This is a genomic window from Lactobacillus sp. WILCCON 0059, from assembly GCF_057197985.1.
In genome coordinates this window covers 1,485,371-1,946,743 of the sequence record NZ_JBUBHN010000001.1, presented here as the reverse complement: position 1 = coordinate 1,946,743, position 461,373 = coordinate 1,485,371, and the positions used below count along the sequence as shown (strand labels likewise).

Below are 461,373 nucleotides of genomic sequence, written 5' to 3'. Positions count from 1 at the left end.
CTTGATTAAGGGGGTTCAGGCGGCGAAGGAGTTTTTCAATGGCACTAGATGATTTAAAGCAGGTCTACCAGGCAGTCCTTTTGGACTACGCGGCTAGCCAAAAATACCGGCAGCCTTTGGCCAGTCCGACAAAGGTGGTCAGCCTGGTCAATGAAAGCTGCGGGGACCGGTTGACCTTGCAAGTCGAAATCGCCGATGGCAAGATCGTGCAGGTCGCCTGCCTGGCTGAGGGATGCACGATCTCCCAGGCTTCAGCGGCGATCATGGCCGGCTTGGTCGACCAGGCCCCAGTTGAAAAAGCACTTGCTCTTTTGCCAATTTTTTGGCGGATGCTTGAAGGAGAAAAAATCAGCCAGGAAGAAGAAAAGGAGCTGGGCGACGCGGCCCTTTTACAGGGCGTTTCCCGCTTTCCGGCCCGGGTCAAGTGCGCGGGTCTGGCCTGGCAAGGCTTGAGTGAAGCAATAGAAAGGAAAAATTAGATGACCGCTGAAAAAGATGAAACCTTACAGGCCCTGGACCAGGACTACCAGTACGGCTTCAAAGACGAGATCGAACCCATCTATACCACGGGTACAGGCTTGAGTGAAGAGGTGGTCCGGCAGATTTCCGCGGCGAAAAATGAGCCGGACTGGATGCTGGACTTCCGCCTCAAGGCCTACCAGACCTATCTTAAAATGCCCCTGCCGACTTTTGGCCCGGATTTGACCAAGATCGACTTTGACCACTTGAACTACTTCCGCCGGGATGCCAAAAAGGCGGTCCGGGACTGGGACGAGGTGCCGGACAAGATCAAGGAGACCTTTGAAAAGCTGGGTGTTCCCCAGGCCGAGCGCCAGTATCTGGCCGGATCATCCGCCCAGTACGAGTCAGAAGTCGTTTATGAAAAAATCAAAGAGGACCTGGCCCGGCAGGGCGTTTTGTTCATGTCAACCGACGCCGCCGTCCAAGTGGTGCCTGATTTGGTCAAAAAGTACTTTGGTAAGCTGGTCAAGCCGGATGACAACAAGATGGCGGCCCTCAACTCCGCCGTCTGGTCCGGTGGGACTTTTATCTACGTGCCAAAAGGGGTTCAGGCCAAAGTCCCGATTCAGAGCTACTTCCGGATCAATGCCGGCAATTCCGGCCAGTTTGAGCGGACCTTGATCATTGTCGATGAAGGGGCCAGCGTCAACTATGTGGAAGGCTGCACGGCACCCAACTATTCAGCTGACAGTCTGCACGCGGCGGTCGTGGAGGTCAATGTCTTAAAAGACGCCTACTGCCGCTACACGACCATCCAGAACTGGTCAGACAATGTCTACAGCTTGGAAACCAAGCGGGCGCAAGCTCTGGAGAACGCGACCATGGAATGGGTGGACGGCAATCTTGGCTCTAAAGTTACCATGAAGTACCCCAGCGTCTACCTAAACGGCCGCCGGGCCCGGGGGACCATGCTGTCGATTGCTTTTGCCGGCTGCGACTCAAATGGCCAGGGGATCGACTCCGACACTGGTGCCCGGATGGTTCATAATGCTCCCCAGACCACCAGCTCCATTGTTTCCAAGTCCCTTTGCAAAGATGGGGGCCGGGTGGACTACCGGGGGCAGGTCCGCTTCAATCCGGACAGTGATGGGTCTTTGGCCCATGTGGAATGTGACACCATCATCATGGATGACAAGTCAGCCAGCAATACGATTCCTTATAATGAGGTTTTGAACGGGAACGTCTCCATGGAGCATGAGGCCAAGGTGTCCAAAATTTCTGAAGAGCAGCTCTACTATTTGATGAGCCGGGGGATTTCAGAAGCCAAGGCCACGGAGATGATCGTGATGGGATTTTTGGAACCCTTCACCAAGGAACTGCCGATGGAATACGCGGTGGAACTGAACCGCCTGATCAAGTACCAGATGGTGGGCTCGATCGGCTAAGATGAAGCAAAAAAACGTCTGGAATTTCTTCCAGGCGTTTTTAGTTTATTCGCGGCTTGGCAGCTCGATGACCTGGTCGGCGATGGCCAGGGTGCTGAGCCGGTGGGAGACCAGGATCACGGTCTTGCCGTGTCTGGCTTCCTTGAGGGCCTTGAGGATGATGCCTTCGTTTAAGGCGTCGAGGTTGGCAGTGATTTCGTCTAAAAGGAGAAGTTCGCCTCCGTGCAGGAAGGCCCGGGCGATCCCGATCCGCTGCTTTTGCCCGGCTGACAGGCTGTTGCCATTTTCGCCCAGCAGGCTGTCGTAGCCTTTGGGCAGGGTCATGATAAAGTCGTGGATGTTGGCCATTTTGGCGCAGGCGACTACTTCTTCGCGGCTGGCGGATTTGCCCAGTTTGATGTTGTTTTCAACCGTGTCCGTAGCCAGCCAGGTCTCCTGGGGCATGTAGCTTTCCAGGCCCCGGAGGGCGGAAGTTTCGATGTCCTTGATGTTGGTCTCTGAAATTGCCACTTGCCCTTTTTGCACGTCATAGAAGCGGGCGAGGAGCTTGAGGATGGTGGATTTACCGCTGCCGCTTGGGGCGTGGATGCCGATGATTTTTCCTTTAGGAATGGTCAAGGAGTAGTCTTCTAGGACTGGCCGGTCTCCATCTGGGTAGGTGAAGGCAACTTTTTCTAAGCTGGCTGAGGAAAAAGCCGGCTTGACCCCGGCCGCGTTTTCTTCTACGACTGGCTCTTCAGCCAAGATTGCCAATACCCGGCGGGCACTGGCGACAGTTTCGGTCAAGCCTGTCGAGAGAGCGGAAAGGGCGCTGACCGGGCCAAAGCTGGCCAGCGCGGCGCTGGTTGCTGTTAAGCTCTGGCTAAAGGGCAGGTGAAGGAGCCGCGTGGTCAAAAAGAGCATGGTACTTGCGGCTAAAAGGATGACCAGGCTCGTCAAGGTCTGCTGAAGGGCAGTCAGCTGGTTTAGCTTGGCCCGGCTTTGGGTCAGGTCCTGGTCAGTTGCTGCCAATTCTTTTTTCCGCTTATCTCCTTGCCCGTACTGGAGGCTTTCTGCCAAACCCAGAATCGAGTCCAGCATAAAGTTGCTGATCTGGCCCATTTTTTCCCGGATATCCTGGCCAGGGAGGCTGGAGAAGCGGGAAAAAACAAGTGGGATGACGAGGCCGGCCAGGGCGTAAAAAATTAGGGCCAAAAGGGCACAGGCGAATGAGTAGCGGGCAAAGAAGGCCAGCAGGCAAATGGTATAGACGCAGGCGATGGCGATGGGGGAAATGGTGTGGGCGTAAAAGACCTCCAGGAGCTCGATGTCGCTGGTGATAAGGGAAAGCAGGTCCCCCTTGTCCTTGCCTTCCAATTTAGCGGGGCTGAGCAGACGGAGTTTATGGAAGACTTTGACCCTGATTAGGGCCAGCATTTTAAAAGCGAGCAAGTGGTTGCAGTAGTGCTCTCCGTAGTGGAGGATTCCCCGGGAAAAGGCGCAGATGAGGAGAAGGATAATCAAGGCAGAAGCATTTTGTCCGTTAATTAATTTGCCAGCCGCGGCCACGGCATTGATGGTGACGAAGCTGGCGGCTAATTGGCCGGCGCTGCCCAAGATGATGGCCAGGACCATGACCGGCCAGAGGGGCTTGACCAGGCCCAGCAGGCGCCAGAGGATCTTAAAGTTGCTGTTATTCTTCATGCTTTCCTCCAAATTTCGCGTAATTTTCCAGGTCAGCCTGGTCTTTAAAGAGCTGGGCGTAGGAAGTTCCCTTGGCTAAGAGTTCTTCATGTTTGCCCTTTTCAACTAAGCGACCTTTTTCCAAAAAGTAGATCTGGTCGCTCTTAGTGACGTTGGCCAGGCGGTGGGAGATGAGGATGACGGTCTTCTTTTGAGCAAGTTCGTGCAAGACGGCCATGATGGCGGCTTCGCTTTCCAGGTCGATATTGGAAGTGGCCTCATCGAAGATGTAGATCTGGCTGTCTTTTAAAAGTGCCCGGGCCAGGGCCAGGCGCTGCTTTTGCCCGCCGGAGAGGTTGGTCGCCCCGGCTGTCAGCTGGTAGTCCAGGCCGGAATTTTTGGCCAAAAAGTCCCAGAGGCGGACTTCCTTTAAGGCGGTGACTAAGTCGCTGTCACTGGCTGGTCCGGCCATAAGCAGGTTGTCTTTGACGCTGCCCTTGAAAAGGTAGCTGCCTGAAGTGACTAGGGTGACGGTTTTTTGCCAGGCGGAAGGGGAAAGATCGGATAAAGGGATGCCGGCAATCGTGATTTGCCCCTTGCTTGGCGACAGGCGGCCGGCTAGAAGAGCGGCCAGGGTGCTTTTACCCGATCCAGACAGGCCAACGACGGAAGTAAAGCCGGGGGCAGGGATGGACAGATTGATCTGGCTCAAAGCGGCTTGGTCAGCGTCCGGGTAGGTAAAGGAAAGATCTTTGACGGAAATATCGGTATTTTCCGGCAGGGAAATTTGCCCGGCGGCTTTTTCTGGCAGGTCCAGGAAGGCAAAAATCTGGTCACTGGCCTTCATGCCGTTCATGCCAATATGGAAGTAGCGGCCCAGCTGCCGCATGGGAAGGAAGTAGGCAGCGGCCAAGAGAATCAAGATGATGGCTCCTTGCTTGTCCACCTGTCCTTGGCGCAGGTTATTAAGGGCAATGACGATCCCGCAGGCAGCGCCGCCATAGGCCACGGTATCCATGACCACGGTGCTGAGCAGCTGCATGGTCAGGACTTTCATGGTAATCTGCCGGAAGTGTTCAGATTCTGCTGCCAGTTCGGCTTCAGCCGCGGAATCGTTTTGGTAGACCTTTAAAGTAGTCATGCCCTGCATTTTTTCCAAAAAAGTATCGGCTAATTGGTGGTAGATGGCAAAGTAGCGGCTGAGGATTTTTTTAGCGACCAGCATGACGACCATGATGACGATGGGAATCAGAGGCACAGCGCATAAAAGGAAGATGCTGGCCGGGGCATCGATTTTGACCAAGATGGCAAAAAGGGTCAAGGGAGCCAGGAAGGCATAGGCAAACTGGCTGAGGTAGCGGCTGAAGTAGCTGTCGACGGATTCAATCCCTTCGCCGGTCAATTGGACAAGTTCGGCTGGCTTGACTGCTTCTTTATAGCTGTCGCCTAAAATAAGCAGCTTGGCGTAGATTTTTGGCCGCAAGACTTCTTTGACTTTGGCGCTAGCGTGGAAGCTGGCCTGGTTATAGGCGTACTGGCCCAAAAGCTGGATAGCAGCGCCAGCGAGTAAGGCAAGCCAGGAATTTTGCCCGGTTAAGATTTGCGCCAGGGCAAAGATAAAGACGATTTGGCCCAATAAAGAGAGCCATTGGCAGAGGATCTGCCAGAGGACATAGCGGCTGGAAGAGCCCAGCTGCTTGATAAGACGGATTTTGATCATGGAAGTTGGATCAGCCTTTCTAAACAAGAAAACAATAGTCCAAAATGGAATATAGAACATAAAGGACACAAGAAAAATTATATGAAAAATCAAGGGGATTTGATAACTGTACCGAGGCAGAAAAAGTGAGGGAAAGGGCTGTCATAAGCCCAATATCGCGGCGACTTTATTTTCGAAGATCTTCTTATAAGCGAGACAAACAAGCAGATAAAGGAAAAAGAGAGTTAATAAGAACAGTTAAAAGAGAAAAGAGAAGCTAAAAAAGAAAAATAGAAAAGATAAAAACATTTTTCTCGGCAAAAAAGAGCAAAAAGCGAACGAAGAATTCATTGAGGAATTAAAAAGAAAGATAAAGCAGAATAAAAGAAGCAGAACCGACAAGGCTAAATATTACAACACCACCTGCTGTTCCTCACGTAACCCGGATGAAAAGGTTAATTTGACCTTTCAAAAATAACGAGTATACTAATATTTGTTGCCGCGTGAGACAGGAAGTTCTCGCGGAGGCAAAAAAGAAAATATCGAAAACTTGTTGACAAGAATCAAACAAGCGAGTAAGATATAAAACGTTGCGTCACTTGACGCAAGTTGGTACTTTGAAAACTGAACAAAGTTTCGCAGTGTGCGGGTCAAACATTGTTTGATCCAAACAAATAAGCGAAGTCAATTCGCAAGCAAATAATCTGGAGCAGATTAAAAAGGCTCAATTTTCAAATTGAGAGTTTGATCCTGGCTCAGGACGAACGCTGGCGGCGTGCCTAATACATGCAAGTCGAGCGAGCTGAATTCAAAGATTCCTTCGGGATGATTTGTTGGACGCTAGCGGCGGATGGGTGAGTAACACGTGGGCAATCTGCCCTAAAGACTGGGATACCACTTGGAAACAGGTGCTAATACCGGATAACAACATGAATCGCATGATTCAAGTTTGAAAGGCGGCTTTTAGCTGTCACTTTAGGATGAGCCCGCGGCGCATTAGCTAGTTGGTGGGGTAAAGGCCTACCAAGGCAATGATGCGTAGCCGAGTTGAGAGACTGATCGGCCACATTGGGACTGAGACACGGCCCAAACTCCTACGGGAGGCAGCAGTAGGGAATCTTCCACAATGGACGCAAGTCTGATGGAGCAACGCCGCGTGAGTGAAGAAGGTTTTCGGATCGTAAAGCTCTGTTGTTGGTGAAGAAGGATAGAGGCAGTAACTGGTCTTTATTTGACGGTAATCAACCAGAAAGTCACGGCTAACTACGTGCCAGCAGCCGCGGTAATACGTAGGTGGCAAGCGTTGTCCGGATTTATTGGGCGTAAAGCGAGCGCAGGCGGAATGATAAGTCTGATGTGAAAGCCCACGGCTCAACCGTGGAACTGCATCGGAAACTGTCATTCTTGAGTGCAGAAGAGGAGAGTGGAACTCCATGTGTAGCGGTGGAATGCGTAGATATATGGAAGAACACCAGTGGCGAAGGCGGCTCTCTGGTCTGCAACTGACGCTGAGGCTCGAAAGCATGGGTAGCGAACAGGATTAGATACCCTGGTAGTCCATGCCGTAAACGATGAGCGCTAGGTGTTGGGGACTTTCCGGTTCTCAGTGCCGCAGCAAACGCATTAAGCGCTCCGCCTGGGGAGTACGACCGCAAGGTTGAAACTCAAAGGAATTGACGGGGGCCCGCACAAGCGGTGGAGCATGTGGTTTAATTCGAAGCAACGCGAAGAACCTTACCAGGTCTTGACATCCTGTGACAAACTTAGAGATAAGTCTTTCCCTTCGGGGACGCAGTGACAGGTGGTGCATGGCTGTCGTCAGCTCGTGTCGTGAGATGTTGGGTTAAGTCCCGCAACGAGCGCAACCCTTGTCTTTAGTTGCCATCATTAAGTTGGGCACTCTAAAGAGACTGCCGGTGACAAACCGGAGGAAGGTGGGGATGACGTCAAGTCATCATGCCCCTTATGACCTGGGCTACACACGTGCTACAATGGGCAGTACAACGAGAAGCGAACCTGTGAAGGCAAGCGGATCTCTTAAAGCTGTTCTCAGTTCGGACTGCAGGCTGCAACTCGCCTGCACGAAGCTGGAATCGCTAGTAATCGCGGATCAGCACGCCGCGGTGAATACGTTCCCGGGCCTTGTACACACCGCCCGTCACACCATGGAAGTCTGCAATGCCCAAAGTCGGTGGGATAACCATTAGGAGTCAGCCGCCTAAGGCAGGGCAGATGACTGGGGTGAAGTCGTAACAAGGTAGCCGTAGGAGAACCTGCGGCTGGATCACCTCCTTTCTAAGGAAAGACACACAATCAGAGAGTGGGAACACTAATAGACGATTGTGAGTTACGGAAGCACACTGCAAAAGAAACTTTGTTCAGTTTTGAGAGTACCAACTCTCACTTGTACGTTGAAAACTGAATATCTTAATTCCAAGAAAAAACCGAGAATCATTGAGATCAATGAAAACATTGCAAAGCGACCGAGAGAGTTCGAAAGAACAAACTTGCAAGGTCAAGTGAAGAAGGGCGCACGGTGAATGCCTTGGCACTGGAAGCCGATGAAGGACGCGACTAACCGCGAAAGTCTTCGGGGAGCCGTAAGTAGGCTTTGATCCGGAGGTCTCCGAATGGGGGAACCCAGCATGTGCAGACATGCTATTCTTGTGTGAATACATAGCACAAGAAAGGAACACGCAGTGAACTGAAACATCTAAGTAGCTGCAGGAAGAGAAAGAAATATCGATTTCCCAAGTAGCGGCGAGCGAACAGGAAAGAGCCCAAACCGGCAGATTTATCTGCCGGGGTTGTAGGACTGAAACATGGCACTTCAGAGGATAGCAGAAGCGTTTGGGAAGACGCGCCAGAGAGGGTGAGAGCCCCGTAAGCGAAATCCAAAGAAGGCCTATCAGTATCCTGAGTAGGGCGGGACACGTGAAATCCCGTTTGAATCCGCGAGGACCATCTCGCAAGGCTAAATACTAACCAGTGACCGATAGTGAACCAGTACCGTGAGGGAAAGGTGAAAAGAACCCCGGGAGGGGAGTGAAAGAGAACCTGAAACCGTGTGCCTACAAGTAGTCAAAGCCCGTTAAGGGGTAATGGCGTGCCTTTTGTAGAATGAACCGGCGAGTTGCGTTAGTCAGCAAGGTTAAGTCAGAAAAGACGGAGCCGCAGCGAAAGCGAGTCTGAAGAGGGCGAGCAGTTGGCTGACGCAGACCCGAAACCAAGTGACCTACCCATGACCAGGTTGAAGGCGCGGTAAAACGCGCTGGAGGACCGAACCCACGTAAGTTGAAAATTGCGGGGATGAGTTGTGGGTAGCGGTGAAATTCCAAACGAACTTGGAGATAGCTGGTTCTCTCCGAAATAGCTTTAGGGCTAGCCTCGCAAAGAGGATGCTGGAGGTAGAGCTCTGTTTGGACTAGGGGCCCGTCAAGGGTTACTGAATTCAGATAAACTGCGAATTCCAGACATTTATGTGCGGGAGTCAGACTGCGAGTGATAAGATCCGTAGTCGAAAGGGAAACAGCCCAGATCACCAGTTAAGGTCCCAAAATTCATGCTAAGTGGAAAAGGATGTGGAGTTGCGCAGACAACTAGGACGTTGGCTCAGAAGCAGCCATCATTCAAAGAGTGCGTAATAGCTCACTAGTCGAGTGACGCCGCGCCGAAAATTTACCGGGGCTAAGCATGATACCGAAACTGTGGATGTGCATTATGCACGTGGTAGGAGAGCGTTCTAGCGGCGGTGAAGCATGATCGAGAGGACATGTGGAGCTTCTAGAAGTGAGAATGCCGGTATGAGTAACGAAAGACAGGTGAGAATCCTGTCCGCCGCAAGACTAAGGTTTCCTGGGGCAGGCTCGTCCGCCCAGGGTAAGTCGGGACCTAAGGCGAGGCCGAGAGGCGTAGTCGATGGACAACAGGTTGAGATTCCTGTACTGCACCGAATCGTTATGAGCGATGGAGGGACGCAGGAGGCTAGCAGCGCGTGGTGCTGGATACCACGTTCAAGCGTCAAGTCTGAGAGCGAGTCAAATGCTTGCTCTCATAAGGACAAGGCGTGATGAGGAGCGAAATTAAAGTAGCGAAGGCTGCGACGTCACACTGCCGAGAAAAGCTTCTAGCCAGAGACGGTGCACCCGTACCGCAAACCGACACAGGTAGTCGAGGAGAGTATCCTCAGGTGAGCGAGAGAACTCTCGTTAAGGAACTCGGCAAAATGGCCCCGTAACTTCGGGAGAAGGGGCGCTGGTCGCAAGATCAGCCGCAGTGAAAAGGCCCAAGCAACTGTTTATCAAAAACACAGGCATCTGCAAAATCGTAAGATGAAGTATAGGTGCTGACACCTGCCCGGTGCTGGAAGGTTAAGAGGAGAGCTTAGCGCAAGCGAAGGTTTGAATTGAAGCCCCAGTAAACGGCGGCCGTAACTATAACGGTCCTAAGGTAGCGAAATTCCTTGTCGGGTAAGTTCCGACCTGCACGAAAGGTGTAATGATTTGGGCACTGTCTCAACGAGAGACTCGGTGAAATTATAATACCCGTGAAGATGCGGGTTACCCGCGACAGGACGGAAAGACCCCATGGAGCTTTACTGCAGTTTAATATTGGGTATCTGTCAAGCATGTACAGGATAGGTAGGAGCCGGAGAAGATAGGACGCCAGTCTTATCTGAGGCGCTGTTGGGATACTACCCTTGCTTGACGGATGCTCTAACTCAGGCCTGTGATCCAGGCCGAGGACAGTGTTTGACGGGCAGTTTGACTGGGGCGGTCGCCTCCTAAAGTGTAACGGAGGCGCCCAAAGGTTCCCTCAGAATGGTTGGAAATCATTCGCAGAGTGTAAAGGTAAAAGGGAGCTTGACTGCGAGAGAGACAACTCGAGCAGGTACGAAAGTAGGGCTTAGTGATCTGGTGGTACCGCATGGAAGGGCCATCACTCAACGGATAAAAGCTACCCTGGGGATAACAGGCTTATCTCCCCCAAGAGTTCACATCGACGGGGAGGTTTGGCACCTCGATGTCGGCTCGTCGCATCCTGGGGCTGAAGTCGGTCCCAAGGGTTGGGCTGTTCGCCCATTAAAGCGGCACGCGAGCTGGGTTCAGAACGTCGTGAGACAGTTCGGTCCCTATCCGTCGTGGGCGCAGGAAATTTGAGAGGAGCTGTCCTTAGTACGAGAGGACCGGGATGGACGCACCGCTGGTGTACCAGTTGTCTTGCCAAAGGCATCGCTGGGTAGCTATGTGCGGACGGGATAAGCGCTGAAAGCATCTAAGTGCGAAGCCCCCCTCAAGATGAGATTTCCCATTTCTTCAAGAAAGTAAGACACCTCAGAGACGATGAGGTAGATAGGCCGGGAGTGGAAGAAGCGTGAGCTTTGGAGCGGACCGGTACTAATCAGTCGAGGACTTGACCAAAAGAGCAAAGCAATGAAGGTTTTGACTTGGAAGAGATATTCAGTTTTGAGCGTGCAAGCTCAAGTAAGAGTGCGGTGGCAATGGCAAGAAGGATACACCTGTTCCCATGCCGAACACAGCAGTTAAGCTTCTTAACGCCGAAAGTAGTTGGTGGGAAACTGCCTGCGAGGATAGGAAGCTGCCGCGCGAGACAAGAGTCAGACGGAAGTCTGGCTCTTTTTGTTTTTCTTGGTTTTTGTGCTATAATACCTACTAGATCAACTTATATGCTAGATGCCTTATTTAACTTGTGACACATGCATATGGAGTTGATTTTTTTATTGATATGAACAATATAGCCTTCTGCTGGTTAATGTCTGCAGAAGGCTGTTTTCCTTTTTGCGTTGAGGACTATCAAAGAAAAAGTGTTGAACAACTACTCTGCTTGGTAGTTATTCAACACTAAACTGCTATTATTCTGATATTCTATTTACTTGCCTTCTTCCACTTCAAGCCAATACCGGTAAAACCACTGAGAATGGAGAAGACTGGTGACAAGAGGCTGAACATGGTGAAGGGGAGGAAGTCCAAGACTGGTACGCCTAAAGCAGAGGCGACGAAGGAACCAGCCACCCCCCAAGGGATCAAGTAGTTGATGACGCTGCCCCCGTCTTCCAAGACCCGGCTGAGGGCCAGGGGATCAAGGCCGATCCGCTTGTAAGCTGGCTTAAAGGCGTTGGCCGGCAGGATAACTGACAAGTATTGTTCACCGACGAAGAGGTTGATCCCGATCCCGGCCATGATCGTCGTCAAAATCAGCCAGCCTGGCTTCTTCAAACGGTCAACCAGGGGCTTCATGGCGCTGTCGATGATGCCCAGGTGCATCAAGATCCCGCCCAGGGCCAGGGTCATGATAATCAAGGAAACAGTCCCCATCATGCTGGAGATCCCGCCCCGGGTCAAGAGGGCGTCAACGGTCTTGTTGCCGGAATTTGAAACGTAGCCGGATTCAATCAGCGTAGCCAGCTTTTGCATCTTGAAGCCCGGATTCTGGACGAAAATCATGGCAACGGACAAGAAGATGTTGGCAAAAAGAGTTTGAATGGCTGGCACCTTTTTCCACGCACAGGCAAACATCAAGATGATCGGCAAAGCTGCCCAGAAGGAGACTGAGAAGTGCTGGCGGAGGCTGCTTTCTACAGCCGCGATGCCGGCTAAGGAAGTTGCCTTATTGCTCTGGCCCAGGAAGAAGAAAAAGAGCAAAGAACCAATAAAGGCAGGAATGGTTGACCACATCATGTTCTTGATATGGTCAAAAAGGTCGGCTTCAGCTACCGCAGAAGCCAGGTTGGTTGAGTCAGACAGAGGAGACATCTTGTCGCCAAAGACGGCGCCGGAGATGATGGCCCCAGCCGTCAAAGCCGGGTTGATGCCCAAAGTGCTCCCCATCCCGAAGAGGGCGATCCCGACGGTAGACACGGTCGTAAAACCGGACCCGATGGCCAGGCCGACCAAGGAGCAGACCAAGAAGACCGATGGTACGAAGAAGTGGCTGCTGATCATGTGAAAGCCCAGGACCATCAAGGATGGAATGATCCCAGCCTGGATCCAGACAGCAATCAAGGTCCCAATTAAAAGGAAGATAAAGATCGGGACAATGGCCGTGGAAATCCCCTGGCTGATCCCCTTCATGACTTCTTCCCATTCAAAGCCGCGGATCTGCAGCCAGAAGATGAGCAAGGCGATGACGGTCAGGACCGGGATCTGCGGGGACAGGCCAAAGCCGATGACGCCCCAGCCGAGAATGACCAGCATCAAAATAAGAATAGTTACTGCTTCTTTAAAAGAGATTTGTTTGTTCATGTGTTTTTCCTTAGTTAAAATCCAGTATTACTTATTGATTGAAACCAAGGCTTGATATCGTTTCATATTTTTCCTTTCTTAAAAACAAAAAGCCCCAGCCGAGTCGGTTGACTCAGGCTGGGGCGCTTATCGGCACGGTACCACCCAACTTTGCAGCATGCTGCACTCGTTTTAGCCGTAACGGGGCTAGACCGGCCGAGCATCTTGATCCTGTAATTCGCTGCTCCAGGCCTGTCCGGTTCGCATCAACCACCGGTTTTCTGAGCGCTGAGCCTGGCTGCTACTGAATGATCACTCGAAATTCATGTTTACTACTATAACATTAAGAGCTTTATTAAGCAACGGCTTTGCTTAATTATTTTTTAAGCTTGTGTTTAACAAGTGATAATGTCTTAAGTAATAACAGAGAAAAATGTCCCAAAAAGGTAAATGTCTGAGATAATCTCCATATATCGGAGGTTACGGACAATGAAGAAAGTTAGGTTAACTATGAAGTACGAAGAACAATACAGAATCATCAAAGAGCTGGTTGATCATGGCGGAAACAAGAAAAGAGCTGCCCTTATCTTGGGGATCTCTGTCAGACAGCTGAACAGAAGAATCAACCAGTATCGAAGCAAAGGAAAAGCGGCCTTTGTTCATGGGAACGCCGGTCGCTTACCTGTTAATTGTCTCACCACAGAAATTAACAAACAAATTGTAACTCTATATCGCACCAAATATCAAGACTGCAACTTGACTCACTTCGTTGAGCTACTTGAAGAAATCGAGCACATCTCTGTTTCTTACACCAAGGTCTATAACCTGCTTAAGGACAATTACATCCTTTCGCCAAAGCCTTGGAGGCAAACTAAGCGGAAAATGGCCAAAAAGAAGTGGTACCGGGATCACCCAAAGCAGACAACCAAAGTTTCCGAAGAGGTTATCGACCACCAGGTAGCCTTGGAAGACGCACATCCTCGCCATGAGCGCTGTAAGTACTTCGGTGAGGAAATTCAAATGGATGCCTCTTCCCTGCTCTGGTTTGGCGATAAGAAGGCTCACCTGCACCTAGCCATAGACAACGCCACAGGTAACCTGGTCGGCGCCTACTTCGACTGGCAGGAGACTCTGAATGCATACTACCACGTCTATGAGCAGATTCTCGTGGATTACGGTATCCCTCTTAGATTCAAGACCGATAATCGGACTGTTTTCAACTACGAGACGGCTAAGACCAAGGCAGAGCACAAAGATGTACTTACGCAATTTGGTTATGCCTGCAAGACCCTCGGAACAGATATCGTAACCACTAGCGTCTCACAGGCCAAAGGCATGGTAGAACGGGCGAATCAGACCGTACAGAGCCGTTTGAAGCCCGAACTGAGGCTTCACAATATTACTACAATCGAAGATGCCAACAAGTATCTCCGGGAGGTTTTTGTGCCAAAATTCAACGAGAAGTTTGGACAAGATGTAGGCAAATTTGAATCAGCTTTCGACGACAGCCCTGATGGCGAGAAGATCAACTACACGCTGGCAGTACTATCTCCACGCACGTTTGACAGCGGCTCGGCTATCTCCTACAAGAATCACTATTATCAAGCCACAGATGCCTCAAACAAGCTTATTTGCTTTGCCAAAGGCACTAAATGCCTGGTTATCCAAGCGTTAGATGGCCAGTTGTTGGTCACCGTTGACGAGAAAGTGTATGCTTTAACCGAGATTCCGAAGAATGCCAAGGTCTCTCCGGATCTCGACTTTGAGACCAAGAAGAAGAAACCGCGGAAAAAGTATATTCCACCGATGTCCCATCCTTGGAAGCGGGCTTCGTTCATTGAGCAGCAGGAAAAAGCGCACAAGTATCACAGATTCACATAAAAATAGCGGGGAAAATTCCCCGCTAATAATTTAAATTTTACGGGACATTATCCCAAGTTATTGACACGGCTTTGCTTAATTATTTTTTAAGCTAAACGAAAGAGGATAGCTAAAGATAATGAAAAATGAGATATGCTTTCAATTGATTTGCAGAGACCCTGCTTTTGAAAATAAAAAAGCAAGAATTAGCCAGAAAGAGACAAAAAATCTGTCAAAAGGGTTTGACGGACCCGGAAAAGTTTGCTAATATTAATATACATGACTTGGAGTAGTACTCAAGTGGCTGAAGAGGCGCCCTTGCTAAGGGTGTAGGTCGGGAAACTGGCGCCAGAGTTCGAATCTCTGCTACTCCGTTATAACAGCAAATATATAAAGAAAACGACTGATTTAGCTGATCAGCCGTTTTTTCTTTCTCCAAAAAGTATTTTTCCTTCCTTAATTAAATCCGGGATTTTTTCTAAATAATTCAATTTTTAGGCCACTTTTTGCGTTATTGTAATGCATTTTCAGTTATAGAGATAAAATTAACAAAAAAGTTGAAAAAGGTTTCAAGAAAGTGCTTCACGTAAGCGCTTTTTATTGTATAATAGGAACGTACCGAAGTTTTTGAGGAGGAAATATCATGGTAGGAATTGTTTTAGCTAGCCATGGCGGTTTCGCGGACGGCATTGCCGAATCCGCGCAAATGCTCTTTGGCCCACAAGACAATTTTGCCCATGTCATTCTGAAGCCTTCTGAAGGCCCAGATGATATTAAGGGTAAGATGAATGAAGCGATTGCTTCTTTTGCAGACCAGGAAGAAGTTTTGTTCCTGGTCGACCTGTGGGGTGGCACGCCTTTCAACCAGGCCAACGGTTTGCTCGATGGTCACGACAAGTGGGCAATCGTTTCTGGTTTGAACTTGCCAATGGTAGTCGAAGCCTTGACCCAAAGAATGATCAATGACAAGGCTACCGCGCAAGACATCGCAACTGCAATCATTAAGCCAGCCAAGGATGGTATCAAGACCAAGCCTGAAAGCTTAATGCCTGCAGAAGAAAAGGCAGCTGCACCTGCAGCCGCAGCTGGCGCGCCTAAGGAAGCAATCCCAGAAGGGACTGTTTTGGGCGACGGTCACATCAAGATCGTTGGTGCCAGAATTGACTCACGTTTGTTGCACGGTCAAGTTGCAACTGGTTGGATTCCATCACTTCACCCAGACCGGGTTATCGTGGTTTCTGACAAGGTTGCCAAGGACGACCTGCGCAAGAGCATGATCCGTGAAGCTGCTCCAGCTGGTACGGTAGCACACACCGTTCCGCTGAAGAAGATGAAGGAAATCTCTGAAGACCCGCGTTTTGGTACTACGCACGCCTTCTTGTTGTTTGAAAACCCAGAAGATGCTTTGCAAACGATCAAGAACGGCGTAGACATCAAGACTTTGAACGTCGGCTCCATGTCATACAGCAAGGGCAAGGTTAACGCCAACACCGTTCTGTCCATGGACCAGACTGACGTCGACACTTTCCGTGAACTCGAAAAGATGGGCATCAAGTTCGACGTCCGCAAGGTTCCTTCAGACAACCCAGAAAACATGGATTCAATTCTGAAGAAGGCACAAAGCCTGCTCGATGAGCAAAAGAAGTAGTGGGAAAAGGAGTTAAAAATGGACTTAAATGCTATTCAAGTCATCCTGGTGATTGTGGTAGCTTTCCTGGCCGGGATGGAAGGTATCCTGGATGAATGGGAATTCCACCAACCATTGGTTGCATGTACTTTAATCGGTTTAGTTACTGGCAATCTTACCTTGGGTATTATGCTGGGCGGTTCTTTGCAAATGATCGCTTTGGGTTGGGCAAACATCGGTGCCGCTGTCGCACCTGACGCCGCTTTGGCCGCTGTTGCCTCAGCCATCATTTTGATCAAGGGTGGTCAAGGTACCAAGGGTATCGGGACTGCCACCGGTTTGGCCATCACTTTGGCCGTTGCCGGTCTGTTCCTGACTATGTTGGTCCGGACCATTTCAACTGCCATCGTTCACATCATGGACAAGCACGCCGAAGAAGGCAACTGGCGCATGATCAACGTATGGCAATGGATCGCTGTCAGCCTGCAGGGTTTGCGTATCGCCATCCCAGCAGCCTGCTTGCTGGCTATCCCTACTGAAACTGTTAGAAGCGCCTTGGCCGCTATGCCAGCCTGGCTGTCAGATGGTATGACCATCGGTGGTGGTATGGTTGTTGCCGTAGGTTACGCTATGGTTATCAACATGATGGCCAGCCGTGAAGTATGGCCATTCTTCGCCATTGGTTTTGCTTTGGCCGGCGTTAAGGACTTGACTTTGATCGCCTTGGGTGCGATTGGTTTATCCCTGGCTCTGATGTACCTTGCTCTGGAAGACAAGGTAAGCAAGGGCTCTGGCGATGCTGCCGCAGCTGGTACTGGTGACCCGCTGGGCGACATCATTGATGACTATTAGAAATCAAGCCAGAAAGGAGAGATAAATCATGACTGAAAAGAAAGTAACTTTATCAAAGCGTGATCGTTGGGACGTTATGTGGCACTCACAACTTCTGCAGGGTTCATGGAACTACGAAAGAATGCAGAACGGTGGTTGGGTCTACAGTATGATCCCAGCTTTAAGAAAGCTGTACCCAAAGAAGGAAGACATGGCTGCTGCTTTGCAACGTCACCTGGTCTTCTTTAACACTCACCCTTACTTGGCTTCACCAATCATTGGTGTTACCCTGGCTTTGGAAGAAGACAAGGCCAATGGCGTTGAAGTTGACGACGAAGCCATCCAAGGTGTTAAGGTTGGTATGATGGGGCCTTTGGCCGGTGTCGGTGACCCAGTCTTCTGGTACACTGTTCGTCCAATCATCGGTGCTATTGGTGCCTCAATGGCCACCAACGGCAACATCCTCGGGCCAATCCTCTTCTTCGTTCTTTGGAACTTGATCCGTATCGCCTTCTTGTGGTACACTCAAGAATTGGGTTACAAGGCTGGTGCCGCTATCAGTGCCGACCTTTCAGGTGGTCTGCTGAAGAAGGTTACCCGTGGGGCTGCCATGATGGGTATGTTCGTCCTGGGTGCCTTGATCGAACGTTGGGTAAGCATCACCTTCACTCTGAAGGTTTCAGAAGTGCCAATCCAAAAGGGTGGCTACATCGACTGGACCAAGCTGCCAAGCGGTGCTGCTGGTATCAAGGAAGCCTTGACCCAACAAGCTGCTGGTCTGTCCTTGACTAATACTAAGGTTACTACTCTGCAAGACAACTTGAACATGCTGATTCCAGGTTTGGCAGGTTTGCTGCTTACCTTCCTCTGCATGTGGCTCTTGAAGAAGAAAGTTTCTCCAATCATCATCATCTTGGGGATCTTCGTTGTTGGTATCCTCTTCCACGTATGGGGCTTGATGTAAGATTAACAAATGGCTCAATCAATGAATAAGACCGTTGATCTGGCTGTAGAAGGAACTTGGTTCCGTGCCATGTCTACCTATGGCAAAGTCATGATCGGCGATGAAGCTTTTGAATTCTATAACGAGAAGAATGTTGAAGACTATATCCAGATTCCTTGGGATCAGGTAACTTATGTAGTTGCAGATGTTCACTTCAAAGGGAAGTACATTCCCCGTTTTGAGATCCGGACTAAGAAGGATGGCAAGTTCATCTTTATTACCAAGGATCCGAAGAAGACTCTGCGGGCGATCCGTAAGTACGTCCCAGCCGACCACATGCGGCAGGCTTTGGGAGTTTGGGATACGATCAAGCTCTTCTTTACTCGCAAAAAGAAATAGAATGGAAATAAGCCCGGACTTGGTCCGGGCTTATTTTTGTGCTCCAATGATTACATATCTCCGTGTTATACTGAATAGATAGTTTTGAAAGAGGGGATAGCCATGAAAGCAAAGCAGGCTTATAAGCTGGTGGACCAGCTTCGCCATCCAGGACCAAGGGATTACTACATCGATTGTTTTCCTAAAATGGAGCCGCCAGACAATTATGATGAGATATTCGAATGCCTGAGGTCGCATACGATTGGCGAAGCATATGCGGACAAAATGCTTTTGTTGGTATTAATGCTGGTCAGCCAGTATGAGACACACATTTTTCTGGACCATGATCTGGCTAAAGAAGCTTATCCTGACTTGCTTGACCGTGATTTGACCAAGCTGCCTGTAGCTGATTTGCTGGAGATCATCAAGAAGTTGATCGTGACAGACCACTACCTCGGGGTAAATGTCCTTTTTAAGGAGAAGAAGCATTATTCCTTGCTCCGGATCGAAAGCGGCATTGATGCTGATCTGTATAAGCTTTCTAAGAAGTCGAAGAAGCTGGTCAATAAGCTGCTTAAGCGTAACGGCCTCTTCTTGTTGAAAAAGTAAAACACCACATAAAAAAGCTGACCTTGCGGTCAGCTTTTGTTGTATCTCATTAATTATTTTGTTTCTGCTTTTTTCTTGTTGAAAGCCTTGCTGAAGCCGTAGAGGACAGCGAAGGTAATCAAAGCAGTGATCATTGGCACCCGGTAGCTCTCAAGACAGAGAAGCAGGACAACCATGGCGCCGAAGAAGGCTAAGAGCAGGTAGTCAAGGTAAGGATAAGCTGGCATTTGGAATTCGTGCAGCTGGTCCTTTGGCGTAACTTGCCGGTAACGCAGGTGAGTCATGGTCATGATGATCCAGATCAAAAGGAACATGCTGGTCGCGATTGATGAAATGAAGCTGAAAGCTTCGTCACCCATAATCAAGGTGATCAAAGGCGCGCAGATGATGATCAAAGCAGAGAAGACCAGGGCTCTCATTGGCAATTGCCGGTGGTTGAGCTGGCCGAAGAACTTGCTCCACTTGCTTTCCCCGCCTAAAGTAACGGAGAAGAGCAGACGGCCGGCACTGTAGAGGAAGCTGTTGGTAGCTGAAATAGCTGCCGTGATGACCACGAAGTTGATCAAGTTGCCGGCGCCCTTAAAGCCTGCTCCCATCAAGGCTTGCACGAATGGTGAGCTGGAAGTGGAAACCTTGTCCCAAGGCAGGATCACCAGAATGCCGATAATGGCCAAAACGTAAAAGAGGATGATCCGCAGTGGCAATTCATTGATCGCGCTCTTAATGGTCTTGTGCGGGTCCTTGGCTTCAGCGGCCGTCAGCCCGATCAGTTCCACCCCGATGAAGGAAAAGATGACCATCTGGAAGCCTTGCAGGAAGCCGCCTGCTCCGTTATTGAAAAAGCCGTCAGCGTACAGATTGCTGAAGCTGGCCTGGCCGTACTTGGTTGAGCCGGAGCTCAGCAGCATAAAGGCCGCGAAGATGACGAAGCCGACGATCATCAAGATTTTGATGATGGCGAAGGCAAACTCCAGATTCCCGAAGAAGCGGGCAGAGATCAAATTGATCAAGAGCAGGACCGCGACTGAGAGCACTCCGGGCAGCCAGGTCGGCAGGTTGGGCAGCCAGGACTTGAAGTAGATGCCTAAGGCCGTCGTTTCCGCCATGGCCAGGATCAGCCAGCTGAGCCAGTAGAGATAGCCGGTCACCTTGCCGATATCCTTGCCGAGATATTTTTCAATAAACTCGATATAAGTGTGCTTCTTTAAGTCAGATAAGATCAGTTCACCCAAGGCCCGCATCAAGATAAAGAGGAAGAGGCCGACGATGATATAAATCAAGATGACTGCCGGTCCTGCCTTCTGGATGCTGTTGCCGACCCCAAGAAAGAGGCCAGTCCCGATCGTCCCGCCCAGGGCAATCAGCTGAATGTGTGCATTGGTCAAAGACCGCTTGTAAGTACTTTGTGTTTTCTTTTCTTCCATAAAACCTCCATTGAGTTACATGAAATATTTTAACACAAGCTAGTAAAAAGTGAAATTAATTTAAGGAAATAGTCTATAAGGCAAAGGAATCTTAAGAAATAGGCCGATTTGTCCTCTTGCAAAAATGACCGGGATTATCTACGATTAGGATAAAGAAGGAAAAAATAAGTGATTAAAGTTAGGAGGAAGGCAAAATGTACGGCTTGATCAATCAACCAGCAGTCTTCATGACAGAAGACGACCTCAAATCCAGGAGCGATGAACTTTTATACGGCTGGGCCGTCAAGGCGACCGGGAAAAAGGAAGACTTTTGGTACGTGACCAGCCATTATGGCTATGAAGGCTACGTGCCAAAGGCTGCGGTAACGCCGGTGAGTCTGGAAGAAGTCAAGGCGCGGGAGGTCAAACTAGTCCGGCGGTCAGTCATTGATGTCCTGGCTGAGCCCAAGGTTTCAGCCGACATTTTGCTGACGGTTTATAAGGGCAGCCTGCTTAATGTGACGGATGAACTGGTAGACGGCTATTACAAGGTTAAGCTCTTGGACGGGCGAAGCGGCTGGGTATCCAAGACTGCTTTAGGGCCCCGCTTGGATGAAGACGACTTCTTGTGGTCAGCTGACCCGGAGTACTTTTTGCTGCAGGGAAAGCCAGATGAAGAAAGCTTCAGAAAGCAGGTAACGGAGACCGCCAAAGAATATTTGGGATGCCAGTACCGGTGGGCGGGCAAGAGTCCCTTGGGGATCGACTGCTCGGGCCTGGTCTTCATGAGCTACATGCTAAACGGGGTCCTGCTCTGGCGGGACGCGGAAATCAAAGAAGCCTGGCCGGTACATGAGATTGAGTTTGAAGACCTGCGGCCAGGGGACTTGATTTATTTCCCGGGACATATCGCCATGTACCTGGGCCACGGCAAGTACATCAACTCGACTGGCTATAAGGAGCACTTCGGGGTAGCCATCAGCAGCCTCCGCAAGGAAGACCCAGACTACCGGGCTGACCTCTTCCAAATGATCGAGAAGTGCGGTTCCCTGTTTTAGGAGGAATAAAGCATATAGCAAGAAGCCTTTCTGCCATGAAAGGCTTTTTTATGTGCAGATACAGTTATACTTTTAGCAAAAGCAATGAAATGGATTTGCAAATCTGCAATTTTTAAGACAAGCATTTATTTTTTGGCTAAAATACAAAACAAATAGAAAAATAGGAGGCAAAATAATAGAAAATGAGGAAATTACCAAAAAATAGTTTGTTAAAAGTATTTACTGCCGTTGTCTTAACAGGAATTTGGTTTTCAAGCTATGAAGAAATGGCTACTGGTTTAATTGTAAAAGCAGAAATTGTAAAAGCAGAAGATAATCGATACGAGCATGATTTCTATGAGGCATATGAGGTTATCAATTCTGATGAGACAGATTCTTTACCAAATCAAGACAAGGATGAATTGAAAACTTATGTCGATTTAGCACCTGGTATTATCGAAACAGATGCAAACTCTGAACTGCCACAGCAGGAGATTCCTAAGGCTGTTGCATTAACAGAGCATGTGGACGCAAGTGTTCAAAGTACCTTGTTGAAGAAGCTAGCCAAAAAATATGGCAGGAAATTCATTCAAAAAGAGCTTCCAAAGAAAATTTATGGCAGACTCCCAAAGGCAGTCATTAAAAAGATTTCACTAAAGAAGTTCAGCAAGTATTGGAATACTTTTCTCCTTGGAAGTCTAGCAAATAGTGTTTCACCGAAAATTTATAAGTTTCTTGTAAATAACCATGTTCCAAAGTGGGCTGCTAATGCAGCAACTGCCGTAATTGCCTCGGTTATTTGGTATTATATTAATTAGATTCGAGTGGGAGTTAAGCATGAACAAATTCTTAGATAAAGCCAAATCGTTAGGGAGCTTTGTTGTTATTTTTGTGATTATGGAATACCTGTTTTCGAAGTTGTCGATAAACATCTATCTGTCAAATCTGCTGGCCGGAATTGTCAGCACAATAATTTTCGATTGGATTGCACCAAAATTGGGGATTGAAAAGCATGGTGCTGATTAAGTAAAGGAAAGATAAGCTTAGTTAGTAGCGGTAGATAATCGAGGATCCGTTTAATATTTTTGTGTATTAGTGTGGAGAGTAAGAATAGTTATGGGATGCAGTACAAAGGTGGGTGAACTGCTGAAAAGGATAAGATTGGATTTGGGCTTATCTCAAAAGCAAATGGCTGGTATGACTATGTCTGTAACGCAGTATTCCAGAATTGAGAGTGGGGATCAAAGAATAAGAGCTGACGACCTGTTCGAAATCCTTACTGCGCAGCAGGTAAGTGCCCGCTGCTTTGTTAACCAATTGCTAGGAGAACTGTCTGCTTTAGATAGTGATGAAGCTTTTTTAAAAAAAGACTGTGCCAGTCTCGCCCGTATGTTGGAAATAAACTGGACAAGTAAAACAAATATTCCTAAGTTGCATGCTGAGATCTTGCTTGACCGGTCACATGGTAAAATGCTAACTTCCCAGGCCAATCAAACTCAAGTCGCCTAATCAAGTGCTCTAAACCCGCAAAAATACTACATTTTTAGCACATCTTTGCTTGCATTGATGTGCTTTTCTATGTTATAATTTGAGTATGATATCATACTCAATGAAGGAGAGCATCATGTACTACAACTGCCTAGTAAATATTCCTAAGAACACTGGTAAAATTTCCAGAAATAAACGAGGCAAGACTACCTACATCGAATACACTTATGCTAGAGAGTACCTTCCCGAGAAGAAATACAACGTCGCCAAAAGAACGACCATTGGGAAAGCTGCCCCTGATCATCCGGGAATGATGTTCCCTAACCCCAACTTCGAAAAATTCTTCCCTGATGTTGAGATTCCCGCCGAAGGAACGGCGGCTGAACCAGTCAATGAGTCCAGAAGCAGCTGTATCCGAATTGGTGCCTTCTCTGTAGTCAGACGAATTATTGAAGACTACAAGCTCGCTGAACACTTGAAGCGCTGGGATGATCGGGGAAAAGGACTGCTCCTTGACCTGGCCGCGTACTCTGTTATCGCAGAAAGCAACGTGGCTCAGCACTTCCCGGATTATGCCTACAACCATCCATTGATGACGCCACAGAACAAGATTTACAGTGACTCTACAATCTCGCGCTTCATTCGCGAGATCGATGACAATGACAGGGTCGACTTCTTGAACAGCTGGAACGCCACCCATGACAAGAATGAGAAAATCTACGTTTCCTATGACTCCACCAACAAGAACTGCAAGGCTGGAGATATTGAGATGGCTGAATACGGTCACCCCAAGAATGACGTTGGCGCGCCAATCATCAACTACTCGATTGCTTACGATATGACCAATGAGAAGCCCCTGCTTTACGAGAGCTACCCGGGCAGTATCGTTGACGTCTCGCAGCTGAAATACATGCTGGAGAAGATTCGCGGCTACGGCTATAAGAAGATAGGCTTCATCCTTGATCGCGGATACTTCAGTAAGGCTAACATCCAGTTCATGGACTCATGTGACTATGATTTCGTGATGATGGTTAAAGGCAGAGCCTCCTTTGTACACGGCTTGATCATGGAGCACATGGGTGACTTCGAATCAAAGAGAGCCTGCTCAATCAAGGCTTACCGGACTTATGGTATGACGGTTAAAGCCAAGCTGTACGCGGATGACGACACTGACCGCTACTTCCACATCTACTACAAAGCCAAGAAGCAGGCCAGCGAACGTGCTAGACTGGAAGCTGATCTGGACCGAATGGAAGCCGAGATGGACAAGATAAAGGGCAGAGAATACAAGCTTCCAAAGAGATACGAGCACTACTTCAAGCTTACCTACCACAAAGGCAAGTTCTATGGCTACGAGGAGCGGGAAGATGTCATTGAACGAGAGCTGCAGCTGTGCGGCTATTTCGCAATTGTGACCTCTGAAAAGATGACGGCTTCAGAAGCTTTGAACCTTTACAAAAGCCGCGATATCTCAGAAAAGCTGTTTGGCAGTGATAAGACCTTCCTTGGCAACCGTTCATTCAGAGTCGCAAGCAGCCAGGCAGCTGAAGCGAAGATCTTCATTCAGTTCATTGCTTTGATAATCCGGGCAAGAATCTACACGCTTCTGAGAAAACGTAAAGCCGAAATGCCGGGCAAGCCTAACTATCTGAACGTACCTTCGGCACTGAAAGAGCTCGAAAAGATTGAACTGATACGACAGCCGAACGGCAACTATAAGCTCGATCACGCAGTCACGGCTACCCAGAAAGTAATACTAGGCGCTTTTGGGCTAGACGAAGAATGGATCAAAGCACAGGCAAGACTGATTGGAAAAGACATTAAGAACGCCGCAATGCCAGAAGAACAGAAAGATGATGATGAAGATGCCGAGAACGAAGAGTATTAAAACTATTGAAGCAGAGATCTCCCAAACAGAAGAACAGCTCCGACGCCTCAAAGAGCGCTGCGATAAAGCGTCAGAGAAGCTTGATGCCCTCTATGAGCTCAAGAAGCACCGAGAGCAGGAGGAATTACTAAAAGCTATTGATAAAAGTACCAGAACCAAAGCTGAGATCCTCGCGTTTCTAGAAAGTCATGCATAAAAAGAAATACGGTTAGCAGAAAATCTGCCAACCGTATGGTTTGAGTTGTAAAATCCTGGGAAACTAGCATAAAAAGCGTTTTGCCTATGATGAAGAATTGACTGTAAACGTAATTAGACAATTGTTGCGGCTCGATGATTGGACAAACGATGATATGGCAATCTCGCTTTTTGTGGATGCAATGACCAATTTTGACTTTGAAAGAGCAGCAGATTTCACTGACGTCTTGCTGTCGAGCTATTGCAATAAGTTGCGAGAGGTCCCCTTAGATCGGATTGAGATGTTGGCTAAAGCAAGTCTTAATTTCATGTATATGTGCTCTACCAACTCTGCAAAAGAAATGTTTGAGCAGGCATACGAGTTTATCAATGTTCTGCCAGCGTATCCAGGGTTGTTTATATATAAGCTGCTAGCAAATTATCTGCGTCAGTTGAATAAAGGTGAGAGTGACAACGCACATGGAATCAAGCGATTGATTTACTTGTGTGGATACGGGGCAGTACTAGAAGAATACGAATTATAGGCAAAAAAATAGTGGACCTTCCATCTGAGGAAGTTCCACTATTTTTCTTTGTCTTACTTGCTAAAGCCGTTAGGATGCTTTTGGTGCCAGTTCCAAGCGCTGGCGATGATGTCGTCGACGTTTTCGTACTTCGGACTCCAGCTCAGCACCTTCCGGGCCTTGCTTGAGTCAGCAACGAGTGAGTCCGGGTCACCGCCGCGGCGTGGCCCAATAGTATAAGGAATGTCAACGCCGGTAACCTTGATGGCTGCTTTCAAGATTTCCAGGTTGGAGAAGCCGTTGGCCGTACCCAGGTTGAAGACGTCGCTTTGGTTGGTTTCCATCAAGTGCTTCAAAGCCAGGACGTGGGCGTCGATCAAGTCAACCACGTGCACGTAGTCGCGGACATTGGTACCATCCTTGGTGTCGTAGTCGTCGCCAAAAATAGTAAAGTCACCGCCGCCAGCCAGGGCAGCCTTCATGATGTTAGGAATCAAGTGGGTTTCTGGGTGGTGGTCTTCACCAATTGACCCGTCCAGGGAAGCACCAGCCACGTTGAAGTAGCGCAGGGCGATGGACTTGATCCCGTTGGCCTTGTCAGCCCAGTGCATGATCTTTTCCATCATCATCTTGGTTTCCCCGTAAGGGTTGATTGGGTTGAGCGGAGTTTCTTCGGTGATTGGCAGCTTTTCAGGGATGCCGTAAGTAGCAGCGCTGGATGAGAAGACCAGGTACTTAACCCCGGTTTCTTCCATGGCTTCCAGCAGGCTGATCATGCCGGATACGTTGTTCTTGTAGTACTTGAGCGGCTTCTTGACTGATTCGCCGACCAAAGAGTAAGCAGCAAAGTGCATTACAGCTTCGATCTCTTCCTTCTTCAAGACGTCAGCGACTGCTTCCGTGTCCAAAAGGTCAACTTGGTAAAACTTGGCCTTTGGGTCAATGGCTTCCTTGTGGCCAGTGAACAGTGAGTCCAAAACAACTACGTCGTTGCCATCGGCAACCAGCCGTCTTACAGCATGGGAGCCGATGTAGCCGGCACCACCTACAACTAAAATTTTCATATTAACTCCTTTTTTATACTTTTTTGCAAAACCTAACTGATACCTAGTATAACAGAAAATGCTTTCCCCGGCTGAAGCAATTAGAGGGCAATCGCCTTGTTGGCCTTGGCTAAAAGACTGGCCGGGATCGCCTGGTGCAGGTGCCAGACAAAGGAAACGGGCCGGTCTCCTTCGCTTGAAACATAATCCGCGTTGCCTAAGAAAGTGTAAGGAGCCGTATAATTTCCCTGCTTTTTAAACTCTCTGACAAAAAGGGAAATCATGTTGCCGGTCTCCCCCTGGTGGATATAGCGCTGGATCTTGGGACTGGCTGGCCGGTCCTGGCTCTGGCTCTGCCAGTGGAAGAGCTGAGCATTGATGGCGTAGTCCTCGTACATGGTTGACGGGGAGAAGTCTTTTTCACTCTTGTTTAAATTAATAAGGAAGATATCCGTCTTCTTGTCAGCAAAGTACTTGACCCCCTCCCGGAATTCCGGGGACTGGTCCTGGTTGAAGTAGTCAAAGGCCGCCATGATCTGGTTGACATTGTAGTGGCAGTGGACTTCCAAAGGACAGGTGAAGGGGTATTCGTTAGCTTCGGGCAGGACGGTCAACTGACTACGCCGGTAGCGGAGGACTTCCATTAATTCTTCTTTGACGAAGTCTTCCTTTAAAAAGCTTGCGATCCCTTCATGCAGGTCCTTAAAGCCCATTTGGGCCGGCTTTTTCTTGTAGAAGCTGTAGTAAAGCATCCCCAGCATCAAGCGTTCATTCTCGCTGGCTGGCTCTTTTGCCGTCTCCAGGTAAGCCAGCCAGTAGTCCAGGAGCTTTTTGGAATCGATGTGGAAAAAGCTGCTGAACTTCTGGTAGACCTGGTTTTCCACATCCCGGTCGTCAGTAATTAATCCGGCCCACTTTTTCAAACGGAAAAGTGACCGCGCCCCGCTGGCGTGGTAGAAGTCGTAAAGACTCATATCATAGGCCTTGAGGAAGTTGGCCAAGGTTAATTCCAGGCCTGTGTCTTCGCTAAAAGTCTTCACCCGCTGGGTCAAGCCCTTTTTGTTAGCGGCGTTTTGGCCAAGGTTGGCCAGGATGTACTTTTTGGCAACAGGTTCAAGCTCTAGATAGCAGGCTGCTGGAAGATGCGGGAAGCCCTCGCTGATTTCATATGGCAGGGCGTGGCCTGGTCCGGTCAAGGCCTTGAACTTGGCTTCGTAGTTATAGTGGCGGTTGGCCTGGCCGATGAAGTCCAGAACCGTCAGGCAGTCCTTGCCAGGGCAGAGCCGCAGGCCCCGGCCCAGTTGCTGGAGAAAAATGGTCGGGCTCTGGGTTGGCCGCAAAAAGAGGATGGTATTGACGGCCGGGATGTCGACCCCTTCATTATAAAGGTCAACGACAAAGATAAACTTGAGCTTGCCGGAGGTCAAATCTTCTTTGGCCTGCTGGCGGTCAGCCTGGGCAGTTTGGCCAGATAAAGCGGCGGAAGGGATGCCGGCCTGGTTGAAGGCAGCAGCCATGAACTCGGCATGCTTGACGCTGACGCAGAAGCCCAGGCCTTTGATGTCTTCCAAATTGTTGCTGTACTTGTCCAGGCTGCGCAAAATCAACTTGGCCCGGGCATCGTTAGCTGTATAGACATTTTCCAGCTCGCTGACCTCGTATTGGCCCCGGCTCCACTTCATGTTAGAATAGTCGACATTGTCGGTGACCCCGAAATACTGGAAGGGGCAGAGGAGCTGGCGGTCGATAGCTTCGCCTAACAGCATTTCGGCGGCGATGTTGCCGTCAAAATATTGCAAGATGTCCTGCCCGTCCATCCGGTCGGGGGTGGCGGTCAGGCCTAGAAGAATCTTGGGCTTGAAGTGGCTGAGCAGCTTTTGGTAGGACTTAGCGGCGGCGTGGTGGAATTCGTCGATGATGATGAAATCGTAGTAGTCGCTTGGGAGCAGGTCAGCTATTTTTTCTGAATTAAAGGACTGGATGGAGACGAACAGCTTGCTGACATCGTCAGTCTTGTACTGGCCGACCAGCAATTGACCAAAGTTGAAGTCGTTGAGGACCTCGCGGAATTTCTGCAGGCTCTGCTCCAGGATTTCCTGCCGGTGGGCAACGAAGAGCAGACGCGCGTGGGGATGCTCTTCCAAGTAGCGCTTGAAGTCAAAGGCGGCGATGACGGTTTTCCCCACCCCGGTGGCTGCGACGAGGAGATTTTTATAATGGCCGTAAACTTCCCGCTCAGCCTGGAGCCGGTCCAGGATCTCCTGCTGGTAGTTGTAGGGGCGGATAGTGGTCTCCAGGTGGAAAGTACTTTCCTTGTGCCGGTTCAGTTCCGTCTGCAGTTTTTGCCGGCAGTCTTCCTTATCCGGGTCAAAAGTTTCAAAAGAGGGGTCGTTCCAGTAGCTTTCAAAGGAGACGGCAAACTTGTTGACGATGTCAAAAGATTCCTGCTCGGTGACCTTGACATTCCATTCCAAGCCAGTGGTCAAGGCAGCGCTGGAGAGGTTGGAGGAACCGATGTAGGCGGTAGAGAAGCCAGTCTCTCTTTTAAAAAGGTAGGATTTGGCATGCAGGCGGGCGTGGTCGGTCTCGTAGTTGATCTTGACTGTAGTGTTGGGCAGCTGGCTCAAGGTCAGGATGGCCTTGTAGTCAGTTGCCTGGGTATAGGTCGTAGCGATCACCCGCAGCTGGTGGCCGGCTTTTTGGCAAAAAGCTTCCAAATCTCCCAGAAGGGGGCGGATGGCAGACCATTTAATAAAGGAAACAAGCAAGTCGACCTGGTCGGAAGAGGCAATTTCCTTCTTGATTTCGCTGAGCATGCTGGGCTCATTTTTGCTGCCGGTAAAAAGGGCATTCTCCACTATGGAAGTCTGGGGCCGGATGGGAGTAATCTTCTGGGACTGGGTCAGCTTGTGGTAGATGGAGGTCAAGACTTCGCCTTGTTCCAGGATCTGCAGGTCCTCGTAGTCAGCCTCGCCGGTATGCTGGGCGACCTGGTCGACGATAGAGTTGGCCAGGCGGATCTGGGCGATGAGGGCAGATCTGTCTTCGCCGGACTTGAAGCTGTCGCGGAGGTAGTGCAGGCCCGACCGGATGACTTGGGAGAGGTAGATGGTCAAGAGCTGGCGGGAGTCATCAGCGTCCAGTTCTTCCAATTTATAATCCGTGGTCTCTGGGTCAAGTTTTTCCAGCTGGTCCAGGATCTCTTGGTTAAGGATTTGTTCGTAAATACCATCTTTCAGCATGCTTTTCCTGCTTTCTGAAGTGTTTTGCCTTAATTGTATCAGGTTAGGGGAAATTTGCTAAATTATGGATTTTTGTTACCATTCTCACAAAAAAGACTATAATGACCTTATAGAAGAAATCTAATTTTTACTAGGGGGAAAATGATGAAGAATTACATGCAGCATCTTAAAGAGCGGGCCATTAACGCCTATCCGCCCGAAACCAGCCGGCGGTGGACTATCTGTATTGTGGTCGCTGTCCTTGCTGGATTAGTGTTGAGTCACTTTGGCCAAGCCAAGTTTGGGGCTTCGCTTGCTGATTTTGCCCTGCTTTGCGGGATTGACCTGCTGGCTGTGACTTTTGCCAAACATGGGGTCAATATTATTCTGGCCTACTTGTTGGCAACGGTCCTGTACCTGGTCGTGACAGTCCCGCTGACTTTTTACATCATGTCATTTAACCATTTATAAGAAAGCAAAAGGAGCTGACTTCTAGTTAAGAAGCAGCTCCTTTGTTATTTAGTCGAATTGATCCAGTGAAAACCAGCCCCGATGAGCCAGATGGCGCCCCCTAAAATAAAGAGGACCCAGCTGGTTGACCAGCGGCCGGTCGCGATGCTGACCAGAAGGTAGACGGCGATAACGATGGTCCAGTAGATACTATTGATCCTGCCCAGGCGTTTAGGATCAGCATCCTTCTTGTTCGGCCGGTCCATCTCTTCGCCTGGTTCGATGGTTTGGCCTTCTTGCTTGTCGTCTTTTAGCAGGTAGTCAGCTGACACGTCGTATAAAACCGCCAGTTTGGCAATGTATGATATGTCGGGCACGCTGTCGCCGTTTTCCCAGCTGGCCACGTTGGCTTGCGTGGTCATTAATTTTTCCGCTAATTCTTTTTGGCTTAAGCCATGCTTCTTGCGCAGGTCGCGCAACTTGCTTGGAAGCATCATGTTTTTCCCCCTCATCAATCTCTCTTCTATAATATTATAGCCTCTAGCCTGGCTAAAAGCTCGCGGGGAAAAGAAAAAGTTCCCGCCTAAGCAGGAACTTGAAAATTCATTAATCTAATTCGTCAGCCAGGTCGGTCAGCTTGGCAAATTCACGCTGAACCAGGAAGGAGACGCAAAGAGCCAGACCAGCCAGGACGATGAAGGCGGCCAGGGTGATGTAGTAGCTCTGCAAAACTTCGTGGGTGAAGGAGAGCAGGAGCGGGCCAACCATGCCGGCCGCTGCCCAGGCGGTCAAGATGGACCCGTGGATGGCGCCGAGCTCTTTAGTGCCGAAAACGTCGCCCAGGTAAGCCGGGATAACTGAGAAGCCGGCCCCGTAGCAGGACATGAGCAGGCTGAGGGCTACAGCGAAGACAAATGGTGAGTGGGTGAAGATCAAGATCACGAACATAGCCATGTCAACGACAAAGATCAAGCTGTAGGTCAAAGGCCGGCCGATGTAGTCGGACAAGGTTGCCCAAATCAAGCGGCCAAAGCCGTTGAAGAGGCCGATGATGCCGACCATGACAGCGGCAGTAGCCGCGCTCATCCCAGTCAATTCCTGGGCCATCGGTGAAGCGGCAGAGACCAGGGCGATCCCGCAGGTGATGCTGATAAAGAACATGAACCAAAGCAGGTAGAAGGTCTTGGTCTTCAGTGCCTGGTTGGCCGTCATTTGCAGGCCGCCGGTTAAGGAAACAGCTTCCTTGTCTTCGCTCTTGAAGTTGGCCAGGTCTTTTGCACTTGGCCGCTTGATGAACTGGGCAGAAACGATCATGACCAGGAAGTAGCCGGCCCCCAAGATGTAGAAGGTACCCGCCAAGCCAACGCTGGACATCAGGAATTGGGCAATTGGGCTGGTCAAAAGAGCGGCAAAGCCGAAGCCCATGATGGCCAGGCCAGTTGCCAAGCCACGTCTATCCGGGAACCACTTGATGATGGTTGAGATCGGGGTGACGTAGCCGGCACCCAGGCCAAGACCAGCGATGACGCCGTATGAAGCGTACAAGAGCCAGAGCTGCTGGCTTTGAACAGCCAGGCCAGTCAAGGCAATCCCGCTCCCGTAAAGGATGGCGGAAACAGTCCCGGTCAAGGTCGGGCCGAATTTTTCAACCAGGCGGCCCATGAAAGCCGCGGACATCCCCAGGAAGAAGATGGCCAAACTAAAGGCAAATGCAACTGATGATTCGCTCCAGCCGGTCTGTGCCGCGATTGGCTTAGTGTAGACGCTCCAAGCGTATACTGAGCCGATCATCAGATGCAGCATGACCCCCGCCAAAGCAACAATGTAACGATTAGTCTTCATTGTTAAGATATTCTCCTTATTAATCTTTGGACTTTTAGACAATACACGAACAATATTCTTAAATAGGGTCAATATTATTCGATGTGTTAAGGATACCATGTCAGCAATGTAAGGACAAGGTGAAATTTTCAAGATCTTGTGCTGGAAACGCTAAACATGCTACTAAATCTAGGACGCTTTTTTAAAAAGAGTTACCGGTAACATTGCCGGAAAATGTGAAAGCGCTTAGGAAAACCGCTAAGATAGAAGGGTGAGAAAAAAGTGGCCACAGGCCAAGGAGGAAAAAATGGCTAGCGACACCAAGATCGACTTGCGCAAGCAAATGATTTACAGCATTTTTGTCAGAAACTACTCGCCAGAGGGCAATTTTGAAGGGGTCCGGAAGGATTTGGACCGGATCAAGGATTTGGGGACGGACATCATCTGGCTTTTGCCAATCCAGCCGTCAGGCAAGGAGAAGCGGAAGGGAAGCCTGGGTTCACCATACGCGATTTCCGACTACCGGGCCATCAACCCGGAATACGGGACCATGGAGGACTTCAAGCGCCTGTGCGACGACGTCCACGCCAAGGGGATGAAGATCATCATCGACTGCGTCTACAACCACACTTCACCAGACTCAGTCTTGGCTAAGGAGCACCCGGACTGGTTCTACCACAAGAAAGACGGCAGCTTCGGCAACAAGGTGGGCGACTGGAGCGACGTTATCGACTTAGACTACAGCCATAAGGACTTGTGGCAGTACCAGGCGGAAACTTTGGTCATGTGGGCCAAGTATGTGGACGGCTTCCGCTGCGATGTGGCCCCGATGGTGCCGGTGGACTTCTGGAAGTATGCCAGAGAAGAAGTAGCCAAGGTGCGGCCAGGGGCTATTTGGCTGGCTGAATCCGGTGCCCCGGACTTTATCCGCTTCTTGAGAAGCAAGGGGGCAGTCGGCGGGTCAGATTCTGAGCTCTACCAGGCTTTTGACATGACCTATGACTATGACATTTACCCAGACCTCAGAGCAGCGCTTTTGGGGCAAAAGGACTTGACTGACTACCTGGCTGGTCTTAACCGGCAAGAGGGGGTCTATCCGGAAAACTATGTTAAGGCCCACTTTTTGGAAAACCATGACGTGGTCCGGGCTCACGGGATGATCGATGATCCGGCGTCTTTGCGGGCAATGACGGCCTTTATCTACTTCATGAAGGGGGCCATGCTGGTCTACAATGGGGAAGAAAAAGGGGATGCCCACCACGTGACCCTGTTTGACAAGGACCCGGTTGACTGGAGCGGCGATCTTGACTTGACTGACCTCTTAAAGAAGATGCATGAAATCAAGCAGCTGCCAATCATGGCCAAGGGCAGCTATGAGGCTAAAGAGGTCAGAAAGGGCGTCTTGGAAGCTGTCCACAGCCTGGATGAAGGCGAAGAAGAAGAGCGGTTGATCGGGATTTTTAACACGACCGGCAAGAAGCAGGCGATTCCGACCAAGCTGCCAGAGGGGAGCTACAAGAACCTTTATGATGGCAGCAACGTCCAGGTTTACGAAGGAGTCATGCGGATCGGCGAGATTACCATTATTGAGAAATAAGAGCTGAGAAGGCGGCCTAAAGTAGACAGATTTTTTGCGAGAATTGGCGAAAACTTTTTTGACAAAAGCAGATTGTTTGCTATAATGAAAGAGTTGATAAATTGCCAATTTAGCTCAGTTGGTAGAGCATCTCCCTCGTAAAGAGAAGGTCGTTGGTTCGATTCCAATAATTGGCACTCAGAGTATCAAAGAAGTCCGTTGCAAACGCAGCGGACTTTTTGTTGTTCTTAAAGAGGGATGCAGACTTACAGTTGGGCGAAGTAACGAATAGTGCGCACCATCTGTGAAGTGTATGAATTTTCGTTGTCGTACCAGCTGACGACTTGAACCAGGGTCTTGCCTTCAGGCATTGGGATAGTCTTGGTTTGGGTGGCATCAAAGATTGACCCGGCCCGGGAGTTGATGATGTCTGAAGAAACGATTTCGTCAGTGTTGTAGGCAAAAGATTCAGTTTCACTGGCCTTCATCTTAGCGTTGACTTCTTCAGCGGTGACCACGCCGTCGACTACGGCATCCAGGATAGTGGAAGACCCGGTGGCTACTGGCACTCTTTGGGCTGCCCCAGTCAATTTGCCGTCCAGCTGAGGAATAACCAGGCCGATAGCCTTAGCGGCACCGGAAGATGCAGGTACGATGTTTTGCCCAGCAGCTCTTGACCGGCGCAAAACGCCCTTTCTCTGCGGCCCATCCAAAAGCATTTGGTCACCGGTGTAGGCATGGATGGTGGTCATGACGCCGGCCGTAACGGGAGCCAGTTCGTTCAAGGCTTGGGCCATCGGGGCCAGGCAGTTGGTGGTGCAAGAAGCAGCAGAGATGATCTTGTCGTCAGCTGTCAAAGTTTGGTGGTTGACGTTATAGACGATAGTTGGCAGATCCTTGCCAGCTGGAGCGGAAATGACGACCTTGCGGGCGCCGGCTTGCAGGTGGGCGCTGGCTTTTTCCTTGGAAGTGTAGAAGCCGGTGCATTCCAGCACAACGTCAACGTGTAATTCGCCCCAAGGTAAATTGCTGGCATCTTTTTCAGCGTAGACTGAGATTTCCTGCCCGTTGACGAGAAGGGCATGGTCGTTATATGAAACGTCACCTGGGAACTGGCCGTGGGTAGTATCATATTTCAGCAGGTAGGCCAGCATTTCCGTGCTGGTCAAGTCGTTGATGGCTACTACTTCATAGCCTTCAGCTCCAAACATTTGCCGGAAGGCCAGACGGCCGATTCTGCCGAAACCATTGATGGCAACTTTTACTGACATATTTGTAATCCTCCTTGATTGTTATCCGAATTCCGGCCCGCCGCCGCTTGCTTCATAGTCTGGGAAAGCGGCTTGATTGGCTGGCCTTTACGATTATCATTATACGAACGCGCTGGATGTTTTATAATAAAGAATATGAAAAAAGGAGCTATACAATCTGTCAATTAAGGAGGAAGTCATGCCACAAAAAGACCGCTACAAGGACCGGGTGCTGAATATTGAATTTAAGCCGGTCGCCGCCCTGGAGACGCCCCGGGCTATGAGTCTGGCCTTGCTGACTCATGGCAAGGCGAAAATGAAGATCAATGGCCAATCGGCTACCGTCAAGGCCCCGGCCCTGCTTTTCTTAAATGAGGCCGATCGGGTGACGGCCAGCGGGGATTTCGCGGCCCAATCCTTCAGCTTTGACGAGGCTTTTTTGAAGACGGCTCCGTTCAGCCGTGAGCCGGACCAGGAATTCCATCTGGCGCTCAAGACCGGCCAGCGTCTGTTTGCCAAGGATGCCAGGCAGAAATACTGGGAGCTGCCAAATAAGATCTACGAGCAGATCCGGGAATGGTTCTTTATCATGGGGATGGAGGTGGCAGCCCAGAGCGATGAGTTGTGGTGCTGCAGGATCAAAAAGTACCTGATTCAGATCTTGAGCATGGCGGAGGATTTGAGCGCTTTGACCGCGGAAGACCCGGTCAGCCTGGCTTTGAGCTACATCTATTCGGCTTACTATGAAAAAATCAGCCTGGAGGATCTGACCAGACAAGCCTGCATCAACCGGGTGACTTTGAACCAGCTTTTTAAAGACCGCTTTGGCTGCACGGCCATGGAGTACCTAACCAGGTACCGGATGAAGATTGCCGCGCAGATGCTTACGCACACCGGAATGAAGGTAGCGGAAATTGCTGAGGCGGTCGGCTTTGACTATGATACCTATTTCATCAGGATTTTTACCGCTAAAAAGGGCCTGTCGCCGACTTCTTACCGCCAGCAGACCAGGCAGGCGGCTGAAAGAGTTTGAATGGCACGAATTGATTTTACCCTGGCATCTAGTGATGTTCTGCTTTTTGCTTAGAGCAGATATACTGTAATCATCAAATCAAGAGACGAAGCAGAAATTAAGAAAATAAGCCAAGAGAAAGCTAGGTAAATGAAGATGGAAAAGAAAGTTATTTTGATTACTGGTGCCAGCAGCGGGATGGGTTACGAAACTGCCAAGAAATTAGCTCAGCAGGGCAACAAGGTCTACGGGGCAGCCCGCCGGGTAGAAAAGATGGTGTCTTTGAAGGAATACGGGGTAACCCCAATTCACCTAGACGTGACTGATGAAAGCTCCTGCAGAGAAGCGATTGAAGAGATCATCAACCAGGAAGGCCGCATCGATGTTTTGGTCAACAACGCGGGTTACGGCAGCTATGGCGCGATCGAAGACGTGGACTTGACTGAAGCTAAAAGGCAGTTTGACGTCAACCTCTTTGGTCTGGCAGCTTTGACTAAGGCAGTTTTGCCATACATGCGGGCTCAGCATTTAGGAACCATCATCAACATTTCTTCCATGGGCGGCCGGATTGTTTCCTTCATGGGCGGCTGGTACCACGCGACTAAGTACGCGGTTGAAGCCTTCAGCGACGCCCTGCGGATGGAAACCAAGCAGTTTGGGATCAACGTTGTATTGATTGAGCCAGGCGGCATTAAGACCAACTGGGGCCATATCGCGGCTGATCACCTGGCAGAATCAGCCAAGGGCGGCGCTTATGAAGAGACTGCCAATAAGGTTGCGGCAGGGATGCACAAGCAGTACAGCGGCAACATGATGAGCAACCCAAAGGTTGTGACTCGGGCGATCAGCCGGGCAGTTAACGCTCGCCGGCCACGCCCTCGTTATTTGATTGGTTTTGGGGCCAAGCCATTGGTCTTCGCGCACGCTATTTTGCCAACCAGAGCTTTTGATTTCATTATAACTCACGCATCTTAATATTTGTGAATCCATAAGCAGGTAAGCTTATGGATTTTTATTTTTTACTTAGATTTTGCATGAAAATCATTAGTGTAACCGGTTAACAAAGAAATGAAAAGGCGGTAAAATAGACTTAAATAGGATAAGCATGTACTTAAGACATAGCTAACTCGTGGTGAATTAAATAATGATGACTATTTTATCTTAGGTATAGTAAGCTATTCTAAATTTGAAGAAAAAAGTTTAGTGAGAAATTATGACGAGAGAGAGGGATGCAGAAATTTTATGACTAAATGTGTGTACTTCTGTGTGGAAAATATAGGCTATAGAGTTGGCTAATTGCTCAATACAATTTGGATGAGTGATGGCAAGTGAACCTGTTGTGAGCTATTTCTAGAAAATGGCTAGTTTTGTCTAAGAGGTGTAAGCATGTTATCAAAGAACAATCGGCATCTTCAAGAACAACGAATGAGCGACTCCAAGCAGCGTTTTAGTATCAGAAAATACAGCTTTGGTGCCGCTTCAGTTTTGCTGGGCTTGTCTTTTTTGACTTATGCTTGGGGGAGTCCTGTATCAGCGGATACGACAGACCAGTCGGCAGTAACGGTTACTGAGACTAAGGTGACGAGCACGGATAAGGCAAGTAGTGCTCAGACGACTGCAGCTAGTGAAGCTACTGTTTCTACGGCGACTAGCGAAGCAAGCAGCAATGCGACTGGTGAAGCAGCAAGTACGGCCAGCGAAGCTGTAAACTCAACCGCGACTAGTGAGTCAGCAGCGGCAGAAACGACTCTAAGCAGTGAAACTGCAAGTAAGGAAACGGTGACTAGTGAAGCGGCTAAGGAGAGCACCGCAACTAGTGAAGCAAGTAAGACCAGCACTGCAACGAGTGAAGCTAGTGAAAAGGCAAGTACGGCTATCAGTGAAAGCACGACTCCAGCCACGGCCACCAGCGAAGAAAATAGTCAAGAGCAAACGGCCACTAGCGAAACAGCTGACGCTAATGCTTTGACTGCTTCTAAGGTGGCTAAGGCTTCAGCACTTAAGTCAGTAAAGTTGGCAGCGGCTACTACGGCTACGACTGACACCACAACTTCTACGGATGATGCGGCTTCTTCAAGCGGTGAGATTACTACTGAAGGCAAAGCAAAGGGGCTGACTGACAGCGATGTTGATCCAGCGATGAGTGATGCCAAAGGGGCAAGTCTGTTACTTGACAACTCTGCAAAAAAGATTCCTAGTGGCTACAAGGCTGACCCAACTGAGGGACGTTACACTTTTGGGATTCTTAGCTTAGGGCCAATTAATCAATCTGGCTATACCAGCTATAACCAAACGTATAATGTCAATTACTACATCCGGGTATCAACGGCTGCTAAAGCTACCAATGGGGTATATGATGATACTGTTTATATTCAATTGGTTGACGCTGATCAAGACACAGTTCTTTGGGAAAGCTCAGCCAAGCCGGGTGATTTAAACAAGACCATTGATGCATTAAATTCTACAAACGGTAATCCGTTCCAATACTCATATGCAGAAAATGTTGTCAATGGTGTAACTACAAAGGCTATTAAATTTGATGCCAGCCCAATTGATGCTAATAATGGTCCAATGTACTCTACGGCTGTATATCAAGCAGACAGCGATAATCAAACTTCTGGGACCTCTATCAGTTTCAATTATCCGGATGCAAGTACTATTGAAACACGCTACATTGCAAAGGACGCTGCCGGTAACGAAACTGTATTAGCAACATACGATGAAACCGGTAGACCGGGTTCAATCTATACCGCGTCAGGTCTGCGTAAGTTCGTTGGTTATGACTTGGTATCCGTCCCTTCTGAAACAACTAGCACTTTAAAGCGTAGCTATACAGTCGGTGATCTTTTAGTTCCAACTCCAAGAAAGTATTCAAATTACATTCAAATGGTTCGGACGAGTTTGATCACGAGTACTGACGGTAGTAGCATTATCAGTATTCGCATGGCTCTAAATGGTGCGAGCCTTGATGATATTAATAATCCTGACGTTTGGAAGGTTGTCTTTACTAGTGAAGAGCTGAAGCCTGGTGAATGGTCTACTACTGGTAATAATCTTGCAAATTATAATGGTTCTCACGAAAAGGGAGCATTTGCTATTCCAGACGAAGCGGTCAAGGCTGCTGGCTTTACCGATGAGCAAATGGTGGGCAAGTACGTATTTAACTGGTTATTGCTCAACATTAACCCAGAAGGTCAATCTCCAGTTGACTACTACTACGCTCCACGAGGCCAAGTACGAGTAAACTACGTAACTAGTGATGGTACGGCAATCAAAACGCCAGTCACTGCGTATAAGAATTCTGATACTGGCACGGCATATGATGTAACCGGCTCAACTTACAGACCAGCAACCATTACTGTGAACGGTAAGACTTATCGTTATGTTAAGAGTGACAAGTCTTTGGGGACTGCAGGAACGACTGACGTCAATGGCTATACTTACACTTTGACCCCATCAGACGCTACTGGTACGATCATTTCCAACACGGTTAACGACGTTTACTACGTATACGAACAGGTTAAATATCACACTGAAGCAGGTGATTCTAAGACAGTAACTCGGACGATCAAATACTATGACAGTGTGACTGGCAACCCGATTCCAGAGAACTTAGAGCCGACGGTTAAACAGAGCGTAACGTTGACTGGAAACAAGATCTACGATGACCAAAACAACTTCATTGGTTATGGTACCGTTTCAGCTGATGGTTCAAGTTACACGATTGAACAGAAAACCTGGACTCAACAGGACTCTGCAAATCTGTCAGACTACGGCTACACTGCACCAGACAGAGCTTCAATTGCTGCGGTAACGGTTGATCACAATACTACCGATGTGACGGAAAAGGTATACTATGGCCACCAGACTACGCCGGTAAAGCCAACGGATCCGAAGACTACTACTGACAAGATTAACCCTAAGGGTGATGTGACTTATCCAGATGGCGTGTCAAAGAATGACTTGAATGCTAGTGTAACTCGGACTATCAACTACGTTGACGAAGACGGCAACGCAGTTAACGGTTCGCCAGATGGTACTAGCTCATACGAACAAACTGCTGAATTCACTCGGACTGCTATCGTTGACAAGGTAACTGGCAAGATCCTTGGTTACGACACTAACAACGATGGCAAGGTCGACACTGAAAGTGCAGACCGTGCATGGATGCCAACCGAAAAGACTTTGGCGGCGGTTGATTCGAAGAAGCCTAGCGAAGTAGGCTACGACAATGTCGACAAGTCTACTGTTGAATCACTCGTAGTTACGCCAGATCAAGCTGTTACTCCTGTTACCGTAACTTACAGCAACAACCCTGTTTCAGGCACGATTAAGTACATTGACGATACTACCGGTAAAGAACTTGACAGCGACAATTTGAAGGCTGGTAAGATCGGTTCAGTCATCGACTACAAGACTGAAGACGAGATTAAGAGCTACGAAGCTCAAGGCTATGAACTTGTTTCAAACAATTTTACTGATGGTACGCAAACCTATGCTAAGACTGGCAACGACTTTGTTGTTCACTTGAAGCACGCAACTGAAGAAAAAACAACTTATAGGGATGCAACTCAAACTATCCACTACGTTGGTGCTGGTGATAAGACTCCAGCTGACAAGGTTCAAACTCAGAAGAATGCCTTTAGCAAGACTGACACGATTGATAAGGTAACTGGCGAAGTAACCAAGAGCACTGGTTGGACTGGCACTAAGACTTTTGGTACTGAAGATACTCCAGTAGTTGACGGATACCACGCAGACAAGAAGGCTGCTGGTGGTTTGACCGCAACTGTCGATAACCCAGATGTAGAAGCAACCGTAACCTACACTCCAAACGGCAAGCTGGTCCCAGTTGATGAAGACGGCAAGCAAATCCCAGGTACTGACACGCCAACTTACACGACTGATCCAACAGACCCAACCAAGGTCTTGGATCCAACTGTTCCAGACGTAGATGGCTACACGCCGAAGAGCAACAAGGTTGGCGACAAGGTAACTCCAGAAGATCCATCCAAGGATACTGAAGTGCCTTATGTTCAAGTTGTAACTGGTACCATCAAGTACGTTGATGATATTACTGGTCAAACCTTAAGCAGCGAAGATCTTGAAAAGGGTACTGTAGGTTCAACTATCAACTACACTACTGCAGACAAGATCAAGAAATACGAAGCTAAGGGCTACGCGCTCGTTTCAAACAACTTTACTGATGGTACTCAAACTTATGCTAAGACAGGCAATGACTTTGTTGTTCACTTGACCCACCAAACTGTCCCAGTAACGCCAGAAGATCCGAAGAACCCAGGCGAGCCGATCATTCCTGGCGGGGATGTAACTTACCCAGCAGGCTTGACTGAAAAGGACTTGAAGGATACTGTTACCCGGACGATTGTCTACATTGACGATAAAGACAATGCGGTTAATGGTTCACCTGATGGTACCAGCAGATATGAACAAACTGCAGAATTCGCTCGGACCGCTATTGTCGATAAGGTAACTGGTGAGATCCTCGGTTACGATACTGATGGTGATGACAAAGTTGATACCACCAAAGCCGATCAAGCATGGACGCCAACTAAGAAGACCTTGTTAGAGGCTCAATCAAAAGATCCAAAGTTATTGGGCTACGATGAGGTTGATACTCCTGTTGTTCCGGATCTGGTAGTTACTCCAGGTCAAGGGGATAGTGTGGTTACTGTAAAATACAGTAAGATCACGTACACGCTCAAGGATGAAGAAACTAAGACTGTTACTAGAACTATCAACTACGTTGACTCAGTAACTGGCAAGGCAATTCCATCAGAACTTGAACCTTCAGTAACTCAAACTGCTACTTTGACCCGGTCAGTAATTTATGACAGCAAGGGCAACAAGATTGGTTACGGTACTGTCTCAGCAGATGGCACTAGCTTCACCCTTGACGATAACTACAAGGTTACTGGATCTTGGGATGAACAAAAGTCAGCTGATCTGTCCAGTCATGGCTATACTGCTCCAGACAAAGAAACTGTAGCAGCTGTAAATGTTGATGGCTCAACCAAGGACACTGTAGTGACTGTATACTATGGCCACCAAACTGTTCCGGTAACACCAGAAGATCCTAAGAATCCAGGCGAGCCGATCATCCCTGGCGGGGATGTAACTTACCCAGACGGCTTGACTGAAAAAGACTTGAGAAATACTGTTACCCGGACTATCGAGTACGTTGACGCTAAGGGCAGACCAGTTAACGGTTCACCAGACGGTAAGAGCTCATACGTACAAAGCGTAACGTTTGAGCGGACTGCTATCGTTGATAAGGTAACCGGTGAGATTCTCGGTTACGACACCAATGGTGACGGCAAGGCTGACACTGATGATGCTAACCGTGCTTGGAAGCCATTGAGTGCGGATCTTAGTGAAGTTAAGTCAACTGATCCAAAGACTCTTGGCTTTGACCATGTTGACAAGGACACTGTAGCTAAGGAAACTGTAGTGCCAGGCCAAGCTGACTTGACTGAAAAGGTTGTCTACAGCAATAACCCGATGGTTGTATCTGGTACGATCAAGTACATTGACGATACGACAAAAGTCACTCTTGATGAAGATGCTCTGCCAAGCGGTGAGGTTGGTTCAAAGATCAACTACACTACTGCAAAGGAAATAGAATACTACGAAAACAAGGGCTACGAACTGGTTTCTAACGACTTCACAGACGGCAGCACAGTTTACGCTAAAGAAGGCAACAACTTTGAAGTTCACCTGAAGCACAAGACTCAGACCATCACGCCAAATGACCCGAACCCAGTAACTCCAGGTAACCCGATCAACCCTAATGACCCGAACAGTCCAGTTTATGGTGAAGAAACTGACCGGAAGAACCTGGTTAAGGACGCTACCCAAACCATTCACTACGTAGGTGCAGGTGACAAGACTCCAGCTGACAAGGTTCAAACTCAAAAGGAAGCCTTCACGCGGACAGTTACGATCGATAAGGTAACTGGCAAGGTAATCTCAACTAGCGAATGGGAAGGCAGCAAGACCTTCGGCTTTGAAGATACTCCGGTAGTTGAAGGCTACCACGCCGACAAGAAGAGTGAAGGTGGCTTGACTGCAACTCCGGATAATCCAGATGTTGAAGCAACTGTAACTTACACGCCAAATGGCAAGCTGATCCCAGTTGACGAAGAAGGTGTTCACATTAAGGACACTGATACGCCAACTTACAAGACTGATCCAACTGACCCAACCAAGGTGGTGGACCCAACTGTTCCAGAAGTTGAAGGCTACCAGCCAAGAGACAACAAGGTTGGTGATAAGGTAACGCCGAAGAATCCAGCTAAGGATACTGAAGTTGTTTACGTTAAGACTCCGGAAACTAAATACGGCTTGACTGAGAAGTTTGTCGACGTAGACGGCAATGAACTTGCGCCAAGCGAATCCAAGGGTACTGAATACAAGACTGGTGACAAGTACGACGTAACTAAGGATGCCAAGGTAATTAACGGCTACGTTCTGGTTGACACGGATGAAACGACTGGTACTTTTGACAAGAGTGACAAGACTGCTACCTTCATCTACAAGAAAGTTGGTAAGATTATCCCTGTAGATCCAAATAACAACCCGATCCCAGGTGCTGAAACTCCAAGCTACAAGAATGACCCAGATGATCCAACTAAGGTAACTCCAAACGAACCAACTCCAACGGTTCCAGGTTGGACGACTAATGTTCCAAACGTAACTCCAGAAGATCCAACCAAGGATAAGCCAGTTGTCTACACTCAAGATAAGTATGGTTTGACTGAGAAGTTCGTCGATGTAGACGGCAACGAACTTGCGCCAAGCGAAAGCAAGGGTACTGAGTACAAGACTGGTGACAAGTACGACGTAACTAAGGATGCTAAGGTAATTACTGGCTACGTTCTGGTTGATACGGATGAAACGACTGGTACTTTCGACAAGAGTGACAAGACTGCTACCTTCATCTACAAGAAGGTCGGCAAGATTATCCCTGTAGATCCAAATAACAACCCAATTCCAGGAGCCGACACGCCAAGCTACAAGAACGACCCAGATGACCCGACTAAGGTGACTCCAAACGAACCAACTCCAGGCGTTCCAGGTTACAAGACTGATGTTCCAAACGTAACTCCGGATGACCCGACTAAGGATACTCCGGTTCCTTACACCAAGAACGAAACCCCAGAAACCAAGTACGGCCTGCTTGAAAAGTTTGTTGACGAAGAAGGCAATGAACTTGCAGAAAGCGTCGACAAGGGCAGCGACTACAAGACTGGCGATAAGTACGACGTAACTAAGGACGCTAAGGTGATCACTGGCTACGTATTGGTCAAGACGGAAGGGACGACTGGTACCTTCACGGATAGTGGCAAGCTTGCTGTCTTCACCTACAAGAAGGTCAACAAGATTATTCCAGTAGATCCAAATGGCAACCCAATTCCGGGCGCTGACACGCCAACTTACGAGAACGATCCAGATGATCCAACTAAGGTAACTCCAAATGAACCAACTCCAACGGTTCCAGGTTGGAATACTGATGTACCAAATGTAACGCCAGAAGATCCAACCAAGGATACTCCGGTTGTCTACACTCAGGATAAGTACGGCTTGACTGAGGAGTTCGTGGACGAAGAAGGCAATGAACTTTCACCAAGCGAATCCAAGGGTACTGAGTACAAGACTGGTGACAAATACGACGTAACCAAGGATGCCAAGGTAATCACTGGCTACGTATTGGTTAAGACGACTGATACGACTGGTACCTTCGAAAAGAGTGACAAGACTGCAGTCTTCACTTACAAGAAGCTTGGTAAGATTGTTCCAGTAGATCCAAAGGGTAACCCAATCCCAGGCGCAGACACTCCGACCTACAATAACGATCCAGAAGATCCATCTAAGGTAGTTCCTAACGAGCCAACTCCTTCTGTCCCAGGCTACAAGACCAACGTTCCAAATGTAACTCCGGAAGATCCGACTAAGGACACTCCGGTTCCTTACACTAAGAACGAAACTCCAGCAGCTAAGTACGGCTTGACTGAGAAGTTCGTGGACGTAGATGGCAACGAACTTTCACCAAGCGAAAGCAAGGGGACTGAGTACAAGTCTGGTGACAAGTACGACGTAACCAAGGATGCCAAGGTAATCACTGGCTACGTATTGGTTAAGACGACTGATACGACTGGTACTTTCGAAAAGAGTGACAAGACTGCAGTCTTCACTTACAAGAAGCTTGGCAAGATCGTCCCAGTAGATCCAAATGGCAACCCAATCCCAGGCGCTGACACGCCAACTTACAAGAACGACCCAGATGATCCATCTAAGGTGGTTCCAAACGAGCCAACTCCAACTGTCCCAGGCTACAAGACTGATGTTCCTAATGTAACTCCAGAAGATCCGACTAAGGATACTCCGGTTCCTTACACGAAGAACGAAACTCCAGCAGCTAAGTACGGCTTGACTGAGAAGTTTGTGGACGAAAACGGCAATGATCTTGTACCTAGTGAAAGCAAGGGCACTGACTACAAGTCTGGCGACAAGTACGACGTGACTAAGGATGCCAAGGTAATCACTGGCTACGTATTGGTTAAGACGACCGACACGACTGGTACCTTCACTGATGGCAACAAGACTGCCGTCTTCACTTACAAGAAACTTGGTAAGATCGTTCCAGTAGATCCAAAGGGCAACCCAATCCCAGGCGCCGACACGCCAACTTACAAGAACGACCCAGATGACCCATCTAAGGTGGTTCCAAATGAGCCAACTCCATCTGTACCAGGCTACAAGACTGATGTTCCAAATGTAACTCCAGAAGATCCGACTAAGGACACTCCGGTTCCTTACACTAAGAACGAAACTCCAGCAGCTAAGTACGGCTTGACTGAAAAGTTCGTGGACGAAAACGGCAATGATCTTGTACCAAGCGAATCCAAGGGCACTGACTACAAGTCCGGCGATAAGTACGACGTTACTAAGGATGCCAAGGTAATCACTGGCTACGTATTGGTTAAGACGACCGATACGATTGGTACTTTTGGTGACAGCGACAAGACTGCAGTCTTCACCTACAAGAAGATCGGTAAGATTGTTCCAGTAGACAAGGACGGTAACCCAATTCCAGGTGCTGATACGCCAACTTACAAGAACGACCCAGATGACCCATCTAAGGTGGTTCCAAATGAGCCAACTCCATCTGTACCAGGCTACAAGACTGATGTTCCAAATGTAACTCCAGAAGATCCGACTAAGGATACTCCTGTTCCTTACACGAAGAACGAAACTCCAGCAGCTAAGTACGGCTTGACTGAGAAGTTCGTGGACGAAAACGGCAATGATCTTGTGCCTAGTGTATCCAAGGGCACTGACTACAAGTCCGGTGACAAGTATGATGTAACTAAAGACGCCAAGGTAATCACTGGCTACGTATTGGTTAAGACGACCGACACGACTGGTACTTTTGGTGACAGCGACAAGACCGCAGTCTTCACCTACAAGAAGATCGGTAAGATCGTTCCAGTAGACAAGGACGGCAACCCAATTCCAGGTGCTGAAACTCCAAGCTACAAGAACGATCCAAGCGATCCATCCAAGGTGCTTCCAAATGAACCAACGCCAGATGTCTTAGGCTACACGACTGACGTTTCAAAGGTAACTCCGAAAGACCCAACCAAGGATACTCCTGTTCCTTACACTAAGAGCGTGACTCCATCCAAGCCAAGCAGCAACAAGCCGGGCAAGAAGGGGGCGCCATCCGCGCCAACTGGTCCAAATAGTCCAACTCTGCCTGGCAAGAAGGGCAAGACCGCTCCAGCTACTCCGAACGCTACTGCCTTCTCAACTGGCTCAAGCAAGCAAACTGCTAGTCTGAAGCAAAACGCGCAAGCCAAACTGCCGCAGACCGGTGAAGCAACTGACAAGTCCCGTGCTCTGTCAGTCCTCGGCCTCGGCGTAATGGCCTTGACCGCTCTGCTCGGCCTCGCTATCGACAAGAAACGCAAGAATTAATCTCTTTCTTTAAAAAAGCTAACTGCTTTTCAAGACGTGATTCTGTTTTTTAACAGGTCACGTCTTTTTTCGTCTTTTTCCTGTTTTTTCGCAGGCTTAACATATTTAGGATTGACAAAAGAGCTTTAAAGCATAACTATGTAATTTAAGAAAGGCGGGGTGATAAAAATGACTGACTACAACAATGAATACGACAACGACTACCTGGAAGACCTGGAGATTGATCCTAGCGAAATCCTGAGCTACAGCATCTCTGAAAGACTTGCTGGCTTAAGCGGAGAGGAAAAAGCTGCCTTCTGGCGCTCCTTTTACCAGCAGGCCCGGCAGATGCACCGCTTCTTTATCGATAGCGCTGACCTCCGGGAAAACTTTGACGTCGACGTCATTTACAATCGCCGCAACCAAGACGCGGTCTACCAGGCGATCCCTGCTGGCTGCAGAAAAGATGGACCTTGCCTGCTTCTGCAGGGTGTGATCGATGACTATACTTTCTCAGAAGATGACACTCTGGAAAGCCGCCAGTCCCTTTTTATCCCCGAGAACGAATCTGCCTTCGTCTATGAGCTGAACACTGACGCTGGCTTGATCGACCTCTTCGCCTTGACCTACCAGCAGAATAGTCACGCCCTGGAGGCCCTTGGCTTTAACTTGAAGCACCGCCAGCAGATTCACCATGCCGGCGAACTTGATTACTAGTTTTTAGGAGGAAAAAATGAGCAAGGAAGCAAAACTTTTCCAGCACGGCACCTTAGCTATGCTGGTCGCTGGCCTCTTTGACGGGACCATGTCTCTCGAAGAATTACTGAATCATGGCGATAGCGGAATCGGCACCTGCAGCGGCCTGGACGGTGAAATGGTCATCCTTGACGGCACAGCCTATACCATCCGCCGGGACGGGACCGTCGAAGCCCTGTCCGGCAACATCAAAACGCCCTTTGCCTGTGTCCACTTTGACCAGAAAAGTCCTGGCCAAAAGGTAAGTGGCTTATCTTTGCCAGAACTTGAAGCCTATCTGAAAGGGCAGGGGATGAACAATATCTTCTATGCCGTTAAACTCACCGGCACTTTTGCCAAAATGAAGACCCGGACCGTCTTCAAGCAGGAAAAGCCATACCCAGGCTTAACTGAAGTTGCTGACCAGCAGGCCATCTTTGAAGGTAAAAACACGACTGGCACCTTAATCGGCTACTACGCTCCCGACCTCTACCAGGGGATTGCTTCCAGTGGTTTCCACCTCCACTATTTAAGTGGCGACCATGCCTTAGGCGGGCACGTTCTGGACCTAGAGCTAGCTGAAGGCGAGCTCAGCCTTACGCCTTTTAGTGACTTTAACCTCCACCTGCCAACTAGCAACGCCGACTTCATGCAGGCCGATTTTGACCTCGCCAGCTTGGGTGATCAGATCAAGCAGGCTGAACATTAAAGCGAAAGGATATCATGAAGAAAAAGCTCCAAGCCCTGGCCGCCAGAGTCAAAGTTGAACTCCCGGCCCTCTTTCTCGCCCTTAAAGACCGGCGGACCTCCTGGCTGGCCAAGCTCCTTGCCTTCTTGACCGTGGCCTATGCCTTGTCACCCGTCGACCTAATCCCTGATTTTATCCCGGTCCTGGGCTATCTGGACGATCTCTTGATCCTGCCCCTTTTAGCTGCTTTGACCATTAAACTGATTCCCGCAGACGTCTGGCAGGACTGTCTGGACAAGAGCCAGGGGATGTGGGAGAGCGGAAAACCGAAGAAATGGTACTATGCCTTGCCGATTATTATTTTCTGGTTATTCATCCTATTTTGGATTGGAAAAATGGTCTACCAGGGACTTAATAACTAAATGATTAACAAAGCCGCCAGCCTTAGCCGGCGGCTTTTCATTTTATATCCCTTACTGGCGCTCGTTATTTGTTTATCAGATTCGGAATGTACAAAATCCTTGTTGAAACAGTATTGAAAGAATGTAATAATTTTAGAAAAAAGAAATACGATACAAGTATATGAAAAAGACCCAGCCTTTAAATGGCAAAGAACATAATATTCACAATATAGAAAGCGCTTTAAATTGTTTTAGCAATCAAATGAAAGCAAAATAAGAATATGGTATCATTTATTTGTAAAACTACACACTTTATAAGCTGCTCGAATCGTTCGATTTTTCGACCAAAAAATAAGCGTGAAGCTAGATGGAATCTAGTTTTGGCAGAAAGAAAACGTTTTTTTGAGAAATGTCATTTTTTATACTGAAAAATACCAAAAAAGGCTTATAATGTAAGTAGGCGAAAAACGCTTACAGCGTTGACGCGAAAATGATTTGATGTCTTTATGAATAAATGGTGATGTTTTTATAGGAAGTGAGGTAAGAAATGGACGAGCTGGAGCAACATTTACAGAACTTTGCCGCTGGCAATGAATTTTATCTGCAAAATTATCTTGGCTGTCACGCGGCTGGAAATGGCTATGCCTTTCGCGTCTGGGCGCCTAAAGCACAGCAAGTCTGGCTGGTCGGCGATTTCAACAATTGGGAGAAAGACCTGCCCATGCGGCAAAACGCTTATGGAGTTTGGTCTATTGAAACTGACCGTGCCCAGCCTGGCCAGCTTTACAAATTCTTAGTCAAGCAAGCAGGCGGGGAAGAGGTCATGAAATTTGACCCGATGGCCCTGGAATATGAACACCGGCCAGGCAACGCTGCCGTGGTAAGCAACTTGCCGGAGAAACGGTGGACTGACGGGGCTTGGTTTGGCTGGCATAAGCGGTCAAACCACTTTGCCCGGCCAATCAACATCTATGAAGTGCATGCCAGCTCCTGGAAGCAGCATGAGGACGGCAGTCTTTATACCTTGCGCGACTTGCAAAAGGAATTGATTCCCTACGTTAAGGAACAGGGCTTTAACTACATTGAATTCTTGCCTTTGACTGCCCACCCGCTGGATGCTTCCTGGGGTTACCAGACCACCGGCTACTTTGCCTTGGAGCGGGCTTACGGAGAGCCGCGGGATCTGCAGGATTTCGTGGAAGCCTGCCACAAGGAAAACATCGGTGTTCTGGCTGACTGGGTGCCAGGTCACTTCTGCATTAACAACGATGCTTTGGCCTACTACGACGGGACACCTTGCTACGAATTTGAAGAAGGTTGGCGGGCCCAGAACAAGGGCTGGGGCGCCTTGAACTTTGACCTGGGCAAGCCGCAAGTGCAGTCATTCCTCTTGTCAAGCGCCCTCTTCTGGCTGGAATACTACCATCTGGACGGGCTCAGAGTCGATGCGGTGTCCAACATGCTTTACCGCGACTATGACCGGGGACCGGGCGAGTGGAAGCCAGACCAGTACGGTGGCAACCGCAATATTGAAGGAATTGAATTCTTGCACAAGTTCAACAAGACGATCAAGGGGATGCACCCGGAAAGAATCTTGATCGCGGAAGAAAGTTCTTCTCAAGTCAAGATCACCGGCCGGGTCGAAGACGGGGGCCTGGGCTTTGACTACAAGTGGAATATGGGCTGGATGAATGATGAGCTCCGCTTCTATTCCATGGACCCTTACTTCCGCAAAGACAACTTTGACTTGTCTACTTTCTCATTCATGTACCGAATGAGTGAGAACTTCATCTTGCCGCTGTCGCATGACGAAGTCGTCCATGGCAAGCGCAGCTTGATGAACAAGATGTTCGGCGCCCGGCCAGACCAGTTCGCTCAGCTGCGGAACTTGAACACCATGCTGATGACCTACCCGGGCAAGAAATTGCTCTTCATGGGCGGGGAATTCGGCCAGTACCTGGAATGGCGCTACCAAGAAGGCTTGGAGTGGTCTTCTTTAAGTGATGAATTAAACGCCAAGATGCTCAAGTTCAACCGGGAATTGAACCACTTTTACTTGAATGAACCGGCTTTGTGGCAATTGGAACAGGAAGACCGGTCAGTCCAAATCATTGACGCGGACAACCGCGACCAGTCCGTCCTTTCCTTCATCAGACAAGGAAAGGTGCGGCATGATTTCCTGATCGTTCTGCTCAACTTCACGCCGGTTCAGCGCGACGGCTTTAAAGTCGGCGTGCCTTACCCAGGGACCTATAAGGAGGTCCTCAACAGCTCACGCAGTGAATTTGGCGGCGACTGGACCGCGAAACCACAGGAAATGGCTACCACAGAGGAGAAATTCAAGGATTTCGACTACCAGATTTCTGTTGACCTGCCAGGCTTCAGTGCCATGATCATCAAGCCTGACCAGGTAACAATCAAGAGAAAGCGTTCGAAGAAACGTTGATGTAATGTGATAAAAGATTAAAGATAAAAGATTAAGTAGGGAAGGATTTTTTACCATGAGTACAAAAATGCTAGGTTTAATTTTAGCCGGGGGCAAGGGGACCCGGCTGGGCAAACTGACCGCCAATCAAGCTAAGCCGGCCGTGCCATTCGGCGGCCGCTACCGGATCATCGACTTTCCGCTGAGCAATTGCGCCAACTCCGGCGTGCGCAATGTCGGCATCATCACCCAATATGAACCACTGCGGCTGAACAACCACATCGGCAATGGCTCCAGCTGGGGGCTGGACGGCTTGAACTCCAGCGCCACTATCCTGCAGCCATACACGGACAACGGCGGCAGCAAGTGGTTCGAAGGGACCGCCCACGCCATCTACCAAAACATCGACTACATCGACAGCCAGGACCCAGAATACGTCCTGATCCTGTCCGGTGACCACATCTACAAGATGGACTACGCTGACATGCTGGAAGAACATGAAAAGAACCACGCTTCTTTGACTGTGGCTGTTATCGACGTGCCTTGGGAAGAAGCACCACGTTTTGGGATCATGAACACCGACTCCAGCGGCCGGATCATCGAATTCGAAGAAAAGCCAGCTGAACCAAAGAGCAACCACGCTTCAATGGGGATCTACATTTTCAACTGGAAGCGGCTGCGCGACGTTTTGACCGCGGGCTTTGCTACGGCTGACGACATGGTCGACTTCGGCAAGGACGTCATCCCTTACTACCTGAAGAGCGACGAAAGAGTCTTCTCTTACCAGTTCTCAGGCTACTGGAAGGACGTCGGCACCATCGACTCTCTCTGGCAAGCCAACATGGAATTCCTGGACGGCTCTGACGGCCTGGCCCTGGACGACCGCAGCTGGCGGATCTACTCCAAGAACACCATTGACGCTCCGCAAATGATTACGGAAAACGCCGAAGTTACTGACTCTATGATCGTTGACGGCTGCTACATTGACGGGACGATCAAGCACTCAATCATCTCAGCCAACGTTGACGTCCAGCGCGGCAGTGAGATTGTTGACTCAGTCATCATGCCGGGCGCCAAGATCGGCAAGAACGTCAAGATCACCAAGGCTATCGTTGGTGAAGGCGCCGTGATCGGCAGCAATTCTGTCGTTGGTGAAGAAAATGGGGAAATTGCCGTAGTCGGCAACAAGGAAAAGATTGGAGTGTTACCAAATGAAAACAAGTAAGATGTGTGCAATCTTCAGCAACCAGCACGAATACAGCCAGCTGAAGCCGCTGACCGATGAAAGAGCCCTGTCAACTCTTTACTTTGCCGGCAAGTACCGCTTGATGGACTTTGCCCTCTCCAGCATCGTCAACGCCGATATCAACCACGTCTACACCTTGATCAGCCAGGAAAAGGTCCGTTCTTACCTGGACCACCTGGGCGGGGGCAAGGAATGGGGCTTGGACACGATCGGCTCTTACGAATACCTGGACTTCTACCAGAACTTGATGCGGCGGCGGTCAAGAGGGGAAAACTACTTTGATGACTTGATCCTCTTCCTTAAGACCTGCAAGATGCCATACACTGTTTTCATCGGCAATAAGATGGCGGCTAACTTTGACCTCAAGGCTATCCTCCACTTCCACCAATCAAACGAAAACCGGATTACCCCTGTTTTCAAGCGGGTTGACCAAAAAGACATTGCGCCAGATGACCACACCTTTGTCTTAAGTGATGACAATATCGTCATTGAACAAAGAGAAGCCATCGAATTGACTGGTGAAGGTCCGGTTAACCTGTCAGCTAATGTTTATGTCATGAACACTGATTGGCTGATTCACGAACTGGAAAAGGCCCAAAAGAGCGGGGCTTCCTATGACGTTGCGGAACGTCTGGCAGCCTTGACTGTTAAGGAAAAGGCCAACGCTTACGAATACACCGGCTACCTGCGCAACATCCACGACATTTCCAGCTACTACGAGGCCAACTTGGACATGCTGGAAAAGGACAAGCGCGACTCCCTGCTTTACGGCAATCAAAAGATCATCACCCGGATCAGAAACGAAGTCGGCACTTACTACGACAAGGAATCTGACGTCAAGAACACTTTGATTGCCACTGGTTGCACGGTCAAGGGTGAAGTCAAGAACAGCGTCGTTTCCAGAAGAGTAAACTTTGCTAAGGATTCTGTTGCCAAGAATTCCGTAATCATGGCCAACTGCAAGCTCAAGAGCGGATCTGACGTTGAATACGCCATCCTGGACAAGAATGTGGTGATTGAAAAGGGCGTGACCGTCAAGGGTAAGCCTGACAGCCCTGTTGTCATCAAGAAGGGCAGCGTCATCAGCAAGGACTTTGTACTGGATTAATCGGGAGGAAAAAACGTGAGAGTTTTATTTGTCGGGGCCGAATGTGCTCCCTTCTTTAAGACTGGCGGTTTAGGCGACGTCTTGGGCTCTTTGCCCAACCAATTGGCCAAGGACGGCGATGAAGTCGGCGTGGCTTTGCCTCTTTACCAGGACATGCCGCAGGAATACCGCGAAAAGCTGGAATACCAAGGCAACTTTTATGTTCCAGTTGGCTGGCGGAACCAATACTGCGGGATCTTCACCCTGGAAATGAACGGGGTCAAGTACTTCTTCATCGACAACGAATACTACTTCAAGCGGCCAGGCATCTACGGCTACTACGACGATGGCGAACGCTACGCCTTCTTCCAGCAGGCCGTGATCATGATGATGGAGCGCTTCAACTTCGTGCCGAACATCCTGCACTGCAACGACTACCACACTTCCTTCATTCCATTCCTGCTCAGAGAAAAGTGGGGCTTCGTGGACGCCTACCGCGGCATCAAGACTGTCTTGACCATCCACAACCTGGAATTCCAAGGCAAGTACGATGCCAAGACCCTGCCGAACTTCTTCGGCCTGGGCTATGAATGGTTTGACAACGGGACCGTCCGCTTCAACAATGACGTCAACTGGATGAAGACCGGGATCTTGTACGCCGACCGGGTAACCACGGTCAGCCCATCCTATGCTGAAGAAATCCAAACGCCAGAATTCGGCCAAGGCTTAGATGGCATCTTGCGGTCAGTCAACTTTAAGCTGGTCGGCATCTTGAACGGGATTGACTTTGAAAAGTACAACCCGGCTACTGACCCGGTCATCAAGGTCCGCTACGACGTCAACCACCTGAAGCACAAGCGCCGCGACAAGACTGACCTGCAAAAGCAGGTTGGCCTGCCGGTAGCGCCAACCACCCCGGTTATCGGGATGGTCAGCCGCCTCACTGCTCAAAAGGGCTGCCAGCTGCTTTTGGAAGAACTGGATAACATTCTCCAGTTTGACTTGCAAGTAGTTATCTTGGGCAGCGGGGACCAGTACTACGAACATGCCTTAAGCGACATTGCCAGCCGCTACCCGGACAAGTTCAAGCTGATCCTGGCCTTTGACGTCAACCTGGCGCAAAAGATCTACGCTGGGGCCGACTCCTTCTTGATGCCATCCGCCTTTGAACCATGCGGCTTGTCACAATTGATCAGCCTGCGCTACGGGACCTTGCCAATCGTTCACCAAATCGGCGGTTTGGCCGACACGGTCTGGGTTTACGACAAGACCAAGAACGAAGGCACCGGCTTTGGCTTCCGCGAATTCAGCGGCTACCAAATGGTTGAAGCCATCAAGAAGATGCTGGAACTTTACCATGAAAAGGACAAGTGGGCCAAGGCACAAAGAACTGCCATGCGGTCTGACTTCTCCTGGAAGAACTCAGCAAGCAAGTACCAATGGATGTACGGTGAATTACTGGGATAGTCGAAAATGATGAGGAAGATGAGCATGAAATCAAGTAAAGTATCAGTCGCAAACAGCAATTTGCGGGAGATTACTCCTGAAGAATTCAAGGAAAGATTAGCAAGCAAGCTGGACCGGCACTTTGAAGAAAGCGTGGAAGAAGCTTCTAAGGAAGACATCTTTGCTGCTTTGGCTTCAATGGTCCGTGACGGTTACTCCAGCAAGTGGCGCAGAACCCGGATCGCGGAAAGTGCCAATGGCCACAAGCAGACTTACTACTTCTCCATTGAATTTTTGCCTGGGACTCTTTTAAAGAGCAACCTTTTGAACCTGGGCTGGCTGGACACGGCCAAGGAAGCTTTGGCTGACTTAGGGATTGACCTGGATGATATCGCCGCTGTTGAACCAGATATGGCTCTGGGTAATGGGGGCTTGGGCCGGCTGGCTGCCGCCTTTATGGACTCTTTGGCTTCAACCGGCTATGCCGGCAACGGGAACGGCCTGCGCTACAAGTACGGCCTCTTTAAGCAAAAGTTTGTCAACGGCTACCAAAAGGAACTGCCAAATGACTGGCTGAAGCAGGGGGACTACTGGGAAGTGCGCCGGGAAAGCAAGTCTGTCCTGGTTAAGTTCGGCGGCCGCGTCAACATGGTTGATGACCACGGCTGGCTGACTCCGCAATACGAAGGTGCTACTGTTGTCCGGGCCGTACCTTATGACGTGGCCATGGTCGGCTACCACAACGGGGTGGCTAACACCCTTCGTCTGTGGGACGCGGAAATTGCCCCGGAAGACGAATTGAAGTACCCGTCAATCGCTGACCGGCGGAAGGTGGAAGACTTGACTTCCATCCTTTACCCGGATGACTCCAGCTATGATGGCCGCCTTTTGCGGCTGAAGCAGGAATACTTCTTTGTTTCCGCCGGCTTGCAGAGCATCTTGAACAGCTTTATCAAGGACTATGGCGAAGAAGGTCTGCTTGACCTGCCGAAGTATGTTGCCGTTCACATCAACGACACTCACCCGGCTATGTGCGTGGCTGAAATGATGCGTCTTCTGGTCGACAGATACCGGATGGACTGGGACAAGGCTTGGGAAGTTACTGTCCAAGTAATGAGCTACACCAACCACACCATCATGGCTGAAGCCATGGAAAAGTGGGATGTAGGCATGTTCAGCCAGCTTTTGCCGCGGCTCTTTGACATCGTTAAGGAAATCGACCGCCGCTACGTGGCTGGCCTGGAAGGCAAGGTTTCCGGCGACGTGATTGAAAGAACCAGAATCGTCAAGAACGGGCAAGTCCACATGGCCCACCTGGCCATCATCGGTTCCCACTCAGTCAACGGGGTTGCTGCCCTGCACACCCAGCTACTGGAAACCGAAGTTTTGCGCGACTTCTACCAGCTCTACCCAGACCGCTTCAACAACAAGACCAACGGGATCACCCTGCGCCGCTGGATTCAAATCGCCAACCCGGATTTGGCCAAGCTTTTGGACAAGACCATTGGGACCGACTGGCGCTTTGACAGCAAGGAAATGCTGAAGTTTGAAAAGTTCTACCACGACACCGCAACCTTGACCAGCCTGCAGGAAATCAAGCTGGCCAACAAGAAGAAGCTGGCCAAGGTCATCAAGGCCAAGACCGGCATCGTGGTTGACCCTGAAGCCATCTTCGACGTCCAGGTCAAGCGTCTGCACGCCTACAAGCGGCAAACCTTGAAGCTGCTCCACGTTCTGAAGCTCTACCAAGACCTCAAGGCCGGCATCGACCATCCGAAGCGGGTAGTCATCTTTGGGGCCATCGCTGCTCCAAGCTATGTCTTTGCCAAGCAGGTCATCAAGGTGATCAACTCTGTAGCTGACCTGGTCAACAATGACCCAGACATCAAGGGCAAGCTGAAGGTTGTCTTCCTGGAAAACTACAATGTTTCCCTGGCTGAACAAATCATTCCAGCCGCTGACCTCAGTGAACAGATCTCAACGACCACCAAGGAAGCCAGCGGGACCAGCAACATGAAGCTGATGGCCAACGGGGCTTTGACGGTGGCGACTATGGACGGGGCCAACATCGAAATCAAGGACGCGGTCGGCAGCGACAACATTTTTGCCTTCGGCTTGGACAAGGATGAAGTTTACAACTACTACGCAAACCACTCCTATCACCCACGCGACCTTTACGAAAGCGACCCGGTCATGAAGAAGACGGTTGACGCTTTGATTGACGGAACTATTCCAGACTGCGTCAGCGAAGGCCGGGCCCTTTACGATGACTTCTTGAAGGACAACGAGGAATTCCTGGTTTTGGCCGACTTTGAAGCCTACTTGAAGGCCCAGAAGCTGGTTGAAAAGGTTTGGGCAAACAAGCGGCAATGGGCCCAGATGAGCCTGGTCAACATCGCTCACTCTGAACGCTTTGACGCTGACAAGACCATTGAACGCTATGCCAGTGAAATCTGGCACCTGGACAAGGTGGAATTTGACGCTGAAAAAGCGTAAGAGTGACTGATGAGAGCTATTTTTAATTCTTGGGACACCAAATACAAGCAGCCCTTTGGCGCCACGCAGGCCAATACCAGCGTCAAGTGGGCGGTTGAAGTCGATGAAGAAATCCAGGAGATCACCCTCTGGCTGACTAAAAACAATGAGTCGCCGGTAGCCTACCCCTTGACTTACAACGATGAAAGCAAGATGTATGAGACCAGCGTCAAGATCAGCAGCTCCGGGCTCTACTATTACTACTTCAATATCAAGCAAAATGACCAGTACTACTTTCTGCAAAGAAGCCAGGATGGTTTTGGCGAAAGCGAGATTACCCAGGATAGCCGGGACATCCGGACTTTCCAGCTGACCTGCTATGACCGGGCAGTCCCGCAGGCTCCCTGGTACACCCAGGGGGTGGTCTACCAGATTTTTCCTGACCGCTTCAACAACGGCAACCCGCATGGGGAGATCCAGGGCCGCAAGAAGGACAGTTTCATCTACGCGACCAAGGAAGACAGTCCTTACTACATTAAGGATGAACATGGCGATATTGCCCGCTGGGACTTTTTTGGCGGCAACCTCGAAGGTATCCGGCAAAAGATTCCCTATTTAAAAGATTTGGGAGTGACGGCCATCTATTTGAACCCGATCTTCCAGTCTTCCAGCAACCACCGCTATGACACCCAGGATTTCATGAAGATCGACCCCATGCTGGGGACTGAAGAAGACTTTAAGAACCTGATCAAGGACCTGCACAAAAACAGAATTTCCTTGATCTTGGACGGGGTCTTCAACCATGTCGGGGCGGACAGCAAGTACTTCTTGAGCGCGGTCAGCGACAAGACAGGGCCTTACTACTCCTGGTTCAACTTCATCAACTACCCGACCAAGTACCAGTCCTGGTGGGGGGTAACTACTCTGCCAGAGGTCAACAAGAACAATGCTGACTACCAGAACTTCATCTGCGGACCCGATGGCGTTTTAGCCAAGTGGACCCGGATGCATGTCGATGGCTGGCGTTTGGACGTGGCTGACGAGCTTCCGATGCCGCTCTTGCGGGAAATCCGCGAGCGCCTGCAAAACGAAGACTGCCATGTCTTGATCGGGGAAGTCTGGGAAGATGCCTCCCACAAGTTCGTCAACAGTGAATTCCGGACCTACATGGCCGGGGACAACTTAACCGGGACCATGAACTATCCGGTCCGCAACTTTATCGTTTCGCTCTTGCAGGCCAATAACGAAACGGAAGAAGTGGCCGCCTTGAATGACCTGGAAAAGCTGGTTGAGAACTATCCTAAGGCATTTCTGGAAAACTGCTTGAACAATATCGGCACCCACGACACGGCCAGAATTAAGACCGTCTTGGGGGGAGACGAGAAGCTGGTGGCCCTGGCCTTTGGCCTCTTGTTCGCCGTGCCTGGCGTTCCCTGCATCTATTACGGGGATGAAGCCGGCCTGGAAGGGGACAAGGACCCGGACAACCGCCGCTACTTCCCATGGGGCAAGGAAAGCGACTTTTTGGAAAAAGAAGTCAAGGAACTGGCCCACTGGCGGCGGGCAAACCGGGCTTTGGTCGACGGGAAAGTCGGCTATGTCAAGATTGCTTACGGCATCAACGCTTTAGTCCGCTTCAATCAAAGAGAACTGGTCATTTACTGCTACAATAAGACCGACCAGGATATGATCCTGGACGCGGGAGAATTTCAAACATATTGCCTGCCAGAGCGGATTAGCGAGCTGGTAAGTGATATACTGGATCAAGAAAGCATAGCTCAGAAAGCTTATCTGTTGAAGACATTTAAGCTGGACAGGAATGAAAAAGAGTAAAAAGGAATATATCAATGGACGCAAAAGAAATTTTTGAACAATGGAAACAAGCTGCTCTGCCAGAAGATTTAGCTGAACAAATGGCTGAATTGGGCGGTGACGACAAGTGGGTCGAAGACGCCTTTGGCCAGGACATCAACTTCGGTACTGCCGGGATGCGGGGACTCCTGGAACCAGGGACCAACCGGATCAACGTCTTCACAGTCGGCCGGGTAACTGAAGGTCTGGCCCGCTTGATCGACGAAAACGGCGAAGAAGCCAAGAAGCGGGGCGTGGTAATTTCCTTTGACTCACGCTACAACTCACGCGAACTGGCAACCCACGCTGCCCGCGTTTTGGGGGCTCACGGCATTCACGTCTACCTCTTTGACGACCTGCGTCCAACGCCGGAACTGTCCTTCGCTGTCCGCTACCTGCACACCTTTGCCGGGATCAACATCACTGCTTCCCACAATGCCAAGCAGTACAACGGCTACAAGGCTTACGGTGAAGATGGCGCCCAAATGGGGCCGGAAAATGCCGACCGCCTCTTTGCCTACGCCCAAAAGGTTGAAGACATCTTCAGCGTTAAGGCAGCTCCAGTCAAGAAGCTGCGTGCTGAAGGCACTTTGCAATTGATCGGTGAAGACGTTGACGAAGCCTACCTGGCCAAGCTGGAAACGGTAAATGTCAACAAGGACATGATCAAGGAAAATGCCGACAAGCTGAAGATTGTCTACACTCCTTTGCACGGGACTGGCAAGATGCTTTATGACCGCGCCTTCAGACGGGGCGGCTTCAGCAACGTTGTTCCAGTGCCAAGCCAAGCAATTGTGGACCCAGAATTCCCAACTTGCAAGAAGCCTAACCCGGAATTCCGTGACGTCTTCAACCCAGGTGTTGAACTGGCCAACGAAATCGGTGCTGACATGATCGTGGCTACCGACCCGGACGCTGACCGGATGGGGGCCTGCGTAAGAACTGACAAGGGCGACTTCCAAGTTTTGACTGGGAACCAAATCGCTACTTTGATGTCTTACTACCTTCTGCAAAACTTGAAGGACTCAGGCAAGCTGACTCCGGATTACGAAATCGTTACCTCAATCGTATCCAGTGCCTTGCCATTCAAGATTGCCAAGGACTTCGGCATCAAGACCAAGTCAGTTCTGACTGGCTTCAAGTACATCGGTGAAGAAGTCGACCGGATGAACAAGGAAGGGGACGGCAAGTTCCTGATGGGCTTTGAAGAAAGCTACGGCTACCTCTTCCAAGCCTTCGCCCGTGACAAGGACGCCATGCAAGGGGCTTTGATGTTCGCCGAAGTTGCCAGCTACTACGCTTCCAAGGGCATGACTGTCTTTGACGGCCTGCAGGAAATCTGGAAGAAGTACGGCGTTGCCTACGAAATCACCCGGGCAATTGAAATGCCAGGGATTGGCGGGCAAAAGAAGATGGCTGAACTGATGAGCAAGCTGCGTAGTGAACACCTCAGCGAAATCAACGGCGTCAAGGTAGTCAAGATCGAAGACTACCAAGAACAAGTTACGCTCGAAAACGGCGAAGAAACTCCATTGACTGGCTTCCCGAAGTCAAACGTCTTGAAGTACTTCCTGGATGACGAAACTTGGGTAGCCCTTCGCCCATCTGGTACTGAACCAGTAATCAAGGCTTACGTTGGCGTCAACAAGGCTGACATCGAAACTGCTGAAAAGGCAGCTGAAAGCTTCCAAGACGCCATCAGCGAATTGCTGAAGTAAAGCAGAGAAGTTAACAACAAAGAAAGAAGCACCGCTAACGCGATGCTTCTTTTTTGTGCTTGTATGCTGTTAAGAATTATAGGTTCTTACTTGTCCCCGAAGGTGACACCCATGAGGCGGGCGTTATTTACGGTCTTGCCATTCGGGTCAACGTACTTGAGCTTGCCGGCCGTGTCTTCCAGGGCGATGGAGTCGACTTCGCCTTGCTTCAAGACAACCAGGCGGCCAAAGGACCGGTTCATGATGAGGCGGGCGCCTTCAATCCCGAAGCGGGTTGAGATCTGCCGGTCGTAGGCATCTGGCCGGCCGCCCCGTTGAGCGTGGCCGATGACCGCCGTTCTGATTTCAGCGTCTGGCAGAACTTCTTGCAATTGGCCAGCGATTTCGTTAACCACGCTGATGCCGTTTCTAGCCGCAACCTTAGCCTTGTACTTCTTCTTAGGCAGGGCAGCGTCTTCCTTGGAAATTGCCCCTTCAGCAGCGGCAATGACCGTGAAGCCCTTGCCAGCCTTTTGCCGTTGCTTGATCTTCTTGGCTACGACGTTGATGTCGTAAGGAATTTCCGGCAAAAGGATGATGTCGCTGCCGGCAGCCAGACCAGCAGCCAGGGTGATGTGGCCAACCTTGTGACCCATGACTTCTACGACGAAGACCCGGGAGTGGCTTTGGGCAGTAGTGTGGATGTCGTCCAGGTATCTGGTGGCAATGTCAATGGCGCTTTGGAAACCAAAGGTGTAGTCGGTGCCCCAAGTGTCGTTGTCGATGGTCTTTGGCAGACCGATCACGTTCAGGCCTTCTTGGGCCAGCATGTTGGCTGACTTAAGGGACCCGTTGCCGCCCAAAACAGCCAAAGCGTCCAGGTTGAGCTTCTTGTAGGTCTTCTTCATGGCAGCGACCTTGTCAAAGCCGTCAACGATAACTCGCATTTCCTTGAATGGCTGGCGGGAAGTGCCCAGAATCGTCCCGCCTTCGTTAATGATGCCGGAGAAGTCCCGCGGCTTCATCTTGACGTAGTCTTCATGCATCAAGCCGTAGTAGCCCCGCTTGAAACCAATGATTTCCACGTCGTCAACACAGTTGTAAAGGGTCTTGGCCAGGCCCCGCATGGTCGCGTTGAGCGCCTGGCAGTCGCCGCCGCTCGTTAAAATACCAACTCGTAAAGTCATGCTTAAATTCCTCCCCGTGCTAAACAGTTCTCTATAATTTGGCTTAATTTAAATCTTAGTCATGTCCTTGCCAAGATGCAAGAAAAAATCTCATGTAAATTCAAAATAAGGCTTTCAATAAAAGGAAAAGCAGCCCAGGCAGGGCTGCTTCATGGTAGTAATAGTTTTTGATTAGTGAGCAGTTAAAGCAATCAAGTTGTCGCCGTGCTTTACGTCAGTTGCTTCAACCCGGTCTACTTCGTTGTATGAAGGGGTGTTGGTGATGACAACCATGACAGTGGTGTCGTAGCCGGCAGCCTTGACGGCATCCAGGTCAACTTCACCGATCTTTTCACCCTTTTCAATGTGCTGGCCTTGAGTGACCAGGGACTTGAAGTGCTGGCCATTCAAGTTAACCGTGTCCAGACCGATGTGGATCAGGACTTCAGCCCCGTTGTCAGACTTAAGACCGTAAGCGTGGCCAGTCTTGTAGGCAACGGAAACAGTACCGGTAACAGGAGCGTAGACATTGCCGTCGCTAGGAACGATGGCTGCCCCGTTACCCATCAGCTTTTGGGAGAAGACTTCGTCATTTACGGCTGACAGGTCTTCAGAAACGCCGTCGACAGGTGCCAGAACTACTTCGTCTTCCAGACCAGCAGTCTTGGCAGCTTCAACTTGTTGTTCAGCTGGAACTTCAGTTTCAGCGCTGACGCCGGATTCGCCTTCAACGCTGGCAACTTCTTCCTTCAAGTGGCCCTTGCCCCAGAAGAAAGTCAAGGCGAAGGCGATAGCGAAGGAAACAAGTTCACATACAACGTACATTGGGATGGTCTTTGGGTAGATGGACAAGAAGCCCAGGAAACCGGCAGAACCAAGGGATGCAGCTTCAACGTGCAGCAAGCCTGCAAGTGCTGAAGCAACACCGGACCCGATCAAAGCACAGAAGAACGGGAAGCGGTACTTCAAGTTAACCCCGAAGAGGGCTGGTTCGGTGATACCCAAGAGGGCAGAAACACCGGCTGATGAAGACAGACCCTTCATCTTTTCGTTCTTAGTCAAGAACCAGATAGCGAAGGTTGCGGCACCTTGAGCAACGTTGGCCATGGAAGCAACAACGAAGATGAAGTCGCCCGCGCCCTTGCCGGCAGCGAAGGCAGCCAGCAATTGAGTTTCGATGGCCGGGAAGCTTTGGTGCAAACCAGTCATAACGATAGCTGAGTAGCAAAGACCGAACAGACCCATGCCGACAAAGCCAGCAGTGTCGTACAGCCATACGAAGCCGTTGGTGATCCAGTCAGAAACGGTCTTCATCACTGGCCCGACGATGGTGAAGGTCAGGAAGCCAGTGATCATGATTGACAGAAGCGGGGTGAAGGTAAAGTCAACCGCGCTTGGCAGGACCTTGTGCAGGCGCTTCTCTAAGAAGGCTAAGATCCAGATAGCTGCCAGGACTGGAATAACTTGGTATTGGTAGTTGGTTTGTGCTACGTGCAGACCGAAGATGTTCCAGTAGTGGGTTGAGCCGGCCAGCTGTGGGGTGGTCATGATCAAGCCCATTGCAGCCCCGAGGAATTGGTTGGCCCCGAAACGCTTAGCGGCGGAAATACCGACCAGAACTGGCAGGAACATGAATGGGGCAGCTGACATAAGTTGGATCATGTCAGACAGGCCCTTGATGGCTGGGTTGATTTGCACCAGGGACTTAGGCCCGAACAGGCCAGGGCTGGTGAAGAAGTTGTTCAAGGCCATCAGCAAACCACCCGCAACCAGGGCTGGGATGATTGGCACGAAGATGTCACTCAAGAGCTTGATGAAGGCCATAACTGGGTTGACCTTCTTGCCGCTGGCGGCGATCTTCTTCAAGTCGTCGGTAGAAACTTCAGACAGGCCGGTTTGCTTGATCAGTTCGTTGTAGACGTTGTCAACGTCACCAGGCCCGATGATGACTTGGTACTGGCCGTCAGTCTTGAAGGTACCCTTAACGTCAGGATCCTTGTCCAAGGCTGCTTGGTCGATCTTGGTATCGTCTTTTAAGACTAAACGCAGACGCGTTGCACAGTGGGCAGCTGCTACCAGGTTGTCTTCACCTACGGCAGCGATCACCCGCTTGGCAACTGCATTGTAATTCATTGCCACGAGAAACACTCTCCTTATCCTCTGAAAACGCTTTTCTCTAATTCACTTAACATGATAACGGTTTCTGACAAATATGTCAATCGTTTGACAGAAAATATTTTATAAAAGTTCTGTTAACTGAAAAAGGCCTGTTAACCGTTTGACATGTTAGCGCTTCAACCATAAAATAGAAAGTGATAAAGTGCTGATTATTCAGAAGTTTTTGCGTGACAATAATCTGGCAAATGAAGTATAGAAATTAAAAGAAGAGATTAGTGATTAGGCGGAGGTTGCTTAATATGGAATGGACAAGAGAAAAAAGATATCTTCCTTATGAGAAATGGGATGCCAAAACTTTGCTTAAATTGCAGAGCCAGGCAGCCCGGTCAGACTACCAGCTGCACTACCACATCCGGCCAACTTCAGGCCTTTTGAACGACCCTAACGGCTTTTCCTACTATAATGGCCGCTGGCAGGTCTTCTACCAGGCTTATCCGTTTGGGGCCGTGCACGGCTTGAAGTCCTGGGTCCACTTGACCAGTTCCGACCTGGTTCACTGGGAGAACTTGGGCGAAGCTGTTTACGCTGACAGTCCGCTGGATAGCCATGGGGCATATTCTGGCTCAGCCAGAGCAATTGGTGACAAGCTCTTTCTGATGTACACGGGCAATGTCCGCGACGAAAACTGGGTCCGCCACTCTTACCAGGTTGGGGCCTGGATGGATGAAGATGGAAAAGTAACCAAGCTGGACAAACCGTTGATCAACGCACCAGATCACGTGACTGAACACTTCCGTGACCCGCAGATCTTGGAGCACGGCGGCAAGTATTATGCCATTCTGGGCGCCCAAGACAAGGAGACCAAGGCCGGCAAGATCAGTCTTTACAAGGCTGACGAATTAACTGGTCCATGGCAGGATTTGGGTTATGTTGACCTGCCGGACATGGGCTACATGGTTGAATGCCCGAACCTGGTCTTCGTTGACGGCAAGCCAGTCTTCATCTTCTGCCCGCAGGGCCTGGACAAGAACGTGACCGACTACCAGAATGTCTACCCGAACATGTACTGGGTCGGGGAAAGCTTCAACTTTGAGACCGGCCACTTTGAGACCAAGCAGAAGGCACCAATCAACCTGGACGGGGGCTTTGACGTCTACGCTACCCAAGCCTTTAATGCCCCAGACGGCCACGCTTACGCGATCAGCTGGGTTGGCCTGCCGGACATGACTTACCCAAGTGACGATGAAGGCTGGGCTAATTGCTTAAGCCAGGTCAAGCGCCTGTCTTTAAAGCACGGCCGCTTGATTCAAAAGCCGGTCAAGGCCATGAAGAGCTTGAGAGAAGCTGAAGAAGACTTCACTGGCGATTTGGCCTTTGATGCAGGTGCGCAAAGCGAACTTAGACTGACGATCAAGAAGGGGCAGAAGGGTATGCTGGTCTTGGCCGCGGACAGCGAGGGCAAGAATGGCATCAAGCTGCGCTTTAAGACCGGCAAGCACGCCCGCTTAACCGTTGACCGGGGTGAATGCGGCAAGGCCGTCAACCCAGACTACGGGACTAGCCGGACGGTGAAGTTACCAGCCGGGGAAGACCTGGATCTGCGGATCTTTGTCGACCACTCCCTCTTTGAAATTTTTGTCAACGGCGGCGAAGAAGTCATCACGGGTAGATTTTTTGCTCAAAATGGACAAAGTTTTGTTAAGATGGATAGTAATGTTGACTACCAGGCCAAGACTTGGCGGTTAAAGGACATGTAGGATAACAGAAGAGGGGGGATGACGATGAGGCCAAAATTAACTGATGTGGCGGAAAAAGCTGGCTGCTCACCAACGACTGTCTCGCGGGTGATCAACAATTACGGCTACATCAGCCAGAAGACCAGGGACCGGGTCTACGCGGCCATGCGGGAGCTGAACTACCAGCCCAACACCCTGGCCCGGTCTTTGCAGGGCAAGCAGACCAAGATGATCGGGGTAATCATGCCCAGCATCACCAATCCCTTCTTCGCGGAACTGGTTGCGGCAATTGAGGACAAGCTGGAAGCGGACGGCTACAAGATGCTGCTCTGCGACGCCGGCCAGGACAGTGAGAAAGAACGGCGTTATCTGCGGATGCTGGAGGCCAACCAGGTTGACGGGATCATCGCGGGTTCGCACAACCTGGGCATTGAAGAATACCGGCGCTACGGCTTGCCGATCGTGTCTTTTGACCGGGACTTGTCCGACCAGGTGCCGATCGTGACTAGCGACAACTACCAGGGCGGCTGCCTGGCCACCCAGGCTCTCTTGGACGCGGGATGCGGCCATATTTACTTTGTCGGCAACCCGGTCAAGACGGGAAATCCGACTTCTCGCCGCTTTGATGGCTACGCGGATACGGTAGCCGCGGCGGGGTTGACGGTCCACACTGCCCGGTCAGCCTTTTACGAATTGCCAGCCGCCAAGGGCCGGGAACTCCGGGAGCTCTTGACCAGCGGCCGGAAGATCGACGGGGTCTTTTGTTCAGACGACCTGACGGCCATCCTGCTCTTAAAAGAAGCTAAGAAGTTAGGAATCAAGGTGCCGGAGGACTTGAAAATAGTCGGCTTTGACGGCACCCAGCTGGTGCAGAATTATGTGCCAGAGCTAGCCACGATCGTCCAGCCGATTCCGGATTTAGCCGGGACTTTGGTCAAGCTGCTTTATGAGCGGATCGCGGATCCGGAGAAGAAGCTGGCCCAAAACAGCTACCTGCTCCCGGTCAAGCTGCTCAGAAACCAGACTGTTTAAGCATCTCCTAAGGGGGATGCTTTTTCCTTTGTGCTGATCGTTTTTTTGCCTGTTATTTTTTATAAAAGCGCTTATAATAAAATTAGGAAGTAATTTTTGTCAATAGAAATAAGGTGACAAGCATGGAAAAGAAGAAACGCGTTTGCCTTTTCCTTCTGGCTTTTGGCCTGGTCGGCCTCTTGGTCTACGCGGTTGAGATTGCCTATGCTTTTATGAAGGACCGCAACAAGAAGATGGAATACAGCTTCGATGAAGAAGAGGCGGAAGACCCGCAAGAAATGGAAGCTGATTACAAGAATCAAGAGTAAAGTTGATAGAATTTAGCCTGGGTTTGCCAGGCTTTTTCTTTTTGGCAAAAGTAGGCTAAAATGGTTAAGAGACAATAAAAGTATTTTTAACACGCATATTGAGTATTTCTGTTTTGGAGGAAAAATGAACAAGAACCGCTTGGAAGCATTCAGCGATGGCGTTTTGGCCATCATCATCACCATCATGGTCCTGGAAATGAAGGCGCCCGATGAGGCTACTTTCCAGGCCTTAATGCCGCTTGTCCCGCAGCTGACCATCTACCTGCTCAGCTTTTTTTATATGGCAATTTACTGGGTCAACCACCACAACATCACCCACGCTTTGCCGTCAGTCAACCACAAGGTAATCTGGACCAACATGGTCTGGCTCTTCATGTCGTCTTTGATTCCCTTAGCTACGGCTTGGGTGGGCAAGAACCCCTTGGCTGGGCCACCCCTGTTCTTTTATGGCCTGGTTCTCTTTTTGACCTCGGTCAGTTTTATCCTCTTGCAGCATTTTGCCTGGCAGATTGCCTGCGACAGCCAGGACTTGCGGGTTAATATGGGGATCAAGGGCTACTTGACCCTGGCCGCGAATTTGGGGATCGCCCTGTCTGCTTTTGCTTGGCCGGTCTTGTCCTGGGTCTTTATGGCTTTGGTCATGCTGATGTGGTTCTTGCCCGACCGGCGGGCCAAGGAATGGCGGGAAAAGAGCAAGAACAAGGAATAGAAAGAAACAAATAAGAACAGAGAAAAAATCCACAAGCTGAGCTTGTGGATTTTTCTTGTTATAAGGCTAATTCAAGCAGGTCAACCTTGGTGTCGCCGATGTCGTCGTAGTGGACCGTTTCCTGGCTGACGAAGCGGTAGCCGTTCTTTTCATAGAGGCGGCGGGCAGGGACGTTACCGGCCATGCTGTCTAAGCGGATCGCCTTGCAGCCAAGTTCTTTGGCATGGTCCTTGATAAAGGTCAAAAGAATGCCAGACAGGCCTTGCCGGCGGAAAGCAGGGTGAACGCCATAAAGGTGGAGAACGGCGATTTCGTTATCTTCAGCTGGGGTAGGCCAGGCAAATTTGCTGTAAAGGGGGTCGCTTCCAACAGTTAAGATGCCGGCGGAAGCAATCTTGCCGTCTTTGAGTCCGATTATGGCCCGCTTTTGGTCGATGGCTTCTTTGATGTCCTGTTCAGCCGGGTAGATTCCCCAGTGCCAGTCGGCTCCGTACTGGTCCTCTTTTTGGTGGTCGCAGATATCCTGGTAGAACTGGCAGAGGGCGTCTAAATCGGCGCTGGTGGCCAAGCGGCAGTTTAATTCAGTCATATGTTTTTCTCCTTTAAAAGTGTACTTCTTACAACTTATTTTACTTAGAGCTTTGCTTTTCAATTAGCACTCTAAGAATATTTTAGCAAAAAAGCTCTCGGAGAAACAAAAAAAGGAACTGGACAAACCAGTTCCTTTCGCTTAGTGCGGACGAGAAGACTTGAACTTCCACGACCAAAAGCGGTCACAAGATCCTTAGTCTTGCGCGTCTGCCAATTCCGCCACGCCCGCAAGCACATCTACTAGTATAGCAAAGGCAGGGAAAAGTGCAAGAGCTTTTTGCAAATAAAAATAATAAGTTTTTTGTGTTAGCCCCTTGCTTTTTCTCCTGGATCGGGTATACTAGTAATCGTGCCTTGCGAAAAGGCCAAGCAAAATAAATGGCCCGTTGGTCAAGTGGTTAAGACACCGCCCTTTCACGGCGGTAACATGGGTTCAAATCCCGTACGGGTCATATGGAGGATTAGCTCAGCTGGGAGAGCATCTGCCTTACAAGCAGAGGGTCACAGGTTCGAGCCCTGTATCCTCCATTTTTTATTTTCTTTTTATTTCTTATTTCCAATTACATGGCAAAAGCAGCTCAAGGAGTAAATCCTGAGCTGCTTTTCGTTTATCTATTCTCTTTTTGGAAAAATCAGTCCAAATCCAGCTGCCGCTTGACTTCGTCTGCCATATCATCAGCCGGGATGACGATTTCCCGGGAGCTGTGGCCCAAGAAGGCTTCCATGGCCTTTGGAGCAGGGCCGGTCAAATCAGTCAGTTCCTTAAGAGCTGGCAGGCCTTTTTCCTTAACGCTTTGCCCGCTGATCGCGTGGTATACAGTTTCCGGGAACTTGTATGGGCTGGCGGTAGAGAGGACGACAGTAGGCTTGTCGTCTTCTGCCTTAAAGCGCTTGGCAGCTAAAGAAGCGACAGCCGTGTGCGGGTCGATGACATAGCCGCTTTCTGCGTAAACCCGCTTGATTTCGCCTTCGATTTCTTCTGGAGTCGCGTAGTCAGCCCAAAAGCCTGACAGCTTTGCCCGCATGTCTTCCGGCAATTGGTATTCGCCCTTAGTGTTTAGCTGCTCCATCAAGTCCTTGACCGTGTCTGGGTCTTGGCAGAGGTCAAAGAGCAGGCGCTCCAGGTTGCTGGAAACCAGAATGTCCATGGACGGAGAGTTGGTCACGTAGAAGTCCCGCTTTTTGTCATACTTGCCCGTCTTGAAAAAGTCGGTCAAGACATTATTCTTGTTGGAAGCGCAGATGAGGCGGCCAACTGGCAGGCCCAGTTTTTTAGCATAATAGCCGGCCAGAATGTCGCCAAAGTTCCCAGTTGGCACGGAGAAGTTGACAGGATCGTCGAACTTAATAGCTTCTTGGTCCAGCAGCTGCTTGTAGGCGGCAAAGTAGTAGACGACTTGGGGCAAAAGGCGGCCGACATTCATAGAGTTGGCGCTGGAGAAGGTCAAGTCATGGTCTGCCAGCAAATCGTTCATGTCCTGATCGTTAAAAATCTGCTTGACCCTGGTCTGCGCCTGGTCAAAGTTGCCCTCAACCGCAACAGCCACAGTATTGTCGCTGTTTTCGCTCAGCATCTGCTTAAGCTGGATTGGAGCCACCCCTTGGTAAGGGTAAAAGACGATAACCCGGGTCTTGGCTAAGGCTTGGAAGCCCCGCATGGCGGCAGTCCCGGTATCCCCGGAAGTAGCGGTCAAAATAACGATTCCCCGCTGGTCGTCTGCGTTCTCCAAGGCCGTCTTCATCAAGCGGGGCAGGCACTGCAAGGCTACGTCCTTAAAGGCCAGAGTCGGCCCATGGAAGAGCTCCAGGTAGTAATTGCCGGCTTTCTGATCAGTCAGCGGGGCGATTCTCTCGTCATCCCATTGCTGGCCATAGGCGCCTTTAACGATCTCTGCCAGCTGCTCTTCACTATAGTCGGTCAAGAACAAAGCCAGGATCTGTTTAGCCATTTCCTGGTAAGGCAGGGCAAAAATTTCCTTCAATTCAGCGGCTGAGAATGGAGCCGGGAATTCTTTGGGCACGAAAAGGCCGCCGTCTGGGGCCAGACCTTGAATGATTGCCTGGGCGGCGGTAACTTCCTGCCCTTGGCTGCGAGTACTGCGGTAAATCATAAATCCTCCCTAAAAGTCAGATGCGCGATCTGTAAACTAGTAACGATGGTTGCAAAAGATTTTTTCTTTTATGGCTAATTATAGCGGGGAAATCATTTTTCTAAAAGAGAAAACATGATAGAATGATTAAAAAAGCCAGCAATTGCCAATTATTGAGGTGAAGAAGCGTGAAAATCAAAGTTCCAGCATCCAGCGCCAACCTGGGCCCGGGTTTCGACTCCATCGGGGTGGCCATCTCCTTGTACCTGACCATTGAAGTCCTGGGCGAAAGCGACCACTGGCAGGTCGACCATAATTTAGGGGACCTGCCGAGCGGGAAAGACAACATGATCGTCCAAGCGGCTTTAAGCGTCAAGCCAGATTTAACTCCCCAGCACTTGCGGGTTGAATCAGATATCCCCCTGGCTCATGGCCTGGGCTCCAGTTCCAGCGCTATTGTTGGCGGGATCGAGCTGGCTGACCAGCTGGGCCAGCTCCACTTGGCCCCGCATGAAAAAATCGAAATCGCGGCTCAACTGGAAGGACACCCGGACAACGTGGCTCCGACCATCCTGGGCAGCCTGGTTGTCGGCTGCAAGGTCAACGGCCACTTTACGGCTGTTAAGGCCCCGGTGCCGCCATTTGCCATGATCGCCTATATCCCGGCCTACAACTTGAAGACCAGCGACGCCCGGGCGGTTTTGCCCAAGGAACTTTCCTTTAAAGACGCGGTCCAGGCCAGTGCCGTGGCTAATACGGCGGTAGCAGCGCTTTTTGCCCAGGACTATGAAAAGGCCGGGGAGTTAATGGAGGCTGACCTCTTCCATGAGCGCTACAGAAGCCAGCTGGTACCGGAACTTGAAATCATCCGCAATGTCGGCCATGAGCACGGGGCGGTAGCGACTTACCTGTCTGGAGCCGGTCCGACCATCATGAGCCTGGTTGACCCCCAGCATATCGGCGACTTTGTCGACGCGGTCAGAGAGGCGGGCTTAAAGGATGAAATCCGCCGGCTGGAAGTTGCCCCCCGGGGTGCTTTTTGGCAAAAATAAGGAAGAAAGACACGTTTTTTAGTAGGGCTGGACAGAAAAAGAAAGTTTTTGAGCAAAAATCTTGCCAAAAGGCTTGCATTCCTGTCGCATTTCTGTATAATAAATAAATGTCGGTTGACGAAAGTCAGCCGCAGCCCACTTGGGTCGTTAGCTCAGCTGGCAGAGCACCGGACTCTTAATCCGGGTGTCCAGGGTTCGATCCCCTGACGACCCATCGCGCTTTGGCGCTAATTAAATAACCCATTTGGGTCGTTAGCTCAGCTGGCAGAGCACCGGACTCTTAATCCGGGTGTCCAGGGTTCGATCCCCTGACGACCCATTCGCGCTTCGGCGCCAATTAAATAAACCCATTTGGGTCGTTAGCTCAGCTGGCAGAGCACCGGACTCTTAATCCGGGTGTCCAGGGTTCGATCCCCTGACGACCCATCGCGCTTCGGCGCTAATTGAATAACCCACTTGGGTCGTTAGCTCAGCTGGCAGAGCACCGGACTCTTAATCCGGGTGTCCAGGGTTCGATCCCCTGACGACCCATACCAAGACATCACGCGTTTGCGTGGTGTCTTTTTTGCTTTTAGCGATATTTTTAGCGGGAAAATATTACAAATGTTACAAAAAGGCTTTTTCCTGTAATCTCTTCTTAACTGGACCGTTACTTTTTTGCTATGGTTTTGAAATTTGGCCCTGTTAACATATAAACTGTCAAATGACACAAGAGCAGCAAGAAGGAATTTGCCAAAGGAGAAGTAACTTGGCAGACGAGAGCTTGCGACAAACAAAGGAGAATTTTTTTGAACATCAAATCTAACGTACTTAAATCAGTATTTGCTGCAGGCTTGGCTTTGACTGGCGTGGCAGCGATCAGCTTAGGCACGAACGGTCAAGCAGACGCGGCAACCATCGGTGACAGCGTAACGGTTGACTACATTGATGGGCAATCAATTGCAACTTGGTCAAACTACCACACTGCTACGGTTACCGGTTCTGTCAAGGACGGCAGCTCATGGCAGGTAGTTAAGACCGCCCGCGATGCTTCAGGTGAAAAGTGGTACAAGATCGGCAACCGCCAATGGATCTTGGCCAAGTACACCACTGAAGCATCAACTGCTTCAAGCAGCACTTACAACGCGAATACCAGCAGCACTAACACTGCAAACACTGCTAACAACACTACCAGTTCAACTACTGGCAACAGTTACCAGGCCAAGAGCACTAACAGCTCAACGGCTACTGGCTACACTACGAGCTACAGCTCATCAGCTAATAACTACGGCTACGGCTCAAGCTACAACTACAGCTACAGCGCAAACACTGGCTCAGCCAACACTTCCAGCTACAGCGCAAGCACGACCAGTTCAAGCACTTCTGCTTCAACTTCAACTGCTTCCGCAAGCACTTCCAGCTCAACTTCTTCATCATCTGAAGAAGCAGCTAAGGCTTGGATCGCAAACAAGGAAAGTGGCGGTTCATACACTGCCTCAAACGGTAACTACTACGGCAAGTACCAATTGAGCTTGAGCTACTTGAACGGTGACACTTCTGCCGCCAACCAGGAAAAGGTTGCCAACAGCTACGTTCTGAGCCGCTACGGTTCATGGACTGCAGCCAAGGCCTTCTGGCAGGCTAACGGCTGGTACTAATAACGACTAGACACGTCTATGCGAAAATGGTTCCTTTCGGGGAACCATTTTTCTTTGTTTCATTGCTTGTTTGCTGGTCATTTGCTTTTTTAAAGAGAAAAAAGCTGCCAAACAAGTTATAATAGAAGAAATAGGATAGAATTTGAATTGAGAAATAGAGGTTTAACGATGAAGAAATTTTTTGCAAGTACTGTAGCAGCCTTGGCAATGGGAGCAGTTTTTACCATTAGTCAAGTCAAGCCGGCCCAAGCCAGCAGCCGGCAGGCAGTTTTTACCCTGCCTAAGGGCTACACCAAGGCCAACTTGAAGAAGGCCTACAAGTACTCTACTTTGTCTTCGAGCCAGCAGAAGAAGTGGCTGAAAAACAAGAAGAACGCGGCTTGGCTGAAGAAGTGGCGGAAGATCAACGTCAAGGGGATGCAGGTTAATACTTTTGACCAAAGTGCTTTGCCAGAGAGCAGCAAGGACGACAAGACCATCGTCAAATTGACCAATGGCCACTTGACGACCAGCCAGTCCAAGACTCTGGCCGTCTACTCCTTGCGCTTGATCAACCAGGCCCGGGTAAAAATGGGCCTGAAGAAGTGGAAGTACAGCAAGGGAACCCAGAAGCTGGCCCTTGAAATTTCCAAGGAATACGTGGCAAACAAGAAGACGATCGCCACCGGCCACTATGTCCCGGGGATTGTCCGGGCCACCAAGCGGGTTGGTTTGAAATTGCCGGGCAACTACAACTATGTAGAAGATATGGCGGGCTTTAAGGATGGCCAGAAGCTTACCATGACGGCCATGAAGAAGGACATCTACTTCGGTTTGAAGACAATGATGTTCGGCTACCGCTACGCCAACCAGAGCAAGGTTACCCAGCTCAGCCAATACACTGAGTGGGAGCACGCCGGGGACTTGATGAACACCCAGGGCGGCAAGTACGACGGCGACTGGGACTACTACGGCTTCAACGTGTCCTACACCAACGGCACTTACTCCATGCACTACATCGGGGTGCCGTCCCACCTCAAGTGGGCCTATGGCGGCGCCTACTGGGGCAGCTTTAAGGCGTAAGCTGGAGAAAAATAAACAAAATACAGCAAAAGAAAGGCATGATTCCATTTGTTTGGGAACCATGCCTTTTTACTTTGTTTCTGTTTTCTGTCTCTTATTATTTGTTTTCAGCTGCAATCATGGCTAAGAACTTTTGCCAGCCAGCTTCACCCTTTTCGTCGTCTTTGTAGACCCCGGCATCGGCCAGAACTTGGTCAAAAACGTCCAGCAATTCCTGCTGCAGGATCTGGTCAACGTTTTGTTCATTGATATCAGTGTGCTTTTCCTGCAATTTTTTGGCCCATGGCAGGTGAATCTCAGCGATTTGGTTATCCTGGCCAAGCAGGTATTTCTTGACCTCGCTCAGTTCACCCTTCAATCGTCCAGGCAGGATGGCCCGGCCCATGACTTCGATCAGGCCGATGTTTTCTTTCTTGATGTGCCACTTGTCCTGGTGAGGGTGGAAAATGCCCAGTGGGTAGTCACTGCTGGTGTTGTTGTCGCGCAAGACGAGTTCTAAGACGTATTCATCCCCGTCCTTGTGGGCAATTGGGGTAACCGTATGATGACGAACGGCATCTTTTTCTGCCACAATCCCCAAGTCAGGATCACTGTACTTTTGCCAAGATTTGATGATCTTAGTCCCCAGTTCAATCAAGCCTTCAGTGTCCTGGCTGATCAAGCGGATGTCGCTCATCGGCCAGTCAACGATACCACCTTTTACCTGGGGGTAGCTGGCAAAAGTGAGCTCCTGCTTGATTGCGGCATTCATCATTGGGAAGCGGTGGCCGCCGCCCTGGTAGTGCTCGTGGGACAGAAGGGAGCCGCCGACGATTGGCAGGTCGGCGTTTGACCCAACCATGTAGTGGGGGAAGGTCTTGACGATTTCCAGCAGATTGATCAAGGTTTGCTGCTTGATGACCATTGGCTCATGGATCTGGTCCAAAAAGATGCAGTGTTCATTGAAGTAGGCGTAAGGGGAGTACTGCATCCCCCATTTCTCCCCGCCAATATTCATGCGGATGATCCGCAAATTGCTTCTGGCATTCTTACCGTAGTCGCCTAAGTAGCCCTCGTTTTCCAGGCAGAGGTCGCATTTCGGGTAGTCAGTATCTTTCTTTTTGGCCGCGGCGGCAATGGCCTTGGGATCCTTTTCCGGCTTGGAGAGGTTGATGGTGATTTCCAAGGGGTGGCCGTAAGAGCTATTGCCGGAGAAAACAATATTCTTGGCAATTGCGGTCTTTTTAACATAGTTGTTATGGGTGCAGAGGTCATAGAACCAGTCGGTAGCTGCCTTTGGGCTTTGGTCGTACTTGTTCCAGAAAAGTCTATTGGTCTCACTCGGGGCAGGAGTCAAAAAATCTGCCAGCTGGTCGGCCAAAATCTCCCGGCTGGTCACGTCGTTTGGAATCTTGCCCCTTTTAACGGCCAGGTCAACCAGCTGCAGCAGGCTGCTTTCGCCGGAAGCCTCTTCTTCGACGTCCCCATCACCAACCAAAGCTTGCAGGCGGTTGAAGAGGTAGACCCGGTCCATTTCTTGATAATCAGTATTAGCGATAATTTTTCGCACAAAGTTTTCAATCAGCATTTCGGCTTCTCGTCTCCTTATTTTTTACAGTTTATGAGTCCCATCAACGATCTTGGCTTCGTAAAAGCTAGCAGCGTAGCCGATGGTGTCTTGGTAGATCTTGCCAACGTTTTCCTTGAATTCTTCTGCCTTATCTTCTTTGACGATGGCGATAGCACTGCCGCCAAAGCCACCGCCGATCATTCTGGCGCAAAGGCAGCCATCTTGCTTCCAGGCACTTTCCACCAAGGTGTCCAGTTCCTTGCCAGTAACTTCGTAGTCAAAGTGCAGGGAAACATGGGAGGCGTTGATCAAGCGGCCCAACCGGTTCAGATCCTTGTCTTGCATGGCTTTAGTGGCCTTGATGGTTCTTTGGTTTTCAAAAACGGCATGGCGGGCTCGCTTAAGCAGGGTCTCATCATTGATCAAGTAGGAGTATTCGTCAAAAGTTTTCTCATCAATATCGCCTAAGTGGTCAATGTTGAGCTTTTCCTGCAGCCTTCTGGTAGCTTCCTGGCATTCACGGACGCGGTCGTTATAGGCTGAGTCGGCCAGGGTATGCTTTTTATTGGTGGACATGATGATGATTTCGCAATCGCCCAAATCCAGCGGCAGGTAGTCGTATTTCAGAGTGGCACAGTCAAGGAAAATGGCATGGTCTTTCTTGGACATGTTGATGGCGAATTGGTCCATGATCCCGGAAGAGAGGCCGATAAATTCGTTTTCGGTCTTCTGGCCGAGCTGAGCGAGTTTGACCGGATCAATCTCCAGCCCGTATTCTTCAGTCAGCACGTGACCGATCAGCATTTCGATTGAGGCTGAAGATGACAGGCCGGCACCATATGGCAGGTTGCCCCAAACATAGAGGTTGAAGCCATGGTCAATTTCGCAGCTTTCCTCTTGAACGTAGGCGGCCATCCCTTTGAAATAGTTGATCCACTTGTGGTCGGGATCTTCTTCCAACTTGCGATCGCCAATTTCAAAAACAATCAGGTCATCATTCATGTTGCCTGAGCAGATGGCAATTTTCTTGTCGTCTCTAGGTCCGTAGGCGGCATAGGTCCCCAAGCTGATAGCGCAAGGGAATACGTGGCCACCATTGTAGTCGGTGTGTTCACCGATAATGTTGATCCGGCCAGGTGAGAAAAAGAGGTCGGCTGCTTCTTGATTAAAGGTCTGCGTAAAATTATTTTTTAAAAAGTCTGTGTTCATTTTTGTGTCCTTTTGTTATAATTTGTTTGTCAATAACATTCTAACCGCTTTCACGAAAATAAACAATGTTTTAGGAGAAAAAAGGCAAGTCAAGATGAAATTAACATTCAAGAAATACGGACGGCTTCAAGGAAGAGATCTTTGTGAGTTTGTCTTGGAAAACGATCATGGCATGTCCGTCAAGGTCATTAACTATGGAGCGACTTTGGAAGACGTGGTTGTTCCGGTAGATGGTGCAAAGCGTCATGTTATTCTGTCTTTAAAACAGGCAGAGGACTACAGCAAGGAGCGCAATTTCTTGGGCGGTACGGTTGGCCGGATTGCCGGCCGGGTCTGGCACGGCCAGTGGAAAAACGGTGACCATATCCTCCAGCTGCCAATCAATGATGGCGAAAATCATATTCATGGCGGATTTGGGACTGACCAGCAAGTTTGGTCCTTCAGACCGGAGCAGGGGGAAAATTTTGTCTCCGTTCACTTCAGCCTGCTTGATCCAGATGGTCACAATGGCTTTCCAGGCAATTTGCAGTTAGAGGCAACTTACACTCTGAATAATTCCGGTGAACTGCTTTACAATTTGACGGCTTACTCTGACAAGCTGACGATTTTTAATCCGACCAACCATACCTACTTTTGCTTGGACGGTCTGGGGACAAAGATCGACCAGACCAAGCTCTTCCTTGCTGCGGACTACTATCTGCCAGTGAAGGAAGATGGCCTGCCGGTTGGCGGAATGGAACCGGTTGAAGGTACAGCCTTTGATTTTACCAAGAGCAAGGCCATGGGGGAAGCTTTGAACAGCGGGGATAAACAGATTGCCTCGCGTAAGGGGCTCGATCACCCATTTATTTTGAATGGGCAAAAAACTGCCGCTGAAATTACGGCCAGTGATGGCAAAGTGTCAATGAAGATGAGCACGAACGCGCCAGCAATCGTAATTTATACGGCAAACAGCTTTGGCAAGGGTGAAAAGCTGGTCAAGGATCTGCCACAATATGGCGGCTTGACCTTGGAGGCACAAAACGCGCCCGTGCCTGGCAATGACCTGCGAGAGATTACCCTTGAGCCAGGCAAGACCTGGCAGCGGCAGGTGAGTTGGAAATTTGAATATTAAAAAGCGAAGAGGCTAGGCAACCAGCCTCTTTTATTGTGCCCTTATACTTTTTTCCAATGACTGGTCTAAACTCTTTCGCCTTGGATGATAAATTTTTCCCTCAGACAAAGTTAATAATCTAATTTTTGTAAGCCTTTTCTAAAAAGATGGCAAAGAAAACGGGAAAGGGCCTTAACATTGGTCTAATTTTAAACTATAGTATTGGCCATAGAAAGAAATCAAAAAACAGAGCTAAAAAACGAGGCAAAAAACAGATGAAAGCAGCAAGCAGATTAGAAGCAGATTCAATTGGCAGTCTTGAAGTTCCTACAGCCGCCTACTATGGCGTTCAAGCCGAACGGGCCGGTCGAAACTTCCAAATCACTGGTTTGCGGATGAACCCGGTTTTCCTCAGCAACCTGGCCTTGATCAAAAAGGCGGCTGCAAGCGTCAACCAGGAAATTGGTCTACTTACCAAAGAACAAGCGACAGCAATCAAGACTGCCTGTGACGAAGTAATCGCTGGCAAGTTTGCAGCTGATTTCATCGTCGACCCAATCCAAGGCGGAGCCGGGACCAGCGCGAACATGAACATGAACGAAGTCATTGCCAACCGGGCCAACGAACTCTTAGGCGGCAAGCGGGGGACTTACGACCTGGTTCACCCGAACGACCAGGTCAACATGGCCCAGTCCACCAACGACACGATTCCAACTGCCGGCAAGATGACCACCATCTTGCTTAGTGAGAAGCTGGTGGAAAGCCTGGACAAACTGGAAGCTGCTTTGCGAATCAAGGCGGATGAATTCTCTGACGTGATCAAGATGGGCCGGACCCAGCTGCAAGACGCCGTGCCAATGACCTTGGGCGATAGTTTTGCCGGCTACGTTTCAATGGTCAGCCGTTTAAAGAAGCGCTTGGAAAAAGCCACCATGGAAATGCACGAGATCAACCTGGGGGCAACAGCGATCGGGACTGGGATTAATGCTTCTCAATACTATGAAGACCACATCGCTGGTGAATTGAGCAAGCTCTTTGGCTTTGAACTCAAGCAGGCAGATGACCTCTTTGATGCTACGGAAAACCTGGACTCCTTTGTGGAAGTTTCCGGTGCTCTTAAAGCTTGCGCCATCAGCCTGTCCAAGATGTCCAACGACCTCCGTCTCTTGTCCTCTGGTCCGCGCTGCGGTTTTGCCGAAATCAACCTGCCAGCCAAGCAAAACGGGTCGTCTATCATGCCAGGCAAAGTCAACCCGGTTATCCCGGAAGTTGTCAGCCAGGCAGCCTTCCTGGTCTGCGGGCACGACACCACCATCACCATGGCGGCTGAAGCGGGGCAGCTGGAATTGAACGCCTTTGAACCAGTCGTCTTCTACCAGCTTTTTGAATCTTTTACTGCTTTGACTGGAGCAATCGACACTTTGGTAGAAAACTGTATTACGGGCATCACTGCCAACAAGGGCCGCTGCAAGCAGCTCAAGGAAGGCAGCGTCGGCATCGCCACCGTTCTTTGTCCATACCTGGGCTACCAGCTTTCCGCCAAAATCGCCAAGCGGGCCCTTAAGGAAAAGCGCAGCGTCCGTGAACTTGTTCTGGAAGGCCATCTTATGAGCGCCGAAAAGCTGGACGGATTGCTGGGGTAAAAATAAACTTGTTAAAGAAACAATCTATTTATTTAAGAAAGGCACTGAGCGTTTGCTCAGTGCCTTTTCTTGTTCTAAAAATATTTGAGAACTAATTACTGCTTAGCTTGCTTTCTTCTCTCTTCAAAAAAGATATGGTTGATCTTAAAGTGCCGCATTAAGAGGACCAAGCCGGCGATTGCGCTAGCGGCGACAATGAAACATAAAGGAGCTGGCAGGGCAGGGTTGACAGTTCTTAAAACTGGCAAGCGCAGGAGCCAGATAATCGCGCCGGCCATGACCAGACTCATGATTGACCAGAGCTGCAGGTGACTGTGCTTGATTCCCGCTTTGACCAGGTCTTTATAGCGGACAACGACCCAGCCCATAAAGAGGGTGAGGACTAAAATTGTCAGCCAGCCGATCTGTCTATTTGGATCAAGCTTTCCTTTTGCGATTGACTCATAGACGCCGGCCAGGATGCTGAACATGGCCAGAAAGGCCAGGCAGACGACAAAGAAGTATGGCCACTTGCTCTCTGCCTCGTTCTCTTCTTTCGGCTGCAGCAGTTGCCGGGCCAGGTCTGTTGGAGCCAGGTCAAAGAGTCGGCGGGCAGTTTGCCCTTCTTCCTGGGCGATGACGATTTTGGCCAAAAGGGGAGCAGTTAAATCTTCTGCCTCTGTTTGACCAAGTTTTCCTTCGGTTATAAGTGCCTGCTTGAGACTGGTTAGGTACTTTTGATTCTTCTTGGTCAGCTTTTCCGTTAACTGTTTAGCTGGCAGTCTCTTCAACTGTTCATATTTGTTCGTTTTTTCTGCCCGTTTACGTAAGCTGTCCTGCCGGGAATTAGCAGAAAGTAGATTTTTCGTACGTGCGTTCATGGTTGCTTTTCCTCCATTCTTGTGTTTGTTGCCAATAATTAATATAGCGCTTTCTCACGATTATGCCAAAAAAATCGCTGTTTTTTGTTGCTTTTTGTTCTGTTCTTTACATTTTCAGCTTGAAATAGCTGAAAATATGTCCATATATATCTGTCCAAAGCGCTATTCTGCCGTGCTTTTAACAGGCATAACAAAAAACACAAAAAAACACAAAAAAACACAAAAAGCGCTTGCACAATTGAAAATGGTCAACTATAATAATCAATGTAATCAAACAAAAGCAAACAAAAAGTGTTCAGAATAGTTCATTGATTGTCTGTGATTGAAAGGAGTGCTGTGATGTTGACAGCGACGAAAACTGACTTGTTTGCTGATGACGCGGTGTTCATCAGTGAGCAGCTTGACAAGGAAGCCGTGATTCGCGAAGTTTACCAAAAGTTGCTCGATCGAGGCTATGTAAAAGGAGACTTCATTGCGCATATCTTGGAGCGTGAAAAGCAATACCCAACCGGGATTGACACTTCGCCGATTTCCAAGGAACTGCCAAATGTTGCCATCCCACACACGGAAGGCGAGTTCGTGAATACGCGGATGATCGTGCCGATCGAACTGGTTCACCCAGTTAAGTTTCACAACATGATCGAACCGGACAAGGAAATGGATGTTAAGTTTCTGTTCATGATCTTGAACAACGATCCAGAAGGACAGGCAAACATCTTGGCACAAATCATGGATTTCTTGAATTCGACGCCAGTTGATCAATTGAAGAAGCTCTTCAATTCCAAATCCACAGACGAAATCTATGAATTTATGATCGGACATTTTTAGGAAACAAGGTTTTATAGGAGGCTTTTAACAATGGCTAGACAAATCAAGCTTTTGGCAGCATGTGGTGCCGGGGTTAACTCATCCCACCAAATTAAGGATGCAGTTGAAGCGGAAATGAAGAAGCGCGGGCACAATGTTAAGTGTGACGCGGTCATGATCAAGGATGTCAACGAAGACTTGCTGAAGGACTACGACGCTTACTTGACGATTGCTAAGACCGACCTGGCCTTCACTCCAAAGATCCCAGTCGTCGAAGCTGGTCCAATCCTTTACCGGATTCCAGCCATGGCTCAGCCGGTCTATGATGAAGTAGAAAAGATCTGCAAGAAGATCGAAGCGGAATAAAAAGGCAAAGAGTAAAAGAGTAAAAGATTTTTGTCGGGAGGACAAAAAGAAATGAATGCGATTATTTCCTTTGCGAACGCGGTTTTTAAACCGTTGATCGACATGGGCGCGCCAACCATCATGCTGGTGGTTTTGACGGTGATTGCCCTGTGTTTCAGAGTTAAATTCAGCAAGGCGCTTGAAGGTGGTATGAAGCTGGCCATCGCCTTGACAGCCATCAGCAACGTCATGTCAATGCTGACGACGGCCTTCCAAGTGCCAATGAAGCAATTCGTTGAACACACCGGGATCCACATGGATATCCTGGACATGGGCTGGGCACCTCTGGCTACCATCACCTGGGGTTCACCTTACACCCTGTACTACCTGCTGGTTTTGATCATCTTGAACGTGGTCATGCTGCTCTGGAACAAGACCAACACGCTTGACGTCGACATCTTCGACGTTTGGCACTCAGCCTTTGTCGGCCTCTTCTGTATGTACTGCGGGGCACCGCTTTGGCTGTCAACCATCCTGGTTCTCTTCATTGGGACTTTGAAGATCATCAACTCTGACTTGATGAAGCCAACCTTCAACGACCTGCTGGATGCTCCAGACTCCAACCCAATGACCACGACCCACATGAACTACATGATGAACCCAATCATCATGGTCTTCGACAAGCTCTTTGACAAGGTCTTCCCATGGCTGGACAAGTTCGACTTTGACTCAGCCAAGCTGAATGAAAAGATTGGCTTCTGGGGCAGCCGCTTTGCCATCGGTGTTTACCTTGGGGTCTTCGTTTCCCTGTTGGCTGGCACCAACTTCACTACTGAAGCCGGCTGGAAGAACATGTTTACTCTGTCCTTCACTGCTGGTACCTGCATTGAATTATTCTCAGTCATTGGTTCTTGGTTCATTGCATCCGTTGAACCACTTTCCCAAGGTATCTCTACTTTCGCTACCAAGAAGTTCGAAGGCCGGACCTTCAACATTGGTTTGGACTGGCCATTCATCGCCGGTCGCTCAGAAATCTGGGCTGCATGTAACGTTTTGGCCCCTATCATGATGCTTGAAGCCATGGTTCTGCCGGGCAACAGACTGATGCCTTTAGGCGGTATCATCGGGATGGGGATCGCACCTGCCTTGCTGGTTGTCACCCGCGGCAAGATCATCCGCATGATCATCATCGGTGCCTTGGAACTGCCTATCTTCTTGTGGGCTGGTACTTTGGTCGCTCCATTCGTCACCAACGTCGCTCACCAAGTTGGTGCTTCAATTCCTGCCCACACTTTGGTTTCCGACACGACTATGGAAGGGCCAGTTGAAAAGTTCCTGGGCTACCTGGTTGGTAACGCCTGGAGCAAGCAAGGGATGTTCATCGTCTACGCGCTTTTGGCTCTGGCTGCCTACCTGCTGCTCTTTATGTGGTACGCAAAGCAAATGAAGAAGCGCAATGCTGAATACGCTGCTGCTAAGGCAAAGAAGAATTAGTAAATAATTACTTGCTTGGAGGTTTTTGTTATGAAAAAGTCTGACTCACCAGTATCGGCTGCTGAAAAAGCACGCCGTGACCGGGTCTTTATGTGGACTGTATTTGTGATTATCATCAATGCCGTCAGCCTTTTGACCAAGCTGTGGGTCTTTCAAGCGGCGGCCATGATCGGTACTACCTATGCTCTTTACAAAATCGTTGTCTGGGACAACAAGAAGAACCGCTACAGCCGGAAATACTACAACTGGGCTGGACATGCTTTAGACAAAAAAGATTCAAGCAAGTAGTCCGTGTAATAAATGGAATAGTAAAAAGAAAAATAGAGGTAAAACTTAATGATTAAAATTACTGCGGATGTTGCACAGCACTTGGAAAACCTGTCAACTGCTGACGGCGTCATTTCTGCTTTGGCCATCGACCAAAGAGGGTCTTTGAAGAGAATGCTGGCTGAGGCTGCCAACAAGCCAGCCGATGAAGAAACCATCGTTGAATACAAGAAGGCAGTTTCTGAAGAACTGACCAAGTATGCCTCTGGTATTTTGACTGACCCTGAATATGGTCTGCCGGCAACCAAGGTCCGGGACAAGAATTGCGGTCTGCTGCTTTCATACGAAAAGACTGGCTACGACACCAGTGAACCAGGCAGAATGTGCGACTTGATCGAAAACCAATCTGGCCTGCGGATCAAGGAAGAAGGCGCTGACGCCATCAAGTTCCTGCTCTACTACGACCCAGACGAAGGCGAAGCTATCAACGACAAGAAGCATGCCTTTGTCGAACGTGTTGGTGCTGAAGCCAAGGCTGTTGGCTTGCCATTCTTCCTGGAACTGTTGACTTATGACGCTAACATTGCCGACAACCAAAGTCCGGAATTTGCCAAGGTCAAGGCCCACAAGGTAATCGAAGCTGAAAAGGAATTCTCCAAGCCGCGCTATGGCGTAACTGTCTTAAAGGTGGAAATTCCTTTCAACATCAAGTATGTCGAAGGCTTCAACGGTGACAACGAAGTCGTTTACAGCCAGGAAGAAGCCAAGAAATTGTTCAAGGAACAATCTGACGCTACTGACCTCCCATACATCTTCCTGTCTGCCGGCGTAACTTCAGAAGAATTCATCGCTGAAATCAAGCTGGCCGAAGAAGCCGGTGCCCAGTTCAACGGCGTTCTCTGCGGCCGGGCAACTTGGAAGCCATCCATCAAGATCTTCGCGGCTGAAGGCGAAGAAGCCGGCCGCAAGTGGATGCGGACCCAAGGCAAGGAAAATATCGAAAACTTGAACAAGGCTCTGACTGGTGCCAAGTCATGGCGTGACAAGCTGGAAGTTGAATAAGGCGACTCTCCCAAACTTACTTATTACAACTCCTCAATTACTCCCATATAGATTAGAACGTTGCGTTATTAATCCATGGAAAACTCTCTTCCTCTAACCATTGAGTAAATAGACACTTAACAAATTCACTTTCATCACATTAATCCGCGAATTCTCTAATAAATTCGCGGGTTTTCTTTTAAACTCCTTCATTGAAAAAATAAGCACACAACAGAAAGGAAAAGAAAAAAATGATCCTAACCATCACCATGAATCCGTCAATCGACATCTCTTACCCCCTAGACCACCTGCAGATCGATGACGTCAACCGAGTCAGCCAGGTCAGCAAGGTAGCCGGCGGGAAGGGGCTCAACGTCTCCAAGGTGATCAATCTGTTAAACCATGAAGTCCTGGCCACGGGGATTACCGGTGGCTACTTCGGCCAATATATCGAAGACCAGCTCAAGAAATTGGAATTGCCTTACAAGTTCTGGCACATCAACCAAGAGACCCGGAGCTGCATCGCTATTTTGCACGACGGAGGCAAGCAGACCGAAATTTTGGAAGCCGGCCCGACCTTAACGGAAGCTGACGGGGACCAGTTCCTGGACCACTTTAAGCAGCTTTTAAAGGATAGCAGCTTGGTAACCATCTCTGGTTCCTTGCCAGCGGGCCTTCCAGCTGACTACTATGCCAAGCTGATTGATCTGGCCCACCAAGCCGGCAAGAAGGTCCTCTTGGACAGCTCAGGCAAGAGCTTGGAAGCAGGCCTCTCTGCCAGCCCAGACTTGATCAAGCCAAACGAAACTGAGCTCCAGCAGCTCTTAGGGCAAAAAATCGATCTGGATGACCTGGACGCTCTTAAGGCGGCCTTGAGCCAGCCAGAATTGGCCAATATTGAATGGGTAGTCGTTTCCCTTGGCGCCCGAGGTGCCTTTGCCAAGCACGGCCAGGACTTCTATGAAGCTAGAATTCCGAAGATCAAGGTGGTCAGCCCAGTTGGGTCTGGCGACTCAACTTTGGCCGGGATGGCGGTTGCTATCGACCGGGGTGAAAAGGCAGAGGATGTCCTGCGCTGGGGGATGACGACGGGGATGCTGAATACCATGCAGGCCAAGACCGGCTGGATCGATCCAAGCCAATTTGACAAATACTACAAGCAAGTTACGGTCACTAAATATTAGGGGGCAAGCAAAATGGCTAAAGAATACGCGATCGCTAATGAGCAACTGAAAGTAAAGATTTCTTCTTTAGGCGCCGAACTGCAGAGCGTTAAGAGCAAGCAAGACGGCTATGAATACGTCTGGCAGGCAGATAGCCGCTATTGGGGTCGGCACGCCCCGCTGCTGTTTCCTTTTATTGGCCGGTCAAATGATAATTCCTACCTGCTGGATGGCCAAAAATACGCGATGAAGCAGCATGGCTTTTTGCGCGACTATGAATTTAAGCTTGTCAGCCTGGAGAGTGACCAGATCGTCCTGCTCTTTGAATCAAGTCCTGAAACAAAGCAGGTCTATCCTTACGACTTTGCCTTCAAGGTCAAGTACCAGCTGCGGGGGAAGGAATTGCTAATCCGCTACCGGATCGACAACTTCAATGACAAGAAGATGTACTATTCTCTGGGCTTTCACCCGGCCTTCAACCTGGAAGGGGACTTGGCCGACTACCGCCTGGAATTTGCTCCAAAGCAAACCGAACTGACCTCTTTGCTGATTGATCCTGCTCCTTTTAGAAGTGGCAAGGAAGAAAAAGTTGCCCTTAAAGATGGCAACCTGCCTTTGAGCTGGCCGATGCTGGACAAGGGCTTGAAGATCTACAAGGCAGACGCTGTCAGCCGCGTTAAGCTGGCCAGCGGCCACCAGCACGCTGTTTCTTTGGATATCAGCGACTTCCCTTACCTGGCCGTCTGGAGTCCGGAAGAGAAGCAGGCGCCTTTTGTCTGCGTTGAGCCTTTCCGCGGCCTGCCAGACCGCTATGGCCAGCCGGTTGAACTGAGCGAAAAGGATGGGGAGCAATGGCTCTTCCCAGAGATGTACAACCAGATCACGACCACACTGACTTTCGATTGACCAGTTTGAATATTTTGATGGTAGAACTGACAACTTTTTGTGCGAAATTATCAAAAAGTGTCAGTTTTTTTGTCTTGCTTGGTCTACAATTAAACAAGATAGTTTTGCCTATTAGCGTAAAACTCAAAAGAAGTGCGCGAAAAGTGCAAAAAATTTTGTTTAAAAGTATTGAAAAAGGTGTTCACCGATGTTATATTATGTTTGTAAGCGAACACAAATTAACAAAGGTGATCAAGAGGTGGAGAATGTTAAAGAGAGAACGTCTTGATCAAATAATGATCGCGGTTACCAAGCAAGGTTATGTTTCAGTTGCTGATCTGGCAAAGGCATTGAATGTCTCGGAAATGACCATTCGGCGGGACCTGGATGAATTGTCCAAGTCCGGCAAGGTCATCCGCCTGCACGGCGGGGTCCAGGCTATCTCATCCCAGACCCAGATCGAGCAGAATTTCCAGGAGAAAAGAGAAATCCACATCCAGGAGAAGCAGGAAATTGCCAAAGTGGCGGCAAGTCTGGTTAATGACAATGAAACCATCTATGTCGGCCCGGGAACCACGTTGGAATTTATGGTCGCTCGCTTAAATCAGGAAAATCTGCGAATCGTGACCAATTCGCTGCCGATTTTTGAAATGGCACGCAGCAATCCGCGCAACTACATGCTGGTTTTGGTCGGCGGCTCCTACCGCCGGGTCAGCGGCAGCTTCTATGGCGCGCTTTCCAATAATGAGCTGGATTCGATGAATTACGACAAGGCCTTTGTTGGTGTCAATGGGATTAGTGATGCTGCCCTTTTGACGGCGGATATTGAAGAAGGACAAACGCAGAGCATTGGCCTTAATAATTCGCAAAAGCGGATTCTGGTGGCCGACATGTATAAGTTCAATCACCGGGACTTTTACCAGTTCTACAGCCTGTACGATATCGACGAATTGGTTACCAATGAACAGATTTCTCCTGACGTGTTGGAATATTATCGGCAATTTACATCGATACGAACGCGCATCGAGGAATAAACGAAAGGAAGCATAACAATGAAAGTTGTTATCGGCAGCGACAAAGACGGATTTAACTTGAAGGAATCAGTCAAGGACTACCTTCAAAAGCATGATTATGAAGTCCTGGATGTTACTCCAGAACCAGCGGAAGACTTTGTGGAATCAAGCCTGAAGGTGACCCACGAAGTTTTGGACAACGGCATCAAGAAGGCCGTAATGTTCGACCGCTACGGCGTAGGTTCAGCCATGGCCTCAAACAAGGTCAAGGGGATGGTAACCGCCGATGTTAACGAAGAACGGACCGCGCACATGACCGCGATGCACAACGGTGCCAAGGCAATTGCTTTGGGCAGCGGGGTAGTGGGGCCAGACCTGGCCAACACGATCGTGCAAAGATACTTGGATACTGAATACGCCGCAGGGCGTCACCAAGTTCGTTTGGACATGCTCGAAAAGATGATTTAGTTAACGGAGGCTTCAAAAAATGTTAGATAATGATCGTCCACAACCAGAATACGTTGATCCAAAAATTGACAAGCACACGGTTATCGCTTTAGGTAATGACCACATTGTTACTGCAACCAAGATGCTCATTTCCGACCACTTGAAGGATGAAGGCTACCAAGTCCTGGACATGGGGACTTACGACAACTCCCGGACCCACTACCCGATGTACGGCAAGCGGGTGGCAGAAGCTGTTGCTGACGGCCGGGCCGACCTGGGGATCGTTCTTTGCGGGACTGGGATCGGTATCTCAACTGCCGCTGACAAGAACGAAGGGATCCGGGCAGCCATGGTCGGTGACGTTACCCAAGCCATTTACGCCAGAGAAGAACTGAACGCCAATGTTTTGGGCTTCGGCGGCATCGTTTTGGGCCGGGACTTCATTTTTGACATTGTCGACGGCTACTTGAATGCTGAATACAAGCCAAGTGAAGAAAACAAGAAGCTGATCGATAAGATCGACCACATTGCCAAGCCAAATCCAGACCAAAAGGACAATGAACACTTCTTTGACGAAGAAAACAAGAAGTGGGCTCAAGGTGTCTACCATGACTAAACTGGAGGCCTTCCGCCAGGCCAATCCGGATTTGACCATTTTGGAAGCAAGTGATCCGGATTTTGCCCAATACGGAGTCAAGTATGACTATCCGCTGGATGAAATTGAGCAGGTGATGGCTCAAGTCGAAATGCCGGCTAAAGGGTCAAGCTACCTGCAAAAGATTCCGGCTTTGGAAAAGACGGAAACGATCCAGCGGATCGGCAGAGATGTGTTCGCGGGGATGCCGGTTGACGCCGGGGCCACGATCGGCCACACGGATGACTTTTCCGCTTTTGAATACCACCAGTGCTCAGAATTAAACATTATGCTTGATGATGTGCTGATGGTATTGGCCAAGCGGCAGACATTGGATCAAAGGGGAAAAATTGACCCGCAAAAAGACGGGCAGCTCTTCTACGTGCCAAAGGGCTCGATTGTTGAACTTTACAATACGACTCTTCATTACGCGCCGATCCAGATTACTAAAGCCGGCTACAAGGTGATCGTTGTCGTTCTGCACGGAACCAACCTGCCTTTGCCAGACGGCTTCAAGAGCGACAACCCGCGGGTAGTCAAGCAGGGCAAGTTCCAAGTAGTCCACCCGTCCCGGAAGGACAAAATCGCTCAGGGCTACCAAGTTGCCTTGACAGGTGACCTGCTCACTACCCGGCCGCTTGATCGATGAGCAGATAAATAGACAAATATACACTTGTAAAACCTAACTAAAAAGGCGTTGACAGTTTTTCTGTCAACGCCTTTTATTTTTATTTGACTTTAATTGCTTAAACTTGGATGGGCACTTCTGTGCTTTTCGCTGAGCCAGCACCAGCCACCAAAGAGGAGGGTCCAGCTGGCAGCCAGACTTGCCCCGAAGACATCAGCTGGAATAAAGAAGAGGCTGAAGAAGATGACCAGGAAGAAGGCGATGGTCAAAGGACTGGAGACCTTGTAGAAAGGCATCTTGAAGCCGTCAGCCATGAAGTCGCTGGATTCCCGGTACTTGCGGTGGGCCAGAAGGGCCAGAACATAAACCAGGATGTACATGTCACTCGTTGCCCCGGCTACCGTGCCGAAAACTTCAATAGCAGTGCTGGAGAAGCTCATGATTGGCGCGATCAGCATTAAGGCAGCTGAGATGGCGATCCCAGCTGCTGGCACGCCGCTGGCGGAAATTTTGGCAAAGTGTTTTTTCAAAAATGAACCCTTAGGGGCTTCTTCAGCCAATTGAAAGAAGTGGCGGCCGGCGGAAAAGATGCCGGAGTTAAGAGAAGATGCTGCGGCAGTCAATACGACAAAGTTAAAGATCGAGGCTACGGCATTAAAGCCGGCAATCTTGAAGACTTGGACAAAAGGACTTGTTCCGCTGGTAATTTTTCCCCAAGGGATGACGCACATGATTACGGTTAAAGTAGCAATGTAGAAAAGAAGGATCCGGAGCAAGGTTTCGTTGACGGCCTTCTTGATGACTTTCTTCGGGTTCTTGGCTTCGCCGATGGTAATCGTCACGAACTCAATCCCGGCAAAGGAGAAGAAGACCATCGGGAAAGCCGTGAAGAAGGCGTACTTGCCTTTTGGCAAAAGGGAGAAGTTGCCGGTGAAGTTGCTGAGGCTGGCCTGGCCAACCGGTGTCTTGGCATTCGCGGCAACCATGATGATCCCGGTTACGACCAGGGAGATGATGGCGATGATTTTGATCATGGCAAACCAGAATTCAGTTTCGCCAAAAAGCTTTGCCGCCGTCAGATTAAGCAGGGTCAAGAGGCCTAAAACCGCTACTTCAATCAGCCAGGCGGGCAGGCCGGGCAGCCAGTACTGGACATAGGTTGAAACGGCCGTCAATTCCGCCATGCAAGCAAAAAGGATGCCAATCCAGTAGGTCCAGCCGGCAAAGCGGCCAGCTGCCTCGCCCAGGTATCTGCTGATGAAGGAGACGAAGGTGTGGCTGTTAGCGTCAAAATAGAACATCTCTCCTAATGCCCGCAAGAGGAAAAAGAAGAAGAGGCCCATGATGGCGTAGATAAAAATAACTGAGGGGCCAGTGGCAGAAATCGTGGTCCCGGCCCCCAAGAACAGGCCGGTCCCGATCGTGCCGCCAATGGCAATCATCTGTACGTGCCGGTTGGACAAGGAGCGGATGGTTCCGTCCGTGTTTTGAATGCTGCGGTCTTCCATAAAGCAAGTCCTTTCTGCTAAACAAAAAATTAAAATCGAATAAGAATTTATGGTTTTATAATATAAGTTTCAGCATTTTTTGTAAAGGAAAAATCGCTTAAGAAAGGGCAAAAAAAGTGGGGTGTCAAAACAAAATTAGTTTGATACCCCACTAAAGTTAAGAATATTTTGTTTTAACCAGGCTAAACTAAACAAAATTAAGTCAGCCCAGGAAATTGCCTTTTCAGCTTTTTCTTACAGATTTTCGTCCTTGGTCAATTCGTAGATGGCTTCCGCGTAGATGGCGATGGACAGGATCAAGTCGTCCAGCATCATGAATTCGTTGGCCGCGTGCATAACCATTGGGCCGTTTTCCGGCTGGGCCCCAAAGGCAACCCCGCGGTCAAAGAGGCGGCCGTAAGTCCCGCCGCCGATTACGACTTCGTGGCCCTTCTTGCCGGTCTGCTTTTCGTAGACCTTGAGCAGAGTCTGCACCATTGGGTCGCTGCCTGGCACGTAGTGCGGTTCTTCAAAGCCGCTATAAGTGACGTCCAGGATGCCGCTGAACTTGTCCATGACCTGCTTGATCATGGTGTCCGGGTCAGTCCCTTGTGGGTAGCGGACATTGTTCAAGAGGCTGGCCTTGCCGGCGTGTTCGTAGTCAAACATGGACGGGCTGCTGGCCAAGTCGCCCATCAAGTCGTCGTGGTGGAAGATGCCCAGCTTCTTGCCCTGGAAGTCTTCGTGTTCAACTTCAGCCAGGAAGTGAAGGAAGTTCTTGTCCCGGCCGGCAAAAGCGTACTGGTCTAAGAAGAGGGCCAGGAAGGTAGCTGAGTTCTTGCCGACTTGCGGAGCTGAAGCGTGGGCTCCTTGGCCGATCAATACGATGTCGGCTGAACCGTCATTAATTTCAAATGACCCATCCAGCTCCTTGTCTGCCAAAAAGCTTTCGTAAGCCAGTTTGACCGCTTCCAGGTTAGGACCGGAGATAGTTGCCCGGGTAACCTGCGGAGTCACGTTAGTGGCAATCCCGGCCTTGAACTTGTCTAAGACATAGTCACCCTTGGCGTCATCATTCTTAAAGCTGAATTCCAGGGTGAAGATCCCTTGTTCACCGTTGATGATCGGGTATTCAGCGTCTGGTGAGAAGACGATGTCTGGAGTAGGTTCGTGCTTCAAGTAGTAGTCGATCCCGACCCAGTTGGTTTCTTCGTTGGTCCCTAAGACGAAGTCGATCTTCTTCTTTGGCTTAAAGCCGGCTTCCTTGAGCAAAAGCATCCCGTAGTAGGCAGCCAAGCTTGGCCCCTTGTCGTCGGCGCTGCCCCGGCCGTAGATCCGGCCTTCGTCGTCGATTTCCATCTTGAACGGGTCCCGATTCCAGCCTTCACCAGCTGGCACCACGTCCATGTGGCCGATGATGCCCAGGCGCTTAGCGCCTTCACCGAAGTTGACCCGGCCGGCGTAGTTGGCGAAGTTTTCCGTGTCAAAGCCGTCCCGCTTGGCAAAGCTGAGGAACTTGGTCATAGCCTTGACCGGGCCAGGGCCAACGGGGTATTCCGCGCTGGCCTTGTCCAGGTCTTCGGATGAGTCGATGGCGATCAATTCCGCCAAGTCCTTGAGGATGGCGTCCTTTTTGGCGGCCGCGAGTTCTTTGTAGTTTAATTCCATTATTTTCTCCTGTTTCAGCTGCTTTTATCAGATTAGTTACAAAAAGTAACCAAATGCTTAAGTAAAATTCTAACAATCTTCGCCAGCCCTGGCAAACAATTAGGCATGGACTTTGGCTGCGGAAAAACCGGGGCTGATTTTTGTTGATTTGGCTTTGGCTGCGGTAAAAACGGGGTTGATTATTGTTGATTTGGCTTTGGCTGCGATAAAACCGGGGCTGATTTTGTTTGATTTGGCTTTGGCTGCGGTAAAAACGGGGCTGATTATTGTTGATTTGGCTTTGGCTGCGGTAAAACCGGGGCTGATTATTGTTGATTTGGCTTTGGCTGCGGTAAAACCGGAGCTGATTTTGTTTGATTTGGCTTTGGCTGCGGTAAAACCGGGGCTGATTATTGTTGATTTGGCTTTGGCTGCGGAAAAAATGGGGCTGATTATTGTTGATTTGGCTTTGGCTGCGGTAAAAATGGGGCTGATTTTGTTTGATTTGGCTTTGGCTGCGGTAAAAACGGGGCTGATTTTGTTTGATTTGGCTTTGGCTGCGGAAAAAACGGGGCTGATTTATTGTTGATTTGGCCATGGCTGCGGTAAAAACGGGGCTGATTATTGTTGATTTGGCTTTGGCTGCGGAAAAACCGGGGCTGATTTTGTTTGATTTGGCTTTGGCTGCGGAAAAAACGGGGCTGATTTATTGTTGATTTGGCCATGGCTGCGGTAAAAACGGGGCTGATTATTGTTGATTTGGCTTTGGCTGCGGTAAAAACGGGGCTGATTATTGTTGATTTGGCCATGGCTACGGTAAAAACGGGGCTGATTTATTGTTTAGATCCCCGTTTATTACTGAACCAAGCGATTTTTTCGAAAAATGATCCCCGTTTATTACTGAACCAAGCGATTTTTTCGAAAAACGATCCCCGTTTATTACTGAGCCACGAGATTTTTTCGAAAAATGATCCCCTTTTATTACTGAGCCACGAGATTTTTTCGAAAAATGATCCCCGTTTATTACTAAACCAAACGATTTTTTCGAAAAATGATCCCCGTTTATTACTAAACCAAACGATTTTTTCGAAAACCGATCCCCGTTTATTACTGAACCAAACGATTTTTTCGAAAAATGATCCCCTTTATTACTGAACCAAGCGATTTTTTCGAAAAATGATCCCCGTTTATTACTGAACCAAGCGATTTTTCCGAAAACCGATCCCCGTTTATTACTGAACCAAGCGATTTTTCCGAAAAACGATCCCCGTTTATTACTGAACCAAGCGATTTTTTCGAAAAATGATCCCCGTTTATTACTGAACCACGAAATTTTTTCGAAAAACGATCCCCGTTTATTACTGAACCAAACGATTTTTGCATCAGTTAGGTACTTTTAGGGGCTGATTTGCGATGTAGTTAGTCATTTTTGAAAAAATGTTCCCCGCAAAGTCCCCAACTGCCGCCTCCAGCCCAAGCAAAAAAGCTGCCTTCCGGCAGCTTTAGCGGCGGTGTTTGGTTGCCGCGATATCAATGACTCTTTCAGTAAAGACCACCGGGATCGACTGGGGGTCGACCGGCAGGCCCTGGGCCAGGTTCTTGCCCGGCAGGACGATGACCTTCTTAAAGTACTTCTTCAAAGGCGTGTCCGGGTTCATGGTAACCAGGTAGCTGTGCTTGAAGTGGGAGATCGACTTGGGCAGGGGCGAGGAGCCAAAAAGCTTGGAGATCCCGGAGACCGAGTAAAAGACGGCTGTGGAGTTCTCGTCGCTTAAGGGGAAAAGGTGCTCGCCAGCCGCCAGGTTGTCCCCAAAGTAGGTCGACTTGCCCAAATCCCGCATCCCCATGCTTAAAAGCCTTGCCGGCAATTCAGAATAGTAGATCCCGAAAATAAAGTTGGTCGAGCTGGTCGTCAGGACTTCCGCCAATTCTTCGGCGTCCTTCTCATTGCTCATCCAGACCCGGTTGATGGCATCATGGTAGTCGTCCAGGTACTCACTGCTTGAAACTGCCGCTTCCTGGCTCTCCTGCTTCTTAATGTAGGTCAGCAGCTGGAACTTAAATTCCTTAAAGCCGGAATAGCCCATCTTTTGGCAGAAGCGCTGAACTGAAGCCAGGGAAGTTCCCGCTTCTTCGGCCAGGTGGTTGATGGTCAGCGACTCAACATTGGTCAAGTCGGAGGTCATTCGCTTCATGATTTTCCGGTCAGATTTAGAGAGCTCCGAAGTCTCAACCGTGAAAAAATTGGTAATGTCCATTTATATCCCCACTTTTGATAATTTGTTTTAATTTTATCACAGTAGTGATAAAAATGGCTAGTCATCCAAAAAGAATATATCTTATTCTTTGGTCAAGTCCTGGTAGGCCAGTTTGCCGACCGCGTTCTGGGCCAGGAGGATCTGCTCGCGCTCTTCCAGGCCTTCATAGTGGCTCATGAAGCAGATGTCATAGTAGTTTTCCCTGGCAAAAATCCGCGCCGCGTCATGTTCTGTATCTTCCAGCTCCCCGGTCTTGCTGTAAGAGCAGCCTTCTGGCAGGTCCTGGAGGAGCTTGTTGACGGACTCCTGGTAAAAGAGGGCTTTTTGGCAGACCTGGCCAAAAGGAGACGGGTCAGCTAAGAGCCGCTCTAAGAGCTCCAGGGCAGTTTCAGCGGAAATGTAGTTTTCCCGGTCGGTCACTTCCATCAAGTACCGGCCCAGGTGAAGATGGGCAAAGTTTTCTTCAAACCAGGCGGCCATCTTGTCAAAGCCGGCGAAGTCGATCAAAAAGTTGGTGGCCGTGTTGTCTGAGTCCGACAGCATCAAGTCCAGAATGTCCCGCAGCTGCCAGTCCCTTTGGGCCAGGTGGCAGAGCATGCCGCCGTCAACGATCTTGTCTTCCGGGACATGGACCATCTGGCTTAGATCTTGCGGATGAGCCTGGTAGTAGCAGGCCACGGCCAGCTTGATTAGGCTGGCTGACTTGAATTCTTCCCCGGCTAAGGGGCTGGCGTAGAGGACGCCGGTTTTAGTTTTGATTAACAGGGCAGTTTTCCCTGGCAAGGAAGCCAGGATGTCATCAATCTTCTTAAAATCCAGCATTTTATCTCACCACGATATTGTCGCCGACGCATTCGGCATAACTGCTTAAATCCGGGTCCTGGTCAACCATGAAGATGGCGTCCAGGTCAGCAAAAATCGTATTCGGGTTGGCCCGGTAAAAGGCGCAGGCCGCCGCTAAAGATTCGATTGACTCAATCATGCTGCCGACCATGGTTGCTACGCCCCGGCTTTCGGCCAAGTCGTTGATCTTCTGGGCTTCAGACAAGCCGCCCGTCTTCATCAGCTTGATGTTGATGTAGTCGCAGGCATTTTTTGCCAAAACTTTCTGGGCGTCTTGGTAGCTTTCTACCGATTCATCAGCCATGATCGGGTAAGGGGAGTGTCTGGTCAAGTAGGCCATGGAGTCCAGATCCCAGGCCGGGACCGGCTGCTCGATAAAGTCGATCAAAAGGCCCTGCTTGTGCCAGTACTGGGCCGCCTGCATGGTTTGCCGGACATCCCAGGCCTGGTTCATGTCTAAGCGCAGGTGAACCATGGGACCAGCCGCGTAGGCCAGGTCTTCGACCAGCTTGATGTTCCGCTTTAAGTGGCCGGCCCCCAATTTCAATTTAAGGGTCTTGAAGCCCTGGTCGACCATCTTTTGGGCGTCAGCGATCATCTGCTCAGCCTTGCCGATGCTGATGGTATAGTCGGTCTCCACGCTGCCCCCCTTGCCGCCTAAGAGCTGGGAGAGGGTGAGGCCAAAAAGGTTGGCCCGGGTATTGTAGAGGGCGATTTCTACCGCTGCCTTGGCCGGGGCATTGTGGACGATGGAAGTCTTGACTGTGTTCAAAAGTTCCTTCCAGTTGGTCAGGTTTTTGCCCAGGATCAGGGGCTTGATCGTTTCTTCAATAACGGCCCGGGCGCTGGACAGGCTGTCCCCGGTCACTTTTTCATTAGGGGTGCAGGTGCCGACCCCAGTTACCCCGTTAGCCAGGTGGACCGTCACCCGGACGGCGTTGACAGCGTCAACTCTGTGCAGGGCCGTGACGAAGGGCTGCTTTAAGGGAATCTGCTTTACGTCGACCTGCAGGTCTTCAATTGCCAATTGTTCAGCCATTTTTTCCTCCTTGTTTATTTTCCTATTTCTCTATTTTTTTTTTTGCTTTTTCTACTTGTCAAAAAGCAGCTCATAGGCCCGCCGCTCCGGGTCAACCGAGTCGCTGGTCACCGTGATGATGCCCCGGTAGACGAAGCCAAGCTTGTCAGCCAGGTGCTGGACGGCCTGGTTCTGCTTGCCCGTGTCCAGGCGGAAGCTCTTGATCCCGCTCTCTTGGCCAAAAGCAATCACTCTTTTCAGCAAAAGCTGGCTCAAGCCTTGTCCTCTGAAAGACTTTTTAATGGCGAAGCGGTGCAGGGCCCAGTAGGGAGCACTTCCCGCCCAAATCGGGACTTCATAATTGGGGTCAAAGCTGGTTGCGGCCATATAAGCGGCGACCTGGCCATCTTTAAGTAAAACCCAGCCCTGGCGGTTTTCCAGGTCTTCTTCAATGCTGGCCCGGTTTGGGTAGCCTTCCTGCCACTGGCTGGAATTTTGCGCCTTTAAAAGAGCCTTGGCATCCTTGATGATGGTCACAATGTCCTCTAAGTCCCGGCTTTCTGCCTTTCTGACCATTTTTTCTTCGCTCATCTTAAGCCTCGTTGATGTGCTCTCTTAAGTAGCTGTACTGCATGGCGTCTTCCAGCTTGCTGGTGTCCACGCCTAAAACTTGGGCCAGGGCATAGGCAAAGGCCCAGGAAGTTGCCGGCCCCCGGCTGGTGACCAGCTTGTGGTCCTCATCGATCACGGCCGGGGTGTCCACGTAAGTGCTGGCTGGGTTTTCCTCAGCAACTTGCTTTTTAAAGTCCGGGTGGCTGGTCCACTTGGCTTCTTTTAAAAAGCCGTACTTGGACAAGGCGATCGGGGAGGCGCACATGGCGGCGTTCCACTTGCCGGCGGCGAAGCGCTGCTTCATCAAGGCCGCCAATTTCTCGCTTTCTCTTAAGTGCTTGGCGTTCGGGGCCCCGCCTGGGAAGGCGACCAGGTCGTAGTCAAGCAAGGACTCATCCACTAATTTGTCACAAGTAAAGCGGATGTCGTGTCCGCCGGTGATGGTCAAATTCTCCAGGGCCACCATGTCGCAGGGGATGCCCAGCCGGCGCAGGACGTCGACCTGGCTCAAGCCTTCGACTTCTTCACATCCATCTGAAAATACAATTGCTGCTGTTGGCATAGATTTGTTCTCCTTTTTTCTAATTCTAAAAAATAGTTTTTTAGCTATTGCTTTTAATTTTTTGTTAATGATTGTCTACCCTCTATTGTACAAAATTGCGGTCAGCTTGTCGCTGAAAGCGGACTTTTTTAAGCAATTTGCAATTGCTCCAAGTAGCGGATAAAATAAAAGGCGGTGTTATCACTTACAAAATATAAGCTTGATGACTATGAAATAGAAAAGAGAAAAGAAATGGAATTCATCTACCTCATCATCTTAGGCATCCTGGCCGGCATCGTGGCGGCGGTGGCCAGCATGGCGTCACTCGTGTCTTACCCGGGCCTGCTTCTTTTTGGCCTCAGCCCCGTCACAGCCAACATGACCAATACGGCAGCCCTGGTCACGACCGGCTTTGGCTCCTTATCCTCCTGCTTAAAAGAGATGCGGGGGCACTGGGGAGAGCTCTGGCGCTATGCCTTTTTCCAATTGACAGGTGCCCTCATTGGCGGCTGGCTTTTGGTTCAGTTCCCGGGAAAAATCTTCCAAAAACTGGTGCCCTTCTTTGTGCTTTTTTCCGCGGCCATGCTGCTCTATAGCGGCCGGCAAAAGCAGGCAAAAAAAGCGACCAAGCTGGGAAGGGTTGGGGCCTACTTTGGCTTGTTTATAGCCGGGATTTACGCCGGCTACTTTGGGGCAGCTTCAGGCGTTTTGACCTTGATCTTTTTGACAGCTTTAAGCGATTCATCCTTTGTTGTCATCAATGCCATTAAGAGTCTGATCGGCTCTTTAGCCAATCTGGTAGCTTTGACCCTTTTCGCCTTTAAGGGCGGGGTCGACTGGCCGGTAGCTTTTCCTTTGGCAATTGGCCTCTTTATCGGTGGCTATTTCGGGCAAAAAATGATTAAATATCTAAAGCCTGCCTGGGTCAGAGGAATCACGGCCTTCTTCTCGGTCCTTTTGGCTGCCTATTTGGGCTGGCAAGCTTGGGGCTAGCTACCCAAGCCGGGCAAAGTAAGTTAGAATAGTTATGATTGATTTAAGGAGGCAGAGCATGAAAACTGAAGTTTATCTGGTCAGACATGGGGAAACGCTTTTCAACCGCCTGAACAAGGTACAGGGTTGGTGCGACACCCCCTTGACCATCAAAGGAATCGACGACTTAAAGAAGACGGCTGACGCCTTGTCGCAGATCCATTTTGACAACATGTACTCATCAGACTTGAAGCGGGCGATCGATACCGTCCACTTGATGAAGGATGCCAACCAGGTGTCTGAGATTGGCAAGATCAAAAAGCTGCCGGAATTCAGAGAAGTTTTTTACGGCTCTTTTGAAGGCGGCAGCATCGACGACATCTGGCACAGCGTTTCTAAAGCAGCGGGCATCCCGGCAACGACTGACGTGAAAAAGATCATCGACACCATCGGCATCTATAAGTTCCGGGAAGTCACCAAGAAGGCTGACCCCCGCCATTTGGCCGAAAATACGGAAGAACTGGAAACCAGAATGAAGCGGGCCATCCAGGTCTTAAGAAAAGAAACCATGGGCGAAGGCCGGGTTTTGCTGGTGTCCCACGGGGACTTCATCAAGACCCTGGGGATCAAGTACTGGAAGGAAAGCGACGGCCTGCACGACATCACCTTCCCGGACAACGGCAGCGTCAGCCGGGGGATTTTGGACGAAGAAGGCAATTTTGAAATCGTGGACTACAACTGCAAGGCCGCGGATTTATGAACAAGGAGACAAATTAGACGATGAAGTGGGATACGCACACTTTTACGATCGTTTTGCTGGTGATCGTGGGCCTGTGGGAATTTGCCCGGGGCTATAACGCCCAGCGGATGGGCAAGAAGGGCAATCTGCCAGCTCAGTCCTACTATCTGACCGGGGCCGGGATTCTGGCCGTGGCCATTTATTACGCGGTAAAGTTGTGGAGTTAATATGAACGTTCATTCCTGGTGGGTTCCCTATGCCGTTTTGCTTTTCGGCATCTGGGATTTAATTACCGGCATCACGCGCCTGCGCCGGCAGAAGCAGGGCGTCAAGCAGAAGGGGCTGGGGGGCAAGGCTTTTGTCATCCTGGGCATCCTCTTCATCATTACTGGAATCTGGGCTTTTTGGCTCTAGAAGGCAAAAATTATGGCAAAGTTGGCACTGCTGAGGCATGGGGAAAGCCAGGCCAATGCGGCAAACGTATATACAGGCTGGAACGACGTCCCCTTGACAGACAAGGGCCGGCGGCAGGCCTGGGCAGCGGGGGAGAAATTAAAAGAAGTTGGTGACTTTCACCCGACCTTGATTCATACTTCTCTTTTGTCACGGGCAATTGAGACGGCGAACATCGCGGCAGAAGCAGCGGGCTTTTTGTACCTGCCAATTTCCAAAACCTGGCGACTGAACGAACGCCACTACGGGGCATTGCGGGGGCTTGACAAGGACGTGTCCAGGAAGATTTTCGGCAAAGAGCAGGTTTTAGAGTGGCGGCGGGGCTTTGACGCTGTACCTCCTGCGCAAGGGTCGCCAAGCATTGACCGCCGCTATTGGGGAGTGGACCCCAAGCTTTTGCCAAGAGCTGAGAGCCTGCACCAGACCCAGCTCCGCCTTTTGCCTTATTATGAAGATGAGGTAGCCAGTCGCTTAATGGCTGGGCAAGACCAGCTGATCGTGGCACATGGCTCCAGCCTGCGGGCGCTGATCAAATACTTAGAAGATATCAACAATGTGGATATCCTCAAGCTGGAGGTGCCTAACGCCCAGGCCATCGTCTATGACTTTGACCAGGAGCTGAACATTGTGGATAAGATAATCACCAACTAACTGATAACTTAAACAGGCTGAGGCCTGTTTTTTATTTTGTCCAAAAACTAGCGGTTATTGAAAAACTTGACATCGCTTTTGGGAGTGTTACACTTAGTCACAAGTTATCAGAAAACTTGTGAAAAGATTTTATAAACAGAAAGTGTGACAAGATGCCAGTAATGACAGCCCAAGAAGTGATGGATTTGATTCCTAACCGCTACCCGATCTGCTATATCGACCGGGTGGAGGAAATAGAAGCCGACAAAAGCATTAAAGCCGTGAAGAACGTGACGATCAACGAGCCATTTTTTCAGGGACATTTCCCGGGAAATCCGGTGATGCCCGGGGTCTTGATCATTGAGACTTTGGCCCAGGCAGCTTCGATTTTGATCTTGAAGTCGCCGGCTTTTTACAAAAAGACCGCTTACCTTGGGGCGATCCACCAGGCCAAGTTCAGAAGGATGGTCCGTCCGGGGGATGTTTTGGAGATGGAAGTGAAGATGCTCAAGGTCCGGGCCAAGACCGGGAGCGTGGCGGCGGTGGCTAAAGTAAACGGGGACCTGGTCTGCCAGACGGAATTAGTCTTTATCGTGGGTGACCGGGACGGCAAGGACATGCAGGCAAAAAGTTAGAAAAAGCGAAAAAATCTGGAGACTTTTGCCAGATTGCTAAATGTCGGGGGCAATCTATGGTAAAATCTATTCTGATATATTTAAAATAGATTTTTTTAAAATGGAGCTAAGTATGCGCAAATTATTTCTTTTGAGAGGCGCGCCCGGCTCTGGCAAGTCTTCATTTATCGCCCGGCACCACTTATTGCCGTACGCGATCAGCGGGGATGCGATCCGCCTGCTTTTGGCGGACCTGACCGTTTACTATGACCAGAAGACTGACGTTCTGCACCAGGTTATTCCGCGGCATGTCACGGAACAGACCAAGCGGATGAAGGACAACTTGGTTGAGCACAAGATGTCCTATGGGGAAACCGTCATCGTGGACGGGACCCACATTGTCGCCAGCGAGATCGATCACTACAAGAAGTGGTGCGAGAAGTACCATTACGAGTGCTATGTGGTCGATTTGATGCAGAACCAGACTCTGGAAGGTTTGTTGAAGAGAAACCAGATCCGGATGCAGTATGACTGGGTGAAGCCGGAAGTCATCACGATGATGTACAATTCTTACAAGGCTCATCCTGAATTGCCCAAGTGGGTCAAGGGGATCAAGCCCAACCAGATGGAGCAGGCCCTGCAGCAGAGAGAGAACAATCTGGACCATTATTCACATGTGGTTGCCATCCCAGACGAGGTGGCGGAAGAAGATTTTCCACATGTGCACATTTCCAACTTCTACTTCTCTTTCAACGACAAGTTCAGTGAAAAGTATGGGACTTACCGGAATGTGGTGACGATCGGCAAGACCAAGGAAGAGGTGGTTGACGAGTTCCGCCTGCCGTACTTTGCCTTCAAGTTCCACCACAAGCACTTTTTGATTTCGGCTTACCCGATCAGAAACGAAATGCTGGACCCAGTCAAGAAGGTCAAGGGGACCTGGTCTTACACGACTGGCCTCTACAATGTGGCTGACTTTATCAGAGAATTTCCGGAGAACGAGAAATCACACGTTCACCAGTTTAATTTGAGCAAGCTGGACCGGACCAGACTTTTGCACATTTGGTAAAAGGCAAAGAAAAAGCTTTTCCTCAAGATTGTGGGGAAAAGCTTTTTTATGTAAAAAATTACTGCCAGGTCAAGGGAATTTGCCCGTGGGTCATGCGGACGGGATCGGGCAGGGTGAAATCTGCTGGCTCCAAGGTAACCTTGTCGATAACTTGTGGAATAACAGGTTCGTTGACCTCGACTCCTTCATAAGGAAAGTCAGTCACGGGCCGGGTTTGGACCTGGCCCAGGCGCTCGATTTCATCAAAGCCGGAGACTACCTTGGCAAAGACGGGGTAGGTCCCGGTCAGTTGCGGCTGGTCGGTCAAGGGAAAGAAGACTTCACAGCCGGCCAGGCCCAATTCGTCGTAGCCGCCCATGCAGGCCGTTCCGGCAGTGACGGGAACTGGCGTTAAGTCGGGATGCAGGTCAAACTCATTGGGCAGGAGGTACTTGGCCTCTTTTTTGCCAAAGGCATTGTAGCTTAAATCGACCCATTTGCCGGGAACGATCCGCTGGATCGCGTGACCGTCATAAATATGGTGCTTGACGGCCCAGACGAAGCTGGCGCAGGTATTCGGGGCGGCGTCTGGCAAAAGGTCCAAGACGATTTTAGACCCGTTTCTCAGCCAAAAAACTGCTTTAGCCATATATCCTCCTTACTTGAAGTAGGCCCGGGTGTAGTCGGCCGTACCGGTGGTGTTCCAGAGAACCCCGCGCAGGTTGGAGTTGACCAGGTGGTCTTCAACTTCGGTGCACAGAGGGATGACTGGGTTGTCCTTGCTCAGCTGCTTTTGGGCATTCAAGAGGTTCTTAAAGTAGGCCTTTTGGGAAGTAGCGTTTTTGGACTTGGCCAGGCTTAGCTGCTGGTTGAAGTTCTTGCTGGTGTACTTGCCGAAGTTGTGGGAGTTGTTCAGCTCTTGAGTTTCCAGTTCGCTCATTGGGTCAGCGTAGTCGTTGAGCCAGTAGCTCAGCTGCAGGTCAAAGTCGCCCTTGACGGCTAAGTTGTAGGCAGACAAGAATGGGAGGGATTTGACTTCGATTTTGACGCCGGAGAGCTTGCTTTCGATTTGTGATTGCAAAAATTCGGCCTGGTTCTTGTCAGTAGAAGTGTCGTAGCCGACCAAAGTCAAGGTTACGCTGGACTTGCCAAGTTCTTTCAAGCCTTCCTTCCAGAGCTTTTTCGCCTTGGCAACATTGTAGGTTTCCTTTGGCTTAGCGACAGTAGCGAAGTCCTTGTTAGTGCCAGGGTATTTGGCAGCGCCAGGTGAAGAGTAAGTGTAGGAAGGCTTAGAGCCGTTGGCCATGACTTTTTCAGCCAGCTGCTTTCTGTTGATGACTAAGTAGAGGGCCTGGCGGAGCTTGTCATTGCTTAAGGCGCGGCCTGTGGCCTGGTTGGTGCGGATGAAGTAGTTGCCGGACCGGTCGACTTGCTTTAAGTGCTTGTCATTTTGCAGGCCCTGGGCGGTGGTGCCGCTGATTAAGGCGTCGTCCAGACTGCCCTGCTGGAAGAGCTGGTGGGCGGTGTTGGCTTCTTTGACGACTTGGTACTTGATCTTGGATAATTTGACTTCAGATTTAGCGTAGTAATTAGGGTTCTTGACCAAAGTCCAGGTGTTTGAGCCAGCCTTCCAGCTGCCGAGCTTGAAGGCACCGTTTGAGGCGAAGGTCTTCATGCTGGTCCCGTACTTTTTGCCGTATTTCTTGACCAGTTTGGTGTTTTGGGGCAAGAAGGAGGTCATGGTCAGCTTCTTGGTGAAGGTTGGGATTGGGTATTCCAGGTCAACGACCAGTTTATGCTTGCCCACGGCTTTGACGCCTAAAGTTTCGGGCTTCTTTTTGCCATTTTGGATGGCGGTGGCATTCTTGATGCCTTGGTAGATGTAGCTGTAGCCGGACAGGGCGGTTGGGGCCACGCCTTTTCTCCAGGCGGTGACGAAGTCTTCAGCGGTCACGTCATCGCCGTTAGACCATTTGGCGGTCTTGAGGTAGAAGGTGTAGCGCTTGCCGCCATTGGACTTGACCGTCTTTTTGGCCAGGGCTGGGACAGGATTGTTGTTCTTGTCTGAGCGGAAGAGGCCGTCGTCCATCTGGTTTAAGACGTCCCAGATCGGCACCGTGGTGCTGGCGGATTGGTCAAAAGTGGCGATCGTGTCGCTCTCCATCAAGTTGAGCGTGGTCTTGGCCGTGGATGTGGTGGATGATTTGCCGCAGGCACTGAGCAGGAGCCCAGCCGCTAAAGCTGTGGCAAGCGGTAACTTTTTCCCCATGTTGATCTCCTCTGTTACGCGATTCTAGCGGGTTGATACATTAAAATAACATTAAGAATTTTATAATCATAATTTAACAGCTAGCCGGGGAATTGTCAATTGGAAAATTGTTATGAAATTTTTGCAGAAGAAATAGAAAATGGTTACCGCGTGGCTTTCAAAAATCCCGAAAAGGCAGCTTTCTTTTTAACTAATGAAAAAAATCACAATTTCTCGTTGCGAGCGTTTTTTTCAAGTGTTACGATCACGGGTGAGAAAAAGATTATTAAAAAGCAATAGAAAGAAGCAAGAAAATGAAGGCTGGAAAATACACGGTTGACGCCCAAGGGCACAATGGCAAGTTTAAGCTGACGGTGACGGTTGACGGAGACCGGATCGAAGATGTCAAGGTTGCTGAAGGGGAAACGGCTGGCATCTCAGACGCGGCTTTAAAGCGGATCCCGGAAGCGATTGTTAAGGGGCAAACTTTAAACGTTGACGTCGTCTCCGGGGCTTCCCTGACTAGCCGGGGGATCCTGGACGGGGTCGGCCAGGCGGTTGAAATGGCTGGCGGGGATGCTGAAGAATTTAAAAAGCGGCCAAAGTACCAAGAAGCAGAAATCGAAAGCGGGGAAGTCACGGTTGACGTGGCGGTTGTTGGTGCCGGCGGGGCTGGCTTTACCGCTGCTGTCCGCTCTTTGCAAAATGGCTTGAAGGTAGCCCTGCTTGAAAAGGCGCCAACTGTCGGCGGCAATACCATGCGGTCAGGCGGCTTTTTGAACGCGGCTGACCCGGAATGGCAAAACAAGTTTCCAGCCCTGCCCGGGGAAAATGTCACCCTGGAGCAAATGATGGAAGTCAAGGAAGAAGAAATTGCTCCGGAATACCTGGAAGACTTCAAGGAGATGCAAAAGCAGATCAAGGACTACTTGGACAGCGGAAAAGACTACCTCTTTGACTCCGTTCTCTTCCACCGCCTGCAAACTTATCTGGGCGGCAAGCGGGTTGACCTGAAGGGCAATGAAATCTACAGCGACTACTCTTTGGCCAAGACTTTGACTGACCATGCCCTGGAATCGGTTAAGTGGTTGGCTTCAGTTGGCGTTGACTTTAACATGTCGGCCGTAACCATGCCAGTTGGTGCCCTTTGGCGCCGGGCCCACAAGCCAGTGGAAAGCGATGGCTTTGGTTATATCAAGGCTTTGAAGAAGTACTACGATGAACATGGCGGGCAGACTTTTACCGATGCCAAGGTAACTGATCTTTTGCTTGAAGATGGCCGGGTAGTGGGCGTGAAGACTGACAAGCTGACTGTACACGCCAAGGCGGTAATTTTGACGGCGGGCGGCTATAGCGCCAACACCAAGATGCTGCAAAAGTACAACACTTACTGGGATGATATTCCAGACAACATGAAGACTACCAACGCCCCATACATTACTGGTGATGGGATCAACTTGGGCCTGGAAGCAGGGGCTGCCTTAGTCGGCATGGGCTTTACCCAGATGATGCCAGTTGCTGACCCGAAGACCGGTGAATACAACACTGGCCTGCAAGTTCCGCCAGCTGACTTTGTCATGGTCAACCAAAAGGGTGACCGTTTCGTTAACGAATACGCTGGCCGGGATACTTTAGCCAAGGCGGCAATTGCCAACGGCGGCCTCTTCTACTTGATTGCCGATGAAACGATCAAGAATTCTGCCTACAACACTGATGAAAACAAGATCAAGCAGGAAATCGCTAGCGGACAGCTCTACAAGGCTGATACCTTGGAAGAATTGGCAGAACAGATCAAGGTTGACCCAGACCACTTACTGGCAAGCATCAAGAAGTACAACCAATACGTTGACCAAGGGGATGACCCTGAATTTCACAAGAGCGTCTTTGACCACCGGGTTGAAAATGGCCCATTCTACGCTACTCCGCGCCAGCCAGCCATGCACCACACCATGGGCGGCTTGAAGATTGACGCGGGTGCCCATGTTTTAAACGAAGCAGGGGAAAAGATTACCGGTCTTTACTGTGCTGGTGAAAATGCCGGCGGGGTTCACGCGGGCAACCGTTTAGGCGGCAACGCCTTAGCTGACGTCTTTACTTTTGGCCGGATCGCGGCAGACAGCGCCAAGAGTGAACTCGCGGTTGACACGGTCAGCGGGGCTTCTCACTAAGCTTTGTAATTTGATGAATTTTTCCACATAACGCAAAAAAGTACTGATTCTCATTTATGTGAGGGTCAGTACTTTTTCTTTGCTATTCTATTTGTCGTTTTTAAAACCTTCGTAATGGGTCATGCAGGAGTAAATCACCAGCCGATGATCTTCAATGCAGTAAACGAGCCGGTCAGAGTGGGTAACCCGCCGGGCCCAGCGGTGCTGAGAATCCTTCTGCATCCCTTCCGGCCGGCCAATCCCCGTATATGGGTGCCGCTTAATATCTTCAATCAATTTGTTGATTCGCTTGATGATCTTGTTTTCGCCTTTAGCGTACCAAGTCAAGTACTCATTCCAAGCTCGGTCTGTCCAAATCAAGTCCATTTTCCATCCTCCTTCAGCGGATCTTTGGCCGCGAACTTCTTTTCATAGATGTACTCAAACAAGGCCTGGTACTGCCGGTAGAGCCTTTCTTCATTGGCGGTATTGCGCGGGAAAAAGTAGTGGTGACCCACCAAATCCTCTGGCAGATAAGTCTGCTTGGCAATCTGGTGGGGCTGGCTGAAGGCGTCCAGCTTGATTCCTGCCCCCCTGAGCTTGCCTGCTCCCTTGTAGTGATCATCTCTTAAGTAGGCGGGCATCGGGTGAGCATTTGGATTTTCCGCGTCCATCTTAGCCCGGGCATAAGTCCAGCGGACTGAATCTGACCGCGGGCAAATGCAGAGCAGCATGGTTGCCATAGTCAAGGCTGATGTCGCCCGCGGCAAGCCGATCTCCCTGGCCGTGTTGGCCAAAGTGATCACCTGGGTGACGGTTTCCGGTGACGCCAGGCCCACCGTCAAAACCGCCGCGTCTTTCAGTCTCCTGGCTACCGATTCCAAATCACCGCTCTCTAGCAGCACTGCCAGATAATACAAGGCCGCGTCAGCGTCTGAGCCCTCAATTGAATCCTGGAAGGCGGACAGATAGTCGTAGTGCTGGGTCGCATCCTTGTCGTAAGCAAAATGCTGGCTCTTGGCGAAAGCCGCCACGTCCCCCATTGTGATTTTTTCCGGATACATGGCGTGCAAGGTGTCCAGAATGTTCAAAGCTACCCGGGCATCCCCATTGGCCGAATTGGCAATAGCATGCGCTTCCGAATCACCCAATCCAAAGTCCAGGTATTCTTTGGCTGCTCTCTTTAATACCGGCTCAATGTCTTCAGCTGAAAGAGGGCTGAATTCAAAAATCTGACAGCGGGACCGGATGGCCGGCACGATGCTCATCACCGGATTTTCCGTCGTTGCCCCGACCAAAAGAATATGCCCGTTTTCCAGATAGGGCAGGAGGTAGTCCTGCAGCGGCTTGGTCAAACGGTGGATCTCATCCAGCAAAAGCATGAAGCTTTCATCTGGATGCTTTTGAATCAGCGCCTGCAGCTGGGTCTTATTTTGAATCGACGCGTTGAAAGACTCGAAGGGCAAGTCCAGACTCTTGGCCATGACGCTGGCTAAAGTGGACTTGCCGCTTCCCGGCGGGCCCCAGAGAATCAGACTCAGCGGAATCGCCTGGTCAATGATTTGCCTTAATGGCTTGCCCGGTGCCAGCAGCTGCTTTTGTCCAGCCATCTGGTCCAAATTTTGCGGCCGCAGCAAGTCTGCCAAAGGCTGCTTAAACATCTTGTCACCTCACTTGCTAATCTGTTTTCTAAAAACAGTATACCTGTAATTATAAAAAGAACAAGTGATAAGATGAAAAAATTGTCTTTTAGCCCCAAAAAAGCTCCAGAAGCAAATTGCCTCTGGAGCTTGTCTTGATATCTAGTTGTGCCTTAACTATCAGTTAAGGAGATGGCCGTTAAATCTATTAGAAGTCGAAAGCCAAAGCGCCCATTGGGTCCCATGGCAGAAGTTCGATTGGGTTCTTCTTGCCTTCGTCGTAAGCTGCCTTAACGTCTTCTGGCAGGTAAGCCTTGTTCAAAACTGCCTGGTAGACAAATTGGTCGAACCATTCGTCGCTCATGACGAAGTAGCCCTTGAAGCCTGGCTTGTCGCCCCATGAGTTTTCGATCTTCCACTTGGTTGGCTTGCCGTCAACCAGGTCAACGGCAGTGATAACCATGGCGTGGTTCATCATGCTTTCGCCTGAGTCCAGACGGTCAGCCTTGCTCATTGAGAAGTCGTAGTCAAAAAGCTGGTCTCTTTGGTAGATCTTGGTGTCCAAAAGCCCGGCTTCCCGGTCGCCGCCCTTGGAAACGTCTGAACCAAACCAAACGACTTCGCCTTGCTTCAATTGGTTGACGATCAAGTCCTTGAACTTGGACAGTTCCAGGTTGAGGTGGCGGACTTGCCGGCCGCCGACCACGTTGCCCAGGTATTCAACTGAGAAGACCTTGTTGTATGGCTTGTCAGCAGTAGGCCCGTTGATGACTGAGATGTAGTTTTCCAGGTCCCAGCCAATGTACTTCTTGAAGAAGTCTTGCGGGGTGATGTCCTTGTCGATGTGGTAGTTGCCGTCATCGTCAGTGTATTCAAAGTTGAAGCTCTTTGGCGGCAAGCCCAAGGAAGTTGCCAGCATGCGGAAGATGGCGTCCAAAAGTTCTGCCTTGTGAGCTTCTACTTCTTCTTCGCTCTTGCCTTCGTTTACCAAAGCCCGCAGTTCCAAACCGCCCTTGCGGAGCATGGTGTTCAAAGTGTCGTCCAAAGCACGGGAGTTTTCTGAGTTAGCCGTTTCCGGGTAAACCTTCTTCGGCACGATCCCGTACTTTTCAATCAAGCCGCAGAGCATGTCCCATTGCCCGCCGTCTGATTGCGGAGTGGCAAAGAGGAAGGAGACCTTCCGGTCGCCCAGCGGCTTGTCAGCTGAGGAGATCACGTTTTCAAAGAAGAAGTTGGACTTTTCAAACTTGTCCCAGAAGAAGGTGTAGCTCTGTGACAATTCAAAGCCCTTCAGCTTGAATTCCTTTTGGATTGAGTGGCGCATGGTGTTCAAAGCACTGAACATCCAGCAGCGGCCTGACTGCTTTTGGTTGGTAACTGAACCAGTGTCGATTTCCACTGAGAAGGTCGGGTCCAGGTCAATCTTGCTTTGGGTGCTTTGGCTGGCCTTGAAGATCCCATTGGTTTGGGCAGCGTTGGCAGCTACCCCGTAAGCTGGGTGCTTGCTCAAGTTGCTGGTGAAGTTTTCGATCGTGTCAAAGCTGATTTCTTTTGACATCCTATTGCCTCCTGTTTTCTCTTTTTTTCTTTTAAAAAACTGTCTAAGCCCATTTTAGCCCATTAAAAATGTTCCGTCTATCAAAGCAGCTTAATTTGCAGGTCTGCCGGCCCAAATGTTCGTCAATTCCCCGTGCTTTTGGCAATAAGCGATCACTTGCGGGTCCAAAGGCCAAACTTTTAAGCCCGTCTCCTGGCAAATCTTTGCGACTTGCGCCATGACTTGGTCCAAAATTCCTTCCGGGGCTCCCGGCGCGATAAAAAGCTGGTTCATGACCCAAACCGGCCCGCTCTTTCGCTCAATCAAGAGGAGGGGACTTTTGGCAACTAACTGGCCGTCAGCCTTGATTTCAATGACTTTTTCTCTTTCGTCTGGCATAGCTTTTCCTTTCAGAGCGGCAAGTATTTTGTGATCCTTGCCTTTTCCTTTGCTGTCTTAACTAGTGTAAAATAGATGTCTAGATAATTAAAGGAGCAAAAAACTAGTGGCGAAAAACGTGTTTAATGTGTTTGATTATATGTAAGAGTAAACAGATAGGTACTAAGCCAAATTAGCGTAGGGAATTCCGAAACTTTTCTTTAGGTTAGAGTCCAAATTTCCGTCGTATTCAAAAACGTATGTTTGGAAAATCGTAGGAATACGTGCTAAAATATTCCTCGAAAAAAGATTGAAATGATATGGTTCTGAAAGGCGGTGAAATCAAATGGCGGAACAGATAGAAGAAGTACCAGCCGTATTAATTCAGACAAGAGTCTATGAACTACATCCCAACAAGACTATGAGAAGAGTTTTGGATGAAGCTTGTGACTATCGCCGCTATTGCTGGAATCAAGGCCTTGCCTTGTGGAATGAAATGTGTAAGGCAAGACAAGCGCTTAAATCTTCTTTGGACTCCGACTCCAAAAAGCTGACCGAAGAGCAGAAAGTGTTGCTTAAAGCAAAGCCTTCGCCGAGTGAACGAAGAGTTCGTAATATGTTAGTTGCCGATAAAAAAGACTGGCAGTATACACAGTCAGCCCGGATTCTGCAACTGGCAATTTCTGATTTGGGTAAGGCTTGGGACAATTTCTTTGACAAGGACCAACCTGGCTGGGGCAAACCAAAATTTCGGTCAAAGCGGGAAGCCAGACAAGGCTTCAAAAGTGATCGGAGCAAGATCAAGGATGGAATTCTTTATTTGGAACGGGCAAGAGGATGTAGCGTTCCAAAAGATCAATGGCGGGGCTTTAAGCTGAGCGAAAAGCCCTTGTCAGATGGATTTGGCGTTGTTAGCTACTTCAAAGAAAAAGGCCGTTATTACGTTGCCATCCCGTATAAGATCAAGGCTGAAGATGTTAAGTTGCCAGACAAAACAGGTAAAGCTACCGCGGTTGACGTCAATGTTGGTCACTTTGATTACACGGGTGGCCGGGTGAACGTACTGCCTAAGAAGCTTGATAGAATTTATAAAAAAATCAAGCACTATCAAAGGCAGCTTGCCAAAAAGCGAGTTAAAAATGGAGAAGCTGCTTGCGGAAGCAAGAACTACTTGAAGACGAAAGCCAAGCTTCAAGCATGCTATTGCAAGGCAAGCAATATCCAAAACGACTTGATGCACAAGTTTACGACCGAACTGGTTAATGACTACGACAAGATCGTGATCGAAAATCTGTCGGTTAAGGGTATGCTGATGAGCCATATAGCTTCAAAGGGTGTTCACCGGTCGATGTTTGGTAAATTTAAGCAGATCTTGACCTACAAGTGCGATTGGTACGGTAAGGAACTTATTTTGGCAAATAAGCTGTATCCGTCTACTCAGCGTTGTGCGGCTTGTGGTAATGTCAAAAAGGGTGATGACAAGATCACCCTTTACGGAAACAAGAAGCATGGTACTAAACACAATGAGTACATCTGCTACAACAAAAAATGCCCGAACTACAATAAAGTCGTAGATCGGGACAAGAATGCGATGCTTAGTCTTTTAGCGCTGACTGAGCATCCAGAATTAAATCATGCGCTATAAATTTCAAAGAAAGGAGAGTTAATGGCTAAGGCCCTGGCCTTAGCCATGCGGGTTGGCTGTACCCGAGGATTGGCGAGAGCCTTTCCATGAAGTTGCAAGAGTGGTACTTCGGTACCTGCGCTGGTCAATGCGGTTACCCCCTTGTTGGGATATCGGAATATCGGTGATGACGGCAATAAGAAAAATGTATGTATTTATGTCTTCGGACAATACGTAGTCAAAGATTACTATTTGGCTACAGTGCACACGTTTTTTGCAGCAGCAAAAAACAATGAACAGAGTAAGAGGCTTTGAAATAGTTAAGAAGTATGAAGGACAAGGCTTGACCCTGCCCCGGCGGCAGACTTTGGCCAGCGCCGGCTATGACATCGAAGCGGCCCGCGACATCACCATCCCCAGCATTTGGAGCCTGAACTTCGTCAGGATCTTCCGCTTGATCAGAAACGGCCACGACTTGATCGAAAGCGACCTTTTGCAGGCTGAAGAAGTCTTAAAGCCGATCTTAGTCCCAACTGGCATCAAGGCCTACATGCCAGAAGACGAAGTCTTGATCCTGGCCAACCGGTCCTCCAACACCTTCAAGCGCAACCTGTCCTTGCCAAACGGGATTGGCGTCATCGACAGCGACTACTACAACAACCCCAACAATGAAGGGGAGATCTTCGTCCAAGTCTTGAACTACGGCGTCCGTCCCCTCAAGATCAAAAAGGGTGAGCGGATCGCCCAAGGGATCTTTATCAAGTACCTTAAAACTGATGACGACCAGCCAATTGAAAGCCAGCGTTTAAGCGGCTTTGGCTCAACCGGCAAGAAGGGCGGCAAATAATGGCCAGAGCTAGAACCCAGTACAAGTGCCGCTCTTGCGGCTACATCTCCGCTTCTTACCTGGGCCGGTGTCCTAACTGCGGGGCCTGGAACCAGTTTGAAAAAGAAAGCCAGGAGGTCCGCCAGACTTCAACTAAGGCTACCCCCAGCCGCTTGATGGCCAGCGTGGGGGCTAAAGAAGCAGTCAAAATGTCCACCATCAAGGCGGAAAAAGAAGAGCGGATTTTAACCAAGTCTTCAGAACTCAACCGGGTCTTGGGCGGCGGGATCGTACCTGGCTCTTTAGTCTTGATCGGCGGGGATCCCGGCATCGGCAAGTCCACTTTAATGCTGCAGATCATGAGCGAATTGGCGGAAAAATACAAGGTCCTCTACGTCTCCGGGGAAGAATCAGCCAGCCAGATCAAGCTGCGGGCTGGCCGCCTGGGCCTGGGCCAAAGCCCCATGCTTCTCTACCCGGAAAGCAACATGGAACACATCCGCGACCAGATCGACGACGTCAAGCCAGATTTTGTCGTCATCGACTCTATCCAGACCATGAACGAACCAAGCCTGGACTCCATGGTGGGCTCAGCTTCCCAGGTCCGGGAAGTTACCGCTGAACTGATGAAGATCGCCAAACTTGACCAAATCACTGTCTTTGTCATTGGCCACGTGACCAAGGAAGGGTCTATTGCCGGGCCGAAAATCCTGGAGCACATGGTCGACACCGTCCTTTATTTTGAAGGCGACGAGCACCATGCCTACCGGATTCTGCACTCAGTCAAGAACCGTTTTGGGGCGGCCAACGAAATCGGCATGTTTGAAATGAAGACTGAGGGCCTGGCTGAAGTGACCAATCCATCCGCGGTTTTCCTGGATGAACGCCTGCCCGACTCAACTGGGTCAGCCGTGGTTGTTTCTTTAGAAGGTACCCGGCCGATCCTGGGCGAAATCCAGGCCCTGGTTACCCCAACTGCCTTTGGCTATGCCAAGCGGACGACTTCTGGGCTTGACTACAACCGGGTCTCCCTGCTTTTGGCCGTCTTGGAAAAAAGAGGCAACCTCATGCTGCAGAATCAAGATGCCTATTTATCAGCCACTGGCGGCATCCGCTTAAACGAACCAGCCATCGACCTAGCCATTGCCATGGCTATTGCTTCCAGTTATTATGACAAGGAAATCTCAGCGACTGACTGCTTTGTCGGGGAAATCGGCTTAACCGGGGAAGTCCGCCGGGTCAACCAGATCCAGGCCCGGGTCAAGGAAGCCGGCAAGGTCGGCTTTAAGCGGATTTTTATCCCTAAGTACAATATGAGCCCAAGTCTTAAGGATCTGGGAATTGAGGTAATCCCGGTTTCCAGCGTCCGCCAGGCCCTCCACTACCTTTTCTCATAGAGAAAAGGGTGTGACTGCTAAAAAATATTCATTTCATCCAATGTTAAATAGCAACGTTTCTTACCAATTCTTGATATAATATCTATATCGAAAGATTGGGAGGAAGAAACGATGAGCGAATACATGTCCATATCAAAAGCAGCTGAGTATCTTAACGTTGCCAAGTCAACTCTCCGCAATTGGGAAGCTGAGGGATTGATTACACCGCTTAGAACTGCCTCCAATCAACGTCGCTACACTAAAGAAATGCTAGATGAAGTTCTGCAAGGAAATGTGAAGGCATCTAAGCCTAAGAAGCTGCTGACCATCGGCTATTGCCGGGTTTCTTCTGGTCATCAAAAAGAAGACCTCCAAAGGCAGAAGGACGTAGTGTCCAGATATTGCGAAGTCAATGGCTATCAGTTTAAGATCATTCAAGACGTTGGATCAGGTCTCAACTATAAGAAAAAAGGCCTGACAGTGCTGATCAACATGATCTGCAAGAAGCAGTGCGAGCGAGTCGTGGTAAATTACCAAGACAGGCTTGTCCGTTTTGGCTTTGAAATGATTGAGACAATCTGCCAGGCAAACGACGTAGACTTGGTTGTCATCAATCAGACAGATAACGTTGATCCAAATTCAGAACTTGTAGAAGATGTTTTATCTATAATCACTTTTTTCTCAGCTAAGCTGTATGGAAAGAGGTCGCATCAGAATGCAAGAGTCATCCAAGAAAGCAAAAAGCTCTTCAATCAAGCAGACAGTGACAAAGACTCAGCCCAAGACGATTAGAGTCTACTCCAAAAAGTTAAGCGATGAAGAATTTGCCAGAATGTCCGACTTCTTTGAAAGATACGGCAGGTGCCGGCATTTCTTTTTGAACCGCTACTGCGGTATCAAGTCGATGCTAGCGGTCAATAACTGGCAGACTCTGCGCAACCAAGTTCGCAAGTGGGACAAGCCGGTTAAAGGCGCAAAAGGAAAGCTAGAAACAGTCTACAACTTTCAGACCAAGCACTGGGTAGGCGCTCTCCGCGAGGCATGTGCCAACATAAAGAGCATGTGGTCGAATCTGGCTAACCGTTTGAAGAAGCTGATCCAAGGAAATGAAAATCTTTCTGCAGATCAGCGCCACCTTTTGTTCTTTATTTTGAAATTTAAAGGCGCATGGCAAGCTGTCCTTCTTTACAAGCCAATTGATTTGCCAGAAGAATACGCTGAAACCTTTACTGAAATAGAAGCTAAGATGACGGATAAGCAAATCAAACAGGCATACAGCTACTTACGCCGGATTACTTATCGCTACCACTACCGGGCACGGAAGTCGGGCAAGCTTGGCTCTAGCATGAAGTGTGACTTGAATTGGGCATTTGAGGGAAATACTTTTTCATTCAGTTCAGATGTACCTAGAAAGCAGTTTTCTGTAGAGATGACCAGTCCGTGGAGTTATCCACGCACCGGCGATATCACAGTGGTGCTAGACCGCATCAAGCAGCGTCTTGAAGTTCATAAGCTGATCAATAGCAAGCGCTACAGCAACGATTCAAAGAAGGCAATCGGCATTGACAAGGGGCTTGCCACCCTGCTTTCCTGCAGCAGCGGCAATGAATATGGTGAAAATTTCAGCAAGCTTGCCAATGCCATCGTTGACAAGTACGGCAAGCGAAACGCAAATCGGCAGCCTTATATGAGTCTGCGCTGGCAGCTCAATCAGCAGCTTGAGCAGCTGGAGAAAAAGGACAAGCCTTTGTCCAAGACAGCTTCGAGGAAGAAAAGAAAACTGCTTGGGAAGCTTAAGAATCTGGAGCAAAACAATATCGGAAGAAAGTCGTATGAAAAGAGTTACCGCTCAGCGCAAGAAACTGTCAGAAGCTTTATCAACTGTGCGATAAACAGGATGATTGAGACAGAGCATCCGGCAGTCATTGCCAAGGAAGACTTGACGTTCGTAAAAGAAAAAGGCGTCAAATCAGATAACAGCAGATTCGCAAGAAAAATGCGCAAGCGCTTGAATTCATGGACTAAGGGCCAACTGGATGAGCGCATTGAATACCTTTCAAGTAAGAATTCGATTGAAACTCATGATGTCAATCCGGCATATACTTCTCAGTATTGTCCGATCTGCGGGCAGCATTTTGAGGAAAGATACGGCAGTCATCATGAAATGACTAGATGCAAGAAATGCGGCGAGATGAATGCGAATATCGCCGCAGCAAAAAATATATTGAGTAGATTAACTGACGAAGAAATCACGCTTTACACGCCTTACAAGCGAGTTAAGGAGATTCTTGACAGTCGGATAAAAGAAGCATAAGCCAAGTAATACTACAAAGTTGAAGGCTCTAGCATGTAAGAGCAGTCAGCTTTAACGAACTCAGTTCGGGGTATTAAAATCGCGGCTTGACAGCTTCGAAAAGGTATCACGATATGCTTGCCTGCTTTTTGGCAGGCAAGATGCTTTTCCGACTGCCATGCTAAAAGTTTCCAGTGGGGCAGATAAAAAGCTATTGGATGACGCCATCTGGCGTTGTTTGACAGCCAACCGTACTCACTGACCTTAACTTCAAAAGGTTAAAAATCTGATTTTTTTCCAAGTTGAATCTACCCATAGATTTAACTAGAAAGGAATATCAGAAAAACTTACCAATATTGATGTGATTATCAAGATTTAGTAAGTTTTATGATTCGGTATGTAATCCTTTCATTCAATTTGCATTTTTTTCTTGCTAAAAAGCTGGCAAGAACTACAATGTAGTATATCGGTTGAAAACAGATGGAAAGGAAAAATATTAATGACAGTTCCAGTATTTTATTCAATCAGTGACGATTTCACCCCATACGCGGCCGTTTCCCTCCACTCTTTGGTCAAGCATGCTGACCCAAAGCGTGATTACACGGTAACTTTTTTGCACCAGGGCTTAAGCCAAGAACATGAAAAGGCCTTGGCTGCTTATAACAGAGACAATGTCCACGTTAAGTTCTACGAGATGTCTGACGAACTCCTGAAGCCAATCCAGGACCGGAAGGAAAATTACCTGCGGGGCGACTTCTTCACCATGTCTATTTTCTACCGGCTCTTTATCCCGGACCTCTTCCCGGAATATGACAAGGTAGTCTACATCGACAGTGACACGGTTTTGAATGACGACATCGCCAAGCTTTATGACCATGACTTGGGCACTAACCTCTTGGGTGCCTGCACCGACTCTTCCATCCAGTTTGTGGAGAAGATGCTTCGCTACATTAAGGAAGTTTTGACTCTGGATCCGAAGAAGTATATCAATTCGGGGATGCTGGTCATGAATGCCAAGGCCTTTAGGGAAGAAAACTTCGTTGACAAGTTCTTCAGCCTCTTGGGCCGCTACCACTTTGACTGCATCGCCCCGGACCAAGACTATTTAAATGAAATCTGCTCCGGCCGGATCAAGTACCTGGACGGCCGCTGGGATGCCATGCCAAACGAAAACACTGAGGCTCTGGCTAACCCTGGCCTGATCCACTACAACCTCTTCTTTAAGCCTTGGCACTTCAGCGGGATCCAGTATGAAGACTACTTCTGGACCAATGCTGAAGAGACCGTTTTTGCTGAAGAATTGAAGGCAGAACTGGCCAAGACGACTGATGAAGAAAGAGATGTTGAATACCACAAGCTTGATCACATGCTGGGCAAGCTGGATACGACCTTGCAGGATCCCAACAACTGGGCCCGGGTCAAGGAGCGAGAGCAAGTAACTTTATAATTCACAGAGAATGCCTTCTGAGTTTTAACTTGGAAGGCTTTTTTAGTCCCTTTGGACAATTTTTGGGAAAAATAAGCCGAAAAACGAGATTTTTAAAGCAAAAGTCGCTACAATTAAGTAGTCAAGAGTAAATAATAAAAGAGTTATGATGTTTGGGCGAAGAAAATGATTAAGACGAAAATCACAGATGCTTTTCATGCTTTTCAAAAAAAGATAATGGGAAATGGCCGCCCAAAGCCAGACCAAGTCATCAGCCTGCTCGACTTAGTCAAAGATGAACTGGGCCTGGCCATGGTCTATGTCTGCGAAAACACGGCTGGTGGCAGCCAGTTTTTATATCAATATTGTTCTCATGGCGATAATTTTTCAGCCATGCACCACAACCTGCTGATCGCCGAAGGGCAGGAACGCGACACGACTTACGAACTTTTGCGCCAGGAGAACCCGGTAGTTTTGACGGGGGAATACTTCAGCAATAGATTTGCCATGGCAGCTGGCAATCTGGTCTACAGCTACTTCAGCGGGAGCATTTGTCAGGGCTTGGTCTGCTTTCAAAAGGAAAAGCAAGCTGGCCAAGTCTGGAATGAAGAGGAAAAAGAAACGCTGACGATTCTGGCCAAGCTGCTCTGGCCCTTAGTCGCTCAAGACCAGATTGCTGCCCAGGTTCGGGTCATCAGCGCTAATGCTGGCAATCTGTCAATGGTTTGGATCTATCCCAAGGTCAAGACGGCTATTTTTTCCAAGGACCTGCGGACCCGGTTTGGCCTCAGCAACTATTACCGAGCCAAGTCGATTGGGGATTTTTGCCAGAGTTTCGTGGCCTATAAAGACCAAGATAAAGTAGTGGCTGCTTACCAAAAGGCCCTGCAAGGCAAAGAAATGGAAGTTAGCTGCCATGCTTTCCAGCACAGTGATAAGCTGCACTTGACTATCGTGTCCAACCGCTATGACTTTGAAGGGCAGCCTGAACAATTAGTGGTTTTCATCAGAAGAGCCAACGAAGTTTCCAAGGACCGCCTGGAGCGAAGCAAGCGGCTGGAAGCCTACCGGGAATTCCAGCTGATCTACAGCCGGGACAATATTTTTGAACTTTTTCTCGATCTGACTCAAAATCAAGCCACCGTCTTCAAGGCTCCTTTGTCCTGGCAGTCGGTTCTGGAGCAAGGAGACAACTATGACCAGCTCCTGCACCTTTTCGCCAGTCAGCTGGTCTTGCCCAACAGTCAGCAACCACTTTTAAATGCCTTGAACTGTGAGAATCTGCGCCGGCAGTTGACCCAGCAGTCCAGCTTCTTTTTGACGGCTCATGTCCAAGTTGAAAACCAGCAGCGGCTTTTGGAATTTGAAGTCATCGAAGGCCGTTCTGGCAACCATCGGGTGCCGCAGAGCGCGATCGTGGTCGTCAAGGACGTGACTGACAAGCGGGTTTCCCGCTATGACTCCTTGACCGGCCTGCTCAACATGCATAACTTTCTTTTGGAAGTTGGTCAGAAGTGGCAGCCAGGTGGCCAGCTTTTGGTCATGAACGTAGAGAACTTCAAGTTCTACAACATGCGCCATGGCTTGGAACAAGGGGACCGCTGCTTGATCGAAATCGCGGAACTTTTGAAGGAGCTCTATCCAGGTGCTACATTAGCCCGCTTTAACGCGGACAACTTCTATGTTTATGATCCAGATCCTGGCGACTGGGAATTGCGGATTATCCGCCTGCATACCCGCTTAAAGCGGCTGCCTTTGGCCAACCAGCTGCGGATGCGGGTTGGGGTTTACCAATATTCTGACAAGGTGACCGCTTCTTTGGCCTGTGACCGGGCCAAGCTGGCCTGTGACCAGGCTAAAAAACAGCCCGAGCAGAGCTGGTGTCTGTATACTCCGGCCATGCAGGAAAGAGAAGAATTAAAGCAGTATTTGATTGACCACTTGGATGATGCCCTTAGAAATCACTACCTGCAGGTTTACTACCAGCCGGTCATCCGGACTTTGACTGGCCGGCTTTGCAGCGCGGAGGCCTTAGTCCGTTGGATTGACCCGGTCAAGGGCTTTTTGTCACCTGGGGATTTCATTCCTCTTTTTGAGGAGATGAACCTGTCTTACAAGGTTGACCGTTATGTCATCCAAGAAGTGACTAAAATGATTCGCGAGCATATGGATAAGGGCTGGCCGGTCATCCCGGTTTCAGTCAACCTTTCCCGGGCAGACTTCCAGATGATGGATCCTTTGACGGAATTAAACCAGGCCATGCGCAAAAACAACTTGCGCCGGTCTCTGGTGCATGTGGAAATCACTGAAAGTGCCCTGTCTAAAGACGTGGATGGCTTAAAGCGGGCCATCCACAACTTCCGCCAGGCTGGCTACGAAGTCTGGATGGATGACTTTGGCAGCGGCTACTCTGCCTTGAACTATCTCAAGAATTTTGAATTCGATGAGATCAAGCTGGACATGATCTTTATGAAGGATTTTGATGAAGCCTCAAAAAAGATTGTGACTGCCTGTGTAAAGATGGCTAAAGATTTGGGCATTCACACCTTGGCAGAAGGCGTTGAGACCCAGCAGCAGCTGGACTTTTTGCGGTCAATTGGCTGTGAGCGGATCCAGGGCTATTACTACAGCAAGCCTTTGCCGCCTGATAAACTCTGCCAGTTGATTACCGAGAAGGGGATCGAGATCGAAAACTGGGGGCAGAGCAAGTTTTACCAGCAAGTTGGCTTGGTGGACCTGGTCAGCGACAAGCCGATCTGCCTGGTCTTGGACGATGGCAGCCAGTTCAGCATGCTTTATGCCAACGAAGAATTCCAGAAGGAGATCAAGCGGTCGCCTGCTCTTTTTGATCGGATTATCAACGACTGGAACAAACCGGATTCTGCAACTGCCAAACAGCTGCACGCCTTTGCCAAAAAGGTTGGCCAAGGCGGGGAAAGCTACTTTGACTTCAAGCAAATCGGCCAGTATCTCCGGCTAAGTGCCAAGCAAATCGCGAAACTCGAAAATTATCAGATGCTCTTGATCAACCCAAGCGACATCACGGTTCAATATCTGAAATAAGCAAGAAGCAGTCAAATTGGCTGCTTCTTTTTTACTTTCTGCCCGCGAAAAGTTGAAAAAACAAAAATTTTCAAAAAACTTTTTATTCATTTAACTCAGGAAAAGGCCAAAATCCGAACGATTTTTCCAGAAAAGCAATTTTCCCAAAAATGAAAGAGGATTTTAAAAAGAGAAGAGAAAAACAACTTTTACAACACCTCCTGGTGTTTGGCGAAAAAGACAATTAAAAGGCAAAAGTTGACGAAAAAGAAAAAACAAGGTAAAGTATTAAATGTCTTCAAGGCAAGCACGAAGCGCTTTCGTAAAGAAAGGCAATTGAAGGCAAAATAAAAAATATCAGAAAGCTGTTGACAAGAAGTCGGCAAGCGAGTAAGATATAAAACGTTGCGTCACTTGACGCAAGTTGGTACTTTGAAAACTGAACAAAGTTTCGCAGTGTGCGGGTCAAACTATGTTTGATCCAAACAAATAAGCGAAGTCAATTCGCAAGCAAATAATCTGGAGCAGATTAAAAAGGCTCAATTTTTAAATTGAGAGTTTGATCCTGGCTCAGGACGAACGCTGGCGGCGTGCCTAATACATGCAAGTCGAGCGAGCTGAATTCAAAGATTCCTTCGGGATGATTTGTTGGACGCTAGCGGCGGATGGGTGAGTAACACGTGGGCAATCTGCCCTAAAGACTGGGATACCACTTGGAAACAGGTGCTAATACCGGATAACAACATGAATCGCATGATTCAAGTTTGAAAGGCGGCGCAAGCTGTCACTTTAGGATGAGCCCGCGGCGCATTAGCTAGTTGGTGGGGTAAAGGCCTACCAAGGCAATGATGCGTAGCCGAGTTGAGAGACTGATCGGCCACATTGGGACTGAGACACGGCCCAAACTCCTACGGGAGGCAGCAGTAGGGAATCTTCCACAATGGACGCAAGTCTGATGGAGCAACGCCGCGTGAGTGAAGAAGGTTTTCGGATCGTAAAGCTCTGTTGTTGGTGAAGAAGGATAGAGGCAGTAACTGGTCTTTATTTGACGGTAATCAACCAGAAAGTCACGGCTAACTACGTGCCAGCAGCCGCGGTAATACGTAGGTGGCAAGCGTTGTCCGGATTTATTGGGCGTAAAGCGAGCGCAGGCGGAATGATAAGTCTGATGTGAAAGCCCACGGCTCAACCGTGGAACTGCATCGGAAACTGTCATTCTTGAGTGCAGAAGAGGAGAGTGGAACTCCATGTGTAGCGGTGGAATGCGTAGATATATGGAAGAACACCAGTGGCGAAGGCGGCTCTCTGGTCTGCAACTGACGCTGAGGCTCGAAAGCATGGGTAGCGAACAGGATTAGATACCCTGGTAGTCCATGCCGTAAACGATGAGCGCTAGGTGTTGGGGACTTTCCGGTTCTCAGTGCCGCAGCAAACGCATTAAGCGCTCCGCCTGGGGAGTACGACCGCAAGGTTGAAACTCAAAGGAATTGACGGGGGCCCGCACAAGCGGTGGAGCATGTGGTTTAATTCGAAGCAACGCGAAGAACCTTACCAGGTCTTGACATCCTGTGCAAAACTTAGAGATAAGTCTTTCCCTTCGGGGACGCAGTGACAGGTGGTGCATGGCTGTCGTCAGCTCGTGTCGTGAGATGTTGGGTTAAGTCCCGCAACGAGCGCAACCCTTGTCTTTAGTTGCCATCATTAAGTTGGGCACTCTAGAGAGACTGCCGGTGACAAACCGGAGGAAGGTGGGGATGACGTCAAGTCATCATGCCCCTTATGACCTGGGCTACACACGTGCTACAATGGGCAGTACAACGAGAAGCGAACCCGCGAGGGCAAGCGGATCTCTTAAAGCTGTTCTCAGTTCGGACTGCAGGCTGCAACTCGCCTGCACGAAGCTGGAATCGCTAGTAATCGCGGATCAGCACGCCGCGGTGAATACGTTCCCGGGCCTTGTACACACCGCCCGTCACACCATGGAAGTCTGCAATGCCCAAAGTCGGTGGGATAACCATTTAGGAGTCAGCCGCCTAAGGCAGGGCAGATGACTGGGGTGAAGTCGTAACAAGGTAGCCGTAGGAGAACCTGCGGCTGGATCACCTCCTTTCTAAGGAAAACAGATGGATGGAGAGCAGAAATGCTAAGAGAAATCCATCAGTTACGGAAGCACACTGCAAAAGAAACTTTGTTCAGTTTTGAGAGTATCAACTCTCACTTGTACGTTGAAAACTGAATATCTTAATTCCAAGAAAAAACCGAGAATCATTGAGATCAATGAGAACATTGCAAAGCGACCGAGAGAGTTCGAAAGAACTGACTTGCAAGGTCAAGTGAAGAAGGGCGCACGGTGAATGCCTTGGCACTGGAAGCCGATGAAGGACGCGACTAACCGCGAAAGTCTTCGGGGAGCCGTAAGTAGGCTTTGATCCGGAGGTCTCCGAATGGGGGAACCCAGCATGTGCAGACATGCTATTCTTGTGTGAATACATAGCACAAGAAAGGAACACGCAGTGAACTGAAACATCTAAGTAGCTGCAGGAAGAGAAAGAAATATCGATTTCCCAAGTAGCGGCGAGCGAACAGGAAAGAGCCCAAACCGGCAGATTTATCTGCCGGGGTTGTAGGACTGAGACATGGCACTTCAGAGGATAGCAGAAGCGTCTGGGAAGACGCGCCAGAGAGGGTGAGAGCCCCGTAAGCGAAATCCAAAGAAGGCCTATCAGTATCCTGAGTAGGGCGGGACACGTGAAATCCCGTTTGAATCCGCGAGGACCATCTCGCAAGGCTAAATACTAACCAGTGACCGATAGTGAACCAGTACCGTGAGGGAAAGGTGAAAAGAACCCCGGGAGGGGAGTGAAAGAGAACCTGAAACCGTGTGCCTACAAGTAGTCAAAGCCCGTTAACGGGTAATGGCGTGCCTTTTGTAGAATGAACCGGCGAGTTGCGTTAGTCAGCAAGGTTAAGTCAGAAAAGACGGAGCCGCAGCGAAAGCGAGTCTGAAGAGGGCGAGCAGTTGGCTGACGCAGACCCGAAACCAAGTGACCTACCCATGACCAGGTTGAAGGCGCGGTAAAACGCGCTGGAGGACCGAACCCACGTAAGTTGAAAATTGCGGGGATGAGTTGTGGGTAGCGGTGAAATTCCAAACGAACTTGGAGATAGCTGGTTCTCTCCGAAATAGCTTTAGGGCTAGCCTCGCAAAGAGGATGCTGGAGGTAGAGCTCTGTTTGGACTAGGGGCCCGTCAAGGGTTACTGAATTCAGATAAACTGCGAATTCCAGACATTTATGTGCGGGAGTCAGACTGCGAGTGATAAGATCCGTAGTCGAAAGGGAAACAGCCCAGATCACCAGTTAAGGTCCCAAAATTCATGCTAAGTGGAAAAGGATGTGGAGTTGCGCAGACAACTAGGACGTTGGCTCAGAAGCAGCCATCATTCAAAGAGTGCGTAATAGCTCACTAGTCGAGTGACGCCGCGCCGAAAATTTACCGGGGCTAAGCATGATACCGAAACTGTGGATGTGCATTATGCACGTGGTAGGAGAGCGTTCTAGCGGCGGTGAAGCATGACCGAGAGGACATGTGGAGCTTCTAGAAGTGAGAATGCCGGTATGAGTAACGAAAGACAGGTGAGAATCCTGTCCGCCGCAAGACTAAGGTTTCCTGGGGCAGGCTCGTCCGCCCAGGGTAAGTCGGGACCTAAGGCGAGGCCGAGAGGCGTAGTCGATGGACAACAGGTTGAGATTCCTGTACTGCACCGAATCGTTATGAGCGATGGAGGGACGCAGGAGGCTAGCAGCGCGTGGTGCTGGATACCACGTTCAAGCGTCAAGTCTGAGAGCGAGTCAAATGCTTGCTTTCTTAAGGACAAGGCGTGATGAGGAGCGAAATTAAAGTAGCGAAGGCTGCGACGTCACACTGCCGAGAAAAGCTTCTAGCCAGAGACGGTGCACCCGTACCGCAAACCGACACAGGTAGTCGAGGAGAGTATCCTCAGGTGAGCGAGAGAACTCTCGTTAAGGAACTCGGCAAAATGGCCCCGTAACTTCGGGAGAAGGGGCGCTGGTCGCAAGATCAGCCGCAGTGAAAAGGCCCAAGCAACTGTTTATCAAAAACACAGGCATCTGCAAAATCGTAAGATGAAGTATAGGTGCTGACACCTGCCCGGTGCTGGAAGGTTAAGAGGAGAGCTTAGCGCAAGCGAAGGTTTGAATTGAAGCCCCAGTAAACGGCGGCCGTAACTATAACGGTCCTAAGGTAGCGAAATTCCTTGTCGGGTAAGTTCCGACCTGCACGAAAGGTGTAATGATTTGGGCACTGTCTCAACGAGAGACTCGGTGAAATTATAATACCCGTGAAGATGCGGGTTACCCGCGACAGGACGGAAAGACCCCATGGAGCTTTACTGCAGTTTAATATTGGGTATCTGTCAAGCATGTACAGGATAGGTAGGAGCCGGAGAAGATAGGACGCCAGTCTTATCTGAGGCGCTGTTGGGATACTACCCTTGCTTGACGGATGCTCTAACTCAGGCCTGTGATCCAGGCCGAGGACAGTGTTTGACGGGCAGTTTGACTGGGGCGGTCGCCTCCTAAAGTGTAACGGAGGCGCCCAAAGGTTCCCTCAGAATGGTTGGAAATCATTCGCAGAGTGTAAAGGTAAAAGGGAGCTTGACTGCGAGAGAGACAACTCGAGCAGGTACGAAAGTAGGGCTTAGTGATCTGGTGGTACCGCATGGAAGGGCCATCACTCAACGGATAAAAGCTACCCTGGGGATAACAGGCTTATCTCCCCCAAGAGTTCACATCGACGGGGAGGTTTGGCACCTCGATGTCGGCTCGTCGCATCCTGGGGCTGAAGTCGGTCCCAAGGGTTGGGCTGTTCGCCCATTAAAGCGGCACGCGAGCTGGGTTCAGAACGTCGTGAGACAGTTCGGTCCCTATCCGTCGTGGGCGCAGGAAATTTGAGAGGAGCTGTCCTTAGTACGAGAGGACCGGGATGGACGCACCGCTGGTGTACCAGTTGTCTTGCCAAAGGCATCGCTGGGTAGCTATGTGCGGACGGGATAAGCGCTGAAAGCATCTAAGTGCGAAGCCCCCCTCAAGATGAGATTTCCCATTTCTTCAAGAAAGTAAGACACCTCAGAGACGATGAGGTAGATAGGCCGGGAGTGGAAGAAGCGTGAGCTTTGGAGCGGACCGGTACTAATCAGTCGAGGACTTGACCAAAAGAGCGAAGCAATGAAGGTTTTGACTTGGAAGAGATATTCAGTTTTGAGCGTGCAAGCTCAAAGAGAGTGCGGTGGCAATGGCAAGAAGGATACACCTGTTCCCATGCCGAACACAGCAGTTAAGCTTCTTAACGCCGAAAGTAGTTGGTGGGAAACTGCCTGCGAGGATAGGAAGCTGCCGCGCTCGATCAGCCAGACTGTCTAGCCTGGCTTTTATCATGCGGAAGTAGTTCAGTGGTAGAACATCACCTTGCCATGGTGGGGGTCGCGGGTTCGAATCCCGTCTTCCGCTTAGCATCAAGCGATGCTTAATTGAATAAATGCACCCATAGCGCAACTGGATAGAGTGTCTGACTACGAATCAGAAGGTTGTAGGTTCAAGTCCTACTGGGTGCATTGGAGGATTAGCTCAGCTGGGAGAGCATCTGCCTTACAAGCAGAGGGTCACAGGTTCGAGCCCTGTATCCTCCATCTGGCCCGTTGGTCAAGTGGTTAAGACACCGCCCTTTCACGGCGGTAACATGGGTTCAAATCCCGTACGGGTCATTGCCGAATGGCAGAACAGAATATTTGGTCCATTGGAGCAGTGGTCTATCTCGCCTCCCTGTCACGGAGGAGATCGCGGGTTCAAATCCCGCATGGACCGTCACTGAGAAGCAGGTAGATACCTGCTTCTTTTTTTGTGTTTTCGTTTATTTTTTCTTTCTGTTATTTTTCTTTTCTTTCTAAATTTCCTTGGCTGATTATTTTACTTTAGAAACAATCTGTTTTCTTTTTGACAATTGCTTGTCAATTCGTTTTTAGTGTACTAGAATAAATAGTACAGTAGAGACAGCTAGAAAGGAGCGAGCTAGTGGACTTTATTGACTATTTGGACAGCCGGCCGATTTACCAGCAGATCGCTGACAGATACAAGCAGCTGATTCTGACTGGAGTCATGCTGCCGGACGAGCAGCTGCCATCGGTGCGGAAGTTGGCCATGGAATTGTCGACTAACCCTAATACAGTGCAGAAGGCATATGCCGCGCTGGAACGGGAGGGATACGTATACAGCGTCAAGGGCCGGGGAAATTTCGTCCGGGCCAATGAAACGCTGAAGAGCAAGCAAAAAGAAGAGCTGAAAGGGAAAATGATTGATTTAATTAAGGAGATTCAAGCTGTGGGACTTGATCCACAAGAATTGTTTGCTGAAGCCATGGAGGAGGCGGCAGAAGATGATCGAGATTGATGCACTAAACAAGGATTATGGGCAGACTGAGGCCATCAAGAACCTTAACCTGACCATTGAAGAAGACCGGGTCTTTGGCTTGATCGGGACCAACGGGGCCGGCAAGAGTACTCTCTTGCGGATGATCGCTGGCATCTTGCGGCCAACTTCTGGCCATATCACCATTGACGGCCTGCCGGTTTATGACAATCCAGCTGCTAAAGAAAAGTTTTGCTTTATTCCGGATGACCCCTACTTCTTTCCAAATGCCACAGCTGAGTCTATGGCTAAGGACTACGCGGCAGTTTACCAGGACTTTGACCAAGAGCGTTTTGCCAGCTTGCTGGCCGACTTCCGCTTAGAGCCTGAGCGCCGCATACACGACTATTCTAAGGGCATGAAGCGGCAATTAGCTATCCTGCTAGGATTATGTGCTAACACCAAGTACCTGCTCTTAGACGAGGTTTTTGACGGCTTAGACCCGGTTATGCGGCAGAGCATGAAGAGTTTGTTTGCCGAAGACATGGACCGGCGACAATTAACCCCGATCATTGCCTCTCACAACTTGCGGGAATTGGAAGATATTTGTGACCACATCGGTTTCCTGCACAGCGGCGGTCTGCTTTTATCAGAAGACCTGGCCGACATGAAGCTGGAAATCCAGAAATTGCAGTGCGTCTTTAAGGACGACCGGGACATGGAGGAAGTCCTGGGCAAGCTGAAGGTGGTTGACCACAGCAGCCGGGGCCGCCTGCACACTTTGGTAGTGCGGGGGAGCCGGAGTGAAGTCGAAGCGGTCTTTGACCATGTGCCGATGACCTTCTTCGAAATCCTGCCGTTGACCTTGGAAGAAATCTTTATTGCAGAAGCGGAGGCAGTTGGCTATGACACGCGCAAACTCATCCTTAAATAAACATGCTCTGCCGCAAAAAGAAATCCTGCGGCATCGGAAGGTTCCCGTAGCCTTGACTGTTTTGGTCATGGCCATGTTCTACATCGTTGGGACCATGCTTCTCTTGATTAGTGGTGAAGAACCATATGAAAGCCTGCAGAGTGCGGTTAGATACTACTTCAATTACCGAAATTCTGTAACGCCGATTATCACAGGACTTTTCGGCGTCTACTTCGGCTTTGAAGCCTTTCGCTATTTGCATGTACCGCGGCAAGTAGACTTCTATGAAAGTCAACCCATCAGTCGCAAGACCCGGTATATCGGAATCACGGTTAACAGCCTGCTTACTTTCAGCGTTATTTACCTTGCCTTTTTCTTGGTCGGTCTGACGATTTGCATGGCCGCTGGGGCCAACGTGATGACCAACGCTGGAATATGGCAGAGCTGTTTGAATAATTTACTGACCTTTTCAGCCTGGTACGGGATTGCCGTTTTGAGCATGATGGTCACGGGGAATACTTTTGTGGCTGGCTTAGCCACGATCTTCTTCTCCTGCTTTGAACTGGGTGTGCTCTTTCTGCATTCGACTTTCTTTAGCTCCATTGCTCATACTGCTGGTACTTATGACTATGGCTGGCAACCATACACCAATCCTTGGTCGCAGGCCTTTAACAGCAATCACTGGCTTGGAATAGGCTTAAACCTGCTCTGGACTGTTCTTTACCTGGGTCTGGCATACTGGGCCTACCAGAAGCGAGCCAATGAAAAAGCTGGCAGAGCTGTTACCTTTGCTTGGATTGAACAGGCAGTAAAAATTATCTTGGTTATCTTCTTCGCAGCCTTTGGCGGGATTTTAGGCTACTTGATTTCTGGAAACAAATTTGTTTGCGGAATCTTGGGTGCTGTTATCATTGGCTTGCTGACCGCAAGCATCATGGAAGTTATCTTCAAGTTTGATCTGGCCGCATGGAAGAACCACTTTGGCCAGGGATTGCTGTTGACCGCGGCTGGCTTGGCAATTTTTGTCGGTATGCACTGGGGAGGTAAACAGTTCGACAACTGGTTGCCTGCAAGTGATCAAGTGGCCAGCGTAGCAATTGCTCCGGATGACCGAGCTTTTAGCGCCTACTATATTGGCCAGTCTGCCGATAGTACTAGCGCAAATGAATACGCGGCCAAGTACATGTATTTGCCGTCTTCAAACGAGCTCTTGCAACTTGCTAAAGCCGGCAGCAAGCAAAGCCAGAAGACGGATCACGATCAAGCAACGATAATCCAGCTGCGCTTCTTGTTCAGAATGAAGAATGGCCAGGTTAAAACCAGAGTTTATAATATGCGGGAAGAGGATCTGGATAAATACTTCGAGCAGATCAGTAAAACAAAGGCTTACAAGCGGGGCTACTTCCAGATCTACCATGACCAGATGATCATGGACAAGCTGGGCACCGTATCCATTGCCTATAAGAGCGGCAAGAAGACGGTTAAGCTGGAAGACGGCAAGCTTTACAGCGAATTCCGCAAGGCTTACAAGCAAGACTTGGCCAAATGGGATTACAAGCTGGCCAGCCGGCAGAAACCAGTCGGTAGGATCAAGATCGACTGGGCAGCGACAAAGTCAGATAGTGCTACGGTTGAATACCCGGTTTACGCCAACTACAGCCACACGATTGCTTTCTTGAAGAAAAACAAGCTATATGACGAAACGCCGTTAAAGAATTCTCAGTTGGGGGACTTGGACTACTATATTAACGAAGATTACTAAGCCGAAAATCAAGCCAATTTAACTTAAAAACTTTACTTTTTCAGCTATTTGTTCTATCATTAAAACAATTATGCACTAATATTATTTTAATTATTTAGGAGGACAGATGGCGAAAGAACACGAAAACGCGGACGGAACGGTCCGGTCTTTATCGAACCGGCACGTACAGATGATTGCCATCGGGGGCACAATCGGGACTGGTCTCTTCTTGGGGGCCGGCAGCACAATCTCTGCCACCGGGCCGTCAGTCATTTTGATTTATGCTTTTATGGGTGTCTTCTTCTTCTTTATGCTGCGGGCATTGGGAGAAATGTTTTACTCAGACCCCAACCACCATACCTTCGTTTCATTTATTACTAAATACCTGGGGCCTGCGGCGGGCAACTTTGCCGGCTGGTCCTACTGGATCGGCCTGCTTTTTGCCTGCATGGCCGAACTTACAGCGGTCGGGACCTACTTCCAGTACTGGTTCCCGCACGCGCCACTTTGGCTGGTTGAGCTTATCTTTTTAGGAGCCTTGACCCTGCTGAACTTAACGGCAGCTCGCCTCTTTGGGGAAACTGAATTCTGGTTTGCCATGATCAAGATCATCGCTATTATTTCCATGATCTTGACCGGGATCTTCCTAGTGGCGGTCCACGCAAAAACTCCAGTTGGCTATGCTTCTTTAAGCAACTTGACCAAGAACTTCAAGCTGGCGCCAAATGGCACTTATGCCTTCTTTACGGCCTTCCCGATGGTCTTCTTCTCCTTTGCGGGGATTGAATTCGTGACCATTACGATCGGGGAAGCCGCGGACCCGCACCGGGTGATTAAGAAGGCGGTAAACGAGACCCTTTTGAGAATCTTGATCTTCTACATCGGTACTTTAACCGTGATCATGTGCGTGGTCCCTTGGCGGTCAGTGTCTGCCTCAAGCAGTCCGTTCGTCCAGGTCTTCCAGCTGGCTGGCTTCACCACGGCAGCTTCAGTTTTGAACTTCGTGGTTCTGACTAGCGCGGCCTCAGCCTTGAACTCAACCATCTTCTCAGCTGGTCGACACTTCTTCCAATTGGCAGAAGAAGCCCACCGGGGCAGCTGGCTGAAGAAGCATTTTGCCAAAATCTCCCCGAATGGGGTACCGGCAAAGGGAATCATGATCTCGGTTCTGTTCTCTTTGATCGCGCCGATCCTCAGCTTCTCAAACACGGCGATTGAAGCCTTCAGCATGGTCGCCGGGGCAACCAGTGACATCTTCATCCTGGTTTACGTCCTGGCCCTGCTGGCTCACCGTAAGTACCGCAAGTCCAGCGACTTTTTGCCGGACGGCTTCAAGATGCCTTTTTACCAGGTAACCAGTCCCTTGACGATTGCCTTCTTCCTGGTCATCTTCTTCAGCCTCTTCTTCGTCAAAGAAGATGTCTTCGGCGCCAGCCTGGCCACAGCCTGGGTCATCTTCTTCGGTGGCTTCTGCTACTTCCACCAGCGGAGGAAGGAAAAGCAGGCCGATAACTAAAACTGAATCAAACAGATTATACAGTCATGACCGTGTCATGGCTGTTTTTTGTTGATAATGTTAGCTTTTCCGGTAAAAAGTAAGCGAAAACAAGCCTAAAAAGCTGGACGTTTTTGTGAAATCCGAATGCTTTTCTTGACATAAACTGGCAAAGAGAGTATCTTAAATAGATATTAAAAATTAAAAACGATTGAAAGGCGGAATTTGGATGGCATATAATAAAATGTTGGTCCTGCAGACAGACTTTGGTTTAGTAGATGGGGCGGTCAGCGCCATGCATGGCGTGGCTCACACGGTCGCCAGTGACATCAATGTCTCTGACTTGACCCATGAAATCCCACCTTACGACATTTGGAACGCCTCTTACCGGCTTTACCAAACCATCAAGTACTGGCCAGCAGACACGGTCTTCGTTTCTGTCGTTGACCCAGGCGTTGGCTCTGCTCGCCGGTCAATCGCCGTCAAGACCAAGTCCGGCCACTATGTCATTACCCCAGACAACGGGACTTTGACTCATATTTACAAGTATGAAGGGGTGGAAGCTGTCCGGGTGATTGATGAAAACAAGAACCGCCTGCCGCACTCCCAGGAAAGCAACACCTTCCATGGCCGGGATGTCTACGCTTATAACGGGGCTATGCTGGCCAGCGGGCAGGTGGCTTTTGAAGAATTGGGTGAAGAAACACCAGTCGACAGTCTGGTGACTCTGCCGGTGATTGAACCCCGCCTGCAAGGCGACACGGCCGTCGGCACTATCGACGTTTTGGACGTCCGCTTTGGTTCCTTGTGGACCAACATTCCTCTGGAAATGGTTAAAAAGCTGTCTATCGACCGGGGCGACAGTCTTTTGGTTACCATCTTGCACCAGAATGTGGCCGTCTACCAGGAACACATCCCATTTGTCCGGTCATTCGCGGAAGTCAACCTTGGCCAGCCGCTGGTCTACATCAACTCCCTGGTCAACATCGGGATTGCCCTCAACCAGGAATCCTTTGCCGCTGTTCACCACATCGGTACCGGGACCGACTGGCAGGTCAAGATCAGCAAGGTCAACAAGTAAAAAATAGGAATTGGAGAGAATTATTATGAATAAGGATATGTGGAAGTTAAGTCCCAAGAACATCGCCGCCTTGGGAATTGGATCAGCCGTTTTCGTGATTGTCGGCCGTTTTGCCTCAATCCCAAGCGGTTTGCCAAACACCAACTTTGAACTGGTTTACGCCTTCCTGGCCATGATTGCCATGATTTACGGGCCAACGGTCGGCTTCGGGGTCGGTTTTATCGGCCACGTGCTTTTGGACCTCATCATGTACGGGCAGACCTGGTGGAACTGGAACTTCGCGGCAGGCTTTTTGGGCTTCTTGATTGGCCTCTACGCTTTGCGCGTTAACATTGACCAAGGTGAATTCAGCACCAAGGAAATGGTCATCTTCAACGTCGTGCAGGTTGCAGCCAACGCTATCGTTTGGTTCCTCTTGGGGGCCGTGGGTGACATGGTCTTGAACAGCGAACCAGCTGCCAAGGTCTTTGCCCAGGCCGGCTTGACCACCTTGATGGATGGCTTGACCATCGCGGTTTTAGGCACCATCCTGCTTAAGCTTTACGCCGGCAGCCGGGTCAAGAAGGGCAGTTTGCACAAGGATTAAGGAATTAATATATGACAAGTCTGATTCAGTTTAGAGATTTTTCTTTTCAGTACGACAGCCAGCAGGAGCCAACCCTCCGTGACATCAATTTGACGATTGAGCAGGGGGAAAAAGTATTGCTGGCCGGGCCCTCAGGGTCTGGCAAGTCAACCCTGGGCAAGTGCTTGAATGGATTGATTCCCAACCTGGATAAAGGGACGATCACAGGCCAGTGTTTGATTGATGGCAAGGACATCAGTCAGACTGGCCTGTTTGACTTATCTTTTACCACTTCAACCATTCTCCAGGACACTGACGCCCAGTTTATCGGTTTGACGGTCGGGGAAGACATTGCCTTTTCCCTGGAAAACGACTGCGTGCCCCAGGACAAAATGAAGCAGGTGGTGGACCGCTGGGCCAAGGAGCTGGATCTGGGCGACTTGCTCAAGCAGTCCCCGCAAAGCCTATCGGGCGGGCAAAAGCAGCGGGTGGCCCTGGCTGGGGTCTTAGTCGACGAGTCCCCGATCCTGCTCTTTGACGAACCCTTGGCCAACCTGGACCCAGCATCAGGTTACAAGACCATGCGTCTTATCGACCAGATGCAGAAGAAGTTCGGGGCCACGGTTATCATTATTGAGCACCGCCTGGAAGAAGTCTTGGCTGAGGAAGTAGACCGGATCGTCTTGGTTGATGATGGCCGGATTTTAGCTGACCAGAAGCCAGATGACCTGCTCAAGGCTGACCGCCTGGAAGCTGTTGGGGTCAGAAATCCCCTGTACCTGGACGCCATGAAGACGGCCGGGATTGATTTGAATAAATTGGACAAGTTGACTCCGCTGGAAGATCTGCCGGTTGACGGGGATGTCAAGGAGAAGCTTTTGACCTGGCAAAACAGCTACGAACTGCCGGCTAAAAAGGCAGCTGGCAGAGAGCTCTTGACCTTGAAGAATGTCGGCTTTGCCTACAGCGTCGATCAAAAATACCCATTAAAAGACGTTAATGCCGTCATCAAGGAGGGGGACTTTGTCTCCATCGTTGGACAAAACGGGGCGGGGAAGACCACCCTTTGCCGCTTAATCTGCGGTTTTTTGCAAAACACGGGCGAGATTGCCTGGAAAGGCGAGGATATGGCCGGCTTGTCCATCAAGGAGCGGGCGGACAAGATTGGTTACGTGATGCAAGATCCCAACCAGATGATCAGCCAGACCATGATCTTTGATGAAGTGGCCCTGGGTCTGCGCTTGCGGAAAGTGCCAGAAGACGAGGTCAAGGAAAGAGTGGCCAAGGTGCTCAAGATTTGCGGCCTGTACCCCTTCAGAAACTGGCCGGTTTCCGCCCTCAGCTTTGGGCAAAAGAAGCGGGTGACGATTGCCGCTATTTTGGTTTTGGAACCGGCCCTCTTGATCTTGGATGAGCCGACGGCTGGCCAGGACTGGAAGACCTACACGGAAATCATGTCCTTCTTGAAGGAATTGAACGAAGCCGGCAAGACGATCATGATCATCACCCACGATATGCACTTGATGATGGAATACACTGACCGGTCACTTGTTTTTGCCAAGGGACGCTTGATTGCCGACACCACGCCGGTTGATCTTCTGACTGATGAAAAGCTGGTCCAAGAGGCCAGCCTCCGCCAGGTCAGCCTCTTTGACCTGGCCCAGCACTACGGCCTGCCGGATCCAGAAGGTTTTGCCCGCAAGTTCGCGGCTTATGAACGGGAAAGATTGGGGGAAGACAGAAATGAATGATGCTGTTTTAGGCTACACGCCAGGGAAGACCTTTGTCCACCGCTTGAGCGCGACCACCAAGCTTTTATTCTTGATTATTACTTCGGTGGCCTGCATGGTGACTTATGACACCCGCTTTTTGCTGATCGTGTGCATCCTGTCTTTGGCCTTGTTCAAAGTTTCCCAGGTCAAGTGGCGTCAGGTGTCTGTCGTGGTCAACTTGATCATGATTTTCGCGGTCTTGAATTTAGTTTTGGTTTACGTCTTCCAGCCCAGCTACGGGGCTGACCTTTACGGCAGCAAGCACGTCTTGCTGGGCAGCGGCTTTTTTGCTTTAACGGCTGAGGAAACTTTTTATCTCTTCAACCTGATGCTCAAGTATATCTGCGCCGTACCGATCGCGATCTTGTTCCTGCTGACGACCAATCCCAGCCAGTTTGCTTCCAGTCTGAACCAGATCGGGATCAGCTACCGTTTCTCTTACGCCTTTTCCCTGGCCCTGCGCTATATTCCAGACATCCAGGAAAGCTACTGGGCGATCTCCCATGCCCAGCAGGCCCGGGGCAATGAGATTTCCAAGAAGGCCAAGCTGGCCGACCGGGCCAAGGGGACGGTCAACATCGTCATGCCTTTGATCCTGTCCAGTTTAGACCGGATCACGGTGATTTCCACGGCCATGGAGCTGCGCCGGTTCGGGTCCAAAAAGAAGCGGACCTGGTATACTTCCCAAAAGCTCAAAGGCAGCGACTGGCTGAGCTTGGGAGTGGCGGTTTTGCTGGTTCTCTTGATGCTTTACTTCTGGCACCTAAACCAGGGCCGCTTTTACAACCCATTTAAGTAGAAAAGAAATTTAAGGACTCGTTTGAGTCCTTTTTATTTGCAAAAAGCAACTAAATTACAGAGGCCAAGTGAAAAAGTTACTGAACTAAGACCAGGTAAAAAGACTTTTACCTGGTCTTTTTAAGTGAAAAAAGGAGAATGCAGGTATCCAAATCAGAGAATCACTGCTAAAAAATGCTGAAAAATCGCCTTTTAACTTTTGTGATAGAAATCGCTATCTTTTGCAAAAGTGGAAAAGGAGAATAAAATAATTTGTTCACAAAATCAAAAGACAGGTACCGCTTACATCGTTAATAAGGCAAATTATAAGGGAAAATCAACTTCTTGTGTCGTTAAAAAAGAGGGATTTTACCCTCTTTTCTTTTTTCTAAATGCTGTTATAGTAGTAATTGATAAATATATCACAAGAAATAAACGAAAAGCAGGAGACGATATAATGCCTAAGCAAAGCGCTGTTAACGTGGAAAAAGCAGTTGAAACTGAAGATGAAATCTACCACAATGTTGATATTTTGGTTGATAAATCACATGAAGCCTTAGCTCAAATGGACGACTTCAGCCAAGAAGACGTGGACAAGCTTTGCCAAGTCATTGAAAAAGTTGGCGAAGACAATGCCCGCCGCCTGGCCCAAATGGCAGTTGACGAAACTGGCCGGGGCAAGGTTGAAGACAAGGTGACCAAGAACACCTACGCTTCCCAAACCATCTGGGAAAGCATGAAGGACATGAAGACGGTCGGAGTGATCGAAGAAGACAAGGCAGAAGGCTTGATGAAGATCGCTGAACCGATCGGGGTCATCGCCGGGGTAACGCCAGTCACCAACCCGACTTCCACGGTTATCTTCAAGGCCATGATCGCCATGAAGAGCAAGAACACCATCATCTTCGGCTTCCACCCGCAAGCCCAAAAGTGCTGCGTGGAAACGGCCAAGCTGATCAAGGAAGCTACGGTGGCTGCCGGGGCACCGGAAAACTGGATCCAATGGATTGAACACCCAAGCCTCACGGCCACGACTGCCCTCATGAACAACCCAAAGGTGCAGATGGTCTTGGCAACTGGCGGCCCGGGCATGGTTAAGGCAGCCTACTCAACTGGTAAGCCGGCCTTGGGCGTGGGCCCAGGCAATGGCCCGTCCTACATCGAAAAGACGGCCGACATCGAACAGTCAGTAAACGATATCGTCTTGTCCAAGACTTTTGACAACGGGATGATCTGTGCCTCAGAAAACTCCGTCGTTGTTGACAAGGAGATCTATGATCAAGTCAAGGAAGCCTTCTTAAAGCGCCACTGCTACTTCTTAAAGCCTGACGAAATCAAGCTCTTTGAAGAACACTTCATCGACCCGCGCCGGGGGACGGTAGCTGGCCCGATGGCCGGCAAGAGCGCGGTCAAGATCGCTGAAATGTGCGGGGTGACCGTGCCGGCTGACACCCAAGTCATCGTGGCTGAATACGAGGGCGTTGGCCCGAAGTACCCATTGTCAGCTGAAAAGCTGTCCCCGGTCTTCACCCTCTACAAGGCAGAAAACAGTGCCCAAGCCTTCAAGATCTGCACCGACCTCTTGAACTACGGCGGCCGGGGCCACACTGCCGGCATCCACACCCAAAACAGCAAGGTCATCCGCAAGTTTGCCTTTGCCATGTCTGCCTGCCGGATCCTGGTCAACAGCCCGGCTGCTCTCGGCGGGATCGGCGGGGTCTACAACAACATGATGCCATCCTTGACCCTGGGGACCGGTTCATACGGGGCCAACTCAGTTTCCCACAACATCACTGCCAAGGACCTCTTGAACATCAAGACCGTGGCCATGAGAAGAAAGCCAATCCTGTAACATAAGCTATTTCTGCCATTAAAATCAAGAATTATCAGTCATAAATCCGAAAAGGCCAAGCTATCCTCCGCTTGGCCTTTTTCTTTCCCAACATTATTAATTTCTTTTGTTTGCTCATATTTTTTCTTATTTTTTGTAAGGAACAAGCTTAAATAAATCTGAAAAAGTGATAGAATAGTAAACATAGTCACTAAACGAATAAGATGGAGGAAAAAACATGCAAAAATCATGGTCAGTCAAAAGAACCGCCGTCGTCGCCGTTTTGATGGCGATGAACGTTGCTTTGTCTTCATTCAGTATCCCTGTCCCGGGCGGTCACCTTTACTTCAATGACGTGGTCATCGTGGCGGCAGCCCTGCTGCTTTCGCCGTCAGAAGCCTTTGTAGTTGGCGGGGTGGGGGCCTTCCTGGGCGACTTCCTTTTCTACCCGGCGCCCATGTTTGTCAGCCTCTTCTCTCACGGCTTTGAAGCCTTGATCATCTCTTACTTCGCCCATAAGTTTGCCGGCGAGCAAAAGAAAGTCATCTTGGGTGTTCTTTTAGGCGCGGCCGTGATGGTGACTGGCTACACCCTGGGCCGGGCCTTCGTCTACGCCACTCCGGCAATTTCTTTGGTCAAGTTTCCCTTTGAATGCCTGCAGGCAGCCGTTGGGGCGACCTTGGGCTACAGCCTGGTCTTTAAGGCCGGCATTGAAAAGCAGTTCCAGCACCGGCTGCGGTAAAAATTGCCAAATATAGAACAGAACGAAAGTAAAAGAAGAAAGAACGAAAAAATCCACCCGCGAGGGTGGATTTTTAATGTTCATTAAGCTAAATAAAAGCACTAAGCACTAATTGTAGATAGACGGTCCGCCATTAATCTGGTTGCGGCCGCTTTCCTTGCTCTTGTAAAGCATTTGGTCGGCTTCCTGGATCATCTTGTCTACTTCGTCTGCCGTCTGGGCCTGGCCGTAGACGTAGCCGGCAGAAATATGAATGTCGAATTTTAAATCCAAAATTTTGACCTGCTCCAAGAGCTTGCGCACTTTTTGATCATCCTCTCGCAAGAGCTGCTGGGACTCAAAGTCCTCGATGATCAAGAATTCATCGCCCCCATAGCGGTAGCAGTGGCCGATCCCATAGACGTGCAGGAGAGTTTCGGAGATCTTCTGCAAGACGGCGTCCCCGTAAAGGTGGCCGAATTTATCGTTAAAAGTCTTGAAGTAGTCGATGTCGATCATCATGACCACGATGTCTTTTTGAGTCAAATAGCCGAAGTCCCGGTCAAAGCTGCGCCGGTTCTTCAAAGTGGTCAAAGGATCGCGGGCGGCTTCAATCTGTAAGGCAGCCAGTTCGTCCATCCGGCTGGTAACGTCAACGGTAAAGCCAAGCAGGCCGCTGACCGCGTCTCCTTCGTAGACAGGCGAGAGGTAGTAGTGGAAGGTTCGGCGATTGCCATTGACATTGAGAGTCAAGTAGTCGTCCAAGGCCATTCCGTCTTTTAACAGTTGGCTTTCCCGCTTTTGGTAGTCCAGTAGCTCCTTGTTCCATCTTCCGCTGCTCTTTTTGTGGAGGATGTCTTTGAGATTTAAGCCGAGATAGTCCAAAAAGCGTTGGTTGGCGCCTAAATATTCCAGCCGCCGGTTTTTCCAGAAAAAGCCAACATTGCTGCTTTCCAGCAGGGCCAGGCGGATCTTTTCAGAATCCAGGTCTCCGTTTTGCCCGATCCAGTTCTGGTAGACTTGCTGCGGAGTCCGGTTCTTGACCTTGTAGCCATCTGTGAGAAAAGCGGCCAGGTTGTCGGTTTTGGAAATCAGCTGCAGGCGGATCTTGAACTGTTCTTGGTCAGTGATCCAGTCAAACTGGGCAATTTCATTGACCTGTCGGCATTGATCAACACCGGTCCAGAAGCGGCTGTAGTTGCCGGTAGCCGCGCTGTTGCAGGTTCTGATGAATGAATCTAAGTCCGCGTAGCCCAAGTGCTCGGTCCAGGAGCGGAAAGCGCTGTTACTGTAGACAAGATTAGCCTGCTGATTCTGGACGATGAAGATGGAGTTAGGGTGGGGATTTTCAAAATTATTGTCCAGTCTACTTTTGGTCTCCAGGTAGGGATCAAGGACGTTAATATGGCTTAAGCCGGTAAAGAGAGCCCGTTCTTCGACGTTTTCAAATTCCAGCTTGCTTTTCCCAATCTCTTCTTCTGGCAGTTCTTTAGCTAAGAGCCGGCCTTGCGTCAGCATGACGCCAAAAGAATGGATAAAGTTGAGCATGCCCTTGTCTTCAACGCCCTTGACGATGGGGACGATCTTGAGCAAGCGGGACATGTTGATGATCGAAGCCAGGATGATCTTGGCCCTTTGCCGGTTGCTGGTGAAGCTGCGGACGTCGACTTTGAGATAGTCGAAATTATATTCCAGCAGAGTCTCAGTTGACAAGTCGCTGTTTTCGCCGCCATAGCGGTCCAGGCAGATCTTGAAGCCCTTTTTTTGCAAATTAGCCGCGGCCGTTTTTAAGTGTTGGTGGTCAGCTGAAACCGGCTGGGCCATAAGGTCAAACTGGATCATCATATGGGGAATCTGGTATTTCTGGGTGATTTCGACAACCTGGTCGGCAAAGCCGTCGAGGTTGAAGTCGCTGGGCGACAGGTTGATCGAGATGGGAATGGTAGGCAGATTGTCGGCCCGCCTTTGACTCAGCAGGCGGCAGGCCTTATCCAGGACATGAAGATCAAGCTGGTAGACCAAGCCGCTTCTTTCCAAAACTGAGATAAAGCGGCTGGCTTTCAAAGTTGCTTTGCCTGGCTCCTGCCAGCGGGAGACGGCTTCCAAGCTGCAAACCTTTTGGGAATAGAGGTTGAAGATCGGCTGGTAGTAGACTTTCAGCCAATTCTGGCTGAGGGCTTCTTCAAAATGACCGATCAAATAGTCCTGCAGCTCAAAGTGCTTCTTGACTGAATTATTGTAGATCTGGTAAGCCTTCTGTCGGTCGTCGCCCATGTGGCGCAAGGCCAGGTAGGCCTTGTCGACCGCGCTGGTGGCTGATTCAGGCTCTTTAACCTGGTAAACGCCCGCTCTGAGCGTCGTGATTTTGTCAGCGGAAAAAGTGGCTGTCTTCTTTTGAATCTCCGGCAGTACCCGCTTGAGCTGGACCGGGGCCGTAATGGTCAAGAAAGAGTCATCAACATAGCGGAGGGTCAGTCCCTCAGGGAAGCAAGCTCGGATTATTTCCCCGCATTTCTTGACAAACTGGTTGCCCTGCAGAAAGCCGAAATGGTCATTGTATGAACGCAGGGAGATAATGTCGAAGTAGATTACGTCAACTTGGCCGGATCGGGCCAGGAGCTTACTTAAAAAGTCATCTCCAAACTTGCCAAAATAGCTGGTGTTGGGCAGGCCGGTCAGGAGGTCGATGTCGGGAGACTCAAGCTGCTGGCGGGTTTGTTGGCTTTGGTCGTTGCCCAGGTCAAAGTAGGTGACCAGCAAAAGAGTAGTTCCATCGCTAGTCTTGATCCGCTTGGAGTGGGCAAAAAGGGTATGGTACTCGCCCTTGATCGACAAGCGGTAGGTCAAGTGACATTCCGGGTACTTGACGGCGGCAGCAGAAAAAGTCGCCAGGTGAGCAACGTCAGCCGGGTGAACCCGGCCAAAGCTGTGGTGGTTGAGGTATTCCAGCATGGACTGCCGGTCAGACCCCACCATCTTGCAATAGTCATCGGAAACCAGCAAAACGTGATATTCACCATCGATGACCTGGAGGACGATAAGCGGCAGAGGCGTTTTCTCGTATCTTACTCGTTCTTGATCACTGAACTGATAAAGCTTGTCTGCCATTGTGCCTTCCTCATGTCATGAAAAAATTAACGTGTCTTTTATAAAAATTATAGCACTGATTGAATTTTGCAAGAGCTGATGAAAGAACTTTCAAACAAGAGAACTACTTAAAAAAATATATCAACTTGCTTACTATTGTTTAGCTTCAGCCGCGCTTCTTTTACCGTGGCTGACAGAGATGACGGTAACCAAAAGGCAGGCTAAGATGCCAACAGCCAGGTCCCCGCCAAAGGCCAGGCGGATGTCGATGTCTGATAAGACGCCGGTGATGATCGGGACTGTAAAGGAAGCAGCTGCCCCAAAGAAGTAGAAGATACCGGTAGCCAGGCCCTTTTTGTCAGGGAAGAATTCCATGAAGGCGTTAAGGCCCGTCTGCATGATCCCGCTGGCGGCCGTCAGGCCAAACATGAAGGAGGCAAATTCAGACAAAATTGCGGAGTGGCTGAATAAAAGCAAAAGGACCATCAAAGTGGCTAAGACGTTCATGATCAAGAGGATGGCGTAAGGGGAGACTTCCCGGCTGAGCAGGCCGAAGAGGATGAAGACCCCAATGATGGAACCGACGCTATATAAGGAAAGAAAGAGGTGGCTGGTGGAAGTGGAGAAGCCTTGTTTTTGCCCAAAAAGGGTAATCCACTGGGTGAACCAGATCATGAGGGCCATGGAGGCATAGCCGTAGAGGGCAAAGCAGCCCGTGGTCAGCCAGCTCTTCTGGCTCTTGGCGGAATTTTGCCCGCTTTCAGCCTCCTTTTGACCAGGCTGCGGGAACTTCAAGGGCGCCAGGAGAATGGCGTTGACGATTAAGATACCGGCCATGACCATGAAACTGTAGCCGTACCAGAGCTGGTGGCGGTGGAGGCTGGACACCAAAAGGGGCAGGATGAATTCGCCCAAGGAGGCGGCGGCCTTGATCAAGATGTTGCCCCGGCTGCCCTTTTGCCCCATTTCGGCAAAAGTCGTGTAGGTCCCGGCGTCCAGGGCGGAGTTGGCGATCCCGGCTAAGATGGCCAGGCCGTAAGCCAGGTAGACGTTTTTGGAGAAGGGGATGCCCAAGGCAAAAACAAGATAGCAGGTCATGCCTAGGTAGACGAAGAACTTCCGGCTGATCTTGTCGGCCAGGTAGCCGGTGATCAGGTAGGCCAAGAGGCGGCCGATCCCCACGCCTGAGATGACGAAGGAAACCAGCTTCAAGGGGACCGACCAGCTTTTACCCAGGGCGGTCATGTTCTGGGAGAGGATCAAGAGGCCGAAGCCGTGGGCCACGTAGTTGAGGTAGAGGCTGATGGACAGCCGCAATTTCTGCTTGTTCATAGGCGTTTCCTTTCTTGTAAAAGCGCTTTCTTTGCTATATGAATTATTATATCATTTTAATTGATCTGTTTCTTAGAACAATTGATAGAAAAAGTTGTCAGAAAAAAAGAAAAATTGCAGCAAAAAAACCGCGGAAAAGATTTCCGCGGCAATATTTTCTGAAAATCAAGCTTGAACTTCTGCGGGCTGGTCAGCCGTTTTTGACAAAGCTTATTGCTCATTTGTGTTATCCTTTCTAATAAGCCAGTGCTTATGATGCAAAATTTTTGTTTCCCCAAATCCAAAAATGGATCAATAGAATGACTTTTGGATTTGATAGAAATTATATAATGGTCAAATGGCTTTGCCTAGGAGATTGATTAAAAAAACACTAGAAAAAAGAAAGAAATATGAAAGCAAAGCAAAAACAGTTTTTTAGGAGTGAAAAAGCATGAAAGAAGAAAGAAAATTAACCTGGAAAGAGCATCTGAGCAGCTTAAGTTCCTACTTGGATGGAAAAGGCATTGACCTGGCCTATGTGGCTGATCCAGTGGACATTGCTTACCTTACTGGCTACAGCAGCTGGACGGAGGAGCGGGTCTTTGCCTTGCTGGTATCCAGAACAAGCCAGGCCCTTTTGCTGGCTCCAGCCATCAATGAAGGAGAAGTCAAGCAGACTTCTTGGGCGGACCGGGCCTGCTTTTACCAAGACGGGGAGAATCCTTGGGAGAAGGCCAAAGAAAAAATGGCCGCCTGGCCAAAAGAAGTTTGGGCCCTGGAAGCGCGGGCGGTGACCCTCAGTCACTACCGGGGGATTAAGGAAGTTTTTCCAAAAGCGAATTTGGAAGCAGACATCTCTTCCTGGCTGGCCAGCCAGCGGATGATCAAGTCGCCGGCGGAAATTGAAAAGCTGCAGGCAGCTGGCAGACAGGCCGACCAGGCACTGAAATTGGCTTTTGCCCTTTTAAAAGAGGGGCAGGGGATGAGTGAAAGCGAGCTGGCCCTTGAACTGGACTACCAGCTGAAGAAAAAGGGGATGGGGAACTTAAGCTTCCCATTGATCGTCCAGGCAGGGGAAAACGCGGCCAGCGTCAGCGGTCTGCCCAGCCAAAAGGGGGTTCAGGCCGGGGATATGGTAATTTTTGACTTGGGAATCATGAAAGGCGGCTATGCTTCAGATGTCAGCCGGACGGTGGCCCTGGGCGAAATCAGCCCGGCAAAGCGGGAAATCTATGAGACGGTCCGGTTAGCCCAGGAGGAAGCGGCTAGGGCGGCCAGACCAGGGATGACGGCAGGTGAGCTGGACCAGGTGGCCCGCGGGGTTATCGAAGAAGCGGGCTACGGGCAGTACTTTACCCACCGCTTAGGTCACGGGATCGGAATGCAGGTTCATGAGCCGGTGAATCTGGAACCGGGAAGCAAGCAGAAGCTGGAAGCAGGGATGTGCTTTTCCATTGAGCCGGGGATCTATTTGCCGGGCGTCGGGGGCGTCAGAATCGAGGACTGCGGCTGGCTTGATGAAGACGGCTTCCACCCTTTTACCAAGACTAGTAAAGATTTGTTGCTTTTGTGAGGAAATAGTTAATAATAAACTTATTTGGTCATGCCCAAACACTTTTTGTGCTTGAGCATGGCCTTTTTTCTTTAAAAAAGAAAGAGTAAGGAAACAGACCTTTAATTTATACGGATTGTATATTGCAATGAAAAACTTTGAAAAATATTGGCGATAAGTAGGCGATCATCTTGAATGACAAAAGTTTAGAAAATGAAAAGTGCTGGAATTTAATTGACAATTTAATGAGAAATGCTATTATTTTAAATATATTTTTAATTTAAAAATGAAGGGGTGCTAGTGAGGTGAAAAATGAAATTAAATGAAAGAGAGCTAGCTAATACCGTCAAGCTTGTAACAAGCAATGGTATTTCCAAGCTTGGGGATATTTTGTTCGATTATGTTAATTCTGTCTGGCTTTCGAAACTGGGGAACGGCAGTTTTTGGATGGCAGTGTACCAGAGCAGTGAAACGATCGTCAGTGTTTTCGTCAACTTTATAGGCGGAATCTTGTCTGATACGAAGCAGCGGAAGAGCATTATCTGGATTTGCGATATTATTGCCGGTCTCTTGTGCATTGCGCTGGCAGTGTTTGTTCCCTCTATTTGGCTTTTATACGCAATTATTGTGGTCAATATTGCTTTATCGGTTTTGTCTTCGATCAGAGATCCAGCATATAAGGCGGTCTTTGGTGAAATTGTCCGCAAGGAACAGATTGGTCGGGTCAATTCTTTGCTTGAAAGCTGCAAGCAAACTATCAAGGTTGCTGGTCCCGTGCTTGCCATGGTGATCGCTAAATTTGTTAGCAGCAAGATAGCTTTGCTGCTGGATGGACTTACTTTTATTATTTCTGGTTTGTTGATCAGACAGCTGGATATTTTGTTTGAAACAGAGCCTCCGGTAGCTAAGCAAAGCAGTTTCAGCAAGATCAAGGATGCATTTAAGTATCTGCTGGCTGAAAAAAATATTTTGATCGTAATTGCTTTTGCCAGCATAATCAACTTTATTTTGGCAGGTTACGAATTGATTCTTCCTTTTGCTAGTTTTGCTTTTAGCAAGAATGCTTATGCTTTCTTTTTAACGGCTGAATCAGTTGGTGGCTTGCTGGGAGCAGTGGCTTCAAATTTGATTTGGAAGGAATTATCCAGCAAGTATCTGTTCTGGATTATTGCTGTGGCTGGGCTGCCGCTGGCGGTGATGAGACCGCTGTATCAAGTTAGTCATTGGCTTTTTGGGCCGATAATCTGTATTACCCTGTTTAATTTCTGTATTTCGGTTTTTAACATTCAGTTTATGACTTACATTCAGACCAACGCGGATATGACTTACATTGGCCGGGTATTCAGTATTGTCTTTACGGCGGCAATCATTTTCGTGCCGCTCGGTTCTTTTTTCTTCCAATTTGTCATGGACGTAAAGGACAGCGTGGATTATTTGTGGCTGGGGGGATTACTGATGTTTGTAGCAGGCCTTGCCAGTGTAATTTACTCGCTGAATCAGCGGCGGGCAGAATAGAGTTAGGGTGTTACTGCAGATGAGTACCTATAAAAAATTTGTTCGGATGTTGCGGGAAAAATGGCAGATTGAAGAATTACCTGAAAGTCCGCTTTTGCGGCCTGATGATGGATACTTCACTTTCTCACCTTTCCAAGATACAGAAGAAAATTTCGACAGTTTAATAAGTACGTCCAGCATCTTTGTAAAATATCAGCCAACAATCAGAAAACTGAACGCGCTAGATTTGACGAACCCTTTAAATCTGAATTATCAGACGACGTATGCTGTACAAAAATATCAACGATCCAATCAAATCGATTTGATTAAGCAGCTAATTGAAGTCAGCCGTGAAAAGCTGTTCCCACAAATCGCTGCTTCTGAAGTAGAAATTACCTACCCAGACATCTTGCATGATTACTTTGCACAACGAAAATTTGATTTTAAGCTCAATGAAGTTGAAACCACTGATAGATATCTCTGCAAGTTGGATATACCAGGAAAGCACTATTACATTAAAGTACGAATGAAGTTTAAGACTGGGTCAATCAATGTGGTTGATTTTGTATTGGTCGATTATGATTCAAATGACTTTTCTTCGCAACTTGATTCTATTTGGGTAGAAAACTTGATAGATTTGTTGACTGAAAATAAACGTTTCATCTTTGATGAGGCTAAATATCAAGCAGAGAAAGCTATAGTTGCTAAGTATACGAATGAAGCTAGAGATCAACATGTGATTATTAATGATGTTCGCACTGTGCTAAAAGTTATGTCTCTAGGGATTCTTCCAGCTGCCAAAGGAATTAATAGTGAAGTAAAGCGGAAGATACGCCACCTCTATTTTTACTACGTCTATTATGTCAACAATGACGTTGATGAGCTAGTGTCAGTAGTTGAGCAGATCGGTAAAGCTGAAAATTATTCTGCTGATATTTTGACTATTTTTACTGATAATCTGCGGGCAACACAAAAAAATTACCGGACAGCAGTTAAAACTGTTGAGAAAAAGAACTTAACTAGAGAAGTAGCACAGAGCTCCTTAGGATTGCCAGATGAGTATTATGGTGACTATTTACATAACTGGCACAGCGAATACGATTTTTAAGGAGGTGAGCCAGCAATGAAATACTTTATTTGGGCCTACAATCCCAAAGTGGTTGGCATTCGTCCTAGCCAGGGAATTTCCTTCGTTGTTCCAGAAACTAAAGCAGAAGCCTATTTAGAATTGAAAATCAGTCAGATTATCCCTGTCAAAAGAATCGATTTTCAGACCGTCTATCCGATTTTTAAACAAAAGCAGGCTGAAGGAGAAAAAATTGAGGATATCTTTACCCTTCAAGAAGAAATCATGGACTGGGTGGGAGTGCTAAAGGCAATCTTTGTTCCTGGAAAAACAGGCGTGAGCGATGTCTTGTTCAAGGATAAGTACTATATGCGGTCGGTTTTAAAGCAGGAAGTAGCTGAGCCAAATTTTTATGATTTGACGGAAAATTCTGCTGTTGAAAGCATTCATGAAGGAATGGTCAAGCCAAGACGCGCGGACTCAACCAAAGGTATCAGTTATTTTAAAGCGCCTCTGCCGCTATCTTCTTTAAAGAATCAAAGTGGTTATCTGAGCGATAAAGATTTATTGGTAGAAAGTTTCGTTCATTATGACCGGATGTTTACCGTTGATGGCTATACCGATTTTCAGGGACATTCTCGTTTCTTTAGCCATGAGTACAATAATAAACTGAGCGATTTTAAAAAGACTGGTTATTTCACCCTCCATACCAGCTCGCTTTACTATCAAGATCAGCATCTGCTGCAGAAGTTGTTTGCCTTAAGCCAGAAGGCACTTCAAGCATTGAACGTTGAAAGGGACATTACTCCTTTTCACTTTGAATGGTTTTATTCTGACAAAGACCAGAGCTTTGTCTTTACCGAGGTTGGCAAGCGTTTTGGCGGAGCGAAGATTCCAAAATTGGTTAAGCAGTCCTTTGGCATCGATCTTCTGGAAGAATATTGGAAAATGCAAGAAGGGCGTGCAGAAGAGATTGATTGGGAGCAGCCACTTTCACCGCGGGTCTGCTCAAGCTCTTATGTTCAGCTGACCAATGGAAAGATGATGATGGAAAGTTTAGAGGAAAAAATCCCAGACCTTTTCACTTACGAGCAAAACCATCCTGTAGGCGTGCAGTCGCAAGCAGCTGAATCTATTGGGGATGCCTTCTTTTTGGCCCAGTATACCAGCAAGGATGCAGCAGCTTCAGATATAGTCAGCGCTAAAATCAACAAGGCTTTTAATGAGGTTTGTCGATGAAAAAGATTGTAATTTTAGCCCCTATCAGCAACAACTACATTAACTATTTCGATGCTATTAGCGGGGATAAGGATAACCACTATCTGATTTTTGCCATGGAACGGCATCGTGACAATTATCCAGAAACTTTGCCAGAAAACATCAAATTCGTTTTCTTGAAGATCTGGAATGAAGATTATATTGACTACGTGATCAGTCAAACTTTTGGCCAGCAGATCGACTACGTTTATGCTTATTCTGAAGAAGAGATTATCTTTGCGGCAAAATTGCGAGAAAAATACCAAGTTACCTTGGGGCAAAGCTTGACGAGCGCGGAAGAATTCCGGAATAAATTAACTATGGTCAAGGCAGCTGAGCAAGCACACGTAGCCGTTCCCCGTTACTGGCCAGTCAATAACGTGTTTGATCTTATTGAGGCAGAAAAGAAGCTGGGCTTTCCCTTCGTGTTAAAGCCAATTGCCGGCATGGGGTCGATGGATACCTTTGTAGTTCATGATCATGCTGAGTTAGAAAGGCTGGCCGCCGATAAAATTCTTCGTGGCTATTTGGCAGAAGAATTTATCCCCTGGCCCCTGTACCACGTGGATGGTTTTGTAAAGCAAGGCCATTTTGCCTACTTGATCAGCTCTAAGTATTTTGCCAATACACTAGAAGTGAAAAACGGCAAATCAGTTGGAAGCGTGCAGATAAGTCAGACCGCGGCGGAACAGAAGCTGATCCGCTCTTACGCGACGGACTTGCTCAAAGGAATGGATACGCCGGAAAGCTATCTCTTTCATCTTGAAGTCTTTTGCGACGGCCGCGAGGTAAAATTGTGCGAGATCGGGTCAAGATTGGGGGGAGGACGGATTCTGCAAGAGCTTGAGCAAGGGCTGGGCTTTAGTCCTATTCAAGAATTGTTGAAACTGGATCTAGGCCTGCCGAATAAGGTGGATCTTGACAAGGAGTATAAGCCAGCCGAAATTCGCGGTTTTGTGATGGTTGAACCTGGCCGGGGAATTTTGCAAAAATTGCCGGATGCAGATGCCGTGCTAGCAGCCAATCCAGAAGTCTATGACTACTATCAATATGCTAAGCTTGGCCGGACCTATAATGGCGCGGCCAGTAGCGTAGAGGCCCTTGCGGCAATTTCCGTTTGCGGAAAAGACAGCAGGACCGTTGAAGAAAAACTAAAGGAGCTGGATGCCTGGCTGAAAAAAGCAGCAGTATACAGCTAAAAAGCAGGGAAAGCTAGTTTATAGCCTTCCCTGCTTTTTCTTATCTTCTCTCATTAAGCAGCCGCCACTTGAGCCAGGCTGCCTGGCCAGCCCCGTGGGCGAATTCGCCTTTGACGATCAAATTTTCCAGCTGGTCGACGGAGACGATCTCCATCTTGATTTCTTCCAGAATCTCTCTTTTTGGCTGGGTGACTTTTTTAGCCCGGCAGGCAAAAAGGGTGATCTTCTCATTGGTTGAGCCAAAAGAAGGGTAGGTGAAGCCCAGCTCTGTCAACTGGCTGGCCTCATAGCCCGTTTCTTCCAGCAGCTCTCTTCTAGCTGCTTGACTGGGCTCTTCTCCCTCATCAATGCCGCCGCTTGGGAATTCATATTGCCAGCTGCCAACGGGATGCCGGTATTCCTTTAAGAGCAAGACGTGGTCATCATCAACGAAAGGGATGATGGAAATCCCGAAGCCGATCGTAACGTAGGAATATGGAGCTATTTGCCCATCCTTGGCCACCTTCTCTTGAATGACCGTGAAGCGGTCAGCCTTGATAGTTTCTTTCTTGACTACTTTGTACATATTTTGCCTGCCACCAATCTCTTTAAAAATCAGTTCAATTGTAGCAAGAAATAGAGCGAAAGTACAAAAATAGCAGACCAGACGGTCTGCTATTTTCAGTGATTCAGTTTGTTAGCTTCTAGGGACAGACACTAGTTAACAGAAGCGTACTTGAAGTCCCAGTGGTCGCGCAGGTTTACCAAGCCCTTGATGTTTGGACGGACGATCCAGGCACTGGTGCTTGAGTAAAGTGGTGAAATACCAACGTCCTTAAGCAGAACGCCTTCAGCCTTGGACAGGTCGCTCCAGCGTTCAGAGTCTGAGCCAGTAGTCTTTGAAGCTTCGATCAGCTTGTCGTATTCCTTGTTGGACCACTTGCCGCCATTTTGGGCGTTGGTAGTAGTCATCAAGTCCAGGAAGGAAATCGGGTCGTTGAAGTCGGCACCCCAGGCAGTTACGACCATGTCGAAGTTGCCGGCGTCTGTTCTGGCCAGCCGGGTCTTGAATGGCAGGTTTTGCGTGGTGATGGAGACTTGCGGCAGAGTTTCCTGAATGTTTGACTGCATTGCTTCAGTTGACTTCTTGGCACCATCGGTGTCGTCTGACAAAAGCTTGAAGCTCAGCTTGGAAACGCCAAGTTCCTTCATCCCTTGCTTAAGGTACTTTTGCGCTTCCTTCTTGTTGTAGTAAGTGTAAGCTTCATCGCTCTTAGAAATCAGGCTGGTGTAGTCCTTGCCGTTGACCGTGGTCAGCTTCTCTGGAGTAAAGGTGTGAGCTACAGTGTTGCTGCCGCCCAGAACCTTGGTCAGGCTTTCCCGGTTGATGGCCATGGAAAGAGCCTTGCGGATGTTGGCGTTTTGCAGGTACTTGTTCTTAGCCTGGTTGAATTGGATGTAGAAGGTAGTCCCGCGGGCGTAAAGCTTGTAGCCCTTAACGCTCTTGAGCTGCTTGCTTTGTTCAGCGTCCAGGGAAACAGCGTCAAGCTTGTTTGACTGGTAGAGGTTGTAGGCAGTTGACGGAGTCTTTTGCACGCTGTAGTTGACCGCGTCAAGCTTCACGTTCTTCTTGTCCCAGTAGTATGGGTTCTTCTTGAGCTTCCAGGAGAGGTTTGAGCCAGTCCAGCCGCTCATAACGTATGGCCCGTTGTAGACCATGTACTTGGAGGCAGTACCGTACTTGGAACCATACTTCTTGACCGCCTTTTCGTTTTGCGGGAAGAAGCTCCCGAAGGCCATCAAGTTGTTGAAGTAAGGGATCCGCCGGTCCAGAGTTACAACCAGCTTGTACTTGCCAACGGCCTTGATCCCCAAAGTTTCCGGCTTCTTCTTGCCGTTTTGGATGTCCATGGCGTTCTTGATGCCTTCAAACAGGTAGGCGTATTGAGAAGCAGTCTTTGGGTCAACCGTTCTGCGCCATGAGTAGACGAAGTCTTGCGCGGTTACCGGGTCACCGTTTGACCACTTGTTGTCCTTACGGAGAGTAAAGGTGTAAGTCTTCCCGTCTTTGGATACCTTTTCGCTGGTAGCCATGGCCTTTTCCTGGCTGCCGTCAGACTTTGCCCGGTAAAGGCCTTCCATGGTGTTGATCAATTGGGTAAAGCTGGCTGAGTCAGTAGCCTTGGACAGGTCCATAGTAGGAATTTCAGCTGATTCTTCCCAGTTCAGTTCTTTTTTAGATGAAGAAGATGAAGAGTTGCCGCCGCAGGCCGTCAAGGCTAATGCAGCAGTCAAGATGCTGGCGGCAGCCAAAAAAGTCTTAGTCTTTTTCATGTTGTCCTCCTTGAAAAGTTTACATTATCAAACACTAATTGTAGTCTAACAGAAAATACACAAAAAGAAACGCTTTCTTGCGACTATGAGCTGAAGATGAGACAGGACTGAAGTCCTTGTTAAAGCAACTGCTGAGAAATTAAAGACTACTTTAAGTATTAGTTCATTTGGTAAAAAGCAGACTTTGTCTAACTTAAAAGCAGAACCTGCTGATTATTTAAAGGAAAAAAGGTAACTAAAAATTACTGGAAAGAACTAGGTCAACAATAAAGGGACAAAATTTAGCTTTTTTGCTGTTTCTGCCTTGACGAAAGGGCCAATCCGTTATACACTAACAGTGTATTAGATAACTAGTACAGCGAAGGGGTGTGCAAATGAAATTCAAAGACAACTTGCCGATCTACTTGCAGATTGAAGACTACATCTACTTGCAGATCGCCCAGGGCAAGCTCAAGGCTGGCGACAAGCTGCCTTCAGTCAGAGCCCTGGCACTTGAATTGACGGTCAACGCCAATACGGTTCAGCGGGCGCTGAGAGAGATGACGGCTCAAGGCTATATCTATAGCAAGCGTGGTGAAGGCAACTTCGTCACGACTGATGAAAGCCGCCTGGAGGAAATGAAGAGCAAACTGCTGAAGCAAGAGCTGGCTGCTTTTGTCAGCCGCATGGAGAAGCTCGGAGTCGAAAGGGAAAGCCTGACTGGACTATTGGCCAGCTACTTAGAAGACACAAGGGAGGAATAGCATGAAGGCTTTGGAGATTAAGGATTTAAGCTACCACAAGGGTTCAAAGACGATTTTGGAGAGAGTCAACTTGACTTTGGAGGCCGGACAGATCGTGGCCTTAGTCGGGGCCAACGGGGCCGGCAAGACCAGCTTGATGCGGGTGATCGCAGGCCTGGCCAAGCAATACAAGGGCAGCGTGGAGGTTTGCGGCGAAGGTGATGAAGACCGCCGCAAGCAGTATATCGCCATGAACGACAGCCTGTCAGCTTTTCGCGACTTCCGCAAGATCAAGGAAGTGGCCAGCTTCTACCGGACGGTCTACCCGGACTTTGACGCTAAGCAGTTTGCCGATATCTTGGAATTCATGAACTTGAATGAAGAAGAAAGACTGGGCAACCTGTCCAAGGGGATGAAGGAGAAGCTGATCATCGCCCTGGTCTTCTCCCGCAAGGCCAAGCTCTATCTCTTAGATGAGCCTTTCAATGGGGTTGACGCCATGAGCCGGAAGAAGATCATCAAGTCCATGCTGCTCTGGAAGCCGGAAGACGCGACCCTGGTCATCAGCGACCATGTCTTGGACGAAATCGCTCCGGTGATCGACGAGGTCGTCTTGATCAAGAAGCATTCAGTCTTAGAGCAGCGCAGCGCTGATGAAATCCGGGCTGAGCACGAAAGCATCGAAGAATGGTATGAAGGATTTTACGAGGGGGAAGAGTAATGATTGGGTTTAAGCAGATTTTCGCGGCCATGTTCAAGGAAAAGAGCCGGACCACCTGGATCGCCTTGGGCATCGAAGCAGTTTTTATCCTCTTGATCAACTTGTATTTCGGGATCAGATATGGTTTCGGCAGTGATTCAAATGGTATCAGCGTCGGAATTTCCGCAACCGCGATTTTTTTCATGTGTGCCTGGTACTCAATCGACATTATTATGGCTGCCTATAAGGTCAACCGGTCTCAGACCTGGCGGCAAGTACCGGTAACGACCGGCAACTTCTTGACGGCCAACTTGCTGACGGGACTGGCAGATCTGATCATCTTTGGCTTGGGAAACATCTTAATCCTTGCCTTAACCTTGCTGCCTTTCCTTTTCGGCGGGAAGATGCAGATTGACGCTCAAGAAGCGGCGACTTTCCAGCCATACGTTTCCAGTATCATCAACTGGAGCCTTTACTTGATCCTCTTCACTTTGGTCAGCTATGTCGGCGGCATCTGCTTCTGGCTCTTTATTACTGAATCAGCTAGCGTTTTGGGCGACTTCCTGCCTTTGAAGGGCAGATGGAGCAAGTTTGCCAAGGCGGTCATCCTGCTGGTTCTGCTTGCTCTTCTTTCCTGGGGCAGCACCAGCATCTTGAGCGCGATCATCAACATGATCTCCAATTCTGGCTTTGACTTCAGCTTTGTCATCGACAATACTGGTTTCCACACTTCCCACACGGACTTGAGCCTGCCGGTGGTCAGCTGGCTCTACCTGCTGGCAGAAGTAGTCTACGTGGCCATCTTGTGGGCAGCGGAATACTTCGTCTTCAAGAAGGGCGTAGAAGCCAAGAAATAAGCAAATTAGATTAATTGACAAATGCCTGCCTTTGGCGGGCATTTTTGCTTGCCGTTAGGGCTGTATTTGCCGGTAAAGATTGAATTTTTTCCTTATTGCTAGTAAACTTAATAAGTTGAAGAATAGTAAGAAAGAGGCATAATTTTGGCTAATAAGAAAATCCGCGTGAGATACGCTCCGTCACCAACTGGCCACTTGCACATTGGTAACGCGCGTACTGCTCTGTTTAACTATCTGTTTGCACGTCACAACAAGGGGACTTTGGTTCTGAGAATCGAAGACACTGACACCGCCAGAAACGTTGAAGGCGGGGCTGAATCTCAAATCGAGAACCTGCACTGGCTGGGGATCGACTGGGATGAAGGTCCGGACGTCGGCGGCGACTACGGCCCTTACAAGCAGTCCGAGAGAAAGGACATCTACCAAAAGTACATCGACCAGCTGCTTGAAGAAGGCAAGGCTTACTACTCCTTTGAAACTGAAGAAGAACTGGAAGCCCAGCGTGAAGAACAGCGGGCCATGGGGATTGCTCCTCACTATGTCTACGAATACGAAGGCATGACTGCTGACGAAATCAAGCAATCCCAAGACGAAGCCCGGGCCAAGGGCCTTAAGCCAGTTGTCCGCATTCACATTCCAGAAGGCGTGACTTACGAATGGGACGACATCGTTAAGGGCCACCTCAGCTTTGAATCTGACACTATCGGCGGTGACTTCGTCATCCAAAAGCGCGACGGGATGCCAACTTACAACTTTGCCGTCGTTATCGACGACCACTTGATGGAAATCAGCCACGTTCTCCGGGGCGATGACCACATCTCCAACACGCCAAAGCAGCTTTGCGTTTACGAAGCCTTGGGCTGGGAAGCCCCGGTCTTCGGCCACATGACTTTGATCATCAACTCCGCTACTGGCAAGAAGCTGTCCAAGCGTGACGAATCAGTCCTGCAGTTCATCGAACAATACAGAGAACTTGGTTTCCTGCCAGAAGCCATGTTCAACTTCATCACTTTGCTGGGCTGGTCACCGGTTGGCGAAAGCGAAATCTTCTCCAAGCGCGAATTCATCAAGCAGTTTGACCCAGCTCGTCTGTCCAAGTCACCAGCTGCCTTTGACCAAAAGAAGCTGGACTGGGTCAACAACCAGTACATGAAGACTGCTGACAGAGACGAACTTTTGGACCTGTCCTTGCACAACCTGCAAGAAGCAGGCCTGGTTGAAGCCAACCCGGCTCCAGGCAAGATGGAATGGGTAAGACAATTGGTCAACATGTACGCCAACCAAATGTCCTACACCAAGCAAATCGTCGACTTGAGCAAGATCTTCTTCACTGAAGCCGAATACCTGACCGACGAAGAAGTCGAAGAAATCAAGAAGGACGAAGCTCGTCCAGCTATTGAAGAATTCAAGAAGCAATTAGACAAGCTGGACAACTTCACGGCTAAGAAGATCATGGGCGCCATCATGTCCACCCGGAAGGAAACCGGCATCAAAGGCCGCAAGCTCTTCATGCCAATCCGGATTGCCACTACCCGGTCAATGGTCGGCCCTGGCATCGGCGAAGCCATGGAACTGATGGGCAAGGAAACGGTTATGAAGCACCTGGACCTGACCTTGAAGCAGCTTAGCGAAGCTGGTATCGAATAAAACAGCATATAAACGAAAAGACTTTTACCGTTTTGGTAAAAGCCTTTTTTCATGCAATCGATTAAATTGTTTGTTTTTGTTTTTTACCACAGGCCTAAGACCCGCTGCAAAAGCAGGCTGACGGCAGTGATTCCGGCCCAGCAGGAAGCGCCGAGCAAGAGGGGCTTGGCCCCGGATTTGACCAGCTTGACGATGTTGGAGTTAAGGCCGATCGCGGCCATGGCCATGACGATCATGAACTTGCTCAGTTCCTTTAGTGGCGAAAAGACATTGGCGCTGACCCCATTGGCCAGGGCAAAAGTCGTTATTAAAGAAGCCAGGACAAAGTAGAGGATGAAGGCGGGGAAGGCCCGCTTCAAGCTAAAGCTGTTGCCCCTTTGCTCCTTTTTGGCGCTGAAATAGCCTAGTGTCAGGGTGATGGGGATGATGGCCAGGGTTCTGGTCAATTTGACGGTCACGGCCTTGTCCAGAGTCTGGCTGCCCAAATGGAATATGCTGTCCCAAGTTGCCGCCGCGGCAGTGACGGAAGAAGTGTCGTTGATAGCCGTTCCGGCAAAGATGCCGAAAGAGTTCCCGCTGGTTTGGTCAAAGCCCAGGATCTTGCCAAAGATGGGGAAGAGGATGGCGGCCAAGACGTTGAAAAAGAAGATGACGGAGATGGCCTGGGCCACTTCATCGTCGTCAGCGTCGATGACCGGGGCGGTAGCGGCGATGGCGCTGCCCCCGCAGATGGATGAACCGACCCCGATCAAGGTTGAAATTTTGCTGGGGATTTTGAAATACTTGTGCAAAAGCCAGGCAATCAAGAGCGAGGTCGAGATGGTGCAGACGATGATCGGCAGGGACTGGCTGCCAGTCTTGACTACTACCTGCAGGTCCATCCCAAAGCCCAAAAGGACGACAGCCGTTTGCAGGATGTACTTGGAAGTCCATTTGATCCCGCTGGCCGCGCTCTTCTTGTCTTCCCAAAAGAGGGTGATGACCATGCCAAACAAGATGGCGAAAACGGCGCCCCCGATGACCGGCAGGGCCTTGCCTAAGAGCCAGGCAGGGATAGCGATGGCCAGGCAGACCAGGATGCCGGGCAGGTTCTTTTTAATCCAATTCATTTTTTTGCCTCCAGATATTTTTTGAACATGCTTTAGTATAGGGGTAAAATGGTAGAAAATAAAATTATAGATTATTATCTGTTGATAAATCAGAATTATTGTAAGGAGGCAGGGGATGCTGGATTTTCGCGTCAAAACATTTTTAACGGTCTGTGAGACCATGAACTTCACCCGGGCGGCCGACCGCCTGCACGTGACCCAGCCGGCTGTGTCCCAGCACATCCGCTATTTGGAGAAGGAGTACCAGGTCAAGCTTTTCAGCTACCAAGGCAAGAAGCTGACCTTGACCGCGGCGGGAGAAAAACTCCGCCAGGCCATGCGGCAGATGCAGAGTGACGAACGCCTGCTTAAAGCGGAAATCAAGCAGGCTGACCTGCCGCCGGTTCGCTTTGGGGTAACCATGACGATTGGGGAATACGCCTTAGCCAGGCCCCTCAGCCGCTTTTTGAAAGACCATCCCCAGACAAATGTGGAAGTCGTTTACGGCAACACCCAGTTTTTGACCAAGAAATTGGACGAGGGGGACCTGGACTTTGCCCTGGTCGAAGGCGACCCGGCCAGGGGCTATGCCAGCCTGCGCTACCAAAGCGAGGACTTTATCGCCGTCTGCTCGCCAGATTTGGCTTTTGCCAAGGAGCCAGACCAGATCGCCGACCTTTTTGACCAGCGGCTACTAGTCAGAGAACCAGGCTCAGGGACCAGGAAGATCCTGGAGGACAGCTTAGGGGCCCAGGGGCGGGAATTGAGCGACTTCAAACAGTATGTCCAAGTCGGCAACATGCAGATGATCACCCAGCTGCTTTTGGCCAACTGCGGGGTCTCTTTCTTGTACCAGACCGCGGTCAGTGATCTGTTAAAGGCAGGAAAGCTGCGGAAGTTAAATTTGCGGGACTTCCAGATCCGCCACGACTTCACCTTTATTTGGGAAAAGAGCAGCCTTTACGCTGACCGCCACCGGCAGGTCTGCGAAGAACTGAAGGCAAGCAGATAAGAAAAGACTTTTACCAATAATGAGGTAAAAGTCTTTTTTCTCTATATTTACTTGGTTAACTCGTAAATAGCTTCAGCGTAGATAGCCAGGCTTTTTTCCAGTTCAGCCAGGCTGATGGATTCGTCGATGGCGTGGGCGGTGTCCAGGCTGCCTGGGAAGGCAGGTCCGTAGCCAACCCCGTTTTTAAAGAAGCGGCCGTAGTTGGCTCCGGCGGAGATGATGGTCTCACCGGCTTGGCCAGTCTGCTTTTCGTAAACAGAAAGGAGGGTCTTGACGAAGGGATCGCTGCTGGCAACAAAGTGGGGCTTTTCAAAGTCCTCATAAGGCTGGAAGTTCGTCTGGCAGAAAGCGCCGAACTTGTCGTTTAGCTGCTGGCACATTTTTTCCGGGCTGGTCCCCCGGCTGTAGCGGATGTCGCTCTTGATGTAGGCTTCCTGGCCCTTTTGGTAGCGGAAGACGGCCGGGCAGTTGATGGACTTGCCCATCTCGGGATCAGTATTGGCGATCCCGATCTTTTCCCCGTAGTAGTCCTCCAGTTCAAAGTCGCCGGCAAAGTCCAGGAAATTTTTGGCTTGGCCGGTGAAAGGAAAGTTCCGTAAAAAGCTGGCCAGGAGGCAGGCCCCGTTTTTTCCTTCCCAAGGAACAGAGGCGTGAGCGCTGACGCCCTCTAAGGTTATCTTTAAGCCAGTGCCATTTTCACAAGTTGATTCTTTGCTTTCCCCGGTCAAGCCATTTTTGGCCAAAAAGTCCGGGAAAGCTGCAGCAATTTTCTCAAGCTTCTCGCCAGAAACGATGGCGGTCGCGGCAGCTGGGATCATATTGGTAGCCTGGCCGGCAGAGAAAGATTCAAGGACTAAGCCAGTATCTGCTTTACTTTCCTCAGCAATGAAATCTGTCTTCAAAACAGCCAGACCAGCCTGGCCAGTTACGATGGGAAAAGAGGAGTCGGGGGAGAAGACCCAGTCAGGAGCCGGGCGCTTTTGCAGGTAATACTTCATCCCCACCCAGTCGGTTTCCTCGTCAGTGCCGATAATAAAGGAAATCTTCTTTTTCGGCTGAAAACCAGCTTCCTTTAAAGCCAGGAGGGCGTAGTAGGCAGCTAAGGCCGGCCCCTTGTTGTCGCTTGCTCCCCGGCCGAAGACTCTTCCATCTTTGACCCAAGGGGTAAAGGGATCCTGGCTCCAGCCTTCGTCTGGGGGCACCACGTCGACGTGAACGGCCACGCCTAATTCCTGGTCGCCTTGGCCAAAAGTGACGACTCCGGCATAGTTGTCGATGTTTTCAGTTTGAAAACCGTCCCGGTCAGCAATATTCAGGAATTTTTCCAGGGCCTTGACGGGGCCGGGCCCCACTGGATATTCGGGAGTGGCCAGGTCCATGTTTCTGACAGAGTCGATGGCGATTAAGTCTTTTAAGTCAGCCAGGAGGGCTGGCATTTTTTTACGGGCGAATTCTTGGTAGGGAAAAGTCATCTTTTGCTCCTTAGTAGTTAATTACTTGCTGATGTAGGCACCCTTGAAGTTGTAAGCCAGGCCTGCGCCTTTGAGGGTGATGTTCTTAACCTTTGGGTTGACCAAGGTCGCGGTGTTGCCGTAGTAAAGAGGAGTCACGCCCTGCTGGGTAAGGAGGATGCGTTCAGCCTTGACCAGTTCAGCCCAGCGCTTCTTGGTTGAAGTCGTGGTCTTGGAAGTTTCCATAGCCTTGTTGTAGGCCGCGTTTTCCCATGACCCGTAGTTGTTGACGTTGGTCTTTTGGAACATTTCCAGGAAGGTGTTCGGGTCAGCGTAGTCCCCGCTCCAGCCGTCCAAGATGACGTCAAAGTCGCCAGCTTCTTCTCTGGCAAAGCGATTCTTGAATGGCATGTTGGTGACTTCGACCTTCATGCCCAGGGTGCTTTCCAGGGCACTTTGGATGAATTCCGTGGTCTTCTTGGCGTCGTCAGTGTCATCACCTAAAAGCTTGATGGTGATCTGCTTTTTGCCCAGCTCTTGCAAAGCCTTCTTGTAGTAAGCCTTAGCCTGGGCCTTAGTCCCGGACTGGATAGCCTTGGTCTCTTTGGTTACGACTTCCTTGCTGAATTCCTTGCCGGTAACCGGGTCAGTGATCCCGCTTGGGGTTAAAGAAGTAGCAGCGATGTCAGCCAGGTTCAAGGTCTTGGCCAGGGATTCCTTGTTGATCGCAGCGGCGATAGCCCGGCGGAGGTTGACATTTCGCAAGTTCTTGTCAGTCTTGAAGTTGTACATGAGGTACTGGGTCCGGTTGCTTTTCTTGATCTGCCAGCCCTTTTGTTTTTTCAGGCTCTTGCTTTGTGAAGCGGACAGGGTGGTCATGTCCAGTTTGCCGGCCTGGTAGAGGTTGTAGGAGGTGCTTTGGGACTTTTGCACGCTGAAGTTGATCTTGGTCAGCTTGACATTTTTCTTGTCCCAGTAGTACTTGTTCTTGACCAGCTTCCAGGTCAGGTTGGACCCGGTCCAGCCCTTCATGACGAAGGGGCCGTCAGACAGGGTGTATTTAGCGGCCGTGCCATACTTTTTGCCAGCTTTTTCAATGAACTTTTGGTTTTGCGGGGCGAAGGCAGATCCAGCCAAAAGCAATTGGAAGTATGGGATCTTTCTTTCCAGAGTTACGACCAGCTTGTACTTGCCGACAGCCTTGATACCTAAACTATTGACGGGCTTTTTGGAAGCGACGATGGCGTCAGCGTTCTTGACGCCGGAGTACTTGTTGGACTGGGTTGAGGCGGTCTTAGGGTTGACCTGCCGGCGCCAGGCGTAGACGAAGTCCTTGGCCGTCAAGGCTTCCCCGTTGGACCACTTGGCGTTTTTCCTAAGGTTGAAAGTCCAAGTGAGGCCGTCCTTGCTTTCCTTCCAGGACTTGGCGATGCCGGGCAGGACCTTGGAGTTGTTGCCCAGGCGGACCAGGCCTTCCATGGTGGCGTCCAGTTGCTCACCGCCGTAGACGTCATTGTTAAGAGCCGGGTCCATGGTGGAGATTTCCCCAGCGGAGAACCAGTTTAAGACCTGCTTGGTCTTAGAGCTGCTGGCAGAGCTGTTGGAGCAGGCGGAAAGCAGGCTGGCGGACAGGGCTAAAGTGATGATGGCTGATTTTTTCATGATCTTTTCCTCGGTGTTTTCTAAAAATTACTGATACAGAACTATGTCGTTTTCTTTTTTAAAAAGCAGCGAGGGGATGTCGGCCATTTAAGGCAGACGGGGTATTTTTGAACATGTTTGACTCTTTCATGGCGGACTCCTTTACAAAATCATTTTTAAAGCTGGCAGAAAAAGAAAGATTAAAAAAGAAAGAGTAAGAAACGAAGAGAAAGAAAAAATCGCCCTCAAGGAATTGCTTCCTTGAAGACGATTGTTAGTCGTGGTCCCACTTCATTTCATCAGCTGTCTCACGGCAACTGACCTTACACTGCCGCTGACTAGTCGCCGGAAAGGGCAAAGAAGGCCAGTTTCCAGGAACACCCAGGGCAGCCGTGGTAACGCTCGCTAGCGGGAAGGCCTACTTTATTTCGGCCAACCAGTTCTTAGATGTGTTTCGCCAGGCGGCTATTGCTCAATCGCACCAACTTGAGCTCTCTGGAAAAAGCCGGACCTGGTTACTCTTCTAATCGATACTTTTCTTAAATTGCTTTAATTTTTAATTAATGTAATCTTAAAACGGGAATAAGCGCCTGTCAAGCGTCTTTTTGAAAAAAGTTTTTAGTTCACCGGATAGTCCTTGAGCTTGGCGTTCAGTTTGGAGTAGATCCGGTCGACAAACCAGGGCTCGGTTGACTTTTCCAGGGCTTCGTCCAAGGCAAACCAGGCAACAGCCTTGTTTTCGTCTTCTTTAGGCCGGATGGGCAAATTGTCGTCTGCCTCTAAGAGGTAGGTGACGTTTAAGTGCAGGTGTGACGGGACGTACTTGCCCCTTTTCTCATGCCCGTCCACGGTCAAAATCTCAACAGAATAGATCTGGTCCGTGACTGGATCTGCTTTAACCCCACTTTCTTCTTCGACTTCTTTTAAAGCCACATGCAAAAGGTCATGATCGCCGTCGGCGTGCCCGCCCAGCCAGGCCCAGGAGTCGTAGATCCGGTGGTAGGCCATTAAGACTTTATCTCTTGCCGGGTTGACCACCCAGGCTGAAGCCGTAAAGTGCTCGGCCAAATTGGACCGCAAGAACAGTTCTTCCCCGGTCTCCAGCCGGTAGATCATCTCTTTGACGTCTGCTGCTTCTTGTTCGTTAAAGGGCTGGTAATTTTTTAAATCTGTCAGTAGGGTCATTTTTCTTCTCTCTATTTTTTCTATTTTTCTCTGTTTCCACAGATTTTACCACTGCCAGCCGGTATTTTGCCGCCAAGGGCCGTGATAGTTTGCTAAAATGTAGAGTGTTAAGTACTGAATTATTGCAGGTAAGGAAAAACTTGTAAAAGAAAGCAGGAAAATATCGTGAAGCTTTTCAACACTTTAACTAGGCAAAAAGAAGAATTCAAACCCCTGGTTGACGGCCAGGTCAGCATGTACGTCTGTGGGCCGACGGTCTACAACTACATCCACATCGGCAATGCCAGAAGCGCTATCGCTTTTGACACTATCCGCCGCTACTTTGAATACAAGGGCTACAAGGTCAACTACGTTTCCAACTTTACCGACGTCGATGACAAAATGATCAACGAAGCCCGGGCAGAAGGCACGACCGTGCCGGAACTGGCAGAACGCTACATCAAGGCCTTCCTGGAAGACACCCGGGCCCTGAACATCGAAGAAGCTACTCTTCACCCGCGGGCAACCCATGAAATCCCAGCCATCATCGACTTCATCCAGACCTTGATCGACAAGGGCTACGCTTATGAAGCAGATGGGGACGTCTACTACCGGGCCAAAAAGTTCGCTGACTACGGCCGCCTCAGCGACCAGAACATCGACCAGCTGGAAGAAGGGGCCTCCCAGCACGTAAACGATGAAGAACAAGACCGCAAGGAAGACCCAATCGACTTTGCCCTCTGGAAGGGGCAGAAGGCGGCAGACGAAATTGCCTGGGACTCCCCATGGGGCAAGGGCCGGCCTGGCTGGCACATTGAATGCTCAGTCATGTCCACCAAGTACTTAGGCGACACCTTGGACATCCACGGGGGCGGGCAGGACCTGGAATTCCCCCACCACGAAAACGAAATTGCCCAAAGTGAAGCCAAGACGGGCAAGAAGTTCGTCAACTACTGGCTGCACAACGGCTTCGTGACCGTGGGTAAGGATGAGGAAAAAATGTCCAAGTCCCTGCACAATTTCGTGACCGTCCACGATATCTTAAAGACCGTTGACCCCCAGGTCCTCCGCTTCTTTATGGCCAGCGTCCAGTATAGAAGCCAGATCAACTACTCTGAAGAAAATCTGGCCCAAGCCGCCAACATTTTGGACCGCTTCAAGAACACCCTGGAAGGGATCAAGTACCGCCTGGCTGACGCAACTGAAAGCTTGCCAGACCCTGACCTGGCAAAGCTGCTTGCTGAAACCACGGCCAAGTTCGAAGCAGCCATGGACGATGACTTCAACGTGCAAAACGCCTTGACCGCCATCTACGAAGCCCTGCCAGCCGTCAACTCCAATGCTAACGCTGAAAAGGCCGACAAGGACAGTCTGCAGCTTTTTGCTGAAAAATTAGCTGCCTGGCTCAGCGTCTTTGGCCTGGATGTCGACAAGCTCCTGGCTAAGGAAGCCGGCGATGATGACGCCGTAATCGAAGAATTGGTGGCTCAGCGGACGGAAGCCAGAAAGAACAAGGACTGGGCCAAGAGTGATGAACTTAGAGACCAGCTTAAAGAAATGGGGGTAGTCCTCAAGGATACCCCGCAAGGAACCAGGTGGAGCCGTGAATAAAGTACAGAAGTTAACTGAGAAGGAAATCGATCCCAATACCTTGAGCGGGCAGACTCTTGCCTACTTAGGCGACGGGATCTATGAAGCCGCCATCCGCCGGCACTTGATCAAGGGCGGGATGCTGAAGCCGCAGAACTTGCAAAGAGCAGCGACTCACTATGTCTCAGCCAAGGCCCAGGCTGGCTTGATCGCCAAAATGCTGGACACCGGCTTTTTGACCGAAGAAGAAGAAAAGGCCTACCGGCGGGGCAGAAACGCCAAGACCCATACCAAGGCCAAAAACACCAGCCTGGCCACGTATGAGATGTCAACCGGCTTTGAAGCCGTTTTCGGCTACCTGGATTTGGCCGGAGAAGATGCCAGAGTCAAGGAATTGATTGCCTGGTGCATTGATGAGGTGGAAAGTGAAGGGACAAGGGAATATGTCTTCAACTAACAAGGATTTTGTCTTCGGCCGCCATGCCGGAATCGACTTTTTGAAAACCCAGGACAGCGAAAAGATCAACAAGGTCTTCCTGGCAGAAGGGGTTCAAGAGGACTTTGCCAGAGAAGTCTACCGCTATGCTAAAAAGAAGCATTTGATCATCCAGCGGGTGCCGAAAAACAAGCTGGACAAGCTGACTGGCGGAGAAAACCACCAGGGCCTGGTTTTGGCTGTGGCCTCTTTTGAATACGCCGACTTTGACCAGCTCTTGGACAAACTGGACCAAGAAGATGCTCCGCTGTTGCTTATGCTGGATAATATTGAAGACCCGCACAACCTGGGCTCCATCCTCCGCAGCGCCGACGCGACCGGGGTCAGCGGGGTGATCATCCCTAAGCGCCGGGCTAGCGGTCTGACCAGCGTGGTGGCAAAGACTTCCACCGGGGCTATTGACCACGTCCCAGTTGCCCGGGTGAACAACCTGGTCCAAACCTGCCAGGCCTTGAAGGACCGGGGCTACTGGATCTTCGGGACGGCCATGGAAGGTGACGACTACCGGAAGTGGAATGCTAATGGTAAGACCGTTTTAGTCATCGGCAATGAAGGCAAGGGGATTTCCCCGCTTCTTCTTAAGCAAATGGACCAGACCTTGACCATCCCGATGATTGGCCACGTCCAATCCCTTAACGCTTCAGTGGCAACCGGGGTTTTGCTCTACCAGGCCTTTAACAGCCGCCACCCTTTGTAAGGCAAATCGTTTACAGTTTGCGAAAAGTGATAGAATCAAACAATGGTTCGATTCTGTCAAATGAAAAAGTCCTTTATTCTGTGGGCAAACAGAATGAAAGGGCTTTTTATTATGGGATTGACAAAGGAAAGAGAGCGCCTGCTGATCAGCCGGATTCAAAAAGAGGATGATGAGCAGGCCCTTAAAGAATTGTATTACAGCTGCCTGCCAGTGATCGGCGGCACCATCAAGCAGTATTTTGTGGAGCTATATGACAGCCAGGACTGGGAGCAAGAGGCCTTGATCCTCTGCTATAAGACGGCCAAGCGCTTTGATCTGACGCAAGAGAAGCCATTTGTCGGCTTTTACAAGGTCAGCCTGCACAACCGGGCTGTCAACTTGATCAGACGGGGCAAGCGGAAAAAGCGCCTGTCTATCAGTGACCAGGTCTACTGGGAAGACGTAGCTGGCGAACTTGAGCAGGCTTCCTGCCTGATCGCGGATCCACCCGCGCCGGTCTTGGACTGGCGGGACCTGGTTGAGTCTTTGAGCATGCTGGAGCTAGAAGAATTGCTCCTGGAGCTCGGCTATAAGCAGGCCGGGGAGATCAAGCGCCAGTACCAGGTCAGCGAGATGGGGCTCATGCGGGCCAAATACCGGGTGAAGGAAAAAATCAAGCTAAAATTGCGGGTTGGGGCATAAACTTTTTAGCCAATTCGGATTATAATATAGGTGTAGGATGAAAAAATTGTTTAGGAGGTAATCAAAATGTCAGAAATTGTAAAGACAGCTTTGCTGGACCGTTCAATGAAAGAAGTTTTTGACTGGAGTGACTCAGACACTCCTGTAAGAGATGCCCTCTGGGACTACTTCATGGAGTCAAACGGCCACAACACCGACAAGACTGAGGAAGCCATGCTTCCATTCATGAGCGACTCTGACGACAAGATCATCGCTTTTGTCAACGAACACCTTAAGAAATAATCTTTTCCCTACATTCCTGACCTCTTGTCTCCCATAAGGGAGGGGAAGGGGCGAAAAACGGCGGCTCTACGAGTCGCCGTTTTTTTCTGCTTTGAAATCGTCTTAGTTAAATAATTGTTTGACGCTGGCAACGATTTGCTCAGCCGTCAATTGGTTGTGAACCAGGATCTGGTCGTAGCTTTGGTCAACATCGGTGTATTCCCGCTTTTCGCCAAAATTCTTGACCAAAATCGGCCGGTCAGCTAAATAGCCGGCCACTTTTTGTCCGAAGCCCCCGTCCAGGATGTTGTTTTCTAAAGTAACTACGGCCTGGTAGTGGCGGGCTAAGTGGTCCAGGCAGTCAGTATCTAAAATGTTGGCTGACAAAGGATTGTAGAGGGCAGCGTCAAGTTCTTCAGCAACTTGGCTGCCTAATTCCTGCATGTCGCCCAAAGCCAGGATGGCAATTTTTTGCCCGGTCCGCCGCTTTTGGTAGTGGATGTGCCGGTAGCCTTCTAAAACGGCACCGCCGGCTGGAACTGGCCGGACCGGGAGCTTGATAGCTACGGGGCTGTCTTTTTGCTTCAAGGCCCAGTTGATCATGGCTGCTTCTTCAGTCAAGCTGGTCGGGGCCAGGTACTTCCAGTTGGGCAGGTTGCTGACCATGACCTGGTCAAAGACGCCCACGTGGGTCTTGGAGTTGGCCTGGATCCCGCCGCCAGCCACGATCATGACGACTGGCAAGTTGTTGGCGGCCACGTCATGGCTGAGCTGGTCAAAGGCCCGCTGCAGGAAGGTGGAGTTTTCAAAAAGGACCGGCCGACCGCCAGCCTTGGCAAAGCCAGCCGCGAAGGCCACGGAATCCTGCTCGGCGATCCCGACGTCCAGGTAGTGGTCCGGGTAAGACTTTTTAAAGGAGTCCAGGCCAAAGACGCCAGGGATAGCGGCCGTGACGGCCATGATGTTTTCCTGGCCGCCGTCAATAGCGCTGGCCACGGTCTTAACGGCAATTTCCGCTGGAGTCGGGCCAGCGGCCACGGTTTTTGGCGAATCATCGCTTAAATTGAAGGGCCGGACCCAGTGGTGCTTTTCTTCATCCTGGACGGCTGGCTCATAGCCCTTGCCCTTTAAAGTGTTGACGTGCAAGACCAGGGGATGGTCGACGTCACGGATTTCGCTGAAGGCATTAATCATGCTTTCCAGGTCATTGCCGTCAGCCACATAGCGGTAGTCAAAGCCGAAGGCCTTAAAAGGATTTTCCGGATCCTTCCCTTGGCTGTCTCTCAGCTTCTTTAGGGCCGTGGTCAAGCCGCCGACATTTTTGTCAATGGACCACTGGTTGTCATTGATGACGATGACCAGGTTGCCCTTTTCCATCGCGGCGTTGTTTAAGCCTTCGTAAGCCATCCCGCCGGTCAAGGAGCCGTCGCCGATGACGGCCATGATCCGCTCGCTGCCGCCTAAAAGGTCGCGGGCCTTGGCCATGCCGGTGGCTAAAGAGATGGAGGTAGAAGTGTGGCCAACGGCGTAGTAGTCGTAGGGACTTTCATCGGGGTTGGTGTAAGGAGTCACCTTGCCGTAAGCTTCCGGGTCCAGCCAGGCATAAGCCCGGCCGGTCAGCATCTTGTGGGGGTAGGTCTGGTGGGAGACGTCCCAGATGATCTTGTCTCCAGGGGCGTCAAAGACGTAGTGGTAGGCGATGGTCAGTTCCACGACCCCCAGGTCAGGACCCAGGTGGCCGCCGACTGCCGCGTCTTTTTCGATGATCAAGTGGCGGATTTCTGAAGCCAGCTGGTTCATTTCTTCCAGGTCCAGGACCTTGAGGTCAGCTGGAGACTTGATCTTGTTAAGCAGGTATTCGGGGTGTTGATTCATTTTTTCTCCTCATGGAATACAACAGTTGCATTTTCGATAGTACCATTATGACACAGGGACCACTTAAGATGTGAAAATAAAGCCCGGCAAAGTCGGTCATATATATAGTTGCTTTTAGGGCGGATTTTTGCTAAAATCAAATGAAGTTTGAAGGTGAATATTATGGCAGTAAAGAAAGCAGCTTTGGCCTGCAGCGTTTGTGGGTCACGGAACTACTCAATCACTGCAAACAACAACCGCACCAAGCGCTTGGAACTGAACAAGTTTTGCAAGCACTGCGGCAAGAAGACTTTGCACAAGGAAACGAGGTAGACAGGGATGATTAAGTTTTTTAAGAGCGTTGGTCAGGAAATGAAACTGGTTCATTGGCCAAGTGCTAAGGAAAACCGGCGCGACACGGTGAACGTGGTCGTAACCTCTCTGCTTTACGCGATTTTCTTGGGTGCCTTGGATTGGGCCTTTGCAAAATTGATTCAATTAGTTCTGTAAGAGCGACAAAGTATGTTATAATCATGCTAGTTTCTAGGAAAACCTCTTTAGCGAGGTTTTTTTGTTTGCCAAAAAGGAGATTAAAGAAATTATGGTAGAATCCGCCAAGAAGCAATGGTACGTCCTGCACACTTACTCTGGTTTTGAAGACAAGGTTAGATCCGACTTGCTGTCCCGGGCCCAGTCACTGGGGATGCAGGACTACATCTTCCGGGTTGTCGTTCCGCAAGAACCAAAGATCGAAGACGTGCACGGCAAGAAGGAAGAAGTTAACGAAAAGGTCTTCCCTGGCTACGTTTTGGTTGAAATGGTCATGACTGACGAAAGCTGGTTTGTTGTCCGGAACACTCCTAACGTTACTGGTTTCGTTGGCAGCCACGGCGGTGGTTCCAAGCCTTCCCCGCTTTATGAGGAAGAAGTCAGAGCCATCCTGCAGATGCAAGAAGGCGAAGCAACTGAAAAGGTTGACTACGACTACGAAGTTGGCGAAAACGTCATGATCACCGAAGGTGCCTTCAACGGCATGGTCGGCAAGATTGCTGAAATCCAGGATGACAAGCAAAAGCTCTTCTTGACCATCGACATGTTTGGCCACGCTACTACGGCTGAACTGGACTTCGACCAAGTCAAGAAGATGGAAGACTAAAGAAAAAAGTCTTGCATTCTGCCGCTTTTCAGAGTACTATATTAAACGTACTTTATTATTGTGGGAGGAGAGTGTGGAAACTCTCCATTTTAACCGCATCACGGAATCAAGGAGGTTTTGACCGTGGCAAAGAAAGTTATTAACGTTGTTAAGTTACAAATTCCAGCTGGCGCTGCAACCCCTGCACCTCCAGTAGGTCCTGCTTTGGGTCAAGCAGGTATCAACATTGTTGGCTTTACTAAGGACTTCAATGCTCGTACTGCTGACCAAAAGGGCATGATCATCCCTGTAGTCATCACTGTTTACGAAGACCGTTCATTCGACTTCGTAACTAAGACTCCTCCAGCACCAGTCTTGTTGAAGCAAGCTGCTGGCATTCAAAAGGCTTCAGGCGAACCTAACAAGAACAAGGTTGGTTCAGTAACCACTGCTCAAGTTAAGGAAATCGCTGAAACTAAGATGAAGGACCTTAACGCTGCCTCAATCGAAGCTGCTATGCGCATGGTTGAAGGTACTGCTAGAAGTATGGGTATCGAAGTAAAGGACTAATTTGTTAATTTTTACCAATTAACAAGTCAGGTGGGAGAGCAAAGAGAAAGCTCGTTTGACCACACATACAAGGAGGATTTTTCATGCCAAAGCATGGTAAGAAATACGTAGAAGCTGCCAAGAAGGTTGACAGCAACAAGTTGTACTCAGTAGAAGACGCTATCAAGCTGGTTAAGGAAACTTCATACGCTAACTTTGACGCTTCCGTAGAAGTATCTTACAACCTGAGCGTTGACCCTAAGCAAGCTGACCAACAAATCCGTGGCTCAATCGTTTTGCCAAACGGTACTGGTAAGTCTGTAAAGGTTATCGTATTTGCTGAAGGCCCACAAGCTGAAGCAGCCAAGGCTGCCGGTGCTGACGAAGTCGGCGCAGACGACCTGGTAGAAAAGGTTCAAAACGGTTACCTGGACTTCGACGTTGTCATCGCTACTCCAATGATGATGGCTAAGGTTGGTCGTTTGGGTCGTGTGCTTGGGCCTAAGGGCTTGATGCCAAACCCTAAGACTGGTACTGTTACTATGGACACTGCCAAGGCTGTTCAAAACGTTAAGGCTGGTCAAGTAGAATACCGTGTCGACCGTCAAGCTTCAATCCACGCTGCTATCGGCAAGGTTTCATTCACTGAAGAACAATTGACTGAAAACTTCCGCGCTTTGCAAAACGCTATTCTGCGTGCAAAGCCAGCTTCAGCTAAGGGTCAATACATCAAGAGCTGCGCAGTTGCCGCAACCTTTGGCCCTGGGATCAAGTTGGACCCAATCGCTTTGATGGCCTAATTATCCCTAAGTTAAGCTAATTAAGCTCCTCGCCTTTTGGCGGGGAGTTTTTCTTTGCCCTAATCTTGCTTTAAGAAAATTTTAGTGCTGGAAAAGGCTTTCTTTTAAGAAATCTTGCTATACTAGTAGGGGACAAATAGCCGAACTGAAAGAAGTGTATCAAGGTGGAAAAATTATTAACTCTTATCGTTCCCTACTACAACTCAGCTGAATACTTAAACCGTTGCGTCGACTCCCTTTTGCCGGGCGGTGACCGGGTGCAGATCATCCTGGTTGACGATGGGTCAACTGATGAAACCGGCCGGATGCTAGATGACTACCAAGCTAAATACTTAAACCTGGACCTGGAAGTCGTCCACCAGAAAAATGCTGGCCACGGCGGGGCCATCAACCACGGCCTGCGCCTGGCCAAGGGCAAGTACGTCAAGATCGTCGACAGCGACGACTGGCTGGACCAGGAGGCCTATCAAGAGGTGCTGGATTACCTGGAACAGAATCCAGAAGTCGACCTCTTTTTGGCCAACTATGTCTATGACAAGCCGGCCGTTGGCCGCCAGCGGGTAATCAAGTTCCCGCATCTGCCGGTCGGGCGGACCTTCTCCTGGGATGAGGTCAAGTTGCGGATGGGCCAGTACTTTATGCTCCACTCCGTCATCTACAACCGGAAAGTCCTGGAGCGGGCTAAGGTAACCCTGCCAACTAAGGTATCATATGATGATAACATCTTTGTCTTTGAGCCCATGGTAGAGGTGCAGACCATGCGCTACCTGCCGGTCAACCTCTACCACTACTTTATCGGCAGAGACGACCAGTCAGTCAATGAAAAGGTGATGCTGAAGAAGATTGACCAGCAGATCTTGATCAACAAGCAGCTGATCGTCTTCTACGCTTCCCAGGTCAACAAGCGGGCGCCTTATGCCAGATACATGAAGTACTTCTTAGAGGCCGTCACGGGCGTAACCAGCGTTATCTTGATCCGGGGCAAGAAGAAGGAGTATATTGCCAAAAAAGACGAGCTCTGGCAGTTCTTGAAGACTTATGACCTGGAGACCTACAAGTCCTTTAAACGCCGGCTGGTAGGCCATTTTGTCTCAAGGGACGTCCTGCCTATGCGGCAGATGGTCAGCGGGGCCTACTTGCTCCTGCAGCGGCTGTATTCCTTTAACTAGTCAAAAAACAAAGCATGTAAAACGAAGAAAAAGCTTTGGCAGTTTGTTTGCCAAAGCTTTTTTGATTTGATGATAGGGTAAAAGATGTGGATAAGATAAAAGTGAAATGATTTGATGAATAGGATATTGAGAAAAATGCTGCTACTTGCCAAAGATAGCCTGGCTTTCGCTGATCTGGCAGTCGGCGAATTCCCCGTGCTCGCTGAGGTCCAGGCCGACTTCTTCGTCACGGGCGGAGACCCGCATGTTGACGAAGCGCTTCAAGACCACGGTAATCAAGCTGACCATCAAGAGAGTAAAGACGATGGTGAAGAGGGTGCCGGCTGCCTGCTTAGTTAAGAGTTCCCAGCTGCCGCCATAGAAGAGGCCACTAGTGGAAATCTGCGGGTCAACTTTTTGACTGGCAAAGAGGCCGACAGTCAAAGAACCGACGATGCCGGAGACCCCGTGGCAGCCAAAGGCATCCAGGGGATCGTCAAAGCTGAGCCGCCCCTTGACCTGGCTGATAAAGAAGTAGCTGGCCAGACTGCAGAGGATGCCGGTAAAGAGGGCACCGGCGCAGGTTTCATAGCCAGCCCCTGGCGTGATGCCGACTAACCCGCAGAGTGTACCGGTGCAGATCCCGTCCAGGCTGGCCTTGCCGCTGAAGGCTTCTTCCAGCAAAAGCCAGGTCATCATGGAAGCTGCTGCGGCAACCGTGCTGGTTAAGCAGGCCGTCAAAGCCGTTTGGTTCATGCCGAAGGCACTGCCGGCATTGAAGCCGTACCAGCCCAGCCAGAGGATGGCAGTCCCCAAAAGGACCCAAGGCAGGCTGTAAGGACGGGTCTGCTTTTGGTAGCGGGGCCCTAAGAAGATGGACAAGACCAGGGCAGTGATGCCGGCGTTGATGTGAACGACCGTGCCGCCGGCAAAGTCCAGGATCCCCCAGCCGGCCAAAAGCCCGCCATTGCCCCAGACCATGTGGACCAGAGGGTAGTAGACCAGGATGGACCAGAAGAAGACAAAGACCAAAAGAAAGTTGAACCGCATCCGGCCCACCGTGGCCCCGACGAAGAGGGCAGGGGTGATGATGGCAAACATCATTTCAAAGAGCAGGTAGCTGGCTGCTGTAATTCCCTGGTCTTTTAAAACAACCTTGGTCAAGTCGCTGCCGGAGAGGAAGAAGTGCTGGACTTTGCCAAAAATCCCGGCTACGTTGCCGTTGAAGCAAAGCTCATAGCCGAAGGCCACGAACAAGACGATGGCTAAAGCACAGATGATGAAGACCGAGAGCATGGTGTTGACCACGTTTTTCTTGGAGACCAGGCCCCCGTAGAAAAAGGCCAGGCCCGGGGTCATCATCAAGACCAGGACGGCGGCTATAATTAAGAAGACGGTGTTTGCTGTGTTCATCCTTTTTTCCTTTCTGCTTCTATTTCTATACCAATTGCTTGCTAAGATTTATGTTCTTAGTTATACCATGAAGATTCTTTTTATAAAACTCTAGACCAATTTAGAAAGAGAAGAAATATACTGAAAAAGTTTGAAAAAGGGGCAAAAAAAGAGCCTGCTTTTTCAAAAGGCAGGCTGCAAGCGTTTGCTAGTTTATTTTGTTAAAAAATACTAAAAAACAGACTTAATTTTTATCATCAAAACCGGTCTCGTCCCGGCGCTTGACGTGGAAGTTCTTGTCGTTGGCTTGTTCAGGCACGATGAATGAGCAGAGCAAGAAGAGGATGAAGCCACCCCAGCCCAGGCCGTTAATGCCTAGCTTATAGCCAGTCAAGGTCAAAATGACGCCCAAGAGGAGCAGACACCAGGCGATCCAGGAGAGGATCTGCCAGTTCCTGCTCAGCTTCTTGTTTTCAGATTCGATGTCCAGGAAGCCGCGGACAATGAAGTAGGCGCTGATGATGAGGAATAAGACGTCTAAAGCGATGCTGGCGGCGGAATGGTCCTTGAACATGCTGAAGACAGCCAGGGTGCCGGAAATGCCGGCTAAGAAGAAGTAGAAAATGTCGATCAGTTTACTCTTCAAAATTGTACCTCCTAAAAGTCATTACAGTAGATTTTAGCAGATTTTTACAAAAAGTGGCGAAAAAGGTTTGACAGATCTTGTTTCAGATGGTAATCTAGATAAAGTAAATTTCTAACCTAAGACGTGGGTGGCGTAAAGCCTCAATACAATCCCGCCGAGGCCAGAAGATAATGAAGATTATTAAACTCTCCATGTCTTTCTTGGCATGGAGTTTTTTAGGCCTTGTAGAATTTTACAAAATTTTATGGAGGTGAATAATTTTGAGTCAAGCTATTATCGCTGCTAAGGCTAAATTCGTTGAAGAATTTGCAGAAGAACTTAAGTCAGCTAAGTCCATCGTAGTTATCAACTACCTTGGTTTGACTGTTGACGAAGTTACTGCGTTCCGTGCAGAATTGCGTGAAAGCAACGCCAAGATGAAGGTTGTCAAGAACACTTACCTTCGTCGTGCTGCTGCTCAAGCCGGCTTGGAAGATTTGGCACCTGTATTCGTTGGCCCATCAGCTGTGATCTACACTGATGATGAAGACAACGTTACTGCACCTGCCCGGATCGCTGCTGACTACGCTAAGAAGTTCGACGTTGTTGAAATTAAGGGTGGTGCACTTGAAGGTCAAGTTGCTACCAAGGAACAAGTCGAAGAACTGGCTGCAATTCCAAATCGCGAAGGTCTGCTTTCAATGCTTCTTTCTGTATTGCAAGCACCTGTACGCAACTTTGCATACGTTGTTAAGGCTGTCGCTGAATCAAAGGAAGAATCAGCTGAATAGTCTGGTCATTTTAAACTAGATATTAAATTCCATATTTTCGGAGGATATTACAATGGCTTTGGATACTGCTAACATCATTGAACAATTGAAGGGTGCTTCAATTCTTGAATTGAACGACCTGGTACACGCTATCGAAGAAGAATTCGGCGTTACTGCTGCTGCTCCTGTAGCTGCTGCTGGTGCCGCTGGTGCTGCTGAAGAAGCTAAGTCAAGCTTCGACGTTGAATTGACTTCAGCAGGTACTGAAAAGGTTAAGGTTATCAAGATCGTTAAGGAAGTTACTGGCGCAAGCTTGCTGGACGCTAAGAAGACTGTTGACGGTGCTCCAGTTGTTCTTAAGGAAGGCTTGTCAGAAGACGAAGCTAACGAACTTAAGGCTAAGCTTGAAGAAGTTGGCGCAACTGTTACCCTTAAATAATTACGGCCCTCGGGCATTAATTATTAACGAAGAACGCGTTTGTGGACATCCACAGGCGCGTTTTTTGTTTGCTTTATTTCAGCCTTTTTTGCTTAAAAATTGTTTTTTCACAAAAAGATGCTTGCATTTTCCGTTCTAACTGATAGAATGAAAAATAACTTAAAACTTAATTTATACCTCAATAAAAGGAGCGTGACAAGCGATGAATCAGGAGAGAAACTACAGGCGACATGCAGGTTTAGGAATAATGGCAGTAGTGCTGGTTCATCGCGTGCCCATGAACCAGTCTGGTTTGATTTGAGGCAAAAAACATGAAAAAGAGCAAAATTATCCTGGGCGGCTTGGCCGTCATGACGTCAACACTTTTGGCTGCCTGCGGGACGAGTTCCAGCAAGACCGCGGCCAATCAAAAGCTGAACTGGATGGAAGAGGCGGAACTGTCCACCATTGACGTGTCCAAGATCATGGACGACGTTTCTTTCAACCAGGTCAACCAAGTCATGGAGGGCCTTTACACCCTGGGCAACAATGCCAAGGTTAAAAACGCCCTGGCAACCAAGTCAACCGTTTCTAAAGACGGCAAGACCTGGACCTTCAATATCCGCAAGAATGCTAAATGGTCCAACGGCCAGGCCCTGACCGCCAAGGACTTTGTCTACTCCTGGAAGCGGACGGTTGACCCGAAGACCGCGTCAGAATACTCCTATCTTTTTTCTGGGATCAAAAACGCTGACGCGATCGTGGCCGGTAAGAAAAAAGCTTCCACCCTTGGCATCAAAGCCGTGGGCAAGTACAAGCTGGTCGTTAATTTAGAGCGGAAGATCCCATACTTCAAGCTCTTGATGGCCTTCCCGCTTTTCTTCCCGCAAAATGAACAAGCAGTCAAGAAGTACGGATCCAAGTACGGGACCGCTTCTAAATACATGGTCTACAACGGCCCATTCGTTCACAAGGGCTGGTCTGGCTCTAACCTCTCTTGGAAGCTGGTCAAAAACAAGTACTACTGGGATAAGAAGAATGTCAAGCTGACCCAGATCAACTACTCTGTTCAAAAGTCCCCGTCAACAGCCTACAACCTCTACCAGGCAGGAAAATTGGACGGGACCATCTTGGACGCTCAGGCTTCCAAGCAATTGACCAAGTCCAAGGGCTACACGATCAGAAAAGTGGCCAACACCCAGTACCTCCAGTTCAACTTGAAGAAGTACAGCAAGTTTGCCAGCACCAACCTCCGCCGGGGGATTTCCATGGCCATCAACCGCTCCAGCCTGTCCAAGACTTTAGGGGCCACCTACAAGGCAGCGACGACCTTTACTTCCAGCGGCTTGACCACTGTTAGTGGCGAGGATTTCACCAAGGTAGCAGAAAGCAGCGAAGCTAAAAAGTACACCAGCTACAATAAAAAGCTGGCCAAGCAGTACTTTGAAAAGGGCTTGAAGGAAGAGGGCTTGAGCAAACTGTCCTTCACTCTGTTAGCTTCTGACGATGATACTTCCAAGAAACTGGCTGAATTTGTCCAAAGCCAGCTGGAGACGGCCTTTGGCTCCAAGATCAGCGTCAAGGTGCAGAGCATCCCTTCCAAGACCAAGCTCAACCGGGTCCTGGCCGGCAACTTTGAATGCACCCTGTCCGGCTGGATTGCCGACTACGCTGACCCGATCTCCTTCCTTGACTGTGAGACGACCGGTAACTCCTACAATTACGGCAAGTGGAGCAACAAGGAATACGACAAGCTGATCGCGGCATCTAAGACCAGCTCCGGGACAGCCCGCATGAAGCTTTTGGCCAAGGCTGAAAACGTCTTGATGGTCAACCAGGGGGTAACTCCGCTGACTCAAGCCAACAAGGCCTGGATGATCAAGAGCAAGGTCAAGGGCATTATCTACAACAGTGCCGGTGTCTGCTACAACTTCAAGTACGCCTACATCGCTAATTAAGCACATAGAAAAAGTGAGACCGCTTGGTCTCACTTTTTGTTTGGTTTATTTTCTACCAGTCGAATTCTTCATAATAGATCTGCCCAGCAGGCAGGCCCGCTTCTTTTAAAAGCTTGATCCAGTGGTCGGCCATGACCTGGGGACCGCCGATTAGAACCTGGAGGCCTGAAAAATCTTCAGGCAGGGAATCCAAAATTTCCTCGTCTTTAAAGCGGCCTACCTGGCAGCGGCTCTGGAAATTTTCCCGGCTGTTCCAGTAGTAGAATTTTTCCTCATAGATCAAGGATTCCTTGGTATGGGCATTGTAAAAAACTTTAGTGGGCAAGTCTGGATTGCCGTCAATCACCGACAAGAGGGGGACAACCCCGATCCCGCCAGCGATCAGCAAGAGCTGGTCCGGCTTGGCTTCGGCAATGGCTTCCTGGTAGCGGCCAAAGTTGGGACTGAGGCGGGCTCTGACTGGTGGCTTGAGCTCTTGCAATTGTCTGGTGAAGTCCCCGTCGCCTCTGATGGCCAGCACAACCTGTTTCTCTTCTTTAGGGAGGTTGACGAAGGAGAAGGGGTGGGGTTCTTCCAGGCCTTTTTCTTCTGGAAAGGAGAGGAAGACGAAGTCGCCTGGTTCAAAGCTAGTCAAATTCTGGTCAGTCTTTAAAGTCAGTTCCAGGACATTGTCAGCGATCAAGCGGCTGTCAAGGAGTTCGGCGTTGCTTTTTCCCCGGCTTTTGGCCAGGCTGATGAAATAGCTGGCAAAAACGAAGACAGTGGCAATCCAGATCCAGGCCATGAAGGGGGTAATGGCCCGGATATAAGGGATCAGCTGGATGTGGATAAAGACCAGCAAGACGGCCAGCAGGTTTAGCCGGTGCAGGCAAATGGAAAGCTCGTGCTTGAAGACTTTTTCCTCCAGGACCTGCTTGATTTTTGCCAAAAATGGGACCCGCTTGGTCAGCCAGCCGGCCATGAAGACCATGGAATAAACCGCCAGGCCCAAGAAGAGGTAGAAGGCGATATTGCCAGTCTGCTTGATAAGGCCAGCTGAAGGTGACCCTTGCATATGCAGCCAGGCTAAAAGGATGGCGCCCAGGCTCATGATGCCATGGATCATGTAGACCTTTGGCAGGCCGATCAAGCGGTCAAGCCAGCGCGGGCGAGTAGAGAGGTAAATGGCCAATAGCAGCCAGACATAGGCGATGGTCCCGGCCATGATGGGCAGCTTTTGCGGATAATAGATGGCCGGCAGGCCGGCTTCCAGGGTCTGGATGAAGGGCAAAGGGAGGATAAAAATCGCCGCCGCCCATAAGACGCCCAAGGTGTAGTCATGCTTTTTGAACATATTGAAGTTCTCCTTCTGTAAACAGGGCCAGCTGGCCGTCTTTTCTGGCGTATAAGCCGCTGAGCCTTCTTTGGGCAATCTGCTCCTTAAAGGCGTCTTCGCCCATGGCCAGGCCGGCTGTCGCCCAGATGTCCGCGAAAGTTAAGTCTGGGGCAAGAACCGTGACCTGGCTGAGGTCGGCAGGTCCGGCTAATGTCACGTGCTGGCCGCGGTAGGCATAGCCCGAACTTGCCAAGGCCTGGCTGGCCAAATCATAAATGGCTAAAAGCAGGCGGGGCTGGGCCGGGTTCTCAATGCCGGTTTTCCAGCGGAAGTCCCCCTTGGTCCAGGCCTGCAGGTCCCCGCCGCCGTTGATGCAAAGGCCGGTGACTTCGGGAAAAGCCGCCAGGGGCATAAGGCAGGAGGCAAAGATTTTTTCCACTGCCCAGCCCTTGACCAGGCCGGTGGGGTTGAATTTGCCGGCAAAATAAGGGTCAAAGGCGCCAGCCGTTTCTTCTTTAGCTAAAAGGGCAGCCGCGTAGACCTCTTGAAATTCAGTATTGGCCAAGAGGATGCTTTCATCGCCTTCAGCAAAGCGGCTGACTAAGGAGTCCGGCAAAAAGGCGGAAAAATCAGCTTCGATTCTTTTTAATTCTGCATGAATTTTGTTGCAGGAGTTTGAAAAAGCCTGGGTCAAGTCCGGGGATGCCTCTCCTTGAACAGCAACGGAAACAGTGAAAGGTATGGTCATGGCTTCCACTGTTTGGTTAAGGCAGGTTACAGTCATGATCGCCACTAGCTTTCTTTAGCCTGGGTGATGGCATTTTGCAGGGACTGGGTGAAGCCCTCATAGGTGACGGTAGCCCCGGAAACCTGCTGGATGTCAGCGCTCTGGGCCGCGATGGCCTCTTTTTTATAGACAGGCAGGGCCTGGTCGTTGATCTGCTGGGAATGGTCGTTGTCTGACGGGTACTTTAAGACATTGACCGTGGTGATTTTTCCCCCGCTGACCTTGATCTGGACTTGGACCTCGCCCCACTGGGTGCTGACGCTTTTACCGCTATAGGTTCCGTCTTTTAAGCCGCTGGACGTGAATGAACTTGCAGAAGATGAAGTTGATGAAGCAGATGAAGCAGCAGTGCTTGTGCTGGATGAAGCTGTAGACGCAGTAGAATTGGCTTGGTCAGCTTTTAAAAATAAGAGATAGCCGTCGATGGCGATAGCGATGGTTGTTCCGACGGCGAGTACACTCGTGATAACTTTTCTGGCAGACATTGTAGTCCCTCCTTGCCATAAAATACTTTCCTTGATATTAATAAGATTCTATCCGGATAATTAGAAACAAATATGGCAAGAAATTGATCAAAATGCATGAACTTATTTAAAAAAGGCTAAAATTTACGCGCAACTTTCCCCTTTCTTTGAAAATGGTAGAATAGAAGCGAAAGAGTTTTTTATTGAAATAGAAGAAGGCATAAACATGAAGATTGCAATGGCAAATGACCACGCCGGCACCCGCTTGAAGAACGAAATCAAGGCCTACCTCGAAGAAAATGGCTATGAAGTAGTTGACTTCGGGACTGATAATGAAGAATCCTGCGACCTGTCAGACTTCGTCTACCCAGCTAGCCTGGCTGTAGCCAAGGGCGAATGCGACCGGGGCATTTTCGTTGACGGGGTTGGCTATGGCAGCGCCTTGATCGCCAACAAGATCAACGGCATCTACGCCGCGGTCTGCCAGGATCCTTTCTGCGCCAAGCTTGCCCGCCAGCACACCGACTCCAACGTCCTTTGTTTAGGGGCTAAGATCATCGGGGATATGATGGCCGGCGAAATCGTCAAGACCTGGCTGACCACGGATCCTTTGATGGAAGAAAAGTACCGCCGGCGGGTGGACAAGGTCAAGGCCATCAACGACAAGCACTGCGTGCCAGTGAAATAGGAATATTACACTAAAACGTTTTTGTAATTTTGGTATTTTTTCTCAGCTATTTCAGAGAAAGGCTGTTGCGGCGGCAAAGTTTTGCTATAATTAAGCATATGATTAAGCTTCGGCATTTTGCTGGGCCTTTTAATAGAAAGATGAGGAAACAAGATGAACAAGACTGAACTTGTCTCAGTTGTAAGTGAAAAGACTGAATTCAGCAAGAAGGAATCTGCTCAAATCGTTGACGCTTTGTTTGCATCAATCGAAGAAGCACTTGCTAAGGGCGAAAAGGTACAATTGATCGGCTTTGGTACTTTTGAAGTTCGTGAACGCGCTGCTCGGAAGGGCCGCAACCCGCAAACTGGCGCTGAAATCGAAATTCCTGCAAGCAAGGTTCCAGCCTTCAAGCCAGGCAAGGCCTTGAAGGATGCCGTTAAGTAAATCTTGACCACTTCTAAATGACCATCGGTTGCTTCCGGTGGTCTTTTTTTGCGGGAAAAAATCCTGTAATTAAAACGTAACACTGCTTCCCTTGTTTTTAGAAAATATTAGGGCTAACATAATTTGTGGTTATATTTATGATGAGAAAGGGAAAAACAGTTTGAATTTTAAAGATCTTTTTTTGAAAAAATCAGCAAAAGCAGCCGGCAAATTGGCTTTAGCTGCCAGCCTCCTGCTTCCGACTTTAGCGCCAGCTACGGTTCATGCGGAAGCAACTAAGAGCGACGTCAACCGGGTGATGCGGGACAATCACCTGGCCGGGTCAGTCCTTTTGGTCCAAAACGGCAGCGTTAAGACCGTCAACTATGGTTATGCCTGGTTTGGCCGGCGGATGAAGAACGGCGCTTACAATGTGACTTATCCAGCCGCCTCCTTGCAAAAGGTAGTGACTGGGGCCATGCTGGTGCAGATCATGAACGAAAAGAAGCACACCAAGCAAAGTTTCAGCCAGTACACCAAGATTTCCCGCTGGTATCCTAAGCTGAAAAATGCCCGCTATGTGACGGTCGGCAACCTGCTGACGCAAACGAGCGGCTACCGGGCGCCTGGCTCTGAAAGCAACCGGGGCCGGAACTTGTCTGAAAGCAAGGCCATCAACTGGGTGACCCAGAAGATCAATGGCAGCTGGCAATACAAGATCGGAAGCTTCAACTACAACAATGCCAACTACATTTTGTTGGTGGGCATCATCCGCAAACTGACCGGCCACACTTACGCCTACAACTTCAACCGCCGGATTGTCCGTCCCTTGGGCTTAGCCCACACCAGCCTCAGACACGACATTCCTTGGACCCGCAGCCAGGCGGTATCTTATGCTTACCTTTGGCAGAGAAAGTACCAAAGACCAGTTTCCCTGCCAAAATCCGTGGCTTCTCAGATCCCAGGTGCCGGCAACATGTGCACCACGCCGGTTGAATATTACGAAATCATGCTGGCCCTGCAGAACGGGGCAATTTTGAACCAGAGTGACTTCAACTATCTGACTCACCTTAAGGCCAGAAAGACTACCTACAGCGGCGGCATGTACATGAAGCGGAGCAGCAAGCTCAAGTCCGCCTTTGGCTCAATTCGGGAGGAGCACTACGGGACTTATGTCCAGCTGACGGCTGACAACAGAAACGGGATCATCATGTTCGTCAACGAGCGCAGCCAGACTGAGCAGCAGATCAAGGGCCTGGCCTTTGGCCTGCTGCAGAAGATCCAGCCGGGAACTTTCAGTTTGAATTAGTGAGCATTCTTTTAATTTTTTAAAAAAGCAATAACTTTCCTGCCTTTTTGCCGGAATGGCCTTATAATGTTCTTAATGTATCCAAGGGAGGAAAGACTGCTGTTGTTTAAAAAGGGAAGAAAGATCATCACGGCCCTGCTGTTTGCCGGGATTTGCGCCGGTGCCTGCGTCGCCGCCTGGCCGGAGGAAACCGCGCCAGACCAGGTCACGGCAGCTGACATGCATGTTTTTGTCGAGAAACTCTTCAAGAAGAAGCATGTGGCTGGCAGCGTGGCCGTGATCAAGAACGGGCATGTCCAGGTTGTCAACTACGGCCTGGCTGACGCTAAAAAGAAGATCAAAAATGGGGACCGCCAGGTCGTTTACCCGGCAGCTTCCATGCAAAAGGAAGTAACCGGCGCTATGGTCATGCAGCTGATGGAGGAAAAGAAGGGGAGCTCAAGTGCTTTTAGCCAAAACACGAAGATCTCCCGCTGGTACCCGGCTTTGAAGAACGCCAAGAAGATCAGCGTGGGCAATCTGCTTTCCCATACTTCAGGTTTGCAGATCCCAGATGTAGAAGTTGACCGCCATATCAACTACAGTGAAGACCAAGCTGTAAAATGGATCGTGACCCGGGCCAACCAATTGCCGCAAGACAAGGTGGGCAGCTACCACTACAGCGACGTCAACTACATTTTGCTGGCGGGCATTATCAAGAAGGTCAGCCATAGGTCATATGCCTGGAACTTTAAGAAGCGGGTAGTCCAGCGGCTGGGTCTGACGTCAACTTATGTAAGCAGCCAGCTGCCTAAGAATAAAAAGCTGGCCGTATCTTACAGATATCAGCATGGCAAGAACTACCAGCAGGCGGCAGTTTTGGAAAAGACCCGCCTGTCCCAGCTGGTTGGGGCCGGAAACATGCTGACGACGGCTGGCGACTACTATCTGATTCAAGAGGCTTTGGGGACAGGGCAGTTCCTGTCACCAAGTGCTTTTCACCAGCTGACCCACCTCAAGAGCAAGATCAATCGCTACAGCGGCGGGGTCTACCTCAAGAAGGGGGAGAAGGTCAAGCTGGCCTACGGGGCTATCGGCAGCGCCCACTATGCTGCCTACTTCCAGCTGACGGCTGACAACAAGAACGGGATCATCCTGCTTCTGAACCAGCGCAGCTTTGGCGAAGACAAGGTCAAGGACGTTGGCTACCAGATCTTGAAAGAGATCATGTTTGATACTTTCTCTAAGACTTAAACAAGAATAGACAAAAGGCAGATCAAGCGATCTGCCTTTTTTGTCGTTAATTGATACATGTTAAAGAATTTTTGTAAAAAGGACCCTAAAGAGAGTAATCGTCCTGCAGGGTCTGGACCCGGACCAGGGCGTCTTTGATCCGCTCTTCCGGCAATTCGCCGCTTTCTGCAGCTGCTTCTAAGACTGGCAAGTTTTCCAATCTGCCGCCTAAGAGAAGGTCGGCTCCGGCCTTTAAGGCCAAAAGCTCCGGGCAGCCGCTTTCTTGTGCTGCGGCCATGGCTAAGTCGTCGGTGATGGCCACACCGGAATAGTGAAGCTCTTGTTTAAGCAGGCGGTAGATTTCCGGGGAAAGGGATGCAGGGCCAGCGCTGTAGCAGGTGACTTCCAAGTGGGCCACCATGATGGTCGGCACGCCAGCCGTGATCGCTGCTTTAAAGGGCAAAAGGTCCAGCTGGGCCTCTTTACGGCTTCTATGGTCTTTAGCCGGAGCCTGGTGGGTGTCGCCGGCATCCCCGTAGCCAGGGAAGTGCTTGGCGCAGGAGGCGATCCCCAGCTGCCGGTAAAGCTTGACAAAGGCCGCGATTGCCGGCCCGGTTTCTTCAGCTCCCAGCTGCAGGGTCCGGCTGTAGATAAAGCTGGCGGGATCAAGGGCAAGGTCAGCCACCGGAGCAAAGTTTAAGTTGATGCCTAAGTTTTTTAATTCCAGGGCGGTCTTTCTGCTTTCGGTTAAGAAAAAGTCGGCGCCCTTTTGCAAAAGCTCAGCCTGGCTGGGATAGGACCGGCTTGGGTAAAGAGCAGACAAGCGGCTGACCAAGCCGCCTTCCTGGTCAATGGCAAGCAGCAGACCCGGCCGGGCCTGCCGGTAGGCGGCCAGCCGCTCTTTGACGGCTTTTTCGCTTAGCCCTGCCAGGTCTTTGGCAAAAAGGAGAAGGCCGGCTGGCTGGTAATGGTCCAAAAGGCGGAGGTTTTCAGTAAAATCGCCAGTGCTGTCGATCAGGAAAAGACTGGCCAGTTTTTGATTGAGTGAGGACATGATGCACCTGCTTTCTGAGTTCAGTTAGGGTTAAAGCAAAATGAATTTTTCGCGAATTTTACAAAGTCTCTATAAATAATATTATTGGCTCTTTTTTACACACAAGCAAGGCAAAAGGGCTAAGAATGGCTTTTTTAACGTTTGCATTACAAGCGGCCAGTTTCCAGAAAAAAGCTGAACAAATTAATTGAAAACGGTATAATGATCTAAGATAGAATTTTAATGGAAAAAATTGGGAAGGACCTCTATGAAAAAGAGACGAATCAAGCATTTTAAGAGCAAGAAAATCGTAGCGGCCAATCTGGCCCTGTTAGCCACGGCAACTGGCTTGGCCTATGCCAACCCAGCCAAGGCTGACGTAACTGACAGCCAGGACCAACAGACGGCCAATGCCCAAGCGGCTCAAACTGAGCAAAAGCAAGCCGTCCAAAGTACTGACACCCAAGCAGCGCAAACAACTGACACTAAAACTGCTGATGCGACTGCTAACACTGCAGCAACTGATAGCAAGACTGCCGCAGATACTGCAAATACTGCAAAGACTGCTGCAGCCACCACTGCAGATACTGCCAAGAAGACTACCGCAGCTACTACCACTACTAAGACGGCAGCTGCGGGCGCTGTGCAGACCAAGACCAGCGCGGTAACGGCGACTAAGGCGGCAACTACTACCACGGCTACGGCTACTAAGAGCGCCTTTAAGACGACCAACGGCAAGACTTCTTACTATGACGCCAATGGCCAGGTAGTCAAGAATCAGGTCTTCACGGTCAGTGGCAAGCAATACTACGCTGACGCTAATGGCCAGATTGCCAAGAGCACGACCAAGAAGGTTAACGGGATTACTGCTACTTTTGACAAGACTGGTGCTATCAGCAATGGCTTGGACTTTGGCCAATTGCTCCGCGACCAAATCGAATTTTCAGCCGCAAGCAAGCTGAAGAAGTCAGTCAAGTATGACTGGACTGAAAGCAAGAACAAGTACCAGGAATCAGCTACCCATGAAATGGCCCAGCTCCTGGCCCAAGGTGACGTCAAGAACAACAATGACTTGATCGCTACTTTAATGGAAAACAACTCTTCCATGTCCGGCAAGGTCTTGGCCAGCTTGACCTTGAACATCGGCCAAAGCGGCGCTACCGCCAGCCAAGTAGCTGCAACCCTGGTTTCCAAGCTGGGCACGGCTGATGCTACTGGCAGCGTGATCGGGGCCGGCTACTACAACGGTGTAGCTGCTGCCTTGATCTACAAGGTTGAAGAAGTGAAGAAGGCGGCAGAAGCTGTCTCCAAGATTGACCCAAGCGTCAGCGCTGTTTACAGCGACGCTGGCAAGGTAACCAACCCGGTTACCACTAAGATGAGCGATGAAGACGCCAAGACTTTGACTGACGGCGTTTCATCAGCTCTGTTGACTGGCAAGGCTGGCACGGCCATCAGTCAAGAGGTCCTGCAAACTATCTTTGCCGGCCTGGCTGGGGATGCAACTGCCTTTGAAGGCAGCAGCCTTTACTACGACGCGAATGGCAAGGCCTACCACTACCAATACTGGCTCAGCGGCAAGGACAGCGCTGAGAAGCTGGCCAACTTCCTCAAGGCCAACGCTGGCGTTAAGTACGGTGATGCCTTGAAGGCTGTCTACACGGCTACTTTGATTGCCGGCGCGGGCACTAATACTGACGCCGTGGATGAAACGCCAACCAGCAAGAAGACGGCTGACGAAATTACCGCTGCCTACCAGACTGGGTCTGAAACCGGCCTTAAGTACGAAAGCGTCAAGGTGGAAAAAATCCCTGGCATGACTGATGACATGATTCGCGGGGTCGACATTTCAACTTACCAGTCTTTGGTCAACGCTGGCGTTAAGTTCTACGACTTTGAGGGCAAAGAAGCCAGCTTGATCAAGGTTCTGGCTGATGCCGGGGTCAACTGGGTCCGCCTGCGGATCTGGAACGACCCATACAACGCTGACGGCATGGGCTACGGCGGTGGTAACACTGATGAAGCCAGCGTGATCAAGATGGCCAGCGAAGCCAAGAAGTACGGGATGAAGGTTCTTTTGGACTTCCACTACTCCGACTTCTGGGTTGACCCGGCCAAGCAGATTCTGCCAAAGGCCTGGAAGGACCTGTCAGTCAATGCCTTAAACGAATCAATCAAGCTTTACACTGAAAAGGTCCTCACCGACCTGCGCGAAGCCGGTGCCAGTGCTGACATGGTGCAAGTCGGCAACGAAATCACCAACGGGGCCTTTGGCCTGTACACTGACCGTGACCACGGCGGCAACTGGGAAACTTTGTGGAAGAGCGCCAACGGTGACCAGGTAGCTGAATACCTGGCAACCGCGGCCAAGGCGGTCAGAAATGCTGCTCCTCAGGCTAAGATTGCCCTGCAGCTGGAAACGCCAAACATCTACAAGTACCGGACTATCATGACTGTCTTCAAGAAGCACGGGATCGACTACGACTATCTGGGGACTTCTTACTACCCATTCTGGTCAACCGGCAACGACAACGGCACTTACAAGGGCCAAAGCCTGGGGACGGGTGCCAACACGCCGAACAACCTGCTGGCTGTTGAAAAGATGGCCAAGGAAGAATTCGGCAAGACGACGGTCATTCTGGAAACTGGCTGGCTGAACAACATGAATGACTCAGATGGTACTGGCAACTCAATCGGGCAAATGCCGACCATGCCAGATGGCGTTTCCTACACGGCTGATCCGCAAGGGCAAGTCAACGCGATGGCTGATATGTACAAGGCCATCATTGCTGGCGGCAGCGTTGGTGCCTTCTACTGGGAACCAGCTCAAATCGCGGTTAAGGCCGGCTGGAACAACTGGAACTACAATAAGGAAATGTCCAATGTCTACGGGACTGGCTGGGCTTCCAAGTACGCGATCGGCTATGCTCCAGAAAACGTAATGTACTACGAGGGCAAGGAAACTTGGGGTGGCTCAACTTGGGACAATGTGGCCCTCTTTGATGACCATGGCTACCCGCTCCAATCCTTGATGATGTACAAGGGCTTCCTGACTGGTTATGAATCAGCTGAAAACACTGCTTCCGCTGTTACGCCAAAACTGGCAGCTCTTTACGGGGCAGATCAATCAAGCCTTAAGGCCGAAAATCAGTTGCAGGTCGGCCAAGACTTGACTTTGACCAATTACCTGGATTCATCTGTTTCCAAGTACTTGAACGGGATCAAGGGGACCAAGATCAGCGAAACTTCTCTGAAGGCCCTCTACTCGGGCCTCACTGATGGTCTGAAGAGCGACCAGTTCAAGGACGCTGCCGGCAACAACTACCACTACGAATACTGGCTGCAAGGAGATACGTCTGCTGAAAAGCTGGCCAACTTCCTTAAGGCCAACGAAGGCGCTACTTACGGCAGCCCAATTACGGTCAACTACACGGCAACTTTGGTTAAAGATGAAAAGGTAATCGAAAAGGCAACTTCAACTGTTGAAGCAACTGCCACGACTGTTTGGGGCTTAGATAATGTTACTATTGACAGCCCAATGACAGTGGGGCAAAAGCTGTCAGCTGAAGACACTGCTTTGATCGAAAAGGCAGCTGCTCAATACCTGACTGGTGAAAAGGGGACGGAAATCTCTGCTGATAACTTTGCCAAAATTGCTGAAGCCGTAAATACTGGCATTGCTTCAAGCAAGGAATACCAAGTCAAGTTTACTGACGCAACCAGTGTCTATCACTATGTCTACTACCTTGATGGAGCGGACTTAGCAGCTTTGAACAAGGGTGTCAAGTACGGTGATCCAATCAAGATCAACGTTTCTGCTTCCCTGAAGTGGGTCAAGAACCTGTAAGCCAAGCAAATTCACAAAGAATGCTCAACAATTTCTGTTGGGCATTTTTTGAGAGAACCGAAGAAACAGAAGAAAAGCAAGAAAAAGAAAATACAATTCAATTGCATTAAGAGGAATTAAAAGAGGAATAAGCTTATGAAGAAGAGACGGATTAAGCACTTCAAGTCTAATAAGAGTTTGACAGCTGCCGGCGTAGCCCTGCTGGCTACTGGCCTGGCTGTCGGCAACGCTAGCAGCGTAAAGGCGGACACGGCCACTGACAAGGACGAGCAGACTGCTGTTGTCCAGGACCAACAGGCTGAAAAACTTGCTGCAGCTAAGTCTACGGTTGAAAACAAGTCAACTGATACCACTGCTGCGACTAGTAATGCAGTAAGTGAAAACAAGACTACTGCTGCAACTACAACAACTACAGCGACTACGACAACTAATCCAACTAATACTGCTGCTAATACTGCTGCTACTACAAACACTACAGCTAAGCCTGCTGCTACTGCTCCAGCAACTAACATGGCCAGCAAGGCAGTCCAGGCAACGGCTCAAAAGGCAGTTACGGCTACTGCTCAGCCAACCAAGAATGCCTTTAAGACGACTTCTGGCGTTACCAACTACTATGACGCTAATGGCCAGGTAGTTAAGAACCAGTTCATCAAGGTTAACGGCAAGCAATATTACGCTGACGCGACAGGCAAGATTGCCAGAAACACCAGCAAGACCTTAAACGGGATCAAGGTTTCCTTTGACAAGGATGGTTCAGTGCAAAATGGCATGGATCATGCCCAGCTTTTGCGGGATCAAACTGAATTCCTGACTGCAGTCAAGCTGAAGAATGGGGTCAAGTATGACTGGACTGAGTCCAAGAACGGCTACCAGGAATCTGCTGTTCACGAAATGGCTCAGCTCCTGGCCCAGGGCGATGTCAAGGAAGACAAGACTGTCATCGCTTCCTTGATGGAAAAGAACAGTTCTATGCAGGGCAAGGTTCTGGCAACTTTGAAGACTGATGTCTCCAAGAACAATGAAACTGCTGCCCAGTTCGTCAGTGACTTGCTCAGACAGCTGGGGACGACCAGCGCCGCTGGCAGCGTGGTTGGGGCCGGCTACTACAACGGCACTTTGGCCGGCTTGATCTACAAGGTTGAAGCAGTAACTCAGCCTGCTCAATCATCCTCTACTCTTGCTCCATCCGTGACTAAGGTTTACGGCCAGGACAAGGTTAGCGTCAAGAATGGTTTGAAGGATGGTCAGGCCTTTACGGCTGATGAAAGCAAAAAGCTGCTTGCCAATATCTCTTCCTCACTTTTGTCTGGCCCGGCTGGAATTGAAATCAGCCAGGATGTTTTGACGGCAATCGAAGCAGGCTTGGGCGGCGATGATACGGCTTATGTTGGCACGACCGACTACAGCGATGAAGCTGGCAAGACCTACCACTATGCCTACTGGCTGGACGGGGCAGACAGCGCCGCTAAATTAGCCAACTTCCTGGCTCTGAACAAGGGAGTTAAGTACGGCGACGCCATCAAGGCCAACTTCACCGCGACCCTGACTGAAGGGGCCGGCAATAACAATGAAGCAGTGGATGAAACCCCAACCAGCAAGAAGACGGCTGACGAAATTACCGCTGCCTACCAAAACGGGACTGAAACTGGCCTCAAATACGAAAGCGTCAAGGTTGAAAAGATTCCTGGCATGACTGACGACATGGCCCGCGGTGTAGACGTGTCAACCTACCAGGCCATGCTTAAAGCCGGCGTTAAGTACTATGACTTTAACGGCAAAGAAGCTGACTTGTTCGATGTTTTGAAGGAAGCCGGGGTCAACTGGGTCCGCCTGCGTTTATGGAACAACCCTTACAACGCTGACGGCCAGGGCTACGGCGGCGGTAACACCGACGAAGAAAGCTTGATCAAGACTGCCTTGCAGGCTAAAAAGTACGGGATGAAGGTTCTCTTGGACTTCCACTACTCAGACTTCTGGGCCGACCCGGCCAAGCAGCTTCTGCCTAAGTCCTGGAAGAACCTGTCCAGTGCTGAATTGAATGAAGCTATTTCCCTTTACACCAAGAAGGTCTTGACCGATATGGAAAAGGCCGGGGTGGCTCCAGCCATGGTCCAGATCGGTAATGAAATCACCAAGGGGACCTTCGGCTATGATGCCGACCAATTGACTGGCGGCGACTGGAATAAGCTCTGGCAGAGCGACTACGGGACAACCGTTGCCCGCTACCTGGCTACCGCTGCTAAGGCGGTCAGAACTGCCAACAAGGACGCCAAGATCGCCGTTCAATTTGAATCACCAGACGTTGCCCGCTACCAGATGATCATGACTGTCTTGAAGAACAACGGCGTTGACTATGACTACTTGGGGACTTCCTACTACCCATTCTGGGGCAGCTCCAACAATAACCCAGACAACCTGCTGAAGGTGGAGCAGATGGCCCAAAAGGAATTCGGCAAGCGGGTAGTCGTCATGGAAACCAGCTGGCTGAACAATGTCAATGACTCAGACGGTACTAACAACAACATCGGCTATGCCCCAAGCGACTACGCGGTTGGCCCGCAAGGTCAGGTCGATGAAGTAACTGCCCTCTATAAGTCATTAGTTGCTGGCGGCGGTGTTGGTGCCTTCTACTGGGAACCAGCTCAAATCGCGGTCAGAGCTGGCTGGAACAGCTGGAACTACAACAAGCAGCTGGTCAACGTCTACGGGACCGGCTGGGCTTCCAAGTACGCGATCGGCTACGCTCCAGACAATGAAATGCACTATAATGGCAAGGAAACTTGGGGCGGGTCCACTTGGGACAACATGACCCTCTTTGATGACCATGGCTACCCACTTCAATCTCTGATGGTTTACAAGGGGATGCTGGAAGGTTACCAGTCAGCTGAAAATACGGCTTCTGCTGTTACGCCAAAATTGGCTGCTCTTTACGGGGCTGATCAATCAAGCCTTAAGACCGAAAACCAGTTGCAGGTGGGACAAGACTTAACTTTGACTAACTATCTGGATAAGACTGTTTCCAAGTACTTGAACGGGGTCAAGGGGACCAAGATCAGTGAAGCTTCTTTGAAGGAAATCTTCTCAGGCCTTACTGACAGCCTCAAGAGCGACCAGTTCAAGGACGCTGCCGGCAACAACTACCACTACGAATACTGGCTGCAAGGAAATACGTCTGCTGAAAAGCTGGCCAACTTCCTTAAGGCCAACGAAGGTGCAACTTACGGCAGCCCAATCACGGTCAACTACACGGCAACTTTGGTTAAGGACGAAAAGGTGATCGAAAAGGCAACTTCAACTGTTGAAGCAACTGCCACGACTGTTTGGGGCTTAGATAATGTTACTATTGACAGCCCGATGACTGTTGGGCAAAAGCTGTCAGCTGAAGACACTGCTTTGATCGAAAAGGCAGCTGGTCAATACCTGACTGGTGAAAAGGGGACGGAAATTTCTGCCGATAACTTTGCCAAAATTGCTGAAGCCGTAAATACTGGCATTGCTTCAAGCAAGGAATACCAAGTCAAGTTTACTGACGCAACCAGTGTCTATCACTATGTCTACTACCTTGATGGAGCGGACTTAGCAGCTTTGAACAAGGGGGCTAAGTACGGTGATCCAATCAAGATCAATGTTTCTGCTTCCTTGAAGTGGGTCAAGAACCTGTAAGAGCTAGTAAAAAGTAATATAAGCGCAAGAAAGCCCTGGCGATTGCCAGGGCTTTTTGCCATCGAGATGGAGCTTTGTGTGTTGTGAAAAAATAAGAAATTTAATGTAATGCAATGCTGGCTAAAGCGGTGTACCAGCAATTAGATAGAATTCAAATTCAAGGGAAAAAGGGAAGTGTCACGATTGCTTAATTATGCCGCTGGTGGGCAGGAATTACTGCCAGTTGACGGCGTGAGCGTCTGTAGCGGGTAAAGGCAAACAGAGCCAATGAAATCGTGAGTAATTGGGTAAACAGTTTCAGCATAGTTTTTGCCTCCTTTGCTTAGTAGCAAGTTCTTTTGAACTTGTACTGTAAGGATAACGGGCAAGCGTGGTCATTTGATGAACAGCTTGCTAAAAAAAGCTGTGGAAATGCTAAAGAAAAACTAAACGGCAGATCTTTATTGACCTGCCGTTTTTGTCTTTTTTTGCTAAGTTAGCTCTTACTGAAAGCTGGACTTAGTCACATATTGGCCGACGCCGACGATGTAGTACTTCTTGCCCTTGATTGACACGGCGCTGCCGTAAGTCTGCTTTTGGCTGTATTTCTTCAATACATAATTCTTGTAGCGGACAGCCTTACCCTTGGACTTCTTGTAGATATAAGCGTTCTTCTTCAAGGTCCGGGTAGTCCCGTCAACGTTTGAAGCAGAGATGAAGGAGTTGTAGCCGGTTTGGTAATACTTCTTATTCTTAATAGTCGTCCGGCCGAAGGTCAGGATTTTCTTGCCTTCAGCGACAGAAGAAGTTGTCTTCTTCAAGTCTTTGCTGTAAACGGCAGAGCTGTGCATGACCGTGATGTAGCGGCCGTCAGCTTTCAAAGCGCTGATGTACTGGTCAGTGCCCAGCTTATAGTACTTTTCCCCGCCCAAGATGGCGTAGGCGTAAGCGTAGACCTTTTGGCCCTTCTTGTAGCTGACATCTGTCTTTTCCAGGCTCTGGGTGTAAACATCAGCCGCGTTTTTCAAAGTGATGTAGCGGCCGTCAACGTCGGATGACTGAACATACTTGTTAGCAGTCTTGGAGATTTTATAGTATTTGACGTTTCCCCGGGTCAAAGTCCCGTAAGTGGTGATGCTTGTGCCAGCCTTGATGGCCTTGTCCTTGGTCTTCGCGCCATTTCTGTCGTAAACCGCCGCGGTCCGCTTGACGACTTTCTTAACTGTTTCTGAAGTCTCAGTAACCGTCTCGAAGGCTGAGCCAGGCAGGTCGCCAAAAGTGATGTTGCAGTATGATGGATCGCCATTGACGTTGATATTTGCGTTTTGCAGGCCGTTCTTGTAGGCAGAGCCGTCAAAGGTTAAGGTCTTCGTCTCACCAATCGCAACTTCATCATTGACCTGGACATAGTATTCGCCCTCGTCGTCAATATCATCTACGTCAATCGACACGGAAGCAATTTTATGGTTCTTGATCGTTACCGTGGCTGAAGGGAAAAAGTTGGAAGGAACATCAATGTTGTTGCCCAGGTTCTCTACAGTGACCATTACCGTGTAGCTGCCGTCCTTGTATTCTGTGCTGGTCTTGGTCTTACTTGCTGCCTGGATTGGAGCTGCCTGTGGAATCACGGACAAGGTGGCCGTGGCCAGTGACAGGGCAGTCACGATGGATTTGCTTAACTTTTTCATGCTTGAATCTTGTCTCCTAATTTATTGAACAATCTATTCTGGATATTAATTTATTATCGTCCTTCTTAAATTAAAAAACAATCAAAAAAGATTCTGCAAAAGCAGAACCTTTTTTAGTATATCCAGTTTTAGCGGAAGTTGGACTTAACCACGTATTGGCCAACTGAGATGATGTAGTACTTCTTGCCCTTGATGGTTACGGCGCTGCCGTAAGTCTTGCGGTGGCTGTTCTTCTTCAAGACGTACTTCTTGTAGCGAACTGCCTTGCCCTTGGACTTCTTGTAGATGTAGGCATTCTTCTTCAAAGTCCGGGTAGTCCCGTCAACGTTGGAAGCAACGATGAACTTGTTTTGACCAACTTGGTAGTACTTCTTCTTGTTGCTCAAAGTCGTCCGGCCGAAGGTCAAGATCTTCTTGCCTTCACCATATGAAGAGCCAGTCTTCTTCAAGTCCTTGCTGTAAACAGCCGCGCCGTGCTTGACAGTGATGTAGCGGCCGTCAGCGTTCAAAGCGCTGATGTACTTGTTAGTGCCAAGCTTGTAGTACTTTTCCCCGCCCAAGATAGCGTAGGCGTAAGCGTAAACCTTCTTGCCCTTCTTGTAGCTGGTCTTGGTCTTCTTCAAGTCCTTGGTGTAAACGGCAGCAGCGTTCTTTAAAGTAATGTAGCGGCCGTCAACGTTGGAAGCCTTGATGTACTTATTTTCAGTCTTGGAAACCTTGTAGTACTTAGTAGTACCCCGGGTCAAAGTGCCGTAAGTAGTAACAGTCTTGCCGGCCTTGATTGACTTGTACTTGGTCTTAGCACCGTCACGGTTGTAAACGGCTGAGGTCTTTTGTACCTTCTTCTTGACCACTGCTGAGGTTTCAGTAACGGTTACAGTTGCTGAACTTGGCAAAGCGCTGAAGACAACGTCAGCGCTGAACTTGCTGCCGTTGACCGTGAAAGTGGCGGTCTTAGTGCTGGTTTGGTAAGCACCGGCCGCGAAGGTGTAGGTTACGCTGCCGTCCTTGCCAGTGCTGGTCTTGGCCTTGGAACCGTTGATGGTCAGGTCGCTGTAGACCGGGCTGTCCTTGGCCAGGGTGAAGGACACTGAAGAAATCTTCTTGCTCTTGATCGTGACCTTAGCAGCGGCTGCCGTCAAAAAGCTGGCTTCAGTTGAATAAACCTTGCTGCCGCTGTCGTAGAAGCTGGCGGCTACAGTATAGCTGCCATTTACGTATTCCTTGCTGGTCTTGGTCTGAGTAGCTGCCTGGGCCGGAGCGGCTGCTTGTGGGATAACTGACAGGGTTGCGGTTGCCAGTGACAAGGCAGTCACGACAGACTTAGTTAATTTTCTCATTTTGCCTCCTAAGAATTCATGAAATATTCTTTGCACACTAGTTTATTATCGCCCTTATTTTATTAAAAAACAATAGAGCGCTTACCAAAAACTAGGTAAAAAGTGATATTAATTGAGCTGGCCGGTCAATGGTGCTAAAATCAAGCTAGAAAGTGAATATTAAGATAAGAATTCAGTGATTTGCTGTTTTACTTCTGAAAAGAGTAAGGGGGCGTGGCAATGACAAAGAGTCAAGCTAACAAGGCTTACCGCCGGGCACGCCGCAGCCGTCTGCTGATTTGTCCGAGCGGCAAGCGGGCCTTTAAGACGAAGTTCGATGCCGATCTGTTTCTTTATAAAGAAGAAGTGACCGTTCACCTTCGCGAAATCAACCATGAACACTGGCGGCCGATGCCGATTCGGGCTTACCGGTGCCCTTATTGCAAGAATTATCACGTAACTTCAATGTCGCTGGAGCGCTATGAGCAGCTGCACGGCAAAGAACGGGAGCGGACCTGATGGCCCGCTTTTTTCTTGCTTTTTGCTAAAATATTGGTAAAAGACTGGAGGAAAAAATGAGCCAACTCAATTCATACTTTTACGATATCGAATCTTTGACCAATGCCTTTACCCTGTCTTGCTACCGGCCAGACGACCAGCGGGTCGACATTTATTATATAGTCGATGATCCTGCTTTAAATGACGAAGACAGCCTGGACTTTAAGAAGGCTGCTGCCCAACGGATCCGGGAGAAGAACCAGAATTTTAAAGGAGAGATCTACTACTACAATCTCCGGACAAGCTCAGCTGCCGCCCGCCTGGCCCAGACCTTTGGCGTCTCAGATGCTCAGTATGTCAATGATCCCCAAGCCCCGTCCTCTTTTCCGGACCAGTTCCGCCCGGTCTGCGATACCGATAAAGGCTACCAGGAAGAAAAAGCGCCATACTTGCTGGGCTACAACTCCAGCAACTACGACTTAACCATGCTGGCTTATTACTTCACTAGAGCCTGGCAGCCTGGCGAAAACGGCAAGCGGGACAGATTTTCAGCCGTGACGGCCAGGGAGATGCGAGACTTTAACGATGAGCTCTTCAGCCGCTATATCGGCAACATGCGCCTGCGCCTCTGGCAGGATAAGACCATGGGCTTAGTTGCCAAAAATTTCCAAATGTCCGGCCGCCACATCGATGTGGCCCAGCTCAATGAGCGGCAAAGACGGGTTGGCCTCAAGCGGCTTTTGGGGATGTTGGGCTGGCAGATTCTGGAAAGTGACAAATTAAAGCCTGGCCAGGACTACTTGACCAGTCCCGAAGAACTGGCAGATCTCATTGCCTACAATGTCTCTGACGTGGTCAACTTGAAGGAGCTTTTCTGCCATCCTTACTACCAAGGGCAGTTTATTTTGAAAAAGGGCCTCCTGGGTCAGTATCCGGACTTGATCTACCAAGAAGACGGAAGCAGCTACAAGCCTAAAATCGGCCCGGAATTTGTCAGAAAAGACCGCTTGACCATTGATTCTACTTCCGCCAACTTTGCCCGCCGGACTATTTGCCCATATGGCCGCTTAAAAGACGACCGGGCCGTTTCATTTTTGTACCCGGCTGCCAGCGTGGCGGCAAAGACGGGGGAAAAGCAGAGAGACATTCTGGAAGAAAGCCGGGAATTTTTCTACAAGCTCTTTGAGGACGAAAACTTGCGCAAGAAGTTTGACCGGGTCTATGACTACTACAAGCAGTTTGCCGGCAAGAACTTCAACCCCTCAAAGGAATACCAGGAAGATTACGGCGACCAGGCCCTGCCGGTCAGCGACTTAAGTGAGGTTGAAGACGAAGACACCAACCTTTTCTACTACCAAAAAGATGGTCAGCCGTCGACTTGCTACATTACTTTCTCTGTCGGCGGCCTGCATGGGTCAGAGTACAATAAAGAGCTTTATTTAAAGGACCATGCCCTTTGGGAGAAAAAGCAGGCTGACCTGGCTTATGTGCAAAAGCTTTACCCGGATCCCCTGGACCTGCGTAAGGCCAGGGAAGTCACCCTGCCAGACGGCCGGGTGGAAAAGTACCAGACCTTCTTGACCACTAAGGCAACGATCAAGCTGATGGAGCAGACAGATCCGGCCGACCGGGGCCAGTTTTGGCGCGACTTCAGTCAAGATGAACCATCCGTTTTCAAAAAGCAGGGGGGCCGGGTCAGACTGGATGACCGCTACGCCTTTACTTCAAGCGACCTGACCAATCACGAAGACTTTACCTCCTACTATCCAAACATGCTCCGACGCTTGAATGCTTTTTACAATGACCGCTTAGGTGAAGACCGGTATACGGCAATCTTTGAAAGAAAGCAGGAACTGGACAAAAAGCGGACTGATCCCCAATACAGTGCAGAAGAGCGGCGGATGTTCAATATCGAAAGAGAAGGGACCAAGCTGATCTTAAACTCAGCTACCGGGGCCGCTGATCCTAGAGAAGGGCGGGTGCCGTCCTCCATTAGAATGAACAACCGAATCCGGTCCATGCGGATCATTGGCCAGCTCTTCACTTATATGATTGGCCAGGCCCAGACCTATGCCGGAGCCCGGATCGTGTCGACCAATACTGATGGCCTTTATTCAGTCTTAGATGCGGACTTAAACCGGAAGATTCTGGCTAAAGAAGCTGCTGAAATTGGGGTGGAGATTGTCCCGGAAGAACTCTACCTGGTCTCCAAAGACTCCAACAACCGCCTGGAAGCCAGCCCGGACTTGACCAAGGTCCTGTCAGCTTCAGGCAGCCTGGCCTGCCGGAAGGACACCAGCCCGACCAAGTCCCTGGCCCACCCGGCCATTATCGACTGGGCCCTTAGCCGCTATCTGCTGGAAAAAAGAACAGACCTGGCGGCGCATTTTGACCGTGACCTTGGCCGGCAGATTCTGGAGGAAGCCAAGGAAGCCTTCCCAGACCCGGCCCACCGGCTCAGAATGTTTCAAAATGTCCTTTCAGCCAACCACAGCAAGGAGCGGGCCAACTGCATTTTCGGCCGGGGGGATGCCGGCCAGCTTTTAATCTTGCAGCGCTACAACCGGGTTTTTATCTACCAAGACGGCCTGCCTAAGACGGTCCACCTGTATTCCGCCGCGGCTAAAAAGCTGACCCCGGCCATGCTGAACAAGCGCAAGAGAAGCGGGGAAGCCGTAATTCAGCATGATCAAGAAGCCCTGGCCGTTCTTAAGGCTAACGGCCTGGGAAACTTGGCCAAGGGCCGGGAGGCTGCCGTCCAGAAGATTCCTAATTTGTCACCTGACTGGTCCATGCACGTGGAAAACCGGGCGGTCAACCTGCTTGCAGCTGAAGAGCAGGAAGCAATTTTGAACTCGCTTGACTATGACAAGTACCTGGACCTGGTGGCCAGCGCTTATGAAAAGAACTGGCGGAATTTGACTGAATAAGGGCCAGTCTTATAAAATGGTTAGCGATGCTTTTTTAACAGATAAAAGAAACAGCAACTGACACAAAAAGTAGAATAGAAAGAAAAACTACAATACGGAGAGAATAAAAATGAGCAAAAAAATTATGGATGAAGCGGGGATCCGCCGGGCTCTGACCAGAATGAGCTACGAAATCGTAGAAAGAAACCAGGGGACGGAAAACCTGGTTTTAATCGGGATCAAGACCCGGGGCTGGTACCTGGCCCAAAGAATCGGCGACCGCCTGGCCAAGATCGAAGACAGCCAGCTGCCAGTCCTGTCTTTGGACATCTCCGCCTACCGCGACGACCTCAGCCGGGAAGAAAAGGCCAAGGCTATCGCCAGCTTTGACACTTCCTTTGACTTGACCGGCAAGACGGTCATTCTGGTTGACGATGTCCTTTACACCGGCCGGACCATCCGGGCAGCCCTTGACGCGATTATGGACCAGGGCCGGCCTGCTAAGATCGCTCTGGCTGTCTTGATCGACCGGGGCCACCGGGAACTGCCGATCCGGCCGGACTTCATCGGCAAGAACATCCCGACGGCGGCCAGCGAGGACGTCCAGGTCCAGGTCAGTGAAATCGACGGCGAAGACGCCGTAAAGATCAGCGAGGCATAAGATGGCTGAACAATACTTTACTGAAAATCCCACGGCCAGCCATGACGAGCACCATGTCAACTACCACCTTAACGGCATTAATTTGAACTTGACCACGGATGCCGGCGTTTTTTCCAAAAACCGGGTCGACTACGGCAGCGGGGTCTTGATTGAGCAGATGCTGGACCAGGATTTGCCAGGCGGCAATATCCTGGATGTCGGCTGCGGCTATGGCCCGATCGGCCTTTTTGCCGCTAAAAAGTGGCCAGACCGCCAAGTCGACATGGTTGACGTCAACGAGCGGGCTATGGATCTGGCCAGAAGAAACGCGGCGGCCAATGGGGCAGGCAACGTCAATATTTTTTCCTCAGACCGCTACCAAGAAGTTACTGGCCAATATGCCATGATCGTGACCAACCCGCCGATTAGGGCCGGCAAAGCCATCTGGTCCAGCATCTTGGCAGAAGCCAAGGACCACCTGTTAGAAGGCGGGATTTTGCTGGTCGTCATCCAGAAAAAGCAGGGGGCACCGAGCGCGAAAAAGCTGATGGCAGCATCTTTTGGCAACTGCGAAATCTTGACCCGGGACAAGGGCTACTACATTTTAAAGAGCGTGAAGAAATAATGTATTCAAGCGAAGAGAAAAAGACCTATATGGAGGCAGCCTTTGCTGAAGCGGAAAAGGCCCGCTTGCAAGATGAGGTTCCCATTGGGGCCGTTGTCGTGGGCCCAGACGGGCAGATCATCGGCCGGGGCTACAACCGGCGGGAGCTGGATGAAGACGGGACGGCTCATGCCGAAATCCTGGCCATTAAGGAAGCCTGCCAAAAGCTTGACTCCTGGCGCCTGATCGACTGCAGCCTCTTTGTTACCCTGGAGCCTTGCGCCATGTGCGCCGGAGCCATTATCAACTCCCGGATCAAGGAAGTCTACTTCGCGGCCATGGACCCCAAAGCCGGCGCTGCCGGCAGCGTGGTTGACCTCTTCAGCGTGGAAAAATTCAACCACCATCCCAAGGTCATCCGGGGTCTTTACAAAGACCAGGGAGCCCAGCTTTTGAAAGATTTCTTCCGGGAAATCCGCCGCAAGCAAAAATTGGCAAAAAAAGCCCAGGAAAATTGCCAAAAGGATTAGTTTAGGTTACAATATTGGTTGGGCAATGTTCGACCTCCGAAGCGTGTCAGGACCGGAAGGTAGCAGCACTAAGGTCGCTTGGGCATGTGCCCTTTATTTAGCAATTAACAGGCTCTTAGCTCTTCGGGGCTAGGAGCTTTTTCATTACGGGGAGAATGTATGGCTTATCAAGCTTTGTATCGCAAATGGCGCCCGCGCACCTTTGATGATGTGGTTGGGCAGGAAGCCATTACCGATACCCTCAAGAATTCACTTATCCGGGGCAAGGTCTCGCATGCCTTTCTTTTCGCCGGCCCGCGGGGGACGGGGAAGACCTCATGCGCCAAGATTTTTGCCAAGGCCTTGAACTGTCTGAACCTGCAAGAGGGCGAGCCCTGCAACGAGTGCAGCAACTGCCTGGCCGCAGACAAGGGGGCAATGCCGGACATCATCGAAATGGACGCGGCCTCAAACAACAGCGTTGACGAAATCCGCGACCTTTTAGACAAGGTCCACTATGCCCCAACTGAAGGCAAGTACAAGGTTTACATCATCGACGAAGTCCACATGCTGTCGATTTCGGCCTTCAACGCCCTTTTGAAGACTTTGGAAGAGCCGCCGGCCAGCGTCGTCTTCATTTTGGCGACAACTGAACTGCAGAAGGTGCCGGCCACCATCATCTCCAGAACCCAGCGCTACAACTTCAAGCGCTTCTCTAACGAGGCCATGGTCAAGCGGATGGAATACATCCTGGGCCAGGAAGGGGTCGAATACGAGGACAAGGCCTTAAAGGTCATCGCCCAGGTCGCTGACGGGGGGATGCGGGACGCCTTGAGTATTTTGGACCAGCTTCTTTCTTTTGAAAAAAGCTCAGTCCGCTACGAAGACGCCCTGGAGGTCACCGGCTTTGCCGCCCAGGAGCAAATTGAAAAGCTCCTTTTGGCCCTCTTAAACGGGGACAGCCAGCAGGCTCTGGACTTGGCCAAATCCGCCATTCAGGACGGGGCCAGTGCCCAGAACATCTTAAACGAAATCATCAGCCTGGCCGTCCAGGCCATGCTTTATGGCAAAACGGGGCAGGGGGAATTCCTGACGGAAGACTTTGCCCAGGAAATTGCCCAGCAAGGCCCAGGCCGCTTCAGTCAGATTATTGACCAGGCTAATGACGCCCTGGGCAGCCTCCGCTTTACCAACCAGCAGCAGATTCCTTTGGAGGTCTTTTTAGTCCAGGCCAGCCAGAAGCGGCAAAATAGCCAGGCAGGCCAGCAAGCCGCAACGCCTTCAGCCAGTGACCCGGCCTTAGAGCGGCAGGTCAAAGTCTTGAAAGAACAAGTCCACCAGCTAACCCAGCAGGTCCAGCAGTTGAGTCAGCGGCCAAGCCAGGGCTTCAGTCCCCGCCATGTCTTCCAGCTCAACCAGCAGCTCTACACGCAAAAGGGCGGGGCAACTGAAGTGGCCCAGCAGGCAGCTGAAAGGCAGCAACAAGCTGAAAATCTGCAGGCCGAGATCACCAGCAGCAAGGAAGAGATCTACGCGGTCTTAAGCCAGGCCACCAAGCCCGGCTTAGCCGAGGCCCGCAACCTCTGGGACCGGGACTTGCCAAGCATGCTGGCCGAACCAGCCAAGACGGTCTTGGGCTTTTTGCAGCCGATCGCGGCCAGCGACCGGGCAGTTCTTTTGTCCAGCCAGTCACGGGCCTGGCAGCTGGCCACAAATCCGCAGGAATTTTTAGCAACGCTGAAAGCTGACCTGGAGCAATTGACCAAGGAGAGCTGGACCATCGCCATCGTTGATGAAAAAGCATGGCCGAAGATCCGCCAGGACTTCATCAAAGAACACGCTAGCCAGCTTCGGGCCAAGGCCCAGCCGGCCCCGGCAGAAGAAGCAGCTCCTGAGCCGCCTTTGCCGGACCAGGCTCCGCCGGAAGATGATGCGGTCGTAAGCAAGGCAGAAGAACTTTTTGGCTCTCTGGCCCAGATCAAGGACTAATATTCGCCAAAAAACTTTTTTCGCGTTAAAATTAAGCAGATAAAAACGAAACAAAAAGGAGATTTTTTTCATGAGCAAGAGACCAGCTTTCCCAGGAATGGGCGGCATGAACATGCAGCAGATGATGAAGCAAGCCAAGAAGCTGCAGGAACAAATGGCCCAGGAACAGGAAAACATCACGACCCAGGAATTCACCGGCAAGGCAGCTGATGACATGGTAGTCGCCACTTTTACCGGCGACCGGACTTTAAAGAGCTTGTCCATCAAGCCGGAAGCTATTGACCCGGATGACCCGGACATGCTGGAAGATCTGGTCATCGACGCCGTCAACAAGGGCTTGAAGCAGATCGACCAGGCAACCCAGCAGAGCCTGGGCAAGTACACGAAAGGCTTGATGTAATTTGCAATACCCACTGCCAATTGCCCGCTTGATCGATTCCTTCATGAAACTGCCGGGCATCGGTGAAAAGACGGCGACCCGCCTGGCCTTTTACGCCATGGACATGCCTAAAGAAGACGTGGACGAATTCGCTCAGTCTTTAGTTGACGTTAAGGAAAAACTGCGTCAGTGCTCAATCTGCGGCAACATCACCGAGCAGGACCCTTGCGCCATCTGCAGCAATCCTGCCCGGGACCGGTCAACCATCATGGTGGTTGAAGAAGCCAAGGACGTGATGGCCTTTGAAAACATGGGCGAATATGACGGCCTCTACCATGTCCTGCACGGGGTCTTGTCCCCGATGGACGGGATCGGGCCGGAGCAGATCAATATCAAGTCCTTGATCGTCCGCCTGCAGAAAAACGATGACGCCAAAGAAGTCATCCTGGCCCTTAATTCCACCCCTGAAGGGGAGTCAACGGCCATGTACATCTCCCGCTTGATCAAGCCGGCTGGCCTTAAGGTCACCCGCCTGGCCGCGGGGCTGGCGGTCGGCTCAGACATTGAGTACGCCAACTTGATCACTTTGAAGCGGGCAGTTCAAGGAAGAACGGAGCTATAGCATGAATAAGCACAGCGACAAAATCAAGCAAGCAGAAGATGAGAAGCTGATGGCTTTGGTGGAAAAGCTGCAGCAGGAAATCAGCCTCAGCAAGGGCCTGGACAACACGACCCTGGACATGTCTGACGACAATATCGTGGCGGACAAGATTTTAAGAGCTGAGTATGCCTTTTTATACGATGAGGCTCGCTACCGCCATGCTTCATATACCGGCGTCACCAACGCCATTTCCCAATAGAAGCGTATTAATCCCTCAATTTCGGGGGATTATTTTTTTGCAATTTTTACCTACTAGATTTAGTGGGAAGTTAACTCTGTAAATACTAGCCTTAGTTCTGTAAAATAGATAGTTAGGAGGCAAGAACAAATGCAAGGTTACTTTATCACTTTTGAAGGTCCCGACGGCGCCGGCAAAACGACAGTGATCAATGAAGTCGTCAAGGCCATCAAGGGCCAGTGCAAGCGGGAGATTTTGGTAACGCGGGAGCCAGGCGGGTCAAAAATTGCTGAAAAAATCCGCGACATCATCCTGGACCCGGCCAACACCGAAATGAACGCCAAGACCGAGGCCCTGCTCTACGCGGCCAGCCGGTCCCAGCACGTCAGCGAGATCATCAATCCCGCTTTAAAGCGGGGAGACCTGGTCATCTCCGACCGCTTCGTCGACTCTTCTTTGGCCTACCAGGGCCAGGGGCGGGGACTGGGGATTGATGAAGTAGCCCAGATCAATGCCTTTGCCACCGGCCACTTGGAGCCGGACCTGACCATCTTTTTGGATTTGGACCCGGCCCAGGGCCTGGCCAGAATCGCCAAGGCCCGGTCAGGCAGTGAAGACCGGCTGGAACAAGAGAAGCTGGACTTCCATGAAAAGGTCTACCAGGGCTACCAGAAAGTCAATCAAAAACAACCGGACCGGATAAAAGTGGTCGACGCGAGTCAAGATTTGCCGCAAGTCGTGGCTGCAAGTGTTAAACTGGTGAAAAGCAGATTTCCAGAATTGTTTTAGGGGGGATCAAGATGAAACTGATCATTGCCATTGTCCAGTCTGAAGACGCCAAGCGCCTGCAGGCAGCTTTTGTCGACAACAATGTCGGCGCCACTAAACTGGCGTCAACGGGCGGCTTTTTGCGTGAAGGCAACACCACCTTCTTGCTTGGGGTGGAAGATGAAGACGTTGAAGACGTTTTAAAGCTGATCGAAGAGCATTCCCAAACCAGAGAAGAAACGATCAACCCTGGCCTGCACCCAGGCATTTCCTTCGAGCAGCCGATTGAACCGGTCAACATCACGGTCGGCGGCGCGACGGTCTTCGTCTTGCCGGTTGACCAGTTCCTCCACTTTTAATGCTGGATTTAAAGCAAATTGGCGGGGCCGAATCCCGGCAGCTCAAGCAAGCCCAGGACCGGGGGCAGCTGTCGCATGCCTACCTGCTCTTGTCAAGCGATGAGGGGGAAGCCTTAAACACTGCCTACTGGCTGATCTGCTACGTGAACTGCACGGGCGAAGAGAAGCCGGACGGAACCTGCCCGGCTTGCCGGCGGATTCTGGAAGGCAACCACCCGGACGTCTTTTTGATCGATACAGAAGAAAACAAGCAGTCGATCGCGATTGATCAGATCCGGCCACTTAAGCAGGAATTAGCCAAAAGCCCCTTGGAAGGCGACCGGCGCTACTTCGTGATCAACCATGCCCAGAAGCTGACCCTGCCGGCCGCAAACGCCCTGCTCAACCTGCTGGAAGAGCCAGCTGCTCCGGTAGTCACTTTTTTGATTGCCAATAATGGCGGGCAGATTCTGCCGACGATCAAGTCCAGGACTCAGATCATCAATTTCAGCCAGCAGGCAGCTTCCAGCAAAGACAGGCTCCTTTTGGCCAATGGCATGAGCCAGGAAGAAGTTGACCAGGTTAAAAGCAGCCAGGAGATCGACCAGGCGGTCAAATACTTTTACCAGGAACTCCGCGAGCATGACTCTTTGGCCATCGTGTCTGCCCACCAGCTGGCGGGCTTGGTTAAAAAGCAAAAGCAGGGGACCAAGGCCTGGGAAAAGTATGTCTGGATTTTGCTCAAGAAATGGGGCGAAAAGGACCTGGCAAAGGGTGACTACCAGGAAGCAGCAGATTTTTTGGCAGACTTAATGCAGGTTGACCGGATGCGGCAGAGCAATGTCGGCTTTTTGAACAATTTGGACTATTTGGCCTTAAAGTGGCAGCAGTAAAGGCAGGTAAGGAAAGTGGACCCATATACTAAATTGCAGCAGCTGCAGCAGCAGATGGAACGCATGCTTAAGAGCATGGACTCCCTGCAGCAGGAGGTGCTGGAGAGCTTGAAGGAAAATACCGAGCTCAAGGTTGAAAACCAGCTTTTGCGCGAGAAGCTGGACAAATTGACTGTTAAAGAACACGAAGGCAAGAGCCAGAGCGGGATGGCCATGCTCAAGCAGATCTACCAGTCTGGCTACCATATTTGCAACATGTACTACGGGACCCACCGTGATCCCAGCGCGGACTGCATGTTTTGCCTGGATATTTTGGATAATTTTGGAAAGAAGTCGGTGCACAAATAATGCAAACGCAACACAGCTACGCGGATGACCAGCAGGGCAAGCTCTATTTGGTGCCTACGCCCATCGGCAACCTGGAAGACATTACGATCCGGGCCAAGCGGATTCTGGAAGAGGCTGACTACATTGCCGCCGAAGACACCAGAACCAGCGGCATCATGCTGGACCGGCTGGGCATTCACAACAAAATGGTGGCCTTTCACAAGTTCAACTCAAAAGAAAAGGCGCCTGAACTGGTCAAGTTGATGCAGGATGGGGCCACAATCGCCGAGATCAGCGATGCCGGCATGCCGGTGATTTCCGATCCCGGCTATATTTTGGTCCAGGAATGCATTAAAAACAATGTTCCAGTCGTTCCCCTGCCAGGCCCGTCGGCTTTTGCCACGGCCTTGATCGCTTCCGGTTTTGACGGGCAGCCTTTTACCTACTACGGCTTTTTGCCCCGCAAGGCCAGCCAGCAGCGGCCATTTTTAGAAGAAATCAATGCTTCAAGAGCTACCTCAATTTTTTATGAGGCACCTCACCGGCTCTTGAAGACTCTGGAACAGATGGCGGAAGTAATTCCTGGCAGCCGGCAGATCGTCTGCGCCAGAGAACTGACCAAGATTCATGAAGAATTCGTCCGCGGCAGCTTGGAAGAAGTCATCCAGCACTTTAAGGAAGTTGATCCCAGAGGCGAGTTCGTCGTTTTGGTATCGCCAAATACGGAAGAAAAGACCCTGGACTGGACTGACCTGGTAGACATGGTAAAAGAACAGGTAGACCAGGGCGTTTCTAAAAAGGATGCCATCAAGCAGGTGGCCAAGAGCCAGGGAGTTTCTAAAAACGAGCTCTATGACCGCTATCACCAAGAGGGGGCAAAATGAGATATTACAAGGATTACCAGCTGGAATACGCTGACTGCGGGGAAAGCGGCCAGCTGAAATTGCCCAGAATGATCGACCTGATGATGGAAACGTCTGAAGGCCAGCTGGCGCCTACTTTAGGCGGAGCTGACGCTATGAAAAAGCGGGGAATGGGCTGGGTAGTCACCCAGTACGAATTTGAATTTACGGACCTGCCCCGGGCCAGGCAAAAGGTCAAGGTTTGGACTGAAGCGGTTGGCTACAACCGTTTTTTGTCCTACCGGGACTTCGGCATCGAGGACGAAGCAGGGAATGACCTGGTCATCGCCCACAGCCAGTGGATTTTGTTTGATTTACAGACCAGAAAGCTTTTGCCTAGCGATGAAAAAATCGCCGGGCAGCTGGGAGCACCCCTTTTGGCCAAGATGCCCCGCTTCAAGAAACTGCGGCCAAAAGAGGAATATTCAGACGAAAAGATCTACCGGGCCTACTACTATGACCTGGATTCCAACCACCACGTCAACAATGCCCACTACCTGGACTGGATCGTCGACAGTCTGCCGCGGGATTTTGTCAACAGCCATGAGCCAAAAGAGCTGGCCATTAAGTTTGAGAAGGAAATCAAATACGGCGATGAAGTTGCCTGCCAGGTTATGCAGGAAACAGAAGACAGCGCTGTCAAGACCTGTCACGCCATTACTAGGCAAGGTGAAGTTATGGCACTTTGTGAGGTAAACTGGCAAAAAATGTGTTTTAATAGAGACTGATTCAGTTGTTTTTGTTAAGCCATTTTTTAGGAGGACAGTCTTGTGAAAAGTGAATCAAAAGTAAGCAGCAAGCTGGAGCTGCGGGAGCTGGTCTTGCTGGCCATGGTTATCGCCATCAAGGTGGTTTTAGAGCAGTTTAAGGTTGGGGATGCTACCTTGCAGGTGGGCCTTGGCTTTATCGGCAGCGTCATGCTGGGCTACTTGTTCGGGCCTTGGTGGGGCTTTGCCGGCGGTGCCTTGAGCGACTTGGTATCATCCGCGATTTTTGGCAACCTGGGCGGCTTCTTTATTGGTTATACCTTGACCGCTGCTTTGGGGCCGATGATCTACGGTTTCTTCTTGTACAAAAAGCCCGTTCAAGTTTGGCGGGTCATTGCATCCGTGATCTGCGTCACTGTGATCTGCAACATCGGTTTGAACACCCTTTGGGTCAGCATGATGTATGGTGCCAACTTCATGACAGCCTTGTCCAGCCGGATCCTCAAGGAAATGATCACCCCGTGGATTCAGATGGTTGTGGTTTGGTTTGTCCTGGAAGCCTTATCCCGGGTCAAGCTGAGTAGAAAGTTTTAGGAAATAAAAGTTAGAGAATGAAGATTTTAAGCATTTCGACGGCAACGAGCGATTTGAGCGTTGCCTTGAATGAAGATGACCAAGTGGTCAGCGAAAAGATCGAGGAAAACCAGCGCAACCACAGCGTTGACCTTGATCCAGACATCGCCAGCCTGCTGAAAGAAAACGGTCTGGCGCTAAAAGATATCGACCGTTTCGCGGTAGCGATCGGGCCTGGTTCTTATACCGGCCTCAGAGTTGGTTTGACCACGGCTAAGATGTTTGCCAGCATTTTGAAGAAAGAGCTGGTCGGGGTCTCAACCTTGCAGGCTCTTGCTCAGAACTTTGCCGGTGAAGATGCCTTGGTTGTGGCGGCATTGGACGCCAGAAACAAGAACTTTTTTGCCGGGGCCTACCGGGGCCGGGAAGCAGTGCTTGCTGACGGCCACTACCACTTAAGTGAACTCTTAAAGCAAGTAGCGGCTCTGCCTGACCAAAAGGTAATTTTTGTCGGCAGCGACTTCAGCAAGTACCAGGAAGAAATCGCGGCAGGTCTGGCCGACAAGGACTTGCGCCTGGCTGAAGGGCAGGAAAACCTTCTGCATGCCAGTGCCATTGGCCGCCTGGCGGTAGATTCCCCGGTCCTTGATCCGGATCAGGCCGTGCCGAACTACTTGCGCCGGACGCAGGCTGAGTACGACTGGGCCAAGAAGACCGGCCAGGAATTTGAAGCAGACAGTGCATACGTAGAAGAAGTTTAGACTTATGGGACTATTCTTTAAAGCTGACCTGGTGCAGTTCGCCCCCCGGGCAATCAGCATCAGCGGCCATGAATACTGCTTAAAAAAAGCGGAGGCTGGCGAACTTGCCCGCCTCCTTTTGCTGGAAAAAGAAGTTTACGCCGGCCGCCTGCCCTGGGACGAGGAAGTTTTTGCTGAAGAGCTGCGCCGCCGGGATTCCCTCTACCTGCTTTTGCTTGAGGGTGAGTTTTTGGCCGGGGCCATCGGCTGCCGCTTCAGTTTATCTAAAGCCCACATTACCTTTTTGGCGGTGGTGCCCAAAGAGCAAGGGCAGGGGATCGGGAGCTACCTGGTGCAGACGGTTTTAGACCTGGCTAGGTCTGCCGACCTCAAGGCGGTTACTTTGGAAGTGCGGGTCGAAAACAGGAAGGCCCAGGAACTTTACCGCCGGCTTGGCTTTGAAGACAATTTTGTCCGCAAGAACTACTACAACAATGATGACCGTCCTGACAGCGACGGTTTGAACATGATCTGCCATCTAAGAAAGAAGAACTGACTGTGAAGGAAAAGAAAGACATTCGCATTTTAGCTTTTGAAAGCTCCTGTGACGAGACTTCGACTGCCGTGGTCAAGAACGGGTCAGAGATCGAAAGCTTGATTGTGGCCACCCAAATCAAGAGCCATGCCCGCTTCGGCGGGGTCGTGCCGGAAGTGGCCAGTCGCCACCATATCGAAGTGATTACCCAGATTACCCGGGAAGCCCTGGAAGAAGCCAAGGTCAGCTGGGAAGATTTGGACGCCATCGCCGTGACCCACGGCCCTGGCCTGGTCGGGGCACTTTTGATCGGGATCAACGCGGCCAAGGCGGCTTCCATGGCTACTGGCCTGCCGCTCATCGGGGTTGACCACATCATGGGCCACATTTCAGCTGCCCAGCTGGTTGAACCAATTGAGTACCCGGCCCTGGCCCTGCAGGTTTCCGGTGGCCACACTGAAATTGTTTTGCTGAAAGACCCGACCCACTTTGAAATCGTGGGCGACACCCGCGACGACGCGGCCGGGGAAGCTTATGACAAGATCGGCCGGGTCCTGGGGGTCAACTACCCGGCCGGCAAGACGATCGACCAGTGGGCTCACCAGGGCAAGGACACTTTTGGCTTCCCTAGAGCCATGATTGATGAAGACAATTACGACTTCTCTTTCTCAGGCCTGAAGAGTGCCTTTATCAATACCTGCCACCATGCTGATCAATTGGGGCAAGAATTGGATAAGTATGACCTGGCGGCCAGCTTCCAGGCGGCCGTGGTGGACGTTTTGGCTGAAAAGACCATGCGGGCCATCCGGCAGTACCAGCCGAAGACCTTCATCATGGGGGGCGGGGTTGCCGCCAACCTGGGCTTAAGAGAACGGATGAACAAGGAAATCGCCGCTTTGGAAAAGGCACCGAAGGTTGTCCTGCCGCCGCTTAAGCTCTGCGGGGACAACGCGGCCATGATCGGGGCTGCCGCTTACAACCAGTACCTGGCCGGCGACTTTGCCGACCTGACCTTGGACGCGGACCCGTCAATGGAACTGCCTTACGCCGAGGAATACAAGTAAAGAGCAAAATAAAATGCAGACAAAAAGCAAGTCCAGAAACGGACTTGCTTTTACTTTGTCTAAAATTAAAATTCTTCCAAGGCCAGGGAGGCATCTTCCCAGGCCTGGGTAACTTGGCTGATCTTTTCCTGGACAGCAGTCAAGTCTTCCTGCAGAGGCCCCAGCTTGCTGAAGTCGGCAGCGATAGCCGGGTCAGCCATGGCCTGCTGGATCTCTTGTTCCTTGGCCTCCAGCTTTTCCAGGTCTTTTTCCGCCTGGGCGACCTGCCGCTCCAGTTTCCGCTTTTCAGAGTCCCGCTTTTTCTGCTCCTGGTAGGAGAGCTTGTTTTCGCTGACTGCCTTGATGGTTGTCGTTTCTTCAGCAGCAGCTTCTTGGGCGGCGGCTTCTTCCTTGGCCTTTTCGTTCAAGTAGTAAGTGTAGTTGCCTTCATAGATCTTGGCGTGGCCGTCTTTAGCAACGACGATCTTGTTGGCTAGTTCGTTGATGAAGTAGCGGTCGTGGGAAACGAAGAGGAGGGTGCCGTCGTAATCGTCCAAAGCTTTTTCCAAAACTTCCTTGGCGTCCAGGTCCAAGTGGTTGGTTGGTTCGTCCATCAAAAGGAAGTTGTTGTGCTCCATGGACAAGACGGTCAGGGTCAAGCGGGCTCTTTGCCCCCCGGACAGCTGGCTGACCTGCTTGTCGATATCTTTGGCCGTGAACAAAAAGCTGGCCAGGATCGACCGGATGTCTTTTTCGTTCATGTCCTTGTGCCGGTCCCAAATGGTGTCGATCACGGTCTTAGAGTAGTCCAAGCCCTGCAGTTCCTGGTCATAGTAGCCAATGTCCAGGCTGGCCCCATACTTGATGGTCCCGCTCTTAACCGGCAGCTGCTTCATGACGGTCTTTAAAAGGGTGGACTTGCCGATCCCGTTTTGCCCAATGATGGCCACCCGGTCGCCCTTGTTGATCTGGAAGGAGATGTCTTTAAGCATGGTCTTGTCTGGATAGCCAACGGCCAGGTCCTTCAAGATCAAGACTTCCTTGCCGGATGGCCGGGCGCTGTCAAACTTGATCCGGACTTTTGACTTGTGCTTTGGCGGGTCGACCAGTTCCATCTTCTCCAGGGCCTTGCGCCGGCTTTGGGCCTGCTTGGTAGTGGAGGCGCGGACGATGTTCTTTTGGATGAACTCTTCCTCGCGCTTGATTTCTTCCTGCTGCTTTTCATAAGCGGCTTCCTGCTGCTGGTCGCGGAGTTCTCTCTGGGCTAAGTACTGGCTGTAGTTGCCTTTAAAGACAGTCAGCTGGCCATGCTGGAGTTCAAAAATCTGCGTGGCCAGGTGGTCTAAGAAGTACTGGTCGTGGGAAACCGTCAGGATGGCACCTGGATAGTTCTTAAGGAAGGCTTCCAGCCAGTCCAAAGTATCCAGGTCCAAGTAGTTGGTCGGTTCGTCCAAAAGCAGGAGCGGGGGCTTCTTCAAAAGCAGCTTGACGAAGCTGAGCCGGGTCTTTTCCCCGCCGGACAGGCTGGCAATCTGCTTATTCCAGGTCGCTTCCGGGAAGTTGAAGCCGTTGAGCATGCTCTTGATTTCGGCTTGATAAGTGTAGCCGCCGGCTTGTTCAAAATTGTACTGGGCCTGGTCCAGGCGGCGGAGAAGCTCCTCGTCTTCCGGGTGGTCGGCGATGGCATACTGCAGCTTTTCCAGCTGCTGGCCCTGGTCGATCAAGGGCTGGAAGACCGTCAGCATCTCTTCCCAGATCGACTTCTTTTCGTCAAAGTCGTGCTCCTGGGCGATGTAGCCGAGTTCGATCCCCTTGTTGACGGTAAATTCGCCCTGGCTGGCCTCCTGGCGGCCGGTCATGATCTTTAAAAGGGTCGTTTTCCCGGCCCCGTTTGGCCCGACCAGACCGATCCGGGCATTGTTTTCAATTGAAAAGTTAACCTTGCTGAATATAGGAGCAGCCCCAAAGCGTTGCTCCAAATTGTGTCCTTGTGCTATTATCATATTTTTTCACCTTGAAACATTGTACCATGCAAAGGCCCGGCTGACGGCTTTGGCAATGATTTTCAGCAGATTTTTCCTTTCTTTCCCAGCTTTAAAAAGAGCCAGGCTCCTTCAATTGATTTGTGAAAAAATTCGATGAAAAGGATTTTATGGCAAATATTGTGAAAATACGACTTGCCAAAGACTAGTAAAAGCGGGTATCATAATAGATGATTGATTACAGATTCACATTCACAAATAACTAATCAGACGGAGGCATCTTTTATGAACAACAAATTTAGAATTCCCAAGGCTACTGCCAAAAGATTGCCGCTATATTACCGCTACTTGCTTCTTTTGAATGATGAAGGCAAAGACAAGGTTTCTTCAACTGAACTGGCTGAAGCCGTCCAAGTCGACAGCGCTTCAATCCGCCGGGACTTTTCCTACTTCGGCGCCCTGGGCAAGCGGGGCTACGGCTATGACGTCAAGAACCTGCTCAGCTTCTTTAAGAAGATCCTCAACCAGGACACTTTGACCAACGTTGCCCTGGTCGGGGTCGGCAACCTGGGCCACGCTCTTTTGAACTACAACTTCAAGCGCAGCAACAATATCAGAATTTCCTGCGCCTTTGACATCAACCCGGAAATCACTGGCAAGATCACCCAAGGGGTGCCGGTCTACTCAATGGATGAAATGAAGCAGCAGATCGCTGACCAGCAGATCCGGATCGCCATCTTGACCGTTCCCCAGGCTACGGCCCAGAAGACGGCTGATGAAATGATTGAAGCCGGGATCAAGGGGATCATGAACTTTACCCCAATCCGCCTGTCAGCTCCAAATGGGGTCCGGATCCAAAACGTCGACCTGGCTACCGAATTGCAGACCTTGATCTACTTCCTCGACTCTGACGAAATGATCAAAAAGCAGCTGGAAGAGCGGAAGAAGGCCATGGACAACACGAATAAATAAGGAAAACAGCACTTTTTAGCACTCTCGCCTAAAAAGTGCTATTTTTCTCTTGCCTTTTTTGGAAAAAGGGATTATTATCATAGTTGTAAGTTAGCACTTGATCAAGATGAGTGCTAAAGAATTTCTAAAGACAATTAATTTCAGGAGGGAATAACGTGTTACAACCAATTGGAGATCGCGTGATCGTTGAAGTTAAAGAAGCTGAAGAACAAACCGTTGGTGGCATCGTACTTGCTTCCAACGCTAAGGAAAAGCCAACTCAAGGCAAGGTTGTTGCCGTAGGCGGCGGCCTGTACGCTGAAGATGGCAGCAAGCTTCCTATGACCGTCCAAGAGGGCGATGAAGTTTTATACGATAAGTATTCTGGCACCAAGGTCAAGTACGAAGGCAAGGAATACTTAGTCCTTCATGAAAAAGACATTTTGGCAATCGTTAAGTAATTTAAGGAGTGCAAATTAAAAAATGGCAAAAGACATTAAGTTTTCAGAAGACGCAAGACGTTCACTTTTAAACGGGGTTGACAAGCTGGCCAACACGGTCAAGACGACTTTGGGGCCTAAGGGCAGAAACGTCGTTTTGGAACAAAGCTACGGCAACCCAACGATTACCAACGACGGCGTGACGATCGCCAAGGCAATTGAACTGGAAGACCACTACGAAAACATGGGGGCCAAGCTGGTGGCTGAAGCTGCTTCAAAGACCAACGACATCGCCGGTGACGGTACGACCACTGCCACTGTTTTGACCCAAGCTATCGTGCAAGAAGGCATGAAGAACGTGGTTGCCGGTGCCAACCCAGTTGGCATCCGCCGCGGGATCGAAAAGGCTACCCAAGCAGCCGTTGACCAATTGCACAAGAACAGCCACGAAGTTTCCAGCCGGGACCAAATCGCCCAAGTTGCTTCAATTTCAAGTGCTTCAAAGGAAATCGGTGACTTGATCGCTGAAGCCATGGAAAAGGTCGGCAACGACGGCGTCATCACTATTGAAGACTCTCGCGGGATTGAAACTGAACTGAGCGTGGTTGAAGGGATGCAATTCGACCGCGGCTACCTGTCCCAATACATGGTAACTGACAACGACAAGATGGAAGCGGACTTGGATAACCCATACATCTTGATCACTGACAAGAAGATTTCCAACATCCAAGACATCTTGCCAATGCTGCAAGAAATCGTGCAACAAGGCCGCGCTCTCTTGATCATCGCTGACGACGTGACTGGCGAAGCTTTGCCAACTCTTGTTTTGAACAAGATCCGCGGTACCTTCAACGTTGTTGCGGTTAAGGCTCCTGGCTTTGGTGACCGCCGCAAGGAACAACTGGCTGACATCGCTGCTTTGACTGGCGGTACGGTTATTTCTGAAGACCTGGGCCTGGAACTCAAGGACACCCAGCTCAGCCAATTGGGTCAAGCCCGCCGGGTAACCATCACCAAGGACTCAACTACTATCGTTGACGGCTCTGGTGACAAGGAAGCCATCCAAGAACGAGTTGACACCATCAGAAAGCAAATCGAAGACACGACTTCAGACTTTGACAAGAAGAAGCTGCAAGAACGTCTGGCCAAGCTGGCTGGCGGCGTAGCCGTAATCCACGTCGGCGCTGCTACTGAAACTGAACTCAAGGAACGCCGCTACCGGGTAGAAGACGCCTTGAACGCTACCCGCGCAGCTGTTGACGAAGGCTACGTAGCTGGTGGTGGTACTGCCTTGGTCAACGTTGAAGAAGCCGTTAAGGCAACCAAGGGTGACACTGCTGATGAACAAACCGGGATCAACATCGTGGCCCGGGCCTTGACCGCTCCAGTTCGCCAAATCGCTGAAAACGCCGGTAAAGAAGGCTCAGTCATTGTTGACCACCTGCGCAAGGCTGACCCGGAAGTCGGCTACAACGCTGCTGAAGACAAGTATGTCAACATGATCGACGAAGGGATCATCGACCCAACCAAGGTGACCCGGTCAGCTCTGCAAAACGCCGCTTCAATCGCTGGTCTTTTGCTGACCACTGAAGCAGTTGTGGCAGAAATTCCTGAAGACAAGCCTGAAGCAGCCCCTGCTCAACCAGGCATGATGTAAAATACTGAAATTTAACACACACAAGAATTACTGTAAGAAGGGTCCAGCTCAAAGCTGGGCTCTTTTTGCGTGCAAGACAGGGCAAGCAGGCCGGTGAAATGCTGTATAATTGAAAGCATACGATAAGCGAGGGAGTTTTTATGCCAAGAAAAGCCACGACTCCAATGATGGAGCAATATTACCAAATTAAAGACCAGTACCCGGATGCCTTTCTCTTCTACCGGGTGGGGGACTTTTATGAACTGTATGAAGATGATGCCGTCAAGGGATCACAGATTTTGGAACTGACTTTGACCCACCGGTCAAACAAGTCGGAAAACCCGATTCCCATGGCCGGGGTTCCTCATATGGCGGTTGATTCTTACGTCAACACTTTAGTGGAAAAAGGCTACAAAGTGGCCATCTGTGAGCAATTGGAAGACCCGAAGAAGGCCAAGGGGATGGTCAAGCGGGGGATCATCCAGCTGGTTACCCCCGGTACTAAAATGGCCCAGGGGCCAGACGACAGCCAGGAAAGCAACTACTTGACCAGTGTCGTCGAAAAGGCTGGCGGCTACGGCCTGGCTTACAGCGACCTGTCGACCGGGGAGATTTTTGCCACCCACGTCAAGCACTACACGGAAGTGGTCAATGAACTCTTGTCTTTGCGAACCCGGGAAGTCGTTTTTGCTGGCAACCTTAGCGCCAGCGACCGGGACAGCTTGCAAAAGGCCAATATCACCGTGTCTGAACCGGCTGAGCTGGAGGGAGAGCACGCGGAAATTTCCTACGTCCAGCAGAAACTGACTGATTCTTTGGAAAAAGCTGCCGTCCGCCAGCTGGTTGTCTACCTGTTGGCCACGCAGAAGCGGAGCCTGGCCCACCTGCAGGTGGCGGAAAGCTTTGAAATCGGCCAGTATTTGCAGATGGCCAACACCGTCCAGCGGAATCTGGAACTGACCCAGTCAGCCACGACTGGCAAGAAGCAGGGGTCACTTTTCTGGGTTTTGGACAAGACCACCACGGCCATGGGGGGCCGGCTTTTAAAGCAGTGGCTGAGCCGGCCGCTTTTGTCTTTAGACCGGATCACCCAGCGCCAGCAGATGGTTCAAGCCCTTTTGGACGACTACTTTACCAGGGAAAACATCGTTGACTCTTTAAAGGGAGTCTACGACCTGGAGCGGTTAAGCGGCCGGGTGGCTTTTGGCAATGTCAACCCCCGTGAGCTTTTGCAACTGGCGAAAAGCCTGGAGGCGGCCAAGCCGATCATCCAGGCCTTAGCCGAATCGGGCAATCCGGACCTGGAAAAATACGGGCAAGGCATTGATCCGCAGAGCGAACTTGCTGAAAGCATCACTAATTGCTTAGTTGACCAGCCGCCGATTTCCGCTAAAGATGGTGGCATTATCCGGGCCGGGGTCAGCGAGGACCTGGACAAGTACAGGGAAGCCATGAATGGCGGGAAAAAGTGGCTGGCCCAGATGGAAATGGAAGAGCGGCAAAGAACTGGGATCGATAATCTGAAGATCGGCTACAACCGGGTCTTTGGCTACTTCATCCAAGTAAGCAAGGGCAATGTCTCTAAAGTGCCCCAGGACCGCTACACCAGAAAGCAGACCTTGACCAATGCCGAGCGCTACATCACTCCGGAATTAAAAGAACACGAGAACTTGATCCTGGAAGCTGAGAGCCGGTCAACCGACCTGGAATATGAGCTCTTCAGTCAGCTGAGAGAGGCTGTCAAGGCCCATATCCCGGCCTTGCAGGAACTGGGCCGGAAGCTGGCCGCCCTGGACGTTTTCGTGGCCTTTGCCCAGGATGCAGAAGAGAAAAATTACTGCCGGCCAAGTTTTTCCAGCAAAAACGAAATTGCCGTTAAAAACGGCCGCCACCCGGTCGTTGAGGCAGTTTTGCCAGCGGGCTCCTACATCCCTAACGACCTGGTCATGGATGAAGACACCAGCATCTACCTCATTACTGGGCCAAACATGTCCGGGAAGAGCACCTACATGCGGCAGCTGGCCTTGATCGCCATCATGGCCCAGATTGGTTCCTTTGTGCCGGCAGACAGCGCCGTGCTGCCAATTTTTGACCAGGTCTTCACCCGAATCGGGGCAGCTGATGACCTTTATTCCGGCAAGTCCACCTTCATGGTGGAAATGAGCGAGGCCAATGACGCCCTCCAGCATGCCTCCAGCCGATCCCTGGTCCTCTTTGATGAAATCGGCCGGGGGACGGCCACTTACGACGGGATGGCCCTGGCCGGAGCCATCATCAAGTACCTGCACGACAAGGTCGGCGCCAAGACCCTTTTTGCCACCCACTACCATGAACTGACTGAACTAGATGAAACTTTGCCGCACTTAAAGAACATCCACGTTGGGGCAACAGAAGAAAACGGCAAGCTGATCTTTTTGCACAAGATTTTGCCCGGACCAGCTGACCAGTCTTACGGAATCCACGTGGCCAAATTGGCCGGCCTGCCGCGGGCTGTTTTAAGAGAGGCCTCCAGCATGCTCAAGCGCCTGGAAGCAGAAGGGGCCCGGGAAATCAACCCAAGCAGCCAGCAGCTGGACCTCTTCAGCCCGGTGGAAGTGGTGGAAGAGAACCCGCTTAAGGAAGAGCAGGAGGAACTTTTGGACGAGATCAGCCAGGTCAACTTGAATGAAAAGACGCCGCTGGAAGTCATGCAGCTGGTAGCTGACTGGCAGCAGGCCTTGAAGGAAGAATAATGGCGAAAATTCATGAACTTTCAGAAAATCTGACCAACCAGATCGCGGCCGGGGAAGTTATTGAGCGGCCGGCCAGCGTGGTCAAGGAACTGGTCGAAAACGCGATTGATGCTCAGGCCAGCCGGATTAGGGTTGAAGTTCAGCATTCGGGCTTAAAGCAGATCTCTGTGCAAGACAATGGCAGCGGGATTGCCCCGGACCAGGTTGACCTGGCCTTTATGCGGCACGCGACCAGCAAGATTCAAGACGAACGCGACCTGTTCAATATCGCGACCTTGGGCTTTAGAGGGGAAGCCCTGGCTTCAATTGCCGCCGTGGCCCATGTGGAAATTTTGACTTCAACTGACGGGCAGACAGCGACCCGGGCGGCTTTTGCCGGTGGGGTGAAAAAGTTCCAGGAAGATGCCGGCAGCGCCAAGGGGACCAAGATCACGGTCGGGGACCTTTTTTACAACACTCCGGCCCGGCTGAAATATTTGAAGAGCCCTAAGACAGAACTCTTGAAGATTGTGGACATCGTCAACCGGATCGCCCTGGGCCACCCGGAAATCAGCCTGACCTTGGCCAGCGACGGGAAAGTCTTGCTCAGAACGCCCGGCAACGGCAACCTAAAGCAGGACGTGGCCAATATTTATGGCCGCAAAGTCGCTGAAAAAATGCTGACGGTGGAAAACGAGGACCCGGACTTTACCCTTTATGGCCTGGTGTCAGAAGCAGACCTGACCCGGTCTTCCCGCAACTTTATCTCAATTCTGCTTAACGGCCGCTATATCAAGAACTATCAGCTCTCCAGTGCCCTTTTGAACGGCTATGGCAATAAATTAGGGGGCAAGTACCCGATTGCGGTTTTGGCGATTGAGGCTGATCCCCTTTTAGTCGACGTTAACGTTCACCCGACTAAAGAAGAAGTCCGCCTGTCCAAGGAAAAAGAGCTCAGCCGCTTGATCACCAGTGCCGTTACTGATGCCTTGCTGGATGAAGACGAGGCCAGCCCGCTTTTTCAGCTGACTCCTTTTAAAGACAAGACCCAGCTGGACCAATTGGAATTCAACTTAAAGCCAAACGTGGTCGACACCCGCCGGCCAGACGACTTCCAGCTGGAAGTCCCCCAAGTGGCTGAGTCGGAAAGCAAAACAGATAAAACTGATAAAGCAGATAAAAAAGAAACAAAGACAGAGACAAAAACAAAAGAAGCAGATAGCAAAGAAAAAACTTCTGCTCCGGAATACGTGGACTTAAACCAGGTCAGAGAAGACGACCAGTACGTCTTAACCAAGACCTGGGACCAGCATGTCAAAGAGCAGACGGCTCTTTCGCCTTTTGAGGGCGGGGAAGAAAAGGCCAGTCCCGTTATTTCAAAGGCTGACCAGCTTTTAAGGCAGCACCTGCCGGCTCTTAGGCTTTTGGGCCAGATGGGGGGATATCTTCTGGCTGAACACGGAGGCGACCTTTACCTCGTTGACCAGGTGGCGGCTAGAAGACGGCTGGAATACGACCAGATTTTAGCCAGCCTGGAAAAAGAAGAGAACTACCAGCAGGGCTTGCTTGAGCCTTTGGTCTTTGACTTCAGCGTCTATGACTACCAGAAATTAAAAGACCAGCTGCCCCTTTTGCGCCAGCTGGGCCTGGAGATGGAAGACTTTGGCCAAAACACCCTCTTGATGCACTCTTACCCAACCTGGCTGAAAGGCGAAGTCACCGTGCAGGTAAGGGAGCTCTTGGACCAGCTCTTGTCCAGCCGGGAAAGCGATGGAAAAAGTCTCTTGAAGCTGGTGGCGGCTAAGGCGGCAGAAAGCAACGTTTCCCGCCGGGTCAATTTAACCGGTGCAGAAGCCGCCGACCTGCTGCTCCGTTTACAGACAGCCAGCGACCCTTACCGGGATGCCAGCGGCCAGGTCGCTGTCGTCCGCTTGAGCCAGAATGATTTAAGCAAGCTTTTTAAGAAAGGGAAGTGAAAAACTAGATGTACGAGTATTTTGAGGGCACCATTACCGTGGTTAACCCGGCCTATGTCGTCATTGAAGTGGCCGGAATCGGCTACCGGATCCTGACCCCGACCCCTTATGCCTACCGGGAAGGGGAAAAGGCCCGGATCTACGTTGAACAGGTTGTTCGGGAAAACGGAATGACCCTCTACGGCTTCAAGAGCCAGCAGGACAAGGGCCTCTTCAACAAGCTTAATGAAGTTTCCGGGATCGGCCCCAAGTCGGCTTTGGCCATCATGGCCGCCGAAGACAACGGAGCGCTGGCTTCAGCCATTGAAAGCGGCGAAGTTTCCTACCTGACCCGTTTTCCTGGGATCGGCAAGAAGACGGCTTCCCAGATCGTCCTGGACTTGCGGGGGAAGATGGGCAACTATGTGGCTGAAAACCTCTTTACCGAAGACGAGCCGGTCAAAAGTACTTCCCCGGCTTTGGAAGACGCCCTCCTGGCCCTTGGGGCTTTGGGCTACAGCCAAAAAGAAGTTGACCGGATCAAGCCGAAACTGGAGAAATTGCCGGAAATGTCCGCTGACGAATACATCAAGCGGGGCTTGGGCTTTTTGCTGAAAAAATAAGGGGGTAAAGGAAGATGACGGAAGAACATTTGACCAGCCAGGAAGCCGCGGAAGGTGAAGAAGCGGTAGAACTTTCCTTACGGCCCCAGCTGCTCAGCCAGTATATCGGGCAAGGGCATGTCAAAAAGGACATGGAAGTCTACATCCAGGCTGCCCGCCAGCGTGACGAGGCCTTAGACCATGTCCTCCTTTATGGCCCGCCAGGTCTGGGTAAAACCACCCTGGCCTTTGTCATTGCCAATGAATTAGGCGTCAACTTAAAGAGTACCAGTGGTCCGGCCATCGAGCGGGCCGGGGATTTAGTAGCCCTGTTAACCGACCTTGAGCCCGGGGATGTCTTGTTTATCGATGAAATCCACCGCCTGGCCAAGCCGGTTGAAGAAGTCCTTTACTCAGCCATGGAAGACTTTTACATTGATATCGTGGTTGGGGAAGGGCAGACAACTCATGCCATCCACCTGCCTCTGCCGCCTTTTACCTTGATTGGGGCAACCACCTTGGCCGGGCAGTTGTCGGCGCCACTGCGCGACCGCTTCGGGATCGTTGAGCACATGCAGTACTACCAAGTTGAGGACTTGGAAAAAATCCTCCTCCGCTCCAGCGAGGTCTTCCATACCAAGATTTCCCCGCAAGCCGCCCACGAACTGGCCCGCCGGTCCCGGGGAACGCCCCGGGTGGCCAACCGCCTTTTAAAGCGGGTGCGGGACTTTGCTGAAGTCAAGGGAGAAAAAGAAATTTCCCTGGAAACGACGGCCATGGCCTTAAAGCAGCTGCAAGTTGACAGCGCCGGGCTGGACCAAACTGACCGCAAGCTCTTGAGGACCATGATCTTAAGCTATGGGGGCGGCCCGGTCGGAATCAGAACCCTGGCTTCCAATATTGGGGAAGACCGGGAGACGATCGAATCCTTGTATGAGCCCTATCTTTTGCAAAATGGCTTCATTGTCATGACCCCAAGGGGCCGGGTGGTGACCCAGAAGGCCTACCAGCAGTTGAATTTGCCCCTGCCTGGTGAGGAAGAATAGCAAAAAAGACCAGTTTACAGTATAATGTTCGTTAAAGCCTTTTGGCATCTGCCAAAAAGCAGCAAATTGATTTTATGAGGTGGATAATTTGAATACTTTTGCATTAGCCGCAGCCAATGGCGGTGCTGGCAGCAGCATCTTCATGCTGGTTATGCTGGCCGTTTTGTTTGGTTTTACTTACTTTACCATGATCAAGCCGCAAAAGAAGCAGCAACAGCAGCGCCAGGAAATGATGAACCAGCTCAAGAAGGGCGACAGCGTGGAAATGGTTGACGGCCTGCGCGGCAAGATTGACTCAATCAACGACGCTGACAAGACCATCGTCTTGGACGCTGACGGCATTTACCTGACCTTCTCCAGACTGGCAGTCAGAACTGTTTTGAAGCAAGCTGACGCAAGTGAAGCAGCTGAAGAAGCTAAGCCAACAGAAGACAAGGCTGAAACAGCTGAAGAAGCTAAGCCTGAAGCTCCAGCAGAAACTCCGTCCGAAGACAAAGGCAGCCAAGAATAAACGAACAAAGCGTTCCTTCGGGGACGTTTTTGTTTTGCCTGCGCCAATTAATTGCTAAAATAGTTAGTAGTTGATTTTTTAGAGGTACTATAATGAACAATATTCCAACAGTAATGATCCTTTTCGGCGGCAGCGGCGACCTGGCCCACCGCAAGATCTATCCGGCCCTGTTCAATCTCTACCGCCGGAATGTCATTCACGACAACTTTGCCGTTATCGGCACTGCCCGGCGGCCCTGGTCACATGAATACCTGCGTGAGCAGGTGGCCCAAGCTGTCCATGAAAGCTGGGAAGAGGTCGATGAAGCACAGCTGACGGAATTTGCCAGCCACTTTTACTACCAGTCCCACGACGTAACCAACGTTGAACACTACGTGACTTTGAAGCAATTGGCCCAGGAACTGGACGAGCGCTATGAATGCGGCGGCAACCGCATCTTCTACATGGCCATGGCCCCAAGCTTCTTTGGGACGATTGCTGAACACATTGCCGACCAGCACTTGACCGGGACCGGCTTCAACCGCCTGGTGGTTGAAAAGCCATTTGGGACTGACCTGGCCAGCGCGGAAGTCTTGAACCAGCAGATCCGCGGCTCCTTTAACGAAGACCAGGTCTTCCGGATCGACCACTACCTGGGCAAGGAAATGGTGCAGAATATCCTGCCTCTGCGTTTTGGCAACTCCTTGATCAAGCGGATCTGGAATGCCGGCGCGGTTAAGAATGTCCAGGTTACCTTGGCTGAACGGCTGGGCGTTGAAGCCCGGGGCGGCTATTATGATAACTCAGGGGCCCTAAGGGACATGGTCCAGAACCACATTATGCAGATCATCACCCTTTTAGCCATGCCAGAGCCAAAAGACTTGTCTGACAAGGCCATCCACGCGGCTAAAGAAGAACTTCTGGAATCTTTAGTTATCCCTGATGAAAAAGCCGTCAGCGAGAACATCATCCGCGGCCAGTACCTGGGGACGGAAACCACTTTTGAATATGTCAAAGAGCCTAACGTGGCGGAAGACTCCAAGACTGAAACCTACGTGGCTGGCCGCCTGGAATTTACCAAGGGGCCTCTGGCTGGCGTCCCGGTTTACTTCAGAACTGGCAAGGAAATGCGGGAAAAGAAGACCCGGGTGGACGTAGTCTTTAAGGATGAAGCTGGCTTATACGACGATAAGGCCAAGACCAACGTGCTGACCATTGAGATCGACCCGGTCAACCAGGTCTACTTCCGCTTAAACGGCAAGACTGTTGCTGGCGGTGACCTGCGTCTGGAAAGATTGCGCTACCGCTACAGCGAAGATGAACAAGCTGAAGTGCCAGATGGCTATGAGCGCTTGATTCACGATGTCTTCGTCAACGATTCCACCAACTTTACCAAGTGGGAAGAACTGAAGCAGTATTGGAAGTTCGTGGACGCGGTAGAAGCTGCCTGGCAAAAGGCAAACGCTGTCGGCGAAAAGCCAGTCAAGTACCGGCCCTACTGCATGGGACCGGATACCAGCAAGATTTTTGCTGATCCTGAGGACGGCTGGATCTACAAGTAATGGCCGACATTGACCTGTTGCCCAGGAACGATTTTTCCCGCCGGATTATCCACCTGGACATGGACGCCTTCTACGCTTCAGTTGAGATGCGGGACCGGCCGGAATTGGCGAATAAGGCAGTCGTGATTGCCCGGGATCCCAGGAAAACGGGTGGCCACGGAGTGATCGCTACCGCCAACTACCGGGCCAGAAAGTACGGGGTTGGGTCAGCCATGCCGGCCGCCCAAGCCGTCAAGCTGATTCCAGCTGAAGAATTGGTTTTCGTTGAGCCCGATTTTGCAAAATACCGCCAGGTTTCCGGGCAAGTGCATGACTTAATGCACGAACTGACCGACCAGATCGAAAGCGTGGCGCTGGACGAAGCATATATGGACGTGACCCAGAGCAAGATCCCCGGCAAAAGCGCCCTGGAATTGGCCAGCTACCTGCAAGAGCAGATTTTCCGCCAGCTGCATTTAACCTCATCTTTCGGGGTCAGCTACAATAAGTTTTTGGCCAAGATGGGGTCAGAATACGCCAAGCCTTTTGGCCGCACTTATATTGCCCCGGACCGGGCCCAGGCCTTTTTGGACAGGCAGGAAATCAAAAAATTCCCCGGCATCGGCAAGAAGACCCAGGAGCGGCTAAAAGAAGCCGGCGTTTTGACGGGCCGCGATCTCAGAAATTACGGGCTCAGCCGCCTTTTGAAAGACTATAAGAAGTTTGGCTACTACATGGCCCTGCATGCCTACGGAATCGACTTAAGCCCCGTCCAGGCCTCCAGAAAGCGCAAGTCCCTGGGCAAGGAGCGAACTTTTGAACCGGTGATTTACGACCAGGACCGGGCTGAAGGCTATTTAAAGGATTTCAGCCAGACGGTGGCGGCTGAACTGAAGCAGAGAAATCTTTTGGCCAGGGTGGTCGTTTTAAAGGTCCGTGACCGCAATTTCAAGACCATCACCCGCCGGCAGAAGGTCCAGCCGACCAGTGACCCGGAAATTTTTTACCAGCTGGCTAAGGAGCTTTTGGCCAAGGAACCGGAATTTCTGGCTGAAGGCATCCGCCTCTTAGGCTTGTCAGCTGGCGAACTTGAAGAAACACATTATCAGGAAATCAGTCTTTTTGCAGATGAATAGCTAAAAGGCTGATTTTTTGCTAAAATAAAATTTTGAACTCATAAGGCAGAAAGGACCCCGCGATGAACACTTTTGACGAAATTTTCAGTAAGATTAAGCAATATCCGACCATCATCCTCCACCGGCACACCAATCCCGACCCGGACGCTATCGGCTCCCAGGCTGCTTTAGCTAAGAGCCTGCGTCTGCAGTTCCCGGACAAGAAGATTCTCTGCACCGGGGAAAATGACGTGGGTGACCTGGACTGGATCAACACGATGGATGAAGTCAAGGATGAAGACTACCAAGGCGCCTTGGTGATCACGACCGACACGGCTAACACGCCGCGGATCTCTGACCAGCGCTACCGGATGGGGGATTACCTGATCAAGATTGACCACCACCCGGATGTTGACCCATATGCTGACATGTCTTACGTTGACTCAAAAGCCGCCGCTGCCTGCGAAATCATCGCTGACTTTATCGAAGCAGAAGGCCTGCCCCTTAACCGGGAAATCGCCCTGGCTCTTTACGCCGGCATCATCGGCGACACTGGCCGCTTCATGTACGACGCGACCAGCGCCCACACTTTTGAAGTAGTATCGCGCTTGATGAAGACCGGGATCGACATCTCCCAAATCGCCAGAAACGAAAGTGAAGTAACCTTCCAGCAGGCCAAGCTGCAGAGCCTGGCGCTGGAGAAAATGCAGCTGGACGAAAGCGGCCTGGTCGCTATTGCCGTAATTACCCAGGCAGACTTAAAGGCACTGGGCGTTACCCAGCCGCAAGCTTCAGTCACTGTTTCAACCCCGGGCCGGATCAAGGGGATCCTGACCTGGCTGGTCATCGTGGAAAAAGAAGACGGCACTTACCGGGTTCACTACCGGTCAAAGGGTCCTTACATCCACAAGCTGGCTGAAGCCCACGACGGGGGCGGCCACGAACTGGCCTCAGGGGCAACTGCCCACGACCAGGCGGAAATCGACCAGATTTTCCAGGAATTAGTTGAAGTAACCAAGAAATACAAGGAAGACCATGAATAACATTTTTACTGACACGCGCTTAAGAAGCGAAATCCGCCAGGGCCTGGCCAAGATCGGCTTTACCAAACCGACTCCGGTCCAAGAAAAAGTCATCCCGGCCATGCTGAAAGAAGAGAGCGTGATCGTGCAAGCGGCCACGGGGAGCGGGAAGACTCACGCCTACTTGATTCCGATTTTAAACTCCATTGACGAAGACGCCCGCTATGTGCAAGCTATCGTCACGGCCCCAAGCCGGGAACTGGCTGACCAGCTCTACCGGGTAGCCCGCCAGCTAAGAGATGCCTCTGGCTTGAACATTGCCATTGCCCACCTGGCCGGGGGCAGCGACCGGGATCGGCAGATCGCCAGATTTGAGCAGAACAAGCCCCAGCTGGTTATCGCCACTCCGGGCCGGCTTTTGGACTTTGCTGACAAGAAGATCCTGCTTTTGGACCAGGTCAAGAACTTCGTCATCGACGAAGCTGACATGACTCTGGACCTGGGCTTCTTGGGCGACGTGGACAAGATTGCCGCCCGTCTGCCAAAGGACGTGGTCATGTCCGCTTTTTCAGCCACGATTCCGGTCAAGCTGACCAACTTTTTACGGAAGTACATGGCCAAGCCGGAAGAAATCGTGATCGACAACCCGGCCGTTATTGCCCCAACGATCAAGAATGACCTCTTGGACATCGGCAGCAAGGACAGAAAGAAGATCGTCTACAAGCTTTTGACCATGGGCCAGCCTTACTTGGCCTTGGTTTTTGCCAACACCAAGCAGATGGTCGACGAACTGGCTGACTACCTGGCCAAGCAAGGGCTCAAGGTGGCCAAGATCCATGGCGGCATTACCGAACGGGAAAGAAAGCGGACCCTGCGGGAAGTCCGGGCCGGCCAGTACCAGTACGTCGTAGCCAGTGACCTGGCTGCCCGGGGGATCGACCTGCCTGGCGTCAGCCTGGTCATCAACTACGAGATTCCCAAGGACCTGGAATTCATCATCCACCGGATCGGCCGGACTGGCCGGAACGGCCTGCCGGGCCACGCCGTGACTTTGGTCAGAGAAGAAGAGATGAACCGGGTCGGGGCCTTGGAGCACATGGGCGTCCACTTTGACTTCGTGGAAATCAAGGACGGGGCACTCGCTCCGCGGACCCACTACCGCCGCCGGGACAACCGGACTGCCTCAAACCGCCAGCTTGACCCGCACATGAAGGGCGTGGTCAAGAAGGTCAAGTCCAAGCGCAAGCCTGGCTACAAAAAGAAGATCAAGCAGGCTATCCAAGAAGATAACCGCAAGAAGCGGAAGATTGAAGCCCGGCATGAAATGCGCCACCAAAAGCGCCTCCGTAAGCGCAAGCGCGAACAAAACCGTTGACATTTTTTCTCTAAGTAGTAAAATTAGTGACGTTTAAGATATGTTTTCTGTCCAGCCGATTCAAAGAGAGAACCGGCAGCTGGGAAGGGTTTATCGCTGGCCAGAAAATGCTCCTTAAAGTGATCAATTTAAGATAATCAAGAGGTAACAAGCATTGTTGCAATCAAGGTGGTACCGCGTCTAGAGCGTCCTTGAATTAGGCAAACATGCTTGTTTTTTGTGTTTTTAGGAGATTTTGATGAAAAAGTTAAACAGTTCAGAATTTCGGCAAATGTTCCTCGACTTTTTTGCTGAACACGGCCACATGGTCATGCAGTCAGCCAGCCTGATTCCAAAGGATGACCCGACTTTGCTCTGGATCAACTCCGGGGTGGCAACCATGAAGAAGTACTTCGACGGCTCAGTCGTGCCAAAGAACCGCCGGATTACCAGCTCACAAAAGTCAATCAGAACCAACGACATTGAAAACGTCGGCAAGACTGCCCGCCACCAAACCTTGTTTGAAATGCTGGGCAACTTCTCAGTTGGTGACTACTTCAAGGAAGAAGCTATTCCTTGGGCTTGGGAATTTTTGACCAGTCCTGACTGGCTGGACCTGGACAAGGACAAGCTTTACGTGACTGTTTATCCTAAGGATACCGAAGCTCACCGGATCTGGCATGAAGTAGTCGGCCTGCCGGAAAAACACATCGTGCAATTGGAAGACAACTTCTGGGACATCGGTGAAGGCCCATGTGGTCCTGACTCAGAAATCTTCTACGACCGCGGCCAGGAAAACAATGACGTGCCAGAAGATGACCCTGAAAACTACCCAGGTGGTGAAAACGCCCGTTACCTGGAAATCTGGAACATCGTCTTCTCAGAATTCAACCACCTGCCAGATGGCAGCTACGTTGAACAGCCACACAAGAACATCGATACCGGGATGGGTCTGGAACGTGTCCTTTCCATCCTGCAAGATGCACCGACCAACTTTGAAACCGACCTCTTCCTGCCAATCATCCACGCTACTGAAGAAATGAGCGCGGGCAAGAAGTACGGCGCAAACAAGGCTGACGACACTTCCTTCAAGATCATCGCTGACCACATCCGGGCCATTTCCTTTGCCATCGGTGACGGGGCTTTGCCAGGCAACAACGGCCGCGGTTACGTTTTGCGCCGGCTTTTGCGGCGGGCAGCCTTGAACGGCCGCAAGCTGGGCATCGATGGTGCCTTTCTTTACAAGCTGGTGCCAGTTGTCGGCGACATCATGAAGAGCCACTACCCAGAAGTCAGCGACCAGGCAGAATTTATCAGCAAGGTTGTCAAGAACGAAGAAGACCGCTTCGGCGCAACTTTGGAAGCCGGTTTGACTTTGCTTGATGACTTGATTGACAAGGCTGAAAACAGCGAAGACAAGACCATCTCCGGCAAGGATGCCTTCAAGATGTTCGACACTTACGGCTTCCCTTACGAATTGACGGTTGAAGCTGCTGAAGACAAGGGGCTCAAGGTTGACAAAGCAGGCTTTGACGCTGAAATGGAAGCACAAAAGGAACGTGCCCGCAAGGCCCGGGGCAACCTGCAATCCATGGGTTCACAAGACGAAACCTTGATGGAAATCAAGGACAAGAGCGTCTTTGAATACGGGGTCTACGAAGAAGAAAGCAAGCTGGTTGACATCATCGTTGACGACAAGCTGGTTGACAAGGCTGACGGCGAAAAGGCAACCTTGATCTTCGACAAGACGCCATTTTACGCTGAACGGGGCGGCCAGGTGGCTGACCACGGTGACATCTACGATGAAGAAGGCAACCTGGTTGCCCGGGTAGTTGACGTGCAGCACGCGCCTAACGACCAGAACCTGCACTTCGTTGACGTGATCCTGCCGCTTGAAAAGGGACAGACCTACAAGCTGAAGATTGACCGCGCTCGCCGGGAAGGCCTGCGCCACTCACACTCAGCTACCCACCTTTTGCACGCTGCCCTGCGGCAAGTTTTGGGTGAACACACCCACCAGGCCGGGTCAGTCGTTGAACCAGACTACTTGAGATTCGACTTCACTTCCCTTGACCCAACCACGCCAAGAGAACTGAAGAACGTTGAAAAGATCGTCAACGAAAAGATCTGGGAAGCAATTCAGGTCAAGACCACGGAAACTGATCCGGAAACTGGTAAGAAGATGGGCGCTTTGGCCCTCTTTGACGGCAAGTACACCGATAAGGTCAGAGTCGTGCAAATGGATGACTTCTCCATCGAATTCTGCGGGGGTACCCACTGCGACAACACCTCCCAAATCGGCGTCTTCAAGATCATTTCTGAACAAGCCATCGGTGCCGGGGTCAGAAGAATTGAAGCCGTAACTTCCAAGCTGGCTTACGAATACTTAGCCGGCCGCTCAGATATCCTGGACCAGATCCAGGCTGAAGTTAAGGCTACTAAGGCAGATGGCATCCAAAGCAAGATTGCCAGCCTGCAAGAAGAACTCAGAAGTGCTGAAAAGCAAAATGCCGCTTACGAAGCACAAATCAACGCTTCCAAGGCTGGCAAGATCTTTGACCAGGTCAAGACGGTTGGCGACTTGACGGTTATCGCCACGATCGCTGACGTCAAGGGGATGAACGACTTGCGGGAAATCGCTGACCAATGGAAGAGCGAAGGCAAGTCTGACGTCTTGATCCTGGGCGCTAAGTCAGAAGACAAGGCCAACATGCTGATCAGCCTGGGCCAAAAGGCCCTGGACAAGGGCCTGAAGGCCGGCGACTTGATCAAGAGCGTGGCAGCCATCTTCGGTGGTGGCGGCGGCGGCCGGCCAAACATGGCCCAAGCCGGCGGCAAGAAGCCTGAAGGCCTGCAGGATGCCATTGACGCTGCAGTCAGCCAGCTGGACTAATTAGGCTAAATAATTGAGTTAAGGAAAATTTTTAAGTAGAATAGACAAAAGAGGGGGAATAACAATGAGTTCGCTTGATAAGACGATGCACTTTGATTTTAACCAGAATAAGGGAAAGAACATCCGCGACACTCTGGAAGACGTATACAAGGCCCTGGAAGAAAAGGGCTACAGCCCGATCAACCAAATCGTGGGTTACCTGCTTTCAGGCGACCCAGCGTACATCCCACGCCACAACGACGCCCGGAACTTGATCTTGAAGCACGAACGCGATGAAATCATCGAAGAACTGGTCAAGAGCTACCTGGGCAAGGACAAGTAATGCGCCTGCTGGGTTTGGACGTCGGCTCCAAGACCATCGGGGTGGCCGTCAGCGACCCTTTGGGCATCACCGCCCAGGCAGTGATGACGATTCCGATTGATGAAGACCGGCACAATTTCGGCATGCGGTCCTTAAAGAAGCTGGTCCGTGAGTATGACGCGGACGGCTTCGTCCTGGGCCTGCCCAAGAACATGGATGGAACGGCTGGCCGGTCGGTCAGCCGGAGCAAGGCCATGGGCGAGCGCCTGGAGCAGAAGTTCGGCTTGCCAGTCTACTATGACGATGAACGCTTGACGACCGTGGCCTCGGAGAGGATTTTGGTTGAAGAGGCGGGAATGCATGATCGCCGGCAGCGCAAGGAGGTCGTTGACCAAATGGCAGCTGTGTTGATTTTGCAGAACTATTTGGATTTACAGCGAAAGGAATAACTATGGCTTTTGAAGTTAGCGCCGAAGATCAAGACAGACAACTGACCTTGATCGATGAAGACGGCAACGAAGAATTATTTGAAGTATTGTTTACTTTCCATTCTGACGACAATGACAAGTCCTACATCCTGCTTTACCCGGCAGCTGTAGAAGATGACGACGAAATTGAAGTCCAGGCTTTCAGCTACGATGCCGACGAAGACGGCGACGTAACCAGCAGCGACCTGCACGAAATCACTTCTGACGCTGAATGGGACATGGTTCAAGGGGTGCTCAACACCTTCCTTGAAGATGACCGTTTGAGCGGCGACGATTCTGCAGAATAAGAAAGAAGCGGGTGCTTAGCCCGCTTTTTTTGTTAGGAAAAAATTTTTAGACAAAATTACTGAGATGATGAATCACAAAATTTTAGACATACTGGAATACCAGGAAATTACCAGCCGCCTGGCCGACCAGGCGGTAACGGCCCCGGCTAAAAGCAAGGCCTTAAAGCTTCAGCCGGCCAGCGACCGGGAGACGGTCAGCCGGGCCTTAAGCGAAACCAAGGCACTGGTTGATTTGGACCGGATCAAGGGACAGCTGCCCCTAACCGACTTTCAAGATGTTGAGCCAAGCCTCAAGCGTTTAAAGGTCAAGGCCGACTTGAACGCCCTGGAATTAGGCAATATCCTGCTGATTTTCACCCTGGCCCAGGAAAGCAGCCGCTTTGTAGAAGACGCGGAAGAAAACGAAACTTTGGATTTGGCGGCAATTGATGCCTTGCTGGAGGGTCTGGAACTGCCGGATGACCTTTACCGGCGCCTGCGCACTTCTCTGACTTATGACGGGGAAGTCCTGGATACCGCTTCAGCTGACCTGGCCCGTCTGCGCCACGGCCGCTTGGCAACCGAAGCAGAAATCAAGGAAAAGATGACCGCCTACACCAAGGGCAAGAACGGCCAGTACCTGTCAGAACAGATCGTGACTATCCGGGACGACCGTTATGTTATTCCGGTTAAGCAGGAATACCGTAACAAGTTCGGCGGGGTGGTCCATGACCAAAGTGCCTCCGGCCAGACCTTGTTTGTCGAACCTGCCGCCATCCTGCCCTTGAACAACCGCCTGCAGAACCTGCTGGCTGAAGAGCGGCAGGAAGTTCGCCGGATTCTCCACGAATTGTCTTTGGATGCCAGAGAAGAGATGGAGGCCATCAAGCGGGTGGCCGCGGCTTTAAGCGAATTGGACTTCCTCCAGGCCAAGGCAAAATTAGCCAAGCAAATGCGGGCCAGCCAGCCGCTTTTATCTGCTGACCAGTCCTTTAAGCTCCTGGGGGCGCGTCACCCCTTAATCGATCCAGACAAGGTTGTGGCCAACGATATCGCTTTGGGCCAGGATTTTGACACGATCTTGATCACCGGGCCCAACACGGGTGGTAAGACGATCACTTTGAAGACGGCAGGATTGCTGCAGCTGATGGCCCAATCCGGCCTCTTTATTCCGGCTAATGAAGGTTCCAGCGTGGCCGTTTTTGACCAGATTTTTGCCGACATTGGGGACGAACAGTCAATCGAGCAGTCGCTGAGTACTTTTTCATCCCATATCAACGACATCGTGGCGATCATGAAGCGGGTCAGTGACCAAAGCCTGGTCTTGATCGACGAAATCGGGGCCGGGACCGACCCAGAAGAAGGGGCCAGCCTGGCCATCTCGATTTTGGACTTCTTCAGAAAGAAGGGGGCCAAGATCATCGTTACGACCCACTACCCGGAACTCAAGCTCTATGGCTATAACAGAGAGCGGACGACCAACGCCTCCATGGAATTTGACATCAAGACCCTGTCGCCGACCTACCGCCTGCAGATGGGGATTCCGGGCCACAGTAACGCCTTTGCCATTGCCCGCCGTTTGGGCATGCGGGAGGATGTGGTAGTCGCGGCTGAGAAGCTGATGAGCAGCGATGATTCCGACATCAACCACATGATCGACGAATTAAACAAGCAGACTAAACTGGCCACGGAAAACAAGCAGAAGCTGCAGACCAGCCTGGACCGGGCCAAGCAGCTGGAAAAGAAGCTGCAGGATGCCCTGGACATCTACAACCAGCGGGTCCAAAAGCAGCTGGACTTTGCCCAGGACCGGGCCAACGAAATCGTGGCCAAGAAACGCAAGAAGGCCGACAAGATTATTGCCGAGCTGGAAGAAGCCCGCAAGGAAGGGATGCAGGTCAAGACCAACCAGCTGATGGACGCCAAGGGCGAATTCAACCAGCTGGCCAAGCAGGAGGCCAACTTGGCCAAGAACAAGGTCTTGCAAAAGGAAAAGAAGCGCCACCATGTCCAGGTGGGTGACAAGGTCAAGGTTCTGTCTTACGGGCAGACCGGGACGGTCACCAAGAAGCTGGGCGAGCATGACTATGAGGTTTCCCTGGGCCGGATCAAGCTCAAGGTGACCGACAGAGACATCGACAAGCTGGCCGCCGGGCAGAAGCATCAGGCCCAAAGACGGGCTACTTCCGCCTCCCGGTCCAGCCGGGCCCACAGTTCACTGGATCTTAGAGGGCAGCGCTATGAGGAAGCCATGGTCAATTTGGACCGGTACTTTGACACCATCCTTTTGTCCGGTCTTAGCACCGTCACCATCATCCACGGGATTGGGACCGGGGCTATCCGGCAGGGAGTCCAGCAGTACCTCAAGCGCAACAAGCACGTGAAGGCCTACAGCTACGCGCCAGCCAATGAAGGCGGGACTGGGGCCACGATCGTGACCTTAAAGTAGGCAAGTTACTTGCAAAAAGTAAGTAAATCTAGTAAACTTAAAACATCAAGTAGAAAATAATGTTTTTAAGATTAATGATTTGAGGTATTTACATGGTAGATGCAATTACTGACGCAACTTTTGAAGAAGAAACCAAGGATGGCGTAGCTCTGGTTGACTTTTGGGCAACTTGGTGCGGCCCTTGCCGGATGCAGTCACCAGTCATCGAAGCTTTGGCTGAAGAAAGACAAGACGTTCACTTCACCAAGATGGACGTAGACGACAACCCGGAAACGGCCAAGAACTTTGGCATCATGGCCATCCCAACCCTCTTGATCAAGAAGAACGGGCAAGTAGTTGACCGTTTGACTGGCTACACTCCAAAGGAAAAGCTGAACGAAATTCTTGACCAGTACGCTGACTAAGAAATAAAAAATCGAATAGAAACAAAAATACCAGAGCCGTTGGCTCTGGTATTTTTTATATATTCTTTTATCTAGCCCAATCTTCTGGCTTGCTAGAAGAAAGCAGTGATCTGGACGGTCTGCTTCTTGTCGTCAACGCTGATTTCAGCTTCAGCTGACCGGCCCCGGTTTTGTTCAACCGCTTCGGCGATCATCCCGCTCTCCAGGGAGAATTCCCGGCTGCCGGCAGCCAGGCGGTCGCTGATTGGCTGCCCGCTCAAGGAGAAGATGACTGAGGAGCGGCGCTCCTTGACGATGGTCAAATCGCCAAATTCAGCCATCTTGAAGAATTCGCTTAAGTCTTCAAATTCACTGAGGGCATATTTGCGGGTGATCCGCTTGCCGGCCCAGTAAAGAATCGCCGGCGTGTCCCCGCCTAAAATCGTTGGCAACAAGAAGTCGCGGTATAGTTGATTGACAAAGTATACGTGTTCGTTGTGTTCTGACATAATCCTCATCCTTATTCGCTGTTTTCATTCTACCCTAAATATTACAGGATGGTGAAATTTTTTAACAAGTTTTAGAAAAAGGCTAGGAAATCGCCGGAAAATAGAAAAAAGTTCTCCAGGACTGAAAAAGCGGTGAAAATAGCAGAAATTACTCTCTTTGTAAGTTCGAAAAGGCTTGAATAAGTGGTAAAATTTCAGTAGAGAGATTTTTTATTTTTTGAAATGATAGGAGCACTATATGACTCAAGTACTATTGTTTGCTACAGATAATCAAAACAAGGTTAAGGAATTGCAGGAAGCTTTCAAGAAGGCTGGTCTGGACATCGAGCTTAAGTCAAATGCAGATTTGGACAACCCGCCATACGTCAACGAAAAGGGCACGACTTTTGAAGCCAACGCTAAGCTGAAGGCCCACGCTTTGGCAGACTTCAGCAAGCTGCCAACTTTGGCTGACGACTCAGGCTTGCGGGTTAAGAAACTGAACGGCGCTCCTGGCGTTCACTCAGCCCGCTACGGCGGTGAAGCCCACAACGATGCTAGAAACAACGGCAAGCTTTTGGCAGCCTTGGGCGGGGTTCCGCAAGACCAGCGTCAAGCCAAGTTTGTCACTGTCTTGGTTTTGACCATGCCAGGCCACGAAGACAAGGACCTGGTTGTAACTGGCACCTGCGAAGGTGAAGTGCTGGCAATTCCTCGCGGCAAGGATGGCTTCGGCTACGACCCGCTCTTCTACGTACCAAGCAAGGGCAAGACTTTCGCTGAAATGACCACTGAAGAAAAGAACGAAGTTTCCCACCGGGGCAAGGCAGTCAAGGCTTTGATCGAAGAACTGCCAGCCTGGTTCGCTCAATTCAACTAAGATCAAATAAAAAATGCTGGGCCGCGGCTCAGCATTTTTAGATCAAGCTTTTTTACTATTGTTGATGATGACTGGTTCCTGGCCAAATTTGATCTGGTTGACCCGTAAGTACTGCAGGTAGGTCTGCCAGTAGGCCTGGCGGATTTTGCCTTCAAAGCCCGGCTTGACCTGGAAGTGGACCCGGTAGGTGATGGTCTGTCCCTGCTGGCTGACAACCCCAATTTGGGTTGGCCCGCTGACCAATTTGTCGTGCCAGTCAAGCAGCTTTTCATCAGCTTGGTCAAGCAGGCTGGCCAGCAGCTTGAGGTCAGTGTCCGCATCCAGGTTCATGTCCAGGTTAAGGCCAATCCCGCCGTGAGTCAGGTTTCTGACGATGGAAATTTGCCGGTTGGGGATGAAGATCAAGGTGCCATCGGTGGTGACGATCTGAGTGGTTCTGAGGCCCAGCTGGGTCACGGCCCCGGTTTCAGTGCCGATTTCGACATTGTCGCCGACGTCATACTGGCCTTCACTTAAGATAAAGAAGCCGTTGACCAGGTCACTCATGAAGCCCTGGGCGCCAAGGCCGATGGCCAAGGAGAAGATCCCGGCACTGGCAATCAAGGTGCCGACGGGGATGCCCAGGATAGTTAGGATTGAGTAGACATAGAAAAAGACCATGGTGTAGCGGAAGAGGCTGTTCACCAGGGCTGAGATGGTCTGGGACCTCTTGGACAGGACCAGCTTGTCGTTGTGCTTGTCCAGGTAGCGCTTGATGATTTTGCGGCCGAAATGGCTGACCAGGTAGAAGACCAGGGTGGAAATCAGCAGCTTCCAGAGGATGGTCACGCCGCTGGTAAAAAGCTTGTCGACGTCGATGGAGATGCCGGCAATTTTGAAATCAAGATTTTTCATTGAAAAAATGCTCCTTTCAGCTATGCTTAAAGGATAACAGAAAAGCGGGCAAAAACTTCGGAAAATCTTTCGATTGTGTCTAAATCGTTTTCATGCTAGACTTTTTTTAGAAAGGAAAGGAAGCAAGCTATGACAATTTCATTTGGCGCTTTAGCCGGTTTGATCGCGGCCATTGCCTTTTTGGTACTGGTCCTGTTCACGATTCCCATGTTGCTTAATGTTTCTAAGACTTTGAAAGAGGCTGAGAAGACAGTCCAATTGACCAATGATTCTTTGGCCAAATTGACTAACGACATGGATGACTTGATGAAGCAGACCGGCGGACTCTTGGAAAAGACCGACGCGCTTTTGCAAGACGTCAATGGCAAGATGGAAACTTTGCAGCCGGTCGTGCAGGCCGCAGCTGACCTGGGCCAAAGCGTCTCAGACATCAACGAATCATCCAAGAAGATGATCAACAAGGTTTCCAATGCCCACTTTACCCGGACGGGAATGATCACTTCCGTAATTACGTCGGCTTTTGCCAGACATTTCCGGCGGAAGGGTCAGGATTAAGAAAAGGAGAACAACCATGAGCAAATTTGGTAGCTTTTTATTAGGGGCCGTCTTTGGGGCTGCTGCTGGGGTTGCAGCTGCCAGCCTGATCTCAGACGACAAGATTGAAGAAGTCAAGGACAAGCTTAAGAGCAATCCAAACGTTGAAGACTTGAAGGAAAAGTACGACAACGGGACGGAAATCTTGAAGAATCAACTGGCTTCTTTCCCAAAGAACATTGAAGATGATTCTGAACTGAAGGACTTCGACGATATCGTAATTGACGATTCAGCTAACCAGCCTGGCGAACAAGACGCCAGCGACCTGGACAATGCTGAAAAGAGCGAAGAAGGGGAAGAGAAGCCGGAAGAACCAAGTGCACCAACCACGCCGACTAGTCCAGATCAAGAATAGTGGATTTTTTTCACGATAGATTTTGAATAAGCAGAAAAGTGAAACGCGATGCTTTCGGGTTTCACTTTTTTACTAGTTGAGGATAAATCACATGACGACAACAAACATGGTCCTTTTTCTGATTTACCTAATGGTAATGTATTTTTCCTTCAGAAAATCAGATAATCCTTTTGTTTTGAAGCTGAAAAAATACCGGGGGATAATCTTGACTATCGTACCTGCCGCGTTTTTTGCCATTTTTGTCATGAAGGAAGGCTATCATGATTTTCTGAATGTCTACTTGCTGTTGACTTTAATTGGCGTCTACTACTTGATTCGCGACCTTCGCAAGGCATAATTGTATACGAAAAAAAGGCTGCTAGAAGAGAGATACTTCTAGCAGCCTTTTTCTGTTTTCATTCTTATTCCTTAACCGGCAGAACCTTCAATTCCTTGCTGGTGTGGGTGAATGGCTTGAAGCCTTCCTTGGTGAGGACCCCGCAGTCTTCGATCCGGACGCCGGCAAAGCCTGGGATGTAGATCCCTGGCTCAATGGAGAAGCACATGCCTTCTTCCAAAACGACGTCGTTGCCGTTAGCGATGGATGGGAATTCATGAACTTCCATCCCGATCCCGTGGCCCAGGCGGTGGATGAAGTATTCACCATAGCCAGCGTCAGTGATGATCTTGCGGGCTACCCCGTCAAGTTCGCTGGCCGTCATGCCTGGCTTAGCCGCGTCGATGGCCGCTTGCTGGGCAGTCCGGTTGACTTCGTAGATTTCCCGCATCTTGTCAGTCGGTTCCCCGTAAGCAACCGTCCGGCTGGAGTCAGAAGCGTAGCCTTCGTGCATGGTCCCTAAGTCAAAAAGCACCAGTTCGTTTGGCTTAACTTGGTTCATGCTTGGCCCTTGGTGCGGGTTGGCCGCGTTCTCGCCGGCTTGAACGATGGTGTCAAAGCTGGTCTGCATGACGCCCTTTTGCAGCTTCAATTGGTATTCGATCTGGCTGACTACTGCCCGTTCGGTAATCCCGTTTCTGAGGGCTTCAAAACCGATCTGGAAGGCAAAGTCGGCTTCTTCCCCGGCCTTGCGCATCTTAACCAGTTCGCTTTCCGTCTTAAAGAGGCGGATGTGGGCGATGAAGTCTGACAAGTCCTTGGAGAAGTCAGCGTCCGGGAATTGAGCGTGCAGGGCCTGGTAGTGGGCAACCGTCAAGCCGTTCTTTTCGACAGCCCAGTTTTGGTAGTCCTTGGTCCGCTTCTTGATTTCGTCAGCGATCTTGCTCCATGGGTCTTCGCTGTCCAGGTAGCCGACCACGTCCCCGTCCCAAGCAGATGCCTTGGCTTCTTCATAGTTCAAAGCCGGGCAGAAGAGGAAGGGTTCAGCGTCCTTGAAGGCGAAAAGCTTGAAGATTCTTTCTTCAGGATCAGTAATGAAACCCGTGAAATAGTTGATGGTAGTCGGGCTGGAAACGTAGGCCACGTCCATCCCGTTTTCCTGCAGCCAGTTTTGTAATTTGTCTAAATTCATGGCAAAATTCTCCTTACTAATGAAATTAACCTCAGTATAGCACTAAAAAAACTGAAAAAATCTGAAAAAGTAGCTGTAAGCGATTGCACCAAAAGCGTTCTCATGGTATCATTAAATCAGTAATTAGTATTTAGATAGGTGGGGCTGTTATTATGCATAAGCAAGATGTAACCATTTACGATGTTGCTCGGGAAGCCAAGGTCTCAATGGCCACGGTTTCCCGGGTAGTCAACGGCAACAACAATGTCCGTAAGGAAACCCGTGACCGGGTCATGGAAGTTATCAAGCGTCTGCACTACCAACCAAACGCGGTAGCGCAGGGTCTGGCTTCAAAGCGGACCACAACGGTCGGCTTGATCGTGCCGGACTTGACCAACTTGTACTTCGCTGAATTGTCAAAGGGGATCGACGACATTGCCGTTTTGTACAAGTACAATATCATCATCTCCAGCGTGGAAAACCGCTTGATGAAGGAAGACGCCGTCATTCAAGGCTTGCTCAACAAGCAGGTTGACGGGGTCATTTACATGTCCAACAAGCTGTCTGAAGAAGCAGCTGAAGCCTTCAAGCGGACCGACACGCCAGTAGTTTTGGCCGGAACTGTTTCCGACAACCTGGAATTTCCGTCAGTCAACATCGACTACAAGAAGGCCGACACGGAAGCTTTGAACCTGCTCTTAAACGACGGCAAGAAGAAGCTGGCCTTGGTTGTAGGCGACAAGGAAGCGCCAATCAACCGGGACCACCGGATTCCGGCCTTTGAGAAGTTCGTGGCTGACAATGAACTGGAAGGCTGCGAGATTTTTGACAGCATCAAGGACTACTCCGACGGCTACAACCTTTACCCGGAACTGGCCAAGAAGGGGATCAACGGGGCCATCGTCACCAAAGACGTTTCCTCAGTTGGCCTGCTCAACTCAGCTTTGGACCGCGGGGCTAAGGTGCCGGAAGACTTTGAAATCGTTACGGCCAGCGCGACCCAAATCGCTTCAGTTGTCCGGCCAGCCTTGACCACGATCAAGCAGCCGCTCTACGACTTGGGTGCCGTGGCCATGAGAATGCTGACCAAGCTGATGAACGATGAAGGCCTGGAAGACAAGCACATCGTTTTGCCATACGAACTGATCAAGAAGCAAAGTACCTTGAACAAGTAAGATTTTTCTAAAGAGCCTGCCAAACGGCGGGCTCTTTTAGTTTCGTCCGGGCAAAGGCAGCTGAACTTTGTGTTACAATCTTTTTATAAGAATGGGGGACACAAATGGATCACTTATACGAGCAATTTGACTTGATCGAAGAGATTACCAGAAACGACGGCAGCCAGTACTATGAAATTTCCAACATCGACCAAAATGGCTTCGCGGAACTGGCCGTCAACAATGGCTTAATCAAGAACGTGCGGATTCTGGTCATCAACATCCCGCGTACCAAGGCGCTGGAAACCTACGAGCAGTACATTAACAAGGCCTACCAGCTGCATACTTTGATGAACGAAGAAGACTGGGAGAACCCGCAATGGGTGGAATGGGACAAGCCCAAAGGTCCAGTTAGGGATGCTTATGAAATGGTTTTGAAAGCCAACAAGATCGGCTAGGAGGAAGAAAATGGAAACTTTGCGGATTCTGCATACCAACGACCTGCACTCGCATTTTGAGCATTTTCCAAAAATTAGGCGCTATTTGCACCAGGTGCAGAAAACGGCGACGGCCGACCAGGTATTGACCTTTGACGCCGGCGACTTCATGGACCGGTCCCATCCCTTGTCTGATGCTACAGAAGGCCAGGCCAACATCCGCTTGATGAACGACTTTCATTATGATGCCATTACGATTGGCAACAATGAGGGTATTTCCAACCCGCATGCCGTTTTGGAGCGGCTTTTTGACCACGCCAACTTCCCTGTTCTCTTGTCTAACCTCAGAGAAGAAGATGGCAGCTGGCCGGCCTGGGCAAATGACTACAAGATCATCAAGACCAAGAAGGGGACCCGTCTGGCACTAGTAGGCTTAACCGCCGCTTATCCGCTGACTTACGGGCCCAATCATTGGCAGATCAAGATGCTGGGCGAGACCATGGACCGGGTTTTGCCGGAAATTGCCGGCAAGTACGACTGCTTGATTCTGATCACCCACGTGGGCCTCAGAATGGACCAGTGGCTGGCCAAGCACTACCCGGAAATTGACCTGATCGTGGGCGGGCACAGCCACACCCTTTTGGAAAAAGGGATCAAGGAAGGCCACACTTGGATCACCCAGACGGGCAAATGGGGCACTTATGTGGGCGACATCAGCTTGGAAATCGGCGATGACCACAAGATCCTTTCGATTAAACCAACTACTGTGCCAGTGGCGGATTTGCCAAGTGAGGAAGGCGATGAAGCAGAAATTGCTGCCTTATATGATGAAGGGCAAAAAATGCTGCAGAGCCGGCAGGTGGCAGACTTGCCAGAGAAGTTCAAGGATGACAAAATGGCAGCCATTGACGTCTCCCTTGAAGCAATCGCTGACTTCGCCGGAACCGACCTGGCCATGCTGAGTACGGGTCTCTTTTTGACGCCATTTAAGAGCGGGCCAATCAACCAGTTTGACCTCCAGCATGCGCTCCCGCATCCGATGCATGTCGTCCGGACCACGCTTTTAGGCCGGGACTTGTGGCGGCTGGTCATGGAAGTGGAAAAGAACCGGCATTTTTTGGAACATTATCCTTTGATTGGGATGAGCTTCAGAGGGAAGATTTTTGGCGAGGTCTACTACAAGGGGATCAAGTATGACCGGATGACCAGGAACGTTTTCGTCAACGGGCAATTGCTGGATCCAGCACAAGAGTACAAGATTGCCGTTTTGGACCACTATGTCTTGATTCCGTTTTTCCCGACTTTGGCCATTGTTGGTGAAAATGAATTCCTCTTCCCGCAGTTCTTAAGGGAAGTCGTGGGCGACTACTTAAGCCGCAAATATCCTGTAAATAAAGAAGGTGAACTTATTGAGGAAAGAGCAGAAAGAAGCGAAAAAAGATAAAGAGAAGGAGAAAAAGCTGAAAGAAGCTAGGGGCAGGAAAGAGCAAAAAGAAGAAACAGCTGAAGCCAAGCCCCTCCACCCTTTGGCAGAAGTCGTGGTTGCCGGCGAAAAGGTCGTGATCAACCAGCGCGAATACCGCCTTTTGGTCAACCAGCGGGATGCCTTGGACCGGGAAGTCTTGAAGCAAAAGTACGATCCATACCTGGACCAATACGATTACCTGGTCGGGGATGTTTCCAGCGAGCACCTGCGCCTTAGGGGCTTTTACAATGACTATGTCAAGACCTCCATTGACCGGAAAAAGTCGACTATCGTTGACTACCTGACTGAATACTGCAACCCGGGCGCTCCTTACTTCATCTTGGAGTCCCTCCAGCCAAGCCGCAAGCCCCGGCCGACCCAGCGCCGGCGGCCAGCCAAAAAGCGGCCGAAGAACAAGGCGGCTTTTACCGAAAGAAAGGTCAAGGACGGCCGGCCCAAGAAGGGCAGCTATGCCGAAGGCCGCAAGAAGAACCGCCGGCACAAGGCATTTGTGATTAGAAAGAAGAAGCCGTGAAAGATTACCGCTTATTTTTGATTGATTTGGACGGGACGATTTACCGGGGCAAGGAGACTATTGAATCCGGCGTCCGCTTTGTCAAGCGCCTGGATGAGGCGGGCCTTGACTACTTATTTTTGACCAACAACACGACCAGGACGCCCCAGATGGTGGCTGACAAATTGGCCGGGCATGGGGTCAAGACGGATGTTTCCAAGATCTACACGCCCAGCATGGCCACGGCCAGCTATATTTTGGAAAAAGAGGCGAAAAGGCCGATCGGTGTCTATATCATTGGACAAATTGGCCTGTGGAAGGAAATCCTGGACCGGCCGGAATTCTTCTATGACGAGGAAAATCCTGACTACGTGATCGTGGGGATGGACACGGATTTGACTTACCACAAGCTCATGGTGGCCACCCGCTGCATTCACCGGGGGGCGGTCTTTATTGGCACCAATTCCGACCAGAACCTGCCGGTGGGCAAGGAACTGCGGCCAGGCAACGGCTCAATTTGCGCGGCTTTGGAAGTCGCCTCTGGGCAAAAGCCGCTTTTTATCGGCAAGCCGGAAGCCATCATCGTTAACCGCGCCTTGGACTTAGCCGGCGTAAAGGCGGAAGAAGCCTTGATCGTTGGGGACAACTATCCAACTGACATCATGGCCGGAATCAACAGCGGAGTCGACACCCTTTTGACCTTGACCGGGGTGACCCAAAAGGCAGACCTGGCCGGCCTCACGCCGCCGACTTATTTAGTGAATAATTTGGACGAATTTAGCCTATGAAAAATTTTTTGAGCAAACTGGGCCAGCCCCTTTTTCATTTTCTATTCGCGGTCTCCAGTGCCGTCGTCGGCGCGATCGTGGTCAGCTGGCCCCTGCTTTTGCTTTTTACCTTGCTGGAGAAGACTTACCAAACGGTCAACCTGACCGTGGGCCAGGTCATGAGCAATTACAACCAGCTCCTGCTTTACCTGGTCTGGCCCGGTCAGACCAAGCTCAAGATGAGCAACTTGCCAACTTCGGCTTCAGCGGCGGCTCACTTTGCCGATGTCAAGAATCTCTTTATTCTGGCCGAGCTGGTTTTCCTCTTATGTTTGGCCCTTAGCAGCTATTTCCGCAATTACAAGAAGCCAATTAAATTGACCCAGACCCAGGCCCTGCTCTTGATGCTGCTGCCGGTCGTGGTCATGCCTTTTGCCTTGACCGACTTTGACAGTTTCTTCCGGGTCTTCCATACTTTCTTTTTCCGCAATGACAACTGGCTTTTTGACCCGGCGACTGATCCAATCATCAACGTCTTGACGGAAGGTTTCTTTGCCTCCTGCTTTGCCGTTGGCGGAGCGATTTATGAGCTCTACCTGGCCCGGTATTTGCTGAAAAAGTAAAGAAAGGCAAGAAAAGCAAGCTAAACAAAATATAGACCGAAAAAAATAAGGACCGTCAGGTCCTTATTTTTTGTCTGCTTTAATTGTCGAACTTTTGCTCGCGCCGCATGGTCATTCTCTTCTTCAAGGCCACAACCATGATTGGCACGACTGAAACCAGGATGATGCCGATCACGATCAAGGAGAAGTGGTCCTTGACGACTGGGAAGTTGCCGAAGAAGTAGCCGATGCTGGTAAAGAGGGCCGTCCAGAGCAGGCCGCCCAGGATGTTGTAAATGACGAAGGTCCGGTAGTGCATCTTGCTGCCCCCGGAAATGAAGGGCACGAAGGTCCGGATGAAGGGGATGAAACGGCCGATCACGATGGTGATGGAGCCATGTCGTTCAAAGAATTTCTCCGCCGCCAGCCGGTTGTTTTCGTTGATCAGCTTGTTGAACCAGCTGTGCTTGGCCCCGGAAGTGACTGACCACTTGCCAATTTCGTAGTTGATGCTGTCACCGATAATGGCGGCAGCCGCGGCAGTAATATAGAGCAGCCAGACATTTAAGCCGTATTTTGGATTGGCGGCCATGGCGGCAGCCGCGAAGATCAAGGAGTCACCTGGCAGGAAGGGGAAGATGACCAGACCAGTTTCGATAAAGATGATGGCAAAAATGATCCAGTAGGTACCCGCCCCAAATTGGTTGACAATGGTGACCAAGTGGTCATCAATGTGCAGGATAAAATCAATCAATGGCATGTGTTAACCTCAGTTCTTATTTCTTAACTTTTCTTTTTACTTTTTCAGCTAAATACTAGTTGAGTGGATAGTTAGGCTCTTTTCCGGAAAGAGGTCTTGCATGATCGCGTTGACCGCGATCTGGGCTTCCCCAAAACCGATCCCGATAACTGGCACCCGGCCCGGGTAACCGCAGGCATCGCCAATGGCATAGATGCCAGGCACGCTGGTCTGCATGGACCGGTCAACAGAAATGAGTCCTTGATCCAGGTCAACTCCCCACTTGCTGACGAAGCGGTTGTCGGCCCGGAAGCCGTAGGCGACCAGGATTTGGTCAAAAGTTTCCTGAGCGACTTCATCTCCGCCGACCTTTTTCAAGGAAATTTGCAGCTGATCATTTTTAACCTGCATGCTCTTTGGCAGGTAAGGGGTCTTCAAGGTTACCTTTTGGTCAGCCTTCAAGTTTTCCACGCTGCTTTCCATACCCCGGAACTGGTCGCGCCGGTGGACGAGGGTGACGTCAGCAATCTGGGAAAGCTCCTGGGCCCAGTCAAGGGCCGTGTCCCCGCCGCCGAAGATGCCGATCTTCTGGCCGGCGAACTGGTCAGGCTTTTTGAAAAAGTAGTGGATGTGGTCTTCAGCCTCCGGGGTTGCCTTGAGCGGAAACTTTTTAGCCTTGAAGGCCCCGTTGCCAGTTGCCACGATAATGCTGCGGACCTGGTATTCGCCATCGATCACGAAGTCGTCAGTTTTCTCCAGCTGGCTGACCTTGTGGCCGGTGACCAGGTCCTGGTCGGTCAAGTTGCCTAAAAGGCGCTTGGTCAAGTCAGCGGCGGTGATTTCATTGAAGACAGGGATGTCCAGGATCTTCTTGAAGGGGTAGAGCATTTCCGGTTGGCCGCCCGGCTCGTTCAAGGATTCAAGGATAACCGTCTTTAAGCCATGCAGGCGGGCGAAGTAGGCCGCGAAGAGGCCGACTGGTCCAGCACCAATCACGGCAAGATCATATTGTTTGATAAGCGAGATCTCCTTTCGAAAATATACTAAAACAACTTTACCATAGAACGCCGGCAAAATTAATTAAGAAGCGAAACGAAAAAAGTAAAAAACTTGTTACAGAAATTTAAAGCTGAAAACGGCAAAAATCGAACTATTCTTTCCGGCAAAAACGAATTTTTTAGCTAAAAACAGAAAAGTGGAATATAAGCAGAAAATTATCTGTCACAACTCTGCCGGGTGCACCAATCATAAAACGAATGAAAAAGCAAATTTGACGAATCAAAAAAAGCTAGTATACTAATATTTGTTGCCGCGTGAGACAAGCAAGTCTTGCGGAGGCACGAAAAAGAAAATATCAAAAACTTGTTGACAAGAAGTCAACAAGCGAGTAAGATATAAAACGTTGCGTCACTTGACGCAAGTTGGTACTTTGAAAACTGAACAAAGTTTCGCAGTGTGCGGGTCAAACATTGTTTGATCCAAACAAATAAGCGAAGTCAATTCGCAAGCAAATAATCTGGAGCAGATTAAAAAGGCTCAATTTTCAAATTGAGAGTTTGATCCTGGCTCAGGACGAACGCTGGCGGCGTGCCTAATACATGCAAGTCGAGCGAGCTGAATTCAAAGATTCCTTCGGGATGATTTGTTGGACGCTAGCGGCGGATGGGTGAGTAACACGTGGGCAATCTGCCCTAAAGACTGGGATACCACTTGGAAACAGGTGCTAATACCGGATAACAACATGAATCGCATGATTCAAGTTTGAAAGGCGGCTTTTAGCTGTCACTTTAGGATGAGCCCGCGGCGCATTAGCTAGTTGGTGGGGTAAAGGCCTACCAAGGCAATGATGCGTAGCCGAGTTGAGAGACTGATCGGCCACATTGGGACTGAGACACGGCCCAAACTCCTACGGGAGGCAGCAGTAGGGAATCTTCCACAATGGACGCAAGTCTGATGGAGCAACGCCGCGTGAGTGAAGAAGGTTTTCGGATCGTAAAGCTCTGTTGTTGGTGAAGAAGGATAGAGGCAGTAACTGGTCTTTATTTGACGGTAATCAACCAGAAAGTCACGGCTAACTACGTGCCAGCAGCCGCGGTAATACGTAGGTGGCAAGCGTTGTCCGGATTTATTGGGCGTAAAGCGAGCGCAGGCGGAATGATAAGTCTGATGTGAAAGCCCACGGCTCAACCGTGGAACTGCATCGGAAACTGTCATTCTTGAGTGCAGAAGAGGAGAGTGGAACTCCATGTGTAGCGGTGGAATGCGTAGATATATGGAAGAACACCAGTGGCGAAGGCGGCTCTCTGGTCTGCAACTGACGCTGAGGCTCGAAAGCATGGGTAGCGAACAGGATTAGATACCCTGGTAGTCCATGCCGTAAACGATGAGCGCTAGGTGTTGGGGACTTTCCGGTTCTCAGTGCCGCAGCAAACGCATTAAGCGCTCCGCCTGGGGAGTACGACCGCAAGGTTGAAACTCAAAGGAATTGACGGGGGCCCGCACAAGCGGTGGAGCATGTGGTTTAATTCGAAGCAACGCGAAGAACCTTACCAGGTCTTGACATCCTGTGACAAACTTAGAGATAAGTCTTTCCCTTCGGGGACGCAGAGACAGGTGGTGCATGGCTGTCGTCAGCTCGTGTCGTGAGATGTTGGGTTAAGTCCCGCAACGAGCGCAACCCTTGTCTTTAGTTGCCATCATTAAGTTGGGCACTCTAGAGAGACTGCCGGTGACAAACCGGAGGAAGGTGGGGATGACGTCAAGTCATCATGCCCCTTATGACCTGGGCTACACACGTGCTACAATGGGCAGTACAACGAGAAGCGAACCCGCGAGGGCAAGCGGATCTCTTAAAGCTGTTCTCAGTTCGGACTGCAGGCTGCAACTCGCCTGCACGAAGCTGGAATCGCTAGTAATCGCGGATCAGCACGCCGCGGTGAATACGTTCCCGGGCCTTGTACACACCGCCCGTCACACCATGGAAGTCTGCAATGCCCAAAGTCGGTGGGATAACCTTTACGGAGTCAGCCGCCTAAGGCAGGGCAGATGACTGGGGTGAAGTCGTAACAAGGTAGCCGTAGGAGAACCTGCGGCTGGATCACCTCCTTTCTAAGGAAAGACACACAATCAGAGAGTGGGAACACTAATAGACGATTGTGAGTTACGAAAGCACACTGCAAAAGAAACTTTGTTCAGTTTTGAGAGTACCAACAATAAGAACTTGGGCCTGTAGCTCAGCTGGTTAGAGCGCACGCTTGATAAGCGTGAGGTCGATGGTTCAAGTCCATCCAGGCCCATTGAAATGCGAAGAAAAGTCTTTACATTTCGGCTAAGATGGAGTAACATCTTAAAAGTTGATATTTACGGGGGCATAGCTCAGCTGGGAGAGCACCTGCTTTGCAAGCAGGAGGTCATCGGTTCGATCCCGTTTGCCTCCATTGGCCTAACGGCCAAGTTTGTACGTTGAAAACTGAATATCTTAATTCCAAGAAAAAACCGAGAATCATTGAGATCAATGAAAACATTGCAAAGCGACCGAGAGAGTTCGAAAGAACTGACTTGCAAGGTCAAGTGAAGAAGGGCGCACGGTGAATGCCTTGGCACTGGAAGCCGATGAAGGACGCGACTAACCGCGAAAGTCTTCGGGGAGCCGTAAGTAGGCTTTGATCCGGAGGTCTCCGAATGGGGGAACCCAGCATGTGCAGACATGCTATTCTTGTGTGAATACATAGCACAAGAAAGGAACACGCAGTGAACTGAAACATCTAAGTAGCTGCAGGAAGAGAAAGAAATATCGATTTCCCAAGTAGCGGCGAGCGAACAGGAAAGAGCCCAAACCGGCAGATTTATCTGCCGGGGTTGTAGGACTGAAACATGGCACTTCAGAGGATAGCAGAAGCGTTTGGGAAGACGCGCCAGAGAGGGTGAGAGCCCCGTAAGCGAAATCCAAAGAAGGCCTATCAGTATCCTGAGTAGGGCGGGACACGTGAAATCCCGTTTGAATCCGCGAGGACCATCTCGCAAGGCTAAATACTAACCAGTGACCGATAGTGAACCAGTACCGTGAGGGAAAGGTGAAAAGAACCCCGGGAGGGGAGTGAAAGAGAACCTGAAACCGTGTGCCTACAAGTAGTCAAAGCCCGTTAAGGGGTAATGGCGTGCCTTTTGTAGAATGAACCGGCGAGTTGCGTTAGTCAGCAAGGTTAAGTCAGAAAAGACGGAGCCGCAGCGAAAGCGAGTCTGAAGAGGGCGAGCAGTTGGCTGACGCAGACCCGAAACCAAGTGACCTACCCATGACCAGGTTGAAGGCGCGGTAAAACGCGCTGGAGGACCGAACCCACGTAAGTTGAAAATTGCGGGGATGAGTTGTGGGTAGCGGTGAAATTCCAAACGAACTTGGAGATAGCTGGTTCTCTCCGAAATAGCTTTAGGGCTAGCCTCGCAAAGAGGATGCTGGAGGTAGAGCTCTGTTTGGACTAGGGGCCCGTCAAGGGTTACTGAATTCAGATAAACTGCGAATTCCAGACATTTATGTGCGGGAGTCAGACTGCGAGTGATAAGATCCGTAGTCGAAAGGGAAACAGCCCAGATCACCAGTTAAGGTCCCAAAATTCATGCTAAGTGGAAAAGGATGTGGAGTTGCGCAGACAACTAGGACGTTGGCTCAGAAGCAGCCATCATTCAAAGAGTGCGTAATAGCTCACTAGTCGAGTGACGCCGCGCCGAAAATTTACCGGGGCTAAGCATGATACCGAAACTGTGGATGTGCGCAAGCACGTGGTAGGAGAGCGTTCTAGCGGCGGTGAAGCATGATCGAGAGGACATGTGGAGCTTCTAGAAGTGAGAATGCCGGTATGAGTAACGAAAGACAGGTGAGAATCCTGTCCGCCGCAAGACTAAGGTTTCCTGGGGCAGGCTCGTCCGCCCAGGGTAAGTCGGGACCTAAGGCGAGGCCGAGAGGCGTAGTCGATGGACAACAGGTTGAGATTCCTGTACTGCACCGAATCGTTATGAGCGATGGAGGGACGCAGGAGGCTAGCAGCGCGTGGTGCTGGATACCACGTTCAAGCGTCAAGTCTGAGAGCGAGTCAAATGCTTGCTCTCATAAGGACAAGGCGTGATGAGGAGCGAAATTAAAGTAGCGAAGGCTGCGACGTCACACTGCCGAGAAAAGCTTCTAGCCAGAGACGGTGCACCCGTACCGCAAACCGACACAGGTAGTCGAGGAGAGTATCCTCAGGTGAGCGAGAGAACTCTCGTTAAGGAACTCGGCAAAATGGCCCCGTAACTTCGGGAGAAGGGGCGCTGGTCGCAAGATCAGCCGCAGTGAAAAGGCCCAAGCAACTGTTTATCAAAAACACAGGCATCTGCAAAATCGTAAGATGAAGTATAGGTGCTGACACCTGCCCGGTGCTGGAAGGTTAAGAGGAGAGCTTAGCGCAAGCGAAGGTTTGAATTGAAGCCCCAGTAAACGGCGGCCGTAACTATAACGGTCCTAAGGTAGCGAAATTCCTTGTCGGGTAAGTTCCGACCTGCACGAAAGGTGTAATGATTTGGGCACTGTCTCAACGAGAGACTCGGTGAAATTATAATACCCGTGAAGATGCGGGTTACCCGCGACAGGACGGAAAGACCCCATGGAGCTTTACTGCAGTTTAATATTGGGTATCTGTCAAGCATGTACAGGATAGGTAGGAGCCGGAGAAGATAGGACGCCAGTCTTATCTGAGGCGCTGTTGGGATACTACCCTTGCTTGACGGATGCTCTAACTCAGGTCTGTAATCCAGGCCGAGGACAGTGTTTGACGGGCAGTTTGACTGGGGCGGTCGCCTCCTAAAGTGTAACGGAGGCGCCCAAAGGTTCCCTCAGAATGGTTGGAAATCATTCGCAGAGTGTAAAGGTAAAAGGGAGCTTGACTGCGAGAGAGACAACTCGAGCAGGTACGAAAGTAGGGCTTAGTGATCTGGTGGTACCGCATGGAAGGGCCATCACTCAACGGATAAAAGCTACCCTGGGGATAACAGGCTTATCTCCCCCAAGAGTTCACATCGACGGGGAGGTTTGGCACCTCGATGTCGGCTCGTCGCATCCTGGGGCTGAAGTCGGTCCCAAGGGTTGGGCTGTTCGCCCATTAAAGCGGCACGCGAGCTGGGTTCAGAACGTCGTGAGACAGTTCGGTCCCTATCCGTCGTGGGCGCAGGAAATTTGAGAGGAGCTGTCCTTAGTACGAGAGGACCGGGATGGACGCACCGCTGGTGTACCAGTTGTCTTGCCAAAGGCATCGCTGGGTAGCTATGTGCGGACGGGATAAGCGCTGAAAGCATCTAAGTGCGAAGCCCCCCTCAAGATGAGATTTCCCATTTCTTCAAGAAAGTAAGACACCTCAGAGACGATGAGGTAGATAGGCCGGGAGTGGAAGAAGCGTGAGCTTTGGAGCGGACCGGTACTAATCAGTCGAGGACTTGACCAAAAGAGCGAAGCAATGAAGGTTTTGACTAGGAAGAGATATTCAGTTTTGAGCGTGCAAGCTCAAAGAGAGTGCGGTGGCAATGGCAAGAAGGATACACCTGTTCCCATGCCGAACACAGCAGTTAAGCTTCTTAACGCCGAAAGTAGTTGGTGGGAAACTGCCTGCGAGGATAGGAAGCTGCCGCGCTCAACATTCCGCCTTAGCTCAGTTGGTAGAGCGCTTGACTGTTAATCAGGATGTCGTCAGTTCGAGTCTGACAGGCGGAGTTTAATATGGAGTGTTGTCCGAGCGGCTGAAGGAGCATGATTGGAAATCATGTATACGGGTAAATACCTGTATCGAGGGTTCAAATCCCTCACACTCCGTTTTATGGCGGTGTAGCTCAGCTGGCTAGAGCGTCCGGTTCATACCCGGGAGGTCGAGGGTTCGATCCCCCCCGCCGCTATAAGCAATCCACGACATGGTCGTGGATTTTTTGTTTTTATTTTTATCTGTCTTGCTATTTTTCTGAAAATTTTTTCGTAAAAAAGACTTGCATTGGCAGGGAATTGCTGTATACTAGTAAACGTGCTTACGAAACGGCCCGTTGGTCAAGTGGTTAAGACACCGCCCTTTCACGGCGGTAACATGGGTTCAAATCCCGTACGGGTCATATGGAGGATTAGCTCAGCTGGGAGAGCATCTGCCTTACAAGCAGAGGGTCACAGGTTCGAGCCCTGTATCCTCCATTGTTCAGAAGGTTACCGGACGGTAATCTTTTTTTTTACAAAAAACTGAACATATTTAAAATATTATTTGTTACAAGTCCTGATAGGATTCACCAAATTGGTGAAGATGCCTTGTAACCGTGTAGCTAGTCTATAGGGGGACACACATAGATGGAAAAGCACTTATTTACGTCAGAATCAGTTTCAGAAGGACACCCGGACAAGGTCGCTGACCAGATCTCCGATGCCATCCTGGACGCGGTACTCGCGCAGGACCCGCAAGCCCACGTGGCCTGTGAGACTTCTGTAACTACCGGTTTGGTCTTGCTCTTCGGGGAAATCTCGACCACGGCTAATGTTGACTACCAGCAGGTCGCGCGAAAGACGATCCGTGAGATCGGCTATAATGACCCGGACCTGGGCTTTGACGCCGACAACTGCGCTGTATTGGTAGCACTGGACAAGCAGTCGCCTGACATCGCCGGCGGGGTTGATGAAGCCCTGGAAGTCCGGGGAGAAGACGACAGCGATGAACTCGACCAGATCGGGGCCGGTGACCAGGGGCTCATGTTCGGTTTCGCCATCAACGAAACGCCGGAACTGATGCCTTTGCCGATTTCCCTGGCCCACCGCTTGATGCGCAAAGTAGCCCAGCTGAGAAAAGACGGGACTTTCCCTTGGCTGCGGCCAGATGCCAAGGCCCAGGTCACGGTGGAATACGATGATGCCGGCAAGCCTAAGCGGGTGGACACGGTAGTTATTTCTACCCAGACCAGTCCTGACGTGACTAACGAAGAGATCCGGGTGGCCATGGTCCACGATGTGATCAAGGAAGTCATTCCAGATAAGTTCCTGGATGACGAGACCAAGTACCTGATCAACCCATCCGGCCGCTTTGTTATCGGGGGGCCAAAGGGCGACGCCGGTTTGACTGGCCGCAAGATCATTGTCGACACTTACGGCGGCTATGCCCGCCACGGCGGCGGTGCCTTCAGCGGCAAGGACGCCACCAAGGTCGACAGAAGCGCCTCATACGCTGCCCGCTATGTGGCTAAGAACATTGTAGCTGCTGGCCTGGCTGACCGCTGTGAAGTGCAATTGGCCTACGCCATTGGGGTAGCCCACCCGGTTTCCATCATGATTGATACTGCCGGGACCGGCAAGGTGAGCGACCAGCTTTTGACCGAAGCTGTCCGGGCTAACTTTGACCTGCGGCCAGCCGGGATCATCAAGATGCTGGACTTGCGCCGGCCAATCTACAAGCAGACGGCTGCTTACGGCCACTTTGGCCGCACTGACATCGATCTGCCTTGGGAAAAGACCGACAAGGCTGAAGCTCTCCGAGCTTTCGTTAACGGCCGCAAGTAATATTTTTACGACAACTGAATACACGTAAGACATAACGTAACATAAATTTCGTTGGAGAAAAGAATGAAGAAAACAAACGTGAAAATGGTCACGCTCGCTGTCTTTATCACCACTTTTATGTCCGCGATCGAAGGCACCATTGTTTCGACCGCGATGCCAACTATTATTGCCGATTTGGACGGGCTGGCAATCATGAGCTGGGTGGTGTCTGTCTTTCTGCTGATGACGGCAGTCTCAACGCCAATTTATGGGAAACTGGCTGATAGCGTAGGACGCAAGCCAGTTTTTTTATTTGGCATCGGACTTTTCGTGCTCGGCTCAGCCCTCTGCGGCTTTTCGCACTCAATGGTGGAATTGATCATCTTCCGCGTCCTGCAGGGACTTGGTTCAGGGGCCATTCAGACAGCAGGGGTGACGGTTTTAGCCGATATGTATGACATTGACAAGCGGGCCAAAATGCTGGGTCTGACCTCGGGTTTCTGGGGCCTGGCTTCAGTTATCGCTCCGCTTTTAGGCGGCTTTATCGTCCAGCACTTGTCTTGGCACTGGGTCTTTATGATCAACGTGCCAATCGGCTTGATCGCCTTTTTGCTGGTCGCTTTCTACCTGCATGAGGATATTGCTAAAAACAAATTACAGATCGACCTCAAGGGCAGCTTCAGCTTAGTCATCTTTTTGCTTTCCTTGATGCTCCTTTTGCAGGGTCTGGAAAAAGGCTTCAGCTGGACCTTGCTGGCTTTGGCGGCAATCATGCTGGTCAGCCTCTGCCTTTTTGTCAAGGTGGAAAAAACTGCCGCTGACCCGATCATTCCCTTCAGCATTTTGAAAGACAAGGAATTTCTGGCGGTCAACATCTTGCAGCTCCTGGTGTCCGGAGTCGTGATCGGCTTTGAATTCTATATCCCGACCTGGCTGCAGGGGATCAACGGGGTCAGCGCTTCAATCGCCGGCTTTGCCATTACGCCAAGCTCCCTTTTATGGGTCTGCGGGTCCTTCCTGGCCGGCGACCTTATGGGCCGGTGGGGAACGCAGAAGTTCTTTGACGCCTCACTCTTTCTTTTGCTTGGGGCTGACCTGGCCTTTATCTTGATTCCAACCTACACGCCATTTTGGGTCTTCTGCTTGATTGCCGTCTTCAACGGGATTGGCTTCGGCAGCATCGCCACGGCCAGCCAGGTCCGGGCCCAGATGGTGGTCGACAAGAGCCAGGTAGGGGTGGCAACTTCTTTTAACACCTTGATGAAGTATCTGGGGCAGACCGTGATGATGGTCTTTTACGGGATGACCTTCAACGCGGTCGTGGCCAGCGGGCTCAAAAAGCACCCTTCCTTGACCAGTGAGATGATGAACAAGATTGTCTCCCCAGCCCAGGCTAAAAGCCTGGATCCGGCCGTTTTGGCTCCTTTGCGGGAAATCCTGCACTCAGCCATGCGGGGGATCTACATCGTTTCTTTGATTGCCTTGCTTTTGTCTTTGGTCTTCAACCATATCTACCGGCAGAAGAAGGACTAGGCAAAATATGAATGTAAACAAAAATCTGCTCACGGACTGGTGAGCAGATTTTTTGTTATTAAGGATTTAGTTTATTCTTTTTGTCCAAGGCCTTGAAAAAGAGCCAGCTGGCCAGGGAACTGAAGGCCAGGCCCTCGCACCAGCCGCCTAAGACGTCGCTTGGCCAGTGAACGTGCAGGTACATTCTGGTAAAGCCGATCGATAGGGTGAAGAAGACGCAGAAACCAATCAACCAGTATTTCAGTGGCTTCTTTTTCACCAAGACAACGATCAAGGCGATCAAGACCAGGGCCAAAGTCATAGAGCCGACTGAGTGGCCAGACGGGAAGGAGAAGCCGTCAGCGTGAACCGTTTTGTCCATCCGGGGCCGCTGACGCTGAATGATGTTCTTGATGACCGAGTTGCAGTAATTTGCCGCGATCATGGTCAAGCTGGCGAAGACGGCGTGGATATAGTTCCGCCGGTAGATTAGGAAAAGGACCAGGATCACCGTAAAGACTGTGATCGTGAGCGTGTTGCCCAGCTGAGTCCAGTAAAAGGTCAGCTGCTTTTCGACTGGATTGTTGTTTCTGATGGCATTGTAGACTACCGTGTCAAAAGCCTTGATAAAGGGATTCTTGCTGGCAATCAGGTAGACCCAATAGGCAAAAAAGATGCTGAAGGCGCTGCCAAAAATTAAAAGCGGCTGATAATTAACTTTATTTTCTTTCGTATTCAATTGTTTTTAATTTTTCTCCTTGTAAAATTTTGGCCATGTGGTAAAGTATAATCGTTATAGAGAAAATAATAAAGGGCAGGGAGTAGTAGAAATTTTTCTTTCTTCAGAGAAGAGCCGGTGGCTGCGAGGCTTGAAAGAGGAATTTTGAACTCACCCGGACAATGCCAAAGTGTTGTTTCGCTTTAAGAAACATTTGAGTGTCACGCGAAAGCGTGGAACTTAGGTGGTACCGCGAAACAATTCGTCCTATGTTTGAACATAGGGCGTTTTTTGTTTTTAGGAAAGGATTTAGCAGATGTACAACCATAAAGTTGTCGAAAAGAAGTGGCAAAAGTACTGGCTGGAAAACAAGACTTTTAAGACTGGGACTGACCCAAAGAAGCCAAAGTACTACGTACTTGACATGTTCCCTTACCCATCAGGCAAGGGGTTGCACGTTGGTCACCCGGAAGGCTACACGGCTACTGACATCATGGCCAGAATGAAGCGGGCTCAAGGCTACAACGTCTTGCACCCAATGGGCTGGGATGCCTTCGGCCTGCCGGCTGAACAATACGCCCTGCAAACTGGTAACGACCCGGCTACTTTCACTGACCAAAACATTGCCCACTTCAAAAAGCAGCTGCAAGCTTTGGGCTTCTCCTATGACTGGGACCGGGAAATCAAGACCACTGACCCGAACTACTACAAGTGGACCCAGTGGATTTTTGAACAAATGTACAAGATGGGCCTGGCTTATGAAGCTGAAGTGCCAGTTAACTGGTCACCAGACCTGGGCACGGTCGTTGCCAACGAAGAAGTTATCGACGGCAAGACTGAACGGGGCGGCTACCCGGTTTACCGCCGCAAGATGCGGCAATGGATGCTGAAGATCACCGCTTACGCTGACCGTTTGCTGGATGACCTGGATGACTTGGACTGGCCAGAACCGATCAAGGAAATGCAAAGAAACTGGATCGGCCGCTCAGTTGGGGCTCAAGTAACCTTCAAGATCAAGGATTCAGACAAGAGCTTTGACATCTTCACCACCCGGCCAGACACCCTCTTTGGCTGCTCATACACGGTTTTGGCACCGGAAAACGACCTGGTCAAGGAAATCACTACGCCGGAACAAAAGGAAGCAGTTGATGCCTACATCAAGTCCATCGAATCCAAGTCTGACCTGGAAAGAACTGATTTGAACAAGGATAAGACCGGGGTCTTCACTGGTGCTTACGCCATCAACCCAGTCAACGGGGAAGAGGTGCCAGTCTGGATCTCTGACTACGTTCTGGCAACTTACGGGACCGGGGCAGTTATGGCTGTTCCAGCCCACGACGAAAGAGACTACGCTTTTGCCACTAAGTTCGACCTGCCAATCAAGGAAGTCGTTGAAGGCGGTGACATCAGCAAGGAAGCCTTTGCCGGCGACGGTGCCCACGTCAACTCAGAATTTTTGAACGGCCTCCGCAATGAAGAAGCCAAGGCCAAGATGGTCGACTGGCTGACTGAAAAGGGCGTCGGCGAAAAGAAGGTCAACTACAAGATGCGGGACTGGAACTTCTCCCGTCAGCGCTACTGGGGTGAACCAATCCCGGTTATCCACTGGGAAGATGGGGAAACCACTTTGGTGCCAGAAGACGAATTGCCGCTGCGCCTGCCTAAGGAAACCAACATCAAGCCATCTGGTACTCCGGAAAGCCCGCTGGCTAACCTGACTGACTGGGTTAACGTTGTTGATGAAAACGGCCGGAAGGGCAAGCGGGAAACCAACACCATGCCGCAATGGGCTGGTTCAAGCTGGTACTTCCTCCGCTACATCGACCCGCACAACGACAAGGCTCTGGCAGACCCGGAACTCTTGAAGAAGTGGATGCCGGTTGATCTCTACATCGGCGGGGCAGAACACGCGACCCTGCACCTGCTTTACGCTAGATTCTGGCACAAGGTCCTTTACGACCTGGGCGTCGTGCCAACCAAGGAACCGTTCCAAAAGCTCTACAACCAAGGCTTGATCTTGAAGAACCATGAAAAGATGTCCAAGTCTCGCGGCAACGTGGTCAACCCAGACGATGTCGTTGACGAATACGGTGCAGACAGCCTGCGGACTTACGAAATGTTCATGGGGCCACTGAATGCTTCAATCGACTGGGACGACAACGGTCCTTCCGGTGTCAAGAAGTTCCTTGACCGGGTATGGCGGACTTTTGTCAACGACCTGGACCTGGACCCGATCCCGTCTGAAAAGATCAGTGACGAAAACGACGGCAAGCTGGACAAGATCTACAACGAAACGGTCAAGGTCGTTACGGAACACTTTGAAGAATTGCGCTTCAACACTGCCATTTCCCAAATGATGGTCTTCATGAACGCCTGCCAAAAGGTCGACAAGATTCCGCGAGAATACGCTGAAGGCTTCGTCAAGCTGATGGCGCCAGTTGCTCCGCACATGATGGAAGAAATCTGGCATGTCTTCGGCCACGACGAAAGCGTGCAGTTTGCTAGCTGGCCAACTTATGACGCAAGCAAGCTGGTTGAAAGCACGGTTGAAATGGCTGTTACGGTCAACGGCAAGAAGCGGGGCAACTTCCAAATCGCCAAGGATGCAAGCAGAGAAGAAGCCCAAGCTGCCGCAACCGCTCTGCCGCACGTCAAGGAATTTTTGGAAGGCAAGGAGATCAAGAAGGTCATTGTCGTGCCAAACAAGATCGTGAACATTGTTGCCAAATAATCTAAAATTTTCCTAAAAAAACAATTTATGGTATATTTCAAGCTGGATCAGGAATATGATAGTAGGTTGAAGTATAAGGATTAGGGAAGTTTTATGGCAAAAAACAAATCACAGACCAACTCCCAGGCTCAGCTTTTAAAGGGCTCGGCCTGGATGACTATTGGCTCTATCCTGTCGCGGATTCTCGGGGCGATCTATATCATCCCTTGGTATGCCTGGATGGGAAAGTTTGGCAACTTGGCCAACTCACTGACGGCGAAGAGCTACAACATCTATAGCCTGTTCATTATCATCTCCACCGCGGGCATTCCAGGGGCGATCGCCAAGCAGATTGCCAAATACAATGCCTTGAATGAGTACGGGGTCGGCCGCAAGCTCTTTAGGCACGGCCTGGTCTTGATGGGAGCTTTCGGGATCATCTCGGCGGCATGCATGTACTTTTTGGCCTTGCCGCTGTCTGGCTTTAACCCCCAGGAAGTTCCGGTGATCCGGAGCCTGTCCATCGCGGTTTTGATCATTCCGATCTTGAGCATTCTGCGGGGCTATTTCCAGGGCTTCAACGACATGATGCCAAGTGCCATGTCCCAGTTCGTGGAACAGCTGGCCCGGGTGATCTGGATGCTTTTGACGGCCTATGTGATCATGCGTGTCCAGCATGGCAATTATGTTGACGCGGTAACCCAGTCCAACCTGGCTGCCGCGATCGGGGCCGTGTTCGGTATTGGCCTGCTGGTGATTTTTTACCTCAAGCAGAAGCGGACGGTGGATCCCTTGATCGCCCAGTCCAACAATCAGGTGCAAGTTTCAACCAACAGCCTGCTTTTTGAAATCATTCAGCAGTCGATTCCCTTCATCATCATTGACTCCGGGATCAACATCTTCCAGCTGGTGGACCAGTATACCTTCCACCCGATGATTGCCAGCTTCATGCACGTGCCTTTTGATGAAGTAGAAAGCTGGTACGCCTTGTTCGGCTTGAACGCCAACAAGCTGATCATGATCGTGGTTTCCCTGTCAACGGCCATGGCAGTTACCGCCATTCCGCTTTTGTCAGGGGCCCATGCCAGAAGGGACTACCGGGATATTTCCCGCCAGATCGGCAATACCTTGGAACTTTTCCTGTTTGTCTTATTGCCGGCTTCACTGGGGATGGCCGCGATTTCAGATCCTCTGTACACGATCTTCTACGGCTATGACCGGCTGGGAGCCCATGTCTTGTACCTGTCCTCCTTTACGGCCATCAGCTTGGGGATGTTTACGGTCCTCATGGCCATCTTGCAGGGGCTGGATGAAAACATGTACGCGATCCGCTATTTGATTCTCGGCTTGGTCATCAAGTCAATCGTCCAGTATCCGATGATCCGTCTCTTCAAGGTCTATGGCCCGCTTCTGGCGACCAACCTGGGCCTTTTGGCGGTCATCGCCATGTCCCTCAAGCACCTCAGCGTGAAATACCGCTGGCGGGCTGACCGGACCATGCGGCGCTTTATCGGGATTGCCAGCTTCTCCTTAGTGATGTTCGCGGCAGTGTTTGCCACGGTCAAGCTGGGCGGGCTCTTCCTCAGTCCATACCGCCGTCTGTCAGCCATGCTGCTCAGTGCTCTTGCGGTTGGGGTAGGCGTAATCGTCTATGGGGCCTTGAGCCTTAAAACCGGCTTGGCTGAAAACATCTTGGGCAGCCGGGTGACCCGGATCATGCAAAAGTTCAGATAAGTTTGGATAAATAGAATAAGAGTCATTGAAAGATCCTCCTTTTGGAGGGTCTTTTTTTCGCCATTTTTGGAATTTTTTCATTCGCTTTTTTGCCCAAATCGTCTATTCATGGCAAAAATCTTGCGAAAATAATTGCAAAAGGACTTGGTCTGACGGGGGATGGGCGGGCTTTTTGATAAAACTATTTTTTAGTTTGTGAATAAAAACAATTCGATGGTTGCCAGTACTTTAACAGAAAAGTCTTTTGGAAAGATTGTTATTTTGGCAAAGGAAACGGTTACAAGAAATTCCTCCAAAAAACTTGTAAGAAACTGTTGACATTTTTTCACAAAAGGGCAATAATCAATAGTGAAAAGTGAAAAGGCTTACAAGCCCTAGTGATATGAGGTGAAAACAATGGAAGTTAACGACAAGAAGGAATTGACTGAGGAAGAACGCCAAAATGCATACGTTCTTTGGTTTAACCAACTGCGCCGCGAAGACGTGGCCCTGGTTGGGGGCAAATCATCATCATTGGGTGAATTGACTTCAGGTACTGACGTGCCAGTGCCTTATGGCTTCGCGACTACTGCTCACGGCTACCGGCACTTCATGGAAGTCAATGGCTTGAACGAGAAGGTAAATGCCTTGCTGGCAACTTTGAAGGACCCAGAAGACTCAGAAGAACTGCACCGGGTCTGCAGCCAGATCAGAAAGATCATGCGTGAGGCACCAATGCCGGAAGACTTGGCCGAAGACATCGGCAACTCATATGACGAACTGGCCAAGATGACCGGGCAAAATGAACCTTACGTTGCAGTTCGTTCAAGTGCTACGGCCGAAGACCTGCCAGATGCTTCATTTGCCGGGGAACAGGACACTTACCTTAACGTTAGAAGCCGCAAGGATGTTATCCGCAAGGTACAAGACTGCTACGCTTCCCTGTTCACGGACCGGGCAACCTACTACCGGATCAAGCAAAACTTCCCGCAAGAGAAAGTTGCTTTGTCAGCAGCTGTCCAAATGATGGCCTTCTCCAAGTCAGCCGGGGTTATGTTCACGGTTAACGTTGCCAACGGTGACGACACCAAGGTCATGATCGAAGGTTCATGGGGCTTGGGCGAATACATCGTCCAAGGGACAGTTACCCCGGACAACTTCGAAGTTGACAAGGAAAGCATGCAAATCGCAAGCAAGACCATCAACAACAAGAACATTGAACTGATCCGTCTGCCAGGCGGCGGGGTTGAACAAAGAGACGTCCCGGAAGACGTAGCCAAGACTCCATGCTTGACTGATGAAGAAGTCATTGAACTTGCCGGCTACGCTAAGCAGATTGAAAAGCACTATGGCTGCTACATGGACATGGAATGGTCCAGAGACCAAGACGACAAGCTCTGGCTCGTTCAAGCCCGTCCGGAAACTGTTTGGTCACAAAGAAAGAAGGAGGGCGGCACCAAGGAAGAAACTGACGTTAAGGCTCCAAGCTCCAACAAGGTTTTGGTCAAGGGTCTGCCAGCCAGCCCAGGCGTAGCTTCTGGTATCGTGCACGTAATTGACGACCCGAAGGACATCGGTGAATTCAAGGAAGGAGAAATCCTGGTTACCTTGATGACCTCACCAGACTGGGTACCAGCCATGAAGAAGGCGGCAGCTATTGTTACCAACAACGGTGGGATGACCTGCCACGCCGCTATTGTTTCCCGGGAAATGCAGATTCCATGTATCGTTGGTACCGCTAGCCGGGGGACTTTTGCAACCAGATTGCTGAAGACCGGCCAGGAAGTAACGGTTGACGCCAAGAACGGGGTTGTCTACCAAGGTGTAGCCGAGGAAGTCGTTAAGCCAAAGAAGGCTGAGACCGCGCCAATGGCCGCTGCTGAATACTTCCCGCCAACGGCAACCAGAGTCATGATGAACCTGGGTGACCCAGACCTGGCTGAAAAGTACTCAACTCTGCCAGCTGATGGTATCGGTTTGATGCGGGAAGAATTCTTGTGGACCACTTACATCCACCAGCACCCGCTTTACTTGATTGAAACCGGCCACCCAGAACGGGTTGTCAACGAACTGGCCAACGGGATCAGCAAGGTCTGCCGGGCCATGAACCCAAGACCAGTTGTCTTAAGATTCTCTGACTTCAAGTCCAGCGAATACCGGAACTTGAAGGGCGGGGAGAAGTACGAACCGCATGAACCAGCTGACCTGCTTGGCTGGCGCGGGGCAAGCCGCTACTACGACCCGAAGTACATTGAAGCCTTCAAGCTGGAACTGGAAGCAGTCAAGAAGGTTAGAAACGAATTCGGCCTCAAGAACTTGAACGTCATGATCCCATTCTGCAGAACTGTTGAAGAAGCAGAAAAGGTAACCAAGATCATGGCTGACGAAGGGCTTGAGCGCAGCCGTGACTTCAAGGTCTTCATGATGGCGGAAATTCCATCCAACATCATTTTGGCTGACAAGTTCAACAAGTTTGTTGACGGCTACTCAATCGGGTCAAACGACTTGACCATGCTGATCATGGGGACTGACCGGAACAACGACGCCGTTTCTGCCCTCTACGATGAACGCAACCTGGCTGTTAAGCGGGCAATCCGTCACTTGATCAAGACCGCCCACAAGGATGGCAAGACCGTTTCCATCTGCGGGCAGGCACCTTCAGAATACCCAGACTTCACTGAATTCTTGGTTAAGAGCGGGATTGACTACGTTTCCGTAAACCCGGACATGGTTAAGGAAACCAAGCTCAACGTGGCTCACTTTGAACAAAGAATCCTGCTGGACAAGGCTACTGGCCTGGGGATGCAGGACACTGAAGATTACGAATGGTAATTAGACTGATTTGATCATCAAGTCGCTCCTTATGGAGCGGCTTTTTTGTTGAATATTGCAAAAATCAAGCATTTCATGTCAATTTGACGTAAAATTGAAAATGAATTATCATAATTTTTTTAGCAAAAATCAGCACTTTAAGTTAAGAGGAAAGCAGATACATGGCACAACAATACTACTCAATGGATCAAATCGCAAAATTGGCACAGGTTTCCCAGCAGCAGGTCTACTACCTGATCAACATGAAGTTCAAGTTCAAACCGACCTTGACTGACCCAAGCGGAAATAAATTTTATGACGAGCGAGCGGTGGGCCAGATCTTCCAAGAGCTGGGCAAGGTTTTGCCCAAGTCGGCAGCTTCGCCGGCAACCGACAACGGCCTTTTGGACATCAATGCCCTGGCAGAAACCACTGGCCTGGGCAAGAAGAAGCTGCGGATCTTTTTGCGGGAACACAAGGAATTGAAGCCAGACTTCGTTGATGAAAAGAACCACAACAAGAAGTACTGGGGACCAAACGCCATCCAGTACATCAACGACCATTTCGCAGCTGAAGAGGAAAAGGCTGAAGAAAAAGCAACAGACCAAAAGACTGAAGCTGAAGAAAAGAGCTCTGAGGCTGAAGTCAAAGAAGAAAAAGCTGCAGAAGCAGTAGAAGTAGCAAAGACTGAAGACAAGCCAGCAGAGGAAGAAAAGCAAGAACAAGAAAGCCAGGAAAAGCAAGTAGAGACTACTGATACAGCCGAAGAAGAAAAGGTTGCAGAAGAAGCAGAAGATAAGCCAGCTGGTCCGCGCTTTATCAAGAGGGCACCGCGCCCGGCAACGGAAAAATTAGTTGAACACCCGCAAGTTGAATTGCCTTTTGCCTTTGATGATACCGAGGAAGCCGAAAACAAGGCTGAGGAGGCCGAAAAGCCTGCTCCTAAGCCAGAGGCCGGGGAAGAAGCAAAGCCGGCCGAAAAGGCTGAAAAGAGCCATGAGCCGGCAAATGACCAGCAGTTTGTCGTCCGTAAACGTACTAGCGACGACAAGCGGGGCCGGGGCAATTACGGCAAGCGCAGAAACAACCAGAGAAATGGTTACCAAAACCAAAACCGGACCAACAATTACTCTAAGCGGCGGGAACTTTTTGCCGGCAAGATGAAGCTGGTTACGGAAAAGGGGACTTTCTACACTGACCAGTTTGCCAGCCTGGAAGAACTGGCAGAATTCGTCTTTTCATCTAAGGACGGCTTCATGAAGGTGGAGAAGTACAACCGGGGCGAATTTTCACCAGCTTACATCTCAACCAAGAGCATTATCGAATTTGAAGAAGCTTAAAAAAAGCGTAAGCACCCAATAGCAGAGTATATTAAAATCCCATCCTAGCAATGCTAAGATGGGATTAATCAGTTTATGGGACTTTACTTGCAGTGGAGCTGAACATTCTCAGCCCATGGTAAATAGGCTTCCAGACGTTGATTGTCTAATAATGACAGCTCATTGGGCAGCTTGTCTAGAAGATAGTTGATATATTTGAATTGATCCAAGCCATTTTGCTTGGCAGTTTCGAGTATGCTCATAATGATAGCCATGGACTTGGCGCCGGAACTGCTCTGTGAAAAGAGCCAGTTCTTGCGTCCCATGACGATCTCTTTGACTGCTCGTTCTGCTCTGTTGTTGGACAGTTCAAGGCGACCATCTTTTAGAACGTTCATGAACTTGTCCATGTGCTTTATGCAATACTGGAAGGCCGTCCCCAGCTTGCCGGAAGGCAACACGGAGATTGATTTCTTGGAGCACCAGTCGGAAAACTTCTCTAGCAGAGGCTTTAATTCAGACTGACGCTTCTCGTATCTCTCTTCAGCGGAAAGATCTTCCCAAGCGTGCTCCAGGCTAAACATTTGATTACAGTAGTGGATCCCTTGATTAGCCACTGAAGTTGCGTCTGATTCTCTAGCCTTGTCTTTAGGCAAGGAATCATGGAATTTGCGTCTTGCATGAGCCATACAGCCTACAAGAGTCACATCCTGTTGGCTTAATCGTAAATAGCCAGGATATTGATCACAATGAAGGTATCCGCTGAAGCCTGTGAGGAAATCCCACGCTTCGGCACCTTTTCGTGATCCATGGTGATACAGGACAATCGGCTTCTCGGCATGCTTGCCTGATAAGAAGGTCCAGACGTAGTCTTTAGCTCTTTCGCTGTCTAAGACTCGATATGGCGTCTCATCTGCGTGAATGACATCCAGCTTTAGCAGCTCTTTTCTCAAGAGCTCGTAAAGGCTGGAGAGGTAGTACTCGCAGACTTTGATATGCCAATTCGAAACCGTCTTGTGATCAAGCGGAAGGCCCATACGCCGCAAGTCCTTCTCTTGCCGGTAGGCAGGGACCTTGAGAACGTACTTCTGATAGATCGTATCAGCGATCAAAGAAGCTGAGCCAAGACTGTTGGTTAACGGTGCCTTGGGTACAGGAGCTTTGATAATCTTGTCAGCCGGTGCCTCATCACTGCAGTGCTGGCACTTGTAAGAGTGCTGGATGTGATCGATTCGTTTAACCTGGGCTGGAATATAGAGCAGCTCTTTTCTAGCACAGAAGCTGCCGATCTCTTTCAGCTCGTGCTGGCAGTCTGGACAGGTAAGATCATCCAAACGATGATGAACCTCCTCGCCCGGCAGAGAATCTAAGATATCTTGCTTTCTGCCGACTTGCTTGCGTCTCTTATAGGTAATAGTTTCGGTAACGCGAGGGTAAGTCCTCGTCATCTTGAGAGGCATTGTCTTCCTCGAAAAGGCTCAGTTGATCTGGGTTGACAGCTCTCTTTTCGGAAGACTTGCCGTAAAGCTTATTAGTCAAATAAGCAACTTGTTCAGTAAGAAGGGCAACCTGCTTGAGCAGCTCTTCGTTATTTGCTTTGAGCGTTTCAATTAAAGCTGAAGTTTCTTTATCAGTCATGGTTGTTGTCCCTCCTTGATTCATAATCATAAGAATACCAGAAAAGCTCGTGAAATCAATAGAATTCACGAGCTCTTGCAGTATTAATTTTAGGATCAATGGTAAAGCCTTGCATCAAGCGCATGACTTGTTCATCTGACAACTCTCGAACTTCGTCTTCATTGTTCGGCCATGCCAGCTTCCCGTTCTCAAAGCGTTTATAGAGCAGCCAGAATCCCTGGCCGTCCCAATATAGTGCCTTGAAGCGATCTCTTCGGCTACCGCAGAAGAGAAAGACGCATCCAGAGAAGGGATCGAGATTGAAGCTCTTCTTAACTATGTAAGCAAGCGAATCGATTCCTCGGCGCATGTCGGTCTTACCGCAAACAATGAACACGCGACCTAATTCAGCCAGATTAATCATGGCTCAAGAACCTGTCCACGACTTCGAGCATAAGCTCGCTAGTGGCATCACTGTAAAATGACAGCTCAACTCCATTGGACTTCAGATTGAGAACGAGCCTGTTCTTTGGAAGCTTATTCCTAGGTCTGAGTTTGCCCTTCGGAAGCTCGAGCGGTACGATTGGATGTTCAGTCATAATATCGTGTTCCTCCGTATTCAATTGTTAAGAACAGTATATGACTATTGCCCGGGGGTTGATAGATACCGCGCTATTGGGTGCTTACAAAAAAGCGGATCGGATGATCCGCTTTTTGCATGCTTTCATTGATAAAATTTTGTCTAATATTCATAGAATCTTTCTTAAAACTGTGAAAAGCAAGAGATTGTCCTGGCAATATCCAAGAAAATAAAATTAATATTTTCACAATGTTGACAGCGCTTACAAGAAGCCTATAATTATTAATGTAAGTAATTTTTTGAAGGTATTAAATGTAAGGAGATTCACTTATGGCAAAAATTAAGGGTGCAAACGCAGTTTTAGATGTTATGTACAAGTGGGGCATTGACCACCTCTACGGTTTCCCAGGCGGTTCGTTCGACTCAACCATGAACGCGATCTATGAAATGCAAGACAAGATCAAGTTCATCGAAGTTCGTCACGAAGAAGCTGCTTCTCTGGCTGCCTCAGCAGAATACAAGCTTACTGGCAAGCTTGGTGTCTGCATGGGTTCAGCTGGCCCTGGTGCCATCCACTTGATGAACGGCTTGTACGACGCTAAGTACGACAAGACCCCAATGGTTGCCCTGGTAGCCAACGTTCCAACTCCTCGTCAAGACATCAACTTCTTCCAAGCCTTTGACGAAATGCCATGGTTCCGTGACGTTGCCGTTTGGGTACACCAAGCCAAGACCAAGGAAGCTTTGCCAGTCTTGATGGACACTGCTATCCGTCAAGCATACGCAAAGAAGGGTCCAGCTGTTTTGGTAATTCCTAAGGACTTCGGCTGGCAAGAAATCGAAGACAACTACCGCGTTTCCGCAAGCAACCACGTTGCTGACAACTACGCTGCTCCAACTGCTGAATCAATTGAAGCCGCAACTAAGTTGATCAAGGAAGCTAAGAACCCAGTTGTTTACTTCGGTTTGGGTGCTTCTGGTGCTGCCGACGAATTGAAGGAATTCTCTGACAAGTTCAAGATGCCAATGATGTCCTCATACCTGGGCAAGGGTATCGTTGAAGACAGCTTCAAGCCATACTTGGGTACTATCGGCCGTATCGGTGCCAAGGCTCCTAACGAAGTTCAAGGCCACACTGACCTGGTAGTATGGGTTGGTAACAACTCACCATTCTCAGTCTTGTGGTTCCCTAAGAACGCCAAGGTTATCCAAATCGACGTTGACCCAGAAAAGCAAGGCAAGCGTCACTCAGTTGACGTATCAATCCTGGCAGACGCCAAGAAGAGCTTGCGTGCTTTGATCGACGCTGGTGAAGCCCGTGAAGAATCACCACTTTACAAGGCTGCTTTGGCCGACCGTGAAGAATGGGACGCTTGGACTGCTTCATTTGCTGACGACCACTTGAAGGACGAAGGCCGCGTACGCCAAGAACCAATCTGGGATGTCATCAACAAGGAAGCCGCAGACAACGCTGTCTTCGCTATTGACGTTGGTAACGTCAACATGGACCACGTACGTCTGTTGAACATGAATGGCAAGCAGCGCTGGACTACTTCCGGTTTGCACGCAACCATGGGCTACGGTTCACCAGCTGCCATTGCAGCCGCAACTGCTTACCCAGACCGTGAAGTATGGCACTTGGCCGGTGACGGTGGCTTCGCTATGATGAGCGAAGAACTGCTGACTTTGGCTCGCTACAACATGCACGTATTGACTGTTGTCTTCACTAACGAAACTTTGGGCTACATCGAAGCAGAACAACGTGACGAATCAAACCAGCCTCTGTCAGGTGTTATCTTGCCAGACAACGACTGGGCAAAGGTTGCTGAAGGTATGAACATGAAGGCCTTCACTGTTCACGACAAGGCTGAATTCCAAGCAGCTGTAGAAGAATGGAAGAAGATGGACGGCCCAGCCTTCATCGACGTTAAGTACACTAAGCACATGGCTTACTCAACTGAACTTAACACTCTGGATGACCCAGAATTCGTGAAGTACTACCACGCAGAAGCTCTGCACCCATTCTCATACTTTGCTGAAAAGTTTGGCTTGGACATTGACGCGGCTTCAGGTGCATCTGGTCACTCAGAAGACAAGGCTGACGCATTGCAAGTTCAAGCAACTACTAGCGCTTCATCTCCGGAAACCGCGCCAGACACTACTTCAGGTGCTTCTCACTAATTGCCGGCATAACTAGCAACATTAAAAGAAGATCTCCCTTAAAAAGGAGATCTTCTTTTTGTCTTTTTAGAAAATATTTACTCTTTCTTAGGAGCAGTTTTCCATTACTTTGCTAGGCTAAAAAGGCAGTAGAAGCAAAAAAGAGCCGACCCTAAGGTCAGCTCTCAAAACTCCCATGCTGGACGTCCCAGCTATTCATTCATGCCCACTAAAGGAGTCGAACCTTCACTCTGTTGCCAGAACAGCGACCTGAACGCTGCGCGTCTGCCAATTCCGCCAAGTGGGCATCTCGTGCCTCAGCACATATTTAATAATAGCAAAAATTTGGTAAAATGGAAGTGCTAATTCAAAATTTTCGTAATTTTTTTTGAAAAGAGGAGCGATTTTGTTAAAAAAGATAAAAAAGGCGCTGCTGAGTCTGGCAGCCAGTGGATTTTTGCTGACCGGAATAAGTACTTGGCAGGCGGCGCCGGTTGCGGCGGCAACTGCCAACTATCAGCAGCAGGACCTGAACCTGGACGTCAAGGCGGCGATTGCCGTTGATGCCGACAGTGGGCAGATCCTTTATGCCAAGAATGCCACGACTCCGCGGCAGATTGCTTCCATGACCAAGCTGGTGACGGTTTACCTGACCCTGCAGGCCATTAAGCAAGGCAAGCTGTCCTGGACCAGCACGGCCAAGCCAACGTCCGCGATTGCCAAGGTCAGCCAGAACACCGAGTATTCCAACGTGCCTTTGACCAGTGGCCATGCCTACACGATCAAGGAGCTCTACCGGGCTACTCTGATCGAATCCGCCAACGGGGCAGCTATGACCCTGGCCCAGGCTGTCAGCGGCGACCAGGTGACTTTTGTTAAAAAGATGCGTCAGCTTTTGACCAGCTGGGGGATCAAGGACGCCAAGATCTATAACGCCTGCGGCTTGGCCAACGGCAACCTTGGCTCAGCGGCTTACCCGGGCGTAGGCAAGAATGTTGAAAATGAGATGTCAGCCACTGACATGGCTATCGTCTGCCAGAAGCTCTTAAAGGACTTCCCGGAAGTCTTGCAGACGACTTCAATCACCAGCGCTACTTTCTCATCCGGCTCAACTCAAAGCCAGATGACCAACTGGAACTGGATGCTGAAGGGGCTCAGCAGCTACTACTCTGACCTGCCAGTTGACGGTTTGAAGACGGGGACGACTGACAAAGCAGGTGCCTGCTTCGCCGGGACTGTTAAGAAAAACGGCCACCGGATCATCACTGTAGTTTTGGGCGCCAAGCACGCAAACAGCCAGGACCCGTCCCGTTTCGTGCAAACGGCCAAATTGATGCACTATGTTTACCAGAACTACACGGCTGTTACCTTGAAGAAGGGGTCCAGCATCAGCGGGGCTAACACGGTCAAGGTGCCAGAAGGCAAGGAAACCAGCAGCAAAGTTGTTTTGGGCAAGACGGTGACCATCTGGGCCAAGCAGGGCAGCAAGCTGCAAACCTCTTTGTCCAAGACTGCAGTATCAGCACCTGTAAAGAAGGGGAGCAAGCTGGCCAGCTACAAGTTTTCAGCAACTAGCGGAAAATTGCCATCTCTTAGCGGTAAGACGGTGACCGCGCCAGCTGTAGCAACCAAGGACAATCAGGAGGCCAACTTCTTCGTCCGTCTGTGGCGGAGCATTTTTGGCAGCAAGTAAAAATGAAAAGCATTGATGAAGATTTAGCCCGGCAGGTGGTCCGCCCCCGGCCGGCTGAAAGCCACAAGGGCAATTACGGCCGGGTCTTGCTGATTGGCGGAAATCGCCAATACGGCGGAGCCATCAGCATGGCTGCTGAGGCCGCGGTATGTTCTGGGGCGGGTCTGACGACGGTAGCGACTGACCCGGTCAATTTCGCCGCCCTCCACGCCCGCCTGCCAGAAGCAGCCGTGCTTGACTACAATTCAGATCTGGCTGAGCAAATTTCCAAGTCTGACGTAATTTTGTGCGGTCCGGGCCTGGGCTTGGATGAAAAAGCCTGGAAAATTCTGGAAGCAGTCTGCAAGCATGCAGGTTCTGGCCAGACTATTGTTTTTGACGCCAGCGCCTTGGATCTGCTCAGTCAAAGGCCAGACCTGCTCAAAAATCTCCAGGCTGGTTTAGTCGTTCTGACTCCCCACCAGATGGAATGGCAGAGGCTGAGCGGGATCAAGATTGCTGACCAGGAAGACCAGACCAATCAAGCGGCTCTTTCGCGTTTGTTTTCGGGCGAAATGAAAAATGTTATACTGGTCTTGAAGGCACATCGAACGCGAGTATATGGCTTTACAGGTGAAATCTACCGCAATTCAGCCGGCAACCCAGGGATGGCTACGGGCGGAATGGGCGATACTTTAGCCGGTATTATTGCCGCTTTTATTGGCCAGTTTGGCCCCAAGCTGACCAGTGTTTCAGCAGCGGTTTACTGCCATTCAAGGGCAGGAGACGACCTTTACCAGTCTTCCTACCTTGTCCGGCCAACGCAAATCTCTGCTTATATGCCGCGCTTGATGAAGCGCCTGAGCACCTGTTAGATATCGGAGGAAATTATGAAAAAGTCAAAGTATCTTACTCTGCTTTCAGTGGCCGCTTTGACCCTGCTGACCAGCGGAATCGGCAGCCAAGCTGTCTTGGCCGACACGGATACGGCGCAGACGACGGACACGACGACCAATACGTCAACTAATACGACTACGGATACGTCGGATGCATCTACTGCTTTAAACCAGCAGGAAGCCAAGGGGCAGAAGCTGACCACGACCGTCGGCACGCTGCCGGATGCTTCTGACGCCATCAGCAACAAGTCTGATTTAAAGAGCGTCCAGGGTTACAGCTGGAAGACCACGCCAGACGTGTCAACTGCCGGCAGCCAGAAGGCAACGGTAGTCATCACTTATACTGACGGGACGACCAGTGAAGTTGCAGTCGACTTGGAAGTAACCAGTTATGCCAGCCAGAACAGCCCGGTCGCCAAGACTGGCTTGACTGCCAAGGTTGGCCAGACTTTGTCGGCCAGCTCAGCTATCAGCAACCTTTCCAGTCTCAAGAACGTGGCCAGCGTGACCTGGAAGCAGGCACCAAGCACCGCCAAGGCTGGCACGGTTAAAGGGACTGTCTTGGTTACCTACACCGACAAGTCGACTGATACGGTGGCTGTTACGGTTAAAGTGTCTTCAGTCGTGACGACCAAGAAGTCGGTCAAGAAGAGCAAGAAGAAGCAATATGTAACCAAGACCCGGAAGATCATCTTGGACCGTCCGGGCAAGAACAAGACCATCACCCAAAAGGTTAAGCTGTCCAGAACGGTGACGACCACCACCACGACAACTAAAACCTATACTGATGGCAAATTGACCAAGACTTCGACCAGCTCTAAGAAGAGCTATGGCAAGTGGTCAAAAGGGACCTGGAAGAGTTATAAGGTTCCTACTATAAGCGGCTACAAGCGCAGCACGACTAAGGTTAAGGCCAAGACAGTGACTAGCAAGACCAAGAACGTTACGGTCAAGGTTAGCTACAAGCAGGTTCTTCATAAGCCGGCCAACGCCCCTTACTATGACCCAGCAGACATGCGGGCCAAGACTGGGGACTACTACTTCAAGTCAAGTGAGAAGCGGGCTTACCCGAACCTGGCCAAGTACAAGAATGTTTGGATCCGGGTTTCCATTTTGGGCAACCGGGTCTACGTCATGAGCGGCAAGAAGGTCATCTACACCATGTACTCTTCAGCCGGCCGTTTTGAAATGACTAATGGCAAGTACCAAAGCGACACGCCGCGCGGCACCTTCTCGATCAAGGCAGCTTACGGCCCGTCCTTTGTTTCATCAGACGGCGTAGGGGCCCGTTACTACATGGCCTACTATGGCAGTGACTACTTGTTCCACAGCGTGCCGATCAACAACTACGGCTCTGGCGTCTACTACAAGGGCTACCACTATGGCTACGGCGGCGTCGGCAGCAATGCTCACTTGACTGTGCAGGGGACCAAGCCGGACTCCCACGGCTGCATCCGCTTGACCTTGAGCGACGCCCGCTGGCTGTATGGCCAACGGACTTCAGGCAAGCTGAAGGTGGGTACCAAGGTCGTTATCAAGTATAAGTAGGCCTTTAAGTAGAATTTCTGGTCAAAAGAGCAATATTGCTTGTTAATGTAAAAGTAAACAGGACTTTTTCACAAAGAGTGAAAGAGCCCTGTTTTTTTGTCTTGTATAGCTTTATAGCGACTAGTATTACGATATTACAAAGATGTGCCATAGCTGTGTATAGTAAAAAATAAATAAAAAGCGATCCAATCATTTGCGCAAATTAAATTTAAGTTCTATATGATAACTAAAAACTAATTACTTTTTTGTGAAATAATCTTGCGTAAAAGATGATAGAGGCCTATATTTAAGACAATAGTTGAAGATTTAGCCCCGGCTTTTTAAGGGGTGATGAGCTTGTGTATTAACTTAATGTTATTTATGCCTTATAGGCGTAGAAATAACGTTATAATTAGTTCATTAATAATTGGATAAAGCAATATAAATAGTTTCACTTTGAGAAAAGATGATAAATTGGGTGATTTGAAATGAAATGGGTTAAGAAAAAGAGCTGCTGGAAGTTTCTCCACTTGCTGACAGCACTTGTGCTCACTTTGAGCCTGCTTCTGCCCTGCGGAGCCGGGATTTCGGAATATATTCTTGCCCCTTCTTCAGCAGTAGCTGCAGTTAAGAGCAGCGCGGACCTGGCTGAAGAAAAATGGATTAAGGATATAACTATTTCGACCAAGCAAAATATCAATGGCCAGGACAAATGGGTCAAGGTCGATAGCGGCAGCAGCCTGGAAAACGGGGCAAACGTGCAAGCCAAGATTGACTATACGATTCCGCCTGATTCATTAGCGGCCAAGGGCAAGGTAACTTACCAGTTCCCCGATGGCTTCAAGATCGACAAAGAACTGTCCGGTCATGTCTATGACAAGAAAGACACCAGCAAGATAATCGGTGACTACACTATTTCTACTTCTGGGAAAGTTGAGATCAGCTTCAATGACAATTTTGATCCAGCTGCCGGCCTGGAAAAAGCGGAACTGATGGTCACCGGGACTTTGGAAAAATCCAGCTCCTCTAGCGATAAGCCGATAGTTTTCCCGGGATCGGGAACCAGCATCACGATTAAGAAGCATGAGGAAACGGAAACAAAAGACATTTCCGTCAAAAAGACTGGCCAAGTCTCCAGCGACCAGAATAAAGTAGACTACACGGTTACCGTTTCATCGCAAAACGGCAGCCCGGACAAGGTCAATGTGACTGACCAGCTGGCTTGGATCAACAATGCGACCGGCAAGTATAAAGAGGGCAGCTTCAAGATCGTCAAAGAAGATGCCAGCGGCCAAAAGACAGAGATGAGCCTGTCAGACTACAAGCCGCAGATTAACAACAATACCTTTACCATCAAGGACCTGCCGCAGCTGGGCAAGGGAGAATCCTATAAGATTACTTACTCAGTTGATATTACGCCAAAAGACGGAACCAACGGCTACGTGCAGGTTGGCAACAACGTCAAGGCGACCTCCGGGAAAAAAGAAAGCTATGGTGGAGACCAAGAGACAGTTTCCAAGTCTCTGGTTGACAAATCCGGCAATTACAGCAAGGGCGGGATCGATTGGACGATCACCGTCAATGATGACCGCCGGGACATCAGCCATTACCAGCTTAGTGATGATCTGCCAAACAAGCTGACTTTGGACGGCGACATAACGATCACTGACAACGATGACTCCAGTCAGTCAGCAAGTGTTTTGAATAAAGTGATTGTTAAAGGCAAAAAGGGCGATGACCAGATTCAGCTGGATTTTTCAAAGTTGCCGGACAGCTTGAAGAAGCACAGCTTCAAGATCGTCTACAAGACAAAGACAGCTTCTTTACCAGCAAACACCAAGGTGACCAACAAGGCTGACTTCAAGGGTGACGGCCACAGCTATACGGCTAGCGACGAAACAACCGTAACTGAAGAAACTGGCAATTTTGACTTAAAGAAACAGTATGACTCAGAAGAAAAGCTGAATGCCGATGAGCAGCGCTACAAGTGGCACTCAGATATGACCTTGACTGGTGAAAAGCTGTCAACCTTGACTTATGAAGACTACATCTACAATGCTTCAAGCTATACCAGTCACGATGAAGCCGCGGTTGACCGGGGAAACAGCAGTCACTACGCTTTAGCAAGTGAGCTCTACCGGGAATTGACTGACAAGAGCCAGCAAAGTCTGACTGGCGAAAACAGCAGCTATGTTTTAGGCAGAGACTACAAGCTGGAACTGACCTGCTATGACAAGGACGGGAAGGTCGTTGCAAATACTGACTCATCTACTCCAGTCAAGAAGTTCAAGTTGCAGCTGACGGCCGTTTCTGGCAAGACTTTGACGCCGACTAAGTACACGATTCACTATTCAACCCGTGCCAAGGTCAGCGAAGCAGTTGCCGGTGAAACCTGGACCTACTACAACAAGGGGACCTTGGTCAGCGTCAATGACAAGAAGCAAAACAAGGAAAGCTATGACCAGCACAGCTTCTCAGTCAAGAACCACATCAGCAAGCTGGCCAGCTTGACTGGTGATGCGGGCAGTTACCAAAGCAAGCCGATTACGTCAGATATTGACAAGGCCAACGGCAAGATCTACTACAAGCTTTTGCTTGACGTGGACAAGGGTTCAAGCGGCAAATTGGTCGTTACGGACACTCTGCCAAAAGGCTTGACCTATGTTGAAGGATCCCTTAAAGCGGCCTTTTACTCAAACGATTGGTACACTTGGACCAAGCAAGACAACGGCTATGACCTGGACAAGGAACAAAAGCCGCAGATCGCAGCTGAGAAAACTGCTGACGGGCAGACCAAGCTGACTATTACCCTGCCAGCAGGTTACGACAGCAGCAATGACCAAAAGATCCAGCTGACCTACGAAGCATCGTTTGAAGATGACAGTGCTTGGAAAAACATGAAGAATAAGTCCGAGACTTATGTCAACACCGCCAGTTTCAAAGGTGATGAAGACAGCCAGAAGACGACCATCAACCGGGATGTTCCTGTTTTGGCCAAGACTGGCAGCCAGGTCAAGGACGCCAGTGGCAGCTTGACCAATGAAGTTGCTTACCAGGTCAACATCAATCCAGCAGCTGAGGACCTCAATCCGAATGGGGACACGGTTATTTTGACTGACCAGTTGTCCATGCCGGACGGGATGCAGGCCAACCTTAAATTGAAGGAAACCAAGCTTTACCAGTATGACCCAACTGCCAAGGATCACCTGGGCAAGGAGCTGGATTCAAGCTTGTACAGCTTGAATTATGATCCGGACAAGCAGGAATTGAAGTTGGAATTGCCGGATAAGCAGGCCTGCGTTTTGGTCTACCACTACTCTTTTGACAGCGGGGACAACATTGACCCGACTGTTTCCAACAGCGCTTCTCTGGCTGGTCACTACTCAGCCAATACTTCAAGCAAGCTGACCAACAGCGATTCTTCAGCTTGGGGTGAGGCTAAAAAGGTGACCGTCTACAAGGTTGACGCGGACAACAATGCCAAGACCTTGCCGGGGACCAAATTCAGCCTGGAAAAAGAAAATAATGGCAGCTGGAGCAAGGTCTCCGCGAACTTGACGACGGATAAGGACGGTAAGATTGTTATCGCCGACTTAGACAACAACGCTGTCTACCGGATTAAGGAGACCCAGGCACCGGAAGGCTACAGCTTGAACAAGAACTACTACTACCTGGCCTGGATGGACGGCGAGAAGAGCCAAAGCAGCATTTACAGTAGCTTAAGTTCATCCATCCAGAATGAAATTGGCGGGCAAAAGAACGTTCACTTCTTTGCCAGCGCCGACGGTTCAATCTACGTTCCAGACAGCTACAGCCAATTGAAGGTAAGCAAGACCTGGCTGAACCATGACGGCACCGCCGGCCAGGCCGGGGTGCCGGAAATTACGGTTCACCTCTACCGGGCTGTCAAGAAGCTGGATGGGGTGAAGGTCAAGGTAACCGTTATAGATGGCTGGGGAAACACAAAATATAGCTATGACTGGGCAGTTGCCAAGGGCAGCACGGTTGGCCTGTCCTGGGAAAAGCAGGGAGCCATTGATAGTTCCGGCTTAGCCAGCGTTCTAGTCAACGGGGTTGACCAGCAGCTGCAGTCTGGCAGCAAGGCTTTTACTTCCAGTGCCATTAATGAAGATACAAACATCGTCATCAAGGCCAATAACTGGATTGGATCGCCGGAAATCGACAAGACAGATCCCCAGCTGGCGATCGACCAGACCAGCAAGACCCTGGTTGACACGGTCAAGCTCTCCAGTGCCAACAACTGGCAACATGTCTGGAGCGGCCTGCCACAAAAAGATTTAGATGGAAACAGCTTAGTATATTTTGCAGAAGAGGAGGCGGTGCCAGGATACACCAGCAGCTACCGGAACAACAACGGGATCAAGAATGGGGAAATCACCATTTTGAACCAGGCAAAGAGCGAAAACTTTGCCTTGCCGGAAGCTGGTGCCAGCGGCATCTGGGCCTACGCGGCGATCGGCGTCAGCGCGGCTCTGACGGCCAGCTGGACAGCCAGAAGGAAAAAGAAGTAAATCAGCAGAGTAACAAGAGAGAATCAGCATAAAGAGAAAAAGAAAGAGTAAACAAAGAGGTTAGGAAAACATGACTAGTAAAATGACGAGAAAGCTGAGCAGCCTGTTCAGCGCCCTGGTTTTGCTGTTTGGCCTGCTCGCTGCCATTCCGGCCAGCCTGCAGACTGTCCACGCGGCCAGTTCAATCAAGGTAACAATCAACGGTACTGATTCAAAGTACAATGGCTATCAGCTTTTGAAGGCTGAAGTCGGTTCTGACGATGCCGTAACTTACACTTTAAACAGCAAGTACAAGGACATCGTTTTAAAGGCCGCAAGTGACGCCAGCGGTAAAACCGTCAGCGACTTTGATGGCTTGAAGGATTTCATCAAGGCTCACTCCAAGTCAGACAACTCAACTGCGGGTGAAGACGCAACCTTGCGGAAGTTCGCTGACGCTGCCTACAAGGGGATCAGTTCAGCCAAGCTGGATGCTGACCAAACTTTCAAGAGCGGGGAAAACACCCTGTCTACTGACAACGCCGGTTACTACATGCTGGCTGACGCGACCGCGGACAATGCAAGCGACCCGCACAACTACTCAGCAACCCTGCTGACTGGCCTGGTTAACAAGGACGTGACTCTGAACGTTAAGTCCACCACTCCAACCGTTCACAAGAAGGTTCTGGAAGGCAACCCGGGTGCTACCAGCTCAAGAAACTATGTAGACGCAACTGACTACAACATTGGCGACACTGTTCCATTTATGGTTACTGGGACCATCTCCAGCCAAATCAAGTCATACGACAACTACACTTACTACTTTACTGACACCCTGCCAAAGGGTTTGACCTTGGACGAAAGCTCAATCGTTGTTCAAGCTGAAAACGTAACTTCTGGTTATGCTAAGGGGATCAACGCTACTGGCGCTACTAAATTGACCAAGGGTACCGACTACACTGTAACTACTACTAAGAACAACGACGGCAGCACCACTTTCAAGGTTGAATTGACTGACCTTAAGAAGCTGGTTGAAGCTGGCACGGTTAAGACCAGCGACACCATCGTCGTAACTTACAACACCAAGCTGAACGAAAACGCCGTAGTCGGTCAAGCCGGCAACGTCAACAATGTTAAGCTGACTTACTCCAACAACCCATACAGCAACGGTACTGGTACGACTACCAACAAGAATGCCAAGGTTTACACTTACGAACTGGTAGTCAACAAGACTGGTAACGGCAATAAGCCATTGACTGGCGCGGGCTTTACCCTGCAAAAGAAGGATGGCGACACTTACAAGACTATCGCTACTATCAACCCAGACAAGACTACTGACAACAGCAGCATTGTTGCCAAGATCGTTGACGGGACCAAGTTCGAATTCTCCGGTCTTGACCAGGGTGAATACAAGATCGTTGAAAGTACTGTGCCAAAGGGCTACAAGAAGGCTGACGACATCGAATTCAAGATTTCAGCAACTTTTGACAAGCAAAACTCTGCTGATGCTGCTTTGACTTCACTGTCTGTTAACAACTCTGCCTTGTCAGCTGACACGGCTTCAGGCGTCATCGAAACCACTGTGAACAACAAGTCCGACAGCGCCTTCGTTCTGCCAAGCACTGGTGGCATGGGCCGCTACATCTTCCTGGCAGCAGGTGCCCTGGTGGTTATCGCCGCTATCGCTGCACCAAGCTTGAAGAAGAAGCGTGCAAACTAACAGAAAAACGCTGATCATTCGTTTAGTGGTCATTTTGGCCGGCTTTGCCATCTCCCTGTACCCAATCGTCAGCGACCACTTCAATACTCAAAACAGTGGCCAAAAGGCTGACGCCTACGCGAAGCTGGCGGCCAGGCAAAACAAGCGGCTGAAAGCCAACTTGCTTGCCAAGGCCAGAAAGTATAATAGGCGGCTAGCTCAAACGCCAGCCGCCTTTTATCATCCCAAAATTATCCCCGGCTACCGGCAAGACCTGGTGGTGCCATCAACAGACGTGATGGCTTATGTCGATATTCCCAAGATCCGGGTCCATCTGCCGATTTATCATGGTACGGCCAAGGCAGTCCTGGGGGATGGGATCGGTCATATGGAAGGCACCAGCCTGCCCATTGGCGGCAAGTCGACCCACGCGGTTTTAGTCGGCCACCGGGGCCTGCCCAGCGCGACGCTATTTACGGACTTGGATGAGCTCAAACTGGGTGACCATTTTACAGTGACTGTTTTAGACCGGAAGATCAGCTATAAAGTCGACGCGATTCATGTCGTCAAGCCGGACAGCTCTAAATATTTGAAAGTTGTTAAAGGCAAGGACTATTGCACCTTGCTGACTTGCACTCCTTACGGGATCAATACCAAGCGGCTTTTGATCAGGGGAGTCAGGGTCAAGAATCCGGCAGAGAAGACCAAGGATGCCTTCCATTTGCCGCTTAAAAAAGTTGTATACTATAGTGTAGTAGCCTTGATGTTCCTCCTGGTTCTTATTTGGCTGGGCCAGCTGATAAAGGAACACAGGCAAGAAAGACATAAATAGAAGGAGGGTGGACAGCTTGCTTTCCAAGTCGAACAAAGTTGGCTTGTTAGTTGCCTTGCTCAGCTTGTTTTTAGCTTTTGCCGTGGTCAATCCTGTTCAAGCAGCTGATACTGGCTCATTGACAGTGCAGATGCGGGACCAGAAGACTGGCAAGGCGATTTCCGGCGGGAATTTAGTGGTTTATCAAGTTGCCAAGCTTGATTCAGCGAAAAAGTATCAATATACCAGTGACTTTGCCGAAATGAGCCAGGATATTGCGGGCATGTCGCAAAATGAGATTATGTCGGCGAATTTTGCCCGCAGTCTGGCTAATTATGTTGCTGACAAGCAGCTCAGCGCGCAGACAACTGAGATTTCATCCAGCGGGGATGCCTCAATCAGCCTGGAGTCAAACGCGGTTTACCTGGTAGTGCAAACGACCAGCGCTGCTGGCTATGAGAAGATCAACCCCTTCTGCTTGGTTCTGCCATATACAATTGACGGGCAGACGGTTAATAATATCGTAGCTCAACCAAAGGACACCCAGAAGACGCCGTCTAATCCGGCCACACCTAATACGCCAAGTACGCCGTCTTCTTCAAGCTCAAGTAACCGAAAGGTTTCAAGCAAGCCGCAGTACCCAGGCACGCCAACGATTACGGCTAAGAAGAAGACCAGCAAGAGCAATGGCAAGACACCGACAGGCAGCACGGTCCCGACTTTGCCGCAAACTCCGCGCTTGCCGCAGACCGGGCAATTGAACTGGCCGATCCCACTCTTTGCTTTGGCGGGCCTCACCCTGTTTGTCTGGGGCTGGGCTGATCAGAAGAAAGGGTAAAAGATGAGAAAAAAGGGCAGAATCAAAATGGCGCTAGGAGCCATCTTTATCTTGCTGGCCGGCTTATTGCTGGCTCACAACCTAATTGAAGACTACCGCGCCGGCAGTTCTGCCAAGGCAATCGTCCGGACGCTCGAGCAGACGCCAAAGACTGAGAAATCAAGCAAGAGCACGATTAAAGTCAACGGAACAGCCTACAGTGGTTATCTCAATTTCCCGACTTTGAACTTAACCCTGCCGGTAGCTAGCAAGTGGCGCTTCAGCCAGCTGGAAGTATCTCCGGCGACTTATACGGGGACGGCAGAAGACCGGGACTGGACCGTGGCCGGGCACAATTTCGTGAACCACTTTGGCCGCTTGAACCAGCTGAAAGTCGGCGACAAGATTTATTTTGAAGCCGCAACTGGCCAGCGTTACGTCTACCAGGTTCAGAAAATGGAAGTCCTGCAGCCGACCGCCATCAGCAAGATGGTCCGCAGTAAGTACGACCTCAGCCTATTCACATGTACTTATGACGGCACGACCCGTTTTACAGTCAGATGTCATTTATTACAAATCAAATAAGATTTCACGCAGCAATCCTTTTTGGATTGCTTTTTCTTTAAATTTCGGGCAAACTGAAGTGGTTTGACTAGGTTTTTCATGTGATTTGTAAGATAATAAACTTAATCCTTTGTGAAATCGCTTTGCTGGCGGTTGCAGAGTTATAAAAAGAAGATTAGGAAAAGAGTGTAATTGATGAACAAGGCCCATAAACGTATCGGAATGCTGCTGATTGCCATAATCGCGTGCTTGATGATCATTCCAGTCTTTGAGCCCCTGCCGGAAGTCGGCGGCAAAAGCAAGGTCCAGGAGCATCCCCCTAAGAAGGAGCGGGTCGCCAAGAAAGAAAACAACAGACCATACGCTGATCCAAGCGACATGCGTCCGATGACCGGCCGCTACTACCTGTACTCCAGCGAAACCAAGCGCAAGTACCCAGACCTTGCCAAGTATAAGAATGTCTGGATCCGCGTCTCTATCCTCGGAGCCCGGGCCTATGTCATGTCCGGCAAGAAAGTCATCTACACCATGTATGCTTCCCCGGGCGCGATCAAGAAGAACGGCGAAAGCCGGACCCCAGTTGGCAACTACCGGATCCAGGAAGAAGCTGGTGAGGTCTTCTACAATAATGATGGGGTAGGGGCCCGCTACTACGTTTCCTACCACCAGCACGGGGTCTACCTTTTCCACTCAGTCCCGATCAACAATTTTGGCTCCGGGGTTAAAGTTGGCCAGTACAACTATGGCTACAAGGGCGGAGCCCACTTAACCACCCTGGGCAAGAAGCCGGACAGTCATGGCTGCGTCCGTTTGTCGGTCAGCGATGCCAAGTGGCTCTATGAGCAAAGACTGAGCGGCGGCCTGCCTGTTGGCAGCAAGGTTGTCCTCAAAATGCGCTAGGAATTCCGCATAGAGAAAGCGAACACAAATATTTTTAGTATAAAGCGCTTACAGGCAAGAATTTGTTTGCTCAAATATTCATTATTGGGTACAATAGAGTCGTAAGAAGCTTAGGAGGTATTTTTATGGCTTATTTCGTTAACGGTAATGACATTTTTAAGAAGGCTCGTAAGGAACACTACGCTGTTGGTGCCTACAACACTAACAACTTGGAATGGACCCGCGCTCTTCTTCGTGGTGCTGAAGAAACCAGAACTCCATTGTTGATTCAAGTTTCAACTGGTGCTGCTAAGTACATGGGTGGCTACAAGCTCGTTAAGGACTTGGTAGAAGACTCAATGGACGCTATGAACATCTCAGTTCCAGTTATCTTGAACTTGGACCACGGTGACTACGACTCAGCTGTTGAATGTATCAAGCTTGGTTACTCAAGCGTTATGTTCGACGGTCACGCATTGCCAACTGAAGAAAACTTGGCCAAGACCAAGGAAATCATCAAGCTGGCTCACGAACGCGGCATTTCTGTTGAAGCTGAAATCGGCAAGATCGGTGAAAACCAAGGTGCCGGCGAACTTGCTTCAGTAGAAGACGCTAAGGCCTTCGTAGCTGCTGGCGTTGACAAGCTTGCCTGCGGTATCGGTAACATCCACGGTGTTTACCCAGAAGGCTGGAGCGGCTTGAACTTCGACCGTCTTAAGGAAATCGCTGAAGCTGTTCCTGAAACTCCACTTGTATTGCACGGTGGTTCAGGTATTCCTCAAGACCAAATCGAAAAGGCAATTTCTTTGGGTATCTCAAAGATCAACATCAACACTGAATTCCAACTTGCATTCCAAGAAGCTACTCGCAAGTACATCGAAGAAGGCAAGGACCAAGACAAGAGCAAGAAGGGTTACGACCCACGTAAGCTGCTCTTGCCAGGTACTGAAGCTATCACTGACTCAATGAAGGAAATGATCAGCTGGATGGGTACTCCATCAATCGACGACAAGGAAGCTGACGCTTCATTCGACAGAAGCTCACTTAACGAAGAATAATCTGAATCTTCAGAATTTTCTTCATGTTAAAAGGCTCTGTAACAGCATTTGCTGCTACAGGGCCTTTTTCTTTTGTTCTTATTAAATTTTTGCTGTCATTTGTCCAATCTAACCGTAACCTGGTCAAAGCTGTAGGGCTTGACAAAGGTCAGCTGCCAGCCGGTTAAAGCTAAGTCTTCGCCGGCAAAATTTGGGTTGTAGAGGGGATCACCCACGATCGGCCAGCCTAAGGCCGACAAGTGGACCCGGATCTGGTGGGTCCGGCCAGTTTCCAAAGTTACCAGCAATTTTGCCTGCTTTTTCTCCTCGTCTTTTTCTAAAACTTGGAAGTGGCTGACTGCTCTTAAGCCGTCAGCTCTGACCTGCCTTTTTCTTTGATCAAACGGGTCTTGCCCGATCGGCAGGTCAATTGTGCCACCATCGGGTATTTCTTTGTTCAAGTCAACCGTGGCCAGGTAGTCTCGCCTTAAAGTCTTGCTGGTCAGCTGCCGGTTTAAGATCGGCACGACAGCCGGATTTTTAGCGACCAGCAAGAGCCCGCCCGTCAGCATGTCCAGCCGGTGGACGATGTAGGGGCTGTAGCCTAAGTAGCTGGCGCAGTCATTAAGGGCTGTCCCGTTTTCGCCTTGGTTGGGGTGGGTCTTTTGCCCCTTGGGCTTGTCAATGACTAAAACATTTTCGTCTTCGTAGACGACTTTTGGCATTTTGCCGCTTGCCGGATAGTCCCCCTGGAGCGATTCCACCTGGTCTAAGTAGAGGTCAACTTTTTCATTGCCCTTGACCAGTTGGTTAAAGCTGCGGTATTGGCCGTTGATTAAAACCTGCTGCTCAATGCGAAGATAGTGCCGCCACTTGCGGGGAATCAAGAGCTGCCTTAGAAGGTCGCTGACAGAGACGGGAGGACGGTCTGCGGGATAGATTAAGCTGAAATGATAGATCATGACGGTATTTATTTTCTTTCTAAAAACCTTATTAGCGCAATTAAGAAATGGATAACTTGCTTCTCGGAAGATAGCCGCGGGCAGCTTTTATGTTAAAATCAAACTGTTTAGACTATGTTCTAACGAAGGAGCAGATATCAATGGAAAACAGGCGCAAAGCGCGTAAACAAATGAACGACTCCCAGCCCAAAAAGGGCTTGTGGGGATGGCTGAAAAGGATCAACTACCGCTTCCAACTGATAAGATGGTTGATTTTGATCGTTTTGAGCCTTTTTTTAGCTGTATCTTCTTATTATACCTTTAAAGTCAAAACAGCCAACCTGTCCAACCTCCAGGCTTCCCTGGCTAAGACCACGGTTATCTATGACCAGAATGGCAAAAAGGCCGGATCCGTGTCTTCAGGCAAGGGGACCTATGTCAGCTTAAGCAAGATTTCCCCCAATGTCCAAAAGGCCGTAGTCGCCACCGAAGACCGGACCTTCTGGACCAACATCGGGATCAGCCCGAAAGGCATTCTCCGGGCGGCGGTCAGCTATGTCATCCACGGCGGCAATATCGCCGGGGGCGGGTCGACCATCACCCAGCAGCTGGTTAAGAACTCTATTTTGACCCAGCAGCAGACCCTGTCCCGGAAGGTAGAAGAAATGTTCTACGCCATCCAGGTGACCAAGGTCTATTCTAAAAAGCAGATTATGGCCATGTACCTCAACAATGCCTACTTTGGCAACGGGGTTTACGGGGTCCAGGACGCCAGCCGCAAGTACTTCGGCAAGAACGCCAGCCAATTGACGGTAGCTGAAGGGGCAACCCTGGCCGGCATTTTGCGGAACCCTTCCTACTACAACCCAATCGATTCCCTCTCGCACTCAGTTTCCAGAAGAAACCTCATCCTGCAGCTGATGGTCGACAACAAGTCCATCAGCCAGAAGACCGCCAACCAGGCCAAAAAAGAGGGGATGAACCTGGTCGACACTTACAAGGCCACCAGCGGCTACAAGTATCCTTACTACTTTGACGCCGTCATCTCTGAAGCCATCAGCAAGTATGGCCTCAGCGAAAACGAGATCATGAGCAAGGGGCTGAAGATCTACACGACCTTGGACCAAAACTACCAAAAGTCCATGCAGGCCAGCTTCAAGAATAAATACAACTTCCCGACCAACCCAGCCGGCACCTCCCGGGCCCAAGGAGCCAGCGTGGCCATGGACCCCAAAACCGGGGCGGTCAAGGCCCTGGTCGGCGGACGCGGCAAGCATGTCTTCAGAGGCTACAACCGGGCCACGCAAATGCAGCGCCAGCCCGGCAGTGCCATCAAGCCCCTGGCCGTCTACGCGCCTGCTTTGGAGAATGGCTACCACTATGACTCAGACCTCTCCAACAAGCGGCAGAAGTTCGGCAAGAACGGCTATGAGCCAGTCAACGTCGACAACCAATATTCGACCACGATCCCAATGTACCAGGCCCTGGCCCAGTCCAAAAACGTCCCGGCTGTCTGGCTTTTAAACAAGATCGGGGTTTCCACCGGGGTCAGCTACTTGAAGAAGTTTGGCATTACCGTCTCAAAGAGCGACCAGAACCTGGCCCTGGCCCTGGGCGGGGTTTCCACCGGGGTCAGTCCTTTGCAGATGGCCCGGGCTTACTCGGCTTTTGCCAACAGCGGGAAGCTGCCGGACAGCTCTTATATGATTACTAAGATCACTGACGCCAGCGGCAACGTGATCGCGGAAAACAACAATACTGGGACCAGCCAGATCATTTCAGCTGACACGGCCAAGGAGATGACCCAGATGCTGCTCAGCGTCTTCACTTCCGGTACTGCCGTCAACGCCAAACCAGCGGGCTACTCAGTAGCCGGCAAGACCGGGTCTACTGAAGTATCTTTTGCATACGGGACCAAGGACCAGTGGATCGTCGGCTACACCCCGGACGTGGTCGTGGCTACCTGGGTCGGCTTTGACACAACCGACAAGAACCACTACATGCAGGGGATTTCTGAAACCGGGATCACCACCCTTTATAAGGACGAAATGACCAGGATTTTGCCTTACAGTAAGCAGACCAGCTTCACCGTCCAGTCGGCCGATTCCATGGCCCAGAGCAACGGAACTTCCAGCTCTTCGTCAAGTTCATCGGGCTGGAGTCAGAAGCTGAAAGAATCGATCAGCGATGGGGTAAAGAATGCCGAATCAACGATTCAGTCATGGTACAATAAGATTACTGGAAAATAAGCAAACAGAATTTTTATGGAATAAAAAAAGGAGAAAAGAAAAAATGGTCAACATTTACGACACTGCCAACCAATTAGCTAACGACTTGCGGGAAACCCAACAGTTTGTTGCTTTGAAGCAAGCCATGGACGCCGTTAAGGCAGATGCTGACAGCCTTGCCTTGTTCAAGGAACTGGACGCTGCCCAAATGGAAATCATGGAAGCTCAGCAAACTGGCAAGGAACTGACTGAAGAGCAGCAAGACCACTTCAAGAGCTTGAATGAACGGGTCGGCCAAAACACCACCTTGCAAAACATGCTCTTGGCAGAACAAGCAGTTTACACCCTGCTCAATGACGTACAAAAGAATATCGGCCAGCCCTTGTCTGAAGCATATGAGGATTTGAGAAAAGCCTAATCATGAAATTCATTCATTTAGCTGACGCGCACTTAGATAGCCCATTTCGTGGACTATCTTTTTTGCCAAACAGGGAATATGCTGAAATCCGCCAGTCAGCTGCCCAGTCTTTGACCCGGATCGTGGACCTGGCCTTAAAAGAAGAGGTCGACCTGGTTTTAATCGCCGGCGACACCTTTGACTCAAACAAGCCCTCTCCGGCCAGCCAGCTCTTTTTAGCCCGGCAGGTAAAGCGGCTGACTGACGCCCAGATCCAAGTGGTCATGATTTTCGGCAACCACGACTACATGACCCGGCAGGATCTTTTGGTCGAAAACAGCCCATACTTCTGCCTCTTGGGCGACCAGGAAAAAGTTAAGCGGGAATTTTTCAAGACTAAAAATGGCTTCTCCTACAACGTGACCGGCTTTTCCTACAGCCAGAACCACATTGAAGAAGACATGCTGGGTCAGTTCCCGGAAAAAGAGGGCTATACAATTGGTCTTATGCACGCGGCCCAAAGAGCGGCTAGCGGGAATGTCTACGCTCCTTTCGATTTAAGCAAGATGAAGGAGCTGGGCTATGACTACTTTGCCCTAGGCCACATCCACGCCCGGCAAATTTTAAGTCAAAAGCCGCTGATCGTTTACCCCGGCAACATCCAAGGCCGGGATGTCGGCGAACTTGGAGAGAAGGGCTGCTACCTGGCTGAAGTCGATGAGACCAGCGGGCAGACCAGCTTGACTTTTGTCCAGACGGCCCCAATTACCTGGAAGCAGCTGACCTTAGAACTGGACCAGGCAATTGACAAAAGCAATTTGCATGCTAAAGCCCTGGAGCTTTTGCAAAAAAACAGTCAAGGCAAGACTTACTTCAGCTTGAAGATTTCGGGCTCAGAATATTTGACCAGTGAAGAGCTCGACCTTTGGCAGGACCAGGAGGCCTGGGCCGGCCTGTCCGCGGCTTTGGCGCCATCACAATTGGTTGACGTCCGTTTATCCATCCGGGGCCTGGTCAGCCTCAACAACAGCGACCGGGAAGCCCTGGCCGCTGCTGAAAAAGAAGTTCTGACCGACGAGAAAATCCAGCAGCTGGCCGCTTCTTGGGCCAAGAAGGACCCATATGCCCGCCACCTTTTAGAAGACGAGGAATTCCGCGGTCAGGTCAGGGACTTGGTGGCCGTCAAGCTGGCCAGCCGCCTGCAGGCAATGACTGGGGGAGAAGAATGAGACTCAAGCAGATTCAAATCTACAATTTCGGCCAGTTCAGCCAGGAGACTTTTGACCTGCCAGAGGGCAATTTAGCGGCCTTCTTCGGGGGCAATGAAGCCGGCAAGAGTACGACCGTGGCCTTCATCAAGCAGATCCTTTTTGGCTTCAATTTGAAAAACACCAGCTCAGTCTTTTTTGAAGACTATGAACCCCTGACCAAGAGCTACCCGATGGGGGGCCAGCTGGTCTTTGCCAGCGGCGAAGGAGAATTCACCCTGGAGCGGACCTGGAGCAAGGGGGACAAGAGCAAGACCGGGGCAGTAAAGGTCCTCTTAAACGGCCAGGAAGTCCCAGCCAGCGTCTTTTACGACCAGATTCAAAACATTGACGGGAGCTTTTACGCTGAAAGCTTTATCTTTAACGAAGACCTCCTCCGCCAGGTCAGCTCCTTGTCTGAAGGCGAGATCCTGGAGAACATCTACTATCTGGGGGCAGCCCAGAGCAGCCAGCTTTTGGCCATCCGGGCCGACTTTGACAAGGAAGCCAAAGACCTCTTCAAGCCAAGCGGGAAGAAGGCCCCGGTCAACCAGGACTTGCTCAAATTGGCTGAGCAAAGAGACAAGGTAGCTTCTGACGGCCAGGAATTTGACGCCTACCAGCAGCTGGAAGGCAAGCGGCTGGCTGAAGAAAAAGAAGCTAAAAAGCTGGAAAAAGAAGTCCAGGAAGTAAATGGCCAGTTAAGTAAGCTGGACAAGCAGCTGGAGCAGGTGAAAAACTACCAGACTTATTTAGACCTTAAAAAGCAGGTCAGCCCGGTAGTTTTTGACCAGGAGCTCTACCAAAAGGCCCTGGATCTTAATGCCCAGATCAAGGCCCTCAAGGCTTCCATCAAGGAGGAAGAAGCAGCAGTCGACCCAGCCCTTTTGGCCAAAAGAAAGGACCAGGTCCGGGCCTGGCGGCAGGAACTGGGGCAAATCAGCCAGAGCCTGGAAATGCTTAAGCAGCAGGTCAAGCAGCTGGAAGAAAAGCAGGCCAGCCTCTTAGAACTGACCCCGCATTTAGACCAAGTGGCTGATTTATCCATGGACCAGTTCCAGCAGATGCAGGCTGACTGGGAAGAAAGCCAAAAAACTGAAGAAACGCCAAAGACCCTGCCGCCATATGTCGGCTTGATCGTGGCCATAATTGGTCTGGCTTTGATCGGCCAAAAACGGATTTTGGCAATATTGTTAATCCTTGCCGGCGCGGCTTTAGCGGCTTATGCCTACTTCAAAAAGCCTGCCAAGGGGCCGGACAAGGCTAGCGCCTTTAAGGAAAAGTACGGCATCGATGCCAGCGTTAAGGTCGACTCCTTGCTTGCCCCTTACCGGGACCTGGCCATCAACCGGCGAGACTTGGCAAATGCCCAGGAAGAACTGGCCCAGAAAGAAAAACAGGCCGCTGATCTGGCCCGGCAATTGGGCCTGCAAGGCAGCGACATTGCGGCTATCAGCCAGCAGCTGGGCCGCTTAGAAGAGCAGGTGGAAGCTGAGAGCGCGGCTCTACGGGCGAGCCAGGAGGTCAAGGCGGCCAACTTGAACTACCAAAAGCAGATTAGTGATTTAACTGAGCAGCTTTTGGCCATCTACCAGACTGCCGGGGTGGAAAATTTGGCAGGCTACCAGTCCCTGGCCAAAAAGCAACAGGAGCAAAAGGCCCTGGCCGCCCAGATTACTGCTTTAAAGAACAACTTGGGTGACCAGTTAGCTGCTTTTGAAGAAAATGGCCTGGATTCTGCAAAATTGCTGGGGCAAAAGCAAGAGTTGGAAAAAGAGCTGGCTGATAAGCAAAGAGCCGTCTCAGCCCGCCAGCAGGAAATGGCCAACCTTTTGGCGGATGAAAAGCGCTACGCTTCTTCCAGCCAGGTAGCTGAAGACAAGCAGATGCTGGCTGAAATTGCCGACAGCTTCAGAAGAGACAGCCAGGACTACCTGGCCAGCCTGTTAGCCGGGGAAGTCATTGGCCGGACTCTGGATCTGGCCTCAAACGACCGCTTCCCGAAGATGCTGAAATTAGCCCAGGACTACCTGGAAATTCTGACTGGCGGCCGCTACCAGGAAATCCTTTTGCCAGCCAAATTGTCCAAGAAGACCCCGCTTAAGGTGGTCAGAAAAGACAAAAAGAAAATCCCCCTGGCCTACCTGTCCCGGGGGACTCAAGAGCAGCTCTATTTTGCCTTGAAACTGGCTTTTGTCATGCAGATCAAGGACAAGATCGACCTGCCGGTCTTGATCGACGATTCATTCGTCAACTTTGACGGCCCGCGGACCGGCTACATTATGGACATGCTCAAGAAGATGAGCGAAGACAAGCAGATCCTGGTCTTTACGGCCAGAGAAGACTTGGCTGAAGCCGTCAGCGCCGCGCCAATCAAATATAAGAAGGGGGAGCAAAATGCTTAAACGTTTGCTCGATTACAATGAAGGGGAAGAATTTGATCTGGTCTTGATGGTCAAGAATTCCCAGCTGCGCCAAGACAAGAGGGGCAAGCACTACCTGCTCATGCAGCTGGCCGACTCTTCTGGCAGCATCCGGGCCAATTACTGGCAGGCCAAGGCTGAGGACGCCAGCCGCTTCAATGCCGGTACGGTAGTTGAGGCTTCAGGGATGATTGAGGACTACCACAACCATGACCAGATCAAGCTTTTCAGCATTCATCCGGTCAGCCCAGATGACCAGGTGGACTTAAGCCAATTGGTGGCCTCTGCTCCGGAAAAGCCAGCTGAGATGGAGAAGGAGATCAAGGGTTTTGTGGCTCAGATCGACAATAAGCACTGGCATGACCTGGTGGACTTCCTTTTGAAAAAGTGGTCCAGCCGCTTCTTCGCTTATCCGGCTGGCAAGTCTAACCACCACGCCTATAAGGGCGGCTTGGCCTTCCACACTTTGACCATGCTGAAAGACGCCAGAGGCTTAGCTGACAACTACCCAGCCGTCAACCGGTCGCTCCTTTATGCCGGCTGCATCTTGCACGACATGGGCAAGGTGCTGGAATTGTCGGGGCCTGTTGCGACTCAGTACACGGCAGAAGGCAACTTGATTGGCCACCTGGTTTTGATCGACGAGCAGCTGATGCTGGCCGCCCAGGAACTGGGAATCGATCTGGCCAGTGAAGACCTGCTTTTACTGCGGCATATGGTCTTATCCCACCATGGCCGCTATGAGTACGGGTCACCAAAACTGCCGGCGCTGCTTGAAGCAGAGCTTTTGCACCGGATCGACGACCTGGACGCGGCGGTCAATGCCATCACGACTGAACTGTCCACGACCAAGCCGGGAGAATTTACCCCGCCGCTTTTGTCCCAGGACGGCCGCCGTTATTACCGGCCAAGGCAGGAAAGATAGGAAAAAATCTTCTTTTTCTCTTTTTCTCTTTTCCTTGTTTGATTTTTTGCTTAAAAGCTTGACAGAATCAATGAGAGATGTTTTAATATTTTTAATCAAACAATCATTTAAAAGAGAGGATCTAACAATGAACTTGCTCAAGACAAACATGACTAGTTTCTTTTATGGCTATGCTTATTTCGACTAAAGCGTCCGCGGATACGGACGCGAGACGTTCGTATCTCAGCTAGCCAATGTTTGTTGAGCCTGCTAGATACAAATTCAATCTAGCATGGCTGAGGGCAAGGGCCCACTCTTTATAGAATTTGCAACCATCTGGATTGGAGACGTCTTCCAAAACAGGTGGTTTTTATTTTTTAGCTTAGAAAGAGTGGACAAGATGAGAATTGTATTAGTAGGCTTCATGGCATGCGGGAAAACGACGGTTGGCGATTTGCTGGCGAAAAAGTTAAACCAGCTGCAGATCGACTTAGACCAGGCCATTGTTGAAAGAGAGAGGATGACCATCCCGGAAATTTTTGCCAAATTCGGCGAAGACCACTTCCGCCTCTGCGAGCACCGGGCTTTAGTAGACAACATCAACCAAGACGCGGTGATCACGACCGGGGGCGGGACCCCGATGCGGGACGACAACGCCGCTTGCTTGATCAATTCCGGTGCTCCGGTAATCCTTTTGGACGCGGAGATCGAGACTATTGTTGACAGGATCGGCAATGACAAGAATCGCCCGCTTGCCAACAGCCTGGACGTAGAGGGCATGGCCAAGCTCAAGGCCAGCCGGCAGGAAAGATACGAGCAGGTGGCCAATTTGAAGATCCAGACCGACCACTTAAGCCCGGAAGAAATCTGCCAGCAGATCCTGGACTTCTGCCAGGCCTGGAATGAAGAAGGCAATCTCATGACGGCTGTCCGTTAACTTTTGGCATGATTGTTGAAGAAAAAGCTAATAGTAAAAAAGAAAAAAGTAAAAAGAGAAAACATAGAAGATAAGGCATAAAAACAAAGGAGCTCACATGTACTACTTAACCGCGGGGGAATCCCATGGACCACAATTGACGGCGATTATTGAAGGCCTGCCGGCGGGCCTGAAGATCGACATTGCCGAAGTCAATGCTGCTTTAAGCCAGCGGCAGGGAGGCTTTGGCCGGGGCGACCGGCAAAAAATCGAAAAAGACCAGGTTGAATTTGTCGGCGGGGTCCGCCACCAGGTAACCTTAGGCGGGCCGGTAGCCTTAGTGGTCAAGAACCGGGACCACGGCAACTGGGGCGAGATCATGTCGCCGACGGCTGAAGAAACGGCGGAAAATTCCCAGCGGAAACTCGAGCACCCGCGGCCAGGACATGCGGATTTGGTCGGCGGGATGAAGTACCGGCACCGGGATCTGCGCAATGTTTTGGAGCGGTCATCAGCCAGAGAAACCACCCTGCGGGTAGCTTTAGGCAATATCGCTCAGCAGTTTTTGCGGCAGCTGGATATCGACATTGTGGCTTATGTAGCTCAAGTCGGGCAAGTTGCGGCTGATTCAGAAAAGCCCCTGGACGTTAGTGAGATCCGGGAAAAGATTTTTCAAAATGACATGCACGTCATCGACCAGGACAAGGTGGAAGATTTGCATAAGCTGATTTCAGAGACCAAGGAAAAGGGCGACACCTTGGGCGGGATCATCCGCTTGGTGGCAACTGGCTTGCCGGCGGGGCTGGGCAGTTACGTAAGCTGGGATACGAAATTAGACGCCAAGCTGGCCGCGGCCGCTGTCGGCGTCAATGCCATGAAGGGGGTCAGCTTCGGGGACGGTTTTGAACTGGGGACCAAGTTCGGCAGCCAGGTCATGGACCAGATCGACTGGGAAAAGGGGACTGGCTTTACCCGCCTCAGCGACCACCTGGGCGGCTTTGAAGGAGGAATGACCAACGGGATGCCGCTAGTCATGAACGTAGCCATGAAGCCGATTCCGACCCTCTACCAGCCTTTGCAGACGGTGGACATCAATACCAAGGAAAAGCATCTGGCCAGCATTGAGCGGTCAGACACGACCTCAATCGTGGCGGCCTCCCTGGTTATCCAAAGCGTGATCGCTTTGGAACTGGCCAAGGCCATCTGCGAGCAGTTTGAATCCAGCAATTTGCAGCGCCTGCAGGAAGAATTGGCCCGCTACCGGCAGGAATGCCGGGAATACTAGTGCGGCTGCACACGTTAGGGCTGGAGGCAACCGACAGCTGGAAGGCGGCAGTTTTTTACCGGGAAAAAATGCAAGATAAAGCAGATATCGGAATCATCGGCCATGCTAGCTTTGAGGACATCTTGGCAAACCTGGCGGACTTATCTGGTGACTATCTCTTGATCCCGGCAGCTTTTCAGTCCCAGAAACTGGGCCTGGCCTGGGAAGTCAGCAGCTGTAAAAATATATAGTCAAAAATAACAATTAAAGACTACTAATGCTTATTTGTAGTCTTTTTCTATTCTAGGTCATGTTATCAATGTATTTGGACGAGCTGTTGTGATATAATACGGCTAGACGCGAACATAAGATCGTAAAAAGAAAGTCGCTTCCAAAAATGACCAGAAAAAAGAGAAGAACCCAAACTAAGACAGTCAGAGCTTATACTGTAAAGTTAACTGGTGACGAACTAAAAGAATTGGATGAGCTGTTCACTGCTTACGGCAAATGCAGAGACTTCCTTTATTCACAGTTGTGCGGCATCAATCACATGACTGATGTTGCTAACTGGTATGGCCCTAGAGATAAAATCCGCGAGCATGACGGTGAAATCAAGAAAGCCCGCAAAGCGGTCAAAGACTGGAAAAAGGCCTATAAGAAGAATAAAGCTCAAGGATTGAAATCTCCCGATTCAAGAACGGTCAGACTCTCAAAGCAAAAGCTTCTGAGCGAGCAGTTTGGAATTCAGGGCCGGCATGTAACAGAAGCGGTTAAAGATGTGTGCATGAATCTCAATTCCATGTGGTCAAATCTTGGCTTGAAACTGAAAAGGATGGTTCAAGCTAACGATGCACTGGCTAATGCTGAGCGCCATTATCTCAATTACGTCTTCACTTCTCCGTATTACTGGCAGCTCGTTCTGCAGAGACGTGAGAATGAAGCACAGCCAAATGAAGAAATGAGCCAGTATCCTGCACTAAGAGCCGCTTTATCCGAGAAGCAGCTTCGGCACTGTTTTGGATATATCAGACGTCTCACCAGAAAACATAAACCCTACCCTCATTCAACAGAAGCACGATGCATGCTCTGTGACGAAATGATGTGGAGAGTTGTTGAAAAAGATGGCTCAAGCTACCTAGAAATCATGACGGCAAAATGCAGAAAGAAAAAGCAGTTTAAGCTGACAGGACCATACTGCTATGCCAATAAGAAGAAACGTGGCGATATCCAGCTCATTCTTGATCGAGACAAGAAGCGGCTGGAAGTTCATCGTGCTATTAAAGCTGTTGCTCATGAGATCCGCAAGCCACGGAAGAAACTGGGTATGGATAAAGGATTGGCAACTCTCATCTCATGCAGCAGTGATCAAGAATATGGAGCAGATTTCAGCAAGCTGGTAGGCGCTGAAGTTGAGCGGTGCAATGACCGCAATACAAATCGCAATGAATACATCCAGTTAGCCAAGGAATTAAGAGAAGAAAAGTCTGCTTTGCAGGAAAAGTTAGCCAAGGATTATTCAGCTAAGACAAAGAAACGTATCAAACACCGCATTGGAAGTCTTGAGCGCCAAATTGCCCGTCTTGAAGAACACCATCTTGGCAGCAAGCTCTACCACCGCCAACATGAAAGAAAGAAGCGCAACATGGAGCGGGTGATGAACACAAGCATTAGACAGATGCTTGTGGCAGAAGACCCAGATGTTCTTGTCAAGGAAGATCTGACTTTTACTAAAGAGAAATTGCCTAAAGCATCAAACCGCTATGAAGCAAAAGTGAGACGGAAGTTATCGTCATGGACTAAAGGAAGACTGGATAAACGTATCGAGTATTTATGCGGCAGTCTGGGAATTCAAACCATTGACGTTAATCCAGCATATACGTCTCAGTTCTGTCCAAGATGTGGTGCACATTTCAGTGAAAGAAAAGGCGCACATCATGAAATGGCTGTCTGTCCAAATTGTGGAGAAATGAACGCAAATACAGCCGCAGCGGTAAATATTTTGCAAAGAGCGGATGACAAAGAAATAACGAAATACATGCCATACAAGAATGTTAAGTTGATTCTTGAAGACCGTTACGCAAACAAACAGTTGGTGATGGCATAGTCTATCAATCAAAGCGTCACAAGCGTGGGTTCGTCCCTGCTTCAAGTCATGGACTGGGCGCTGCCCTAGAGCCTCGGCACTAGGGAAACTTAGGATATATTCCTGCCCGTTTTGTGAGACTGAGTCTTCGGGCTTTGTTAAGCAAAATATGGCGAACTCTTTGACTGTGCGTATGATAAAAGTATCAGAAGCTAAGGGAAACTTTAGTGGAGGTACATACAACTGAGCGCACAAGGCATTTCCCTGTGAAAAAGCCTAAAAAAATCCTCTAGCTGAAGCTAGAGGACAAGAATATGTTCATTAGTGTTCACTTGAATATTAATGGATATGTTTTTGAATTCGGGGGACATGCACTACCTCTACCAAAAGCAGCTGGGTTTAAAAGAAGCCTTTGTCATGAACTTGAACCCCATGCTGCTTCTGGAAAATTCCTATGTCCACAACCACTTGGCCTTTACCCATGCCGCCGTGGCCAAGCTGCTGCTCCAGTACGTGCCGGACGCGGAAGTCGTGACCTGTCCCAGCAAGTACCTGGCCTACCAGGAATACCGCCGGCGGGGGCAGTACGTTTTGACCAATGAGCAGAACGTGACCCTGCGGCCTTTTGAAAAAGTCCTCGCCCGGATCGAAATTCCCATGGTCTGGTGCGTCTACCAGATTAAGTAGTAAAATTTAGCAAAAATAAAAAGACAGAAAACAGAAAGAACAAAGCATGAAAGAATTAGCGATGGCCCCAAATGGCCTCTCTGGCCAGTTAACCGTTCCTGGCGACAAAAGCATTTCCCACCGGGCCGTGATGCTGGGAGCGTTAGCCAAAGGTGAGACAAGGATCAAGCACTTTTTGCCCGGCCAGGACTGCTTGACCACAGTCAAGGCCTTCCGAGACCTGGGGGTAAGAATTGACCGGGAAGGGGAAAAACTAGTCGTTTACGGGCAAGGCTTAAGGGGGCTCAAGCCAGCGAATAAAGCTTTAGATATGGGCAATTCCGGCACGACGACTCGCCTTTTAATGGGGATTTTGGCCGGCAGCTTTTTTGCCAGCCAATTGATCGGGGATGCCTCTTTAAGCAAGCGGCCGATGAAGCGGGTCAGCCAGCCCTTGGCTAAGTTCGGGGCAGAGATTGCCTTGAGTCCGGCCGGGACCTTGCCGGCCACGGTCAAGGGGCAGAAGCTGCATGGCGCAGAAATCCAGCTGGAAGTTGCCAGCGCCCAAGTCAAAAGCGCGGCCATCTTTGCGGCCCTGGCAGCAGATAGCCCGTCAACTATTATCGAAAAGCTGCCGACCAGAAATCACACTGAGATCATGTTGCGACAGTTTGGGGCGGATATTGCGACTGATCCCGATAATTTAACCATTCATGTCAAGCCCGGCCAAGAATTGACAGGCCAGGAAGTAGAAGTGCCCGGCGACATGTCTTCAGCCGCTTTTTGGCTGACGGCCGGGGCCATCGTGCCAAATTCAAAAGTTACTTTAACCCGCGTCAACCTCAACCCGACCAGAACGGGGATCGTCAAGGTCTTAGAGCAGATGGGGGCAAAAATTGCCATCGAACAAGTGCCAAGCAAGGGAGAAGAATTGGGTAATCTAACGATTGAGACCAGCCAGCTGGTTCCAGTCAAGCTGACGGCGGAAGATATTCCGGCTGTCATCGATGAACTGCCCCTGGTGGCGCTCCTGGCGGCATGCGCTGACGGAACTAGCGAGATCCGGGGAGCAGAGGAGCTCAGAGTCAAGGAGACTGACCGGATCAAGACGGTAAGCCAGGAATTGGGCAAACTGGGCGTGGAAATCACTGAACTGCCGGATGGGATGATCATCAAGGGCCGGAAAAACTGGCAGGTCAAAGATGCTACCTTGGACAGCCACGGAGACCACCGGCTGGGGATGATGGCAGCCATCGCAGCATTAAAGAGCGACAAAGCTCTTCGTCTGGCTAATGAAGACAGCATCTCCGTGTCTTACCCGGGCTTTTTCAGTGACTTGGAGAAGCTGGTTAGGTAAGCAATAGGCATCAAGCAAAAGCTAAAACAGAAGGAAAAAAGCAATGACGACAGTGTTTATCAAGGGCCTGGGACTGATTGGCAGCTCCCTGGCCCGGGCAATCAGAGAGGGGCATCCAGACTACCGGATTTTGGCCTCTGACCCCGATCCTAAAACCCAGGAATACGCCTTAAGCCAGCAATTGGCCGATCAGATGCTGCCAGGCTTAGCAGGGGCAGAAGGGGCGGACTACATCATTTTGGCCGGCCCGGTTGACGCCATAAAGGCCGATATCAGGCAATTGAGCCAGATGGAGCTGAAAAAGGGAGTCCTGGTAACTGACGTCGGCTCAGTCAAGCAGGCAATTGTCGACCAAGCACAGGCTTTAAGCCAAAAAGGAATCGACTTTATTGCCGGCCACCCCATGGCCGGGTCGCACAAGACTGGGGCTTGGGCAGGTCGGGCCTTGCTCTTTGAGAATGCTTTTTACTTCTTGATTCCTGCAAGTCAAGCAGCAGAAAAGAGGCTGCTTGAATTAGAAGACCTGCTTAAAGCCACTAGAGTGAAATGGCTGCAGCTGACGGCAGAAGAACATGACAAGATTGTGGCGCAAATCAGCCACCTGCCGCACATCATCGCTGCCGGTCTGGTCAACCAGACTGAAGAGACTTTTGCTGGCCAGCCGTTGGGGACCAGGCTGGCTGCCGGGGGCTTTAAGTCCATCACCAGAATCGCTTCATCAGATCCGACCATGTGGAGCCAGATTCTTTTGAACAATTCAGAGGACATCTTAAAGCAGCTGGCTGAATTTCAAGCTGAGCTCAAGGAAGTGGTCAGGGAAATTGCAGCAGGAGATAAGGCTGCCCTTTATGACTTTTTCCAAAAGGCAAAAATCAGCCGGGACAAGCTGGGGCCAGACCAGGTGGGGGCAGCGCCAGGTCACTACGACCTCTTCGTCAATATTCCCGACCAAGTTGGTGCTTTAGCCGATGTGACCCGCCTGCTGGCAGAAGCCGGCATCAGCATCGTCAGCCTGCAGATTTTGGAAATCAGAGAAGAAATCGACGGGGTCCTGCAATTGACCTTTGCCAGAGAGGCAGACCGCCAGCAGGCCAAGGAAATCCTGGCCGCTTATGAGCTGAAAAAGTAGTAGCGAAGCAAACAAAAAAGACCCGATTCAAATGAATCGAGTCTTTTTTATCATCTAATCGTCAGCTCTCATTAGTTTGAGCTTGATGATGAGCTAGATGATGATGAAGTGCCAAGGTAGTTAGCCAGCAGGTTCTTGTCCTTGAGGTCCTTGTCCTTGATGTTGACGTTGGCCTTCTTCAGAACCTTGCTGATGATCTTGGTCATAGTGTTGGAGTCAGCTGCCCACTTAGCGTAGAGCTGCTTGTCGATGAACTTCTTGTTCTTAGTGTATGAGCCCTTTTCAGTGGTCTTCAAAACCTTGATGACTTCGTAGCCGGATGAAGTCTTAACTGGCGTGGTAGTGTATTCGCCTTCCTTAAGCTTCCAAACAGCTGACTTGAAAGTGCTGCTCAAGCTGGTGTCAGTTGAGTCGAAGGCTGACAGCTTGCCGGCCTTGTTCTTGGTAGCAGTGTCAGTTGAGTACTTCTTAGCCAGAGTAGCAAAGCTGGTGCCGCTCTTCAGCTTCTTGATGACAGTTTCAGCAGTTGACTTCTTGGCAACTACGATGTGCTGAACAGTGGTCTTGGTGTGGTAGCTCTTCCACCAGTTCTTTTCTTGCGTGGTGGTTGGCTTCTTCAAGTCCTTCAAAGCAGCAACTGAGTACAAGTTGGTAGCCAGGTTTTGCTTGAATGACTTGGTAGTCAAGCCGCTGTAGCTCAAAACAGTGCTGAAGCTTGAGCCGTATTGCTTCTTGTACTTGTTGTATTCGGCGTCGATCTTCTTTGAAGATACCTTGTCACCGTATTGGGCCTTCAGCGTGCGGTAGATGATCAGGCTGACCAAAGTTGATTGGCCGGCTGAAGTGTCCTTCATAGCTTCGTAGTATTCGTCTTGAGTGATCTTGCCACCCTTGTAGTTAACTACAGTAGCTGAGCTGCTTGAGCAAGCGGCAGTGGACAGACCGATAGCTGCGGCACCTGCCAAAACGGCGATTTTCTTCAAATGCTTTTTCATAAAATTAAATCTCCACATCCTTCATACGTACTGGTTACTAATATAACATATTTTTCCAGCTATAGAGTTCCTGGAGGCAAAGTTCATGAAAAAATCCGCCTTTCTTAGGAATTTCTTTACCTGCTCTTACCGCTTCCAGTTCCAAGGATCCTGGTGCCAAGCCAACAATTCCTTATATTGTTCTTCGCTGACCGTTTCGGCAATTTCCTGTTCAATCAGTTCCCGGTAGTTCAAAAGCGGGGCAAACTTGGTGTCGGCCTTCTTGAAGTTTTCGTCAGCGTCTGGCAAAAGGTAGGTGAAGATTGAGCTGACCCCGTCAACGTGAGCGCCGGTGTCCTTGACTGCTTGAACGGCAGATAAAACGCTGCCGCCAGTTGAAATGAGGTCGTCGATCAAAACGATGTGGTCGTCCATGGACAGGCGGCCTTCGATTTGCCGGCCCTGGCCGTGGTCCTTTGGCTTGGAGCGGACGTAAACCATTGGCAGGTTCAAGACTTGAGCAACCCAGGCTGCGTGCGGGATGCCGGCAGTAGCGACACCGCCGATGACCGTAACTTCCGGGAATTCCTTCTTGATCAAGGCTGCCAGGTTTTCAGCGATTGCTTGCCGCAGTTCCGGGAAGGAAATGGTCTGCCGCAGGTCAGTGTAGATCGGGGAGTGCATCCCGCTGGCGTAGACAAAGTCCTTGTCTGGAGAAATAGTCACAATCTTCTTGTCGATCAGCTGGCGGATAATTTCGTTATTTTGCATCGTTCTTGCTCCAATCCTTTAAAATCTCTTCATATGCTTTTTGCGGGTCAGCGGCCTGGGTGATTGGCCGGCCGACAACGATAGCGGTTGACCCGTTTTCTCTAGCCTGGGCCGGGGTGGCCACCCGGGCCTGGTCGTCTTTTTGGTAGCTCTTTGGCCGAATGCCCGGAGTGACGAACATGAAGTCGTCGCTGAATTCGCTCTTCATCGCCTTGACTTCCAGTGGTGAGCAGATGATCCCGTCAGCCCCGGCTTCCTGGGCCTGGTGGGCCAGGCTCTTTACTTCGTCAGCCAGGCTGAGTGAGCAGTGCTGTTCATTCTTCAAGACTTCTTCAGAGATGGAAGTCAGTTCAGTCACGGCCAAAAGCTTTGGAACCGGCTTGCCGGCCGGGGTGCCTTCGATCAAGCCTTCTTTAGCGGCCTGGATCATCTGCTTGCCGCCCAAGGCGTGGACAGTCGTGCAGTAGACGCCTAAAGCAGCCAGCTGGTGAGCCGTCCGCTTGACGGTGTTGGGAATGTCGTGCAGCTTGAGGTCAAGGAAGATCTGGTAGCCCTTGGCGGACAGATCACGGACGATTTCCGGCCCGTACTGGTAGAACATTTCCATTCCCAGCTTGACGTGCAGGCCCTGCTTGTCTTTCAGCTGGTTGAGGAACAGCCACATTTTCTCCTGATCATCATAGTCCAAAGCGATAAATAACGGTTTGTTCATTGCGACTCCTTAAATTTACAAAGCGCGTATGACCGCATAAGAAAAGCCCGCCAGAGTCTACAGAGACCCCAGGCGGGCAGAATGCGTGCATACCAAAAAGATTGTGCTGCTTGTGGTCTCTCTGTACCAATTAAAGCTCAGTTAACAAAAGACTATCACGAACTTTCTTAAAAATCAAGGGCCAGGCTAGCTTGCCTTTTTTATTTTTTTGTAGGATAATTTTGGCGAATTGAAAAGTTAAAGAAGTCACATGAAGTCACACGGGAGGAAAAATGACCGCAGAAGTTAATTTGGCTGTTGAACTGCCAGGCTTGAAGCTGAAGAATCCGGTAATGCCGGCGAGTGGGACCTTTGCCTTTGGCGACTTGCCAGAGAATTTCGACTGGGACGAGATGGGGGCGATTGTTTTAAAGACTGCTACCCGCCACGCCCGGGCCGGCAACCCGCAGCCGCAGATTGCCTTGCTGAGTGACGGGGTCATGAATGCCGTAGGCTTGACCAACCCAGGCGCTGAAGTCGTGGCTAGTGAAAAGATCCCGGCTTTAAGAGAAAAGCACCCGGACCTGCCGATCTTGGCCAGTGTGGGCGGGGAAAGCGTGGAAGACTACGTGGAAGTTGCTGAAATCCTGGCCGAGGCCAAGCCGGATGCCCTAGAGCTCAATTTGTCCTGCCCGAACGTGTCTGAAGGCGGGATGACTTTTGGCATCGTGCCGGAAATGGTGGAGAAGATCACCCGTCTGGTCAAGGAAAAAGTGGACCTGCCGGTATACGTGAAATTGACGCCAAACGTTACCAGCATTGTGGAAATTGCCCAGGCAGCGGAAAGAGGCGGGGCTGACGGTTTGACCTTGATCAACACCTTGCTGGGTCTGCACCTTGATTTAAAGACCCGGCGGCCGGTTTTAGGCAATGACTTTGGCGGCTTGTCTGGTCAAGCAGTTAAGCCAGTAGCTGTCCGTATGGTGGCCCAGGTCAAGCAGGCAACCAATCTGCCAATTATCGGGGTCGGCGGGATCAACAGCCCGGAAGACGCGGCTGAATTCATCTTGGCTGGGGCCAGCGCTGTCCAGATCGGCAGCATGGCCTTCCATGACAAATTGGCCATCAAGCACGTGATTGACGGCCTGCCAGCAGTTTTGGCCGACATGGGCGCAAGTGACGTTGCCAGCCTGGTTGGCCAGTGGCAGTCAAATAAACAATAGAATATTTTAGAGCCAAAAAAAGTGTTGAGTAATTACTTCAGAGTAATCATTCAACACTTTTATCATGTTCTGATTAATTTTCGCTCTCGTTCAGGTCCTGGTTGAGCTCGCTGCTTAGTTTGTCAATCTTGGCCTGCAGGCGGGCGATTTCCTCGTCAGCTTCCTGCTTGAAGCGGTCGACGTCGGTATTGAGGTCGCTGACCATCTGCTCAGCTGCTGGCAGTTCACTGGCTAAGCGGCTGCCGGCTTCCTGGGCCCGGGAGAGGCCGTCTTGCAGCTCCTTGTGGCCTTCCTTGAAGTCTTCCGCGTCTTCTTTGAGATAGTCCCTGGTGCTTTTGCCGTTCTCATCTGGCAAGAAGGCAAAGACTGCCCCTGCTGCTGCACCGAGCAAAAAGCCCAGGCCAAAGTGCTTGAAATTCCGCATTTTTCTACCCCCTCAGTTAAAACTGGGCCTTGATCCGGTCGCAGACTTCCTGGTACTTCTTTTCGTCGTATTGGTCGGCATTGTTTCTGGTGAAGAACTTGATGCCGTCGCCTTCCCAGCGGGGGATGAAGTGGATATGTGAGTGCATGACCACTTGCCCGGCAATTTCACCGTTGTTGCTGGTGATGTTCATGGCCTGGATCCGCGGATCAGAGGCCTTGATGGCCTTGGCGATTTCCGGCACGTATTGCAAAAAGCGGCTGGCGTCTTCAGCGCTGTAGTCAAAGAAGTTGGTCAAGTGCTTCTTCGGCACCATCAACACGTGGCCTTCGTTGACCTGGGAAATGTCCAAAAAGGCCTTCACGTCGTCATTTTCAAAAACGGTGTAGCTGGGAATTTCGCCGCGGATAATCTTACAGAATAAACAGTCGTCAATTAATTCAGCCTTAGTCATTGTGTTACCTCTGATCAATTTTAATGAGTTATTTTTTCAGTTTCTCTATGTCTCCATGCTATCATAAGAGGCAGATAAAAACATGAAGAAAGATAGGGAAAATATGACTCTAGAAATATCGCATTTGACCGGGGGCTACAGCGGCATCCCGGTAATCAAAGACGTCAATTTGACCATCGCTTCCGGTGAAGCGATCGGCCTTATTGGCTTGAACGGGGCCGGCAAGTCTACCACCATCAAGCACCTGCTGGGGCTTCTGCGGCCGCAAGCCGGCAAAATCACTTTAAACGGGATCAACCTGGCTGAAAAGCCAGCTGAATTCAAAAAGCTGGTAGCCTACATCCCTGAAACGCCAGTCATCTACCCGGAACTGACCTTGAAGGAGCACCTGGAACTGACCATCCTGGCCTACCAGCTGGATCCGGATAAGGCCTGGGACAAAGCTAAAGAACTCTTGACCATGTTCCGCCTGGAAGATAAATTGGACTGGCTGCCGGTCCACTTTTCAAAAGGGATGCAGCAAAAAGTCATGATCGTGGCCGCCTTTTTGACTGACGCCCAGCTTTTAGTGATCGATGAGCCATTTACCGGCCTTGACCCCTTGGCTGTAGCCAACTTCATCGGCCTCATCAAAGAGGCGCAAGAGTCCGGCAAGGAAATTCTGATGACCACCCACGTGTTAGCCGATGCCCAGCAGGCCATCAAGACCTACGCGATCTTAAACCAGGGCACGATCGAGTTCACCGGCAGCCTGGATGAAATTAGGGACCACTATGGCTTAAAGGCCAGCGACTCCTTTGACAAGCTCTACCAGCTCTTGTACCAGGAGCAGAAAAATGCGTGAGTTAGCTAAGAAAAGACTGCAAAGTAACTTCCAGCAGTCAGCCAAGTATTTGGCCCTGGTTTTCAATGATTTCTTTGTCCTGGCTCTGATCTTCATCTTTGGGGCAGTCATGTTCTGGTATGCCCAGGTGATGAAGGTTCTGCCAGTCAAGGCCTGGTATTATCCCCTGGTATTATCCGCCTTGCTCTGGCTGGCCTACTTGCCGGGCAAACTGGTGACCCTTTTAGAGGCCGCTGACCGGCAATTCTTGCTGGCTACTGACGACCGGCTGGGCGAATATCTAGCTCCCATGCGCCGCTACAGTTTGGTCCTGCCGGCCCTGCTTTTAGCCTTAGCCGGCGGGATCATGTATCCCTTTGCCAGTTTAAAAATGGGCCTCAGCAATCTGAACTACTTTAGCTTGGTCTTGGCCCTCTTTTTCACCAAGGCCTTTGAGCAGGGGGCAGTCAGCCGCAGCCTGACTTTTGACCATAAGGTCAAGCAGGTATCTTGGCTGATTAGGCTAGTCCTTTTAGCCTTGCTTTTGGCGAATTTGTATTTCCTGCCAAATGCCTTGTACCTGCTTTTGGCTGCTGCTATTATTTCCGTCTTAGCCTTGCGGGCCTGGAAAAATTCCGCCTTTGATTGGCAGTACGCCATTGACTATGAAGCAAGACGGAAAGAGGCGGTTTACGCTGGCTTTGCCATGTTTACCGACGTCAAGGAAAGACAGGTCAACATCAAGCGGCGCAAGTACTTGGACTTTTTACTGCCGCCTTTTGGCAAGGAAAGCCCAAACAGCTTCTTGTACCGGCGGAGTCTTTTGCGGGACCCGGAATACTTGAACCTTTTAGCCCGGATGACGGCCTTTGCCCTTTTATTGACAGTCATGATCCAGGATCCGGTCTGGTCACTGCTTCTGTCCTCCCTGGTCATGTATCTGACCGTCTGGCAGCTTTTGCCTTTAGGGCAAAAATATGACCAGAACATCATGTACCGGGTCTACCCGATTGCCCAGAAAGACCGGGGGCAGGAACTCAGCCGGGTCTTAGCCTGGGCCTTGCTATTGCAGACGGGGCTGATTATAATTTTCTGGCTGGCCATTATGCCGGGCCAATTTGCCTGGAGCCTTTTGCTTTTAGTCTGGTGCGGCCTTTTGGCAAAAATCTACCTGCCGTATAAGACCCAGCAACTGGCGAAAAAATCCCGCTATAAGAACAAGAAGCGGAGAAAATAGGGCAGAAGAGAAAAAAGTTAAAGCAAACGGTAAAATAAGAAATAGATAAAACAAAAGATTAGAAAGAACAGAGAGAAAGACATGCGTTTAAAGAACAAGCCTTGGGCAAACGAACTGGTAGAAGAGCATCCGGAAAGCGCCTTGGACCGGCCGGATCCAGCGGAAAAGATCAACTGGGCAGCCCGCTTTGGGAGCGATAAGCCAATTGAAATCGAAGTTGGCTCAGGCAAGGGGCAGTTTATTACCACTTTGGCCAAGCAGCACCCTGACCGCAACTTCGTGGCCATGGAAATCCAGAAGACGGCAGCTGGCATCATCTTGAAAAAGAAGCTGGATGAAGGTTTAGACAACCTGCAGATCCTCTGCGCCGACGCGGCCAACCTGGTGGCCTACTTCGGGGAAAATTCCACCAGCAAGATCTACCTCAACTTCAGCGATCCCTGGCCAAAGAGCCGGCATGAAAAGCGCCGCTTGACCTACAAGGACTTTTTGGCCAAGTACCAGGCAGTCTTGACAAGTGACGGGGTGATTGAATTCAAGACCGACAACTCCGGCCTTTTTGCCTACAGCGTCAAGAGCATGAACAATTACGGGATGCACTTTGACTTCGTGTCAGTTGACCTCCACCACGAAAAAGAAGAAATCGTGGAAAAGAACGTGGAAACTGAATATGAGCACAAATTTGCCAGCAAGGGGCAGCCGATCTACTGCCTGCACGCGGGCTTTCTGGCCAAGTAGAAAATTTCCCTTTTCCGGGAAAATCGGTTAAAATAGCTAGTAAACGATTCTCTTATTAAAAGTAAGCAGGAGGCAAACATGGAAGAATATAAAGTAGTTGACCAAGCAAAGCTGGCTGACTTAGTCAAGAGCGGGCGGACCGTTGTCGAATTCTCCGCAGACTGGTGCTCAGACTGCCGCTTTTTGGAACCAGCCATGCCAAGTATTGAAGCTGACTTCGCCGACAGCAAGTTCATCAAGATTGACCGCGATGGTTCTATCGACTTGTGCAAGGAAATGAACATTATGGGAATTCCTTCATTTGTTGTCTACCAAGATGGGCAAGAAATTGGTAGACTAGTTAATGGAGACCGCAAGACCAAGCAGGAAGTAGAAGCATTTTTGCGGTCGCTTGACTAGATAAGAGGGGACTTGAGATCAAATGATCACTAGTATTAACAAAGTAAGCTATCCCAACACTTTGATCGTCATCTTGGCGCAAGGCGATGGCGAAAGCAATTTCGAAGAAAAGGCCGACGTGACCCGGGTTACGGACGGCAAGGGCGAATTGACCGGCTTCAACTTCTTTAACGTTGACCAGGTACTGGACTACGACAAGCTGCCAAACGGCGAAGTCAAGCTGGATGAAGACCAAGTGGCTGCTTTAAACGAAAAGCTGGCCAGCGTTGGCTTTTCCGACAAGCTGACTGTTTCAAAGCCAACTTTGGTTTACGGCTACGTTAAGGAATGCGCTGCTCACCCGGACTCTGACCACTTGCACGTAACGCAGATCGACGTTGGCGACGGTCAAGACCACCAAATCGTCTGCGGTGCGCCAAACATTGCCCAAGGGCAAAAGGTCGTTGTGGCTCTGCCAGGCACTTTGATGCCAACTGGGGCCCAGATTTGGCCAGGCGCCTTGCGCGGGGTTGAATCAGACGGGATGATCTGCTCAGCCAGAGAACTGGGCCTGGCCCACGCTCCGCAAAAGCGGGGGATCATGGTTGTCCCAGACAGCTTCAAGATCGGTGACGAATTTGAACCGACCAAGTGTGACGAACTGCTGGCCAGCGGCGTCATCACCCTGTAATTGTTAAAAAACGGCAAAAAACAAAGAGCTTTAGGCTGATTATGGCCCGGAGCTCTTTTTTCTTAGCCTAATAATGATAAAATAAGGGTCGAACGTTTGAAACAAATGGAGCGAAAAAATGTTAGACAAGACTAAACAAATTTGGTTTATTGGGATCAAGGGGACCGGGATGGCTTCCTTGGCCTTGATTTTGCACGACTTGGGCTACAAGGTTGCCGGCAGCGACATCGACAAGTACACCTTCACCCAGGATCCGCTGGAAGCCGCTGGGATTGAAGTTGCTTCTTTCTCTAAGGACAACATCAAGGAAAGCGGCCAGGTGATCGTCAAGGGCAACGCCTTCAAGAGCGACAACATCGAAGTTGCCGCCTGCGAGGAAAAGGGCGTTAAGTGGCAAAGCTACCCGGACACGGTTGAAGAAATCGTTCAGCAGTACACCAGCATCGGCGTAGCTGGCTCACACGGCAAGACTTCAACCACCGGCCTTTTGGCAACGGTTTTGGGTGAAGCCGCTCCGACTTCCTTTTTGATCGGTGACGGGATGGGCAAGGGGGTCAAGGACTCCCGCTTCTTCGTCTACGAAGCTGACGAATACCGGCGGCACTTTTTGGCATATCACCCAGACTACCAGATCATGACCAATGTCGACTTTGACCACCCGGACTACTTCAAGGACAGAGATGACTATGCCTCAGCCTTCCAGACGGCGGCTGACCAGACCAAGAAGGGGCTTTTTGTCTGGGGCGATGACGAACGCCTGCAGAAGATCCAGCCAAAGACGGCCAAGAAGTACACTTACGGCTTGAAGGACAGTGACGACTTCCAGGCCTTTGACGTGGTCAAGACCACTGAAGGGGCCAAGTTCCATGTCCGGGCTCACGGGAAAGACTTGGGCGAATTCACCATCCACCTTTTCGGCGATCACAATGTGATGAACGCTACTGCCGTTATCGCTATTGCTTTTACTGAAGGCATCGACCTTGATGTAGTCAGAAAGGGCCTGGTCAAGTACACCGGGGCCAAGCGCCGCTTCAGCGAAAAGGACTTCGGTGACACGGTGGTTATCGATGACTACGCCCACCACCCAACTGAACTGCGGGCTACGATTCAAGCTGCCCGGCAGAAGTTCCCGGACCGGAAGCTGGTTACCATCTTCCAGCCGCACACTTACTCCAGAACCAAGGAATTCGAAGAAGAATACGTGGAAATTCTGAAGGGGGTCGACAAGGCCTTCTTGACGCCAATCTATGGATCAGCCAGAGAAAAGGCTGGCGACATCAAGAGTGAAGACATCACCAGCCAGATTCCAGGTGCTGAAGTCATCGACTTTGACAACTTGAAGGATCTTTTGGCCTACAAGGGCGACTGCATCGTCTTCATGGGTGCCGGCGACATTCCTAAATACGAAGTAGCATTTGAAGAAATGCTGGAAAAGTAATTGAGCAAGCAGTCCTTTAGGGGGCTGCTTTTTTGAAGGAGACAGCGATGACTGAAACGATTTTGCTGGTAGAAGATGAGCCGGGTCTGGCCCAGAGCTTGCAAAAAGAATTCCAGTTTGAAGGCTACCAAGTCCTCTTGGCCGGGGACGGGGAGCAGGCAGTCGCGGAGTTTGAAAAATTCCAGGCTGAGATCAACCTGGTCATTTTGGACTGGATGCTGCCGAAATTGGATGGCCTGGGCGTCTTGCGCCGGATCCGCCGGATCAGCGAGGTCCCGGTGATCATGCTGACGGCCCGGGACTACGCCGGCGACAAGGTGTCTGGTTTAAAGAGCGGGGCAGATGACTACGTGACTAAGCCATTTGACATTGAAGAGCTCCTGGCCCGGATGGAGGCAGTCTTGCGCCGGAGCCAGTCGGGCGGCCAGGAAGAATATTCTTTAAAGGGCCTCACCCTCAACTTGAAGAGCCGGGAAGTCATCAGAGAGGGGCAGATCATCCAGCTGACCCAGCGGGAATTTCTTTTGCTGAGCGAGTTCATGCGGCAAGCTGGCCAGGTTTTAACCAGAGACGAGCTCTTGGACGCGGTCTGGGGGGCAGACTTTGCAGGCCAGCCCAACACGGTCGATGTCTATGTCCGCCTGCTTAGGAAGAAGATTGACCAGAATTTTTCAGAAAAACTCCTCCACACCGTCCGGGGCGTGGGTTATATGTTGAAGTGATCATATGAAAAACAGTAATTCAGCCATCCTGCTCAGAAACCTTCTGGCTTTGACGACCATCTTGACCTTTCTTTTTGGCCTCTTGACCATGCTGGCTGTGGTTCAGCAGGAACTGGCTAACAGCAGCGCCAATACCAGGACCATCGTTCGCCGCTTGAAGGGGGCGGTGATCGACGACGACCAGGACTGGAAAAACTGGCAGGTCAACAATGGCTTGAGCAGCAGCCAGACTTATGTGCACGTGGAAAACCGCCGGTCTGATGCCAAGCGGAAAAATTACTATTCAGCCAATGCCAAGCAGCTGACTAAGACCCTTCAGCCCCTGCCGGTTTTTAGCGGGATCTATTATAAGGGGGATGCTCTCTACGCCTATGCTTCTGGTCACGCCCGGGGAATTTACTACCAGGTCTGGGTGGATTTGCACCAGCAAAAGCAGGTGGTGAAGAATGTCCTTTTAGCGATCCTGCTTGTCTGGGTCATTGTTGTGGCCATCAGCGTCTTGTTCGCGGTCTTTTTGTCCGACAAACTGACCCAGCCCCTGCTGGTCTTGAACCTGGCTGCCAAAAAGGCGGCCGATTCTGGCCGGGGGCAGTTGCCGGTGCCAAATAAGCCAACGGAAATCACTGAGCTGGCCGTCAGCTTCAATGAGCTCTTGGACCAGCTTTATGACCAAAATGAGCAGGAAAAGAACTTTGTCAACAACGCGGCCCATGAATTGCGGACCCCGATCGCGGCCATCCGCAGCAATGCCCAGCTGATCAAAAGGCGGGGGGAGGCCTACCCGGAGGTGATCCCAGAAGCCGTGGCCTTTATTGATGACGAATCCAAGCATATGCAGAAGATGGTCGATGAACTCTTGATTTTGGCCCGGACTGACCACCGGCAGCTGGAGAAAAAGACCTTCAACTTAAAAGAAACCCTGCAGTCTGCTTTAAGAAGCGCCCAATTGGCCCAGCCGGTCCAGCTGGACTGCCCGGATGAGCTTGTTTTGACCAGTGACCGGGACTGCCTGCTTGAAATTGTCTTGAACCTGTTGACCAATGCCGGCAAGTATTCGCCAGCTTCCAGCCTGGTTCTGGTTAATGCTGAAGAAAAAGAGGGCAGGGTGACGATCAGCGTGGCCGACCAAGGGCCGGGGATCAGCGCCAAGGACAAGGAGCACGTCTTTGACTACTTCTACAGAAGTGACGAGGTCCGGGGGCAGATCCAAGGAACGGGCCTGGGATTGGCTATTGCCCGGAAGATGGCCGCCTTGCTGGGCGGGACTTTGGCCTTGGCCGACAACCAGCCGCATGGGAGCATCTTCAGTTTGACGATCAAAAAATAAAAAATCCCGACTTTTTCGGGGGTAAAAAAGCCTGACGGCCTGCCAGAAATGGCGCCGTTAGGCCTTTTTATTTCTTTTCTGAAAAAACGTCAGAATTGCTTCATGAAAAGTCTGTATAAGGCAGGAAGGGATTTGTCTAAGATTAAAGCATGCTAAACAAACAAACGGAGGTAAAAAATATGACTGCTTTGATCAACAACATGCTCGCCCAGACTGGGATGTGGAGCTACTTCATCGTTGCCGGCCTGCTGTTTATCGAAACCGGTCTGGTAATCATGCCTTTCCTGCCAGGTGACTCCCTGCTTTTCTTGTCGGGTGCCTTCCTGGCCAGCCAGTTTGCCAACCCGCTTCCGGCCCTTGCTCTGTTCATCGCCGCCGTAATTGCTGGTGACTGGGTCAACTTCTCCAGCGGCCGCCTTTTTGGGCAAAGCTGGCTGAAATCAGACTTCTTCAAGCGCTTCGTGAAGGAAAAGCACCTGCAGGAAAGCCACGACTTCTTCGCTAAGTACGGCCCTAGCGCCGTGACTATTGGGAGATTCGTGCCGATCATCCGGACTTTGATTCCTTTTACTGCCGGGATCAGCCAGATGAAGCGGGAAGTCTTTCTCATGTTCAACATCATCGGGGGCTTTTGCTGGGTACTCTGCATGACTTTAGCCGGCTACTGGCTGGGCAGCGTCAGCTTTGTCCGTCAGCACTTCTCCATCATCATGCTGGCCATCATCGTGATTTCCTTCCTGCCGGTTGTCTGGACTTTTGCCAAAAAGCAGCTGGCAAGTCAAAGCAGAAAAAAATAAAGCAATGATCAACAAGCAAATGGAAAAATGGCTGAAGGAGCTGGCTATCGTCTTAATCGCTGCTGCTTTAGCAGCTTACCTGGTCACCGCCCAAGTTAGGGCGGGCCAGCTGATCATTGGCTCTGACAGCATCTTTCACTTCAACCGGATTTATGAGGCTAGCCAGCAGATAAAAACGGGCAACTATTCTTGGTTCATGTCTGTCTACGGCTTTCACCAAAGTGGCCGGATAGTCAATGCCTTTTACGGCCCCCTCTTCGCCTACCTGCTGGGCTTGATCTTGCTAGCGGCAGGCAGCTGGTACAGATTCCAGCTCTTGACCAGCTTTTTGGTCTACTTCTTTGCCTGCCTGGGCATGTGCCGGGCAGGCCGGCGGGTAGGGGGCAACCGCCTGGCCGCCCTGTGGAGCGGGGCCGTCTACCTGACTGTGGGCTGGCTGGCCCGCTGGGAGATGGGGAGCAATTTTTCCGCCATAACGGCGCTATTGGCGCCCTGGCTCATGATTGCCATCATTGACCTATTGGATTTAAAGCAAGAATTCCCGGTCAAGCGGCTGGTGATCCTGCTCTTTATCAGTTTAGAGAGCCATATGCTGACGGCTTTGCTTTTTTCGGCTGCCCTGCTGCCAGCAGCTGTCTACAGACTGGCGAAAGAGGGCAAGCTGGCCTGGATCAAGCTGATCAAGGCGGCAGGAATCTGCCTTCTTTTGACCATGAACTACTGGCTGCCCTTGGTCTATTTCGGCTTGACAAACCAGCTGCTTGCTCCAGGAAAAATGTCGCTGACAGGCAATGCCTTGCGTTTGTCGCAGAAGACAACGAGCAAGCTGACCGGCCTGGTCCTTAATTCAAGCACCAGAGACCAGCTCAGCCAGCTCATGTTTATCTTCTTTGCCTTGCAGATTTTGGCCTGCCTGCTTCTAGCCTTCGACCGGACATTTACCGGCCGCTTGAACCGGATCTTCACCCTGTCCGGGGCTGGGCTTTTGTATTTGAGCTCAGCTTTGGCTCCTTGGGATAAAATCGGCCAGGCCCTGCCATTTTTGGCCAGCTACTTGCAGTTCCCGGCCCGCCTGGCCAGTTTGGCCTATGCCTTCCTGCTTTTGGGGGCGGTCTTGACGATCAAGCAGCTGGAAGACCGGCATTTGGACTTGCAGCTGGGAGCCGTCCTTGCCGTAGCCTTATCCCTGCTCTTATTCTTTGACTTGCGTTATTTAAGAAATCAGATCTATACCAACGCGGTCAGAGGCTACATGCCTGGCGTTGCCCGGTCCAAGACGACCAGTATGGGCAGTGACAATGACAAGGATGACCGGCTTCTGGCCGGGCAAGCTGCTAAAAAAATGGACCCAGGTCTGTTTTTACAAAAAGCCCGCAAGACTGTGCCGGATTATTTGCCGGCTGGCGGGGGGGACTTTAAGCAGGTTGAAGCGGCTTACAGACAAGCAGTTCTTGGCCAGCATTTCTTTACGAAAAAGACTGCCGGGCAGACGGTTCAGCTCAACTGGACCAGTAGTAAAGACGGAGAAATCCGCCTGCCCCTGGTTCTGTACCGGCAGTCGAAGCTGACCGTAAACGGCCAGCAGGTCAAGGTGAAGCCAGGGGCCGGGGGTCTGGCGACTATTATGAGTTGGAAGGGAAAGAACACGGCCAGCCTGGCCATAGAAATACCATTTTGGCTGCAGGCGGGCTTATGCCTGTCGCTTCTGGCTGACTTGCTGGCAGCCTTATATCTGCTAGGCAATTGGCTGGGCAAAAGGCTGCAGGGCCTGGTCAACAAGGAATTGGAAATTTAGAAGGAAAGAGTAGTGAATAAATGCTAGATATTTTTAAAGCGGTAATTTTAGGTATTATCGAAGGGCTGAGCGAATTTTTGCCCATCTCTTCAACCGGCCACCTGTATTTGGCAGATTATGTCATCAAGCTGGGCCAACCGACCAGCTTTGTCAACATGTTCATGGTGGTCATCCAACTGGGCGCCATCATGAGCGTGGTGGTCCTTTATTTCAACAAATTGAATCCTTTTGCCAGAAGTAAGTCCGGCCCGGAAAAGCGGGCGACCTGGCTGCTCTGGTTTAAAGTGATTCTGGCGGTTTTGCCGGCGGTGGTTATTGGCCTGCCGCTGAATGACTGGCTGGACAAAAACATGACCAGCTGGCAGGTAATTTCCGCCACCCTGATCATTTACGGGATACTTTTCATCATTTTAGAAAACTTTTATGCCAAGCGGCAGCCGACGGTAACGAAGCTGAGTGACTTGAGCTGGCACTTTGCCTTCTTGATCGGCTGCTTCCAGGTTTTGTCTCTGATTCCCGGCACCTCAAGATCATGGGCCACGATTTTAGGGGCCATGCTGCTGGGCGCCAGCCGCTACGTGGCGACTGAATTTTCCTTCTTTTTGGCCATTCCAACCATGTTTGGGGCATCCTTGTTGAAGCTGGTCAAGTTCTTTAAGGCCGGGGGTATCCTTGCCGGCAGCCAGCTGGCCATCCTTTTGACGGGGATGATCGTATCCTTCGTCGTTGCCTATTTGGCAATCAAGTTTTTGCTGAAGTACGTGCAGACCCACGACTTCAAGCCTTTTGGCTGGTACCGGATCATCTTAGGTCTGGTTGTAATTCTTTGCGGCTTCTTTATGTAGTGTATTAAGCCTATCGTGTATATCAAGTGTTTTAGTATTATGTATTAAGTGTTAGCTGTTGTATATTTGATTAAGTGTGTATTTTTTCCGGTATTTGCCTGGGGTGATGCCAGTGGATTCGGCAAAGGCCTTGGAAAAGCTGGACAAGTCCTGGTAGCCGAGTTCAGAAGCGATTTCTTCCAGCTTCTTGTTGGTTAAGCGGAGCTGGTCTTCAGCCAGGTTGATCCGGATATTGCGGCGCAGGTGGACGAAGTCCATAGCAAAGAGCTTGCGGCAGAGGCGGGAAAAGTAATTCGCCTGGTAGCCGAAGTACTGGGCCGCTTCTTTTAAAGAGACCTGGCCATTCTGCTGGGTCAGGTAAGTCATAATAGCGCCAGATTGTGCGTCACGGTTAGCGTGGCGCACATTTTTTCTTGGAAAATTTGACCTGCTCTTGGAGATCTTCTGCCGGTGCTGGTGGAGCAGTTCAGTCAAAAGCAGGCCGGCCAGGCGCTGGACTTGGAAGTCATCGTATTCGTCTTTGTCTCTTTTTGCCAGAAGCTCAAGCAAATTGATATAGCCAGTGGTCATCCCATCAGTCAGATTTTGAAAAACGATGTAGGCATATTTGCCGGACTTGTCATTCATTAAGTCATGGATCAAGGCGTTATCGGCAACTAAGTACTGGTTAAGAGGGTCCGGGTAGGCCAAATCAATTTGGAGGAGGCGGAAGGAGGCAGAAGTACCAGCTTTGCTATTTTCAGCTAAAGGAGACAAGTGGACTTCTTTGAAACCAGTGGCGACGATGATGTCGAATTTTTTTAAAGAGAAGAGGCGCTTATCGGCAGACAATACGGCATCAGTCAAGCATTCCAGGAGGTCAATATGAAATGTATGGCTGCTTTTTCTAGCATAGGGGGAAGTAGTCGTGGTCAAGTCTTGTTCGCCAGTCAGGCGCTTTACGTTCAGCATAGCTAAGTCCTTTCACAATAAAGATATTTAAGCACAAATTTTAGGATAACTTAAGCGCTTAAATTGTAACACCTTTCCAAGTATGATGAAAAAGAAATCAAGAAGAAAAGCAATATTTTGAAAGGCAGGAAACTAAGATGAGCAAAGAATACACGGTTGATTTGGTCGTAGCAGGTTGTGGCGGTACCGGGATGGCGGCAGCTGACGCGGGTGCAAGCCAGGGGCTTAAGACAATGGTTGTTGAAAAGCAGGCCCAGGCAGGCGGCAACACCAAGATCTCCAGCGGCTTTTTCGCCATTGACACCAAGGAGCAACGGGAAGCTGGTTTGAAGCTGTCAACGGAAGAAGCCATCCGGCAATTAAACGAGTACAACCACTACTTGAACAACGGGCCACTGACCCGGCGGATCGTGGAAAACGCCAAGCCGACTCTGGAAGAAATTGAGAGCCTCGGTATGGAGATCAAGCTGAACCCGACCAGCCAGACCACCCAGTTTGCCCACCTGGACAATCCATATGCCGGCGGTTCTTACCACATGTACCAAAACAAGCCGGAATCCTGGGACAGAGTACAGAAGTCAGTTGAAGAAAAAGGCGTGGAATTTCTCTTTGGGACGACCATGCAGGACTTGCTGAAAAATGAAGCAGGGGAAATCTGCGGCTTGACGGCAGTTGACGAAAATGGTGAAGAAGTAATCGTTCATGCAAAAGCAGTCGTTGTGGCCACTGGCGGCTTTGGCGGCGACAAGGACCGGGTAGCCAAGCTCATGCACACCGACCGGATGCGGGGCCTGGGCGTGCCAAACATGGGCGAAGGGATGACGGCTTTGGAAAAGGCCGGCGCCGTCAACATTGACTCTCATGCTCTGATCCACGCTTCACAACTGGCCAAGTCCAAGGTAACCCAGAACACTTCCAAGAAGCACCTGGCCGGCTTTTCAGACAATCCTTTGACCCGGCTGCTTCTCACTCCTTTGATGTGGGTTGATCCAAACGGCCTCCGCTTTACCGATGAAAACACGGTTTACGATACGGTTTTGTGGGCCAACGCTGCTTACAACGTCGGCGGGATGTACTATATCATCGTTGACACCAAGACTTTGAACGAATACACCAAGGGCACCAAGCTGACTGTGTCTAAGGCAGGTCCTGGGGCAACTGACAAGCCTGGCGACTTTATTGAGCTGGCAGAAGAAGCTGTAGCTAACGAAACGGCCTTTAAGGGCGAAAGCCTCAGCGACTTGGCAGAAAAGGCTGGTTTTGACGAAGATAATTTATCCAAGGCTGTAGCTGACTACAATCAGGCAATTAAGGACCAAGATGACAAGGCCTTTGCCAAGGGCAAGGAAAGTCTGGTCTACAGCGTTGAAGAAGGGCCATTTTATGCCTTTAAGGCCCAGGCAGCCTACCTGGGGACAGTTGGCGGGGTCAGAGTTGATGACCACCTGCGGGTTTTGGACGCTGACTTCAAGCCAATCAAGGGCCTGTACGCCGGCGGTGCCAACGCGGGCGGCTACTATGAAGGGCAGAGCTATCCGGCTTATGAAGGGCTGGCTTCTGGCTTTGCCTGGACTTCCGGCCGCCTGGCAGGTTTAGCCGCGGCAGAAGACTTAAAGAAATAGACAGGCGGTGATGATGATGGGAGAAACAGTTACGGCAAAAGCTGATCAAGCTTATGTGTCCAAGACCAGAATCGGTGTTTTGGCGGTCAGTGCCATGGGAATGGCGGCTTTGGCGATTACGCCGTCATATAACGCGATTGCCAAGTCCTTCAGCTTAAGCGCCACGGCAGTGCAGATGCTGACGTCACTGCCAAACTTGTTCATGATGCTGGCCGGGCTTTTGATGGGGAAGTTGACGGCTGGCAAGATCAAATTGAAGAATTTGACGATCGTCATGATCATACTCTGCTGCGTGGGTGGCCTTCTGCCTCTGTTTTATCATGGCAGCTTCGCCTTCCTCTTGGTCTGCTCATGTCTGGTAGGTTTAGGGCAAGGGGCCTGCACCAACCTGTCACAAGTGTTGATTGCCAGCATGCTGCCGGCGGCTGAGCGGCAGAGCACGATGGGCTTGACTACGACTTTCACCAACTTAGGGGGGATTGTCTTCATCATGGGCGGCGGCTCTTTGGCCAGCAAGAGCGGCTGGGTTGCCAACTACTGGATCTATTTGTTCGCGGTACTGGTATTGATTACCGTTTTGGCTTTGGTTCCTTTGAACCCGCTGCCGGTTGATGACGGGCGGGCAGGAGCAAAGACCGGCAAGATCCAGCTGAACAAGTATGTCTTTGGCTGCGCGGGCTGGGCCTTTTGCACCATGCTTTTGAACAATGTTTTGAACAACAATATTTCCTTGTTTGTGGCTGAGGAGAAGCTGGGGTCAACCGCGCAGGCGGCACTCACGTCAACTATTTCCTTGATCGGGGGGATGCTGTGCGGCTTTATTGTCGGTAAGATCGGGAAGAAGTTCCCGCATTCGACCATTGCTTTAGCCTTCTTCCTGTACGGTCTGTCATATATTTTGATTGGCCTCTGCCACAATTTATTTGGGATTTTTGCCGGGAGTTTTGTTGTCGGAGCAGCGATGAGTATTGCCATGGGGCAGTTTGCCTACTTGATTTCAATCGTGGTTGACCCGGTCAGCACATCGATGGCGCTCGGGGTATACCAGGCGATCAACTCCATCGGCGGGGTGGTCAGTCCTTTTGTAGTCAACAGTTTGACGGCGGTATTCCACGTTAACGCATTTGTAGTGAGTGGAATTTTGGCTTTGCTTTTAGCAGCAGTTGCTTTAGGCAGCAAATTCCAGAAGAAGCTGCTGGCTTTTGCAGGGATGTAGCGGCTTTTTAGAAAAAAGCAAGAAAAAATTTGGATTTAGACCGAGAAATAAGGGATCTTCCGTGGGAAGATCCCTTATTTTATTAGCAAAAGGTTACGATATTATAGTTTCTCTATAGGGAGAAAAGTGGATTTTGGTGGCGCAAATAGCGGCACAGCAAAAGTGTAAACGGTTGCGTAAATAAAAGGGTGGGTAAGTAAATTAGTATAATTATAGTGTTAAAAAATGGTTTATGTTGTGTTATGATATTTAGCAGGTTATAAGACTATAGACTTAAATCAAACTTAGACTATAGTTTAGAAGAGAAATTCAAACAGAAAGAGGAAGAAATATGTTGTCCAAGAACAACCGGAAACTTCAAGAACGCAAGCTTGAGCAAAAGCAGCGTTTTGGTTTTAGAAAATACAGCTTCGGTTTGGCATCAGCCTTGATCGGTGTGTCATTCATGCTGACTACTGGGGGTACTGTTTCAGCGGATACTACTACTCCAGCTGAAACTGCTGTGACTGCGGCTGCTACTACGAGCAGTGAAAATACGAGCACGTCAGGGGATGCAACTAGCACTACTGCCAGCTCAGAGAACACTGACACTAAGAGCTCAGAAACAACTGATACTGCTTCAACGACTGCTACTACTGACAGTTCAAGTACTAGTGACAGCACTGAGACTACCAGCTCAGAAAGCACTGACTCAAGCGACAAGTCAACTGCAACTGACAGTTCAGATACTAAAACTGAAAGCACTACTTCAGAAACTAGTGACAGTAAAAGTGAATCCACTACTACTGATTCAGCAACTGACACGGCTAAGACTGCATCCACTGAATCTACGAACAGTGAAAATAAGACTGAAACTGCAACTAGTGACTCCAGTGCAGATCAGTCAGCTAGTTCAGCAACTTCTGACTCAACTTCAGAAGCAACTACCTCGTTAAAGGCTACTGCTACTGCAGCAACTACGGACGCTTCAACTACTACTGCAAGTACCTCCACTACTACTGATGATGCTGCGTCTGCAGAAGGCAAGCTTACTGACGAAGCTAAGGCCAAAGGCTTAACTGACAGCGATGTTTCCCCTGAGATGAGCGACGCTAATGGAGCAAGTCTTAAACAGGATAGTTCAAAGATTCCATCCGGCTACAAGGCTGATCCAACTGAAGGGCGTTACACTTTTGGGATTCTCAGCTTAGGGCCAATCGATACTAGTGGTCTTACCAGTTATAACCAAACGTATGGAACAAATTACTATATCCGGGTATCAACAGCAGCTCAAGCTACTAACGGAGTATATGACGACACTGTTTATATTCAATTGGTTGATGCAGATCAAGACACAGTTCTTTGGGAAAGCTCAGCCAAGCCGGGTGATTTAAACAAGACCATTGATGCATTAAATTCTACAAACGGTAATCCGTTCCAATACTCATATGCAGAAAATGTTGTCAATGGTGTAACTACAAAGGCTATTAAATTTGATGCCAGCCCAATTGATGCTAATAATGGTCCAATGTACTCTACGGCTGTATATCAAGCAGACAGCGATAATCAAACTTCTGGGACCTCTATCAGTTTCAATTATCCGGATGCAAGTACTATTGAAACACGCTACATTGCAAAGGACGCTGCCGGTAATGAAACCGTATTAGCAACATACGATGAAACCGGTAGACCGGGTTCAATCTATACCGCGTCAGGTCTGCGTGATTTCGTTGGTTATGACTTGGTATCCGTCCCTTCCGAAACAACTAGCACTTTAAAGCGTAGCTATACAGTCGGTGATCTTTTAGTTCCTACCCCAAGAAAGTATTCAAATTACATTCAAATGGTTCGGACTAGTTTGATCACGAGTACTGACGGTAGTAGCATTATCAGTATTCGCATGGCTCTAAATGGTGCGAGCCTTGATGATATTAATAATCCTGATGTTTGGAAGGTTGTCTTTACTAGTGAAGAGCTGAAGCCTGGTGAATGGTCTACTACTGGTAATAATCTTGCAAATTATAATGGTTCTCACGAAAAGGGAGCGTTCGTTATTACAGACGAGATAGCTAAGGCTGCTGGTTTTACCGATGAGCAAATGGTGGGCAAGTACGTATTTAACTGGTTATTGCTTAACATTAACCCAGAAGGTCAAAAGCCAGTTGACTACTACTACGCTCCACAAGGCCAAGTTCGCGTTAACTATGTAACCAGTGATGGCACTGTAATTCAATCACCAGTAACTGCTTACGAAAACTCAAGCAACAACACTACTTATGACGTATCTGGCTCAACTTACAAGCCAGAAACCATCACTGTTAACGGTAAGACTTACCGTTACGTTATGAGTGACAAGTCTAAGGGAACCGCTGGTACGACAGAAGTCAACGGTTACACTTACAACGTAACTCCATCTGACGAAACTGGTCGTATTAGTTCCAACACTGTTAATGACGTTTACTACGTTTACGAATTGGTAACTTACCACACTGAAGCTGAAACTAAGAACGTAACTCGGACGATCGAATACTACGACAGCGTAACTGGTGAACCAATTCCTTCTAACTTGGAATCAACGGTTACTCAAACCGCAACGCTGAACCGTAACAAGATCTACGATGACCAAAACAACTTTGTTGGCTACGGTACTATCTCAGCTGATAGCTCAAGTTACACGATTAACGATAGTTGGAATGTTGATGCACAAACTTGGACTCAACAGGACTCTGCAGATCTGTCAGAATATGGCTACACTGCACCAGATAGAGCTTCAGTTGCAGCGGTAACTGTTGACGGCAATACCACCGATGTAACGGAAAAGGTATACTACGGCCACCAAACCACGCCAGTAACTCCAACTGATCCAAAGACTCCAGGCAAACCAATCAATCCTAAGGGGGACGTAAACTACCCAGATGGCGTGTCAAAGGATGACTTGACTTCAACTGTTAAGCGGACCATCAACTACGTTGACGAAGACGGCAATGCGGTTAACGGTTCACCAGATGGCACTAGCTCATACGAACAAACTGCTGAATTCACTCGGACTGCAATCGTTGACAAGGTAACTGGCAAGATCCTTGGTTACGACACTAACAACGATGGCAAGGTTGACACTGAAAGTGCAGATCGTGCATGGCTTCCAACCGAAAAGACTTTGGAAGCAGTTAAGTCAGCAGACCCAAGCTCAGTAGGTTACGACAAGGTTGATATTTCAAACGTTTCATCACTGGTAGTAACTCCAGGCCAAGCTGATACTACTGTCACTGTAACTTACAGCAACAACCAAGTGTCAGGTACTATCAAGTACATCGATGACACTACTGGTGTAGAACTTGACAGCGACACTCTGCCAACTGGCAAGGTTGGTTCAACTATCAACTACACTACCGCTGACAAGATCAAGAGTTACGAAGACCAAGGCTACGAACTCGTTTCAAACGACTTTACTGATGGCAGCCAAGTGTACAAGAAGGATGGCAACGACTTTGTTGTTCACCTGAAGCACAAGACTCAAACCATCACTCCAAACGATCCGAACCCTGTAACTCCAGGCGAACCGATCAACCCTAACGACCCTAACAGCCCAGTTTACGGTGAAGAAACTGACCGGAAGAACCTGGTTAAGGACGCAAGTCAAACTATTCACTACGTAGGCGCAGGTGACAAGACTCCAGCTGACAACGTTGTAACTCAGAAGGATGCCTTCACTCGGACTGTTACTATCGATAAGGTGACTGGTAAGGTTCTGTCATACACTGACTGGGAAGGTGAAAAGACCTTCAACACTGTCGACACTCCAGTAGTAGACGGCTACCACGCTGACAAGAAGACGGCAGGTGGCCTGACTGCAACTGTAGACAACCCAGACGTTGAAGAAACTGTAACTTACTCACCAAACGGTAAGCTTGTTCCAGTTGACCCTAACGGTACTCCAATCCCAGGTGCAGACACCCCAACTTACCCAACGGACCCTAACGATCCAACTAAGGTGGTTCCAAACGAACCAATTCCAGAAGTTCCAGGCTACACCCCAGTAGATCCAAGCCCTGTAACTCCATCTAACCCAGGTGAAGATACTCCAGTACCTTACAACCAAGTCGTAACTGGTACTATCAAGTACGTTGACGACACTACTGGCAAGACTCTGAGCAGCGAAGATCTTGAGAAGGGTACTGTAGGCTCAAAGATTAACTACACTACTGCAGACAAGATCAAGAGTTACGAAGACCAAGGCTACGAACTCGTTTCAAACGACTTTACTGATGGCAGCCAAGTGTACAAGAAGGATGGCAACGACTTTGTTGTTCACCTGAAGCACAAGACTCAAACCATCACTCCAAACGATCCGAACCCTGTAACTCCAGGCGAACCGATCAACCCTAACGACCCTAACAGCCCAGTTTACGGTGAAGAAACTGACCGGAAGAACCTGGTTAAGGACGCAAGTCAAACTATTCACTACGTAGGCGCAGGTGACAAGACTCCAGCTGACAACGTTGTAACTCAGAAGGATGCCTTCACTCGGACTGTTACTATCGATAAGGTGACTGGTAAGGTTCTGTCATACACTGACTGGGAAGGTGAAAAGACCTTCAACACTGTCGACACTCCAGTAGTAGACGGCTACCACGCTGACAAGAAGACGGCAGGTGGCCTGACTGCAACTGTAGACAACCCAGACGTTGAAGAAACTGTAACTTACTCACCAAACGGTAAGCTTGTTCCAGTTGACCCTAACGGTACTCCAATCCCAGGTGCAGACACCCCAACTTACCCAACGGACCCTAACGATCCAACTAAGGTGGTTCCAAACGAACCAATTCCAGAAGTTCCAGGCTACACCCCAGTAGATCCAAGCCCTGTAACTCCATCTAACCCAGGTGAAGATACTCCAGTACCTTACAACCAAGTCGTAACTGGTACTATCAAGTACGTTGACGACACTACTGGCAAGACTCTGAGCAGCGAAGATCTTGAGAAGGGTACTGTAGGCTCAAAGATTAACTACACTACTGCAGACAAGATCAAGAGCTACGAAGACCAAGGCTACGAACTCGTATCAAACGACTTCACTGATGGCAGCCAAGTGTACAAGAAGGATGGCAACGACTTTGTTGTTCACCTGAAGCACGCAACTGAAGAAACTACCAGCTACAAGGATGCAACTCAAACTATCCACTACGTTGGTGCGGGCGATGACACTCCAGCTGACAAGGTTCAAACTCAGAAGGATGCCTTCAGCAAGACTGACACGATCGACAAGGTAACTGGTGAAGTTGTCAAGACTACTGGCTGGACTGGTACTAAGACTTTCGGTACTGAAGACACTCCAGTAGTCGATGGCTACCACGCAGACAAGAAGGTAGCAGGTGGTCTGACTGCAACTGTAGACAACCCAGACGTTGAAGAAACTGTAACTTACTCACCAAACGGTAAGATCGTTCCAGTAGATCCAAACGGTACTCCAATTCCAGGTGCAGACACCCCAACTTACCCAACGGACCCTAACGATCCAACTAAGGTAGTTCCGAACGAACCAATTCCAGATGTTCCAAACTACACTCCAGTAGATCCAAGCCCTGTAACTCCAGCAGATCCAGGCAAGGACACTCCAGTTGTCTACAACCAAGTGGTAACTGGTACTATCAAGTACGTTGACGACACTACTGGCAAGACTCTGAGCAGCGAAGATCTTGAGAAGGGTACTGTAGGCTCAAAGATTAACTACACTACTGCTGACAAGATCAAGAGCTACGAAGACCAAGGCTACGAACTCGTATCAAACGACTTCACTGATGGTAAGCAGGTTTACGCTAAGGAAGGCAACGACTTCGTTGTTCACCTGAAGCACGCAACTGAAGAAACTACCAGCTACAAGGATGCAACCCAAACTATCCACTACGTAGGTGCGGGCGATGACACTCCAGCTGACAAGGTTCAAACTCAGAAGGATGCCTTCAGCAAGACTGACACGATCGACAAGGTAACTGGCGAAGTTGTCAAGACTACTGGCTGGACAGGTACTAAGACTTTCGGTACTGAAGACACTCCAGTAGTAGATGGCTACCACGCAGACAAGAAGGTAGCAGGTGGTCTGACTGCAACTGTAGACAACCCAGACGTTGAAGAAACTGTAACTTACTCACCAAACGGCAAGCTTGTTCCAGTTGACCCTAACGGTACTCCAATCCCAGGTGCAGACACTCCAACTTACCCAACGGACCCTAACGATCCAACTAAGGTAGTTCCGAATGAACCAATTCCAGATGTTCCAAACTACACTCCAGTAGATCCAAGCCCTGTAACTCCAGCAGATCCAGGCAAGGACACTCCAGTACCTTACACTAAGAACGAAACTCCAGCAGCTAAGTATGGTCTGACTGAGAAGTTTGTTGACGAAGACGGCAACGAACTGTTGCCAAGCGTAAACAAGGGTACTGACTACAAGACTGGCGACTCCTACGACGTAACTAAGGATGCTAAGGTTGTAGAAGGCTACGTACTTGTTAAGACTACTGGCACGACTGGTACTTTCACTGACAGTGACAAGACCGCTGTCTTCACTTACAAGAAGGTCGGCAAGATCGTTCCAGTTGACCCTAACGGCAACGAAATTCCAGGCGCGGACACTCCAAGCTACAAGAACGATCCAGACGACCCAAGCAAGGTGGTTCCAAACGAACCAACTCCAGAAGTACCAGGCTGGACCACTGACGTTCCAAACGTAACTCCGGAAGACCCAACTAAGGACACTCCAGTTCCTTACACTAAGAAGACCACTCCGGAAACTCCTTCAACCCCAGAAACTCCAGCAGCTAAGTACGGCCTGACTGAAAAGTTTGTTGACGAAGACGGCAACGAACTGCTGCCAAGCGTGAACAAGGGCACTGACTACAAGTCAGGCGACAGCTACGACGTGACTAGCGACGCCAAGGTAATCACTGGCTACGTTCTGGTTAAGACTACTGACACGACTGGCACTTTCAGTGACAGCGATAAGACCGCAGTCTTCACTTACAAGAAGGTCGGCAAGATTGTTCCAGTTGACCCTAACGGCAACGAAATCCCAGGCGCGGACACTCCAAGCTACAAGAACGACCCAGACGACCCAAGCAAGGTGGTTCCAAACGAACCAACTCCAGAAGTACCAGGCTGGACTACCGACGTTCCAAACGTGACTCCGGAAGATCCGACTAAGGATACTCCAGTTCCTTACACTAAGAAGACCACTCCGGAAACTCCTTCAACTCCAGAAACTCCAGCAGCTAAGTACGGCCTGACTGAAAAGTTTGTTGACGAAAACGGCAACGAACTGCAACCAAGCGTAAACAAGGGTACTGACTACAAGAATGGTGATTCTTACGACGTAACTAAGGACGCCAAGGTTGTAGAAGGCTACGTACTGGTTAAGACTACTGACACGACTGGTACTTTCACTGACGGCAACAAGACTGCTGTCTTCACTTACAAGAAGATCGGCAAGATCATCCCTGTAGACGAAAACGGTACTCCAATCCCAGGTGCCGACACGCCAAGCTACAAGAATGACCCAACTGATCCAACTAAGGTTCTGCCAAATGAACCAACCCCAGAAGTTCCTGGCTGGACTACTGACGTGCCAAGCGTAACTCCGGCAGATCCAACTGCAGATACTCCGGTGCCATACGCTAAGAAGACTACTCCTTCTACTCCAGAAGTACCAAGTAATCCAGATACTCCATCCAACCCAGAAACTCCAACTACTCCGGACAAGCCAGAGGTTCCGAGTCAACCACAAAAGCCTGCATCCCCATCAGGCCAAAACAACCCGACTCCGGTAAACCCAACTACTACTCCGGCAAGTCCAAAGCAAACCACACTTACTGGCAAGCAGACTCCTGCTCCAAACAAGACTGCAACTGCCAGCCAGCTGCCGCAAACCGGCGCCGATGAAGAAAAGGCCAGCCTGCTTAGTGCCTTAGGTCTGGGCCTGGTAACCCTGACTTCACTCTTCGGCCTCTTGGGCGGCAAGAAGCGCAAGCATTAATCCATAACATAAATTCAGCTTAATTAAATTTCTCTTCTAAGCACGCGAGCAGCGCCAAGGTCCCCCAGCCTTGGCGCTGTTTCTTTTTCAAATTGCTAGACATCTAACAAAATACCGACTATAATAATCGCTAGATGTCTAACAAAAGGAGGATACAGGTGGAAGAACCAATCCGTAAATGGATCAAACGGGCGGCCAAAAGCATCGACCAGCATTCCGGCCCCTTTGCCAGAAAGGAGCGCTTGACGCGTGAACAGATGGCAGTGCTGGATTTTCTAAGCCAGCAAGCAGGCCAAACAGCTAACCAGCATGCTTTGGACGAGGAATTTGCCATCCAGCGCTCGACCACGACCATCATGCTGCAGCGCCTGGAAAAGCGGGGCTTAATTAGGCGCCTGCCAGATCCCAATGATAAAAGGCAAAAACTGGTGCAGCTGACGAGTGAAGCTAATGAGCTCATCCCGCAGATCCGTGAAGAAATCAAAGACGATGATCTTGAACTCCTCCAGCAGTTCAGCAAGGAAGAATTAGCCACCGTCAGAAAGCTTTTAAAATACATTGCAGAAGAGGGGTAATAGTTTACACATGAATTCAAAAATTCCTAAAAAAGTCTACGCGGCCATTGTGGCAACAGGACTGATGTCCTTTAGCGGGGTTCTGGTGGAAACGGCAATGAACGTTGCCTTTCCAACCTTGATGAAGCAGTTTGGCCTGGCCACCAACACCGTTCAGTGGATGACCTCGATTTACCTCTTGGTCATCTCCGTTGTTGTGCCACTGTCTGCTGTTTTGAAAAGTTCTTTTAAGACCAAGCAGCTCTTTGTTTCAGCCAACTTGCTCTTTTTCTTTGGCCTCTTGCTGGACGCCTTAGCGCCAAATTTCGCGGTTCTGCTCTTTGGCCGGGCCATTCAAGGTCTGGGCACCGGGATTGCCTTGCCCTTGATGTTCAATATCATCCTGGAGCAGGTGCCCGCTGAAAAAATTGGCATCATGATGGGTTTTGGCAACTTGATCACGGGTGTTGCTCCTGCCTTGGGGCCAACTTTCGGCGGTTTGATCATCAACACTTTGGGCTGGCGCTATGTCTTCTTTTTCTTAATGCCTTTGATCATCTTGTCTCTCTTCCTGGGCCTTTACGGCATCCAACAGAAGTCCAAGATCGTTAAGATCAAGCCGGACTTCTTGAGCATTGTCTTTATCGCTGTCCTTTTTGCCGGCGTTATCTATGGCTTCAGCAACCTTTCCTCAGGCAAATTGCTGACCAACCTGTTCCCAATCTTTATCGGTCTCTGCTCTTTGGGCTTTTTGCTGGGCCGGTCGAAAAAAATCTCCCAACCAATCCTGCACTTTGAAATCCTCAAGAACAAGTCCTTCAGCGTGCACTTGCTGGGCTTCCTCTTAATGCAGCTCTGTTCTCTGGGCAATGCCTTTCTTTTGCCCAACTATGTCCAGCTGGTCAATGGGGGAACGGCAACTCTGGCTGGCCTGGTCACCATGCCCGCCGGCATCATCGGAGCGGCCATGAGCGTGGTCGGCGGCCGTCTCTACGACGCTAAAGGGGCCAGATTGCCCATGATCACTGGCGTCAGCATGATGGCTATTGAACTGATTGCTTTTGCCTGCTTGTCCCAGCACATGTCCAACTTGGTAATTTGCCTCATCTACGTCATCTATATGACTGGGATGGGGATGTCTGTTGGTTCAATCATGACCAACGGTCTGGCCAGCTTGAAGCCTAGCCAGTCAGCTCAAGGCAATGCCTTCTTAAACACTATCCAGCAATTTGCCGGCGCCATCGGGACTTCAGTGACTTCAGCAATCGTGGCCCTTAGCCAAGCTCAATACGGGTCAAAGGGGCCGCGGCCGACGGCAATCGGCACCCAACATGCCTTTATTTTCCTGGCTGCGATAGTTATCTTGCTCTGGCTCATGTTCTACAAGAACGTGAAAACAGAAGGCGGGTCTAAATAATTAACGAACTAGCAAAAACTGTTAAAATACTAGATAGGTATTTTGACAGTTTTTATTTTGCAAGGAATGACAATGAACAAGAAGAAGTTACTTTTAATCGATGGCAATTCCGTGGCCTTCCGGGCCTTTTTCGCCATGTACCAGCAATTAGACAAGTTTAAAAATCCAGAAGGCCTCCACACCAACGCCCTCTATGCCTTTAAAAACATGCTGGACGTGGTCTTGAAGCAGGAAGACCCAAGCCATATTCTGGTGGCCTTTGACGCTGGTAAGACCACCTTCAGAACCGCCATGTACAAAGACTATAAGGGCGGGCGGGACAAGACCCCGGCAGAACTTTCTGAGCAGCTGCCTTACCTGCGCGAGATGCTCAAGGACATGGGGATCAAGAGCTACGAACTGGTCAACTACGAAGCCGACGACATTATTGGTACCATGGCTAAAAAAGGGGCCGAAGCCGGCTATGAAGTGGCCGTTGTTTCCGGAGACAAGGACTTGACCCAATTGGCAAGCGACCACGTGACCGTCTACGTGACCAAGTCCGGGGTAACCAAGCTGGAAGCTTTTACCCCAGACCATATGAAAGAAGTCAACGGGGTGACGCCAACCGAATTCATCGATATGAAGGCTTTGATGGGTGACCCGTCTGACAACTACCCAGGTGTGGCCAAGGTTGGCCCGAAGACTGCTTCTAAGCTTATCCAGGAATACGGCAGCGTGGAAAATCTGTATGACCACGTTGACGAAATGAAGAAGTCCAAGTTGAAGGAAAACTTAATCGCCGGCAAGGACAATGCCATTTTGGGCAAAAAATTAGCCACCATTAACTGCGACAGTCCGGTGGAAGTTACCCTTGCTGACCTTGAATATCAAGGCAGCAATGTTGATGACCTCCGCCGCTTTTACGAAAAGATGAACTTCCGCCGCTTTTTGGCAGATTTGGCCCAAAAAGGGGAGCTGACAGAAAACAAGACGGAAGTCAAAAAGCAAGACTATGTCGTTCTCACTGCTGATAATTTGTCCCAGCTGCCAAAGGCTGCTGAAGTCACTTTCTACCTGGCCATGTTTGGCGACAACTACCACCTGGCTGACTTTGCCGGCTTTGCCTTGAGAATTGGCAAGGAAACTTTCGTCAGCCGGGAAGTTACCTTGTTGCAGGAAAGCCCCTTGAAGGAAATGCTGGAAGATCCTGCTGTCCAAAAGAATGTCTTTGACTTAAAGCGGACCACTTACGGCCTCTACCGGCTGGGAATCAAGGCTGAATCTTTGACCTTTGACCTGCTTTTAGCTTCTTACCTGGTTGACAATGAGAAAAATTCCAACGACTTGGGTGAACTGGTCCAAGGCTACGACTACTATGATTTAAAGACCGACCTGGAAGTCTACGGAAAGGGGAAGAATGCCAAGATTCCGGCAGATGATTCAGCCTTCTTCAACCACCTGGCCGGAAAAACCGCGGCTATCGCGGCTTTGAAGGACAGTCTTTTAAGCAAGCTGAAAGAGCACGAGCAAGACGACCTCTACGACTCGATCGAATTGCCAACGGCTCGCGTTTTGGCCAAGATGGAAATGAACGGGATCAAGGTCCAGCCTTCCCGCTTAAAGGAACTGGAAAACGACTTTGCTGTCCGTTTAAAGGACCTGGAAGAGAAGATCTACAAGGAAGCCGGGGAAGAATTCAACTTGAATTCACCAAAGCAGCTGGGCGTCATCCTTTTTGAAAAGCTGGGCCTGCCAGTCATCAAGAAGACCAAGACCGGCTACTCCACTTCAGTTGAAGTCTTAAACCAATTGAAAGAACAAAGCCCAGTCGTCAGCGACATCCTGGAATACCGGCAGATCTCCAAGATCCAGTCTACCTACGTCAAGGGCCTCTTAGACGTCATCGATGAGCGTGACGGCCGCATCCACACCCGCTATTTGCAAACTTTGACGGCAACTGGCCGCCTGTCTTCAGTTGACCCTAACCTGCAAAACATCCCAACCAGAACGGAAGAAGGCAAGCAGATCAGAAAGGCCTTTGTCCCATCAAGTCCGGATGGCTATATCTATTCCTGCGACTATTCCCAAATCGAGCTCCGGGTTCTGGCCCATGTTTCAGAAGATCCGAACATGCAGGAAGCCTTCAAGACCGGCTACGACATCCACGCCCACACGGCCATGAAGATCTTCCACTTAAAGAGCGTTGACGAAGTAACGCCGCTCCAAAGACGGCGGGCCAAGGCTGTCAACTTCGGGATCGTCTACGGGATCTCTGACTACGGCCTTTCCAAGAACCTGGATATCTCCCGCAAGCAGGCCAAGGAATTCATCGACGAATACTTTGACCAGTACCCAGGCATCCAGGCCTACATGGACCGGGCCGTTAAAGACGCCAGAGAAAAGGGCTACGCGGAAACTATCATGCACCGCCGCCGCTATCTGCCAGATATCCACGCCAAGAACTTCAATGTCCGCTCTTTCGCGGAAAGAACAGCCATCAACTCCCCAATCCAAGGGTCAGCTGCCGACATCATGAAGATTGCCATGATCAATATGCAAAAGAAGCTGGATGAACTAGGGTTAAAGACCAAGATGGTTGTTCAGGTCCACGACGAATTGATTTTTGACGTGCCAGCTGATGAATTAGAAACGATCCAGAAGATTGTCCCGTTAGTCATGCAGTCAGCCGTTAAGTTGGACGTGCCTTTAGTCGCTGATGCCGGCTGGGGCCATGACTGGTATGAAGCAAAGTAGGAGGTAAAAAATGCCAGAAATGCCTGAGGTTGAAACGGTCCGCCGGACCCTGCGGCCCTTGGTCGTGGGCAAGACGATCGACCATGTCGATATTTGGTATGACAAGGTCATCACCGGCGACCCGGAAGCTTTTAAAAAGGAGTTAAAGGGCAAGACCTTTACTGCTGTTGACCGCTATGCCAAATTCCTGCTCTTCCGTTTAGGCGACTTGACCGTCGTTTCCCATTTGCGGATGGAAGGCAAGTACCACTTAACGACTTGGGATGCACCAGTAGACAAGCATGAGCACATGCAGTTTGCCTTTACTGACGGAAGTGCTCTCCGCTACGCGGATGTTCGCAAATTCGGCCGCCTGCAGCTGGTGGAAACTGGAACTGAATTCCAGATTACGGGCTTGAAGAATTTAGGCCTTGAAGCAAATACGCCAGAATTTACCCTGGACTATTTTGCAAAAGGCTTGAAGAAGAGGAGCCAGGGAATCAAGACCCTGCTCATGGGCCAGACCCTGGTGGCAGGTCTGGGCAACATTTATGTTGATGAAGTTCTCTGGCAAAGCCAGATCAACCCTTTGATCCCTGCCAACGAATTAACTGAGGACCAGGTCAAGCGGCTCTATACAGCCATCAATGAAACCATTGAAGAAGCTACCAAATGCGGAGGCACGACCGTACACAGCTTCTTAAACGCTGACGGAGAAGCCGGCCACTATCAAGAAAGGCTCAAGGTCTACGGCAAGGAAGGACAGCCATGCCCGCGCTGCGGGGAAAACTTCGTCAAGATCAAGATCAGCGGGCGGGGGACCACCTACTGCCTGCATTGTCAAAAGAGGTAGAGCAGCAGATGACTTTTTATCTGGGACTGACCGGCGGGATTGCCACAGGCAAGTCGACCGCCAGCCGGATATTAAAAGATATGGGCTGCCAGGTTATCGACAGCGACGCCATTGCCCACCAGCAGGCCGAAGTTGGCCAGGTCTCCTGGCAAAAGATCTTAGAAGAATTCGGGCCGGACTTTTTTAATAAAGATAAGACTTTAAACCGGAAGAAGCTGGGCCAGTATGTCTTTGCCAATCCTGATGCTTTGAAAAGATTGTCTGAAATTACCCAGGGCGAGGTCTTAAAAGAAGTTCAAAAGCAGATGAAGAACAGTCAGGCTTCTGTCTGCGTCATCGACGTGCCCCTGCTCTTTGAAGCTGGCTGGCAGGACTACTTTGACGCTGTCCTCTTGATCGCGGCGCCGGAAGAAGTAGAACTAGAGCGTTTGATGGCGCGGGACTCTTTAAGCCAAGCAGAAGCTAAAAGGCGGATGAATGCCCAGCTGCCATTGGGGGAAAAACGCCTGTTGGCTAGCTATGTGCTTGAAAATACTGGTACAATAGAAGAACTAAGAGAGAAATTGAGCAATCTGCTGAAAACTATCGCGTGAAAGGAGCTTCAACATGCTTTGTCCAAATTGCCATCAAAACGCCTCCCGGGTTATTGATTCCCGGCCGACTGACGAAGGGCGGACCATCCGCCGGCGGCGAGAATGCGAAAACTGCGGCTACCGCTTTACGACTTTTGAACGGGTGGAACAGTCACCACTTTTGGTGATCAAGAACGACGGCACCAGAGAGGCCTTCAGCCGGGAAAAGATCCTGAACGGGGTGGCGGCTGCCTGCCAGAAGCGGCCGGTAACCAGTGAACAGCTCAACAAGCTGGTCGACAATGTTGAAAACCGGATCCGAGCTAAAGGAGTCAGCGAGATCTACTCCAAGGAAATCGGGGAATTAGTCATGGACCAATTAGCCGACATCGACGACGTTGCCTACATCCGCTTTGCCTCCATCTACCGCCAGTTCACTGACATGTCCAGCTTCATGAAGACCATGGAGGACATGATGGACCGGCACAGCAAGGCCAAGTAGTCCATGTACGAGAATTCCAATCCGCGTCTGCGCTACGTCGTTTTAAATGAGCTGCCAGGCCAATCCGGCCAGGGGCAGGTCTTGATCAAGCTCTACCAGCCCTTGATCGGGGCTTTAGGGGTTGCCCTTTACCAGACTCTGGTCCAGGACTTTGATCCTTACCGGTCCTTGTCTGCTTCAAGTGCCCTGTACAGCTTGCAAGAAGACCTGGACTGCAGCCTCCGCCAGCTCTGGCAGGCCCTGCATAAACTGGAAGCTGTGGGGCTCTTGAAGACCTATGTCAGCCACAATCTCCGCTTGGGGGATATTTTGGCTTTTAAGCTGCATGCCGTGCCGGATGCCAGTGAATTTTTCAACACTTCGCTGTTAGCCAGCCTCTTAAAGGAAAAAGTTGGCGGTGTCCGCTTCAGCCAGCTTTCCCGGGAATTTGCCAAGCAGGCCCAGGTCAAGGAGCGGCAGCTGGACAATCTAGAAGAAGTTTCCGCTTCATTTTTTGAAGTCTTCCGCCTGCCGGAAAATGAGGCCATCAATCCTTCAGAAGATGTCCAAAAGGCAGCTGAGGAAAATGCCAGCCAAAAGACTGAAGATGCCCAGGTCAATTTAAAGCAGATCGACTGGCAGTACTTGAAAGACCGCTTCGCGACTTACCAGATCCCGGAAAGCGAGATCGACCGGCAAAAAGACGAAATCCGGTCCATCATGGAGCTTTACGGCTTAAGCGAGGAAGAGTTTATCAACGAAACCCTGCCGACCCTGCATGGCAGCTACCAGCTGGATGCCGCGGCGATTAGAAAGAGCCTCAACTACAACTACAAGGCTGACCACCGCCGCAAGCAGGTAATCAAGCGCCAGGAAGAAAAGCAGGACCGGCCAAGCGTGGACCAGCAGGACCAGGAGCTTTTAGACCTGGTTACCTCTAAGACGCCGATTAATTTTTTGGATGACATGAAGCTGGAGAAGGGCGGCTTTACCACGGCCAGAGAGCGGCAGATCGTCAACAACCTGGACAGACAGATTCACTTGAACCATGGCTTGATCAATGTTCTGGTCTACACCTGCCTCAACTACCAGCCAGTTTTGACCCAGGATTTGGCCAACAGGATCGCCAACGACTGGCTGCAAAAGGGAATCACGACCCCGGAAGCCGCCATCAAGCATCTGCGCGATGGAAAGAAGCAGGCCCAGGCAGGGCAAAAGAAGAACTACTCAGCGGGCAACCGGCGGCTTGAAAAGGGGACTGACTGGAACAAGAAGCAGTTTGTCCAGCCGGTCAATATTTCAGATGAAGACTTGCGGAAGATGCTGCAGGGGCCGGACAAGAAAGACAAGTAAGGGTGATTAGATGAGAGCAATTGGCGACATGTTGAGTGAAGCGGCTAAGGCCGCGGCAGCCAAGAACGGGCAGGATTTTTCGGCGGAATCATTTGAAAAGATGAAAAAGCAGGTTTTCGCTGACCCTGACGTCCGGGCTTTTCTTACTGCCCACCAGGACCAGCTGACCAAGGAGAGCGTGGACGCCAGCTTTGCCAGCCTCTATGAATACTGCCAGCAAAAAGACGGCCACGACAAAGTGATCAGCGGTTATTTGCCTGAGCTTTTTATGGAGGGACCCCTAATCGGGATCCGCTACCAGGCCAGCCAGGCTAAGCAGCGCCGGGACAAAGAAGAAGCGGCCAAGCGGCGGATTGAGCTGATTGACTTGCCGGAGAAATTGCGCCGGGTCAAGTTAGAAGACTTGGACGTGGCAGTTGAGCGCAAGCAGGCCTTGTTTGAAGTAGGGGCCTTTTTGCAGGCTTACCAGAGCAATCCCCACGCCAAGGGCCTCTATTTAAGCGGAGACTTTGGGGTCGGGAAGACCTACATTTTAGCGGGCCTGGCCAACCGGGTAGCGGAAATGGGGGCCAAGGTGATCTTTTTGCACATGCCGACCTTTATCGCGGGCCTGTCCAGCCACTTTGGCGACAACAGCCTGCAGGCTGAAATCCAGCGCCTGGCTGCTTGCGATGTCTTGATTTTGGACGACATTGGGGCAGAGACCCTCAGTCCCTGGTCAAGAGATGACGTTTTGGGCGTGATTCTTCAGGCCCGGATGGACAATGACCTGCCGACCTTCTTCAGCTCCAACTTTGACATGGATACGCTTGAGAGCCACTTTAGCGCGACCAAGAATGCAGATGACCCGGTCAAGGCGGCCCGGCTGATGCAAAGAGTACGCTATTTGGCTAAAGAAGTGGTCGTTTCTGGGAACAACCGCCGCCTGCAGTAATTTTTTGAAAAAAGTGGCAAAAAAGCCTTGTCTTATTTGGGCAAGGGGGTATAATCGAAAAGTAAATAGAAGACATGATTCCTCCCGCTTCAGAGAGAGGGGCCCCGTTCTGAAAGCCCCCATTTGGGAGGAACCCCACCTTCTATGACCCCAAAAGATAAATGACAAGGTTGGACGCCGTTATCAGTCCAATAAGAGAGGCCGCTTGAGGCCTGAATTTTGGGTGGAACCACGATGATTAATCGTCCCGAGCATGTATTTGTGCTCGGGACTTTTTTGTTTTTGGAGGATTTAAACCAATGAGTTTTGCTTTGACTCTGCCAGATGGCTCAAAGAAAGAATTTGACGCAGCCGTTTCCGTTGCTGACCTTGCTTCCAGCATTTCAACTTCCCTGGCTAAGAACGCCGTTGCCGGCAAGGTTGACGGGGAAATCAAGCCCCTTGACTTCCAACTGGACGCTGACCACGAAGTTGCCATTTTGACCAACAAGGACGCTGAAGGCTTGAGCGTTTTACGGGCAACTGTTGCCTTCGTTTTGGAAGCTCTGGTTAAGGACAAGTACCCGGAAATCAAGCTGGGCCAAGCTGAAATTTCAGAAGACGGCTTCTTCATCGAAACTGACAAGGAAGACCAAATCAAGGTTACTGAATTGCCAGACTTGGAAAAGGCCCTGCAAAAGGCCATCAAGAACGGCGAAGCCATTGAACACGTACAAGTAGCTAAGAGCGAACTGGCTGAAGCCTTCAAGGACGACCCATACAAGAGCGAACTTTTGGCTAAGGAAGGCGACGTGGTTGACGCCTACAAGCTGGGTGACTTCGTTGACTTTGGTTTTAGCGCCCTTTTGCCAAACACTGGCAAGATCAAGAAGTTCAAGCTTTTGTCAGTAGCTGGTGCCTACTGGAAGGGCAAGAGCTCAAACCCAATGCTGCAAAGAATCTTCGGGACTGCCTTCTTCAAGGAAGCTGACCTGGAAGCTGACCTCAAGCGGCGGGCAGAAATCAAGGAAAGAGACCACCGGACTATCGGCCGGGACCTGGACCTCTTCTTCGTTGACCCTAAGGTTGGGGCAGGTCTGCCATACTGGATGCCAAAGGGTGCTACTATCCGCCGGATCATTGAACGCTACATCGTGGACAAGGAAGTCGCAGCCGGCTACCAACACGTTTACACTCCAGTTTTGATGAACCTGGACGCCTACAAGACTTCCGGCCACTGGGCTCACTACCGGGAAGACATGTTCCCGCCAATGGACATGGGTGAAGGCGAAATGCTGGAATTGCGGCCAATGAACTGCCCATCCCATATCCAAATCTACAAGCACCACATCCGCTCATACCGGGAACTGCCAATCCGGATTGCTGAACTGGGTATGATGCACCGGTACGAAAAGTCTGGTGCCTTGTCAGGCCTGCAACGTGTCCGGGAAATGACTCTGAACGACGGTCACACTTTTGTAGCTCTGGACCAAGTGCAAGAAGAATTTGCCAGAACTTTGCAAATCATCATGGACGTCTACCACGACTTCGACATCAACGACTACTACTTCCGTCTTTCATACCGGGATCCAAAGAACACTGACAAGTACTTTGCCAACGATGAAATGTGGGAAAGAAGCCAAAGCATGCTGAAGGCAGCTATGGACGACATGGGCCTGGACTACGTTGAAGCTGAAGGTGAAGCTGCCTTCTACGGTCCAAAGCTGGACATCCAAACCAAGACTGCTTTGGGCAACGACGAAACCATGTCAACCATCCAACTGGACTTCATGCTGCCAGAACGCTTCGAACTGTCATACATCGGCGCTGATGGTGAAGAACACCGCCCAGTTATGATCCACCGCGGGATCGTCGGCACTATGGAACGGTTTATCGCTTACTTGACTGAAATCTACAAGGGTGCCTTCCCAACTTGGCTGGCTCCTGTTCAAGCTGAAATCATTCCAGTTAACCTGGACGCTCACTCAGACTACGCTAAGAAGGTTCGCGATGAACTGGTAGCCAAGGGCTTCAGAGCTGAAATCGACTTCAGAAACGAAAAGCTGGGCTACAAGATCCGTGAATCACAAACCCAAAAGGTACCTTACACTCTGGTGCTTGGGGATGATGAAATGAACGCCGGCACGGTTAATGTCCGTCCTTACGGGACTGAAGAACAAAACTCCGAAAGCCTGGCTGAATTCATGGACAAGCTGAGCAAGGACGTTGCAAACTACTCCCGCGAAGACTAATTCCTTCCTTATAAAATTGAACCCTTTCTGACATAAAAAAACATCCTGTCTCAACTTTGAGGCGGGATGTTTTTGCGTATGTGCTTTTACATTTGGGCTTACATTATGTCGAAGGTAAGCACCCAATAGCAGAGTATATTAAAATCCCATCCTAGCAATGCTAAGATGGGATTAATCAGTTTATGGGACTTTACTTGCAGTGGAGCTGAACATTCTCAGCCCATGGTAAATAGGCTTCCAGACGTTGATTGTCTAATAACGACAGCTCATTGGGCAGCTTGTCTAGAAGATAGTTGATATATTTGAATTGATCCAAGCCATTTTGCTTGGCAGTTTCGAGTATGCTCATAATGATAGCCATGGACTTGGCGCCGGAACTGCTCTGTGAAAAGAGCCAGTTCTTGCGTCCCATGACGATCTCTTTGACTGCTCGTTCTGCTCTGTTGTTGGACAGTTCAAGGCGACCATCTTTTAGAACGTTCATGAACTTGTCCATGTGCTTTATGCAATACTGGAAGGCCGTCCCCAGCTTGCCGGAAGGCAACACGGAGATTGATTTCTTGGAGCACCAGTCGGAAAACTTCTCTAGCAGAGGCTTTAATTCAGACTGACGCTTCTCGTATCTCTCTTCAGCGGAAAGATCTTCCCAAGCGTGCTCCAGGCTAAACATTTGATTACAGTAGTGGATCCCTTGATTAGCCACTGAAGTTGCGTCTGATTCTCTAGCCTTGTCTTTAGGCAAGGAATCATGGAATTTGCGTCTTGCATGAGCCATACAGCCTACAAGAGTCACATCCTGTTGGCTTAATCGTAAATAGCCAGGATATTGATCACAATGAAGGTATCCGCTGAAGCCTGTGAGGAAATCCCACGCTTCGGCACCTTTTCGTGATCCATGGTGATACAGGACAATCGGCTTCTCGGCATGCTTGCCTGATAAGAAGGTCCAGACGTAGTCTTTAGCTCTTTCGCTGTCTAAGACTCGATATGGCGTCTCATCTGCGTGAATGACATCCAGCTTTAGCAGCTCTTTTCTCAAGAGCTCGTAAAGGCTGGAGAGGTAGTACTCGCAGACTTTGATATGCCAATTCGAAACCGTCTTGTGATCAAGCGGAAGGCCCATGCGCCGCAAGTCTTTCTCCTGTCGGTAGGCAGGAACCTTGAGAACATACTTCTGATAGATCGTATCAGCGATCAAAGAAGCTGAGCCAAGACTGTTGGTTAACGGTGCCTTGGGTACAGGAGCTTTGATAATCTTGTCAGCCGGTGCCTCATCACTGCAGTGCTGGCACTTGTAAGAGTGTTGGATGTGATCGATTCTCTTAACTTGGGCTGGAATGTACAGCAGCTCTTGTCTAGCACAGAAGCTGCCGATCTCTTTCAGTTCGTGCTGGCAGTCTGGACAGGTAAGATCATCCAAACGATGATGAACTTCCTCGCCCGGCAGAGAATCTAAGATATCTTTCTTTCTGCCGACTTGCTTGCGTCTCTTATAGGTAATAGTTTCGGTAACGCGAGGGTAAGTCCTCGTCATCTTGAGAGGCGTTGTCTTCCTCAAAAAGGCTCAGCTGATCTGGGTTGACAGCTCTCTTCTCGGAGGACTTGCCATAAAGCTTATTAGTCAAATAAGCAACTTGTTCAGTAAGAAGGGCAACCTGCTTGAGCAATTCTTCGTTATTTGCTTTGAGCGCTTCGATATTAGCTTTAAGCGTTTCAATTAAAGCTAAAGTTTCTTTTTCGGTCATGATCGCTGTCCCTCCTTGATTCATAATCATAAGAATACCAGAAAAGCTCGTGAAATCAATAGAATTCACGAGCTCTTGCGGTATTAATTTTAGGATCAATGGTAAAGCCTTGCATCAAGCGCATGACTTGTTCATCAGACAACTCTCGAACTTCGTCTTCATTGTTTGGCCAGGCCAGCTTCCCGTTCTCAAAGCGTTTATAGAGCAGCCAGAATCCCTGGCCGTCCCAATAAAGTGCTTTGAAGCGATCTCTTCGGCTGCCGCAGAAGAGAAAGACACTTCCAGAGAAGGGATCGAGATGGAAGCTCTTCTTAACTATGTAAGCAAGCGAATCGATTCCCCGGCGCATGTCGGTCTTACCGCAAACAATGAACACTCGACCTAATTCAGCCAGATTAATCATGGCTCAAGAACCTGCCCACGACTTCGAGCATAAGCTCGTTAGTGGCATCACTGTAAAATGACAGCTCAACTCCATTGGACTTCAGATTGAGAACGAGCCTGTTCTTTGGAAGCTTATTCCTAGGTCTGGGTTTGCCCTTCGGCAGCTCGAGCGGTACGATTGGATGTTCAGTCATAATATCGTGTTCCTCCGTATTCAATTGTTAAGAACAGTATATGACTATTGCCCGGGGGTTGATAGATACCGCGCTATTGGGTGCTTACTGTCGAAGCTGATTAAGTGGCAGTCGACTTGCTGGGCTAGTTGGCGGCATTTGTCAGTAAAGCCGGTCTTGGAGAACAGATAGTAATTTTTCTTAGGAGTAGGGAAGAGGCTGCTCCGGTAGATGAGGGTTTCAAGGATATCCGCGGAGATCGGTTCGTTTTTCCACTTGCATTCGCCAAAGTAGCCGTTCAGCTTTTGGTCATCGAAACCGACTATGTCCATTTCAACTTGCTTCTTTTCCTTGGGATCAGGCCCCCACCAATTGCCTAAGTTTACAAAAGGCTCTGGCACCAGGTCTGGATCAAACAGCTTGGACCAGAGGTATTCTTGGGATAGTTTCTCAAATTCTGGTCCCATGAAGTGGGGGAGCTGCTTTATGATGTAGTCTAAAATTGGCTCGGTAATCCCCCGTTCGATAAAGCTGACCCGTTTGCCGACGAAAGTATACCAGAAGCGGAACATGACATCCTTAATGGCATAGATGGTCTTCCGGCTTCTGGCTTTATCAATTTCTGTAACCGGCACCCGTTTTTCGATAATGCCCAGGTCGATCAAATTGTCCAGGTAAGGGCTAAGGGCCCCGCTGGCAATACCAGTTTTAGTTGAGATCTCTGACTGCCGGCTGGCCCCGGCCGCGATGGCACTGATGATGGAGCTGTAACTTGCTGGCTCGCGGAGTTCTTGATTGAGCAGACTCATCGGTTCCGCATAGAGCATGGCGCTGGTTGTCAGAAAGTTGTCCTTGATATTGTCCCTAAGGGATTTTTCTGGAGACATTAGGGACAGGTAGAGGGGAATTCCACCGGTGATGGCATTGAGTTCAAAAACTTCTTCCTTATTTAACTGCGGGAAAAATTCTTCGGCATCATGCAGGCTAAAGGGTTTCAGCTTAAACTGGGCAGTTCTGCGGCCATAAAGCGGACTCTTGTAGCCAAGCACTTGCTTTTCCATGAAGGACATGGAACTGCCGCAGAGAATAAGAAAGAGTTTGTTCTGTTTAAAATAATGGTCGATGTAGGATTGCAGCATTGAACTGATTGGCGGATAGGCTTTCGCCAGGTAAGGAAATTCATCAATGACTAAGATCAAGCGGTCATTTTTCTCAGAGATATGAACGAGATATTTGAAGGCTTGCTCAAAGGAGGCAAAATTCGGCCCATCCAGATAGCTGGGATCTTCGTAGGCGTGAATCGCGTCAGAAAAACGAGATAAACTATCCTGGAATTTTTCTTCAAGGCCAGTAAAGTAGATAGCTTGCTTGCCTTTTAGAAATTGGTTGATCAAGCTGGTTTTCCCGATACGATATCTACCATAGATGACCGCAAATTGAAAGCTGTCTTCTTGATAGAGCTTATTCAAAGCTGAAAGCTCTTGCTTTCTGCCGATAAACATTGGAATCACCTCGTTATCAATACTATGTTTTACAACATCATACTTTACAAGTTTACGATATACAAGTTTACGATATTGTTAATTGCGGGATGTTTTTTGTATATACAAGGACACATTTTAGATGAATGATTGATAAAAGCGAATGGAGAATTTCCTTGATCAATATGGTTATAAATGATAATTTCAAAAGAAAGCGAATTAAAGAGATGAGAAAAGAGAAGGATGAAGGCAATATGAAGCAGATTGTTGTGAAAGTTCTTGCGAATACGTTGATTCTGTTCATTTTGACTTATGTCGTTGATCTTTTGACCCACCACAATAGCAACTACTGGAACATTATTCCGATATCACTGGCAGGCTTAGGCAGTTATGAGCTTTTGCGGAGTGATTCGGTCTCTGACAGAGTCAAAAAGATTATCAATTGGATCACATTTACAGCTGGAGTTATATTGGCGGCAATTCTTATATACATCAGTTTGATGGAATAACATCTAATATTTACCTACTGCTAGAACATTAGCCTTTTGGATTAGACAAGCATTGGAGTTCGTGGTATAAAATGTCAGAAGAAAATGAATTAGACTATCAACTGTATTTGATCAAATCAGTCTTAGCAGACTGCATTGACAAGCTTGACATGCCGAAAAGTCGAACAGCGTTTTTGCTCTATTATGATATCAGCGCCGAAGATTCTCATGAGATCGACAAACTGTTTGCGGAGATATCTCTCAATGATGACGTGATCGGCTTTGCCAATTTCCAAGAGAAGCTGAATGAAAGATTGAGCCTGCCTTTGGCAGAGAAAGTCGTTAAAGAAATGCTCCAAGCATACAAGGAATACGTTCCTGTCGCGATTGGCAAAATTAAGCTTTAAGCAATCAGGCTGAAAGTGAAATTGACCCTTGACGGGCAATCTTAGACCTAGTACAATAGTAGAAGTTGAGAACAAGAAGAAGCCCCCGCTTCTCGCCTAAGTTATTCAACCTCTGGGCAAATCGATATTTTCTGTTGATTTTAAAGGCGGGTGCAATATGCCCGCTTTTTTCTTGTCCTCGAAATTAACATGGAGGTGAACAGTTATACCACAGAAACAAAACAACATGATCCTTAACGAAAGCATCCGCGCTCGTGAAGTTCGGCTGATCAACGCTGAAGGTGAACAAGTTGGGGTCGTGTCAAGAAATGAAGCTCTGCGCCAAGCGAGCGATGCCGGCCTTGATTTGGCTTTGATTTCACCAAATGCCAAGCCGCCTGTAGCAAAGATTCTTGATTATGGTAAATACCGGTTCGAACAGCAGAAGAAGCTGAAGGAATCACGCAAGAATTCCAAGCAGGTCAGCGTTAAGGAAATCCGTTTGAGCCCGACGATTGAAGGCAATGACTTCGAAACCAAGCTTAAGCATGCCCGCAAGTTCTTAGAAAAAGAAGGCGCCAAGGTTCGTGTTTCGATTCGTTTCAGAGGCCGCGCGATCACGCACAAGGAATTAGGACAACAAGTGCTGGAAAAGATGGCCGAAGAAACTTCGGATATTGCTGTTGTAACCAGCCGGCCAAAGATGGAAGGCCGTCAAATGTTTTTAATGCTCAGTCCTAAGAGTGATAAAGACAAGAACAAAAAATAGTTAATTGGAGGAATTTTACCATGCCAAAGATGAAAACCCACCGCGCTTCAGCTAAGCGTTTTAAGAGAACTGGTAACGGCGGTTTGAAGCGCCACCACGCCTTCACTGGCCACCGTTTCCACGGTAAGACCAAGAAGCAACGTCGTCATTTGAGAAAAGCCGCTATGGTTTCACGCAGCGACTTGAAGCGCATCAAGCAAATGCTTTCCCAAATGCGTTAATTTACTATTTTTTAATACACTAACGATATTAGGAGGATTTTCAGATGCCAAGAGTTAAAGGTGGTACCGTTACACGCGCACGTCGTAAGAAGGTTTTGAAGCTTGCCAAGGGTTACCGTGGTTCAAAGCACGTTCAATTTAAGGCTGCAAGCACTCAATTGTTCGTTTCATACAAGTACGCATTCCGCGACCGTAAGAAGCGCAAGAGCGAATTCAGAAGACTGTGGATCGCCCGGATCAACGCAGCTGCTCGTCAAAACGGCTTGTCATACTCAAAGATGATGCACGGCTTGAAGCTGGCTGGTGTTGACATGAACCGTAAGATGTTGGCTGACATCGCCTACAACGACGAAAAGACTTTTGCCGCTTTAGCAGAAACTGCTAAGAAGGCTTTGGCTTAATTCTTTGGAAGAAACGCATCTAGCTTGGCTAGGTGCGCTTTTTCTTTGTTAAACGCCGGCTTTCAGATATAATTAAGGAAGATGAAATTTAAGGAGGAAAACTCAGACATGAGTGAAGAAATTCGCTGCATCGGCTGCGGCGCGGCTCTGCAAAGTCAGGACAAGCAGCTGCCAGGCTACCTGCCGGCCAGTGCCCTGGCCAAGGTGGAAAATGGTGAAAGAGAAGAAGTCTACTGCCAGCGCTGCTTCCGCTTGCGCCACTACAACGAGATCATGCCGGTCTCCTTGGACAATGATGACTTTTTAGCACTTCTGAACACCATGGCGGAAAAGAAGGCCTTGATCGTCAACGTGGTGGACCTGTTTGACTTCTCCAACTCGCTGATTTCTTCTTTGAAGCGCTTTGTCGGCAATAACGACTTTATCTTGGTCGGCAACAAATTGGACCTCTTCCCGAAGAATTCCAAAGAAAGCAAGATCAAGGACTGGATGCGGCAGGAAGCCAACCGGATGGGTCTGTACCCAAAGGACATCTTCTTGATCTCCGCGGCCAAGAAGAAGAACCTGGACACTCTGATTGAATACTTGAACAAGCACAGCCAGGACCAGGACGTCTACTTCGTCGGCACGACCAATGTCGGCAAGTCGACCTTGATCAACGCCATTATCGATGAAATGGGTGACGTTAAGGACTTGATCACTACTTCCCGCTTCCCGGGGACCACTTTGGACCAGATCGAGATTCCTTTGGACAACGGTCACTTCTTAGTCGACACGCCAGGGATCTTGACCGACAAGCAACTGGCCAGCCGGCTGGACCCGAAAGACCTGGACCTGGCTTCGCCAAAGAAGCCGCTTAAGCCGGCTACTTACCAGCTTTTGCCAGGCAATACCATCTTCTTGGCAGGCCTGGGCAGAATCGACTACCTGAAGGGGCCGTCAACCAGCTTTACCATCTACGCTGCCCGGGGCATGTACATCCACCGGACCAAGACGGAGAAGGCTGACGAATTTTACCAAAAGCACGTCGGTGAATTATTGTCTCCGCCAGGGCCAAATAGCGACCTGCCGCCGCTAAAAGGGCAAGAGTACAGCATCAAGTACCGCAGCGACGTATTGTTTGCCGGGGTAGGCTTTATCACCGTGCCGGAAGGCTGCGTGATCAAGGCCTACACGCCGGGCGGAATTGGCTTAGGAACCAGAAGAGCTTTGATTTAGAGGTTTAAGTATGGATTCATTGGTAGATTTCAGTAAAGAAACACAAGTAAAAGTGCAGACGGCTGAAAGCCAGAGAAAAGGCAAGCAGATCGGCATCATGGGCGGCACCTTCAACCCGGTGCATATGGCCCATTTGGTTGCCGCTGAGCAGGCCATGACCAAGCTGCACCTGGATGAAGTCTGGTTCATTCCGGACAATATTCCCCCGCATAAGGACGCTCCCTTAAACGTGTCTGCCCGCGACCGGGCCACTATGCTGGATTTGGCTACCCGGGACAATCCTCGTTTCAGGGTCAAGCTGCTGGAACTCTTCAGAGGCGGCGTTTCTTACACGATTGATACCATGCGCTATTTGACCAAGAAGGCGCCGGAGAATACCTACTACTTGATCATGGGCAGCGACCAGGTCAACAGCTTCCACAAGTGGAAGAACGCTGATGAACTGGCCAAATTGGCCACCTTGGTCGGCATCCGCCGGCCTGGCTACCCACAGGATCCCCAATATTCCATGATCTGGGTTGACGCCCCGGACATCCGGCTCAGCTCAACCGCTATCCGCCGGGCTGTTTCAACAGGGACCTCAATCCGCTACCTGGTACCGGACAAGGTCCGCGAATATATTGAAGAAAAGGGGCTTTACCGTGACTGATCCAGTTTTTAAGGAAACATATTCTCCCTTGTCCAGCAGTGAATTAGTGGCCAAGGAAAAGAGCATGATGGATGAAAAACGCTTTGCCCACTGCGTCCGCGTCAGTGAAACTGCCCGGACTCTGGCCAAACTCAACGGCTATGACGAAGACAAGGCGGCCTTGGCCGGTTTTGTCCACGACTACGCCAAGCAGATTCCAGTTGAAGAATACATCAAGGTCATCAAGGAAGAGGGCTTTGACCAGGATCTTTTGAACTGGAACCGGGCCATCTGGCACGGGATCGTGGGCAGCTGGTTCATCAAGCGCGACCTCGGCATCACTGACCAGGAAATTTTGACCGCTGTCTACCGGCACACTACCGGGGACGTGGAAATGACCACCCTGGACCAGATCGTCTTTGTGGCTGACTATATCGAACCTGGCCGGACCTTTGCCGGCGTTGAAGAGGCCAGAAAGACCAGCTACGCGGATTTAGCTTCCGGGGTTGGCTATGAACTGGCCCACACTCTGGCCTTTTTGATTGAAAAGAGAAGCAAGATCTACCCAAGGACTTTGGCTGCCTACAATGTCTGGGCAGCTGAGTAAAAATAGATAAAATTAAAAGTAAGAAAACATTAGGAGAAAAATTTGAAGAGCGAAGAATTACTTGACTTAGTTTTAAACGCAATCAGCGAACGGCACGGGGAAGACACCGAAGCCTACGACATGCGCGGCATCAGCATCCTGGCTGACTACTTCGTGGCCACCAGCGCCACTTCCAGCCGTCAGCTGCACGCCATTGCCAACAGCATCATCGAAGCCTGCCACGAAGCTGGCTTTTACGACTACCGAGTTGAAGGCAACCATGACTCAGAATGGCTCCTGGTTGACTTGGGCGACGTCGTGGTCAACATCTTTTCAGAAGATGCCCGGGCCTTCTACAACCTGGAAAAGCTCTGGGCTGACGGCAAGCGCGTGGAACTTGAGGAAGACTAGGCAATGAGCGTTGTCGGGATTGTTGCTGAATATAACCCTTTCCACAGCGGTCATGAATTCTTGATGACCCAGGCCCGCTTGATCGCTGGCGATGACCCCATTATCGCGGTCATGTCCGGCAATTACGTCCAGCGTGGGGAAATGGCTATTCTGGACAAGTGGTCGAGGGCCCGCAGCGCCATTGAGGCCGGGGCTGATCTGGTTTTTGAATTGCCATTTTCCTATGCAGTTCAAGCAGCTGACATGTTCGCTACCGGCGGGGTCGACCTTTTGACCCGCTTGGGGGCCAAGAACCTGGTCTTTGGGGTTGAAGACGCCAACTTGAACTTTGAATATTTCGGCGACCGGATCTCCAAGATCCCCCGGCAAAGGCAGGAATTCGCTGATTACAGCCAGACTTATTCCACCCAGTACAACCAGATGGTGGCCCGGGAAGTTGGCCATGAAGTCAGCGAGCCCAACGCGATTTTGGGCCTGGCCTATGCCGTGGCCAATGCCAATCTTGGCTCACCGTTAAAGCTCAGCCCGGTCAACCGGGTAGGGGCCGGCCATGACGATATCTTGCAAAGAGAAGCAGCCGTCCAAAGCGCCAGCGCTATCCGCAACCTCCTTTTAAACGGGGCAGAGCGGGAGGAATTGGAGCAGTGGCTGCCGAAAGGGGAAATCGCTGTTTTTGACCAGGAAAAGGTCCTGCCTAACTGGGAACTGCTCTTCCCATTTCTGAAATACCGGCTGGAATCAGCTTCAATCAAGGAATTGCAGCAGATCTATCAGATGAGCGAAGGCCTGGAATATAAGTTCAAGGCGGAAATCCACCTGGCTGAAAACTTCGCTGATTTCCTCCGCCGGGTCAAGTCCAAGCGCTACACCTATTCAAGGTTAAGAAGATTGAGTCTCTACACCTTGCTGAACGTGACTGAAGCAGATGTCTTAAACAGCTACGACCATGTTTCCACCATGCTTTTGGCCTACAGCAAGCGGGGGCGGAAGTATTTGAAGCAGCAGCGGAAAGACTTTGCAGTCGACATCGTTTCCAAGGTGGACCGCAAGAATGCCCAAGAAGGGACCCTGGGCCTGCAGGTCAGGGTTGACCGCTTATTTGAACAGATTGTTGGCGCTGACCAGAACTTTGGCCGGCGGCCACTCGAGGTAAATTAATGCTAGAACTTTCATTTTTCCAAATCAAGAACAGCCGGGAGCCTTTGACCCAGATCTCAGCTGATTTGACTTTTGCCGACGGCTTTTACGAGCGGGCCAAGGACCTGGTCTATGAGGTCAACAGCGCCCACGTGGAAGGGCAGCTCTTTTATGACGAACCCTTCGTGACTGGCAATTTCCAAGTGGAAGCCGACCTCCTGGTTCCGTCATCCCGCAGCCTGGAGGCAGTGCCTTTAAAGCAGAAATTCAGCTTTGTGGAAAATTATTCCGACCATGAACCGACCCAGGAAGAAAAGGAACTGGGCTTGATGATTATTCCGCTGGACGATGACCGCATTGACGTGCAAACGGCCGTGGAAGACAACATGCTCTTGAACATTCCAAGCACGGTTTTGACCAAGGAAGAAGCTGAGGAAGACCTTTACCCAGAAGGCCAGGGCTGGGAAGTCATGTCTGAACAGGACTTTGCCGGCCAGAAGAAGGACCAGGTCAACCCGGCCTTCGCTCAGCTGCAGGGCCTTTTGGACAAGATGCAAGCTGAAGAAGACAAGAATAAAGCAGAAGATGAAGAAAAATAAAAACATTCTTCAGTAAAACAGGTCTTTTTCCAGAGAAAATTCATCTGGCAAGGGACTTGTTTTTTTGAGGACTTGTTAAAAAGCTGATTTTGGGCTATCCTAGAATTATTAAAATATACTTTAAGATTATACTTGGATTCAGCAGACCCAAAAATTAATCAGTAGGACGTGAGGGGATAAAAACATGCCGAAAATTTTAATTGTTGAAGACGAAAAGAACCTGGCTCGTTTCGTCGAACTCGAACTCCAGCACGAAGGTTATGAGACCGTAGTGGAAAACAACGGCCGCAAGGCTTTGGACCGTGCTTTGAGTGAAGACTTTGACGCGATCTTGCTGGACTTGATGCTGCCAGACTTGAATGGTTTGGAAATTGCCCGCCGTGTGCGGCAGAGCAAGACCACGCCAATCATCATGATGACTGCCCGCGACTCCGTAATTGACCGGGTATCAGGCTTGGACCACGGGGCTGACGACTACATCGTCAAGCCATTTGCCATTGAAGAACTGCTGGCCCGCCTGCGTGCTGTCTTGCGCCGGGTCAAGATTGAAAAGGATGCTTCAAAGGACAAGCTGCCTCGGCAAAAGGTGGTCAAGTTCAAGGACTTGACCATCGAAACCGCCAACCGGATCGTTCACCGGGGCGACGGCAAGACTGTTGACTTGACTAAGCGGGAATACAACCTGCTCATGACCTTGATCGAAAACAAGAACAATGTTGTTGGCAGAGACCAGCTCTTGAACAAGATCTGGGGGCCGGAATCAAACATCGAAACCAATGTTGTCGAAGTTTACGTCCGTTACCTCCGCAACAAGATCGACATCCCTGGCCAGCCATCTTACATCAAGACGGTGCGCGGAACCGGCTACATGGTAAGAGACGAGGACGACAATGCATAAGCAAAGCGCCAGCGGCAAGAAGGAGACCAGGCACGTTTCACTGATCGTGAGATGGGTCAGCATCGTCGCCATGACGATCACGGTCTCCTTTCTTGTTTTCTCAGCTGTCGTCTACAATACGGTCAAGCAGGAAGCCCTAAGCCAGCAGAAAGATACTTCCAATGAAGTCGTCAACATCCTCCGCAAGCGCTTGGTGGGCATCGATGATGAACTGGAAATCACCAACGTGGTCCAGCAATTGTCGCCCAATACCAGACGGATCTTGAAGGGCGGGCCGGCTTTGTCAGAAAATGACAGCAACAACAGCAGCGTTTTTGGCGACACGGTCTTAAGTACCGTGACCAACCCTGACGTGACCGTGGCGATCTACAATCTCCGCAATGAGATCGTCTTTCATAACGGCGACAGCGCTCCTAAATTGGTCAAATTCACCAGTGAAAGCAAGAGCGTGGTCAAGGAAGACAAGAAGGGGCAAAGCTCCCTGTATGTCTACCGGAAGGTCAGAAACCGGACGACTCATAAATTGACCGGCTACATTGTCGTCAAGAACCAGATGACCGGCTACAACCGCTTGATTACCCGGACTCTGCGGGCTATGCTCTGGCTCTCAATTCTGGGGGTCAGTCTGGCCATCGTCGTTTCCTACCTGGTTGTCCGCAGCGTTGTCAGACCGATCAAGAAAATGTCCAAGGTGGCCAGGGAAGTTAACGCTGACCCCAACAGCACGGCCAGAATTCCTGAGCTGCACAGAAACGACGAACTGGAAGAACTTGCCCTGTCTTTCAATATGATGCTGGACCGGATGCAAAAGTATATCGAACAGCAGAAGCAGTTCGTCTCTGACGTCTCCCACGAATTGAGGACGCCTGTGGCGGTCATTGAGGGCCATCTGAGCATGCTTAAGCGCTGGGGCAAGGATGATCCCCAGGTCCTGGAAGAATCCATTGACGCCTCGATTTCGGAGGCTGAGCGGATGAAGCACTTGATTCAGGAAATGCTGGATCTGACCCGGGCTGAGCAGATCAGCGTCCACTACCCGAATGCCATTGCTGAGCCGATGGAAGTTTTGACTCGGGTAGTCGGGGACATGGGCATGGTTCACCCGGACTTCAAGATTTCTTTGGAAGTTGAGGACCTGGACCCGGATACCAAGATTCAGATTTACCAGGGGCACCTGGAGCAGATCTTGATCATCTTGATCGACAACGGGATCAAGTACTCAACTGACCGCAAGGAAATCTCTGTGGCTGCCGGCCAGTCCGGCCAGGAAATGCAGATCGTGGTCCAAGACTACGGCGAAGGGATTTCCGATGAGGACAAGAAGAAAATCTTCAACCGCTTCTACCGGGTCGACAAGGCCAGAACCCGGGAAAAGGGCGGCAACGGCCTGGGCCTGTCAATTGCCCAGAAGCTGGTGGAATCCTACCACGGCACTATCGACGTTGAATCAGTCTTAGGCCAGGGGAGCCAGTTCAGAATCACCTTCCCGGTCTTGACTGACGAAGAAGTCAAGCAGTTAGAAAGCCGGCAGCAAAAGCAGGCTGAAACTGAGAGTCCGAAAAAAGATCCGACAATTTAACATTCAGAGCAAAATAAAAGCCGCTGTTCAGCGGCTTTTATTTTTGTTCTGTTCTGTTTTGTTTATTTTTTCTTTTTTGTTTTTATTTGTTTTTTCTTTGGAAGATTACTTCCGCTTCTGCTTGCCCTGGTTGCGCTTGCGCAGGTCGCCGGACTTCGGCTGGCTGGCAGGCTTCTTTTCAGCAGCTGGCTTTAAGATCTGGTCGATCTTGGCTTGAGTAACGACTTCCACGATCGGGCTGTCTTCCAGTTCCTTGGAAACCCGCTTCTTGGCCCGCGGCTGCACGATGAAGGTGGTGATCAGCTGCTGGATGACCATGACCAGGTTGCCGACTGCCCAGTAAAGAGCCAGGGCGCCGGAGAAGGACATGGAGAAGAAGAAAGTCATGATCGGGTTCATCAGCATGGTGGCCTGCATGGTCTTCTTTTGTTCTTCAGGGATGCCGATCATGGCCACGTAGCTTTGAATCAAGGCAAAAACAGTGGCGATGATGGCCAAGACCATGGACTTGCTGGACAGAGAGATGCCGAAGAAGGTGGACTTGGCCAAGGTGCTTGAGTAAGCCACGGCCTGGTAGATCCCGATCATGATCGGCATTTGAATCAAGAGGGGCAGGCAGCCCATTCCGCCAGTCATGGAGACATTGTTCTTAGAGTAGATTTCTCTTTGCAGACCACTCAAGGCCAGCTGCTGGTCAGGAGTCATGCCCGGGGTCTTCATGGCCTTTTGCAAAAGCTGCATCTGTGGCTGCAGGCGATGCATTTTTTCTTGCTGCATGGTTGCCTTGTGCTGCTGGTTGATCATCAGCGGCATCAAGATCACTCTGACGACCAAAGTGATGATGACAATAGCCCAGCCGGCCCCGCTGGCCCCGCCAATGGCGTGGGCGATGTTGACGGTGATATGCTGCAAAGGCAGGCCGATCCACTCATAGATCCAGTAGTAAGGACCACTGGTTGGTGCCTTCAAGCTGCCGTTCTTGCTGGTCTGGCTGGCGCAGGCCGTAAGAAAAAGCGGCAAGAGCGCCAGCAGACTGACTGGTAACAAACGTTTTTTGATTTTTTTCATTGATTAGTTTCTCTCCAAATTTTTAGGATCTGACTAATATAATACATGAAAAGAATGCATTTGTTCCATTTCAGGCAGAACTTTTGTGTCCAAACGGTAAATTTTCGCGTAAGGAGCGGCGTCTGGCAGCGCAGCTTTAAACTTGACCAGGTCAGTTGGCGTACCTTGAATGACGATGGTGACCGTCCCGTCGGGGTTGTTCTTGGCGGTGCCGGCCAGGCCCATCTTCTGGGCCAGCATCTGCACGCACCAGCGGAAGCCTACCCCTTGGACGACCCCATGTGCTAATAGTTCCCATGTTTGCATTTCTCTTACCTTCTTTATTTTTTGCAAAAAATCATTAAAATAGTATTTCTAAGGAGTATTTTATCATGCAAGAAAGAACATCTGTCAACAATCCGCAAATTAAGGCCATCGGCAAGCTGAACCAGAAGAAATACCGCGAAGAAAGCGGCTATTACCTGATCGAAGGCTTCCACCTGGTCGAAGAAGCTTTAAAAGCAAAAGTTAAGTACCGGGAAATTCTGGCTACTGAAGAGGCACTCAGCCGCTTGGAGCAACTGGGCCTGGCTTATGATGAAGATAAGCTGATCAAGATCAGCCAAAGCGTGGCCAGCCATCTCAGCAGCACCAAGAATTCCCAGGACATCTTCTTGACCGTCAAGATCAACCAGCCAGATAACTTTGATTTCAGCTACGGCAAGTGGGTCCTTTTAGATGACCTGGCTGACCCGGGCAATGTCGGCACCATCATCCGGACCGCTGACGCGGCCGGCTTTGACGGGGTGATCCTGTCAAACAAGACGGTTGACCTCTACAATCCTAAGGTGCAGCGGTCTATGCAGGGGAGCCAGTTCCACTTGAACTTGATCAAGGCTGACCTGGCAGAAGCCATTGCCAGCTTGAAGGCCGCTGACATCCCGGTTTATGCCAGTCTCTTGGACCCTTCCGCTAAACAATTGGGCGATTTTGCCCCAGTAGCCCAGGTCGCCTTGATCATTGGCAATGAGGCCCATGGGGTAAGTCCGGAAATCGCGGCACTGGCTGATGAGAAGCTTTACATCCCGATCAAGGGCCGGGCTGAGTCCTTGAACGCCGCTGTTGCCGCCGGGATCATGATCTATCATTTCAGCTAAAAAACGTTTCGCTTGTTTTTCGTAAGTAAAGTATGATTAAATAGATAACATGGAAACTAATTTGAGGAGGATTCTCTATGACAGAATTAGCCGAACAGGACGCGCCATGCTGTAAAAATGCTGAAAACTACGAAATGTGCGCCCGCTTCGTCAAGGCCTTTGAAATCATCGGCAAGAAGTGGAACGGCTTGATTATCAGCTCCTTGTGCGACACTAAGGCCATGCGCTTCAGAGACCTGGCCCACGCGGTTGGTGCCTGCTCAGACCGGGTTTTGGTTGAACGCTTGCGGGAGCTGGAAGCTGACGGAATTGTCAAGCGGTCCAAGGATGAAGAAAAGAAGATCGTCCTTTACACTTTGACGCCAAAAGGAGCCGAATTAAAGCCGGTCTTTAACCAGGTGCACATCTGGGCTGACAAGTGGGCGTAAAAAACAGCTTGCATTTAAGCCAGTTTTAGCCTATGATTTTAATTAATTACTAAGAACAAGACTAGTAGCAAGACTGATCTTTGACAGGGAGGTTTCTTGGCAACTGAAAGGAAACCAAAGAGCAGCTTGTGAATTTCATCTTGCGAGTAGGATCTAATCAATTCCGGCTGCCACCGTTATCGGTATAGAGCGCAGGCCTTTTTAGGCCTGAACTAGGGTGGTACCGCGAAGCTTCGTCCCTTTTGGGGGCGGAGCTTTTTTTGTTGAAAGGAATAAGTAAATGGATTTATTTGATCGATTGAAGGCTCTGCGTGAGCAGGGGCTTGCTGAAATCAAGGAAGCAGAAAGCGAAAAGAGCCTGAATGACGTCCGGGTCAAGCTGGTCGGCAAGAAGGGTGAACTGACGGAAATCCTTCACCAGATGAAGGACGTTGCTCCGGAAAAGCGGCGGGAAGTTGGCCAGAAGGTCAACGAACTCCGGGACCTCTTCAATGAAAACTTGGCCAGTGCCAAGGATGAATTGATCGAAAAGGCCATTGAGGCCCGCCTGGAAGCTGAAAAGATCGACGTGACCCTGCCAGGGCGCAGAAAGCACGTCGGCTCCAAGCACCCGATCAGAATCATTCAAGACGACCTGGAACGCTTCTTCATCGGCATGGGCTACCAAGTCGTTCAGGGGCCGGAAATCGAAAGCGAACACTACAACTTTGAAATGCTGAACCTGCCTAAGGACCACCCGGCCCGGGACATGCAGGCTACTTTCTACGTTGACGCTGACCACCTGCTGCGGAGCCAGACTTCACCAGTCCAAGCCCGGACTATGGAAAAGCATGACTTTGACAAGGGGGACCTCAAGATGATCTCCCCAGGCAAGGTTTACAGAAGAGACGATGACGACGCCACCCACTCCCACCAGTTCATGCAGATGGAAGGGCTGGTTGTCGGCAAGAACATCTCCTTGAGCGACCTTAAGGGGACCTTGGAACTGGTTGCCAAGCACGAATTCGGCCAGGACCGGGAAACCCGCCTGCGGCCAAGCTACTTCCCATTTACCGAACCTTCAGTTGAAATGGATGTTTCCTGCTTTGAATGCGGGGGCAAGGGCTGCGCGATCTGCAAGAACACTGGCTGGATCGAAGTTCTGGGTGCCGGGATCGTTCACCCGAATGTTCTCTCCGCTGCCGGGATTGACCCAACTGTCTACTCCGGCTTTGCCTTTGGCCTGGGCCTGGACCGGTTCGCCATCTTGAAGTATGGCATTGACGACATCCGCGACTTTTACAGTGACGACGTGCGCTTCTTGCAACAATTCCGTCAGGAGGAAGATTAATGTTAGTTTCTTACAATTGGTTGAAAGATTTCTTGAACATGGACGGCGTAGATCCTTACGCCTTGGCTGAAAAACTGACCCGGTCCGGGGTCGAAATAGCCTCAACGGTTCACCCGGAAGACGGCTTGAGCAAGCTGGTCGTGGGCCACATTTTGACCTGCGAAAAGATCGAAGGGACCCACTTAAACAAGACCACGGTTGACGTCGGTGAAGACGAAGCCCGCCAGATCGTCTGCGGGGCGCCTAACGTGGCAGCTGGCCAGGACGTGATCGTGGCGCTGCCAGGTGCGCATTTGCCAGGCGGGATCAAGATCAAGAAGGGCAAGCTGCGCGGGGTTGAATCAAATGGGATGATCTGCGGCCTGCAGGAACTTGGCTTCAGCGACTCAGTTGTTCCGCCGAAGTACGCTGACGGCATCTGGGTCTTCCATGATCCGGACCTTAAGCCGGGTGACTCTGTCTTTGAAGCTTTGGGGATGGACGACTATGTTTTGGACTTCGACATTACGCCAAACCGGGCTGACACTTCCTCAATGGAAGGGGCAGCTTACGAAGTCGGTGCCTTGATCGACCAGAAGCCAAAGATCGAAGACGTTGTCCTCAAAGAAGACGGGGCAGATTGGACTGGCGACTTTACTGCCGTTGCCGATGAAAAGATCGCTCCGAAGTACTACTTGAGAAAGCTGACCGGGGTCAAGATTGCTGAAAGTCCCCTTTGGCTGCAGGCCCGCTTGTGGAATGCCGGCATCCGCCCAATCAACAACGTGGTCGACGCTACCAACTATGTCATGCTTTTGACTGGTCAGCCGATGCACGCATACGACGCCAAGCTTTTTGACAAGACCAAGAAGATCGAGGTCCGCCTGGCCAAGGAAGGCGAAAAGCTGCAGCTCTTGAATGAAAAAGAAATCGACCTGGACCCGCAGGACATCGTGATCACTGACGGTGAACAAGCAGTCGGCCTTGCCGGCGTGATGGGCGGCTTGAACAGTGAAGTAACTGAAGAAACCACTGACGTGATCTTGGAAGCTGCTGTCTTTGACCCAGCTCTTACCAGAAAGGCGGCTCTGCGGCACGACAACCGGACTGACGCTTCAGCCCTCTTTGAAAAGGGAATCAACTGGGACAACACCCAAAAGGCCCTGGACGCCTGCGCTCTTATCTTGCGGGCTAATGCCGGCGCTACTGTCTTAGCTGGTGAAATCAAGGCCAGCGACCAGGACAAGGAGCCAGTTGTCATCACCACTACTGCCTCCCGGACCAACAAGATCCTGGGCACTGACCTGTCTATGGACGAAATCGTCAAGATCCTGGGCAAGCTGAACTTCCCAGTTGAAGTAAAGGGCGACGAATACACGGTAACTGTGCCAAACCGCCGCTGGGATATCTTCATTGACTCTGACATCTTTGAAGAAGTTGGCCGGATTTACGGCTATGACAATATCAAGTCCACCCACCCAGCTACTGGTGAACTGACTGGCGGCTACGCTGCTGATGAAGTCAAGGTCCGTCACTTGCGTCAATTGCTTGAAGGTCAGGGCCTCAGTGAAACGATCAACTACTCCTTGACTTCTGAAGAAATGGCCACGACTTTTGTCAAAAAGGCCCTGGCTCCAGTCAAGGTCAACTGGCCGCTGAACTCATCCAGAACCACCATGCGGCAAAACTTGATCTGCGGCCTTTTGGACACGGTTGCCTACAACTTTGCCCGCAAGCAGACTGAGCTGCAGCTCTTTGAAAACGGCCGCGTCTACGACATGGAAGGCGGCGACTACCACGAACACGAACACCTGGCAGCTGCTTACGTCGGCCTGGCCGGGGAAAGCAACTGGCAGCACAAGGACGAAGTAGTTGACTTCTACTATGTCAAGGGACAGCTGGAAGACGTATTTGAAATGATCGGCGTCAAGGACGTGGAATACCGGGCAGAGTCAATCAAGGGGATGCACCCGACCAGAACGGCTGGCATCTACGTAAATGATGAATACATCGGTTTGATCGGCCAAATCGCCCCAGTTTTGACCATGACTGACAAGAACTTCGCCGGCAAGGAAATCTACGTTTACGAACTGAACCTGGATGCCTTGCTGCCTTTGATGGCTAAGGGCGTCAAGTCCAAGCCGGCTCCGAAGTACCCAGCCGTTCAGCGGGACCTGTCCATCCTGGTTGACGAAGACGTCACTAACGCCCAAGTTGAAAGCTGCATCAAGGAAAATGCCGGCAAGTACCTGGTCAGCGTTGAAGTCATCGACGTCTACCAAGGCGCCCGCCTGCCAAACGGCAAGAAGAGCCTGGCCTACCGCTTGACCTTCTTAAACGAAGCCGAAACCTTGACTGACGCGGTTGTAACTAAGGCAACTGACGATGTGCAAGCTGCTTTGGAAGAAAAATTAGCAGCAAACATCCGTTAATGGTTGACTTTCGTGGAATTAAACTCTAATATTTAACATTGCATAATGCGTTAAATAAAGGAGAATCAAAATGCCTGAAAAAACCTATGAAATGACTGCCGAAGGCAAGAAGCAGCTGGAAGAAGAACTGCAAAACCTTAAGTTCGTCAAGCGGCCGCAAATCGTTGAACGTTTGAAGATTGCCCGTTCTTACGGGGACTTGTCTGAAAACTCAGAATACGATGCAGCTAAGGATGAACAAATGCGGCTGGAAGAAAGAATCGATGCCGTCAGCGAACAACTGAAGTACGCTGTCGTTGTCGACACTGATGCCGTTGATCCCGACGAAGTAAGTATCGGCAAGACCGTTACGGTTACTGAAGTCGGCGAAGATGAACCGGAAACTTACGAAATCGTGGGGAGCAGCCAGTCTGACCCATTCCACGGCAAGGTTTCCAACGAATCTCCGATCGGCAAGGCCCTGCTTGGCCACAAGAAGGGTGAAACGGTCAAGATCAACGTTGACTCAGCCAATGTCAGCTACGATGTCGTAATCAACGACGTTAAGACGAGCGACTAAAAAGGCGCTGTCCACACGGACAGCACCTTTTTTTGCGCTCTATTTTACTGTTTTAAATTCGCTGCTTCTTTTTCAAAAGCAGGTAGACAGCTAAAGTTATCAGGCTGATCAAGCTGCCGGCAATGAGGCTGACCGGCAAATAGATCAGGGTCAGCTTGTGCTTGCCCCCCTTTAAGTTAAAGGCCAGGAGGCTGGAAGCATATTTGCTGGTCTTGACCCGCTTGCCATTGTCATAGACCAGCCAGTTCTTGGAATAAGGAATGGTCGTGATCCAGAGCTTCTTTTGGCTCTTGAAGGCCTGGCTGGAAATTTTCAAGCCAGTCTGCTTTAACTTAAGTTCTGGCTCTTTCAGCTGTTTGATCCCGGCCTTGAAGGCGGAATTGTTGAAGTGCCAGAAGAGAAGACCAGTTAAGTCCAGGGTCGAATTGGTCAGGTTGAAAGTGACCTTGATCCTGGTCTTTTTGTTTCCGCTGGCAACGTTGACCAGGCGGATCTGCCCATCCCGGCTTTCATAGTCATAAAAGATATCATTGACGCTCAAGCTGGAGGTCTTGAAGTCAAAGCCATCTGGGAGCTGCAGGTAGTAAGAGTCATCGTTTTTTGGCGTCAAGATGAAGGTGACGGAAGCCGGCTTGGCTGAGTTAGCTTTTTTAAAGACCAGAGGGTTGGACTGGTTGACCTTTAAGTTGGTCAGCTTGATCTGGCTCTTGACCTTGCTGAAAAGCTGGCCGGACAGGCCCAGGCTTTCCCAGAGCTTCTGCTGGTTGTAAACTGGGTCATTGTCCAGGAACTTGACCTGCTTCTGCTGGCTTTGGCTGGCAAAAATGAGTGGCAGGGCCTGCTTGTTTTCCAAAATGCTAAGCTGCTTGAACTGCTTTTTCGGATAATAGCTGTTTAGATCTGCCCGGTGGTTCAAATTGTCATATGGCATCCGCTGGGCAGCTGAGACGCCGTCATAAGAATAATTCGGCTCCAGGTAGTATTTGACCCCCAGGAAGGCATCAGTCAAGAGCGTCCCGCCCTGGTTGGTGTAAGAGTTGCTGTTGTGGACATAGCCCAAGCGGCTGAGCAGGTTGGAAGTGCTGGAGTTGCTGATGGAGTTGAAGGTCGTCACCCCGTAGTAATTGCCGGTGAAGGGGTCGTCATCAGACCGGCTGAAACTCTTTTCCGTTCTGTAGAGGCTGGAATCGGTCTTGGCCAGGTAGCTGGTCGCCTGGTTGACGTTGGCTTCAAACTTGGCATAGTTCTTGTTTTCCTGGTAGGAAATCGCGTTTAATGAAAAAATCAAGTTGACCGTGACTTCAGAAACTACCAAAAGCAGGGCATAGTGGCCGGCCAGGTAGTGCTGGCCATAGATAAAGAGAATAAAGAGCAGGCCGGCCAATAGAAAGAGGCCGGTCGCGATCTGCCCGTCTTGCCGGATAAATTCCAGCTTGTCAGGATCGATGGCCAGGTAAATGGAGACGCTGGCTCCTAAAAGGGCCGCCAGGATTTTCTGCTTGAGGTTGAAGACGGGCTCCCTGTCCATATTTTCCAGGGCCAGGTTCAAGGCATAGAAGGAGACCAGGAAGCTGAAGCGGGCCGGGTACCAAACCGGGAATTGGCCCAAGTGCCAGATCAAAACCAGGGGGGTAAAGGACAAAGACAAGACCAGGAAGGCCAAAAGCAGGCCTCGGGTCAATTTTTCCCGCTTGCTGAACTTGGCATTAAAGATAAAGAGCAGGGCCAAAAGGGCAAAGCAGGAGGAGATGAAGATGTTGGGCAGACCGTCCGACATTTCATGGAAGCTGTAGGCCCCGTCGATTAATTTGGCAACCAGCTGATAGGGCGGGAACTGGAAGTTCAGCTTCCAGCTGATATCGGCATCGGTTTTGCCGGCTAAAAGCTCCAAAAAAGTCGGCCAGAGGCTGACCCCGGCCAGGCAGGAGCCAAAGAAGCTGGCCTTGAAGTAGGTCCAAAAGCGGACTTTCCGCTCACTGTTTGTGGCCAGACCCACCAGCAGGTAGAGCAAGCCAAAAAGCAGGGTCATGTAGCCGGTATAGAAGTTGGTCAGCCAGAGCAGGAAGGTGACCAGGACCAGGTGATTTTTCTCCCCGGCCAAAAGGCGGTCAATGGCTTCTTGCAGCCAGGGCAAAAGGACCAGGCTGTCCAGCCACATCAAGTTTAGGTTGTTGGCAACGACAAAGCCGCAGAGGGCAAAGGCCAGGCTGGCAGCCAGAACGTATTCCTTGGCCAGCTTGTACTTCTTTCCCCAGACCAGGTAGCTGGACAGGCCGATGGCCCCGATCTTGCAGGAGATGACCAAAAGGATCCCTTGAGGCAGGAACTTTTGCGGGAAAAAGAGCAAGAGCAGGTTGAAGGGACTGAGCAGATAATAGCTGTCCGTCCCCAGCATCGAGCCCCCCAGGCCGCTGGCAAAGCTGTAGATCAATTTGCTTGGGTCCTTAAAGAGCTTTTGCTGGTAGTAGGCCAGGAAGTCAACATACTGCTGGCCCAGGTCAACGGTCAGGATATTGCCTTTCTTAGAGATGAAGTAGCCGGCGAAGATAAGGGCCGGCAGGGCGAAGGCCAGGCAGGCATAGAGCTGCTTAAGGCCGAATTTTTGGAAAAAACGTTTTATTTTGGATATGTACATTAAGAATTAGCTAACTCCTCTTCTGAATGATAGAATTGCACAGGTCTTTTTGCTAAAATTACTTGTTAGTGAGGATGGTTTTATCGTGAGTTATTTTAGAAAGAATAGCGGAACTGGCAACAGTAGTCAAACCGCAAACACCCCTCTCAGAATGAAGATTCTGGTCGGGGTCATCGTAATTTTGTTCGCGGCCTTAATTGGCCAATTAGCATACTTGCAGCTCTTTTACGGTTCGCGCTTTTCCGCGGAGGTCAATGCCACCGACGAAAACACCATGACCAAGTCTGTTCCCCGGGGGGTCATGTACGACTCCCAGGGCCGGATCCTGGTCGGCAACAAGGCTGAAAACGCGATTACTTACATGCGCAGCCTGTCAGCGACTTCCAAAGAGATGTACAAGGTTGCTAATACCCTTAGTAATTATATAAAAATTACCGACGAAAAGCCGACAAAAAGACAAATTGCCGATTATTACCTGGCTGATGAAAGCCGGGCCAAGAAGGTTTTGGCTGCTTTGCCGAAGTCCCAGAAGAAGTCTAGCCTGTCAACTTCAGAGATCAACGACAATGAAGTGGCTTATGTTGAAAATACCCTTAAGCCAAGCTTGACCAGCAAGCAAAAGACGGCGGCTGTCTTGTACAACAAGATGTCGGGGGCTACGACTTTGTCGACGATCAACTTGAAGAGCAGTGGGCTCAGCAACAAGGAAATCGCCCAGGTCGGCGAGCACCTGTCCTCCATGCCGGGGGTCGGGATCGGGACCGACTGGAACCGTTACTACCCGAACGGGTCTTCAATCAAGAGTATCATCGGGTCAGTCTCCACGACCAAGACCGGTTTGCCGAGCGACAACCTGCAATACTACCTGGTCAACGGCTATTCCAGAAACGATCGGGTTGGGACTTCCTACCTGGAAAAGGAATATGAAGCCCTCTTGAAGGGGACCAAGGCCAGCTACAAGGTTACCAGCAACTCCAGCAACGAGATCACCAAGACCAAGCAGGTTTACAAGGGCCAGTCTGGGGCCAGCTTGAAGTTGACGATTGACGCCAAGTACCAGGCAGCCGTAACCAAGGCCCTCAAGCAGCAGTTTAACTCAGCCTTGAGCGCCGGGGCAGCCAGCCTGTCCAGCGGTGCCTACGCGATCGCCATGAACCCGAATACCGGGGCTATCCTGGCCATGTCCGGGATCAGCTATGACCCGTCAACTGGCAAGATTTCTGACAACGCCCTGGGCAACATCAACCAGTCCTTCGTTATGGGGTCTGTTGTCAAGGGGGCCCAGGTGGCCGGGGGCTTGATCAACAAGGTCATCACTCCAACCAACAACACCCTGCCGGACACGGCCATCTATCTGCCGGGTTCTCCGGTCAAGAAGTCCGTTTACCCGACAGGGACCTTCAGCTCCTTGACGGCGGCCAGCGCCCTGGAAGTATCTTCCAACATCTACATGATGCAGCTGACCCTGCGCTGGGTGAAGGCCAGCTATGTGGCCAAACAGTACATTCACATGCCGCAGACAGCCTTTGAGACCTTGAGAAACAACTTTGCCATGTTTGGCCTGGGGCAAAAGACCGGGGTTGACCTGCCGGGTGAAAGCTCGGGTATCCAGGGGGCGTCAACTGACTCCAACGGGATTATCCTGTCCGGGTCAGTGCTTGACGAATCCTACGGGAACTACGACGCTTACACCCCAATTCAGCTGGTTCAGTACATTTCAACGATTGCCAACGGGGGCTACCGGATGCAGCCATACGTTGTCCAGTCTATCGGCCGCACCAGCAGCGATGGCAAGCATTTCTATGCTTACTACAACAAGAAGCCGACCGTCCAGTTCAAGATCCCTTGGACAACTGATGAATTAGCCGTCATCAAGCAGGGGCTCTACCAGGTTGTCCATGGGTCAAATGCCTGGGGGACGGCCCATGCGTTGAAGAACGTCAAACCGTCGATTTCGGCCAAGACCGGTACGGCCCAGACTTTCTACTACAACACCAAGACCAAGAAGTCGACAGACACTGAACTGATCAACGAAACCATGGTCGGCTGGGCTTCTTCCAACAATCCGCAGATTGCCTTCGCGATTGTTTTTGCCGGCATCGATCCGGACAAGGAAGGCAGCTACAACAAGAACATGGCCAAGGCGATGGTGACGACTTACTACAAGATGCATAAAGGGAAGTTTTCAAGCACAAATTAACAGTTAATTTACTGAGATAACTTGCTCTTTGCCCTTGAAAATGTTATGATTGTACAGTCAGATATTAATTGTAGGTGGTGAAAATAATGGCAGACAACATCATTTTAGAATGCACCGAATGTGGCGACAGAAGTTACTTATCTAAGAAGAACAAGCGTAAGCATCCGGAACGTTTGACCTTGAAGAAGTATTGCCCAGTTGAAAGACAGGTAACTCTTCACCGCGAGACTAAGTAATAAAAGATAGCAGGTCGAAAGGCCTGCTTTTTTTATTTTGCAGGAAGAGAGGGCGTGACTGCTTTGATGGACAAGAAAACTTTCCGCTCTTGGCAAAGGAAGCGGCTGGCGGATTTTGCCAAGAGCCCGGCTAAAAAACGGCAAGACCAGGAATTGACGGCGCTGGCCCTAAAGCACCCAATGGTCCAGCAGGCGAGAAAAATCGGGCTAACCCTGCCCATGCCGCTGGAAGTGGATATAAGGGGCTTGATTAAAGAGCTGCGGAAAGAAGGCAAGGAGCTCTATTTGGCCAAGTGCCATCCTGGCTGGCAGCTGGACTTTTTAAAATGGGACGAAGCTGCTCCCATAATGCAGACCAAGTTTGGGGTCTGGGAGCTGGCTGAAGAAAATGAAGTTGATAATAATTTGGACCTGCTTTTTGTCCCTGGCCTGGCCTTTAGTCCGGCGGGCAAGAGCCGGATCGGTTTTGGCGGGGGCTACTATGACCGCTTTTTAGCCAAGAATCCGGTCAAGACCCTGGCCCTGGTCAATTCAGTCATGTACTTCAAGACTCCTGCCTGGCCAATGGAAGACCATGACCGGGCGATGGATGATTTGATAATTGTAAAGGAGGCCGGCGATGAATAATCTGCGGCGTAATTATATGACAACCGCTCTGGTTGTGATCCTCTTTGCCGTTTTCCTGGTGGAAACCTTTATGGGCGGCTCTGAGAGTACTTCCGTTCTGCTGAAAATGGGGGCCATGTTTAACCCGGCCGTAGTGATGGAAGGACAGTGGTGGCGCCTTTTTACCGCCCAGTTCCTCCACATCGGGATCATGCACATCGCCTCAAACGCGATCATGATCTACTATATCGGCCAGTATGCTGAGCCGGTTTTCGGCCACTGGCGCTTTTTGCTGATCTATCTGCTGTCAGGGGTTGGCGGCAGCCTCTTGACCCTGGCTTTTGGCAATGACCAGGCGATCAGCGCCGGGGCGTCAACTGCCCTGTTCGGTCTTCTTGGAGCCATGACCTGCGCGGGTTTCAAGGACAAAGACAATGCGCTCTTGTCCTTCTTGGGCCGGCAGGCTTTAGCCTTAGCAGTCATCAACCTGGTCTTGGACATCTTCATGCCTGACGTGGACATCCTGGGCCACCTGGGCGGCTTAATCACCGGGGCCCTACTGGCCATTATTTTGGGTGATGCAACTTACCGGGGCTATGGCAAGGGCGGCCGGCTGTTGGCGGCAGCTGCTTTGATTGTCTATGTGGTTTTGACTTTGCGTTTAGGAATGGCAGTGACGGTGTAAAATGACTGTTTTGAAAAATCTTTACGATGTCCAGCAGCTTTTGAAAAAATACGGCATCCTGGTCCACTTGGGCAAAAGAAAGTGGGATATCGAACTAATGGCGATTGAGCTGGACAACTTGTATAAGGCAGGCGTTTTAGAGAAAAAACTCTATTTAAACGCCAAGCTGGTCTTAAAGCATGAACACGAATACGAAGAGCGCCTTGAGCGGGAAAAAAGACTTGACTAGCTAGCCGCAGGCTGAATTTAGCGTTATTATAAGATAAGACTTGCAAGAAGGAGCTTTTTTCACATGACCAATTTTTTAATCGTTCTTGACGTCATCTTAGGCGTCATCCTGCTGGGCTTTCTGGGCTTCTGGGCTTACAACCGGATCCAGGCCAAGCGCCTGGGCGGGGAACTGACCAACGAGGAATTCAAGGCCGGGATGCGGAAGGCGCAGATCATCGACGTCCGCGAAGCCGATGAGTTCAAGCATGAACATATTGACGGGGCAAGAAACATCCCTTACACCATGTTCAAGTACCAATACACCGAACTGCGGCCAGACCTGCCGGTCTACCTCTATTCGGACTCTTTGACCATGACCCTGCGCTGCGCCAGCATCCTGCGCAAGCACAATTTTGCCAAGGTCTTTTATCTCAAAGACGGCTTCTCCCAATGGGACGGCCGCAAGAAGGCAGCCAAGAACTAAGCTGAAAGCTTGCTGAGAAAATTTCTCAAGCAGGCTTTTTTGGTTTATGATGATAGAAGAGAAAATTGCAGGAGGAATTTATGCAGAAAGTAGTGGCTATCGTCGGGCCGACTGCCGTGGGCAAGACCAGCCTGGCCATCGAGCTGGCCAAGAAATTGGACGGGGAAATCGTCTCTGGCGACTCCATGCAGATCTACAAAGAAGTAGCCATCGGCACGGCCAAGGCCAGCCCGGAAGAGCAGGCAGAAGTCAAACACTACCTGGTGGATGCCCATTCGGTCTTTGAAGACTTTTCCGTTAAAAATTTCGTCGATGAGGCCCGGTCAGCTATCGGCGAGATCGCGGGGAAAGGCAAATTGCCCATCATCGCGGGCGGTACCGGCTTTTACGTCAATGCCTTGTTAAACGACATGCAGCTGGGCGACAAGGAAGAAGAAGCAGCCAGCGTGGACCCGGAATGGGAGGATTTTTTAGCAGCTAACGGCCCCCAGGCCTTGTGGGATGAATTAAACAGGAAAGACCCGGAAGCCGCCAAAAAGATTCCTGTGGCTAACAGCCGAAGAAGCCTTAGGGCACTTAGCGTGATTAGCCGGACGGGCGGGCTTTTTTCCAAGCAGCAGGCAGAAATCAAGCCCCGCTATGACTACTTGATCATCGGCTTAAACAGCGACCGGGATGCCATCTACCAGCGGATCAACCAGCGAGTGGATTTGATGATGGAGGCTGGGCTTTTAGAAGAGGCCCGCTTTGTCTACGACAACCGGGCAGGTGAGCACCAGGTTCTGCAGGCCATCGGCTACAAGGAATTTTTCCCTTATTTTGCAGGCGAGGCCAGCCTGGAAAGCTGCGTGACAACCCTTAAGACGGCTTCAAGGCGCTATGCCAAGCGGCAATTGACCTACTTTAGAAACAAGCTGCCGGTTGAGTGGTATGACCCCTTGACCGACCTAAACTGCGCCAATAGAATTGCTGTCAGAATAGAAGAATGGATGAAGGAAGAAAAATGAAAAAATTACCAGAAGAATTAAAGGCAATCCTGGCCGAAGTTGACCAGGAAATCGCACCCCGCCTGCGGGAAATCGACGACCAGGTGGTCTATAACCAGGAGAAGGTTTTGAGGGCCTTTGTTGACCATCAGGTGGCTGAAGCTGACCTGAAGGGGACCAACGGCTACGGGGACGATGACATTGGCAGAGAGAAGCTGGAAGCTATCTACGCCCAGGTTTTTCACACTGAAGATGCCTTGGTCCGGCCTCAGTTCGTTTCCGGCACCCACACTTTAGCCGTGGCATTAGACGGGAACCTTTTGCCTGGCGAAACTTTGACCTACTTGACCGGGATGCCGTATGACACCATGCAGCAGGTAATCGGCTTGGCCCCGAAGAAGCGGGGGACCTTGATCCAAAAAGGGATCAACTTCTCTTACGTGCCTTTAAACAGTGAAGGCGGGGTCGACTATGAGGAAGCTGAGAAGGTCCTTAAGCGCGACCAGCCCCATATCGTGGTCATCCAGCGGTCTCGGGGCTATGATACCCGGCAGAGCTACACGGTTGACCAGATCAAGGAAATGACCGCTTTTGTCAAACAGGTCAGCCCGGAGAGCTTAGTTTTCGTCGACAACTGCTATGGGGAATTTTCCGAAAAGCATGAACCGACCGAATACGGGGTCGACTTCATGGCTGGTTCCTTGATCAAGAACGCCGGCGGCGGGATTGCCCAGACCGGCGGCTACATCGTCGGCAAAGAAGAACTGGTTGAAAACGCGGCTATCCGCTTGACGGCGCCAGGGATTGGCAAGGAAGAAGGGGCAACCTTGACCAACATGCACGAATTCTATGAAGGCTTTTTCTTGGCTCCGCACACGACTGGTGAAGCCATCAAAGGGATGATCTTCTCAGCAGCTCTTTTGGAAAAGATGGGCTGTGAAGTAACGCCTAAGTGGGATGAGCCGCGGACTGACCTCATTCAGACGATTATCTTCAACGATCAGGAAAAGATGATCAATTTCACCAAAGAAGTACAGAAAAATTCGCCAATTGACTCCTTCGTTGAGCCGATCCCAAGCGACATGCCAGGTTACGAAGATAAAGTCATCATGGCCGCCGGCAATTTCGTCTCTGGTTCGACCATGGAATTCTCTGCAGATGGCCCTATCCGGCCGCCTTATGCCCTCTACATGCAAGGTGGTCTAACTTATGCTCACGATAGAATAGCGGTTACAAATGCCGTAAATCATTTGTTTTTTAAGTAAAAGTAACAAAAGACTTTTTTTATTAAAAAAGTCTTTAGACCAATTTGACCTCAGGCGGTCAGAGTGGTATCTTTAAAGCATCGATTAGCACAGAGCCAATTGATTAGTTGATCGTAAATTTATTCTTGATTTTTAAAGGTGAGAACATGAGCAAGGTATTTACTGAAGAAGAAATCCGTAAAGATGTAGAAGAGAAGAACGTTCGCTTTTTGCGTCTGGCCTTCACTGACATTAACGGCACGCTGAAGAACTTGGAAGTTCCAGTCAGCCAATTGGACGACGTTTTGGGCAACCAAACCCGCTTTGACGGTTCATCAATCGACGGCTTCGTTCGTCTGGAAGAAAGTGACATGGTTCTGTACCCAGACCTGTCAACTTGGTCAGTTCTGCCATGGACGACTGTTGAAGAAGGCACCATCGGCCGCCTGGTCTGCTCAGTCCACAACGTAGACGGCACTCCATTTGAAGGTGACCCACGCAACAACTTGAAGAAGGTTGTTGCTGAAATGAAGGAAATGGGCTTCTCCGACTTCGAAATCGGTTTTGAAGCTGAATTCTTCCTCTTCAAGGAAGGCAAGAACGGGGAAGAAACTACTGAAGTTTCTGACCACAGCTCATACTTCGACATGGCTTCTGAAGACGAAGGCGCCAAGTGCCGCCGGGAAATCGTTGAAACTTTGGAAAAGCTGGGCTTCCGCGTAGAAGCTGCCCACCACGAAGTTGGCGACGGCCAGCAAGAAATCGACTTCCGCTTCGACAACGCTTTGGCAACTGCCGACAAGCTGCAAACTTTCAAGATGGTTGTCAAGACTATCGCCCGCAAGTACCACCTGTACGCAAGCTTCATGGCTAAGCCAGTTGAAGGTTTGGCCGGCAACGGGATGCACACCAACATGTCCCTCTTCAAGGACGGCAAGAACGCCTTCTACGACAAGGATGGCCAATACCACCTGTCAACTACTGCCTTGACTTTCTTGAACGGGATTTTGGAACACGCCCGCGCTATTACCTGCGTGGCTAACCCAACTGTCAACTCATACAAGCGGCTGATCCCAGGCTTTGAAGCTCCAGTTTACATCTCATGGGCAAGCCGGAACCGGTCACCAATGGTCCGGATTCCTAACGCCAACGAAGTCGGCACCCGTCTGGAAATGCGGTCAGCTGACCCAACTGCCAACCCATACCTGCTTCTGTCAGCCTGCCTGAAGGCTGGTTTGACCGGGATCAAGGAAGGCAAGCTGCCAATGGCACCTGTAACTTCCAACCTGTTCGAAATGACTGACGACGAACGCAAGGAACTGGGCATCAAGCCATTGCCATCAACCTTGCACAACGCCATCAAGGCATTTAAGGAAGACGAAGTCATCAAGTCTGCCTTCAGCGAACACATTGTTGACAGCTTCCTGGAAATGAAGGAAACTGAATGGGCTCTGTACACTCAATCAGTTTCAGAATGGGAAGTAAAGCGCTACTTCAACTACTAAAATTCAGAATACGATATTTATCATTGACTAATCAGAAAGTCTGCCTTTTGGGCAGGCTTTTTTCTTATGAAGAAATCAGACTTAATTATCTTAAGCAAGTCAGGCTTTTGCTAGCGCTTTATTGCTGAATTATAGAAAAAAGGCAAAGAGATTTTTGCCAGCCTTAGCGAAGAAGGGCGAAATATGGTAAAATCTAATTTGTTTTTAAGCAAAAATCATTATAATTGATTGAGACTAAAGAAGGTTATATAGTGAGCAGCAAGAGCGCAAGTGTTTCCCCGGCCAAAGCCGGGCGGATGGAGCAGGAAAAGGGCAAGTCGATTTATTCCAAAGATGTCATCTTGGTTATGACTGCCTCCTTCCTGTTTTTGTTCGGGACCATGTTCAACAATCCTTTGATCAACGGCTATGCTGAAAGCCTGGGAGCCAGCAGCATTTTAGCCGGGGTGATCGTGGGGATCATGAGCTTCGCGGCCATGTTTCTCCGGCCAATTGCCGGCAACTTGACTGACAAGTTCTCCAAGTACCAGCTGTCTTTTATTGGCGGGGTGCTGATTCTTATCGGGATCGTGGGTTATATTGTTTCGCCTAACGGGGAGCTCTTGCTCTTGTTCAGAATCATCAACGGGACTGGCTTCGTTCTTTGTACCGTCTGCATGACCACCTGGATCGCCTTCTTGGTTCCCCGTCAGCACGTCGGGGCGGCCATGGGCTTGTACGGGCTGATGAATGCTTTGGCCATGTCCATTGCCCCGGCCATCTCAATCAACCTCTACAAGGTGATTGGCTACCGGGAAACCATGATGCTGCCAGCCGCGGCAACTTTGATCATGATCATCATCATCCAGTTCGTCGGCAACCGGGCTGTCCCAAGTCCCCGGCAAAAAGAAAAGAAGCAATTCAAGCTGATTTCCGTCAACGCTTTGCCAGTAGCACTTTTAACGACCTGCTTCGGCATTCCCTACTTCGTCACCCAGGCTGACATCGTGACTTACGTGGCCAAGATGCATATGCCAGTGGCGGTAGGGAGCTACTTCTTCATTTACGCCATCGTCCTGCTCTTGATCCGGACTTTCCTTAAGAACTACTTTGACACGGTCCGCTTCGGGGTCTGGTTCTGGCTGAGTCTGGTGGCTACGGCCATCTACCTGGTCCTTTTAGCCTACATGAACAGCAACTGGATGATGGCCCTGGGGGCAGCCGGGATGGCAATCGGCTACGGCTTGATCTACTCGGTCCTGCAATCAACGGCCCTGCTTTTGTCACCGGCCAATGAACAGGGCCTGGGCAGCTCCACCTTTTACCTGGGCCTGGACATCGCCATGGCCTTTGGGCCAATGCTGGCCGGGGTCGTGGCCAAGGCTATGCCGGGCCGCTATTTCTACTTGGTCCAGCTGATCGTGGTACCGCTGGCCTTGATCGTTTACCTGGTTTGGCGCAAGCGCCTCAACGGGGCAATTGATAAGCATTAAGTGTAAATATTTGAGAAAATCTGAAAATATCAAAAGCCAGCCGTCAGGCTGGTTTTTCTTTTGCCCGCTAATTGGCTATAATGAAAGATAGCGTAAATTTTTTGGAAGGAAGACAGCAATAATGGAAATCGAGAAATTGAAGGCAGACTACGTGAATTGGGTAGCCGGGCAGACGGTTTTTAACCCTTGGTCAGACACGGTTGTCCAAGTGGAAAACGAATTGGTCGATGCATATGGCCGCAAGCCTTTTGTCCTGGTTGAAAAAAATGGAGACGAGTACACGGTGACCGATGACGGGAGCCTCATGTACAAGTACAACCCCATGGAAGAAAACGAGGACTTGAACGAGTACGCGGCCGGGATGGTCATGGATGCCGGTTTCGACTTTGACGAAGATCATGCCGTGATTGAGCAGACCGTTAGTGAAGAAGCGCTGCCTGGCGCTATCAATGCCTTGATGCAGCTGGAAATCATGATTTCCTTTATTGCATAAAAGTAAGGAGGAAGAAGAAAAAAGCATGGATTCTTTAGATGAAACCGGCAAGCGGAAATATATTTCCTGGCCGGTGATCGCCCTGATGGACTTCGTGACCGTGATTGGTTTCGATGATATCATCTACAACTTTCAAAACCAGGGCCTGGCTGTCGTCAGTGACTGGATTTTGCTCTTGGTCTTGTTCGTCATTCCTTATGAAATGATGGTCGGCCACCTGGGCAGCGTTTTTGCCAAAGAAGGGGGCGGCCTGTCCTCCTGGATCCGGCACACTTCCGGTGACCGGATGGGCTATATTACGGCTTGGTGCTACTGGGTGGTATCCTTGCCTTACCTGGTTGACGTGGCTAACTCAACCGTTATTTCATTTGCCTGGCTCTTTAAGGGGCGGGCGCTGGATGATAAGGAAATGTCCAACTGGGTCTTTGCCTTGTTCACGGCTTTGATCTTCGTGGTTTTCATCTTCTTCCAGCACAAGTTTGCCAACTCCCTGCAATGGCTGTCCATTATCGGGGGCGGGGCCATGTTTGTGATGACGATTCTTTTTGTCATTATGACCTTTGCCTACCTGGGCGAGGGGCGGCCGGTAGCGACCCAGCCCTTCCACTTCAAGAACTTCCTGCCGACCTTTGACATGAAGTTCATGATGTCCCTGGGCCTCTTGATTTTTGCCATGAACGGCAGCGAATTCGTCGCCCCTTATGTCAATGAAATGAAAAATGGTCCCCAGGACTTCCCGAAAGCCATGTACATGCTGGCCGCGATGACTGGCTTTTTGACCATCTTCGGTTCCTTCAGTTTAGGCGTTTTCTTTAACGCCCACAAATTGCCGGATGACTTGAAGATGAATGGGTCCTATTACGCCTTCCAAGCCATGGGGGAAAAGTTTGGCATGGGCAACTTCTTCTTGTATGCCTTTATCATCACCCAGGCCCTTTATATGCTGGCCCAGCTGGCGGTACTGGTGGACGGCGGGGCCCGGATTTTCCTGTCTGACACGGCCAAGCAGTACCTGCCAAAGCAATTGACCAAGGTGGACAAGAACGGCCTGCCAATCAACGGCTATTGGCTGACGACCTTCATTTGCTCAGTTTTGCTCTTCTTGAGCTCAACTCTGCCAACGGTCAACGACATCTTCAACCAGCTTTTGAACTTGAACGGGATCGTATCACCTTATGTGACTGGCCTGCTTTTCTGGGCCTTCATCAAGGTGCGGATGCATGAAGAAGACTACCCGTCAGCTTATGTCTACATCAAGAACCGGAAGTTTGCCATCTTTGTTGGCTGGTGGTGCTTGATCGTGACCTTGACCGGGGCCACCTTCGGGATTGTGCCGATCGACGCCAAGTTCGGGACGGCCAAGTGGACCCACATGCTGATCTTGAACATCGTTGAACCCCTCTTTATGATCGGCTTAGGCGTAATTTTGCCGCTCATTGCCAAGTGGCAGAGAAAGCGCGACGGTGAAGAAGCGTAGTAAACTATTTTATGTTTTTAGGCAAAAGAAAAAGAGAAGCGATGTGCTTCTCTTTTTTGCTTGCAATTAATATTATCTATTCGTTTATTTTGTAACTGCCTATTCAAGCAATTTTGCTTCCTTGAGCAATTCTTCCAGCCAAGTGCCTTGGACCTTCTTCAGTGCCCCCTTGACCGCGATCTTAGGCAGTGGCAGGTCCATCTGGTCGATTGGCTTCTTGTCGTTTAAGTAGTAGGTTGCCTTCAAAAGCTCCCGGATGTCGTAGACTGAGTCAAAGACTTCCGGTACCCCGCGGTCAACGTTAAGCAGGGTGTAGACAGCTTCCATGGCGGTCCGGACTGAGTATTCAGTGGTGAAGACCGTATCTCTGGTCGGAGATTCAGCGAAGTTGCCGATGAAGGCCAGGTTGACAGAACCAGCTGGTACGACTGCCGGCCGGTCGCCCTTCTTCCGCATTTGGAAGTAAGCGGTGATGTAAGGCATGTAAACTGGAACAGTGTTGACATAGTCATCGCCGGCGTACTTCTTGATCAAATCGTCTGGCACGCCCAGGTGGTAGAGGAGTTCTTCAGTAATCTCTTCACCAGTGCAGTCTACGACCCGCTTCTTGATGTAATTGCCTGGCGTGTCTGAGTAAAGGGCGTAGATCCAGACAACGGTTTCGTTTTCCTTCTGGTCCTTGAAGTGCGGCTGACGGTGAATAGTGAAGGAGAGCATCCAGTTGGAGTCAGTGACAGTGATGATCCCGCCGGTGTTGACCCGGTGCTGGTGGATGTCCCGCTTGGTCAGGCGTTCGAAGTACGGTTCCAGAGTAGCATCTTTCATGGTCATGGTCGCAGAAACGAACCAGGCTCTTTCCGGGATGTTTTCGCAGAAGACTTCCGGGTGGCCAAAGGCTTCGTCTTGTTCAGCCAAGTTCTGCCACAATTTCCAAGAGCCGCCCAGCTTGTGGGTGATTGGCGCTGGAGTGTGGTGGGTGCCGTAGGTTGAGCTTTCAACGATTGACCCGTTAGTAACGTAAACCAGGTCGTCCGGGGTCAAGTCAATTTCCTGGTGTTCCCCGTCTCTGGTGAGGATCAGCTTCTTGGCAAGCTTTTCACCATTACTGGTATCGACTACGACGTTTTCTACTTGCGTGTTGTAGCAGATATCAACGTCATGGCTTTCCAGGTAGGCCAAAAGCGGCTTGGTCATGGATTCATACTGGTTGTACTTGTTGAACTTCAAGGCTGACAGGTCCGGCAAGCCGTCGATGTGGTGGATGAAACGCATCGCGTAGCGGCGCATTTCAATGACTGAGTGCCACTTTTCAAAGGCAAACATGGTTGCCCAGTAAGCCCAGAAGTTGGTCTCAAAGAATTCATCAGAGAAGAAATCTTCAATTGAGATTCCTTCCAGTTTGTCTTCCGGAGTCATGACCAGCTTGACGATTTCCCCGGCGCACTTGCCCAGGCCGTACTGGCCATCAGTTGGCACCCGGTCGCCTCTGTGGTGGATCAGGCGGCAGTTGGATGAGTTAGGGTCATCCTTGTCCAGCCAGGCGTATTCGTCCAGGTAGGAGGCGCCAGGAATTTCCAAAGATGGAATTGACCGGTACATGTCCCAAAGACATTCAAAGTGGTTTTCCATTTCCCGGCCGCCCCGGATGATGTAGCCGTATTCCGGCCGCTTGATCCCGTCCAGGGACCCCCCGGCCAGGGCTTCTTCTTCAAGCAAGTGAATCTTCTTGCCATCCATGTGCCCATCGCGGATCATGAAAACGCAGGCAGCTAAGCCAGCCAGGCCGCCCCCGATGACATAAGCGCTCTTCTTGTCAGCGTCTTTTGGCTTTCTAGCGTCAGTAAATGCTTCGTAATTACCGTTTGAATAATACATCTCATTCACCTCATGTACTTGCTAACTGTTTTCTGATATTTTTTCCTTTTTCACCTTGTATTCTAGCATTTATCAAAAGCGCTTTCAAATAAATTTTTCCTTAAAGAACTGGGTACAGGTATAGAAAATGGCGATTGGATAAGAATAATTAAGTTGAAGCAGAAGGGCGAGAAAAAGCTTTCAAGTTGCGGGTGAAATTTGTTATCATGGAATGATGCAGATTAAGGATTGGAGAGGATATTGTATATGAAGCGGTTGAAAAGCCTGGCTTTTATCTATGCAAGTATATTTAGTTTGCTGATTGGTTTAGGAGCAGGGATTTTTTTGACAATTTCCAGTGAATTGATTTCCCTTTTCTGGTCTAAGCGAATCTTGGCCCATCCGGGTCTCCTGCTGCTCCAGTGCCTCTTGTTTGGCCTGGTGATCGGGCTTCTGCAGCTGAAGGTCGGGGCCTATCCCAAGACGATCAAGCAGATCCTGGCCGAGTTCCAGGAAACCGGGAAGGTAACAGGAGCCAGCTGGCGGACCTGGGTCAACGGGACGGTTATTCTGGCTGGCGGGGCCAGCGTGGGGCCGGAAGCTTCCATGACCGGGATTATTGCCCGCCAGTCAAGCGCCATGGGCCAGCAGTTAACCAACTACTTGACTGACCCGGACCTGCCCCAAGCGTCTTTTAAAGAACAGTTTTTATCCTTGTTCAGACCTTTTTCTCCGGCAGAAGGGCCTTTAAAAGATGTTTTTGCCAAGAAGTGGCGGCAGAAGGCCAGCTATACTATCTGGACCTGCCTGGGCATTTGCAGCTTTGCCATGTGGCTGAAGGCTTTCCCGGAAGCCAAGGTCTTCCAGATCGGCTTTGCAAAGGTGGCCTGGACCTGGCAGGGGATCCTGCTGACTCCAGTTGCTTTTGCTTTGGGTCTGGCTTTTGGCAACTTCTTTTTGAAATTTGAAGAAATCGGGGCAAAATTGGGCGAGACCATACCAAATTACCTGCTCAAAGGGATGCTGGGCGGCCTCTTGCTGGGCATCGGTGGCCTTTTATCCAGCTACCTGCTCTGGTCTGGGGCCTTTACCATGTGGGACCTGGTTGACCAGGCTGCCAAATTAGGGCCGGCCTTTTTAATCAGCTTAGCCTTTGGCAAGTGTCTCTTGACCAATTTTGGCTTTGGTCTGGGCTGGAGAGGGGGGACCATCTTCCCGGCGATTTTCTGCTCAGTTGCCTTAGGGATGGGCCTGGCCTTGCTTTTGCCCTGGTCCCAGAATCTCCTGGTGGCTGTTTTGACCGCGGCCAGCGTGAGCGTGATCGTTGGCAAACCTAAGCTGGTGGCACTTTTGCTGGTCTTCTTGTTCAGCCTCCGCCTAGCTCCGGTCATTATCCTGGTTTGCCTGTTGTGTGAGAAAATTCTCCAGAGCAAGCGACTATTTCCCCGGAAATAATTCCTTTGCAAGCCAGGCTTGCTTGTTTAAAGGCCAAAATTCTCCTAAGCTAAGAGTTGAAAGCAAAACAGAAAGAGGATGACTGATGAAATTTAGTGAACAGATCAAGAAACTCCGCCGGGACCAAGGCTTGACCCAGGAAGAATTAGCGGCCAAGATCCATGTGACCCGGCAGGCGGTGTCCAATTGGGAAAATGACAAGAATTTGCCCGATCTTGAAACTTTAATCGTCATCAGCCAGACTTTTCAGCTTTCTTTGGACGAACTGATTTTAGGAGGAACTGAAATGACTGACAAATTAATCAATGACGCAAGTGAAACCAAGCGGGCCAAGTTCAACTTCTGGTCGGCTTTGATTGGCGGAGGATTGATGCTAGTCGGCTTTATCTGCTTTTTGATCAAGGCCAATTCGGTAGAGTACGTGGACAAGCAAGGCTTTTTGCACGAAAACTTCTATCTTCTGCCTTTGGGCTACCTCTTCTTGTTTTCCGGTTTGCTGGTAATTTTGGTCAGTGGGGTCAGCTACTTGTGCAAGTTGCATAAGCTGAGAAAAAGTCAAAATTAATTTTGCCCAAAAGGATTGACAGAGCCTGGCAAAAGTTTTAAGATTATGGCAAATAGATTAACGATTGCTGAGAAAAGATGAGTAGCTGCTGGCAGCCTGCTACAGAGAACCGGGTTAGCTGAGAGCCGGCGAGGGCAAAGGCAGCGAAGATGGTCTTGGAGCATAAACAAATGGTGAGCTTAGGCAAGCCATTTGCGGGTAGCGCCCGGTATAGCGCTGGGCTTTCATTAGGAAGCTTTTGAGGGTTTGGCCGCGAGGCCGGACTGAAGAAGAGTGGTAACACGCTAGGCGCGTCTCTTGACTGACTGAGTCAGTTTGGGGCGCGCTTTTTTAGTGCCCGGCAATCGTGTCTTAGCGTTTTCTGTTGTTTTGGTATCTGTTTTGATACTTGATTTGATTTTTGCCAGAGGGGAATTATTTATGACTAAATTATCTGCACCATACCGTTACGACATTGTTGGCTCCTTCTTGCGGCCGCAGGAATTAAAGGATGCCCGGGCCAAGTTCAAGGCCGGGGAGTTGAGCAAGGAAGACTTGACCAAGGTGGAAGACAAGTGGATCAGCGACTTGGTTGAAAAGGAAAAGGCAGTGGGCCTGAAAGCCGTAACTGATGGTGAATTCCGCCGCAGCTGGTGGCACCTGGACTTCTTGTGGGGCCTTAAAGGCGTAATCAAGTACGACTACCAGCAAAGCTACAAGTTCCATGGGGCCAAAACCCGGACTGACAATGCTGAACTGGGCGGCAAGGTAGCTTACAACCCAGACCATCCATTTTTCGACCACTTCCTCTTTACCAAAAAGGCGGCTGGGGACGCGGTAGCCAAGCAGACCATCCCTTCACCAACCATGCTCTTCAGAGACAACCGGTCTGACAACTGGCCAGAATTCTATGCCAGCTGGGAAGACTATCTGGCTGACTTGGGCAAGGCCTACAATGAAACCATCAAGCATTTCTACGATCTTGGCTGCCGCTACCTGCAAATCGACGACACCACCTGGGCCTTTTTGATCAGCAAGCTCAATGAAAGCCAGGACAATCCAGAAGAACACGCCAAGTACGTTCACTTGGCCGAAAGCGCAGTGACGGTCATCAACGCGGCTTTGGCAGGCCTGCCGGAAGACTTGACGGTCACTACCCACATCTGCCGGGGCAACTTCAAGTCAACCTTCCTTTTCTCCGGTGGTTATGAACCAGTTGCTCCTTACCTGGCCCAATTGAACTATGACGGCTTTTTCCTGGAATACGACTCAGACAGATCAGGCGATTTGGCGCCAATTAAGCAGGTCTGGAACGGCCGGGAAAATGTCAAGATCGTCCTGGGCCTGGTAACTTCCAAGTTCGGGAAGCTGGAAGACAAGGACGCGGTGATTGCCCGCTTGAAGGAAGCCAGCGGTTACGTGCCATTGGAAAACCTCTGCCTCAGCCCGCAATGCGGTTTTGCGTCAACTGAAGAAGGGAACACCTTGACTGAAGAAGAAGAATGGAACAAGCTGAAGTTCATCAAGGAAGTCGCTGACGAAGTTTGGGGCGAATAAGAGTAAACTGACTAAGTAAGACAGACAAAAACTCCTGTGCAGGCTAATGCACAGGAGTTTATTTTTGCTTATCATGTTTTGGATTAGCTAAAACTTTTCGCCGACTTCAGCTGATTCAACGTTTTCAAGGGGCTGGCCGTTTTTGTCAAAATAGCTGTCGATGTCCCGGCACCAGATGATAGCGATGGTGTTTTTTCCGCAGTGAACGCCGACAACAGGGCCGATGATGGACCGGTCAAACTTGTCCTTTGGGAAAGTGGCCTGGTAATCTTTAAACCATTCCTCGCCCCGGTCCGGGTTGGCCGCGTCAAAAATCGTGGCTTGGATCGGGTAGTCCTTGTTTTCCGTCAATTCACGGAAGTCGTTTTGCACGTGCTTATAGGCCCGCTTGTATTGCCGCTCCTTGGCAATGGCTGAGATGTGGCCAGTCTTTTGCACGTCCATGGCCAGGATTGGCGTAATGTGCAAGAGAGTACCGATAAAGCTGGCCGCGTTTGATAGGCGGCCGGTCCGCTTTAGGTGGGCCAGGTTATCGACCAGGAAACGGACGCCGATCGTCTTGCGCAGGTCTTCCAGGTCCTTCATGATGAGGTCAGGGCTGGCTCCGGCATTAACCAGGCGGGCGGCCAAAATAGCGCAGTCAGCCAGGCCGGCACAGGTAGTGCGGCAGTCAAAAGGATGGATCTTGATCCGGTCTTCTTCTGCGGCATAGTTGATCAAGTTGGCATATGAGCTAGAAATCCCGCTGGACAAAGGCAAGACAATCACGTCTGTGTAGCCCTCTTCCACGTAACGGTCAACGAATTCCATGATCTGGCCCAAAGCTGGCTGGGAAGTGGTTGGCAGGGTCTCGCTAGAGGAAATTTTTTCATAGAATTCTTCATAGCCGATGTCAACTAAGTCGTAATAGGTCTTTCCGTCCCAAATCAAGGGAATCGGAACCACGTCAATGTGGTATTTCTCTTGTTGCTCCTTGCTCAGGTAAGCAGAACTGTCAGTTAAAACAGCAATTTTCATATTTTTCCCTCCGAGCATTTTTTATTCTAAAAACTTTTATACTGATTATATTTTAGTGAAAAAGCGGTAATTGAGCAAGGCCGTGCAATTATGGGCAAAAAAAGCCTTTTCAAGCGGGGAAAAAGCGGTATGATATAAGTGTGGATATATCAATCTTGATCAAGAAAAAAGGAGGGGGACAGTATGGAAGATATCTTCTTTACGGTAACTGGCTGCAACCACTACTATGGCACTGAAGCTTTCAAGCCGAGAATGCGGGTGACCTTGTACAAGGAACCTGACAACAAGTATGACAAAGAAGCCATTCGGGTTGAAGCCAGGGCTCTCGGCAAGATTGGCTACGTGGCCAACAGCCCTTACACGGTCTTGGGCGAAAGCCGCAGCGCTGGCCGCCTGTACGACTTGATCGACGACGGAGCGACAGGCCGGGTGCTCTACGTCCTGCCGCAAGGGCTGGTCTGCGAGCTGGAAGAGACCGGTTTTGAAAAAGTTAAAAAGATTTATAAAAAACGCAGACAATATTAATTTGCCGTGAAAAGTCCTGCTTGAGACAGCAATGTTGCTTTCAAGCAGGATTTTGCTTTTTAAAAGAAAAAGCATTTCAGCAAATTCCGAACAATATGTCAGAGTCGTCCAATTTGTGTCAATCGCCAAAAAGCTTTTTGCAAAAAATATCCTTTAAAAAAGCAGAAATGGTGCTAAAATAGTAACAATTATTTTCTTACAGGGGTAAAAGACACCATGAAAAAACTGATTGACCTCCACCTGCACTTAGATGGCTCCGTGCCTTACCAAACCGTCCGTGAACTGCTGGCCAAAGAAGGCAAAAGCCTGCCAGAAGCCGACTTGCGAAAAAGACTGTCCGTCAGCCCGGACTGCCGGAACCTGGACGAATACCTGGAAAAGTTTGACTTTCCCTTGTCCTTGATGCAGACGGCAGAAAACTTGCGCTTGATTGTCAGAGAACTCTTGGAAGAATTGCGCGGCCAGGGCCTGGTTTACGTGGAAATCCGCTTTGCCCCACAAAGGCACACGGAAACTTTGACCCAGGCAGAAGCTGTCCAAGCAGTTTTATCCGGCAGAGACGATTTTTACGCCTGGCAAAAGGAGCAGGAAGGTGACGACCTGCACGCCAACTTCCTGCTTTGCTTGATGCGGCTGGTTGGCCAGGATGAAGCCAACTGGGAAACGGTGAAAGTAGCTAAAGACTTCTTGGGTAAGGGGGTAGCCGGCTTGGACCTGGCGGGCCCGGAAAATGAAGAAGTAGCCAACCGCAAGTATGCGCCCTTTTTCCAGCAGGCCAAAGAATGGGGGATTCCTTACACCATCCATGCCGGTGAAGCGATGGGGCCAGAGTCGATGAGAGAAGCTCTGGCTCTAGGAACTAAGCGGATTGGCCACGGCATCCGCTGCCAAGAAGATCCAAGCCTGGTTAAGCAGTTAGCTGCAGACGGCATTACTCTTGAATGCTGCGCCAGCTCAAACTTAAACACCAAGGTTTTTGACCGGATTGCGGAATATCCCCTCCGCTCTATGCTGGGGCAGAATTTGCGGGTGACCTTGAATACCGACAACATGACCGTTTCAGCCACCAACCTGCCACATGAATACCAGCTCATGGAAGAGCAGGGCTTGACTAAATCCGAAGAAAAGCAGCTCTACTTGAACTCGGTTAGAGCAGCTTTTGCCAGCCAGGAGGAAAAAGACCGGCTGCTGTCCTTGCTGGAAGAATAAGCCGATACCGATAAATGCAAATAGAAGGCAAACGAAAACTGCATCCCTGGGGATGCAGCTTTTTTGATTAGTTGTTGATGTTAAGCAAGGTGTTAAGTACTAAATTAGATGATTCTGTTGTTTTGATTCAGTTATTTTGTTTCTTTGATTCTATTGTTTATTTTTGTATCTATCTTACTGGTACAGAGCAGTTGACAGGTAGCGTTCCCCGTTGTCCGGTGCTACAGTGACCACCTTCTTGCCGGCGCCCAGCTTTTTAGCCAGTTCGATAGCTCCGTGGATGTTTGCCCCGGCAGAGATCCCTGGCAAAAAGCCTTCGAGGCGGGCAACTTCTCTGGCCGTTGCAAAGGCTTCCTCGCTGGAAACTTCGACAATCCCGTCGTAGATGGATTGGTCCAGAGTCTTAGGAATGAAGCCGGCAGAGATACCCTGGATCTTGTGCGGCCCCTTCTTGCCTTCCTTCAAAAGCGGGGATTCCGCAGGTTCCAGGGCGTAGACCTTGACGTCGCCGGCCTTCTTCAGGGCCCGGCCAATCCCGGTCAAGGTGCCGCCAGTACCAACCCCAGCCACGAAAGCCTCTGGCAGGTCGCCTGCAAAAGCGTTGACGATTTCCTGACCAGTAGTCAGTTCGTGGATTTCCGGGTTGGCTGGGTTTTCAAACTGCATTGGCATGAAGTAGCCCTTTTCCTTGACCAGCTTTTCGGCCAAGGCGATAGAACCCGGCATCCCGTCCTTGCCTGGAGTGAGGAGCAGCTCAGCCCCGTAGGCCCGCATGATCTTCTTTCTTTCCTCGCTCATGGTTTCCGGCATGGCGATGATCAAGTGGTAGCCCTTGGCACTGGCCACAGCTGACAGGCCGATCCCGGTGTTGCCGGAAGTTGGTTCGACGATAGTGTCGCCAGGCTTAAGCTTGCCTTCCTTTTCTGCTTTTTCAATCATGGCCAGGGCAATCCGGTCCTTGACAGAGCCGGCTGGGTTGAAGAATTCCAGCTTGACGTAGACGTCGGCTGCTCCTTCTGGCACGACCCGGTTTAACTTAACGATTGGGGTGTGGCCGATAGTTTCCAAAATGTTGCCGTAAATGCGGTCAGTTGACATAGTTTTTTCCTCCTGAAAATTATTCATAAAAATTATCTGATGCTTTGCAGCCAGTTTTTAAAAAAGTGCTGCTGGGTGGACTCCCAGGTGAACTGGGGCAGGGACATGGCGGCTTCATCCGCGAAATACCGTTGCGGTTTTGCTAGGTTCCGGTCATCACCTCCTCTAGCGGATAATTCCCGCTGGTATTCCTTGCTAAAAGCCTGGGGGCCGTACTCCAGGTGGCTGAAGAGAAAGGCCTGCTGGCCAGGTCCGGTGACCAGGGTCAGGTGGCCGTCTGGAGTGGTGGCATTGATGGTCAAGGCCTTTTCCTCCTCAATTTCGCTCCTGTTCATCTCGGCGTAGCGGGCGTGCGGGGCACGGAAACCCGTGACCAGGCCATCTAACAGGGGGGCGGGAGCCAGGATCTCCTGGGGGTAGATACCGAAAATCTTCTCCGGCAGGGGATGCTTGCCGATCCCGTAGAAATAGTAGAGAGCCGCCATGGCACCCCAACAGACATAAAGCTGGGGAATCTTTTTAGCCTTTAAAAAGGCAAAGAGCCGGGTCAGTTCTTCCCAATAGTCGACCTCGGTGAAAGGAATTTGCTCGATCGGAGCACCGGTGACGATAAAGCCGTCCAGCTTTGCAACTTTTGCCAGATCCAAGGGCTCTGCCGGCCAGTTTTCGGGCAAGGGCCGGTTTAGATAGTGGCTTTTGGGGTAAAAGTAAGTGATGTCGGTTTCTGTGCTGGCCTCTTTGATGACATAGCTGAACCTCTTTTGAGTATCGATTTTGTCATGCATCAAGTTGAGAATGCCGATTTTCTTGTTCATCTTGTTTGTCAGTCCTTTTTGAAAAAATAGCAGTCAATAGTTAATAAAACCAGGGAAATCTGGAAAACAAAAAGACGCGTGAGCCAGGCTCTACGCGTCTTAAACAATCAAAGTTATTTGGATATTTTTGGAATTCTGGTCTGCTTCTAGCTTTCCAGTCCAAGCCAAATAGTGGATTGCTTAAGACACAATCCACAACAACAAGCAGTCATGTTTACGTTGAACAGATTCTTGTTGAACATTTGGCTTACCTCCTAAATTAGTTACTGCAAGTATAACTGGTATTTTTTCTTTTGACAAGGAAAATTAGAAAAAAGTTACAGAAAACTAATTTTCTTTGTTTTTCCTGCCCTGCAGGCGGAAGTTCTGCCAGATAGCCAGGAGGGTCAGCAGGGCCAGGCAACTGAAGAGGATGAAGTCGTATCTGCCGCCCTGGTAGCTTCTTTGGGCCAGGGAGATCAAGGCCGTGGCCAGGCTGACGCCGACTGAACCGGCAAACTGTTGGAGCATGTTGAAAGAGGAATTGACGTCAGCTACGTTTTTTCGCTCAACTAGAGTTGAAGCATTGGAGATGGTGTTGGCAAAGCTCAAGTTGAAGCCGGACCGGATCACGATGTGGCAGACAACGATCAAGACCGGGGTTAAAAGGGGCTGCAGGACTAAGAGCAGGCAGTTGCCCAAGAGAAAGAGGCAGCCGCCAAGGATCAGCGGAAACTTGAAGCCCCGCTTGTCGGCCATTTTTCCGGCAAAAGGCGAGATGATCGCGCCGACGCAGGACCCTGGCAAAAGAACCAGGCCGCTGATCAAGCTGCTGGCTGCCAAAGCATATTGAGCGTAGACCGGAACGGCAACAGACAGGCCGATGTTGACCAGCTGCAGGCAGAAGTAGGTTAAAGCGGCCAGGCAGACAGTTTTTTCTTTAAAAATTGCCAGGTTAAGCAGGTGGCTGCCGCCGCGCTTGTTGACAAAAAGGAAGAAGGAAAAGAGGATTGCTCCGGCTAAAAGCAGGATCCAGGCCAAATTGCTGGTCCCGATTAAAGACAGGGCATAGATGATGGCAAAAAGGGCCAGCCCCAGCAAGAGCAGGGAAGGAGCGTCAAATTTTTCCTTTTGCCGGGCAACCTGATTGCGGATGTAGACCTGGCCGCCGATTAAGCTGACTAAGGCCAGGGGCAAAAGCAGCCAGAAGATCATCCGCCAGCTGGCCATGGTCAAGACCAAGCCCCCGTAAGTTGGCCCCAAGGCCGGGGCAAAGGAGATGATCATGCCGGCAAAACCAGTCATGAGGCCCAGTTTTTGCTTAGGGACCTGGGTGAAGATCAGCTGGAACATGATCGGGGTGGAAAAGCCGGTAGCGATCCCTTGAATGACCCGGCCGGCCAGCATCAAAGGAAAGCTGGAGGTTACTGCGCAGATGACGCAGCCGCAAATGAAGGCCAGGGCGGCTCCTAAATGCAGCCAGCGGGCCGGGACCTGCTTGAGCAGGTAGGCGGTGGTCCCCATGACGATGGTGACCGTCAAGAGATAGGCGGTAGTGATCCACTGGACGGTTGCCAGGGGCTGGTGGAACTGCTTGACTAAAAGCGGGTAGGCGACGTTCATGGAGGTTTCATTCAGAATGCCGATGAAGGTCATGAGCCCAGCGCTGAAAATAGCGAGGTTGACTTTGCTTGATTTTTCCATAAAAACCTTTCTAAGAGCACAAAAAGGCTGTCAGCGGTAGCTCCGCGACAGCCTTTGAATTATCTTTCAACAAGACTATTCTATCATAAATCTGCTTTTAAAAAAATTATTTCCGGTAGAGCAAAAGGGCAGTTCCAGCCAGATCGACCGTGTAATCTTCGGTTTCCAGTGGCCGCTTGGTCATGCCTTGGTCGGTTGAGTAGATGATGAGGCCCAATTTAGCGCCAGCAGGCAGAGTGTAGTAAGTCGGCTGCAGTTCAAATTCCAGGTCGACGAACTGGCCGGCTTCCAGCTTGCTTGGCTGCTTCATGTCCTGGTAGTTCTGCAGGTTCATGTGGGCCTTGGTGATCAGCTTGGCCTTAGTGGCCTTGTCCGGGACGAATTCCTGCAAGGAGTCTGCCCCGAAGCGGAAGCCGAAGGGCTGGTTTCCTCTGGCAAAAATCTTTGGCGTTGGCGTCAGCCGCTGCCGGGTTCCCAGGTCAACCAGGGCAACGGACAATTGGCCGACAGTCTTGCTTGCCGCTACCCGGACCCGGACCTTTGGCCGGCCGACCAGGGTAGTCGGGTGGAGGAATTCCTCGCTTTCAAAGCGGAGGCTGGCCTTGGCCCATTTTTCCTCCCCGCTGATAAACTGGTATTCCCAGTCAGTCTCGCTGATGCCGGCCTTCTTGAATTCTGTCCCGCCTAGGTCGGTGAAGGTCAGCTGGCCCTGGCCGTTTTCAACCGTTGACAGGTCCCCGTCAGGCGTTGGTGAATAGAGGCTGGCCTGACCCAGGTCGTTGGCCCAGTCGTTTTCTTCATGCCACTTGTCGGCTTCCAGGTTGTCCTGGATCATGACCTTCGGCCATTGTTCATAAGCCCCGTTTTCCACTTCTAAAAGCTCGTGGACGAACCAGAGGTTCATGAGGTCGGTGAAGTCGATGGAAACCAGGTTGTTCATGTTGTAGTGCGGACCCTGGTGGAGGAAGAGGCGGGATTCAACTGGCAACTGCTTGACCTTTTGCCAGATCTTGTAGACGTTCTTTGGCTTAACGTTCCAGTCATTTAAGCCGTGAACTGAGATCCAGGAGCACTTGATGCCATCAGCGTGGTGGCGGTAGTTTCTGGCTTCCCAGAAGTCAGAGTATTGGCCAGTTGCCCGGTCCTGGCCAGCAAAAAGTTCTGCCTGCTCTGCTTCATAAGCCTTTTTGGCGGTGAAATTGCCCCCATCCCAGAGGTTGGATTGGCAGACTTCGGCCAGCTTGTCCATGTCTTCGCCCTGGCATTCGCCTGGCGCGACAACCAGGCCGTGTTCCCGGTAGTAGTCATACCATGAGGAAATAGCGGCTTCAGAAACCACCGTCTTCAGCCCCTTGACCCCGGTTGTTGCGATGGCAATCTGCAAAGTGCCCAGGTAAGAGCGGCCAGTCATGCCGACATTGCCGCTGCACCAGCTGGCTTTTGTTTCAAAGCGGCGGGTCCGGTCGGTATAGGCTACCCGGTCCCCAGTCAGCCATTCGATGACTTCTTTTTGGGAGATGGTTTCTTCCGGTGCCCCGGTGATCCGGATCCCATCCCCGTGCCGGTTGCCGATGGCCCCGGAGAAGACGGAGGCAAAGCCCCGGGCCAGGAGGTATTCGTTTAAGCCGTAAGAAGACTGGCCGGTTGCCAGTTCTGTCGCTGGCACGTCCTGGTCGCTTGGGGCAGGACTTTTAACCAAGGGCTTGGCCACGTACTTGGGATTGGTCCAAGTAGTCGCGTCAGTCAGGTTTTCGTCAACATTGTGGTTAGTTTTGACATTGTCGATGATCCCGCCAAAGTATGGTGAAGCCGTGTAAAGGGCTGGAACTTTCAGCTGGTCCTGGCTTTCAACAGGCCGGAAGACCGTGACTGGCAAAAGGTCGCCTTCCCCGTCTCCATCCGTGTCCAGGTCGCTTTGCACGTAAACGACTTCGCGGATGACCTGGCTGGTGTCAAAAACTGGCAGGGACTTGCCATTAAAGAACATAAACTTGCCTTCTCCCCAGAACTGGGTGAAGTAGCCCTTGCCGGCCATGACGTCTAAAAGGATCTGCCCGTTTTTGCTCCGGGTGTTGAGCAGGCGGTAGAAGGCAAAAATCAAGTCTTCCTTATTGGTCAAATCTTTAAAGGCTGGCAGGGCATGCTTTTTCCCGCAAGAAAGAGGATCAGTCAGACTGTAGTCGTAGTTTGGGTGGTAGCCTAACAGCTGCAGGGCAACATTGGCAAACTGGCTGGCGGTGATGGCAGTTGGCGTGTTCAAGAGAAAGGCGGCCAGGTCAGTTTGGTCATCCACGGCAAATTCCGCCAATTTAGCGTCCTTAGCCTGGCGGGTCGTGGCTTCAGCCAGGACATTGCCGGTTAAGACGGCCAGGAGCTCACTAAAGGAAAGGGAAGAGTAGTTTTCCGGCAAAAAGTTGATCGCCAGCAGCTCCTCAGCAGCCTTTTCCGGACTGGTTTCAACGTAGGCATATTGATTGTATTTCATGCTTTACCTCATCTTTATAACTTTGTATCTTTACATCTATGGGTTATGGAATCTTTTTTGCTTTATCCAGTTTTTTAGCTGTTTTTTAAGCAAGTTCTCAAGTTAATGCAAGCAAACCGCTTCCTTTTTGTCAAGGGAAAAATGGTCAAGAAAAAAAGCAACTTTTTTCCAAAATATGTTTGACAATTTATCCCTGGTCTAATATACTTAATTTGTTGCGTCGGAGCATAACGGTTCGGTAGCTCAGCTGGATAGAGCAACGGTCTTCTAAACCGTGGGTCGTGAGTTCGAATCTCACCCGAATCATGATTGCAACCAGAGAAATCACTGAGGCTTGCCTCGGTGATTTTTTTGTTATATTCGCATAAAATTTGCCAAGCTGGCAAAAGTAAACTATAATGGAATAAATAATAAACATTTGTTCGAGCAATCCTGGCCTCATGGCTGGGGCCTTTTTATTTGCTCACGATTTTTTACACAAGGCAGGAAATGTAATGACGACGGTAATTTTAGCAGAGAAGCCCAGCCAGGCTAGGGCATACGCGGCAGCTTTTGCCCAGAGCCAGAAGGGGGAGGGGCAGATTAAGGTGGCTGACCCTATTTTGCCGGCAGATACGGTGATCACCTATGGCTTTGGCCACCTGGTGGAAATGGCCCTGCCGGAAGCCTATGACGCCAGCTACAAGCGCTGGTCTTTAAAGAAGCTGCCGATTTTTCCAGACCAGTACAAGTACCTGGTCCCCCGGGATAAGAAGAAGCAGTTTAATATTGTCGCTAATTTGCTCAAGCGGGCAGATACGATCGTGATTGCCACTGACAGTGACCGGGAAGGGGAAAATATTGCCTGGTCCATCATGCGGCAGGCAGGGATCGACTTGAAACAAAAGCGCCTCTTCCGCCTCTGGATCAACTCTTTGGAAAAAGCCGCGATCAGGGAAGGCTTCCAGAACTTGCGGCCAGGCTGGGACTACTACTACCGCTATAAGGAAGCCCAGACCCGGCAGATCAGCGACTGGCTGGTCGGGATGAATGGCAGTCCCTTATTTACCTTGCTTTTAAGAAAACAGGGGATCAAGGGGACTTATTCAATCGGCCGGGTGCAGACGCCAACTTTGTATATGGTCTACAAGCGCGACCAGGAGATTGCCAATTTTAAGCCAGAGAAGTACTGGCTGCTTATGGCCGATTTTTGGCAGGGAAGAAAGAAATTTACCGGCCGCTTGCTGCCAGAAACGAAATTTAAGAGTCCGGCGGAACTGGAGCAGTTTTTGCTGGCTAAAGGCGGGAGTCTGGGCAAGCAGACTGGCCGGGTGGCCAAGGTGGAGAAAGAGCAAAAGAGCCTGGCCAGCCCCCGCCTTTTCTCCTTGTCCAGCCTGCAGACGGAAGCCAACCGTCGCTATCATGCTTCAGCCAGCCAGGTTTTGCAGGCCGTGCAGAATTTGTATGAAAACAAGTTTTTAAGCTACCCGCGGACTGACTGCAACTATATTACGGACAACGAGTATGCCTATCTGGCCCAGAACCTGGACCGCTACCAAGGGCTTTTGCCAAATTCTGCAGAAGTCAAAGAACAGATGAAGCCTTTAAAAGCGGAGAAGCGCTATGTCGACTCCAGCAAGGTCCAGGAGCACCACGCTATCATCATGACCAAGACCGTGCCCAGCCAGTCACAATTAGGGAAAATGTCCAAGCTGGAAGGGCAGATCTATGATTTGGTTCTGCGGCGGACTTTGGAAATGTTTTTAAAGGCCTACGTCTATGAGAAGACCACGGCTTTGATTGATGTTGGCCAATTGACTTTTAAAGCCAGCGGTAACGTCACTGTGAACCTGGGCTGGAAGATCCTGGAAGGGCCAGTCAAAGATGCCCAGCTGCCGCTTCTGGAAGCTGGCCAGGAACTGACGGCTAAATTGAAGGAGCAGGAAGAAGAGACCAAGCCCCCGGCCAAATTTACGGAAGGGAGCTTGATCACGGCCATGAAGACAGCGGGCAAGACCCTGGACGATGAAGAAGCCCAGGCCATTTTAAAGGATGTTGAAGGGATCGGGACGGAAGCCACCCGGGCCAGCACCATTGAAATTTTGAAGAAGCGGGGCTACATGCAGAGCCGGCAAAACAAGCTGTCGGTCACCCCGGAAGGGACTATTCTTTGCAAGGCGGCCGAAGCAGAGCCGCTTTTAGTCAGCGCGCAGATGACGGCTCAGTGGGAAAAGGCCTTAAAGCAAGTTGGGGCTAAAGAACGGAGCCAGGATAACTTTTTAGGGCAGATCAAGAAATTTATTTCGAAGATGATCATGGAAGTGCCAGGCAAGATCCAGGTCGACCAAGGCTTGCAGGAAGAAGCCCAGACCCGGCAGGCCAAAGCCGCGGCAATCGGGCCTTGTCCGGTCTGCAAGAAAGGCGAAATTACTGACAAAGGCAAGTTTTACGGCTGCAGTAATTACCGGGGCGGCTGCCACTTTACCCTGCCCAAGAAATTTGCCGGCAAGAACATGGGCAAGCGGATCGTCAAGACCTTGATCAGCAAGGGCAAGACCGACAAGCTGGACGGCTTTGTCTCTAAAAAGAGCGGGCAGCGGTATTCAGCCAAGCTGCAGCTGGAAGGGGACAAACTCTCTTTGGCTTTTGACTGATTTTTAGCAAGAAAGCAATATTTTTTTAAAATGAGTTAACAATTTCGTTACAAATGAAATAGGGCTCGAAAACTGTGGTAAAGTATGAAAAGGCATTTATTGATAAAAGTGTAAATTATCTGGGTGCTTTTTGTTAATAATAGAATTATGAGTTTTGTATCTTTAGATAATGAAGGGTGTGACTGCTAAAAATTATTCATTTTATCCAATGCTAAATAGCAATGTTTCTTACCAGTTCTTGATATAATATCTATATCGAAAGATTGGAAGGAAGAAACGATGAGCGAATACATGTCCATATCAAAAGCAGCTGAGTACCTTAACGTTGCCAAGTCAACTCTCCGCAATTGGGAAGCTGAGGGATTGATTACACCGCTTAGAACCGCCTCCAATCAACGTCGCTACACTAAAGAAATGCTAGATGAAGTTCTGCAAGGAAATGTGAAGGCATCTAAGCCTAAGAAGCTACTGACCATCGGCTATTGCCGGGTTTCTTCTGGTCATCAAAAAGAAGACCTCCAAAGGCAGAAGGATGTAGTGTCTAGATATTGCGAAGTCAATGGCTATCAGTTTAAGATCATTCAAGACGTTGGATCTGGTCTCAACTATAAGAAAAAGGGCCTGACAGAGCTGATCAACATGATCTGCAAGAAGCAGTGCGAACGAGTCGTGGTAAATTACCAAGACCGGCTTGTTCGTTTTGGCTTTGAAATAATTGAGACAATCTGTCAGGCAAACGATGTAGAGCTGGTTGTCATCAATCAGACAGACAACGTTGATCCAAATTCAGAACTTGTAGAAGATGTTTTATCTATAATCACTGTTTTCTCAGCTAAGCTGTATGGAAAGAGGTCGCATCAGAATGCAAGAGTCATCCAAGAAAGCAAAAAGCTCTTCAATCAAGCAGACAGTGACAAAGACTCAGCCCAAGACGATTAGAGTCTACTCCAAAAAGTTAAGCGATGAAGAATTTGCCAGAATGTCTGACTTCTTTGAAAGATACGGCAGATGCCGGCATTTCTTTTTGAACCGCTACTGCGGTATCAAGTCGATGCTTGCGGTTAATAACTGGCAGGCTCTGCGCAACCAAGTTCGCAAGTGGGACAAGCCGGTTAAAGGCGCAAAAGGAAAGCTAGAAACAGTCTACAACTTTCAGACCAAGCACTGGGTAGGTGCTCTCCGCGAGGCATGTGCCAACATAAAGAGCATGTGGTCGAATCTGGCTAATCGTTTGAAGAAGCTGATTCAAGGAAATGAAAATCTTTCTGCAGATCAGCGCCACCTTTTGTTCTTTATCTTGAAATTTAAAAGTGCATGGCAAGCCGTTCTTCTTCACAAGCCAATTGAGCTGCCAGAAGAATATGCCGAAGCTTTAACTGAAATAGAAGCTAAGCTGACGGATAAGCAAATCAAGCAAGCATACAGCTACTTACGCCGGATTACGTATCGCTATCACTACCGGGCACGCAAGTCGGGCAAGCTTGGCTCTAGCATGAAGTGTGACTTGAATTGGGCATTTGAAGGAAATATTTTTTCATTCAGTTCAGACGTGCCTAGAAAGCAGTTTTCTGTGGAGATGACCAGCCCGTGGAGTTATCCACGCACCGGCGATATCACAGTAGTGCTTGACCGCATCAAGCAGCGCCTCGAAGTTCATAAGCTGATCACTAGCAAGCGTTACAGTAACAATTCAAAGAAGGCGATCGGCATTGACAAGGGGCTTGCCACCTTGCTTTCCTGCAGCAGCGGCAATGAATATGGTAAAAACTTCAGCAAGCTTGCCAATGCCATCGTTGACAAGTACGGCAAGCGAAACGCAAATCGGCAGCCTTATATGAGTTTGCGCTGGCTGCTCAATCAGCAGCTTGAGCAACTGGAAAAGGCAGACAAACCTTTGTCTAAGACAGCTTCGAAGAAGAAAAGAAAACTGCTTGGCAAGCTTAAGAATCTGGAGCAGAACAATATCGGCAGAAAGTCGTATGAAAAGAGTTACCGCTCAGCGCAAGAAACTGTCAGAAGCTTTATCAACTGTGCGATAAACAGGATGATTGAGACAGAGCATCCGGCAGTCATTGCCAAGGAAGACTTGACGTTCGTAAAAGAAAAAGGCGTCAAATCAGATAACAGCAGATTCGCAAGAAAAATGCGCAAGCGCTTGAATTCATGGACTAAGGGCCAACTGGATGAACGCATTGAATATCTTTCAAGCAAGAATTCGATTGAAACTCATGATGTCAATCCGGCATATACTTCTCAGTACTGTCCGATCTGCGGGCAGCATTTTGAGGAAAGATACGGCAGTCATCATGAACTGACTAGATGCAAGAAATGCGGCGAAATGAATGCGAATATCGCCGCTGCAAAAAATATATTGAGTAGATTAACTGACGAAGAAATCACGCTTTATACGCCTTACAAGCGAGTTAAGGAAATTCTTGACAGTCGGATAAAAGAAGCATAAGCCAAGTAATACTACAAAGCTGAAGGCTCTAGCATGTAAGAGCAGTCAGCTTTAACGAACTCAGTTCGGGGTATTAAAATCGCGGCTTGACTGCTTCGAGAAGGCATCACGATATGCTTGCCGGCTTTTTGCGGGCAAGATGCCTTCAAGGCTGCCATGCTAAAAGTTTTCAGTGGGGCAGATAAAAAGCTATTGGATGACGCCATCCGGCGTTGTTTGACAGCCAACCGTACTCACTGACCTTAACTTCAAAAGGTTAAAAATCTGATTTCTTTTGCCAAGTTGAATCTACCCATAGATTTCACTAGAAAGGAATATCAGAAAAACTTACCAATACTGATGTGATTATCAAGATTTAGTAAGTTTTATGATTCGGGAAGAGTTTGATGAGACGTTTTGCCCTGGGCATGATGACCAGCGCGGCTTTGATGGTCGGTCTGGCTAGTCAGGTGCAAGCAAGCAGCAGTAAAGACTACAGTAAGAGCACGAATACCGATCTTGTGACCAAGATCATGGGGGATAAGAGCTACCAGGTCTATTCCTCGCTCAAACTGGAAGAGGTAACTAAGAAGGTCAAGACAAAGACCAAGGAAAAGAAGAAGTACACGGTTAAGAAGAAGGTCGCCTATAAGAAGAAGGGAAAGACCAAGTACAAGACAGTCAAGCAGGTCAAGTACAAGTGGGTGACCAAGACTGATTACAAGAACGTAAAGAAGAAGGAGTGGAAGTTTGGCAAGAAATTGACGGCTTCTTCTGACTTCAGATATTCTCATGTCCAGTCCAAGTCCTACAAGGTCAAAGGCGGCAAGCGCTACTACTACATCTACGTTGATGGCCGGCCAGTCGGCTACGTGAATGAGAAGGCTTTTGCCCTTTCTAAGGCTAATGTGGTCTCTCAGGTCAGCCTGGTCAATAACCCGTCTGACTCGGTTGGCTTTAACGCTGAAGACGCGATTAACTATGTAACTGACAAGCATGGCAGCCTGGTTGACAATGATTCAGTTGAGATCAGTTGCAAGTCTGCTAAATTGAATATTTCTGATACTGGCTATGTTTCCAGCAAGAAGGCCGGGACAGCAGTTTTGACCTTCAAGTATGGCAAGGCAAAGGCAACCAGCAAGCTGACGGTGCGGGGGGATGCCAAAGAAGGAATCAGTTCCGCCAATGTAACGCCGGTTAAAACTGACCTGCCAGAGATCAAGACTTGGTCAGCCAGTGACGGGGCCAGCATATCCTCATCTTCAACTATTACTTCTGAAGACGCGGTTTCCAGCTCCCACAAATACTGGGCGACCAACATGTCTGGCAATACCAAAGGCGCGGATATTGAAACCATCTTCTATCATCCGGCAGTTTTGAGTGCGCCAGGTTCAAGCAACCTGGAGGCCAAGGTATCCAGTGCAGTTCAAGGGATTGATTTTTATGATAATGACCTGGTGACCAGCAACCTTGACTTAGGCCAGGCAGACAACCGGGAAGCCAGAGGCCACATGGTTTACTACAACATGCGGGAAGTCAGAAAGTACAACTGGCAGCTGATTCCAAGCAAGATGCTGAGCTTCAACACTTGGCTGAGCTACATCAAGAACGTCAAGGTCAGCCCATACATGAAGCTGGGCCATGGCCAGTCAGTCGGCAGCACCAAGAAGTACGTTTACGTTTTGGCCAACTGGAACCGGTCCAACAACTGGTCTAACTCCCAGGAACTGATCCGGGTCAAGAAGTCAACCATGGAAATTGACAAGATCTGGACTTTCAAGGTTTGGAACGGGTCAGCCAAGTACCCGCGGATTTTCCTTAACGCGGACGTGATTGACGACAATACCTTGATTGCTCTCTTCCACAATGCTTCTAAGCACCGCTATGAATACTGGAAGATTTCCAGAACTGGCGACAGCTTCAAGGCCAAGGAAGTTGGGGCAACCGGCAGCGACCTCATCAGCAATTCCGCTGAAGTTCAGGGCTTTGTCTGGGACAGTGCATATGACGTTTACTACATTGCCTTTAACGACTACCTCTTTAAGATCGGGGCAGGCTTAGATGGCGGAACGGATGCCGGTAAGCTTTTGAATTACTACAAGTTTGACACAGGCCGGGAGTTTGAAGGTTTGGGCAGCTACAAGGGTGAGCTCTACGTCAACTTGAACCATCCGACGGAAACTTTGAAAGTGGATCATATTACAAAATAGTTGAGTTTAATGATTGTGAGTATAAGAGGAATGAATTTGAAGAAGGTACTGGCCTTTTCAGCCGCAATTATGGCAGTTGCTTGTTTCTTTGAAGCTGGTCAGCCAGTTGCGGCCGCGAGTGAACAGCTGTCGACCAAGGTGATCGACGGGAAGAAAAACTACGGGATCTATTCCAGCTTAAGTCAGGTAAAAGTCAAGACTGGCAAGGGCAAGAAGAAAAAGACCAAGCTGGTCTGGAAGTTTGGCAAGAAAATGGCCAGCAGCAAGGAATTCAAGCTGGCTCACGTCCAGTCCAAATCTTACAAGCTCGTCCGGGGCAGACGGTATTACTATGTTTACGTTGACGGGCGGGGAGTCGGCTATGTCAGCGAGCGGGCTTTTGCCAGAAGCAAGATGTCTTTGGTTAAGGGTGTCAGCCTGGTCAATAATAAATTGGATACCAACGGCTTTGTGACGACTGATGCCATCAACTACGTGACAGACAAGCACGGCAGCGTGGTTGACGTTAACTCAGTGAAGCGGTCAGCTGACCGGATTTCTGAGAAAAAGCCAGGCCGCTACGTAGTAACATACCGCTACGGCAAGGCCAGCGGGAAGGTCACGGTGACGGTTAGAAGCGATGCCAAAGAGGGCATTTCCAAGGCCGATGCCAAGTTGGGCAAGGGCGGCAATGTTGGCAAGACCTGGTTTCCAAGCCAGCTGGCTTTTAGAGGCAACTACAATGCCCAAGTCGCTCCGCACACTTACGTGGGGACTGACAAGCATGGCAAGAAGACGGCCAAATTGACTACCAAGTTTTATGAGCCAAATTCATTTAGCCTGCTGGAAGGCAGCCAGGAAACCAATGTCCGGGGCAATGTCCAGGGTTTGGATGTATATGGCCAGGACATGGTCACGACCAATTATTATGGCGGGCCTGAATCGTCTATGGACGGAGCCCGGGGCCACATGGTGCTTTACCACTTAAACCAGGTGCCAAAGTATGCCCTGCAGTATATTCCAACCAATACCTTGAATTACCAGCTTTGGAAGAATTACGTCAAGAGCATCAAGATCAGTCCCTACATCAAACTCGGCCATGGTCAGTCTGTTGGGTCTACGTCACGCTACATCTATGAACTGGCTAACTGGAACCATACCAAGAAACTGCGGTCAAACGAGCTTTTGCAAGTCGATAAGAAAGACATGCAGATCAAGCGGATCTGGACTTTTGCCGTAAGCAATGGCGAGCGGAAAAACAACCGCTACTTCTTAAACGCGGACGTGATTGACGACAATACCATGCTGGCCTTGTTCCATAGCAAGTCCAAGCACCGCTTTGAAATTTGGAAGATCACCCGGACAGGCAATAGCTTCAAGGTTAAGGAAGCAGCCGCCACTAATGGTGACTTGATTTCCAACTCCAGCCAGGTGCAGGGTTTTACTTATAACGTTGCTCACAAGTGCTATTACATTGCCTTTAACGATTACCTGTTCAAGATCGATGCCAAAGGCAACCTGGTCAACTACTACCACTTCAATGCCAAACGGGAAGTAGAGGGTCTGGCTTCTTACAAATCGAAGATCTATATAGCCATGAACAAGCGGGCAGAAGTTTTCGACTCGAACATGGCGAAATAAGTCGGTCGGTTAATGAATAAATTTCTTTGTTAATAAGCGCTAAGCAGAAACATCTGCCTAGCGCTTTTTTAATCTGAAAATAATAGGCTAAAGACTATAAATAGTGGATTTTCCACCAAGAAATCTGTTTAACATTAGCAAAAAGTGAAGAAAATGATGGACTTTTTTTAGAAAGATGGTAAATTTAAGAGGTGTATTTAATCAGAAAAAATAAATATTTAGGGAGACAAATCAACTATTGGAGAAGACATGAAGAAATACAAATATATTTTTTACTACGTTAGCATCTTGTATACGATCGGGACCTCGCTATGGAGCGGAACGATCTACCTATTTATGCGGCACAATGGCTACAGCTACAGCCAGATCAATCTATTCTTAGAGATTTTCTGGCTGGTCACCTTCTTTGCCGAAATACCTTCTGGCTACATTGCTGACAAATTCGGATATCTGAAAACCATAATGGCCAGCGGGATCTTCAGAGCTGTAGGTTTGATAATTTTGGCACTCAGCCCCATGAACTTATTGTGGTTGACGGTCAGCGGGGTCTCGACCGCTTTGGGGGATTCCTTGCAATCGGGCACCATGACTTCCTGGATTGCCAACAAGGCCGTTGAGCATGGTGAAAAAGACCAGCTGGGCGCTATTTTCTCTGGCTACAGTATTATCGGCACGCCCTTGACCATGGCTGCCACCTTCGTTGGGGCTAATATTTTAGGCAATATCCGCCTGGACCTGCCTTTGCTTATCGGGGCGGCTTTTTTGCTCGCGACCAGTTTGACCATTATCCCACTTTTGAAATATGACAGCCAAAACCTGGCTGAGGCGGAAGAAGGGATGCCGAAGCTGAACCTGGTTGCCGATGTAAAATTTACGGTCAAGCAAGAACAGAAGACTTTTGCCTGGATCTTGCTTCTGCTTCCCGTGGCAATTATTTCAGCCGGCCCGCTTGACCAGTGGCAGATGTACTTTCAAAGAGGCAAGACCGTCAATTCTGGGACGATTTCTATCTTGATGAGTTTGTCCGGGATGCTGGCGATTTCCCTTTACAACCGCTATGTGTCCAAAAAGCCGCTGTCTAATAGAGGACAGACCCGCTTGATTGTTGTCAGCACGGTTATGATGGCTGCTACTTTGCTTGGCGTGGTTGGGTTGAAAAACTGGTATTATGGGTCTCTCGTCTTGTTCATGCCCCATACCATGTTTGGCAGTTTAGAAAATATGCTGGGCGGGATTGTTTTGCAAACGACGATCCAAACAGAGAACCGCCGGGCGACTATTATGTCTGTTGCCAATGCCTTGGACGCGGGCGCCGAAGTCGTGGTTTTGGCAATTAACGGCTTTTTGTCAGACCACTATGGCATCGGCTTTGCCTGGGTTAGTCTGGCTGCTGTCGGTTTGCTGATCTTTTTGCTAGCAATTTTTGGCATGCAGAGTAAAAAGTTGGAAGTTGAGGAAATTTAAATGGAGATTACAGGATTTTTCAAGGATGGCCGTCTACAGGTCATTCCCCGCAAGCAAAGGGCGAAAGATGCCTTGTTTGATGCTTTGATTGACCGATTTGAATTTGGCCGGGATTATACTGAAAAGGAAGTCAATGAAGTTTTGGCGGCAGTCTATGATGACTACGCTATTTTGCGCCGCTACTTGGTTGACACGGGCCGCTTGGAGCGGGACCCTTATGGCCATCATTACTGGCGGGCAGAAAAGGAAGATTGATTTTATGGCATTAAGACCACCTCTGGTGGTCTTTTTCTTACGACTTTTTAACTAAAAACGAATGTTAATAAGAAACTCTTGGTAAATAGTTCATCTTTCTCTTTAAAAAAGTTCAGTTTTCTGTTATCCTAAGGGAAAGCAGACAGGAGGAATAATCGTGACTAGTAGAATCAGTGTTGTAATGGGCTCCAAGTCAGACTGGGGCTATATGCAGGAAGCTTGCAAGCTGCTCGATAAGTTCGGGGTTGACTACGACAAGCAGGTTATTTCAGCACACAGAATGCCGGAAGAAATGTTCGCCTTTGCCCAAAAGGCAGCGGAAAACGGCACTAAGGTGATCATCGCCGGTGCTGGCGGGGCCGCCCACCTGCCAGGCATGATTGCCGCCAACACTCCCTTGCCGGTAATTGGCTGCCCGGCCAAGACCAGCGCTTTAGGCGGGATGGACTCTCTTCTTTCCATCGTCCAAATGCCAGCCGGCATCCCTGTAGCGACGACCGCCATCGGCCCGGCCGGCGCCAAGAACGCGGCTCTTTTAGCCATGCAGATCTTAGGCATCGAAGACAAAGAACTCCAGCAAAAGATCGTGGACTACCGCAAGGAAATGCACGACCAAGCCAAAGAAAGCAGTGCAGACCTTGTCTATTAAAATCAAGCCCGGCCAAACTATCGGCATCATTGGCGGGGGACAATTAGGGCAAATGCTGGCTTTTGATGCCAAGGCCAGCGGGATGAAGGTCATCATTCTGGACCCAACTCCGGCTTGCCCGGCTGGCCAAGCCGCTGACGACCAGATCGTGGCTGAATACAGTGATATCGAGGCTATCCATGAACTGGCCCGGCGAAGCGACGTCTTGACCTATGAATTTGAAAACGTGGACCTGGATGCCCTGGAAAGCGTCAAGGACCAGGTCTTTATCCCGCAGGGGACCAAACTCCTTTACACGACCAACAACCGGATCCGGGAAAAGACTTTTATCCAAAGTGCCGGCTGTGAAGTGGCCAAGTTCAGAGCGGTCAAGAACCGGGCTGAACTGGACGCTGCTGTTAGCAGCCTCGGCCTGCCAGCTGTTTTAAAGACCTGCGAAGGCGGCTATGACGGCAAGGGCCAGGTTGTTTTGAAGGAAACTGCCGACTTGGCCAAGACTGCTGATGTCTTGGCCTGCGGTGACTGCATTTTGGAAAAATTCGTTGACTTCCGCATGGAAGCCTCTGTCATGGTCGGCCGCAACTGCGATGGCCAAGTCACGGTCTTCCCGGTCAGCGAAAATATAAACCAGGGCGAAATCCTGCATGAAAGCATCGTGCCAGCCCGGATCTCACCGGACTTGGCCAAAGAGGCCCAGAACGCTGCTGTCAAGATCGCTGAAGCCATCGACTTGCGCGGGATCTTAGGCGTAGAAATGTTCGTCACTAAGGACGACAAAATCGTCATCAACGAACTGGCTCCCCGCCCGCACAATTCCGGTCACTACTCGATTGAAGCCTGCAACTTTTCCCAGTTTGCTGTCCACAACCGGGCAATTTGCAACTGGCCATTGCCAAAAATTAAGTTGCTCAGCCCGGTCGTCATGGTCAATGTTTTGGGCCAGCACGTGGCCGGAACCGAAAAGCTGATTGCTGAAAAGCCGCAGTGGTCCTTCCATGACTATGGCAAGGGCGAAGTCCGCAGAGACCGGAAGATGGGGCACGTGACGATCTTGACCGACGATGTCGACAAGACCCTGGCTGAGATTGCCGCGACCAAAGTTTGGGATGTATAATTAATAAGCAGATTATTGTTGATTTTTTAAAGGTGGAAAATAAATGATTGAACGCTATACCCGACCAGAAATGGGTGCCATTTGGACTGATGAAAAGAAGTATGAATGCTGGCTGGCAGTAGAAATCGCTGCTGACGAAGCTTGGTCCAAACTTGGCCACATTCCGGCAGAAGACGTGGAAAAGATCAAGAAAAACGCCAAGTTCAGCGTTGACCGCATCAACGAAATTGAAGCCGTGACCCACCACGACGTCATCGCCTTCACCCGGACCGTTTCTGAATCATTGGGGCCGGAAAAGAAGTGGGTGCACTACGGCTTGACCAGTACTGACGTGGTTGACACTGCCCAGGGCTACCAATTAAAGCAGGCTAACGACATCCTCCGCAAGGACATCCAGGACTTCATCGACATCCTGGCTAAGCGCGCCCTTGAATTCAAGGACACGGTTTGCATGGGCCGCACCCACGGCATTCACGCTGAACCAACTACTTTTGGCTTGAAGTTTGCCCGCTGGTACTCAGAAATGAAGCGGAACCAAGAACGCTTTGAACACGCTGCCCGCGGGGTGGAAGCCGGCAAGATCTCCGGTGCCGTCGGCACTTTCGCTGAAGTTGACCCGGAAGTTGAAGCATATGTCTGCAAGAAGCTGGGTTTGCGCGCTCAGGAAATTTCAACCCAGGTCCTGCCACGTGACCTGCACGCAGAATACATTGCCGCCATCGCCCTAGTCGCAACTTCTTTGGAAAACATCGCTACTGAAATCCGTTCTTTGCAAAGAACTGAAATCCATGAAGTTGAAGAACACTTCGCCAAGGGGCAAAAGGGTTCCTCTGCTATGCCGCACAAGCGTAACCCGATCGGTTCAGAAAACATTTGCGGGATGGCCAGAGTTCTCCGCGGCAATGTCGTAACTGCCTACGAAGACGTAACCCTCTGGCACGAAAGAGACATTTCCCACTCAGGTGCTGAACGGGTAATCCTGCCAGACAGCACCATTGGTCTTGACTACATGCTCAACCGGATGGGCAAGATCCTGGCCAACCTGGACGTCTTCCCAGAAACCATGAAGAAGAACATGGACAAGACTTTGGGCTTGATCTACTCCGGCCGTGTTCTGCTCAAGCTGGTTGAAAGCGGCATGAGCCGGGAAGCTGCCTACGACTTGATCCAGCCATACACGGCCAAGTGCTGGGCTGAACAAGTTCCATTCCGCCCTCTGCTTGAAGCAGACCCAACCATTCAAAAGCAACTGACTAAGGCTGATCTTGATGATGCCTTCGACTACCACTGGCACCTGCGCCACGTCGACGATATCTACAAGCGGCTTGGTTTGGAATAAGTGCAAAAAGACAATAATTTTTAATGCGATCCGCAATATAAAAAGAATAGAGAAATTTAGATAATCAAAAGCGACTCATAAAATGAGCCGCTTTTTTGTTCGGCTTTTCTCTGATATATCTTTTATTTTAAGATTATGTCCAAAAAGAATGGGATTGTTTCCGTTTGTAAGCGGAACATTAGCTAAAAATGTTCGCTAATCTCTTGACCAAACTTTTTTAAGTTGTTATCCTTAGTTCAAGAAAGAAATTACGAATAGTAATTCCTGTTTACATTATTATAGTTCGTGTTAATCGGAGGGTAAAAAATGGCAGAATTGCTTTATCAGGGTAAGACTAAGGAAATGTGGACCACTGACGATCCAGAAGTGCTCCGCGCTGTTTACAAGGATGACGCTACCGCTTTGGATGGCTTGAAGCACGACGTCTTCCAAAACAAGGGCGAACTTGACGCGGAAATTTCCAGTCTGGTTTTCGAATATTTGATGAAGCATGGGGTTAAGACGCACTTTATCAAGCGTCTGTCTAAAAACGAACAATTGGTCAAGAAGGTCAAGATGATTGACCTGGAAGTCGTTACCCGGAACATCGCGGCTGGATCATTCTGCAAGCGTTATGGCTTGAAAGAAGAAGGTGAGAAGCTGGACACTCCAGTTGAAGAACTCTTCATGAAGAGCGACGCCCTGCACGACCCGCTGATGAACGAATCAGACGCCATTGCCTTCCACCTGCTGACTCATGAAGAACATGAACAGATCTGGGAAATCTCCCGCCAGGTCAACCAGCTTTTGACCAAGCTGTTTGCCGAAGCAGGCATGCTGCTGGTTGACTTCAAGGTTGAATTCGGGACCCTGCCAAACGGCGAAGTCGTCCTGGCTGACGAATTCTCACCAGACAACTGCCGCCTGTGGGACATGGAAACCAAGGACCACATGGACAAGGACGTTTACCGCCGGCAAATCGGCAACCTGATCGATGTTTACGAAAGAGTTTTGGCCCGTTTGAAGGATGCTTTGGCCAAGGAGGATTAAGCAAATGACTACTGTACGGATTTACGTTACTTACAAGCAATCAGTTTTCGACCCGCAAGGTGAAGCCATCACCAACTCAATTCACTCTTTGGGCCACGATGAAGTCAAGGCAGTCAAGGTCGGCAAGTTCTTTGATGTAACTATTGAAGAAAAGGACAAGCCTGTAGCTGAAACTGTTAAGGAAATCTCTGAAGAGCTGCTGGTTAACTTCAATATGGAAACTTACAGCTACAAGATCTTGGAGGAAAAATAATGAAGTTTGCGGTAATCCAATTCCCGGGCTCAAACTGCGACATCGACCTCTACGAAGCCCTGCACACGGTTTGCGGCGCTGACGTGGCCTACGTTCCTTCAAAGGAAAGCAGCCTGGACGGCTTTGATGCTGTCATGCTGCCAGGGGGCTTTTCATACGGGGACTACTTGAGAGCCGGCGCTATTGCCCGCTTTACCAACATCATGCCAGCCATTGTCGAAATGGCCAAGGCGGGCAAGCCAGTCTTTGGGACCTGCAACGGTTTCCAGATCCTGACTGAAGCTGGCCTTTTGCCAGGTGCCTTGAAGAGAAATGACTCTTTGAAGTTTGTCTGCAAGACGGTTGAACTGGAAGTAGTCAACAACGACACCATCTTTACTTCCGAATACCAAAAGGGCGAGAAGATCAACCTGCCGATCGCGCACGCTGACGGCTCCTTCTACGCCGACCCGGAAACCTTGCAGAAGATTGAAGACAATGGCCAGGTCGTTTTCCGCTACTCAAAGGAAAACCCGAACGGCTCTTTGAACAATATTGCCGGGATCACCAACGAAAGAGGCAATGTCTTAGGAATGATGCCTCACCCGGAACGGGCAGTCGAAGCCCTCTTGGGCAACACCGACGGCTTGCGCCTGTTTAAGTCAATTTTGGACCACGCGGAGGTAAAAGCGTAATGATGCAGGAAATGACTCCAGAAGAAATCAAAGAAAAGAAGCCTTATCTCGATTGGAGCTTGTCTGAAGAAGAATACGACTACATCTGTGACAAGCTTTTGCACCGCTTGCCAAACTACACTGAAACCGGCCTTTTCTCAGCCATGTGGAGCGAACACTGCTCATACAAGAAGTCTAAGCCTGTTCTCCGTCTCTTCCCAACCAAGGGTCCGCGCATTTTGCAAGGGCCTGGTGAAGGGGCAGGGGTAGTTGACATTGGCGACGGCCAAGCAGTCGTTTTCAAGGCTGAAAGCCACAACCACCCAACTGCAGTTGAACCTTACCAAGGGGCAGCTACTGGCGTCGGCGGGATCCTCCGTGACGTCTTCAGCATGGGGGCGCGGCCAGTTGCAACTTTGGACTCCCTGCACTTTGGTGAATTAGATGACGCCCACACCCGCTGGCTCTTAAACGAAACTGTAGCCGGTATCGGCGGCTACGGCAACTGCATGGGCATTCCAACTGTCGGCGGTGAACTCACTTTTGACGACATCTACAAGGGCAACCCAGTCATGAACGCCATGAGCGTCGGCCTGTTGGACGTCAAGGACATGCAAAAGGGCCTGGCTCAAGGTGAAGGCAACGCCGTGATGTACGTCGGGGCTAAGACAGGCCGTGACGGGATCCACGGGGCAACCTTTGCTTCTCACTCATTTGACTCAGAACACGAAAGCCAACGTTCAGCCGTTCAAGTCGGCGACCCGTTTATGGAAAAGCTGCTGCTTGAAGCCTGCCTAGAATTGACCCAAAAGCACGCTGACTGGCTGGTCGGCATCCAGGACATGGGGGCAGCCGGGATCGTTTCCTCAAGTTCAGAAATGGCTTCAGAAGGCAAGTCCGGCATGGAACTGAACCTGGACCTGGTACCGCAAAGAGAAAGCGGGATGTCTGCTTACGAAATCATGCTGAGCGAATCCCAGGAAAGAATGCTGCTTTGCGTTAAGAAGGGCCACGAAGAAGACGTTAAGAAGATTTTTGACTTCTACGACCTTGACGCCGTTGTTATCGGCCGGATTACCAGCGGCCACAACTACGTTTTGCGCCACCACGGCGAAGTAGTCTGCGACATACCGGTAACCAGCCTGACTGAAGACGTTTTGGAAGAGCCAAGCGAAGAAAAGCAGCCGCAGCACATGATCGATGACGCGGCTAAGCCTGCCTGGGAACCAGAGATTACTGATTTGGCCAAGACTTTCAAGCAGATGCTGGCCCAGCCAACCATCGCTTCTAAGGAAATGTTCACCCAGACTTACGACTCCATGGTTAGAACCAGTACGGTTGTAGGGCCTGGTGAAGACAGCGGCGTTTTGCGGGTCCGCGGCACCCACAAGGGGATTGCCATGACCACTGACGGCAACGGTCGCTTCATCTACCTGGATCCGGAAATCGGGGGCAAGCGGGCCGTTGTTGAAGCTGCAAGCAACATCATCGCCAGCGGGGCAGAACCTCTGGCCATCACTGACTGCTTGAACTTCGGGAACCCGAACGAACCAGAAGTCTTCTGGGAACTTCACCACTCAGTCATGGGGATTGCCAAGGCCTGCGAAGTTCTGGAAACTCCAGTTGTTTCCGGGAACGTTTCCCTGTACAACGAAACTGACGACAAGTCCATCTACCCAACGCCAATGGTCGGCATGGTCGGTCTGGTCAAGAACCTGGACCACCTGGTCAGAGACAGCTTCCAGGAAGAGGGCGACGATCTTTACCTGGTTGGCCAAACCGGGGCAGACTACGCCGGTTCAGAACTGCAAAAGATGCTGACTGGGGAAATCTCCGGTTCTTTGAACGATTTGGACTTGGACCACATTAAGGGCTACCAAAACCGGCTCTTGGCCCAAATGGAAGCCGGCCACGTAGCCAGTGCCCACGACTTAAGCGAAGGCGGCCTGGCGGTCAGCCTGGCTGAAAGCAGCTTTGGCCACGGCATCGGGGCAGAAGTTGCCTGCGACTTGACCAGTGCTGAACTCTTCAGCGAAACTCCAGGCCGCTTCCTGGTCAGCGTGCCAAGCGAATACTCAGCTGAATTCGCTGCTGCTTTGGCCGGCGACGCGGTCAAGCTCGGCCAAACTGCTGGCGACAGCTTGAAGCTGACTTTGAAGGACCAAGCAGCTGACTTACCGGTAGCTGAATTGAAGCAAATTTGGGAGGAAGCCCTGCCATGCCTTATGAAATCAAAGGATTAAACGAAGAATGCGGCGTTTTCGGGATCTACAACGTTCCTGACGCGGCTAACGTGACCTACTTCGGTCTCCATGCCCTCCAGCACCGGGGCCAGCAGGGGGCCGGGATCGTGGCCAGTGACGGGCAGAAGCTCCGTCAGTTCCGGGACCGCGGTCTCTTGTCAGAAGTTTTCTCCAACCCAGCTGACCTGGACTTTTTAAAAGGAAACATGGCTATCGGCCACGTCCGTTACGGTACTGCCGGTTCAGATTCCCTGGCCAATGTCCAGCCCTTCCTTTTCCACTTCCAGGACGGGGAAATCGCTCTTTGCCACAATGGGAACTTGACCAACGCCCAGACTTTGAAAAAGCGCCTGGAAGATTCCGGGTCAGTCTTCCAGTCAAGCTCTGACACGGAAGTCCTGATCCACTTGATCCGGCGCAAGGTCCGCATGCCGTTTATTGAAGCCTTGAAGGCCAGCTTGAACGAGGTCAAGGGGGGCTTTGCCTTCCTCTTGATGACTAATGACACCCTTTATGCAGCCCTTGACCCTAACGGCTTCCGGCCGCTGGTTTTAGGCCGAATGGACAATGGCAGCTATGTCGTGGCCAGCGAATCCTGCGCCCTTGACGCGGTACACGCCAAGCTGGTCCGGGACGTGCAGCCAGGTGAGCTTATTATCATCAACAAAGACGGGATCAAGATCGACCATTATACGACTGAAACCCAGCTGGCTGTCTGCTCAATGGAATACATCTACTTTGCCCGGCCGGACTCCATCATCCACGGGGTCAACATCCACACCGCCAGAAAGCGGATGGGGATGCTGCTGGCCAAAGAACAGCCAGCTCCAGAAGATGCCGACATGGTCATTGGTGTGCCAAACTCCTCACTCTCAGCAGCGACTGGTTATGCTGAAGCAGCTGGATTGCCTTATGAAATGGGCTTGATCAAGAACCAGTACATTGCCCGGACTTTCATCCAGCCAACCCAGGCTCTGCGCGAGCAGGGGGTTAAAATGAAACTGGCTCCGGTCCGCGGGGTGGTCAGCGGCAAGAATATCGTAGTCGTTGACGACTCAATCGTCCGCGGGACGACTTCCCGGCAGATCGTGCAGATGCTGAAAGAAGCCGGCGCCAAGTCGGTGCACATGCGGATTGCTTCTCCGCCTTTCAAGTACCCGCACTTCTACGGGATCGACATTTCTGAAAGAAAAGACTTGATGGCGGCCAAATACAGCGTCAGCGACATGTGCAAGCTGATCGGGGCTGACAGCCTGGGCTTTTTAAGCATTCCAAGCCTGATCAAGGCGGTTGACATGCCAGATGCCGGCGACGCGCCAAATGGTGGTTTAACTGTAGCCTACTTTGACGGCAAGTACCCGACTCCTTTGTACGACTACGAAAACCAAATCAAGGAACCACTGGACGTTGAACCGGTCGAAGAAATTTTAAAGAAGCAAAACAGAGGTGAATGATCGTGAATCGCTATAAGGATGCAGGCGTTGACGTCAATGCCGGCTATGAATTGGTACGGCGGATCAAGGGGGCGGTAGCCTCAACCAAGCGGCCGGGTTACGTTGGCAATATCGGCGGCTTTGGCGGCCTGTTTGACCTTGATTCCCTGGGCTATGAGCACCCGGTCCTGGTTTCCGGGACTGATGGTGTCGGTACCAAGCTGATGATTGCCCAAAAGATGGACAAAAATGACACTGTCGGTATTGACGTCGTAGCCATGTGTGTCAACGATGTCCTGGCTCAAGGGGCAGAACCGCTTTTCTTCCTGGACTACATCGCCTGCGGGCACAACGATCCAGCCCTCCTGGCTTCAGTTGTCCAAGGCGTGGCTGAAGGCTGCAAGCAGGCAGGCGCCAGCTTGATCGGCGGGGAAACCGCGGAAATGCCAGACATGTACGCGCCAGATGAATATGACCTGGCCGGCTTTACGGTTGGGGTAGCGGAAAAAGACCGCCTTTTGTCAGTTGACACTCCACAAGCCGGGGACGTTCTCTTGGGCCTGGCTTCAAGCGGGGTTCACTCCAACGGCTTTTCACTGGTCCGCAAGATTCTCTTTAAGGACCATGACGTCAAGCTGACTGACACGCCAGCTGAATTAAAGGGCAAGAGCGTGGGTGAAAGCCTGCTGGCTCCGACCAGAATCTATATCAAGTCTGTCCTGCCTTTGATCAAGCAAGGCCTGGTCCACGGCGTGGCCCACATTACGGGGGGCGGCCTCATTGAAAACGTGCCGCGGATGTTTAATGACGGCCTGGTGGCAGAAATTACCGCTGGCAGCTGGGAAGTTCCAGATGTCTTCAACTACCTCAAGCAAGTTGGCAATTTGTCAGATGATGACTGCTGGCAGACCTTCAACATGGGCCTGGGGATGATTCTGGCAGTTCCAGCTGACAAGAAGGAAGAGGCCAAGCGGCTGCTTTTGGAAAGCGGCGAAAAGGTCTTTGAAGTTGGCCGCTTGAGCCAGAGAACTGACGGCGAAAAGATCATTATCAAATAGGTGGCAGCGATGAAAGTAGCAATTTTTGCATCCGGCAACGGAACCAACTATGAAGTTCTGGCCGAACATTTTCAAAAGGGCGACCTGCCCGGCGAACTTGCCCTGCTCTTTTGTGACCACCCGGACGCTCCGGTGATCAAGCGGGCAGAAAAATTCCACACCCCGGTAGTGACCTTTACGGTCAAGTCCTGCGGCGGCAAGCAAAAGTACGAAGAAAAGATCCTCCAGGTTCTGCAGGATTACCAGATCGACTTTATTGCCCTGGCTGGCTACATGCGGGTAATCGGGCCAACGATTTTGAACGAATATGAAGGCAGAATCGTCAACCTCCACCCGGCATATTTGCCGGCTTACCCCGGCCTGCACTCAATTGAACGGGCCTTTGCCGACCACCCGGCTGAAACTGGGGTAACGGTTCACTATATCGACTCTGGCCTGGACTCTGGTCCGGCTATTGCTCAAAAGCACGTGCCCATTTACGATGACGACACGGTTGATACTCTGGAAGCAAGAATTCACGAATGTGAACACCACCTGTATCCGGAAGCCTTAAGAAAAGCTTTGCTGAAATTTGAAGAGGAGAACAAATAAATGAAGCGTGCACTTGTAAGTGTTTCAGACAAGACCAACCTGGTTCCTTTTGTCAAGGGCCTGGTAGCCAATGATTATGAAATCGTGTCAACTGGCGGTACCAAGCGCGTTTTGGACGAAGCCGGCATCCCAACCATTTCAGTTGAGGACGTGACTGGCTTCCCGGAAATCCTTGACGGCCGGGTTAAGACCTTGAACCCCTACATCCACGGCGGCCTCCTGGCCCGGCGGGAATTGCCTGAGCACGTGGCAACCTTGAAGGAACACAAGATTACGCCAATCGACCTGGTTTGCGTTAACCTTTACCCATTCAAGCAAACCATTGAAAAGCCTGACGTGACCCTGGCCGAAGCCATTGAAAACATTGATATCGGCGGCCCAAGCATGGTGCGGTCAGCTTCTAAGAACTACCGTGATGTAACTATTGTCGTTGACCAGGCCGACTATGACCAGGTTTTGGCTGAAATTGAAAAAGACGGTTCTACCAGCTTGGAAACCCGGGCTAAGTTGGCGGCCAAGGCCTTCCGGCTGACTGCTTCATACGATGCCTTGATCTCCCAATACTTGACTGAAAAGGCCGTCGAAACTGCCCCGGAAAAGCTGACTTTGACTTACGATTTAAAGGAAGCCATGCGCTATGGGGAAAACAGCCACCAAAAGGCCTGGCTCTACGAAGATGCCCTGCCAAAGGCCTTCTCAGTTCTGCAGGCTGAACAATTAAACGGCAAGCAGCTGTCCTACAACAACATCAAAGACGCTGATGAAGCCTTGAGATGTGTCCGCGAATTCAGCAAGCCGACTGTCGTAGCCATGAAGCACATGAACCCATGCGGGATCGGCCAGGGCGAAACTTTGGAAGAAGCCTGGGACCGGGCATACGAAGCTGACCCTGTATCAATTTTTGGCGGGGTAATTGCCTTGAACCGGAAGGTTGACCTGGCAACCGCTGAAAAGATGCACAAGATCTTCCTGGAAATCATCATCGCGCCAGACTATGATGAAGATGCGTTGGCAGCTCTGAAGACCAAGAAGAAGAACCTGCGGATTCTCAAGCTGGACTTCAGCAAGAAGGATGAAGCAACCCGCAAGGAAACTGTTTCCGTTATGGGCGGTTTGCTGGTACAAGACCAAGACGTTCTGGACGAAGACTTTGCTGACTGGGAATGCGTAACTGAAGCTAAACCAACGCAAGAACAGCTGGAAACTCTCCTCTTTGCTTGGAAGGCCGTTAAGCACACCAAGTCCAACGCCATCGTTGTCGCTAACAACGAACGGACTCTGGGCGTTGGCGCCGGCCAGCCAAACCGGATCGATTCTGAAAAGATTGCCATCGACCACGCGGCAGAAGCCTTGGATGACCGGGCAGTCATTGCCAGCGATGCTTTCTTCCCATTCAGTGACTGCGTTGAATACGCCGGCAAGCACGGCATCAAGGCAATCGTGCAGCCAGGCGGGTCTGTCCGTGACCAGGAATCCATCGACATGGCCAACAAGTATGGCATTGCCATGGTCTTCACCGGCGTTCGTCACTTTAGACACTAAAAAGGCTGATAAAAATGAAAGACAAGCTAAAAATTTTGGTAGTCGGGTCTGGTGGCCGGGAATTCGCCGTCGCCCGCGCTTTGAAGAAGAGCCCGCACGTTGCTGAAGTCTTCTGTGCTCCGGGCAACTCCGGCATGGCCGCGATCGGCGTTAAAGCCACTGGCATTCCAGAAGATGATTTCAAGGCCTTGAAGGACTTTGCTATTAAGGAAGATATTGCCTGGACCTTTGTCGGGCCGGAAGATGCCTTAGTAGCCGGGATCGTTGACTACTTCCACGCTTTTGACTTAAAAGTCTTCGGTCCAAATGCCAGAGCAGCCCAACTGGAAGGGTCAAAAGACTATGCTCTGCAGTTCATGGAAAAATACCAGGTGCCGCACCCGCGCTACGAAACCTTCCAGACGGCGGAAGCCGCGATTAGTGCCGTGCCAGACTTTGGCCTGCCAGTCGTTTTGAAAGAAGACGGCCTGGCTGGCGGGAAAGGCGTGGTTATCGCTGAAGACCAGGAAACGGCAGAAAGTACTTTGACGGAAATGTTTGCCAAGGGCCAAAAGCAGGTTGTTCTTGAAGAATTCCTGGCTGGTCCTGAATACTCCGTCTTTGCCGTCATGCAAGGCGGCAAGTACCGTCTCCTGCCCCTGGCTCAAGACCACAAGCGGGCCTATGACGGCGATAAGGGGCCAAACACTGGCGGGATGGGGTCATACAGCCCGGTTCCGCAGTTGAGTCAAGCAGAATACCAAGAAATCGTTGACCAGTTGGTTGAGCCAACGGCCAAGGGCCTTCTTGCAGGCGGCTATGACTACCACGGCGTTTTGTACCTGGGCCTCATGATGACCAAGCAGGGGCCGAAGATGATCGAATACAACGTCCGTCTTGGCGACCCGGAAACGGAAGTTGTATTGCCACGCTTGAAGAGCGACTTTGCTGAACTGGTTGATGCAAACGTAAATGACGAGGAAATGCCAGCCGTTGAAGAAAAGGATGAGGCAGTCCTTGGCGTCATTTTGGCCGCTGAAGGCTATCCGAAAAAGCCGCTTAAGGGGCAAAAACTGGGCCAATTGCCAGCAGAAGAGGGCATTTACGTTGACTATGCCAACGTAACCGGCCCAGCTGACGATTTGGCTGGCAGCGGCGGCCGGATCTTGATGGTTCGGGCAGAAGCTGCTGACTTAAAAGAAGCGCAAGAGCACGTTTATGCCTACCTGGCCAAGCTGGATATCCCGCAGACTTTCTACCGGCGCGATATCGGCTACCGGGCAACCGGCAAGAAGTTTTAAAGTTAGAAAAAGGAGCCACCCGCTCCTTTTTCTTTTTGCCTAAAAACAAAAATTAAACAAAAATGATAAATGAGCTTGACATTAAGACAAAAGTTAAATAAAATAAAAGCAACTTAAAATTAAAAGGAGCTGAGAATTATGAAATGTCAAATGTGTCAACAAATGAATAATGCCATGCTGTTCTCAGCTGCCGTCATTACTCTCTTGCAAATTATGTAGAGCTCTGTGTGAGCTCTTCTTCGTCTGCATTTGTGAGTGAGCTCAATGATCCGGATTAAGAGTCTTCACTCACGAGATGAGTGAAGACCTTTTTAATTTAGGTTTAAGTGATAATCAAGAATCAGAAGTCTAATATATTTGATTGAAATGGGGAAACCGTCATGAAATTTAAGAAAGCTTTCGGCTTAGCAGCCGCAACTATGATGTCCGCCGCAGCCCTGACCGGTTGTGCAACCGCCAAGACCAGCTCAACTGCCGGCAACAAGTCCAGTGACAACACGATCAGAATCGGGGTCAACCTGGAACTTTCCGGTTCAGTTGCCAGCTACGGCCAGCAAGAAAAGAAGGGGGTTGCTTTAGCTGCTCAAGAAATCAACAAGAAGGGCGTCAAGATCGGCGGCAAGACTTACAAGGTTAAGCTGTATATCAGCGATAACAAGTCATCCACTTCAACTGCCGCTTCTGTAGCTGCCCAAATGGCCAACAGCGACAAGATCGTTGCCCAAGTCGGCCCGGCAGCTACGGCTTACGCTACTGCTTCAATCGCCAACCTGACCAAAGCGGGCGTGCCAATGGTTGGTCCATCAGCAACCGCTGCTGAATTCACTCAAACCAAGAGCGGGCAGACGCAAAAGTACGCTTTCCGTGCTTGCTTCATCGACCCGTTCCAAGGCAAGAAGGCTGCTGACTTCATGTACAACACTTTAAAGAAGAAGAGCGTGGCCATCATGGCTGACAACTCAACTGACTACGGTACTGGTCTGACCAAGTCCTTCACTAAGGAATTCAAGAAGCTGGGCGGCAAGATCGTCACTACCCAATACTTCCAATCAGGTGACAAGGACTTCAACTCAACCCTGACTACCATTAAGGGCAAGAAGCCAGAAGCAATCTACCTGCCAGGCTACTACACTGAAATCGGTCTGGTCCTCAAGCAGGCCCGGGAAATGGGCTTAAACGTTCCAGTTGTTGGTGCTGACGGCATGGGCTCACCAAAGCTTGCCCAAATCGCCGGCAACAAGAACGCAACCAACGTTTACTACACTACCCACTTCTCAACCAAGTCCAAGGAACCAGAAGTTGTTAAGTTCCTGAAGGCTTACAAGGCTAAGTACGGTGAAGAACCGGCAACCTTCAGCTCCCTGGCTTACGACTCAGTTTACATGATCGTCGACGCTGCCAAGAACGAAGGCGAAGTATCTTCAAGCGCTATCCAAAAGGGCCTGGCAAACCTGAAGAACTTCAAGGGCGTAACTGGGAACATCACTATGGACTCCAAGCACAACCCGCAAAAGTCAGTCGTTGTTGAACAAATGACCAACGGCAAGGTATCAAAGGCTTACACGGTTAAGTAATTAATTTTGGATTTGATAATTTAGCCGGTAATGCCACAGGCAAGTCAAGGAGGTTTTAAACTTGCAAACATTTTTCCAGCAATTGATAAATGGGCTCTCCCTCGGCAGCATTTATGCTTTGCTGGCTTTGGGATACATGATCGTTTACGGGATCTCAAAGCTGCTTAACTTCGCTCACGGGGACGTCTACATGCTAGGTGCTTACTGGGGTTACTACACGATCAACTACCTGCACTTTGGCTTTATCACCGCCTTGATCACGGCTATGATTGTCTGTGGCTTGGCCGGCGTGATTATTGAAGCAGTTGCCTACCGGCCGCTGAGAAACGCGCCCCGAGTTGCTGCTTTGATTACGGCCATTGGTGTTTCATTCTTCCTTGAAAACGGGATGTCCTACCTGGTAACTTCAGACACGCGGAATTTCCCTCAGGTCATCAAGCGGAAGACTTTTGACCTGGGCGGGGTAACGATTTCCAACATTCAGCTGATCATCCTGGTTACTACTTTAGTTTTGATGCTGGGTTTGATGTACATCATCAACTACACCAAGACCGGCCGGGCCATGCGGTCAGTTTCAACTGACTACGACGCAGCCAGCTTGATGGGGATCAACATCAACCATACTGTTTCTATTACTTTCGCCCTGGGCAGCGCCCTGGCTGGGGCAGCCGGCGTTCTGATCGGCTTGTACTACAACTCAATTGACCCACTGATGGGGATGACGCCAGGGATCAAGGCCTTCGTTGCCGCCGTGCTCGGCGGGATCGGGTCCATCCCAGGGGCAGCTGTCGGCGGCTTCTTGATCGGTCTTTTGGAAACGGCCGTCCAGGCCATGGGCTTCTCAGCCTTCAGAGATGCGGCCGTCTACATCGTTTTGATTGTTATCCTGCTTGTCCTGCCGGGCGGTCTGTTTGGCAAGAAGCAAGTTGAAAAGGTTTAGGAGGAAGAAGTCAGATGAAGAAAAACTGGAAATACAATCTTTGCTGGCTGATCCTCATGGTGGCAGGTTTTTACCTGATCAACACCTTGATGCTGACCGGCGTGATCAATACCTTCATTGAAAACATGCTGGTAACGATTGGGATCAACATCATTCTGGCGGTCGGGTTGAACCTGGTCATCGGCTTTTCTGGTCAATTCTCATTGGGTCACGCGGGCTTCATGGCCCTGGGGGCATACGCCACCGGGATCATGACCCAGACGATGAACTCGGCAGGCGGCTTTTACCTGTCGATTCTGGTCGGGGTGGTTCTCGCGATTGTTGTTGCCCTCTTGGTCGGCATTCCGACCCTGCGTCTGCACGGCGACTACTTCGCCATCGCGACGATGGGGGCAGCGGAAATTATCAGAATCGTGATCAACAACATGAAGATCACCAACGGGGCAGCTGGTCTGTTTAACATTCCTCAGTTTGCGACCTGGGACGTGGTTTACATCTTTGTCTGCTTGACCACGATCGTGACTGTCAACTTTATTCACAGCCGGGACGGCCGGGCGGTTATTTCCATCCGGGAAAACGAAATCGCGGCTGAAGCCATGGGGGTCAACACGACTAAGTGGAAATTGTCAGCCTTCGTTTTAGGGGCAGCAACAGCTGCTATCGCGGGTTCCCTGTACGCTTCATACCTGCAGACAATCGTTCCGTCCAGCTTCGGGATCATGGAATCAATCAACATTTTGATCTTCGTGGTTCTTGGCGGTCTGGGCAGCATCACCGGGACCTTCGTGGCCACTACCCTCTTGGGTGTTTTGGACGCGGCTCTGCAAAGCCTGGGCGTTTTGCGGATGGTCTTCTACGCGGTAGCTTTGATCATCATCATGATCTTCAAGCCAGGCGGTTTGTTTGGCAAGTGGGAATTTTCTTTCAAGCGCCTTTTGACTAAAAAGCAAGACGGCGACATGAAAGAAGCCGGAAAAGAAAGCAAGTAGTGAGGAGGAACTGAAATGACAGAAGCTTTAAGCGCGGACCACATCACCAAAGTCTTTGGCGGTTTGACCGCGGTCGACGATGTTTCTCTGCACGTGGGCGAAAAAGAACTGGTTGCCTTGATCGGGCCTAACGGGGCCGGGAAGACTACCTTCTTCAACTGCCTGACCGGGGTGGCGCCAGCCACCACTGGTACGGTCAAAATCGGTGGCCAAGAAGTTAAGAAAAATACCAAGGCCTACAAGGTAGCGCAGATGGGTATTTCCAGAACTTTCCAGAACATCCGCCTCTTCAGCCAGTTGTCCGTTTTGGAAAACGTGCTGATTGCCTTGACCAACCATTACAAGGAAAATTTCTTGACCGCGGTTCTCCGGCTTCCAGCTTACTATAAGACTGAAGATGCCATGGAAGAGCGGGCCAAGGAATTGCTGAAGGACTTTGACCTGCAGGATGTCATGTACTTCCCTGCTGGCAGTCTCCCATATGGGACCCAGCGGAAGGTTGAAATCGTCCGGGCTCTGGCAACTGACCCAAAGATCATCTGCCTGGATGAACCAGCTGCCGGGATGAACCCGGAAGAAACGGCTGATTTGACCAGACTGATCAAGCGCCTGCAGACTGAATACGGGATTGCCGTCCTCTTGATCGAGCACGACATGTCCCTGGTCATGAACCTGGCGGAAAGAATCTATGTTTTGGCTGAAGGCAAGCTGCTGGCAACGGGGACGCCAAGTGAAATTCAAAACAACGAAGCCGTAATTAACGCATACCTCGGAGGTGGAGCAGATGCCTAAAGAAATTTTAAAAGTCGACCACCTCTCAGTCAATTACGGGGCGATCAAGGCCGTCCGCGACGTCAGTTTTGACATCAAGGAAGGCGAAATCGTGACCTTGATCGGGGCCAACGGTGCCGGCAAGTCGACTATTTTGAAGACGATCTCTGGCCTCTTGAAGCCGGCTAACGGTGATATTGTCTTCCTGGGCCAGTCCTTGTCCAAGCTGACCGCGCCAAAGATTGTGGCTGCCGGGATTTCCCAGGTGCCAGAAGGCCGGCGGATTTTCGCCGGGATGACGGTTAAGGAAAACCTGCAGCTGGGCGCTTACCTCAGAAAGGACAAAGATGGGGTGGAAAAGGACATGGAAGCCATGTTCAAGCGTTTCCCGATCTTGAAGGAAAGGCAAAAGCAGGATGCCGCCACTCTTTCCGGTGGTGAACAGCAGATGCTGGCCATGGCCCGGGCCTTGATGGCGCGGCCAAAGCTGCTCTTGCTGGATGAACCTTCCATGGGTTTGGCGCCAATCTACATTCAAGAAATTTTTGACATTATTAAAAGTATCAACAAGGAAGGCATGACTGTTCTCTTGATCGAGCAAAACGCCCGGCAAGCCCTCAGCATTGCCAACCGGGGCTACGTTTTGGCTTCAGGCGAAGTCAAGATGACCGGCAGCGGGCAGGACCTGCTCAGTGACCCGGCCGTGCAAAAGGCCTACCTTGGCGGCTAATAAATCTGACCTCTGAAATTAGGATCCTAATTTCGGAGGTTATTTTTTCTTCAATTTTCGTTTCTATGAAAAGCCTGCTCCTTCGGGTATAATTAAGCTTAGATTAAAGAAAAGTTCTGATGATGAGATTAGACTTAATACAAAAAGGAGGAAAAAGATGGCGGGATTTAACACGCGGCTGGTTCACCAGCCAAGGCAAGACGACAATCAAACAGGAGCCGTGGCCGTGCCGGTTTACAAGGCGACCACTTTTGCCTATCCAAAGATCGGGGCGGAAGTAAAGTATGACTATTCCCGGTCGGGCAATCCAACCAGAAATGCCGTTGAAGAGCAGCTGGCCAGCTTAGAGGGCGGCGACCGGGCCTTTGTTTTTGCCAGTGGGATGGCGGCGATTCACGCGGCTTTGGCGATTTTTGAAGCAGGTGACCATATCGTCATCGGTGATCAGATCTATGGGGGCACCTTCCGGATTGTCTACCAGTACTTCAAAGACCGGGGCTTGGATTTCACGGCGGTTGACACCAGGGATTTGGCGGCAGTGGAAAAAGCGATCCAGCCTAATACCAAGGCAATCTACTTTGAGCCGGTGACCAATCCGCTCTTGCAGGTGACCCCGGTTGAGGGAATTGCCAAATTAGCTCATGAGCACGGCATTCTGGCCATTACCGACAACACTTTCCTCAGTCCTTATCTTTTGCGGCCGCTTGAATACGGGGCAGACCTGGTCGTGCACAGCGCGACCAAGTACCTGGCCGGCCACTCCGACGTTAGTGCCGGGGCCGTGATTGCCAAGGGAGCAGAGCTGGCAAAGCGGGTTTACTTTGTGCAAAATGCCATCGGCGGGATTTTGTCGCCGGAAGATTCCAATGAGCTGGCCCGGGGAATCAAGACCTTGTCACTGCGCTTAGACCGGCAGATGGAAAATGTCCTGGCCATTATTGCCTTTTTGAAAAAGCAAGCTGGAATCGACAAGATCTACTATCCAGGTGATCCAGACTTAGCTGGTTATGAGGAGCTGCGTAAAGAAGCCAAGGGGGCTGGCGGTGTCTTCTCCTGTGAACTGGACGACGAAGCTTATGACCCGGTAGCTTTTGTCAATAGTTTGCAGCTTTTCAGCCTGGCTGTAAGTTTGGGCGCGGTTGAGAGCCTGGTCGAACTGCCAAGCAAGATGAGCCATGCTGAATTGTCAGAAGAAGAGCAGCTGGCTGCCGGAATCAAGCCAGGACTGATCCGCTTCGCCGTGGGCATTGAGGACGCGGATGACTTGATCGCCGACATTGCCCAGGCCCTGGCAAAGGCTAAAAGATAACGGATTTGAGGAAATGGAGAAAAAAGATGACAGAAAAAGATACCCGGTCTTTTGAGACCATCGTGGCGGAAGCTGGCAGCATTAAAGACGGAGCTAATCCGGTTGCCCAGCCCCTATACTTGTCGGCCTGTTACCGGCACCCGGACTTGGACCAGGCGGTCAACTTTGACCGCTTGCAGGGCTTCACTTATTCCCGGGTGGAGACCCCCAACCGGAAAACAGTGGAAGAAACCCTGGCCAAACTGGAAGAAGGATGCCAAGCTTTCGCGGTAGCCAGCGGGATGGCAGCTGTTCAGCTGGTCTTGAGCGTTTTGAAGACCGGGGATGAAGTAGTCAGCTTAGACGACCTTTACGGGGGCGACTTCCGCTACTTCCGCCACCTGGCAGACCACTTCCAGATCAAGTTCAAGCTCTGGAACGGGGAAGCTCTGGACTCATTAAAGGAACTTTTGACGCCAAAGACGAAGCTGGTCTGGCTGGAAACTCCGTCAAACCCGATGATGAAGAGCGTGGACATCCAGGCCGTGGCAGATGCCGTTCATGACTATAATCCAGACATCCTGGTGGCTGTTGACAATACTTTTTACACGCCATATTACCAAAAGCCCTTGACCCAAGGGGCAGACGTGGTTATTCACTCAGCTACCAAGTACCTGGGGGGCCATAACGACATCTTAGGCGGGATCGTGGTGGTCAAGGATCCGGTCTTGGCCGACTTTTACTTCCAATACACGATCACGGTTGGCGATACCATGTCGGCTTTTGACAGCTGGCTTTTGACCAGAAGCTTGAAGACTCTTCCTTTAAGAATGCAGCAGCACACGGCCAGCGCGAAAAAAATTGTTTCCTTCTTGGAGCAGGCGCCGCACGTGGAAAAAGTCCTCTACCCGGGCAAGGCGGGGATGATCTCCTTTTATTTGGACAGCGACGAAGAAGTCGACCGAGTTCTGAGGAGCGTCAAGCTGATTACTTTCGCGGAAAGCCTGGGCGGGGTAGAAAGCCTCTTGACCATTCCTTACTACCAGACCCATGACGACGTTGAAGAAGACCAGCGCCTGCGGCTGGGGATTACGCCGCGGCTTTTGCGGCTCTCAGTTGGCCTGGAAAACGCGGATGACTTGATTGCTGACCTGACCCAAGCCTTAGGGGAATAAAAGAAATAAAAAACAAGTTCCGGAAGTCGGAACTTGTTTTTGCTATTTCCAGGTCTGCTCATAGACCTCTTCTTTAAAGCCGCAGGTTAAGTGCTGGTCATCAACGACCAGGGGGCGCTTGATCAGCTTGCCGTCTTTAGACAAGAGGTCAGCTGCTTCTTCCAGAGTCATGTCCGGCAACTTGTCTTTCAGGCCCATTTGCCGGTAGTGCTGGCCGCTGGTATTGAAAAAGTAGCGCAGGCCGCGGTCTTGGTACTTGGTCAGCCAGGACAAGAGCAGGTCTTTTTCAGGCGGAGTCTCCACCAGGTCCTGGAAGTCATAGCTGATGCCGTTGTCGTCAAACCACTTCTGGGCTTTGCGGGAAGTGGAGCAGCGCTTGTATCCATAGAATTTTGGCATATTTTTCCCTCGATTTCTTCCTTACAAATTATCTCTTTTGAGTTTAACGCAAAAAATCTGGCAAAAACAGGAATTTGCCTGGCAAAAGACTTGAGCAAGGCGGGCAAAGCGTGCTATACTAACAGAGTTGCAATTTGAGTGATACCTCGATTCTGCAACCGCGCAGATAAGGTTGACAAGCCTGCTTTGGGCAGCACCTTTGATGGCGAGTCTAAGTAATTTTATACGGAGGTGTACTAATGTACGCAGTTATTAAGACCGGTGGCAAGCAATACAAGGTTGCCGAAGGCGAAAGTATCTTCGTTGAAAAGCTTGACGTACAAGCTGGCGAAGAAGTTGTTTTTGACCAAGTTATCCTGGTAGCTAATGGTGACGACGTTAAGGTTGGTACTCCATTAGTTGAAGGTGCTAAGGTAGTTGCCAGTGTTGACAAGCAAGGCAAGGAAAAGAAGGTTGTAACTTTCAAGTACAAGCCAAAGAAGCACTCACATTCTAAGTACGGTCACCGTCAACCTTACACCAAGGTTACTGTTAAGAGCATCGAAGCTTAGTAAGAGGTGAACACTATGATGATGAACATTCTTTCAAACGCAAAGTTACTCGCCCACCACAAGGGTGGTGGTTCAACTGCCAACGGTCGTAACTCAGCTGGTCGTCGTTTGGGCGCAAAGCGTGCCGACGGTCAAGAAGTACACGCTGGCTCAATCATCTACCGTCAACGTGGTACTAAGATCCACCCAGGCAAGAACGTTGGCCGCGGTGGCGACGACACTTTGTTCGCATTGACTAACGGTGTTGTTAAGTTCGAACGTCTTGGCAAGTACAAGAAGCAAGTTTCTGTTTTGCCAGTAGAAGACGCTGAATAATCAAGCCGGCAAAGGAGCAGACAGCCCAGCTGCCTGCTTTTTTCTTGCCCTTTTTCAAGGGAAAGCATGTTTAAGCCCTTGATCTTTTGTATAATAAAAGCATCATGAACAAAAGCTTAAAAGCTGCAGAAAAGGATGGTGCTTATGAGCAAAAACAATGAATTGTTAAGTCTGCTGACCAGACGGATCAAGGAAACTGCTGACTTGATCAAGGACAAAGACGCGGATGCTTTGCTGGTTTTCAACCGGGCAAACTACCGCTACTTGACCAACTTTACAGGTGAAGAAGCCCAGCTGATCATTACCAAAAACGGCGACCGGGTACTTCTGTCAGACTCCCGTTTTGCCCCGCAAATCGAAGCCCAGGCTGTGGGTGAATTGAAGGTGGTCATGAAGCATGGACGTGAAGCTGCTGAAATCGCGGCAGAAGTCAAGAAACTGGGGGTCAAGAAGCTCTTAGTCGAAGCAGAATTCGTTTCTGCTTATGAATATGACGCGATCAAGGCCCAGCTGCCAGATGTTGAGATGGTCATGGCTGCTGAAATCGTGGAACGGGTCCGCAATGTCAAGGATGACCTGGAACTGGCTACTCTCAAGAAGGCGGTTGAAATTTCGGAAAGAGCATTTGAAGAAGTTCTGCCAATGCTCAAGCCGGGCGCTAAGGAAAGAGACGTGGGCGCCAAGCTCGACTACCTCTTCAAGTTATACGGCGGCGACGGCCCGGGCTATGACTCAATCATCGCTTCCGGTCCGCGGTCTTCCTGGGCTCACGGGGTGGCCAGCGACCGCTTGATGCAAGAGCATGAACTGGTCGTAATTGACGCGGCCGCCTCATACAACGGCTACACCGCCGACATTACCAGAACTTACGCTTTGGGCAGCGTGGAAGACGAACTGGAAAAGATCTACAAGATCGTTTTGGAAGCCCAAAAGCGGGGGATTGCTGCCGCCGTTGTCGGGGCAACTGGCAAGGATGTTGACCAGGCAGCCCGGGGCTACATCAATGACGCTGGTTACGGGCAATACTTCGGTCACGGGATTGGCCACGGGATCGGCCTGGAAATCCACGAAATGTGCCAGCCGGAATTTTTGTTCAGCCAGACGACCCTGGAAAATGGAATCGTGCACACGGTTGAACCAGGCATCTACCTGCCGCAAGGCGGGGTCCGGATCGAAGATGATATTTTGGTTAACGGCGACACGCCGGAAGTTTTGTCAACTTTGCCAAAGGACGAACTCATTCACCTGTAAGATTATTTTTATGGTAAAATTTAGTGTTTATTGGTACAATTTAAGATGTAGAAATGGGGGATTTACCAGATGACAATGATTTCTGTTAACGAATTCAAGAACGGCCTCACGATCGAATACAACAACGACTTGTGGCGTATCGTTGAATTCCAGCACGTTAAGCCAGGTAAGGGTAGTGCCTTCGTTCGTTCAAAGCTGAAGAGCTTGCGGACCGGCGCTGTTCAAGAATACACCTTCCGTTCAACTGCCAAGGTTGAAACGGCCGACATTCAAACCCGGCAAATGCAATACCTTTACAACGACGGTTCAAGCTATGTCTTCATGGACACGGCAACTTACGAGCAATTGGAAGTGCCGAACGCCCAGATTGACCAGGAAGCCAAGTACCTGAAGGAAAACATGATTGTGAACATTATTTCTCACAATGGTGAAACCTTGGGTCTGGACCTGCCAAACACGGTTGACCTGGAAGTCGTTGAAACCGAACCAGGCATCCGCGGCGATACCTCATCAGGTGGTGGTAAGCCAGCTACGATGGAAACCGGTTTGGTTGTCACCGTGCCATTCTTTATTAACGTTGGTGACGTGCTGACGATCAACACTAGTGACGGTTCATACGTATCACGTTCTAAGTAGTAGTTTTCGAGGTGGAAAAATGGCTGATAATTCAACAATCGTTTTAAGCGGCAATGATGAGGGCGATCAAATCAAGATCGACCTGCAAGTACTCGAAGTCATTCTGGGCATTTCTGCTCAGAAGGTCGACGGCGTTGCCGGGATGCGCGGTGGCTTGAAGTCAGGCTTGAGCCGTGTCTTTGGCCGCGAGGATCGGGGCAAGGGAGTTGCCGTCTCTGTTGATGAAGACGGCGAACTGACGGCTGACGTTTACGTATATCTCAAGTACGGCGTCAACGTGCCAGCTGTTGCGGGCAAGATTCAAGAAGCTTTGAAGCAGCAGCTGACTCAGATGACGGATATGAATTTGAAGTCAATTGATGTTCATGTCGTTGGTCTCGTCTTCCCTGAAGATGAAAAGAACTTTGAAGATGCTGATCAACCATTATTCCCCGATCAAGAAGAAGATAAGTAATGAATCAACACGATAGTCGAAGAATTGCACTGCAAGCCATTTATCTGTACAACCAGGATCCCAGCTTGACGGCCAGTGAATTGGAAGATAATGTCAAGTCTGCTTTGGACTTGGATACTTTGCCGGCCTACAGCAAGGAACTGGTCAGCGGCGTGATCGACAAGCAGGCTGAACTGCGTGACAAGCTTTCCGCTAACTTGAAGCAAGGCTGGCGCTTGGAGCGGTTGAGCAAGACCAGCTTGGCGATTTTGGAAGTAGCCCTGTACGAAATGCTGTACAGCCCGGTTATTGAAGACCGGTCAGCCATCAACGAGGCTTTGAATTTGTGTGACGAGTTTGATGACCCGAAGTCAAAGGCCTTCATCAATGGCATATTGGCAAACTTTGTGCAAGAATAATCTTTAAGCCGGCGTTTTGCCGGCTTTTTTTCTTAAGGAGGCAATTTTGGGAGAAATTTTGGACGGGAAGAAGCTGGCCCGGGAATTAGGCGAAAAGTTAGGCAGCGAAGTGGCTTCCTTAAAAGAACACGGAGTCAGCCCTAAACTCTGCGTAATCAATATTGGTGATGACCCGGCCAGCAAGGTCTATGTCGCCTCCAAGAAACGGAAGGCTGAGAAACTGGGGATCAAGCAGCTGGTCTACCAATTGCCGGCTGATGAAAGTGAAGAAGATGTATTAAAGCTGATCGACAGCTTGAATGCCGACCCGGAAGTTTCCAGCTTGATGGTCCAATTGCCGGTTCCCCCGCAGATCAATGCTGACCGGGTAATCGAAAGAATCGATCCAGAAAAGGACGTTGACTGCTTGACTCCGGCTAATATCGGCCGCCTTTGGCAGGGCAAGCACTTTGTTGAACCAGCCACGGCTGCCGGCATTATTGCCCTCTTAGACCACTACCAAATTGACTTGACTGGCAAAAACGCCGTGATCGTCGGCCGGTCAAATATTGTTGGCAAACCTCTGGCCGCCTTGATGCTGGAAAGAAATGCTTCTGTTTCAATCCTGCACTCCCGCAGCCGGAACCTGGCTGACTTGACTAAGCGGGCCGATATCTTGGTCTGCGCGGTTGGCAAGGCGGAAATGATCAAGGCTGACATGGTCAAAGAAGGTGCCGTGGTGATCGATGTGGGCATCAACCGGGTAGACGGCCGCCTGGTCGGCGACGTTGATTTTGATTCCGTTAAAGAAAAGGCCAGCTGGATCACGCCAGTGCCCGGCGGGGTTGGTCCATTGACGGTAGAGTTTTTAATGGAAGAAGTCATTAAATTGACAAGGAGACAGCATGGACTCGATTAAGGGGACTGAAGAAAAGTACTTGACTGTCAGTGAATTAAATTGGTATGTCAAGCAGAAGTTTGACCGAGATCCCTACCTTCATCAAATTTTTCTCCAAGGGGAATTGTCGAATTTCCGCTTCCGCAGAGGTGGTCACCAGTACTTTTCTTTAAAAGACGACAAGTCTAAAATCAATGTGGTAATGTTCCGCGGTGATTTTGAGAAAGTCAAGTTTGAGCCTGAAGAAGGGATGAAGGTCTACGTGACCGGCCGCCTGTCAACTTATGAGGCCCAGGGCAGCTACCAGTTTTATGCCAAAAGCATGGAACCAGCCGGCTTGGGGGCCTTGTTTGAGCGCTTCAAGCAGCTGCAGGAGAAACTGGCTAAAGAAGGCCTTTTTGCCCAAGAGCACAAGCGGCCTCTGCCCCTTTTTCCAGATAAGATCGCGGTTGTGACTTCAGCCTCTGGGGCAGTCATCCACGACATCATGGTAACGGCTAACCGCCGCTTCCCGCACGCTGAAATCGACCTTTTCCCGGCCCAGGTGCAGGGAGAGGGCGCGGCCGGCAGCCTGGTTTCCGCCATGCAGCAGATTCAAGTCCGGGCAGATGAATATGACGTGCTCATTATCGGCCGGGGTGGCGGGTCGTTAGAAGACCTGTGGCCTTTTAACGAAGAAGAAGTGGTCCGGCAGGTTTACGCCATGAAAATGCCGGTGATTTCCTCAGTTGGCCACGAAACAGACACGACTCTTTGCGACCTGGCCGCCGATTGCCGGGCAGCTACGCCAACAGCAGCCGCTGAAATGGCGACGCCGGATCTGACCCGGGTCCTGGCTGAGATCGGCCAGCTGCAGACCAGGCTTTTGACTGATATCCGGGCCGTTATTCAGGTCCGGGCCCAGGCTTTGGCCCAGCTGGAAAATTCTTTTATCATGAAAGAACCCCAGCGCCTCTATGAGCAGAAAATGCAGCAGGTCGACCAATTGTCCCAGCAGCTGAACCGGATGATGGAAGTTATTGTCAAAGACCAAAGCCAAAAGCTCAGCCTTTTGACCCAGCGCCTTCAGCACCAGGCTCCAGACCGGCGGATCAAGCAGCTCAAGCAGGAAAATAATTACCTGGCCAAGAGCCTGGAGCTGGGGATCAAGCGGATTCTGGAGCAAAAGCAGGCCGCCTGCCGGCAGGCCGTCCAGCAGCTGGACGACTATAGTCCTTTAAAGACCCTGGCCCGGGGCTACAGCTACACGACTGACGCAAGCGGCACCGTGGTCAAGTCAGTTCAGCAATTGTCGCCAGGCGACCAGGTTCGCCTGCACTTAAAGGATGGCCAGGCGATCGGCCGGATTGAAGAAATTAAGGAAGAAAAAAATGACTGAAAAGAACAATTTTGAAAGTCAGCTCAAGGAGCTGCAGGAAATCGTTGGTCAGCTGGAAAATGGCCAGTTGTCATTAGAAGAATCATTGGCCCAGTTCCAAACTGGGGTCAAGCTGAGCCGGGAATTGAAGCAGGAATTGACCAAGGCGGAGAACACCGTGGCCAAGTTGATTGAATCAGATGGCAGCGAGAAGGAACTTGACCCAACTGATGCCTCAGCGCCAAAGGAATAAGATCATGACAACTTTTAAAGAATTTCAAGCTAAGTACACGCCGATAGTCAATGATTTTTTAAAGGGGCAACTGCCAAAGGAAAGCGATGACCCCCGCTTTGCCGAAATCATGGCTTATTCAGTCATGGCCGGGGGTAAGCGCCTGCGGCCCCTGCTTTTTTTGGCAACTTTGGACGCCTTGGGCATTGAAATCACGGAAAAAGAAATCCAGGCAGCCTGCGGCATTGAACTGATCCATACCTATTCTTTGATCCACGATGACCTGCCGGCCATGGACAATGACGACTACCGGCGGGGGAAATTGACCAGCCACAAGAAGTGGGGCGAGGCTGAAGCTATCTTGGCTGGGGATGGCCTTCAGCCCTTAGGCATCCAGTGGATCGCCCAGGCTGAACACAACTGGAAGCTGGTCGAGATCATCACTGAAGCAGTGGGTCCTAAGGGGATGGTGGCTGGCCAATACTTGGATATCGACACCACTAACAATGAAGACAGCAGCGAAGAAGTAATTGACCATATGGAATGGCTGAAGACCGGCTGCTTGATTTTGGCCAGCGTCCAGATGGCCACGGCTTTAGCCGCTTGCCCAGACCAGCAGGCACAAAAGTACCTGGCCTTTGCCAAGCACTTTGGCCGCTCTTACCAGCTCTATGATGACCTGGTAGATATCGTTGAAAGCCAGGAAGAAGCGGGCAAGGCGACCCATAAGGATCAAGAAGTTGGCAAGAACAACAGCTTGACCATGCTGGGGGCTGAAGCAACTAGACAGGAGCTCAAGCAGCTGATTGAAATGGGCAAGGCTGATCTGGCCGGGGAAAAGGCAGAAGTTTTGCTGGGCTTTTTGGATTTGTATCAGAAGGTGCTTTAATGGCAAGTAAAGAACGCGCGGACGTATTATTGGCCGCCAAGGGAATTTTTAACTCCAGAACCCAGGCGCAAAGAGCCATCATGGCGGGGCTGGTGACTGACCATAACCACCAGCGGATCGACAAGGCCGGGGAGAAGTTTCCGGTTGACGAAGAATTTTTCATTAAAAAAGACAAGCTAAAGTATGTTTCCCGGGGCGGCTTCAAATTAGAAAAGGCAGTCAAGGTCTGGAATATTGACTTAAAAGACAAGATCTGCCTGGATATTGGGGCTTCAACTGGCGGCTTTACCGACGTGGCCCTGCAAAACGGGGCCAAGCTGGTCTATGCCTTGGACGTGGGCTACAATCAACTGGCCTGGCAGCTTCGGGATGACCCCCGGGTGGTGGTGATGGAGCGGCAGAACTTCCGCTACTCGGTTCCAGCCGACTTTACCGAAGGCCTGCCGGACTTTGCCATGACGGACGTGTCCTTTATTTCCCTGGACTTGATCATGCCGCCGATGTATGAAATCTTGAAAGACCAAGGGGATGCCGTCTGCTTGATCAAGCCCCAGTTTGAGGCAGGTCCGGAAAATGTCGGCAAGCACGGGATCGTCCGCGACCATGCCGTCCACCAGGCCGTGATTGAGCACACCATGGCCCAGGCCCTGGAAATCGGCTTTTCCATTTTGGGTGTTGACTATTCGCCAATCAAAGGCGGCAAGGGGAATATTGAATTTTTGATTCACTTGAAAAAGGATCAGGCAAATCCAGGACAGAATCTCTGGTCCGGCTCAGTCAGCGAGCTGGTTGACCGGGCTGCCCAGGGTCTGTAGAAAGGATGCTGTGGGACGCTTATGCTTGTGGAATTGGATATCCAAAATTTTGCCATCATTAAGAGTCTGAAAATCAAGTTTCAGCCGCAAATGACAGTCTTGATCGGGGAAACCGGGGCCGGCAAGTCCATCTTGATCGATGCACTCTCCCTTTTGCTAGGCCACCGAGCCCAAAAAGAAATGGTCAGATCTGGCCAGAGCAAGGCAGTCGTGACCGGCCTTTTTACCCTGCAAGACGATGAAATGCGGGAAGTTGAGCAGATTGCGGCCGACTACGGCCTGCCGATGGACGGCGATGACTTGATCATCAGCCGGGAGATCTCCAGCAAGGGCCGCAACGTCATCCGAATCAACGGGCAACTGACCACCATCACTGCTTTGGCAAAAATTGGCGAGTACCTCGTCGACATCCATGGCCAAAATGACCAGCAGATGCTGATGGACCAAAGCCGGCAGATTGACCTGGTTGATGAATACGCGGGCAAGGACTTTAAGCCCCTTTTAGCCAAGTACCAAGCTGAATACCAGTCCTGGCTGGCCCTCAACCAGCGCCTGGAGCACTTGCGCCGCGACAGCCGGGAACTGGCCCAGCGCCAGGACATTCTTCAGTTCCAGGTCGAAGAACTCACCCAGGCAGATCTGACGGATGAACATGAAGACCAGGATTTGGAAGATGAGTTCAACAAGCTGAACAACTACCAAAAGATTGCCGAATCCGCCAACTTCATGATCCAGCTTTTTGACGACGACGAGCACGGCTTGACCAGCCTGCTTGGGGATGCCCAGGGGACGGCGGAAGACTTAGCTGACCTGGATAAGGACTTCAAGAACGTGGCCCAGTCCATTACTGACGGGGTATATTCACTGAGCGATGCCCGTTCAGAACTCGGCGACATCATGGACAGCCTGGAATTTGACGAAGAGCGCTATCAGTATGTGCAAAACCGCCTGGACCTCTTAAACAACTTGAAGAAGAAGTATGGTCCAAGCCTGGCTGACGTCTTTGATTTTTATGAAAAAGTCTCCCAGGAACTCAGCCAGTTTGAAACTGGCGGCCTTGACGAGGAAGAACTGGTCAAGCAGATTGCAGCCGTTGAGGAAAAAATGTCAGTCCTGGCTAGCGACCTCCACCAGGCCAGAGAAGCTACAGCCTTGAAGCTGGAAGAAGCGATCAAGCATGAACTGGCCGATCTGTACATGGATAAGGCCCGCTTCTCCATCCGCTTCGCCAAGACCGACACTTTCACGGCTAAGGGGACAGACGACTTGGCCTTCTACATCGCGCCAAACCCAGGCGAGGAATTGATGCCGCTAGTTAAGATCGTTTCTGGCGGGGAACAGTCCCGGCTGATTCTGGCCTTGAAGGCTATCTTCTCCCGGGTTGAGCCGGTCGGCACCATGGTCTTTGACGAAATTGACACCGGGGTTTCCGGGCGGGTGGCAGCGGCTATCGGCAAGAAGATGCACGCGATTGCCGGCCAAAAGCAGGTTATTGCCATCACTCACTCTCCGCAGGTAGCGGCCAGTGCCGATCACCGCTTCGCTATCGCCAAGACCGTTGCAGAAGGCGAGACCTTTACCCAGGTCAAGGAGCTTGATGAAGACAGCAGCGTCAAGATGATCGCCCAGATGATGGCCGGTGCCAATGTCAGTGAGGCAGCTGAGCAAAACGCTGCCGACTTGATTGCCAGCCAGCAACAAGATTAAAAAACAGCTAGAAAAAATAAGCAAAAAATTACTCTCTTGCCAAAAGACAAGAGAGCTTTTTGCATGCTAATGGGAAGAAAACGTAATTTTCACTTTATCCACAGGTAAAAATTATTGACAATGGATAATCGTTATTTTAATATGATTTTAAAGAAACTTCCAGAAAAAGTGATGTGTTTCTGGAAACAATGTAAAATCTGCAAGAAAGAGAGGACGAAAAAATGAGATCCATAAAAAATAAAGCGCCGCTGGCTTTGGCGGCCCTGTCAATGGTTATGCTGACTGCCTGTGGTAAATCCAGCAGTCAAGGCAGCAAGAAGCAGGAATTCTCTTGGTCAGCTTCAGCTGAAATTTCGACCATCGACATGTCCAAGGCCAGCGATACCGTCAGCTTCGACCAGCTCAGAAACACGATGGAAGGCTTGTACCGGACTGGCAAAAATGGCAAGCTGATGCCAGGCTTAGCCACCAGCAGCACCGTTTCCAAGGACGGCAAGACCTATACTTTTACCCTGCGCAAGTCCAAGTGGAGCGACGGCAGTCCGGTCACAGCCAAGGACTTTGTCTATTCCTGGCGAAGAACGGTCGATCCCAAGACGGCTTCAGAATATGCCTACTTGTTTGAGGGCATCAAGAATGCCACGGCCATTACTGCCGGCAAAAAGCCTTTATCCAGCCTAGGTATTAAGGCAGAAGGCGACTACAAGCTGGTCGTGACTTTGGACCGGCGGATTCCATACTTCAAGAATTTGATGGCCTTCGCCCTCTTCTTCCCGCAAGCGGAAAAGGCGGTCAAGAAGTACGGGTCAAACTACGGGACAGCTTCAAAGTACATGCTTTATAACGGCCCATATGTCCAAAAGGGCTGGACGGGTTCCAACCTCTCCTGGAAGATGGTCAAGAACAAGTACTACTGGGACAAGAAGAATGTCAAGATCCAGCAGATTGACTGGAGCGTGCAGAAGACGCCGTCAACTGCCTACAACCTCTACCAGTCAAACAAGCTGGACGCCCTCAGCCTGGACTCTTCCCAGACCAAGCAATTGTCTAAAAAGCCTGGCTTCCAGCTGATCAACAACGGTGGGACGGCCTATCTGCAATACAACCTGCAAAATGACAAGAACCTGGCCAACATCAACATCCGCCGGGCAATCTCTATGGCGATTGACCGCTCTGGTCTCTGCAGCACTTTAGGCGGCAACAACCAGCCAGCCAAGACCTTTACGGCCAAGGGCGTAATGTATGTCGGTGACAGTGAATACACCAGCGGCGTTGCCAAGAGCTCAGAAGCTTACAACAAGTACAGCAAAACTGAAGCCAAGAAGCTCTTTAATAAGGGCCTGGCAGAACTGGGCAAGTCATCCATCACGATTTCCATCATGGCTGATGACACTGATTCCGGCAAGAAGACGGTTGAAGCCCTGCAGAGCGAATTAACTCAGACTCTGGGCAAGATCAAGGTTGAAACCACGACCGTGCCGTTTAAGACCCGGATGGCCCGCCGGGAAGAAGGGAAGTTCGACGTCATGGTTTCCACCTGGATCGCCGACTTCAACGACGCTATTTCCTTCCTGGACCTCCTGACCAGCAACAACAGCAGAAACTACGGCAAGTGGTCTAACAGCGAATACGACCGCTTGATCGCTGATTCCAAGACGACCGGCGACAGCAGCCAGCGGGTAAGCGACTTGCAAAAAGCCGAAGCTATCTTACTTGAGGATGAAGGGATCACCCCAATCTACTACATCTCAACTGCTTACTTGATCAGACCGGAAATCAAGAACGTCTATAACGACAACCTTGGCGGCTGGCAGTTCAAGTACGCCAGCGTAAAGTAACGAAAGATAAACAAGAACATAAGTGCAAAAAGAGTCTGGAGAAAACAGACCCTTTTTTGCTTTAAGGCAGCTCAACTGTTAAAATGTCATTAATGTCAAGTAGGTAAAAAATCTTGTTGTCGGCGTCACGGAAAACGAAGCGGCTGGGTGAAATCCGCTTAGTTATCTTGCCGACTCGCCAGCTGCCATCATTTAAGGTGACCAGAAGATACTGCCTCTTCAAGAAGGCCAGCTGCAGCTTGGCTAAGTTAACGGCCAGGCTGTCGCCGCGGAGGGTGAGCCGGTCTTCGTCATAGGCAAAGAGATAATGAAAGGCCTTCTTGAGGGGCTGGGCGGCTTGTCTGGCAAAAGTTTGAAATTGGGACATGATGAAGACTCCTTTAAGTAAATAATTTTCGAACGCCTGTTTGTAAACATATTATACGAACGAATATTCGGAAAAGCAAGCCCCTTTTTTAAAAAAGCTTTTTTCGGCCTTAAGACTTGATCAGAAGGCGCTTATGGTCCAAAATAGAATTACTAGTCAAAAAAAGGAGCTATCATGGCAGATAAAGGATTACTGTTGGTTTTGTCCGGCCCGTCCGGGGTTGGCAAGGGAACCGTCAAAAGCGCAATTGTTGAACACAAGGTCTTTCCCTTCGAATACTCAGTCTCAATGACTACCCGCAAGCCCCGTGAAGGCGAAGTGAACGGGAAAGACTACTACTTCGTGACCAGAGAAGAATTCAAGCAGGCCATCGCTGACAACCAGCTGCTGGAATACAACGAATACGTTGGCAACCTTTACGGCACCCCTTTGGGTCCGGTCAAGGAAATGCTGGCTGCCGGCAAGGACGTTCTGCTGGAAATCGATGTCAACGGGGCCAGAACGGTTCGCCAACAAATGCCAGATGGCGTCTTTATTTTCTTGACGCCGCCTGACCTGCACACCTTAAGAGACCGGCTGGAACACCGGGGCACTGAATCCGAAGACGTGATCCGGGGCAGAATTGCCCAAGCGCGCAAGGAAATTCTGGTGATGCAGGACTATGACTACGCGGTAGTCAACGACACTGTTGCTAACGCCGTCAACCACATTAAAGCAATCGTTGACGCTGAACACGTCAGCGTCAAGCGCGTGATCGACGATTATCGGAAAATGGTTAAGGAGGACTAAGATGAGAATTACCTATCCATCAATTGACAAGCTGTTAGATGAAATCGATTCAAGATACTCACTGTCAGTTCTGGCTGCCAAGCGGGCTCACGAATTGGAAGCCGGCAAGCCGGGCGCTTTGGACAACTACCACAACTTGAAGCCAGTCGGCCAAGCATTGGAAGAAATTGCTGCCGGCAAGGTAACGATTGACGTTGAACCTCACGGTGAAGCCGAAGAATAATCCTTGAAGAGGAGCGGACCTGAAGCCCGCTCCTTTTTTAGCGTTAAGAAAGGGGTGAAAGACTTGATCGCAGAAGTTATCGTCGATGTGGCCGCCCATCAGACCGACCGCATTTTTGAATACCATATCCCTGATGGCCTGGAAGCTGAAGTTGGCAGCCGGGTGGTAGTACCTTTTGGCCGCCGCAAGGTCCAGGGCTTTGTCGTTGCCGTGAAAAAAAGCAGTGACTTTACCGGCCAATTAAAGGACCTGCTTTTAGTGGTCGATGAAATGCCACCTTTGACTCCCGAGCTGGTTGCCTTGTCCAGCGACTTAGCCCAGCAGATTTTTGCCTACCGGATCAGCATCTTGAAAACCATGCTGCCGGGCGTCATGCGGGCCAATTACCGGAAAATCCTCCTGCCAAACAGCCAGCGGGCAGAGCAGCTGCCCCTTTTTGCCGGGGATCCGGTAGATTTGGCTAAGCTGGAAGAGCCGCGCTTGATCAAGCTGGTCAAGCAGCTCCTTGACAAGGGGGAGGCCAGGATTGAATACCTGGTTGAAAACAAGGCTAAAAAGAAGCTGGTTTCGGTCTACTATCCTCTGTTAACTGCCCTTGATTACCAGGAGATTTTTGCCAAAAGCCGGAAGACGGCCAGCCAGCAAAGGAAATTGCTGGTCGATTTGGCCGAGAACATGGCTGACTATCCAAAAAGCCGGGAGCAGTTGACCGGCCTGGGCATCAGTTCAGCTACTTTGAAAACGGCTGTCAGCAAAAAATGGCTGCAGGAAAAAGAGCAGGAAAAATACCGGCGGCCAACCATGCCGGTTGCGCCCAGCCGCCCCCTGGACTTAAATGACGAGCAGGCCGCGGCCTTAAGCCGGGTCAGCCAGGACATCAAGGGACGGGTCAGCCAGACCTTTCTTTTGGAAGGGGTGACCGGTTCCGGGAAAACTGAAGTCTACCTGCAGGCGATCAGCCAGGCTTTAGCCTTGGGCAGGACAGCCTTGATGCTGGTGCCGGAAATTTCCTTGACCCCCCAGATGGTCAAGCAGGTTCAGGCCCGCTTTGGCCAGCAGGTGGCGGTTTTGCACTCGGCCTTGTCGGAAGGGGAGCGCTATGATGAATGGCGCAGGATCCGCCGGGGCCAGGCCCAGGTGGTCGTGGGTGCCAGAAGTGCGGTTTTTGCCCCCTTGGACAATCTGGGCTTGATTATTATCGATGAGGAGCATGAAGGCTCCTATAAGCAGGACAATAATCCCCGCTACCACGCTCGGGACGTGGCGATTTGGCGGTCCCGCTACCACCACTGCCCCTTGATTTTGGGTAGCGCGACTCCGTCTTTGGCCAGCCGGGCCCGGGCCCAAAAGGGCGTCTACCAGCTTTTGCGCTTAAAAAAGCGGGCCAAGAGCCAGCCCCTGCCGCGAGTTGACTTGCTTGACTTAAAGCACGTGCAGTTTGCCGGCAGCCAGTTTGACATCTCTTGTCCTTTGGCTGAGGCGATTCAAAAGCGGCTGGAGAAAAAAGAACAGGTAATTCTGCTTTTAAACCGGCGGGGCTTCGCCAACTTCATGCTCTGCCGCAATTGCGGCTTTGTTTTGAAGTGCCCCAACTGCGACTTGTCCTTGACCATGCACAAGGATACCTGGACCATGCAATGCCACTACTGCGGCTACCAAGAAGCTGTTCCGGAAATTTGTCCTAACTGCCGGGACCGGCAGATCCGCTTTTTAGGGACGGGGACGCAGAAGGTGCAAGAAGAGCTGACTGAGCTTTTTCCTCAAGCCAAAATTCTCCGCATGGACGTCGACACGACCCGGAGAAAGGGCAGCTATGACAAGATTTTGACCAGTTTTGGCCAGGGAGAAGCCGATATCTTGCTGGGCACGCAGATGATTGCCAAGGGACTGGACTTCCCCAACGTGACTTTGGTTGGGGTGATCAATGCCGACACTGGTTTATGGCTGCCCGACTACAATGCTTCTGAGCGGACTTTTGAATTACTCACGCAAGTTGCTGGCCGGGCCGGGCGGGCTGATAAGGAAGGGCAGGTCATGATCCAGACTTATAATCCAGACCACTATGCCATCCGCCTGGCCCAAAAGCAGGACTATGAGCTTTTTTATGCCAAAGAAATGCAGGTCCGCCATGCCGGCGACTACCCGCCTTACTTTTACACGGTCTTAATCTCCGTTTCGGCCAAAAATGAGCAAAACGCGGCCAGGGAGGCTTTTAAAATCAAGCGCCAATTGCAAAGAGAGTTGCGGGCGCCAACCATTATCCTTGGTCCGGCTCCGGCAACAATCAGCCGCTTAAAGAGCCAGTATTATTACCAAATACTGGTAAAATATAAAAGAGAAAAACACTTAAATGAGCTCTTGCACCAGATCCAGGACCAGGCCCAGGAAGTGAAAAAGTACGGCCTGACTGTTGAGATCGATTCAGAGCCAGAGAGAATTATGTAAAGGAACAATAAACGTGAATTCAGTAATCTTTTTAGGGACGCCGCAATTCGGCGCTACAGTTTTGGAAGGCCTGATCAAGGCCGGTTATAATATTTTGGCCGTGGTAACCCAGCCAGACAAGAAGGTTGGCCGCAAGCAGAAGGTTGTCTTTTCTCCGGTTAAGGAAGTGGCTTTGGCCAACAACTTGCCCCTTTATCAGCCAGTCCGTCTGTCTAAGTCAGCTGAACTTGATGAATTGCTGCAGCTTGAAGCAGATTTCATCATCACTGCTGCCTTTGGCCAGTTTTTGCCGACAAAATTTCTAAAGTCAGCTAAAATCGCGGCCGTCAACGTGCACGGGTCCCTTTTGCCGAAATACCGGGGCGGGGCACCGATCCAGTATGCAGTCAGAAACGGGGATGCCGAAACCGGGGTGACCATCATGGAAATGGTCAAGGAAATGGACGCCGGCGACATGTACGCCCAGGCCAGCCTGCCGATCAGACCAGATGAAACCAGCGGTGAAGTTTTCGCGGAACTGGCTCCTCTTGGCCGGGACCTGCTTTTGGAAACTCTGCCAAAGATTGCTAGTGGCGAAATTGTCAAAAAGCCGCAAGATCCAAGCCAGGTAGTCTTTTCTCCAACCATCAGCAAGGCTGAGGAGAGAATTTCCTTGAAACTGACGGCCAAGGAGGCCAAGGACTTGATCCGGGCCCTCAACCCGGACCCCGGCGCCTACCTGGTCATTAAGGGCCAGCGCTTAAAGGTTTGGAAGGCGGAAGTAGCTGATGACAATACCAGTCTGCCAGCTGGCCACCTCTTGACCAACCAGGGCCGCTTTGCCATCAGCTTTGCCGGCAACACGGTCTTGAACCTGCTTGAAGTCCAGCCAAATGGCAAGAAGGCCATGGCCATCAAGGACTTTTTGAACGGGCAGGGGAAGAAGTTTGCAGCAGGAGAAAAGATCGTAGATGAAGACTAACGCCCGCACCGTGGCCCTGGACACCTTGATGAAGGTTATCAACCAGGGCTCATATTCAAACATCAGCTTAAACCACGCTCTGAAAGCGGCGAAGCTGCCGGCCGAAGAGAGCCGGCTGGCTACCAACTTGGTCTATGGAACCATCCAATACCAGCTTTACCTGGAATACCAGCTTAAGGACCTGGTCAAGGCCCGGCTGAGAGAGCCGTATATCAAGCCACTATTATTGATGTCGGCCTACCAGATCTTCTTTTTGGACAAGGTACCGGACCGGGCAGTCTTAGACGAAGCCAACAAACTGGCCAAGGCCTATGGCCGGCCTAAGTCCAGCGGCTACCGCCTGGTCAACGGGATCTTGCGCTCGCTATTGCGGCGGGGGGAAGTCCTGCCTGAAAAAGACGCGCCAGACTATCTCAGCGTGAAGTGCAGCATGCCACTTTGGCTGAGTGACTATTTCGTGGCCAACTGGGGCAAGAGCCGGGCGGAAAAAATCATGGCCAGCTTCAACAGCAAGGCCAAAAACGAAATCCGGATTTCTGCTTTGGCTGATGAAAAAAGAGTCGTCCGGGACCTGGACCGGGCACATTTTGCTCCTAAGGAGTCGCCTTTAGCCAGCCGCAGCTATGCCTTAAGCCGGGGCGGAATCGTTTTGACCGACTTTTTCAAAGATGGTGAAGTTACGGTGCAAGACGAAGCAGCCAGCCTGGTGGCAGAAGCCTTTGACTTTAAGGGAAACGAACAGGCCCTTGATGCCTGCAGCGCCCCGGGCGGCAAGACCATCCAAATAGCTGAACAAGTGCCAGAAGGACAAGTTACGGCCCTGGATATCCATGAAAAGAAATTGCGCCTGGTCAAGGAAAATGCCGCCAGAATGCGGGTTGCTGATCGGGTCAAGGTCAAAGCTTTGGACGCGCGGAAGGCAAGGGAGTATTTTTCCGGGCAAGAATTTGATAAGATATTGATAGACGCACCATGTTCCGGTCTGGGACTGCTGCGCCGCAAGCCGGAAATCCGCTATACGAAAACGGCGGAAGACATCAGCCATTTGGCTGAGATCCAACTGGATATTTTGAATGAAGTAGCCGGCTTGCTGAAAAAGGGCGGGGAGTTAGTCTACTCCACCTGCTCAATCTCTGTAGAAGAAAACGAAGAAAACGTGCGGAAATTTTTAGCCGCGCATCCAGATTTTGCATTGAAACCATTTGAAACGGTCAAGATCTCAGCTCCCAAAGGGATGCTGAAGATCCTGCCCGACAGCTATAACAGTGATGGATTTTTCATTGCCAAGTTTACGACAAGGGGTTAGTACTTGTGATTAAAACGGCATTTGCTTCAAGCATTGGTAGAGTTAGAGAGAGCAATCAAGACTTCGTGCAGATTTTTCAAAATCGCGTTGGGGTAACCATGGCCATCGTCTGCGATGGGATGGGAGGCCACCAGGGCGGCGACGTGGCATCCACGATGGCGGTCAGCCACCTGGGCCACAACTTCGCCAATACCGACCTGCACGACAAGAATCTGGCCAGAAAGTGGCTGGACGTCCAGCTGCGCTCAGAAAACGAAACGATTCTGAAGGCCGCAGACCGCTTCCCTGATTTGAATGGGATGGGGACGACGATTGTCCTGGCAATTTTCTTTGACCAGGAAGTCTTGATTGCCCACTTGGGCGACTCCCGGGCCTACAGCTACTCTGAAGGGAATTTCCGCCAAATCACCGAAGACCACTCCTTAGTCAACGAACTGGTCAAGATGGGGCAGATCACCAAAGAACAGGCGAAGACCCACCCTCAGAAAAATATCATCACTCAAGCCTTAGGCGTTTCAAGCACTATTGATCCGGAATATAATGAACTTGAAATGAAGACTGACGACGTGTTCCTTCTCTGTACTGACGGCTTGACCAATTCCCTATCGGATCCTTTGATTCAACAGGTTTTGGCAACCAAGGGCCTGAACCTGCAGGAGAGGTGCAACAAGTTGGTCAATGAAGCCAATCGCCTGGGCGGCGGCGACAATATCACCGTTTGCCTGGCCGTAAATGAGGAGGATGGCGCGAGTGATCAATAAAGGTTATTTGCTTGGAGACCGCTACCGGATCGTCGACACCCTGGGTGAAGGCGGGATGGCCAACGTCTACCTGGCTGATGACATAATTTTAAAGAGACAGGTCGCCGTTAAAATTATTCGCCTTGACTTGCAGAAGGACTCCCAGGTTCTGGCCCGATTTCAAAGAGAAGCTCTGGCCACCAGTGAACTGAGCCACCCAAATATTGTTTCTGTTTTTGACGTGGGGACCGACCATGGCTTGCCATATATGGTCATGGAATACGTGAAAGGACCCGACTTAAAGGACTATATCCGGGAAAACAGCCCGATTCCCCTGCCGCAGGTCATCAAAATCATGGATCAGATTTTGTCAGCGATGGAACTGGCCCACAAGCACAACGTGATTCACCGCGACTTGAAGCCGCAGAATATTTTGATGGATGAAAAAGGCAACATCAAAATTGCCGACTTCGGCATCGCGGTTGCCTTGAACCAAAGCGCGATCACCCAGACCAATTCGGTCCTGGGTTCGGTGCACTACATGTCTCCTGAACAGACCCGGGGCGGGATGGTCACCAAACAGTCTGACATCTATTCTTTGGGGATCATCCTGTATGAGGCCTTGACCGGCCATGTGCCTTTTAACGGGGAAACGCCGGTAGCGATTGCCCTCAAGCATGCGGAAGACGATATTCCGTCCCTCAGAAAGCAAAACAAGGCCATTCCCCAGGCCTTGGAAAACGTTGTTTTAAAGGCGACGGCCAAGGACCCGCGGGACCGGTATGCTTCCGTGGCTGAAATGAAGGCTGATCTGGACACCAGTCTGGATCCGAGCCGGGCAGGTGAAGCCATTTACCGGCCAAGCCACGGCAACAATGATGAAACCAAAATTCTGCCAGCCTTGAACGGCAAGGTCATGCAGGCTGAGAAGGCCAAAGAAGGCAAGGCTGAAGAGCCAAAGAAGCGGTCTTTATGGGCCAATATCAAGAAATATAAGTGGTGGTGGATCGGGTCATTATTCCCGGTCTTTGCCATTCTGCTTTTTATGTTTTTGGCAGTTGGCCACAACAATGTCCGGGTTCCGGACGTCGTGAACATGACGGAAAAGGCAGCCAAGACCTCTTTGAAGAGTGCCGGTCTGGCGGTAGGGGCTGTGAAGCGGACCTACTCCAGCGAGGTCAAGAAGGGCAAGGTGATTTCGACCACGCCGGAGGCCAACAGCCCCGTTGACAAGGGGCGGAAGGTCAGCCTGCTGGTCTCCAAGGGGCCAAACTTGACCAAGGTACCAGATGTAGAGGGCCTTTATTTGTCGACCGCCAAAAAGAAGCTGAAGAAACTGGGCTTCAAGGTCAAGAGCCGGGAGGCACCGTCTAATGAGTACCTGCCAGGTTTGATCATCTCCCAGAGCGTCAAGGCTGGCCGTAAGGTAGATGCTTCTAAGACAACGATCACTTTGGTGGTGGCCGTGGCGTTGGAAGACCAGCCCAAGCCCTCCAGCTCCTCCAGCAGCAAGACCACTTTTAAACTGGAAGATTTGACGGGCAAGAGCTTGGAGAATGCCGAGTCTTACGCTAAGAGCAAGAAGTTGAACCTCAAGGTTGTGAAGGATTACTCTGACAGCGTGGACAGCGGCGACGTGATTTCGACGGATCCGGCAGCCGGCAGTGAAGTCGCTGAAGGGGACAGCTTGACGGTTACGGTTTCTAAGGGTGCAGAAAAGAAAGAGGTCAAGAAGACCTACACGGTTGACTACCAGGCAGATGAGAGTTCATCAAGCTCTAGTGAATCAAGTGACGAATCCAGTGAGTCCAGCTCTAGCTCTTCCTCAAGCCAGGGCAACCATGTCCGGATTTATATCCAGGACGATGACCACAGTCTTGGCAATATTTACCGGGACCAGTACATCACCAAGGATACGGACTTCACGATCACTTTTTCTGTTACTAAGGGTGACGGCAAGATCAAGATTGTGCGTGATGATCAAACCGTTGTTGATGAGACGGTTTCAGCAGATGACAGTGAAAGCGGGAATTAAATGGCAGAAATAGTACAAGGGACGGTTGTTTCTCTGATCGCCGGCTACTACGACGTGCAGACGCCGGCAGGAGTCGTGCGGACCAGGGCCCGGGGCGTTTTCCGCAAGAACCGGGAGAAGCCCCAGGTCGGCGACAGCGTGCAGGTCAAGCTGGATGAACAGGGCTTGGCTTATTTGGTGAAAATTCTGCCCCGGAAGAACCGGATCGGCCGGCCGGCGGTCGCTAATGTCGACCACGTGCTTTTGGTCATTTCGGCAGTGGAACCGGATTTCTCCACCGCTCTTTTGGACCGCTTCCTGGTCTTTTTTGCCTGGCAGGGGGTAGAGGTAACGATCTACCTGTCAAAGAGCGACCTGCTGGAGAAAGACCGGCTGACAGAAATAGAAAGCCAGCTGGCATACTATCAAAAGATTGGCTACCGGGTTTATCTGGACAGGGAAAATCTGGCAAGCGACTTGCCAAAGCAGATCATGGAAAGCAAGATCTGGACTCTGGCTGGCCAGTCAGGGGCCGGGAAGTCGACCCTGCTGAACTTTATCAAGGAAGACGCGGGGCAGGCGACGGGCGCGATCTCGACCAGCTTGAACCGAGGAAAACATACAACTAGAACGGTTACCCTTTTTAAATTAGGGGAAGGCTTTTTGGCAGATACCCCAGGCTTTTCGGCAATTGATTTGACGCCGATCAAGCTGAATGAACTGTGTACGTATTTCAAGGAATTTAAAGCCTTGAGTCCGGGATGCAAGTTCCGGGGCTGCCAACACCTGCATGAGCCGAAGTGCGCGGTCAAAGACCAGCTGGCTTTAGGTGAAATCGCGGCTTTCCGTTATGACGATTATCTGGCCATGCGGACGGAAATTGAGGAAGGCCGGATGCCGGAGTATTTGAAGTGATGAGATAAGACAGGATAGGGTGTTTTGTGATGGATGCTGCAGTATTGCTTGGCGGGCCAAAGGAAGAATGGCCGGCTGATTTAAAAGATCAGCTGAAGCAGGCGCAAGAAAGTGGCGACCTTTTGATCGGGGTTGACCGGGGAGCGCTTCTTTTGCTGGAATTAGGCTTTAAGCCGGATTTGGCGATCGGGGACTTTGACTCACTGAAGGCTGATGAACTGGCCTGGGTAGAAGGGACGGTTGCGGATATCCGCTATTCTGTGCCAAAGAAAGACTGGACCGATTCTGAGCTGATGCTGGGAATTGCTTTTGGCGATTATAAGATTGACCAGCTGAAGGTTTACGGGGCTACTGGCGGCAGGCTGGACCACGCGGCGATCAATGCTTTTGGCATTTTGAACCCGGACCTGCGCAAGTATGCCAACCAGTTGACCTTGATTGACAAGCAGAATATGATTTTTTACCGGCAAGCTGGCAGCTATGAAATTCAGAAGCAGGACTATACCTACTTTGGGGTAAGTTGCTTAATGCCGGTAGAAAATTTGACGATTGAGGGAGCCTTGTATGACCTGGCGCCTTATAGTGGCGACTACCTGCGTTCCTTCACGTCTAATGAGTTTTTGCCGGATAAGGATAGCTGCCGGTTATCCTTGAAGAAGGGCTTAGTAGCGGTCGTTTATTCTAAAGACTTGAACCGTTATGAGCAAGCTTGATTTGCACAAGATAATATAATTAAGATAATAAAAAAGTCTCGCTGAAAAGCGGGACTTTTTTGCTTACCACCCTTTTTAAAAAATTAGATTTCAATATTTACATTCTAATTTTTTAGTAGTATTATTTTAAGCATATTTAACAATCTTACTAAAATATTTACGAGGAGGAGAAAAATGACGTTAAAATATGCCAGCAAGTGGAAACTGCTGGTCTTTGCGGTCTTCGCTGCCGCCAAGGCAATGCAGGCGGTTTTTATCGCTTATGTCTTCCAAGAATTTATTAATTTTGCCGGACATCCTAAGGGGAGTTTATTACAATTAACTGTTAAAGCAGTCGTGGGTATTGTCCTTTTTGCTTGCCTGGCCCTAATCTACCAAATTATGCAGGCAAATATCATCAAGGATGTCAACTTGAAAATCAAGGAGCAGGCAACAGAATATCTCTTGTATTCAGATAATGCTGATCCAAAACTTGACTTGTCCTTTATGACCAATGACTTGAAGCAGGTCGAAAGTCACCGGGTGGAAGCTGAGCTGGATATTGTTTTTAATGGTTTGCAGTTTATAGCGGCATTTGCGGCGGCTCTGCTGTCTTCCTGGGCTCTGTCCTTGATCTTCCTGGTCGCATCCCTGGCACCTGGTCTACTGCAAAATATTTTCGGGCCAAAAATCGAAGCTGCTTCTTCTGCCTGGGAAGAGGAGAACAGCAAATATACTGAGGCAATGACGGATACCATCAATTTTGCTACTTTTGCCAGACTTTATGACGCTGAAGACAGCATTTTTTCCAGAATGCTCCACTACAGCCAGAAAATGGAAGCGGCCCTGGCCAAGATGAAGCGGACAGAAATGGTGACGGGTGAAGTCATCACGGCTTTCGCCTATGTCTGCAGCATGATCATTCCTTTTAGCCTGGGCATCTACTTTGTAACCCAAGGGCAGATCACTTTGGGGACCTTTATGATGATCTCCCAGCTGGCCAACAACTTTATCAATCCGATTGTCGGCATCTTTTCATCTGTCAATGAAATTAAAACCAGCAATCCGATCTGGAAAAAGTATACTGCAGTGGCAGGTTTTACAGCAAAAGAAAGTGCTGCAGACCGGGATGAGTTTAAGGAGCTTTCTTTAGACGATGCAAGTGTGCAAAGAGGAGACCGGAAGCTTTTGAATGATCTTGATTTAACTGTTAAAAATGGTGAAAAAGTATTGCTGGAAGCACCATCTGGCTGGGGGAAGTCAACTTTGCTTAACGTCCTTGTTGGCCGGATCGAGCTGGCAGATGGGGACTACGAGATCAACGGAAAAGACGCGAATGGCGATTGGAGCAGGGATCACGAGTACTTCTCCTTTGTCCAGCAGAAACCTTATATTCTCGATGATACTATCGAATACAACGTTTCCTTAGGCAGAGAAGTCAGCCGGGAAGACCTGCTGGCAGTTTGCCAAAAAGCCGGTTTGACCAGCCTGGTTGAAGAAAAGGGCTTAGATTACCAAGTTGGCAAAGAAGGCAAAAATCTCTCTGGCGGCCAGGGCCAGCGGCTGGAAATTGCCAGAGCTCTCTTGGCCAAGCGGCCGGTTCTTCTGGCCGATGAAGCTACTTCAGCATTGGATCCTCGCCTCTCCAAGCAGATTCACCAGACAATTCTGCAGAATTTCCCTGGCACCGTGATCGAGGTAGCCCACAAAATTTCAGATGAAGAAATAGCCATGTTTGACCGGGTGGTCAATTTGGCGGAGAAGTAAAAAAAACAGGCAGCTATTCAAGCTGCCTGTTTTTGCTGATGATTTTAGAGCAAAAATAAAACCCGGCAGATCGTTGATCTGACGGGCTCGTTTCGTCACTAGACACGGGTAACTTTACCAGACTTCAAAGTCTTGGTTGAAACCCAAACGCGCTTAGGCTTGCCGTTTACAAGAATGCGAACTTTTTGAAGGTTTGGCTTCCAAGAACGACGTGATGAGTTCAAAGCGTGTGAACGCGTGTTACCAAAAGTGGTCTTCTTACCGGTTACGAAATCTTTTGCCATGCTGCTAAACCCCCTTTACATGTCATGTCATACTATTAGACTTTACCATAAAGTTTGAGCTTTTTCAATTGTTATTTTGAAAAGTATTTTCTAGAAAATAAAGTCGTTAGGGTTAGCTTTTTATCTCGTTATGATAAAATAAGGGTGTATATTGGAAATAAGACGGAGGATAAACATGGCTGTTAAAATCAAGACAAAGTATGGTTTGATTGATATTTCAAACGGTGTAATTGCAACTGTTGTTGGTGGTGCAGCTACGTCTAACTATGGCGTTGTCGGTATGGCATCCAAGAATGCCATCAGAGACGGAGTCGACAGCATTTTAAGCCGGGCAAACTACAAGCGCGGCGTCGTTGTTAAGTCTGACGAAAATCAAGTAACTGTTGATGTCTATATTATTGTTGGCTACGGCTTGAAAATTTCTGAAGTAAGTCGTAATGTACAAGACAGTGTCAAATATAACTTAAGAAGCCAGCTGGGGATCGACACCAAGGCGGTCAACGTCGTTGTCCAAGGTGTAAAGGTTCTCGACGACTAGATAAGTGGAGGATTCAATATTGGTTTTAAGTGAAATTAGCAGTAAAGAATTTAGAGACATGGTGCGGATTGCCTCTCACCGGATGAGCAAGAACGTGCAATTCGTCAATGATCTAAATGTTTTCCCAGTTCCTGACGGCGACACTGGCACGAATATGAATCTCACGATGGAAAGCGGTGCTAAGGCCGTTTCCGAAAACGCAAGCAGCAGTGTCGGCGACTTGACTGAAAGCCTGGCCAAGGGGATGCTGATGGGCGCGCGCGGCAACAGTGGGGTTATCACTTCCCAGCTCTTCCGCGGCTTCTACAAGGCAACCCAGGGCAAGACCACTTTGAACGCCCAGGAATTGGCAAATGCCTTTAGCAATGGTGTAGCTACTGCCTACAAGGCTGTGATGAAGCCGGTTGAAGGGACCATCTTGACTGTGGCCCGGGTCGGCGCTCAAGCAGGTGCCAACAAGGCTAATGAAACCGATGATGTAGAAGAAGTAATGAAGGCCGTAGTTGAAGGCGCTAAGGAAGCTCTGAAGAGCACTCCTGACCTGCTGCCAGTTCTTAAGCAAGTCGGCGTGGTTGACTCCGGTGGTCAAGGTCTGGTCTTCATCTATGAAGGCTTCTTAGAAGGTCTCTTGGGCGAAAACTTCGATGACAAGTACGTTCCAGATGCCGACGACATGAACTCCTTGATCAACGCGACTCACCACCAGGCTGTGCAAGGGCAATTGGCAACTTCAGACATCACCAACGGCTACTGTACCGAAATCATGGTTGACCTTAAGGCTGACGTGCCAAACAAGAAGCCATTTGACCTGGAAGAATTCAGAAGCTATCTGTCAGAATTGGGTGACTCCCTCTTGGCAGTTTCTGACGGGGAAATCGCCAAGGTTCACGTGCACACTGAATACCCAGGCAAGGTCTTCCTTTACGGGTCACAATTTGGTCAATTAGGCAAGATCAAGATCGACAACATGCGGATTCAGCACGAAACGATCGTTGACAACGAACAAGAACAACAAGAGAGCGTTGACTTTGCAGTGATCGCGGTTGCTTCCGGCAACGGTGTCCGCAAGCTCTTTGAAAGCGAAGGGGTCAACCGAATCATCTCCGGCGGGCAAACCATGAACCCTTCAACCCAAGACATCATTGATGCCATCACCAAGTCCGGTGCAAAGCAAGCGATTATCCTGCCAAACAACGGCAACATCATCATGTCCGCTAAGCAGGCAGCTGAAGTTGCTGAAATTCCGGTCGGCATCGTGCCATCCAAGACCATCCAGCAAGGTTTGACCGCTATGCTGGCCTTCAACCCGGAAGCCAGCGTTGACGCGAACGTTGAAGCCATGAGTGATGAACTCGGTTCAGTCAAGTCAGGTGAAGTAACCCGAGCAACCCGTGACACTGAAATCAACGGGGTTGAAATCCACAAGGGCAACTTCATTGGTATCGTAGACGGCACGATCATGGTTGATGACGCTGACCCAATCAGCGCAACTGTAGCCATGACGGAAAAGATGCTGGACGAAGACTCTGAAATCGTGACTGTAATGTACGGCAGCGACGCTACTGAAGAAGAAGCCCAAGCAGTTGTTGACCGCCTGGAAGCAGCTCATGAAGATGATGACTGCGAATTCGAAATTCACGACGGTGGCCAGCCAGTTTACAACTTCTTGATTTCTGTAGAATAATGACTTTAAACGAAGCTATTTTCAGACCGGTGACGGCCTTGAAGGGGGTGGGAGCCAAGACGGCAGAGGCTTTGCAGTCGCTAGGCATTTACAGCATCTACGACTTGCTCTTCTACTTTCCCTACCGCTATGACGAACTGGAGAACCTTCCGCTGGACCAGCTGGAAGATGGGCAGAAGGTCATGCTGAAAGGGATTGTGGCAACCAATCCCTACCAGAATTACTTTGGCTACCACAAGAGCCGGGTCAGCTTCAAACTGCGAATTGATCATGATATTATCATGGTCAATTTTTTTAACCAGCCATGGCTGACCAAGCAGCTGAGCGTGGGCCAGGAAATTGCCGTCTATGGTAAATATGAGCTCAGAAAGCAGAGCCTGTCAGCCTATAAGCTCATCGCCAGCAAGCATGAAGATGACGGAATGGCACCCATTTATTCGGTCAACCGGCAGATCAAGCAAAAGAAGCTGCAGACCATGATAGACCTGGCGATCGCTGAAAGCATGGACGAGATGGGCAATGCCGTGCCGGAGGACTTGCGGAAGCACTACCGGCTCATGGATGACCAGGATCTGGTTATCGCCATGCACCACCCTAAAGACTTGGCTCAAGCTAAAGAGGCCCGCAGAAGCGCGGTATTCCGGGAATTCTTCCTCTTTCAGATGCAGCTGGCCTTGATGTCCAGCCAGAATAAGAGCCACAGCGGCTATGCCAAGCACTATGACCTGGAAGAAATTGGCAAGCTGACCAAGTCTCTGCCTTTTGACCTGTCGCCTGACCAGAAAAAGGTTATCAATGAAATTTTTGCCGACATGTTTGTTGACCGGCAGATGCAGCGCCTCCTTCAAGGGGACGTTGGGTCCGGGAAAACTGTGGTCGCGGTGTTTGCCATCTATGGAGCAGTAACGGCTGGCTACCAAGCAGCTTTGATGGTGCCAACGGAAATTTTAGCCAACCAGCACTACCAAAAGATTTCCGCAATGCTGGAAAATTTTGGCGTCCGGGTGGCCCTTTTAACCGGGTCAACCAAGGCCATGGAGCGGCGGGAAATTTATAAGGAACTGGCTGATGGCAGCATCAACGTGGTGATCGGTACCCATGCTTTGATCCAAGAGCAAGTGGCTTTTAAGAAGCTGGGCTTGGTGATCATTGATGAGCAGCACCGCTTTGGCGTTGCCCAGCGTCTGGCCTTGATCAACAAGGGCGACCGGCCGGATATCCTAGCCATGACGGCCACCCCGATTCCGCGGTCATTGGCCTTGACTGTCTATGGCGATACCGCCTTGTCAGAAATCAGACACCTGCCTGCCGGCCGTAAGCCGATCAAATCCTATTGGAAGACCAGCAGCCAGCTGGATGAGGTATATTCACTGATGCGCCAGCAACTGGCCGAAGGCTTCCAGATCTACGCGGTTACGCCCTTGATCAGCGAATCGGAAACAATCGACCTAGAGAACGCTGAAGCATTACATGAAAGGCTGGCTGGCGAATTTCCAAACCAGGAAGTTGTTCTTTTGCATGGCAAAATGGCGGCAGCTGACAAAGAAAGCATCATGGACCGCTTTGCGGCCGGAGAGATAAATATCCTGGTTACAACCAGCGTGATCGAAGTCGGAGTAGACGTGGCCAATGCCAACTTGATGGTGATCTTTGATGCTGACCGCTTTGGTTTAAGCCAGCTCCACCAGCTGCGCGGGCGGATCGGCCGGGGGCAGACGCAAAGCTACTGCGTCTTTTTGGCTGACCCCAAGACTGAAGCCGGCAAGAAGAGGATGAAGATCGTGGCTGAAACCAACGATGGCTTCAAGCTCGCGGAAGAAGACCTCAAGATGCGGGGCGAGGGCGATCTCTTTGGCAAGGCCCAGTCAGGCCTGCCGGAATTTAGGACAGGCAGCGTTGTCAGCGACTACCAGGTCATGGTGGTGGCCAGAGACGAGGCCAAGCGGATCGTCCAGGCTGATCCAGACTTGAAAGCAGAAAAGTTGGCAGACCTGCAAGCTGTGATAAAATATAAGAAAATCGTACAAGCGAGAGCTTAGTCCAAATAGAAAAAGAGATTATTGATGAGAAAAATCGCGATTGACGCCATGGGCGGGGAAAATGCCCCTGAGGCGATTGTAGAAGCAGTTTTGAAGGCCAAGCCAGAATTGCCGGAAGACAAGTTCATTTTCTTTGGCGATGAAGGCAAGCTGAAGCAGCTGCTGCCAGCAGGCGATGACCAGATCGAAATAGTAGCCACCACGGAAGTGATCCTGGATGAAGATGAGCCAGTCAAGGCCATGCGGACCAAGAAGGACTCTTCCATGGTCGTAGCAGCTAACTGGGTCAAGGAAGGTAAGGCAGACGCCCTTTTGTCACTGGGCAATACCGGGGCTCTGTTAACTTGCGGGATCTTTATTGTCGGACGGATCAAGGGCGTTGCCCGGCCAGGTCTCATGCCGACCATGCCGGTTGAATCTTCAGATGACGGCTTCAACATCATTGACGTTGGAGCTAACGCCACTAGCAAGCCGGAATACCTGCTGCAATGGGCTGAGATGGCATCCTACTATGCTGAAAAGGTCCGCGGCGTATCCAAGCCGAGAGTAGCTCTTTTGAATAACGGGGCAGAATTTGACAAGGGTGACGACCTGCACAAGGAAGTCTACCAGCTCTTGAAGGACAGTTCCTTGAACTTCACTGGCAACATTGAAGGCCATGAGCTCTTGCAAGGGAAGGCAGACGTTGTCGTTACGGACGGCTTTACTGGCAACGCGGTCTTAAAGAGCATCGAAGGGACAGCCGGTGTCATCATCCACATGCTGAAAGACGGTTTGCTGAACAATGGGGTTAAGGCCAAGCTGGGTGCCCTTTTAGCCAAAGATGCCTTGAAGTCTGTCGCCAGCCGTTTTGACACGGCCAAGTACGGCGGGGCTGTTTTGCTCGGTTTGAACTCACCAGTAGTTAAGCAGCACGGCCGGTCTGAAGCCCGGGCCGTCTACTACGCGGTTAAGCAGATCGACAAGATTTTAGCTGAAGACTTGATTAGTATTTTTGAGAAAGAATTTAGCAAATAAGGATAAGCAAAAAAGAATACCCTGCTAAATAGGAAGATTAGAAATTATAGGAGAAAGAATAATGACTGAAGCAGAAATTTTTGACAAGATTGCCACTTTGATCGCGGACAACTTCCAGCTGGACAAGGACAAGATCACCATGGATACTGACTTTACCAAGGATCTGGACGCGGACTCAATCGACCTGGTGGAATTCATCATGCAGCTGGAAGATGAATTCGGCGCTGAAATCCCTGACGAAGACGCTGCAAAGATCACCACTGTTGCTGATGCGGTAGCCTACATCAAGAGCCACCAAGGTTAAGTGGATTGAAAGCAAATTGAAAGCGAATTGAAAACAACTAATATTTAATTAGCATTTGCCAAAGAAGAATCTGTGGCAAATGCTTTTTTTGTGCGCATTTTCCGGAAAAGGCAGAAAAATATGATAAAAATCGAACGATAATTTAACAATTATGATATGAATTGGCGGAAATGATGAAGAAATAAGTAAAAAACACTAGAAAAATGTTAAAAATCTATTGAAAAAGATTTGAGAAAAGTTAAAATCTACTAGTGTAATATTTATTTACTAACTAATAATTATTTTGAAGGAGAAAAAAGTTGGACAATCAGCAAAACGTTTTACTAGACGTCGAACAGCTTCATACCGGCTACCGCCTGCAGGGCGAGTTCTATGACGCGGCTGATGGCATCGATTTTACTCTCAAGCGCAACGAAGTTTTAGCTATTGTTGGCGAAAGCGGCTGCGGCAAGAGTACGATTGCCTCCAGCATCGTTGGCCTCTATGACCGGAAAAACACCCGGGTTCAAGGAGAAATTAAGTACAAGAACCTGAACTTGGTAAATTTGAGTGAGGATTTGTTTAACCAAGTTCGCGGCAACAATATTGGCATGATTTTCCAGGACCCGATGGCCAGCTTGAACCCCTTGATGAAAGTCGGGGACCAGGTAGCGGAAGCCTTGCTTTACCACACGGACATGAACAAAGAGCAGCGCCGCGGCCGGGTGATTGAACTTTTCAAGCAAGTCGGGATGCCAAAGCCTGAAGCTATGTATGACATGTACCCGCATGAACTTTCCGGTGGTTTGCGGCAAAGAGTGGTTATTGCGATGGCCATTGCCTGCAAGCCTGAGATCATTATTGCTGACGAACCAACGACTGCTTTGGACGTGACTATTCAAGCCCAGATCCTGGATTTGCTTAAAGAGATCCAGAAAGAATCCGGCTCAGGCATCATCTTGATCACTCACGACTTGGGCGTCGTGGCAGAAACGGCTGATGAAGTTGCCGTGATGTATGCCGGGCAAATTGTAGAAAAAGCTGATGTGAAAACTTTGTTTACTCATCCTTTGCACCCTTACACCCGATCACTGCTAAACTCCATGCCGCAGTCAGATGATGACAAAGATGATTTGCACGTGATCCAGGGCACGGTTCCGTCACTGAAAAACATGCCGCGGACCGGTGACCGTTTCGCCGCGAGAATTCCATGGATTCCAGCTGACGCTCATGAAGCAGATCCACAGCTGCACGAAGTAGAGCCAAATCACTTTGTCCGCTGCACCTGCTGGAAGACTTTCCACTTTCAAGATGAAGGATAGGTAGCAAGTATGGCAGAAGAAATTATTCAAGTTAAAGATCTGAAGGTCCATTACCCAATCCGGTCGGGCTTTTGGAACAGAATTACTGATTATGTCCGGGCTGTTGATGGGGTTTCTTTTTCAATCAAAGAAGGGGAAACTTACGGCTTGATTGGTGAATCAGGTTCCGGCAAGTCCACGACTGGCAAGGCAATCGTTGGCGTGGAAAAGGTGACCAGCGGGCAGATTCTCTACAAAGGCAAGGACATCACCAAGGAATCAGTCCGCCGGAAGATGAACTACAACAAAGACGTGCAGATGATCTTCCAGGACTCCATGTCCAGTCTTAACCCCCGCAAGCGGATTGAGGACATTATTGCTGAACCGATCCGGAATTTTGAAAATCTGACGACTGACCAGGAACGCGACCGGGTTCAGGAATTGCTGGACATCGTAGGGATGCCAAGTGACGCGATCTACAAGTTCCCCCATGAATTTTCCGGTGGCCAGCGGCAGAGAATCGGGATTGCCCGGGCCGTTGCTACGAATCCGAAGCTGATCGTGGCCGATGAACCAACGAGTGCCTTGGACTTGTCAGTTCAAGCCCAGGTTTTGAACTTCATGAAGCACATTCAGCAGCAGTACAACATTGCCTTCTTGTTTATTTCCCATGACCTTGGCGTAGTCAAGCACATGTCCGAAAACCTGGCAATCATGCACCGGGGCCGTTTGGTGGAAGTGGGCAGCCAGGAAGAGATCTACAAGAATCCGATGCACATTTACACCAAGCGCCTTTTGTCAGCCATTCCGAAGGTTGACGTTGAGCACCGGGCTGAACACGCGGCCAGACGGCGGGAAATAGAAAAGGAATTTTTGCAGGACCAGGCAAACTGGTATGATGCAGATGGCCGGGTCTACCCATTGACCGAGGTTGCACCTAACCACCAGGTTGCCTTGCCGAAAGAACAGCTTAAGGGAGGAGAATAGCAAATGTGGAAAACAGTCTTAAGACGGGTTTTGATCATGATCCCGCAGCTGATCTTGCTTAGTATTATTGTCTTTATGCTGGCGAAAATGATGCCTGGGGACCCCTTTACCGGCTTGATCAACCCTAACTCAAGCCCAAAGGAAATCGCCCGCTTAAAGCAGGCTTATGGCCTAAATGACCCAGTGCCGGTTCAATATATGCGCTGGATTAAGAATTTGCTTCATGGTGATTTGGGGCAAAGCTATATCCAGCACGTACCAGTTGCGTCTTTGATTGCTGACCGGGCTCAGAACACTTTCTGGCTCTCGCTCTTGTCAACTGTCTTGCTCTACGGCATTGCCATCCCAATGGGGATCAGCGCCGGCAAGCATGAAGGCGAATGGCAGGACCGAGCAATCTCAGTTTTCAATTATGTGACTTATGCTATCCCTGGCTTCGTCTTTTACCTGCTGGGTCTCTGGCTCTTCGGCTTTACTCTGGGCTGGTTCCCGATCAGCGGGACGGTTTCCGCTAATGCCAGCGGCTTTTGGGGAATTTTCTTCAGCCGCCTGCAGCACATGATTTTACCGGCAATTCTTTATGCGATCATCGCAACGACTGGGACGGTGCAATACCTGCGGACCGGGATCATTGACAACAAGGTGGAAGACTATGTTAAGACGGCCCGCAGCAAGGGCGTGCCGGAAAAAGTCGTCTTCAACAAGCATATCTTGCGGAACTCTTTCTTGCCGATCGCTGCCTTTATGGGTAACACCATCACCGGTCTGCTCGGCGGGTCAATGATCATTGAAACGGTCTTCTCCTTCCCAGGGATGGGTAAGCTCTTCCTTGATTCGATCAGCCAGCGTGACTATACGACTCTGACGGCTTTGATCATGATTTACGGGACCTTGACTCTGCTGGGCAACCTCTTGTCTGATATTATCATGAGTCTGGTTGACCCGAGAATTCGCGTGAAGTAGAGGTGAAATGATGGCTTTATTTACTGTAGGCAAAAAGAAGCAAGATGACAGAGCCCAAATTCCGCCATCCGCTTTGAAGATTGCTTTTAGAGAAATTTTTAAAAGCAAGGCTGCGACTGTGGCCTTTTGCACCATCGTCGTTATTTTGCTGCTTACCTTTGGCGGTTCTTTGTTCTTGAACAGCAGCCAGGTTACTGAAATGCACATTTTGGAATCTTACGCTGGCTGGGGGCAAAATGGCCACCTGCTGGGAACCGATGACGGTGGCCGGGACATTCTGAATCTGTTGATCATGGGTGGGCGCAATTCCATCATGATTGGTCTCCTGGTCACTTTGTTCTGTGAACTGGTTGGCCTGGTAGTCGGCCTTGTAGCCGGCTACTATGGCGGCACTATTGACTCCATTATCATGCGGATTGTCGACTTTGTGCAGATTTTGCCGCAAATGCCAATTTTGATCGTTTTGGTAACGGTTTTGCCAAATTATAATTCCATGACTTTGGTTTTGCTGATTTCGATGTTCGGCTGGACGGTTGAAGCAAGATACTACCGGTCCTTTATTTTGTCACAGAGAGAAAGGGACTATGTTCTGGCGTCCAAGACTTCAGGCTCGTCAAACACCAAGATCATGTTCCGGGAAATTCTGCCAAATATTGCGTCAATGATTATCATCGATGTCGTTTTGAGCGTTTCCGGCAACATCGGGATTGAAACTGTCCTGTCCTTCATCGGCTACGGTTTGCCGACCAAGATTCCGTCTTTGGGAACCTTGATTGGTTTTGCCAATGACCCGGTCAACATCATCGACCGGCCATGGCTATGGCTGCCGGCAACTGTCTTGCTTTTGGTGATCTGCTTGAGTATCAACTATGTCGGTCAGGCTTTGCAAAAGGCTGGTGACGCCCGGCAAAGAGAAAACTAAAATAATTAGTATTAAATTAAATTTGTCATTGACTTTTAAAATGAAAATGTTAAAGTAAAAGGCATGAAAGATAAATTTTGTGAATTGCTATCTCGATAACTATTCATATGCTGTGTGTTTTTATCTTTTGAATATATTGTGTGGAGGTAGATTTTATTATGAAGAGACGAATGCTCGGAACATTAGGAGTATTCCTGGCTGGTGCAGCATTGTTGGCCGGCTGCGGCAAGAGCGGCTCAACTGACAGTAACAGTGGGGCCAAAGACGCGAAGAAGTTCCCGGAAGCTACGGCAACCGGCGTAGCTAAGAAGGGCGGCAGCCTTAGCATCGCTGAAGAATCTGACACGCCAGTCAAGGGCGTCTTCTTAAACGAAGTTTCAGACAGCCAATATGACCAAGACTTTATGGCTTTTGGGAATGAAGGTCTGTTTGCAACCGATGATCAATACAAGATCAACAACAAGGGGGCCGCAACCTTTAAGATGGACCGGAAGGCCAAGACGGTCACTATCGAAGTTAAGAAGGGGGTCAAGTGGTCTGACGGCAAGCAGGTAACTGCCAAGGATGTTGAATATTCCTACGAAATCATCGCTAACAAGGCCAGCCAGTCATCCCGCTACACCAGTTCTTTGGCAGATATCGTCGGTTTGGCAGAATACCACGAAGGCAAATCCAAGAAGATCTCCGGGATCGAAATGCCTGACGGTGAAAACGGACGCAAGGTGGTTCTGCACTTTAAGGAAATGAAGCCAGGCATGACCCAGTCCGGTAACGGCTTCTTCTGGGAATACGCTGCACCGTACCACTACCTGAAGGATGTTCCATTCAGCAAGCTGCAGTCCAGCGACAAGGTCCGGAAGAACCCGCTTTTCTTTGGTGCATACAAGCTCTCCAAACTGGTCCGTGGCCAATCAGCGACCTGGGTAAGAAACCCTTACTACTACCGTGGCCAAGCCAAGTTAAACAAGATCACTATCTCAGTAATCTCTCCAAACTCAGCTTCCCAGTCAATCAAGTCCAAGAAGTTTGACTTGATTGAAGTTGTCAACTCCCAATGGAAGGAAGTTAAGGGGACCAAGGGCTACAACTTTGTTGCCCAAATTCCATTATCATACTCTTACATGGGCTTCAAGGTCGGCAAGTGGGACAAGAAGACCGGCTCAGTCAAGATGAACAAGAACTCAAAGATGAGCAACCGCTACCTCCGCCAAGCCATGGGTTACGCTATGAATGTTGATGAAGTAACCAAGCACTACACCCAGGGCCTGTCCTTCAGAGTCAAGACTTTGGTTCCAGAATCCTTTGGTGACTTCTCAGACAAGAGCGTGAAGGGCTTCCCACTTAACTTGAAGAAGGCTAGTGCTTTGCTGGACAAGGCTGGCTACAAGAAGAAGAAGGGTGAAACTTACCGCCGGGATCCAAATGGCAAGAAACTGACCATCCACCTGGCTGCCATGAGCGGATCTCCAAACCAGGAAGCAATCGTCCAAAACTACATCCAGCAATGGAAGAAGATTGGTCTGCACGTAACTTTGACCACTGGCCGTCTGATCGAGTTCAACTCCTTCTATGACAAGGTACAAAACGATGACCCGTCAGTCGACGTCTTCATGGCCGCATGGTCACTGTCTAGTGAACCTACCCAAGATGATCTTTACGGTGCCAAGGCTCCATACAACTTCACCCGCTTCGCAACCAGCGAAAACACCAAGCTGCTGAAGGAAATGGGCAGTGACAAAGCCTTTAACCACAGCTACCGGGTACAAAAGTTCCACGAATGGCAACAATACATGCAAAAGGAAGCCTTTGTAATTCCTTTGACCAACTCATACACGATCACCGCGGTCAACAGCAAGCTGGTCAACTACTCAACCAAGCCATCTAAGACGGCTACCCTGTGGTATGAAACTGGCTTTAAGAAGTAAAAATAATATCTAATGACTCAAAAGAGGAGGTTTTCCCTCCTCTTTTTTTCTGTTCTCTCGCTTCGGCCCGGTCTTGCTCCTTTTGTTATGGTAAACTAAGTATTGTAGCAATTAGCAAAAAGGACTCTTGATTGATGAAGAAAATAACAAAATTAGCAATTTGCTTTTTGGCGGCTCTAAGCCTGGCAGCTTGCGCGCAAAAGACCAGCAAAAGCAAGCAGGACAATAACAGCGGGGCTGAAGATGCCATGCAGTTCCCTGTGGCCACCAGCTTTGCCAAGACTAAAAAAGGCGGCAGCATCAAGGTTGCCTTGGAAACTGACACCCCTTTTACGGGGATTTTTTCTGATGAACTGGCAGATTCGACAACCGACGCCACTTTAGCCCAGTTCGGCTCTGAATCTTTGTTTGACACGGACAACAGCTACAACATCACTGACAGCGGGGCAGCAACTTTTAGCCTGGACCGGCAGGCCAAGCAGATCACCATCAAGATTAAAAAAGGGGTCAAGTGGTCTGACGGTAAGCAGGTCGTGGCAAAAGACGTGGAATATGCCTACGAGGTAATTGCTAACAAAGCCACTAACAGCTCCCACTACACTTCTTCTTTGCAAGACGTGGTGGGCCTAAAGGAATACCATGACGGGAAAGCCAAGACAATCAGCGGGATTGAAATGCCGGACGGGGAAAACGGTCGCAAGGTTGTAATTCACTTTAAGGAAATGCACCCGGGGATGTTGAAGTCGGGCAACGGCTATTTCTGGGAATCAGCCCTGCCATATCATTACCTTAAAGATGTGCCTTTCAGCAAGCTGAGAACCTGCATCGAAATCCGCAAAAAGCCTGTCTATTTTGGTCCATACAAGGTCCAGAGCATTGAACAGGGGCAGAAGGTGGTTTGGACCCGCAATGAATACTACTGGCGGGGGACACCGAGCTTAAGCAAGATCACCATCTCCATTATTTCCCCGAAGTCAGTCGCCACGGCCATCAGTGAAAAAACTTACGACATCATCGAAGTGGTCAACTCCCAGTGGAAGCAGATCAAGAGCACCAAAAACTACCGCTTTGTCGCCACGATTCCCTTGAGCTACAACTACCTGGGCTTCAAGCTGGGCAAATGGGACGAGAAGACCAACTCAGTCAAGATGAACAAGAATTCCAAGATGGCCAACAAGTCTCTCAGACAGGCGATCGGCTATGCAATGAACGTTACCCAGATCGAGCGCAAGTACACTTCTGGCTTGACCTTCCGCATCAAGAGCCTGATCCCGTCACAATTTGGCGACTACTATGACGACAAGAGCAAGGGTTATCCATATAACCCAGCTAAGGCTAAAAAGCTTTTGGACAAGGCAGGCTACAAGCTCAGGTCTGGTGAAAAATACCGGCGGGACCCACAGGGGCAAAAGCTGGTAATCCACCTGGCTGCCATGACTGGTGACTCCAGCCAAAGCAAGATTATCAAGAACTATATTAAGAAGTGGAAGGAAATTGGCTTAAACGTCAAGCTGACCACAGGTCACTTGCTGGAGTTCAATACTTTTTACAACCTGCTCTTCCAAGACGACAGCCAGGTCGACATGTTTATTGCCGGCTGGACATTAAACAATGAGCCTTCCCAAAATGGCATCTACGGTGCCGGCACCCAGTACAACCTGGAGCGGTTCGCCACCAAGACCAATACCCAGCTTTTGGAAGCAATGGACTCAGACAAAGCCTTTAATATCAGTTACCGGATCAAGGTCTTCAAGCAGTGGCAAAGATACATGCAAGAGCAAGCCTTTGTAATTCCTTTGACCAGTTCCTATAAGATTACAGCCATCAACAAGAAGCTGGTCAACTACTCCTATGAACCGGCAGAAATGAACAACAGCCATCCTTTATGGTATAAAATCGGCTATAAAAAATAATCTGCGACTCTGTTTTGTCCATTTGCCGGACAAGGCAGAGTTTTTTCTTGGAATTAGGTAAAAAAGGCGCTCCGATGGCGGGCTTTTGATATAATTTTTAGTGTTATGAAAGGATGAATAGTTCATGGTCTCAACTAAATTTATTAAAATGCTGGATGAAAAATACGGGATCCGCTTCAAGGATGCCCGCCTGCTGGAGGAAGCCTTTACCCATTCCTCCTATGTCAATGAAAATCCAGGCAAAACTTTGGGGAATTACGAAAAGTTGGAATTTCTGGGGGACGCGGTCCTGGAATTTACGGTCTCTGACTACCTCTACCGCCACTTCCAGCACTTAAACGAAGGGGAACTGACCAGACTGAGATCAAATATCGTCCGCACTGAAGGCTTCTCGAAAGTGGCACTGGACTGCGGCTTTAAAGAAGAAATCAACCTGGGCGTCGGCGAGGAAAAAGCTGGCGGCCGCAACCGCAAGGCCCTTTTGGAAGATGTCTTTGAAGCCTTCAACGGCGCCTTGTTCTTGGACCAAGGGATTGAAGTGGTTGAAAAGTTTCTTAGCCAGACCGTCTATCCTTTAATCGCGGCCGGCTACTTTACCCCGTCACGTGACTTTAAGACGGATCTGCAGGAGCTTTTGCAGCAAAACGGCAGCGTGACCATCGAATACCGGGTGTTGAATGAGAGCCAGCAGCCGCCCCACTTTGAAGTTGAAGTCCTGGTTGACGGCAAGAAGCTGGCAAACGGGGAAGGACGCAACAAGAAGAAGGCTGAGCAGGACGCGGCCAGCCACGCCTTGGAGCACTTGAATGGAGGAAAATAGTGCCTTTAACTAGTTTGATTTTGGACGGCTTCAAGTCTTTTGCTGACAAGACGGTGATCGACTTTACTAAGGGGATTACCGGCATTGTCGGCCCAAATGGGTCGGGCAAGAGCAACATCACGGAAGCCATTCGCTGGGTCATGGGGGAAGGCAGCGCTAAATCCCTGCGTGGCCGCAACATGAAAGACGTTATTTTTGCCGGGAGTCAGTTCCGCAAGCCCTTAAACCGGGCCGAAGTGACGATGGTGTTTGACAACCGGGACAAGGAACTGGACTTTCCAGCTGATCAAGTTTCTATCACCAGAAGAATTTTAAAGTCCGGCGACAATGAATACTTGATCAACCAGCAGCCAGTCCGCCTGCGGGACGTCCGGGCCCTCTTTCTGGACTCCGGCATTTCGCAAAACAGCCTGGCCATCATTTCCCAGGGGCGGGTGGACCAGATCCTCAATTCCCAGGCCCGGGAAAGACGGGGGATTTTCGAAGAAGCAGCCGGGGTGCTCCACTTTAAGCAGCAAAAGCAGCAGGCCCAGGGGCAGCTGGAAACAACCAATGACAACTTGATCCGGATCAACGACCTGGTCAACGAGCTGGAGAAGCGGTTGGAGCCTCTGCATGAACAGAGCTCTTTGGCTCAAGAATACCAATTCCAAAAAGCCGGGCTAGATGAGGACTTGAAGACCCTGCTGGCCTTTGAAATCGCTGACTTAGACCAGGAAGAGAAGGAAGTTTCCAAAAAACTGGCCCAGAGCCAGGAACTATTAAGCCGCTTGGACGCGGAAGTCAAGCAGTCCCAGGCCAAGCTGGCGGCTAAAAGAGAAGAATTCCAGCTGGAAAGCCAGAAGCGGGATCAGCTGCAGACTGAAGTCTTAAAATTGACCAACCGGCTCTCTGAGATCAACACTTCCTTGCAGGTTTCCCAGCAGTCCCGGCAGTTTGACCAGGCAACCAGGCTGGAATACCAAAGACAGCTGGCTGATTTAAAGGAAAACCTGGCGGCTACGGAAGCGGAAATTGCCAAATTGGCTGACCAGGAAGCTGAATATGCCGGGCAATTGGACCAGTTGAAAGAAAAAAGACAAAAGCTGGCCGATCAGCTGAAAGAAGACCCTGCCAGCCTCAAATTGAAAGTAGAAGACCTGCGCTCAGAGTACATTCAGACTCTGCAGGACCAGACCAGCGCCAACAACCAGCTGGTCTACCTGGAAGGGGAAATCAAGCGGGCCAAGGAGAGCAAGGACCAGCGCTATGAAGATGCCTCGAGTCAATTGGCCAAGAGCCAGGAAGAACTGGAAGGCTTGCGGTCTAAGGGGCAAAAGCTGCGGGCAGAAAATGACCAGCTGCAGGCGGAGTTAAAGGAAGCCAGTGACCAATTAGGGCATTTAGCTGCCGACCAGCAGGTCGCGCAAAAGCAGCTGCAGGCGGATTTGACCAACCTCCAGCGCCTGACTGCCCGCCGGGATGCCTTAGTCAACATCCAAAAGCGGCATGACGGCTACTATGCCGGGGTCAAGCAGGTCTTAAACCAGCCTGACCGCTTCCCGGGCATCATCGGGGCAGTTGGGGAACTTTTGACCTTCCCGGCTGACCTGGAAGCAGCCATGACGACCGCCCTTGGCGGCAGCGTCCAAAGTCTGGTGGCCAAGGACCGTTTGGCGGCTAAAGATGCCATTCAGCAGCTGAAGGTCAGAAGACTGGGCCGGGCAACTTTTTTGCCCCTGGATGCATTAAGATACCGGGCAATTCCAGCTTCAACCCGGCAGGCTCTGGAACGCTTTGCCGGCTTCCAAGGCCTGGCCAGTGAATTGGTTGAGGCTAAAGGCGAAACTGATATTTCAGAAGCTATCCAGTACCTGCTAGGCAGCATCATTATCGTCGACAATATGGACACGGCCCTGGCTGTTTCAAGACAGATCGGTCACTACCGGGTCGTTACCCTGGATGGGGATGTCATCAGTCCTGGCGGGGCCATGACTGGCGGGGCCCGCAACCAGCGGAGCAATTCTCCCTTGCAGACAACGGCTGAAATCAACAAAACGACAGCCATGCTGGAGGAATTAGAAGGGCAGTTCCATATTAAAGAAGAAAAGCTGGCCAGCTTAGACAAGCAAGTCAAAGACAAGCAGGAGAACCGGGAGCAAATCAGCCGGGACCTGCAGAGCCTGCAGCAGGACTTGAGCGCGGCAGTCTTGACCTTCCAAAACCAGGAAAAAGAAGTCAAGCGCTTGGAAAGCGCCGTAAAGCTTTACCAGGCCCAGCAGGCTGAACAAGCTGCCTACCTGGCAGATTTGCAAGACAAAGAGGCAGCTCAAAAGACTAAGAAAGAAGAGCTGGCCGCTTTGGCTGACCAGCAAAAGCGCGACTTGGCCAGTTTGCAAGAGACCATTCAGAACTACACTGATGTAAACCAGGGCGTGCAGGAAAAACTGGCAGAGCTTGACCCGCAATTGGCAGTTTTGGCCAACAAGCAGGAAAACCTGCAGGCCAGAAAAGCTGAGCGCGACCGGCAAAAGGCGGGCAGCCAGAAGCAGATCGCGCAGCTGGAAGAAAAACTGGCTGCTTTGGACAGTTCCAGTCAAATGTCAGCCAGCAAGAAAGAGGAGCTGGGCCTTGAGAAAGACCAGCTCCTGGCTGAGCAAAAAGACAAGCAGGCTGATCTGGATTCAGCCAGCCAGCTTTTGGGGCAGTTAAACGGGCAGATCAACCAGTTGGAAGCCGTGGCGACCAGAAACTATGACTTAAGAAAAGACGCGGCTAGTGAACAAGAAGAGTTCTCAGTCAAATTGGCTACGGTTAAAGGCGAGCTCAAGCAGCACCTGGACAGTTTAAGAGAAGACTACTCCTTGACTTATGAAGCCGCGCTTTCCCAGGCCAAGCTGGAGAATACGGAAGAAAACCAGGAAAGCTTGCGCCGCAGCGTCAAGCTGCACCGGATGTCTTTGGAAGACATTGGCCCGGTCAACTTGGGCGCGATTGATGAATATAAAGAAGTCAAGGAACGCTATGACTTCTTGAACGGGCAGCAAAACGACCTTCTTGAAGCAAGAAGCAACCTGCAGCAGTCGATGGATGAACTGGATCAGGAAGTGAAGGACCGCTTCAGTCAGACCTTCCAGCAGATTTCGGCTTCCTTCAGCCGCCTTTTCCCGGTGGTCTTTGGCGGCGGCAATGCCCGCTTGGCCTTGACAGATCCGGACGATTTGCTGGAGAGCGGGGTGGAAATCATCGCCCAGCCACCTGGTAAAAAATTGCAGCGCTTGAGCCTTTTGTCCGGCGGGGAGCGGTCGCTGACGGCGATCACCTTGCTTTTTGCCATGCTGGAAGTCAACCCAGTGCCTTTCTGCGTGCTGGATGAAGTGGAAGCGGCCCTGGACGATGCTAATGTCGCCCGCTTTGCCCATTTCCTGCGCCAGTATGACAGCCAGACACAATTTATCGTGATTACGCACCGGCGGGGGACCATGGAACAAGCTGACCAGCTCTACGGGGTGGTCATGCAGGAATCTGGGGTTTCCCAGATTTTGTCGGTCTCCTTGAAAGATTTAAAAGATGAGGTATAACCGTGGGATTATTTGATCGAATCAAAAAGAGCCTGTTTGGCCAAAAAGACGAAGAAAAGCCAGAAGAAGTCAAGGCTGACCAGGAAGAAGCCGCAAAAGAAAGTGCTGAAGCGGAAAATGAGTCAGTAGCAGAAAAGGCTGAAGAAGCAGTAGCAGAAGAAACTACTGAAGAGACCAGTGAAGAAACTACCGAAGAAAAAAGTGTAGAAGAAACTAAAACTTCTGAAGAAACTGTTGAAGAAGAAACTAAATCTTCTGCTGAAGCAGTTGAAGAAGAAACAGAAACTACAGAAACAGCAGAAGAAACAGTTGAAGAAGAAAAGACTGAAGCTGAAGAGGAGACAACTGAACCAGCAGAAGAAAGTACAGAAGAAAAAACGACCGAGCTCTATGAAAAGGGGCTGGAGAAGTCCAACAAGGGCTTTGGCGCCCGCCTCAACGCCTTTTTGGCCAAGTTCAGAACGGTTGACGAAGACTTCTTCGACGACTTGGAAGAATTGCTGATTGAATCTGACGTGGGCTATGAAACCAGTGAAGAACTGACTGACCAGCTCAGCGAAGAAGCCAAGCTGCAAAAGGCAAAGAGCCGGGATGACTTGAAGCGGGTCATCGTCCAAAAGCTGGTGGAAGTCTACGACGAAAATGCCAACAGCGAAAACGAAAAGCTGGCTTACGATCCAAACGCCAAGCCAAATGTCTACCTCTTCGTCGGCGTCAACGGGGCCGGCAAGACCACTACGGTCGGCAAATTGGCCAAGCGTTTCCACGACCAGGGCAAGAAGGTCCTTTTGGTCGCTGCCGATACTTTCAGAGCCGGCGCGGTTGAGCAGCTGGTTGAATGGGGCAAGCGGACCGGGGTTCCAGTCGTAACTGGCCCGGACAAGGCTGACCCGGCTGCCGTGGTTTACGACGGCTTAGAGCGGGCGATTGCGGAAGAGGCTGACTACCTCCTGGTTGACACGGCCGGCCGTTTGCAAAACAAGGTCAACTTGATGAACGAATTGGAAAAAATCCAGCGGACCATCAAGAAGCGCCTGCCCGACCAGCCGGCTGAAACACTCCTGGTTTTGGACGGGTCAACTGGGCAAAATGCTCTCCTGCAGGCCAAGGACTTTGACAAGACGACCAAACTGACTGGCTTAGTCTTGACCAAGCTGGACGGGTCTTCCAAGGGTGGGGTGGTCCTGTCCATCCGCCACGAAATGAAGCTGCCTGTTAAATTGGTTGGCCTGGGCGAAAAGGCTGAAGACCTGGCCGACTTTGACGCGGCCAACTATGCCGTTGGCCTCTTCCACGATCTGCTGTAATTTTTTCAAAGAAGCTAAGTTAGAATTAGAGGATTAAAAAGAAAAATGAAAGACGATGCATGTACTTCAATTTTAGTCGGCAAAAAAGCTGCCATGGATGGCAATAACTTGATTGCCCGCAATGACGACACCTTTTCTCCTTTAAACCAGCAAAAGTTTGTCGTTAACCCGGCAGTTCACGGGGAAAAGGGCCGCAAGATCAAGTCCTGGCTGAACAAGTTCACGATGGACTTGCCGGAAGACGCCTACCGCTATCCAGCCGTGCCTAATGTCGACTACAAGAAGTACGGCTACTATGAAGAAAGCGGCATCAACGAAAAGAACGTGGCCATGTCAGCTACTGAGTCAACTTACGGCAATGAACGCACTCTGGCCTTTGACCCCTTGGTGGTTGATGGTTTGGACGAAGATTGCATGGTCAATGTCGTCTTGCCTTACATCGATTCAGCCAGAGGCGGGGTCAAGCGCCTGGGCGACTTGATCGCCAAGTACGGGTCAGCTGCCGGCAACTCAGTTCTTTTTTCCGACAAGGATGAAATCTGGTACATGGAAATCGTGACCGGCCACCACTGGGTCGCCCAAAGAATCCCGGACGATGCCTACGCCATCGCCGCCAACCGGGTCTCCATCCAGGAAGTTGACTTTTCTAAGCCGGATGACTTCATGTGGAGTGCAGGAATCCAGGACTTTGTTGCCAAAAACAAGCTTAACCCCGACCTGGAAGGCTGGAACTTCCGTCATATCTTTGGCACTTTCACCGAGCAAGACCGCCACTACAATACTTCCCGTGTCTGGTACGGGCAAAAGATCTTGAACCCAAGCATTGACCAGGACCCGGAAGACCCTGACCTGCCATTTATCCGCCGGGCAGAAAAGAAGATTAGCAAGGAAGACATCGAATATATCCTGGGTTCTCACTACCAGGACACGGTCTACGACCCATTTGCCGTCAAGGGCAGTGATGAAGAACACCACCGCTACCGGCCAATCGGCCTCAACCGGACGCAAAACGCCCACATCCTGGAAGTTAGAGATGACCAAGCAGATGGCGTGGCTGGAATCATGTGGCTCTGCATTGGTGGGCCGACTTTCACCCCCTTTGTGCCTTTCTTTACCAACATGAATGACACTGACCCGTCTTATAACGATACTTCCCTGGAATACCGGCAGTCAGATGCCTGGTGGTTCTACAAGTCTTTAGCGGCTCTGGTGGAAAGTCACTATTCTCACTTCGTCCAAATGGACGCCAAGTACTTGACTGAACTGAACCGCTACTTCCGCTGCCGGGTGGCTGAAGTAACTGACCAGGCCCAAGCTTTATCCGGCGAAGAACTGACCGCCTTTTTGACCAAGGCCAACCAGGAAACGGTGGCCCACTGCCGCCAGGAAAGCGAGAAGTTCTGGGGCGAGCTCTTTAAGGAAGCCATCAAGCTTTCCAAGCTGACTTTCAATATGGATAAAAATCTTTAAAAAGTACTGCACTTGCAGTGCTTTTTGCTATACTGGTAACCAGGTGAAAAAGATGGATGAATTAAGCAAAAACGAAACTCTGGGTGACCTGTACGCCATGTACGGTGCCTTGCTCACCCAGGGCCAGCAGGATTATTTTGAAGATTATTACTATAACGACCTGTCTTTAGGGGAAATTGCCGACAACCGGCATGTTTCAAGACAAGCGGTCTATGACAATTTACGGCGCAGCGCCAAGTCTTTGGAAAAATACGAAGACAAGCTGCAGCTCCTGGCCAGTTACAGCCAGTTGGAAGACGGCATCAGCCAGGCCTTAGCCAGCTTGCAGGCAGGCGACCAGGAAGCAGCCAAAGTGCAGCTGGAAGACTTGCTGCAGGTAATTAGAGGAGAATAAGATGGCATTTGAAAATTTAAGCGAACGTTTGCAGAAGGCCCTGCGCAACTTGACCGGGAAGGGGAAGATCTCTGAAGAAGACATCAACGCTGCCTCCCGGGAAATCCGCCTGGCCCTGCTTGAAGCCGACGTCAACTTCAAGGTGGTCAAGGACTTCATCAAGACCATCAAGAAGCGGGCCCTGGGCCAGGAAGTGCAGGAATCACTGACTCCAGGCCAGCAGGTCATCAAGATCGTCAACGAAGAATTGACCAAGATGATGGGGGAAGAAGCGGTCGGCTTGAACAAGTCCCCGCATATCCCAACCGTTATCATGATGGTCGGTCTGCAGGGTACTGGTAAGACCACCACGGTCGGCAAACTGGCCAACCGCTTGATGAAGGAAGAAAAGGCCCGGCCGTTTTTGATCGCCGGCGACATCTACCGACCAGCCGCCATTGACCAGCTCAAGCAGATCGGGGCGGACTTGAACGTGCCGGTTTTCAGCGAGCCGGATGAAAAGAACGTGGCCAAGATCGTGGAAGACGGTCTGGCCGAAGCAGCCGTCCACAGAAATGACTACGTGATCATCGACACGGCCGGCCGGCTGGAAATCGATGAACCGTTGATGAAGGAACTGGAAGAAGTCAAGGCGGTCAGCCACCCGGACAACATCCTGTTGGTAGTTGACGCCATGACTGGGCAAGCTGCTGCTGACGTGGCCAAGACTTTTAACGAACGCTTGGACGTCACCGGGGTTGTCTTGACCAAGCTGGATGGTGACACCCGGGGCGGGGCAGCCTTATCCATCAGAGCTATTACCGGCAAGCCGATCCTCTTCACTGGTCAAGGGGAAAAGCTGACTGACCTGGAAGTCTTCCACCCGGACCGGATGGCTTCAAGAATCCTGGGCATGGGGGACATGCTGACCTTGATTGAAAAGGCCCAGCAGGACTACGATGCCAAGCAGGCGGAAAAAGTTGCCCAGAAGATGCGGGAAAACAGCTTCGACTTCAACGACTTCATTGACCAGCTGGAACAAGTGCAGAAGATGGGGCCGCTGGATGAAATCATGAAGATGATTCCTGGCATGGCCAACAACCCGCAGCTGAAGAACTTCTCAATCGATGAGAAGCAGATCGCCCACACCAAAGCCATCGTCTACTCCATGACTCCAGAGGAAAGAGAAGACGAAAGCCTGCTCAACCCGAGCCGGCGCCGGCGGATCGCGGCAGGTTCCGGCGTGCCGATCGTGGAAGTCAACCGGATGATCAAGGAGTTCAAGACCGCCAAGGACATGATGTCCAAGGTGACCAAGGGCAATTTCAAGGACCTGGAGAAATTGCCTGGCATGAACAGCCCGATGGCCAAGATGGCCATGCGGCGGATGGGGAAGAGCTTCAAGAAGAAGAAGGCCAAGAAAATGAAGAAAGTCAAGCGCTTCCACTCATAATTTTTAAAAAAGAGCAGGCTGTTAAGTAAAAATACTTTACAGACTGCTCTTTGGGTGTTATAGTAGAACTATTGAAATTTAGGAGGACTAATTAATGTCAGTTAAGATTCGTATGCGCCGTATGGGTGCCAAGAGA

391 protein-coding genes, 23 tRNA genes, 9 rRNA genes, 1 other RNA gene, 1 pseudogene, 1 riboswitch and 6 other annotated features (2 of these 432 only partly in view) are annotated in these 461,373 nt (G+C 50.3%); of the genes and pseudogenes, 342 read left to right on the top strand and 83 right to left on the bottom strand.

The window, feature by feature from the left end:
* The 3 genes in view from ACYVUT_RS09095 to sufB are tightly spaced (each overlapping or abutting the next) and all read left to right on the top strand, a layout consistent with a single transcriptional unit that may run on beyond the window.
* Nucleotides 1-52, top strand: the 3' portion of a protein-coding gene (locus ACYVUT_RS09095) for a SufS family cysteine desulfurase (protein WP_484500691.1). It extends 1,163 nt beyond the left edge of the window; only the last 52 of its 1,215 coding nucleotides appear in the window; its start codon lies beyond the left edge, outside the window; it ends in the stop codon at nt 50-52.
* Complete coding sequence (sufU, locus tag ACYVUT_RS09090) at nt 39-479, top strand: Fe-S cluster assembly sulfur transfer protein SufU (RefSeq protein ID WP_484500690.1); 441 nt, start codon at nt 39-41, stop codon at nt 477-479. The genes ACYVUT_RS09095 and sufU overlap by 14 nt, the downstream gene beginning before the upstream one ends.
* The gene (gene sufB, locus ACYVUT_RS09085) at nt 480-1,907 is read left to right on the top strand and encodes a Fe-S cluster assembly protein SufB (protein ID WP_439775554.1); all 1,428 of its coding nucleotides are present in this window, start codon (nt 480-482) and stop codon (nt 1,905-1,907) included. It begins immediately after the preceding gene.
* Nucleotides 1,908-1,952: 45 nt separating this feature from the next.
* Here sufB and ACYVUT_RS09080 read toward each other — a convergent pair whose 3' ends face one another.
* Both ACYVUT_RS09080 and ACYVUT_RS09075 read right to left on the bottom strand, forming a co-directional pair.
* Nucleotides 1,953-3,590, bottom strand: coding sequence for an amino acid ABC transporter ATP-binding/permease protein (locus ACYVUT_RS09080; RefSeq protein WP_484500689.1), 1,638 nt, complete (start codon nt 3,588-3,590; stop codon nt 1,953-1,955).
* Nucleotides 3,580-5,289 carry an ABC transporter ATP-binding protein/permease gene (locus ACYVUT_RS09075; protein ID WP_484501907.1) on the bottom strand — a complete coding sequence of 570 codons (1,710 nt, stop codon included), beginning with the start codon at nt 5,287-5,289 and terminating at the stop codon, nt 3,580-3,582. The genes ACYVUT_RS09080 and ACYVUT_RS09075 overlap by 11 nt, the downstream gene beginning before the upstream one ends.
* 711 nt (nt 5,290-6,000) lie before the next feature.
* Between ACYVUT_RS09075 and ACYVUT_RS09070 the strand changes: the two genes are divergently transcribed.
* From ACYVUT_RS09070 to rrf (ACYVUT_RS09060), 3 genes are all read left to right on the top strand, one after another.
* Nucleotides 6,001-7,563, top strand: a 16S ribosomal RNA gene (locus ACYVUT_RS09070).
* Nucleotides 7,564-7,781: 218 nt separating this feature from the next.
* Nucleotides 7,782-10,688 (top strand): 23S ribosomal RNA (locus tag ACYVUT_RS09065).
* Between the two features lie 70 nt (nt 10,689-10,758).
* Nucleotides 10,759-10,875, top strand: a 5S ribosomal RNA gene (gene rrf / locus ACYVUT_RS09060).
* The 16S, 23S and 5S rRNA genes sit together here, the layout of an rRNA operon.
* Before the next feature lie 278 nt (nt 10,876-11,153).
* Here the strand turns inward: rrf (ACYVUT_RS09060) and nhaC are convergent.
* The gene (gene nhaC, locus ACYVUT_RS09055; protein WP_484501906.1) at nt 11,154-12,530 is read right to left on the bottom strand and encodes a Na+/H+ antiporter NhaC; all 1,377 of its coding nucleotides are present in this window, start codon (nt 12,528-12,530) and stop codon (nt 11,154-11,156) included.
* 489 nt (nt 12,531-13,019) lie between these two features.
* Between nhaC and ACYVUT_RS09050 the strand changes: the two genes are divergently transcribed.
* From ACYVUT_RS09050 to ACYVUT_RS09020, 7 genes are all read left to right on the top strand, one after another.
* Complete coding sequence (locus ACYVUT_RS09050; RefSeq protein ID WP_484501413.1) at nt 13,020-14,390, top strand: ISNCY family transposase; 1,371 nt, start codon at nt 13,020-13,022, stop codon at nt 14,388-14,390.
* A 265-nt stretch (nt 14,391-14,655) separates the two neighbouring features.
* Nucleotides 14,656-14,743: transfer RNA gene (locus ACYVUT_RS09045), tRNA-Ser, on the top strand.
* 269 nt (nt 14,744-15,012) lie between these two features.
* On the top strand, nt 15,013-16,017 hold the full coding sequence (locus ACYVUT_RS09040; RefSeq protein ID WP_439774807.1) for a PTS sugar transporter subunit IIB: 1,005 nt from the start codon (nt 15,013-15,015) through the stop codon (nt 16,015-16,017).
* Between the two features lie 18 nt (nt 16,018-16,035).
* Entirely contained in the window at nt 16,036-16,848 is an 813-nt protein-coding gene (locus ACYVUT_RS09035) for a PTS mannose/fructose/sorbose transporter subunit IIC (RefSeq protein ID WP_439774806.1), read from the top strand.
* A 28-nt stretch (nt 16,849-16,876) separates the two neighbouring features.
* Nucleotides 16,877-17,791: a PTS system mannose/fructose/sorbose family transporter subunit IID gene (locus ACYVUT_RS09030; RefSeq protein ID WP_484500687.1), complete on the top strand. Its 915-nt coding sequence runs from the start codon at nt 16,877-16,879 to the stop codon at nt 17,789-17,791.
* A 9-nt stretch (nt 17,792-17,800) separates the two neighbouring features.
* A complete protein-coding gene (locus ACYVUT_RS09025) occupies nt 17,801-18,169 on the top strand; it encodes a DUF956 family protein (RefSeq protein WP_439775106.1) in 369 nt (122 codons plus the stop codon).
* Nucleotides 18,170-18,271: 102 nt separating this feature from the next.
* Entirely contained in the window at nt 18,272-18,757 is a 486-nt protein-coding gene (locus ACYVUT_RS09020) for a hypothetical protein (protein WP_484500686.1), read from the top strand.
* 53 nt (nt 18,758-18,810) lie between these two features.
* On the opposite strand, the gene ACYVUT_RS09015 is transcribed toward ACYVUT_RS09020, so the two are convergent.
* Nucleotides 18,811-20,181, bottom strand: a complete 1,371-nt coding sequence (locus ACYVUT_RS09015; RefSeq protein WP_484500685.1) for an amino acid permease — start codon at nt 20,179-20,181, stop codon at nt 18,811-18,813.
* Nucleotides 20,182-20,375: 194 nt separating this feature from the next.
* Here ACYVUT_RS09015 and ACYVUT_RS09010 point away from each other — a divergent pair, with 194 nt between their 5' ends.
* The 7 genes from ACYVUT_RS09010 to ACYVUT_RS08980 all read left to right on the top strand — a co-directional run bounded on the left by ACYVUT_RS09010 (nt 20,376) and on the right by ACYVUT_RS08980 (nt 25,292).
* Nucleotides 20,376-21,218 carry a C40 family peptidase gene (locus ACYVUT_RS09010; RefSeq protein WP_484500684.1) on the top strand — a complete coding sequence of 281 codons (843 nt, stop codon included), beginning with the start codon at nt 20,376-20,378 and terminating at the stop codon, nt 21,216-21,218.
* Between the two features lie 182 nt (nt 21,219-21,400).
* Nucleotides 21,401-22,015, top strand: coding sequence for a hypothetical protein (locus ACYVUT_RS09005; RefSeq protein ID WP_439775110.1), 615 nt, complete (start codon nt 21,401-21,403; stop codon nt 22,013-22,015).
* Nucleotides 22,016-22,034: 19 nt separating this feature from the next.
* Complete coding sequence (locus ACYVUT_RS09000) at nt 22,035-22,223, top strand: hypothetical protein (RefSeq protein ID WP_439775111.1); 189 nt, start codon at nt 22,035-22,037, stop codon at nt 22,221-22,223.
* 108 nt (nt 22,224-22,331) lie between these two features.
* Entirely contained in the window at nt 22,332-22,706 is a 375-nt protein-coding gene (locus tag ACYVUT_RS08995; protein WP_484501905.1) for a helix-turn-helix domain-containing protein, read from the top strand.
* Between the two features lie 115 nt (nt 22,707-22,821).
* Complete coding sequence (locus tag ACYVUT_RS08990; RefSeq protein ID WP_484499605.1) at nt 22,822-24,573, top strand: IS1634 family transposase; 1,752 nt, start codon at nt 22,822-22,824, stop codon at nt 24,571-24,573.
* Entirely contained in the window at nt 24,539-24,769 is a 231-nt protein-coding gene (locus ACYVUT_RS08985; RefSeq protein ID WP_484499575.1) for a hypothetical protein, read from the top strand. Before ACYVUT_RS08990 ends, ACYVUT_RS08985 begins: the two co-directional genes overlap by 35 nt.
* A 97-nt stretch (nt 24,770-24,866) precedes the next feature.
* Nucleotides 24,867-25,292, top strand: coding sequence for a hypothetical protein (locus tag ACYVUT_RS08980; protein ID WP_484501904.1), 426 nt, complete (start codon nt 24,867-24,869; stop codon nt 25,290-25,292).
* 53 nt (nt 25,293-25,345) lie between these two features.
* On the opposite strand, the gene galE is transcribed toward ACYVUT_RS08980, so the two are convergent.
* Nucleotides 25,346-26,335 (bottom strand): UDP-glucose 4-epimerase GalE, encoded by a 990-nt coding sequence (gene galE / locus ACYVUT_RS08975; protein WP_484500683.1) that lies wholly within the window; start codon nt 26,333-26,335, stop codon nt 25,346-25,348.
* Nucleotides 26,336-26,415: 80 nt separating this feature from the next.
* On the bottom strand, nt 26,416-29,556 hold the full coding sequence (locus ACYVUT_RS08970; protein ID WP_484501903.1) for a DUF3427 domain-containing protein: 3,141 nt from the start codon (nt 29,554-29,556) through the stop codon (nt 26,416-26,418).
* 144 nt (nt 29,557-29,700) lie between these two features.
* On the opposite strand from ACYVUT_RS08970, the gene ACYVUT_RS08965 reads away from it, so the two are divergent.
* Nucleotides 29,701-30,006: a hypothetical protein gene (locus tag ACYVUT_RS08965; RefSeq protein ID WP_484501902.1), complete on the top strand. Its 306-nt coding sequence runs from the start codon at nt 29,701-29,703 to the stop codon at nt 30,004-30,006.
* A 44-nt stretch (nt 30,007-30,050) separates the two neighbouring features.
* On the opposite strand, the gene ACYVUT_RS08960 is transcribed toward ACYVUT_RS08965, so the two are convergent.
* Both ACYVUT_RS08960 and ACYVUT_RS08955 read right to left on the bottom strand, forming a co-directional pair.
* Nucleotides 30,051-30,482 carry a helix-turn-helix domain-containing protein gene (locus ACYVUT_RS08960; RefSeq protein WP_484501901.1) on the bottom strand — a complete coding sequence of 144 codons (432 nt, stop codon included), beginning with the start codon at nt 30,480-30,482 and terminating at the stop codon, nt 30,051-30,053.
* Nucleotides 30,483-30,591: 109 nt separating this feature from the next.
* On the bottom strand, nt 30,592-31,827 hold the full coding sequence (locus ACYVUT_RS08955; RefSeq protein WP_484501900.1) for an L-lactate MFS transporter: 1,236 nt from the start codon (nt 31,825-31,827) through the stop codon (nt 30,592-30,594).
* 286 nt (nt 31,828-32,113) lie between these two features.
* Between ACYVUT_RS08955 and ACYVUT_RS08950 the strand changes: the two genes are divergently transcribed.
* A complete protein-coding gene (locus ACYVUT_RS08950; RefSeq protein ID WP_484501899.1) occupies nt 32,114-33,403 on the top strand; it encodes an alpha-amylase family glycosyl hydrolase in 1,290 nt (429 codons plus the stop codon).
* A 103-nt stretch (nt 33,404-33,506) separates the two neighbouring features.
* A tRNA-Thr gene (locus tag ACYVUT_RS08945) sits at nt 33,507-33,579 on the top strand.
* Between the two features lie 69 nt (nt 33,580-33,648).
* Here the strand turns inward: ACYVUT_RS08945 and gap are convergent.
* Nucleotides 33,649-34,653, bottom strand: a complete 1,005-nt coding sequence (gap, locus tag ACYVUT_RS08940) for a type I glyceraldehyde-3-phosphate dehydrogenase (RefSeq protein WP_484500677.1) — start codon at nt 34,651-34,653, stop codon at nt 33,649-33,651.
* 178 nt (nt 34,654-34,831) lie between these two features.
* On the opposite strand from gap, the gene ACYVUT_RS08935 reads away from it, so the two are divergent.
* The 13 genes from ACYVUT_RS08935 to ACYVUT_RS08875 all read left to right on the top strand — a co-directional run bounded on the left by ACYVUT_RS08935 (nt 34,832) and on the right by ACYVUT_RS08875 (nt 60,696).
* The gene (locus tag ACYVUT_RS08935; protein ID WP_439775526.1) at nt 34,832-35,665 is read left to right on the top strand and encodes a helix-turn-helix domain-containing protein; all 834 of its coding nucleotides are present in this window, start codon (nt 34,832-34,834) and stop codon (nt 35,663-35,665) included.
* A gap of 135 nt (nt 35,666-35,800) precedes the next feature.
* The gene (locus tag ACYVUT_RS08930) at nt 35,801-36,619 is read left to right on the top strand and encodes an oxidoreductase (RefSeq protein WP_484499364.1); all 819 of its coding nucleotides are present in this window, start codon (nt 35,801-35,803) and stop codon (nt 36,617-36,619) included.
* A 411-nt stretch (nt 36,620-37,030) separates the two neighbouring features.
* Nucleotides 37,031-46,645, top strand: coding sequence for a mucin-binding protein (locus tag ACYVUT_RS08925; RefSeq protein ID WP_484501898.1), 9,615 nt, complete (start codon nt 37,031-37,033; stop codon nt 46,643-46,645).
* 168 nt (nt 46,646-46,813) lie between these two features.
* Nucleotides 46,814-47,341 carry a hypothetical protein gene (locus ACYVUT_RS08920; protein ID WP_484501897.1) on the top strand — a complete coding sequence of 176 codons (528 nt, stop codon included), beginning with the start codon at nt 46,814-46,816 and terminating at the stop codon, nt 47,339-47,341.
* A 16-nt stretch (nt 47,342-47,357) separates the two neighbouring features.
* On the top strand, nt 47,358-48,068 hold the full coding sequence (budA, locus tag ACYVUT_RS08915) for an acetolactate decarboxylase (RefSeq protein ID WP_484501896.1): 711 nt from the start codon (nt 47,358-47,360) through the stop codon (nt 48,066-48,068).
* A gap of 14 nt (nt 48,069-48,082) precedes the next feature.
* Complete coding sequence (locus ACYVUT_RS08910; protein WP_484501895.1) at nt 48,083-48,469, top strand: YkvA family protein; 387 nt, start codon at nt 48,083-48,085, stop codon at nt 48,467-48,469.
* A 526-nt stretch (nt 48,470-48,995) separates the two neighbouring features.
* Nucleotides 48,996-50,894 (top strand): 1,4-alpha-glucan branching protein GlgB, encoded by a 1,899-nt coding sequence (gene glgB, locus ACYVUT_RS08905; RefSeq protein WP_484501894.1) that lies wholly within the window; start codon nt 48,996-48,998, stop codon nt 50,892-50,894.
* A 55-nt stretch (nt 50,895-50,949) separates the two neighbouring features.
* A complete protein-coding gene (locus ACYVUT_RS08900; RefSeq protein ID WP_439775840.1) occupies nt 50,950-52,098 on the top strand; it encodes a glucose-1-phosphate adenylyltransferase in 1,149 nt (382 codons plus the stop codon).
* Nucleotides 52,085-53,227 (top strand): glucose-1-phosphate adenylyltransferase subunit GlgD, encoded by a 1,143-nt coding sequence (gene glgD, locus ACYVUT_RS08895; RefSeq protein WP_439775841.1) that lies wholly within the window; start codon nt 52,085-52,087, stop codon nt 53,225-53,227. The genes ACYVUT_RS08900 and glgD overlap by 14 nt, the downstream gene beginning before the upstream one ends.
* A 15-nt stretch (nt 53,228-53,242) precedes the next feature.
* On the top strand, nt 53,243-54,673 hold the full coding sequence (gene glgA / locus ACYVUT_RS08890) for a glycogen synthase GlgA (RefSeq protein ID WP_439775842.1): 1,431 nt from the start codon (nt 53,243-53,245) through the stop codon (nt 54,671-54,673).
* 24 nt (nt 54,674-54,697) lie between these two features.
* On the top strand, nt 54,698-57,148 hold the full coding sequence (locus ACYVUT_RS08885; RefSeq protein ID WP_484501893.1) for a glycogen/starch/alpha-glucan phosphorylase: 2,451 nt from the start codon (nt 54,698-54,700) through the stop codon (nt 57,146-57,148).
* A 9-nt stretch (nt 57,149-57,157) separates the two neighbouring features.
* Nucleotides 57,158-58,960, top strand: coding sequence for a glycoside hydrolase family 13 protein (locus tag ACYVUT_RS08880; RefSeq protein WP_484501892.1), 1,803 nt, complete (start codon nt 57,158-57,160; stop codon nt 58,958-58,960).
* Nucleotides 58,961-58,974: 14 nt separating this feature from the next.
* Nucleotides 58,975-60,696, top strand: coding sequence for a phospho-sugar mutase (locus tag ACYVUT_RS08875; protein WP_484501891.1), 1,722 nt, complete (start codon nt 58,975-58,977; stop codon nt 60,694-60,696).
* Nucleotides 60,697-60,782: 86 nt separating this feature from the next.
* Here the strand turns inward: ACYVUT_RS08875 and ACYVUT_RS08870 are convergent, their stop codons facing one another.
* Both ACYVUT_RS08870 and ACYVUT_RS08865 read right to left on the bottom strand, forming a co-directional pair.
* Nucleotides 60,783-61,862, bottom strand: a complete 1,080-nt coding sequence (locus ACYVUT_RS08870) for a 6-phosphofructokinase (RefSeq protein WP_484500668.1) — start codon at nt 61,860-61,862, stop codon at nt 60,783-60,785.
* A 171-nt stretch (nt 61,863-62,033) separates the two neighbouring features.
* Entirely contained in the window at nt 62,034-63,974 is a 1,941-nt protein-coding gene (locus ACYVUT_RS08865; RefSeq protein WP_484500903.1) for a sucrose-specific PTS transporter subunit IIBC, read from the bottom strand.
* Between the two features lie 284 nt (nt 63,975-64,258).
* Here ACYVUT_RS08865 and ACYVUT_RS08860 point away from each other — a divergent pair, with 284 nt between their 5' ends.
* The 4 genes from ACYVUT_RS08860 to ACYVUT_RS08845 all read left to right on the top strand — a co-directional run bounded on the left by ACYVUT_RS08860 (nt 64,259) and on the right by ACYVUT_RS08845 (nt 67,744).
* Entirely contained in the window at nt 64,259-65,716 is a 1,458-nt protein-coding gene (locus ACYVUT_RS08860) for a sucrose-6-phosphate hydrolase (RefSeq protein ID WP_484501890.1), read from the top strand.
* Between the two features lie 24 nt (nt 65,717-65,740).
* Nucleotides 65,741-66,727, top strand: a complete 987-nt coding sequence (locus ACYVUT_RS08855) for a LacI family DNA-binding transcriptional regulator (protein ID WP_439775849.1) — start codon at nt 65,741-65,743, stop codon at nt 66,725-66,727.
* Nucleotides 66,728-66,849: 122 nt separating this feature from the next.
* The gene (locus ACYVUT_RS08850) at nt 66,850-67,035 is read left to right on the top strand and encodes a hypothetical protein (RefSeq protein ID WP_439775850.1); all 186 of its coding nucleotides are present in this window, start codon (nt 66,850-66,852) and stop codon (nt 67,033-67,035) included.
* Nucleotides 67,036-67,159: 124 nt separating this feature from the next.
* Nucleotides 67,160-67,744: a TMEM175 family protein gene (locus ACYVUT_RS08845; protein WP_484501889.1), complete on the top strand. Its 585-nt coding sequence runs from the start codon at nt 67,160-67,162 to the stop codon at nt 67,742-67,744.
* Nucleotides 67,745-67,802: 58 nt separating this feature from the next.
* Here the strand turns inward: ACYVUT_RS08845 and ACYVUT_RS08840 are convergent, their stop codons facing one another.
* Nucleotides 67,803-68,333: a GNAT family N-acetyltransferase gene (locus ACYVUT_RS08840; RefSeq protein WP_484501888.1), complete on the bottom strand. Its 531-nt coding sequence runs from the start codon at nt 68,331-68,333 to the stop codon at nt 67,803-67,805.
* A 145-nt stretch (nt 68,334-68,478) separates the two neighbouring features.
* Nucleotides 68,479-68,564 (bottom strand) — tRNA-Leu (locus ACYVUT_RS08835).
* 151 nt (nt 68,565-68,715) lie between these two features.
* Here ACYVUT_RS08835 and ACYVUT_RS08830 point away from each other — a divergent pair.
* A tRNA-Glu gene (locus tag ACYVUT_RS08830) sits at nt 68,716-68,787 on the top strand.
* A 3-nt stretch (nt 68,788-68,790) separates the two neighbouring features.
* A tRNA-Val gene (locus ACYVUT_RS08825) sits at nt 68,791-68,863 on the top strand.
* Between the two features lie 104 nt (nt 68,864-68,967).
* Here the strand turns inward: ACYVUT_RS08825 and thrC are convergent.
* Nucleotides 68,968-70,446 carry a threonine synthase gene (gene thrC, locus ACYVUT_RS08820; protein WP_484501887.1) on the bottom strand — a complete coding sequence of 493 codons (1,479 nt, stop codon included), beginning with the start codon at nt 70,444-70,446 and terminating at the stop codon, nt 68,968-68,970.
* Nucleotides 70,447-70,613: 167 nt separating this feature from the next.
* Between thrC and thrB the strand changes: the two genes are divergently transcribed.
* The 7 genes from thrB (at nt 70,614) to ACYVUT_RS08785 (ending at nt 74,176) form a co-directional block, all read left to right on the top strand.
* On the top strand, nt 70,614-71,477 hold the full coding sequence (gene thrB / locus ACYVUT_RS08815) for a homoserine kinase (protein WP_484501886.1): 864 nt from the start codon (nt 70,614-70,616) through the stop codon (nt 71,475-71,477).
* A gap of 141 nt (nt 71,478-71,618) precedes the next feature.
* Nucleotides 71,619-71,691, top strand: a tRNA-Lys gene (locus ACYVUT_RS08810).
* 32 nt (nt 71,692-71,723) lie between these two features.
* A tRNA-Lys gene (locus tag ACYVUT_RS08805) sits at nt 71,724-71,796 on the top strand.
* Between the two features lie 34 nt (nt 71,797-71,830).
* Nucleotides 71,831-71,903, top strand: a tRNA-Lys gene (locus ACYVUT_RS08800).
* A gap of 32 nt (nt 71,904-71,935) precedes the next feature.
* A tRNA-Lys gene (locus tag ACYVUT_RS08795) sits at nt 71,936-72,008 on the top strand.
* 257 nt (nt 72,009-72,265) lie between these two features.
* Entirely contained in the window at nt 72,266-73,114 is an 849-nt protein-coding gene (gene apf, locus ACYVUT_RS08790) for an aggregation-promoting factor (protein ID WP_484501885.1), read from the top strand.
* Between the two features lie 168 nt (nt 73,115-73,282).
* Nucleotides 73,283-74,176: an SEC10/PgrA surface exclusion domain-containing protein gene (locus tag ACYVUT_RS08785; protein WP_484501884.1), complete on the top strand. Its 894-nt coding sequence runs from the start codon at nt 73,283-73,285 to the stop codon at nt 74,174-74,176.
* A 97-nt stretch (nt 74,177-74,273) separates the two neighbouring features.
* On the opposite strand, the gene ACYVUT_RS08780 is transcribed toward ACYVUT_RS08785, so the two are convergent.
* Nucleotides 74,274-75,743 carry a UDP-glucose--hexose-1-phosphate uridylyltransferase gene (locus ACYVUT_RS08780; RefSeq protein WP_484501883.1) on the bottom strand — a complete coding sequence of 490 codons (1,470 nt, stop codon included), beginning with the start codon at nt 75,741-75,743 and terminating at the stop codon, nt 74,274-74,276.
* Between the two features lie 24 nt (nt 75,744-75,767).
* Nucleotides 75,768-76,934, bottom strand: coding sequence for a galactokinase (locus ACYVUT_RS08775; protein ID WP_484501882.1), 1,167 nt, complete (start codon nt 76,932-76,934; stop codon nt 75,768-75,770).
* Between the two features lie 94 nt (nt 76,935-77,028).
* On the opposite strand from ACYVUT_RS08775, the gene ACYVUT_RS08770 reads away from it, so the two are divergent.
* The gene (locus ACYVUT_RS08770; protein ID WP_484501881.1) at nt 77,029-78,048 is read left to right on the top strand and encodes an aldose epimerase family protein; all 1,020 of its coding nucleotides are present in this window, start codon (nt 77,029-77,031) and stop codon (nt 78,046-78,048) included.
* 254 nt (nt 78,049-78,302) lie between these two features.
* On the top strand, nt 78,303-79,670 hold the full coding sequence (locus tag ACYVUT_RS08765; RefSeq protein WP_484501880.1) for an aspartate ammonia-lyase: 1,368 nt from the start codon (nt 78,303-78,305) through the stop codon (nt 79,668-79,670).
* A 95-nt stretch (nt 79,671-79,765) separates the two neighbouring features.
* Here the strand turns inward: ACYVUT_RS08765 and ACYVUT_RS08760 are convergent, their stop codons facing one another.
* Nucleotides 79,766-80,530 (bottom strand): DUF1129 family protein, encoded by a 765-nt coding sequence (locus ACYVUT_RS08760; RefSeq protein WP_484501879.1) that lies wholly within the window; start codon nt 80,528-80,530, stop codon nt 79,766-79,768.
* A gap of 339 nt (nt 80,531-80,869) precedes the next feature.
* Between ACYVUT_RS08760 and ACYVUT_RS08755 the strand changes: the two genes are divergently transcribed.
* The 11 genes from ACYVUT_RS08755 to ACYVUT_RS08705 all read left to right on the top strand — a co-directional run bounded on the left by ACYVUT_RS08755 (nt 80,870) and on the right by ACYVUT_RS08705 (nt 89,275).
* On the top strand, nt 80,870-81,358 hold the full coding sequence (locus tag ACYVUT_RS08755) for a PTS sugar transporter subunit IIA (protein ID WP_484501878.1): 489 nt from the start codon (nt 80,870-80,872) through the stop codon (nt 81,356-81,358).
* A gap of 30 nt (nt 81,359-81,388) precedes the next feature.
* A complete protein-coding gene (locus tag ACYVUT_RS08750; protein ID WP_439774873.1) occupies nt 81,389-81,703 on the top strand; it encodes a PTS sugar transporter subunit IIB in 315 nt (104 codons plus the stop codon).
* A 51-nt stretch (nt 81,704-81,754) separates the two neighbouring features.
* Nucleotides 81,755-83,176 carry a PTS transporter subunit IIC gene (locus ACYVUT_RS08745; protein WP_484501877.1) on the top strand — a complete coding sequence of 474 codons (1,422 nt, stop codon included), beginning with the start codon at nt 81,755-81,757 and terminating at the stop codon, nt 83,174-83,176.
* A gap of 30 nt (nt 83,177-83,206) precedes the next feature.
* A complete protein-coding gene (locus tag ACYVUT_RS08740; RefSeq protein WP_484500658.1) occupies nt 83,207-83,464 on the top strand; it encodes a hypothetical protein in 258 nt (85 codons plus the stop codon).
* A gap of 48 nt (nt 83,465-83,512) precedes the next feature.
* Nucleotides 83,513-84,505 (top strand): tagatose 1,6-diphosphate aldolase, encoded by a 993-nt coding sequence (locus tag ACYVUT_RS08735; RefSeq protein WP_484501876.1) that lies wholly within the window; start codon nt 83,513-83,515, stop codon nt 84,503-84,505.
* A 230-nt stretch (nt 84,506-84,735) separates the two neighbouring features.
* The gene (locus ACYVUT_RS08730) at nt 84,736-85,668 is read left to right on the top strand and encodes a hexose kinase (protein ID WP_484500656.1); all 933 of its coding nucleotides are present in this window, start codon (nt 84,736-84,738) and stop codon (nt 85,666-85,668) included.
* Nucleotides 85,669-85,680: 12 nt separating this feature from the next.
* Nucleotides 85,681-86,553, top strand: a complete 873-nt coding sequence (locus tag ACYVUT_RS08725; protein ID WP_484501875.1) for an aldose 1-epimerase family protein — start codon at nt 85,681-85,683, stop codon at nt 86,551-86,553.
* Nucleotides 86,554-86,798: 245 nt separating this feature from the next.
* Nucleotides 86,799-87,566: a DeoR/GlpR family DNA-binding transcription regulator gene (locus tag ACYVUT_RS08720; protein ID WP_484500654.1), complete on the top strand. Its 768-nt coding sequence runs from the start codon at nt 86,799-86,801 to the stop codon at nt 87,564-87,566.
* Nucleotides 87,567-87,584: 18 nt separating this feature from the next.
* Nucleotides 87,585-88,013, top strand: coding sequence for a galactose-6-phosphate isomerase subunit LacA (gene lacA / locus ACYVUT_RS08715; RefSeq protein WP_003615881.1), 429 nt, complete (start codon nt 87,585-87,587; stop codon nt 88,011-88,013).
* Between the two features lie 19 nt (nt 88,014-88,032).
* Nucleotides 88,033-88,608: a galactose-6-phosphate isomerase subunit LacB gene (gene lacB / locus ACYVUT_RS08710; RefSeq protein ID WP_439774880.1), complete on the top strand. Its 576-nt coding sequence runs from the start codon at nt 88,033-88,035 to the stop codon at nt 88,606-88,608.
* Nucleotides 88,601-89,275, top strand: coding sequence for a DUF4867 family protein (locus ACYVUT_RS08705; RefSeq protein WP_439774881.1), 675 nt, complete (start codon nt 88,601-88,603; stop codon nt 89,273-89,275). Before lacB ends, ACYVUT_RS08705 begins: the two co-directional genes overlap by 8 nt.
* An 89-nt stretch (nt 89,276-89,364) precedes the next feature.
* Here the strand turns inward: ACYVUT_RS08705 and ACYVUT_RS08700 are convergent, their stop codons facing one another.
* Nucleotides 89,365-90,762, bottom strand: coding sequence for an amino acid permease (locus ACYVUT_RS08700; RefSeq protein WP_484501874.1), 1,398 nt, complete (start codon nt 90,760-90,762; stop codon nt 89,365-89,367).
* 234 nt (nt 90,763-90,996) lie between these two features.
* Nucleotides 90,997-92,409, bottom strand: coding sequence for a dipeptidase PepV (gene pepV, locus ACYVUT_RS08695; RefSeq protein ID WP_484501873.1), 1,413 nt, complete (start codon nt 92,407-92,409; stop codon nt 90,997-90,999).
* A gap of 112 nt (nt 92,410-92,521) precedes the next feature.
* On the opposite strand from pepV (ACYVUT_RS08695), the gene ACYVUT_RS08690 reads away from it, so the two are divergent.
* Entirely contained in the window at nt 92,522-92,977 is a 456-nt protein-coding gene (locus tag ACYVUT_RS08690) for a hypothetical protein (protein ID WP_484501872.1), read from the top strand.
* Nucleotides 92,978-93,111: 134 nt separating this feature from the next.
* Entirely contained in the window at nt 93,112-93,543 is a 432-nt protein-coding gene (locus tag ACYVUT_RS08685; RefSeq protein ID WP_484501871.1) for a hypothetical protein, read from the top strand.
* 347 nt (nt 93,544-93,890) lie between these two features.
* Here the strand turns inward: ACYVUT_RS08685 and ACYVUT_RS08680 are convergent, their stop codons facing one another.
* From ACYVUT_RS08680 to ACYVUT_RS08660, 5 genes are all read right to left on the bottom strand, one after another.
* Nucleotides 93,891-94,646 (bottom strand): MurR/RpiR family transcriptional regulator, encoded by a 756-nt coding sequence (locus ACYVUT_RS08680; protein ID WP_439775141.1) that lies wholly within the window; start codon nt 94,644-94,646, stop codon nt 93,891-93,893.
* Between the two features lie 81 nt (nt 94,647-94,727).
* Nucleotides 94,728-95,468, bottom strand: a complete 741-nt coding sequence (locus ACYVUT_RS08675; RefSeq protein ID WP_484501870.1) for a serine hydrolase — start codon at nt 95,466-95,468, stop codon at nt 94,728-94,730.
* Between the two features lies 1 nt (nt 95,469).
* Nucleotides 95,470-96,528, bottom strand: a complete 1,059-nt coding sequence (locus ACYVUT_RS08670) for a dipeptide epimerase (protein WP_484501869.1) — start codon at nt 96,526-96,528, stop codon at nt 95,470-95,472.
* A gap of 51 nt (nt 96,529-96,579) precedes the next feature.
* On the bottom strand, nt 96,580-97,098 hold the full coding sequence (locus ACYVUT_RS08665; RefSeq protein ID WP_484501868.1) for a GNAT family N-acetyltransferase: 519 nt from the start codon (nt 97,096-97,098) through the stop codon (nt 96,580-96,582).
* 1 nt (nt 97,099) lies between these two features.
* Nucleotides 97,100-97,681: a DJ-1/PfpI family protein gene (locus tag ACYVUT_RS08660; RefSeq protein ID WP_484501867.1), complete on the bottom strand. Its 582-nt coding sequence runs from the start codon at nt 97,679-97,681 to the stop codon at nt 97,100-97,102.
* Between the two features lie 231 nt (nt 97,682-97,912).
* Here ACYVUT_RS08660 and ACYVUT_RS08655 point away from each other — a divergent pair, with 231 nt between their 5' ends.
* The 7 genes from ACYVUT_RS08655 (at nt 97,913) to ACYVUT_RS08625 (ending at nt 102,137) form a co-directional block, all read left to right on the top strand.
* Nucleotides 97,913-98,653: a sulfite exporter TauE/SafE family protein gene (locus ACYVUT_RS08655; RefSeq protein ID WP_484501866.1), complete on the top strand. Its 741-nt coding sequence runs from the start codon at nt 97,913-97,915 to the stop codon at nt 98,651-98,653.
* Between the two features lie 58 nt (nt 98,654-98,711).
* The gene (locus ACYVUT_RS08650) at nt 98,712-99,392 is read left to right on the top strand and encodes a histidine phosphatase family protein (RefSeq protein WP_439776197.1); all 681 of its coding nucleotides are present in this window, start codon (nt 98,712-98,714) and stop codon (nt 99,390-99,392) included.
* A 20-nt stretch (nt 99,393-99,412) separates the two neighbouring features.
* On the top strand, nt 99,413-99,598 hold the full coding sequence (locus ACYVUT_RS08645; RefSeq protein WP_484500645.1) for a hypothetical protein: 186 nt from the start codon (nt 99,413-99,415) through the stop codon (nt 99,596-99,598).
* A gap of 1 nt (nt 99,599) precedes the next feature.
* Nucleotides 99,600-99,785: a hypothetical protein gene (locus ACYVUT_RS08640; RefSeq protein ID WP_296227222.1), complete on the top strand. Its 186-nt coding sequence runs from the start codon at nt 99,600-99,602 to the stop codon at nt 99,783-99,785.
* Between the two features lie 12 nt (nt 99,786-99,797).
* Complete coding sequence (locus ACYVUT_RS08635; protein WP_484500642.1) at nt 99,798-100,475, top strand: 2,3-bisphosphoglycerate-dependent phosphoglycerate mutase; 678 nt, start codon at nt 99,798-99,800, stop codon at nt 100,473-100,475.
* A 152-nt stretch (nt 100,476-100,627) separates the two neighbouring features.
* Nucleotides 100,628-101,089: a 3-hydroxyacyl-ACP dehydratase FabZ gene (gene fabZ / locus ACYVUT_RS08630; RefSeq protein WP_484501865.1), complete on the top strand. Its 462-nt coding sequence runs from the start codon at nt 100,628-100,630 to the stop codon at nt 101,087-101,089.
* Between the two features lie 112 nt (nt 101,090-101,201).
* Complete coding sequence (locus tag ACYVUT_RS08625) at nt 101,202-102,137, top strand: AAA family ATPase (protein WP_484498935.1); 936 nt, start codon at nt 101,202-101,204, stop codon at nt 102,135-102,137.
* Nucleotides 102,138-102,195: 58 nt separating this feature from the next.
* On the opposite strand, the gene ACYVUT_RS08620 is transcribed toward ACYVUT_RS08625, so the two are convergent.
* Together ACYVUT_RS08620 and ACYVUT_RS08615 are read right to left on the bottom strand one after the other, a co-directional pair.
* Nucleotides 102,196-102,765 carry a peptidylprolyl isomerase gene (locus ACYVUT_RS08620; RefSeq protein WP_484501864.1) on the bottom strand — a complete coding sequence of 190 codons (570 nt, stop codon included), beginning with the start codon at nt 102,763-102,765 and terminating at the stop codon, nt 102,196-102,198.
* A 9-nt stretch (nt 102,766-102,774) separates the two neighbouring features.
* Entirely contained in the window at nt 102,775-104,385 is a 1,611-nt protein-coding gene (locus tag ACYVUT_RS08615) for a peptide ABC transporter substrate-binding protein (protein ID WP_484501863.1), read from the bottom strand.
* A gap of 99 nt (nt 104,386-104,484) precedes the next feature.
* Here ACYVUT_RS08615 and ACYVUT_RS08610 point away from each other — a divergent pair, with 99 nt between their 5' ends.
* Both ACYVUT_RS08610 and ACYVUT_RS08605 read left to right on the top strand, forming a co-directional pair.
* Complete coding sequence (locus ACYVUT_RS08610; protein ID WP_484501862.1) at nt 104,485-104,664, top strand: hypothetical protein; 180 nt, start codon at nt 104,485-104,487, stop codon at nt 104,662-104,664.
* A 14-nt stretch (nt 104,665-104,678) separates the two neighbouring features.
* Nucleotides 104,679-106,532: a flavocytochrome c gene (locus ACYVUT_RS08605; protein ID WP_484501861.1), complete on the top strand. Its 1,854-nt coding sequence runs from the start codon at nt 104,679-104,681 to the stop codon at nt 106,530-106,532.
* 87 nt (nt 106,533-106,619) lie between these two features.
* Here the strand turns inward: ACYVUT_RS08605 and ACYVUT_RS08600 are convergent, their stop codons facing one another.
* From ACYVUT_RS08600 to ACYVUT_RS08585, 4 genes are all read right to left on the bottom strand, one after another.
* Entirely contained in the window at nt 106,620-106,898 is a 279-nt protein-coding gene (locus tag ACYVUT_RS08600) for a Txe/YoeB family addiction module toxin (RefSeq protein ID WP_484501860.1), read from the bottom strand.
* Complete coding sequence (locus ACYVUT_RS08595; RefSeq protein WP_484501859.1) at nt 106,889-108,172, bottom strand: replication-associated recombination protein A; 1,284 nt, start codon at nt 108,170-108,172, stop codon at nt 106,889-106,891. Before ACYVUT_RS08595 ends, ACYVUT_RS08600 begins: the two co-directional genes overlap by 10 nt.
* A gap of 187 nt (nt 108,173-108,359) precedes the next feature.
* Nucleotides 108,360-109,709 (bottom strand): aminopeptidase C, encoded by a 1,350-nt coding sequence (gene pepC / locus ACYVUT_RS08590; RefSeq protein WP_484501858.1) that lies wholly within the window; start codon nt 109,707-109,709, stop codon nt 108,360-108,362.
* 90 nt (nt 109,710-109,799) lie between these two features.
* Nucleotides 109,800-110,087, bottom strand: a complete 288-nt coding sequence (locus ACYVUT_RS08585) for a hypothetical protein (protein WP_439775740.1) — start codon at nt 110,085-110,087, stop codon at nt 109,800-109,802.
* Between the two features lie 325 nt (nt 110,088-110,412).
* Between ACYVUT_RS08585 and ACYVUT_RS08580 the strand changes: the two genes are divergently transcribed.
* From ACYVUT_RS08580 to ACYVUT_RS08460, 25 genes and pseudogenes are all read left to right on the top strand, one after another.
* Nucleotides 110,413-111,711 carry an RNA-guided endonuclease InsQ/TnpB family protein gene (locus ACYVUT_RS08580; protein WP_484501857.1) on the top strand — a complete coding sequence of 433 codons (1,299 nt, stop codon included), beginning with the start codon at nt 110,413-110,415 and terminating at the stop codon, nt 111,709-111,711.
* A 271-nt stretch (nt 111,712-111,982) separates the two neighbouring features.
* Nucleotides 111,983-112,537 carry a dCTP deaminase/dUTPase family protein gene (locus ACYVUT_RS08575; RefSeq protein WP_484501856.1) on the top strand — a complete coding sequence of 185 codons (555 nt, stop codon included), beginning with the start codon at nt 111,983-111,985 and terminating at the stop codon, nt 112,535-112,537.
* On the top strand, nt 112,537-113,913 hold the full coding sequence (gene radA, locus ACYVUT_RS08570) for a DNA repair protein RadA (protein WP_484501855.1): 1,377 nt from the start codon (nt 112,537-112,539) through the stop codon (nt 113,911-113,913). Before ACYVUT_RS08575 ends, radA begins: the two co-directional genes overlap by 1 nt.
* Nucleotides 113,914-114,024: 111 nt before the next feature.
* Nucleotides 114,025-114,684: an IS607 family transposase gene (locus tag ACYVUT_RS08565; RefSeq protein ID WP_484498936.1), complete on the top strand. Its 660-nt coding sequence runs from the start codon at nt 114,025-114,027 to the stop codon at nt 114,682-114,684.
* Nucleotides 114,608-116,206, top strand: coding sequence for an RNA-guided endonuclease TnpB family protein (locus ACYVUT_RS08560; protein ID WP_484498937.1), 1,599 nt, complete (start codon nt 114,608-114,610; stop codon nt 116,204-116,206). The genes ACYVUT_RS08565 and ACYVUT_RS08560 overlap by 77 nt, the downstream gene beginning before the upstream one ends.
* A 478-nt stretch (nt 116,207-116,684) precedes the next feature.
* A complete protein-coding gene (locus ACYVUT_RS08555) occupies nt 116,685-117,632 on the top strand; it encodes a glycosyltransferase family 8 protein (RefSeq protein WP_439774642.1) in 948 nt (315 codons plus the stop codon).
* 216 nt (nt 117,633-117,848) lie between these two features.
* Nucleotides 117,849-120,674, top strand: coding sequence for a putative bifunctional diguanylate cyclase/phosphodiesterase (locus ACYVUT_RS08550; RefSeq protein ID WP_484501854.1), 2,826 nt, complete (start codon nt 117,849-117,851; stop codon nt 120,672-120,674).
* A gap of 526 nt (nt 120,675-121,200) precedes the next feature.
* A 16S ribosomal RNA gene (locus tag ACYVUT_RS08545) occupies nt 121,201-122,763 on the top strand.
* A 217-nt stretch (nt 122,764-122,980) separates the two neighbouring features.
* Nucleotides 122,981-125,887: ribosomal RNA gene (locus ACYVUT_RS08540) — 23S ribosomal RNA — on the top strand.
* A gap of 69 nt (nt 125,888-125,956) precedes the next feature.
* A 5S ribosomal RNA gene (gene rrf / locus ACYVUT_RS08535) occupies nt 125,957-126,073 on the top strand.
* 36 nt (nt 126,074-126,109) lie between these two features.
* Nucleotides 126,110-126,181 (top strand) — tRNA-Gly (locus tag ACYVUT_RS08530).
* Nucleotides 126,182-126,211: 30 nt separating this feature from the next.
* Nucleotides 126,212-126,285: transfer RNA gene (locus tag ACYVUT_RS08525), tRNA-Arg, on the top strand.
* 2 nt (nt 126,286-126,287) lie between these two features.
* Nucleotides 126,288-126,360: transfer RNA gene (locus tag ACYVUT_RS08520), tRNA-Val, on the top strand.
* 3 nt (nt 126,361-126,363) lie between these two features.
* Nucleotides 126,364-126,435, top strand: a tRNA-Glu gene (locus ACYVUT_RS08515).
* 26 nt (nt 126,436-126,461) lie between these two features.
* A tRNA-Asp gene (locus tag ACYVUT_RS08510) sits at nt 126,462-126,535 on the top strand.
* Nucleotides 126,536-126,742: 207 nt separating this feature from the next.
* The gene (locus tag ACYVUT_RS08505) at nt 126,743-127,117 is read left to right on the top strand and encodes a GntR family transcriptional regulator (protein ID WP_003611829.1); all 375 of its coding nucleotides are present in this window, start codon (nt 126,743-126,745) and stop codon (nt 127,115-127,117) included.
* A complete protein-coding gene (locus ACYVUT_RS08500) occupies nt 127,104-128,009 on the top strand; it encodes an ABC transporter ATP-binding protein (protein ID WP_439775444.1) in 906 nt (301 codons plus the stop codon). Before ACYVUT_RS08505 ends, ACYVUT_RS08500 begins: the two co-directional genes overlap by 14 nt.
* A complete protein-coding gene (locus tag ACYVUT_RS08495) occupies nt 127,981-129,750 on the top strand; it encodes a DUF6449 domain-containing protein (RefSeq protein WP_484501853.1) in 1,770 nt (589 codons plus the stop codon). Before ACYVUT_RS08500 ends, ACYVUT_RS08495 begins: the two co-directional genes overlap by 29 nt.
* A 106-nt stretch (nt 129,751-129,856) precedes the next feature.
* Complete coding sequence (locus ACYVUT_RS08490; protein WP_484501852.1) at nt 129,857-131,245, top strand: amino acid permease; 1,389 nt, start codon at nt 129,857-129,859, stop codon at nt 131,243-131,245.
* A gap of 208 nt (nt 131,246-131,453) precedes the next feature.
* Nucleotides 131,454-132,305 carry an SAM hydrolase/SAM-dependent halogenase family protein gene (locus ACYVUT_RS08485; RefSeq protein ID WP_439775447.1) on the top strand — a complete coding sequence of 284 codons (852 nt, stop codon included), beginning with the start codon at nt 131,454-131,456 and terminating at the stop codon, nt 132,303-132,305.
* 25 nt (nt 132,306-132,330) lie between these two features.
* On the top strand, nt 132,331-132,891 hold the full coding sequence (locus ACYVUT_RS08480) for an ECF-type riboflavin transporter substrate-binding protein (RefSeq protein ID WP_484501851.1): 561 nt from the start codon (nt 132,331-132,333) through the stop codon (nt 132,889-132,891).
* Nucleotides 132,892-132,902: 11 nt separating this feature from the next.
* Nucleotides 132,903-134,621, top strand: coding sequence for an ABC transporter ATP-binding protein (locus ACYVUT_RS08475; RefSeq protein ID WP_484501850.1), 1,719 nt, complete (start codon nt 132,903-132,905; stop codon nt 134,619-134,621).
* Nucleotides 134,614-135,441 carry an energy-coupling factor transporter transmembrane component T family protein gene (locus tag ACYVUT_RS08470; protein WP_484501849.1) on the top strand — a complete coding sequence of 276 codons (828 nt, stop codon included), beginning with the start codon at nt 134,614-134,616 and terminating at the stop codon, nt 135,439-135,441. The genes ACYVUT_RS08475 and ACYVUT_RS08470 overlap by 8 nt, the downstream gene beginning before the upstream one ends.
* A 435-nt stretch (nt 135,442-135,876) precedes the next feature.
* Nucleotides 135,877-137,256 (top strand): annotated as a pseudogene (locus ACYVUT_RS08465) (aldehyde dehydrogenase family protein); the annotation flags it as partial.
* A 232-nt stretch (nt 137,257-137,488) separates the two neighbouring features.
* Entirely contained in the window at nt 137,489-137,992 is a 504-nt protein-coding gene (locus ACYVUT_RS08460; protein WP_439775451.1) for an ECF transporter S component, read from the top strand.
* Nucleotides 137,993-138,100: 108 nt separating this feature from the next.
* On the opposite strand, the gene ACYVUT_RS08455 is transcribed toward ACYVUT_RS08460, so the two are convergent.
* Together ACYVUT_RS08455 and ACYVUT_RS08450 are read right to left on the bottom strand one after the other, a co-directional pair.
* Nucleotides 138,101-141,079 carry an EAL domain-containing protein gene (locus ACYVUT_RS08455; protein ID WP_484501848.1) on the bottom strand — a complete coding sequence of 993 codons (2,979 nt, stop codon included), beginning with the start codon at nt 141,077-141,079 and terminating at the stop codon, nt 138,101-138,103.
* 132 nt (nt 141,080-141,211) lie between these two features.
* Nucleotides 141,212-142,390 carry an MFS transporter gene (locus ACYVUT_RS08450; RefSeq protein WP_484501847.1) on the bottom strand — a complete coding sequence of 393 codons (1,179 nt, stop codon included), beginning with the start codon at nt 142,388-142,390 and terminating at the stop codon, nt 141,212-141,214.
* Nucleotides 142,391-142,820: 430 nt separating this feature from the next.
* Between ACYVUT_RS08450 and ACYVUT_RS08445 the strand changes: the two genes are divergently transcribed.
* The 5 genes from ACYVUT_RS08445 (at nt 142,821) to ACYVUT_RS08425 (ending at nt 148,937) form a co-directional block, all read left to right on the top strand.
* On the top strand, nt 142,821-143,942 hold the full coding sequence (locus tag ACYVUT_RS08445; RefSeq protein ID WP_484501846.1) for an aminopeptidase P family protein: 1,122 nt from the start codon (nt 142,821-142,823) through the stop codon (nt 143,940-143,942).
* Nucleotides 143,943-144,233: 291 nt separating this feature from the next.
* The gene (locus ACYVUT_RS08440) at nt 144,234-145,436 is read left to right on the top strand and encodes an MFS transporter (RefSeq protein WP_484501845.1); all 1,203 of its coding nucleotides are present in this window, start codon (nt 144,234-144,236) and stop codon (nt 145,434-145,436) included.
* Nucleotides 145,437-145,455: 19 nt separating this feature from the next.
* Nucleotides 145,456-146,523, top strand: a complete 1,068-nt coding sequence (locus ACYVUT_RS08435) for a hypothetical protein (protein WP_484501844.1) — start codon at nt 145,456-145,458, stop codon at nt 146,521-146,523.
* Between the two features lie 15 nt (nt 146,524-146,538).
* Nucleotides 146,539-147,720 (top strand): ATP-grasp domain-containing protein, encoded by a 1,182-nt coding sequence (locus ACYVUT_RS08430; RefSeq protein WP_484501843.1) that lies wholly within the window; start codon nt 146,539-146,541, stop codon nt 147,718-147,720.
* Complete coding sequence (locus ACYVUT_RS08425; protein WP_484501842.1) at nt 147,717-148,937, top strand: ATP-grasp domain-containing protein; 1,221 nt, start codon at nt 147,717-147,719, stop codon at nt 148,935-148,937. The genes ACYVUT_RS08430 and ACYVUT_RS08425 overlap by 4 nt, the downstream gene beginning before the upstream one ends.
* Before the next feature lie 40 nt (nt 148,938-148,977).
* Here the strand turns inward: ACYVUT_RS08425 and ACYVUT_RS08420 are convergent, their stop codons facing one another.
* Both ACYVUT_RS08420 and ACYVUT_RS08415 read right to left on the bottom strand, forming a co-directional pair.
* Nucleotides 148,978-149,502 (bottom strand): NUDIX domain-containing protein, encoded by a 525-nt coding sequence (locus tag ACYVUT_RS08420; protein ID WP_484501841.1) that lies wholly within the window; start codon nt 149,500-149,502, stop codon nt 148,978-148,980.
* Between the two features lie 131 nt (nt 149,503-149,633).
* Nucleotides 149,634-151,250, bottom strand: coding sequence for a peptide ABC transporter substrate-binding protein (locus tag ACYVUT_RS08415; protein ID WP_484501840.1), 1,617 nt, complete (start codon nt 151,248-151,250; stop codon nt 149,634-149,636).
* A gap of 374 nt (nt 151,251-151,624) precedes the next feature.
* Here ACYVUT_RS08415 and ACYVUT_RS08410 point away from each other — a divergent pair, with 374 nt between their 5' ends.
* The 4 genes from ACYVUT_RS08410 to gltX all read left to right on the top strand — a co-directional run bounded on the left by ACYVUT_RS08410 (nt 151,625) and on the right by gltX (nt 155,176).
* Nucleotides 151,625-151,993 (top strand): GntR family transcriptional regulator, encoded by a 369-nt coding sequence (locus ACYVUT_RS08410; RefSeq protein ID WP_484500624.1) that lies wholly within the window; start codon nt 151,625-151,627, stop codon nt 151,991-151,993.
* Between the two features lies 1 nt (nt 151,994).
* Nucleotides 151,995-152,693 carry an ABC transporter ATP-binding protein gene (locus ACYVUT_RS08405; protein WP_484500622.1) on the top strand — a complete coding sequence of 233 codons (699 nt, stop codon included), beginning with the start codon at nt 151,995-151,997 and terminating at the stop codon, nt 152,691-152,693.
* Nucleotides 152,693-153,529: an ABC transporter permease gene (locus ACYVUT_RS08400; RefSeq protein WP_484500621.1), complete on the top strand. Its 837-nt coding sequence runs from the start codon at nt 152,693-152,695 to the stop codon at nt 153,527-153,529. Before ACYVUT_RS08405 ends, ACYVUT_RS08400 begins: the two co-directional genes overlap by 1 nt.
* Nucleotides 153,530-153,673: 144 nt before the next feature.
* Nucleotides 153,674-155,176, top strand: coding sequence for a glutamate--tRNA ligase (gene gltX, locus ACYVUT_RS08395; protein ID WP_439775460.1), 1,503 nt, complete (start codon nt 153,674-153,676; stop codon nt 155,174-155,176).
* Nucleotides 155,177-155,259: 83 nt separating this feature from the next.
* Here gltX and ACYVUT_RS08390 read toward each other — a convergent pair whose 3' ends face one another.
* Entirely contained in the window at nt 155,260-156,285 is a 1,026-nt protein-coding gene (locus tag ACYVUT_RS08390) for a YeiH family protein (RefSeq protein WP_484501839.1), read from the bottom strand.
* Nucleotides 156,286-156,400: 115 nt separating this feature from the next.
* On the opposite strand from ACYVUT_RS08390, the gene ACYVUT_RS08385 reads away from it, so the two are divergent.
* On the top strand, nt 156,401-157,276 hold the full coding sequence (locus ACYVUT_RS08385; protein ID WP_484501838.1) for a LysR family transcriptional regulator: 876 nt from the start codon (nt 156,401-156,403) through the stop codon (nt 157,274-157,276).
* 47 nt (nt 157,277-157,323) lie between these two features.
* Here the strand turns inward: ACYVUT_RS08385 and pepV (ACYVUT_RS08380) are convergent, their stop codons facing one another.
* The 3 genes from pepV (ACYVUT_RS08380) to ACYVUT_RS08370 form a co-directional block, all read right to left on the bottom strand.
* Nucleotides 157,324-158,748 (bottom strand): dipeptidase PepV, encoded by a 1,425-nt coding sequence (gene pepV, locus ACYVUT_RS08380; RefSeq protein ID WP_484501837.1) that lies wholly within the window; start codon nt 158,746-158,748, stop codon nt 157,324-157,326.
* 21 nt (nt 158,749-158,769) lie between these two features.
* Nucleotides 158,770-160,389, bottom strand: a complete 1,620-nt coding sequence (locus ACYVUT_RS08375) for a peptide ABC transporter substrate-binding protein (protein WP_484500616.1) — start codon at nt 160,387-160,389, stop codon at nt 158,770-158,772.
* A 239-nt stretch (nt 160,390-160,628) separates the two neighbouring features.
* Nucleotides 160,629-160,908 (bottom strand) — a binding site (T-box leader).
* 78 nt (nt 160,909-160,986) lie between these two features.
* Nucleotides 160,987-161,553, bottom strand: a complete 567-nt coding sequence (locus ACYVUT_RS08370) for an NUDIX hydrolase (RefSeq protein WP_484500615.1) — start codon at nt 161,551-161,553, stop codon at nt 160,987-160,989.
* Nucleotides 161,554-161,718: 165 nt separating this feature from the next.
* Between ACYVUT_RS08370 and cysS the strand changes: the two genes are divergently transcribed.
* From cysS to ACYVUT_RS08345, 5 genes are all read left to right on the top strand, one after another.
* Entirely contained in the window at nt 161,719-163,143 is a 1,425-nt protein-coding gene (gene cysS / locus ACYVUT_RS08365; protein WP_484500614.1) for a cysteine--tRNA ligase, read from the top strand.
* Nucleotides 163,136-163,579 carry a Mini-ribonuclease 3 gene (locus ACYVUT_RS08360; protein ID WP_484500613.1) on the top strand — a complete coding sequence of 148 codons (444 nt, stop codon included), beginning with the start codon at nt 163,136-163,138 and terminating at the stop codon, nt 163,577-163,579. Before cysS ends, ACYVUT_RS08360 begins: the two co-directional genes overlap by 8 nt.
* Entirely contained in the window at nt 163,566-164,315 is a 750-nt protein-coding gene (gene rlmB, locus ACYVUT_RS08355) for a 23S rRNA (guanosine(2251)-2'-O)-methyltransferase RlmB (RefSeq protein ID WP_439775471.1), read from the top strand. Before ACYVUT_RS08360 ends, rlmB begins: the two co-directional genes overlap by 14 nt.
* A 111-nt stretch (nt 164,316-164,426) precedes the next feature.
* Nucleotides 164,427-164,996, top strand: coding sequence for a sigma-70 RNA polymerase sigma factor region 4 domain-containing protein (locus ACYVUT_RS08350; RefSeq protein ID WP_484500612.1), 570 nt, complete (start codon nt 164,427-164,429; stop codon nt 164,994-164,996).
* Nucleotides 164,997-165,062: 66 nt separating this feature from the next.
* Entirely contained in the window at nt 165,063-165,278 is a 216-nt protein-coding gene (locus ACYVUT_RS08345; RefSeq protein ID WP_270449146.1) for a P8 family protein, read from the top strand.
* A 102-nt stretch (nt 165,279-165,380) separates the two neighbouring features.
* Here ACYVUT_RS08345 and ACYVUT_RS08340 read toward each other — a convergent pair whose 3' ends face one another.
* Nucleotides 165,381-167,132, bottom strand: coding sequence for a 1-deoxy-D-xylulose-5-phosphate synthase (locus tag ACYVUT_RS08340; RefSeq protein WP_484500611.1), 1,752 nt, complete (start codon nt 167,130-167,132; stop codon nt 165,381-165,383).
* A gap of 162 nt (nt 167,133-167,294) precedes the next feature.
* On the opposite strand from ACYVUT_RS08340, the gene rpmG (ACYVUT_RS08335) reads away from it, so the two are divergent.
* The 6 genes from rpmG (ACYVUT_RS08335) (at nt 167,295) to ACYVUT_RS08310 (ending at nt 170,764) form a co-directional block, all read left to right on the top strand.
* Nucleotides 167,295-167,444: a 50S ribosomal protein L33 gene (gene rpmG / locus ACYVUT_RS08335; protein WP_270449142.1), complete on the top strand. Its 150-nt coding sequence runs from the start codon at nt 167,295-167,297 to the stop codon at nt 167,442-167,444.
* A 6-nt stretch (nt 167,445-167,450) separates the two neighbouring features.
* The gene (gene secE / locus ACYVUT_RS08330) at nt 167,451-167,621 is read left to right on the top strand and encodes a preprotein translocase subunit SecE (RefSeq protein WP_270449140.1); all 171 of its coding nucleotides are present in this window, start codon (nt 167,451-167,453) and stop codon (nt 167,619-167,621) included.
* Nucleotides 167,622-167,712: 91 nt separating this feature from the next.
* Nucleotides 167,713-168,267 (top strand): transcription termination/antitermination protein NusG, encoded by a 555-nt coding sequence (gene nusG / locus ACYVUT_RS08325; protein WP_484498942.1) that lies wholly within the window; start codon nt 167,713-167,715, stop codon nt 168,265-168,267.
* A 123-nt stretch (nt 168,268-168,390) separates the two neighbouring features.
* The gene (gene rplK, locus ACYVUT_RS08320; RefSeq protein ID WP_002876501.1) at nt 168,391-168,816 is read left to right on the top strand and encodes a 50S ribosomal protein L11; all 426 of its coding nucleotides are present in this window, start codon (nt 168,391-168,393) and stop codon (nt 168,814-168,816) included.
* An 83-nt stretch (nt 168,817-168,899) separates the two neighbouring features.
* The gene (gene rplA, locus ACYVUT_RS08315) at nt 168,900-169,595 is read left to right on the top strand and encodes a 50S ribosomal protein L1 (protein WP_050890514.1); all 696 of its coding nucleotides are present in this window, start codon (nt 168,900-168,902) and stop codon (nt 169,593-169,595) included.
* 164 nt (nt 169,596-169,759) lie between these two features.
* On the top strand, nt 169,760-170,764 hold the full coding sequence (locus tag ACYVUT_RS08310) for a glycosyltransferase family 2 protein (protein ID WP_484501836.1): 1,005 nt from the start codon (nt 169,760-169,762) through the stop codon (nt 170,762-170,764).
* Between the two features lie 141 nt (nt 170,765-170,905).
* On the opposite strand, the gene ACYVUT_RS08305 is transcribed toward ACYVUT_RS08310, so the two are convergent.
* Together ACYVUT_RS08305 and ACYVUT_RS08300 are read right to left on the bottom strand one after the other, a co-directional pair.
* The gene (locus ACYVUT_RS08305; protein ID WP_484501835.1) at nt 170,906-172,156 is read right to left on the bottom strand and encodes an ammonium transporter; all 1,251 of its coding nucleotides are present in this window, start codon (nt 172,154-172,156) and stop codon (nt 170,906-170,908) included.
* Nucleotides 172,157-172,379: 223 nt separating this feature from the next.
* A complete protein-coding gene (locus ACYVUT_RS08300; RefSeq protein WP_439775795.1) occupies nt 172,380-172,781 on the bottom strand; it encodes a hypothetical protein in 402 nt (133 codons plus the stop codon).
* A 97-nt stretch (nt 172,782-172,878) separates the two neighbouring features.
* Nucleotides 172,879-173,008: a sequence feature (ribosomal protein L10 leader region), on the top strand.
* Between the two features lie 33 nt (nt 173,009-173,041).
* Between ACYVUT_RS08300 and rplJ the strand changes: the two genes are divergently transcribed.
* The 3 genes from rplJ (at nt 173,042) to ACYVUT_RS08285 (ending at nt 175,906) form a co-directional block, all read left to right on the top strand.
* Nucleotides 173,042-173,551, top strand: a complete 510-nt coding sequence (rplJ, locus tag ACYVUT_RS08295; RefSeq protein ID WP_439775796.1) for a 50S ribosomal protein L10 — start codon at nt 173,042-173,044, stop codon at nt 173,549-173,551.
* Between the two features lie 52 nt (nt 173,552-173,603).
* A complete protein-coding gene (gene rplL / locus ACYVUT_RS08290) occupies nt 173,604-173,969 on the top strand; it encodes a 50S ribosomal protein L7/L12 (RefSeq protein ID WP_439775797.1) in 366 nt (121 codons plus the stop codon).
* Between the two features lie 311 nt (nt 173,970-174,280).
* Nucleotides 174,281-175,906, top strand: a complete 1,626-nt coding sequence (locus ACYVUT_RS08285) for a peptide ABC transporter substrate-binding protein (RefSeq protein WP_484501834.1) — start codon at nt 174,281-174,283, stop codon at nt 175,904-175,906.
* Between the two features lie 52 nt (nt 175,907-175,958).
* Here ACYVUT_RS08285 and ACYVUT_RS08280 read toward each other — a convergent pair whose 3' ends face one another.
* From ACYVUT_RS08280 to ACYVUT_RS08270, 3 genes are read right to left on the bottom strand one after another with little or no spacing between them, the layout of a single operon-like run.
* Entirely contained in the window at nt 175,959-177,239 is a 1,281-nt protein-coding gene (locus ACYVUT_RS08280) for a ferric reductase-like transmembrane domain-containing protein (protein WP_484501833.1), read from the bottom strand.
* Entirely contained in the window at nt 177,223-178,005 is a 783-nt protein-coding gene (locus ACYVUT_RS08275) for an FAD:protein FMN transferase (RefSeq protein WP_484500902.1), read from the bottom strand. Before ACYVUT_RS08275 ends, ACYVUT_RS08280 begins: the two co-directional genes overlap by 17 nt.
* Before the next feature lie 8 nt (nt 178,006-178,013).
* Complete coding sequence (locus tag ACYVUT_RS08270) at nt 178,014-178,493, bottom strand: FMN-binding protein (RefSeq protein ID WP_484501832.1); 480 nt, start codon at nt 178,491-178,493, stop codon at nt 178,014-178,016.
* 205 nt (nt 178,494-178,698) lie between these two features.
* Here ACYVUT_RS08270 and ACYVUT_RS08265 point away from each other — a divergent pair, with 205 nt between their 5' ends.
* The 4 genes from ACYVUT_RS08265 to ACYVUT_RS08250 all read left to right on the top strand — a co-directional run bounded on the left by ACYVUT_RS08265 (nt 178,699) and on the right by ACYVUT_RS08250 (nt 182,107).
* Nucleotides 178,699-179,160 (top strand): RpiB/LacA/LacB family sugar-phosphate isomerase, encoded by a 462-nt coding sequence (locus ACYVUT_RS08265; protein WP_439775802.1) that lies wholly within the window; start codon nt 178,699-178,701, stop codon nt 179,158-179,160.
* Between the two features lie 153 nt (nt 179,161-179,313).
* Nucleotides 179,314-179,586: an HU family DNA-binding protein gene (locus ACYVUT_RS08260; protein WP_002876514.1), complete on the top strand. Its 273-nt coding sequence runs from the start codon at nt 179,314-179,316 to the stop codon at nt 179,584-179,586.
* Between the two features lie 181 nt (nt 179,587-179,767).
* A complete protein-coding gene (locus ACYVUT_RS08255) occupies nt 179,768-180,874 on the top strand; it encodes a serine hydrolase domain-containing protein (protein WP_484501831.1) in 1,107 nt (368 codons plus the stop codon).
* A gap of 102 nt (nt 180,875-180,976) precedes the next feature.
* On the top strand, nt 180,977-182,107 hold the full coding sequence (locus ACYVUT_RS08250; protein ID WP_484501830.1) for a serine hydrolase domain-containing protein: 1,131 nt from the start codon (nt 180,977-180,979) through the stop codon (nt 182,105-182,107).
* 85 nt (nt 182,108-182,192) lie between these two features.
* On the opposite strand, the gene ACYVUT_RS08245 is transcribed toward ACYVUT_RS08250, so the two are convergent.
* Entirely contained in the window at nt 182,193-183,140 is a 948-nt protein-coding gene (locus tag ACYVUT_RS08245) for a glycoside hydrolase family 3 N-terminal domain-containing protein (protein ID WP_484500603.1), read from the bottom strand.
* Between the two features lie 247 nt (nt 183,141-183,387).
* On the opposite strand from ACYVUT_RS08245, the gene ACYVUT_RS08240 reads away from it, so the two are divergent.
* Nucleotides 183,388-186,966: a glycosyl hydrolase 53 family protein gene (locus ACYVUT_RS08240; RefSeq protein ID WP_484501829.1), complete on the top strand. Its 3,579-nt coding sequence runs from the start codon at nt 183,388-183,390 to the stop codon at nt 186,964-186,966.
* A gap of 135 nt (nt 186,967-187,101) precedes the next feature.
* Nucleotides 187,102-190,629 (top strand): glycosyl hydrolase 53 family protein, encoded by a 3,528-nt coding sequence (locus tag ACYVUT_RS08235; protein ID WP_484501828.1) that lies wholly within the window; start codon nt 187,102-187,104, stop codon nt 190,627-190,629.
* A gap of 482 nt (nt 190,630-191,111) precedes the next feature.
* On the opposite strand, the gene ACYVUT_RS08230 is transcribed toward ACYVUT_RS08235, so the two are convergent.
* Entirely contained in the window at nt 191,112-192,296 is a 1,185-nt protein-coding gene (locus tag ACYVUT_RS08230) for an SLAP domain-containing protein (RefSeq protein ID WP_484501827.1), read from the bottom strand.
* Between the two features lie 128 nt (nt 192,297-192,424).
* Nucleotides 192,425-193,636 carry an SLAP domain-containing protein gene (locus tag ACYVUT_RS08225; protein ID WP_484501826.1) on the bottom strand — a complete coding sequence of 404 codons (1,212 nt, stop codon included), beginning with the start codon at nt 193,634-193,636 and terminating at the stop codon, nt 192,425-192,427.
* A gap of 219 nt (nt 193,637-193,855) precedes the next feature.
* On the opposite strand from ACYVUT_RS08225, the gene ACYVUT_RS08220 reads away from it, so the two are divergent.
* The 20 genes from ACYVUT_RS08220 to tsaD all read left to right on the top strand — a co-directional run bounded on the left by ACYVUT_RS08220 (nt 193,856) and on the right by tsaD (nt 208,829).
* The gene (locus ACYVUT_RS08220) at nt 193,856-194,134 is read left to right on the top strand and encodes a hypothetical protein (RefSeq protein ID WP_484501825.1); all 279 of its coding nucleotides are present in this window, start codon (nt 193,856-193,858) and stop codon (nt 194,132-194,134) included.
* Nucleotides 194,135-194,190: 56 nt separating this feature from the next.
* Nucleotides 194,191-197,043: a hypothetical protein gene (locus ACYVUT_RS08215; protein WP_484501824.1), complete on the top strand. Its 2,853-nt coding sequence runs from the start codon at nt 194,191-194,193 to the stop codon at nt 197,041-197,043.
* A gap of 109 nt (nt 197,044-197,152) precedes the next feature.
* On the top strand, nt 197,153-197,683 hold the full coding sequence (gene pyrR / locus ACYVUT_RS08210) for a bifunctional pyr operon transcriptional regulator/uracil phosphoribosyltransferase PyrR (protein WP_484500597.1): 531 nt from the start codon (nt 197,153-197,155) through the stop codon (nt 197,681-197,683).
* A 1-nt stretch (nt 197,684) separates the two neighbouring features.
* The gene (locus ACYVUT_RS08205) at nt 197,685-198,287 is read left to right on the top strand and encodes a class I SAM-dependent methyltransferase (RefSeq protein WP_484501823.1); all 603 of its coding nucleotides are present in this window, start codon (nt 197,685-197,687) and stop codon (nt 198,285-198,287) included.
* Nucleotides 198,287-198,796, top strand: coding sequence for a tRNA adenosine(34) deaminase TadA (gene tadA, locus ACYVUT_RS08200; RefSeq protein WP_439775430.1), 510 nt, complete (start codon nt 198,287-198,289; stop codon nt 198,794-198,796). The genes ACYVUT_RS08205 and tadA overlap by 1 nt, the downstream gene beginning before the upstream one ends.
* Before the next feature lie 12 nt (nt 198,797-198,808).
* An RNA gene (ffs, locus tag ACYVUT_RS08195) (signal recognition particle sRNA small type) lies at nt 198,809-198,902 on the top strand.
* A gap of 53 nt (nt 198,903-198,955) precedes the next feature.
* The gene (dnaX, locus tag ACYVUT_RS08190) at nt 198,956-200,764 is read left to right on the top strand and encodes a DNA polymerase III subunit gamma/tau (RefSeq protein ID WP_484501822.1); all 1,809 of its coding nucleotides are present in this window, start codon (nt 198,956-198,958) and stop codon (nt 200,762-200,764) included.
* Nucleotides 200,765-200,834: 70 nt separating this feature from the next.
* Nucleotides 200,835-201,164: a YbaB/EbfC family nucleoid-associated protein gene (locus ACYVUT_RS08185; RefSeq protein WP_270449056.1), complete on the top strand. Its 330-nt coding sequence runs from the start codon at nt 200,835-200,837 to the stop codon at nt 201,162-201,164.
* Nucleotide 201,165: 1 nt separating this feature from the next.
* The gene (gene recR / locus ACYVUT_RS08180) at nt 201,166-201,765 is read left to right on the top strand and encodes a recombination mediator RecR (protein WP_439775428.1); all 600 of its coding nucleotides are present in this window, start codon (nt 201,166-201,168) and stop codon (nt 201,763-201,765) included.
* Nucleotide 201,766: 1 nt separating this feature from the next.
* Complete coding sequence (locus ACYVUT_RS08175; protein ID WP_439775427.1) at nt 201,767-202,003, top strand: YaaL family protein; 237 nt, start codon at nt 201,767-201,769, stop codon at nt 202,001-202,003.
* A 129-nt stretch (nt 202,004-202,132) separates the two neighbouring features.
* A complete protein-coding gene (tmk, locus tag ACYVUT_RS08170; RefSeq protein ID WP_439775426.1) occupies nt 202,133-202,771 on the top strand; it encodes a dTMP kinase in 639 nt (212 codons plus the stop codon).
* Nucleotides 202,772-202,782: 11 nt separating this feature from the next.
* Entirely contained in the window at nt 202,783-203,109 is a 327-nt protein-coding gene (locus ACYVUT_RS08165; protein ID WP_439775425.1) for a cyclic-di-AMP receptor, read from the top strand.
* Nucleotides 203,109-203,981 (top strand): DNA polymerase III subunit delta, encoded by an 873-nt coding sequence (locus ACYVUT_RS08160; RefSeq protein ID WP_484501821.1) that lies wholly within the window; start codon nt 203,109-203,111, stop codon nt 203,979-203,981. Before ACYVUT_RS08165 ends, ACYVUT_RS08160 begins: the two co-directional genes overlap by 1 nt.
* Before the next feature lie 15 nt (nt 203,982-203,996).
* Nucleotides 203,997-204,329: a DNA replication initiation control protein YabA gene (yabA, locus tag ACYVUT_RS08155; protein WP_050890498.1), complete on the top strand. Its 333-nt coding sequence runs from the start codon at nt 203,997-203,999 to the stop codon at nt 204,327-204,329.
* Nucleotides 204,329-205,192 (top strand): 16S rRNA (cytidine(1402)-2'-O)-methyltransferase, encoded by an 864-nt coding sequence (gene rsmI, locus ACYVUT_RS08150; RefSeq protein ID WP_439775423.1) that lies wholly within the window; start codon nt 204,329-204,331, stop codon nt 205,190-205,192. Before yabA ends, rsmI begins: the two co-directional genes overlap by 1 nt.
* Complete coding sequence (locus ACYVUT_RS08145; protein WP_484501820.1) at nt 205,189-205,938, top strand: acyl-[acyl-carrier-protein] thioesterase; 750 nt, start codon at nt 205,189-205,191, stop codon at nt 205,936-205,938. Before rsmI ends, ACYVUT_RS08145 begins: the two co-directional genes overlap by 4 nt.
* Nucleotides 205,939-205,980: 42 nt before the next feature.
* On the top strand, nt 205,981-206,511 hold the full coding sequence (locus ACYVUT_RS08140) for a folate family ECF transporter S component (protein ID WP_439775421.1): 531 nt from the start codon (nt 205,981-205,983) through the stop codon (nt 206,509-206,511).
* A 17-nt stretch (nt 206,512-206,528) separates the two neighbouring features.
* Entirely contained in the window at nt 206,529-207,251 is a 723-nt protein-coding gene (gene tsaB, locus ACYVUT_RS08135; RefSeq protein ID WP_484500591.1) for a tRNA (adenosine(37)-N6)-threonylcarbamoyltransferase complex dimerization subunit type 1 TsaB, read from the top strand.
* A 4-nt stretch (nt 207,252-207,255) separates the two neighbouring features.
* On the top strand, nt 207,256-207,786 hold the full coding sequence (gene rimI, locus ACYVUT_RS08130) for a ribosomal protein S18-alanine N-acetyltransferase (protein ID WP_484500590.1): 531 nt from the start codon (nt 207,256-207,258) through the stop codon (nt 207,784-207,786).
* Nucleotides 207,787-207,788: 2 nt separating this feature from the next.
* Nucleotides 207,789-208,829: a tRNA (adenosine(37)-N6)-threonylcarbamoyltransferase complex transferase subunit TsaD gene (tsaD, locus tag ACYVUT_RS08125; protein ID WP_484501819.1), complete on the top strand. Its 1,041-nt coding sequence runs from the start codon at nt 207,789-207,791 to the stop codon at nt 208,827-208,829.
* A gap of 65 nt (nt 208,830-208,894) precedes the next feature.
* Here the strand turns inward: tsaD and ACYVUT_RS08120 are convergent, their stop codons facing one another.
* Nucleotides 208,895-210,811 carry an ABC-F family ATP-binding cassette domain-containing protein gene (locus ACYVUT_RS08120; RefSeq protein ID WP_484501818.1) on the bottom strand — a complete coding sequence of 639 codons (1,917 nt, stop codon included), beginning with the start codon at nt 210,809-210,811 and terminating at the stop codon, nt 208,895-208,897.
* A 264-nt stretch (nt 210,812-211,075) separates the two neighbouring features.
* Here ACYVUT_RS08120 and ACYVUT_RS08115 point away from each other — a divergent pair, with 264 nt between their 5' ends.
* The 18 genes from ACYVUT_RS08115 to trxA all read left to right on the top strand — a co-directional run bounded on the left by ACYVUT_RS08115 (nt 211,076) and on the right by trxA (nt 232,454).
* Complete coding sequence (locus ACYVUT_RS08115; protein WP_439775416.1) at nt 211,076-211,762, top strand: redox-sensing transcriptional repressor Rex; 687 nt, start codon at nt 211,076-211,078, stop codon at nt 211,760-211,762.
* A gap of 155 nt (nt 211,763-211,917) precedes the next feature.
* Entirely contained in the window at nt 211,918-212,202 is a 285-nt protein-coding gene (gene groES, locus ACYVUT_RS08110) for a co-chaperone GroES (RefSeq protein ID WP_270449034.1), read from the top strand.
* A 22-nt stretch (nt 212,203-212,224) separates the two neighbouring features.
* On the top strand, nt 212,225-213,838 hold the full coding sequence (groL, locus tag ACYVUT_RS08105) for a chaperonin GroEL (RefSeq protein WP_484500588.1): 1,614 nt from the start codon (nt 212,225-212,227) through the stop codon (nt 213,836-213,838).
* 140 nt (nt 213,839-213,978) lie between these two features.
* The gene (gene mutS, locus ACYVUT_RS08100; protein WP_439775414.1) at nt 213,979-216,549 is read left to right on the top strand and encodes a DNA mismatch repair protein MutS; all 2,571 of its coding nucleotides are present in this window, start codon (nt 213,979-213,981) and stop codon (nt 216,547-216,549) included.
* On the top strand, nt 216,549-218,504 hold the full coding sequence (gene mutL, locus ACYVUT_RS08095) for a DNA mismatch repair endonuclease MutL (protein ID WP_484501817.1): 1,956 nt from the start codon (nt 216,549-216,551) through the stop codon (nt 218,502-218,504). Before mutS ends, mutL begins: the two co-directional genes overlap by 1 nt.
* A gap of 8 nt (nt 218,505-218,512) precedes the next feature.
* Complete coding sequence (ruvA, locus tag ACYVUT_RS08090) at nt 218,513-219,106, top strand: Holliday junction branch migration protein RuvA (protein WP_484500585.1); 594 nt, start codon at nt 218,513-218,515, stop codon at nt 219,104-219,106.
* Between the two features lie 14 nt (nt 219,107-219,120).
* Nucleotides 219,121-220,131, top strand: a complete 1,011-nt coding sequence (gene ruvB, locus ACYVUT_RS08085; protein WP_484501816.1) for a Holliday junction branch migration DNA helicase RuvB — start codon at nt 219,121-219,123, stop codon at nt 220,129-220,131.
* Nucleotides 220,132-220,219: 88 nt separating this feature from the next.
* Nucleotides 220,220-220,642: a preprotein translocase subunit YajC gene (gene yajC, locus ACYVUT_RS08080; RefSeq protein ID WP_484501815.1), complete on the top strand. Its 423-nt coding sequence runs from the start codon at nt 220,220-220,222 to the stop codon at nt 220,640-220,642.
* Between the two features lie 92 nt (nt 220,643-220,734).
* On the top strand, nt 220,735-222,183 hold the full coding sequence (zwf, locus tag ACYVUT_RS08075; RefSeq protein ID WP_484501814.1) for a glucose-6-phosphate dehydrogenase: 1,449 nt from the start codon (nt 220,735-220,737) through the stop codon (nt 222,181-222,183).
* Entirely contained in the window at nt 222,183-223,298 is a 1,116-nt protein-coding gene (gene dinB, locus ACYVUT_RS08070) for a DNA polymerase IV (protein WP_484501813.1), read from the top strand. The genes zwf and dinB overlap by 1 nt, the downstream gene beginning before the upstream one ends.
* A 62-nt stretch (nt 223,299-223,360) precedes the next feature.
* Nucleotides 223,361-224,320, top strand: a complete 960-nt coding sequence (locus tag ACYVUT_RS08065) for a DHH family phosphoesterase (RefSeq protein WP_484500581.1) — start codon at nt 223,361-223,363, stop codon at nt 224,318-224,320.
* Nucleotides 224,313-225,674 carry a DEAD/DEAH box helicase gene (locus ACYVUT_RS08060; protein WP_484501812.1) on the top strand — a complete coding sequence of 454 codons (1,362 nt, stop codon included), beginning with the start codon at nt 224,313-224,315 and terminating at the stop codon, nt 225,672-225,674. Before ACYVUT_RS08065 ends, ACYVUT_RS08060 begins: the two co-directional genes overlap by 8 nt.
* 238 nt (nt 225,675-225,912) lie before the next feature.
* On the top strand, nt 225,913-228,546 hold the full coding sequence (alaS, locus tag ACYVUT_RS08055) for an alanine--tRNA ligase (RefSeq protein WP_484501811.1): 2,634 nt from the start codon (nt 225,913-225,915) through the stop codon (nt 228,544-228,546).
* Nucleotides 228,547-228,610: 64 nt separating this feature from the next.
* Entirely contained in the window at nt 228,611-228,868 is a 258-nt protein-coding gene (locus ACYVUT_RS08050) for an IreB family regulatory phosphoprotein (protein WP_002876574.1), read from the top strand.
* Complete coding sequence (ruvX, locus tag ACYVUT_RS08045) at nt 228,868-229,296, top strand: Holliday junction resolvase RuvX (RefSeq protein WP_439775406.1); 429 nt, start codon at nt 228,868-228,870, stop codon at nt 229,294-229,296. The genes ACYVUT_RS08050 and ruvX overlap by 1 nt, the downstream gene beginning before the upstream one ends.
* A 2-nt stretch (nt 229,297-229,298) precedes the next feature.
* Nucleotides 229,299-229,622: a DUF1292 domain-containing protein gene (locus ACYVUT_RS08040; RefSeq protein ID WP_002876576.1), complete on the top strand. Its 324-nt coding sequence runs from the start codon at nt 229,299-229,301 to the stop codon at nt 229,620-229,622.
* A 67-nt stretch (nt 229,623-229,689) separates the two neighbouring features.
* Nucleotides 229,690-232,050, top strand: a complete 2,361-nt coding sequence (locus tag ACYVUT_RS08035; RefSeq protein WP_484502052.1) for an endonuclease MutS2 — start codon at nt 229,690-229,692, stop codon at nt 232,048-232,050.
* Nucleotides 232,051-232,142: 92 nt separating this feature from the next.
* Nucleotides 232,143-232,454 (top strand): thioredoxin, encoded by a 312-nt coding sequence (trxA, locus tag ACYVUT_RS08030; RefSeq protein WP_439775405.1) that lies wholly within the window; start codon nt 232,143-232,145, stop codon nt 232,452-232,454.
* 92 nt (nt 232,455-232,546) lie between these two features.
* On the opposite strand, the gene ACYVUT_RS08025 is transcribed toward trxA, so the two are convergent.
* Nucleotides 232,547-232,942, bottom strand: coding sequence for a YslB family protein (locus ACYVUT_RS08025; protein ID WP_439775404.1), 396 nt, complete (start codon nt 232,940-232,942; stop codon nt 232,547-232,549).
* Between the two features lie 238 nt (nt 232,943-233,180).
* Here ACYVUT_RS08025 and ACYVUT_RS08020 point away from each other — a divergent pair, with 238 nt between their 5' ends.
* Nucleotides 233,181-233,801 (top strand): XTP/dITP diphosphatase, encoded by a 621-nt coding sequence (locus ACYVUT_RS08020; RefSeq protein ID WP_484500577.1) that lies wholly within the window; start codon nt 233,181-233,183, stop codon nt 233,799-233,801.
* 42 nt (nt 233,802-233,843) lie between these two features.
* On the opposite strand, the gene ACYVUT_RS08015 is transcribed toward ACYVUT_RS08020, so the two are convergent.
* Nucleotides 233,844-234,695, bottom strand: coding sequence for a mechanosensitive ion channel family protein (locus tag ACYVUT_RS08015; RefSeq protein ID WP_484501810.1), 852 nt, complete (start codon nt 234,693-234,695; stop codon nt 233,844-233,846).
* 129 nt (nt 234,696-234,824) lie between these two features.
* On the opposite strand from ACYVUT_RS08015, the gene ACYVUT_RS08010 reads away from it, so the two are divergent.
* From ACYVUT_RS08010 to ACYVUT_RS08000, 3 genes are all read left to right on the top strand, one after another.
* Nucleotides 234,825-235,250, top strand: coding sequence for a DUF948 domain-containing protein (locus tag ACYVUT_RS08010; protein ID WP_439775091.1), 426 nt, complete (start codon nt 234,825-234,827; stop codon nt 235,248-235,250).
* 16 nt (nt 235,251-235,266) lie between these two features.
* Nucleotides 235,267-235,644: a DUF1269 domain-containing family protein gene (locus tag ACYVUT_RS08005; RefSeq protein WP_484501809.1), complete on the top strand. Its 378-nt coding sequence runs from the start codon at nt 235,267-235,269 to the stop codon at nt 235,642-235,644.
* 91 nt (nt 235,645-235,735) lie between these two features.
* Nucleotides 235,736-235,981: a hypothetical protein gene (locus ACYVUT_RS08000; protein ID WP_484501808.1), complete on the top strand. Its 246-nt coding sequence runs from the start codon at nt 235,736-235,738 to the stop codon at nt 235,979-235,981.
* A 64-nt stretch (nt 235,982-236,045) separates the two neighbouring features.
* Here the strand turns inward: ACYVUT_RS08000 and pepQ are convergent, their stop codons facing one another.
* Complete coding sequence (gene pepQ / locus ACYVUT_RS07995) at nt 236,046-237,152, bottom strand: Xaa-Pro dipeptidase (RefSeq protein WP_484501807.1); 1,107 nt, start codon at nt 237,150-237,152, stop codon at nt 236,046-236,048.
* Between the two features lie 152 nt (nt 237,153-237,304).
* On the opposite strand from pepQ, the gene ACYVUT_RS07990 reads away from it, so the two are divergent.
* From ACYVUT_RS07990 to ACYVUT_RS07965, 6 genes are all read left to right on the top strand, one after another.
* Nucleotides 237,305-238,306 carry a substrate-binding domain-containing protein gene (locus tag ACYVUT_RS07990; protein ID WP_439775088.1) on the top strand — a complete coding sequence of 334 codons (1,002 nt, stop codon included), beginning with the start codon at nt 237,305-237,307 and terminating at the stop codon, nt 238,304-238,306.
* 104 nt (nt 238,307-238,410) lie between these two features.
* On the top strand, nt 238,411-238,743 hold the full coding sequence (locus tag ACYVUT_RS07985) for a hypothetical protein (protein WP_439775087.1): 333 nt from the start codon (nt 238,411-238,413) through the stop codon (nt 238,741-238,743).
* Nucleotides 238,744-238,753: 10 nt separating this feature from the next.
* On the top strand, nt 238,754-240,166 hold the full coding sequence (locus ACYVUT_RS07980) for a bifunctional metallophosphatase/5'-nucleotidase (protein WP_484501806.1): 1,413 nt from the start codon (nt 238,754-238,756) through the stop codon (nt 240,164-240,166).
* A complete protein-coding gene (locus tag ACYVUT_RS07975) occupies nt 240,132-240,722 on the top strand; it encodes a YutD family protein (RefSeq protein ID WP_439775085.1) in 591 nt (196 codons plus the stop codon). The genes ACYVUT_RS07980 and ACYVUT_RS07975 overlap by 35 nt, the downstream gene beginning before the upstream one ends.
* Nucleotides 240,719-241,489 carry a TIGR01457 family HAD-type hydrolase gene (locus ACYVUT_RS07970; protein WP_439775084.1) on the top strand — a complete coding sequence of 257 codons (771 nt, stop codon included), beginning with the start codon at nt 240,719-240,721 and terminating at the stop codon, nt 241,487-241,489. Before ACYVUT_RS07975 ends, ACYVUT_RS07970 begins: the two co-directional genes overlap by 4 nt.
* A complete protein-coding gene (locus ACYVUT_RS07965) occupies nt 241,486-242,091 on the top strand; it encodes a TIGR01906 family membrane protein (RefSeq protein ID WP_484501805.1) in 606 nt (201 codons plus the stop codon). Before ACYVUT_RS07970 ends, ACYVUT_RS07965 begins: the two co-directional genes overlap by 4 nt.
* A gap of 79 nt (nt 242,092-242,170) precedes the next feature.
* On the opposite strand, the gene ACYVUT_RS07960 is transcribed toward ACYVUT_RS07965, so the two are convergent.
* Both ACYVUT_RS07960 and ACYVUT_RS07955 read right to left on the bottom strand, forming a co-directional pair.
* Complete coding sequence (locus ACYVUT_RS07960) at nt 242,171-242,830, bottom strand: VTT domain-containing protein (RefSeq protein ID WP_484500568.1); 660 nt, start codon at nt 242,828-242,830, stop codon at nt 242,171-242,173.
* Between the two features lie 48 nt (nt 242,831-242,878).
* Nucleotides 242,879-243,805 (bottom strand): NAD(P)/FAD-dependent oxidoreductase, encoded by a 927-nt coding sequence (locus tag ACYVUT_RS07955; protein ID WP_484500566.1) that lies wholly within the window; start codon nt 243,803-243,805, stop codon nt 242,879-242,881.
* Between the two features lie 548 nt (nt 243,806-244,353).
* Here ACYVUT_RS07955 and ACYVUT_RS07950 point away from each other — a divergent pair.
* The 12 genes from ACYVUT_RS07950 to ACYVUT_RS07895 all read left to right on the top strand — a co-directional run bounded on the left by ACYVUT_RS07950 (nt 244,354) and on the right by ACYVUT_RS07895 (nt 252,866).
* Nucleotides 244,354-245,917 (top strand): 16S ribosomal RNA (locus tag ACYVUT_RS07950).
* 114 nt (nt 245,918-246,031) lie between these two features.
* Nucleotides 246,032-246,105: transfer RNA gene (locus ACYVUT_RS07945), tRNA-Ile, on the top strand.
* 68 nt (nt 246,106-246,173) lie between these two features.
* Nucleotides 246,174-246,246, top strand: a tRNA-Ala gene (locus ACYVUT_RS07940).
* 127 nt (nt 246,247-246,373) lie between these two features.
* A 23S ribosomal RNA gene (locus ACYVUT_RS07935) occupies nt 246,374-249,279 on the top strand.
* Between the two features lie 69 nt (nt 249,280-249,348).
* Nucleotides 249,349-249,465 (top strand): 5S ribosomal RNA (gene rrf, locus ACYVUT_RS07930).
* Nucleotides 249,466-249,472: 7 nt separating this feature from the next.
* A tRNA-Asn gene (locus ACYVUT_RS07925) sits at nt 249,473-249,545 on the top strand.
* An 8-nt stretch (nt 249,546-249,553) separates the two neighbouring features.
* Nucleotides 249,554-249,644 (top strand) — tRNA-Ser (locus ACYVUT_RS07920).
* Between the two features lie 6 nt (nt 249,645-249,650).
* A tRNA-Met gene (locus ACYVUT_RS07915) sits at nt 249,651-249,724 on the top strand.
* 135 nt (nt 249,725-249,859) lie between these two features.
* Nucleotides 249,860-249,931, top strand: a tRNA-Glu gene (locus ACYVUT_RS07910).
* A gap of 3 nt (nt 249,932-249,934) precedes the next feature.
* Nucleotides 249,935-250,007 (top strand) — tRNA-Val (locus ACYVUT_RS07905).
* A 65-nt stretch (nt 250,008-250,072) separates the two neighbouring features.
* Nucleotides 250,073-250,160: riboswitch (SMK box riboswitch) on the top strand.
* Complete coding sequence (metK, locus tag ACYVUT_RS07900; RefSeq protein WP_484501804.1) at nt 250,158-251,354, top strand: methionine adenosyltransferase; 1,197 nt, start codon at nt 250,158-250,160, stop codon at nt 251,352-251,354. It overlaps the preceding riboswitch by 3 nt.
* Nucleotides 251,355-251,417: 63 nt before the next feature.
* A complete protein-coding gene (locus ACYVUT_RS07895) occupies nt 251,418-252,866 on the top strand; it encodes an MDR family MFS transporter (protein WP_484501803.1) in 1,449 nt (482 codons plus the stop codon).
* 58 nt (nt 252,867-252,924) lie between these two features.
* Here ACYVUT_RS07895 and ACYVUT_RS07890 read toward each other — a convergent pair whose 3' ends face one another.
* On the bottom strand, nt 252,925-253,584 hold the full coding sequence (locus tag ACYVUT_RS07890; protein WP_484501802.1) for a phosphatase PAP2 family protein: 660 nt from the start codon (nt 253,582-253,584) through the stop codon (nt 252,925-252,927).
* Between the two features lie 69 nt (nt 253,585-253,653).
* Nucleotides 253,654-253,836 (top strand) — a binding site (T-box leader).
* A gap of 43 nt (nt 253,837-253,879) precedes the next feature.
* Here ACYVUT_RS07890 and leuS point away from each other — a divergent pair.
* The 4 genes from leuS to ACYVUT_RS07870 all read left to right on the top strand — a co-directional run bounded on the left by leuS (nt 253,880) and on the right by ACYVUT_RS07870 (nt 262,137).
* Nucleotides 253,880-256,294 carry a leucine--tRNA ligase gene (gene leuS, locus ACYVUT_RS07885; RefSeq protein ID WP_484500560.1) on the top strand — a complete coding sequence of 805 codons (2,415 nt, stop codon included), beginning with the start codon at nt 253,880-253,882 and terminating at the stop codon, nt 256,292-256,294.
* A gap of 93 nt (nt 256,295-256,387) precedes the next feature.
* Entirely contained in the window at nt 256,388-258,007 is a 1,620-nt protein-coding gene (locus tag ACYVUT_RS07880) for a putative polysaccharide biosynthesis protein (protein ID WP_484501801.1), read from the top strand.
* A gap of 396 nt (nt 258,008-258,403) precedes the next feature.
* The gene (gene ppsA / locus ACYVUT_RS07875) at nt 258,404-260,818 is read left to right on the top strand and encodes a phosphoenolpyruvate synthase (protein ID WP_439774840.1); all 2,415 of its coding nucleotides are present in this window, start codon (nt 258,404-258,406) and stop codon (nt 260,816-260,818) included.
* A 161-nt stretch (nt 260,819-260,979) separates the two neighbouring features.
* Nucleotides 260,980-262,137: a hypothetical protein gene (locus ACYVUT_RS07870; RefSeq protein ID WP_484501800.1), complete on the top strand. Its 1,158-nt coding sequence runs from the start codon at nt 260,980-260,982 to the stop codon at nt 262,135-262,137.
* Between the two features lie 83 nt (nt 262,138-262,220).
* On the opposite strand, the gene ACYVUT_RS07865 is transcribed toward ACYVUT_RS07870, so the two are convergent.
* Genes ACYVUT_RS07865 through ACYVUT_RS07850 form a run of 4 tightly spaced genes read right to left on the bottom strand, consistent with a single transcriptional unit; the run spans nt 262,221 to nt 264,332 of the window.
* Nucleotides 262,221-263,564, bottom strand: coding sequence for an IS66-like element short variant transposase (locus tag ACYVUT_RS07865; protein ID WP_484499283.1), 1,344 nt, complete (start codon nt 263,562-263,564; stop codon nt 262,221-262,223).
* Nucleotides 263,521-263,754, bottom strand: coding sequence for a transposase domain-containing protein (locus ACYVUT_RS07860; protein ID WP_484501692.1), 234 nt, complete (start codon nt 263,752-263,754; stop codon nt 263,521-263,523). The genes ACYVUT_RS07865 and ACYVUT_RS07860 overlap by 44 nt, the downstream gene beginning before the upstream one ends.
* 55 nt (nt 263,755-263,809) lie before the next feature.
* Complete coding sequence (gene tnpB, locus ACYVUT_RS07855; RefSeq protein ID WP_041811714.1) at nt 263,810-264,157, bottom strand: IS66 family insertion sequence element accessory protein TnpB; 348 nt, start codon at nt 264,155-264,157, stop codon at nt 263,810-263,812.
* Complete coding sequence (locus ACYVUT_RS07850) at nt 264,150-264,332, bottom strand: hypothetical protein (RefSeq protein ID WP_050890867.1); 183 nt, start codon at nt 264,330-264,332, stop codon at nt 264,150-264,152. The genes tnpB (ACYVUT_RS07855) and ACYVUT_RS07850 overlap by 8 nt, the downstream gene beginning before the upstream one ends.
* A gap of 311 nt (nt 264,333-264,643) precedes the next feature.
* On the opposite strand from ACYVUT_RS07850, the gene spxB reads away from it, so the two are divergent.
* The gene (gene spxB / locus ACYVUT_RS07845) at nt 264,644-266,494 is read left to right on the top strand and encodes a pyruvate oxidase (protein WP_484501799.1); all 1,851 of its coding nucleotides are present in this window, start codon (nt 264,644-264,646) and stop codon (nt 266,492-266,494) included.
* A gap of 202 nt (nt 266,495-266,696) precedes the next feature.
* Here the strand turns inward: spxB and ACYVUT_RS07840 are convergent.
* A tRNA-Leu gene (locus tag ACYVUT_RS07840) sits at nt 266,697-266,780 on the bottom strand.
* Between the two features lie 99 nt (nt 266,781-266,879).
* Here ACYVUT_RS07840 and ACYVUT_RS07835 point away from each other — a divergent pair.
* The 10 genes from ACYVUT_RS07835 to ACYVUT_RS07790 all read left to right on the top strand — a co-directional run bounded on the left by ACYVUT_RS07835 (nt 266,880) and on the right by ACYVUT_RS07790 (nt 280,907).
* Nucleotides 266,880-268,166 carry a serine hydrolase gene (locus ACYVUT_RS07835; protein ID WP_484501798.1) on the top strand — a complete coding sequence of 429 codons (1,287 nt, stop codon included), beginning with the start codon at nt 266,880-266,882 and terminating at the stop codon, nt 268,164-268,166.
* Nucleotides 268,167-268,168: 2 nt separating this feature from the next.
* A complete protein-coding gene (locus ACYVUT_RS07830) occupies nt 268,169-269,020 on the top strand; it encodes an NAD(P)H-hydrate dehydratase (RefSeq protein WP_484501797.1) in 852 nt (283 codons plus the stop codon).
* Between the two features lie 15 nt (nt 269,021-269,035).
* Nucleotides 269,036-270,589, top strand: a complete 1,554-nt coding sequence (locus ACYVUT_RS07825) for a Rib/alpha-like domain-containing protein (RefSeq protein WP_484501796.1) — start codon at nt 269,036-269,038, stop codon at nt 270,587-270,589.
* 467 nt (nt 270,590-271,056) lie between these two features.
* Nucleotides 271,057-275,100: a SpaA isopeptide-forming pilin-related protein gene (locus ACYVUT_RS07820; protein ID WP_484501795.1), complete on the top strand. Its 4,044-nt coding sequence runs from the start codon at nt 271,057-271,059 to the stop codon at nt 275,098-275,100.
* 70 nt (nt 275,101-275,170) lie between these two features.
* Nucleotides 275,171-276,799, top strand: coding sequence for an isopeptide-forming domain-containing fimbrial protein (locus tag ACYVUT_RS07815; RefSeq protein WP_484501794.1), 1,629 nt, complete (start codon nt 275,171-275,173; stop codon nt 276,797-276,799).
* The gene (locus ACYVUT_RS07810) at nt 276,789-277,610 is read left to right on the top strand and encodes a class C sortase (protein ID WP_484501793.1); all 822 of its coding nucleotides are present in this window, start codon (nt 276,789-276,791) and stop codon (nt 277,608-277,610) included. Before ACYVUT_RS07815 ends, ACYVUT_RS07810 begins: the two co-directional genes overlap by 11 nt.
* Before the next feature lie 16 nt (nt 277,611-277,626).
* Nucleotides 277,627-278,427 (top strand): pilin N-terminal domain-containing protein, encoded by an 801-nt coding sequence (locus ACYVUT_RS07805; protein WP_484501792.1) that lies wholly within the window; start codon nt 277,627-277,629, stop codon nt 278,425-278,427.
* Nucleotides 278,428-278,430: 3 nt separating this feature from the next.
* Entirely contained in the window at nt 278,431-278,991 is a 561-nt protein-coding gene (locus ACYVUT_RS07800) for a sortase (protein ID WP_439775165.1), read from the top strand.
* 174 nt (nt 278,992-279,165) lie between these two features.
* Complete coding sequence (locus tag ACYVUT_RS07795; protein ID WP_484501791.1) at nt 279,166-279,870, top strand: L,D-transpeptidase; 705 nt, start codon at nt 279,166-279,168, stop codon at nt 279,868-279,870.
* A gap of 125 nt (nt 279,871-279,995) precedes the next feature.
* The gene (locus ACYVUT_RS07790; protein ID WP_215440933.1) at nt 279,996-280,907 is read left to right on the top strand and encodes a ketose-bisphosphate aldolase; all 912 of its coding nucleotides are present in this window, start codon (nt 279,996-279,998) and stop codon (nt 280,905-280,907) included.
* 95 nt (nt 280,908-281,002) lie between these two features.
* On the opposite strand, the gene ACYVUT_RS07785 is transcribed toward ACYVUT_RS07790, so the two are convergent.
* Complete coding sequence (locus tag ACYVUT_RS07785) at nt 281,003-281,848, bottom strand: RluA family pseudouridine synthase (protein ID WP_484501790.1); 846 nt, start codon at nt 281,846-281,848, stop codon at nt 281,003-281,005.
* A 170-nt stretch (nt 281,849-282,018) separates the two neighbouring features.
* On the opposite strand from ACYVUT_RS07785, the gene ACYVUT_RS07780 reads away from it, so the two are divergent.
* The 12 genes from ACYVUT_RS07780 (at nt 282,019) to ACYVUT_RS07725 (ending at nt 296,441) form a co-directional block, all read left to right on the top strand.
* The gene (locus ACYVUT_RS07780; protein ID WP_439775171.1) at nt 282,019-284,076 is read left to right on the top strand and encodes a PBP1A family penicillin-binding protein; all 2,058 of its coding nucleotides are present in this window, start codon (nt 282,019-282,021) and stop codon (nt 284,074-284,076) included.
* 43 nt (nt 284,077-284,119) lie between these two features.
* On the top strand, nt 284,120-284,473 hold the full coding sequence (locus ACYVUT_RS07775; protein WP_439775169.1) for a YlbF/YmcA family competence regulator: 354 nt from the start codon (nt 284,120-284,122) through the stop codon (nt 284,471-284,473).
* A 2-nt stretch (nt 284,474-284,475) separates the two neighbouring features.
* Nucleotides 284,476-285,681, top strand: coding sequence for a metallophosphoesterase family protein (locus ACYVUT_RS07770; protein ID WP_484501789.1), 1,206 nt, complete (start codon nt 284,476-284,478; stop codon nt 285,679-285,681).
* Complete coding sequence (locus ACYVUT_RS07765; protein WP_484500537.1) at nt 285,678-288,104, top strand: ATP-binding protein; 2,427 nt, start codon at nt 285,678-285,680, stop codon at nt 288,102-288,104. The genes ACYVUT_RS07770 and ACYVUT_RS07765 overlap by 4 nt, the downstream gene beginning before the upstream one ends.
* Nucleotides 288,097-289,047 (top strand): 3'-5' exoribonuclease YhaM family protein, encoded by a 951-nt coding sequence (locus tag ACYVUT_RS07760; RefSeq protein ID WP_484500536.1) that lies wholly within the window; start codon nt 288,097-288,099, stop codon nt 289,045-289,047. Before ACYVUT_RS07765 ends, ACYVUT_RS07760 begins: the two co-directional genes overlap by 8 nt.
* 379 nt (nt 289,048-289,426) lie before the next feature.
* The gene (locus tag ACYVUT_RS07755; RefSeq protein ID WP_484500534.1) at nt 289,427-289,963 is read left to right on the top strand and encodes a shikimate kinase; all 537 of its coding nucleotides are present in this window, start codon (nt 289,427-289,429) and stop codon (nt 289,961-289,963) included.
* Nucleotides 289,964-290,060: 97 nt separating this feature from the next.
* On the top strand, nt 290,061-291,227 hold the full coding sequence (gene aroC / locus ACYVUT_RS07750; RefSeq protein WP_484500532.1) for a chorismate synthase: 1,167 nt from the start codon (nt 290,061-290,063) through the stop codon (nt 291,225-291,227).
* Nucleotides 291,227-291,457: a hypothetical protein gene (locus ACYVUT_RS07745; protein WP_439775816.1), complete on the top strand. Its 231-nt coding sequence runs from the start codon at nt 291,227-291,229 to the stop codon at nt 291,455-291,457. Before aroC ends, ACYVUT_RS07745 begins: the two co-directional genes overlap by 1 nt.
* 146 nt (nt 291,458-291,603) lie before the next feature.
* Nucleotides 291,604-293,310: an RNA-guided endonuclease TnpB family protein gene (locus tag ACYVUT_RS07740; protein ID WP_484500531.1), complete on the top strand. Its 1,707-nt coding sequence runs from the start codon at nt 291,604-291,606 to the stop codon at nt 293,308-293,310.
* Nucleotides 293,311-293,637: 327 nt separating this feature from the next.
* Nucleotides 293,638-293,976 (top strand): hypothetical protein, encoded by a 339-nt coding sequence (locus ACYVUT_RS07735; RefSeq protein WP_484498976.1) that lies wholly within the window; start codon nt 293,638-293,640, stop codon nt 293,974-293,976.
* Between the two features lie 46 nt (nt 293,977-294,022).
* Nucleotides 294,023-295,312 (top strand): 3-phosphoshikimate 1-carboxyvinyltransferase, encoded by a 1,290-nt coding sequence (gene aroA, locus ACYVUT_RS07730; protein ID WP_484500530.1) that lies wholly within the window; start codon nt 294,023-294,025, stop codon nt 295,310-295,312.
* Between the two features lie 43 nt (nt 295,313-295,355).
* Nucleotides 295,356-296,441, top strand: coding sequence for a prephenate dehydrogenase (locus ACYVUT_RS07725; protein ID WP_484500528.1), 1,086 nt, complete (start codon nt 295,356-295,358; stop codon nt 296,439-296,441).
* 71 nt (nt 296,442-296,512) lie between these two features.
* Here ACYVUT_RS07725 and ACYVUT_RS07720 read toward each other — a convergent pair whose 3' ends face one another.
* From ACYVUT_RS07720 to pyrF, 3 genes are all read right to left on the bottom strand, one after another.
* Nucleotides 296,513-297,436, bottom strand: a complete 924-nt coding sequence (locus ACYVUT_RS07720; RefSeq protein ID WP_439775832.1) for a peptidylprolyl isomerase PrsA — start codon at nt 297,434-297,436, stop codon at nt 296,513-296,515.
* Nucleotides 297,437-297,562: 126 nt separating this feature from the next.
* Nucleotides 297,563-298,186 (bottom strand): orotate phosphoribosyltransferase, encoded by a 624-nt coding sequence (pyrE, locus tag ACYVUT_RS07715; protein WP_439775831.1) that lies wholly within the window; start codon nt 298,184-298,186, stop codon nt 297,563-297,565.
* Nucleotides 298,176-298,898 carry an orotidine-5'-phosphate decarboxylase gene (gene pyrF / locus ACYVUT_RS07710; RefSeq protein ID WP_279189185.1) on the bottom strand — a complete coding sequence of 241 codons (723 nt, stop codon included), beginning with the start codon at nt 298,896-298,898 and terminating at the stop codon, nt 298,176-298,178. The genes pyrE and pyrF overlap by 11 nt, the downstream gene beginning before the upstream one ends.
* Before the next feature lie 272 nt (nt 298,899-299,170).
* On the opposite strand from pyrF, the gene ACYVUT_RS07705 reads away from it, so the two are divergent.
* A complete protein-coding gene (locus tag ACYVUT_RS07705; protein WP_484500527.1) occupies nt 299,171-300,100 on the top strand; it encodes a dihydroorotate dehydrogenase in 930 nt (309 codons plus the stop codon).
* Nucleotides 300,101-300,173: 73 nt separating this feature from the next.
* Here the strand turns inward: ACYVUT_RS07705 and ACYVUT_RS07700 are convergent, their stop codons facing one another.
* Nucleotides 300,174-300,524 carry a YtxH domain-containing protein gene (locus ACYVUT_RS07700; protein WP_484500525.1) on the bottom strand — a complete coding sequence of 117 codons (351 nt, stop codon included), beginning with the start codon at nt 300,522-300,524 and terminating at the stop codon, nt 300,174-300,176.
* A gap of 16 nt (nt 300,525-300,540) precedes the next feature.
* Nucleotides 300,541-300,978 (bottom strand): HIT family protein, encoded by a 438-nt coding sequence (locus tag ACYVUT_RS07695; protein ID WP_300616976.1) that lies wholly within the window; start codon nt 300,976-300,978, stop codon nt 300,541-300,543.
* Between the two features lie 103 nt (nt 300,979-301,081).
* Here ACYVUT_RS07695 and ACYVUT_RS07690 point away from each other — a divergent pair, with 103 nt between their 5' ends.
* From ACYVUT_RS07690 to ACYVUT_RS07640, 11 genes are all read left to right on the top strand, one after another.
* Nucleotides 301,082-301,822: an ABC transporter ATP-binding protein gene (locus tag ACYVUT_RS07690; RefSeq protein ID WP_484500899.1), complete on the top strand. Its 741-nt coding sequence runs from the start codon at nt 301,082-301,084 to the stop codon at nt 301,820-301,822.
* On the top strand, nt 301,815-303,038 hold the full coding sequence (locus ACYVUT_RS07685) for an ABC transporter permease (RefSeq protein ID WP_484500523.1): 1,224 nt from the start codon (nt 301,815-301,817) through the stop codon (nt 303,036-303,038). Before ACYVUT_RS07690 ends, ACYVUT_RS07685 begins: the two co-directional genes overlap by 8 nt.
* A gap of 81 nt (nt 303,039-303,119) precedes the next feature.
* Nucleotides 303,120-303,776: a tRNA (guanosine(46)-N7)-methyltransferase TrmB gene (gene trmB, locus ACYVUT_RS07680; RefSeq protein ID WP_484500522.1), complete on the top strand. Its 657-nt coding sequence runs from the start codon at nt 303,120-303,122 to the stop codon at nt 303,774-303,776.
* A 78-nt stretch (nt 303,777-303,854) separates the two neighbouring features.
* Complete coding sequence (locus ACYVUT_RS07675) at nt 303,855-304,175, top strand: thioredoxin family protein (protein ID WP_484500521.1); 321 nt, start codon at nt 303,855-303,857, stop codon at nt 304,173-304,175.
* A 22-nt stretch (nt 304,176-304,197) separates the two neighbouring features.
* A complete protein-coding gene (gene ytpR, locus ACYVUT_RS07670; RefSeq protein ID WP_484500519.1) occupies nt 304,198-304,845 on the top strand; it encodes a YtpR family tRNA-binding protein in 648 nt (215 codons plus the stop codon).
* Between the two features lie 118 nt (nt 304,846-304,963).
* On the top strand, nt 304,964-306,283 hold the full coding sequence (gene murC, locus ACYVUT_RS07665) for a UDP-N-acetylmuramate--L-alanine ligase (protein WP_439775128.1): 1,320 nt from the start codon (nt 304,964-304,966) through the stop codon (nt 306,281-306,283).
* Nucleotides 306,284-306,330: 47 nt separating this feature from the next.
* The gene (locus tag ACYVUT_RS07660) at nt 306,331-307,005 is read left to right on the top strand and encodes a response regulator transcription factor (protein WP_439775127.1); all 675 of its coding nucleotides are present in this window, start codon (nt 306,331-306,333) and stop codon (nt 307,003-307,005) included.
* 4 nt (nt 307,006-307,009) lie between these two features.
* Nucleotides 307,010-308,332 (top strand): sensor histidine kinase, encoded by a 1,323-nt coding sequence (locus ACYVUT_RS07655; RefSeq protein WP_484501788.1) that lies wholly within the window; start codon nt 307,010-307,012, stop codon nt 308,330-308,332.
* A gap of 179 nt (nt 308,333-308,511) precedes the next feature.
* Entirely contained in the window at nt 308,512-309,129 is a 618-nt protein-coding gene (locus ACYVUT_RS07650; RefSeq protein ID WP_439775125.1) for a VTT domain-containing protein, read from the top strand.
* A 4-nt stretch (nt 309,130-309,133) separates the two neighbouring features.
* On the top strand, nt 309,134-310,924 hold the full coding sequence (locus tag ACYVUT_RS07645; RefSeq protein ID WP_484501787.1) for a hypothetical protein: 1,791 nt from the start codon (nt 309,134-309,136) through the stop codon (nt 310,922-310,924).
* A gap of 20 nt (nt 310,925-310,944) precedes the next feature.
* Complete coding sequence (locus ACYVUT_RS07640) at nt 310,945-311,769, top strand: undecaprenyl-diphosphate phosphatase (protein WP_484500514.1); 825 nt, start codon at nt 310,945-310,947, stop codon at nt 311,767-311,769.
* A gap of 51 nt (nt 311,770-311,820) precedes the next feature.
* On the opposite strand, the gene ACYVUT_RS07635 is transcribed toward ACYVUT_RS07640, so the two are convergent.
* Entirely contained in the window at nt 311,821-312,720 is a 900-nt protein-coding gene (locus ACYVUT_RS07635) for a helix-turn-helix domain-containing protein (protein WP_484500513.1), read from the bottom strand.
* A gap of 137 nt (nt 312,721-312,857) precedes the next feature.
* Here ACYVUT_RS07635 and ACYVUT_RS07630 point away from each other — a divergent pair, with 137 nt between their 5' ends.
* From ACYVUT_RS07630 to thrS, 12 genes are all read left to right on the top strand, one after another.
* A complete protein-coding gene (locus ACYVUT_RS07630; RefSeq protein ID WP_484500512.1) occupies nt 312,858-314,342 on the top strand; it encodes an FAD-dependent oxidoreductase in 1,485 nt (494 codons plus the stop codon).
* A 16-nt stretch (nt 314,343-314,358) separates the two neighbouring features.
* Nucleotides 314,359-315,558 (top strand): MFS transporter, encoded by a 1,200-nt coding sequence (locus ACYVUT_RS07625; RefSeq protein ID WP_484500511.1) that lies wholly within the window; start codon nt 314,359-314,361, stop codon nt 315,556-315,558.
* Between the two features lie 331 nt (nt 315,559-315,889).
* A complete protein-coding gene (locus tag ACYVUT_RS07620; protein WP_484501786.1) occupies nt 315,890-323,566 on the top strand; it encodes a mucin-binding protein in 7,677 nt (2,558 codons plus the stop codon).
* 158 nt (nt 323,567-323,724) lie between these two features.
* The gene (locus ACYVUT_RS07615) at nt 323,725-324,141 is read left to right on the top strand and encodes a MarR family winged helix-turn-helix transcriptional regulator (RefSeq protein ID WP_484498985.1); all 417 of its coding nucleotides are present in this window, start codon (nt 323,725-323,727) and stop codon (nt 324,139-324,141) included.
* Nucleotides 324,142-324,151: 10 nt separating this feature from the next.
* Entirely contained in the window at nt 324,152-325,537 is a 1,386-nt protein-coding gene (locus ACYVUT_RS07610; protein WP_484500508.1) for a DHA2 family efflux MFS transporter permease subunit, read from the top strand.
* A gap of 72 nt (nt 325,538-325,609) precedes the next feature.
* The gene (polA, locus tag ACYVUT_RS07605) at nt 325,610-328,273 is read left to right on the top strand and encodes a DNA polymerase I (protein WP_484501785.1); all 2,664 of its coding nucleotides are present in this window, start codon (nt 325,610-325,612) and stop codon (nt 328,271-328,273) included.
* Nucleotides 328,274-328,283: 10 nt separating this feature from the next.
* Nucleotides 328,284-329,105, top strand: a complete 822-nt coding sequence (mutM, locus tag ACYVUT_RS07600; protein WP_484500506.1) for a DNA-formamidopyrimidine glycosylase — start codon at nt 328,284-328,286, stop codon at nt 329,103-329,105.
* Between the two features lie 8 nt (nt 329,106-329,113).
* Nucleotides 329,114-329,698, top strand: a complete 585-nt coding sequence (gene coaE, locus ACYVUT_RS07595) for a dephospho-CoA kinase (protein ID WP_484500504.1) — start codon at nt 329,114-329,116, stop codon at nt 329,696-329,698.
* A gap of 13 nt (nt 329,699-329,711) precedes the next feature.
* Nucleotides 329,712-330,179, top strand: coding sequence for a transcriptional regulator NrdR (gene nrdR / locus ACYVUT_RS07590; RefSeq protein ID WP_002879222.1), 468 nt, complete (start codon nt 329,712-329,714; stop codon nt 330,177-330,179).
* A 3-nt stretch (nt 330,180-330,182) separates the two neighbouring features.
* Nucleotides 330,183-331,511: a DnaD domain protein gene (locus tag ACYVUT_RS07585; RefSeq protein WP_484500503.1), complete on the top strand. Its 1,329-nt coding sequence runs from the start codon at nt 330,183-330,185 to the stop codon at nt 331,509-331,511.
* A gap of 10 nt (nt 331,512-331,521) precedes the next feature.
* The gene (gene dnaI / locus ACYVUT_RS07580; protein WP_439775440.1) at nt 331,522-332,445 is read left to right on the top strand and encodes a primosomal protein DnaI; all 924 of its coding nucleotides are present in this window, start codon (nt 331,522-331,524) and stop codon (nt 332,443-332,445) included.
* Between the two features lie 299 nt (nt 332,446-332,744).
* On the top strand, nt 332,745-334,676 hold the full coding sequence (thrS, locus tag ACYVUT_RS07575) for a threonine--tRNA ligase (RefSeq protein ID WP_484500502.1): 1,932 nt from the start codon (nt 332,745-332,747) through the stop codon (nt 334,674-334,676).
* A 190-nt stretch (nt 334,677-334,866) separates the two neighbouring features.
* Here the strand turns inward: thrS and ACYVUT_RS07570 are convergent, their stop codons facing one another.
* The 5 genes from ACYVUT_RS07570 to ACYVUT_RS07550 are packed head-to-tail and all read right to left on the bottom strand — an operon-like array spanning nt 334,867 to nt 338,480.
* A complete protein-coding gene (locus ACYVUT_RS07570; RefSeq protein ID WP_484499780.1) occupies nt 334,867-336,210 on the bottom strand; it encodes an IS66-like element short variant transposase in 1,344 nt (447 codons plus the stop codon).
* Entirely contained in the window at nt 336,167-336,421 is a 255-nt protein-coding gene (locus tag ACYVUT_RS07565) for a transposase domain-containing protein (protein WP_484499045.1), read from the bottom strand. The genes ACYVUT_RS07570 and ACYVUT_RS07565 overlap by 44 nt, the downstream gene beginning before the upstream one ends.
* 55 nt (nt 336,422-336,476) lie before the next feature.
* Nucleotides 336,477-336,824, bottom strand: a complete 348-nt coding sequence (gene tnpB, locus ACYVUT_RS07560; protein ID WP_484499044.1) for an IS66 family insertion sequence element accessory protein TnpB — start codon at nt 336,822-336,824, stop codon at nt 336,477-336,479.
* Complete coding sequence (locus tag ACYVUT_RS07555) at nt 336,817-336,999, bottom strand: hypothetical protein (RefSeq protein WP_484499779.1); 183 nt, start codon at nt 336,997-336,999, stop codon at nt 336,817-336,819. Before ACYVUT_RS07555 ends, tnpB (ACYVUT_RS07560) begins: the two co-directional genes overlap by 8 nt.
* Before the next feature lie 44 nt (nt 337,000-337,043).
* Complete coding sequence (locus tag ACYVUT_RS07550) at nt 337,044-338,480, bottom strand: ATP-binding protein (RefSeq protein WP_484501784.1); 1,437 nt, start codon at nt 338,478-338,480, stop codon at nt 337,044-337,046.
* 125 nt (nt 338,481-338,605) lie between these two features.
* On the opposite strand from ACYVUT_RS07550, the gene ACYVUT_RS07545 reads away from it, so the two are divergent.
* The 13 genes from ACYVUT_RS07545 (at nt 338,606) to ACYVUT_RS07485 (ending at nt 347,780) form a co-directional block, all read left to right on the top strand.
* Entirely contained in the window at nt 338,606-338,968 is a 363-nt protein-coding gene (locus ACYVUT_RS07545) for a hypothetical protein (protein WP_484500499.1), read from the top strand.
* Nucleotides 338,969-339,039: 71 nt separating this feature from the next.
* Nucleotides 339,040-339,354, top strand: a complete 315-nt coding sequence (locus ACYVUT_RS07540; RefSeq protein ID WP_484501783.1) for a hypothetical protein — start codon at nt 339,040-339,042, stop codon at nt 339,352-339,354.
* A gap of 67 nt (nt 339,355-339,421) precedes the next feature.
* Nucleotides 339,422-339,533: a sequence feature (ribosomal protein L20 leader region), on the top strand.
* Nucleotides 339,534-339,580: 47 nt separating this feature from the next.
* Nucleotides 339,581-340,102, top strand: a complete 522-nt coding sequence (gene infC, locus ACYVUT_RS07535) for a translation initiation factor IF-3 (protein WP_270447633.1) — start codon at nt 339,581-339,583, stop codon at nt 340,100-340,102.
* Nucleotides 340,103-340,122: 20 nt separating this feature from the next.
* Nucleotides 340,123-340,323, top strand: coding sequence for a 50S ribosomal protein L35 (gene rpmI / locus ACYVUT_RS07530; protein ID WP_002879235.1), 201 nt, complete (start codon nt 340,123-340,125; stop codon nt 340,321-340,323).
* Nucleotides 340,324-340,367: 44 nt separating this feature from the next.
* Nucleotides 340,368-340,724, top strand: coding sequence for a 50S ribosomal protein L20 (rplT, locus tag ACYVUT_RS07525; RefSeq protein WP_002879237.1), 357 nt, complete (start codon nt 340,368-340,370; stop codon nt 340,722-340,724).
* A gap of 108 nt (nt 340,725-340,832) precedes the next feature.
* Nucleotides 340,833-341,942, top strand: coding sequence for a ribosome biogenesis GTPase YqeH (gene yqeH, locus ACYVUT_RS07520; protein ID WP_484501782.1), 1,110 nt, complete (start codon nt 340,833-340,835; stop codon nt 341,940-341,942).
* 10 nt (nt 341,943-341,952) lie between these two features.
* Nucleotides 341,953-342,591, top strand: a complete 639-nt coding sequence (locus ACYVUT_RS07515) for a nicotinate-nucleotide adenylyltransferase (protein WP_296225406.1) — start codon at nt 341,953-341,955, stop codon at nt 342,589-342,591.
* Nucleotides 342,584-343,177 carry a bis(5'-nucleosyl)-tetraphosphatase (symmetrical) YqeK gene (gene yqeK, locus ACYVUT_RS07510; RefSeq protein ID WP_484501781.1) on the top strand — a complete coding sequence of 198 codons (594 nt, stop codon included), beginning with the start codon at nt 342,584-342,586 and terminating at the stop codon, nt 343,175-343,177. The genes ACYVUT_RS07515 and yqeK overlap by 8 nt, the downstream gene beginning before the upstream one ends.
* A gap of 42 nt (nt 343,178-343,219) precedes the next feature.
* Nucleotides 343,220-343,567: a ribosome silencing factor gene (gene rsfS, locus ACYVUT_RS07505; RefSeq protein WP_439775376.1), complete on the top strand. Its 348-nt coding sequence runs from the start codon at nt 343,220-343,222 to the stop codon at nt 343,565-343,567.
* Nucleotides 343,568-343,570: 3 nt separating this feature from the next.
* Complete coding sequence (locus tag ACYVUT_RS07500) at nt 343,571-344,725, top strand: nucleotidyltransferase (protein ID WP_484501780.1); 1,155 nt, start codon at nt 343,571-343,573, stop codon at nt 344,723-344,725.
* Nucleotides 344,725-345,303, top strand: a complete 579-nt coding sequence (locus ACYVUT_RS07495; protein ID WP_484501779.1) for a DUF177 domain-containing protein — start codon at nt 344,725-344,727, stop codon at nt 345,301-345,303. Before ACYVUT_RS07500 ends, ACYVUT_RS07495 begins: the two co-directional genes overlap by 1 nt.
* A gap of 184 nt (nt 345,304-345,487) precedes the next feature.
* Nucleotides 345,488-346,201 carry a response regulator transcription factor gene (locus ACYVUT_RS07490; protein WP_050952641.1) on the top strand — a complete coding sequence of 238 codons (714 nt, stop codon included), beginning with the start codon at nt 345,488-345,490 and terminating at the stop codon, nt 346,199-346,201.
* Entirely contained in the window at nt 346,194-347,780 is a 1,587-nt protein-coding gene (locus ACYVUT_RS07485; protein ID WP_484500492.1) for a HAMP domain-containing sensor histidine kinase, read from the top strand. The genes ACYVUT_RS07490 and ACYVUT_RS07485 overlap by 8 nt, the downstream gene beginning before the upstream one ends.
* 105 nt (nt 347,781-347,885) lie before the next feature.
* Here ACYVUT_RS07485 and yidC read toward each other — a convergent pair whose 3' ends face one another.
* Entirely contained in the window at nt 347,886-348,848 is a 963-nt protein-coding gene (yidC, locus tag ACYVUT_RS07480; protein ID WP_484500491.1) for a membrane protein insertase YidC, read from the bottom strand.
* A gap of 33 nt (nt 348,849-348,881) precedes the next feature.
* Nucleotides 348,882-349,154 (bottom strand): acylphosphatase, encoded by a 273-nt coding sequence (locus tag ACYVUT_RS07475; protein ID WP_439775381.1) that lies wholly within the window; start codon nt 349,152-349,154, stop codon nt 348,882-348,884.
* Nucleotides 349,155-349,219: 65 nt separating this feature from the next.
* Between ACYVUT_RS07475 and ACYVUT_RS07470 the strand changes: the two genes are divergently transcribed.
* The 5 genes from ACYVUT_RS07470 to greA all read left to right on the top strand — a co-directional run bounded on the left by ACYVUT_RS07470 (nt 349,220) and on the right by greA (nt 354,712).
* Nucleotides 349,220-349,984, top strand: a complete 765-nt coding sequence (locus ACYVUT_RS07470; RefSeq protein ID WP_484501778.1) for a TrmH family RNA methyltransferase — start codon at nt 349,220-349,222, stop codon at nt 349,982-349,984.
* A gap of 77 nt (nt 349,985-350,061) precedes the next feature.
* Nucleotides 350,062-350,412: a winged helix-turn-helix transcriptional regulator gene (locus ACYVUT_RS07465; RefSeq protein WP_270447644.1), complete on the top strand. Its 351-nt coding sequence runs from the start codon at nt 350,062-350,064 to the stop codon at nt 350,410-350,412.
* A gap of 42 nt (nt 350,413-350,454) precedes the next feature.
* Nucleotides 350,455-350,656, top strand: a binding site (T-box leader).
* 36 nt (nt 350,657-350,692) lie between these two features.
* Nucleotides 350,693-351,742: a phenylalanine--tRNA ligase subunit alpha gene (pheS, locus tag ACYVUT_RS07460; protein WP_439775383.1), complete on the top strand. Its 1,050-nt coding sequence runs from the start codon at nt 350,693-350,695 to the stop codon at nt 351,740-351,742.
* Nucleotides 351,742-354,153 carry a phenylalanine--tRNA ligase subunit beta gene (gene pheT / locus ACYVUT_RS07455; protein WP_484501777.1) on the top strand — a complete coding sequence of 804 codons (2,412 nt, stop codon included), beginning with the start codon at nt 351,742-351,744 and terminating at the stop codon, nt 354,151-354,153. The genes pheS and pheT overlap by 1 nt, the downstream gene beginning before the upstream one ends.
* Nucleotides 354,154-354,223: 70 nt before the next feature.
* The gene (gene greA, locus ACYVUT_RS07450) at nt 354,224-354,712 is read left to right on the top strand and encodes a transcription elongation factor GreA (protein ID WP_439775385.1); all 489 of its coding nucleotides are present in this window, start codon (nt 354,224-354,226) and stop codon (nt 354,710-354,712) included.
* 52 nt (nt 354,713-354,764) lie between these two features.
* Here greA and ACYVUT_RS07445 read toward each other — a convergent pair whose 3' ends face one another.
* The gene (locus ACYVUT_RS07445; RefSeq protein ID WP_484501776.1) at nt 354,765-357,347 is read right to left on the bottom strand and encodes a YfhO family protein; all 2,583 of its coding nucleotides are present in this window, start codon (nt 357,345-357,347) and stop codon (nt 354,765-354,767) included.
* Nucleotides 357,348-357,432: 85 nt separating this feature from the next.
* Here ACYVUT_RS07445 and ACYVUT_RS07440 point away from each other — a divergent pair, with 85 nt between their 5' ends.
* The 12 genes from ACYVUT_RS07440 to ACYVUT_RS07385 all read left to right on the top strand — a co-directional run bounded on the left by ACYVUT_RS07440 (nt 357,433) and on the right by ACYVUT_RS07385 (nt 368,945).
* Nucleotides 357,433-359,547 (top strand): peptidoglycan D,D-transpeptidase FtsI family protein, encoded by a 2,115-nt coding sequence (locus ACYVUT_RS07440; RefSeq protein WP_484501775.1) that lies wholly within the window; start codon nt 357,433-357,435, stop codon nt 359,545-359,547.
* Between the two features lie 86 nt (nt 359,548-359,633).
* Nucleotides 359,634-359,783: a 50S ribosomal protein L33 gene (gene rpmG, locus ACYVUT_RS07435; RefSeq protein ID WP_002879260.1), complete on the top strand. Its 150-nt coding sequence runs from the start codon at nt 359,634-359,636 to the stop codon at nt 359,781-359,783.
* A 54-nt stretch (nt 359,784-359,837) separates the two neighbouring features.
* Nucleotides 359,838-360,410 carry a 5-formyltetrahydrofolate cyclo-ligase gene (locus tag ACYVUT_RS07430; protein WP_484501774.1) on the top strand — a complete coding sequence of 191 codons (573 nt, stop codon included), beginning with the start codon at nt 359,838-359,840 and terminating at the stop codon, nt 360,408-360,410.
* Entirely contained in the window at nt 360,403-361,074 is a 672-nt protein-coding gene (locus ACYVUT_RS07425; RefSeq protein WP_484500484.1) for a rhomboid family intramembrane serine protease, read from the top strand. The genes ACYVUT_RS07430 and ACYVUT_RS07425 overlap by 8 nt, the downstream gene beginning before the upstream one ends.
* A 1-nt stretch (nt 361,075) precedes the next feature.
* Complete coding sequence (locus ACYVUT_RS07420; protein WP_439775390.1) at nt 361,076-361,303, top strand: YqgQ family protein; 228 nt, start codon at nt 361,076-361,078, stop codon at nt 361,301-361,303.
* Between the two features lie 63 nt (nt 361,304-361,366).
* Nucleotides 361,367-361,768, top strand: a complete 402-nt coding sequence (locus ACYVUT_RS07415) for a rhodanese-like domain-containing protein (RefSeq protein ID WP_412137351.1) — start codon at nt 361,367-361,369, stop codon at nt 361,766-361,768.
* Nucleotides 361,769-361,848: 80 nt separating this feature from the next.
* Nucleotides 361,849-362,775, top strand: a complete 927-nt coding sequence (gene miaA, locus ACYVUT_RS07410; protein WP_484501773.1) for a tRNA (adenosine(37)-N6)-dimethylallyltransferase MiaA — start codon at nt 361,849-361,851, stop codon at nt 362,773-362,775.
* Entirely contained in the window at nt 362,772-364,019 is a 1,248-nt protein-coding gene (locus ACYVUT_RS07405; protein WP_484501772.1) for a methionine gamma-lyase family protein, read from the top strand. The genes miaA and ACYVUT_RS07405 overlap by 4 nt, the downstream gene beginning before the upstream one ends.
* A 146-nt stretch (nt 364,020-364,165) precedes the next feature.
* Nucleotides 364,166-365,503: a type I glutamate--ammonia ligase gene (gene glnA, locus ACYVUT_RS07400; RefSeq protein WP_439775393.1), complete on the top strand. Its 1,338-nt coding sequence runs from the start codon at nt 364,166-364,168 to the stop codon at nt 365,501-365,503.
* A gap of 251 nt (nt 365,504-365,754) precedes the next feature.
* Nucleotides 365,755-366,975 carry an MFS transporter gene (locus ACYVUT_RS07395; protein ID WP_484500480.1) on the top strand — a complete coding sequence of 407 codons (1,221 nt, stop codon included), beginning with the start codon at nt 365,755-365,757 and terminating at the stop codon, nt 366,973-366,975.
* Nucleotides 366,976-367,096: 121 nt separating this feature from the next.
* Complete coding sequence (locus tag ACYVUT_RS07390; protein ID WP_484500478.1) at nt 367,097-367,468, top strand: hypothetical protein; 372 nt, start codon at nt 367,097-367,099, stop codon at nt 367,466-367,468.
* 25 nt (nt 367,469-367,493) lie between these two features.
* Nucleotides 367,494-368,945: an APC family permease gene (locus ACYVUT_RS07385; RefSeq protein WP_484501771.1), complete on the top strand. Its 1,452-nt coding sequence runs from the start codon at nt 367,494-367,496 to the stop codon at nt 368,943-368,945.
* Between the two features lie 99 nt (nt 368,946-369,044).
* Here the strand turns inward: ACYVUT_RS07385 and ACYVUT_RS07380 are convergent, their stop codons facing one another.
* Nucleotides 369,045-370,820: an oleate hydratase gene (locus ACYVUT_RS07380; RefSeq protein ID WP_439775397.1), complete on the bottom strand. Its 1,776-nt coding sequence runs from the start codon at nt 370,818-370,820 to the stop codon at nt 369,045-369,047.
* A 246-nt stretch (nt 370,821-371,066) separates the two neighbouring features.
* On the opposite strand from ACYVUT_RS07380, the gene ACYVUT_RS07375 reads away from it, so the two are divergent.
* The 3 genes from ACYVUT_RS07375 (at nt 371,067) to ACYVUT_RS07365 (ending at nt 374,355) form a co-directional block, all read left to right on the top strand.
* The gene (locus tag ACYVUT_RS07375) at nt 371,067-372,254 is read left to right on the top strand and encodes a chloride channel protein (RefSeq protein WP_484500475.1); all 1,188 of its coding nucleotides are present in this window, start codon (nt 371,067-371,069) and stop codon (nt 372,252-372,254) included.
* 85 nt (nt 372,255-372,339) lie between these two features.
* Complete coding sequence (locus ACYVUT_RS07370) at nt 372,340-372,819, top strand: helix-turn-helix domain-containing protein (protein ID WP_484501770.1); 480 nt, start codon at nt 372,340-372,342, stop codon at nt 372,817-372,819.
* Between the two features lie 420 nt (nt 372,820-373,239).
* Complete coding sequence (locus ACYVUT_RS07365; protein ID WP_484500472.1) at nt 373,240-374,355, top strand: vitamin B12 independent methionine synthase; 1,116 nt, start codon at nt 373,240-373,242, stop codon at nt 374,353-374,355.
* Nucleotides 374,356-374,442: 87 nt separating this feature from the next.
* On the opposite strand, the gene ACYVUT_RS07360 is transcribed toward ACYVUT_RS07365, so the two are convergent.
* Nucleotides 374,443-375,372 (bottom strand): DegV family protein, encoded by a 930-nt coding sequence (locus ACYVUT_RS07360; protein ID WP_484501769.1) that lies wholly within the window; start codon nt 375,370-375,372, stop codon nt 374,443-374,445.
* A gap of 183 nt (nt 375,373-375,555) precedes the next feature.
* Between ACYVUT_RS07360 and ACYVUT_RS07355 the strand changes: the two genes are divergently transcribed.
* Nucleotides 375,556-375,897, top strand: a complete 342-nt coding sequence (locus tag ACYVUT_RS07355) for an HIRAN domain-containing protein (protein ID WP_484501768.1) — start codon at nt 375,556-375,558, stop codon at nt 375,895-375,897.
* A gap of 216 nt (nt 375,898-376,113) precedes the next feature.
* Nucleotides 376,114-377,106 carry an adenosine deaminase gene (add, locus tag ACYVUT_RS07350; RefSeq protein WP_484501767.1) on the top strand — a complete coding sequence of 331 codons (993 nt, stop codon included), beginning with the start codon at nt 376,114-376,116 and terminating at the stop codon, nt 377,104-377,106.
* Nucleotides 377,107-377,280: 174 nt separating this feature from the next.
* Here add and cysK read toward each other — a convergent pair whose 3' ends face one another.
* From cysK to ACYVUT_RS07330, 4 genes are all read right to left on the bottom strand, one after another.
* The gene (gene cysK / locus ACYVUT_RS07345) at nt 377,281-378,204 is read right to left on the bottom strand and encodes a cysteine synthase A (RefSeq protein ID WP_484501766.1); all 924 of its coding nucleotides are present in this window, start codon (nt 378,202-378,204) and stop codon (nt 377,281-377,283) included.
* A gap of 32 nt (nt 378,205-378,236) precedes the next feature.
* Nucleotides 378,237-379,019: a homoserine O-succinyltransferase gene (locus tag ACYVUT_RS07340; protein WP_484501765.1), complete on the bottom strand. Its 783-nt coding sequence runs from the start codon at nt 379,017-379,019 to the stop codon at nt 378,237-378,239.
* 327 nt (nt 379,020-379,346) lie between these two features.
* Nucleotides 379,347-380,702: an MFS transporter gene (locus tag ACYVUT_RS07335; protein ID WP_484501764.1), complete on the bottom strand. Its 1,356-nt coding sequence runs from the start codon at nt 380,700-380,702 to the stop codon at nt 379,347-379,349.
* A 106-nt stretch (nt 380,703-380,808) separates the two neighbouring features.
* Entirely contained in the window at nt 380,809-383,187 is a 2,379-nt protein-coding gene (locus ACYVUT_RS07330; protein ID WP_484501763.1) for a Xaa-Pro dipeptidyl-peptidase, read from the bottom strand.
* Nucleotides 383,188-383,419: 232 nt separating this feature from the next.
* Between ACYVUT_RS07330 and ACYVUT_RS07325 the strand changes: the two genes are divergently transcribed.
* From ACYVUT_RS07325 to ACYVUT_RS07195, 27 genes are all read left to right on the top strand, one after another.
* A tRNA-Arg gene (locus ACYVUT_RS07325) sits at nt 383,420-383,493 on the top strand.
* A 188-nt stretch (nt 383,494-383,681) separates the two neighbouring features.
* A complete protein-coding gene (locus ACYVUT_RS07320) occupies nt 383,682-385,820 on the top strand; it encodes a type IA DNA topoisomerase (protein ID WP_484501762.1) in 2,139 nt (712 codons plus the stop codon).
* A gap of 279 nt (nt 385,821-386,099) precedes the next feature.
* Nucleotides 386,100-386,759 carry an IS607 family transposase gene (locus ACYVUT_RS07315; protein ID WP_484499261.1) on the top strand — a complete coding sequence of 220 codons (660 nt, stop codon included), beginning with the start codon at nt 386,100-386,102 and terminating at the stop codon, nt 386,757-386,759.
* Nucleotides 386,683-388,281, top strand: a complete 1,599-nt coding sequence (locus tag ACYVUT_RS07310; RefSeq protein WP_484501761.1) for an RNA-guided endonuclease TnpB family protein — start codon at nt 386,683-386,685, stop codon at nt 388,279-388,281. The genes ACYVUT_RS07315 and ACYVUT_RS07310 overlap by 77 nt, the downstream gene beginning before the upstream one ends.
* Nucleotides 388,282-388,667: 386 nt before the next feature.
* The gene (locus ACYVUT_RS07305; protein WP_484501760.1) at nt 388,668-390,470 is read left to right on the top strand and encodes a hypothetical protein; all 1,803 of its coding nucleotides are present in this window, start codon (nt 388,668-388,670) and stop codon (nt 390,468-390,470) included.
* A 30-nt stretch (nt 390,471-390,500) separates the two neighbouring features.
* A complete protein-coding gene (locus ACYVUT_RS07300) occupies nt 390,501-392,090 on the top strand; it encodes a hypothetical protein (RefSeq protein ID WP_484501759.1) in 1,590 nt (529 codons plus the stop codon).
* A 249-nt stretch (nt 392,091-392,339) separates the two neighbouring features.
* A complete protein-coding gene (locus tag ACYVUT_RS07295; RefSeq protein WP_484500460.1) occupies nt 392,340-393,554 on the top strand; it encodes an MFS transporter in 1,215 nt (404 codons plus the stop codon).
* A complete protein-coding gene (locus ACYVUT_RS07290) occupies nt 393,555-393,809 on the top strand; it encodes a DUF2087 domain-containing protein (protein WP_439775971.1) in 255 nt (84 codons plus the stop codon).
* A 181-nt stretch (nt 393,810-393,990) separates the two neighbouring features.
* Nucleotides 393,991-394,458, top strand: coding sequence for a 5-(carboxyamino)imidazole ribonucleotide mutase (gene purE, locus ACYVUT_RS07285; RefSeq protein WP_004560842.1), 468 nt, complete (start codon nt 393,991-393,993; stop codon nt 394,456-394,458).
* A complete protein-coding gene (gene purK, locus ACYVUT_RS07280) occupies nt 394,448-395,572 on the top strand; it encodes a 5-(carboxyamino)imidazole ribonucleotide synthase (protein WP_484501758.1) in 1,125 nt (374 codons plus the stop codon). Before purE ends, purK begins: the two co-directional genes overlap by 11 nt.
* A 43-nt stretch (nt 395,573-395,615) precedes the next feature.
* Entirely contained in the window at nt 395,616-396,911 is a 1,296-nt protein-coding gene (gene purB, locus ACYVUT_RS07275; RefSeq protein WP_439775973.1) for an adenylosuccinate lyase, read from the top strand.
* Nucleotides 396,912-397,217: 306 nt separating this feature from the next.
* Nucleotides 397,218-397,940 carry a phosphoribosylaminoimidazolesuccinocarboxamide synthase gene (purC, locus tag ACYVUT_RS07270; RefSeq protein ID WP_439775974.1) on the top strand — a complete coding sequence of 241 codons (723 nt, stop codon included), beginning with the start codon at nt 397,218-397,220 and terminating at the stop codon, nt 397,938-397,940.
* A 4-nt stretch (nt 397,941-397,944) separates the two neighbouring features.
* The gene (gene purS / locus ACYVUT_RS07265; protein ID WP_050890377.1) at nt 397,945-398,193 is read left to right on the top strand and encodes a phosphoribosylformylglycinamidine synthase subunit PurS; all 249 of its coding nucleotides are present in this window, start codon (nt 397,945-397,947) and stop codon (nt 398,191-398,193) included.
* Nucleotides 398,193-398,867 (top strand): phosphoribosylformylglycinamidine synthase subunit PurQ, encoded by a 675-nt coding sequence (gene purQ, locus ACYVUT_RS07260; protein ID WP_439775975.1) that lies wholly within the window; start codon nt 398,193-398,195, stop codon nt 398,865-398,867. The genes purS and purQ overlap by 1 nt, the downstream gene beginning before the upstream one ends.
* Nucleotides 398,867-401,089, top strand: coding sequence for a phosphoribosylformylglycinamidine synthase subunit PurL (purL, locus tag ACYVUT_RS07255; RefSeq protein WP_484501757.1), 2,223 nt, complete (start codon nt 398,867-398,869; stop codon nt 401,087-401,089). Before purQ ends, purL begins: the two co-directional genes overlap by 1 nt.
* Nucleotides 401,065-402,543 carry an amidophosphoribosyltransferase gene (gene purF, locus ACYVUT_RS07250; protein WP_484500457.1) on the top strand — a complete coding sequence of 493 codons (1,479 nt, stop codon included), beginning with the start codon at nt 401,065-401,067 and terminating at the stop codon, nt 402,541-402,543. Before purL ends, purF begins: the two co-directional genes overlap by 25 nt.
* A 2-nt stretch (nt 402,544-402,545) precedes the next feature.
* The gene (gene purM / locus ACYVUT_RS07245) at nt 402,546-403,580 is read left to right on the top strand and encodes a phosphoribosylformylglycinamidine cyclo-ligase (protein WP_484501756.1); all 1,035 of its coding nucleotides are present in this window, start codon (nt 402,546-402,548) and stop codon (nt 403,578-403,580) included.
* A 9-nt stretch (nt 403,581-403,589) separates the two neighbouring features.
* Entirely contained in the window at nt 403,590-404,171 is a 582-nt protein-coding gene (purN, locus tag ACYVUT_RS07240; protein ID WP_484500455.1) for a phosphoribosylglycinamide formyltransferase, read from the top strand.
* Entirely contained in the window at nt 404,172-405,713 is a 1,542-nt protein-coding gene (gene purH, locus ACYVUT_RS07235) for a bifunctional phosphoribosylaminoimidazolecarboxamide formyltransferase/IMP cyclohydrolase (RefSeq protein WP_484501755.1), read from the top strand.
* Nucleotides 405,714-405,727: 14 nt separating this feature from the next.
* Nucleotides 405,728-406,993: a phosphoribosylamine--glycine ligase gene (gene purD, locus ACYVUT_RS07230; RefSeq protein WP_484501754.1), complete on the top strand. Its 1,266-nt coding sequence runs from the start codon at nt 405,728-405,730 to the stop codon at nt 406,991-406,993.
* A 380-nt stretch (nt 406,994-407,373) separates the two neighbouring features.
* A complete protein-coding gene (locus tag ACYVUT_RS07225) occupies nt 407,374-408,567 on the top strand; it encodes an ABC transporter substrate-binding protein (protein ID WP_439775982.1) in 1,194 nt (397 codons plus the stop codon).
* A gap of 61 nt (nt 408,568-408,628) precedes the next feature.
* The gene (locus tag ACYVUT_RS07220; protein WP_439775983.1) at nt 408,629-409,507 is read left to right on the top strand and encodes a branched-chain amino acid ABC transporter permease; all 879 of its coding nucleotides are present in this window, start codon (nt 408,629-408,631) and stop codon (nt 409,505-409,507) included.
* Nucleotides 409,508-409,521: 14 nt separating this feature from the next.
* Nucleotides 409,522-410,496: a branched-chain amino acid ABC transporter permease gene (locus ACYVUT_RS07215; RefSeq protein WP_439775984.1), complete on the top strand. Its 975-nt coding sequence runs from the start codon at nt 409,522-409,524 to the stop codon at nt 410,494-410,496.
* Nucleotides 410,497-410,511: 15 nt separating this feature from the next.
* Nucleotides 410,512-411,288: an ABC transporter ATP-binding protein gene (locus tag ACYVUT_RS07210; RefSeq protein ID WP_439775985.1), complete on the top strand. Its 777-nt coding sequence runs from the start codon at nt 410,512-410,514 to the stop codon at nt 411,286-411,288.
* A gap of 4 nt (nt 411,289-411,292) precedes the next feature.
* Nucleotides 411,293-411,997: an ABC transporter ATP-binding protein gene (locus ACYVUT_RS07205; RefSeq protein WP_484502051.1), complete on the top strand. Its 705-nt coding sequence runs from the start codon at nt 411,293-411,295 to the stop codon at nt 411,995-411,997.
* Between the two features lie 157 nt (nt 411,998-412,154).
* Complete coding sequence (locus ACYVUT_RS07200) at nt 412,155-413,306, top strand: trans-sulfuration enzyme family protein (RefSeq protein ID WP_484500450.1); 1,152 nt, start codon at nt 412,155-412,157, stop codon at nt 413,304-413,306.
* Between the two features lie 26 nt (nt 413,307-413,332).
* Nucleotides 413,333-414,460: a trans-sulfuration enzyme family protein gene (locus ACYVUT_RS07195; RefSeq protein WP_484501753.1), complete on the top strand. Its 1,128-nt coding sequence runs from the start codon at nt 413,333-413,335 to the stop codon at nt 414,458-414,460.
* A gap of 42 nt (nt 414,461-414,502) precedes the next feature.
* Here the strand turns inward: ACYVUT_RS07195 and ACYVUT_RS07190 are convergent, their stop codons facing one another.
* Nucleotides 414,503-414,859 carry an arsenate reductase family protein gene (locus ACYVUT_RS07190; protein ID WP_439774811.1) on the bottom strand — a complete coding sequence of 119 codons (357 nt, stop codon included), beginning with the start codon at nt 414,857-414,859 and terminating at the stop codon, nt 414,503-414,505.
* A gap of 146 nt (nt 414,860-415,005) precedes the next feature.
* Nucleotides 415,006-415,082, top strand: a sequence feature (ribosomal protein L21 leader region).
* A 16-nt stretch (nt 415,083-415,098) separates the two neighbouring features.
* Here ACYVUT_RS07190 and rplU point away from each other — a divergent pair.
* The 13 genes from rplU to ACYVUT_RS07125 all read left to right on the top strand — a co-directional run bounded on the left by rplU (nt 415,099) and on the right by ACYVUT_RS07125 (nt 426,179).
* Nucleotides 415,099-415,410, top strand: a complete 312-nt coding sequence (gene rplU, locus ACYVUT_RS07185; RefSeq protein ID WP_003618434.1) for a 50S ribosomal protein L21 — start codon at nt 415,099-415,101, stop codon at nt 415,408-415,410.
* Between the two features lie 15 nt (nt 415,411-415,425).
* Nucleotides 415,426-415,725: a 50S ribosomal protein L27 gene (rpmA, locus tag ACYVUT_RS07180; protein ID WP_201331855.1), complete on the top strand. Its 300-nt coding sequence runs from the start codon at nt 415,426-415,428 to the stop codon at nt 415,723-415,725.
* 144 nt (nt 415,726-415,869) lie between these two features.
* Complete coding sequence (locus ACYVUT_RS07175) at nt 415,870-416,976, top strand: M24 family metallopeptidase (protein WP_484501752.1); 1,107 nt, start codon at nt 415,870-415,872, stop codon at nt 416,974-416,976.
* Nucleotides 416,977-417,045: 69 nt separating this feature from the next.
* Entirely contained in the window at nt 417,046-417,612 is a 567-nt protein-coding gene (efp, locus tag ACYVUT_RS07170) for an elongation factor P (RefSeq protein WP_035174949.1), read from the top strand.
* Between the two features lie 19 nt (nt 417,613-417,631).
* Entirely contained in the window at nt 417,632-418,066 is a 435-nt protein-coding gene (locus tag ACYVUT_RS07165) for an Asp23/Gls24 family envelope stress response protein (protein ID WP_004560645.1), read from the top strand.
* Nucleotides 418,066-418,464 (top strand): transcription antitermination factor NusB, encoded by a 399-nt coding sequence (gene nusB, locus ACYVUT_RS07160; protein ID WP_439774698.1) that lies wholly within the window; start codon nt 418,066-418,068, stop codon nt 418,462-418,464. Before ACYVUT_RS07165 ends, nusB begins: the two co-directional genes overlap by 1 nt.
* A 46-nt stretch (nt 418,465-418,510) precedes the next feature.
* Nucleotides 418,511-419,362, top strand: coding sequence for a bifunctional methylenetetrahydrofolate dehydrogenase/methenyltetrahydrofolate cyclohydrolase (locus ACYVUT_RS07155; protein WP_439774699.1), 852 nt, complete (start codon nt 418,511-418,513; stop codon nt 419,360-419,362).
* The gene (gene xseA / locus ACYVUT_RS07150; protein WP_439774700.1) at nt 419,349-420,719 is read left to right on the top strand and encodes an exodeoxyribonuclease VII large subunit; all 1,371 of its coding nucleotides are present in this window, start codon (nt 419,349-419,351) and stop codon (nt 420,717-420,719) included. The genes ACYVUT_RS07155 and xseA overlap by 14 nt, the downstream gene beginning before the upstream one ends.
* Nucleotides 420,712-420,951, top strand: coding sequence for an exodeoxyribonuclease VII small subunit (locus ACYVUT_RS07145; protein ID WP_002879682.1), 240 nt, complete (start codon nt 420,712-420,714; stop codon nt 420,949-420,951). The genes xseA and ACYVUT_RS07145 overlap by 8 nt, the downstream gene beginning before the upstream one ends.
* Before the next feature lie 4 nt (nt 420,952-420,955).
* Entirely contained in the window at nt 420,956-421,819 is an 864-nt protein-coding gene (locus tag ACYVUT_RS07140; protein ID WP_484501751.1) for a polyprenyl synthetase family protein, read from the top strand.
* A complete protein-coding gene (locus ACYVUT_RS07135; protein ID WP_484500444.1) occupies nt 421,819-422,634 on the top strand; it encodes a TlyA family RNA methyltransferase in 816 nt (271 codons plus the stop codon). Before ACYVUT_RS07140 ends, ACYVUT_RS07135 begins: the two co-directional genes overlap by 1 nt.
* A gap of 21 nt (nt 422,635-422,655) precedes the next feature.
* Nucleotides 422,656-424,341: a DNA repair protein RecN gene (recN, locus tag ACYVUT_RS07130; protein WP_484501750.1), complete on the top strand. Its 1,686-nt coding sequence runs from the start codon at nt 422,656-422,658 to the stop codon at nt 424,339-424,341.
* Between the two features lie 221 nt (nt 424,342-424,562).
* Entirely contained in the window at nt 424,563-426,179 is a 1,617-nt protein-coding gene (locus ACYVUT_RS07125; protein ID WP_484501749.1) for a peptide ABC transporter substrate-binding protein, read from the top strand.
* Nucleotides 426,180-426,240: 61 nt separating this feature from the next.
* Here the strand turns inward: ACYVUT_RS07125 and ACYVUT_RS07120 are convergent, their stop codons facing one another.
* Entirely contained in the window at nt 426,241-426,546 is a 306-nt protein-coding gene (locus tag ACYVUT_RS07120; protein WP_439774705.1) for a hypothetical protein, read from the bottom strand.
* Between the two features lie 174 nt (nt 426,547-426,720).
* Here ACYVUT_RS07120 and gmk point away from each other — a divergent pair, with 174 nt between their 5' ends.
* The 10 genes from gmk to ACYVUT_RS07070 all read left to right on the top strand — a co-directional run bounded on the left by gmk (nt 426,721) and on the right by ACYVUT_RS07070 (nt 438,398).
* Nucleotides 426,721-427,335 carry a guanylate kinase gene (gmk, locus tag ACYVUT_RS07115; RefSeq protein ID WP_300616186.1) on the top strand — a complete coding sequence of 205 codons (615 nt, stop codon included), beginning with the start codon at nt 426,721-426,723 and terminating at the stop codon, nt 427,333-427,335.
* A gap of 1 nt (nt 427,336) precedes the next feature.
* A complete protein-coding gene (rpoZ, locus tag ACYVUT_RS07110) occupies nt 427,337-427,558 on the top strand; it encodes a DNA-directed RNA polymerase subunit omega (protein WP_439774706.1) in 222 nt (73 codons plus the stop codon).
* A 63-nt stretch (nt 427,559-427,621) separates the two neighbouring features.
* The gene (gene priA, locus ACYVUT_RS07105) at nt 427,622-430,003 is read left to right on the top strand and encodes a primosomal protein N' (RefSeq protein ID WP_484501748.1); all 2,382 of its coding nucleotides are present in this window, start codon (nt 427,622-427,624) and stop codon (nt 430,001-430,003) included.
* Nucleotides 430,004-430,016: 13 nt separating this feature from the next.
* Nucleotides 430,017-430,964: a methionyl-tRNA formyltransferase gene (gene fmt, locus ACYVUT_RS07100; RefSeq protein ID WP_439774708.1), complete on the top strand. Its 948-nt coding sequence runs from the start codon at nt 430,017-430,019 to the stop codon at nt 430,962-430,964.
* Nucleotides 430,954-432,270 carry a 16S rRNA (cytosine(967)-C(5))-methyltransferase RsmB gene (rsmB, locus tag ACYVUT_RS07095; RefSeq protein WP_484500439.1) on the top strand — a complete coding sequence of 439 codons (1,317 nt, stop codon included), beginning with the start codon at nt 430,954-430,956 and terminating at the stop codon, nt 432,268-432,270. The genes fmt and rsmB overlap by 11 nt, the downstream gene beginning before the upstream one ends.
* Nucleotides 432,271-432,275: 5 nt before the next feature.
* Entirely contained in the window at nt 432,276-433,031 is a 756-nt protein-coding gene (locus tag ACYVUT_RS07090; RefSeq protein ID WP_270447708.1) for a Stp1/IreP family PP2C-type Ser/Thr phosphatase, read from the top strand.
* Nucleotides 433,021-435,045: a Stk1 family PASTA domain-containing Ser/Thr kinase gene (pknB, locus tag ACYVUT_RS07085; RefSeq protein WP_484500438.1), complete on the top strand. Its 2,025-nt coding sequence runs from the start codon at nt 433,021-433,023 to the stop codon at nt 435,043-435,045. The genes ACYVUT_RS07090 and pknB overlap by 11 nt, the downstream gene beginning before the upstream one ends.
* The gene (gene rsgA, locus ACYVUT_RS07080; RefSeq protein ID WP_484500437.1) at nt 435,046-435,939 is read left to right on the top strand and encodes a ribosome small subunit-dependent GTPase A; all 894 of its coding nucleotides are present in this window, start codon (nt 435,046-435,048) and stop codon (nt 435,937-435,939) included.
* Between the two features lie 29 nt (nt 435,940-435,968).
* The gene (locus tag ACYVUT_RS07075; RefSeq protein ID WP_484500436.1) at nt 435,969-436,652 is read left to right on the top strand and encodes a thiamine diphosphokinase; all 684 of its coding nucleotides are present in this window, start codon (nt 435,969-435,971) and stop codon (nt 436,650-436,652) included.
* 174 nt (nt 436,653-436,826) lie between these two features.
* Nucleotides 436,827-438,398: an ATP-binding cassette domain-containing protein gene (locus tag ACYVUT_RS07070; protein WP_484500435.1), complete on the top strand. Its 1,572-nt coding sequence runs from the start codon at nt 436,827-436,829 to the stop codon at nt 438,396-438,398.
* 98 nt (nt 438,399-438,496) lie between these two features.
* Here ACYVUT_RS07070 and rpmB read toward each other — a convergent pair whose 3' ends face one another.
* Nucleotides 438,497-438,682, bottom strand: coding sequence for a 50S ribosomal protein L28 (rpmB, locus tag ACYVUT_RS07065; protein WP_270447714.1), 186 nt, complete (start codon nt 438,680-438,682; stop codon nt 438,497-438,499).
* A 175-nt stretch (nt 438,683-438,857) separates the two neighbouring features.
* On the opposite strand from rpmB, the gene ACYVUT_RS07060 reads away from it, so the two are divergent.
* The 18 genes from ACYVUT_RS07060 to rpsP all read left to right on the top strand — a co-directional run.
* Nucleotides 438,858-439,220 (top strand): Asp23/Gls24 family envelope stress response protein, encoded by a 363-nt coding sequence (locus ACYVUT_RS07060; RefSeq protein ID WP_002879711.1) that lies wholly within the window; start codon nt 438,858-438,860, stop codon nt 439,218-439,220.
* A gap of 19 nt (nt 439,221-439,239) precedes the next feature.
* Nucleotides 439,240-440,904 carry a DAK2 domain-containing protein gene (locus ACYVUT_RS07055; protein WP_484500434.1) on the top strand — a complete coding sequence of 555 codons (1,665 nt, stop codon included), beginning with the start codon at nt 439,240-439,242 and terminating at the stop codon, nt 440,902-440,904.
* Nucleotides 440,904-442,943 (top strand): ATP-dependent DNA helicase RecG, encoded by a 2,040-nt coding sequence (gene recG, locus ACYVUT_RS07050; protein ID WP_484501747.1) that lies wholly within the window; start codon nt 440,904-440,906, stop codon nt 442,941-442,943. Before ACYVUT_RS07055 ends, recG begins: the two co-directional genes overlap by 1 nt.
* Before the next feature lie 24 nt (nt 442,944-442,967).
* A complete protein-coding gene (plsX, locus tag ACYVUT_RS07045; protein WP_484501746.1) occupies nt 442,968-443,960 on the top strand; it encodes a phosphate acyltransferase PlsX in 993 nt (330 codons plus the stop codon).
* Nucleotides 443,961-444,021: 61 nt separating this feature from the next.
* Nucleotides 444,022-444,264 carry an acyl carrier protein gene (gene acpP / locus ACYVUT_RS07040; protein WP_201330913.1) on the top strand — a complete coding sequence of 81 codons (243 nt, stop codon included), beginning with the start codon at nt 444,022-444,024 and terminating at the stop codon, nt 444,262-444,264.
* 299 nt (nt 444,265-444,563) lie between these two features.
* Complete coding sequence (locus ACYVUT_RS07035) at nt 444,564-445,565, top strand: ABC transporter ATP-binding protein (RefSeq protein WP_484501745.1); 1,002 nt, start codon at nt 444,564-444,566, stop codon at nt 445,563-445,565.
* A gap of 9 nt (nt 445,566-445,574) precedes the next feature.
* On the top strand, nt 445,575-446,531 hold the full coding sequence (locus tag ACYVUT_RS07030; protein WP_439776319.1) for an ABC transporter ATP-binding protein: 957 nt from the start codon (nt 445,575-445,577) through the stop codon (nt 446,529-446,531).
* Nucleotides 446,532-446,534: 3 nt separating this feature from the next.
* Nucleotides 446,535-447,494, top strand: a complete 960-nt coding sequence (gene opp4B / locus ACYVUT_RS07025) for an oligopeptide ABC transporter permease (RefSeq protein ID WP_439776318.1) — start codon at nt 446,535-446,537, stop codon at nt 447,492-447,494.
* 10 nt (nt 447,495-447,504) lie between these two features.
* The gene (locus tag ACYVUT_RS07020) at nt 447,505-448,416 is read left to right on the top strand and encodes an ABC transporter permease (RefSeq protein ID WP_439776317.1); all 912 of its coding nucleotides are present in this window, start codon (nt 447,505-447,507) and stop codon (nt 448,414-448,416) included.
* A gap of 158 nt (nt 448,417-448,574) precedes the next feature.
* On the top strand, nt 448,575-450,341 hold the full coding sequence (locus tag ACYVUT_RS07015; protein WP_484501744.1) for an oligopeptide ABC transporter substrate-binding protein: 1,767 nt from the start codon (nt 448,575-448,577) through the stop codon (nt 450,339-450,341).
* A 134-nt stretch (nt 450,342-450,475) separates the two neighbouring features.
* Nucleotides 450,476-452,254, top strand: a complete 1,779-nt coding sequence (locus ACYVUT_RS07010) for an oligopeptide ABC transporter substrate-binding protein (protein WP_484501743.1) — start codon at nt 450,476-450,478, stop codon at nt 452,252-452,254.
* 124 nt (nt 452,255-452,378) lie between these two features.
* Nucleotides 452,379-453,074, top strand: coding sequence for a ribonuclease III (gene rnc, locus ACYVUT_RS07005; protein WP_439776314.1), 696 nt, complete (start codon nt 452,379-452,381; stop codon nt 453,072-453,074).
* Entirely contained in the window at nt 453,074-456,634 is a 3,561-nt protein-coding gene (smc, locus tag ACYVUT_RS07000) for a chromosome segregation protein SMC (protein WP_484501742.1), read from the top strand. Before rnc ends, smc begins: the two co-directional genes overlap by 1 nt.
* Before the next feature lie 2 nt (nt 456,635-456,636).
* Complete coding sequence (ftsY, locus tag ACYVUT_RS06995; protein ID WP_484501741.1) at nt 456,637-457,941, top strand: signal recognition particle-docking protein FtsY; 1,305 nt, start codon at nt 456,637-456,639, stop codon at nt 457,939-457,941.
* Nucleotides 457,942-457,986: 45 nt separating this feature from the next.
* Entirely contained in the window at nt 457,987-459,411 is a 1,425-nt protein-coding gene (locus ACYVUT_RS06990) for a C69 family dipeptidase (protein ID WP_484500426.1), read from the top strand.
* Between the two features lie 52 nt (nt 459,412-459,463).
* Entirely contained in the window at nt 459,464-459,805 is a 342-nt protein-coding gene (ylxM, locus tag ACYVUT_RS06985) for a YlxM family DNA-binding protein (RefSeq protein WP_484500425.1), read from the top strand.
* Nucleotide 459,806: 1 nt separating this feature from the next.
* On the top strand, nt 459,807-461,237 hold the full coding sequence (gene ffh, locus ACYVUT_RS06980; RefSeq protein ID WP_484500424.1) for a signal recognition particle protein: 1,431 nt from the start codon (nt 459,807-459,809) through the stop codon (nt 461,235-461,237).
* 94 nt (nt 461,238-461,331) lie between these two features.
* Nucleotides 461,332-461,373: the start of a 30S ribosomal protein S16 gene (gene rpsP / locus ACYVUT_RS06975; protein WP_002879737.1), read on the top strand. The gene runs 231 nt beyond the window's last position; only the first 42 of its 273 coding nucleotides appear in the window; the start codon lies at nt 461,332-461,334; the stop codon falls past the right edge of the window.

Excerpts from the sequence above, each read along its gene's own strand:
- ACYVUT_RS07625 (WP_484500511.1), top strand. The coding sequence starts at position 314,359 with ATGGGAGAAACAGTTACGGCAAAAGCTGATCAAGCTTATGTGTCCAAG.
- ACYVUT_RS08460 (WP_439775451.1), top strand. The coding sequence starts at position 137,489 with ATGCAAAAATCATGGTCAGTCAAAAGAACCGCCGTCGTCGCCGTTTTG.
- ACYVUT_RS07830 (WP_484501797.1), top strand. The coding sequence starts at position 268,169 with ATGAAAAGCATTGATGAAGATTTAGCCCGGCAGGTGGTCCGCCCCCGG.
- ACYVUT_RS08370 (WP_484500615.1), bottom strand. The coding sequence starts at position 161,553 with ATGACCCTACTGACAGATTTAAAAAATTACCAGCCCTTTAACGAACAA.
- ffh (WP_484500424.1), top strand. The coding sequence starts at position 459,807 with ATGGCATTTGAAAATTTAAGCGAACGTTTGCAGAAGGCCCTGCGCAAC.
- ACYVUT_RS08385 (WP_484501838.1), top strand. The coding sequence starts at position 156,401 with ATGCTGGATTTTCGCGTCAAAACATTTTTAACGGTCTGTGAGACCATG.
- rpmB (WP_270447714.1), bottom strand. The coding sequence starts at position 438,682 with ATGGCAAAAGATTTCGTAACCGGTAAGAAGACCACTTTTGGTAACACG.
- rsmI (WP_439775423.1), top strand. The coding sequence starts at position 204,329 with ATGCAAACGCAACACAGCTACGCGGATGACCAGCAGGGCAAGCTCTAT.
- ACYVUT_RS09020 (WP_484500686.1), top strand. The coding sequence starts at position 18,272 with ATGAAAGCAAAGCAGGCTTATAAGCTGGTGGACCAGCTTCGCCATCCA.
- rplL (WP_439775797.1), top strand. The coding sequence starts at position 173,604 with ATGGCTTTGGATACTGCTAACATCATTGAACAATTGAAGGGTGCTTCA.
- ACYVUT_RS09035 (WP_439774806.1), top strand. The coding sequence starts at position 16,036 with ATGGACTTAAATGCTATTCAAGTCATCCTGGTGATTGTGGTAGCTTTC.
- ACYVUT_RS07120 (WP_439774705.1), bottom strand. The coding sequence starts at position 426,546 with ATGTCCCAATTTCAAACTTTTGCCAGACAAGCCGCCCAGCCCCTCAAG.
- ACYVUT_RS08860 (WP_484501890.1), top strand. The coding sequence starts at position 64,259 with ATGGAATGGACAAGAGAAAAAAGATATCTTCCTTATGAGAAATGGGAT.
- ACYVUT_RS08160 (WP_484501821.1), top strand. The coding sequence starts at position 203,109 with ATGCTGGATTTAAAGCAAATTGGCGGGGCCGAATCCCGGCAGCTCAAG.
- ACYVUT_RS08215 (WP_484501824.1), top strand. The coding sequence starts at position 194,191 with ATGAGCCAACTCAATTCATACTTTTACGATATCGAATCTTTGACCAAT.
- opp4B (WP_439776318.1), top strand. The coding sequence starts at position 446,535 with ATGTGGAAAACAGTCTTAAGACGGGTTTTGATCATGATCCCGCAGCTG.
- coaE (WP_484500504.1), top strand. The coding sequence starts at position 329,114 with ATGACTTTTTATCTGGGACTGACCGGCGGGATTGCCACAGGCAAGTCG.
- pyrE (WP_439775831.1), bottom strand. The coding sequence starts at position 298,186 with ATGCAAAATAACGAAATTATCCGCCAGCTGATCGACAAGAAGATTGTG.
- mutM (WP_484500506.1), top strand. The coding sequence starts at position 328,284 with ATGCCAGAAATGCCTGAGGTTGAAACGGTCCGCCGGACCCTGCGGCCC.
- ACYVUT_RS08445 (WP_484501846.1), top strand. The coding sequence starts at position 142,821 with ATGAAAGAAGAAAGAAAATTAACCTGGAAAGAGCATCTGAGCAGCTTA.
- ACYVUT_RS08350 (WP_484500612.1), top strand. The coding sequence starts at position 164,427 with ATGGGATTGACAAAGGAAAGAGAGCGCCTGCTGATCAGCCGGATTCAA.
- ACYVUT_RS07490 (WP_050952641.1), top strand. The coding sequence starts at position 345,488 with ATGCCGAAAATTTTAATTGTTGAAGACGAAAAGAACCTGGCTCGTTTC.
- ACYVUT_RS07190 (WP_439774811.1), bottom strand. The coding sequence starts at position 414,859 with ATGCCAAAATTCTATGGATACAAGCGCTGCTCCACTTCCCGCAAAGCC.
- ACYVUT_RS08175 (WP_439775427.1), top strand. The coding sequence starts at position 201,767 with ATGAATAAGCACAGCGACAAAATCAAGCAAGCAGAAGATGAGAAGCTG.
- ACYVUT_RS07800 (WP_439775165.1), top strand. The coding sequence starts at position 278,431 with ATGAGAAAAAAGGGCAGAATCAAAATGGCGCTAGGAGCCATCTTTATC.
- ACYVUT_RS08920 (WP_484501897.1), top strand. The coding sequence starts at position 46,814 with ATGACTGACTACAACAATGAATACGACAACGACTACCTGGAAGACCTG.
- ACYVUT_RS07825 (WP_484501796.1), top strand. The coding sequence starts at position 269,036 with ATGAAAAAGTCAAAGTATCTTACTCTGCTTTCAGTGGCCGCTTTGACC.
- tadA (WP_439775430.1), top strand. The coding sequence starts at position 198,287 with ATGTATTCAAGCGAAGAGAAAAAGACCTATATGGAGGCAGCCTTTGCT.
- ACYVUT_RS08635 (WP_484500642.1), top strand. The coding sequence starts at position 99,798 with ATGGCAAAGTTGGCACTGCTGAGGCATGGGGAAAGCCAGGCCAATGCG.
- zwf (WP_484501814.1), top strand. The coding sequence starts at position 220,735 with ATGAACAATATTCCAACAGTAATGATCCTTTTCGGCGGCAGCGGCGAC.
- ACYVUT_RS07125 (WP_484501749.1), top strand. The coding sequence starts at position 424,563 with ATGAGATCCATAAAAAATAAAGCGCCGCTGGCTTTGGCGGCCCTGTCA.
- ACYVUT_RS07010 (WP_484501743.1), top strand. The coding sequence starts at position 450,476 with ATGAAGAAAATAACAAAATTAGCAATTTGCTTTTTGGCGGCTCTAAGC.
- ACYVUT_RS08910 (WP_484501895.1), top strand. The coding sequence starts at position 48,083 with ATGAAGAAAAAGCTCCAAGCCCTGGCCGCCAGAGTCAAAGTTGAACTC.
- metK (WP_484501804.1), top strand. The coding sequence starts at position 250,158 with ATGGAAAAGCACTTATTTACGTCAGAATCAGTTTCAGAAGGACACCCG.
- ACYVUT_RS09025 (WP_439775106.1), top strand. The coding sequence starts at position 17,801 with ATGGCTCAATCAATGAATAAGACCGTTGATCTGGCTGTAGAAGGAACT.
- ACYVUT_RS08475 (WP_484501850.1), top strand. The coding sequence starts at position 132,903 with ATGACAAGTCTGATTCAGTTTAGAGATTTTTCTTTTCAGTACGACAGC.
- nusB (WP_439774698.1), top strand. The coding sequence starts at position 418,066 with ATGAATCAACACGATAGTCGAAGAATTGCACTGCAAGCCATTTATCTG.
- ACYVUT_RS07210 (WP_439775985.1), top strand. The coding sequence starts at position 410,512 with ATGACAGAAGCTTTAAGCGCGGACCACATCACCAAAGTCTTTGGCGGT.
- ACYVUT_RS08935 (WP_439775526.1), top strand. The coding sequence starts at position 34,832 with ATGCCACAAAAAGACCGCTACAAGGACCGGGTGCTGAATATTGAATTT.
- ACYVUT_RS07415 (WP_412137351.1), top strand. The coding sequence starts at position 361,367 with ATGACCAATTTTTTAATCGTTCTTGACGTCATCTTAGGCGTCATCCTG.
- ACYVUT_RS07545 (WP_484500499.1), top strand. The coding sequence starts at position 338,606 with ATGATTGATAAAAGCGAATGGAGAATTTCCTTGATCAATATGGTTATA.
- ACYVUT_RS08675 (WP_484501870.1), bottom strand. The coding sequence starts at position 95,468 with ATGCTGGATTTTAAGAAGATTGATGACATCCTGGCTTCCTTGCCAGGG.
- ACYVUT_RS08430 (WP_484501843.1), top strand. The coding sequence starts at position 146,539 with ATGAAATACTTTATTTGGGCCTACAATCCCAAAGTGGTTGGCATTCGT.
- ACYVUT_RS07195 (WP_484501753.1), top strand. The coding sequence starts at position 413,333 with ATGACAGAAAAAGATACCCGGTCTTTTGAGACCATCGTGGCGGAAGCT.
- purQ (WP_439775975.1), top strand. The coding sequence starts at position 398,193 with ATGAAGTTTGCGGTAATCCAATTCCCGGGCTCAAACTGCGACATCGAC.
- groL (WP_484500588.1), top strand. The coding sequence starts at position 212,225 with ATGGCAAAAGACATTAAGTTTTCAGAAGACGCAAGACGTTCACTTTTA.
- ACYVUT_RS07060 (WP_002879711.1), top strand. The coding sequence starts at position 438,858 with ATGGCTGTTAAAATCAAGACAAAGTATGGTTTGATTGATATTTCAAAC.
- ACYVUT_RS08585 (WP_439775740.1), bottom strand. The coding sequence starts at position 110,087 with ATGCCAGACGAAAGAGAAAAAGTCATTGAAATCAAGGCTGACGGCCAG.
- ACYVUT_RS07780 (WP_439775171.1), top strand. The coding sequence starts at position 282,019 with ATGAACGACTCCCAGCCCAAAAAGGGCTTGTGGGGATGGCTGAAAAGG.
- ACYVUT_RS08470 (WP_484501849.1), top strand. The coding sequence starts at position 134,614 with ATGAATGATGCTGTTTTAGGCTACACGCCAGGGAAGACCTTTGTCCAC.
- infC (WP_270447633.1), top strand. The coding sequence starts at position 339,581 with ATGATCCTTAACGAAAGCATCCGCGCTCGTGAAGTTCGGCTGATCAAC.
- ACYVUT_RS08450 (WP_484501847.1), bottom strand. The coding sequence starts at position 142,390 with ATGAACAAGCAGAAATTGCGGCTGTCCATCAGCCTCTACCTCAACTAC.
- ACYVUT_RS08050 (WP_002876574.1), top strand. The coding sequence starts at position 228,611 with ATGAGTTCGCTTGATAAGACGATGCACTTTGATTTTAACCAGAATAAG.
- ACYVUT_RS07690 (WP_484500899.1), top strand. The coding sequence starts at position 301,082 with ATGACTCTAGAAATATCGCATTTGACCGGGGGCTACAGCGGCATCCCG.
- ACYVUT_RS07870 (WP_484501800.1), top strand. The coding sequence starts at position 260,980 with ATGGCACAACAATACTACTCAATGGATCAAATCGCAAAATTGGCACAG.
- ACYVUT_RS08965 (WP_484501902.1), top strand. The coding sequence starts at position 29,701 with ATGAAGAATTACATGCAGCATCTTAAAGAGCGGGCCATTAACGCCTAT.
- tmk (WP_439775426.1), top strand. The coding sequence starts at position 202,133 with ATGCAAGGTTACTTTATCACTTTTGAAGGTCCCGACGGCGCCGGCAAA.
- ACYVUT_RS08205 (WP_484501823.1), top strand. The coding sequence starts at position 197,685 with ATGGCTGAACAATACTTTACTGAAAATCCCACGGCCAGCCATGACGAG.
- ACYVUT_RS07820 (WP_484501795.1), top strand. The coding sequence starts at position 271,057 with ATGAAATGGGTTAAGAAAAAGAGCTGCTGGAAGTTTCTCCACTTGCTG.
- tsaB (WP_484500591.1), top strand. The coding sequence starts at position 206,529 with ATGAAGATTTTAAGCATTTCGACGGCAACGAGCGATTTGAGCGTTGCC.
- ACYVUT_RS08640 (WP_296227222.1), top strand. The coding sequence starts at position 99,600 with ATGAACGTTCATTCCTGGTGGGTTCCCTATGCCGTTTTGCTTTTCGGC.
- purB (WP_439775973.1), top strand. The coding sequence starts at position 395,616 with ATGATTGAACGCTATACCCGACCAGAAATGGGTGCCATTTGGACTGAT.
- ylxM (WP_484500425.1), top strand. The coding sequence starts at position 459,464 with ATGGATGAATTAAGCAAAAACGAAACTCTGGGTGACCTGTACGCCATG.
- trmB (WP_484500522.1), top strand. The coding sequence starts at position 303,120 with ATGCGTTTAAAGAACAAGCCTTGGGCAAACGAACTGGTAGAAGAGCAT.
- ACYVUT_RS07655 (WP_484501788.1), top strand. The coding sequence starts at position 307,010 with ATGAAAAACAGTAATTCAGCCATCCTGCTCAGAAACCTTCTGGCTTTG.
- thrS (WP_484500502.1), top strand. The coding sequence starts at position 332,745 with ATGAGTTTTGCTTTGACTCTGCCAGATGGCTCAAAGAAAGAATTTGAC.
- ACYVUT_RS07225 (WP_439775982.1), top strand. The coding sequence starts at position 407,374 with ATGAAATTTAAGAAAGCTTTCGGCTTAGCAGCCGCAACTATGATGTCC.
- ACYVUT_RS09050 (WP_484501413.1), top strand. The coding sequence starts at position 13,020 with ATGAAGTACGAAGAACAATACAGAATCATCAAAGAGCTGGTTGATCAT.
- ACYVUT_RS08735 (WP_484501876.1), top strand. The coding sequence starts at position 83,513 with ATGATTAAAATTACTGCGGATGTTGCACAGCACTTGGAAAACCTGTCA.
- ACYVUT_RS09015 (WP_484500685.1), bottom strand. The coding sequence starts at position 20,181 with ATGGAAGAAAAGAAAACACAAAGTACTTACAAGCGGTCTTTGACCAAT.
- recG (WP_484501747.1), top strand. The coding sequence starts at position 440,904 with ATGACTTTAAACGAAGCTATTTTCAGACCGGTGACGGCCTTGAAGGGG.
- ACYVUT_RS08440 (WP_484501845.1), top strand. The coding sequence starts at position 144,234 with ATGAAATTAAATGAAAGAGAGCTAGCTAATACCGTCAAGCTTGTAACA.
- ACYVUT_RS08485 (WP_439775447.1), top strand. The coding sequence starts at position 131,454 with ATGGCATATAATAAAATGTTGGTCCTGCAGACAGACTTTGGTTTAGTA.
- ACYVUT_RS08375 (WP_484500616.1), bottom strand. The coding sequence starts at position 160,389 with ATGAAAAAATCAGCCATCATCACTTTAGCCCTGTCCGCCAGCCTGCTT.
- rpmI (WP_002879235.1), top strand. The coding sequence starts at position 340,123 with ATGCCAAAGATGAAAACCCACCGCGCTTCAGCTAAGCGTTTTAAGAGA.
- ACYVUT_RS08880 (WP_484501892.1), top strand. The coding sequence starts at position 57,158 with ATGAGAGCTATTTTTAATTCTTGGGACACCAAATACAAGCAGCCCTTT.
- ACYVUT_RS08120 (WP_484501818.1), bottom strand. The coding sequence starts at position 210,811 with ATGATAATAGCACAAGGACACAATTTGGAGCAACGCTTTGGGGCTGCT.
- purS (WP_050890377.1), top strand. The coding sequence starts at position 397,945 with ATGACTACTGTACGGATTTACGTTACTTACAAGCAATCAGTTTTCGAC.
- polA (WP_484501785.1), top strand. The coding sequence starts at position 325,610 with ATGAACAAGAAGAAGTTACTTTTAATCGATGGCAATTCCGTGGCCTTC.
- purH (WP_484501755.1), top strand. The coding sequence starts at position 404,172 with ATGAAGCGTGCACTTGTAAGTGTTTCAGACAAGACCAACCTGGTTCCT.
- ACYVUT_RS08990 (WP_484499605.1), top strand. The coding sequence starts at position 22,822 with ATGTACTACAACTGCCTAGTAAATATTCCTAAGAACACTGGTAAAATT.
- ACYVUT_RS08400 (WP_484500621.1), top strand. The coding sequence starts at position 152,693 with ATGATTGGGTTTAAGCAGATTTTCGCGGCCATGTTCAAGGAAAAGAGC.
- ACYVUT_RS07695 (WP_300616976.1), bottom strand. The coding sequence starts at position 300,978 with ATGACTAAGGCTGAATTAATTGACGACTGTTTATTCTGTAAGATTATC.
- ACYVUT_RS09040 (WP_439774807.1), top strand. The coding sequence starts at position 15,013 with ATGGTAGGAATTGTTTTAGCTAGCCATGGCGGTTTCGCGGACGGCATT.
- tnpB (WP_484499044.1), bottom strand. The coding sequence starts at position 336,824 with ATGATTAATCTGGCTGAATTAGGTCGAGTGTTCATTGTTTGCGGTAAG.
- ACYVUT_RS07620 (WP_484501786.1), top strand. The coding sequence starts at position 315,890 with ATGTTGTCCAAGAACAACCGGAAACTTCAAGAACGCAAGCTTGAGCAA.
- rlmB (WP_439775471.1), top strand. The coding sequence starts at position 163,566 with ATGTCTTCAACTAACAAGGATTTTGTCTTCGGCCGCCATGCCGGAATC.
- ACYVUT_RS07960 (WP_484500568.1), bottom strand. The coding sequence starts at position 242,830 with ATGCCATTGATTGATTTTATCCTGCACATTGATGACCACTTGGTCACC.
- purC (WP_439775974.1), top strand. The coding sequence starts at position 397,218 with ATGGCAGAATTGCTTTATCAGGGTAAGACTAAGGAAATGTGGACCACT.
- ACYVUT_RS07425 (WP_484500484.1), top strand. The coding sequence starts at position 360,403 with ATGAATAATCTGCGGCGTAATTATATGACAACCGCTCTGGTTGTGATC.
- ACYVUT_RS08060 (WP_484501812.1), top strand. The coding sequence starts at position 224,313 with ATGAATAACATTTTTACTGACACGCGCTTAAGAAGCGAAATCCGCCAG.
- pepV (WP_484501873.1), bottom strand. The coding sequence starts at position 92,409 with ATGGAATTAAACTACAAAGAACTCGCGGCCGCCAAAAAGGACGCCATC.
- mutS (WP_439775414.1), top strand. The coding sequence starts at position 213,979 with ATGCCAAGAAAAGCCACGACTCCAATGATGGAGCAATATTACCAAATT.
- ACYVUT_RS09075 (WP_484501907.1), bottom strand. The coding sequence starts at position 5,289 with ATGATCAAAATCCGTCTTATCAAGCAGCTGGGCTCTTCCAGCCGCTAT.
- rnc (WP_439776314.1), top strand. The coding sequence starts at position 452,379 with ATGGTCTCAACTAAATTTATTAAAATGCTGGATGAAAAATACGGGATC.
- dnaI (WP_439775440.1), top strand. The coding sequence starts at position 331,522 with ATGAGAGCAATTGGCGACATGTTGAGTGAAGCGGCTAAGGCCGCGGCA.
- ACYVUT_RS08670 (WP_484501869.1), bottom strand. The coding sequence starts at position 96,528 with ATGGCTGAACAATTGGCAATTGAAGACCTGCAGGTCGACGTAAAGCAG.
- ACYVUT_RS07860 (WP_484501692.1), bottom strand. The coding sequence starts at position 263,754 with ATGACTGATAAAGAAACTTCAGCTTTAATTGAAACGCTCAAAGCAAAT.
- ACYVUT_RS07295 (WP_484500460.1), top strand. The coding sequence starts at position 392,340 with ATGAAGAAATACAAATATATTTTTTACTACGTTAGCATCTTGTATACG.
- ACYVUT_RS08650 (WP_439776197.1), top strand. The coding sequence starts at position 98,712 with ATGAAAACTGAAGTTTATCTGGTCAGACATGGGGAAACGCTTTTCAAC.
- ACYVUT_RS08025 (WP_439775404.1), bottom strand. The coding sequence starts at position 232,942 with ATGTCAGAACACAACGAACACGTATACTTTGTCAATCAACTATACCGC.
- ruvX (WP_439775406.1), top strand. The coding sequence starts at position 228,868 with ATGCGCCTGCTGGGTTTGGACGTCGGCTCCAAGACCATCGGGGTGGCC.
- ACYVUT_RS07500 (WP_484501780.1), top strand. The coding sequence starts at position 343,571 with ATGAGCGTTGTCGGGATTGTTGCTGAATATAACCCTTTCCACAGCGGT.
- ACYVUT_RS08840 (WP_484501888.1), bottom strand. The coding sequence starts at position 68,333 with ATGACTGAATTAAACTGCCGCTTGGCCACCAGCGCCGATTTAGACGCC.
- ACYVUT_RS08780 (WP_484501883.1), bottom strand. The coding sequence starts at position 75,743 with ATGCTGATTGAAAACTTTGTGCGAAAAATTATCGCTAATACTGATTAT.
- lacA (WP_003615881.1), top strand. The coding sequence starts at position 87,585 with ATGAAAGTTGTTATCGGCAGCGACAAAGACGGATTTAACTTGAAGGAA.
- ACYVUT_RS08705 (WP_439774881.1), top strand. The coding sequence starts at position 88,601 with ATGACTAAACTGGAGGCCTTCCGCCAGGCCAATCCGGATTTGACCATT.
- ACYVUT_RS08955 (WP_484501900.1), bottom strand. The coding sequence starts at position 31,827 with ATGAAGACTAATCGTTACATTGTTGCTTTGGCGGGGGTCATGCTGCAT.
- ACYVUT_RS08305 (WP_484501835.1), bottom strand. The coding sequence starts at position 172,156 with ATGAACACAGCAAACACCGTCTTCTTAATTATAGCCGCCGTCCTGGTC.
- ACYVUT_RS07980 (WP_484501806.1), top strand. The coding sequence starts at position 238,754 with ATGGAAACTTTGCGGATTCTGCATACCAACGACCTGCACTCGCATTTT.
- ACYVUT_RS07140 (WP_484501751.1), top strand. The coding sequence starts at position 420,956 with ATGACAACTTTTAAAGAATTTCAAGCTAAGTACACGCCGATAGTCAAT.
- ACYVUT_RS08680 (WP_439775141.1), bottom strand. The coding sequence starts at position 94,646 with ATGGACATTACCAATTTTTTCACGGTTGAGACTTCGGAGCTCTCTAAA.
- ACYVUT_RS07515 (WP_296225406.1), top strand. The coding sequence starts at position 341,953 with ATGGATTCATTGGTAGATTTCAGTAAAGAAACACAAGTAAAAGTGCAG.
- ACYVUT_RS07365 (WP_484500472.1), top strand. The coding sequence starts at position 373,240 with ATGACTAAATTATCTGCACCATACCGTTACGACATTGTTGGCTCCTTC.
- ACYVUT_RS08660 (WP_484501867.1), bottom strand. The coding sequence starts at position 97,681 with ATGCCAACAGCAGCAATTGTATTTTCAGATGGATGTGAAGAAGTCGAA.
- ACYVUT_RS08145 (WP_484501820.1), top strand. The coding sequence starts at position 205,189 with ATGAGATATTACAAGGATTACCAGCTGGAATACGCTGACTGCGGGGAA.
- ACYVUT_RS08455 (WP_484501848.1), bottom strand. The coding sequence starts at position 141,079 with ATGGCAGACAAGCTTTATCAGTTCAGTGATCAAGAACGAGTAAGATAC.
- ACYVUT_RS08750 (WP_439774873.1), top strand. The coding sequence starts at position 81,389 with ATGGCTAGACAAATCAAGCTTTTGGCAGCATGTGGTGCCGGGGTTAAC.
- ACYVUT_RS07135 (WP_484500444.1), top strand. The coding sequence starts at position 421,819 with ATGGCAAGTAAAGAACGCGCGGACGTATTATTGGCCGCCAAGGGAATT.
- ACYVUT_RS08760 (WP_484501879.1), bottom strand. The coding sequence starts at position 80,530 with ATGAACGCACGTACGAAAAATCTACTTTCTGCTAATTCCCGGCAGGAC.
- pheS (WP_439775383.1), top strand. The coding sequence starts at position 350,693 with ATGGATTTATTTGATCGATTGAAGGCTCTGCGTGAGCAGGGGCTTGCT.
- ACYVUT_RS08495 (WP_484501853.1), top strand. The coding sequence starts at position 127,981 with ATGACACGCGCAAACTCATCCTTAAATAAACATGCTCTGCCGCAAAAA.
- ACYVUT_RS08620 (WP_484501864.1), bottom strand. The coding sequence starts at position 102,765 with ATGGCTAAAGCAGTTTTTTGGCTGAGAAACGGGTCTAAAATCGTCTTG.
- pepQ (WP_484501807.1), bottom strand. The coding sequence starts at position 237,152 with ATGAATTTAGACAAATTACAAAACTGGCTGCAGGAAAACGGGATGGAC.
- ACYVUT_RS07385 (WP_484501771.1), top strand. The coding sequence starts at position 367,494 with ATGGATTCTTTAGATGAAACCGGCAAGCGGAAATATATTTCCTGGCCG.
- ACYVUT_RS07145 (WP_002879682.1), top strand. The coding sequence starts at position 420,712 with ATGACTGAAAAGAACAATTTTGAAAGTCAGCTCAAGGAGCTGCAGGAA.
- xseA (WP_439774700.1), top strand. The coding sequence starts at position 419,349 with ATGGACTCGATTAAGGGGACTGAAGAAAAGTACTTGACTGTCAGTGAA.
- ACYVUT_RS07310 (WP_484501761.1), top strand. The coding sequence starts at position 386,683 with ATGCAAGAGTCATCCAAGAAAGCAAAAAGCTCTTCAATCAAGCAGACA.
- ACYVUT_RS07700 (WP_484500525.1), bottom strand. The coding sequence starts at position 300,524 with ATGCGGAATTTCAAGCACTTTGGCCTGGGCTTTTTGCTCGGTGCAGCA.
- pheT (WP_484501777.1), top strand. The coding sequence starts at position 351,742 with ATGTTAGTTTCTTACAATTGGTTGAAAGATTTCTTGAACATGGACGGC.
- dinB (WP_484501813.1), top strand. The coding sequence starts at position 222,183 with ATGGCCGACATTGACCTGTTGCCCAGGAACGATTTTTCCCGCCGGATT.
- rsgA (WP_484500437.1), top strand. The coding sequence starts at position 435,046 with ATGGCAGAAATAGTACAAGGGACGGTTGTTTCTCTGATCGCCGGCTAC.
- ACYVUT_RS07765 (WP_484500537.1), top strand. The coding sequence starts at position 285,678 with ATGAGACTCAAGCAGATTCAAATCTACAATTTCGGCCAGTTCAGCCAG.
- ACYVUT_RS07030 (WP_439776319.1), top strand. The coding sequence starts at position 445,575 with ATGGCAGAAGAAATTATTCAAGTTAAAGATCTGAAGGTCCATTACCCA.
- ACYVUT_RS09080 (WP_484500689.1), bottom strand. The coding sequence starts at position 3,590 with ATGAAGAATAACAGCAACTTTAAGATCCTCTGGCGCCTGCTGGGCCTG.
- mutL (WP_484501817.1), top strand. The coding sequence starts at position 216,549 with ATGGCGAAAATTCATGAACTTTCAGAAAATCTGACCAACCAGATCGCG.
- ACYVUT_RS08885 (WP_484501893.1), top strand. The coding sequence starts at position 54,698 with ATGAAATCAAGTAAAGTATCAGTCGCAAACAGCAATTTGCGGGAGATT.
- ACYVUT_RS08340 (WP_484500611.1), bottom strand. The coding sequence starts at position 167,132 with ATGAATCAACACCCCGAATACCTGCTTAACAAGATCAAGTCTCCAGCT.
- ACYVUT_RS07405 (WP_484501772.1), top strand. The coding sequence starts at position 362,772 with ATGAAAAAATTACCAGAAGAATTAAAGGCAATCCTGGCCGAAGTTGAC.
- ACYVUT_RS08595 (WP_484501859.1), bottom strand. The coding sequence starts at position 108,172 with ATGTTTAAGCAGCCTTTGGCAGACTTGCTGCGGCCGCAAAATTTGGAC.
- ACYVUT_RS07215 (WP_439775984.1), top strand. The coding sequence starts at position 409,522 with ATGAAGAAAAACTGGAAATACAATCTTTGCTGGCTGATCCTCATGGTG.
- rplA (WP_050890514.1), top strand. The coding sequence starts at position 168,900 with ATGCCAAAGCATGGTAAGAAATACGTAGAAGCTGCCAAGAAGGTTGAC.
- ACYVUT_RS08645 (WP_484500645.1), top strand. The coding sequence starts at position 99,413 with ATGAAGTGGGATACGCACACTTTTACGATCGTTTTGCTGGTGATCGTG.
- ACYVUT_RS08685 (WP_484501871.1), top strand. The coding sequence starts at position 93,112 with ATGGCTGCGGTAAAAACGGGGCTGATTATTGTTGATTTGGCTTTGGCT.
- ACYVUT_RS07555 (WP_484499779.1), bottom strand. The coding sequence starts at position 336,999 with ATGACTGAACATCCAATCGTACCGCTCGAGCTGCCGAAGGGCAAACCC.
- rpoZ (WP_439774706.1), top strand. The coding sequence starts at position 427,337 with ATGAGAATTACCTATCCATCAATTGACAAGCTGTTAGATGAAATCGAT.
- ACYVUT_RS07640 (WP_484500514.1), top strand. The coding sequence starts at position 310,945 with ATGCTAGATATTTTTAAAGCGGTAATTTTAGGTATTATCGAAGGGCTG.
- ACYVUT_RS08270 (WP_484501832.1), bottom strand. The coding sequence starts at position 178,493 with ATGTCTGCCAGAAAAGTTATCACGAGTGTACTCGCCGTCGGAACAACC.
- ACYVUT_RS07565 (WP_484499045.1), bottom strand. The coding sequence starts at position 336,421 with ATGACCGAAAAAGAAACTTTAGCTTTAATTGAAACGCTTAAAGCTAAT.
- rimI (WP_484500590.1), top strand. The coding sequence starts at position 207,256 with ATGGGACTATTCTTTAAAGCTGACCTGGTGCAGTTCGCCCCCCGGGCA.
- ACYVUT_RS08865 (WP_484500903.1), bottom strand. The coding sequence starts at position 63,974 with ATGAATTACAATGCAGTTGCCAAGCGGGTGATCGCTGCCGTAGGTGAA.
- ACYVUT_RS08490 (WP_484501852.1), top strand. The coding sequence starts at position 129,857 with ATGGCGAAAGAACACGAAAACGCGGACGGAACGGTCCGGTCTTTATCG.
- yidC (WP_484500491.1), bottom strand. The coding sequence starts at position 348,848 with ATGAAAAAAATCAAAAAACGTTTGTTACCAGTCAGTCTGCTGGCGCTC.
- ACYVUT_RS07370 (WP_484501770.1), top strand. The coding sequence starts at position 372,340 with ATGAAATTTAGTGAACAGATCAAGAAACTCCGCCGGGACCAAGGCTTG.
- spxB (WP_484501799.1), top strand. The coding sequence starts at position 264,644 with ATGGCAAAAATTAAGGGTGCAAACGCAGTTTTAGATGTTATGTACAAG.
- ACYVUT_RS07315 (WP_484499261.1), top strand. The coding sequence starts at position 386,100 with ATGAGCGAATACATGTCCATATCAAAAGCAGCTGAGTACCTTAACGTT.
- glnA (WP_439775393.1), top strand. The coding sequence starts at position 364,166 with ATGAGCAAGGTATTTACTGAAGAAGAAATCCGTAAAGATGTAGAAGAG.
- ACYVUT_RS07495 (WP_484501779.1), top strand. The coding sequence starts at position 344,725 with ATGCTAGAACTTTCATTTTTCCAAATCAAGAACAGCCGGGAGCCTTTG.
- ACYVUT_RS07660 (WP_439775127.1), top strand. The coding sequence starts at position 306,331 with ATGACTGAAACGATTTTGCTGGTAGAAGATGAGCCGGGTCTGGCCCAG.
- ACYVUT_RS08565 (WP_484498936.1), top strand. The coding sequence starts at position 114,025 with ATGAGCGAATACATGTCCATATCAAAAGCAGCTGAGTATCTTAACGTT.
- rsmB (WP_484500439.1), top strand. The coding sequence starts at position 430,954 with ATGAAGACTAACGCCCGCACCGTGGCCCTGGACACCTTGATGAAGGTT.
- ACYVUT_RS07485 (WP_484500492.1), top strand. The coding sequence starts at position 346,194 with ATGCATAAGCAAAGCGCCAGCGGCAAGAAGGAGACCAGGCACGTTTCA.
- ACYVUT_RS07445 (WP_484501776.1), bottom strand. The coding sequence starts at position 357,347 with ATGTACATATCCAAAATAAAACGTTTTTTCCAAAAATTCGGCCTTAAG.
- ACYVUT_RS08165 (WP_439775425.1), top strand. The coding sequence starts at position 202,783 with ATGAAACTGATCATTGCCATTGTCCAGTCTGAAGACGCCAAGCGCCTG.
- ACYVUT_RS08720 (WP_484500654.1), top strand. The coding sequence starts at position 86,799 with ATGTTAAAGAGAGAACGTCTTGATCAAATAATGATCGCGGTTACCAAG.
- ACYVUT_RS07360 (WP_484501769.1), bottom strand. The coding sequence starts at position 375,372 with ATGAAAATTGCTGTTTTAACTGACAGTTCTGCTTACCTGAGCAAGGAG.
- ACYVUT_RS08580 (WP_484501857.1), top strand. The coding sequence starts at position 110,413 with ATGGCGGAACAGATAGAAGAAGTACCAGCCGTATTAATTCAGACAAGA.
- ACYVUT_RS08555 (WP_439774642.1), top strand. The coding sequence starts at position 116,685 with ATGACAGTTCCAGTATTTTATTCAATCAGTGACGATTTCACCCCATAC.
- ACYVUT_RS08285 (WP_484501834.1), top strand. The coding sequence starts at position 174,281 with ATGAAAAAGAGCAAAATTATCCTGGGCGGCTTGGCCGTCATGACGTCA.
- pyrF (WP_279189185.1), bottom strand. The coding sequence starts at position 298,898 with ATGAACAAACCGTTATTTATCGCTTTGGACTATGATGATCAGGAGAAA.
- ACYVUT_RS08725 (WP_484501875.1), top strand. The coding sequence starts at position 85,681 with ATGGCTAAAGAATACGCGATCGCTAATGAGCAACTGAAAGTAAAGATT.
- ACYVUT_RS08000 (WP_484501808.1), top strand. The coding sequence starts at position 235,736 with ATGACGACAACAAACATGGTCCTTTTTCTGATTTACCTAATGGTAATG.
- ACYVUT_RS07965 (WP_484501805.1), top strand. The coding sequence starts at position 241,486 with ATGAAAAATTTTTTGAGCAAACTGGGCCAGCCCCTTTTTCATTTTCTA.
- ACYVUT_RS08405 (WP_484500622.1), top strand. The coding sequence starts at position 151,995 with ATGAAGGCTTTGGAGATTAAGGATTTAAGCTACCACAAGGGTTCAAAG.
- ACYVUT_RS07635 (WP_484500513.1), bottom strand. The coding sequence starts at position 312,720 with ATGCTGAACGTAAAGCGCCTGACTGGCGAACAAGACTTGACCACGACT.
- ACYVUT_RS09010 (WP_484500684.1), top strand. The coding sequence starts at position 20,376 with ATGTACGGCTTGATCAATCAACCAGCAGTCTTCATGACAGAAGACGAC.
- plsX (WP_484501746.1), top strand. The coding sequence starts at position 442,968 with ATGAGAAAAATCGCGATTGACGCCATGGGCGGGGAAAATGCCCCTGAG.
- sufB (WP_439775554.1), top strand. The coding sequence starts at position 480 with ATGACCGCTGAAAAAGATGAAACCTTACAGGCCCTGGACCAGGACTAC.
- ACYVUT_RS07725 (WP_484500528.1), top strand. The coding sequence starts at position 295,356 with ATGACGACAGTGTTTATCAAGGGCCTGGGACTGATTGGCAGCTCCCTG.
- ACYVUT_RS07300 (WP_484501759.1), top strand. The coding sequence starts at position 390,501 with ATGAATTTGAAGAAGGTACTGGCCTTTTCAGCCGCAATTATGGCAGTT.
- ACYVUT_RS08435 (WP_484501844.1), top strand. The coding sequence starts at position 145,456 with ATGAGTACCTATAAAAAATTTGTTCGGATGTTGCGGGAAAAATGGCAG.
- ACYVUT_RS08560 (WP_484498937.1), top strand. The coding sequence starts at position 114,608 with ATGCAAGAGTCATCCAAGAAAGCAAAAAGCTCTTCAATCAAGCAGACA.
- dnaX (WP_484501822.1), top strand. The coding sequence starts at position 198,956 with ATGGCTTATCAAGCTTTGTATCGCAAATGGCGCCCGCGCACCTTTGAT.
- ACYVUT_RS08065 (WP_484500581.1), top strand. The coding sequence starts at position 223,361 with ATGAACACTTTTGACGAAATTTTCAGTAAGATTAAGCAATATCCGACC.
- ACYVUT_RS07685 (WP_484500523.1), top strand. The coding sequence starts at position 301,815 with ATGCGTGAGTTAGCTAAGAAAAGACTGCAAAGTAACTTCCAGCAGTCA.
- purD (WP_484501754.1), top strand. The coding sequence starts at position 405,728 with ATGAAAGACAAGCTAAAAATTTTGGTAGTCGGGTCTGGTGGCCGGGAA.
- ACYVUT_RS07375 (WP_484500475.1), top strand. The coding sequence starts at position 371,067 with ATGAAGCGGTTGAAAAGCCTGGCTTTTATCTATGCAAGTATATTTAGT.
- rpmG (WP_002879260.1), top strand. The coding sequence starts at position 359,634 with ATGGCAGACAACATCATTTTAGAATGCACCGAATGTGGCGACAGAAGT.
- ACYVUT_RS07630 (WP_484500512.1), top strand. The coding sequence starts at position 312,858 with ATGAGCAAAGAATACACGGTTGATTTGGTCGTAGCAGGTTGTGGCGGT.
- ACYVUT_RS08775 (WP_484501882.1), bottom strand. The coding sequence starts at position 76,934 with ATGAACACAGACTTTTTAAAAAATAATTTTACGCAGACCTTTAATCAA.
- ACYVUT_RS07175 (WP_484501752.1), top strand. The coding sequence starts at position 415,870 with ATGAGCAAAAACAATGAATTGTTAAGTCTGCTGACCAGACGGATCAAG.
- cysK (WP_484501766.1), bottom strand. The coding sequence starts at position 378,204 with ATGTCAACTGACCGCATTTACGGCAACATTTTGGAAACTATCGGCCAC.
- ACYVUT_RS08015 (WP_484501810.1), bottom strand. The coding sequence starts at position 234,695 with ATGAAAAATCTTGATTTCAAAATTGCCGGCATCTCCATCGACGTCGAC.
- ACYVUT_RS07610 (WP_484500508.1), top strand. The coding sequence starts at position 324,152 with ATGAATTCAAAAATTCCTAAAAAAGTCTACGCGGCCATTGTGGCAACA.
- ACYVUT_RS08925 (WP_484501898.1), top strand. The coding sequence starts at position 37,031 with ATGTTATCAAAGAACAATCGGCATCTTCAAGAACAACGAATGAGCGAC.
- ACYVUT_RS08185 (WP_270449056.1), top strand. The coding sequence starts at position 200,835 with ATGAGCAAGAGACCAGCTTTCCCAGGAATGGGCGGCATGAACATGCAG.
- ACYVUT_RS08390 (WP_484501839.1), bottom strand. The coding sequence starts at position 156,285 with ATGAATTGGATTAAAAAGAACCTGCCCGGCATCCTGGTCTGCCTGGCC.
- ACYVUT_RS07775 (WP_439775169.1), top strand. The coding sequence starts at position 284,120 with ATGGTCAACATTTACGACACTGCCAACCAATTAGCTAACGACTTGCGG.
- ACYVUT_RS08985 (WP_484499575.1), top strand. The coding sequence starts at position 24,539 with ATGATGATGAAGATGCCGAGAACGAAGAGTATTAAAACTATTGAAGCA.
- aroC (WP_484500532.1), top strand. The coding sequence starts at position 290,061 with ATGTACTACTTAACCGCGGGGGAATCCCATGGACCACAATTGACGGCG.
- pyrR (WP_484500597.1), top strand. The coding sequence starts at position 197,153 with ATGAGCAAAAAAATTATGGATGAAGCGGGGATCCGCCGGGCTCTGACC.
- ACYVUT_RS08600 (WP_484501860.1), bottom strand. The coding sequence starts at position 106,898 with ATGGACTTGATTTGGACAGACCGAGCTTGGAATGAGTACTTGACTTGG.
- ACYVUT_RS08040 (WP_002876576.1), top strand. The coding sequence starts at position 229,299 with ATGGCTTTTGAAGTTAGCGCCGAAGATCAAGACAGACAACTGACCTTG.
- ACYVUT_RS07770 (WP_484501789.1), top strand. The coding sequence starts at position 284,476 with ATGAAATTCATTCATTTAGCTGACGCGCACTTAGATAGCCCATTTCGT.
- ACYVUT_RS07815 (WP_484501794.1), top strand. The coding sequence starts at position 275,171 with ATGACTAGTAAAATGACGAGAAAGCTGAGCAGCCTGTTCAGCGCCCTG.
- trxA (WP_439775405.1), top strand. The coding sequence starts at position 232,143 with ATGGTAGATGCAATTACTGACGCAACTTTTGAAGAAGAAACCAAGGAT.
- purE (WP_004560842.1), top strand. The coding sequence starts at position 393,991 with ATGGGCTCCAAGTCAGACTGGGGCTATATGCAGGAAGCTTGCAAGCTG.
- ACYVUT_RS08845 (WP_484501889.1), top strand. The coding sequence starts at position 67,160 with ATGAACAAGAACCGCTTGGAAGCATTCAGCGATGGCGTTTTGGCCATC.
- ACYVUT_RS08960 (WP_484501901.1), bottom strand. The coding sequence starts at position 30,482 with ATGATGCTTCCAAGCAAGTTGCGCGACCTGCGCAAGAAGCATGGCTTA.
- greA (WP_439775385.1), top strand. The coding sequence starts at position 354,224 with ATGCCTGAAAAAACCTATGAAATGACTGCCGAAGGCAAGAAGCAGCTG.
- rplT (WP_002879237.1), top strand. The coding sequence starts at position 340,368 with ATGCCAAGAGTTAAAGGTGGTACCGTTACACGCGCACGTCGTAAGAAG.
- ACYVUT_RS07570 (WP_484499780.1), bottom strand. The coding sequence starts at position 336,210 with ATGACGAGGACTTACCCTCGCGTTACCGAAACTATTACCTATAAGAGA.
- ACYVUT_RS07880 (WP_484501801.1), top strand. The coding sequence starts at position 256,388 with ATGGCAAAAAACAAATCACAGACCAACTCCCAGGCTCAGCTTTTAAAG.
- ACYVUT_RS07755 (WP_484500534.1), top strand. The coding sequence starts at position 289,427 with ATGAGAATTGTATTAGTAGGCTTCATGGCATGCGGGAAAACGACGGTT.
- purF (WP_484500457.1), top strand. The coding sequence starts at position 401,065 with ATGCCTTATGAAATCAAAGGATTAAACGAAGAATGCGGCGTTTTCGGG.
- ACYVUT_RS07735 (WP_484498976.1), top strand. The coding sequence starts at position 293,638 with ATGTTTTTGAATTCGGGGGACATGCACTACCTCTACCAAAAGCAGCTG.
- rpmG (WP_270449142.1), top strand. The coding sequence starts at position 167,295 with ATGGCAGTAAAGAAAGCAGCTTTGGCCTGCAGCGTTTGTGGGTCACGG.
- ACYVUT_RS08345 (WP_270449146.1), top strand. The coding sequence starts at position 165,063 with ATGTCAGAAATTGTAAAGACAGCTTTGCTGGACCGTTCAATGAAAGAA.
- ACYVUT_RS08770 (WP_484501881.1), top strand. The coding sequence starts at position 77,029 with ATGAAATTAACATTCAAGAAATACGGACGGCTTCAAGGAAGAGATCTT.
- ACYVUT_RS08415 (WP_484501840.1), bottom strand. The coding sequence starts at position 151,250 with ATGAAAAAGACTAAGACTTTTTTGGCTGCCGCCAGCATCTTGACTGCT.
- ruvB (WP_484501816.1), top strand. The coding sequence starts at position 219,121 with ATGACGGAAGAACATTTGACCAGCCAGGAAGCCGCGGAAGGTGAAGAA.
- ACYVUT_RS07330 (WP_484501763.1), bottom strand. The coding sequence starts at position 383,187 with ATGAAATACAATCAATATGCCTACGTTGAAACCAGTCCGGAAAAGGCT.
- ACYVUT_RS09000 (WP_439775111.1), top strand. The coding sequence starts at position 22,035 with ATGAACAAATTCTTAGATAAAGCCAAATCGTTAGGGAGCTTTGTTGTT.
- ACYVUT_RS06990 (WP_484500426.1), top strand. The coding sequence starts at position 457,987 with ATGAAAGACGATGCATGTACTTCAATTTTAGTCGGCAAAAAAGCTGCC.
- budA (WP_484501896.1), top strand. The coding sequence starts at position 47,358 with ATGAGCAAGGAAGCAAAACTTTTCCAGCACGGCACCTTAGCTATGCTG.
- nhaC (WP_484501906.1), bottom strand. The coding sequence starts at position 12,530 with ATGAACAAACAAATCTCTTTTAAAGAAGCAGTAACTATTCTTATTTTG.
- ACYVUT_RS08615 (WP_484501863.1), bottom strand. The coding sequence starts at position 104,385 with ATGGGGAAAAAGTTACCGCTTGCCACAGCTTTAGCGGCTGGGCTCCTG.
- ACYVUT_RS08550 (WP_484501854.1), top strand. The coding sequence starts at position 117,849 with ATGGGAAATGGCCGCCCAAAGCCAGACCAAGTCATCAGCCTGCTCGAC.
- ACYVUT_RS08420 (WP_484501841.1), bottom strand. The coding sequence starts at position 149,502 with ATGTACAAAGTAGTCAAGAAAGAAACTATCAAGGCTGACCGCTTCACG.
- ACYVUT_RS08115 (WP_439775416.1), top strand. The coding sequence starts at position 211,076 with ATGAACAACAAATTTAGAATTCCCAAGGCTACTGCCAAAAGATTGCCG.
- secE (WP_270449140.1), top strand. The coding sequence starts at position 167,451 with ATGATTAAGTTTTTTAAGAGCGTTGGTCAGGAAATGAAACTGGTTCAT.
- ACYVUT_RS07015 (WP_484501744.1), top strand. The coding sequence starts at position 448,575 with ATGAAGAGACGAATGCTCGGAACATTAGGAGTATTCCTGGCTGGTGCA.
- ACYVUT_RS07380 (WP_439775397.1), bottom strand. The coding sequence starts at position 370,820 with ATGTATTATTCAAACGGTAATTACGAAGCATTTACTGACGCTAGAAAG.
- ACYVUT_RS08500 (WP_439775444.1), top strand. The coding sequence starts at position 127,104 with ATGATCGAGATTGATGCACTAAACAAGGATTATGGGCAGACTGAGGCC.
- rpmA (WP_201331855.1), top strand. The coding sequence starts at position 415,426 with ATGATGATGAACATTCTTTCAAACGCAAAGTTACTCGCCCACCACAAG.
- sufU (WP_484500690.1), top strand. The coding sequence starts at position 39 with ATGGCACTAGATGATTTAAAGCAGGTCTACCAGGCAGTCCTTTTGGAC.
- fabZ (WP_484501865.1), top strand. The coding sequence starts at position 100,628 with ATGCCAGTAATGACAGCCCAAGAAGTGATGGATTTGATTCCTAACCGC.
- ACYVUT_RS07760 (WP_484500536.1), top strand. The coding sequence starts at position 288,097 with ATGCTTAAACGTTTGCTCGATTACAATGAAGGGGAAGAATTTGATCTG.
- ACYVUT_RS08970 (WP_484501903.1), bottom strand. The coding sequence starts at position 29,556 with ATGCTGAAAGATGGTATTTACGAACAAATCCTTAACCAAGAGATCCTG.
- ACYVUT_RS08625 (WP_484498935.1), top strand. The coding sequence starts at position 101,202 with ATGCGCAAATTATTTCTTTTGAGAGGCGCGCCCGGCTCTGGCAAGTCT.
- ACYVUT_RS07720 (WP_439775832.1), bottom strand. The coding sequence starts at position 297,436 with ATGAAAAAGCATTTGAAGAAAATCGCCGTTTTGGCAGGTGCCGCAGCT.
- ACYVUT_RS08605 (WP_484501861.1), top strand. The coding sequence starts at position 104,679 with ATGAAGGCTGGAAAATACACGGTTGACGCCCAAGGGCACAATGGCAAG.
- gmk (WP_300616186.1), top strand. The coding sequence starts at position 426,721 with ATGGCAGATAAAGGATTACTGTTGGTTTTGTCCGGCCCGTCCGGGGTT.
- ACYVUT_RS08950 (WP_484501899.1), top strand. The coding sequence starts at position 32,114 with ATGGCTAGCGACACCAAGATCGACTTGCGCAAGCAAATGATTTACAGC.
- ACYVUT_RS08410 (WP_484500624.1), top strand. The coding sequence starts at position 151,625 with ATGAAATTCAAAGACAACTTGCCGATCTACTTGCAGATTGAAGACTAC.
- efp (WP_035174949.1), top strand. The coding sequence starts at position 417,046 with ATGACAATGATTTCTGTTAACGAATTCAAGAACGGCCTCACGATCGAA.
- ACYVUT_RS07305 (WP_484501760.1), top strand. The coding sequence starts at position 388,668 with ATGAGACGTTTTGCCCTGGGCATGATGACCAGCGCGGCTTTGATGGTC.
- ACYVUT_RS08260 (WP_002876514.1), top strand. The coding sequence starts at position 179,314 with ATGAACAAGACTGAACTTGTCTCAGTTGTAAGTGAAAAGACTGAATTC.
- glgD (WP_439775841.1), top strand. The coding sequence starts at position 52,085 with ATGAAAACAAGTAAGATGTGTGCAATCTTCAGCAACCAGCACGAATAC.
- ACYVUT_RS07020 (WP_439776317.1), top strand. The coding sequence starts at position 447,505 with ATGGCTTTATTTACTGTAGGCAAAAAGAAGCAAGATGACAGAGCCCAA.
- ACYVUT_RS07540 (WP_484501783.1), top strand. The coding sequence starts at position 339,040 with ATGTCAGAAGAAAATGAATTAGACTATCAACTGTATTTGATCAAATCA.
- ACYVUT_RS08220 (WP_484501825.1), top strand. The coding sequence starts at position 193,856 with ATGACAAAGAGTCAAGCTAACAAGGCTTACCGCCGGGCACGCCGCAGC.
- ACYVUT_RS08225 (WP_484501826.1), bottom strand. The coding sequence starts at position 193,636 with ATGAGAAAATTAACTAAGTCTGTCGTGACTGCCTTGTCACTGGCAACC.
- tnpB (WP_041811714.1), bottom strand. The coding sequence starts at position 264,157 with ATGATTAATCTGGCTGAATTAGGTCGCGTGTTCATTGTTTGCGGTAAG.
- ACYVUT_RS08265 (WP_439775802.1), top strand. The coding sequence starts at position 178,699 with ATGAAGATTGCAATGGCAAATGACCACGCCGGCACCCGCTTGAAGAAC.
- ACYVUT_RS08245 (WP_484500603.1), bottom strand. The coding sequence starts at position 183,140 with ATGTCCTCACTCAATCAAAAACTGGCCAGTCTTTTCCTGATCGACAGC.
- ACYVUT_RS08875 (WP_484501891.1), top strand. The coding sequence starts at position 58,975 with ATGGACGCAAAAGAAATTTTTGAACAATGGAAACAAGCTGCTCTGCCA.
- murC (WP_439775128.1), top strand. The coding sequence starts at position 304,964 with ATGTTAGACAAGACTAAACAAATTTGGTTTATTGGGATCAAGGGGACC.
- ACYVUT_RS08425 (WP_484501842.1), top strand. The coding sequence starts at position 147,717 with ATGAAAAAGATTGTAATTTTAGCCCCTATCAGCAACAACTACATTAAC.
- galE (WP_484500683.1), bottom strand. The coding sequence starts at position 26,335 with ATGAAAATTTTAGTTGTAGGTGGTGCCGGCTACATCGGCTCCCATGCT.
- ACYVUT_RS07475 (WP_439775381.1), bottom strand. The coding sequence starts at position 349,154 with ATGCAAACATGGGAACTATTAGCACATGGGGTCGTCCAAGGGGTAGGC.
- purN (WP_484500455.1), top strand. The coding sequence starts at position 403,590 with ATGAAAGTAGCAATTTTTGCATCCGGCAACGGAACCAACTATGAAGTT.
- ACYVUT_RS08755 (WP_484501878.1), top strand. The coding sequence starts at position 80,870 with ATGTTGACAGCGACGAAAACTGACTTGTTTGCTGATGACGCGGTGTTC.
- ACYVUT_RS08575 (WP_484501856.1), top strand. The coding sequence starts at position 111,983 with ATGAACAGAGTAAGAGGCTTTGAAATAGTTAAGAAGTATGAAGGACAA.
- ACYVUT_RS07335 (WP_484501764.1), bottom strand. The coding sequence starts at position 380,702 with ATGGAAAAATCAAGCAAAGTCAACCTCGCTATTTTCAGCGCTGGGCTC.
- ACYVUT_RS09005 (WP_439775110.1), top strand. The coding sequence starts at position 21,401 with ATGAGGAAATTACCAAAAAATAGTTTGTTAAAAGTATTTACTGCCGTT.
- ACYVUT_RS08745 (WP_484501877.1), top strand. The coding sequence starts at position 81,755 with ATGAATGCGATTATTTCCTTTGCGAACGCGGTTTTTAAACCGTTGATC.
- ACYVUT_RS07340 (WP_484501765.1), bottom strand. The coding sequence starts at position 379,019 with ATGAACAAGAAAATCGGCATTCTCAACTTGATGCATGACAAAATCGAT.
- thrC (WP_484501887.1), bottom strand. The coding sequence starts at position 70,446 with ATGATTTACCGCAGTACTCGCAGCCAAGGGCAGGAAGTTACCGCCGCC.
- ACYVUT_RS08480 (WP_484501851.1), top strand. The coding sequence starts at position 132,331 with ATGAATAAGGATATGTGGAAGTTAAGTCCCAAGAACATCGCCGCCTTG.
- ACYVUT_RS07650 (WP_439775125.1), top strand. The coding sequence starts at position 308,512 with ATGACTGCTTTGATCAACAACATGCTCGCCCAGACTGGGATGTGGAGC.
- yqeH (WP_484501782.1), top strand. The coding sequence starts at position 340,833 with ATGAGTGAAGAAATTCGCTGCATCGGCTGCGGCGCGGCTCTGCAAAGT.
- ACYVUT_RS08900 (WP_439775840.1), top strand. The coding sequence starts at position 50,950 with ATGAGTACAAAAATGCTAGGTTTAATTTTAGCCGGGGGCAAGGGGACC.
- ACYVUT_RS07675 (WP_484500521.1), top strand. The coding sequence starts at position 303,855 with ATGGAAGAATATAAAGTAGTTGACCAAGCAAAGCTGGCTGACTTAGTC.
- ACYVUT_RS07200 (WP_484500450.1), top strand. The coding sequence starts at position 412,155 with ATGGCGGGATTTAACACGCGGCTGGTTCACCAGCCAAGGCAAGACGAC.
- ACYVUT_RS07790 (WP_215440933.1), top strand. The coding sequence starts at position 279,996 with ATGGCTTATTTCGTTAACGGTAATGACATTTTTAAGAAGGCTCGTAAG.
- add (WP_484501767.1), top strand. The coding sequence starts at position 376,114 with ATGAAAAAACTGATTGACCTCCACCTGCACTTAGATGGCTCCGTGCCT.
- ACYVUT_RS07865 (WP_484499283.1), bottom strand. The coding sequence starts at position 263,564 with ATGACGAGGACTTACCCTCGCGTTACCGAAACTATTACCTATAAGAGA.
- ACYVUT_RS07470 (WP_484501778.1), top strand. The coding sequence starts at position 349,220 with ATGCAAGAAAGAACATCTGTCAACAATCCGCAAATTAAGGCCATCGGC.
- nrdR (WP_002879222.1), top strand. The coding sequence starts at position 329,712 with ATGCTTTGTCCAAATTGCCATCAAAACGCCTCCCGGGTTATTGATTCC.
- ruvA (WP_484500585.1), top strand. The coding sequence starts at position 218,513 with ATGTACGAGTATTTTGAGGGCACCATTACCGTGGTTAACCCGGCCTAT.
- purL (WP_484501757.1), top strand. The coding sequence starts at position 398,867 with ATGATGCAGGAAATGACTCCAGAAGAAATCAAAGAAAAGAAGCCTTAT.
- nusG (WP_484498942.1), top strand. The coding sequence starts at position 167,713 with ATGGTAGAATCCGCCAAGAAGCAATGGTACGTCCTGCACACTTACTCT.
- ACYVUT_RS08765 (WP_484501880.1), top strand. The coding sequence starts at position 78,303 with ATGAAAGCAGCAAGCAGATTAGAAGCAGATTCAATTGGCAGTCTTGAA.
- ACYVUT_RS08665 (WP_484501868.1), bottom strand. The coding sequence starts at position 97,098 with ATGAGCGAAGAAAAAATGGTCAGAAAGGCAGAAAGCCGGGACTTAGAG.
- ACYVUT_RS08930 (WP_484499364.1), top strand. The coding sequence starts at position 35,801 with ATGGAAAAGAAAGTTATTTTGATTACTGGTGCCAGCAGCGGGATGGGT.
- ACYVUT_RS08870 (WP_484500668.1), bottom strand. The coding sequence starts at position 61,862 with ATGACTTTACGAGTTGGTATTTTAACGAGCGGCGGCGACTGCCAGGCG.
- recN (WP_484501750.1), top strand. The coding sequence starts at position 422,656 with ATGCTTGTGGAATTGGATATCCAAAATTTTGCCATCATTAAGAGTCTG.
- rplU (WP_003618434.1), top strand. The coding sequence starts at position 415,099 with ATGTACGCAGTTATTAAGACCGGTGGCAAGCAATACAAGGTTGCCGAA.
- glgB (WP_484501894.1), top strand. The coding sequence starts at position 48,996 with ATGGACGAGCTGGAGCAACATTTACAGAACTTTGCCGCTGGCAATGAA.
- ACYVUT_RS08020 (WP_484500577.1), top strand. The coding sequence starts at position 233,181 with ATGACTCAAGTACTATTGTTTGCTACAGATAATCAAAACAAGGTTAAG.
- ACYVUT_RS08730 (WP_484500656.1), top strand. The coding sequence starts at position 84,736 with ATGATCCTAACCATCACCATGAATCCGTCAATCGACATCTCTTACCCC.
- ACYVUT_RS07075 (WP_484500436.1), top strand. The coding sequence starts at position 435,969 with ATGGATGCTGCAGTATTGCTTGGCGGGCCAAAGGAAGAATGGCCGGCT.
- ACYVUT_RS07355 (WP_484501768.1), top strand. The coding sequence starts at position 375,556 with ATGGAAGATATCTTCTTTACGGTAACTGGCTGCAACCACTACTATGGC.
- ACYVUT_RS07320 (WP_484501762.1), top strand. The coding sequence starts at position 383,682 with ATGACGACGGTAATTTTAGCAGAGAAGCCCAGCCAGGCTAGGGCATAC.
- ACYVUT_RS07465 (WP_270447644.1), top strand. The coding sequence starts at position 350,062 with ATGACAGAATTAGCCGAACAGGACGCGCCATGCTGTAAAAATGCTGAA.
- ACYVUT_RS08240 (WP_484501829.1), top strand. The coding sequence starts at position 183,388 with ATGAAAAAGAGACGAATCAAGCATTTTAAGAGCAAGAAAATCGTAGCG.
- ACYVUT_RS07390 (WP_484500478.1), top strand. The coding sequence starts at position 367,097 with ATGGAAATCGAGAAATTGAAGGCAGACTACGTGAATTGGGTAGCCGGG.
- ACYVUT_RS08655 (WP_484501866.1), top strand. The coding sequence starts at position 97,913 with ATGGAATTCATCTACCTCATCATCTTAGGCATCCTGGCCGGCATCGTG.
- ppsA (WP_439774840.1), top strand. The coding sequence starts at position 258,404 with ATGGAAGTTAACGACAAGAAGGAATTGACTGAGGAAGAACGCCAAAAT.
- acpP (WP_201330913.1), top strand. The coding sequence starts at position 444,022 with ATGACTGAAGCAGAAATTTTTGACAAGATTGCCACTTTGATCGCGGAC.
- ACYVUT_RS08035 (WP_484502052.1), top strand. The coding sequence starts at position 229,690 with ATGAATCACAAAATTTTAGACATACTGGAATACCAGGAAATTACCAGC.
- ACYVUT_RS07895 (WP_484501803.1), top strand. The coding sequence starts at position 251,418 with ATGAAGAAAACAAACGTGAAAATGGTCACGCTCGCTGTCTTTATCACC.
- ACYVUT_RS07550 (WP_484501784.1), bottom strand. The coding sequence starts at position 338,480 with ATGTTTATCGGCAGAAAGCAAGAGCTTTCAGCTTTGAATAAGCTCTAT.
- ACYVUT_RS08230 (WP_484501827.1), bottom strand. The coding sequence starts at position 192,296 with ATGAAAAAGTTAAGCAAATCCATCGTGACTGCCCTGTCACTGGCCACG.
- radA (WP_484501855.1), top strand. The coding sequence starts at position 112,537 with ATGGCCAGAGCTAGAACCCAGTACAAGTGCCGCTCTTGCGGCTACATC.
- ACYVUT_RS09030 (WP_484500687.1), top strand. The coding sequence starts at position 16,877 with ATGACTGAAAAGAAAGTAACTTTATCAAAGCGTGATCGTTGGGACGTT.
- gap (WP_484500677.1), bottom strand. The coding sequence starts at position 34,653 with ATGTCAGTAAAAGTTGCCATCAATGGTTTCGGCAGAATCGGCCGTCTG.
- ACYVUT_RS07850 (WP_050890867.1), bottom strand. The coding sequence starts at position 264,332 with ATGACTGAACATCCAATCGTACCGCTCGAGCTTCCGAAGGGCAAACTC.
- ACYVUT_RS08855 (WP_439775849.1), top strand. The coding sequence starts at position 65,741 with ATGAGGCCAAAATTAACTGATGTGGCGGAAAAAGCTGGCTGCTCACCA.
- ACYVUT_RS08005 (WP_484501809.1), top strand. The coding sequence starts at position 235,267 with ATGAGCAAATTTGGTAGCTTTTTATTAGGGGCCGTCTTTGGGGCTGCT.
- ACYVUT_RS08785 (WP_484501884.1), top strand. The coding sequence starts at position 73,283 with ATGAAGAAATTTTTTGCAAGTACTGTAGCAGCCTTGGCAATGGGAGCA.
- ACYVUT_RS08235 (WP_484501828.1), top strand. The coding sequence starts at position 187,102 with ATGAAGAAGAGACGGATTAAGCACTTCAAGTCTAATAAGAGTTTGACA.
- leuS (WP_484500560.1), top strand. The coding sequence starts at position 253,880 with ATGTACAACCATAAAGTTGTCGAAAAGAAGTGGCAAAAGTACTGGCTG.
- ACYVUT_RS07165 (WP_004560645.1), top strand. The coding sequence starts at position 417,632 with ATGGCTGATAATTCAACAATCGTTTTAAGCGGCAATGATGAGGGCGAT.
- ACYVUT_RS08010 (WP_439775091.1), top strand. The coding sequence starts at position 234,825 with ATGACAATTTCATTTGGCGCTTTAGCCGGTTTGATCGCGGCCATTGCC.
- pepV (WP_484501837.1), bottom strand. The coding sequence starts at position 158,748 with ATGACTTTTCCCTACCAAGAATTCGCCCGTAAAAAAATGCCAGCCCTC.
- ACYVUT_RS08740 (WP_484500658.1), top strand. The coding sequence starts at position 83,207 with ATGAAAAAGTCTGACTCACCAGTATCGGCTGCTGAAAAAGCACGCCGT.
- ACYVUT_RS07420 (WP_439775390.1), top strand. The coding sequence starts at position 361,076 with ATGACTGTTTTGAAAAATCTTTACGATGTCCAGCAGCTTTTGAAAAAA.
- ACYVUT_RS07990 (WP_439775088.1), top strand. The coding sequence starts at position 237,305 with ATGCATAAGCAAGATGTAACCATTTACGATGTTGCTCGGGAAGCCAAG.
- ACYVUT_RS07795 (WP_484501791.1), top strand. The coding sequence starts at position 279,166 with ATGAACAAGGCCCATAAACGTATCGGAATGCTGCTGATTGCCATAATC.
- ACYVUT_RS07785 (WP_484501790.1), bottom strand. The coding sequence starts at position 281,848 with ATGATCTATCATTTCAGCTTAATCTATCCCGCAGACCGTCCTCCCGTC.
- miaA (WP_484501773.1), top strand. The coding sequence starts at position 361,849 with ATGCAGAAAGTAGTGGCTATCGTCGGGCCGACTGCCGTGGGCAAGACC.
- ACYVUT_RS08850 (WP_439775850.1), top strand. The coding sequence starts at position 66,850 with ATGGAAAAGAAGAAACGCGTTTGCCTTTTCCTTCTGGCTTTTGGCCTG.
- ytpR (WP_484500519.1), top strand. The coding sequence starts at position 304,198 with ATGATCACTAGTATTAACAAAGTAAGCTATCCCAACACTTTGATCGTC.
- pepC (WP_484501858.1), bottom strand. The coding sequence starts at position 109,709 with ATGTCAAAAGAAATCAGCTTTGACACGATCGAAAACTTCACCAGCAAC.
- lacB (WP_439774880.1), top strand. The coding sequence starts at position 88,033 with ATGTTAGATAATGATCGTCCACAACCAGAATACGTTGATCCAAAAATT.
- ACYVUT_RS07985 (WP_439775087.1), top strand. The coding sequence starts at position 238,411 with ATGGATCACTTATACGAGCAATTTGACTTGATCGAAGAGATTACCAGA.
- ACYVUT_RS07740 (WP_484500531.1), top strand. The coding sequence starts at position 291,604 with ATGACCAGAAAAAAGAGAAGAACCCAAACTAAGACAGTCAGAGCTTAT.
- ACYVUT_RS08280 (WP_484501833.1), bottom strand. The coding sequence starts at position 177,239 with ATGTTCAAAAAGCATGACTACACCTTGGGCGTCTTATGGGCGGCGGCG.
- alaS (WP_484501811.1), top strand. The coding sequence starts at position 225,913 with ATGAAAAAGTTAAACAGTTCAGAATTTCGGCAAATGTTCCTCGACTTT.
- aroA (WP_484500530.1), top strand. The coding sequence starts at position 294,023 with ATGAAAGAATTAGCGATGGCCCCAAATGGCCTCTCTGGCCAGTTAACC.
- ACYVUT_RS07585 (WP_484500503.1), top strand. The coding sequence starts at position 330,183 with ATGTACGAGAATTCCAATCCGCGTCTGCGCTACGTCGTTTTAAATGAG.
- ACYVUT_RS07705 (WP_484500527.1), top strand. The coding sequence starts at position 299,171 with ATGACCGCAGAAGTTAATTTGGCTGTTGAACTGCCAGGCTTGAAGCTG.
- ACYVUT_RS07645 (WP_484501787.1), top strand. The coding sequence starts at position 309,134 with ATGATCAACAAGCAAATGGAAAAATGGCTGAAGGAGCTGGCTATCGTC.
- ACYVUT_RS07070 (WP_484500435.1), top strand. The coding sequence starts at position 436,827 with ATGACGTTAAAATATGCCAGCAAGTGGAAACTGCTGGTCTTTGCGGTC.
- ACYVUT_RS07290 (WP_439775971.1), top strand. The coding sequence starts at position 393,555 with ATGGAGATTACAGGATTTTTCAAGGATGGCCGTCTACAGGTCATTCCC.
- ACYVUT_RS08700 (WP_484501874.1), bottom strand. The coding sequence starts at position 90,762 with ATGGAAGACCGCAGCATTCAAAACACGGACGGAACCATCCGCTCCTTG.
- ACYVUT_RS08275 (WP_484500902.1), bottom strand. The coding sequence starts at position 178,005 with ATGACTGTAACCTGCCTTAACCAAACAGTGGAAGCCATGACCATACCT.